The sequence below is a fragment of the Cellulomonas wangsupingiae genome (assembly GCF_024508275.1).
Lineage (GTDB): Bacteria > Actinomycetota > Actinomycetes > Actinomycetales > Cellulomonadaceae > Cellulomonas > Cellulomonas wangsupingiae.
Genome location: NZ_CP101989.1, coordinates 1604268 through 2065640, shown reverse-complemented (window position 1 = coordinate 2065640; position 461373 = coordinate 1604268). Strand labels below are relative to the sequence as shown.

At 74.6% G+C, this 461373-nt stretch carries 410 protein-coding genes, 4 tRNA genes, 3 rRNA genes, 2 pseudogenes and 1 riboswitch (2 of these 420 running past the window's edge); of the genes and pseudogenes, 116 read left to right on the top strand and 303 right to left on the bottom strand.

Annotated features, from left to right (window positions below):
* The 20 genes from aroC to NP075_RS09470 all read right to left on the bottom strand — a co-directional run.
* Nucleotides 1-596: the start of a chorismate synthase gene (gene aroC, locus NP075_RS09565; RefSeq protein WP_227562967.1), read on the bottom strand. The gene continues 622 nt to the left of window position 1, outside the view; 596 of the gene's 1218 nt are visible here — the first part of the coding sequence; its start codon is at nt 594-596; its stop codon lies off the left edge, out of view.
* 106 nt (nt 597-702) lie between these two features.
* Nucleotides 703-1500: a hypothetical protein gene (locus NP075_RS09560; protein ID WP_227562966.1), complete on the bottom strand. Its 798-nt coding sequence runs from the start codon at nt 1498-1500 to the stop codon at nt 703-705.
* Nucleotide 1501: 1 nt separating this feature from the next.
* Nucleotides 1502-2212, bottom strand: coding sequence for a fimbrial assembly protein (locus NP075_RS09555; RefSeq protein ID WP_227562965.1), 711 nt, complete (start codon nt 2210-2212; stop codon nt 1502-1504).
* Nucleotides 2209-3252 carry a type IV pilus assembly protein PilM gene (gene pilM, locus NP075_RS09550; protein ID WP_227563218.1) on the bottom strand — a complete coding sequence of 348 codons (1044 nt, stop codon included), beginning with the start codon at nt 3250-3252 and terminating at the stop codon, nt 2209-2211. The genes NP075_RS09555 and pilM overlap by 4 nt, the downstream gene beginning before the upstream one ends.
* A gap of 91 nt (nt 3253-3343) precedes the next feature.
* Nucleotides 3344-4141: a prepilin peptidase gene (locus NP075_RS09545; protein WP_227562964.1), complete on the bottom strand. Its 798-nt coding sequence runs from the start codon at nt 4139-4141 to the stop codon at nt 3344-3346.
* Nucleotides 4142-4146: 5 nt separating this feature from the next.
* On the bottom strand, nt 4147-5919 hold the full coding sequence (locus tag NP075_RS09540) for a hypothetical protein (protein ID WP_227562963.1): 1773 nt from the start codon (nt 5917-5919) through the stop codon (nt 4147-4149).
* Nucleotides 5919-6605 carry a PilW family protein gene (locus NP075_RS09535; RefSeq protein ID WP_227562962.1) on the bottom strand — a complete coding sequence of 229 codons (687 nt, stop codon included), beginning with the start codon at nt 6603-6605 and terminating at the stop codon, nt 5919-5921. The genes NP075_RS09540 and NP075_RS09535 overlap by 1 nt, the downstream gene beginning before the upstream one ends.
* Complete coding sequence (locus NP075_RS09530; protein WP_227562961.1) at nt 6602-7939, bottom strand: type IV pilus modification PilV family protein; 1338 nt, start codon at nt 7937-7939, stop codon at nt 6602-6604. Before NP075_RS09530 ends, NP075_RS09535 begins: the two co-directional genes overlap by 4 nt.
* Before the next feature lie 119 nt (nt 7940-8058).
* Nucleotides 8059-8484, bottom strand: a complete 426-nt coding sequence (locus NP075_RS19085; RefSeq protein ID WP_308054122.1) for a prepilin-type N-terminal cleavage/methylation domain-containing protein — start codon at nt 8482-8484, stop codon at nt 8059-8061.
* Nucleotides 8485-8615: 131 nt separating this feature from the next.
* A complete protein-coding gene (locus NP075_RS09520; RefSeq protein ID WP_227562960.1) occupies nt 8616-9842 on the bottom strand; it encodes a type II secretion system F family protein in 1227 nt (408 codons plus the stop codon).
* Nucleotides 9842-11338: a type IV pilus twitching motility protein PilT gene (locus NP075_RS09515; RefSeq protein ID WP_284439922.1), complete on the bottom strand. Its 1497-nt coding sequence runs from the start codon at nt 11336-11338 to the stop codon at nt 9842-9844. Before NP075_RS09515 ends, NP075_RS09520 begins: the two co-directional genes overlap by 1 nt.
* Before the next feature lie 112 nt (nt 11339-11450).
* The gene (locus tag NP075_RS09510; protein WP_227562959.1) at nt 11451-13124 is read right to left on the bottom strand and encodes a GspE/PulE family protein; all 1674 of its coding nucleotides are present in this window, start codon (nt 13122-13124) and stop codon (nt 11451-11453) included.
* Nucleotides 13125-13254: 130 nt separating this feature from the next.
* Nucleotides 13255-14103: a shikimate dehydrogenase gene (locus NP075_RS09505; protein ID WP_227562958.1), complete on the bottom strand. Its 849-nt coding sequence runs from the start codon at nt 14101-14103 to the stop codon at nt 13255-13257.
* Nucleotides 14100-15311 carry an endolytic transglycosylase MltG gene (gene mltG, locus NP075_RS09500; RefSeq protein ID WP_227562957.1) on the bottom strand — a complete coding sequence of 404 codons (1212 nt, stop codon included), beginning with the start codon at nt 15309-15311 and terminating at the stop codon, nt 14100-14102. The genes NP075_RS09505 and mltG overlap by 4 nt, the downstream gene beginning before the upstream one ends.
* 7 nt (nt 15312-15318) lie before the next feature.
* Nucleotides 15319-15855 carry a Holliday junction resolvase RuvX gene (gene ruvX, locus NP075_RS09495; RefSeq protein ID WP_227562956.1) on the bottom strand — a complete coding sequence of 179 codons (537 nt, stop codon included), beginning with the start codon at nt 15853-15855 and terminating at the stop codon, nt 15319-15321.
* Between the two features lie 31 nt (nt 15856-15886).
* Nucleotides 15887-18580: an alanine--tRNA ligase gene (gene alaS, locus NP075_RS09490; protein WP_227562955.1), complete on the bottom strand. Its 2694-nt coding sequence runs from the start codon at nt 18578-18580 to the stop codon at nt 15887-15889.
* 82 nt (nt 18581-18662) lie between these two features.
* Entirely contained in the window at nt 18663-19046 is a 384-nt protein-coding gene (locus tag NP075_RS09485) for a hypothetical protein (RefSeq protein WP_227562954.1), read from the bottom strand.
* On the bottom strand, nt 19043-19408 hold the full coding sequence (locus NP075_RS09480) for a DUF948 domain-containing protein (RefSeq protein WP_227563216.1): 366 nt from the start codon (nt 19406-19408) through the stop codon (nt 19043-19045). Before NP075_RS09480 ends, NP075_RS09485 begins: the two co-directional genes overlap by 4 nt.
* Nucleotides 19409-19565: 157 nt before the next feature.
* Nucleotides 19566-20192 (bottom strand): 30S ribosomal protein S4, encoded by a 627-nt coding sequence (gene rpsD, locus NP075_RS09475; protein ID WP_227562953.1) that lies wholly within the window; start codon nt 20190-20192, stop codon nt 19566-19568.
* Between the two features lie 251 nt (nt 20193-20443).
* Nucleotides 20444-21853 (bottom strand): replication-associated recombination protein A, encoded by a 1410-nt coding sequence (locus NP075_RS09470; RefSeq protein ID WP_227562952.1) that lies wholly within the window; start codon nt 21851-21853, stop codon nt 20444-20446.
* A 108-nt stretch (nt 21854-21961) separates the two neighbouring features.
* On the opposite strand from NP075_RS09470, the gene NP075_RS09465 reads away from it, so the two are divergent.
* Together NP075_RS09465 and NP075_RS09460 are read left to right on the top strand one after the other, a co-directional pair.
* A complete protein-coding gene (locus NP075_RS09465; protein ID WP_227562951.1) occupies nt 21962-24193 on the top strand; it encodes an MMPL family transporter in 2232 nt (743 codons plus the stop codon).
* 116 nt (nt 24194-24309) lie between these two features.
* On the top strand, nt 24310-24606 hold the full coding sequence (locus NP075_RS09460; RefSeq protein WP_227562950.1) for a DUF2809 domain-containing protein: 297 nt from the start codon (nt 24310-24312) through the stop codon (nt 24604-24606).
* 161 nt (nt 24607-24767) lie between these two features.
* On the opposite strand, the gene NP075_RS09455 is transcribed toward NP075_RS09460, so the two are convergent.
* From NP075_RS09455 to NP075_RS09430, 6 genes are all read right to left on the bottom strand, one after another.
* Entirely contained in the window at nt 24768-25535 is a 768-nt protein-coding gene (locus NP075_RS09455; protein ID WP_227562949.1) for a GNAT family N-acetyltransferase, read from the bottom strand.
* The gene (aspS, locus tag NP075_RS09450; RefSeq protein ID WP_227562948.1) at nt 25532-27319 is read right to left on the bottom strand and encodes an aspartate--tRNA ligase; all 1788 of its coding nucleotides are present in this window, start codon (nt 27317-27319) and stop codon (nt 25532-25534) included. Before aspS ends, NP075_RS09455 begins: the two co-directional genes overlap by 4 nt.
* A gap of 137 nt (nt 27320-27456) precedes the next feature.
* Nucleotides 27457-28503, bottom strand: coding sequence for an Rv2578c family radical SAM protein (locus tag NP075_RS09445; RefSeq protein WP_227562947.1), 1047 nt, complete (start codon nt 28501-28503; stop codon nt 27457-27459).
* Nucleotides 28504-28534: 31 nt separating this feature from the next.
* Complete coding sequence (locus tag NP075_RS09440) at nt 28535-29200, bottom strand: hypothetical protein (RefSeq protein ID WP_227562946.1); 666 nt, start codon at nt 29198-29200, stop codon at nt 28535-28537.
* A gap of 53 nt (nt 29201-29253) precedes the next feature.
* Nucleotides 29254-30630, bottom strand: a complete 1377-nt coding sequence (hisS, locus tag NP075_RS09435; RefSeq protein ID WP_227562945.1) for a histidine--tRNA ligase — start codon at nt 30628-30630, stop codon at nt 29254-29256.
* 79 nt (nt 30631-30709) lie between these two features.
* On the bottom strand, nt 30710-31432 hold the full coding sequence (locus NP075_RS09430; RefSeq protein WP_227562944.1) for an MBL fold metallo-hydrolase: 723 nt from the start codon (nt 31430-31432) through the stop codon (nt 30710-30712).
* A 207-nt stretch (nt 31433-31639) separates the two neighbouring features.
* On the opposite strand from NP075_RS09430, the gene NP075_RS09425 reads away from it, so the two are divergent.
* The 3 genes from NP075_RS09425 (at nt 31640) to NP075_RS09415 (ending at nt 35057) form a co-directional block, all read left to right on the top strand.
* The gene (locus NP075_RS09425; protein ID WP_227562943.1) at nt 31640-32419 is read left to right on the top strand and encodes a peptidylprolyl isomerase; all 780 of its coding nucleotides are present in this window, start codon (nt 31640-31642) and stop codon (nt 32417-32419) included.
* Nucleotides 32416-34380: a DUF349 domain-containing protein gene (locus NP075_RS09420; RefSeq protein ID WP_256791792.1), complete on the top strand. Its 1965-nt coding sequence runs from the start codon at nt 32416-32418 to the stop codon at nt 34378-34380. Before NP075_RS09425 ends, NP075_RS09420 begins: the two co-directional genes overlap by 4 nt.
* Before the next feature lie 92 nt (nt 34381-34472).
* Nucleotides 34473-35057, top strand: coding sequence for a hypothetical protein (locus NP075_RS09415; RefSeq protein WP_227562941.1), 585 nt, complete (start codon nt 34473-34475; stop codon nt 35055-35057).
* Between the two features lie 34 nt (nt 35058-35091).
* Here NP075_RS09415 and NP075_RS09410 read toward each other — a convergent pair whose 3' ends face one another.
* From NP075_RS09410 to NP075_RS09310, 21 genes are all read right to left on the bottom strand, one after another.
* Nucleotides 35092-37497: a RelA/SpoT family protein gene (locus tag NP075_RS09410; protein ID WP_227562940.1), complete on the bottom strand. Its 2406-nt coding sequence runs from the start codon at nt 37495-37497 to the stop codon at nt 35092-35094.
* A gap of 106 nt (nt 37498-37603) precedes the next feature.
* A complete protein-coding gene (locus tag NP075_RS09405) occupies nt 37604-38182 on the bottom strand; it encodes an adenine phosphoribosyltransferase (protein WP_227562939.1) in 579 nt (192 codons plus the stop codon).
* On the bottom strand, nt 38179-39267 hold the full coding sequence (secF, locus tag NP075_RS09400) for a protein translocase subunit SecF (protein WP_227562938.1): 1089 nt from the start codon (nt 39265-39267) through the stop codon (nt 38179-38181). Before secF ends, NP075_RS09405 begins: the two co-directional genes overlap by 4 nt.
* Nucleotides 39267-40988, bottom strand: a complete 1722-nt coding sequence (gene secD, locus NP075_RS09395) for a protein translocase subunit SecD (RefSeq protein ID WP_227562937.1) — start codon at nt 40986-40988, stop codon at nt 39267-39269. The genes secF and secD overlap by 1 nt, the downstream gene beginning before the upstream one ends.
* Before the next feature lie 141 nt (nt 40989-41129).
* Nucleotides 41130-41516, bottom strand: a complete 387-nt coding sequence (gene yajC / locus NP075_RS09390; protein ID WP_227562936.1) for a preprotein translocase subunit YajC — start codon at nt 41514-41516, stop codon at nt 41130-41132.
* Between the two features lie 119 nt (nt 41517-41635).
* Entirely contained in the window at nt 41636-42727 is a 1092-nt protein-coding gene (gene ruvB, locus NP075_RS09385; RefSeq protein ID WP_372456667.1) for a Holliday junction branch migration DNA helicase RuvB, read from the bottom strand.
* Complete coding sequence (gene ruvA / locus NP075_RS09380; protein WP_227562935.1) at nt 42720-43331, bottom strand: Holliday junction branch migration protein RuvA; 612 nt, start codon at nt 43329-43331, stop codon at nt 42720-42722. The genes ruvB and ruvA overlap by 8 nt, the downstream gene beginning before the upstream one ends.
* Before the next feature lie 76 nt (nt 43332-43407).
* On the bottom strand, nt 43408-43974 hold the full coding sequence (gene ruvC / locus NP075_RS09375) for a crossover junction endodeoxyribonuclease RuvC (protein WP_227562934.1): 567 nt from the start codon (nt 43972-43974) through the stop codon (nt 43408-43410).
* A gap of 88 nt (nt 43975-44062) precedes the next feature.
* The gene (locus NP075_RS09370) at nt 44063-44818 is read right to left on the bottom strand and encodes a YebC/PmpR family DNA-binding transcriptional regulator (protein WP_227562933.1); all 756 of its coding nucleotides are present in this window, start codon (nt 44816-44818) and stop codon (nt 44063-44065) included.
* Nucleotides 44819-44907: 89 nt separating this feature from the next.
* Nucleotides 44908-45519, bottom strand: a complete 612-nt coding sequence (gene pdxT / locus NP075_RS09365; RefSeq protein ID WP_227562932.1) for a pyridoxal 5'-phosphate synthase glutaminase subunit PdxT — start codon at nt 45517-45519, stop codon at nt 44908-44910.
* Between the two features lie 11 nt (nt 45520-45530).
* Complete coding sequence (locus tag NP075_RS09360; RefSeq protein ID WP_227562931.1) at nt 45531-45704, bottom strand: hypothetical protein; 174 nt, start codon at nt 45702-45704, stop codon at nt 45531-45533.
* 470 nt (nt 45705-46174) lie between these two features.
* On the bottom strand, nt 46175-46732 hold the full coding sequence (locus NP075_RS09355; RefSeq protein ID WP_256791785.1) for an NUDIX hydrolase: 558 nt from the start codon (nt 46730-46732) through the stop codon (nt 46175-46177).
* Nucleotides 46729-47637, bottom strand: coding sequence for a pyridoxal 5'-phosphate synthase lyase subunit PdxS (gene pdxS, locus NP075_RS09350; protein WP_227562930.1), 909 nt, complete (start codon nt 47635-47637; stop codon nt 46729-46731). The genes NP075_RS09355 and pdxS overlap by 4 nt, the downstream gene beginning before the upstream one ends.
* Before the next feature lie 161 nt (nt 47638-47798).
* On the bottom strand, nt 47799-48482 hold the full coding sequence (locus NP075_RS09345) for a hypothetical protein (protein ID WP_227562929.1): 684 nt from the start codon (nt 48480-48482) through the stop codon (nt 47799-47801).
* A complete protein-coding gene (locus NP075_RS09340; protein WP_227563213.1) occupies nt 48479-49666 on the bottom strand; it encodes a glycosyltransferase family 4 protein in 1188 nt (395 codons plus the stop codon). The genes NP075_RS09345 and NP075_RS09340 overlap by 4 nt, the downstream gene beginning before the upstream one ends.
* Before the next feature lie 14 nt (nt 49667-49680).
* The gene (locus NP075_RS09335) at nt 49681-50682 is read right to left on the bottom strand and encodes a phosphatidylinositol mannoside acyltransferase (RefSeq protein ID WP_227562928.1); all 1002 of its coding nucleotides are present in this window, start codon (nt 50680-50682) and stop codon (nt 49681-49683) included.
* The gene (gene pgsA, locus NP075_RS09330) at nt 50682-51293 is read right to left on the bottom strand and encodes a phosphatidylinositol phosphate synthase (protein WP_227562927.1); all 612 of its coding nucleotides are present in this window, start codon (nt 51291-51293) and stop codon (nt 50682-50684) included. Before pgsA (NP075_RS09330) ends, NP075_RS09335 begins: the two co-directional genes overlap by 1 nt.
* Nucleotides 51287-51871, bottom strand: coding sequence for an HIT family protein (locus tag NP075_RS09325; RefSeq protein ID WP_227562926.1), 585 nt, complete (start codon nt 51869-51871; stop codon nt 51287-51289). The genes pgsA (NP075_RS09330) and NP075_RS09325 overlap by 7 nt, the downstream gene beginning before the upstream one ends.
* A gap of 3 nt (nt 51872-51874) precedes the next feature.
* Nucleotides 51875-53887 (bottom strand): threonine--tRNA ligase, encoded by a 2013-nt coding sequence (thrS, locus tag NP075_RS09320; protein ID WP_227562925.1) that lies wholly within the window; start codon nt 53885-53887, stop codon nt 51875-51877.
* A 134-nt stretch (nt 53888-54021) separates the two neighbouring features.
* Complete coding sequence (locus NP075_RS09315) at nt 54022-56091, bottom strand: NAD(+) synthase (protein WP_227562924.1); 2070 nt, start codon at nt 56089-56091, stop codon at nt 54022-54024.
* Nucleotides 56092-56172: 81 nt separating this feature from the next.
* Nucleotides 56173-56244 (bottom strand) — tRNA-Val (locus NP075_RS09310).
* Nucleotides 56245-56598: 354 nt separating this feature from the next.
* On the opposite strand from NP075_RS09310, the gene NP075_RS09305 reads away from it, so the two are divergent.
* Entirely contained in the window at nt 56599-57027 is a 429-nt protein-coding gene (locus tag NP075_RS09305) for an SsgA family sporulation/cell division regulator (RefSeq protein ID WP_227562923.1), read from the top strand.
* Nucleotides 57028-57123: 96 nt separating this feature from the next.
* On the opposite strand, the gene NP075_RS09300 is transcribed toward NP075_RS09305, so the two are convergent.
* Together NP075_RS09300 and NP075_RS09295 are read right to left on the bottom strand one after the other, a co-directional pair.
* Nucleotides 57124-57987, bottom strand: a complete 864-nt coding sequence (locus NP075_RS09300) for an aminotransferase class IV (protein ID WP_227562922.1) — start codon at nt 57985-57987, stop codon at nt 57124-57126.
* Nucleotides 57988-58027: 40 nt separating this feature from the next.
* Complete coding sequence (locus tag NP075_RS09295) at nt 58028-59110, bottom strand: chorismate-binding protein (RefSeq protein ID WP_372456665.1); 1083 nt, start codon at nt 59108-59110, stop codon at nt 58028-58030.
* 131 nt (nt 59111-59241) lie between these two features.
* Between NP075_RS09295 and NP075_RS09290 the strand changes: the two genes are divergently transcribed.
* The 6 genes from NP075_RS09290 to NP075_RS09265 all read left to right on the top strand — a co-directional run bounded on the left by NP075_RS09290 (nt 59242) and on the right by NP075_RS09265 (nt 61850).
* Nucleotides 59242-59313, top strand: a tRNA-Gly gene (locus tag NP075_RS09290).
* 49 nt (nt 59314-59362) lie between these two features.
* Nucleotides 59363-59433 (top strand) — tRNA-Cys (locus NP075_RS09285).
* 18 nt (nt 59434-59451) lie between these two features.
* Nucleotides 59452-59526 (top strand) — tRNA-Val (locus NP075_RS09280).
* 225 nt (nt 59527-59751) lie between these two features.
* Nucleotides 59752-59880, top strand: a complete 129-nt coding sequence (locus tag NP075_RS09275; protein ID WP_255628607.1) for a hypothetical protein — start codon at nt 59752-59754, stop codon at nt 59878-59880.
* Complete coding sequence (locus NP075_RS09270; RefSeq protein WP_227562921.1) at nt 59877-60221, top strand: hypothetical protein; 345 nt, start codon at nt 59877-59879, stop codon at nt 60219-60221. Before NP075_RS09275 ends, NP075_RS09270 begins: the two co-directional genes overlap by 4 nt.
* Nucleotides 60222-60317: 96 nt before the next feature.
* Nucleotides 60318-61850: a hypothetical protein gene (locus NP075_RS09265; protein ID WP_256791777.1), complete on the top strand. Its 1533-nt coding sequence runs from the start codon at nt 60318-60320 to the stop codon at nt 61848-61850.
* A 5-nt stretch (nt 61851-61855) separates the two neighbouring features.
* Here NP075_RS09265 and NP075_RS09260 read toward each other — a convergent pair whose 3' ends face one another.
* Nucleotides 61856-63316 carry an amino acid permease gene (locus NP075_RS09260; protein WP_372456664.1) on the bottom strand — a complete coding sequence of 487 codons (1461 nt, stop codon included), beginning with the start codon at nt 63314-63316 and terminating at the stop codon, nt 61856-61858.
* 194 nt (nt 63317-63510) lie between these two features.
* Here NP075_RS09260 and NP075_RS09255 point away from each other — a divergent pair, with 194 nt between their 5' ends.
* The 3 genes from NP075_RS09255 to NP075_RS09245 all read left to right on the top strand — a co-directional run bounded on the left by NP075_RS09255 (nt 63511) and on the right by NP075_RS09245 (nt 67039).
* Complete coding sequence (locus NP075_RS09255; protein ID WP_227562918.1) at nt 63511-65244, top strand: alpha/beta hydrolase; 1734 nt, start codon at nt 63511-63513, stop codon at nt 65242-65244.
* A gap of 46 nt (nt 65245-65290) precedes the next feature.
* Nucleotides 65291-66367 (top strand): DNA polymerase IV, encoded by a 1077-nt coding sequence (locus NP075_RS09250; protein ID WP_227562917.1) that lies wholly within the window; start codon nt 65291-65293, stop codon nt 66365-66367.
* Nucleotides 66368-66487: 120 nt separating this feature from the next.
* The gene (locus NP075_RS09245) at nt 66488-67039 is read left to right on the top strand and encodes a DUF1269 domain-containing protein (protein ID WP_227562916.1); all 552 of its coding nucleotides are present in this window, start codon (nt 66488-66490) and stop codon (nt 67037-67039) included.
* Nucleotides 67040-67090: 51 nt separating this feature from the next.
* Here the strand turns inward: NP075_RS09245 and NP075_RS09240 are convergent, their stop codons facing one another.
* The 6 genes from NP075_RS09240 to nirB form a co-directional block, all read right to left on the bottom strand.
* The gene (locus tag NP075_RS09240; RefSeq protein WP_227562915.1) at nt 67091-67858 is read right to left on the bottom strand and encodes a glycosyltransferase family A protein; all 768 of its coding nucleotides are present in this window, start codon (nt 67856-67858) and stop codon (nt 67091-67093) included.
* Between the two features lie 116 nt (nt 67859-67974).
* The gene (locus NP075_RS09235) at nt 67975-68703 is read right to left on the bottom strand and encodes a sirohydrochlorin chelatase (RefSeq protein WP_227562914.1); all 729 of its coding nucleotides are present in this window, start codon (nt 68701-68703) and stop codon (nt 67975-67977) included.
* Nucleotides 68700-69809: a uroporphyrinogen-III synthase gene (locus NP075_RS09230; protein ID WP_227563211.1), complete on the bottom strand. Its 1110-nt coding sequence runs from the start codon at nt 69807-69809 to the stop codon at nt 68700-68702. Before NP075_RS09230 ends, NP075_RS09235 begins: the two co-directional genes overlap by 4 nt.
* An 8-nt stretch (nt 69810-69817) precedes the next feature.
* Complete coding sequence (gene cobA / locus NP075_RS09225) at nt 69818-71086, bottom strand: uroporphyrinogen-III C-methyltransferase (RefSeq protein ID WP_227562913.1); 1269 nt, start codon at nt 71084-71086, stop codon at nt 69818-69820.
* Nucleotides 71083-71502, bottom strand: coding sequence for a nitrite reductase small subunit NirD (gene nirD, locus NP075_RS09220; RefSeq protein WP_227562912.1), 420 nt, complete (start codon nt 71500-71502; stop codon nt 71083-71085). The genes cobA (NP075_RS09225) and nirD overlap by 4 nt, the downstream gene beginning before the upstream one ends.
* Nucleotides 71499-74060 carry a nitrite reductase large subunit NirB gene (nirB, locus tag NP075_RS09215; protein ID WP_227562911.1) on the bottom strand — a complete coding sequence of 854 codons (2562 nt, stop codon included), beginning with the start codon at nt 74058-74060 and terminating at the stop codon, nt 71499-71501. The genes nirD and nirB overlap by 4 nt, the downstream gene beginning before the upstream one ends.
* A 309-nt stretch (nt 74061-74369) precedes the next feature.
* Between nirB and NP075_RS09210 the strand changes: the two genes are divergently transcribed.
* Nucleotides 74370-74867 (top strand): DUF1269 domain-containing protein, encoded by a 498-nt coding sequence (locus NP075_RS09210; RefSeq protein WP_227562910.1) that lies wholly within the window; start codon nt 74370-74372, stop codon nt 74865-74867.
* A 74-nt stretch (nt 74868-74941) separates the two neighbouring features.
* On the opposite strand, the gene NP075_RS09205 is transcribed toward NP075_RS09210, so the two are convergent.
* From NP075_RS09205 to NP075_RS09155, 11 genes are all read right to left on the bottom strand, one after another.
* Entirely contained in the window at nt 74942-78367 is a 3426-nt protein-coding gene (locus NP075_RS09205; protein WP_227562909.1) for an FUSC family protein, read from the bottom strand.
* Between the two features lie 30 nt (nt 78368-78397).
* Entirely contained in the window at nt 78398-80491 is a 2094-nt protein-coding gene (locus tag NP075_RS09200) for a YhgE/Pip domain-containing protein (RefSeq protein ID WP_227562908.1), read from the bottom strand.
* Nucleotides 80488-81327, bottom strand: a complete 840-nt coding sequence (locus NP075_RS09195) for an ATP-binding cassette domain-containing protein (protein WP_227562907.1) — start codon at nt 81325-81327, stop codon at nt 80488-80490. Before NP075_RS09195 ends, NP075_RS09200 begins: the two co-directional genes overlap by 4 nt.
* Before the next feature lie 122 nt (nt 81328-81449).
* A complete protein-coding gene (locus tag NP075_RS09190) occupies nt 81450-82376 on the bottom strand; it encodes an urea transporter (RefSeq protein ID WP_227562906.1) in 927 nt (308 codons plus the stop codon).
* A gap of 58 nt (nt 82377-82434) precedes the next feature.
* A complete protein-coding gene (locus tag NP075_RS09185) occupies nt 82435-83478 on the bottom strand; it encodes an urease accessory protein UreD (RefSeq protein ID WP_227562905.1) in 1044 nt (347 codons plus the stop codon).
* The gene (ureG, locus tag NP075_RS09180; protein ID WP_227562904.1) at nt 83475-84110 is read right to left on the bottom strand and encodes an urease accessory protein UreG; all 636 of its coding nucleotides are present in this window, start codon (nt 84108-84110) and stop codon (nt 83475-83477) included. The genes NP075_RS09185 and ureG overlap by 4 nt, the downstream gene beginning before the upstream one ends.
* A 37-nt stretch (nt 84111-84147) precedes the next feature.
* Nucleotides 84148-84840, bottom strand: a complete 693-nt coding sequence (locus NP075_RS09175; protein ID WP_256791764.1) for an urease accessory protein UreF — start codon at nt 84838-84840, stop codon at nt 84148-84150.
* A gap of 8 nt (nt 84841-84848) precedes the next feature.
* On the bottom strand, nt 84849-86573 hold the full coding sequence (gene ureC / locus NP075_RS09170) for an urease subunit alpha (protein ID WP_227562899.1): 1725 nt from the start codon (nt 86571-86573) through the stop codon (nt 84849-84851).
* On the bottom strand, nt 86573-86989 hold the full coding sequence (locus NP075_RS09165) for an urease subunit beta (protein ID WP_255628548.1): 417 nt from the start codon (nt 86987-86989) through the stop codon (nt 86573-86575). The genes ureC and NP075_RS09165 overlap by 1 nt, the downstream gene beginning before the upstream one ends.
* Before the next feature lie 42 nt (nt 86990-87031).
* The gene (locus tag NP075_RS09160) at nt 87032-87919 is read right to left on the bottom strand and encodes a sirohydrochlorin chelatase (protein ID WP_227562898.1); all 888 of its coding nucleotides are present in this window, start codon (nt 87917-87919) and stop codon (nt 87032-87034) included.
* Between the two features lie 2 nt (nt 87920-87921).
* Nucleotides 87922-88227, bottom strand: a complete 306-nt coding sequence (locus NP075_RS09155; protein ID WP_227562897.1) for an urease subunit gamma — start codon at nt 88225-88227, stop codon at nt 87922-87924.
* Nucleotides 88228-88528: 301 nt separating this feature from the next.
* On the opposite strand from NP075_RS09155, the gene NP075_RS09150 reads away from it, so the two are divergent.
* Both NP075_RS09150 and NP075_RS09145 read left to right on the top strand, forming a co-directional pair.
* The gene (locus NP075_RS09150; protein WP_227562896.1) at nt 88529-89065 is read left to right on the top strand and encodes a fluoride efflux transporter FluC; all 537 of its coding nucleotides are present in this window, start codon (nt 88529-88531) and stop codon (nt 89063-89065) included.
* Entirely contained in the window at nt 89062-89439 is a 378-nt protein-coding gene (locus NP075_RS09145; RefSeq protein WP_227562895.1) for a fluoride efflux transporter FluC, read from the top strand. The genes NP075_RS09150 and NP075_RS09145 overlap by 4 nt, the downstream gene beginning before the upstream one ends.
* Before the next feature lie 128 nt (nt 89440-89567).
* Here NP075_RS09145 and NP075_RS09140 read toward each other — a convergent pair whose 3' ends face one another.
* The gene (locus NP075_RS09140; RefSeq protein ID WP_227562894.1) at nt 89568-93770 is read right to left on the bottom strand and encodes a bifunctional nitrate reductase/sulfite reductase flavoprotein subunit alpha; all 4203 of its coding nucleotides are present in this window, start codon (nt 93768-93770) and stop codon (nt 89568-89570) included.
* On the bottom strand, nt 93770-95188 hold the full coding sequence (locus NP075_RS09135; protein ID WP_227562893.1) for an MFS transporter: 1419 nt from the start codon (nt 95186-95188) through the stop codon (nt 93770-93772). Before NP075_RS09135 ends, NP075_RS09140 begins: the two co-directional genes overlap by 1 nt.
* A gap of 255 nt (nt 95189-95443) precedes the next feature.
* Between NP075_RS09135 and NP075_RS09130 the strand changes: the two genes are divergently transcribed.
* Both NP075_RS09130 and NP075_RS09125 read left to right on the top strand, forming a co-directional pair.
* A complete protein-coding gene (locus tag NP075_RS09130) occupies nt 95444-95785 on the top strand; it encodes a cupin domain-containing protein (RefSeq protein WP_227562892.1) in 342 nt (113 codons plus the stop codon).
* Nucleotides 95782-96942: a ThiF family adenylyltransferase gene (locus tag NP075_RS09125; protein WP_227562891.1), complete on the top strand. Its 1161-nt coding sequence runs from the start codon at nt 95782-95784 to the stop codon at nt 96940-96942. Before NP075_RS09130 ends, NP075_RS09125 begins: the two co-directional genes overlap by 4 nt.
* Nucleotides 96943-96951: 9 nt before the next feature.
* On the opposite strand, the gene NP075_RS09120 is transcribed toward NP075_RS09125, so the two are convergent.
* From NP075_RS09120 to NP075_RS09110, 3 genes are read right to left on the bottom strand one after another with little or no spacing between them, the layout of a single operon-like run.
* Complete coding sequence (locus tag NP075_RS09120; RefSeq protein ID WP_227562890.1) at nt 96952-97479, bottom strand: MogA/MoaB family molybdenum cofactor biosynthesis protein; 528 nt, start codon at nt 97477-97479, stop codon at nt 96952-96954.
* Entirely contained in the window at nt 97472-97951 is a 480-nt protein-coding gene (gene moaC, locus NP075_RS09115) for a cyclic pyranopterin monophosphate synthase MoaC (RefSeq protein WP_227562889.1), read from the bottom strand. The genes NP075_RS09120 and moaC overlap by 8 nt, the downstream gene beginning before the upstream one ends.
* Nucleotides 97948-99195: a molybdopterin molybdotransferase MoeA gene (locus NP075_RS09110; protein ID WP_227562888.1), complete on the bottom strand. Its 1248-nt coding sequence runs from the start codon at nt 99193-99195 to the stop codon at nt 97948-97950. Before NP075_RS09110 ends, moaC begins: the two co-directional genes overlap by 4 nt.
* Before the next feature lie 84 nt (nt 99196-99279).
* Here NP075_RS09110 and moaA point away from each other — a divergent pair, with 84 nt between their 5' ends.
* Entirely contained in the window at nt 99280-100329 is a 1050-nt protein-coding gene (gene moaA / locus NP075_RS09105; protein WP_227562887.1) for a GTP 3',8-cyclase MoaA, read from the top strand.
* 4 nt (nt 100330-100333) lie between these two features.
* Complete coding sequence (locus tag NP075_RS09100; RefSeq protein WP_227562886.1) at nt 100334-100633, top strand: MoaD/ThiS family protein; 300 nt, start codon at nt 100334-100336, stop codon at nt 100631-100633.
* A gap of 4 nt (nt 100634-100637) precedes the next feature.
* Here NP075_RS09100 and NP075_RS09095 read toward each other — a convergent pair whose 3' ends face one another.
* The gene (locus NP075_RS09095; protein ID WP_227562885.1) at nt 100638-101093 is read right to left on the bottom strand and encodes a molybdenum cofactor biosynthesis protein MoaE; all 456 of its coding nucleotides are present in this window, start codon (nt 101091-101093) and stop codon (nt 100638-100640) included.
* A gap of 105 nt (nt 101094-101198) precedes the next feature.
* Here NP075_RS09095 and NP075_RS09090 point away from each other — a divergent pair, with 105 nt between their 5' ends.
* From NP075_RS09090 to mobA, 5 genes are read left to right on the top strand one after another with little or no spacing between them, the layout of a single operon-like run.
* The gene (locus tag NP075_RS09090) at nt 101199-101597 is read left to right on the top strand and encodes a TOBE domain-containing protein (RefSeq protein ID WP_227562884.1); all 399 of its coding nucleotides are present in this window, start codon (nt 101199-101201) and stop codon (nt 101595-101597) included.
* The gene (modA, locus tag NP075_RS09085; RefSeq protein WP_227562883.1) at nt 101594-102385 is read left to right on the top strand and encodes a molybdate ABC transporter substrate-binding protein; all 792 of its coding nucleotides are present in this window, start codon (nt 101594-101596) and stop codon (nt 102383-102385) included. Before NP075_RS09090 ends, modA begins: the two co-directional genes overlap by 4 nt.
* A complete protein-coding gene (locus NP075_RS09080) occupies nt 102382-103251 on the top strand; it encodes an ABC transporter permease (protein ID WP_227562882.1) in 870 nt (289 codons plus the stop codon). The genes modA and NP075_RS09080 overlap by 4 nt, the downstream gene beginning before the upstream one ends.
* Nucleotides 103248-103967: an ATP-binding cassette domain-containing protein gene (locus NP075_RS09075; protein ID WP_227562881.1), complete on the top strand. Its 720-nt coding sequence runs from the start codon at nt 103248-103250 to the stop codon at nt 103965-103967. The genes NP075_RS09080 and NP075_RS09075 overlap by 4 nt, the downstream gene beginning before the upstream one ends.
* 26 nt (nt 103968-103993) lie before the next feature.
* Nucleotides 103994-104602 (top strand): molybdenum cofactor guanylyltransferase, encoded by a 609-nt coding sequence (mobA, locus tag NP075_RS09070; protein ID WP_227562880.1) that lies wholly within the window; start codon nt 103994-103996, stop codon nt 104600-104602.
* On the opposite strand, the gene NP075_RS09065 is transcribed toward mobA, so the two are convergent.
* The 3 genes from NP075_RS09065 to NP075_RS09055 form a co-directional block, all read right to left on the bottom strand.
* Nucleotides 104574-104843 (bottom strand): DUF6457 domain-containing protein, encoded by a 270-nt coding sequence (locus NP075_RS09065; RefSeq protein ID WP_227562879.1) that lies wholly within the window; start codon nt 104841-104843, stop codon nt 104574-104576. The two genes, mobA and NP075_RS09065, sit on opposite strands and share 29 nt — an antisense overlap.
* Before the next feature lie 20 nt (nt 104844-104863).
* Nucleotides 104864-105385 carry a hypothetical protein gene (locus tag NP075_RS09060; RefSeq protein WP_227562878.1) on the bottom strand — a complete coding sequence of 174 codons (522 nt, stop codon included), beginning with the start codon at nt 105383-105385 and terminating at the stop codon, nt 104864-104866.
* A gap of 64 nt (nt 105386-105449) precedes the next feature.
* Entirely contained in the window at nt 105450-106625 is a 1176-nt protein-coding gene (locus NP075_RS09055) for a glycosyltransferase (RefSeq protein ID WP_227562877.1), read from the bottom strand.
* 162 nt (nt 106626-106787) lie between these two features.
* Here NP075_RS09055 and NP075_RS09050 point away from each other — a divergent pair, with 162 nt between their 5' ends.
* The 4 genes from NP075_RS09050 (at nt 106788) to treZ (ending at nt 114192) form a co-directional block, all read left to right on the top strand.
* Nucleotides 106788-107579, top strand: a complete 792-nt coding sequence (locus tag NP075_RS09050; RefSeq protein WP_227562901.1) for a transglutaminase-like domain-containing protein — start codon at nt 106788-106790, stop codon at nt 107577-107579.
* A 103-nt stretch (nt 107580-107682) separates the two neighbouring features.
* Entirely contained in the window at nt 107683-109875 is a 2193-nt protein-coding gene (glgX, locus tag NP075_RS09045; protein WP_227562876.1) for a glycogen debranching protein GlgX, read from the top strand.
* Entirely contained in the window at nt 109872-112391 is a 2520-nt protein-coding gene (treY, locus tag NP075_RS09040) for a malto-oligosyltrehalose synthase (protein ID WP_227562875.1), read from the top strand. The genes glgX and treY overlap by 4 nt, the downstream gene beginning before the upstream one ends.
* A gap of 1 nt (nt 112392) precedes the next feature.
* Nucleotides 112393-114192 carry a malto-oligosyltrehalose trehalohydrolase gene (gene treZ, locus NP075_RS09035; protein ID WP_227562874.1) on the top strand — a complete coding sequence of 600 codons (1800 nt, stop codon included), beginning with the start codon at nt 112393-112395 and terminating at the stop codon, nt 114190-114192.
* 39 nt (nt 114193-114231) lie between these two features.
* On the opposite strand, the gene zapE is transcribed toward treZ, so the two are convergent.
* Entirely contained in the window at nt 114232-115308 is a 1077-nt protein-coding gene (zapE, locus tag NP075_RS09030; RefSeq protein WP_227562873.1) for a cell division protein ZapE, read from the bottom strand.
* Between the two features lie 355 nt (nt 115309-115663).
* Between zapE and NP075_RS09025 the strand changes: the two genes are divergently transcribed.
* The 6 genes from NP075_RS09025 to cobA (NP075_RS09000) are packed head-to-tail and all read left to right on the top strand — an operon-like array spanning nt 115664 to nt 121808.
* Complete coding sequence (locus NP075_RS09025; protein ID WP_227562872.1) at nt 115664-117334, top strand: nitrite/sulfite reductase; 1671 nt, start codon at nt 115664-115666, stop codon at nt 117332-117334.
* Complete coding sequence (locus tag NP075_RS09020; RefSeq protein ID WP_227562871.1) at nt 117331-117489, top strand: hypothetical protein; 159 nt, start codon at nt 117331-117333, stop codon at nt 117487-117489. The genes NP075_RS09025 and NP075_RS09020 overlap by 4 nt, the downstream gene beginning before the upstream one ends.
* The gene (locus tag NP075_RS09015; protein WP_227562870.1) at nt 117486-118205 is read left to right on the top strand and encodes a phosphoadenylyl-sulfate reductase; all 720 of its coding nucleotides are present in this window, start codon (nt 117486-117488) and stop codon (nt 118203-118205) included. Before NP075_RS09020 ends, NP075_RS09015 begins: the two co-directional genes overlap by 4 nt.
* Complete coding sequence (cysD, locus tag NP075_RS09010; protein ID WP_227562869.1) at nt 118202-119143, top strand: sulfate adenylyltransferase subunit CysD; 942 nt, start codon at nt 118202-118204, stop codon at nt 119141-119143. The genes NP075_RS09015 and cysD overlap by 4 nt, the downstream gene beginning before the upstream one ends.
* Nucleotides 119143-120591, top strand: a complete 1449-nt coding sequence (locus NP075_RS09005; protein WP_227562868.1) for a sulfate adenylyltransferase subunit 1 — start codon at nt 119143-119145, stop codon at nt 120589-120591. The genes cysD and NP075_RS09005 overlap by 1 nt, the downstream gene beginning before the upstream one ends.
* The gene (gene cobA / locus NP075_RS09000) at nt 120588-121808 is read left to right on the top strand and encodes a uroporphyrinogen-III C-methyltransferase (RefSeq protein ID WP_227562867.1); all 1221 of its coding nucleotides are present in this window, start codon (nt 120588-120590) and stop codon (nt 121806-121808) included. Before NP075_RS09005 ends, cobA (NP075_RS09000) begins: the two co-directional genes overlap by 4 nt.
* 16 nt (nt 121809-121824) lie before the next feature.
* Here cobA (NP075_RS09000) and NP075_RS08995 read toward each other — a convergent pair whose 3' ends face one another.
* The 3 genes from NP075_RS08995 to NP075_RS08985 form a co-directional block, all read right to left on the bottom strand.
* On the bottom strand, nt 121825-122538 hold the full coding sequence (locus NP075_RS08995; RefSeq protein ID WP_227562866.1) for a YoaK family protein: 714 nt from the start codon (nt 122536-122538) through the stop codon (nt 121825-121827).
* Nucleotides 122539-122651: 113 nt separating this feature from the next.
* The gene (locus NP075_RS08990; protein ID WP_227562865.1) at nt 122652-123062 is read right to left on the bottom strand and encodes a hypothetical protein; all 411 of its coding nucleotides are present in this window, start codon (nt 123060-123062) and stop codon (nt 122652-122654) included.
* Nucleotides 123059-123514 (bottom strand): OsmC family protein, encoded by a 456-nt coding sequence (locus tag NP075_RS08985; RefSeq protein ID WP_227562864.1) that lies wholly within the window; start codon nt 123512-123514, stop codon nt 123059-123061. The genes NP075_RS08990 and NP075_RS08985 overlap by 4 nt, the downstream gene beginning before the upstream one ends.
* A gap of 64 nt (nt 123515-123578) precedes the next feature.
* Here NP075_RS08985 and NP075_RS08980 point away from each other — a divergent pair, with 64 nt between their 5' ends.
* Genes NP075_RS08980 through NP075_RS08970 form a run of 3 tightly spaced genes read left to right on the top strand, consistent with a single transcriptional unit; the run spans nt 123579 to nt 125591 of the window.
* Nucleotides 123579-124265 carry an ArsR/SmtB family transcription factor gene (locus tag NP075_RS08980; protein ID WP_227562863.1) on the top strand — a complete coding sequence of 229 codons (687 nt, stop codon included), beginning with the start codon at nt 123579-123581 and terminating at the stop codon, nt 124263-124265.
* A 46-nt stretch (nt 124266-124311) separates the two neighbouring features.
* Nucleotides 124312-125109, top strand: coding sequence for a dihydrofolate reductase family protein (locus NP075_RS08975; RefSeq protein WP_227562862.1), 798 nt, complete (start codon nt 124312-124314; stop codon nt 125107-125109).
* A complete protein-coding gene (locus tag NP075_RS08970) occupies nt 125106-125591 on the top strand; it encodes a hypothetical protein (protein WP_227562861.1) in 486 nt (161 codons plus the stop codon). Before NP075_RS08975 ends, NP075_RS08970 begins: the two co-directional genes overlap by 4 nt.
* A 37-nt stretch (nt 125592-125628) precedes the next feature.
* Here NP075_RS08970 and cuyB read toward each other — a convergent pair whose 3' ends face one another.
* Genes cuyB through gndA form a run of 3 tightly spaced genes read right to left on the bottom strand, consistent with a single transcriptional unit; the run spans nt 125629 to nt 129058 of the window.
* Entirely contained in the window at nt 125629-126354 is a 726-nt protein-coding gene (cuyB, locus tag NP075_RS08965; protein WP_227562860.1) for a cysteate racemase, read from the bottom strand.
* Nucleotides 126351-127607 (bottom strand): carboxylate--amine ligase, encoded by a 1257-nt coding sequence (locus NP075_RS08960; protein WP_227562859.1) that lies wholly within the window; start codon nt 127605-127607, stop codon nt 126351-126353. The genes cuyB and NP075_RS08960 overlap by 4 nt, the downstream gene beginning before the upstream one ends.
* Nucleotides 127604-129058, bottom strand: coding sequence for an NADP-dependent phosphogluconate dehydrogenase (gene gndA, locus NP075_RS08955; protein ID WP_227562858.1), 1455 nt, complete (start codon nt 129056-129058; stop codon nt 127604-127606). The genes NP075_RS08960 and gndA overlap by 4 nt, the downstream gene beginning before the upstream one ends.
* A 179-nt stretch (nt 129059-129237) precedes the next feature.
* Between gndA and NP075_RS08950 the strand changes: the two genes are divergently transcribed.
* The 6 genes from NP075_RS08950 (at nt 129238) to NP075_RS08925 (ending at nt 136576) form a co-directional block, all read left to right on the top strand.
* Nucleotides 129238-129819 (top strand): DUF3000 domain-containing protein, encoded by a 582-nt coding sequence (locus NP075_RS08950; RefSeq protein ID WP_227562857.1) that lies wholly within the window; start codon nt 129238-129240, stop codon nt 129817-129819.
* Between the two features lie 54 nt (nt 129820-129873).
* A complete protein-coding gene (locus NP075_RS08945; RefSeq protein ID WP_227562856.1) occupies nt 129874-130407 on the top strand; it encodes a helix-turn-helix transcriptional regulator in 534 nt (177 codons plus the stop codon).
* 112 nt (nt 130408-130519) lie between these two features.
* Nucleotides 130520-131779, top strand: a complete 1260-nt coding sequence (locus tag NP075_RS08940; protein ID WP_227562855.1) for an HRDC domain-containing protein — start codon at nt 130520-130522, stop codon at nt 131777-131779.
* Between the two features lie 140 nt (nt 131780-131919).
* Nucleotides 131920-133161, top strand: a complete 1242-nt coding sequence (locus NP075_RS08935; protein WP_227562854.1) for a thiolase family protein — start codon at nt 131920-131922, stop codon at nt 133159-133161.
* The gene (locus NP075_RS08930; protein WP_256791740.1) at nt 133158-135278 is read left to right on the top strand and encodes a 3-hydroxyacyl-CoA dehydrogenase NAD-binding domain-containing protein; all 2121 of its coding nucleotides are present in this window, start codon (nt 133158-133160) and stop codon (nt 135276-135278) included. The genes NP075_RS08935 and NP075_RS08930 overlap by 4 nt, the downstream gene beginning before the upstream one ends.
* A 377-nt stretch (nt 135279-135655) precedes the next feature.
* On the top strand, nt 135656-136576 hold the full coding sequence (locus NP075_RS08925) for a type IV toxin-antitoxin system AbiEi family antitoxin (protein ID WP_227562853.1): 921 nt from the start codon (nt 135656-135658) through the stop codon (nt 136574-136576).
* A 137-nt stretch (nt 136577-136713) separates the two neighbouring features.
* Here the strand turns inward: NP075_RS08925 and pflA are convergent, their stop codons facing one another.
* From pflA to NP075_RS08905, 4 genes are all read right to left on the bottom strand, one after another.
* Nucleotides 136714-137601, bottom strand: coding sequence for a pyruvate formate-lyase-activating protein (gene pflA, locus NP075_RS08920; protein WP_227562852.1), 888 nt, complete (start codon nt 137599-137601; stop codon nt 136714-136716).
* Between the two features lie 78 nt (nt 137602-137679).
* A complete protein-coding gene (pflB, locus tag NP075_RS08915) occupies nt 137680-139950 on the bottom strand; it encodes a formate C-acetyltransferase (RefSeq protein WP_227562851.1) in 2271 nt (756 codons plus the stop codon).
* 118 nt (nt 139951-140068) lie between these two features.
* On the bottom strand, nt 140069-141946 hold the full coding sequence (dxs, locus tag NP075_RS08910) for a 1-deoxy-D-xylulose-5-phosphate synthase (RefSeq protein WP_227562850.1): 1878 nt from the start codon (nt 141944-141946) through the stop codon (nt 140069-140071).
* A 61-nt stretch (nt 141947-142007) separates the two neighbouring features.
* On the bottom strand, nt 142008-142616 hold the full coding sequence (locus NP075_RS08905; protein ID WP_227562849.1) for a DUF4126 domain-containing protein: 609 nt from the start codon (nt 142614-142616) through the stop codon (nt 142008-142010).
* A gap of 92 nt (nt 142617-142708) precedes the next feature.
* On the opposite strand from NP075_RS08905, the gene NP075_RS08900 reads away from it, so the two are divergent.
* Genes NP075_RS08900 through NP075_RS08885 form a run of 4 tightly spaced genes read left to right on the top strand, consistent with a single transcriptional unit; the run spans nt 142709 to nt 146452 of the window.
* Complete coding sequence (locus tag NP075_RS08900; protein ID WP_227562848.1) at nt 142709-144163, top strand: GuaB1 family IMP dehydrogenase-related protein; 1455 nt, start codon at nt 142709-142711, stop codon at nt 144161-144163.
* A 5-nt stretch (nt 144164-144168) separates the two neighbouring features.
* Nucleotides 144169-144870 carry a type 1 glutamine amidotransferase gene (locus tag NP075_RS08895; RefSeq protein ID WP_227562847.1) on the top strand — a complete coding sequence of 234 codons (702 nt, stop codon included), beginning with the start codon at nt 144169-144171 and terminating at the stop codon, nt 144868-144870.
* Nucleotides 144867-145547 (top strand): NUDIX hydrolase, encoded by a 681-nt coding sequence (locus NP075_RS08890; protein WP_227562846.1) that lies wholly within the window; start codon nt 144867-144869, stop codon nt 145545-145547. The genes NP075_RS08895 and NP075_RS08890 overlap by 4 nt, the downstream gene beginning before the upstream one ends.
* Nucleotides 145544-146452 (top strand): aminoglycoside phosphotransferase family protein, encoded by a 909-nt coding sequence (locus NP075_RS08885; protein ID WP_227562845.1) that lies wholly within the window; start codon nt 145544-145546, stop codon nt 146450-146452. Before NP075_RS08890 ends, NP075_RS08885 begins: the two co-directional genes overlap by 4 nt.
* A gap of 69 nt (nt 146453-146521) precedes the next feature.
* On the opposite strand, the gene NP075_RS08880 is transcribed toward NP075_RS08885, so the two are convergent.
* Nucleotides 146522-147604 carry a Gfo/Idh/MocA family protein gene (locus NP075_RS08880; RefSeq protein ID WP_227562844.1) on the bottom strand — a complete coding sequence of 361 codons (1083 nt, stop codon included), beginning with the start codon at nt 147602-147604 and terminating at the stop codon, nt 146522-146524.
* 91 nt (nt 147605-147695) lie between these two features.
* Complete coding sequence (locus tag NP075_RS08875) at nt 147696-148859, bottom strand: Gfo/Idh/MocA family protein (protein WP_255628582.1); 1164 nt, start codon at nt 148857-148859, stop codon at nt 147696-147698.
* 217 nt (nt 148860-149076) lie between these two features.
* Between NP075_RS08875 and NP075_RS08870 the strand changes: the two genes are divergently transcribed.
* A complete protein-coding gene (locus NP075_RS08870) occupies nt 149077-150087 on the top strand; it encodes a LacI family DNA-binding transcriptional regulator (protein WP_227562842.1) in 1011 nt (336 codons plus the stop codon).
* 366 nt (nt 150088-150453) lie between these two features.
* Here NP075_RS08870 and NP075_RS08865 read toward each other — a convergent pair whose 3' ends face one another.
* The 4 genes from NP075_RS08865 to NP075_RS08850 all read right to left on the bottom strand — a co-directional run bounded on the left by NP075_RS08865 (nt 150454) and on the right by NP075_RS08850 (nt 157131).
* Entirely contained in the window at nt 150454-153273 is a 2820-nt protein-coding gene (locus tag NP075_RS08865) for an aconitate hydratase (protein WP_227562841.1), read from the bottom strand.
* Between the two features lie 296 nt (nt 153274-153569).
* The gene (locus NP075_RS08860) at nt 153570-153746 is read right to left on the bottom strand and encodes a translation initiation factor 2 (protein ID WP_227562840.1); all 177 of its coding nucleotides are present in this window, start codon (nt 153744-153746) and stop codon (nt 153570-153572) included.
* A 129-nt stretch (nt 153747-153875) separates the two neighbouring features.
* Nucleotides 153876-155138, bottom strand: a complete 1263-nt coding sequence (locus NP075_RS08855) for a class I SAM-dependent RNA methyltransferase (protein WP_227562839.1) — start codon at nt 155136-155138, stop codon at nt 153876-153878.
* Nucleotides 155128-157131, bottom strand: coding sequence for an APC family permease (locus NP075_RS08850; RefSeq protein WP_227562838.1), 2004 nt, complete (start codon nt 157129-157131; stop codon nt 155128-155130). Before NP075_RS08850 ends, NP075_RS08855 begins: the two co-directional genes overlap by 11 nt.
* A gap of 128 nt (nt 157132-157259) precedes the next feature.
* Here NP075_RS08850 and NP075_RS08845 point away from each other — a divergent pair, with 128 nt between their 5' ends.
* Nucleotides 157260-157910, top strand: a complete 651-nt coding sequence (locus tag NP075_RS08845; RefSeq protein ID WP_227562900.1) for a potassium channel family protein — start codon at nt 157260-157262, stop codon at nt 157908-157910.
* Nucleotides 157907-158581, top strand: a complete 675-nt coding sequence (locus NP075_RS08840) for a potassium channel family protein (RefSeq protein ID WP_227562837.1) — start codon at nt 157907-157909, stop codon at nt 158579-158581. The genes NP075_RS08845 and NP075_RS08840 overlap by 4 nt, the downstream gene beginning before the upstream one ends.
* Here the strand turns inward: NP075_RS08840 and NP075_RS08835 are convergent.
* From NP075_RS08835 to dut, 4 genes are all read right to left on the bottom strand, one after another.
* Complete coding sequence (locus NP075_RS08835) at nt 158514-159287, bottom strand: DUF3159 domain-containing protein (RefSeq protein WP_227562836.1); 774 nt, start codon at nt 159285-159287, stop codon at nt 158514-158516. The genes NP075_RS08840 and NP075_RS08835 overlap by 68 nt on opposite strands.
* A 4-nt stretch (nt 159288-159291) precedes the next feature.
* Nucleotides 159292-159660 (bottom strand): OB-fold nucleic acid binding domain-containing protein, encoded by a 369-nt coding sequence (locus NP075_RS08830; protein WP_227562835.1) that lies wholly within the window; start codon nt 159658-159660, stop codon nt 159292-159294.
* Nucleotides 159657-160394: a DUF3710 domain-containing protein gene (locus NP075_RS08825; RefSeq protein WP_227562834.1), complete on the bottom strand. Its 738-nt coding sequence runs from the start codon at nt 160392-160394 to the stop codon at nt 159657-159659. The genes NP075_RS08830 and NP075_RS08825 overlap by 4 nt, the downstream gene beginning before the upstream one ends.
* A 115-nt stretch (nt 160395-160509) precedes the next feature.
* On the bottom strand, nt 160510-161016 hold the full coding sequence (gene dut, locus NP075_RS08820; RefSeq protein WP_227562833.1) for a dUTP diphosphatase: 507 nt from the start codon (nt 161014-161016) through the stop codon (nt 160510-160512).
* 114 nt (nt 161017-161130) lie between these two features.
* Here dut and NP075_RS08815 point away from each other — a divergent pair, with 114 nt between their 5' ends.
* Nucleotides 161131-161685 carry a DUF3093 domain-containing protein gene (locus tag NP075_RS08815; protein ID WP_227562832.1) on the top strand — a complete coding sequence of 185 codons (555 nt, stop codon included), beginning with the start codon at nt 161131-161133 and terminating at the stop codon, nt 161683-161685.
* Nucleotides 161686-161710: 25 nt separating this feature from the next.
* Here NP075_RS08815 and NP075_RS08810 read toward each other — a convergent pair whose 3' ends face one another.
* From NP075_RS08810 to NP075_RS08800, 3 genes are all read right to left on the bottom strand, one after another.
* Nucleotides 161711-162010 (bottom strand): DUF4193 domain-containing protein, encoded by a 300-nt coding sequence (locus NP075_RS08810; protein ID WP_089798812.1) that lies wholly within the window; start codon nt 162008-162010, stop codon nt 161711-161713.
* A gap of 219 nt (nt 162011-162229) precedes the next feature.
* Nucleotides 162230-163111: an inositol monophosphatase family protein gene (locus NP075_RS08805; RefSeq protein WP_227562831.1), complete on the bottom strand. Its 882-nt coding sequence runs from the start codon at nt 163109-163111 to the stop codon at nt 162230-162232.
* 41 nt (nt 163112-163152) lie between these two features.
* Nucleotides 163153-163785, bottom strand: coding sequence for a trimeric intracellular cation channel family protein (locus tag NP075_RS08800; RefSeq protein ID WP_227562830.1), 633 nt, complete (start codon nt 163783-163785; stop codon nt 163153-163155).
* Between the two features lie 110 nt (nt 163786-163895).
* On the opposite strand from NP075_RS08800, the gene sepH reads away from it, so the two are divergent.
* Nucleotides 163896-164957 (top strand): septation protein SepH, encoded by a 1062-nt coding sequence (gene sepH / locus NP075_RS08795; protein WP_227562829.1) that lies wholly within the window; start codon nt 163896-163898, stop codon nt 164955-164957.
* A gap of 56 nt (nt 164958-165013) precedes the next feature.
* On the opposite strand, the gene NP075_RS08790 is transcribed toward sepH, so the two are convergent.
* The 4 genes from NP075_RS08790 to NP075_RS08775 all read right to left on the bottom strand — a co-directional run bounded on the left by NP075_RS08790 (nt 165014) and on the right by NP075_RS08775 (nt 170339).
* On the bottom strand, nt 165014-165706 hold the full coding sequence (locus NP075_RS08790) for a thymidine kinase (protein WP_227562828.1): 693 nt from the start codon (nt 165704-165706) through the stop codon (nt 165014-165016).
* A gap of 33 nt (nt 165707-165739) precedes the next feature.
* Complete coding sequence (locus NP075_RS08785) at nt 165740-166915, bottom strand: alkaline phosphatase family protein (protein WP_227562827.1); 1176 nt, start codon at nt 166913-166915, stop codon at nt 165740-165742.
* Entirely contained in the window at nt 166912-167484 is a 573-nt protein-coding gene (locus NP075_RS08780; protein WP_227562826.1) for a DUF5998 family protein, read from the bottom strand. The genes NP075_RS08785 and NP075_RS08780 overlap by 4 nt, the downstream gene beginning before the upstream one ends.
* A 77-nt stretch (nt 167485-167561) precedes the next feature.
* Nucleotides 167562-170339, bottom strand: coding sequence for a GNAT family N-acetyltransferase (locus tag NP075_RS08775; protein WP_227562825.1), 2778 nt, complete (start codon nt 170337-170339; stop codon nt 167562-167564).
* 138 nt (nt 170340-170477) lie between these two features.
* Here NP075_RS08775 and NP075_RS08770 point away from each other — a divergent pair, with 138 nt between their 5' ends.
* Nucleotides 170478-172955, top strand: coding sequence for a DNA gyrase/topoisomerase IV subunit A (locus NP075_RS08770; protein ID WP_227562824.1), 2478 nt, complete (start codon nt 170478-170480; stop codon nt 172953-172955).
* A gap of 46 nt (nt 172956-173001) precedes the next feature.
* Nucleotides 173002-173757 (top strand): hypothetical protein, encoded by a 756-nt coding sequence (locus NP075_RS08765; protein ID WP_227562823.1) that lies wholly within the window; start codon nt 173002-173004, stop codon nt 173755-173757.
* A 19-nt stretch (nt 173758-173776) separates the two neighbouring features.
* Here NP075_RS08765 and glgA read toward each other — a convergent pair whose 3' ends face one another.
* Nucleotides 173777-175003, bottom strand: a complete 1227-nt coding sequence (gene glgA, locus NP075_RS08760; protein WP_227562822.1) for a glycogen synthase — start codon at nt 175001-175003, stop codon at nt 173777-173779.
* A 107-nt stretch (nt 175004-175110) separates the two neighbouring features.
* Between glgA and NP075_RS08755 the strand changes: the two genes are divergently transcribed.
* Entirely contained in the window at nt 175111-176352 is a 1242-nt protein-coding gene (locus tag NP075_RS08755) for a glucose-1-phosphate adenylyltransferase (protein ID WP_227562821.1), read from the top strand.
* Between the two features lie 213 nt (nt 176353-176565).
* Here NP075_RS08755 and NP075_RS08750 read toward each other — a convergent pair whose 3' ends face one another.
* The 17 genes from NP075_RS08750 to NP075_RS08670 all read right to left on the bottom strand — a co-directional run bounded on the left by NP075_RS08750 (nt 176566) and on the right by NP075_RS08670 (nt 195342).
* The gene (locus NP075_RS08750) at nt 176566-178452 is read right to left on the bottom strand and encodes an AfsR/SARP family transcriptional regulator (RefSeq protein ID WP_227562820.1); all 1887 of its coding nucleotides are present in this window, start codon (nt 178450-178452) and stop codon (nt 176566-176568) included.
* A 78-nt stretch (nt 178453-178530) separates the two neighbouring features.
* Nucleotides 178531-179310, bottom strand: coding sequence for an inositol monophosphatase family protein (locus NP075_RS08745; RefSeq protein WP_227562819.1), 780 nt, complete (start codon nt 179308-179310; stop codon nt 178531-178533).
* On the bottom strand, nt 179307-179825 hold the full coding sequence (locus NP075_RS08740; protein ID WP_227562818.1) for a flavin reductase family protein: 519 nt from the start codon (nt 179823-179825) through the stop codon (nt 179307-179309). The genes NP075_RS08745 and NP075_RS08740 overlap by 4 nt, the downstream gene beginning before the upstream one ends.
* Nucleotides 179826-179857: 32 nt before the next feature.
* Nucleotides 179858-181432 carry an amino acid adenylation domain-containing protein gene (locus NP075_RS08735; protein WP_227562817.1) on the bottom strand — a complete coding sequence of 525 codons (1575 nt, stop codon included), beginning with the start codon at nt 181430-181432 and terminating at the stop codon, nt 179858-179860.
* Entirely contained in the window at nt 181429-182103 is a 675-nt protein-coding gene (locus NP075_RS08730; protein WP_227562816.1) for a 4'-phosphopantetheinyl transferase family protein, read from the bottom strand. The genes NP075_RS08735 and NP075_RS08730 overlap by 4 nt, the downstream gene beginning before the upstream one ends.
* On the bottom strand, nt 182100-183251 hold the full coding sequence (locus tag NP075_RS08725) for an acyl-CoA dehydrogenase family protein (RefSeq protein WP_227562815.1): 1152 nt from the start codon (nt 183249-183251) through the stop codon (nt 182100-182102). The genes NP075_RS08730 and NP075_RS08725 overlap by 4 nt, the downstream gene beginning before the upstream one ends.
* Nucleotides 183244-184413, bottom strand: a complete 1170-nt coding sequence (locus tag NP075_RS08720; RefSeq protein WP_227562814.1) for an acyl-CoA dehydrogenase family protein — start codon at nt 184411-184413, stop codon at nt 183244-183246. The genes NP075_RS08725 and NP075_RS08720 overlap by 8 nt, the downstream gene beginning before the upstream one ends.
* A gap of 5 nt (nt 184414-184418) precedes the next feature.
* Nucleotides 184419-184655, bottom strand: a complete 237-nt coding sequence (locus NP075_RS08715) for an acyl carrier protein (RefSeq protein WP_227562813.1) — start codon at nt 184653-184655, stop codon at nt 184419-184421.
* Entirely contained in the window at nt 184637-185914 is a 1278-nt protein-coding gene (locus NP075_RS08710) for a type III PLP-dependent enzyme domain-containing protein (RefSeq protein WP_227562812.1), read from the bottom strand. Before NP075_RS08710 ends, NP075_RS08715 begins: the two co-directional genes overlap by 19 nt.
* Nucleotides 185907-187412, bottom strand: coding sequence for a class I adenylate-forming enzyme family protein (locus NP075_RS08705; protein ID WP_227562811.1), 1506 nt, complete (start codon nt 187410-187412; stop codon nt 185907-185909). The genes NP075_RS08710 and NP075_RS08705 overlap by 8 nt, the downstream gene beginning before the upstream one ends.
* Nucleotides 187409-188647 carry an acyl carrier protein gene (locus NP075_RS08700; RefSeq protein WP_227562810.1) on the bottom strand — a complete coding sequence of 413 codons (1239 nt, stop codon included), beginning with the start codon at nt 188645-188647 and terminating at the stop codon, nt 187409-187411. Before NP075_RS08700 ends, NP075_RS08705 begins: the two co-directional genes overlap by 4 nt.
* 27 nt (nt 188648-188674) lie before the next feature.
* Complete coding sequence (locus NP075_RS08695; RefSeq protein WP_227562809.1) at nt 188675-189898, bottom strand: inositol-3-phosphate synthase; 1224 nt, start codon at nt 189896-189898, stop codon at nt 188675-188677.
* A 151-nt stretch (nt 189899-190049) separates the two neighbouring features.
* Nucleotides 190050-191339 carry a DegT/DnrJ/EryC1/StrS family aminotransferase gene (locus tag NP075_RS08690; RefSeq protein WP_227562808.1) on the bottom strand — a complete coding sequence of 430 codons (1290 nt, stop codon included), beginning with the start codon at nt 191337-191339 and terminating at the stop codon, nt 190050-190052.
* A 222-nt stretch (nt 191340-191561) separates the two neighbouring features.
* A complete protein-coding gene (locus NP075_RS08685; protein ID WP_227562807.1) occupies nt 191562-192239 on the bottom strand; it encodes a hypothetical protein in 678 nt (225 codons plus the stop codon).
* The gene (locus NP075_RS08680) at nt 192232-193389 is read right to left on the bottom strand and encodes a hypothetical protein (RefSeq protein WP_227562806.1); all 1158 of its coding nucleotides are present in this window, start codon (nt 193387-193389) and stop codon (nt 192232-192234) included. Before NP075_RS08680 ends, NP075_RS08685 begins: the two co-directional genes overlap by 8 nt.
* Nucleotides 193382-194329, bottom strand: a complete 948-nt coding sequence (locus NP075_RS08675; RefSeq protein WP_227562805.1) for a Gfo/Idh/MocA family protein — start codon at nt 194327-194329, stop codon at nt 193382-193384. Before NP075_RS08675 ends, NP075_RS08680 begins: the two co-directional genes overlap by 8 nt.
* Nucleotides 194326-195342, bottom strand: a complete 1017-nt coding sequence (locus NP075_RS08670; RefSeq protein WP_227562804.1) for a hypothetical protein — start codon at nt 195340-195342, stop codon at nt 194326-194328. The genes NP075_RS08675 and NP075_RS08670 overlap by 4 nt, the downstream gene beginning before the upstream one ends.
* Nucleotides 195343-195480: 138 nt before the next feature.
* On the opposite strand from NP075_RS08670, the gene NP075_RS08665 reads away from it, so the two are divergent.
* Entirely contained in the window at nt 195481-196563 is a 1083-nt protein-coding gene (locus NP075_RS08665; protein ID WP_227583102.1) for a polysaccharide deacetylase family protein, read from the top strand.
* Nucleotides 196564-196612: 49 nt separating this feature from the next.
* On the opposite strand, the gene NP075_RS08660 is transcribed toward NP075_RS08665, so the two are convergent.
* The 6 genes from NP075_RS08660 to NP075_RS08635 form a co-directional block, all read right to left on the bottom strand.
* Nucleotides 196613-198400: an ABC transporter ATP-binding protein gene (locus NP075_RS08660; protein WP_227562803.1), complete on the bottom strand. Its 1788-nt coding sequence runs from the start codon at nt 198398-198400 to the stop codon at nt 196613-196615.
* Nucleotides 198397-200328, bottom strand: a complete 1932-nt coding sequence (locus tag NP075_RS08655) for an ABC transporter ATP-binding protein (RefSeq protein ID WP_227562802.1) — start codon at nt 200326-200328, stop codon at nt 198397-198399. Before NP075_RS08655 ends, NP075_RS08660 begins: the two co-directional genes overlap by 4 nt.
* 175 nt (nt 200329-200503) lie before the next feature.
* On the bottom strand, nt 200504-201922 hold the full coding sequence (locus tag NP075_RS08650) for a condensation domain-containing protein (RefSeq protein ID WP_227562801.1): 1419 nt from the start codon (nt 201920-201922) through the stop codon (nt 200504-200506).
* A 52-nt stretch (nt 201923-201974) separates the two neighbouring features.
* A complete protein-coding gene (locus tag NP075_RS08645) occupies nt 201975-203042 on the bottom strand; it encodes a winged helix DNA-binding domain-containing protein (RefSeq protein ID WP_227562800.1) in 1068 nt (355 codons plus the stop codon).
* Between the two features lie 41 nt (nt 203043-203083).
* On the bottom strand, nt 203084-204298 hold the full coding sequence (locus NP075_RS08640) for a hypothetical protein (protein ID WP_227562799.1): 1215 nt from the start codon (nt 204296-204298) through the stop codon (nt 203084-203086).
* A gap of 63 nt (nt 204299-204361) precedes the next feature.
* A complete protein-coding gene (locus NP075_RS08635; RefSeq protein WP_227562798.1) occupies nt 204362-205690 on the bottom strand; it encodes a family 4 glycosyl hydrolase in 1329 nt (442 codons plus the stop codon).
* A 151-nt stretch (nt 205691-205841) separates the two neighbouring features.
* Here NP075_RS08635 and NP075_RS08630 point away from each other — a divergent pair, with 151 nt between their 5' ends.
* Together NP075_RS08630 and serB are read left to right on the top strand one after the other, a co-directional pair.
* The gene (locus NP075_RS08630; protein ID WP_227562797.1) at nt 205842-206177 is read left to right on the top strand and encodes an acyl carrier protein; all 336 of its coding nucleotides are present in this window, start codon (nt 205842-205844) and stop codon (nt 206175-206177) included.
* A 167-nt stretch (nt 206178-206344) separates the two neighbouring features.
* Nucleotides 206345-206995 carry a phosphoserine phosphatase SerB gene (gene serB, locus NP075_RS08625; RefSeq protein WP_227562796.1) on the top strand — a complete coding sequence of 217 codons (651 nt, stop codon included), beginning with the start codon at nt 206345-206347 and terminating at the stop codon, nt 206993-206995.
* Nucleotides 206996-207028: 33 nt separating this feature from the next.
* Here the strand turns inward: serB and NP075_RS08620 are convergent, their stop codons facing one another.
* The 3 genes from NP075_RS08620 to fabG all read right to left on the bottom strand — a co-directional run bounded on the left by NP075_RS08620 (nt 207029) and on the right by fabG (nt 209210).
* Nucleotides 207029-207544: a SixA phosphatase family protein gene (locus NP075_RS08620; protein ID WP_227562795.1), complete on the bottom strand. Its 516-nt coding sequence runs from the start codon at nt 207542-207544 to the stop codon at nt 207029-207031.
* A gap of 79 nt (nt 207545-207623) precedes the next feature.
* Nucleotides 207624-208391, bottom strand: coding sequence for an enoyl-ACP reductase FabI (gene fabI, locus NP075_RS08615; RefSeq protein ID WP_227562794.1), 768 nt, complete (start codon nt 208389-208391; stop codon nt 207624-207626).
* A gap of 63 nt (nt 208392-208454) precedes the next feature.
* Nucleotides 208455-209210 carry a 3-oxoacyl-ACP reductase FabG gene (gene fabG / locus NP075_RS08610; protein WP_227562793.1) on the bottom strand — a complete coding sequence of 252 codons (756 nt, stop codon included), beginning with the start codon at nt 209208-209210 and terminating at the stop codon, nt 208455-208457.
* A gap of 142 nt (nt 209211-209352) precedes the next feature.
* Between fabG and NP075_RS08605 the strand changes: the two genes are divergently transcribed.
* From NP075_RS08605 to NP075_RS08595, 3 genes are read left to right on the top strand one after another with little or no spacing between them, the layout of a single operon-like run.
* The gene (locus tag NP075_RS08605) at nt 209353-209688 is read left to right on the top strand and encodes a DUF3099 domain-containing protein (RefSeq protein ID WP_227562792.1); all 336 of its coding nucleotides are present in this window, start codon (nt 209353-209355) and stop codon (nt 209686-209688) included.
* A complete protein-coding gene (locus NP075_RS08600) occupies nt 209685-209936 on the top strand; it encodes a hypothetical protein (protein ID WP_227562791.1) in 252 nt (83 codons plus the stop codon). The genes NP075_RS08605 and NP075_RS08600 overlap by 4 nt, the downstream gene beginning before the upstream one ends.
* Nucleotides 209933-210898 (top strand): SURF1 family cytochrome oxidase biogenesis protein, encoded by a 966-nt coding sequence (locus tag NP075_RS08595; protein ID WP_227562790.1) that lies wholly within the window; start codon nt 209933-209935, stop codon nt 210896-210898. Before NP075_RS08600 ends, NP075_RS08595 begins: the two co-directional genes overlap by 4 nt.
* Here the strand turns inward: NP075_RS08595 and NP075_RS08590 are convergent.
* Complete coding sequence (locus NP075_RS08590) at nt 210871-212466, bottom strand: ABC-F family ATP-binding cassette domain-containing protein (RefSeq protein WP_227562789.1); 1596 nt, start codon at nt 212464-212466, stop codon at nt 210871-210873. The two genes, NP075_RS08595 and NP075_RS08590, sit on opposite strands and share 28 nt — an antisense overlap.
* 201 nt (nt 212467-212667) lie before the next feature.
* Here NP075_RS08590 and NP075_RS08585 point away from each other — a divergent pair, with 201 nt between their 5' ends.
* From NP075_RS08585 to ypfJ, 4 genes are all read left to right on the top strand, one after another.
* On the top strand, nt 212668-213345 hold the full coding sequence (locus tag NP075_RS08585; protein ID WP_227562788.1) for a biotin transporter BioY: 678 nt from the start codon (nt 212668-212670) through the stop codon (nt 213343-213345).
* Nucleotides 213342-214067 carry an energy-coupling factor ABC transporter ATP-binding protein gene (locus NP075_RS08580; protein ID WP_227562787.1) on the top strand — a complete coding sequence of 242 codons (726 nt, stop codon included), beginning with the start codon at nt 213342-213344 and terminating at the stop codon, nt 214065-214067. The genes NP075_RS08585 and NP075_RS08580 overlap by 4 nt, the downstream gene beginning before the upstream one ends.
* Entirely contained in the window at nt 214064-214699 is a 636-nt protein-coding gene (locus NP075_RS08575) for an energy-coupling factor transporter transmembrane component T family protein (protein WP_227562786.1), read from the top strand. Before NP075_RS08580 ends, NP075_RS08575 begins: the two co-directional genes overlap by 4 nt.
* A 75-nt stretch (nt 214700-214774) precedes the next feature.
* Nucleotides 214775-215644 (top strand): KPN_02809 family neutral zinc metallopeptidase, encoded by an 870-nt coding sequence (gene ypfJ, locus NP075_RS08570; protein ID WP_227562785.1) that lies wholly within the window; start codon nt 214775-214777, stop codon nt 215642-215644.
* A gap of 92 nt (nt 215645-215736) precedes the next feature.
* Here the strand turns inward: ypfJ and NP075_RS08565 are convergent, their stop codons facing one another.
* The 9 genes from NP075_RS08565 to NP075_RS08525 all read right to left on the bottom strand — a co-directional run bounded on the left by NP075_RS08565 (nt 215737) and on the right by NP075_RS08525 (nt 223516).
* A complete protein-coding gene (locus NP075_RS08565) occupies nt 215737-216084 on the bottom strand; it encodes a metal-sulfur cluster assembly factor (protein WP_227562784.1) in 348 nt (115 codons plus the stop codon).
* On the bottom strand, nt 216081-216596 hold the full coding sequence (gene sufU / locus NP075_RS08560; RefSeq protein WP_227562783.1) for a Fe-S cluster assembly sulfur transfer protein SufU: 516 nt from the start codon (nt 216594-216596) through the stop codon (nt 216081-216083). Before sufU ends, NP075_RS08565 begins: the two co-directional genes overlap by 4 nt.
* Nucleotides 216593-217927 (bottom strand): cysteine desulfurase, encoded by a 1335-nt coding sequence (locus NP075_RS08555; RefSeq protein ID WP_227562782.1) that lies wholly within the window; start codon nt 217925-217927, stop codon nt 216593-216595. The genes sufU and NP075_RS08555 overlap by 4 nt, the downstream gene beginning before the upstream one ends.
* A 112-nt stretch (nt 217928-218039) precedes the next feature.
* The gene (gene sufC, locus NP075_RS08550; RefSeq protein WP_227562779.1) at nt 218040-218804 is read right to left on the bottom strand and encodes a Fe-S cluster assembly ATPase SufC; all 765 of its coding nucleotides are present in this window, start codon (nt 218802-218804) and stop codon (nt 218040-218042) included.
* A gap of 18 nt (nt 218805-218822) precedes the next feature.
* A complete protein-coding gene (locus NP075_RS08545) occupies nt 218823-219155 on the bottom strand; it encodes a non-heme iron oxygenase ferredoxin subunit (RefSeq protein ID WP_227562778.1) in 333 nt (110 codons plus the stop codon).
* On the bottom strand, nt 219152-220462 hold the full coding sequence (gene sufD, locus NP075_RS08540; RefSeq protein WP_227562777.1) for a Fe-S cluster assembly protein SufD: 1311 nt from the start codon (nt 220460-220462) through the stop codon (nt 219152-219154). The genes NP075_RS08545 and sufD overlap by 4 nt, the downstream gene beginning before the upstream one ends.
* The gene (gene sufB, locus NP075_RS08535) at nt 220462-221919 is read right to left on the bottom strand and encodes a Fe-S cluster assembly protein SufB (RefSeq protein WP_227562776.1); all 1458 of its coding nucleotides are present in this window, start codon (nt 221917-221919) and stop codon (nt 220462-220464) included. Before sufB ends, sufD begins: the two co-directional genes overlap by 1 nt.
* Entirely contained in the window at nt 221916-222749 is an 834-nt protein-coding gene (locus tag NP075_RS08530) for a helix-turn-helix transcriptional regulator (RefSeq protein WP_227562775.1), read from the bottom strand. Before NP075_RS08530 ends, sufB begins: the two co-directional genes overlap by 4 nt.
* A gap of 161 nt (nt 222750-222910) precedes the next feature.
* Nucleotides 222911-223516 carry a hypothetical protein gene (locus NP075_RS08525; protein WP_227562774.1) on the bottom strand — a complete coding sequence of 202 codons (606 nt, stop codon included), beginning with the start codon at nt 223514-223516 and terminating at the stop codon, nt 222911-222913.
* 165 nt (nt 223517-223681) lie between these two features.
* Here NP075_RS08525 and NP075_RS08520 point away from each other — a divergent pair, with 165 nt between their 5' ends.
* From NP075_RS08520 to NP075_RS08510, 3 genes are all read left to right on the top strand, one after another.
* Nucleotides 223682-224617 (top strand): ABC transporter ATP-binding protein, encoded by a 936-nt coding sequence (locus NP075_RS08520; protein ID WP_227562773.1) that lies wholly within the window; start codon nt 223682-223684, stop codon nt 224615-224617.
* On the top strand, nt 224614-225399 hold the full coding sequence (locus NP075_RS08515; protein WP_227562772.1) for an ABC transporter permease: 786 nt from the start codon (nt 224614-224616) through the stop codon (nt 225397-225399). The genes NP075_RS08520 and NP075_RS08515 overlap by 4 nt, the downstream gene beginning before the upstream one ends.
* Before the next feature lie 109 nt (nt 225400-225508).
* Entirely contained in the window at nt 225509-226582 is a 1074-nt protein-coding gene (locus tag NP075_RS08510) for a COX15/CtaA family protein (RefSeq protein WP_308054121.1), read from the top strand.
* 39 nt (nt 226583-226621) lie between these two features.
* Here NP075_RS08510 and NP075_RS08505 read toward each other — a convergent pair whose 3' ends face one another.
* The 26 genes from NP075_RS08505 to argC all read right to left on the bottom strand — a co-directional run bounded on the left by NP075_RS08505 (nt 226622) and on the right by argC (nt 259268).
* The gene (locus NP075_RS08505; RefSeq protein WP_227562771.1) at nt 226622-227230 is read right to left on the bottom strand and encodes an NUDIX domain-containing protein; all 609 of its coding nucleotides are present in this window, start codon (nt 227228-227230) and stop codon (nt 226622-226624) included.
* Nucleotides 227227-228891, bottom strand: a complete 1665-nt coding sequence (gene pyrG / locus NP075_RS08500; RefSeq protein WP_284439924.1) for a CTP synthase — start codon at nt 228889-228891, stop codon at nt 227227-227229. The genes NP075_RS08505 and pyrG overlap by 4 nt, the downstream gene beginning before the upstream one ends.
* 90 nt (nt 228892-228981) lie before the next feature.
* Nucleotides 228982-230631, bottom strand: coding sequence for a murein biosynthesis integral membrane protein MurJ (murJ, locus tag NP075_RS08495; protein ID WP_227562770.1), 1650 nt, complete (start codon nt 230629-230631; stop codon nt 228982-228984).
* Complete coding sequence (locus tag NP075_RS08490) at nt 230628-231503, bottom strand: hypothetical protein (RefSeq protein WP_227562769.1); 876 nt, start codon at nt 231501-231503, stop codon at nt 230628-230630. The genes murJ and NP075_RS08490 overlap by 4 nt, the downstream gene beginning before the upstream one ends.
* A complete protein-coding gene (locus NP075_RS08485) occupies nt 231500-232564 on the bottom strand; it encodes a copper transporter (protein ID WP_227562768.1) in 1065 nt (354 codons plus the stop codon). The genes NP075_RS08490 and NP075_RS08485 overlap by 4 nt, the downstream gene beginning before the upstream one ends.
* Nucleotides 232565-232661: 97 nt before the next feature.
* Nucleotides 232662-233852, bottom strand: coding sequence for a putative cytokinetic ring protein SteA (gene steA, locus NP075_RS08480; RefSeq protein ID WP_227562767.1), 1191 nt, complete (start codon nt 233850-233852; stop codon nt 232662-232664).
* A gap of 6 nt (nt 233853-233858) precedes the next feature.
* Nucleotides 233859-235595 carry a DNA repair protein RecN gene (gene recN / locus NP075_RS08475; RefSeq protein WP_227562766.1) on the bottom strand — a complete coding sequence of 579 codons (1737 nt, stop codon included), beginning with the start codon at nt 235593-235595 and terminating at the stop codon, nt 233859-233861.
* Entirely contained in the window at nt 235592-236467 is an 876-nt protein-coding gene (locus NP075_RS08470; protein ID WP_227562765.1) for an NAD kinase, read from the bottom strand. Before NP075_RS08470 ends, recN begins: the two co-directional genes overlap by 4 nt.
* Nucleotides 236464-237306, bottom strand: coding sequence for a TlyA family RNA methyltransferase (locus tag NP075_RS08465; protein ID WP_227562764.1), 843 nt, complete (start codon nt 237304-237306; stop codon nt 236464-236466). The genes NP075_RS08470 and NP075_RS08465 overlap by 4 nt, the downstream gene beginning before the upstream one ends.
* Nucleotides 237303-237539: a hypothetical protein gene (locus tag NP075_RS08460; protein ID WP_227562763.1), complete on the bottom strand. Its 237-nt coding sequence runs from the start codon at nt 237537-237539 to the stop codon at nt 237303-237305. Before NP075_RS08460 ends, NP075_RS08465 begins: the two co-directional genes overlap by 4 nt.
* A 168-nt stretch (nt 237540-237707) precedes the next feature.
* Nucleotides 237708-238721 (bottom strand): HAD-IIA family hydrolase, encoded by a 1014-nt coding sequence (locus tag NP075_RS08455; protein ID WP_227562762.1) that lies wholly within the window; start codon nt 238719-238721, stop codon nt 237708-237710.
* Nucleotides 238718-239668, bottom strand: coding sequence for a hypothetical protein (locus NP075_RS08450; protein ID WP_227562761.1), 951 nt, complete (start codon nt 239666-239668; stop codon nt 238718-238720). Before NP075_RS08450 ends, NP075_RS08455 begins: the two co-directional genes overlap by 4 nt.
* A gap of 2064 nt (nt 239669-241732) precedes the next feature.
* A 5S ribosomal RNA gene (rrf, locus tag NP075_RS08445) occupies nt 241733-241849 on the bottom strand.
* A gap of 76 nt (nt 241850-241925) precedes the next feature.
* Nucleotides 241926-245039 (bottom strand): 23S ribosomal RNA (locus tag NP075_RS08440).
* Nucleotides 245040-245442: 403 nt separating this feature from the next.
* Nucleotides 245443-246956: ribosomal RNA gene (locus NP075_RS08435) — 16S ribosomal RNA — on the bottom strand.
* Together the 16S, 23S and 5S rRNA genes form the textbook arrangement of a ribosomal RNA operon.
* A gap of 738 nt (nt 246957-247694) precedes the next feature.
* Nucleotides 247695-248972, bottom strand: coding sequence for a tyrosine--tRNA ligase (tyrS, locus tag NP075_RS08430; RefSeq protein ID WP_227564933.1), 1278 nt, complete (start codon nt 248970-248972; stop codon nt 247695-247697).
* 105 nt (nt 248973-249077) lie between these two features.
* Nucleotides 249078-249797 (bottom strand): DNA-3-methyladenine glycosylase, encoded by a 720-nt coding sequence (locus NP075_RS08425; protein ID WP_372456720.1) that lies wholly within the window; start codon nt 249795-249797, stop codon nt 249078-249080.
* A 16-nt stretch (nt 249798-249813) separates the two neighbouring features.
* Nucleotides 249814-250473: a uridine kinase family protein gene (locus tag NP075_RS08420; RefSeq protein WP_227564935.1), complete on the bottom strand. Its 660-nt coding sequence runs from the start codon at nt 250471-250473 to the stop codon at nt 249814-249816.
* Between the two features lie 11 nt (nt 250474-250484).
* The gene (gene argH, locus NP075_RS08415) at nt 250485-251900 is read right to left on the bottom strand and encodes an argininosuccinate lyase (protein WP_227564936.1); all 1416 of its coding nucleotides are present in this window, start codon (nt 251898-251900) and stop codon (nt 250485-250487) included.
* Nucleotides 251897-253135 (bottom strand): argininosuccinate synthase, encoded by a 1239-nt coding sequence (locus NP075_RS08410; RefSeq protein ID WP_227564937.1) that lies wholly within the window; start codon nt 253133-253135, stop codon nt 251897-251899. The genes argH and NP075_RS08410 overlap by 4 nt, the downstream gene beginning before the upstream one ends.
* 72 nt (nt 253136-253207) lie before the next feature.
* The gene (locus NP075_RS08405) at nt 253208-253714 is read right to left on the bottom strand and encodes an arginine repressor (RefSeq protein ID WP_227564938.1); all 507 of its coding nucleotides are present in this window, start codon (nt 253712-253714) and stop codon (nt 253208-253210) included.
* The gene (gene argF / locus NP075_RS08400) at nt 253711-254643 is read right to left on the bottom strand and encodes an ornithine carbamoyltransferase (protein WP_227564939.1); all 933 of its coding nucleotides are present in this window, start codon (nt 254641-254643) and stop codon (nt 253711-253713) included. The genes NP075_RS08405 and argF overlap by 4 nt, the downstream gene beginning before the upstream one ends.
* Nucleotides 254640-255968, bottom strand: a complete 1329-nt coding sequence (locus NP075_RS08395; protein WP_372456721.1) for an acetylornithine transaminase — start codon at nt 255966-255968, stop codon at nt 254640-254642. Before NP075_RS08395 ends, argF begins: the two co-directional genes overlap by 4 nt.
* Nucleotides 255965-256978 carry an acetylglutamate kinase gene (gene argB / locus NP075_RS08390; RefSeq protein ID WP_227564940.1) on the bottom strand — a complete coding sequence of 338 codons (1014 nt, stop codon included), beginning with the start codon at nt 256976-256978 and terminating at the stop codon, nt 255965-255967. Before argB ends, NP075_RS08395 begins: the two co-directional genes overlap by 4 nt.
* Nucleotides 256975-258201 carry a bifunctional glutamate N-acetyltransferase/amino-acid acetyltransferase ArgJ gene (gene argJ, locus NP075_RS08385; RefSeq protein WP_227564941.1) on the bottom strand — a complete coding sequence of 409 codons (1227 nt, stop codon included), beginning with the start codon at nt 258199-258201 and terminating at the stop codon, nt 256975-256977. Before argJ ends, argB begins: the two co-directional genes overlap by 4 nt.
* Nucleotides 258198-259268: an N-acetyl-gamma-glutamyl-phosphate reductase gene (gene argC / locus NP075_RS08380; protein WP_227564942.1), complete on the bottom strand. Its 1071-nt coding sequence runs from the start codon at nt 259266-259268 to the stop codon at nt 258198-258200. Before argC ends, argJ begins: the two co-directional genes overlap by 4 nt.
* A 76-nt stretch (nt 259269-259344) precedes the next feature.
* Between argC and NP075_RS08375 the strand changes: the two genes are divergently transcribed.
* Both NP075_RS08375 and NP075_RS08370 read left to right on the top strand, forming a co-directional pair.
* A complete protein-coding gene (locus NP075_RS08375; protein WP_227564943.1) occupies nt 259345-260328 on the top strand; it encodes a quinone oxidoreductase family protein in 984 nt (327 codons plus the stop codon).
* Entirely contained in the window at nt 260325-261077 is a 753-nt protein-coding gene (locus NP075_RS08370) for a DsbA family oxidoreductase (RefSeq protein WP_227564944.1), read from the top strand. The genes NP075_RS08375 and NP075_RS08370 overlap by 4 nt, the downstream gene beginning before the upstream one ends.
* Nucleotides 261078-261099: 22 nt before the next feature.
* Here NP075_RS08370 and NP075_RS08365 read toward each other — a convergent pair whose 3' ends face one another.
* The 4 genes from NP075_RS08365 to thiM form a co-directional block, all read right to left on the bottom strand.
* On the bottom strand, nt 261100-261744 hold the full coding sequence (locus NP075_RS08365; protein WP_227564945.1) for an HAD family hydrolase: 645 nt from the start codon (nt 261742-261744) through the stop codon (nt 261100-261102).
* A 63-nt stretch (nt 261745-261807) separates the two neighbouring features.
* Nucleotides 261808-263313 carry a bifunctional hydroxymethylpyrimidine kinase/phosphomethylpyrimidine kinase gene (thiD, locus tag NP075_RS08360; RefSeq protein WP_227564946.1) on the bottom strand — a complete coding sequence of 502 codons (1506 nt, stop codon included), beginning with the start codon at nt 263311-263313 and terminating at the stop codon, nt 261808-261810.
* On the bottom strand, nt 263310-263981 hold the full coding sequence (locus NP075_RS08355) for a thiamine phosphate synthase (protein ID WP_227564947.1): 672 nt from the start codon (nt 263979-263981) through the stop codon (nt 263310-263312). Before NP075_RS08355 ends, thiD begins: the two co-directional genes overlap by 4 nt.
* Nucleotides 263978-264814 (bottom strand): hydroxyethylthiazole kinase, encoded by an 837-nt coding sequence (gene thiM, locus NP075_RS08350; RefSeq protein WP_227564948.1) that lies wholly within the window; start codon nt 264812-264814, stop codon nt 263978-263980. Before thiM ends, NP075_RS08355 begins: the two co-directional genes overlap by 4 nt.
* Nucleotides 264806-264904, bottom strand: a riboswitch (TPP riboswitch). Its footprint overlaps the gene before it by 9 nt.
* Nucleotides 264905-265102: 198 nt before the next feature.
* Here thiM and NP075_RS08345 point away from each other — a divergent pair.
* Complete coding sequence (locus NP075_RS08345) at nt 265103-266407, top strand: TrpB-like pyridoxal phosphate-dependent enzyme (RefSeq protein WP_227564949.1); 1305 nt, start codon at nt 265103-265105, stop codon at nt 266405-266407.
* A 30-nt stretch (nt 266408-266437) separates the two neighbouring features.
* Here NP075_RS08345 and NP075_RS08340 read toward each other — a convergent pair whose 3' ends face one another.
* The 9 genes from NP075_RS08340 to infC form a co-directional block, all read right to left on the bottom strand.
* A complete protein-coding gene (locus tag NP075_RS08340) occupies nt 266438-266947 on the bottom strand; it encodes a hypothetical protein (protein WP_227564950.1) in 510 nt (169 codons plus the stop codon).
* A 109-nt stretch (nt 266948-267056) separates the two neighbouring features.
* A complete protein-coding gene (locus tag NP075_RS08335) occupies nt 267057-272033 on the bottom strand; it encodes an ExeM/NucH family extracellular endonuclease (protein WP_227564951.1) in 4977 nt (1658 codons plus the stop codon).
* 265 nt (nt 272034-272298) lie between these two features.
* Nucleotides 272299-274875 carry a phenylalanine--tRNA ligase subunit beta gene (gene pheT / locus NP075_RS08330; protein WP_227564952.1) on the bottom strand — a complete coding sequence of 859 codons (2577 nt, stop codon included), beginning with the start codon at nt 274873-274875 and terminating at the stop codon, nt 272299-272301.
* A gap of 1 nt (nt 274876) precedes the next feature.
* A complete protein-coding gene (gene pheS, locus NP075_RS08325; protein ID WP_227564953.1) occupies nt 274877-275947 on the bottom strand; it encodes a phenylalanine--tRNA ligase subunit alpha in 1071 nt (356 codons plus the stop codon).
* A gap of 258 nt (nt 275948-276205) precedes the next feature.
* Nucleotides 276206-276868 (bottom strand): RNA 2',3'-cyclic phosphodiesterase, encoded by a 663-nt coding sequence (gene thpR / locus NP075_RS08320; RefSeq protein ID WP_227564954.1) that lies wholly within the window; start codon nt 276866-276868, stop codon nt 276206-276208.
* A 17-nt stretch (nt 276869-276885) separates the two neighbouring features.
* Entirely contained in the window at nt 276886-277707 is an 822-nt protein-coding gene (locus NP075_RS08315; RefSeq protein WP_227565052.1) for a TrmH family RNA methyltransferase, read from the bottom strand.
* A 176-nt stretch (nt 277708-277883) separates the two neighbouring features.
* Nucleotides 277884-278270, bottom strand: coding sequence for a 50S ribosomal protein L20 (rplT, locus tag NP075_RS08310; protein WP_227564955.1), 387 nt, complete (start codon nt 278268-278270; stop codon nt 277884-277886).
* A 63-nt stretch (nt 278271-278333) separates the two neighbouring features.
* Nucleotides 278334-278528 (bottom strand): 50S ribosomal protein L35, encoded by a 195-nt coding sequence (gene rpmI, locus NP075_RS08305; RefSeq protein WP_029291112.1) that lies wholly within the window; start codon nt 278526-278528, stop codon nt 278334-278336.
* A gap of 88 nt (nt 278529-278616) precedes the next feature.
* Nucleotides 278617-279720, bottom strand: coding sequence for a translation initiation factor IF-3 (gene infC, locus NP075_RS08300; RefSeq protein WP_227564956.1), 1104 nt, complete (start codon nt 279718-279720; stop codon nt 278617-278619).
* A 357-nt stretch (nt 279721-280077) separates the two neighbouring features.
* Here infC and NP075_RS08295 point away from each other — a divergent pair, with 357 nt between their 5' ends.
* The 6 genes from NP075_RS08295 (at nt 280078) to NP075_RS08270 (ending at nt 284459) form a co-directional block, all read left to right on the top strand.
* The gene (locus NP075_RS08295) at nt 280078-280491 is read left to right on the top strand and encodes a Fur family transcriptional regulator (RefSeq protein WP_227564957.1); all 414 of its coding nucleotides are present in this window, start codon (nt 280078-280080) and stop codon (nt 280489-280491) included.
* 74 nt (nt 280492-280565) lie between these two features.
* Entirely contained in the window at nt 280566-282068 is a 1503-nt protein-coding gene (locus tag NP075_RS08290; protein WP_227564958.1) for a catalase, read from the top strand.
* A gap of 113 nt (nt 282069-282181) precedes the next feature.
* The gene (locus NP075_RS08285) at nt 282182-282559 is read left to right on the top strand and encodes a DUF1844 domain-containing protein (RefSeq protein ID WP_227564959.1); all 378 of its coding nucleotides are present in this window, start codon (nt 282182-282184) and stop codon (nt 282557-282559) included.
* 45 nt (nt 282560-282604) lie between these two features.
* A complete protein-coding gene (locus NP075_RS08280; RefSeq protein WP_227564960.1) occupies nt 282605-283270 on the top strand; it encodes a hypothetical protein in 666 nt (221 codons plus the stop codon).
* Nucleotides 283267-284001, top strand: a complete 735-nt coding sequence (locus tag NP075_RS08275; protein WP_227564961.1) for a S1C family serine protease — start codon at nt 283267-283269, stop codon at nt 283999-284001. The genes NP075_RS08280 and NP075_RS08275 overlap by 4 nt, the downstream gene beginning before the upstream one ends.
* A 35-nt stretch (nt 284002-284036) precedes the next feature.
* The gene (locus NP075_RS08270; RefSeq protein ID WP_227564962.1) at nt 284037-284459 is read left to right on the top strand and encodes a hypothetical protein; all 423 of its coding nucleotides are present in this window, start codon (nt 284037-284039) and stop codon (nt 284457-284459) included.
* Between the two features lie 2 nt (nt 284460-284461).
* Here the strand turns inward: NP075_RS08270 and NP075_RS08265 are convergent, their stop codons facing one another.
* The 6 genes from NP075_RS08265 to NP075_RS08240 all read right to left on the bottom strand — a co-directional run bounded on the left by NP075_RS08265 (nt 284462) and on the right by NP075_RS08240 (nt 288919).
* The gene (locus NP075_RS08265) at nt 284462-285190 is read right to left on the bottom strand and encodes an SseB family protein (protein ID WP_227564963.1); all 729 of its coding nucleotides are present in this window, start codon (nt 285188-285190) and stop codon (nt 284462-284464) included.
* The gene (gene priA, locus NP075_RS08260) at nt 285187-285939 is read right to left on the bottom strand and encodes a bifunctional 1-(5-phosphoribosyl)-5-((5-phosphoribosylamino)methylideneamino)imidazole-4-carboxamide isomerase/phosphoribosylanthranilate isomerase PriA (RefSeq protein WP_227564964.1); all 753 of its coding nucleotides are present in this window, start codon (nt 285937-285939) and stop codon (nt 285187-285189) included. The genes NP075_RS08265 and priA overlap by 4 nt, the downstream gene beginning before the upstream one ends.
* Before the next feature lie 57 nt (nt 285940-285996).
* Nucleotides 285997-286644, bottom strand: coding sequence for an imidazole glycerol phosphate synthase subunit HisH (hisH, locus tag NP075_RS08255; RefSeq protein ID WP_227564965.1), 648 nt, complete (start codon nt 286642-286644; stop codon nt 285997-285999).
* Between the two features lie 72 nt (nt 286645-286716).
* Entirely contained in the window at nt 286717-287193 is a 477-nt protein-coding gene (locus NP075_RS08250; protein ID WP_227564966.1) for a hypothetical protein, read from the bottom strand.
* Nucleotides 287190-287801: an imidazoleglycerol-phosphate dehydratase HisB gene (hisB, locus tag NP075_RS08245; protein ID WP_227564967.1), complete on the bottom strand. Its 612-nt coding sequence runs from the start codon at nt 287799-287801 to the stop codon at nt 287190-287192. The genes NP075_RS08250 and hisB overlap by 4 nt, the downstream gene beginning before the upstream one ends.
* Complete coding sequence (locus tag NP075_RS08240) at nt 287798-288919, bottom strand: histidinol-phosphate transaminase (protein WP_227564968.1); 1122 nt, start codon at nt 288917-288919, stop codon at nt 287798-287800. Before NP075_RS08240 ends, hisB begins: the two co-directional genes overlap by 4 nt.
* Before the next feature lie 89 nt (nt 288920-289008).
* Between NP075_RS08240 and NP075_RS08235 the strand changes: the two genes are divergently transcribed.
* Nucleotides 289009-291168: a RecQ family ATP-dependent DNA helicase gene (locus tag NP075_RS08235; protein WP_227564969.1), complete on the top strand. Its 2160-nt coding sequence runs from the start codon at nt 289009-289011 to the stop codon at nt 291166-291168.
* A gap of 15 nt (nt 291169-291183) precedes the next feature.
* Here NP075_RS08235 and hisD read toward each other — a convergent pair whose 3' ends face one another.
* The 3 genes and pseudogenes from hisD to NP075_RS08220 form a co-directional block, all read right to left on the bottom strand.
* Nucleotides 291184-292506 carry a histidinol dehydrogenase gene (gene hisD, locus NP075_RS08230; protein WP_227565053.1) on the bottom strand — a complete coding sequence of 441 codons (1323 nt, stop codon included), beginning with the start codon at nt 292504-292506 and terminating at the stop codon, nt 291184-291186.
* Between the two features lie 144 nt (nt 292507-292650).
* Nucleotides 292651-293067: pseudogene (locus tag NP075_RS08225) on the bottom strand (SRPBCC family protein); the annotation flags it as partial.
* Complete coding sequence (locus NP075_RS08220; protein ID WP_227564970.1) at nt 293064-293432, bottom strand: ArsR/SmtB family transcription factor; 369 nt, start codon at nt 293430-293432, stop codon at nt 293064-293066. The pseudogene NP075_RS08225 and the gene NP075_RS08220, both read right to left, overlap by 4 nt.
* Nucleotides 293433-293506: 74 nt before the next feature.
* Between NP075_RS08220 and NP075_RS08215 the strand changes: the two genes are divergently transcribed.
* On the top strand, nt 293507-293719 hold the full coding sequence (locus NP075_RS08215) for an RNA-binding S4 domain-containing protein (RefSeq protein ID WP_284439921.1): 213 nt from the start codon (nt 293507-293509) through the stop codon (nt 293717-293719).
* Between the two features lie 29 nt (nt 293720-293748).
* Here the strand turns inward: NP075_RS08215 and dnaE are convergent, their stop codons facing one another.
* The 10 genes from dnaE to NP075_RS08165 form a co-directional block, all read right to left on the bottom strand.
* Nucleotides 293749-297315 carry a DNA polymerase III subunit alpha gene (gene dnaE, locus NP075_RS08210; protein ID WP_227564972.1) on the bottom strand — a complete coding sequence of 1189 codons (3567 nt, stop codon included), beginning with the start codon at nt 297313-297315 and terminating at the stop codon, nt 293749-293751.
* A gap of 29 nt (nt 297316-297344) precedes the next feature.
* On the bottom strand, nt 297345-298280 hold the full coding sequence (locus NP075_RS08205) for an RluA family pseudouridine synthase (RefSeq protein ID WP_227564973.1): 936 nt from the start codon (nt 298278-298280) through the stop codon (nt 297345-297347).
* Complete coding sequence (gene lspA, locus NP075_RS08200) at nt 298277-298999, bottom strand: signal peptidase II (RefSeq protein WP_227564974.1); 723 nt, start codon at nt 298997-298999, stop codon at nt 298277-298279. The genes NP075_RS08205 and lspA overlap by 4 nt, the downstream gene beginning before the upstream one ends.
* A gap of 20 nt (nt 299000-299019) precedes the next feature.
* Entirely contained in the window at nt 299020-299472 is a 453-nt protein-coding gene (locus tag NP075_RS08195) for a TraR/DksA family transcriptional regulator (RefSeq protein WP_227564975.1), read from the bottom strand.
* A gap of 256 nt (nt 299473-299728) precedes the next feature.
* Nucleotides 299729-300415 carry a DivIVA domain-containing protein gene (locus NP075_RS08190; RefSeq protein WP_227564976.1) on the bottom strand — a complete coding sequence of 229 codons (687 nt, stop codon included), beginning with the start codon at nt 300413-300415 and terminating at the stop codon, nt 299729-299731.
* A 169-nt stretch (nt 300416-300584) separates the two neighbouring features.
* Nucleotides 300585-300869 (bottom strand): YggT family protein, encoded by a 285-nt coding sequence (locus NP075_RS08185; RefSeq protein ID WP_227564977.1) that lies wholly within the window; start codon nt 300867-300869, stop codon nt 300585-300587.
* A 3-nt stretch (nt 300870-300872) separates the two neighbouring features.
* Nucleotides 300873-301352, bottom strand: a complete 480-nt coding sequence (locus tag NP075_RS08180; protein ID WP_227565054.1) for a cell division protein SepF — start codon at nt 301350-301352, stop codon at nt 300873-300875.
* Between the two features lie 183 nt (nt 301353-301535).
* Entirely contained in the window at nt 301536-302324 is a 789-nt protein-coding gene (pgeF, locus tag NP075_RS08175) for a peptidoglycan editing factor PgeF (RefSeq protein WP_227564978.1), read from the bottom strand.
* Nucleotides 302325-302329: 5 nt separating this feature from the next.
* Nucleotides 302330-303601 (bottom strand): cell division protein FtsZ, encoded by a 1272-nt coding sequence (ftsZ, locus tag NP075_RS08170; RefSeq protein WP_227564979.1) that lies wholly within the window; start codon nt 303599-303601, stop codon nt 302330-302332.
* A gap of 232 nt (nt 303602-303833) precedes the next feature.
* Nucleotides 303834-304613: a cell division protein FtsQ/DivIB gene (locus tag NP075_RS08165; protein ID WP_227564980.1), complete on the bottom strand. Its 780-nt coding sequence runs from the start codon at nt 304611-304613 to the stop codon at nt 303834-303836.
* A 10-nt stretch (nt 304614-304623) separates the two neighbouring features.
* Here NP075_RS08165 and NP075_RS08160 point away from each other — a divergent pair, with 10 nt between their 5' ends.
* On the top strand, nt 304624-304887 hold the full coding sequence (locus NP075_RS08160; RefSeq protein ID WP_227564981.1) for a hypothetical protein: 264 nt from the start codon (nt 304624-304626) through the stop codon (nt 304885-304887).
* A 163-nt stretch (nt 304888-305050) separates the two neighbouring features.
* On the opposite strand, the gene murC is transcribed toward NP075_RS08160, so the two are convergent.
* The 10 genes from murC to mraZ form a co-directional block, all read right to left on the bottom strand.
* A complete protein-coding gene (murC, locus tag NP075_RS19080; protein WP_348519254.1) occupies nt 305051-307747 on the bottom strand; it encodes a UDP-N-acetylmuramate--L-alanine ligase in 2697 nt (898 codons plus the stop codon).
* A complete protein-coding gene (gene ftsW / locus NP075_RS08145) occupies nt 307740-309011 on the bottom strand; it encodes a putative lipid II flippase FtsW (RefSeq protein ID WP_372456722.1) in 1272 nt (423 codons plus the stop codon). Before ftsW ends, murC begins: the two co-directional genes overlap by 8 nt.
* Nucleotides 309008-310477: a UDP-N-acetylmuramoyl-L-alanine--D-glutamate ligase gene (murD, locus tag NP075_RS08140; protein WP_227564982.1), complete on the bottom strand. Its 1470-nt coding sequence runs from the start codon at nt 310475-310477 to the stop codon at nt 309008-309010. The genes ftsW and murD overlap by 4 nt, the downstream gene beginning before the upstream one ends.
* The gene (mraY, locus tag NP075_RS08135) at nt 310478-311560 is read right to left on the bottom strand and encodes a phospho-N-acetylmuramoyl-pentapeptide-transferase (RefSeq protein WP_227564983.1); all 1083 of its coding nucleotides are present in this window, start codon (nt 311558-311560) and stop codon (nt 310478-310480) included.
* Nucleotides 311557-312987, bottom strand: a complete 1431-nt coding sequence (locus NP075_RS08130; protein ID WP_227564984.1) for a UDP-N-acetylmuramoyl-tripeptide--D-alanyl-D-alanine ligase — start codon at nt 312985-312987, stop codon at nt 311557-311559. Before NP075_RS08130 ends, mraY begins: the two co-directional genes overlap by 4 nt.
* On the bottom strand, nt 312984-314552 hold the full coding sequence (locus tag NP075_RS08125; protein WP_227564985.1) for a UDP-N-acetylmuramoyl-L-alanyl-D-glutamate--2,6-diaminopimelate ligase: 1569 nt from the start codon (nt 314550-314552) through the stop codon (nt 312984-312986). Before NP075_RS08125 ends, NP075_RS08130 begins: the two co-directional genes overlap by 4 nt.
* Nucleotides 314553-314575: 23 nt before the next feature.
* Entirely contained in the window at nt 314576-316282 is a 1707-nt protein-coding gene (locus NP075_RS08120) for a peptidoglycan D,D-transpeptidase FtsI family protein (protein ID WP_227564986.1), read from the bottom strand.
* Between the two features lie 281 nt (nt 316283-316563).
* Nucleotides 316564-316983 carry a cell division protein FtsL gene (ftsL, locus tag NP075_RS08115; RefSeq protein WP_227564987.1) on the bottom strand — a complete coding sequence of 140 codons (420 nt, stop codon included), beginning with the start codon at nt 316981-316983 and terminating at the stop codon, nt 316564-316566.
* Nucleotides 316980-317984, bottom strand: coding sequence for a 16S rRNA (cytosine(1402)-N(4))-methyltransferase RsmH (gene rsmH / locus NP075_RS08110; protein WP_227564988.1), 1005 nt, complete (start codon nt 317982-317984; stop codon nt 316980-316982). The genes ftsL and rsmH overlap by 4 nt, the downstream gene beginning before the upstream one ends.
* Nucleotides 317985-318290: 306 nt before the next feature.
* Entirely contained in the window at nt 318291-318764 is a 474-nt protein-coding gene (gene mraZ / locus NP075_RS08105) for a division/cell wall cluster transcriptional repressor MraZ (protein ID WP_227564989.1), read from the bottom strand.
* Nucleotides 318765-319220: 456 nt separating this feature from the next.
* Here mraZ and NP075_RS08100 point away from each other — a divergent pair, with 456 nt between their 5' ends.
* The 3 genes from NP075_RS08100 to NP075_RS08090 are packed head-to-tail and all read left to right on the top strand — an operon-like array spanning nt 319221 to nt 323811.
* Complete coding sequence (locus NP075_RS08100; protein ID WP_227564990.1) at nt 319221-320219, top strand: AAA family ATPase; 999 nt, start codon at nt 319221-319223, stop codon at nt 320217-320219.
* Nucleotides 320219-321487 carry a DUF58 domain-containing protein gene (locus tag NP075_RS08095; protein ID WP_227564991.1) on the top strand — a complete coding sequence of 423 codons (1269 nt, stop codon included), beginning with the start codon at nt 320219-320221 and terminating at the stop codon, nt 321485-321487. Before NP075_RS08100 ends, NP075_RS08095 begins: the two co-directional genes overlap by 1 nt.
* Nucleotides 321484-323811 (top strand): transglutaminase TgpA family protein, encoded by a 2328-nt coding sequence (locus tag NP075_RS08090; protein ID WP_227564992.1) that lies wholly within the window; start codon nt 321484-321486, stop codon nt 323809-323811. The genes NP075_RS08095 and NP075_RS08090 overlap by 4 nt, the downstream gene beginning before the upstream one ends.
* A 93-nt stretch (nt 323812-323904) precedes the next feature.
* Here the strand turns inward: NP075_RS08090 and NP075_RS08085 are convergent, their stop codons facing one another.
* The gene (locus tag NP075_RS08085; RefSeq protein ID WP_227564993.1) at nt 323905-324300 is read right to left on the bottom strand and encodes an SCO2097 family morphological protein; all 396 of its coding nucleotides are present in this window, start codon (nt 324298-324300) and stop codon (nt 323905-323907) included.
* 149 nt (nt 324301-324449) lie between these two features.
* Nucleotides 324450-324890, bottom strand: coding sequence for an SAV_6107 family HEPN domain-containing protein (locus tag NP075_RS08080; protein WP_227564994.1), 441 nt, complete (start codon nt 324888-324890; stop codon nt 324450-324452).
* 199 nt (nt 324891-325089) lie between these two features.
* Between NP075_RS08080 and NP075_RS08075 the strand changes: the two genes are divergently transcribed.
* A complete protein-coding gene (locus NP075_RS08075; protein WP_227564995.1) occupies nt 325090-325887 on the top strand; it encodes a spermidine synthase in 798 nt (265 codons plus the stop codon).
* Between the two features lie 88 nt (nt 325888-325975).
* Here NP075_RS08075 and NP075_RS08070 read toward each other — a convergent pair whose 3' ends face one another.
* The 5 genes from NP075_RS08070 to NP075_RS08050 form a co-directional block, all read right to left on the bottom strand.
* Complete coding sequence (locus tag NP075_RS08070) at nt 325976-326179, bottom strand: cold-shock protein (RefSeq protein ID WP_227564996.1); 204 nt, start codon at nt 326177-326179, stop codon at nt 325976-325978.
* 290 nt (nt 326180-326469) lie between these two features.
* On the bottom strand, nt 326470-327414 hold the full coding sequence (locus tag NP075_RS08065; protein WP_227564997.1) for a proteasome assembly chaperone family protein: 945 nt from the start codon (nt 327412-327414) through the stop codon (nt 326470-326472).
* A gap of 86 nt (nt 327415-327500) precedes the next feature.
* Nucleotides 327501-327938 (bottom strand): response regulator, encoded by a 438-nt coding sequence (locus tag NP075_RS08060; protein ID WP_227564998.1) that lies wholly within the window; start codon nt 327936-327938, stop codon nt 327501-327503.
* A gap of 1 nt (nt 327939) precedes the next feature.
* A complete protein-coding gene (locus NP075_RS08055) occupies nt 327940-329544 on the bottom strand; it encodes a sensor histidine kinase (RefSeq protein ID WP_227564999.1) in 1605 nt (534 codons plus the stop codon).
* Nucleotides 329541-330758 (bottom strand): PP2C family protein-serine/threonine phosphatase, encoded by a 1218-nt coding sequence (locus NP075_RS08050; protein WP_227565000.1) that lies wholly within the window; start codon nt 330756-330758, stop codon nt 329541-329543. Before NP075_RS08050 ends, NP075_RS08055 begins: the two co-directional genes overlap by 4 nt.
* Before the next feature lie 210 nt (nt 330759-330968).
* On the opposite strand from NP075_RS08050, the gene NP075_RS08045 reads away from it, so the two are divergent.
* From NP075_RS08045 to serA, 5 genes are all read left to right on the top strand, one after another.
* Complete coding sequence (locus NP075_RS08045) at nt 330969-333221, top strand: HelD family protein (protein WP_227565001.1); 2253 nt, start codon at nt 330969-330971, stop codon at nt 333219-333221.
* Nucleotides 333222-333393: 172 nt separating this feature from the next.
* Nucleotides 333394-334008, top strand: coding sequence for a DUF4956 domain-containing protein (locus NP075_RS08040; RefSeq protein ID WP_227565002.1), 615 nt, complete (start codon nt 333394-333396; stop codon nt 334006-334008).
* Nucleotides 334005-334811 (top strand): polyphosphate polymerase domain-containing protein, encoded by an 807-nt coding sequence (locus tag NP075_RS08035; RefSeq protein ID WP_227565003.1) that lies wholly within the window; start codon nt 334005-334007, stop codon nt 334809-334811. Before NP075_RS08040 ends, NP075_RS08035 begins: the two co-directional genes overlap by 4 nt.
* Before the next feature lie 28 nt (nt 334812-334839).
* A complete protein-coding gene (locus NP075_RS08030) occupies nt 334840-336924 on the top strand; it encodes a CotH kinase family protein (RefSeq protein WP_227565004.1) in 2085 nt (694 codons plus the stop codon).
* Nucleotides 336925-337034: 110 nt separating this feature from the next.
* The gene (gene serA / locus NP075_RS08025) at nt 337035-338234 is read left to right on the top strand and encodes a phosphoglycerate dehydrogenase (RefSeq protein WP_227565005.1); all 1200 of its coding nucleotides are present in this window, start codon (nt 337035-337037) and stop codon (nt 338232-338234) included.
* Between the two features lie 81 nt (nt 338235-338315).
* On the opposite strand, the gene NP075_RS08020 is transcribed toward serA, so the two are convergent.
* The 3 genes from NP075_RS08020 to NP075_RS08010 all read right to left on the bottom strand — a co-directional run bounded on the left by NP075_RS08020 (nt 338316) and on the right by NP075_RS08010 (nt 339663).
* Complete coding sequence (locus tag NP075_RS08020) at nt 338316-338504, bottom strand: DUF5302 domain-containing protein (protein ID WP_227565006.1); 189 nt, start codon at nt 338502-338504, stop codon at nt 338316-338318.
* A 102-nt stretch (nt 338505-338606) separates the two neighbouring features.
* Nucleotides 338607-339110, bottom strand: a complete 504-nt coding sequence (gene nrdR, locus NP075_RS08015; protein ID WP_227565007.1) for a transcriptional regulator NrdR — start codon at nt 339108-339110, stop codon at nt 338607-338609.
* 163 nt (nt 339111-339273) lie between these two features.
* Nucleotides 339274-339663: a LysM peptidoglycan-binding domain-containing protein gene (locus NP075_RS08010; protein WP_227565008.1), complete on the bottom strand. Its 390-nt coding sequence runs from the start codon at nt 339661-339663 to the stop codon at nt 339274-339276.
* 386 nt (nt 339664-340049) lie between these two features.
* Here NP075_RS08010 and lexA point away from each other — a divergent pair, with 386 nt between their 5' ends.
* Nucleotides 340050-340787: a transcriptional repressor LexA gene (gene lexA / locus NP075_RS08005; RefSeq protein ID WP_227565057.1), complete on the top strand. Its 738-nt coding sequence runs from the start codon at nt 340050-340052 to the stop codon at nt 340785-340787.
* Between the two features lie 153 nt (nt 340788-340940).
* On the opposite strand, the gene NP075_RS08000 is transcribed toward lexA, so the two are convergent.
* The 4 genes from NP075_RS08000 to hflX all read right to left on the bottom strand — a co-directional run bounded on the left by NP075_RS08000 (nt 340941) and on the right by hflX (nt 347799).
* Nucleotides 340941-341945, bottom strand: a complete 1005-nt coding sequence (locus NP075_RS08000) for an L-lactate dehydrogenase (protein ID WP_227565009.1) — start codon at nt 341943-341945, stop codon at nt 340941-340943.
* Nucleotides 341946-342023: 78 nt separating this feature from the next.
* On the bottom strand, nt 342024-344165 hold the full coding sequence (locus NP075_RS07995; protein WP_372456723.1) for an ATP-dependent DNA helicase: 2142 nt from the start codon (nt 344163-344165) through the stop codon (nt 342024-342026).
* A 63-nt stretch (nt 344166-344228) separates the two neighbouring features.
* The gene (locus NP075_RS07990; RefSeq protein WP_227565010.1) at nt 344229-346247 is read right to left on the bottom strand and encodes a S9 family peptidase; all 2019 of its coding nucleotides are present in this window, start codon (nt 346245-346247) and stop codon (nt 344229-344231) included.
* Between the two features lie 34 nt (nt 346248-346281).
* On the bottom strand, nt 346282-347799 hold the full coding sequence (hflX, locus tag NP075_RS07985; RefSeq protein WP_227565011.1) for a GTPase HflX: 1518 nt from the start codon (nt 347797-347799) through the stop codon (nt 346282-346284).
* 110 nt (nt 347800-347909) lie between these two features.
* On the opposite strand from hflX, the gene NP075_RS07980 reads away from it, so the two are divergent.
* Together NP075_RS07980 and NP075_RS07975 are read left to right on the top strand one after the other, a co-directional pair.
* Nucleotides 347910-348527: a class I SAM-dependent methyltransferase gene (locus NP075_RS07980; RefSeq protein ID WP_227565012.1), complete on the top strand. Its 618-nt coding sequence runs from the start codon at nt 347910-347912 to the stop codon at nt 348525-348527.
* Complete coding sequence (locus tag NP075_RS07975; RefSeq protein WP_227565013.1) at nt 348524-350038, top strand: MFS transporter; 1515 nt, start codon at nt 348524-348526, stop codon at nt 350036-350038. The genes NP075_RS07980 and NP075_RS07975 overlap by 4 nt, the downstream gene beginning before the upstream one ends.
* A gap of 17 nt (nt 350039-350055) precedes the next feature.
* Here NP075_RS07975 and NP075_RS07970 read toward each other — a convergent pair.
* The 4 genes and pseudogenes from NP075_RS07970 to NP075_RS07955 form a co-directional block, all read right to left on the bottom strand.
* A pseudogene (locus NP075_RS07970) lies at nt 350056-350307 on the bottom strand (thioredoxin family protein); the annotation flags it as partial.
* 5 nt (nt 350308-350312) lie between these two features.
* Nucleotides 350313-351290 (bottom strand): diaminopimelate epimerase, encoded by a 978-nt coding sequence (dapF, locus tag NP075_RS07965; protein ID WP_372456724.1) that lies wholly within the window; start codon nt 351288-351290, stop codon nt 350313-350315.
* The gene (gene miaA, locus NP075_RS07960; protein WP_227565014.1) at nt 351287-352243 is read right to left on the bottom strand and encodes a tRNA (adenosine(37)-N6)-dimethylallyltransferase MiaA; all 957 of its coding nucleotides are present in this window, start codon (nt 352241-352243) and stop codon (nt 351287-351289) included. The genes dapF and miaA overlap by 4 nt, the downstream gene beginning before the upstream one ends.
* Nucleotides 352240-353001 carry a class III extradiol ring-cleavage dioxygenase family protein gene (locus NP075_RS07955; protein WP_227565015.1) on the bottom strand — a complete coding sequence of 254 codons (762 nt, stop codon included), beginning with the start codon at nt 352999-353001 and terminating at the stop codon, nt 352240-352242. The genes miaA and NP075_RS07955 overlap by 4 nt, the downstream gene beginning before the upstream one ends.
* Nucleotides 353002-353078: 77 nt before the next feature.
* Between NP075_RS07955 and NP075_RS07950 the strand changes: the two genes are divergently transcribed.
* Together NP075_RS07950 and NP075_RS07945 are read left to right on the top strand one after the other, a co-directional pair.
* Entirely contained in the window at nt 353079-353663 is a 585-nt protein-coding gene (locus NP075_RS07950; protein ID WP_227565016.1) for a type III secretion system chaperone family protein, read from the top strand.
* The gene (locus tag NP075_RS07945; protein ID WP_227565017.1) at nt 353660-354181 is read left to right on the top strand and encodes a type III secretion system chaperone family protein; all 522 of its coding nucleotides are present in this window, start codon (nt 353660-353662) and stop codon (nt 354179-354181) included. The genes NP075_RS07950 and NP075_RS07945 overlap by 4 nt, the downstream gene beginning before the upstream one ends.
* A gap of 3 nt (nt 354182-354184) precedes the next feature.
* On the opposite strand, the gene NP075_RS07940 is transcribed toward NP075_RS07945, so the two are convergent.
* Nucleotides 354185-355774: an aspartate:alanine exchanger family transporter gene (locus NP075_RS07940; protein WP_227565018.1), complete on the bottom strand. Its 1590-nt coding sequence runs from the start codon at nt 355772-355774 to the stop codon at nt 354185-354187.
* A 140-nt stretch (nt 355775-355914) separates the two neighbouring features.
* The gene (miaB, locus tag NP075_RS07935) at nt 355915-357528 is read right to left on the bottom strand and encodes a tRNA (N6-isopentenyl adenosine(37)-C2)-methylthiotransferase MiaB (protein WP_227565019.1); all 1614 of its coding nucleotides are present in this window, start codon (nt 357526-357528) and stop codon (nt 355915-355917) included.
* Nucleotides 357529-357672: 144 nt separating this feature from the next.
* Between miaB and NP075_RS07930 the strand changes: the two genes are divergently transcribed.
* The 4 genes from NP075_RS07930 to NP075_RS07915 all read left to right on the top strand — a co-directional run bounded on the left by NP075_RS07930 (nt 357673) and on the right by NP075_RS07915 (nt 361016).
* Nucleotides 357673-358467, top strand: coding sequence for an amino acid ABC transporter ATP-binding protein (locus NP075_RS07930; protein ID WP_284439920.1), 795 nt, complete (start codon nt 357673-357675; stop codon nt 358465-358467).
* A 49-nt stretch (nt 358468-358516) separates the two neighbouring features.
* Nucleotides 358517-359389, top strand: coding sequence for a glutamate ABC transporter substrate-binding protein (locus tag NP075_RS07925; RefSeq protein ID WP_227565020.1), 873 nt, complete (start codon nt 358517-358519; stop codon nt 359387-359389).
* Nucleotides 359390-359466: 77 nt separating this feature from the next.
* On the top strand, nt 359467-360156 hold the full coding sequence (locus NP075_RS07920) for an amino acid ABC transporter permease (RefSeq protein WP_227565021.1): 690 nt from the start codon (nt 359467-359469) through the stop codon (nt 360154-360156).
* On the top strand, nt 360153-361016 hold the full coding sequence (locus NP075_RS07915) for an amino acid ABC transporter permease (RefSeq protein WP_227565022.1): 864 nt from the start codon (nt 360153-360155) through the stop codon (nt 361014-361016). Before NP075_RS07920 ends, NP075_RS07915 begins: the two co-directional genes overlap by 4 nt.
* A 20-nt stretch (nt 361017-361036) precedes the next feature.
* Here the strand turns inward: NP075_RS07915 and rny are convergent, their stop codons facing one another.
* The 7 genes from rny to NP075_RS07880 all read right to left on the bottom strand — a co-directional run bounded on the left by rny (nt 361037) and on the right by NP075_RS07880 (nt 370074).
* The gene (gene rny / locus NP075_RS07910) at nt 361037-362569 is read right to left on the bottom strand and encodes a ribonuclease Y (RefSeq protein ID WP_227565023.1); all 1533 of its coding nucleotides are present in this window, start codon (nt 362567-362569) and stop codon (nt 361037-361039) included.
* Between the two features lie 83 nt (nt 362570-362652).
* A complete protein-coding gene (locus NP075_RS07905) occupies nt 362653-364950 on the bottom strand; it encodes a DEAD/DEAH box helicase (RefSeq protein WP_227565024.1) in 2298 nt (765 codons plus the stop codon).
* A 45-nt stretch (nt 364951-364995) separates the two neighbouring features.
* Nucleotides 364996-365592, bottom strand: coding sequence for a regulatory protein RecX (locus tag NP075_RS07900; RefSeq protein ID WP_227565025.1), 597 nt, complete (start codon nt 365590-365592; stop codon nt 364996-364998).
* Nucleotides 365593-365597: 5 nt separating this feature from the next.
* Nucleotides 365598-366635 carry a recombinase RecA gene (gene recA / locus NP075_RS07895; protein WP_227565026.1) on the bottom strand — a complete coding sequence of 346 codons (1038 nt, stop codon included), beginning with the start codon at nt 366633-366635 and terminating at the stop codon, nt 365598-365600.
* A 217-nt stretch (nt 366636-366852) separates the two neighbouring features.
* Entirely contained in the window at nt 366853-367650 is a 798-nt protein-coding gene (locus NP075_RS07890; RefSeq protein ID WP_227565027.1) for an MBL fold metallo-hydrolase, read from the bottom strand.
* Nucleotides 367647-369827, bottom strand: a complete 2181-nt coding sequence (locus NP075_RS07885) for an alkaline phosphatase family protein (RefSeq protein WP_227565028.1) — start codon at nt 369825-369827, stop codon at nt 367647-367649. Before NP075_RS07885 ends, NP075_RS07890 begins: the two co-directional genes overlap by 4 nt.
* Before the next feature lie 4 nt (nt 369828-369831).
* Nucleotides 369832-370074: a DUF3046 domain-containing protein gene (locus NP075_RS07880; RefSeq protein ID WP_227565029.1), complete on the bottom strand. Its 243-nt coding sequence runs from the start codon at nt 370072-370074 to the stop codon at nt 369832-369834.
* 65 nt (nt 370075-370139) lie between these two features.
* Between NP075_RS07880 and NP075_RS07875 the strand changes: the two genes are divergently transcribed.
* Together NP075_RS07875 and NP075_RS07870 are read left to right on the top strand one after the other, a co-directional pair.
* Complete coding sequence (locus tag NP075_RS07875) at nt 370140-375230, top strand: Lhr family ATP-dependent helicase (protein ID WP_227565030.1); 5091 nt, start codon at nt 370140-370142, stop codon at nt 375228-375230.
* Between the two features lie 18 nt (nt 375231-375248).
* The gene (locus NP075_RS07870) at nt 375249-376070 is read left to right on the top strand and encodes an Fpg/Nei family DNA glycosylase (RefSeq protein ID WP_227565031.1); all 822 of its coding nucleotides are present in this window, start codon (nt 375249-375251) and stop codon (nt 376068-376070) included.
* A gap of 80 nt (nt 376071-376150) precedes the next feature.
* Here the strand turns inward: NP075_RS07870 and NP075_RS07865 are convergent, their stop codons facing one another.
* The 3 genes from NP075_RS07865 to pgsA (NP075_RS07855) form a co-directional block, all read right to left on the bottom strand.
* On the bottom strand, nt 376151-376510 hold the full coding sequence (locus tag NP075_RS07865) for a helix-turn-helix domain-containing protein (RefSeq protein ID WP_227565032.1): 360 nt from the start codon (nt 376508-376510) through the stop codon (nt 376151-376153).
* Between the two features lie 217 nt (nt 376511-376727).
* On the bottom strand, nt 376728-377213 hold the full coding sequence (locus tag NP075_RS07860) for a CinA family protein (RefSeq protein WP_227565033.1): 486 nt from the start codon (nt 377211-377213) through the stop codon (nt 376728-376730).
* Nucleotides 377210-377803, bottom strand: coding sequence for a CDP-diacylglycerol--glycerol-3-phosphate 3-phosphatidyltransferase (pgsA, locus tag NP075_RS07855; protein ID WP_227565034.1), 594 nt, complete (start codon nt 377801-377803; stop codon nt 377210-377212). Before pgsA (NP075_RS07855) ends, NP075_RS07860 begins: the two co-directional genes overlap by 4 nt.
* A 109-nt stretch (nt 377804-377912) precedes the next feature.
* Between pgsA (NP075_RS07855) and NP075_RS07850 the strand changes: the two genes are divergently transcribed.
* Nucleotides 377913-379229, top strand: a complete 1317-nt coding sequence (locus NP075_RS07850) for a CapA family protein (RefSeq protein WP_227565035.1) — start codon at nt 377913-377915, stop codon at nt 379227-379229.
* Between the two features lie 19 nt (nt 379230-379248).
* Here the strand turns inward: NP075_RS07850 and NP075_RS07845 are convergent, their stop codons facing one another.
* From NP075_RS07845 to NP075_RS07835, 3 genes are all read right to left on the bottom strand, one after another.
* Entirely contained in the window at nt 379249-381420 is a 2172-nt protein-coding gene (locus NP075_RS07845) for a putative bifunctional diguanylate cyclase/phosphodiesterase (protein ID WP_227565036.1), read from the bottom strand.
* A gap of 11 nt (nt 381421-381431) precedes the next feature.
* Nucleotides 381432-384047, bottom strand: coding sequence for an FtsK/SpoIIIE family DNA translocase (locus tag NP075_RS07840; RefSeq protein WP_227565037.1), 2616 nt, complete (start codon nt 384045-384047; stop codon nt 381432-381434).
* 90 nt (nt 384048-384137) lie between these two features.
* A complete protein-coding gene (locus NP075_RS07835; RefSeq protein ID WP_227565038.1) occupies nt 384138-384548 on the bottom strand; it encodes a hypothetical protein in 411 nt (136 codons plus the stop codon).
* Between the two features lie 75 nt (nt 384549-384623).
* Between NP075_RS07835 and NP075_RS07830 the strand changes: the two genes are divergently transcribed.
* Nucleotides 384624-385253 carry a TetR/AcrR family transcriptional regulator gene (locus NP075_RS07830; RefSeq protein ID WP_227565039.1) on the top strand — a complete coding sequence of 210 codons (630 nt, stop codon included), beginning with the start codon at nt 384624-384626 and terminating at the stop codon, nt 385251-385253.
* A 102-nt stretch (nt 385254-385355) separates the two neighbouring features.
* On the opposite strand, the gene NP075_RS07825 is transcribed toward NP075_RS07830, so the two are convergent.
* The 4 genes from NP075_RS07825 to NP075_RS07810 all read right to left on the bottom strand — a co-directional run bounded on the left by NP075_RS07825 (nt 385356) and on the right by NP075_RS07810 (nt 389394).
* Nucleotides 385356-387041: a ribonuclease J gene (locus NP075_RS07825; RefSeq protein ID WP_227565040.1), complete on the bottom strand. Its 1686-nt coding sequence runs from the start codon at nt 387039-387041 to the stop codon at nt 385356-385358.
* Nucleotides 387042-387074: 33 nt separating this feature from the next.
* Nucleotides 387075-388004 (bottom strand): 4-hydroxy-tetrahydrodipicolinate synthase, encoded by a 930-nt coding sequence (gene dapA / locus NP075_RS07820; RefSeq protein WP_227565041.1) that lies wholly within the window; start codon nt 388002-388004, stop codon nt 387075-387077.
* A 65-nt stretch (nt 388005-388069) separates the two neighbouring features.
* Complete coding sequence (locus NP075_RS07815) at nt 388070-388552, bottom strand: dihydrofolate reductase (protein WP_227565042.1); 483 nt, start codon at nt 388550-388552, stop codon at nt 388070-388072.
* Nucleotides 388553-388557: 5 nt separating this feature from the next.
* On the bottom strand, nt 388558-389394 hold the full coding sequence (locus NP075_RS07810; protein WP_227565043.1) for a thymidylate synthase: 837 nt from the start codon (nt 389392-389394) through the stop codon (nt 388558-388560).
* Nucleotides 389395-389429: 35 nt separating this feature from the next.
* Between NP075_RS07810 and NP075_RS07805 the strand changes: the two genes are divergently transcribed.
* From NP075_RS07805 to NP075_RS07790, 4 genes are read left to right on the top strand one after another with little or no spacing between them, the layout of a single operon-like run.
* Entirely contained in the window at nt 389430-390899 is a 1470-nt protein-coding gene (locus NP075_RS07805; RefSeq protein ID WP_227565044.1) for an NAD-dependent succinate-semialdehyde dehydrogenase, read from the top strand.
* Between the two features lie 55 nt (nt 390900-390954).
* A complete protein-coding gene (locus tag NP075_RS07800) occupies nt 390955-391650 on the top strand; it encodes an AzlC family ABC transporter permease (RefSeq protein WP_227565045.1) in 696 nt (231 codons plus the stop codon).
* Nucleotides 391647-391961 (top strand): AzlD domain-containing protein, encoded by a 315-nt coding sequence (locus NP075_RS07795; protein WP_227565046.1) that lies wholly within the window; start codon nt 391647-391649, stop codon nt 391959-391961. Before NP075_RS07800 ends, NP075_RS07795 begins: the two co-directional genes overlap by 4 nt.
* A 38-nt stretch (nt 391962-391999) precedes the next feature.
* The gene (locus NP075_RS07790) at nt 392000-392551 is read left to right on the top strand and encodes a GNAT family N-acetyltransferase (protein WP_227565047.1); all 552 of its coding nucleotides are present in this window, start codon (nt 392000-392002) and stop codon (nt 392549-392551) included.
* 21 nt (nt 392552-392572) lie between these two features.
* On the opposite strand, the gene NP075_RS07785 is transcribed toward NP075_RS07790, so the two are convergent.
* The 14 genes from NP075_RS07785 to rimP form a co-directional block, all read right to left on the bottom strand.
* Nucleotides 392573-393064 (bottom strand): hypothetical protein, encoded by a 492-nt coding sequence (locus NP075_RS07785; RefSeq protein ID WP_227565048.1) that lies wholly within the window; start codon nt 393062-393064, stop codon nt 392573-392575.
* Nucleotides 393061-393819: a 4-hydroxy-tetrahydrodipicolinate reductase gene (dapB, locus tag NP075_RS07780; RefSeq protein WP_227565049.1), complete on the bottom strand. Its 759-nt coding sequence runs from the start codon at nt 393817-393819 to the stop codon at nt 393061-393063. The genes NP075_RS07785 and dapB overlap by 4 nt, the downstream gene beginning before the upstream one ends.
* A gap of 50 nt (nt 393820-393869) precedes the next feature.
* The gene (locus NP075_RS07775) at nt 393870-394697 is read right to left on the bottom strand and encodes a hypothetical protein (protein WP_227565050.1); all 828 of its coding nucleotides are present in this window, start codon (nt 394695-394697) and stop codon (nt 393870-393872) included.
* 36 nt (nt 394698-394733) lie between these two features.
* Nucleotides 394734-396059, bottom strand: coding sequence for a M16 family metallopeptidase (locus NP075_RS07770; protein WP_256791698.1), 1326 nt, complete (start codon nt 396057-396059; stop codon nt 394734-394736).
* A 1-nt stretch (nt 396060) separates the two neighbouring features.
* Nucleotides 396061-398292, bottom strand: coding sequence for a polyribonucleotide nucleotidyltransferase (locus tag NP075_RS07765; RefSeq protein ID WP_227565061.1), 2232 nt, complete (start codon nt 398290-398292; stop codon nt 396061-396063).
* Between the two features lie 230 nt (nt 398293-398522).
* Entirely contained in the window at nt 398523-398759 is a 237-nt protein-coding gene (rpsO, locus tag NP075_RS07760) for a 30S ribosomal protein S15 (RefSeq protein WP_207800514.1), read from the bottom strand.
* A 149-nt stretch (nt 398760-398908) separates the two neighbouring features.
* On the bottom strand, nt 398909-399913 hold the full coding sequence (locus NP075_RS07755) for a bifunctional riboflavin kinase/FAD synthetase (RefSeq protein ID WP_227565063.1): 1005 nt from the start codon (nt 399911-399913) through the stop codon (nt 398909-398911).
* 122 nt (nt 399914-400035) lie between these two features.
* On the bottom strand, nt 400036-403332 hold the full coding sequence (locus NP075_RS07750) for a glycoside hydrolase family 9 protein (RefSeq protein ID WP_227565064.1): 3297 nt from the start codon (nt 403330-403332) through the stop codon (nt 400036-400038).
* Nucleotides 403333-403485: 153 nt separating this feature from the next.
* A complete protein-coding gene (gene truB / locus NP075_RS07745; protein WP_227565065.1) occupies nt 403486-404457 on the bottom strand; it encodes a tRNA pseudouridine(55) synthase TruB in 972 nt (323 codons plus the stop codon).
* Between the two features lie 101 nt (nt 404458-404558).
* Nucleotides 404559-404993 (bottom strand): 30S ribosome-binding factor RbfA, encoded by a 435-nt coding sequence (gene rbfA / locus NP075_RS07740; protein WP_227565066.1) that lies wholly within the window; start codon nt 404991-404993, stop codon nt 404559-404561.
* A 116-nt stretch (nt 404994-405109) separates the two neighbouring features.
* Nucleotides 405110-408052 carry a translation initiation factor IF-2 gene (gene infB / locus NP075_RS07735; protein ID WP_227565067.1) on the bottom strand — a complete coding sequence of 981 codons (2943 nt, stop codon included), beginning with the start codon at nt 408050-408052 and terminating at the stop codon, nt 405110-405112.
* 85 nt (nt 408053-408137) lie between these two features.
* A complete protein-coding gene (locus NP075_RS07730) occupies nt 408138-408437 on the bottom strand; it encodes a YlxR family protein (RefSeq protein WP_308054146.1) in 300 nt (99 codons plus the stop codon).
* Nucleotides 408438-408592: 155 nt separating this feature from the next.
* Complete coding sequence (gene nusA / locus NP075_RS07725) at nt 408593-409651, bottom strand: transcription termination factor NusA (RefSeq protein WP_227565069.1); 1059 nt, start codon at nt 409649-409651, stop codon at nt 408593-408595.
* Nucleotide 409652: 1 nt separating this feature from the next.
* On the bottom strand, nt 409653-410219 hold the full coding sequence (gene rimP / locus NP075_RS07720) for a ribosome maturation factor RimP (protein ID WP_227565070.1): 567 nt from the start codon (nt 410217-410219) through the stop codon (nt 409653-409655).
* Between the two features lie 140 nt (nt 410220-410359).
* Between rimP and NP075_RS07715 the strand changes: the two genes are divergently transcribed.
* Nucleotides 410360-411403: a DUF4439 domain-containing protein gene (locus NP075_RS07715; RefSeq protein WP_227565071.1), complete on the top strand. Its 1044-nt coding sequence runs from the start codon at nt 410360-410362 to the stop codon at nt 411401-411403.
* A gap of 21 nt (nt 411404-411424) precedes the next feature.
* On the opposite strand, the gene NP075_RS07710 is transcribed toward NP075_RS07715, so the two are convergent.
* Nucleotides 411425-413218, bottom strand: a complete 1794-nt coding sequence (locus NP075_RS07710) for a proline--tRNA ligase (protein WP_227565072.1) — start codon at nt 413216-413218, stop codon at nt 411425-411427.
* A gap of 106 nt (nt 413219-413324) precedes the next feature.
* Here NP075_RS07710 and NP075_RS07705 point away from each other — a divergent pair, with 106 nt between their 5' ends.
* Both NP075_RS07705 and NP075_RS07700 read left to right on the top strand, forming a co-directional pair.
* Nucleotides 413325-414215, top strand: coding sequence for an Fpg/Nei family DNA glycosylase (locus tag NP075_RS07705; RefSeq protein ID WP_227565073.1), 891 nt, complete (start codon nt 413325-413327; stop codon nt 414213-414215).
* A 44-nt stretch (nt 414216-414259) separates the two neighbouring features.
* Complete coding sequence (locus NP075_RS07700; RefSeq protein ID WP_227565074.1) at nt 414260-414658, top strand: hypothetical protein; 399 nt, start codon at nt 414260-414262, stop codon at nt 414656-414658.
* A gap of 33 nt (nt 414659-414691) precedes the next feature.
* Here the strand turns inward: NP075_RS07700 and NP075_RS07695 are convergent, their stop codons facing one another.
* The 8 genes from NP075_RS07695 to NP075_RS07660 form a co-directional block, all read right to left on the bottom strand.
* Nucleotides 414692-415591 (bottom strand): GNAT family N-acetyltransferase, encoded by a 900-nt coding sequence (locus NP075_RS07695; protein ID WP_227565075.1) that lies wholly within the window; start codon nt 415589-415591, stop codon nt 414692-414694.
* Between the two features lie 74 nt (nt 415592-415665).
* Complete coding sequence (ispG, locus tag NP075_RS07690) at nt 415666-416802, bottom strand: flavodoxin-dependent (E)-4-hydroxy-3-methylbut-2-enyl-diphosphate synthase (RefSeq protein WP_255630049.1); 1137 nt, start codon at nt 416800-416802, stop codon at nt 415666-415668.
* Nucleotides 416803-416937: 135 nt separating this feature from the next.
* Entirely contained in the window at nt 416938-418251 is a 1314-nt protein-coding gene (locus tag NP075_RS07685; RefSeq protein ID WP_227565077.1) for a M50 family metallopeptidase, read from the bottom strand.
* A gap of 129 nt (nt 418252-418380) precedes the next feature.
* Complete coding sequence (locus tag NP075_RS07680) at nt 418381-419169, bottom strand: ABC transporter permease (protein WP_372456725.1); 789 nt, start codon at nt 419167-419169, stop codon at nt 418381-418383.
* A complete protein-coding gene (locus tag NP075_RS07675) occupies nt 419166-420086 on the bottom strand; it encodes an ABC transporter permease (protein ID WP_227565078.1) in 921 nt (306 codons plus the stop codon). Before NP075_RS07675 ends, NP075_RS07680 begins: the two co-directional genes overlap by 4 nt.
* Entirely contained in the window at nt 420083-421264 is a 1182-nt protein-coding gene (locus NP075_RS07670) for an ABC transporter ATP-binding protein (protein ID WP_372456726.1), read from the bottom strand. Before NP075_RS07670 ends, NP075_RS07675 begins: the two co-directional genes overlap by 4 nt.
* Nucleotides 421265-421268: 4 nt before the next feature.
* A complete protein-coding gene (locus NP075_RS07665; protein WP_227565079.1) occupies nt 421269-422477 on the bottom strand; it encodes a polyamine ABC transporter substrate-binding protein in 1209 nt (402 codons plus the stop codon).
* Nucleotides 422478-422719: 242 nt separating this feature from the next.
* On the bottom strand, nt 422720-424159 hold the full coding sequence (locus tag NP075_RS07660) for a gamma-aminobutyraldehyde dehydrogenase (protein WP_227565080.1): 1440 nt from the start codon (nt 424157-424159) through the stop codon (nt 422720-422722).
* Nucleotides 424160-424369: 210 nt separating this feature from the next.
* On the opposite strand from NP075_RS07660, the gene NP075_RS07655 reads away from it, so the two are divergent.
* Genes NP075_RS07655 through NP075_RS07645 form a run of 3 tightly spaced genes read left to right on the top strand, consistent with a single transcriptional unit; the run spans nt 424370 to nt 427583 of the window.
* A complete protein-coding gene (locus NP075_RS07655; RefSeq protein ID WP_227565081.1) occupies nt 424370-424837 on the top strand; it encodes an Lrp/AsnC family transcriptional regulator in 468 nt (155 codons plus the stop codon).
* Nucleotides 424834-426210, top strand: a complete 1377-nt coding sequence (locus NP075_RS07650; RefSeq protein ID WP_227565082.1) for an aspartate aminotransferase family protein — start codon at nt 424834-424836, stop codon at nt 426208-426210. The genes NP075_RS07655 and NP075_RS07650 overlap by 4 nt, the downstream gene beginning before the upstream one ends.
* The gene (locus tag NP075_RS07645; RefSeq protein ID WP_227565083.1) at nt 426195-427583 is read left to right on the top strand and encodes an NAD(P)/FAD-dependent oxidoreductase; all 1389 of its coding nucleotides are present in this window, start codon (nt 426195-426197) and stop codon (nt 427581-427583) included. The genes NP075_RS07650 and NP075_RS07645 overlap by 16 nt, the downstream gene beginning before the upstream one ends.
* A 13-nt stretch (nt 427584-427596) precedes the next feature.
* Here NP075_RS07645 and dxr read toward each other — a convergent pair whose 3' ends face one another.
* The 8 genes from dxr to rpsB all read right to left on the bottom strand — a co-directional run bounded on the left by dxr (nt 427597) and on the right by rpsB (nt 434815).
* Nucleotides 427597-428751: a 1-deoxy-D-xylulose-5-phosphate reductoisomerase gene (gene dxr, locus NP075_RS07640; protein ID WP_227565084.1), complete on the bottom strand. Its 1155-nt coding sequence runs from the start codon at nt 428749-428751 to the stop codon at nt 427597-427599.
* Nucleotides 428752-428782: 31 nt separating this feature from the next.
* Nucleotides 428783-429337, bottom strand: coding sequence for a DivIVA domain-containing protein (locus tag NP075_RS07635; protein WP_227565085.1), 555 nt, complete (start codon nt 429335-429337; stop codon nt 428783-428785).
* The gene (gene rlmN, locus NP075_RS07630; protein ID WP_227565086.1) at nt 429334-430461 is read right to left on the bottom strand and encodes a dual-specificity RNA methyltransferase RlmN; all 1128 of its coding nucleotides are present in this window, start codon (nt 430459-430461) and stop codon (nt 429334-429336) included. Before rlmN ends, NP075_RS07635 begins: the two co-directional genes overlap by 4 nt.
* A 30-nt stretch (nt 430462-430491) precedes the next feature.
* The gene (locus NP075_RS07625; protein WP_227565087.1) at nt 430492-431334 is read right to left on the bottom strand and encodes a phosphatidate cytidylyltransferase; all 843 of its coding nucleotides are present in this window, start codon (nt 431332-431334) and stop codon (nt 430492-430494) included.
* The gene (frr, locus tag NP075_RS07620; RefSeq protein WP_227565088.1) at nt 431334-431891 is read right to left on the bottom strand and encodes a ribosome recycling factor; all 558 of its coding nucleotides are present in this window, start codon (nt 431889-431891) and stop codon (nt 431334-431336) included. The genes NP075_RS07625 and frr overlap by 1 nt, the downstream gene beginning before the upstream one ends.
* Nucleotides 431892-431957: 66 nt before the next feature.
* Nucleotides 431958-432713, bottom strand: coding sequence for a UMP kinase (gene pyrH, locus NP075_RS07615; RefSeq protein WP_227565089.1), 756 nt, complete (start codon nt 432711-432713; stop codon nt 431958-431960).
* Between the two features lie 135 nt (nt 432714-432848).
* The gene (gene tsf / locus NP075_RS07610; protein WP_227565090.1) at nt 432849-433694 is read right to left on the bottom strand and encodes a translation elongation factor Ts; all 846 of its coding nucleotides are present in this window, start codon (nt 433692-433694) and stop codon (nt 432849-432851) included.
* A 119-nt stretch (nt 433695-433813) separates the two neighbouring features.
* The gene (gene rpsB, locus NP075_RS07605; RefSeq protein WP_227565091.1) at nt 433814-434815 is read right to left on the bottom strand and encodes a 30S ribosomal protein S2; all 1002 of its coding nucleotides are present in this window, start codon (nt 434813-434815) and stop codon (nt 433814-433816) included.
* Nucleotides 434816-435222: 407 nt separating this feature from the next.
* On the opposite strand from rpsB, the gene NP075_RS07600 reads away from it, so the two are divergent.
* On the top strand, nt 435223-435798 hold the full coding sequence (locus NP075_RS07600) for a murein hydrolase activator EnvC family protein (protein ID WP_227565092.1): 576 nt from the start codon (nt 435223-435225) through the stop codon (nt 435796-435798).
* Between the two features lie 9 nt (nt 435799-435807).
* Here the strand turns inward: NP075_RS07600 and NP075_RS07595 are convergent, their stop codons facing one another.
* From NP075_RS07595 to dhaK, 26 genes are all read right to left on the bottom strand, one after another.
* Nucleotides 435808-436749, bottom strand: coding sequence for a FliA/WhiG family RNA polymerase sigma factor (locus NP075_RS07595; protein WP_227565093.1), 942 nt, complete (start codon nt 436747-436749; stop codon nt 435808-435810).
* 82 nt (nt 436750-436831) lie between these two features.
* On the bottom strand, nt 436832-437758 hold the full coding sequence (locus NP075_RS07590; protein WP_227565132.1) for a tyrosine-type recombinase/integrase: 927 nt from the start codon (nt 437756-437758) through the stop codon (nt 436832-436834).
* Between the two features lie 113 nt (nt 437759-437871).
* Nucleotides 437872-439098: a DNA-processing protein DprA gene (dprA, locus tag NP075_RS07585; RefSeq protein ID WP_227565094.1), complete on the bottom strand. Its 1227-nt coding sequence runs from the start codon at nt 439096-439098 to the stop codon at nt 437872-437874.
* The gene (locus tag NP075_RS07580) at nt 439095-440612 is read right to left on the bottom strand and encodes a YifB family Mg chelatase-like AAA ATPase (protein WP_227565095.1); all 1518 of its coding nucleotides are present in this window, start codon (nt 440610-440612) and stop codon (nt 439095-439097) included. Before NP075_RS07580 ends, dprA begins: the two co-directional genes overlap by 4 nt.
* On the bottom strand, nt 440613-440969 hold the full coding sequence (locus tag NP075_RS07575; RefSeq protein ID WP_227565096.1) for a YraN family protein: 357 nt from the start codon (nt 440967-440969) through the stop codon (nt 440613-440615).
* A 142-nt stretch (nt 440970-441111) separates the two neighbouring features.
* Nucleotides 441112-441435, bottom strand: a complete 324-nt coding sequence (locus NP075_RS07570) for a DUF2469 domain-containing protein (protein WP_227565097.1) — start codon at nt 441433-441435, stop codon at nt 441112-441114.
* A gap of 25 nt (nt 441436-441460) precedes the next feature.
* Entirely contained in the window at nt 441461-442288 is an 828-nt protein-coding gene (rnhB, locus tag NP075_RS07565) for a ribonuclease HII (RefSeq protein WP_227565098.1), read from the bottom strand.
* Entirely contained in the window at nt 442285-443169 is an 885-nt protein-coding gene (gene lepB / locus NP075_RS07560) for a signal peptidase I (protein ID WP_227565099.1), read from the bottom strand. Before lepB ends, rnhB begins: the two co-directional genes overlap by 4 nt.
* A gap of 153 nt (nt 443170-443322) precedes the next feature.
* Nucleotides 443323-443688 carry a 50S ribosomal protein L19 gene (gene rplS, locus NP075_RS07555; RefSeq protein ID WP_227565100.1) on the bottom strand — a complete coding sequence of 122 codons (366 nt, stop codon included), beginning with the start codon at nt 443686-443688 and terminating at the stop codon, nt 443323-443325.
* A gap of 195 nt (nt 443689-443883) precedes the next feature.
* On the bottom strand, nt 443884-444690 hold the full coding sequence (gene trmD / locus NP075_RS07550; RefSeq protein WP_227565101.1) for a tRNA (guanosine(37)-N1)-methyltransferase TrmD: 807 nt from the start codon (nt 444688-444690) through the stop codon (nt 443884-443886).
* A gap of 3 nt (nt 444691-444693) precedes the next feature.
* Entirely contained in the window at nt 444694-445260 is a 567-nt protein-coding gene (rimM, locus tag NP075_RS07545) for a ribosome maturation factor RimM (RefSeq protein WP_227565102.1), read from the bottom strand.
* A gap of 89 nt (nt 445261-445349) precedes the next feature.
* Nucleotides 445350-445589, bottom strand: a complete 240-nt coding sequence (locus NP075_RS07540) for an RNA-binding protein (protein ID WP_089801762.1) — start codon at nt 445587-445589, stop codon at nt 445350-445352.
* The gene (gene rpsP, locus NP075_RS07535) at nt 445589-446017 is read right to left on the bottom strand and encodes a 30S ribosomal protein S16 (protein ID WP_227565103.1); all 429 of its coding nucleotides are present in this window, start codon (nt 446015-446017) and stop codon (nt 445589-445591) included. The genes NP075_RS07540 and rpsP overlap by 1 nt, the downstream gene beginning before the upstream one ends.
* A gap of 210 nt (nt 446018-446227) precedes the next feature.
* On the bottom strand, nt 446228-447316 hold the full coding sequence (locus tag NP075_RS07530; protein WP_227565104.1) for an amidohydrolase family protein: 1089 nt from the start codon (nt 447314-447316) through the stop codon (nt 446228-446230).
* A 6-nt stretch (nt 447317-447322) separates the two neighbouring features.
* The gene (gene ffh, locus NP075_RS07525) at nt 447323-448939 is read right to left on the bottom strand and encodes a signal recognition particle protein (RefSeq protein WP_227565105.1); all 1617 of its coding nucleotides are present in this window, start codon (nt 448937-448939) and stop codon (nt 447323-447325) included.
* 29 nt (nt 448940-448968) lie between these two features.
* Nucleotides 448969-450765, bottom strand: coding sequence for a [protein-PII] uridylyltransferase (locus tag NP075_RS07520; RefSeq protein WP_227565106.1), 1797 nt, complete (start codon nt 450763-450765; stop codon nt 448969-448971).
* Between the two features lie 14 nt (nt 450766-450779).
* A complete protein-coding gene (locus tag NP075_RS07515) occupies nt 450780-451121 on the bottom strand; it encodes a P-II family nitrogen regulator (RefSeq protein ID WP_208197615.1) in 342 nt (113 codons plus the stop codon).
* A complete protein-coding gene (locus NP075_RS07510) occupies nt 451121-452428 on the bottom strand; it encodes an ammonium transporter (RefSeq protein WP_227565107.1) in 1308 nt (435 codons plus the stop codon). Before NP075_RS07510 ends, NP075_RS07515 begins: the two co-directional genes overlap by 1 nt.
* 213 nt (nt 452429-452641) lie before the next feature.
* Nucleotides 452642-453847, bottom strand: coding sequence for a signal recognition particle-docking protein FtsY (gene ftsY, locus NP075_RS07505; protein ID WP_250788344.1), 1206 nt, complete (start codon nt 453845-453847; stop codon nt 452642-452644).
* Nucleotides 453848-453903: 56 nt separating this feature from the next.
* Nucleotides 453904-454245 carry a hypothetical protein gene (locus NP075_RS07500; RefSeq protein WP_227565109.1) on the bottom strand — a complete coding sequence of 114 codons (342 nt, stop codon included), beginning with the start codon at nt 454243-454245 and terminating at the stop codon, nt 453904-453906.
* A gap of 116 nt (nt 454246-454361) precedes the next feature.
* Nucleotides 454362-457925, bottom strand: a complete 3564-nt coding sequence (gene smc, locus NP075_RS07495) for a chromosome segregation protein SMC (protein ID WP_256791676.1) — start codon at nt 457923-457925, stop codon at nt 454362-454364.
* A gap of 85 nt (nt 457926-458010) precedes the next feature.
* Nucleotides 458011-458445: a nucleoside-diphosphate kinase gene (gene ndk, locus NP075_RS07490; protein ID WP_227565111.1), complete on the bottom strand. Its 435-nt coding sequence runs from the start codon at nt 458443-458445 to the stop codon at nt 458011-458013.
* A 39-nt stretch (nt 458446-458484) separates the two neighbouring features.
* On the bottom strand, nt 458485-458871 hold the full coding sequence (locus NP075_RS07485) for a DUF4233 domain-containing protein (RefSeq protein ID WP_227565112.1): 387 nt from the start codon (nt 458869-458871) through the stop codon (nt 458485-458487).
* A gap of 76 nt (nt 458872-458947) precedes the next feature.
* Entirely contained in the window at nt 458948-459676 is a 729-nt protein-coding gene (dhaM, locus tag NP075_RS07480; RefSeq protein ID WP_227565113.1) for a dihydroxyacetone kinase phosphoryl donor subunit DhaM, read from the bottom strand.
* Between the two features lie 77 nt (nt 459677-459753).
* Entirely contained in the window at nt 459754-460395 is a 642-nt protein-coding gene (gene dhaL / locus NP075_RS07475; RefSeq protein WP_227565114.1) for a dihydroxyacetone kinase subunit DhaL, read from the bottom strand.
* A 34-nt stretch (nt 460396-460429) separates the two neighbouring features.
* A protein-coding gene (dhaK, locus tag NP075_RS07470; RefSeq protein ID WP_227565115.1) for a dihydroxyacetone kinase subunit DhaK crosses the window boundary here: on the bottom strand, nt 460430-461373 show its 3' portion. The gene runs 52 nt beyond the window's last position; the window shows 944 of its 996 coding nt (coding positions 53-996); the start codon falls outside the window, past its right edge; it ends in the stop codon at nt 460430-460432.

Below are 461373 nucleotides of genomic sequence, written 5' to 3'. Positions count from 1 at the left end.
AGGGCGGCGACGTCGTCGGGCGTCGGGGTCGGCGCGTCGTCCGGCACCGCGACCGGCCCGATCGCGACGACGTGCGAGACGAGCCGCACACCCGCGACCTGCTCGAGGAACGCCGCCGCGACGGTGCCGAGCGCGACGCGCGTCGCCGTCTCGCGCGCCGACGCCCGCTCCAGCACGGGCCGCGCGTCGTCGAAGCCGTACTTGCGCATGCCGACGAGGTCGGCGTGACCCGGGCGGGGCCGGGTCAGCGGCCGGTTGCGCGCGATCTCCTTGACGTCCCCGGTGCCGGCGTCGACCGTCAGTGCCTCGGGCGCCACCGGGTCCGCGGACATGACGTCGGCCCACTTGGGCCACTCGGTGTTGCCGACCTCGATCGCGAGCGGACCGCCCTGCGTCAGGCCGTGGCGCACACCGCTGAGCAGGCGGACCTCGTCCTGCTCGAACTTCATGCGGGCACCGCGGCCGTGACCGAGTCGACGGCGCGCGAGCGCGTCCCGGACGTCGGAGGTCTGCACCCGCACGCCGGCGGGCAGACCGTCGAGGATGCCGACGAGCGCGGGACCGTGCGACTCGCCGGACGTCAACCATCTGAGCATGAGGGGGATCCTCCCACGTCGTGGCCGCACGGCCGGATCGGGTCCGCGCGCGGGCGCACCCGCGCCGCCGACCGCGCGAGGCGGGCGGCGGCGCGAACGCGCTGTGTCAGCGGCTGGACCCCATACGAGGGGCCGCCCCACCGGGCAGCGGTGCCAGGGTCGGCTCCTCGGTCGGGACCGACCCCGCGGGGACGGACTGTGCCAGGCCGTAGAGGTACCCGACGACGGCCATCTCCATGTCGCCCTCGTTGATCTGCGGCCGGCCCTGCTCGGGCTCGCCGGGGTCCAGGCCCTCGCCGGTGTACCCGGTGACGAGGAAGAGCCGCTCGGTCGCCTGGACGCGCTCGACGAACGCCGACACCTTGTCGGGCGCGCCGATGACCTTCAACGTCGCCGCCATCCCCACGAAGCCCTCGATCGGCACGAACCCGGCCGGCGTCACCGCCGTCGCCGTGTCGGCGACCTCCGCCGACGCGTCGACCTCCGCCTCGGGGTCGGCCGTGGCCTCGGCGTCGTCGGTCGTCGCGGGCTCGGCGGGCACCTCGGCCTCGACCGGGACGACGAGCTCCGGCTCACCGGCGTTGTAGCCGATGAAGGTGACGCCGACCTCGTCGGCGATGGTCTGCACGGTGCGGACGTACTCGGCGAGCTGCGGGGCCGTCGGGATCTGCCGCTCGATCGCTGCGAGCTCCGCCTTGGAGGCGTCCAGCTCGGCGAACTGCTGCGCGAGCCGGTCGAGGTCCGCCTGCAGCTGGACGTTCCGGGTCTCGGACGCGTCGGCGGCGGCGTGCGCCGTGGACGTCGCGGCGATCGTCGGGGACACCCCGACGAACCACGTCGCGACGAGGATCAGCATGGCCAGGACGGCGGTCCCGCCCACCCAGGTCGAGGTCTTGCTCGTCATGTCAGCCCTCCTCGACGAAGCGCGACGCGTAGGCGAGCGGACTCACCCGGACGCTGCTCGTGTACTTGTAGATGGTCTCGCCGGCGCGCTCGTCCACGTCCGCGACGGCGACCCAGGCCTCCTGGAACCCCGGCACGCCGTTGAGCGCGTCGATCCAGGCGGCCGTGTCGACCATCACCGTGGACCGCGCCTCGAACCGGAGGGTCGCGACGCTCGCCTCCTGCAGCGGGTGGGTCGGCGGCGCGGGCGCGAGCTGCGGGGTCGCCCCGTCCATCACGACCTGCGTGATCGTCACACCGGCCGGCATGACGGTGCCGATGGCACCGAGGTACGGCGCCCACAGGATCTCGGTGGACATCCCCAGCTCACGGGCGTCACGCGCCCTGGCCAGCTGGCCGAGGACCACGGGGACCTCGGCGTACTGCTGCTGCGCCTGCAGCAGGCGCGTGGTCTCCTGCTCGGCCTTCTCCGCACGTCCCTGCGCCGCCGACAGCTGCGTGAGCGTCGAGGCGTACACCGCCCCGGCCAGCGCCAGGACGGCCACGAGCGCGAACGCCAGGCGACGCTTGAGGCCCCCCAGCGCGTACCGGTCGGCGTACTGCTGGGGCAGCAGGTTGACCTGCGCGACCTTGGGCAGCCCCACCGTCCCGGACTTGTCACCGCGTGCACCGCCGCGCGTCACCGCGGCCGGTCGCTTCAGCAGGGTGCTCATGCCGCGACTCCCATCGCCAGACCCAGAGCGATCGCCAGGGTGTGCTGCTGCTCGACGAACCGGGAGCCGGCCGCGGCACCGTCGAGGTTCGAGAACGGCTGACCCGGGCTCACCGGGAGCCGCGTGGCCGTGGACAGGTACTGCCCGAGGCCCGGCAGCTGCGACCCGCCGCCGGTGAGGAGGAGGTGCTCGACCGTCGCACCGGGGTGGGTGCTGTTGTAGAACACCATCGTGTTGCGCACGGCCTCGACCAGCGCCGAGACGACCGTCATGACCTGCTCGGCCGCGCGCTCCGTCTCGGGGGCCTGCGAGTACCCGACACCGATCGTCCGCTTGGCGACCTCCGCCTGGTCCAGCGGGATGCCGAGCGCCCCGGCCACGACCTCGGTCACGTCCTGGCCGCCCGAGGGCAGCATCCGGACCATGCGCGGGACGCCACGTGCCACGACCGCCACGGTCGTGACGCGCGCACCCACGTCGACGATCGCCACGGTGTGGTTCAGGGCCTCGCCGCGCGCCATGGCACGCGACAGCGCGAACGCGCTGAGGTCCACGACGACCGGGCGCAGGCCCGCGGTCTCGACGGCCGCGGTGTTCGCCAGGACGGTGTCCTTCGTCGCCGCGACCAGCAGGCCGTGCATCACCTCGCCGCCCTCGCCGGAGCGCACCTCGACGGGCAGGTAGTCCAGGATCGCGTCGTCGACGGCGACCGGGATGAGGTTCTGGACCTGGAACGGCAGCGACGAGCGCACCTGCGCCATGGGCATCGCCGGCAGGTCCAGCTCGCGCACGACGACGCGCTGGTTGCCGACACCGAGGATGACGTCCTTGCTGCCGAACTTGTTCTCGGCCCACAGCCGCTTGATCGCGCTGCCGACGGTGGTCCGCTCGACGACCTCGCCCTCGCGGACCGCGCCGGGCGGCAGCTGCACCACACCGACCCGGACGAGTCGGGGGCGCGCGTGTGCCGATGGCCCACCGCTGCCGTACTGCACCTCAGCGGCCCGCACCTGGGTTGTCCCGATGTCCAGACCGATCACACGCTTCCTGGCCACGTGGCATCCCTTCGCGCGTCCGACGACTCTTCGGTCTATCGGCCGCCAGGGGGCCCGCCTTGAGCGCTCGCGCCGGTCAGGTACCGAGCGCCGCGCCGAGGTACGCGGTCCAGATCTGCGGTCCGGCCACGATCCCGATCGCCGCGCCCAGCAGCATCCACGGCCCGAACGGGACCTGGGACGTGCGCCCCGCGCGCCGCAGCGCGATCAGCACGAGCCCGTAGAGGCCGCCGCACGCGAACGCCGCGAAGGCGCCCACCACGAGCGACCCCCACCCGAACCAGGCCAGGACCATGCCGAGCACGCCGGAGAGCTTCACGTCCCCGAAGCCCATGCCCCGGGGGTAGACCATCACGAGCGTGAAGTAGAAGAGCCACAGCGCCGCCATGCCGATCGCCGCGCGCAGCATCGCGTCCCACTGCCCGGTGCCGGCGCTGGCGACGACCAGGAGCACCGCGACGACCACGTAGGACGGCAGCACGATCCGGTCGGGCAGGCGGTGGGTGTCCACGTCGATCAGCGCCAGCGCAACGCCGACGGCCACGAGGTACCACAGGACCGGCAGCAGCCACAGACCGTCGGGGCGCTCCAGGGCCCACCACGTCGCCAGCACGAACAGCACGGCGGTGGCGCCCTCGACCAGCGGGTACCTCGCGGAGATGCGGGCACCGCAGTCCCGGCACCGCGCCCGCAACGCCACCCACGACACGATCGGCACGTTGTCGCGGCGCCGGATCGCGTGCCCGCAGGACGGGCAGGCGCTCGGGGGGCGCACGACGGACTCGTCCCGCGGGACGCGCCACACGACGACGTTGAGGAACGAGCCGACCGCCAGGCCCGTGAGGCCGGCCAGCGCCAGGAGGATCGCGGTCACCGGTGTCAGCTCGCCGACCCGTCGGGCTCGAACGCCGGCTCCACCTCGACCCACACGTTGACACCGTACGTGGTGGTCACGGGTGAGAGGAACTTCGGCGGCGCCATGTAGCGGAAGCGCTCGTCGTAGTTGTAGTCCTTGGCGAACCCGGTGCTCATGGACGCGCCCGAGCCGGTACCGACGGGCCCGCGGAACTTCTGGGCGATCGCGCCGTTCACGGTCAGCGTGCCGCGGTTGCTCGAGCCCTTGTCGTAGTTCTGCACGAGGAAGGTGTGCCCGACCGACAGGATGGCGGCGTCGATACGACGGTTCTTGTCCAGCTGGGGCTGGTTCGAGGAGTTCACCGGGTTCCAGACCCACACGGCGTTGTTGCCGACCAGGCCGAGCATGTCCTCCCCGTCGTCGGCGTACTTGATGTCGCCGGTGACGTAGATGTAGTTCTCCGACGCGAGCGTCGCGTTGCCGGAGATGGTCCCGGACACGAACAGGTCCCCGTTGCGGCAGCCGTAGGCCTTGGAGAACGGGACCTTCTCATTGTCCTGGGGGTAGCCGATCGAGTTGGCCTTGGACGCGCACGTCGACGCCGACGACGGGAACGGCGGCTTGTTTCCGCCGGTGTGGTTGACGTTGCCCGACGAGCCCGGCACGTTCTGCACGTAGACCACGAGGTTCGCCGGGACATCGATCTTCGTGCCGACGTACTTGCCGCTGCTGCGTTTGGCGAGCCCGCTGTCGCCCGGGACCCCGCAGTGGGTCGGGTTCGAGCCGAGCGCGTCCGCGACGCCCGCCGTGTTGGTGAACTTCGTCCACGGCGAGACGACCGTCATCTTGCCGTCGGCGTGGAACGTGATCGACGTCGGACCGGTGTACAGGCACCCCGGGTTGGGCACCTCGTTCGGCAGGTCCGAGCGCGTCTCCTTCTTCAGCTGGGAGTTCGTGGGGGGCATGCCGATGGTGGCGATGTTCTGCGGGTCCGTCGTGATCTTGAACGTGGGCGCCGTCCCGGACGACTTGATGTAGTTCTTGCCGGTCGCGGCCTTGTAGGCCGTCGTCACCTTGCCGTTGAACTTGGCCGGGCCGTTGGTCTGGAACGCGTCGTTGGTGTGCATGGGGCCGTTGATCTCGTCCTGGCCACCGAAGTAGATGACGGTGCAGCCCGGACGGGGGCCCTCGTAGTGGTGGATCGCGCAGTTGGTGTTGTCGTCCGGGTTCAGCGCCTCGGGGTCCCGCACCTCGTAGTCGGTGAAGTACAGGAAGTCGATGAAGCCCTTCTGCTTGATGTCGGCGACGATCGACCGCGTGTCCCCGGTCGCGCCGCCGGCGCGGCCGGTCGCGCGGACCCGCAGGGTGCCGTCGATGTAGAAGCGTGAGTTGTCGACCTCGTACCGGAACTCCGCCTTGCCGCCGCTGCCGGGGACGGTCGCCCACGTGCCCGACGCCCCGACGCCGAACGCGGGGTTCGCGGACGCCCCGGCGGGCAGCGCCACCTTGCCGCTCGAGCCCGTCTCGACCGTGAACGGCGCCGCCGGGTTCCCGTACGCGAAGTACCCCGTGTCGTTCGCCAGCCGGCTCTCGTACTCCTCGATCCCCGCGTACGCGGCGGCGAGCGACGCGCTCCAGCTCTCGTCGCGCTGCGCCTGGCGCGCCGCTCCGGTGCTGGTGGCGATGCCGGCGACGATGAGCGCGCTCAGCATCACGGTGACCCCGAGGACGACGACCATCGCCATCCCGTCCTCGCGCTCGTCTGATCGGATCCGCAGCAGTCGGGACAGTGTCATCACGGCCTCACTCGAGAGATGCCCCGGTTGGGAATGCCGACGGCGTTGTTGATCTGCACGGGATCGGCCCGCTCCGTGACGTCCGCCTGCACCGTGAGCGTGACCCGCACGCCCGCGATCTCGCGCAGCTGCTCGGTCGTGAAGCCGCTCGCGGGGATGGGGATCGCGACGTTGCCCTGGTTGAGGTACTCGAAGAGCGGGGGGGACCCGGCCGGGATGAGGCGCGCGATGGGCCGCGTCCGCGTCGGCGACCCGACCGCGGGGAACGCCCACGGGTCCTCCGTCGACGTCGTCTCCCAGCGCGTCTCGACGAGACGTCGCGCCCCGTCGATCGCGAACCGCACCTTGACGGGTCGCGAGTCCGTCGCCTCGGTGTCGATGTAGGCGAACATCGTCAGGGTGTTCGCCTTGGCCTCCACGAACACCGGGGACTGCGTCGACCCGCCGCCGGCGAGGCGCAGCTCGGTGCCGGCGCGCACGACGCGCGTCAGCTCCTTCATGCCGGCCGCCGCCACCGTCGTCGAGTCGGCGGCGGCCCGGTCCCGGGAGAAGGTCCGGGAGAAGGACGTGACCATCCCGAGGATGAGTGCGGTGAGGAAGGCCAGCAGCATCATCGTCACGAGCATCTCGGGCAGGGTCACGCCGCGGTCGTCGTGCCGCAGCGGCCGGCGCAGGCGGCGGATCACGGCAGGACCGCCGTGCGCGGGTCGAACGTGACGACGCCCGACGCCGCGATCGTGGTCCGCTCCGGCATCGCCGGCGTGGGCACGACCAGACGGCTGGCCGGCAGCGACGTCTTCGCCCCCGTGGCCGAGGTCGACGTCTGCAACCGCCACGAGCCGTACGGCAGTGCCACGGTCACCCGCCCGGACGCCGGACCCGGGACGATGTTCCCGAAGGCGTACGACACGGTGCAGTCGCCGTCCTCCGACACGGCGTGCAGGTGGCTGCCACCACCACCGGTGACCTGGACGAGGCCCATCGGGACGCCGACCGCCACGGCACCGCCGGGTGCCGCCGCGACGGCGTCGGGAAGGGCCGCGGCGTAGGTGGTCGCGCCGATCGTCTCCTCCGGCCACTGCCGCGGGTCCGCCTGCGTGCAGGTCCCGGCGTAGGGCGCGTAGCCCGATGTGAAGGGGTGCAGCCTGTACGTGTGGCTCGTGGTGCCGCCGGCGTTCTGCTGCGCGACGGCAGCGTTGCCGTACGTGCTGCTGAACGTCGTGCTGAACGCGGTGGGCAGTCGCGTGCCGCTCGGAGCGCCCGGTGCCATCGTCGCGTTGAACGTCGCCGCCTCGTCGAGCTGGAAGCCGACGGAGGCCGTCGACCCGGTGGCGACGACCACGGACTGGGTCGGCGCCGCCAGCTGCGTGTCGCTGACATGGCCGGCGCGGGTCACCTTCACGTCGTACGTCCCGGGGTCCACCTTCAGGACGTACGTGCACCCCTGGGAGTCGGTCGCGTTGATGGCGGCGCCCAGCGTCGGCGTCACGGTGACGCCGACCCCGGCGTTGCCGGTGCCGTCGGCCTTGAGGACCGAGACGAGGATCGTGCCCTTGGTCGGGTCGTTGATGTGGTCGTCCGGCGACAGGATCGTGTCGCTGCGCACGGGCTGGGCGGTCGAGCGCATGCCGCCCCACGTGACGGTGACGTTGACCCGCTTGTACCGCAGGGCTCCCGTGCCGCTGCCGGCGCCGCAGGTGAACTCCGCGCCGGGGTCGGAGACCCACTGCGTGGTGCGGGTGATGGTGAACTCGTCACCGTTCAGCGTCTCGGTCTGCTCGTCGTCGAGCAGCGCGAACAGGTCGGGGGCGTCGCGCGCGAGGTCGATCTCCTCGGCCGCGAGGTTCGCGGCGACGACGCGGGCGCGGGCGTCGCGCGTCAGGCTGAGGGTGCTGATGAGGGAGTACGCCAGGCCGGTGCTCACGAGCGCGAAGATGAACATCGCGACGAGGAGCTCCGGCAGGCCCATGCCCGCGTCGTCGTCGCGGACGTGCCGCATGCGGCGCCACCAGGTGCGCACGGTCACTCCTCCGCTCGTGTCGGTACGGGTGTCGCCGGTCGGCGCGCCCCGCGGATACGCCTGCGGTGTGGGGCGCCGCGTTGCCGCGACGCCCCACACCGGTCAGCCGATCAGGGTGATCAGGGAGACGGAACCGCCGGCGCGCCCGAGTCCTTGATGACGCCGTCCTTCGAGGTGTAGGTCCAGCTCTTCGTGGTGAGGTCCGCGTGCGTCGCGGTCATCGCGAACTCGGTGGCCGACACGGTGCCGACCTTGACCGTCACGCGGTCCGTGGCGTTGTAGCCGTTCTCCTTCAGCTTGTCGTCGGTCAGGCCGACGTACGAGCCGTTGTTGCCCACGGCGAACGTCTCGGCCGCGATCGCGGCGTTCTTCAGGTCGCTCTCGGCCTGCGCCTCCCAGCCGCGGGTGCGCTGGTTGAGGAACGCCGGGATGGCGATCGCGGCGAGGATGCCGATGATGATGATGACGACGAGGAGCTCGATGAGCGTGAAGCCCTTCTCACCCTCGGCGCGCTTCTGCATGGTGGTACGGACGCGAGCCATCATGTGCTGGTCCCTGCTTTCGGTGTCGGTGTCCATTGCCGGGTGCGAGACCCGGCGGTTCGGTGCTGCACCGAGGACATCGACCCTGGTCGCAGGCGCCTTGAGCGCGTACGCCAGGTTCACCCGGACGGCCGTCACTGCACCAGCTCGAAGATGCTGAAGATCGGCATGTAGAGGGCGACGATCATGCCGCCGATGATCACGCCGAGGAACGCGATCATGAGCGGCTCGATGAGCGACGTGAGCTGCTCCGTGGTGGCCGCGACCTCCTCGTCGTAGAAGATCGCGATCTTGGTGAGCATCTGCTCGAGCGACCCGGAGTCCTCACCCGTCGTGATCATCTGCACGACCATGGGCGGGAACACGGCGTGCTTGGCGAGCGGGGCGGACAGCGGCTGCCCCTGCCGCACGCCCTGCTGGATGTCGCGCACGGCGACCTCGATCGTCCAGTTGCCGGACGTCTCCCCCACGATGTCGAGCGCCTGCAGGATCGGCACGCCCGCACCCAGCATCGTGCCGAAGTTGCGGGTGAACCGGGCGATCGCGACCTTCGTGAACAGCGGCCCGAAGACCGGGAACCGCAGCGTGACCGGCTGGACGCGCGAGCGGATCGCGTCGTCGTTCTTGTGCTTGCGCCACCACACCGAGAACCCGATGCCCATCACCAGCATCGCCGGCGCCAGCCACTTCATGACCCCGGAAAGGAAGACGAGGAACTGCGTGGGCGCGGGCAGCTCACCGCCCAGGTCGGCGAACATCTTGTCGAACACCGGGACGATGAACAGGAGCATGCCCACGACCGCCAGGATCGCCATCGCGAACACCATCACGGGGTACGTCATCGCCGACTTGATCTGGGCGCGGAGCTTCACCTCGGACTCGTAGTTCTCCGCCACGGAGGTGAGCGACTCCTCGAGGAACCCCCCGATCTCGCCCGCCCGGATCATGTGGATCATCAGCGGCGGGAACACCTCGCGGTGCTTCGTCATCGACTCCGACAGCGCGCCGCCGGTCTCGACGTCCGAGCGCACGGTGCCGAGCGCCTTGGCCAGCGGCTTGCTGTCGGTCTGGTCCGCCAGGATCGACAGGGCGCGCAGGAGCGACAGGCCGGCGCTGATCATGGTCGCGAGCTGGCGGGCCATGACCGCGAGGTCCTTCAGCTTGACCCGGTCGCCGAAGCCCGGGATCGAGATCTCCGTCTGCAGCCCGCTGGTCGAGATCTCGTGGATCGCGATCGGCGCCATGCCCATCGACCGCAGCCGGTTGGCGACGGCCTCCTCGTTCTGCGCGTCGATCCGACCCTTGACGACCTTCCCGGTCCGGTCGGACAGCTCGTACTCGTACGTGCGCATGACAGCCATCAGTAGCCTCCCAGGCTCGCACCGGACGGGTTGCCGAACGCGCTGGACTGCAGGGCCGACGCGCCCTGGTTCACCTTCGCGGTCCGGCCGACGAGCTTGTTGAAGTCCTCGACGTGGTGCGCCTTCTCCAGCCCGACCTCGTACGTGATCTTGCCGCGCTTGACGAGCTCGGCCAGGTGCTGGTCCATGGTGTGCATGCCCTGGTCGGCGCCCGCCTGCATGGCGGAGTAGATCTGGTGGGTCTTGCCCTCGCGCACGAGGTTGCGGATCGCCGGGGTCGCGATCATCACCTCGGTCGCCGCGACCCGGCCCGTGCCGTTCGCCTTCTTGGCGAGCGTCTGGCAGACGACCCCCTGGATCGCCGCGGCGAGCTGCGTGCGGATCTGGGCCTGCTGCCCCGAGGGGAACACGTCGATGATGCGGTCGATCGTCTGGGCCGCGTCCTGCGTGTGCAGGGTCGCGAAGACGAGGTGACCGGTCTCGGCGGCGGTCAGGGCCACGGAGATCGTCTCGAGGTCACGCATCTCGCCGACGAGGATGATGTCGGGGTCCTGGCGCAGCACGTGCTTGAGCGCGTTGGCGAACGAGTGCGTGTCCGCGCCGACCTCACGCTGGTTGACGATGCACTTCTTGTGCCGGTGGAGGAACTCGATGGGGTCCTCGACCGTCATGATGTGGTCCTCGCGCGTGCGGTTGGCGAGGTCGATGATCGACGCGAGCGTCGTCGACTTGCCCGACCCCGTCGGCCCCGTCACCAGGACCAGCCCGCGTGGCAGGCCCGCGAAGGACCCGACCGACGCCGGCACCCCGAGCTCCTCCAGCGGCTTGATCTCGTAGGGGATCACGCGGAAGGCGGCGCCCACAGACTCGCGCTGCTGGTACAGGTTCACGCGGAATCGCGCCAGGCTGCGCACCGCGTAGGACAGGTCGAGCTCGAGCGTCGACTCGAACTTCTCGCGCTGCTTCTGCGTGAGGATCGCGAACAGGCTGCGGCGCAGCGGCTCGGGCATCATCACGCCGAACTGGTCGAGGGGACGCAGCGTGCCGTTGATGCGCACCATCGGAGCCGTCCCGGCCGTGAGGTGCACGTCCGACGCCCCCAGCCGGTGCATCTCCCGCAGCACGTCCTCGATCACGACGTCGCTGTCCTCCCGCACGGACGCCGCTCCCCCGCGGGCCAGCCCGGACGCGGCGCCGGCGCGCGACGGCACGGCGGCGGGCTGCCGCGCCGCGGGAGACGCCGGAGCCGGCACGTGCGGAGCCGGGTACGGCCCTCCCGCGTGCGCCGGGGGCGGCACGGTGCCGGCCGGCACCCGCGTGTCGCCCTGCACGCCGCCGGCGGGGTACGCGTGGCCCGGCAGCCTGCTCTGGGACGGGACGGGCTGGTAGGACCCGCCCCCGAACGTGTCGGCCGGGGCGGCCTGCGGCCCGGCCGGACGGTACGGCGGCAGCGGCCGCGTCGGTTCCCCGGACGCTGCCCTGTAGGTCTCACTCACGTCGTCGGCCTCCAACCGGTCCGCGCACGGCGCCCGCGCACGATGCGGGCCCGCCTACCCCATCGGCCCCCGCGCGACGTGACTTGAGCGCTCGGGCCTCCGCACGGCCGGGTCAGGCCACGACGCGGAGGATCTCCTCGATGGACGTCTGGCCGTCCGCGACCTTGTACCAGCCGTCCTCGCGCAGGCGGCGCATCCCCTGGTGCACGGCCGTCTGCGAGATCTCCGCGGACGACGCGTGCGCCACGGCGTGGCGCTCGATCTCCTCGGTGACCCGCATCACCTCGTGCAGCGCGAGCCTGCCCTTGTACCCGGTGCGGGAGCAGGCGGTGCACCCCGCCGGCCGGAACAGCTCCGGCAACGGCTCGCCGTCGACCCACGGGAACCGCGCCGCCTCGAGCTCCACGGGCGTCGGGACGTACGCCTCCTTGCACTTCGGGCACAGCCGGCGCGCCAGGCGCTGCGCGACGACGCAGTCCAGGGCCGACCCGACGAGGAACGGCTCGATGCCCATCTCCGTCAGCCGCGTCACGGCCGAGGGCGCGTCGTTCGTGTGCAGCGTGGACAGCACCAGGTGCCCGGTCAGCGACGCCTCGATCGCGATCTGCGCCGTCTCGTGGTCACGGATCTCACCGAGCAGCACGACGTCGGGGTCCGACCGCAGGATCGAGCGCAGCGCGGCCGCGAAGGTGAGGCCCGCCTTCGGGTTCACCTGGACCTGGTTGATGCCCGGCAGGCGGTACTCGACCGGGTCCTCGACCGTGATGACGTTGATCTCCGGCTTCGACACCGCGTTCAGCGTCGCGTACAGCGTCGTGGACTTCCCCGAGCCGGTCGGCCCCGTCACGAGGATCATCCCGTACGGCTTGGTGTACGACTCGCGGTACGTCTCGTAGTTGTGGTCGAGGAACGACAGGTCGCGCAGGTCGAGGCTCGCGGTGGAGTTGTCGAGGATGCGCATGACGATCTTCTCGCCCCACACGGTCGGCAGGGTGGCCACGCGCAGGTCGATCTTGCGTCCGTTGTGGGTGACCGACATCCGGCCGTCCTGCGGCTTGCGCTTCTCCGCGATGTCGATGTCGCTCATGATCTTCACGCGGCTGATCACGCCACCGGTGATGCTCTTGGGCGAGCGCTGCGTCTCGTGCAGGACCCCGTCGATGCGGTAGCGCACCCGCAGGTCGTGCTCCGCGGGCTCGATGTGGATGTCGGACGCGCGGTCCGTGATCGCCTGCGTGACCAGCAGGTTCACGTACCGCACGATCGGGGCGTCGTCGTCGACGACGTCGCCGACGCGGCTCAGGTCGGTCTCCGGCTCCGCCATGTCGTCGACGAAGGCCGACGAGAGGTTCTCCATCTCGCCGTCCGCCCGGCAGAACCTGTCGATCGCCCGCAGCACGTTGTCGTAGGTGGCGACCACGGGGATCACGCGCATGCCGGACAGCGTCCGCACGTCGTCCACGGCGACGACGTTGCCCGGGTCGGCGGTGGCGAGCACGATCGCGCCGTCCCGCAGCGCGACGGGCAGCACGGCGTGGCGCCGGCAGACGCTCTCGGCGACCACCGACACGGCGGCGCGGTCCACGGGGTACTCGTCGAGGTCGACGAACTCCATCCCGACCTGCGCCGCGAGTGCGCGGACGAGCTGGGCCTCCGTCAGCATCCCGAGCTCGACGAGCGTGCGTCCCAGCGACGTCCCCATCGCCTGCTGCTCGTCGATCGCCGCGAGGAGCTGTCCCTCCGTCACCAGACCCTCGCTGAGCAGGATCTCCCCGAGCTGCTTCACGTGCGCGCCTCCTCGTCCGGGGCCCGATCGACACCCTCGGATGCCATCGGCAGCCGCCCGGGCACTCTGAAGCCCGCCGCGTGCCGCCCTGCGACGAGGTGCGGCGTGCAACCCGTTCGGCGGAGAACGCCTAGACGGGCGTGGAGGCGAGCGCCCCGACGAGCGCCTGCGCCATGGCGGCCAGCGGCGCCGGACGGCCGGTCATGAGCCGCACCTGCTCGACCGCCTGGTGCAGCAGCATCCGCTCACCGCCGACGACGCCACCGCCGCGGGCCGCCCAGGCCGCCGACAGCGCCGTGGGCCGCGGGTCGTAGCAGACGTCGAGCAGGACGCCGGTCACCTCACCGGGCAGCGCTGCCGCCAGCGGGTCGGCCGCGTGCGCGGGCAACGTGCTCACGACGACGTCGACGCGCCCGACCTCGTCCGGGGCGTCGTCGATCCGGCTCAGCCGGGGTTCGACGCCCATGCGGTGGGCCGCGCGCAGCAGTCCCCCGGCACGGGCGGGGGAACGGACGTACACCCGCGGGGTGGCGCACCCGAGCTGTGCGAGGGCGGCGAGGGCGGAGGCCGCTGTCGCGCCGGCGCCGATCACCGCGGCCGACCGCACGCCCCCCGTGACACCCGCCTCCCCGAGCGCCGCGACCAGCCCGTGGACGTCGGTGTTCGCGCCCGTGAGCACCCGACCGGCCCCCCGGCCCTGCACGAGCACCGTGTTGACCGAGCCGACCACCTGCGCCAGCGGCTCGACGTGGTCGAGCAACGGCATGACGCTCTGCTTGAGCGGCATGGTCAGGCTCAGACCCGCCCAGGTGGCGTCCATGCCGGCGAGGAAGCCGGCGAGCTCGTCCTCGGTCACGTCGACGGCGTCGTACCGCCAGCCGTCGAGCCCGAGGGCGTCGTACGCGGCACGGTGCAGCAGCGGCGACAGCGAGTGCCGGACGGGATGCCCGAGCACCGCGGCACGCCGGAGCGTCGTCACCCGGAGTTCTCCGCCTGCCACTGCCGCAGCAGCGCGACGTTCTCCTGGTGCTCGTCGTACGTCTCCGCGAAGCGCGTCTCGCCCGTGTCCAGGTTGATGGCGACCCAGAAGACCCAGTCGCCCTGCGCGGGGTTCAGCACGGCGTCGATCGACGTCACACCGGGCGACGCGATGGGCGTCGGCGGCAGGCCGACGTGCTTGTAGGTGTTGAACGGGTTCGACGGGTCCTGGGTGTGCTCGCTCGTGAGCTGCGTGCCCGGGATCTTCAGCCCGTAGGCGACCGCCGCGTCGATGTCGAGGGTCATGCCGCGGTCGAGACGGTTCTGGATGGCGCGCGCCATCATCGGCCGGTCGCCGTCCGCCTTGGCCTCGCGCTCCACCAGGGACGCCTTGGTGAGGACGACCCCCCACTGGTCCTGCGGGACGCCCTTCGCGGTGAGCGTCTCGACGGTCTTCGTGACCATCTGCCCGAGGACGGCCGCCGCCGACGTGTCGGGCTCGATCTGGTAGGTCGTCGCGAACAGCCAGCCCTCGACCTGGCCGCCCGCCTCGGCGGGCAGGCCGATGGCGGCGGGGTCGGCGGCCGCGGCACGCAGCTCGTCGATGCTGATGAGCGTGACCTCGTTGATGCGCGTGAAGATCTGCTCGGCGGTGAACCCCTCGGGGATGGTCACCTTCATCGAGACGCGGCTCTTGGGATCGAGCAGCGCCCGGACGGCGTCCTCCGCCTTCATCTCCAGCAGCAGCTGGTAGGTCCCCGGCTGGATGAGCGCGGCGTCGGGGTTCGCGTCGAAGGCGGCGCGGAACGCGTCCTGGGACGCCACGATGCCGGCCTCGTGCAGGGTCGTGGCCATGGCGGCACCCGAGTCGCCCGCGCTGATCACGACCGGGGGTGCACCGGGGCGCCCCGGCCCGTCGTAGTCGGTGACCTCCTGCGACGCGCTCGTGCCGCCGAACAGCGAACCGCCCATGAGCGAGAACACGACGTAGGCGGCACCGCCGACGAGCACCAGGGCGACCACCAGCACGGAGATCGACCGGCGGCGGCGCTGCTTGCGCATGCGCTCCTCGCGCTTGCGTCCGGACGCGCGGGACCGTCGCCGCGGCTCGGGCGCACCCGGCGCCGAGGCGGCACGCTCGCCACCGAACAGCTCGGTCACGCTCTCGTCCGACCTCACCGGGGCCCACCACTCCGTCTGGTTGCTCACCTGCGCGTCACTCCACCGTCGTCGTGCCGTCGCCCGCAACCCCCCGGCGCTCCGGTGCGGATCGGCCCGGGTCGACCTCGACCCGTTCCCCGGGACGACGTCCCGTGGACCTCTCCACGTCCAGCGCGTGCTGCAGGATCACCACCGCGGCCGCCTGGTCGACGACCTGCCGGTGGCGGCGTCCGGATCGGCCGGCCGCCTGGAGCGCGTGATGTGCGGTCACCGTGCTCATCCGCTCATCCACGAGCCGGACCTGGACAGGCCCGACCGCGTGCGCCAGTGCGACAGCGTACGCGCGCGCGAGCCCCGCCGACGACCCCTCCGCGCCGGACAGGTGCCGCGGGAGGCCGACGTACACGACATCCACACCTCGTTCGCGGGCCTCGGCGGCGATACGGGCGACGTCGGTAGCCGTCGACGAGGGCTTGCCCGCGGCCCTGGCCAGCGTCTCGACGGGGGTGGCGAGGGTGCCGTCGGGGTCGCTCGACGCGACACCGACCCGCACCGTGCCGACGTCGACGCCGAGCCGGACCGCACGGGTCACGGCGTCGCGGTCTGCACGTCCGGCGGTCACGTCAGCCCCGGACCGCCGCGAGGACGCCCGCGAGGGCGTCCGTCAGCCGTGAGGCGTCGGTGCCACCCCCCTGCGCCAGGTCGTCCTTGCCCCCGCCACCGCCGCCGAGGACGCCCGACGCGGTCCGCACGAGCGCACCGGCCTTGTGACCCGCCTCGCGGGCGGCCGCGTTGGTCGCCACGACGACGACGGGCCGCCCCTTGGCGACGCCACCGATCGCGACGACGGCCGGCGAGGACTCCCCGAGCCGTCCGCGCACGTCGAGCGCGAGCGTCCGCAGGTCGTCCGCGGCCGCGACCTCGCCGGCGTCGTGCGCGACCACGAGCGTGACACCGACCTGCTGCGCGCCGGCGGCCAGCGTGCCCGCGGCCGCGAGCACCTGCGCCTGACGCAGTGCCGCGAGCTCCTTCTCCGACTCGCGCACGCGCGTCAGCAGCGACGACACGCGGTCGCCGAGCTCGTCGGGACGTGCGCCGAGCAGCCCCGAGAGCTGGCTGACGAGCGCGCGCTCCTTCGCCTGGTAGCCGTAGGCGGAGTCCCCGACGAGCGCGTCGACGCGACGCACCCCGGACCCGATGGACGACTCCCCCAGCAGCGTGACCAGCCCGAGCTCACCGGAGCGGCGCACGTGGGTGCCCGCGCACAGCTCGCGCGACCAGTCACCGCCGATCGAGACGACCCGCACCTGGTTGCCGTACTTCTCGCCGAAGAGCGCCATCGCGCCGAGCGCGCGCGCCTCGTCGATGGCCATGACGGTGTCGCTGACCTCGAGGTCGTCCTGCAGCCGCTCGTTGACGCGGCCCTCGATCTGGGACAGCGACGAGGCCGGCACCGAGCCGCCGGACCGGAAGTCGAACCGCAGCCGGCTGGGCGCGTTCTCCGACCCGGCCTGCGTCGCGTTGTCGCCGAGCTCCTCGCGCAGCGCCTTGTGCACCATGTGCGTCGCGGTGTGGGCGCGTGCGATCGCGCGGCGGCGCGCGGTGTCGATCGTCGCCGTGCCGGCGTCGCCCAGCGTGAGCGTGCCGTCCACGAGGCGGCCGTGGTGGACCGACAGCCCCTTGATGGGCGCCTGCACGTCGTCGACCTCGACGATGCCGCCGCCCTCGAGGCTGATGGTCCCGGTGTCGGCGAGCTGACCGCCCGCCTCGGCGTAGAACGGCGTGACGTCGAGCACGACCTGCACGTGCGCGGGCGCGGTCGCGACGGGCGCCGGGACGCCCTCGACCAGCAGGCCGACGACCTTCGCGTGCGCCGTGGTGTCGGTGTATCCGACGAAGCGCACGGGTGCGCCGTGCTCGCCGCTCAGCGACTGGTGCAGCTGCTGGTAGGCGCTCGTGTCGGCGTGCCCGGTCTTCTTGGCCAGCGCGTCGGCACGCGCACGGTCGCGCTGCGCCTGCATGAGCGTGCGGAACGCCTGCTCGTCGACGCTGACGCCCTGCTCGGCCGCCATCTCGAGCGTGAGGTCGATGGGGAACCCGTAGGTGTCGTGCAGTGCGAACGCCTGCTCACCGCTCAGCACCACGCCCGCGTCCCCGGCCGCCGCCTTCGCCTTGGTGACGGTGCCCTCGAAGATCGTGGTCCCGGCCGTCAGGGTCCGCAGGAACGCGTCCTCCTCGCCGTACGCGACCTGCGCGATGCGGTCGAAGTCGCTCGCGACCTCGGGGTACGACAGGCTCATGAGGTCACGGCTGATGGGCAGCAGCTCGGGCAGCGCGGCCTCCTCGACGCCGAGCAGCCGCATCGAGCGGACGGTGCGCCGCACCAGGCGGCGCAGCACGTAGCCGCGGCCCTCGTTGGACGGCGTGACGCCGTCGCCGATGAGCATGAGCGACGACCGGACGTGGTCGCCGATGACGCGCAGCCGCACGTCGTCCTCGTCGTCCGCGCCGTAGCGGCGGCCGGAGAGCTCGGCCGCGCGCTCGATCACCGGGAAGACCTCGTCGATCTCGTACAGGTTGTTCTTGCCCTGCAGCAGGTACGCGATGCGCTCGAGCCCGGCACCGGTGTCGATCGCCTTGCGCTCGAGCTCGCCGAGCAGCGGGTAGTCCTTGCCCCTGCCCTCGCCGCGGACGAACTGGTCGAAGACCAGGTTCCAGATCTCGAGGTACCGGTCGCCGCCGGGGTCGACGGTGCCGCCCTCCGCCTCGGGACCGAACTCCGGGCCGCGGTCGTAGTGCCACTCCGCGCACGGGCCCGCGGGGCCGGGCTGGCCCGTGTCCCAGAAGATCTCCTCGCGCGTGAGCCGCACGATGTGACGCGGGTCGACGCCGACGCGCACGAGCGCGTCCGCGGACTCGGCGTCCTCGTTCCAGATCGTCACCCACAGCCGGTCGCCGTCGAGCCCGAGCCCGCCGGACTCCTGCGCCCCGGTGAGGAACTCCCAGGCCAGCTCGATGGCACCGGTCTTGAAGTAGTCGCCGAACGAGAAGTTCCCCATCATCTGGAAGTACGTGCCGTGCCGGGTGGTGCGGCCGACGTTCTCGATGTCGTTCGTGCGGATGCACTTCTGCACGCTCGCCACCCGGGGCCAGGGCGCGTCCTGCGTGCCGAGGATGTACGGGATGAACGGCACCATGCCGGCGATCGTGAACAGGATCGACGGATCCGGGGAGATGAGCGGCACGGACGGCACGATGGCGTGGTCCTTGCTCGCGAAGTAGTCGAGCCAGCGCTGGCGGATCTCGGCGGTGCGCATGTCGTCCTCGTCGGGTGCGGTCCGCCGCCGGGGCGGCGAAAGGTGCGGATGGGCCTGCTGGCCCGGGTGGTGCGGGGCCCGCTCAGAAGAACGGGGCCCGCTCGTCGTCGTCGGGGTCGGTCGTCGGCTCGTCGGCCCAGCCGCGTGCGGCCAGGTCGGAGGCGAGGCCGTCCCGCGGAGGTCGTCCGAACGTGTCGCGCAGCTCGGCGCGGTGCCGGGGCGCGTTCGCCCGCAGCGTGTCGAGGTCGACGTCGCCCACGAGCGCGTCCAGGAGCTCGGCCTCGCGCTCGGCGACCCCGGTGCGGAAGTCGTCGCGCGCGGCGCGCAGCGCGCTGCCCAGCCGGACGGCGCCCTTGACGGCGTCGCCCGAGCCCGCGGGTGCGTACTGCTCCACCAGCCGGCGACCCTGCCGCACCACGACGACCGTGAGCGCGACGCCGACACCGACCCAGAACAGGCGCCTCATCGAACGGCTCCGCCCGACCGCAGGCCGGCCAGGGCGCGTCGCACGCCGTAGGAGAACGCCGCGACCTTCAGCAACGGCGCGCCCACCGTGGCGGTGACGAGCGAGGTGAGGGCCGACACGTTCTCACCGACCTGGGCGGCGGCCGTGGTCACGGTGTCGACCTTGTCGAGCTGCGTGGCCGAGGAGGCGACGACCCGCGCCGTCTCGTCGAGCACCGGCACCGCGTGGTCCGTGAGCTCCTTGACCGAGGCGCGCGTCTCGTCCAGCACGTCGGCGAGCCGCAGGAGCGGACGCGCGACGAAGCCGACGAGCGCGACGAACGCGATCGCGGCGATCAGTCCCGCGACGTCACCGATCGACACCATGGGCGTTCCTCCTCCAGGCTCGCGGCCACGTGCGTGAACCGCCTCGTCACCCTACCCGTCGAGCCGCCGCCTCCCGGTGCGTGTCGCGCACGCCAGGAGCACGAACGCCCCACCGGCACCTCAGGTGCGCGGCGGGGCGTTCGTCAGGCGTGGGTCAGCGGGCGTAGTACTCGACGACCAGCTGGACCTCGCACGTCACGGGGACCTCGGCACGCTTGGGGCGACGCACCAGCGTGGCGCTCAGCTTCTCGAGCTGGACCTCGAGGTAGCCCGGCACGGCCGGCAGGACGTCGCGGTGCGCGCCGGCGGCGGCGACCTGGAACGGCACGGTGGCCTGCGACTTGGGCTTGATCTGGATCGTCTGGCCCTCCTTCACGCGGAAGGACGGACGGTCGACGATCTTGCCGTCGACGAGCACGTGGCGGTGCGTGACCGTCTGGCGCGCCTGCAGGATCGTGCGGGCGAAGCCGGCACGCAGCACGACGGCGTCGAGACGCGTCTCGAGGTCCTCGACGAGGGCCTCACCGGTCAGACCCGGGGCCTTGCGGGCGTTCTCGTACGCCTTGGCGAGCTGCTTCTCGCGCAGCGCGTACTGGGCGCGCAGACGCTGCTTCTCGCGCAGCCGCACGGCGTAGTCCGACTCGGTGCGGCGACGGGCGCGGCCGTGCTCACCGGGCGGGTAGGGGCGCTTCTCGAAGTGCTTGACGGCCTTGGGCGTCAGGGCCAGGCCGAGCGCGCGGCTCAGGCGGACCTGGCGACGCGAGCGGGTCACGTTGCTCACAGAGGTACTTCCTGTCGTGTCGTTGGACGAGCACACCCGCGCACCGGACGAGGTCCGGACGGAAGAGGTTCCGGCGGGCGTGGGGCCGACCACGGTGCGGCGTCCTGACCGTCCGGGGACGGTCGGTGCCACGGGCTAGGGCCCCAGGTACTGCTGCTCTTGCTGCGTGGTGCGTCCGCACGCGGCGGAGCACCGGTCGATCTTACCTGACGCGCGCCGAGCGTCCGACCGTGGGCCGGACGGTGGGCGGGTCAGGCGCCGTCGGTCGACGTCACCGAGCCGGCAGACGGGTCCAGGATCGAGCGGATCCTCGTCAGCCGCTCGCCCACGGACCGCTCGAAGCCCCGGTCCGACGGCTCGTAGTACCGGGTGCCCACGAGCTCGTCCGGCAGGTACTGCTGCGTCGCCACGGCGTGCGGCGCGTCGTGCGCGTACCTGTACCCCCCGCCGTGGCCGAGCTTCTCGGCGCCGGCGTAGTGCGCGTCGCGCAGGTGCGGCGGCACGGTGCCGATGCGCCCGGCCCGCACGTCCGCCAGCGCACGGTCGATGCCGACGTAGGCGGCGTTCGACTTGGGCGCGGTCGCCAGGTGCACGACCGCCTCGGCCAGGATGATCCGCGCCTCGGGCATCCCGATGAGGGCGACCGCCTGCGCGGCGGCCACGGCGGTCTGCAGCGCGCTGGGGTCGGCGAGGCCCACGTCCTCGGCCGCGGAGATGACGACGCGCCGCGCGATGAACCGGGGGTCCTCCCCCGCCGCGATCATCCGCGCCAGGTAGTGCAGCGACGCGTCGACGTCCGAGCCGCGCACGGACTTGATGAACGCGCTGATGACGTCGTAGTGCTGGTCGCCGTCACGGTCGTACCGCACCGCGGCGACGTCGATCGCGCGCTCGACCGTGGCCAGGTCGACCACGACGGGAGCGGCCGCGTCCGTGCGGGGGCCGCCCTCGGCGAGCCCCGCCCCCGCCGCGGCCTCGAGGACCGTCAGCGCCTTGCGGGCGTCACCGCCGGCCAGCCGCAGGAGGTGGTCCAGCGCGTCGTCGTCCAGGACGACCGACCCCGCCAGACCCCGCTCGTCGCTCACGGCGCGCTCCACGAGCGTGCGCACGTCGTCCGTCGTCAAGGGCTGCAGGGTGAGCAGCAGCGAGCGGGACAGGAGCGGGGAGTTGACGGAGAACGACGGGTTCTCGGTGGTGGCGGCGATCAGCGTCACCCACCGGTTCTCGACGCTCGGGAGCAGCGCGTCCTGCTGCGCCTTCGTGAAGCGGTGCACCTCGTCGATGAACAGCACCGTCTCCGCGCCCCCGGTCGCGAGGCGGCGGCGGGCGTCGTCGACCACGGCGCGGACGTCCTTGACCCCGGCGGTCACGGCCGAGAGCTCGACGAAGCGGCGTCCTGACGTGCTGGCGACGAGGTAGGCCAGGGTCGTCTTGCCGGTGCCCGGAGGGCCCCAGAGGATCACGGACGACGGCGCGGCCCGCCGCGTCCCCTCGTCGGCCGGCTCGACGAGCCGACGCAGCGGCGAGCCGGGCACGAGCAGGTGCCCCTGCCCGGCGACCTCGGTGAGGGTGCGGGGTCGCATCCGCACCGCGAGGGGCGCGCCGGCACCGGGGGTGGGCAGCCCCTGCGCGGTCGAGGTGACCGCGTCGAACAGGTCCATGACGTCGAGCCTACGCACCGCCGCCGACAGGTCGGACCAGGGTCACGAGGGCCCTCGACCCCCTGCGGCGCCGTCGTGACATGCGCCGGGCCCCGATGACCTGCGAGCATGACCCGCGTGTTCGCACGCCTGGGTCGCACCGTCGCCCACCACCCGCGCCTGACGGTCGTCGTCTGGCTGGTGCTCACCGTCCTCGGCTACGCCCTGGCGGTCTACGGGCTGCCGGGCCAGAGCCTCTTCGACCGCGTGGCCACCGGGTCCCCCGGCGTCCCGGGTGCCGAGTCGACGCAGGGTCAGCAGATCCTCGCGGACGAACGGACCACCGGGCCGAACGTCAACCTGGTGCTCTCCGGCCTCGACCCCGCGGACCCCGAGGTGGGCCCGGCCCTGGAGTCCGCTCGAACGGACCTCGCGGCGATCGAGGGCGTCGCGTCGGTCATCGACCCCCTGGTGCTGCCGGGCGGCGTCGAGAGCCCCGCGGCCGCGCCGCTGCTCGCGCAGGACGGCGACGGGTTCCTCGTGGTCGTGGAGCTCGAGCCCGACCTGTCCGACGACGTGGAGACGCGCGCCCTGGACGAGGTCGAGGAACGGCTGCGCGAGGTGCCGGGCGAGCTGACGGCCGTGGCCCCCGACGTCCAGGGCGTCGTCGGTGCCGAGCACCTGATCGTCGACGAGATCACGGAGCAGGTGAAGGAGGACCTGCGCACCGGGGAGATCGTGGCGCTGCCCATCGCGCTGCTCATCATGGTCGTCGTCTTCGGCGGGTTCCTCGCGGCGGCGATGCCGATGGCCGGCGCGCTCGCCTCGATCGCCGGCGGCCTGGGCTCGCTCCTCGCGCTGACGTACGTGATGGACGTCGACGCGTCCGTCGTCAACGTCGTCACCGTGCTCGGGCTGGGGCTGTCCATCGACTACGGGCTCCTCATCGTGTCCCGGTTCCGCGAGGAGCTCCTGCGGATCGTCGGGACCGACGGCGGCGCGGCCAGCCGCCGGCGCCGCGGCGACGGTGCGGTCGTCGCCGCGGTCGAGCGCACCATGGCCACGGCCGGACGCACCGTGGTGTTCTCCGCCGTGACGGTCGCCGTGTCCATCGCCGGCCTCCTCGTCTTCCGCCCCGACATCCTGCGGGCGGTCGGCGCCGGCGGCGTCGCGGTCGTGCTCGTGGCCGTCGCGACCGCGGTGACCCTCGTCCCGGCCCTGCTCACGCTCCTGGGCCGCCGCCTCGTCAAGCCCGGCCTGCTGTCCCGCATCCCCGGGCTGCGGCGCGCGTCGGACGTGCAGAGCGAGGAAGGGGCGTTCTCCCGCCTCGCGGCACGCGTGCAGCGCCGTCCCTGGTGGGTGATGCTCGGGTGCGTCGTGCTGCTCGGACTGCTCGCGGCCCCGGTGCTGCGCATGGACCTGCGGGTCAGCGGGCTGGAGCTGCTCCCCTCGGGGACCCCGCAGCGGGAGTACGTGGCCGACCTCGAGGAGAACTACCCCGCCGCCGCGTCGCCGGCCGTCACCGTCGTCGCCGAGGCCTCGCTCCCCGAGGCCACGGCGTGGGCCGCCGAGGTCGCCGAGCTGCCGGGCGTCGCGTCGGTCGACCCGCCCGCCGCGCTGGGCGCCTACGTCGTCATCGGCGTGCGGGCCGACACCACCGACCCCGGCGGACCGGTCGCCGCGGACGTCGTGCGCGAGGTCCGTGCCCTGGACGCCCCGTTCGAGCGGTGGGTCGTCGGCCAGGCCGCGTCGCAGATCGACTTCACCGCGGCCCTCGTGGAGCGCGCTCCGCTCGCCCTGGGCATCGTGGGCGGGGCGACGCTGCTCCTGCTCTTCCTCATGACAGGTTCCGTCGTCATCCCGATCAAGGCGCTGCTCACCAACGTCCTGTCGATCCTGGCCTCGCTCGGGGTGCTCGTGTGGGCGTTCCAGGACGGGTACCTGGAGTCCGTGCTGGGCTTCACGTCGACCGGCGGCATCGAGACGTACGTGCTCGCGCTGGTCGCGGCGTTCGCGTTCGGCCTGGCGATGGACTACGAGGTCTTCCTGCTCTCGCGCGTCAAGGAGCTGCACGACGAGGGCATGCCGACCGACCAGGCCGTCCGCCTCGGTCTGCAGCGCTCCGGCCGGGTCATCACGTCCGCCGCGGCCATCATCATCGTGGTGTTCGCGGGCTTCGTGGTCGGCGACCTCGTCGTCATCAAGGAGGTCGGGTTCGCGCTCGCGTTCGCCGTCCTCATCGACGCGACCGTGGTGCGCCTCTTCCTCGTGCCGGCGACGATGACGGTGCTCGACCGCGCCAACTGGTGGGCACCGCGGCCGTTGCGCCGGCTGTACGACCGCTTCGCGGTCCTCCACTGAGCGCCCCGCCGGACGCGCCGGCGCCAGCGGTGCGCCCCGCCCGTCGCCGGGGGCCGCTGGCCGTCGCCGCGGTCGTGGTCGTGGCCGCCGGGCTCGCCGTGTCCCGGGGTGACGGCATGACCGCCGACCTCGCCGGAGGGGCGCTCTACGCGGCCCTCGTGCAGCTGCTGGTCCTGCTCGCTGCGCCGCGGGCACGCCCCCGGGCGGCGGCGGCGTGGTCACTGGGCGCGTGCGTCGCCGTGGAGCTCGCCCAGCTCACCGCGGTGCCCGCGCACCTCGCGGCCGCGTGGCCGCCGGCGGCGTACGTGCTGGGCTCGACGTTCGTCGCGACGGACCTGCTCGCCTACGCCGGCGGCGTCGCCGTCGTCACCGCCGCGGACGCCCTCGCCCACGGGCGCCCGGGCGTCACCTGACGCCACGCCCGTCAGCGGGATCCGGCCGTCGGGGTACTCGACGGGCAGTCCCGGACCCTCGGTGCCGCGGTGCTCGGTGCTGTCGTCGATCTGCGTCTCGATGGCGCCGGGGCACGCACGGCGGCGGCGGGTCGCCTGCCGAACGCTCCGGCGCACGCGCCTCAGGGGCGGGCGGCCCCCGGAGGGCCGTAGCCGGCGTTCTCGACGTCGACGTGGAACCCGAGGCCGCCGTACACGCGGCGCGCCGCGTCGTTGTCCGTGTACATGCCGAGCGCCACCCACGGCGCGCCGTCCTCCAGCGCTCGGCGGGTCGCCCGCGCGGCGAGCGCGGTCCCGAGGCCCCGACCGCGGGCCGCAGGCACGACGCCGAGCCCGTGCAGGTGCATCGACGGGGCCCCGTCCCCCGGGCGCCGAGCGACGCCGACCACGCCGAGCAGCCCGGCGCGGCCGTCGCGCACCCCCCACCACACGACGTCGTCGGGTGCCCCGGGACGCGCGTGCGTCGTGGGGTTGGCCGCGTCCAGGCACGCCGTGATCGCCTCCAGGTCCGCCGCGACGTCGAGCTCCTCGACCGCGTCCTCCCCCGGCTGCGGGACGGGCGCGACGTCGCAGGACAACCGGTCCCAGGACGTGCACGGCACGACGCCGGCCGCGCTCAGGGCGTCCTGCGGCAGCGGCACGGCGCGGGGCACGGTGACCCAGCGCAGGCCGGGGCCGTGGTCCACCAGCGCCCCGGGCACGAGGCGCCCGAGGTCCTGCGGGTCACCCGCGCCCCACATCACGGAGCCGGCCGGGTCCTCCCGGACGAGCACGACCGCGTCGGTGCTGCCGGCGAGCACCGCCGCGTCGGCCCACACGTCCTGCAGGTCGAGGACGTCGCGCCGGCCGCGCAGCGCGGCCGGCAGCCGGGCGAGGAGTCCCCCGCTCATCCCTGGGCGGCGGTCTTCCCGGCGGCGTCCTGCTTCGGCTTCGCGTCGACGCCGGTCTCCCGGCGCTGCTCCGGCGAGATCGGGGCCGGTGCACCGGTCAGCGGGTCGTAGCCGCCGCCCGACTTCGGGAACGCGATGACCTCGCGGATCGACTCGGACCGCGTGAGCAGCGTGACGATCCGGTCCCAGCCGAACGCGATGCCCCCGTGCGGCGGGGCACCGAACGCGAACGCGTCGAGCAGGAAGCCGAACTTCTCCTGCGCCTCGGCCTCGCCGATCCCCATCACCTCGAAGACGCGCTGCTGCACGTCGCGCCGGTGGATACGGATGGATCCGCCACCGATCTCGTTGCCGTTGCAGACGATGTCGTACGCGTACGCGAGGGCCGCGCCCGGGTCCTCCTCGAAGCGGTCGATCCACTCCGGGGTCGGGGACGTGAAGGCGTGGTGCACCGCGGTCCAGGCGCCCTCGCCGACGGCGACGTCGTCGTCCTCGCCGGTGGGCTTGAACAGCGGGGCGTCGACGACCCACACGAACGACCAGGCGTCCTCGTCGATCAGGCCGCCGCGACGGCCGATCTCCAGGCGCGCGGCGCCGAGCAGCGCCCGGGCCTCGTTCTGCTTGCCGGCGGCGAAGAACACGGCGTCCCCGGGCTCGGCGCCCACGGCGGCCGCGAGCCCCGCGCGCTCGGCCTCGGTGATGTTCTTGGCGACCGGCCCGCCGAGCTCGCCGTCGTCGCCGACGGTGACGTAGGCCAGGCCCTTGGCACCGCGCTGCTTGGCCCACTCCTGCCAGGCGTCGAAGCCGCGCCGCGGCGTGGCGGCACCGCCGGGCTGCACGACCGCACCGACGTACGGCGCCTGGAACACCCGGAACGGCGTGTCCGCGAAGTACGCGGTGAGGTCGGTCAGCTCGAGCCCGAAGCGCAGGTCCGGCTTGTCGGTGCCGTACCGACGCATCGCGTCGGCGTACGTCATGCGCGGGATCGGCGTCGGGATCGTGTAGCCGATGAGCTCCCACAGGGAGGTCAGCACCGCCTCGGCCAGCTCGATGACGTCGTCCTGCTCGACGAAGCTCGCCTCGACGTCCAGCTGCGTGAACTCCGGCTGCCGGTCCGCGCGGAAGTCCTCGTCGCGGTAGCAGCGGGCGATCTGGTAGTAGCGCTCGAGGCCGGCCACCATCAGCAGCTGCTTGAAGAGCTGGGGCGACTGCGGCAGCGCGTACCAGCTGCCCGGCGCGAGCCGGGCGGGGACCACGAAGTCGCGTGCGCCCTCGGGGGTCGAGCGCGTGAGCGTCGGCGTCTCGACCTCGACGAAGCCGCGCTCGTCGAGCACGCGGCGGGCGGCCCGGTTGACGTCGGCGCGCAACCGCAGCGCGCGCGCGGGCGCCGGGCGGCGCAGGTCGAGGTAGCGGTAGCGCAGCCGCGCCTCCTCGCCGACCGGTTCGTCGACCGACGCCGACACCTGGAACGGCAGCGGCGCGGACTCGTTGAGCACGACGACCTCGTGCGCGACGACCTCGACCTCGCCCGTGGCCAGGTTCGCGTTCTCGTTGCCCGCGGGACGCCGACCGACCTCGCCGGTCACCTGCAGCACGTACTCCGCCCGCAGGCCGTGCGCGACGGCCTCGTCGCGGATGACGACCTGCGCGATGCCCGAGGCGTCCCGCAGGTCCACGAAGGCGACCCCGCCGTGATCGCGCCGCCGGTCCACCCAGCCCGTGAGGGTGACGGTGGTGCCGATGTGCTCGGCCCGCAGCGAGCCGGCGGAGTGGGTGCGCAGCACGGAAGGTCCTTCAGGTCGGGGATCTGCGCCCGGACGGGCGTCCCGACGATCATAGGTGCGCCCGCACCGCTCGGCCCACGCGGCGGCGCTCGTCGGCGCTGCCCGCGGCGTCCGCGCCCGACGGCGGGGACGCGGCGTCAGAACAGGCTGGGCTGCAGCTGCGCCGACTCCGGGTGGGGCACGTCGCGCGCCGCCTCCCAGCGCCCCGTGCCGCCCGCCTCGTCCGGTGCGCGGTCGAGCCCGTGCCGGGCGAGCAACGGCCGCACCCGCGCCGTCAGCCACGCCCGGTACTCCGCGAGCGCGTAGGAGCCACCGCGGTACACGCGGTCGTAGCCGTCGACCAGGTCCGGCCGCTCGCGCGCGAGCCACGCGAGGAACCACTCGCGCGCACCCGGGCGCAGGTGCAGCGGCAGCACGGTGGCGTGCTGCGCCCCCGCGTCCGCCACGGCGGCGAACAACCGGTCGAGGTGGTCGGTGGAGTCGGTGAGCCAGGGCAGCACCGGGGCGACCATGACGTGCACGGGCAAGCCGGCGTCGCGGATCGCCCGCACCAGGGACAGTCGCGCGCGGGCGGTGGGCGTGCCGGGCTCGAGCTGCTGCTGGAGCTCGTCGTCGAGGACTGCGACCGACACGGCGAGCGACACCGGCACGTCGCGCGCGGCCTCGACCAGCAGCGGCAGGTCACGGCGCAGGAGGGTGCCCTTCGTGAGGACGGACAGCGGCGTCCCGGAGCCCGCGAGCGCCTCGATGATCCCGGGCATGAGCGCGTAGCGTCCCTCGGCGCGCTGGTACGGGTCGGTGTTGGTGCCCAGCGCCACGTGCTCGCGCCGCCACGACGGTCGCGCGACCTCGGCCCGCAGCACCTCGGCCACGTTGGTCTTCACGACGATCTCGGTGTCGAAGTCCTTGCCCGCGTCCAGGTCGAGGTACCGGTGGGTGCCGCGCGCGAAGCAGTAGGTGCACGCGTGCAGGCATCCCCGCATCGGGTTCACGGTCCACCGGAACGGCACGGCCGAGGCGTCGGGAACCCGGTTGAGCGCGGTGCGCGAGAGCACCTCGTGGAACGTGACGCCGGCGAAGTCCGGCGTCCGCACGCTCCGGACGAGTCCGGGCAGGGTGCGCAGGTCGAGCCCTGGCAGGGCACCACCCTCCCCCGCGTCCACCTTCTGCCCGTCCCATCGCACCGAATCATTCGAACACACGTTCGAACCACGGTCAAGGCGTGGCGGGGCCCGCCGGTGCCTCGATGGTGACGCGCAGCGCGGTGACGGAGGGGCGCGCGGGCACCGAGGAGAAGCCGAACCGCACGGGCGGCTCGACGGGCCGCAGGCCGCCGAGGTCCCGGCCGTCCCACTGCGCGTCGAGGGCGACGAGGGCGTGCTGGTCGCGCGCCGCGTACACCTCCAGGGAGCCGTCCCGGCCCCGACCCCGCGTGCGGACCCCCCGCACGGCGGTGCGCGCCACGGCGTCGACCAGCCCTCCGGTGGCACGCGCGCCGACCACCGCCCGCGGCACCAGGCCCAGCAGCCTGCCCGTGGCCGTGCGCCGGCCCAGCACCAGCCGCGCCCGCAGCGGGCCGGCGGTCACCGTCCACGCGCGCGCGGCGGCGTCGGGGACGACAGCGACCTCGACGACGCGCACGTCGTCGAACGTGTACAGCCGCGTGACGAGGCCCACGACGTCGTCGCGCGGCGCGAGCAGCACCCGGGTGCCGTCCGGGCGCTCGACCATCACGTCGGCGAAGCGGCCCACCGGCGAGCGCCGCCAGCGGCCGACGACCAGGCGGGTGCCCTCCTGCGACCCGGCGCCCGCGATGTGGCCGTCGAGCACGACGGCCCTCGGCACGACGGACGGCACGGCGGACGGCACGGCGCAGGACACGTCGCCACGCTAGGGACGCCCGGGCGCTCCCGCACGGCGGCGACGCCCGGGTCTCAGCCGGCCGCGACCACCCGGGGCCACAGGTCCTGCTCGGGCGGTGTCCACGTCGCCGGGTCGGCGGGCACCTGCTCGCCCGACCGGATGTCCTTGACCTGGTCCTGCCCCGGTGCGCCGTCCTGGTCGGCGTCGCCCACGAACCACACGTAGGGGATGCCGCGACGGTCCGCGTGCCGGATCTGCTTGCCGAACTTGGCCGCGCTGGGCGCCACCTCCACGGGCACGCCGCGCGCCCGCAGCGCCGCCGCGACCGCGTCCGACCGGGAGCGGCCCTCCTCCGACGTGACGGCGACGAGCACGGCGGTCGGCACGGACCGGGTCGCACGCACGAGGCCGGCGGACAGCAGGCGCGACACGAGGCGGGAGACGCCGATCGACAGCCCCACGCCGGGATAGGTGGTGGCGCCGTCCGACGCGAGCGTGTCGTAGCGACCGCCCGAGCAGATCGAGCCCAGGTCCTCGTGCCCGACCAGCACCGTCTCGTAGACGGACCCCGTGTAGTAGTCGAGCCCGCGGGCGATCTTCAGGTCCGCGACCAGCACGCCGGGCGCACGCTCGGCAGCCGCCGTGACGAGCGCGCCGAGCTCCAGCAGGCCCTCCTCGAGCAGCTCGGTCGACGCGCCGTGGCGGTCGGCGAGCTCGCGGACCCGGTCGACGACGGAGGCGTCGGAGCCGTGCACGGCCGCGAGCTCGAGGCACGCGGCCGCCTGCGCCGGCGTGGCACCGGCCTCGGCGACGAGCAGGTCGGCCACCGCCTCGGGACCCACCTTGTCGAGCTTGTCGATGCCGCGGAGCACGGCCTCGACGTCGTCCAGACCCAGGCCGCGGTAGAAGCCCTCGGCGACCTTGCGGTTGTTGACCAGGATCCGCACGGGCGGCACGCCCAGGTCCGCCAGCGCGCCCAGCGCGTCCGCCATGACCAGCGGGAGCTCCACCTCGTAGTGGTACGGCAGCGCACCCGCACCGACGACGTCGATGTCCGCCTGGACGAACTCGCGGAACCGGCCGTCCTGCGGGCGCTCGCCGCGCCACACCTTCTGGATCTGGTACCGGCGGAACGGGAACGCCAGGTGCCCCGCGTTCTCCAGCACGTACCGCGCGAACGGCACGGTGAGGTCGAAGTGCAGCCCGAGCTGCCCGGAGCGCTCGGGCGCCGCGTCCGGGTCCTCGTGGAGCCGGCGCAGCACGTAGACCTCCTTGGAGGTCTCGCCCTTGCGCAGCAGCTGGTCGAGCGGCTCGACGGCCCGCGTCTCGATCCCCGCGAACCCGTGCAGCTCGAACGTGCGGCGCAGCACGTCGAGCACGTGCTGCTCGACGACGCGCCCGTCGGGCAGCCACTCGGGGAATCCGGACAGGGGTGTGGGACGAGCCATGGTCACGATGATCCCAGAACGGGGCGGCGGTCCCGCACGGCGTCCACGAGGCACGCCGTCACGACGACGCCCGCGGGCCTCAGCGGTGGCGCGCCAGGTGCGGGTTCGTCGCCAGCTCCGTGGCGACGTCCGTGGCCGGCCCGTGGCCGGGCAGCACCCGCGACCCCGGGGGCAGCGTCGCGACCACGTCGCGCAGCGTGGCGGCCATGGCGTCGTCGTCCCCGCCCGGCAGGTCCGTCCGCCCGATGCTGCCCGCGAACAGGACGTCACCCGCGAGCACGACCGGGTCCGGGTCGCCCGCGTCCACGAGGTAGAGCGTCGAGCCCTCGGTGTGCCCGGGCGCGTGCCGCGCGACGACGCGCAGTCCGCCGAGGTCGAGCTCCACGTCACCCGTCCGGCCCGCACCCGACCCGCCGAACGGCTCGACACGTGCGGGCGGGATCCAGGAGTCGAGGTCGACGCCTGCCGCGCGCAGCGCCAGCGCGAGCGGCCCGGCCGGGTCGCGCCGCGGGTCCAGCACGCCCAACGTGCCGAAGGGGTCGTCGAGGCGGTACGCGTCACCGGCGTGCAGCAGCACGGGCACGTCGAGCTCCCGCGCGAGCAGCGGGGCGTCCCACGTGTGGTCGGCGTGGCCGTGGGTGATCAGGACGGCCCGGGGGCGCAGGCCACGCTCGGCGACGAGCGCGCGGACCTGCCGCCCGGCCCCGGCCCCGGGGTCCACGACGACGCACGCGCCGTCGTCCCCGACCAGCACCGAGCAGCGTGCCGCGAAGACGGGAGCGACGACCGTGACGATCTGCATGCCCGCCACGCTAGACGCCGTCGGGCCCGTCGGCGGCACCGCCTGCGGCGCGACGCGCGCGCCCTGCGCCCGCCCGTGCACGTCGAGGTCCCCGGCTTGCCTAGACTGTCGGGGTCCGGCACGTGTCCGGCGGCTGGCAGACAGTGACGGTGGTCGTGCGGCAGGTGCCGCACGGCGCGCCGCCGGCACGACGAGACGGGGAGAGCGGTGTCTTCGAAGCGCGAGCGCGAGTACGAGCGCCGGCGGTACGAGAAGCAGCACGAGCGTCAGCTCCAGGCGCAGCGTGCCCGCCAGCGGCGCAACCGCGTGGTCGCCGGCGGCATCGCGGCCGTCCTCGCCCTCGGTGTCGGCGTCGTGGCCGTCGTCGGCCTCACGCGGGACCGCGACCAGCAGGCCGCACAGCCGAGCGACCCGGCCGGCACCTCCGCGCCCCTGCCCACGTACCCGGCCCGCACGGGCAACGGTGGTGTGGTGCCGCAGGCCGAGCTGGCCGAGGCACGCACCTGGTCCGGCACGCTGTCCACGTCGGCGGGCGAGGTCGGCATCGAGCTCGACGGCGCGGCGGCGCCGCAGGCCGTCGCGAACTTCGTGACGCTCGCCGGTGAGGGCTACTTCGACGGCACCGTCTGCCACCGGCTCGTCACCGAGGGCATCCACGTGCTGCAGTGCGGCGACCCGACCGCCACCGGCTCCGGCGGCCCGGGCTACGCCTGGGGTCCGATCGAGAACGCGCCGGCCGACGACGTCTACCCCGCCGGCACCATCGCCATGGCCCGAATCGGCGGCGACGGCGAGTCGATGGGCTCACAGTTCTTCCTCGTCTACGAGGACTCGCAGATCCCGTCCGACGCGGCGGGTGGCTACACCGTGTTCGGCCACATCACGTCCGGTCTGGACGTGGTGAAGGCCATCGCTGACGCGGGGACCCAGGACGGCAGCGAACGTCCGGTCACCGACGTCACCATCGAGGGAGTGGAGATCCAGTGACCGAGCACCCGACGACGTCGTCCCCGGACGACGCCGAGCAGGCTCCCCCCCTCGCGGGCGACGCGGCGGACACCCCCGCCGGCGCCGCAGCGCCCGAGGTGGCGCCCGCCGACGACGATGCGCCGGGCGCCACGGCCACCGACGAGGCAGCCGTGGCGGACGAGGCCCCGGTGGCCGACGAGGCACCCGCGACCGACGAAGCCCCGGTGGCCGACGAGGCACCCGCGACCGACGAAGCCCCGGTGGCCGACGAGGCACCCGCGACCGACGAAGCCCCGGTGGCCGACGAGGCACCCGCGACCGACGAGAGCCCGGTGGCCGACGAGGCACCCGCGACCGACGAGAGCCCGGTGGCCGACGAGGCACCCGCGACCGACGAGGCCCCGGTGGCCGACGAGGCACCCGCGACCGACGAGGCCCCGGTGGCCGACGAGGCACCCGCGGCGTCCGACGCCGCTCCCGTGGCCGACGAGGCATCCACGCCGCCGGCCGACGGGGCACCCGCTCCCGAGGCCACCGCCGACGACGCGTCGGACGCCCCGGCCGAGGCCGCGGACGCACCTGCGCCCGCACCCGGTCCGGCGCAGGGCGCCCGTCCCACCCCGGCCTCCCTGCGGCCCCTCCCGCGGCCGACGCCGCGACCGACCGCAGGGTCGTCCGCGACGCCCCCCGTCCCGGTGCCGACGCCCGACGAGGAGGCCGCAGCGGCGCACGCCGCCACGTTCGGCCGCGTCGACGAGGACGGCACCGTGCACGTCGTGGAGGCCGCCGGTGAGCGCGTCGTCGGGCAGTTCCCGGGCGCGAGCGCGCCCGAGGCGCTGGCCCTGTACGTGCGTCGGTTCCTCGACCTGCAGGCCAAGGTGGCGGTGTTCGACGCCCGGCTCTCGGCGACCGACCTGTCGGTCAAGGAGATCGACCAGACGCTCGCCCGCCTGACCGAGGACCTCACCGAGCCCGCCGCGGTCGGCGACCTCGACGCCCTGCGGGCACGGCTCGAAGGGCTGCGCGCGCGTGCCGCCGAGCGTCGCGCGAAGGCGGACGCCGAGCGTGCCGCCGCACGCGAGGCCGCCGTCGCGGCACGCACGCAGATCGTCGAGCAGGCCGAGAAGATCGCGGCGACCGACCCGTCGCGTATCCAGTGGCGCCCTGCGGGTGAGCAGCTGCGCACCCTGCTGGAGCAGTGGAAGGACGCCCAGCGGTCCGGCCCGCGCATCGACCGGCCGACCGAGGAGTCGCTCTGGAAGCGGTTCAGCCACGCCCGGACCACGTTCGACCGCGAGCGTCGGCACTTCTTCGCCGAGCTCGAGGCCCGCAACTCCGAGGCACGCACCGTCAAGGAGCAGCTCGTCGCCGAGGCCGAGGCGCTCGCGTCGAGCACCGACTGGGGCGCCACGTCGGCGGCGTTCCGCGACCTGATGACGCGCTGGAAGTCCGCCGGGCGGGCCAACCGCCAGGTGGACGACGCGCTGTGGACCCGGTTCCGCACGGCGCAGGACACCTTCTTCGCTGCCCGGGACGCCGCGAACCAGGCCGTCGACGCCGAGTTCCGCGCCAACCTGGAGGTCAAGGAGGCGCTGCTCGCCGAGGCGGAGGCGCTCCTGCCGATCCGTGACCTCGGCGCGGCGAAGGCCGCGCTGCGCTCGCTCCAGGACCGCTGGGACGCCGCCGGCAAGGTGCCGCGCGCCGACGTGCAGCGCGTCGAGGGCCGGATGCGGGCCGTCGAGACGGCCGTGCGCGAGGCGGACTCCGCCCAGTGGCGCCGCAGCAACCCGGAGACGCGTGCCCGCGCCGAGGGCGCGGCCGCGCAGCTGGAGCAGGCCATCGCAGGCCTCGAGGCCGACCTCGAGTCGGCCCGCGCCGCAGGTGACCAGCGTCGTGTGAAGGAGGCGCAGGCCGCGCTCGACGCGCGTCGGGCCTGGCTCGAGCAGGTGCAGCGGGCCGCGCAGGACGCCCGCGGCTGACCGTGCTGCGGCGCCCGGTGCGCGCCGCGTGCTGTCCACAGGATGCCCGTCCGCTCCCCCGCGAGGTGGAGCGGGCGGGCATCCTGACGTCCGTGACCGTCCCCCGCTGCGCGACGCCCGCGGCGCTGCAGCGCCTCCGGCCGCCCGCCCCCGGCCCGCCCGCGGCCGTCGTGGCCCGGACCGACGTGCCGGCCTCGACGTGGACGGGGCTCCACCTCGACGGCGTCCTCGTGCCGCTGTGGCGCGACGTGTCCCGGCTCGTGACGGTCGACGAGGGCCCCGCCGTGCGGGCGCAGGCGTTCGCCGCGCTCGTCCCCGGCCGGGGCGTCGTCGGGCAGCTCGCGGCCGCGTGGGTCCACACCGGCGGCCCGCCGCCGCACCGCGTGACCGTGCTCGTCAGGTCCGGCGCACGTCGCCCCGACCCGCACCCCGACCGCCTCACCGCGGAGGCCGACCTCGCCGAGGGCGACGTGCAGTCGTGGGGCGGGGTCGCGGTCACCACGGTGCTGCGCACGGCCCTGGACGTCGCCCGGTGGGTGCCCGCGGACCGTGCGCTCCCCGCGCTGCGCGCGCTCGTCCCCGCAGGGCTGCGGCCCGACGAGGCGCTCGGTCGGCTCGCGACGCACACCGGCGGCCGAGGGGTCCGCACCGCACGTCGCACGCTCGCGCAGGTGTGACACCGACCGGAGGTCGCGGCGCGGCGGCGATCCGTCAGACCCGGACCGCGGGCTCCTCGGCACCGCGCGAGCCCGTGATGCGGTAGACGTCGAAGACGCCCTCGACCTTGCGCACCGCGGCCAGCACGGACGCGAGGTGCGACGGCTCGGCCATCTCGAAGACGAACCGGGACAGCGCGACGCGGTCGCGCGACGTCGAGACCGACGCCGACAGGATGTTCACGTGGTGGTCCGACAGCACGCGCGTGACGTCCGAGAGCAGGCGGCTGCGGTCCAGCGCCTCGACCTGGATCTGCACGAGGAACAGCTGGGAGCTGGTGTGCGTCCACTCGACGTCGACGATCCGCTCGGGCTGCCGGCGCAAGGCCTCGACGTTGATGCAGTCCGTGCGGTGGACCGAGACGCCGGCGCCACGCGTCACGAACCCGACGATCTCGTCCCCGGGCACCGGGGTGCAGCACTTGGCGAGCTTCACCCACACGTCGTCGACGCCCTTGACCACGACACCCGGGTCACCCGTGCGCACACGCCGCCCGGAGATGCCGGGCCGCGCCGCCTCCGCCAGGTCCTCCTCCTGCGCCGGCTCCCCGCCGAGCGAGTGCACCAGGCGCTGGACCACGGAGGTCGCCGACGCCTGCCCCTCGCCGACGGCGGCGTACAGCGCCGACACGTCCGCGAAGCGCATCTCGTGCGCCAGCGCCACGAGCGCCTCGTGCGACATCAGGCGCTGGATCGGCAGGTTCTGCTTGCGCATCGCCTTGGCGATCGCGTCCTTGCCGTGCTCGATCGCCTCCTCGCGGCGCTCCTTGGTGAACCACTGCCGGATCTTGTTGCGCGCACGCGGGCTCTTGACGAACGCGAGCCAGTCCCGGCTCGGGCCGGCCGTCTCGGACTTCGAGGTGAAGACCTCGACGACGTCGCCGTTCTCGAGCGTGGAGTCGAGCGGGACGAGCCGGCCGTTGACGCGCGCACCCATCGTGCGGTGGCCGACCTCGGTGTGCACCGCGTACGCGAAGTCGACGGGTGTGGATCCCGCCGGCAGGGCCTGGACGTCGCCCTTGGGGGTGAAGACGTAGACCTCGGCCCCGGCGATCTCGTCACGCAGGAGGTCGAGGAACTCCGCCGGGTCCGCGGTCTCGCGCTGCCAGTCGACCAGCTGGCGCAGCCAGGTCATGTCGTTGCCGGCGGCGTCCTGCGGGCCGTTCTTCGCGGTCTCCTTGTACTTCCAGTGCGCCGCCACGCCGTACTCGGCACGCCGGTGCATGTCGTGCGTGCGGATCTGGATCTCGACGGGCTTGCCACCGGGCCCGATCACGGTGGTGTGCAGCGACTGGTACAGGTTGAACTTCGGCATCGCGATGTAGTCCTTGAACCGGCCGGGGACCGGGTTCCACCGCGCGTGCAGCGCACCGAGCGCCGCGTAGCAGTCGCGCACGGTGTCCACGAGGACGCGCACGCCCACGAGGTCGTAGATGTCCGCGAAGTCGCGGCCGCGCACGATCATCTTCTGGTAGATCGAGTAGTAGTGCTTCGGCCGCCCGGAGACCGTCGCCTTGATCTTCGCCTGGCGCAGGTCGGCGCCGACCTGCTCGCGCACCGTCGCCAGGTACTCCTCGCGCGCGGGGGCGCGCTCGGCGACGAGGTGGACGATCTCGTCGTAGACCTTCGGGTACAGCGTCGCGAACGACAGGTCCTCGAGCTCCCACTTGATGGTGTTCATGCCGAGGCGGTGGGCCAGGGGCGCGTAGATCTCGAGCGTCTCGCGCGCCTTCTTCTCGGCGGACGCCGCCGAGACGAACTTCCAGGTGCGGGCGTTGTGGAGGCGGTCGGCGAGCTTGATGACGAGGACGCGGATGTCCCGGGACATCGCCACGACCATCTTGCGGACGGTCTCGGCCTGCGCGGCGTCCCCGTACGCGACCTTGTCGAGCTTCGTCACGCCGTCGACCAGCATCGCGACCTCGGGCCCGAAGTCACGGCGCAGCTGGTCGAGCGAGTACTCCGTGTCCTCGACCGTGTCGTGCAGCAGCGCGGCGACGATCGTCGACGGCGTCATGCCGAGCTCGGCGAGGATCGTCGCGACCGCGACGGGGTGGGTGATGTACGGGTCGCCGCTCTTGCGCAGCTGACCCCGGTGCGCGTGCTCGGCGACGACGTACGCCTGCTCGATCACCGACAGGTCGGCCTTCGGGTGGTTCGTGCGCACGGCGTGCAGCACGGGCTCGAGGGCCGGGTAGGCAGTGCCCGAGCGGCCGGACAGGCGCGCGAGGCGCGCCCGCACCCGGCCCGTCGACGCGGCAGGCTCGCTCTCGGGGGCCACGGGGGTGACCGGGCCCGGCGGCGCGGCGTCCGGCGGCAGGGCGGCCGAGGGCGCACCCGCCGGAACCGCGGGCACGGGTGCGGTCGTCGCCTCCGCCCCGGTACCGGTCGTGTCGGTCATCAGCTCTCGCCCCCTCCGGTGGTCCGGACGAGTCTACGACCGCCGCACGCCGCGACCTGCACCGGTGGCCACCGGCGGGCCACCCGGCGCACCCCGCGGCCCGGCGTCAGGGAAGGGTGAGGAGCGAGTCGACGAACCGCCCCGGCAGCATCGCGCGTCCCCCGAGCGCCTCGAGCTCGACGAGGAACGCCAGCCCGACGACCGTGGCCCCGCAGGTCTCGAGCAGCTCGACCGTCGCGGCCGCCGTCCCGCCCGTGGCCAGCACGTCGTCGATGACGAGGACGCGCGCACCGTCGGGGATCGTGGACGGCTGGATCTCGACGGCCGCCGACCCGTACTCCAGCGCGTACGACTGCGTGGCGACCGGCCCGGGGAGCTTGCCGGCCTTGCGGACGGGGACGACGCCGGCGCCGAGCGCGATCGCGACCGGCGCCGCGAGCAGGAAGCCGCGGGCCTCCATGCCCGCGACCAGGTCCACCGGGCCCGGGACGTCGGTCGCGAAGGTCGCCACGACCTCCGCGAACGCGTCCGGATCCGCCAGCAGCGGCATGATGTCGCGGAACAGGACCCCGGGCTCCGGGTAGTCCGGCACCGTGCGCAGCAGCGCGTCGATGCGGCGCGCGAGCTCCGCGCGCCCGGCCGACGGGCCGGGCAGCACGCCCGACCCGTCCGGGACCGCGTTCATCGGCCCTTGCGCCGGGGCTGTGCGCCCTGGCCCAGGTGCCCACCCGGCCGCAGGGCCGCCGCGGCACGCGCCACGGAACCCGCGGGGACCGGCGCGCCGTCGACCGCGGTGCCCGCACGCGCGGCGAGCACCTTCGCGGTGTGCTCCCGGATGCGCGGCTCGCGCTCGCGCAGCGTCACCTCGAGAGGCGTCGCGATGAAGATCGAGGAGAACGTGCCGACGAACATGCCGACGAAGAGCGCCAGCGCGATGTCGCGCAGCGTGCCGGCGCCGAGGATGAACGCACCGACCACGAGGATCGACGTGACGGGCAGCAGCGCGACCACGGACGTGTTGATCGACCGCACGAGGGTCTGGTTGACGGCCAGGTTGGCCTTCTCCGCGTACGTGAAGCGCGTCTGCTCGAGGGTGTCGGCCGTGTTCTCGCGCACCTTGTCGAAGACGACGACCGTGTCGTAGATCGAGTACCCGAGGATCGTCAGGAACCCGATGACGGTGGCCGGGGTGACCTCCCACCCGACGGCCGCGTACACGCCGACGGTGATGATCAGGTCGTGGAACAGCGCGAGGATCGCGGCCGCGGCCATCCGCCAGTTGCGGAAGTAGACCGTCATCACGAGCGAGACGAACACCAGGAAGACGAGGAGTCCCGTCACGGCCTTCTCGGAGACGTCCTGCCCCCACGACGGCCCGATGAACGCGCTGGTGATCTGCGACCCGTCCACGTCGAACGCGGCGGCGAGGCTGCCCGTGACCTCCTCGACCTCGTCGCTCGTGAGCTGCGCCGTCTGGATGCGGAGCGAGTCGCCGCCCACCGTCGTGACGCGCGGGCTCTCCTCGGGGGCGATCGCCTGCACCGTGTCGATCGCGAGCTGCTGGTCGGTGGTGTCGACGCCGGAGACGACGAACTCCGACCCGCCGCGGAACTCGATGCCCGGGTTCAGGCCCGGCTTCACGAGCAGGACCGCGGAGATGGCGATGAGGATCGCCGAGATGAGGTACCAGGTGCGGCGTCGTCCGACGATGTCGTACGAGCGCCGGCCGGTGTACAGGTCGTTGCCCCACTGGGCGAATCCCGTGGCCATCAGCGGTCGCTCCCCTCGGGACGCCCGGCAGCGGGGTCGTCTGTCACGGTCGTGGGTGGGTCGTCGTGCGGCGGCACCGAGGCCGCCTCGGCGGCACGGGCGGCGGCCCGCCGCTCCGCGATGGTCATGCCGCCGGAGCCGACCGCCACCGGCTCGCGCACGTCGGACGGCGACGCGCCCTTCGTCTGCTGGCCGGGTGCGGCGACGCGCCCGCGTCCCGCGTACCGCACGGTGTCGACGCCGAGGCGCCGCGGGTCCAGGCCGGAGGCCGGGTGGCCCTCGGCGAAGAAGCGCGTGCGGCCCAGCAGCACCATGACCGGGTGGGTGAAGAGGAAGACCACGAGCAGGTCGACGAGCGTCGTCAGGCCGAGCGTGAACGCGAACCCGCGCACCCCGCCGACGGCCAGCAGGTACAGGACCACGGCGGCCGTGAAGTTCACGGCGTCGGAGGCGAGGATCGTGCGGCGGGCGCGTTCCCAGCCCTTGTCGATCGCGGCACCCAGCGGCCGGCCGTCGCGCAGCTCGTCGCGGATGCGCTCGAAGTACACGATGAACGAGTCCGCGGTGATGCCGATGGCGACGATCAGGCCGGCGACGCCGGGCAGCGAGAGCCGGTAGCCCTGCACCCACGACAGGAACGTGATGATCCCGTAGGTGACCACGGCCGCGACCAGGAGGGAGGCCACGGTGACCATGCCGAGGGCGCGGTACTGGAAGAGCGAGTACACGACGACGAGGAGCAGGCCGAAGACGCCGGCGAGCAGACCCTTCTGCAGCTGCTCGGAACCGAGCGTGGCCGAGATCTGCTGCACGCTCTGCTCCTCGAAGCTGATCGGCAGCGACCCGAAGTTCAGCTGGTTGGCCAGCGTCTCGGCGGACTCGCGCGTGAAGGAGCCGGAGATCTGCGCCTGGCCGTTCGGGATGACCTCGTTGACCGACGGCGCGGAGATCACCAGCGCGTCGAGCACGACCGCGAACTGGTTGAGCGGCGCGGCCGAGCTCGCGAGGCGGGTGGTCACCTCGGTGAACTTCGGGGTGCCCTCCCCCGTGAACTCGAGGTTGACGACCCACTGACCGGTCGACGCACCGGTGGACGTGGAGCCCATGCCCGAGGTCGCGCTCTTGATGTCGGCGCCCGGGATCTCCACGGGTCCGAGGATGAACTTGGCGAGACCCTCCTGGTCGCAGGCGACGAACGCCTCGTCGGGGTCGCCGGGGACGCCACCGGTGCGGTTCTCCGGCAGCGTGCAGTCGAGCGCGTCGAACTCGGCCTGCACCTCGGGCGTCACGTAGTACGCGACGTCGCTCGGCCCGTCCGGCGCCTCCTTGGTCGGCTGCGCCGCCGCCGCGGCCGCCGCGGCGGGGTCGGTGGGCGTGGCCGCCGCCGCCCCCATGACGAGGACGGGCCGGAACTCCATCTGCGCCGACGTGCGCACCAGGTCGAGGGTCTCCTCGCTGGGGTTGCCCGGCAGCGCGACGACGATCTTGTCGCCGCCCTGGCTCGTGATCTCCGCCTCCGCGACGCCCGAGGCGTCGACGCGCTGGCGGATGACCGCGATGGCCTGGTTGATCGTCTCCGCCGTCACGTCGCCCTTGGCCTCGGGGACCGGCTCGAGGATGACCTGCGTGCCGCCCTCGAGGTCGAGCGCGAGGTTCGGCGTGAGCGACGCGTCTCCCCAGCGGGTACCGGCGAGGATCGAGGCGAACAGCGCGACGACCATCACCCCCAGGATCACCAGGGTGCGGACCGGCCGTTCACGACGGCGAGGAGGAGGGGCCAACGGAGTTCTTCTCTCGTGCGCGCACCGGCCGCGGGCGGCCGGTGGGGTCGAGGCCCGGGCGTCGTCGCCCGGGCCGGGGAGTCACTTGGTGTCGCGGTCCTCGTCACGCACCGCCGGCGGCTCCGGCGGCATCGACGACAGGTCGTCCGGCACGTCCACGACCGAGGAGTCGTCGCCGTCGAGCGTGTCGTCGGCCGGCTCGTCCTCGACGACGACCGGGTCGACCTTCTTGGCGATCGCGGCGCGCAGCCAGCGCGTCTCGGTCCCCGGCGTCGACTCGAGCGTGATCACGTCGCCCTCGATGGCGGTCACGGTGCCGAAGAGGCCGGATCCCGTCATGACCTCGTCGCCCAGCGCCAGGTTCGTCCGGAAGTCGGCGGCCTCCCGCTGCATCTTGCGCGAGCGGCTCGACATGAACCACAGCGCCCCGAAGGCGAGCAGCATGATGATCAGGAACGAGTAGTCCATGGGGTGGTGGTTCTCCGCATCGTGTCAGACGTCTGCCGCAGTCTAGGCGCCGCGGCCCGTCGCTCCAACGTGCGCCCGGCTCCCAAGGTTCCCCGGGGCCCTCGGAGGGCGCCGAGCCGTCAGCCGAAGAGCGTGCCCGTGGGCGCCGGCGCCGTCAGCCCGAGGTGCTCCCACGCGGGGGGCAGAGCCACCCGGCCGCGCGGCGTGCGCCCCACGAGACCCTCGCGGACCAGGAACGGCTCCGCGACGGTCTCGACCGTCTCGGGCTCCTCCCCCACCGCGACGGCGAGCGTGGTCAGGCCGACCGGCCCGCCACCGAACCGCCGGCACAGCGCGTCCAGCACGGAGCGGTCCAGCCGGTCCAGGCCACGGTCGTCGACCTCGTACACCTCGAGGGCGGCGCGTGCCGCGTCGAGCGAGAGCCGCCCGTCGCCGCGCACCTGCGCCCAGTCCCGCACGCGGCGCAGCAGCCGGTTGGCGATGCGGGGGGTGCCGCGCGAGCGGGACGCGATCTCGCCCGCGGCGCGCGCGTCGAGCTCCACGCCGAGCAGCCCCGCGGACCGGACGAGGACGCGTTCGAGCTCGTCGTCGGAGTAGAAGTCGAGGTGCGCGGTGAAGCCGAACCGGTCACGCAGCGGGGCCGGGAGCAGCCCGGCACGCGTCGTGGCGCCCACCACCGTGAACGGCGGCAGCGTCAGGGGGATCGCGCTCGCACCGGCGCCCTTGCCGACGACCACGTCGACGCGGAAGTCCTCCATCGCGACGTAGAGCAGCTCCTCGGCGGGCCGTGCCAGCCGGTGGATCTCGTCGAGGAACAGCACCTCGCCCTCCTCGAGCGAGGACAGCACCGCGGCGAGGTCGCCCGCGTGCTGGATCGCCGGGCCGCTCGTGATGCGCAGCGACGCGCCGAGCTCGGCCGCGATGATCATCGCCAGCGTCGTCTTGCCCAGGCCGGGCGGGCCCGACAGCAGCACGTGGTCCGGCGCCCGGCCGCGGCCGAGTGCCGCCTGCAGCACGAGCGAGAGCTGGTCGCGCACGACCCGCTGCCCGACGAACTCGTCGAGCCGCCGCGGGCGCAGCGCCGCCTCGGCGACGCGCTCCGGCTCGTCCGCCGCGGGCCGGACCAGCGAGTCCGCAGCGAAGCGCGCGTCGTCGCCCGCGTCGTCGGGGTCGAGCCCGACCTCGACGCGCGGCGGGTCGACCTCACGCACGGGCGCTGCCCAGCGAGCGCAGCGCGGCACGCAGCACGCCGGGCACCTCGTCGGCGCCGACGGGGTCCGGCGTACCGTCCAGCACCGAGGTGACGGCGTCCTCGGCGGCCCGCAGCGGCCACCCCAGACCCACGAGCGCCTCGACGACCTGCACGCGGTGGTCGGCAGGGAGCGGCACGCCGGCCGCTCCGGGCGCGGGCGACGGCGCACCGAGCCGCTCCCCCAGCTCCAGGACGATGCGCTGCGCGCCCTTGCGCCCGATGCCGGGCACGCGCACGAGGGCCGCCAGGTCCTCGGTGGCGACGGCGCGGCGCAGCCCGTCGGGCGTGTGCACCGCGAGCATCGCGAGCGCCAGACGGGGCCCGACGCCCGAGACGGTCTGCAGGGTCTCGAAGACGTCGCGCTCGTCGTCCTCCGCGAACCCGAACAGGGTCAGCGAGTCCTCGCGCACGACCAGCGACGTGAACAGCCGTCCCGGCTGGCCCACGCGCAGGCCCGCCAGCGTGGCCGGCGTCGCCTGTACGAGCAGACCGACCCCTCCGACCTCCAGGACGGCGGCGTCCAGCCGTACCGCCAGCACCGTGCCGTGCACCGACGCGATCACCGCGTGCTCCTCCCGTCGCCGACCGCCACACTCTGCCACACGACACGAACACGTGTACGAACGACACGCTCGGTGGTCACGCGCGCCGCCGCGCCGCCTGCTCGGCGGCGGCCCACTGCTGCTGCGCCGTGGTCAGGGCGCCGGGCTCCCGCTGCGGTGCGCCGAGCGTGCCCGCGGGCCGCCAGAGGTGGCAGATGGCGAGCGCGAGCGCGTCCGCGGCGTCGGCGGGCCGCGGCAGCTCCGCCAGACCGAGGAGCCGGGCGACCATCGTCTGGACCTGCGCCTTGTCGGCGCGGCCGGAGCCGGTCACCGCAGCCTTGACCTCGCTCGGCGTGTGCAGCGCGACGGGGATGCGGCGCCGGGCGGCGGCCACCATCGCGAGACCCGCGACCTGCGCGGTGCCCATCACGGTGCTGACGTTCTGCTGCGCGAAGACCCGCTCGACGGCCACCGCGTCCGGCGCGTGCTCCTCGATGCACTCCTCGAGTGCCCGCTCGATGACGAGCAGCCGCTGGTCGACGCCCAGACCGGCCTCCGACCGGGCGACGGACACGTGCACGAGGGCGGCCCGCCGGCCCGGCAGGGAGTCCACGACACCGAGGCCGCACCGGGTCAGGCCGGGGTCCACTCCGAGCACGCGCACGGCGCCATGGTCGCAGGCCCCGGACGCGGCGCGGGCCCCGCCACACCGGTGGCGGGGCCCGGACGGCCCGGACGGCCCGTGCCGTGCGTCACTCCGCGTCGAGCTCGGCCATGACCTCGTCGGACGCGTCGAAGTTCGCGTACACGTTCTGGACGTCGTCGGAGTCCTCGAGCGCGTCGATGAGCCGCAGGATCTTGCGGGCGCCGTCGGCGTCGACCTCGATCTGCGTGGACGGCCACCACACGACGTCGGCCGAGTCGTAGTCGATCCCGGCGTCCTGCAGCGACGTGCGCACCTGGACGAGGTCCGTCGCCTCGCTGAGGACCTCGAACGACTCGCCGAGGTCGTTGACCTCCTCGCCGCCCGCCTCGAGGACCGCCTCCATGACGGCGTCCTCGTCGGTGCCCTCCTTGGGGACCATGACGACGCCCTTGCGGCTGAAGATGTACGCGACGGAGCCGGGGTCGGCCATCTGGCCGCCGTTGCGCGTGAACGCGACCCGCACGTCGGACGCGGCCCGGTTGCGGTTGTCCGTCAGGCACTCGACGAGCACCGCGACACCGCCGGGGCCGTAGCCCTCGTAGGTGATCGACTGGTAGTCGGCACCGCCGGCCTCCTGGCCGGAGCCGCGCTTGACGGCGCGGTCGATGTTGTCGTTCGGGACCGACGACTTCTTCGCCTTCTGGATGGCGTCGAACAGCGTCGGGTTGCCGGCGGGGTCACCGCCGCCCGTGCGGGCGGCCACCTCGACGTTCTTGACGAGCTTGGCGAACAGCTTGCCGCGCTTCGCGTCGATGACGGCCTTCTTGTGCTTCGTGGTGGCCCACTTGGAGTGACCCGACATGACTCGCTACCCCTTCGTCTCCGCTGGTCCGCCCGCGTCGCTCCCCCGCGGCACGGTCCGACGCCGGACCGGCCGGGAACCCCGCGACGTCACAGGCTGTCGCGGACGATCTGCACGAACAGTCGGTGCACCCGCGGATCCCCGGTCACCTCGGGATGGAACGAGGTGACGAGCAGCGGGCCCTGGCGCACCGCCACGATCCTACCGGCGGCCGGCCCGTCCGCGACGCGCCCCACGACGCTCGCCGCAGGCCCGACCTGCTCCACCCACGGCGCCCGGATGAACACCGCGTGCACCGGGTCCGCCGCGCTGTCCTCGACGCCGTCGATGACCAGGTCGGTCTCGAACGAGTCGACCTGCCGGCCGAACGCGTTGCGACGCACCGTGATGTCGACGCCACCGAGCGTGCGCTGCCCGTCGATGCCGCCGATGATGCGGTCGGCGAGCAGGATCATGCCCGCGCACGAGCCGTAGGCGGGCATGCCGGCGCGCAGCCGCTCGCGCACGGGCTCGTCGAGCTCGAACGCGCGCAGCAGCTTGTCGATCGTCGTCGACTCCCCGCCGGGCAGGACGAGCGCGTCGACGGCGTCGAGCTCGGAGCGGCGCCGCACGCCCACCGCGCCGACGCCGAGCGCGTGCAGCACGGCCACGTGCTCGCGCACGTCGCCCTGCAGGGCCAGGACACCGATCGTGGGTCTCACGGGCGCCGATCTTAGGTGCCGACGGGGACCGCCGCGGTGCGCGTCCAGGCGTCGTCGGGCGTGTCCGCGACCTCGTCGGCGCGCCGCGCGAGCCCGTCGAGCAGCAGGTCGCGCGGTGCCGCGAGCGAGACGCGCACCATGCCGGCGGCGGCCTCGCCGAACATGGAGCCGGGTGCGACGGCCACGTGGCGCGTCGTGAGCAGCCGCCGGGCGAACGCCTCGGTCGTCGCCGGCGGCGAGCAGGGTCGCCATCGCCCTGGCCAGTCCGTGCATGGCGCCGTGGGTCACCACGACCTCGTCGGCCCGCGTGACCCGCCCGTGCGTGCGCGAGACGCGCTCCGCCGCGGCGGCGCGCAGGGCCATCAGGCCGGTGCTCGACGTGTAGCCCGTCCTGCCGTCGCGCGCCGCGGCGGCGACGGCCTCGACGACGTGGTCCGCCGGCACGGCGTCGGGCTCCCCGATCTCGAGGTGGATCGCCCGGGGGTCGCGCAGCGCGAGGTCCATGAGGGTGCGGACGCCGGAGCGCGGGATCCGGGCGACGGGCGAGGACACGGCGGCACGCGGCACGGGACGGACGCCAGACGGCTCACGTGACCGCGAGGTCACCGACCGGTACGCGCGCGGCGGCGGTCGCCGACGCGCCCGACCCGGCGGGTCACTCCCGCGCCAGCCCCAGGTGCCGCGTCGTCCCGTCCCACACCAGCACGTCCCGCACGAGGCCGGCGAGGCCCGCCGGGAAGACCTCAATCGTCACGCGGGACAGGTCGTCGAGGTCCCACCAGACCAGCTCGTCCAGGACGTCCCGCTCGACGTCGGTCCAGCCGTCCGCGCTCAGCGCCAGGTCCGTGCTGCGCACGCGGGCGACGAAGAGCTCCTCGTCCTGCCGGCACGTACGTGCCGCGAAGTCGAAGAGCGCGCACCGCGTGTACACCGGGCCGACCAGGTCGTCCGGGGCCAGCACGATGCCGGTCTCCTCGCGCACCTCGCGCACCGCGGCGGTGCGCGCGTCCTCGCCCGCGTCGATCCCGCCGCCGACCGTGAACCACCACGAACGGTCCGGCGCGTCGACGTCGTGACCGCGCACGAGCAGCACGCGGTCGTGCTCGTCGAGCAGGATCACGCGCGCGGCGCGACGTCGCAGCATCCCGTCGGGCCCGGGGACCCACTCCGGGCCGAAGACGGCCCCGGTGACCTGGGGGTCGGGCGTGCTCACCAGCCCCGCTCGGCGAGGCGGTGCGGCACCGGCACGTCGTCGACGTTGATGCCGACCATCGCCTCGCCCAGCCCGCGCGAGACCTTGGCGATGACGTCCGGGTCGTCGTAGAACGTCGTGGCCTTGACGATCGCGGCGGCACGCTCGGCGGGGTTGCCCGCCTTGAAGATGCCGGAGCCGACGAACACGCCCTCGGCACCGAGCTGCATCATCATCGCGGCGTCGGCCGGCGTCGCGATGCCGCCCGCCGTGAAGAGCACCACGGGGAGCCGTCCGGCCGTCGCGACCTCCTTGACGAGCTCGTACGGCGCCTGCAGCTCCTTCGCCGCGAGGTACAGCTCGTCCTCGGGGAGCGTCGTCAGGCGGCGGATCTCGTCGCGCAGGGTGCGCATGTGGGTCGTCGCGTTGGACACGTCGCCCGTCCCCGCCTCGCCCTTCGAGCGGATCATCGCGGCACCCTCGGTGATGCGACGCAGCGCCTCGCCCAGGTTGGTGGCCCCGCAGACGAACGGCACCGTGAACGCCCACTTGTCGATGTGGTGGGCGTAGTCGGCGGGTGTGAGCACCTCGGACTCGTCGACGTAGTCGACGCCCAGGGCCTGCAGCACCTGCGCCTCGACGAAGTGGCCGATGCGGGCCTTGGCCATCACGGGGATGGACACCGTCGAGATGATGCCGTCGATCAGGTCGGGGTCGCTCATGCGCGCGACGCCGCCCTGCGCGCGGATGTCCGCGGGGACGCGCTCGAGCGCCATGACGGCCACCGCTCCGGCGTCCTCGGCGATCTTCGCCTGCTCGGGGGTGACGACGTCCATGATGACGCCGCCCTTGAGCATCTCGGCCATGCCACGCTTGACGCGCGCGGTTCCGACCTCACCGGCGGCGGGCTGGGGGTTCTCGATCACGTCAGACCTCTTCGATCCGTGGTGCGGGACGCCCGGCGTCCGTCCGCGTCCCGCCCGCGAGGGGCAGGACACGTGGCGCCGGCCCCCGTGGTCGGGGCAACGGCCATCCTAGGTCGTCGCCGTCCGCCCGTTCCCTGGCGCCCGGCACGCGGACACGTGCCTCAGACGGTGCCACCGGGCACGTCGGGGCGCGCGGGGCGCGCGACGGTTCCCTCGCCCGGGCGCGCCAGGCCCTGGGGCCAGGCGTCGTCGAGCTCGAGGGTCTGCGGCTCGGGCGCGTGCCCGGCGAGCCGGAGCACCCGCACCAGGCCTGCCCGCCGCACGCGCTGCGTCTGCGCGACCGCCTCGTTGTGGAAGCGCCGGGCGAGCTGCACGCGGTACCAGGCCGCCGCCAGCGCGTCGAGCAGCTGCCCGCCGACGGGATCGGACGCGAGCGTCTCGACCTCCTCGGCGTCGTCGAGGATCTCCCGCAGGGTCCACGTGAGGTCGCTCTCGACCTGGCCGCGCTCGAGCGGGGCCGGGGCCGTCGCGGCCGGGCCCAGCAGCTCGCGCAGGTCGTCGGGCAGCAGGCCCTTCGGCACGTCGCCCGCGCCGTTGGCGGCCAGCGACTCCCACGCCGCCTCCCCCACGACGACCGAGCTGGCGGGGTCGAGCAGCCCGCTCGTCGCGAGCTCCGCCGCGACGGTCGCGCGCCGCACCAGCTGGGCGTCGACGACGGCGCGCGACGCCGCCACCTTGCGGTGCAGCCGGTCCAGGCGGTTGGCCTGCACCCACACCAGCCACGTGAGCAGCGCGAGCACCGCGACGACGACCAGGACGACCGTGCCGTCCTGCCAGCCGGTCACGACCGGCCCCGGCGCAGCTCGAGCAGTCGCGTACCGCGCAGCGACGACGGGTCCTCGCCGACCGGTGCGTCGCGGCCCGCCACGGCCATCTCGTACACCGCGAGCACCTGGTCGGTCACCGCCGACCAGTCGTACCGGCCCACGACGTGCGACGCCCGCGCGCTCACCCGCGCCCGCAGCGCGTCGTCCGCGAGCACGCGCACGAGGGTGGCCCCGAGGTCCGCGGAGTCCCCGGTGCGGAACAGGACGCCCGCGTCGCCGTCGTCGAGCACCCGCGCGAACGCGCCCAGGTCGCTGGCCACCACGGCGGTGCCGGCGCTCATCGCCTCGACGAGGACGATGCCGAAGCTCTCGCCCCCGGTCTGCGGTGCGCAGTACACGTCCGCCGACGCGAGCAGCCGCGCCTTGTCCTGCTCGCTGACGCTCCCGAGGAACTCGACGGCACCGGCGCGCGCGCCCAGGAGTTCACGTGCCTGCTCCTCGCCCGTCTCGCCGCTGCCCGCGACGAGGAACCGGGCACCCGGGTACGCGTCCAGCACGGCGGGCACGGCGCGCAGCAGCACCGCCAGGCCCTTGCGGGGCTCGTCGAGGCGGCCGAGGAACGCGACCGTGGGCGCCTGCGGCGTCCCCGTCCAGCGCGGGTCGGTGCCGGCGTCGGCGAACGTGTCGACCCACACGCCGTTGGGGATGACGACGGCGTCGCCGCCCAGGTGCTCGACGAGCGTGCGGCGCGCGTCCTCCGAGACGGCGATCCGCAGCGAGATCTTCTCGAGCGACTGCCGCACGAGCGGGTACGCGACCTGCAGGGAGCGCGACCGGGTGATCGAGGTGTGGAAGGTCGCGACGACGGGGCCGTCCGCGATCCACAGCGCCAGCATGCCGAGGCTCGGCGTGACCGGCTCGTGCAGGTGCAGGACGTCGAAGCGCCCGGCGGCGAGCCAGCGGCGCACGCGCCGCGCCGTCACGGGACCGAACGTCAGGCGTGCGACGGAGCCGTTGTAGTGCACCGGCACCGCGCGACCGGCGGCGACCAGGTACGGCGGGACCGGTGTGTCGTCCGCGGCGGGCGCCAGCACGGACACGTCGTGCCCGCGCCCGATGAGCGACTCGGCCAGGTCCCGGACGTGGAACTGCACGCCGCCGGGCACGTCGAAGGAGTACGGGCACACGATGCCCACGCGCAGCGGGCGGGCCGCGGTCACGTCGTGCGTCCGAGGTCGAGCGCGTCGTCACCGGCGGGGTCGTCCGTCGCACCGCCGCCGGAGGCACGTCGCGCCGCGTCGCGGGCGGGGTCGAGGTCGTCGACGAAGACGCGCTGCAGCATGTGCCAGTCCTGCGGGCGGGCGTGGATCTCCTCCGCCACCGCGTCGACCCATCCCTGGGTCATCGCGGCGATCCGGGCCGGGCGGGGCAGGTCCGCGGGCGCCTCGACGCGCGCACCGAACCGGATGACGATGCCCCACGGGCCACCCGCCGCACGGCGCCGCTCGCGCCGCAGCCGCTCGTAGGTCACCGACGCGGGCACGAGCGGCGCACCGGTGGCCTCGGCCAGCGCGGCCGGACCGGCGGCGACGCGCGCACGGTGCCCGAACATGTCGACCTCGAGGCCCTTGGACGTCAGGTCCCGGTCCGCGAGCAGCGGCAGCAGCCCGGGGCCCGTCCGCGCCACGCGGACGAGCTGGCGGAACACGTCGCCCGCCCCGGTCAGCGGGATGATGCGCAGGCCGATGCTCTCGCGGAACGCGACGAACTCCTCGAACAGCTCCTCGGGCTTCAGCCGCTCGGCGACGGTGGTGACCGGGGCGACGTGCGCGGCGGCCCAGGCGCCGGCGAGGTCCCAGTTGCCCGTGTGCCCGAGCGCGATGACGACCTGGCGGCCGGCCTCGACGTGGGGTGCGACGTTCTCCATGCCCTCGACGCGCACGCGGGCCGCGAGCTGCTCCGCGCTCAGGCCGCGCAGGGTGAACGCCTCGCCGAAGTACCGCATGTACGAGCGCATCCCGGCGCGCGACAGCCTCCGCAGGCCGCGCTCGTCGAGCTCGGGGCGGACGCGCGCGAGGTTGGCCTCCAGCCGACGGACGCCCGAGCCGCGGCGCCACCAGGCGACGTCCGCGCCGACGACCGTCAGCCCACGGACCAGGCTGCCCGGGACCCGGTGCCCGATGCGCCAGGCCAGGTGGTAGCCACGCGCCACGTCCATCACGAGGCCGCGTCCTGCACCTGGCGCCGCACGGTCGCCATCCGCTGCCCGACGGTCACCGCGGAGGCGACGGCCAGCACCGCGAGGACGACCGTCATGACGACGTCGGGCAGGCCGGCGCCGACCAGGACCGCGGCGGCCAGCACGAGGAACAGCCGGTCGGCACGCTCCGCGATCCCGACGGCCGCGGTCATGCCCAGCCCTTCGGCACGGGCGCGGGCGTAGGGCACGATCGACCCGAGGACCAGGCACGCGAGCGCGAGCACCGCGGTGACGCGCGAGTCGCCGCCGCCGGAGTACCAGAGCACCAGGCCCGCGAAGATCGCACCGTCGCCGAACCGGTCGAGCGTCGAGTCCAGGAACGCTCCCCAGGGCCCGCTGCGCCCGGAGCGGCGGGCCATCACGCCGTCGATGGAGTCGGTCAGCGTGAAGACGGCGATGACCAGGGCACCGAGCAGCAGGTGACCCGTCGGGAACGCCCACAGCGCGGTGACGACGACCACGAGCGTGCCCGTGATCGTCACCGCGTCCGGCGAGACGCCCGCGCGCAGGAGCGCGTCGGCGAGCGGTGTCCACAGGCGTGTCATCGCGCTGCGCAGTCGGCTCAGCACGCGTCCGCCGTCCCTTCGTCGCCGGGCCACGCCCCCGCGAGGGCGGCCCGTGTGTCCCCGAGCAGCGCGGGCAGGGCCCGCGTGCGCGCCACGATCGGCAGGAAGTTCGCGTCCCCGCCCCACCGGGGCACGACGTGCTGGTGCAGGTGCGCCTGGATGCCGGCGCCCGCCACCTGCCCCTGGTTCATGCCGAGGTTGAAGCCGTCGGGGGCCATGACCTGGCGCACGACGCCCATCGCGGTGCGCGTGAGCGCCGCGACCTCGGCGACCTCCGGCGGCGTGAGCTCGGTGTAGTCGGCCACGTGGCGGTAGGGGCACACCAGCAGGTGCCCGGAGTTGTACGGGTACAGGTTCATCACGACGTACGCGACCTCGCCGCGGTGCACGACCAGACCCTGCTCGTCCGGCAGCGTGGGGATGCGGCAGAACGGGCAGCCGTCACCGGGAGCGTCGTCGGCGGGCTTGTCCTGCCCGCCGATGTACACCATGCGGTGCGGCGTCCACAGCCGGTCGAGCCCGTCCGGCTCGCCCGCGAAGGCGGCGGCGGGCTCGACCTCGACGTCGTCGGACGAGGCCACGGCTCAGACCTGGACGCGGTCGCGCACGGCGGAGACGATCCGCTCGACCGCCTCGTCCACGGGCACGCCGTTGTCCTGGCGTCCGTCGCGGTAGCGGAACGACACCGCACCGGCCTCGGCGTCCTCGCCGCCCGCGATGAGCACGAACGGGATCTTCTGCGTCGAGGCGTTGCGGATCTTCTTGCCGAAGCGGTCGTCGGACCGGTCGACCTCGGCACGGATCCCCTGGGCACGCAGCCGGGACACGACCTCGTCCAGGTACGGCTCGAAGGGCTCGGCGACGGGCACGGCCAGCACCTGCACGGGCGCGAGCCACGCGGGGAACGCGCCGGCGTAGTGCTCGGTCAGGACCGCGAAGAAGCGCTCGATCGACCCGAACAGCGCGCGGTGGATCATGACGGGACGCTGCCGGGTCCCGTCCGGCGCGGTGTACTCGAGCTCGAAGCGCTCGGGCAGGTTGAAGTCGAGCTGGATGGTCGACATCTGCCAGGTGCGGCCGATCGCGTCCTTGGCCTGCACGGAGATCTTCGGGCCGTAGAACGCGGCGCCGCCCGGGTCGGGCACGAGGTCGAGCCCCGACGCCTCGGCGACCTGCCGCAGCGTCTCGGTCGCCTCCTCCCAGACCTCCTCGGAGCCGACCGACTTCTCCGGGTTACGGGTCGACAGCTCGAGGTAGAAGTCGTCGAGCCCGTAGTCCTTGAGCAGGTCCAGGACGAAGGTGAGCAGGCTGGTGAGCTCGTCCTTCATCTGCTCGCGCGTGCAGTAGATGTGCGCGTCGTCCTGGGTGAAGCCGCGCGCGCGGGTCATGCCGTGCACGACGCCCGACTTCTCGTACCGGTAGACGGTGCCGAACTCGAAGAGCCGCAGCGGCAGCTCGCGGTACGACCGTCCGCGCGAGGCGAAGATCAGGTTGTGCATCGGGCAGTTCATCGGCTTGAGGTAGTAGTTCTGCCCCTCGCGCCGGACCGTGCCGTCCTCGTGGTACTCCGCGTCGAGCTGCATGGGCGGGTACATGCCGTCGGCGTACCAGTCCAGGTGCCCGGAGATCTGGAAGAGCTGCTCCTTGGTGATGTGCGGCGAGTTCACGAAGGAGTAGCCGGCCTGCACGTGCCGGCGGCGGGAGTACTCCTCCATCTCCATGCGGATGATCCCGCCCTTGGGGTGGAACACCGCCAGTCCGGAACCGATCTCCTCGGGGAACGAGAACAGGTCGAGCTCGTTGCCGAGCTTGCGGTGGTCGCGGCGCTCGGCCTCGGCGATCCGCTCGAGGTACGCCTTGAGCTCGTCCTTGGTGGGCCACGCGGTGCCGTACACGCGCTGCAGCTGCGGGTTCTTCTCCGAGCCGCGCCAGTAGGCGGCCGCGGAGCGGGTCAGCTGGAAGCCGTTGCCGATGAGCCGGGTGCTGGGCAGGTGCGGGCCGCGGCACAGGTCCTGCCACACGACGGCCTCGGTCTCGCGCCCGGCGCCGCGCACGTTCTGGTAGATCGACAGCCCGCCGAGACCGACCTCGACGGATGCCCCGTCGGTGCCGCCGGCGTCGCCCTTGAGCCCGATCAGCTCGAGCTTGTACGGCTCGCCCGCGAGCTCCTCACGCGCCTGCGCCTCGGTGACGTCCCACCGCCGGAAGGTCTGCCCCTCCTTGACGATGCGGCCCATGACCTTCTCGATCGCCTTGAGGTCCTCCGGGGTGAACGGGGTCTCGACGTCGAAGTCGTAGTAGAAGCCGTCCGTGATGGGCGGGCCGATGCCGAGGCGGGCCTTCGGGTTGACCTCCTGCACGGCCTGCGCGAGGACGTGGGCGGCCGAGTGCCGCAGCACGGCGAGCCCGTCCGGGGAGCCGATGGTCACGGCCTCGACGACCGCGCCGTCGGGCAGCGGCAGCGCGAGGTCCTTCAGCTCGCCGTCGACGCGCACGACGACGACGTCACGGCGGTCGGCGAACAGCTCGGTCCCCGTCGTGCCCTGCTCGACCGGGGTCTCGACGCCGTCGACGGTCAGGGTGATCTGCTCGGGCACGCTGCGCCAGCTCCTCGGGTCTGCCCGTTCCGTGGGTCGCGGTGGGTCGGCGGTCGCCGACACGGGCGTGGTCGATGCTACCGACCGGTGGACGTGGGACCGCACGGATACCCGCCGGGCGTGGGCGCGACCCGTCAGCGGGCGGGGCGACGATCCGGCAGGTCGTGCGGGACGTGCGCCTCCAGCTCGGCGAGCCACGCCGCGACCGACGCGTCGGACGGCATGCGCCAGTCACCGCGCGGCGACATCGTGCCCCCGGCGCTCACCTTCGGGCCGTTCGGGAGCGCGGAGCGCTTGAACTGGCTCGCGAAGAACCTGCGGAGGAACACCTCGAGCCACCGGCGGACCGTCGGCAGGTCGTACGCGGGGCGACGGTCGTCCGGCCAGCCGGGCGGCCACGCCCCCGCCTGCGCGTCGTGCCACGCGTGCCACGCGAGGAAGGCCACCTTGCTGGGGCGCGTGCCGTGCCGCAGCACCTGGTAGAGGGCGAAGTCGTGCAGCGCGTAGGGGCCGATCGTGTCCTCCGTCGACTGGATCGGCTCCCCCTCACGGGCCGGCACCAGCTCCGGGGAGATCTCCTGCTCCAGGACGCGCAGCAGGACCTCGTTCGTCGCGTCGTCGAAGTGCCGCTCGGACACGACCCACCGGATCAGGTGCTGGATCAGCGTCTTGGGCACGCCCGCGTTGACGGCGTAGTGCGACATCTGGTCCCCGACGCCGTAGGTGCACCAGCCGAGCGCGAGCTCCGAGAGGTCCCCGGTGCCGAGCACGATCCCGCCGCGCTGGTTCGCCGCGCGGAACAGGTAGTCGGTGCGCAGCCCGGCCTGCACGTTCTCGAACGTGACGTCGTAGACCTCCTCGCCGGCGCCGGCGGGGTGCCCCAGGTCGCTGAGCATCTGCAGCGCGGCGGGCCGGATGTCGATGGTCTGCGCCGTCGCGCCCACCGCCTCCATGAGCGCCACCGCGCTGGACCGCGTGGCGTCGCTCGTCGCGAAGCCCGGCAGGGTGAACGCGAGGATGTCGCTGCGCGGGCGTCCCAGGCGGTCCATGGCGTTCGCGGCGACGATCAGCGCGTGCGTCGAGTCCAGCCCGCCGGACACGCCGATCACGACCTTCGCGCCGCCGACCGCCCGCAGGCGCTGCTCGAGCCCGCTGACCTGGATGTTGTAGGCCTCGTAGCAGTCGAGCGCGAGCCGCTGCGGGTCGTCCGGGACGAACGGGAACCGGTCGACCGGGCGGCGCAGCCCGACGTCACCGGTGGGCGGGTCGAGCGCGAACGGGACCGTGCGGTGCGAGGCGCCCGCGGGGGCGAGACCCAGACCGCGCCGGTTGTCGTCGAACGTCCCCATCCGCAGCCGCTCCTGGCGCAGCCGGTCCAGGTCGACGTCCGCGACGGTGACCACCGGCCCGTCGGCGAAGCGCTCACCCTCGGCCAGCAGCTCCCCCAGCTCGTACAGCAGGGTCTGGCCGTCCCAGGACAGGTCCGTGCTCGACTCGCCCAGCCCGGCGGCCGCGAAGACGTACGCCGCCTGGCACCGGGCGGACGCGGAGCGCACGAGCAGGCGCCGGTCCTCGGCCCGGGCGACCGTGATAGGGCTGGACGACAGGTTGACCAGGACGGTCGCGCCCGCCAGCGCCGCGGTGGCGCTCGGCGGCACGGGCACCCACATGTCCTCGCAGACCTCGACGTGCACCACGAGGCCGGGCACGTCGGTCGCGGCGAACAGCAGGTCGGGGCCGATCGGCGCCTCCTGCCCGGCGATCGTCACCGTGCCGCGCACGTCGTCCCCGGGCGCGAACCAGCGGCGCTCGTAGAACTCGCGGTACGTCGGCAGGTACGACTTGGGCGCGACGCCGAGGACGCGTCCGCGGTGCACGACCACGGCCGTGTTCAGCACGCGGTTGCCGTGCGCGAGGGGCGCGCCGACGACGAGCACGGGACGAAGGTCCCTCGACGCCTCCACGACGTCCTCGAGGGCCGTGCGGACGGCGTCGAGGAGGGCGTCCTGCAGGAACAGGTCGTCGATCGCGTAGCCCGACAGGCACAGCTCGGGGAACACGGCCACGGCGACGGCGTCGTCGTGGCACGCGCGTGCCGCGTCGATCACGCCGGCGGCGTTGCGGGCGGGGTCCGCGACCGTGACCGGCACCGTGCACGCGGCGACGCGGGCGAACCCGTGGGAGTAGGCGGAGAGGAAGTCCACGTCGCGAGTCTGGCACGCGACGCGCACTGCCAGCTGCGACGACGAACGCCCCCGGCCGTGGCCGGGGGCGTCGTGCGCGGGTGGGCGATACTGGGTTCGAACCAGTGACCTCCTCGGTGTGAACGAGGCGCTCTACCACTGAGCCAATCGCCCGCTGGGTCCTGCACGTGCCGCTCGCGCTCGGTCGCGGCCTGCTGCCGACGGGCAGAGGACCGCGAGACCACCCGTGGGCGGCACGGGAGACGATGCTAGCGGACGCCGGGCCGATCTCCGAACCGGCGGTGGTGGGTGTCGCGTCGTGCGGCGCTGACCACGCTCTCACCGGCACGCGGGGCGGTGCCGCGGGCGTCCCGGAGTCCCGCCGCGACGATGGGCAACGTTTTCCATCGCGGCTGAAAGGGTCCGGGCGGGTGAACTGTGCACGGGCAACGGTCCAATGGGACATCGGTCCTGCCATGATGTGAGTCCACGGCCCGTGCGGGCCCCTTCACGCGATCGGAGGACCCGATGACGGATTCGTCGTACGACGTCATCGAGGTCGTCGCCATGCAGCTCATCGGGTCCGACGCCACCGTGATTCCCGTGTCTGCGGAGCTGTGCTTCCGCACCACCGACCCGTACACCGTGCGCGCCGTGTTCACCGGTGCCCACACGATGTCCACGTGGCTGCTCGGCCGCGAGCTGCTCGCCCACGGCGTGCACGCGGTCGCCGACGCACCGGCGGGCACCGGGGACGTGCAGGTGTGGCGCGACGACGACCCCGACTACACGCTCGTCTCGCTGTCGGGGGTGGAGGGCAGCGCGCTGCTCGCGGCTCCGACCGAGCCGCTGATGCGGTTCCTCGCCGCGACCGAGTCCCTCGTGCCCGTCGGGGCCGAGTCGGACAAGATGGAGGGCGAGATCACGGCGCTCATCGCAGCGCTCCTGACCGCCTGACCGTCACGGCCCGCTCGCGGGCCACGCAGTCACGACGACGGCCGGTCCCGCACCTGCGGGGCCGGCCGTCGCGCGTCCCGGTCCCGGCCGCGCGGCTCAGGGGTCGACGTCGTCCTCGAGGCGCGCGAGGAAGACCCGCTGCGCCTCGTGGCAGAGCGGTCCGGCGGCCACGTCGGTGCCGTCGAGGTTCACCACGGGGGTGACGTTGCGGACCGAGCCGGTCAGCGCCAGGTGCGCCCGTCCGTCGAGGACGTCGTCGAGGACCGCCCACGCGAGCTCGTCGGGACGCGCCTCGCGCACGGGCAGCCCGGCCTCGGGTCCCCACAGCAGGAGCAGCTCGCGGGTGATGCCCGCGAGCGCGCCCGTCTCGAGCGACGGCGTGAGCAGCTCGCCGCCCGTCTCGACGAACACGTTGGCGCCGGTGCCCTCGCACAGGCGCCCCCGGGTGTCGGCCAGCAGCGCCTCGTCGGCCCCGAGGGAGCGCGCACGCGCGAGCGCCACCACGTTCTCCCCGTAGGACGTGGTCTTGAGCCCGGCGAGCGGGGAGCGCTCGTTGCGCACCCACGGCACGCGGACCGCGCGCGCCGTGGCGGTGCGCGCCGCGGGGCCGGCGACGACGACGACGGTGGGCCGCTGCTCCTCGGGCGGGAGCCGGTGGGACCCCATCGGCCCCGGGCCGCCGGTCACCGTGATCCGCAGCCGCCCGGCGCTCGGGCCCGCTGCGGCCAGGACGGCCCGCACCCCCTCGCGCACCTCGTCCATGGGCAGAGGTGGCAGGCCCAGCCCGCGGGCCGACGCCTCGAGCCGCGCGAGGTGCCGTGTGAGGGCGAACGCGGCACCGTGGTGCACCGCGCACGTCTCGAAGACGCCGTCGCCCACGGTCAGGCCGTGGTCCACGGCCGTGAGCACGGGCTCGTCGGGTGCGCGCAGCCGTCCGCCGGCCCAGATCGCGAGGTCCACGGCGCCATCCTGCCACCGCACCGCTCCCGGGCCCTCGGGATCAGCGCGACGCGAGAGCGACGAGCCGCGCGGCCTTGAGCTCGGTCTCGCCCCACTCCTGCGCCGCGTCGCTGGCCCACGTGATGCCCGCGCCGGTGCCGAACCGCAGGACGTCGTCGGTCCACCAGAACGTCCGGATCCCCACGGCGAGCTCGGCCGTGAGGCGTCCGTCGGCGGCGACGTGCGCCCATCCGACCAGGCCGCAGTACGGCCCGCGCGGCACCGGCTCGAGGTCGCTGATGACGCGCAGCGCCGAGCTCTTGGGTGCGCCGGACACCGAGCCGGGCGGGTAGGTCGCGGCCAGGACGCGGGCGAGCGCGTCGGGTGCGTCCCGCACGCCGGGGGCCAGGTCGCCCGCGACCGTCGAGACGAGGTGGACGAGGCCCGGGTGGTGCTCGGTCCCCAGGAGGTCGGTCACGCGCACGGTGCCCGGGACGCACACGCGCTGCAGGTCGTTGCGCACGAGGTCGGTGATCATGACGTTCTCGGCGCGGTCCTTGGCGGTCAGGCCCTCGGTCGTCGCGGCGGTGCCCTTGATCGGGCCGGAGGTCACGACCCCGTCGCGCACCCGCAGGAAGAGCTCCGGCGACGCCGTCACGACCCAGGCGGCGGGCACGGCGCCGCCGGCGGGCACGTGGACGCCGCCGGCGAAGGGCGCCGGGTTGCCTGCCGCCAGGCGGGCGGCCAGCGCACGTGCGTCCGGCTCCTGCCCCGCCTCGGTGGGCAGCGGCGCGGACAGCACGCGGCAGAGGTTGGCCTGGTAGACGTCGCCCTCGCGGACGTGGGCGCGCACCGCGTCCACCGCCGCGAGGTACGCCGCCCGGTCGAGGGACGACACCCAGGCGTCGCGCGCGGGACCTCGCCACGTGACGGGACCCGCTGCGCCCGCCGGCCCCACGTCCGCGAACCGCCAGGCATCGACGCGCCCCTCGAACTCCCCCACCAGCGCCCACCACCCCGGGGTGGCCAGCGCGTCGGGACGTACCCGCAGGTCGGCGTGCTCCACGACACCCGTCGCGTACCGCCCGGCGAACCACGCCGCACCGGGCGCGACGGCGGTCCGGAGGGCGGGCGGGGTCGGCACGCGCCCAACCTACCGACCTGCGGAGCGCACCCCGCAGGACACGTTCGCCGAGGCCGGTTGGACTCTCGTCGATGTTGTCGTCTAGAGTCTTCGACGCACCAGGAACGCCGGTCAACGGCGGTTCTGACAGTGCGGACGTGGCTCAGTGGTAGAGCATCACCTTGCCAAGGTGAGGGTCGCGGGTTCGAATCCCGTCGTCCGCTCGGAGGCTATCCCCTTCGGCCCCCAGCCGTTGTGGACTGCGGTCTCAGCGGTGGAGTGGCCGAGAGGCGAGGCAGCGGCCTGCAAAGCCGTATACACGGGTTCGAATCCCGTCTCCACCTCGTAATGCACTCCCCCATGGGCGATTGGCGCAGCGGTAGCGCGCTTCCCTGACACGGAAGAGGTCACTGGTTCGATCCCAGTATCGCCCACCAGCAAGGCCCCAGGTCACCGACCTGGGGCCTTCGTCGTTGCCGAGCAGGCGGCGATGTTCCTGCCGCGACCGGGCGACGGCCGCTGACCTCAACGGCGAGCCCTGGCGCGGCAGCCAGGTGAAATCGTGACTCCCCCGGCCGTCCGCGCTGACACCCGCCCACGAAACGCCCGCACGGGACCGGCGGGTTCGGCACGATCGCCGCACCACGCCGCAGGGGGTCACGATGCACCGTCGCACGCGCTCGTCCGTCGTCACCGTCCGCGTGTCGCGCCGGGCGCTCACCGCAGGGCCGCAGCGGGCATGGGCGCCGACCGTCGCCGGTGAGGTGCCCCTGCAGCAGGAGGGCTCGTGAGGCGCCGGACCGGCGGGGTCGTGGGCGCCGTCCTCGCCGTGGTGCTCACCGGCTGCGTCATCGACGTCATGCCCTCCGGGCCGCTCCTGGTGAACCTCTGGACCGATGACGTCGAGCTGCACGTCGTCGGTACGGACAGGGTCGAGGCGATGCCGGCCGACGACCAGGGGTACGTCGACGTCGAGGAGTGCGAGGGCACCGCGCTGCGGCTGCAGCGGGGCGACGACGTGCTCGGCGAGTACGAGGGTGCGCTGTGCCCGGGCATGACGGTCACGGTGCAGGAGGACGGCACGGTGAGCGTGTACGACGGCGAGGAGTGGCACACTCCGGCGCCGGGCTGACGAGCCGGAGGAGGGCCGGCGCACCCGGCCGCTGCGTCGGCCGACCGGACCCGGGTGCTGTGGCGGCGCCCGGCAGGCGCTGCGACGCTGGGGAGCATGGGGGCAGCCGGCCGGACCGGCGTCGCAGCGCCACGTCCTGCGGTGGCCTGGGCGACCACCTGTGCTGCGGCGCTGCTGGCGCTCGCCGTCCGCTGGCACCTGGTCGGGGGCGCGTCGGCGCTGCGCGGCTACCACGGGTACGACGACGGCGTGTACTTCGCGTCGGCCGTCGCGCTCGTGCACGGCCGCCTCCCCTACCGGGACTTCCTGCTGCTGCACCCGCCGGGCATCACGCTGGCCCTCGCCCCGTTCGCGGCCCTCGCGCGGTGGACGAGCGACTCCACCGGGCTGGCTGCCGCCCGGCTCGCGTTCATCCTCGTCGGTGCGGTCAGCACCGTGCTCGTGGCACGTCTGGCACGACGCTGGGGCACGGCCGCGATGGTCGTGGGCGCCACGCTGTACGCCCTGTCGGCGGCGGCCGCCCGTGCCGAGCGGCTCACGCTCCTGGAGCCGCTCGGCACGCTGACCCTCCTCGCGGGTGTGTCCCTGCTGCTCCGGGCGCGCGCGCCGGGCTCGTCACGCTCGTGGCTCTGGGCGGGCGGGGCCGTCCTCGGGCTGGGGCCGGTCGTCAAGATCTGGAACGTCGTCCCGGTCGTCGTGGTGGTGGCGTGGCAGGCGTGCTCGTGGAGCCGACGGTCCGCGCTGCGGGTCACGGGCGCGGCGCTCGCGTCCGCCGCCGTCGTGGTGCTGCCCTTCGCCGTGCGCGCGCCCGACGCGATGCTGCGCCTGGTGGTCCTCGACCAGCTGGGACGACCCCGCACCCCCGGGACGCTCGTCACCAGGCTCGAGGGTGTCACCGGTGTGGGCACCGCCCTGTGGCACGCCTCCGACGTGACGCGCGGTGTCGTGACCGTCGCCGTCTGCGTGGTCGTCGCGCTCGCGGCGACCGCGGCCTGGCGGCACGACCGGGGACGGCTGTGGGTCACGCTGCTGACCGCCCAGGTCGGCGTGATCCTCGTGGCACCGTCGTACTACGCCCACTACGCGGCCTACAGCGCGGCGGCCGTGGCGCTCGTGCTGGCCGCGGGCGTGTCGCTGGTCGACGTCCGGCACCGGGCGTGGAGCGCGGCGCTGGTCTGCTGCGCGCTCGGGCTCGTGACGGGTGCCGCGGTGGCACGCACGCCGGCACCGGTGTCCTTCCCGGTCGCCCAGGTGCGCGAGCGGCTCCCGGCGACGGGCTGCATCCGCGCCGACTCCCCCGGTGCGCTGGCCGTGGTCGACGTCCTGTCGCGCAACGAGGCCCGGGGCTGCGACACGCGCATCGACGTCTCCGGGCAGGCGTACGACGTCGGCACGCGTGACCAGGAGGGCCGGCACGTCCCCCGGGTCCGCAACCACCGCTGGCAGCACGACGCCGTCGCCTACCTGACGTCCGGGTCCGCGGCCGTCGTCGCGCGGAGCACCGGCAACGGCTTCAGCGACGCCACGCTCCGGGGCCTGCTCACGCGGAGCAGGGTCGTGCCGCTGGGCGACGTCCAGGTGCTGCTGCCGCGCCCCGCACGGCGGTCGGCCCCGCCCCAGGTGCCCTGACCGGGTCACTCGGCCGGTGGGACCGTCTCCCTGCGCGCGTGGTGCGGGCTGCGCGGGTTGAGCAGCGCGTACCGGCGCCCGTACGCGAAGTACACGACGAGCCCGATGAGGAGCCACACGGCGAACCGCAGCCACGTCTGCCAGTGCAGCTGCAGGATGAGGAACACCGACGCGAGCACGCCGAACGCGGGCACCACCGGCATCCACGGCAGCCGGAACGAGCGCTCGGCGTCCGGGCGCGTGCGGCGGAACAGCGCGACGGAGACGCAGACCACGACGAACGCCGACAGGATCCCGATGTTCGTCAGGTCCGCGACCGCCCGGATCGGGAAGACGCCCGCCAGCACCGCCGCTGCGACCCCGGCGATCCACGTGACGCGCTGCGGCGTGCCGTGCCGGTCGACGCCCGCGAACCAGGGCGGGAGCAGTCCGTCGCGGCTCATCGAGAACCACACGCGCGTCACGCCCAGCAGGAACGTGAGCATCACCGTCAGGATCGACAGCACCGCGAACACGGAGATGATGCTCGCGACGACCGGCAGCCCCACGCTCGAGAACGCCGACGCGAAGCCGGCCGTGGGGTCGATGTCCCGGTAGTCCTGCAGCCCTGTGAGCACGAGCGTCGCGGCGACGTACAGCAGCATCGCGATGACCAGGGACAGGATGATCGCCTTCGGCATGTGCCGACGTCCGTCGTGCGCCTCCTCCGCGGCCGTCGACATCGCGTCGTACCCGAACACCGCGAAGAACACCGTCGCCGCACCGGTGAGCACCGGCCCGAACCCGTTCGGCATGAAGGGGGTGTAGTTGCCGGTGTCGATGTAGAAGATCCCGAGCCCGACGATGAACAGGATCAGCAGGATCTTCACGCCGACCGCGACGAGCTCGAACCGCCCGAACGTCCGGGTGCCGCGGCTGAGCACGAAGGTCACGAACAGGCAGACCACGAGGGCAGGCAGGTTGACGACGCCACCCTCCTCGGCGCTGGCGGTGAAGGCAGCCGGCAGCTCCACCCCGAAGCCCGCGAGGAACGCCTCGAGGTACCCGGAGATCCCGATGGCCACGACCGCGACGATCGCGATGTACTCCAGCAGCAGGTCCCAGCCGATGAACCAGCCGACGACCTCGCCGAGCGCCACGTAGCCGTACGTGTACGCCGACCCGGCCCGCGGGATCATCCCCGCGAACTCCGCGTACGAGAGCGCCGCCGCGGCCGACGCCAGACCCGCGACGAGGAACGAGACCAGCACCGCGGGGCCGGCCGCGGGGTTGTTCGCGTCGCCGTGCGCGACCAGCCCGGCGAGCGAGAAGATGCCGACGCCGATGATGCCGCCGACGCCGATCGCGGTGAGCTGCCACAGCCCGAGGCTCTTCGTCAGCCGACCGGTGGCGGCTCCGGTCTCGCTGCCCATCCGCTCGACGGGCATACGCCGCCAGACCGACCCGTGACGCCCCGACGCGGCCATGGCCCCGCTCCCCCCGGACGGTGGACGCGTCGCGACGGCGCGCGACGCCTGCCCGTCGAGGGTGGCAGCCGCGGACGCACCCGTCCACCGCTGCGCCGGACGCCGCTGATGGCGGGCCGCCGGGCCGGGTGCGATGCTCGGACAGCAGCGGGTCACCCCTCGCAGGTGGACCGTCACCGTCCGGGGGGAGGCGCATGCCGCAGCGTCCGGCGCCGCCGCGACCCGCGGCCCGACCCCTGGCCCTCGCCGGCCGAGCCGCCGGGCCGACGCGCCACCGGTGGCTGCGCCCGGCCCACCCCGGCGGCCTCGTCCTCGGGGCGGTGTTCGCGACCGTGGCGATGACGCCCTCGCTCCTGCCGCGCGACTGGCTGTACCAGGCCCTCGTCTCCGGGATCTCCGGCGCGCTGGGCTACGGCGTGGGCGTGGCGCTCGCGTGGGTGCTGCGGCACGTGCCCGCGTGGCGGCGTCTGCTGGTGACCGCGCGCCGGGGGGTCCCGCCCCGCGTCGTGCCGTGGCTGTGGCCGGGACTCGTCGGGGGCGTCGGCCTGGCGCTCGTCGTCATGCTCGTCGTCGGTGCCCGCTGGCAGCGCGGGATGACGACCGCCCTGGGGATGCCGCCGCCCTCGACGGCCGACTGGCTGCGTGCCGGTCCCCTCCTCGTGCTGGTCGCGGCCGCGTTCGTCCTGGCGGCGCGGTGCGTGGGCTGGGCGGCCCGGCACGTGGACCGGCTCTTGGAACGGTGGTGGCGGTGGCCGCACGCGGTGGCCACCGTCGTCGCCGTGGCGGTCGTGCTCGGCGGCGTGGTCCTGGTCGACGACGCCCTGCTGCGCCGCGCGCTGGCGGCGGCGGACGGAGCGTTCGCCGCGCGCAACGACGACGACCACCCGGGGGTCGTCCGACCGCAGGCCGCGGAGCGCTCCGGCTCGCCCGCCTCGGACGTGCCGTGGGAGTCGCTGGGACGCGAGGGGCGGCGCTTCGTGGCCGGCGGACCGACCGCCGACGAGCTGCGCGCGGTGACCGCCGACGGCACGGCGGCGACGCCGGTGCGCGTGTACGCCGGGATCGAGACCGCCGGCACGGCGCGCGAGCGGGCCGCGATCGCGGTCGACGAGCTGGTGCGCACGGGCGCGTTCGAGCGGTCCGTGCTGCTGGTGGCCACGGCGACCGGCAGCGGCTGGGTCAACGGCTCGGCCGTCGACGCCCTCGAGCTCGTGCACGGCGGCGACACCGCCACGGTCGCCACCCAGTACTCGTACCTGCCCAGCTGGCTGTCCTTCCTCGTCGACCGCGAGCGCGCCGCGCAGGAGGCGCGCGCGCTGACGGCCGCCGTCGAGGCGCACCTCGCGACGCTGCCGGCCGACGAGCGGCCCCGGCTGCTCGCGTACGGCGAGAGCCTCGGCTCCTACGGCAGCGAGGCGGCGTTCGGGTCGCTGGCCGACGTCCGCACCCGGACCGGCGGCGTCCTGTGGGCCGGTCCGCCGGACGCGAACCGCGTGTGGCACGCCCTGGTGGAGCGCCGCGACCCCGGCACCCCCCAGAGGTCCCCGGTCTACGCGGACGGCCTGCTCGTGCGCTTCGCGGGGGACGCGGCCAAGATCGCGGCACCCCCGACGCCCTGGGAACCTCCCCGCGCCCTGTACCTGCAGCACGCCGACGACCCGGTCGTGTGGTGGAGCCCCGACCTGCTCCTGTCCGAGCCCGACTGGCTCCGGGAGCCACCGGCCGACCGCGACCGCCCGGCGGTGCGGTGGTTCCCGGTGGTCACGTTCTGGCAGCTGACGTTCGACCTGCTGAACGCCAAGTCGGTGCCGGACGGCCACGGGCACAACTACGACGCGCTGGCCCTCGACGGCTGGGTCGCGGTCGCGCCGCCCGACGGCTGGACGACGGCGGACACCGCACGCGTCCGCGCGGCGCTCGAGGGGTGAGGGTGCGCCCTCGCGCCCGCGGCCGTCGCCCGGCACACTCGGCAGCGTGGGTGGTCGCACGGCGTGGGTGCTGCACGTCGACCTGGACCAGTTCGTCGCCGCCGTCGAGGTGCTCCGCCGGCCCGAGCTGGCGGGCCGGCCCGTCGTCGTGGGCGGGCGCGGCTGCCCGACCGAGCGTGGCGTGGTGTCCACCGCGTCCTACGAGGCGCGGGCCTTCGGCGTGCGCTCGGGGATGCCGCTGCGGGTGGCCGCCCGCAGGCTGCCCGACGCGGTGTTCCTGCCCGTCGACGCCGCCGAGTACGAGGCGGTGTCCGACCGCGTCATGACGGCGCTGCGGTCGCTGGACGCGGTCGTCGAGGTGCTGGGCTGGGACGAGGCGTTCCTCGGGGCGCGGACCCACGACCCGGAGGCGCTGGCGCGGCGCGCACAGGACGTGGTGCGGGCCGCGACGGGCCTCGCCTGCTCGGTCGGCATCGGCGACAACAAGGTGCGCGCGAAGATCGCCACCGGGCACGGCAAGCCGGCGGGCGTGTTCCGACTCACGGCCGAGAACTGGTCCCAGGTGATGGGCGGGCGTCCGACGATCGAGCTGTGGGGCGTCGGCACGAGGGTGTCGCGGCGGCTCGCCGCGCTGGGGGTCACCACGGTCGACGAGCTCGGTTCCGCGCCCGTCGAGGCTCTCGTCGAGGAGTTCGGCCCGCGCATGGGGGTCTGGTACCACGAGCTCGGCCAGGGGCTCGGCCCGCAGACCGTCGACGACCGGCCGTGGGTGCCGCGGGGCCACAGCCGCGAGACGACCTTCCAGGAGAACCTCACGACGCCCGAGGAGGTGCGCGCCGCGGTGCGCGAGCTCGCCGACCGGGTCGTGCGGGACGTCACCGACGACGGGCGGCCGGTGGTGCGGGTGGCGCTGAAGATCCGCTACGCGCCCTTCGTCACCACCGGCACGAGCCGCACGCTGCCCGAGCCGACCCGCGACCCCGCGGCACTCCTGGAGGCGCTGACCGCGCTGGCCGCACGGGTCGAGGACCGGGAGGTGCGTCTGCTGGGCGTGCGGGCCGAGATGGTGATGCCCGACGACACGGACCGGGCGGGGCGGACCCCCGTGCGGGGCCGGATCTGAGCCGACCCCCGGCGCGGGCGGCTGCGGGCTCATGCGGAGCGGATGAGGCGCACCCCGGCACGGCGGCGTGTACTGGGCCTCGGACCACGCCGACCGACCCCGCGACACCGAGGAGCAGACATGTCCGACGAGACCACCGTCGACGCCGCCGCCGTCACCGACGGCGCGTGGACGCTGCTCGTCGCCGACTTCGGCGACACGGACAGCGCGTGGCAGGCCTACGAGACGATCAAGGCCGCCGAGGACGGGCGCACGCTGTCGGTCGAGGGCGTCCTCGTGGTCCGTCGCGACGACGACGGCACCCTGCAGATCCTCGAGGCGACCGACCACAGCACGCGCCGCGGTCTGGGCTGGGGCGTCGTCGGCGGCGTCGTCGTCGGCCTCATCTTCCCCCCGACCGTCCTCGGCAGCGTCGCCGCGCTCGGCGCGATCGGCGCGGCAGCCGGCAAGGGCGTGCAGCTCCACCACCGCAAGGAGCTCGTGGAGGACCTCCAGGACGCCGTCCCGGCCGGCCACTCCGGCCTCGTCGTCCTCGTGTCGGACCCGCACGCCGAGAAGCTGCGCAGGGCCCTGGACAAGGCGGACGCCATCGCCGAGAAGGCCCTCGACAAGGCGGCGGCCGAGGAGATCAAGGCGGCGGCCGACGAGGCGGCCGCACAGACGCCGAGCTGACGGCGACGTGACGGGCCGGTGGCTCGTCACCCAGGGTCCACCAGGCGCCCGTCAGCCGCGCAGCCGCACCGCCCACCGCTCCCACGGCGGCATCACCCGCCACTGGCGTCGTAGCGTCCGGAACGCCCTGCCGAACCGTCGGACCCACTGCCGCCCCGGCCGCACCGACCGCGCCGAGACCCCGACCTGCCACGAGCGGTCGACCACGACGCGCGCGTCGGGGCCCAGCGCCATCGCCAGGTCCAGGTCGTCGTGCACGTCCGCCGTGCGCGTCACGCGGTCACGGACACGCCGCCACGAGTCCGCCCGCAGCGCCGTCGACGACCCCCACAGCACCGGGGTGGCCGCGGCGAGCCTGCCCAGGCCGTAGTACGCCCCCAGGTACGAGCTGGCGACCATCGCGCCCTGCGGTGCGGGCAGGTCGAACCGCCCCCAGCCGCTGACGGCCTCCACGCGCGGGTCGCGCAGCACCCGCAGGGCGTGCGCCACCCAGTCCGGGCCGGGCCGCGTGTCGGCGTCCAGCCGCAGCAGCACGTCACCGCGCGCGGCGTCGTAGCCCGCCGCCGCGGCCGCCGGGATCCCGACGTGGGGCTCGTGCACGACCCGGGCGCCGTGCCGGCGCGCCACGTCCGCCGACGCGTCGCGGGACCCGTTGTCGACCACCACGACCTCGTCGGGCAGGCGTGTCTGCCGGGCGAGCAGCGTCAGGCAGGCGTCGAGGTGCCGGGCGTCGTCACGCACGGGGAGGACCACCGAGACGACGGGACGACGTGACGGTGTGCTGTCGGGTGCGTCCGGGCGTGCCACGTCGAGCGTCACGGTCCTCCTGCCGGGTCCGCTGGAGCGGAGCGGGATCGTCCGATCCTCACCTCCGCGGCCCGCCGCCGCCACCGGACGCGCCTCACCGGGTGCCCGCGGTCGTGCCGGGACGCCGCTCAGACGGGGCGGACCGCCCCCGGCGCCCGCCACGTCGCCGCCGCCTGCGCGGCGACCTCGTCGTACCGGTCGAGGCTGATCGCGGCGAGGCGCGGGTCGGGTGCCAGCGCACGGGTCACGACGTCGGCGCCCGCCTCGAGCACGCGGTCGAGGAAGTACCCGGGAGCCAGCAGGTAGGACGCGACCACGACACGTGCCCCCGGTGCCAGGCCGGCACGGGCCGCGGCGACGGCCACGGGCACGCGCGGGTGGGCGCCGGCCCCGTAGCCCACACCGACCGGTCGCCCGAGACGCTGCTCCAGCGCCGCGACGACCTGCCGCACCGCGTCGGCCGCGGCCGGGTCGGTCGAGCCCGCGGCGGCGAGCACCACCGCGTCGTCCCCCGCCGGTCCCGCCTCCGCGAGCCGGTCGACGAGGATGTCGACGAGCCGGGGGTCGGGGCCCAGGGGCCGGGCCGCCGCCGCGCCGGGCCGGTCCACGGCCCGGGCGACGTCCACCTTGACGTGGAAGCCGACGGACAGCAGCAGCGGCACGACGACCGCCGGCGCGGCACCGACGGCCTGGGTCACGACGTCGTCGACCTCGGGCTGCTGCACGTCGACGAAGGCCTCGCGCACGTCGAGCCCGGGCCGGGCGGCCGCGACGTCGACGAGGATCGAGGAGATCGCGGCACGACCGGCCGGGCTGTCCGTCCCGTGCGAGCAGCCGACGAGCACGGGTGCGGTCATGACTGCTCCTGGAGCTCGAGGCGGTAACCGCGCTTGACGACCGTGCGGATGAGGGCCCGGCTGCCCGTGGCGTCCCGCAGCCGCGCGATCGCGACCTCGGCCGCGTGCGGGTCCGACGACACGCCCGGCAGGGCCGCGAGCACCCGGTCGCGCGGGACCACGGAGCCGCGCGCGTGGGCCAGCAGGCGCAGCACCTCCAGGCCCGTGCGCGACAGCGGCAGGACCCGGCCGTCGAGGACGGCGGCGGCCCGGCGCACGCGCAGCGGACCGGCGACCGTGTCGAGGGCGTCGATGCCGCCGTAGTGCGTCACGACGGCGCGCACGAGCGAGCCCAGACGTCCCCGGTCCGGGACGAGCGGCTCGATGCCGGCGTCCAGCAAGGGCTTGGCCGTGACGGGCCCGACCGCCGCGAAGACCACGCCGCCGGCGCGGTGCCGGCGCAGCACGCCGTCCCGCACGCCCGCCTCGTCCACCGCGGCCAGCCAGGCAGCCGCCCCGGGGGCCGACGTGAACACCACGGCGTCGATCTCGCCGTCCGCGACGGCGCGCGCCGACTCCCGGACGAGCTCGGGGTCCGGCGGCGGCCCCCAGCGGTACACCACGAGGCTGCGCACGCGCGCGCCTGCCAGCGCGAACGCCTCGTCGAGCCCGTCGGCACCCGCACCGTGGTGCTGGATCACGATGTCGCGGCCCGCGACGCCCTCGTCGAGCAGCGTCTCGGCGATCTCGGCGCTCGTCTCGGACTCCGCCACCCAGTCCGCGCTGAGGCCGGCCGCCTGGATCGCGCCGCGCGCCTTGGGACCGCGCGCGACGATGCGCGTCGTCGCCAGCGCCTCCAGCAGACGGTCGGCCACGCCGGCCGCGTCCGCCGCCTCGATCCAGCCGCGGAAGCCGATGCCGGTGGTGACGACGACCGTGTCCGGCGGGTCGGCCAGCAGGTCCCGCGTGCGCTCGAGCAGCAGCGCGTCGTCGGTGTGCGGCACCATGCCGAGCGCGGGTGCGTGACGCACCGTCGCACCCCGACGCTCGAGGGCTGCCCGCAGCTCCGCGGCCCGCCTGTCGGCCGTGACGAGCACGACGCAGCCTGCCAAGGTCTGGTCGATCATGTCCGCCGTCACGCGCCCATTGTGGCGGCGCCCGGGCCCGGCGCGTGCACACGTTCGTCCTGCGGCACGTCGAGCAGCCCCGGACGGGCCACGTCCCCGAGGACGAGGACCGCGGGCGCGCGCACGCCCCGCGCCGACGCCACCGCGGCCACCTCGTGCAGCGCCGCGTGCGTCACGCGCTGGTCCGGGAGGGTCGCGCGCTCCACCACGGCGACCGGGACGTCGGGATCCACACCGCCGCTCAGGGCGCCGCGCACGAGCGCCGGCAGCGCCCCGACGCCCATGAGCACCACGACCGTGCACGACCTCTCCCGCAGCCCCGTCAGCGCGGCCGACGACCAGCCGTCGGTGCCGTTCATCACGTGCACCGCCCCGACCAGCCCGCGGTGCGTGAGCGGGATGCCCGCGGCGGCGGCCGCGGCGAAGGCGCTGCTCACTCCCGGGACCACCGTGACCGGCACCCCCGCGGACCGGCAGGCCAGCACCTCCTCGCCGCCGCGCCCGTACACGAACGGGTCGCCGCCCTTGAGCCGCACGACCACGCGCCCGCGCTGCGCGTGCTCGACGAGGATGCGGTTGATCTCGTCCTGCGGCACCGGGTGGTGCCCGGGCGACTTGCCGACGTCGACGACCTCGACGTCCGCGGGCAGCTCGTCGAGCACGTCGGACGGGCCCAGCCGGTCCGCCACCACGACGTCCGCCTCGGCGAGCGCCCGGCGGCCCGCGACGGTCAGCAGACCCACGTCCCCGGGCCCGCCGCCGACGAGCACGACGCGTCCCCGGTCGGCCGCGGGCCGGCGCCGGCGCAGGTCGACGTCCCCGGCGCGCAGGTGGGCCGCGAGCCGGTCGCGCACCCGCACGCTGCGCCGCGGGTCCGCGCCGGCGGTCGACACGACGCCCACGAGCACGTCACCGGCCCGCGTCGTCGCGGGCGTGCGCGCGGTCCCGGCGGCGGCACGCCGCTGCCCGCCGGCGTCGACGCAGAACACCCGGCGGGCCGTCGCCCACGCGACGACGGCCGCGTCGGTCGCCCGCTCCCCCGTCGCCGTGTGCACGAGCCACACGTCGTCCAGGTCGGACTCGACGACCTCACGGTCCGACCAGCGGGCGCGTCCGGCGACCACGAGGTCCGCGAGGTGCTCGCAGACGTGCGGTGCGACCACGTGCACGCGCGCCCCGTCGTCCACCAGCGCCTCGGCACGGCGGGCGGCCACCGGGCCGCCCCCCACCACCAGGACGGGCCGGTCGGTCAGCTCGGCACCGAGGAGCGTGGTCACCGCGCACCCGCGGTCACCGCGACGCGGACGTCGCCGTCGACCACCTCGACGTCCCACGTCCGCAGGTCCGGCAGCAGGCCGGGCCGCGGCACCTTGCCGGCCGGGTCCAGGCACACGCCCGTGCGCAGGTCGAACACCTGCTTGTGCATGGGGGACGCGACGGTCGGGACGTCCTGCCCGTCGACGCGGCGCGTCCCGACGATCCCGCGCGCCAGGACGTGCGCGTCGGAGAACGGGTCGTGCTGCTGCACGGCCAGCACACGGTCGTCGAGCAGGCGGAACAGCGCCACCTGCGTGAGGACGGGCGCGCCCCCGACCTCGTCAGGGACCAGGGCCGCCGCGCCGCGCTCGCGCGCGAGGTCGTCGAGCCGGCACACGGTCAGCCACGTCGTGGCCACGTCGTCGATGGTCGTCACGAGCGGACCTCCAGGGTGGCGCCGGCGACGAGCACGGCGCGCTCGTCGGCGGAGGCGGGGCGGACCTGGCCGCGCTCGGGCACGTAGGCCAGGGAGGGGTCGGGCACGTCGGGGGCGTTGACGAACGAGGCGAACCGCTTGAGCTTGTCCGGGTCGTCGAGGGTCGCGCGCCACTCGTCCTCGTACTGCTCGACGTGCCGCGCCATCTGCTCGTCGAGGTCGCCGCAGATGCCCAGGGAGTCCTCCAGGACCACCGCACGCACGCCGTCCAGCCCGCCCTCGACCTCCTCGATCCACGGCGCGGTGCGCTGCAGCCGGTCCGCCGTGCGCACGTAGTAGAGCAGGAAGCGGTCGACGGTCCGCACGAGGGTGTCGGTGTCCAGGTCCTCGGCGAGCAGCCGCGCGTGACGCGGCGTGAACCCGCCGTTGCCGCCGACGTACACGTTCCAGCCCTTGTCGGTCGCGATCACGCCGACGTCCTTGCCACGGGCCTCGGCGCACTCGCGCGCGCACCCCGACACCCCGAGCTTGATCTTGTGCGGCGAGCGCAGCCCTCGGTACCGCAGCTCGAGCATCACCGCGAGCGCCACGGAGTCCTGCACGCCGAACCGGCACCAGGTCGACCCGACGCACGACTTCACGGTCCGCAGGGACTTGCCGTACGCGTGCCCCGACTCGAACCCCGCGTCGACGAGCCGCCGCCAGATGAGCGGGAGCTGGTCGATGCGGGCGCCGAACATGTCGATGCGCTGCCCGCCCGTGATCTTCGTGTACAGCCCGAAGTCGCGGGCGACCTCGCCGACGGTGATGAGGCCCTCGGGGGTGACCTCGCCGCCCGCCATGCGCGGCACGACGGAGTACGAGCCGTCCTTCTGCAGGTTCGCCATGACGTGGTCGTTGGTGTCCTGCAGGGTGGCCCGCTCGCCGTCGAGGACGTGCGCGGGTGCGGTGGTCGCGAGGATCGAGGCGACCACGGGACGGCAGATGTCGCAGCCGCGGCCGTGGGACCCGAACCGCTCGACCACCTCGGTGAACGTGCGCAGCCCGGCCACGCGGACCGCGTCGTAGAGCTGGGCGCGGGACAGCGCGAAGTGCTCGCACAGCGCGCTGCTGACGGTGACGCCGAGCTTGCCGAGCTCGGTGCCCATGATCTTCTTGACCAGCGGCAGGCAGGAGCCGCAGCTCGTGCCCGCACGTGTGCACGCCTTGACGGCGCCGAGGTCGTGGCAGCCGTCCTCGGCGACCGCGTGGCGGATCGCACCGGCGGACACGTTGTTGCAGGAGCAGACGCCCGCGTCGTCGGGCAGCTCGAGGTCCGGGGCCCCTGCTCCCCCCTCCGGGAGCAGGAACGCCGCCGGGTCCCCGGGCAGCTCCCGGCCGACCATCGGCCGCAGGCTCGCGTACGCGCTGGCGTCGCCGACCAGCACGCCGCCCAGGAGCGTGCGGGCGTCGTCGGACATCACGAGCTTCTTGTAGACCCCGCCCACCGGGTCGGCCCACACGACCTCGAGCGCCCCGGGCGTGCGGGCGAACGCGTCGCCGAAGCTGGCGACGTCGACGCCCGCGAGCTTGAGCCTGGTCGCGGTGTCGGCGGCGGGGTACACCGCGCCGCCGCCGAGGAGCCGGTCGACCGCGACCTCGGCCATCGTGTAGCCGGGCGCGACGAGGCCGATGCAGGCGCCGCGGATGCAGGCGACCTCACCGACCGCGGAGACGTTCGGGTCGTCGGTGAGGCAGGAGTCGTCGACGACGACACCGCCGCGGGGCCCGATGGGCAGGCCCGCGTCGCGTGCCAGCTCGTCGCGCGGCCGCACGCCGGCGGCGACGACGACGACGTCGGCGTCCAGCCGTGTGCCGTCCGCGAGCTCGACGCGGCCCACGCCGCCGGTGCGGTGCGGCAGCACGCGGGTGGTCGTCGACTGCGTGCGCACGCCGATGCCGAGGCGGTTGACCAGGCGGCGCAGCGCCTCGCCGCCGCCGAGGTCGACCTGGGCGGACATCAGGTGGGTGTCGACCTGCAGCACGGTTGCACGGGCACCGAGCGCGTCGAGGGCGCCGGCTGCCTCCAGGCCCAGCAGGCCACCGCCGAGCACCACGCCGCGCACCGTGCGCCCCTCCGCGAGGCGGTTGACGTAGCCGCGCAGCGCGGCGACGTCGTCGAGCGTGCGGTAGACGAAGACGCCGTCGAGGTCCGCGCCGTCCATCGGCGGCACCCACGCGTACGACCCGGTCGCCAGGACCAGGTGGTCGTAGGTGTAGGTCCGTCCCGAGGCGGCGGTGACGGAGCGGGCGTCGCGGTCGACGCCGGTCACGGCGTCCCCGCGCACGAGCGTCACGAGCGGGTCGTCCCACAGGGAGGCGTCCCCCAGCGAAAGGTCCTCAGGGCTGCGTCCGGAGAAGTAGCTGGTGAGCGCGACGCGGTCGTACGGGCGCCGGGGCTCCTCCGCGAGGACCGTCACGCGCCAGGTGCCGGCGGTGTCGCGGTCGCGCAGGGCCTCGACGAGGCGCTGGGCGACCATCCCACCGCCGATGACGACGAGGTGTCGCTGTGCGTCCATGGGGCCCTCCTGAGGCTCGGGGTCGCTGCGCCGCCCCTGTCGGGTGCAAGGGCTGCCGGCGTGCTCGACGCTACGGGCGGCGTGTTTCCGTCGAGGTCCCTCCCGCGTTACCCCGCAGGAACCGTCCGCGCACATCGCGACGGCCGGCGGTGTGAGGGCGGCGGCCGGCCGGGGCGCCGGGCCGCGACGATCACCCGCGCAGGGTGAGGCGGCCCGCGGGCACGCTGGCGAACCTGGGGGCGGGCTGCGGTCCGCGCAGGCGCCGCGCCTGGACAGGGTGACGGACCGGCCCGGGACGAGGAGACGATCGTGGCCACTCTCAGCGTGTGGAAGTTCGAGACCCCGGAGGGCGCGCAGCAGGCGGAGCAAGCCGTCCTGGACCTGCAGAAGCAGCACCTCATCGAAGTGCAGGACGCGGCGACGGTGTCCTGGCAGGCCGACAAGAAGAAGCCGAAGACCCGCCAGGCCCACAACCTCGCCGCGGTCGGCGCGCTCGGCGGGACCTTCTGGGGGCTGCTGTTCGGGCTGCTGTTCTTCATCCCGCTGGTCGGCGTGATCGTCGGCGCGGCCGCCGGTGCCATCGGCGGGGCCCTGACCGACGTGGGCATCGACGACGACTTCATCCGCTCGGTGCGCGAGAAGGTCACGCCGGGCACGTCCGCGCTCTTCCTCCTCGCGTCCAGCGACGTGCCGGACCGCGTCGTCGCCGGCCTCAAGGAGAAGGGCATCCGCGCCGAGCTCATCCAGACGAACCTGTCGGAGGCGGACGAGGCCAAGCTGCGGGAGGCGTTCGAGGAGGACGTCTGACGCGTGCCGTCCCGACGGCCGCGCCCCGCGTCAGTCGCAGGGCGCGGCCGTCGGCACGTCTGCGGAGGTCGCCGTCAGGCGCCGATCGGTGCGGCGGGCTCCCTCTCCCCCACGGCACCGGGCGACGCGTCGCCGACCAGCACCACGACCGTGTCGTTGATCCGGACCAGATGACGCACGACGTCGTCCACCGGGCCCACCGGTACGTCGTGCGCGACGACGAGGAGCGGGAGGTCGGACTCGACCGCGCCGGGCAGCCGGCCGGCCAGCGCGTCGAGGAGCGCCGTGAGGTTCTCGCCGAGCGTGGCGCGCACCGCCGACCAGTCCTCCGTGCCGGTGGGCCCGGCCTCGAGCGCCGCCTCGACCGCCCGCACGAGGTGGCGCGTGTCGTACGTCAGGGACCACAGCGCGGTCAGCCGACCCTCGACGCCGTCCGCTCCCGACGCGCCCGCCGCCCGGCGCAGGGGGGCCGCGGTCGCGCTGACCGTGCGGGCCTCCCGCTCGATGGCGAGCAGCCGGTCCTGCAGCGCGCGCGACGAGACGTGCGAGCTGCCGTCCAGGCGGCCCACCGCCGTGGTGACGACCGTGGCGATGTCCCGGACCAGCACGGACGCGTCGTCGTCGAGCACCACGCGTGTGCGGGTGGGCAGGACCAGCCACGCGACCAGCAGGGCGGCGGCCGCCCCCAGCAGCGTCTCGGCGACACGCAGCTCCAGCGCGACCGGGGTCAGGCGCCCGAGGAACTCGTAGACGACCGCGAAGATCATCGTGGTCCACAGGGTCGACACGGCCGGTGAGACCTGACGGAAGTACGTCGAGGCGAAGACCGCGACCGCGAGCAGGGGCACGAGGACCCAGGGCTCGTGGCCGGTGCCGATCGCGACCGCGAACCCGATCGCGGCGCCCGCGACCGTCCCGCCGACCCGTTGGGCCCCCTTGACGAACGTCTCGCCGTCGGTCCCGCCGAGCACCTGGTACGCCGCCAGCGTGGCCCAGTACTGGTGGCTCGACGACACCACCTCCCCGATCCCGAGTGCCGCGGCCACGGCGACGCCGGCCTGGACCGCCCGCCGGCTCGTCGGCGACAGCCGGTGGGCCGTCGCCGGCTGCGCCGTCGTGGCGGTCCACGCGATCTCGTCCAGCGCGCGGTCCTCGTCATCACCCGGGACGGGCGGTCTCGACGGCGCCGCGGGGTCGAGCGCGGCGAGCTCCGCGTCGGCCAGCGCGCGGGCGGCGCGGTACAGCTCGTCCGTCGCGCGCTGCAGCGCACGTGCCGCGCGCGGCCAGTGCGCGGGCGGCGGGGTCGTGTCCCACGGCTCGACGGCGAGCGACGCCTCGCGGGCGGGCCGGCCCGTGGCGGCCGCCGGGCCGGCTGCGAGCCGCGCGAGGTGCGCCTGCAGGAGCTGGAGCCGACCCGCCAGCCGGCCGCGCAGCTCGAGGGACAGCGTGGTCCCGGTCACGTCGCGCGCGGCTCCCGCCAGGTGGGCGGCGGCGAGCGTGGTGTCGAACAGCCGCAGGCGCAGCTCCGCACCGCGGACGGGGTCGACGCCTGTCGCGTCGGGCTCGCCGGTCAGCTGACCGCCCAGGTAGGCGCCGCCGCGCTGCAGCCGGCGCTGGTCGACCTCGACGCGCCTGCTGACGTCCGGGTCCCAGCGCGCCCACGAGACGGCGTCGACGAGGGTGTCCATCGACGTGACGAGCTGCCGCCCGAACCCGGCGACGCCCGCGCGCAGGACACGCGCGGGGTGCTCCTTCAGCACCACGTAGCGCAGGAGGAAGCCCCACGCGACGCCCAGGACCGCGGTCGCGACGTACAGGGCCACCTCGGACAGCCGCAGCTGCATGATGAGGGCGAAGTAGTAGACCAGGAACGTGACGTGGCCCAGTGCTGCCCACCGCGGTCCGAACCGTCCCAGCCAGGTCCCCACGACCGCGACGAGGACCACCAGCACCCCGGTCCGCACCGGGGACCCGGACGCCAGCGCGCCGAGGAGCACCACCACCGCGACCGGCACGAGGAGCAGCACGCTCGTCACCTTGCGCGCGCGCACGGTCCGGTCGGCGGCGATCCCGGTGCTGAGCATCGCGACGAAGGCACCGAAGATGGCCGGTCGCACGTCGTCCTGCCCGAGCGCGCGGACCAGGAGGTACCCGGTGGCACCCGCGGCGACGGCCCCCAGCAGTGCGCGTCCCGCCGACCTCAGCCGGGCGAACCCGGGGTCGACCTGCGCCAGGTGGTCGTCGACGAACGCCCGCCAGCGCGAGAAGCGGCCACCGGCCGCGGGGTGCGGGAGCGGGAGCGCCGGGCCCGTCAGGTACTCGTCGACCTGGCGCAGTGCCACGTCGCTCTCGGGCCGCAGGAGCGAGACGGGCCGGTCGCTGACGATGATCGGCTGGTAGTCGAGGTCGCGTCCCACGGCGAGGGCGATCTGCTGCGCGCGGTACGCGAACGGCAGCCACGCGCAGTAGCGCCGGTAGGTGTCGTCCGGGTCGGCCAGCGGCTCGACGCCCGCGAGCGCCGCCATGTCCCTGTCGAGCTGGAGGAAGCGCGCGGCCCAGGGGTCGGCGGTGTCGTGACCGGCGTCCCCCCGGGCGAGCCGGGCGAAGGTCCCGGCCGGCACCGCGGCGGGGACGTCCGAGCTGGTCCAGCGCACGCGACGCTGCAGGTAGTCGCCGAGCTCGAGGTACTCGAAGGTCAGCGGCACCAGGCGGGGCACGGCCGCCCCGGGGTGTCCCGTCGGCAGACCCCACCGCAGGGCGGCGACCGTGCCGGAGACCATGCGCAGCGCGTACGGCAGGGCGAACCGGTCGCGACCGCTCTGGAAGTAGTAGGCGGCCTGGTGCAGACGCATCCCCGAGGTGTACGAGGCGAAGGCGTCCCCCACGGCGTCGAGGTGGCCGTCCAGCCCGTTCGGCTCACCGTCACGGAAGTACGGTGCGAGGCTGGCCACCGGCGTCCCCGCTCCGCGCTCGGCCGTCACGAACTGGGTGCACAGCGAGTTGAGGTCACCGATGACGCCGTACACGCCCAGGAGGAAGGTCAGCACCAGCGACAGGAGCAGGACCCCCGTGAGCGTCTCCGCGATGGACAGGAAGCGCAGGACGTCGGTCTCGGCCGTCAGGGTCGACCCGCCCACCGTGGAGAGCTGCGCGGCACTGAAGTACAGGCTGCTGAACAGGTCGAGCTCGGCGCCCGTGCCGGAGACGGAGAACGACCTGCTCGTCATGAGGCCGTAGTAGACGAGCCCGTAGCCGAGGATCGTCCCGCACACCCACAGCACGATGCCGACGACCACCTGCATCCCGGTGACCTGGCGCAGCGCCACGGGCCGCCAGCGCCGCGGCAGCCGGCGCGTCACGCGCCGCAGCGAGCGCCACTGCCACCGCATCACCGGCCCGGCGAGGAATCCCGACTCGTCGTAGTTGAGCGCCGTGAGGAAGACGTCGAGCAGGGTCGCCCCCAGCACCACGATCCCGAGCAGCAGCCACACCGTGTCCACGCGCGTCCCCTTCGCCTCCGGGTCGTCCCGTCACAGCACGAGCTCGGGCTGCAGCCGTTGCGGCGTCCACGTGCGGCGGCGGTGGGCCGCCCAGGTCGTCGCGAGGAGCGCCGCCACGAGGACCGCGGCCAGGACGCCCGCGTCCCGCGCGGCGATCGCGAGGTCGCCGCCGTAGAGCGTCTGGCGCAGCCCTTCGACCGTGTAGGACATCGGCAGCAGCCGGTGCACCGACAGCAGCGGCTCGGGGATGGTCTGCCAGGGGAAGGTCCCGCCCGCCGTGACGAGCTGCACCAGCATGAGGACCAGGCCCAGGAACTCCCCGACCACGCCCCACCACACGTTCAGCGCCTGGAGGATCGCGACGAACGCGCCCGACGCGAGCAGCAGCAGCACGACGGTCCAGCCGCCGTGCACGGGACGGATGTCCAGCGCGAACGCCACGAGCGTGGTCATCACCGCGACCTGCGCGGCCCCCAGAACGGCGGCCGGCAGCCAGCCGCCGACCGCCGTCTGCCAGGCCGGGGCGCCCGCGGCCAGGGCCCGCTGGGACATCGGCCGCACGAGCAGGAACAGGACGTAGCCACCGATCCAGGTCGCCAGGGCCATGAAGAACGGTGCCAGGCCGGCCCCGTAGCTGCCGGCCGGGGCCAGCTGGTCCTTCGCCACCCGCACGGGGTCGCCGATGGTCCGGGCCGTGGCCCGCTCCGTCTCCTGGTCGAGGTCGGGGATCGCGCCCAGGCCGCGCTGCAGCCCGTCGCGCAGCTCGGTGACGCCCGAGGCGACCTGCGTGGTGCCGTCGGCGAGCGTGACGCTGCCGGCGGCCACCTCGTCGGCGCCCTGCGACACCTGTGCGGTGCCGTCGGCCAGGGTGCCGAGGTCGGTCACGAGCGTCCGGGCCGCGTGCTTCAGCCGCCCGGCGCCTGCGGCGAGCTCGTCGGCACCCGTCGCCGCGGCCGCGATGCCCTGGGTGAGCGCGGGCGCCGCGTCGGCGAGCTCCTGCGCCCCCGCGGCCACCTCGGCGGATCCCGCCGCCAGGCGGTCGAGCTCCTGCGACGCCTGGTCGAGCCTGTCCGCGGCCGCGGTGACCTCGTCGGTGACGTCCGTGGCGAGGCCGGCGAGCTCCGCCGCCTCCTCCTCGGTCAGCCGCCCGGCGGCGACCAGCTCGGCGAGCCGGCCGTCGAGCGGGCCGCGGTCACGCACCGCCTGGTCCGCGACGTCCCGCGCCAGGGTGGCCGCCTCGCGTCCCAGCCGCGCCACCTCGGCGTCCCCGGCGGCCACCTGCTGCGCACCGTCGGCCAGGCGACGGGTGTCGGCCGGCAGCGAGCTCGTGCGGTCGCGCAGGGTGTGCAGCCCGCTCGCGAGCTGCCGGGCACCGGCCGTGAGCTCCTGGACCGCCGGGGGCAGCGCCTGCGCACCGGAGGCCAGCGCGGATGCGCCGGAGGACGTCTCGGCGGCCCCCTGCGCGAGTCGGTCCGTGCCACCGACGAGCTCCGAGGCGCCGGTCGACAGCTGGGCCGTCCCGGCCACGAGCCGGTCGGCCCCCTGGACGGCGTCGGCGAGGTTCGTGTGGATGGACCCGAACCCCTGCAGGAACCTGTCCGCGGCCTCGGTGCCGACCTCGGTGGCGATGGCGTCGCGCACGTCGCCGGCGATGGTGTCCGCGATCGTGGCGGACAGGTAGTTGTTGGCGTCGTTGGTGACGAGCGTGAGGCTCGCCTGCCGCGGCCGGTACTCGGCGGGCGACACCAGGTCGGCGGAGAACGACGGACCGACGATCAGGGCCGCGTCGAAGCGGCCCGTGCGCACCCCCGCCTCGGCGTCGGCCTGGGTGGTCCGGATCCAGTGGAACCCGGCGTCGCCGTCGAGCAGACGGTCCGCCACGTCCTGGCCGTAGTCGACCCGTCGGGTGCTGCCGTCCCCCTCGTCGGTCGTGGTCGCGCCCTCGTCCGTGACGACGAGCGCCGCCGGGACCTCGTCGAGCCGGCCGTAGGGGTCCTCGTTCGCGAACAGGTACAGCCCGGAGTACAGGGAGGGGATGATCACGAACGCCGCGAGCGCCAGCTTCGGCAGCGTCCCGGCCGCGAGCCGGCGCAGCTCCGTGGCGGCCAGACGGAGGCTGATCACGGGCTCTCCCCCGCGTCGGAGCCCTGGTCGACAGGCCCACCCCCGCTCGGCGCGTCGTCCGGCAGCACGGCCGTGGGGTCGTCGACCTCGTCGTCGACGACCGACGGTTCGTCGTCGGCCGGGTCGGCACCCGCGTCCTGGGGCACCGCGGGCAGCTCGCGGGTGGTGGGCGGCTCGGGTGCGGGCGCGACGCCCGGTGCCGACCGCGTGGCCTCGACCGGTGCCGCGCGCCCGGCGACGTCCCCCCGGGTCGCGGGCACGCGGATGCCGAGGTGGCGCGCGGAGGAGCGCGTGCACTGCACGAGCACGCCGTAGCCGCGGGCCGCGAACGCCTGGGCGACGGACCACCACCCGGCCGGGTCACCGCCGTGCCGGTCGGGCAGCACCAGGACCAGCAGCCGCACGTCGGCGCGCTCGGCCGCCAGCGACGTCAGCAGGGCCGTGCGCAGCGGGCCGTCGAGCTCCTCGACGCGGGTGTCCCGGCGGTCCAGCAGGTCGTGACGCTCCAACCACGCCCGGGTGGCGCGCGGCCCGCTGGGCCGCCGCGCCAGCGCCAGCTCCTCGGACACCACGGTGCCCACCGTCAGGACCTCGTCCGGTGCGGAGACCTCCGGCAGGTCGACCACGGCGGTCACGGCGCGCAGCGCGTCCGGGCGCGTGGTGGAGCCCGCGGACGTCGTCAGGGTGACCGTGCCGGCGTCGGGCGCGAGGCGTCCGCTCGCGGCCAGCGCCAGCGCCGTGTGGCCGTGCCCCGGGTCGCCCGCCACCAGCACGCACTCCCCCGTGCCGAAGGTCAGAGCGGGCAGGTCGAGCATCGGGCCGTGCCGTCCGGTCACGTGCACGTCGTGGATCCGCACGCGCACGGGTCCGGCGGCGTCGGGCCCGACGTGGCGCGACGTCCCTCCACGACGTGGACGTCCCGTGGCACGGCGCGCGGCCGGCCGGCCCGTGTCGAGCGTCATGGTCGCCGCAGGGCGGGGACGGCCACCGCGATGACCAGGAAGACCCACGTCGTGAGGATGTAGGGCCACGTGTAGTGCGGGGCGTCGAACGCGTCGTTGAGGCCGAGGGTGACCACGGCGGTCACGACCGTGCCGACGGCGGCGTAGACCCAGGAGGCGGCGCTGCTGCGCAGGAAGACGACCGACAGGGCGATCGCCGTCAGGACGCCGGAGTACCCGGCCAGGCCCTCGCCGATGTCGGACTCGGACCAGCCGAGGGCGAACGCGCACAGGCTCCCGACGGCGCTGCCCATGACGGCGGCGAGGCCCACCTTCCACGACGCGATGAACAGGCCCAGCAGGATGAGGGCGCCGGCCCACACGCTGCTGACCAGGACGACCTCGGAGACGTTCGTCAGCAGCGAGCGCAGGTAGGTGACCGCGGTGTCGTCGGTGACGTGGATGGCGGGCGAGCGCTCCTGCAGGCGCGCCGTGGTGGCGTGCATGACGCCGGCGACGATGCAGAAGGGCGCCGTCGTGGCGGGCAGCGCGAACCTCGCGAGGGGTCGGCTGGCGAACAGGTGCACGAAGAACCACGTCACGAAGGCGCACGCGATCCCGCCGACGAGCGCGATGGGGTACGACCAGCCCTGGGCGCCGAGCGCCGTGTACACGGCGGCACCGAGCAGCGCCCCGCAGAAGCCCTGCATGCCCAGCGGCACGTCGTCGGCGCCGATCAGCGCGCCCGTCACCGTGCCGGCGATCGCGCCGATGAGCACGAGCACCGCCATGCGCCAGTCGGCCACGACGAACGCGGCGAGGATGAGCAGGCCGGTCCACACGTTGCGCTGGAAGAAGATCTGCGACAGCCCGTCCGCCCACGAGCGGGGGTCCACCGCGGAACCCAGGCGCGAGGACGGGGTCGGTGACGTGGACGCTGCCATGGGACTCTCCTGACGTGCGGTGGAGTGGACGGGCCGGGTCGGCAGGACGCGCGCCCGGTCAGGTCTTGCGCACCAGCGGTGCCGGGGAGCCCGTCAGGTGCAGCCGAAGCGCCCGCCACGCGCGCGCCGTCGCGTGCGTGACGGGCGCCGTCGCGTCGCCGACGATGCGGACCCAGGCGCCGACGTCGCCCGGCAGGGCGCTGACGCCCAGCAGGACGTCCGGCGCGTCGGCGAGCTCGGCGTGCAGCAGGTCGGTCAGCTCACGGGCCGTCGCCAGCGGCGTGACCACGTAGAGCATCCCCAGCACGTCGTGGTCCGCGAGGACCGCCAGGCCCCCGGTCCCGCCGTCCTGCGGCGTCAGGCGCACCCGGTCGACCGCCAGCACGGTCCCGTCCGGGCGCCGGATCTCGACGTCCGAGGCCAGAGCCGCGTACCGGTGCCGCTCCCCGCGGGCCAGCCGCCCGGCGAGCAGCGTCTCACCGGCCAGGAGCGTGCCCGACTCCGCGACCGTCAGCCGGGTGCTCTGGTACAGCCGCGCGTCGCGGAACATCATCACCGGCTCCGGCAGGTGCTCCACGTACGCCTCGTCGCCGACGTCGACGAACACCTGCGCCACCGCGTAGTCGTGCTCCATGCGCAGCACCCGCGTGTACGCGGTGGTCGTGACGTACGCGCTCGTCCCTGGCCCGAACCGCAGGTCGGTGCGCAGCCGATCTCCCTGCAGCACGCCCGCCCCCGTGGACATGAGGTAGACGTACGGCATGTCCGGGCGCAGCGGGTCGTAGTACAGCGGGCGCATGATCTGCAGCGGGGACTTCTGGTAGTGACCCACCAGCTCCGTGCCCGACGCGGTGCGGGCGAACTCCAGGTCGAGGACGCCCACCTTGCCGGGGCTGCCCGTGGGCAGCATCTCGGGCACCCCGCTGAAGCGGGCCACCTCCCGGGGCACGCGCTCGGGCTCGTAGTACGCCGGCTGCAGGTGGTGCCCGCCGTACGCGGGGACGGGCCCCGGGTCGGCGCTCGGCCCGGGCGCGCGTCGTCCCGCCCGTCGACGGGGCGGGACGGCGCGAGCGGCCGGCTGGGCGGCGAGGTCTGCGCTCACGGCACCAGCGCGCGGCTGCGCTCGTCCCACATCGCCAGGATCTGGTCCTGCAGCACGTCGACGCCCTCGCCCGTGAGCGAGTTGGTCAGCACCACCGGCTTGCCGTCGCGGACCCGGTACGCGTCGGACTCCATCACACCCAGGTCCGTGCGCACGTACTGCGCGATGTCGATCTTGTTGATGACGAGGATGTCGGAGTCCGTGATGCCCGGACCCCGCTTGCGCGGCATCTTCTCGCCCTCCGACGTGTCCAGCACGAAGACGAAGACGTCGGCGAGCGCCGGGGAGAACGTGAGCGTGAGGTTGTCGCCCCCCGACTCGTACAGCAGCGTGTCCACGTCGGGGAACCGCTCGAGCATCTCCGCCCCCGCGGCCAGGTTCATCGTCGGGTCGTCGCGGACAGCCGTGTGCGGGCACGCACCCGTCTCGACGCCGACCACCCGCTCGGGGTCGAGCACGCCGGCGAGCTCCCGGCGCACGTGGTGGGCGTCCTCCTGGGTGTAGATGTCGTTGGTGATCACGGCAGGACGCCGCCCGACGGCGATCAGCCGCGGTACCAGCGCCTCCGTCAGGGCGGTCTTGCCGGAGCCCACCGGGCCACCGATGCCGATCCTCAGCACGTTCTCGTTCATCCTCGTCTCCGTCCTGCCGGCGTCCGCCGGCACGTCCTCAGCTGGCGAACAGGCGCGCCTCGGCACGCTCGTGCTGCGCCGACATCACGTCCGCCATGGGGGCGCAGCCGCCCATGTCGCCCAGGTCGCGGCCGACGGCCTCGTCGGCCACCTCCTCGATCACCGGTGCGAGCGCGTGCAGGGCCACCTGCACCTCCCGGTGGTCCGCGAGCCGCAGACGCAGCGCCGCCCCGAGCACGCTCATCGAGAACGCCGCGAGGTCCGACGCGACGGCCGCGGTCGTGCTCACCCCCGTCGCGGCGTACACCACGGCGGTGGCGACCGGCTGGCACCCGGGCGACCGCTTCGCCGCCAGGCCCTGCGCCCACCGGGCGATCTCGGGACCGCCCACCGCCACGCCCACGACGTCCGTGAGCTGGTGCCCGCTGCGCACCGACGCCCGCCGCATCTCGGCGTTGAGCTTGGTCGCGAACAGCAGGTGGTCGACCTGGTGCACCCGCTCCCAGTCGCCGGCGACGACCGCCTCGTGGGCCCGGGCGAGCGCTGTCGCGTCGCCCGGGCCCACCCCGTGCCGCAGCAGCCCGCGCAGCAGGCCGACCACCCCCCCGTGGTCGACCAGCCGCGCCTGGCTGAACCCCTCGAGCCCGTGCGACATCGTGTAGAAGCCGCTCGGGAACGCGGAGTCGGACAGCTGCAGGCTCATGAGCAGCGCCCGGACGTCGGTCGCCACCGTGCTCCTCAGGCCAGGAAGAAGAGCTGGGTCATGGGCAGCGTCTGCGCCGGTTCGATGTGGGCCGGCTCCCCGTCGAGGGTCACCTTGTACGTCTCGGGGTCCACGTCGACGACGGGCAGGGAGCCGTTGCGCACCATGTGGCCCTTGCCGAGCTGGCGGGTGCGGCGCACCGGCAGCACCGTGCTCTCCAGCCCCAGCTTGTCCGGGACACCGGCCTCGACGGCCGCCTGCGACATGTACGTCACCCGGGTGCTCTGCTGCGCCCTGCCGAACGACCCGAACATCGGCCGGTAGAAGACCGGCTGCGGCGTCGGCAGCGAGGCGTTCGGCTCCCCCATGACGGCCCACTTGACGAGGCCGCCCTGGAGGACCATCTTCGGCTTGGCCGCGAACGACCCGACCGGCCACAGCACGATGTCGGCGATCTTGCCGACCTCGAGCGAGCCGACGTAGTCGGAGATGCCGCACGTGATCGCCGGGTTGATCGTGACCTTGGCGAGGTACCGCAGCACGCGGAAGTTGTCGTTGCCCTCGGCGTCCTGCGGCAGCTTGCCGCGCTTGTCCTTGTTGTGGTGGGCGGTCTGGAACGCCCGCGTGAAGGACTCGCCGATCCGGCCCATCGCCTGGGAGTCCGACGAGAACATCGAGATGACGCCCTCGTCGTGCAGCACGGTCTCGGCCGAGATCGTCTCGGCACGCACGCGGGAGTCCGCGAACGCGACGTCCTCGGGGACGTCGTGCGACAGGTGGTGGCAGACCATCACCATGTCGAGGAGCTCGTCGACGGAGTTCACGGTGTAGGGCAGGGTCGGGTTCGTCGACGACGGCAGCACGTTCGGGTGCCCGGCGAGCTTCATGATGTCCGGCGCGTGGCCGCCACCGGCGCCCTCCGTGTGGAACGTGTGGATGGTGCGGCCGTCGATCGCGGAGATCGTGTCCTCGACGTAGCCCGCCTCGTTGAGGCTGTCCGTGTGCACGGTGATCTGGACGTCGTAGTCGTCCGCCACGGACAGGGCGTTGCTCAGGGCCGCCGGGGTCGTCCCGTAGTCCTCGTGGACCTTCAGGGCGGCCGCCCCGGCCTCGACCTGCTCCTCGAGCGCCGGCCGCAACGAGCCGTTGCCCTTGCCGTAGATGCCCATGCTGACGGGCATGTCCTCCGCCGCCTCGAGCATGCGGTGCAGGTTCCAGACGCCGGGTGTGGTGGTGACACCGTTCGAGCCGTCGGTCGGGCCGGTGCCCCCGCCGAACAGCGTGGTGATGCCGCCGCAGATCGCCGTGTCCCCCTGCTGGGGCGAGATGTAGTGCACGTGCGCGTCGATGCCGCCCGCGGTCGCGATCAGGTGCTCGCCGGCGAGGAGCTCGGTCCCCGGGCCGACCACCAGGCGCGGGTCGACCCCGTTCTGGAGGTTGGGGTTCCCGGCCTTGCCGATGCCGGCGATCTTGCCGTCCTTGACGCCGATGTCGCCCTTGAGGACGCCGAGCACGGGGTCGAGGATGATCGCATTGGTGATGACCAGGTCCAGCACGCCCTGCGCCGAGGTCGTGCGCGGGTCGGCCGCCATGCCGTCACGTGCGGTCTTCCCGCCGCCGTAGACCACCTCGTCGCCGTAGAGCCCCTCGGTGAAGTCGTGCTCGATCTGGATCACGAGGTTCGAGTCGGCCAGATGGACCTTGTCCCCGACGGTGGGGCCGTACAGGTCCGTGTACTGCTTGCGCGAGATGATCGCCATCAGTGCTCCCCCTCGTTCTTCGTGCCGGCAGCCGGCTGCTCCGGTGTGCCGTCGGCGAACTCGCGCTCGGCGAGCCGACGCAGCGCGTCCAGACGCGTCTGGCGGGAGTCCAGGCCCCCGTCGACGAGGTTGTTGAACCCGACGACCCGGCGGCCGCCGCCGTACGCGACGAGCGTCACCTCGCGGGTGTCGCCCGGTTCGATCCGGACGCCGTTGCCGGCCGGGATGTCCAGGTGCATCCCGTACGCCTTCTCACGGTCGAACTTCAGGGCGCGGTTCACCTCGAAGAAGTGGAAGTGCGACCCGATCTGCACGGCGCGGTCGCCGGTGTTGGCCACGAGGAGCGTGACCTTCTGGCGCCCCGCGTTGATCTCGATGTCGTCCTCGGTGTGGTGGTACTTCGGGCTGCCGAGCATCGTGGTTCCTCCGCCTTCGGTGGTCGGGTCGAGACGTCCGCGTCAGCCGCGGGCGGGAGCGGGCGCGCCGAGTGGTGGCGCCGCGGTCACGTCGTCCCCGGCGCCCGGCTGGTGGGCGTGGGGAAGGTCGTGCGGGTGCGGGTGGGTGTGGCCGTGGGTGTGCGGGTGCTCGTGCTCGCCCAACGCGTGGGAGTGGGCGTAACCGTGCCCGTGGTCGGCCGCCAGGCCGTCCTCGATGCCGTCGTGACCGTGCGCCAGCTCGTGGGCCGCGTCCGCCAGACGCTCCCGGACGATCCGCAGCAGCGCGGGGTCCGACAGCAGCGGGCCGAAGAAGGACGCCCCGTCGAGGGCGTCCGCGTCGGGTGCCGTGGCCGCGAAGCCGGCCGGGACGACGACCACGTCCTGCGCGCCGAGCACGCGGACGCGGTGCACCGCACGCTCCAGGTCGGCGTCGGTGCCCACGCACGCGACCCCGATCTCCAGCCCGCTGCCGAACGTCCGCACGAGGTGGGCGATCCGGTGCAGCTCGGCGTCGTCGAACGGGTCGGCCTTCGGTGCGGCGACCACCAGGCCGGCGCCCGGCACGTGCGTGGCCGTCCGGGTCGCCGCCGCCCGGAGCAGCGCGACCAGGTGGTCGACGGTGCCGAACGGGGTGCACAGCGCGATCCGCCCCCTGCCGGACCCCGTGGCGAGCCAGCGCAGCGTGCGCGCCGTGTCCGCGACCATCACCGGGTCCCGGCCCCACGTCATCGGCAGCACGGCGACCGGCTCCGGGCCGCCGGCGAGCCGCGCCCGCACCACGTCCTGGAGCGACCGCCCGGGCGTGCACACCGCAGCACCCGGCAGGGCGTCGAGCAGGCGCTCGAGGTCGGCCCCCCGCGCGCTCTCGTGCCCGCCGACCAGCACCGGTCGGACGTGGGAGCCGGCCATGCTCAGGCCGACACGGGGTCGTGACAGGAGACCAGCTTGCTGCCGTCCGGGAACGTCGCCTCGACCTGCAGCAGCGAGACCCGCTCCCGGACGCCGGGCATGCAGTCGGCCTCGGCGACGACGTGCTTGCCGAGCTCCATGCACTCCGCCACCGACTTGCCGTCGCGCGCCCCCTCGAGGATCGCCTCGGAGACGAGCGCCTGCACCTCGCTCACGTTCAGCCTGGTCCCCCGCTCGCGCCGCTGCCGGGCGAGCTGGGCCACCTGGTACACGTAGAGCTTCTCCCTCTCACGAGGCGTCAGATCCATGATGCGGTGACCTTTCGGACGAGAACGCGCAGCCAACCTGCGCCTTTACAGCGACCATACCCCGGAGCACATTCCTGGCAAGTTCTGGGAGCAGCGGGCGACCAGTACCCGGGGTGCTTCGGGCAACATTTCACCCGGTGTTCACCCGAAAGACATGGGAGGCATTTACTGGACGCCTGCGCAAGTGAATCGATTTTCACGCCCTTGCCATTTCTGGACGCGTGGTCGAATGAATCGCTTCACCGATCGTCGTGGTCATCTGCGCAGGCGACCGGGAATATTTCGCCCTAGCGTGACGACCATGACGACGACTCCCGGGGGCGCGGCACCTGCGCCACAGGGCGCACCTCACGCGGCACCGCACCGCGTGACGCTGCGCTGGTCCGCGATCGGCCTCGTGCTCGTCGGCGGAGCGGCCGGGGTCGCGGCACGTGAGGGCCTGTCGCTCGCGGTGCCGGACGTCGACGACATCCCGGTCGTCATCCCGGTGGTCAACCTGCTCGCGGCCTTCGCCCTGGGCTACCTGTACGAGGGCGTGGCACGCGCCCTGCCCGGGACGCCCCTGGCCGGCAGGCTCAAGCTCCTCCTCGGCACCGGGTTCTGCGGCGGCCTGAGCACCTACAGCTCGCTGGCCACCGACACGGCCGTCCTGCTCGACCACTCCCGGGGCGGCATCGCCGTGACGTACGCGCTGGGCACCGTGGTGCTCGGCGCTCTCGCGACGCTCGCCGGCATCGCGCTCGGCTCGCGCCTGCACCCGCGCGGACCCGACGAGCAGGAGCTGCGCCGCATCGAGGGGCACGCCGACCCGCACGGGGCGACGAGGAGGGCGTCATGACACCGGGCCTGTTCCTGCTGGTGGTGGTGGCCGGCGGCGCCGGCGCCTGCACCCGCTACGTGGTGGACGCACTGGTGCGCTCCCGCACCACGTCGGCGTTCCCGTGGCCGACCACGGTCATCAACCTCACCGGGTCGTTCCTGCTCGGCCTGCTGACGGGCCTGGTGGCCGGCGACCTGGCCTCGACGGACGTGAGCGCCGCCCTGGGCACCGGATTCCTCGGCGGTTACACGACGTTCAGCACGGCGAGCTACGAGCTGGTCCAGCTCGTGCGTCAGAAGAAATGGGGAGTCGCGCTCGCCTACGGCGTCGGCGTGCTCGCGGTGGCCGTCGCGCTCGCGGCGCTGGGATACCGCTGGGGCGACTCGATGTAGGAAACGGCTGCGCTCGGGCGGTGCATTTCCTGGACGCGCGACCTGCACATGCGTCCGAATGTCCCGCCGCCGTACTCTCGCCGGACCGCGCGAAACGTCGTACCGGGCCGCCACCGCCGCATCTCCCGTCAGTACACGTCGCGCACGTAACGGCGTTCCTTGGCCATCCGGCTGACGTACGCGGCCGCGTCCTGCGGGGTCGTCGCGCCGTGCGACGCCACGACGTCGCGCAGCGCCCGGTCGACGTCCGCCGCCATCCGGGCGGCGTCCCCGCACACGTACACGTGGGCGCCCTGCTCGAGCCACGACCACAGCCGCGCCCCCTGCTCGCGCATCCGGTCCTGCACGTACACGGTCGTGCGCTGGTCCCGGGAGAAGGCCGTGTCGAGCCGGGTCAGCACGCCCTGCGCCTGCAGCTCCGCCAGCTCCTCGCGGTACCAGAAGTCCGTGGCGGCGTGGCGCTCGCCGAAGAACAGCCAGCCCGGCCCCGTCGCGGCACGCGCCCGACGCTCGGCGAGGAACCCGAGGAAGGGTGCGACGCCGGTGCCCGGCCCCACCATGACCACCGGGACCGACCCGTCCTCGGGCAGGTGGAAGTGCGCGGACGGCTGCACGTGCACGGCGAGCTGCGCACCGTCCGCGGCGTCGGCCAGGTACGCCGAGCAGACCCCCGCCCGCGGGTCCCCGGCCGGGCCGCTGTACCGCACGACGCCCACCGTCATCGCGATGCGGTCCGGGTCGGCGTGCGGGCTGGAGGAGATCGAGTACTGCCGCGGCTGCAGGCGCGGCAGGACGTCCACCCACGCCTGGGCGTCGGCACGGACCCCGGCGACGACGTCGACGACCTGACGGCCCCACAGCCACGTCCGCAGGGTGTCGCGGTGCCCGGGGCCCAGCAGCCGGCGCAGGTCCGGGTCGGCCGACCGGTCGGCGACGAACCGCAGCAGCGGCGTCGCGGGCCGCGTCAGGTCCAGGTCGGTGCGCAGGGCGTCCGCCAGGGGCCGTCGCGCGCCGTCCAGGGTGACCGCCTCGTCACCGGACAGGCCGGTGCGCGCGAGCCACAGCTCGACCAGGGGCCCGGTGTTGACCGGGTGGACCGCCACCGCGTCCCCGGCCCGGTACGTCAGCGGCAGCGGGCTGCCCGTGGTGTCGAGGACGACCTGCCGCACCTCCTTGCCCGACCCCGGGGCGCCCAGGCGCCGGTTGACGACGATCCGCGCGGCGCCCGGACGCGCCCGCGTCGCACGGGGCGGGCCGGCGTCCGCCGCCGCGCCGGCCGCCGCCGGCTGCGGGGGCAGGACGGGCGAGGTCCGCACCGGCGCGCGGTCCGTCGCCACGGCGGACGCGGTTGCCGGCCCCGCGGCGTCCGGCGTCAGCGCGACGACCAGTACGTCGAGCCAGGCCCCGACCGCCTCGTCGTCACCGGGCGCGCGGTCCAGCCGGGGCAGCAGGCGCTGCCCGCCGAGCTCGGCGAGCCGGCCGTCGAGGCGCCGGCCGTGGCCGCAGAACCGGTCGTACGACGGGTCGCCGAGGGCGAGGACCGCGAACCGGGCGCCCTCGAACGACGGCGCCTCCGGGTCGGCCAGCAGCTCCCACAGCGCCGCGCCGTTGTCCGGTGCGTCACCGTCACCGAAGGTGCTGGTCACCAGGACGAGGTCGCCGGAGCGCGGCAGGTCGTCCAGCGCGTCGTCCATCGCGACGACCCGCGGTGTGCGCCCGGCGCCCGCGAGCCGTCGCGCCACCAGGCCGGCGACCTCCTCGGCCGTGCCCGTCTGCGACGCCCACAGCACCGTCACGGTCCGGGTCGCCGCCGCCGGGCCCGCGGGCACCGGCGCCCGCGAGAACATGCCGGCCAGGACGCCGTCGACCCACAGCGCGTGGTCCCCGCTCAGCGGCGCCGACGGCGGCAGCACGGGCGTCCCGGCGGCCCCCCGTCCCAGCCCGGCGAGGAACCCCGACAGGTAGCGCCGCTCGTCGTCGCCCAGGACGGGCGTGGCGACGTCGTCGACGCCGAGCGCCGCCGCGAGCGCCTGCATCGTCACCGGGCCGTCGATCCCCGGACCGCGCGGCGGCGCGGGCGCGTCGGGCGGTGGCGTGGAGGGCGTCGCGCCGGACGCCGGGGCCGCCGTGGCAGGCTCGACCACCGTCACCGGGGTGAGCGCGACGGCACACGCCTTGAGCTCGGGCTGGAAGGACAGCGGGTCGACCGCGTCGTTGGTCACGGCGTTCACGGCGAGGTACTCCCCGAAGACGTCGTTCCAGTGGAACGGGGCGAAGCAGGTCCCCGGCGGGACCCGGTCGGTGACGTCCACCGGCAGCACGGCGCGCCCCCGGCGGGACGCCACCTCGACCGTCGCGCCCCCGACGAGCCCCAGCCGTGCGGCGTCGACCGGGTTCACCTCGACGAACGGCCCGGGCTCGAGCTTGTTGAGCGCGGGGACCTTGCCCGTCTTGGTCATCGTGTGCCACTGGTGCTGCACGCGGCCGGTGGTGAACCAGAACGGGTGGTCGTCGTCGGGCAGCTCCGCGGGGTCGGCGTGCGGGCGGGCGTGGAAGACCGCGCGCCCGCTCGGGGTGGCGAAGGCCAGGCGGGGCCGCGTGCCGTCGGGGTACGTCAGGACGGGTCGGTGCTCACCGTCGTTGAGGTAGCGCACCGGGTTGCGGGCGGGGGCGTCGGGGGACGCGCACGGCCACTGCACGGGCTCGCGGCGCAGGCGGTCGTACGAGATCCCCCGCAGGTCGTACCCGGTGCGGGGGTTGCTCGCGCGGCGGAGCTCGTCGAAGACCTCCTGCGAGGAGGTGTGGGCGAACCCCTCGAAGCCCATCGCGGTCGCGACGCGGGCGACGAGCTGCCAGTCGGGCAGGGCCTGACCCGGCGCGGCCAGGGCGCGGCGCGCGAGGGTCATGGTCCGCTCGGAGCTCACCATGACGCCGTCGGCCTCCGACCACATGGCCGCGGGCAGGACGACGTCGGCGTACGCGTTGGTCTCGGTGTCGACGAAGACGTCCTGCGCGACGACCAGCTCGGCGCGCTCGAGCCCTTCGATGACCGTGCGCCGGTTGCCGACGGACGCCACCGGGTTGGTGCAGATCACCCAGCACGCGCGGATCTCGCCGTCGGCCATGCGGCGGAACATGTCGACCGTGCCGGCGCCGACGCCGTCCGCACGGATCGTCCCGCGGGGCACCTGCCACAGGTCCTCGCAGAACGCGCGGTCGTCGGGGTCGAGCACGCTGCGCTGCCCGGGCAGCCCGGGTCCCATGTACCCCATCTCGCGCCCACCCATGGCGTTGGGCTGCCCGGTCAGGGAGAACGGGCCGCTCCCCCGCCGGCCGATGGCCCCGGTGGCGAGGTGCAGGTTGACCAGCGCGTTCGTGTTCCAGGTGCCGTGCGTCGACTGGTTGAGCCCCATGGTCCAGCACGAGACCCAGTCCCGCGCACCGGCGATCATCGCGGCCGCGGCGCGCAGGTCGGCCTGCGGGACCCCGGTGATCGACTCGACGACCTCCGGCGGGTAGTCGGCCAGCAGCTCCGGCATCGCCTCCCAGCCCTGCGTGTGCGTGGCGACGAACTCCTCGTCGACCGCGTCCGCCTCGACCAGCAGGTGCAGGAGCCCGTTGAGCAGCGCGATGTCCGTCCCCGGCCGCACCTGCAGGAACAGGTCCGCCTTGTCGGCGGTGGCGGTCCGGCGGGGGTCGACGACGACGAGCCGCGCGCCGGCCTTGACCCGGTCGAGCAGGCGGAGGAACAGCACGGGGTGGCAGTCGGCCATGTTGGCGCCGATCACGAGGAACACGTCGGCGTGGTCGAGGTCGTCGTACGACCCCGGCGGGCCGTCGGAGCCGAGCGAGAGCTTGTACCCCGTGCCCGCGCTGGCCATGCAGAGCCGGGAGTTCGACTCGATCTGGTTCGTCCGCAGGAAGCCCTTGGCCAGCTTGTTGGCCAGGTACTGGGCCTCGATGCTCATCTGACCCGACACGTAGAGCGCGATCGCGTCCGGGCCGTCGCGGTCGAGGATCTCCCGCAGCCGGTGCGCGACCGTGTCGATCGCGGCGTCGACGTCGGCCGGGACGGGCTCCGCTCCGCGCTCGGGACGCACGAGCGCCCTGGTCAGGCGCCCGCCCGCCGCGAGCATCGTGGCGCTCGTCGCGCCCTTGGTGCACAGCCGCCCCGCGTTGGACGGGTGCGACCGGTCGCCGCTCGCCCGCCGCACCGCGCCGTCCGGGCCGACGTCGAGGACGATGCCGCAGCCCACGCCGCAGTACGAGCAGACGGTCGCGACCTGGGTCGTGGCCGTCCGCTCGTCCTGCGCGGTCGTGGTGGACGTCATCAGATGACGGCGTCGCCGAACGCCGCACCACGGCGGCCGTACACGACCCAGGTGGTGACGGCCATCACGCCGTACATCCCGACGATGACCCACAGCGCGGCCTCGATCCCCCCGGTCTGCGTGGTCGAGATCGCGAACCCGCGCGGGATGAGGAAGCCGCCGACGGCACCGACGGCACCGGCGATGCCGATGCACCCGGCCGCGACCTTGGCGCGGCGCGCGCGGTCGGCCTCGTCACCCGCGCCGTGGCGGAACACGGCCGGGATCATGCGGTACACCGAGCCGTTGCCGGCGCCCGTGGCGAGGAACAGCACGAGGAACGAGCCGAAGAACAGCCCGAACGAGCCCGACCGCAGGGCGAAGATGGCCGAGACCGTGCCGGCCGCCATGACCGCGAACGCCGCGACGGTGACGCGCGCCCCACCGAGCCGGTCGGCCAGGCTCCCGCCGGCGGGGCGTGCCACGGAACCGACCAGCGCGCCGAGGAACGCGATCGACAGCGTCATGTCCGGGAACTCGTTCCTCAGCAGCGTCGGGAACGCGCCCGAGAACCCGATGAACGAGCCGAACGTGCCGATGTAGATGAAGGAGATGATCCAGGTGTGCCGCCGGCGGGCGGCCGAGCCGTAGGTCCGCGGATCGGTGGCCGCGTCCTTGACGTTGTCCATGAAGCGCCACGCGAGCAGCGCCGCGAGGATCGCGAGCGGCACGAACATCAGGCCTGCGCGCTCCAGCTGCACGCCGGCGGCGCCGACGATGACGATCGGCACGGCGAACTGCACCGCCGCGGTGCCCAGGTTGCCGCCGGCGGCGTTCAGGCCCAGGGCCCGTCCCTTCTCCCGCTCCGGGTAGAAGAACGAGATGTTCGCCATGGACGACGCGAAGTTGCCGCCGCCGACGCCCGCGAGCGCGGCGACCAGCAGGAGGACGCCGAACGACAGGTCGGGGCGCTGCACGGCCCACACGAGCGCCCCCGTCGGCACGAGGAGCAGGAGGGCCGACACGACGGTCCAGTTGCGCCCGCCGAACAGCGGCACGGCGAAGGTGTACGGGATGCGCAGCGCCGCGCCGACGAGGGACGGCACCGCGATGAGCCAGAACATCTGGTCGGCCGTCAGCACGAACCCGGCGGCCGGCAGCTGCGGCACGACGATGCTCCACAGCGCCCAGACGGCGAACCCGAGGAACTCGGCGAACACCGAGAGCCCCAGGTTGCGGCGGGCGACCGTGCGCCCGACGTCCTGCCACTGGTCGGAGGCCTCGGGGTTCCAGCCGTGCAGCCAGCGGCCGCGGTGCCGGACGAGCTCGGGGGCGACGCCGGGCGCGCTGAGGACGACGGCACCGGGACCGTGGTCGGTCGTGGCCGGTGGCGCGGGCGTCCCCGCCGGCGGGGCGGGCGTCGTCGGGGTCTGGGTCACGGGAGCCTCCGGGCGTCGGGCCGCGTGCGAGGGGCGCGCGGGGTCGGGCGTCGGGCCGGGTCGGGACCCGGCGGTGGCGTCGCCGCGCGGTGCCGGCGTCGAGGTCGAGGCTAGGAAGCCCGTGTTTCACCCGGACGCGCCCCCGCGTAACCCGCCGCGAACGTTCCGCGCACACGCCCGCGGCACGGCGTGTGAGAACCCGCGGACCGCGTGCCCTGCGACGCGTCGCGGCGCGAGCCCTGCGAGGATCGGCCCATGACCGATCTGCAGACCACCGCCGCCGAGCTGCTCGCCGCCGCCCGCACGGACCCGCACGGCCGCAGCGCCCAGCTGGTCGTGCACGACGGCGAGCTGCGCCAGACCGTCCTCGCGCTCGTCGCCGGAGCCCGGCTCGGGGAGCACTCGTCCCCGCCCGCGGCCAGCCTGCAGGCGCTGAGCGGGCGGGTGCGCGTCGAGGTCGGGGACGAGGTGCAGCAGGAGGTCGCCGCCGGCGAGCTGTGGGAGCTCACGCACGAGCGGCACGCGGTGGTGGCGCTCGAGGACAGCGTGGTGCTGCTGACCACCGTGACGGGCGTCGCGACGAGGCCGCACGGGTGAGCGCCCCGCTGCCGCCGCTGGTGGCCCCGGGCCCGCCGCTCACGGCGGGCCAGGTGGCGCGCTACGCGCGGCACCTGGCGCTCGCGGAGGTCGGTGAGGCGGGGCAGCGTCGCCTGCTCGCGGCGCGTGTGCTCGTCCTCGGCGCCGGCGGCCTGGGCTCGCCCGTCCTGCTGTACCTCGCGGCAGCCGGCGTGGGCACGCTGGGCGTCCTCGACGACGACGTGGTCGAGGCGTCCAACCTGCAGCGCCAGGTCGTGCACGGCACCGCGGACGTGGGCCGGCGCAAGGTCGACTCCGCGGCCGCGGCCGTGCGGGCGCTGGACCCGGCGACCGACGTCCGGACGCACGACGTGCGGCTGGCCCCTCACAACGCCCGGGACCTGCTGTCCGGCTACGACGTCGTCGTCGACGGCACGGACAACTTCGCGACCCGCTACCTCGTCAACGACGTGTGCGCGGAGCTGGGCCTGCCCTGGGTGTGGGGGTCGCTGCAGCGGGGCCACGCCCAGGTCAGCACGTTCTGGTCCGCCCCGCCGACGGGTGACGGTGTCGACCTGCGCGACGTGTTCGGCGCCCCGCCGCCCGACGGCTCGGTGCCGTCGTGCGCCGTCGACGGCGTGCTCGGGGCCGTGTGCGCCGCCGCGGGCGCGGCGATGGCCCTCGAGGTCGTCAAGCTCGTGTGCGGCACCGGGCGCACGCTGCTGGGGCGGGTCGCCGTCCACGACGCGTTCGCGGGCACGTGGCAGGACGTCCCGGTGCGCCGCCGCACCCCCGGCCCGTCCGCGGCCGCGGCGGCGGACCGCCCGGCCCGCGCGACGCCGTCCGCCGCCCCGGGCGACGCGGCGGACGACGCGGGCGAGCTGGTGCGGCTCCTGGAGACGCGGGGTGGTGACGTCGACGTCGTCGACCTGCGCGACGCCGTCGAGGCCGCCGGGGCGCCGCTGCCGGGCGCGCGGCACGTGCCGTTCGCCCGCTTCGTCGACGAGGCCACGCTGGCGGAGCTCGACCCCGAGCGGCCGCTGGTGCTGCTGTGCCGGGCGGGTGCGCGCTCGGCGCACGCGGCGGCGCTCGCCCGCGCCGCCGGGGTGCGCGACGTCCGCCACGTCCCCGGAGGTGCCGCCGCCTGGGCGCGCCTGACCGCGGCGCACGGCAGCTGACGTGCGGCGTCAGCCCGGGTGGTCCCCGCCCGCGACCTGCGCCAGCGCGTGGGGCAGCACGGGCGCGAGCACCTCGAGCGCGTCCCGCGCGGCACCGACCGACCCGGCGACGTTGACGACCAGGGTGCGTCCCGCCACGCCGGCGACGCCGCGTGACAGCACTCCGGCCGCGACACCGCGGCGCACGGCGTCCGCGCGCAGCGCCTCGGCGATGCCCGGCACCCGGCGGTCCAGCACCGCGAGCGTCGCCTCGGGCGTGGCGTCCCGGGGGCCGAGGCCCGTCCCGCCGGTGGTGACGACGAGCGCCACGCCCGCCGCGACCGCGTCGCGCAGCGCCTGCTCGACGGGTGCGCCGTCCGGCACGACCACGGGGTCGTCCACCCGCAGCCCGAGCGCGCGCAGGCCGGCGACGAGCACCGGGCCCGAGCGGTCGGCGTACGTACCGGCCGCTGCACGGTCCGACGCCGTCACGACGACCGCACGGCGCCCCGGGGCCGGCACGCCCGGCGCGTCGCCCGGGCCGGGCGCGTCAGCCACGCGTCCACGTCCCGCTGCGGCCGCCCGACTTCTCCTCGACGCGCAGGTCGGTGAGGTGGGCACCGCGGTCGACGGCCTTGACCATGTCCACGAGGGTGAGCCCGGCGGCCGCCACGCAGGTCAGCGCCTCCATCTCGACGCCGGTGCGGTCGGCCGTGCGCACGCGCGCGTCGATCGTCACGCCGTCGTCGACGACCTCGAGGTCGACGCTCACGCCGTGGATCGCGATCGGGTGGCACAGGGGCACGAGGTCGGGCGTGCGCTTGGCCGCCTGGATCCCCGCGATGCGCGCCACCGCGAGCGCGTCGCCCTTCGGCACGCCCTCGCCGCGCAGCAGCGCCACGACCTGCGGGGTCGTCACGAGGCGACCGGTGGCGCGGGCGCTGCGGACGGTCACGGCCTTGTCGGCCACGTCGACCATGTGCGCCGCCCCCTGCGCGTCGACGTGGGTCAGGCGGTCCGGCTCGTTCACGCGTCGTGCTCCCTCAGGTCGATGACGGCCACGGGGTCGCCCGCGGCCACGTGCGTGACGTCCTGCGGGACGTCGATCAGCGCGTCCGCGCGGGCGAGCGCGCCGAGCAGGTGCGAGCCGGGGCCGCCGACCGGCACCGCGACGGGTGCACCCCCGGTCCAGTCCAGCCGCGCCCGCAGCAGCTGGCGGCGCCCCGCGGGCGAGCGCAGGTCCTCCGCGGCGGCGGCGGACAGCGTGCGGCGGTGCACGTCGCGCGCCCCGAGCATCCGCCGCAGCAGCGGACGGACGAACACCTCGAACGACACGAACGAGCTGACGGGGTTGCCGGGCAGTGCGAGCACGGGCGTGCCGTCGGCGAGCGCGCCGACGGCCTGCGGCTTGCCCGGCTGCATCCGCACGTGCACGAGCTCACCCGTGCCGTCCGCCAGCAGCGCGTCGCGGACCACGTCGTACGCACCCACGGACACCCCGCCCGTGGTCACGACGACGTCCGCCCGCGCCCCGAGGTCGTTCAGCGCCGCGCGCACGGCGTCGACGTCGTCCGTCACGCAGCGCACGTCGACGACCTCGGCGCCCGCCGCCGCGGCCGCGGCCGCCAGCTGGGGGCCGTTCGACTCGTGGATCTGGCCGTGCCGCAGCGGGACGCCGGGCGCGACGAGCTCGGAGCCCGTCGAGAGCACCGCCACGCGCGGCGCGGCGTGCACCTCCACGTGCGCGTGCCCCGTGGCGGCCAGCAGGCCGATCGCACCGGGCCCCAGGACGTCGCCGGCGCGCAGCACGACGTCCCCGGTGCCGACGTCCTCGCCGCGGCGGCGCACGTGCGCGCCCGCGGCCACGACGCCGTCGATCCGCACGCGTCGGGTGCCGCCGTCCGTCAGCTCGACGGGCAGCACCGTGTCGGCGCCGTCGGGCACGGGTGCACCGGTCATGATCCGCACGACGGCGCCCGCCGGGACGCGCACGACCCGCGTGTCGCCCGCGGGCACGTCGTCGGCGACGTCGAGCACCGCGCCGACGTGCAGGTCCGCGGCACGCACCGCGTACCCGTCCATCGCCGAGCTCTCCCACGGCGGCAGGTCGACCGCGCTGCGCACGTCGACCGCGAGCGCGCGCCCCCGGGCGTCGGCCAGGCGCACGCGCACCGGCGCCAGCGGGCCGGCGAGCGCGAGGACCGCGGCGGCGTGCTCGTCGAGCGTGCGGACGGTACGGACCGGCAGCCCGGCACCGGCGAGGACGTCGGCCATGGGCCCAACCTACTGCCGGGCGCCCGCCCTCCCCCGCGGTGGACCGGCCGCACGTGCCACCGGGGTGCTCCGTATCATCGCCGGATGCGAGCCGTGAGCGCCGCCGGTGCCGCGGCGCCGCGCGGAGGGGGCCTGGTCGACCGCTACGGGCGGGTGGCGACCGACCTGCGCGTGTCGTTGACCGACCGCTGCAACCTGCGCTGCACCTACTGCATGCCGGCCGAGGGTCTCCCGTGGGCGCCGGACGACACGGTGCTCACCGACGCGGAGGTCGTCCGGCTGGTGCGCGTCGGCGTGGAGCACCTGGGCGTCCGGGAGGTCCGCTTCACGGGCGGCGAGCCGCTGCTGAGGCGCGGCCTGGAGGGCATCGTCGCGGCGACGTCGGCGCTGCGCACCCACGACGGCGTCGCGGTCCGCACCGCGCTGACCACCAACGGCCTGGGGCTCGACAAGCGGGCGGCGTCGCTCGCGGGCGCCGGGCTGGGCAGGGTCAACGTGTCGCTCGACTCGCTCGACCCGCAGCGGTTCGCCGTGATCGCCCGCCGGGACCGGCACGCCGACGTGCTCGCAGGGCTCGCCGCCGCGGTGTCCGCAGGGCTCGCACCCGTGAAGGTCAACGCCGTCCTGGTCCGCGGCGTCAACGACGACGAGGCCGTCCCGCTGCTCACGTGGGCGCTCGCGCACGGGTACCACCTGCGCTTCATCGAGCAGATGCCGCTCGGCCCGCACGGGTCGTGGGTGCGCGAGGACATGGTGACGGCGCGCGAGATCCTCGACGCGCTGTGCGCGGCCTTCGAGCTGGACGCCGAGCCGGACGGCACGCGGGGCGCCGCACCCGCCGAGACCTGGCGGGTGCGTGGGTACCCCGGTGCGACGGTGGGCGTCATCGGGTCGGTGACGCGGCCGTTCTGCGGCGCCTGCGACCGGACGCGCCTGACCGCCGACGGGCAGGTCCGCAGCTGCCTGTTCTCGCGCGAGGAGGACGACCTGCGCGGCCTGCTGCGCGGCGGGGCCGACGACGCCGCGCTCGCCGCGGCGTGGCGGACGGCCATGTGGGGCAAGGCCGCCGGGCACGGCATCGACGACCCCACGTTCCTGCAGCCGCCGAGGACCATGAGCGCGATCGGAGGGTGAGGACATGACGACGACCGACCCGGACCGCACGACGCCTGCCACGACGCCTGCGCGCGTCGTCGAGGTGCGCTACTTCGCGGCGGCCGCCGAGGCGGCCGGCTGCGACGCCGAGCAGGTGGACGTGCCCGCCGGCACGACTGTCGGCGGCCTGCTGGACGCCCTGGTCGCCCGCCACGGCCCGGCGCTGCGCGACGTGGCCGCGCGGTGCGCGCTGCTCGTGGACGGCGTCCTGCACCGCGACCGCGACGAGCAGGTCGGCGCACCCGACCGCGTGGACGTGCTGCCGCCGTTCGCGGGCGGCTGAGGTCTCAGGCGCTGCCCACCCACTCGTGCCCGCCCGCGGCGAGGTCCTGACGCTTCCACACCGGCAGGTGCGCCTTGATCTCGTCCACGAGCAGCGCGGCGGCGGCGAACGCCTCCTGACGGTGCGCCGCGGACACCGCGACGCCCAGGGCGCACTCGCCCACCGCGAGCGCGCCGACGCGGTGCACGCAGGCGACGGCGTCGACGGGGCTGCGGGCCACGACGTCCGCGACGACGCGCGCGACGACGTCGCCCGCGTCGGGGTGGGCGACGTACTCCAGACCCGTGACGCCGCGCCCGTGGTCGTGGTCGCGCACGACGCCCGCGAACGTCACGACCGCGCCGGCGGCGGCGTCCCCCACCGCCCGGGCGAGCGCGTCGACGTCGACGGGATCGGACGTGACGCGCGCGGCCACGACACGCCGGGCCGGGGCACGCAGGCGCGAGTCGTCGGTGGTCATCTGCGCAGCCTAGGGCGATCGGCGCGACGAGGGCTCGACACCGCAGATGCGGCGGGAATGCGCCGAATGCGCCGCACATGCGAGGCCCTGGCCTAGGCTGGCGCGGTGCCGACCTACCGGGTGACCGAGGCCGCGACGCTCCTGGGCGTCAGCGACGACACCGTGCGCCGCTGGATCGACTCCGGCCGTCTCACCTCGGTGCGGGGCGCCGCCGGCCACCACGAGATCGACGGCGTGACCCTCGCCGCGCTCGCGCAGGAGCTCGGCTCGGGGCCCGCGCCGGGCAGCAGCCACCGGTCGACCCGCAACCGGCTGCGCGGCATCGTGACGCGCGTCGTGCGGGACACCGTCATGGCGCAGGTCGAGATCCAGGCCGGTCCGTACCGCGTCGTGTCGCTCATCAGCCGCGAGGCCGCCGACGAGCTCGGCCTCGAGCCGGGGGTCGTCGCCGTCGCGTCGGTGAAGGCGACCGACGTGGCCGTCGAGCACGTGGAACGACCGTGAGGGACCGCCGGCGCCGTGCCGGCGTGCCGGCCCTGGCGGCCGCGCTCCTCCTGTGCGGGTGCGCGACGGCGACGCCGCCCCCCACGGCCGGGGCGGCGTCCGACGGTCCGCCCGCGCTCGACGACGCACTCGTCGTGCTCGCGGCCGCCTCCCTCACCGAGGTCGTCACGCAGGCCGCGGACCAGCTCGAGGCCGCGCACCCGGGACTGACCGTGCGGACGAGCTTCGCCGGCAGCTCCGCGCTGGCCGGACAGGTCGTCGCGGGCGCACCCGTCGACGTCCTCGTCACGGCGAGCCGGGCCACCATGACCCGCGCGACCGACGTCGTGGGCGGTGAGCCCGTCGTCGTCGCGACGAACCGGCTGCAGCTCGCGGTACCGGCGGGCAACCCCGGCGGCGTGACGTCCGTCGCGGACCTGGCCGACCCGGACCTCACGGTGGCCCTGTGCGCGCCGGAGGTGCCCTGCGGCGACGTGACCGCCGACGTGCTGCAGCTCGCCGGCGTCGTCGCGGCGCCCGACACCCTGGAGCAGGACGTCCGTGCCGTGCTGACGCGCCTCGTGCTCGACGAGGCCGACGCCGGGCTCGTGTACCGCACCGACGTCCGGGCGGCCGCCGGCGCCGTCGAGGGCGTCGACCTGCCCGCGCACGCCCAGGGCACGACCGACTACCCCGCGCTCGTCCTCCCCGAGGCGCCGCACCCGCGGGCGGCAGCCGCGTTCGTCGCCCTGCTGCAGGGCGACGCCGGACGGCAGGCGTTGACCGACGCCGGGTTCGGGGTCCCGTGAGGTCGCCGACGGCTCGCACGGCCCCGCCGACGCGGACCCCGCTCGCGACCGGCTGGGGCACCCGGGTGCTCGTCGTCCTCGCGGCCGGGGGCGTGGCCGTGCTCGTGCTGCCCCTGGTGGCGCTCCTGGCGGCGACCCCCTGGCGGGACCTGCCCGCGCTCGTCGCCGACCCCGCGGTGCTGCAGGCGCTGCGGCTCTCGCTGCTCACGGCGGGCAGCGCGACGCTCGTGGCCCTGGTGCTCGGCGTGCCGCTCGCGTGGCTGCTCGCCCGCGACGACCTGCGCGGTGCGTGGCTGCTCCGGGCGCTGGTCACCGTCCCGCTCGTGCTCCCGCCCGTCGTCGGCGGCGTCGCGCTGCTGCTGCTCCTGGGCCGGCGCGGTCTGCTGGGCTCCTCGCTGGACGCCTGGTTCGGCCTGACCGTGCCCTTCACGTCGGTCGCCGTCGTCCTGGCCCAGGTCTTCGTGGCGCTGCCGTTCCTCGTGCTGTCCGTCGAGGGGGCGCTGCGCGGGGCGGACCGGCGCCGTGCGCTGGTCGCCCAGACGCTCGGCGCCTCCCCGGCCTACGTCCTGCGGCGCGTGACGCTCCCGGCCGTCGCACCGGGCGTCGCCGCCGGGGCCGCCCTGTGCTTCACGCGGGCGCTCGGGGAGTTCGGCGCCACGGTGACGTTCGCGGGCAGCTTCCCCGGGACCACCCGCACGATGCCGCTCGCGGTCTACCTCGCCATGGACAGCGCACCGGAGCAGGCCGTCGCCATGTCGGTGCTGCTGCTCGGGCTGTCGGTCGCCGTGCTCGTGGTGATGCGCGGGCGCTGGGTCGGCGGGCTGCCAGGCGCCCGTCCCCCGCGGAGCGGGCAGGACGCCCGATGACGCTCGACGCGCACGTCCGGGTGGACCGCGGCCCGGTCGTCCTCGACGCGGCGCTGCACGTGCGCGCGGGACGGGTGCTGGCCGTCATGGGGCCGAACGGCAGCGGCAAGTCGACCCTCGTGGAGACGCTCGCCGGCCTGCTCGCGCTCACCGGGGGCCACGTCCGCCTGGGTGACGACGTGCTGGCGGACGCGGCGGAGGGCCGCCACGTGCCACCGCGGGACCGGCAGCTCGGCGTCGTGCTGCAGGACGGCCTGCTGTTCGGGCACCTCTCGGCGCGGGAGAACGTCGCGTTCGGGCCACGGGCGCGCGGCGTCCGTGCCGCCGCGGCGCGTGCCGCCGCCGACGCCCTGCTGACCGAGCTCGGGCTGGCACCGCACGCCCGGACGCGTGCCGACCGGCTCTCCGGCGGCCAGGCCCAGCGGGTCGCCGTCGCGCGCGCCCTGGCGGCACGACCCCGCGCCCTGCTGCTGGACGAGCCGTTCGGTGCGCTCGACGCCGCGACGCGGGTGCGCGTGCGCGACGTCGTGCGGCGCGCCGTACGGTCCGGGCTCCCCGCGGTGCTCGTGACCCACGACCTGCGCGACGCGCTGGACCTCGCCGACGAGCTGCTGGTCCTCGAGGACGGGCGCGAGGTGCAGCGCGGCGCGCCCGCGGACGTGGCCGCCGCCCCGCGCTCGGCCTACGTCGAGCGGGTCGCGGCGTCCGTCCCGTGACGCGCGGGGGCGCGTAGCGTGGCGCCGTGACCTGCGCACCGCTCGTGGTGGTCCTCGCCGGCGGCACGGCGCGTCGGCTGGGCGGCGTCGACAAGACCGCGCTCGACGTGGGCGGGGTCCCCGTGCTGCGACGGCTGCTCGACGACGTGGGACCGCTGCCCGTGGTCGTCGTAGGCGAGCCGCGCGACGTGGGCCGTGACGTGCTGTGGACCCGCGAGGACCCACCCGGCGGTGGCCCGTTCGCCGGCGTCGCCGCCGGTGTCACCACGGGACTGGCCGCGCACCCGGGCACGCAGGTCGTCGTCGTGCTCGCCGGGGACCAGCCGTTCGCCGGGACCGCCGTGACACCGCTGTGCGATGCGCTGCGCGGGGCGCCCGACGCGGGGGCCGCCCTCGCGACCGGGCCCGACGGCCGTCCCCAGCCCTTGCTCGCGGCGTACCGCGTCGCCGCCCTGCGGGAGCGGCTCGCCGGGAGCCCGCACGACCGCCCGGCTCGCGACCTGCTCGTCGGCCTGCGCACGCGCCACGTCGTGGTGTCCGCTGCGGTGGCGCTCGACGTGGACGACCTCGACGACCTGGCCGAGGCCAGGCAGCTCGCGGGCCTGGTCAGCCCTCCTGCGGACCCCGCTCGCTGAGCAGCGCGTCGACGCGCGTCAGCGCCTCGCGCACCGCGGCGACCGTGTCGGCGCCCTGCGCGGCGGCGCGACCGGCCGCCAGGCCCACCAGGTAGGCGGTCAGCGGCGCCGCCGGGCGCACGACCCCGTGCGCGACGTCGCGCACCATGTCGAGCACGTCGTCCCCCGTCGCGGCGACCACCTCGGGGTCCACCCCGAGCAGCGGCGCGACCCTGCCGGTCCAGTCCTGCAGCGCGTCCATCGCCACCTCCGTCGCGCAGCCTAGGGCGCGGCGGCCTCGGGCGCGCCGAACGCGGACGCGCGGTGCCGGGCGTGCAGCGTCTCGACGAGCTCGGCCTGCTCCCGCGAGCGCTCGACGAGCCCGTCGAGGCGGACCGTGTCGAGCCCCAGGGCGGCCGCGTGCTCGCGCAGCGTCGCCCAGCCCAGCCGCTTGCCCTCGAGCCCCGAGCGCAGCACCTCCAGCTCGATGACCAGGGACAGGGGTGAGCGCCGCAGCACCCGGCCGTTGGGCTTGAGCCGCGCGACGCGTTCGCCCACGGCGGCCCCGAGGTGCTTCCACCGCGACAGCGTGAACCCGAGGTCCCGCGCGGTCGCCTCGTGGACCTCGCGCTCCTGCCGCAGCTCGCGTGCCAGGCGCGCGAGCGCGGGCGCGTCCTCGCCGGCGTCGGGGTTCCGGCTCATCCGCTCGACGCGTGACGACACGGCCGCCGCGCCGGTGATGTGGTCGTTGAGGTAGGTGCGCACGAGCGCGAGGTCGAGTCGGGTGTCGTCGGGCTGCGGCATGGCGTCCTCCCGGTAGCGGCGTGCACCATCCTGCGGTGCGCCGCGGCGCACCGCACGCGGTCGGTCAGACGGCCTCCGTCGACGGCGCCGGCGCCGGGCCCGCCTGCTCGGCCTCGCGCTCGACCAGGTCCGCGCGGCGGCTCGACGCCCGCGGGCGGTACACGATCCGCGAGTGGAAGGTGAACCGGACGACGAAGGCCACGACGAGCGTGATGGCGGTGGCCAGCACCGCGGCGACGTGCATCGTCTCCACCAGCAGCGCCACGAGCGGCAGCCGCACGACCGTCTCGACGTTGTTGAACGTGAAGGACTGCGCGAAGCGCGCCCACATGCCCTTGCCCTCGTGCCGCAGGTCGCGGAACACGAAGCGCTCCTGCAGCAGGAAGTTGCCGACGATCGTCACCTCGGCCGCGACGACGGCCGCGAGCAGCCACGGCGCGCCCAGCGTGGTCAGCAGCCAGACGATCGCGATGTTCGCGACGGCCCCCATGCCGCCGATGATCGCGAACCGGGACATGCGACCGAAGCGCAGTCCCGCGAGCTGCCACATGAAGTGCAGACCCTGCGCCAGATTGGCCTTGGACTCCCCCGCGTAGCGGGCACCGAAGACGAACGGCACCTCGACCACGCGCATGGGGTGGCGGGCGAGGATCTCCAGCAGGATCTTGAACCCGCGCGGCCGCAGCGCGTCGAGGTCCACCGCGCCGCGCCGCACGGCGAAGAAGCCGGTCATCGGGTCGGAGCAGTCACGCAGCCGGACGGGGAACATCGCCCGGGTCACCGACGTCGACGTCGAGGAGACCGCGCGGCGCACGACCCCCGAGAGCCCCGCGCTCGACCCGTCACCCACGTAGCGGGAGGCGACCGCGACGTCGACGTCTGGCTCCTGCACCCGGGCGACGAGGGTGGGGATCAGCTCGGGCGGGTGCTGGAGGTCGCCGTCCATCACCAGGAAGTAGGGCGCGGTCGACGCCCGCACGCCCTCGAGGACGGCACCGCCCAGGCCCCCGACGGGCTCGTCGCGGTGGATGACCCGCACGGGCAGCTCGGCGGTGCGCGCGACGGCCCGCACGACGTCGGCGGTGTCGTCGGTCGAGTCGTCCACGAACAGCAGCTCGGCACCCAGCCCCCGCACGGCCACCCCGACGCGCCGGACCAGTTCCGCGACGTTGGGTGCCTCGTTGAACGTGGGCACGATCACGGTCAGCCGGGGGTCCGTGTGCTCGGGCGCTGCGGTCATGGGTGCCTCGCTCCTCGTCTCCGACGTGTCCGGGGCGTCGGAGACGCCGGTCCGGCCACGGTAGCCGAGGTCCCCGCCACGACTCGGGGCCCTAAACGCTTCATGCCACGGGGAGCGCCGCTCCCCGGGCGCCGGCGGCCCACCTCTGCCACGATGACGCCCGTGCAGCGCGAGATGACCGCCCACCTGGTCCTGGACGTCACGTCACCCGCCCGGCTCGTCCTGGAGGTGGCCGTCGCGGGCGTCCACGACCCCAGGGAGTCGCTGGCGATCGTCAGCGCGGGCCGCGACGTGGTGGCGCGCGAGGTCGTCGACCCGCACGGCACCCGGCTGCACGTCGTCGACGTCGGGCCCGGGCTCCTGACCGTGGACTACCGCGCCGAGGTCACCGGCCGCGCCCACCAGGAGCCCGACGTCCCCGCGGACCAGCTCGTGTACCTGCGTCCGAGCCGCTACTGCGAGTCCGACGTCCTGGCACCCACGGCGCGCTCCGAGTTCCGCGGGCTGGCCGGCGTGGACCTGCTCGCAGCCGTCAGCTCCTGGGTGGGCACCCGGCTGGCCTACGCCCCCGGATCGAGCCTGCCGACCGACGGCGCTGTCCGCACGCTGCTCGCCCGGCGCGGTGTGTGCCGCGACTTCGCCCATCTCGTCGTGGCGCTGCTGCGCGCGCTCGACGTGCCGGCACGGCTGGTCGCGGTGTACGCGCCCGGCCTCGACCCCATGGACTTCCACGCCGTCGCCGAGGCGTACGTCGAGGGCCGGTGGCGCGTCGTCGACGCGACGACGCTGGCCCCGCGGTCGTCGCTGGTCCGGATCGCGACCGGGCGCGACGCGTCGGACACCGCGTTCCTCTCCGTGCACCGGGGTACCGCGACGCTCCGGGAGCTGACGGTGAGCGCGGTCGCCGACACCCTGCCGGACGACGACGTGCGCGAGCTCGTCTCGATCGGCTGACGGGTGGACGCCGCTGCGTGACGTGCCGTGACGCGACGTGACGTGATCTGGCGCACACCGGCTCGAAGCGACGCCGCCACCCCCTCCTGGCAGTCTTGGACGCATGCACATCTGGCCCGGACGCCCCTACCCCCTCGGCGCCACCTACGACGGCACGGGGACGAACTTCGCGATCTTCTCCGGCGTCGCCGAGCGTGTCGAGCTGTGCCTCATCGACGACGACGGGACCGAGACGCGCGTCGACCTGCCGGAGGTCGACGCCTTCGTGTGGCACGGCTACCTCCCGGCCATCGCACCCGGCCAGCGGTACGGCTACCGCGTCCACGGCCCCTACGACCCGGCGGCCGGGCACCGCTGCGACCCGTCCAAGCTGCTGCTCGACCCGTACGCCAAGGCGATCGACGGGCAGATCGACGGGGACCCGTCGCTGTACTCGTACACCTTCGGCGACCCCGAGTCCCGCAACGAGCAGGACTCCGCGGGCCACACGATGACGTCGGTCGTCGTCAACCCGTTCTTCGACTGGGGACACGACCGTCCGCCGGAGCACCAGTACCACGAGTCCGTGATCTACGAGGCGCACGTACGGGGCCTGACGCGCCTGCACCCCGCGGTCCCGGAGGAGCTGCGCGGGACGTACGCGGCCCTGGGGCACCCGGCGGTCGTCGAGCACCTGGCGAGCCTCGGGGTCACGGCGATCGAGCTCATGCCGGTCCACCAGTTCGTCAACGACCCCTCCCTGCAGGAGAAGGGCCTGTCGAACTACTGGGGCTACAACACGATCGGGTTCTTCGCGCCCCACAACGGGTACTCCTCCCTGTCCGGCAGCGGCCAGCAGGTGCAGGAGTTCAAGTCGATGGTCAAGGCGCTGCACGCCGCGAACATCGAGGTGATCCTGGACGTCGTGTACAACCACACCGCCGAGGGCAACCACATGGGCCCGACGCTGAGCTTCCGCGGCATCGACAACGCGAGCTACTACCGGCTCGTCGACGACGACCCCTCGCACTACTTCGACACCACCGGCACCGGCAACTCGCTGCTCATGCGCTCGCCGGCGGTGCTGCAGCTCATCATGGACTCCCTGCGCTACTGGGTGACCGAGATGCACGTGGACGGGTTCCGCTTCGACCTCGCCGCCACCCTCGCGCGTCAGTTCCACGAGGTCGACCGCCTCTCCGCGTTCTTCGACCTCGTGCACCAGGATCCCGTGATCTCGCAGGTCAAGCTCATCGCCGAGCCCTGGGACCTGGGTGAGGGCGGGTACCAGGTCGGTGGGTTCCCCCCGCTGTGGACGGAGTGGAACGGCAAGTACCGGGACACGGTGCGCGACTTCTGGCGCGGGGAGCCCTCGACGCTCGGAGAGTTCGCGAGCCGCCTGTCGGGGTCCTCCGACCTGTACGAGCACACGGGCCGTCGTCCGATCGCGAGCGTCAACTTCGTCACGGCGCACGACGGGTTCACGCTGCGCGACCTGGTCTCCTACAACGACAAGCACAACGAGGCCAACGGCGAGGACAACCGCGACGGCGAGAGCCACAACCGCTCCTGGAACTGCGGCGTCGAGGGTCCCACCGACGACCCCGAGGTGCTGCGCCTGCGAGCACGCCAGCAGCGCAACTTCCTCGCGACGCTGCTGCTCTCGCAGGGCGTGCCGATGATCGCGCACGGGGACGAGCTCGGGCGCACGCAGCTGGGCAACAACAACGGCTACTGCCAGGACAACGACATCACCTGGGTCGACTGGGACCTCGACGACGACCGGCAGTCGCTGCTGGAGTTCACGCGCCGCATCATCCACCTGCGCCGCGAGCACCCCGTGTTCCGCCAGCGCCGGTTCTTCGCCGGTGCGGCCGAGCACGGCGGGGAGTCCGACCTGCGCGACATCGCCTGGATGACGCCCACGGGCGGGCACATGTCCGACGAGGCGTGGAGCTCCGACCACGCGTTCGCGGTGATGGTGTTCCTCAACGGCGACGCGATCGACGAGCCCGACCTGCGCGGCGAGGAGGTCGTCGACGACTCGTTCCTGCTGCTGTTCAACAGCCACTGGGAGAAGAAGCAGTTCCAGCTCCCCGGCGCGGAGTACGGCGCCGTGTGGACGGCCGTGCTGGACACCGACTCCCAGGTGCGGCCCGGCCGGGAGGTGCGTGCGCGCGGCCGGTTGACGGTCGCCCCGCGGTCCATGGTGCTGCTCACCCGGCCTCCCGAGCACGAGACGCCCTCGGCGTCGGGCAGCGGGTCGGCCGCCGCGGCCGCGCGCGAAGCCAGCAAGGCCGGACGGACGCACCTGTGACCGAGGCTCCGGCCCTGCGCGCCGTGCCGGAGCGGCGCTCCGTGCGGACCGGTCACCCGGTGCCCGTCTCGACGTACCGCGTGCAGCTCGGCGCGGACCTGACGTTCGACGACGTCGCGGCGCGGGTCCCGTACTACGCCTCGCTCGGCGTGACCCACGTCTACCTGTCGCCCGTGCTGGCGGCGGCGCCCGGCTCGACGCACGGGTACGACGTCGTCGACCACGACACCGTGTCGCCCGTCCTGGGGGGTGAGGCGGGCCTGCGTCGCCTGGCGGACGCCGCGCACGCCGCGGGCCTGGGGCTGGTGCTCGACATCGTGCCGAACCACATGGCCGTGCCCACCCCTGTCTGGCACAACCGTGCGTTGTGGTCCGTGCTCACCGACGGGCCGGCGTCGCCCTTCGCCGCGTGGTTCGACGTCGACTGGTCGGCGGGCGACGGTGCGGTGCTCATGCCCGTGCTCGGCGACCGCATCGGCGCCGTGCTGGCACGCGACGAGCTGCGCCTGGAGGAGCTGGACGTGCCCGGCGTGGGTCCGTCGACGGTCCTGCGCTACCACGACCACGTGTTCCCGGTCCGCGCGGGCACCGAGCAGCTGCCGCTGGCCGAGCTCGTCGAGCGCCAGCACTACCGGCTCGCGTACTGGCGCGTGGCGGACGAGGAGCTGAACTACCGCCGGTTCTTCGACGTCGGCACGCTCGTCGCGGTCCGGGTGGAGGACCCGGACGTCTTCGACGCGACGCACGCCCTGGTGGTGCGGCTGCTGCGCGAGGACGTGATCGACGGCCTACGGATCGACCACCCGGACGGCCTGGCCGACCCGGCCGGGTACCTCGCGCGGCTGCGCGAGGCGACCGACGGCGCCTGGGTCGTGGTGGAGAAGATCCTCGCCGGCAGCGAGGAGCTGCCCGACGACTGGGCGACCGCAGGCACGACCGGGTACGAGGCGCTCTGGCGGGTGCAGCAGGCGTTCGTCGACCCCGGCGGCGCGGCGCTCCTCGGCTCCGTCATGCACCGCCTGACGGGCGACGTCTCGGACGCGTTCGACGACGTCGAGGAGACCGCCAAGCGCGAGGTCGTCGACGGTCCCCTGTACGCCGAGGTGCACCGTCTGACGAACCTCGCCGCGGAGATCTGCCACGACGACCTGCGGCTGCGGGACCACACGTGGCGCGCCCTCGAGGAGTGCCTGGTCGAGCTGCTCGTCGCGTTCGACCGGTACCGGGCCTACGTCGTGCCGGGCGAACCCGCCCCGCCGACGTCCGCCGCCGTCCTGGCGGCGGCGGCGCAGCGCGCGCGACGCCACCTGGGCGACGAGCGGGAGGCGACCATGTCGGTCCTGCTCGACCTGCTGCTCGGGCGGGAGGCGGGCTCCGCCGGCCGCACGCGCGACCCGCGGCGTGACGAGCTCGTCGTGCGCTTCCAGCAGACCTGCGGCGCCGTCATGGCCAAGGGCGTCGAGGACACGGCGTTCTACCGCTGGACGCACCTCGTGGCGCTGTGCGAGGTCGGCGGGGAGCCCGCGCGCTTCGCGACGACGCCGACCGACCTGGCCGCCTGGGCGTCGCGGGCGCAGGCCGCGGCACCCCTGGGCATGACGACGCTGTCGACGCACGACACGAAGCGGGGCGAGGACACCCGCGCGCGCCTCGGTGTGCTGTCCGAGCTGCCCCGCGAGTGGTCCGCGCTGGTCGACGACCTGCGCCGCGCGTCGGCGGGGTACCGCGGGGCCCTGCTCGACGGGCGCACCGAGTACCTCCTGTGGCAGACGCTCGCCGGGACGTGGACCGACGACGGGGCCATCGCCGAGGACCGCCTGGTCGAGTACCTGACGAAGGCGATGCGCGAGGCCAAGTCGCACACGTCGTGGACGGCTCCCGACGAGGCGTACGAGCAGGCGGTGCTGTCGACGGCACGTCAGGCGCTCACCGACCCCGTCGTGCTGGGCCTGCTGGGCGACTGGGACCTGCGCACCCGCTCGGCGGTGCGCGCCGCGACGCTCGGCACCAAGCTCGTCCAGCTGACCCTGCCGGGCGTCGCCGACGTGTACCAGGGCACCGAGGTGCCGTCGCCGACGCTCGTCGACCCCGACAACCGCCGGCCGGTCGACGTCGAGGAGCTGGCGGCGCGCCTCGCGCGCCTCGACGAGGGTGCGGGCCCGCGCGGCCTGGCCGACGAGAAGGTGCTCGTGACGTCCCGTGCGCTGCGGGTGCGGCGCGACGTGGCCGACGCGTTCGTGGGACCGGCGGCGGGCTTCGAGCCGCTGCCGCACTCGTCGGGTCACTCGATGACCTACGCCCGCACGGTGGGCGGTGCGCCGCGGGTCGTGGTGGTCGCGACCCGGCTGGCCGCGGCCGTCGAGCGGCTGGGCGGCTGGGCGGACCACACGCTGGCGCTGCCCGACGGCGTGTGGCACGACGTGCTCACGGACCGCGTCGTGCCCGGCGGGGTGCAGCGGGTGGCGGACGTGCTCGAGCGGCTGCCCGTCGCGCTTCTCGTGCGGGAAGGGGTGTGACATGACGCTGACGCCGCGCCTGTGGGCGCCCCTGCCCGACCGTGTGGACCTGGTCCTGCCGGGCGACGGCACACGCACGCCGATGCACCGTCAGGAGGACGGGTGGTGGGTGGCGGACGCCGCCCTGCCGCACGGCACCGACTACGCCTTCTCGCTGGACGGCGGCCCGGCGCGCCCCGACCCGCGCGCCGCCTGGCTGCCCGAGGGCGTGCACGGGCCGGCGCGCGTGTTCGACGCCGACAGGTTCGCCTGGACGGACGGCGGGTGGAGCGGCGTCGACGTGCGGGGAGCCGTCACCTACGAGCTCCACGTCGGCACGTTCACGCCGCAGGGCACCCTGCGGTCGGCGATCGAGCGGCTCGAGCACCTGGTGCAGCTCGGCGTCGACGTCGTCGAGCTGATGCCCGTGGCGGCGTTCAACGGCCGGCACGGCTGGGGCTACGACGGTGTCGCGCCCTACGCGGTGCACGAGCCGTACGGCGGGCCGCAGGCGCTCCAGGAGTTCGTCGACGCGGCCCACGGGCTGGGCCTGGCGGTGTGCCTGGACGTCGTGCACAACCACCTGGGGCCGTCGGGCAACTACCTGCACGAGCTGGGGCCGTACTTCACCGACGCGCACCACACGCCCTGGGGCAGCGCCGTCAACCTCGATGGTCCGGGCTCGGAGCACGTGCGCCGCTGGATCTGCGACTCGGTACTGCGCTGGGCGCGGGACTTCCACGTGGACGCGTTCCGGCTCGACGCGGTGCACGAGCTGCGGGACGACTCCCCGCGCCACGTGCTGGCCCAGCTGTCGGACGAGGTCGGCGAGCTCGCGCTCGCGCTCGGCCGGCCGATCGGGCTCGTCGCGGAGACGGACCTCAACGACGTGGTCTCGCTCGCCACCACCCAGGACGGCGGTTGGGGCATGACGGCCCAGTGGGCCGACGACGTGCACCACGCGGTCCACGCGCTGGTCACCGGCGAGCGGCACGGGTACTACGTCGACTTCGGTACGCCCGAGGTGCTGCGCAAGGCGCTGACGAGGGTGTTCGTGCACGACGGCGGGATCTCCACGTTCCGCGGGGAGCCGTGGGGGGCGCCGGTCCCGGACGACGTGGACGGCCACGGGTTCGTGGTGTTCGGGGCGAACCACGACCAGGTCGGCAACCGCGCCCTGGGCGACCGCCCCGGCGCCCGGCTCGACCCGGGCGGGCAGGCCGCGCAGGCCGCGCTCGTGCTGCTGTCGCCGTTCAGCCCGCTGCTGTTCATGGGCGAGGAGTGGGGGGCGACGACCCCGTGGCAGTTCTTCACGGACCACCCCGAGCCGGAGCTGGCGCAGGCCGTGCGTGCGGGCCGGACCCGCGAGTTCGGCGGTCACGGCTGGGTCGAGCTGTACGGCGGCCCGGTCGACGTGCCGGACCCGCAGGACCCCGCGACGTTCGAGGCCAGCGTCCTCGACTGGTCGGAACCCGCGCAGCCGGGTCACGCACGCCTCCTCGAGTGGTACCGCGTGCTCATCGCGCTGCGTCGCGCCGTGCCGGACCTCGCGTCGGGCGACCGTCACCTGACCGCGCTCGATATCCACGACGCGCCCGCGCCCACGGAGGCGCCCGGCTGGCAGGGCGTGCTCGTCCTGCACCGGGGCGACGCGCGGGTGGTGGTCAACCTGGGGCACTCCCCCGCGGCGGTGCCGGTGCCGGTGGCAGGTCCGGTCCGGGTCGTCGCCGCGTGGGACGGCGGCGTCCTGCACCCCCCGGCCGGCCCCGACGCGCCGGTGGTGGTCGACGTGCCCGCGCGCAGCGTCGTCGTCCTCGCCTGACCGGGCGCCGGCCGCCCCTCAGCGGACGGCGGCCGGCGTTCAGCGCGCGGCGGCCAGCGCGGCGCCCTCGGCCGCGAGCGCACCGAGGCGGGACAGCGCGCGGTAGTACTTCTTGCGGTACCCGCCCGCGAGCATCTCGTCCGTGAAGAGGTCCGTGCCCGTCCCCCCGCCCACGCCGACCCCGCCGGCGAGCGCGACCGGGACGTCGCGGTCGTACAGGCGGTCGACGAGCACCACGAGCCGCAGCGCGACGTCCTGCTCGGTGACCTGGTGCACGCCCGTCAGCCCGACGAGGTCGACACCGTCGAGCAGGGCGCCGTAGCGGCTGGGGTGCACGCCCGCGAGGTGCCCCAGCAGGGTGTCGAAGTCGTCGAGCGCGGCGTCGTCCCGCCCGGCGACGAGGGCGCGCACCGCGTCGGCGTCGAGGGTCGCGGCGTGCGTCGTGACGTCGCGGTGCCGGTGGTCCTCGCCGTCGATCCGCAGGACCTCGAACCGCGCCGCGAGCGCCTGGATCTCCCGCAGGAAGTCCTCGGCGGCGAACCTGCCCTCGCCGAGCGCGTCGGGCAGCGTGTTGGACGTCGCGGCGATCGCCACGCCGCGGTCCGTGAGCTCGCGCAGCAGGCGGGACATCATGACCGTGTCGCCGGGATCGTCGAGCTCGAACTCGTCGATGCACAGCAGCCGCCGCTCGCCGAGCGCGTCGACGGTCGCGGCGAACCCGAGCGCACCGACGAGGTGCGTGAGCTCGACGAACGTCCCGTACGTCGTGCGCTCGTGGCCGACGGCGTGCGCCAGGGACGCGAGCAGGTGCGTCTTGCCGACGCCGAACCCGCCGTCGAGGTACACGGCGGGCGCGTCGGCCGCGGAGCGCCGTCGCCACCAGCCGCCGCGCACGGGTGCGGCGAGGGTACCGGCCACCTCGCGGAGCCGGTCGAGCGCGCGCGCCTGGGACGGGTGGGCCGGATCCGGCCGGTACGTCTCGAACGACTCGTGCGCGAAGTGGCGCGGCGGGACGAGCTCGGCGAGCAGGCGGGCGGCAGGGACCCGGGGGTGCCGGGCGGTGAGCGAGGCCGGGGCGCCGGTCCGGTCCGTCCCGACGGGTTCGGCGGTGGTCACGGGGGTCGAGACTACGTGCCCCGCCGGACCACGTCCCGCCGCCTCCGGGCCCTGCGGCGGCGCGCGCACGACCTCTCCCTGGACGGCTGTCCACGTCGTGAACACCTGTCTCGCGATCCGGACCGACCCTCCCGGTTCACCCGAACGCGTGTCACCCTCGTCACGTGAACCTCCCCGGGAACCGCTGCCTGTGTCGGTGCTGTCGCGCCGCCGCGGTCCCGTGTGCCTGCTGTCCGCGGAACCGCTGACCCGCCCCGTTCCCCCACGGGCGCGTGGTCCGCGCCCGGTACGCACGACGTCGCCGTCGTGCGCGGACGCGTGAGCACGCCCCCCAGCACCCCGGAGGTGGCGCCCCATGGCGCAGACCACGTCACGCACCCCCGTCGTCGAGCCGGCCCGGCGCCCCGAGGGCCAGTGGGCCTTCGACCAGCGCGAGCCGCTCAACGCCAACGAGCAGCTCAAGCAGGAGGACGACGGCCTCAACGTCCGCCACCGCATCGAGACCGTGTACGCCCGCGAGGGCTTCGCGTCCATCCCCGGTGACGACCTGCGCGGACGCATGCGCTGGTGGGGCCTGTACACCCAGCGGCGCCCGGGGATCGACGGCGGGCGCACCGCCACCCTCGAGCCGCACGAGCTCGAGGACGAGTACTTCATGCTCCGGGTGCGCTGCGACGGCGGCACCCTGAACCTGCGCCAGCTGCGCACGGTCGCCGGCATCTCCCAGGAGTTCGGCCGGGACACCGCGGACATCACCGACCGGCAGAACATCCAGCTGCACTGGATCCGCATCGAGGACGTGCCGGAGATCTGGCGGCGCCTGGAGTCCGTGGGCCTGACCACGCAGGAGGCGTGCGGCGACGTGCCCCGCGTCATCATCGGGTCCCCCGTCGCCGGGGTCGCCGCTGACGAGATCATCGACGGCACGCCCGCGATCGAGGTCATCCGGGACCGCTACATCGGCGACCCCGCCTTCTCCAACCTGCCGCGCAAGTTCAAGACGGCCATCAGCGGGTCCCCGCACCAGGACGTCGCCCACGAGATCAACGACGTCGCGTTCGTCGGCGTCGTGCACCCCGAGCTCGGGCCCGGCTTCGACCTGTGGGTGGGCGGCGCCCTGTCGACGAACCCGATGCTCGGCAAGCGGCTCGGCGCGTTCGTGACCCTCGAGCAGGTGCCGGACGTGTGGTGCGGGGTCGTGGGGATCTTCCGGGACTACGGCTACCGCCGCCTGCGCGCCCGCGCCCGCCTGAAGTTCCTGCTCGCCGACTGGGGACCCGAGGTGTTCCGCCAGGTCCTCGAGACCGAGTACCTGGGCCACGCGCTGCCCGACGGGCCCGCCCCGCCACCGCCGCCCACGGGCAACCGGGACCACGTCGGCGTCCACCCGCAGAAGGACGGGCGGCTCTACGTGGGCGCGGCGCCCGCCGTCGGGCGCGTCTCGGGCCCGGTGCTCACGGCGCTCGCCGACCTCGTGGAGGAGGCCGGGTCCGACCGGCTGCAGCTGACGACCGAACAGAAGCTCGTCGTCCTGGACGTCGAGCCGCACCGCGTCGACGCGCTCGTCGACGGCCTGGAGTCCCTGGGTCTGCGGGTGCGGACGGCCTCGACGTTCCGCCGCGGGACGCTCGCGTGCACCGGCATCGAGTTCTGCAAGCTCGCCATCGTCGAGACCAAGGGCCGGGCCACGGCCCTCGTCGACGAGCTCGAGCGGCGCCTGCCGACGTTCGACCAGCCGCTGACGATCAACGTCAACGGCTGCCCGAACTCGTGCGCCCGCATCCAGACCGCCGACATCGGCCTCAAGGGCGCGCTGGCCGGGGGCGAGGAGGGCTACCAGGTGCACCTCGGCGGCGGGCTGGGCCTCACCAGCGGGCTGGGCAAGACGCTGCGCGGCCTGCGGGTGCCCGCCTCGGAGCTGCCCGACTACGTCGAGCGCGTCACGCGCCGCTTCGACGAGCAGCGGGGCCCGGGCGAGGTCTTCGCGCAGTGGGTCCACCGGGCGGACGAGGAGGACCTGCGATGAGCGAGGGCTCCGCGCAGCGGGCCGTGCCGTACTACTGCCCGTTCTGCGCCGGCGAGGACCTGTGGCCGGCTGGCCAGACGCACGGGCAGTGGGAGTGCCGGACCTGCGCGCGTGCGTTCGCGCTGCGCTTCATCGGCCTGGTCGGTGCGCCGTGAGCACGCTCACCCCGGCCGTGGCCGACCTGTCCCCCGACCGGCTGCGCGCGCTCGCCGAGCAGGCGGGACGCGACCTCGAGGGCTCCCACCCGGCCGACGTGCTGCGCTGGGCGCGCGACGTCTTCGGCACGGACCTGGTGCTCGCGTCGTCCATGGGCGACGAGGTGCTGGTCGACCTCGCCGCGAAGGCGGCACCGGGCATCGACGTCGTGTTCCTCGACACCGGCTACCACTTCGCCGAGACGATCGGCACGCGGGACTACTACGCGGACTTCACCGACGTCCGGCTGCGCACGGTGCTTCCGCTGCGCACCGTCGCCGAGCAGGACGCCGAGCACGGACCGCGGCTGCACGAGCGGGATCCGAACCTGTGCTGCGCCCTGCGCAAGGTCGAGCCGCTCGAGCGGGCGCTCGCGCCGTACACGGCGTGGGTCACGGGCATGCGCCGGGAGGACGCCCCGACGCGCACCGACATCGCGGTGGTCGGGTGGGACGCCAAGCGGTCGAAGGTCAAGCTCAACCCGCTGGCCGCGTGGACGCGCGACGACGTGGACGCGTACGTCGCGGAGCACCACGTGGTGCTCAACCCGCTGCGCGAGCTCGGGTACGCGTCGATCGGCTGCGCACCGTGCACGCGGGCGGTCGCACCGGGTGAGGACCCGCGCGCCGGGCGCTGGGCAGGGACGAACAAGACGGAATGCGGGCTGCACACATGACCACGACGCTCCCCACCGACACCCCGGCGACCGCCGCGGGACCGGCGCGCCTGACGCAGCTCGACGCGCTGGAGTCCGAGGGCATCCACGTGATGCGCGAGGTCGCCGGCGAGTTCGAGCGGCCGGTGCTGCTGTTCTCCGGCGGCAAGGACTCGATCGTCATGCTGCACCTCGCCCGCAAGGCGTTCTGGCCCGCCCCGGTGCCGTTCCCCGTCATGCACGTGGACACCGGCCACAACTTCCCCGAGGTGATCGAGTACCGCGACCGCGTGGTCGCCGACCTGGGCCTGCGCCTCGTCGTCGCGAGCGTCCAGGAGGCCATCGACGACGGCCGGGTCGTCGAGCTGCCGGGCGGGTCGCGCAACCCGCTGCAGACCGTCCCGCTGCTCGACGCGATCACCGCCCACCGTTTCGACGCCGTGTTCGGCGGCGGCCGGCGCGACGAGGAGAAGGCCCGCGCCAAGGAGCGGATGTTCTCGCTGCGCGACGAGTTCGGGCAGTGGGACCCGCGCAGGCAGCGCCCCGAGCTGTGGGACCTGTACAACGGCCGCCACCGGCCCGGCGAGCACGTGCGCGTGTTCCCGCTGTCGAACTGGACCGAGCTCGACGTGTGGCGGTACATCGAGCGCGAGCGCATCGAGCTGCCCGCGATCTACTTCACCCACGAGCGCGACGTCTTCGCCCGCGACGGGATGTGGCTGACGGCGGGCAGCTGGGGCGGCCCGCGTCCGGACGAGCAGGTCCGTCGCCGCCGGGTGCGCTACCGCACCGTCGGCGACATGAGCTGCACCGGCGCCGTCGACTCGACGGCCGGTGACGTCGCGGACGTCATCGCCGAGGTCGCCGCGAGCCGGCTGACCGAGCGCGGCGCGACGCGAGCGGACGACCGGGCCTCCGAGGCCGCCATGGAGGACCGCAAGCGCGAGGGGTACTTCTGATGGGCACGCACACACCCGCCGGACTCACCCGGCAGGCACCGGCCGCACCCGCGGGCACGCCCGGCGACCACACGCGGCGCGACCTGCTGCGCCTGGCGACCGCCGGCTCCGTCGACGACGGCAAGAGCACCCTCATCGGTCGCCTGCTCTACGACACGAAGTCGGTCCTCGCCGACCAGCTGTCGGCCGTCGAGCGGGCGACCGCCGCGCGGGGCGGCGAGGGGTCCGGCGTCGACCTGGCGCTGCTCACCGACGGACTGCGGGCCGAGCGCGAGCAGGGCATCACGATCGACGTCGCGTACCGGTACTTCTCGACCGCGCGGCGCGCGTTCGTGCTGGCCGACACCCCCGGGCACGTCCAGTACACCCGCAACATGGTGACCGGGGCGTCCACCGCGGAGCTCGCGATCGTCCTGGTGGACGCGCGCAAGGGGGTGCTCGAGCAGACCCGGCGGCACGCCGCGCTGACGGCGCTGCTGCGCGTCCCGCACGTCGTGCTGGCGGTCAACAAGATGGACCTCGTCGACTTCGACGAGAGCACGTTCCGGTCGATCGCCACGCAGTTCGCCGACTACGCGCGCGTGCTCGGGCTGCCGACGGTGCACGCCGTCCCGCTGTCGGCGCTCGACGGGGACAACGTCGTCGAGCGGTCCGGACGCACCCCCTGGTACGACGGCCCGACGCTGCTCGAGCTGCTGGAGTCCGTGCCCGTGGCCCGCGACGCGGCCGTCGAGCCGCTGCGCCTGCCGGTGCAGTACGTCATCCGGCCCCGCACCCCCGAGCACCCCGACTACCGGGGCTACGCCGGCAAGGTGGCCTCGGGCGTCGTGCGGGTCGGGGACGACGTGCGCGTGCTGCCGTCGGGCCGCACCAGCCGCGTCGTCGGCCTCGACACGTTCGACGGACCGCTCGCCGCGGCCGACGCACCGCGCTCGGTCACCGTGCGGCTGGCCGACGACCTCGACGTCGCCCGCGGCGACGTGCTGGTGCCGGCGGACGAGCAGGTCGCCACCGGGCAGGACCTCGTCGGGACGGTCTGCTGGCTCACCGAGCGGCGCTCCGTACCGGGCGCCCGCGTGCTCGTGCGCGTCGGCACCCGCACGGTCCGCGGGCTGCTGCGGGAGGTGGACGCGCGCCTGGACGTCGACACCCTCACGGTCGAGCAGTGGGACGCGGTCGACACGCGGCACACGATCGACGCGACCGACACGTCCGCCGAGGCGGCGCCCCGCTCGCTCGGCCTCAACGCGATCGGCCGCGTGCGGCTGCGGCTCGCCGAGCCCGTCGTCCTCGACGACTACGCGACCCACCGCCGCACGGGCGGCTTCCTCGTGGTCGACCCGGCCGACGGCAGCACCCTGGCGGCGGGCCTCATCGGCCCGACCCTCCTGGACCGGCTCGCGCCGGTGCGCGCCGACGACGACTGGCTCGCAGGGGCCGGGATATGAGCGCGCGCCACCCCCTGCTCCTCGACGTGACCGGCCGCCGGGTCGTCGTGGTCGGCGGCGGGCCCGTCGCGGCACGCCGCGCCCGCCACCTGCTCGCGGACGGCGCGGACGTGCACGTCGTCGCCCCGGCCCTGTGCGAGGAGCTGGCCGAGCTGGCGGCGGCGTCGGCCGTCACGTGGCGCGCCCGCGAGTACGCCGCCGGTGACCTCGACGGCGCCTGGCTCGTCCACACCGCGACCGGCGAGCGCCGCACCGACGACACCGTCGCAGCCGACGCCGAGGCGACCCGCACGTGGTGCGTACGCGCCGACGACGCCGCCCGGTCGTCCGCGTGGACCCCGGCCGTCGCCCGCGCCGGGGACGTCCTCGTGACCGTCACCGCGGGCGGCGACCCCCGCCGCGCCCTCGCGCTGCGGTCGGCGCTGCAGGTCCAGCTCGACACCGGCGTGCTGCCGCTGCGCCGTCGTCGTGCGGGCGCCGGCCGGGTCACGCTCGTGGGTGGCGGGCCCGGCGACCCCGGGCTGATCACGACGCGCGGCCGCCGCGCGCTCGCCGAGGCGGACGTCGTGGTCGTCGACCGGCTCGCACCTCGGGCGCTGCTCGACGAGCTCGAGCCGGGCGTCGAGGTGGTCGAGGCCGGCAAGGCACCGCACGCGCACACCCTGACGCAGGACGAGATCAACCGGCTCCTCGTCGAGCGCGCCCGTGCCGGGCAGCGCGTCGTGCGACTCAAGGGCGGGGACCCCTTCGTCCTCGGCCGCGGCGGCGAGGAGGTCGCCGCCTGCCGTGCCGCGGGCGTGGCGGTCGACGTCGTGCCCGGCGTGACCAGCGCGATCGCGGTGCCCGGCGCGGCCGGCATCCCCGTCACGCACCGCGACGTCGCCCGCCAGGTCACGATCGTCTCCGCGCACGACGCCGAGACCGACTGGCAGACGCTGGCACGCCTGCGCGGCACGCTCGTCCTGCTCATGGGCGTGGGCCGCCTCGGCGAGCACATGGCCCGTCTCGTGGCGCACGGGCTCGACCCGGCGACCCCCGCCGCGGTCGTCGAGGACGGCACCCTGCCGACGCAGCGCACCACGCTGGCGACGGTGGGCGACATCGCGCTCCGTGCGCTGGAGGTCGGGGTGCGCAACCCCGCGGTCGTGGTGGTGGGCGGCGTCGCGAGCCTGCCCGCCACGCTCGCCGTGGGGACGGACGTCGCGACCACGGCCTGACCGCCGGGCCGTCCCCTCACGTCGTCGACGCACGCCCCTCGGTCGCAGCCTGCCGCTGCTGGCGCCGTCGCGCCGCCAGCAACGACGCGACAGCCGCCGCCCGCAGCACGACGACGGCCGCGAGCGCCGCGGACGTCGACACCCCGCGGACGAGAACTGCTCCGAGCGCCGCACCCGCCGCGACGGCGAGCACGGCGAGCACACGGTCGGCCCGTGCCAGTCGCGCCGCCCTTCCGGCCGGGCGTCCGTCCCGAGCGAGGTTGACCAGGGTGCTGGTCACCACGACGGTGGTGATGTCCGCGTTGCCGACCGGTCTGACGGCTGCCGCCTGCGCGCCCGACAGCGCGGCGAGCACACCGGTGACCACCAGCAGCGCGGGACGGCCGGGGTCCGGCCGCGCGAGCCACACCGCGCAGAGCACGGCACCGGCAGCCGTGACGACGACGAGGGCACCGAGCGTGGCCCGCGGCACGACGGACGCCGTGGAGCGCGGGACGGCGCGACCGGCGACCACCGCACCGACGACGAACGCGCCGAGCGCGACCACCGTGCCGAGCAGCGGGACGTGCGGCTCCCCCACGAGCGCGAAGCCCAGGAACAGCACGTTGCCGGTCATGTTGCCGGTGAAGACGGAGCCGAGCGCGAGGTAGCCGACGGCGTCCCCGACCCCGGCGGCGGCGGTCAGGAGCAGCAGCGCGGTCGTCGTCATCCCCCGTGGGGACGTCGCCATGCCCGGACCCCCTCGTCGGACCGTCCCCCGCGCCCTGCTCGGCGCGTGCCCCGCGCGGCGGCCACGTCCAGCCCACGGTAGGCGGTGCAGGGCGCACCGGCGCGGTCCGGGCGTCAGACGACGGTCGTGCCGTCCGCGGTCAGGACCCGGCGGCACCGCTCGAGGTCCTCGTCCGCCACGACCAGCACGAGGTTGCCGGCGTGGTCGCTGTACTGGACCGCGACGTCCACGCCGGCCTCGGCGAGGCGCCGCGCCAGGGCACCCAGGCTTCCCGGCACCCCCTGGGACACCCGCGTCGTCACGACGTCGCGGACCGTGACGGCGTCGAACCCCGCACGGGCGAGCGCACGCAGCGCCAGCGGCCCGTCGTCCACGAGGTAGTGGGCGACCGCCGCACCGGCGTGCGTGACGACACCCCCGCCCTCGAGGCAGACGCCGGCGAGGCCGAGCACCTCACCGAGCTCTGCCCACGCGTCGCGCCGCGCCGGCAGCACCACCTCGAGGTCCTGCGAGCGGCCGCTCATGCGTACCGCACCCGTGTCGTGACCTCGACGGGGACGGCGAGGCTGGCGGCCACGAAGCACTCGCGATGCGCCCGCTCGGCGAGGTGACGGACCCGGGCCGCGTCGGTCCCCGCGGCGACCGTCACGGTCGTCGCGAGGCGGACCGTGGCGAGGCGGGGCGGGGCGGCGGCCAGGTCGAGGTGGCTCGTCGCGTCGTCGACGTACGCCAGCACGTCGACGCCGGCACGCGCCGCGACGGCCAGGAACGAGAGCAGCTGGCACGACGAGGCAGCCATGACGACGAGCTGCTCGGGGTTGAGCCGCCCGGCGGTCCCCCGGAAGGCCGGGTCGGCGCTCAGCGGCACCTCCCCGGCCGGCGGCGCCGCCGCGACGTGCTCCCGGGCGTAGCCGGCGACGCCCGCGCCGGTCGACCCCTCCCACCGCAGGTGGGTGCTGTAGGTGTGATCGCTCATGCCGCGACGCTAGGACCGTGACGTCTCGGTGCTGCCCGAGACGTCCGTGACGTAGGTTCCCCTCGTGGGCCGGGACCGTGACCTGACGTCGCTCGGGCGGGCGCTGGGCGCGCCGGCGCGATCCGTCATGGTCAACCTGCTGCTGGACGGCGCGCGCCGTCCCGCCGGCGAGCTCGCTGCCGCCGCCGGGGTGCGCCCCTCGACGGCCTCCGAGCACCTCGCCGTGCTCGTCGAGACGGGTCTGGTCACCGCCGAGGCGCACGGGCGGCACCGGTACTACGCGCTCGCCGGACCCGAGGTCGCGAGCGCGCTCGAGGCGCTCGGTGCGATCGCGTCGCCCCTGCCCGTCGCCGGCCTGCGACGCTCCCGCCAGGCGGAGCACCTCGCCGCGGCGCGACTCTGCTACGACCACCTCGCGGGCCGGCTGGGCGTGGCGCTCACCGACGCGTGGGTGCAGGCCGGGTGGCTCGTCGGGCCCGACCAGCTCGCCCTGGCCCCCTCGGGTGCCGACGGCCTGCGAGGCCTCGGGGTCGACGTCGACGGCGCCGCGCGGGCACGCCGCCCCACGACCCGGGCGTGCCTCGACTGGACGGAACGCAGGCCGCACCTCGCGGGGGCGCTCGGCGCCGCGGTCGGCGCGCGGTTCCTCGCCGCCGGGTGGGTCGTGCGGCACCGCTCGGGGCGCGGCCTCGACGTCACCGCTCACGGCAGCCGCCTCCTGGAGCAGCGCTGGGGCATCGGCCGCACGTGACCGGGCGCGTGCGGGCTCGCACCCCGCCCCGCCCTAGCCTGGGGACGTGCCGACCGACGCGCCGCCCCTCGACCTGCTGCTCCCCGGCGTGCCGCGGACCTTCCGGCATCTCCCCGGCGAGCCCGACCTCGTCGCGCTCCTCGGGCGCGGTCGTCCGGCACGGCACGTGACGGCCACCATGGTCGCGAGCGTCGACGGCGCGGCCTGTGGGCCCGACGGCCGGTCGGGCTCGCTCGGCACGCCGGCCGACCGCCGCGTCTTCGCGGTGCTGCGCGCGCTCGCCGACGTCGTGCTCGTCGGCGCCGGGACCGTGCGGGCCGAGGGCTACCGCGAGCTGCCCGTGGTCGACCACCTGCGCGGTGCGCGTGCGGCCGCCGGCCGGGCGCCCGCGCTCGTCCTGGCGATCGTCACGCGGCGCGGACACGTCCCCCGGGAGGTGCTCCACGGGGCGCTGGACGTCGTCGTCGTCACGGGGGCCGCGGGCGCCGAGCGCGCCCGCGCCCAGCTGCCCGCCGACCGGGTGGTCGCCGTGCCGCGCGACGACGACCCGGGCTCCCCCGACCTGGCGGCCGCGCTGGACGTCCTGGCCGCCCGCGGCCTCGGCCACGTGCAGGCCGAGGGCGGCCCGCGCCTGCTGGCGGACCTGCTGGCGGCCGACCTCGTCGACGAGCTGTGCCTGACGACCTCCCCGCTGCTGCTGGCCGGCGCGGCGCCGCGCGCCGCCGCGGGTGCCGGCCCGCTCGACCCACCCCGGCCCGCACGCCTGCGCCACCTGCTGCGCGCGCCCGACGACACCCTCCTGACCTGCTGGGACCTGCGCCCACCCGTAGGCTCAGGGGCGTGAACGACACCATCCTGGTCCTCACCGAGGACACCCTGGCCGACTCCGACGTCCGGCAGATCGTGGACCTGCACCCCGGCGACGAGATCGCGTACCGCGTGCTCGTGCCGGCGGACACCGACCGCCCGCTCATCCCGTGGATCGTCGACGCGCTGAGCCTCGGCGAGCTGCGCGAGGCGTGGAATCGCGCCACGGGCCACGAGCCGGACCGCACGCAGGCGCGCCAGACCGCGGCCGAGCAGATCGCCGGGAGCGTCGCGGCGTTCGCCGCCGCGGGCCGGCAGGCCACGGGCGAGATCACCGAGGACGACCCGCTGCCGGCGCTGCGCAGCGCCGTGGCCGGCGGCGGTGTGCGGGAGATCGTCGTGGTGACGTACCCGCACGCGGTGGAGGACACGTTCCACACCGACTGGGCGTCGCGGGCCCGCGACGAGCTGCACGTGCCGGTGCTCCACCTCTACTCCGGGACCAGCCGGCTCGGCTGACGTCCCGGCCGGGCACCGCCCGCGCGGACGCGCGACATCAGCGCAGGCGGTGGCCGGCGCGCTCGACGGTGCGACGCGCGAGCACGTCGAGGGAGTCGACGTACCGGTCGTCGGCGAGCAGGCCGTGGGCGGCAGCGACGACCGACAGCTCGGTGCAGCCCAGCACGACGACGTCGGCCCCCCGCGCGCGCAGGCGCTCGGCCACGGCGTGCAGGCTCGCCACGTCGGCGGGCCGGCCGGCCTTCACCTGGTCGTAGATGATGCCCATGACGGTGTCCTGGTCGGCGTCGTCGGGCACCAGCGTCCCGAGGCCGCGGTCCTCGAACGCACGCTGGTACACGTGCGCGGCCAGCGTGCCGCTCGTCGCGAGGACGCCCACGCGTGCGACGCCCGGGCGCGCGGCCACCTCGTCGGCGGTCTCGTCGACGATGCTGAGCACCGGCACGTCGACGGCCGCCGCGACCTCGTCCGTGAAGTGGTGCGCCGTGTTGCACGGCACCACGACGAACCCGACACCGAGCCCTGCCAGGCGCCGGGCGTCGGCCGCCATGACGGGACCCGGGTCCTCCTGCGAGCGGCCCAGGATGTAGTCCGTCCGGTCGGGGATCGCCGCGTGCTGCAGCACGACCATGTCGACGTGGTCCTGGTCGCGCTCCGCCGCCGTGTGCCGCACGACCAGGTCGAGGAAGCACACGGTGGCGGCGGGCCCCACACCGCCGATGACACCGACCTCGACCCGGCCCGTCGCCGGCGCGTCGCTCACGCGTCGCCCCGGGGGTAGTACCGCCGGTACTTGCGCACCTGGTTGGCCTGGGCGACCGCGAGGTACGCCAGGCGCCGCGGATCCGTCTCGGCGCGGTACCACAAGGGGTTCGTCGCACGGCCGGCCCGCCCCAGCGCCCGGGTGCGGGCGCGCAGCGCGGGATCGGCGACGTAGCGCCGCAGCAGCCACCGCGGCAGGACCGTGTACAGGTGCGGCTGGGTGAGGTGGTCCGCCGCGCCGTCCGGCAGGGGGTCCAGACCCTGCACGTGCTCGCGCACGTAGAGCTCGGCCGTGTTGCGGCCGCCCGCGGTGATGTAGAAGTTCGAGCGTCCCAGCCGCGGGTTGAGCTCGAAGAACACCGTCCGCCCGTCGCGCGGGTCGTACTTCAGGTCGAAGTTGGCGTACCCCGTCCAGCCGAGGTGCTCCAGGAGGCGGACCGCCTGCGCCACGATCTGCTCGTCGTGACCCGTGATGATGCCGGCGGGGTTGCCCAGGGCGCCCGGCGTGTGCTCCTCGAGCAGCACGTGGCCGAACGCGGAGAACCGCACCTTGCCCGCGGCGTCGCTGTAGCAGGTGAGGATCCGCATGCCGGAGTCGTCACCGGGGATCAGGTCCTGGACGACGAACCGCCCCTGGTACCCCGAGGCGCGCACGCGCCTGAGCAGGTCGGCGAGCTCGGCGGGCGTGTCGACCGTGAAGACCTTCTTCTTCCCGGGGAACTCCACGAGGTGGTAGGCGGCCGTGTCGGCCGCCTTCGCGATGACCGGGAACCGCAGCGCCGACGTGTCGGGCGTGCCACCGGCCTGCACGTCGTGCACGACCGTCGCGGGGTGGTCGATGCCGAGCTCGGCGCACAGCTCGCCGAACAGCACCTTGTCGGTCACCTTGTCGAGGGTCGCCACGTCGACGTACGGGATCGTATAGAGGTCCTCGAGCTGCGCCCGGTTCTCCACGATCGTGCGCACGAGCCAGTCCGCGCTGCCGAGCAGCACCCGGGTCGTGCCCGGGTGCTGCTCCGCGATCGCGCGCAGCCGACGCACGACCGTGGGGCCGTCGTCGATCCCCGGCTCCACCACGTTCTCGAGGATGCGCGAGTGCCGCACGAGCCCCGTCGAGACCGACGACACCACGACGGGACGCACGCCGTACGCCTCGTGGAACGTCCGCGCCAGCGAGTACGCGCCGACGTCGCCGCCGAGGATGACCGGCTGCAGCCCTGCGACGGGCACCTGGGCCCCCGTGGCGCGCGTCACCAGGTCTGCTCGGCGCGGTCGCCGGACCAGTCCGTGTGGAAGACGCCGTCGCGGTCCGTGCGCCGGTAGGTGTGCGCACCGAAGAAGTCGCGCTGCGCCTGGATGAGGTTGGCGGGCAGGCGCTCGGCGCGCACGCCGTCGTAGTACGCCAGCGACGACGAGAACGCGGGCGTCGGCACACCGTGCACGGCCGCGGCCGCCACCACCCGACGCCAGGCGGCCACGCCGTTGGCGACGGCAGCCGTGAAGTACGGGTCGGCGAGCAGCAGGGGCAGGTGGGCGTCGCGCTCGTACGCCTGCGTGATGCGGTCGAGGAACTTCGCGCGGATGATGCAGCCGCCGCGCCAGATGCGTGCCATCGCCCCGCGGTCGATGTCCCAGCCGAACTGGGCGCTGGCCGCCGCGATCTGGTCGAAGCCCTGGGAGTACGCCACGACCTTCGACGCGTACAGCGCGAGCCGGACGTCCTCGATGAACGCGCCGGGCTCGGGCACGTTCCACCCGAGCGTGTCAGCCGGCAGGACGCCGCGGGCCGCGGCGCGCTGCGGCGCCGAGCCGGACAGCGCACGGGCGAACGTCGCCTCGGCGATCCCGGTGATCGGCACGCCCAGGTCGAGCGCGTTCTGCACCGTCCAGCGGCCGGTGCCCTTCTGCTCCGCCGCGTCGGCGACGACGTCGACGAAGGGCCGCCCCGTCGCCGCGTCCGTGTGCCCGAGCACCTCGGCGGTCACCTCGATGAGGTACGACTCGAGGTCACCGGTGTTCCACGCGGCGAAGACCTCGCCGATCTCCGGCGCGGTGGCGCCCAGCCCGTGCCGCAGCAGGTCGTACGCCTCCGCGATGAGCTGCATGTCGGCGTACTCGATGCCGTTGTGGACCATCTTGACGAAGTGGCCGGCGCCGTCGGGGCCCACGTGCGTGCAGCACGGCACGCCGTCGACCTTGGCGGAGATCGCCTCGAGGATGGGGCCGAGGGACTCGTACGACTCCTTCGTGCCGCCCGGCATGATCGAGGGCCCGTTCAGCGCACCCTCCTCGCCCCCGGACACGCCCGTGCCGACGAAGTGCAGCCCGACCTCGCGCAGCGCGGCCTCGCGCCGGACGGTGTCCGGGAAGTGCGCGTTGCCGGCGTCGACGACGATGTCACCGGGCTCCAGCAACGGCACCAGCTCGTTGATGACGGCGTCGGTGGGGCCACCGGCCTGCACCATGACGACGACCTTGCGCGGGCGCGCGAGCGACGCGACGAAGTCCGCCATCGACTCCGACGGCAGGAACGTGCCGTCGCCGCCGTGCTCGGCGACCAGCGACTGCGTGCGTGCGTAGGTGCGGTTGTGGATCGCGACCGTGTAACCGTGCCGGGCGAAGTTGCGCGCCAGGTTGCGGCCCATCACCGCCAACCCGGTGACACCGATCTGCGCGGTACCGACGTCCGACGACGGGACTGACATCACAGGTGCGCTCCATTCGTGCGGATGGGCACGGACCGCGGAACGGTGCCGTGCCCGGTGCTGCGGCCGGCACCTGCGCGCGGCGCGTGCGGATGCGTCGTCGAGCCTAGTGCGCGTGGTGGCCGGAGCCGTCGGCGTGCCGGAGACCGAGACGGGCGGCCCGCCCGTACGCTCACCGCGTGACCCCTGCCGGACCCGAGGACGTGCCTGCCGAGTTCGTCCGTGCCCTGCGCTCGCTGCGCACCGTGGCCGTGCGCCCCGAGGTCGTGCTCGACGAGGTACCGGGCCCGGCGCGCATCGCGCCGTTCTCGGCCGCGCTCACGGCCGAGATCCGCACGGCGCGGCGTTCCGTGGCGGCCGACGACCTCGCGTCGGGCCGGTTCGTCGTGCTGTACGACCCCGAGGGCCAGGAGGCGTGGGAGGGCTCGTTCCGGCTCGTCACGCTCGTGCGCGCGACGCTCGAGGCCGAGGTCGGGGCCGACCCGCTGCTCGCCGAGGTGGCCTGGTCGTGGTTCCACGACGCGCTCGAGTCCGCGGGCGTCGACCCCCACGCCGCCGGTGGGACGGTGACGCGCGTGCTGTCCCAGAGCTTCGGGGCGCTCGACCGTCGCGAGGAGCAGACCGAGCTCGAGATCCGCGCGTCGTGGACGGCGTGGGACGAGCAGCTCGGCCCGCACCTCGCCGCCTGGTCGACGCTGCTGTGCACCGCTGCGGGGCTCCCCCCGCTGCCCGAGGGCGTCGTCCCGCTCCCCCGCCGCTGACCGCCCGTGGCACCCCGGCTCAAGTCGGCCCGAGCGGCTGCCGATGCACCGGACGTGACCATCGAGCCTCTCCGACGCGACGTCCGCGACCTCCCGGGCCGCCGTGCGCCCGGCGTCGCGGCCGTCCCCACGTCGCGGCGCGTGCCGCCGACCCCCTCGCGGCAGCCGATGTGCGTCGTCGTCACGCAGATCGCCGACGGCGAGGGGGACACGCTCGTGCGTGCCCTGCGCCGCCGGGGTGCCCACCGCGTCGTCGTCCTCGCACGCCGCGCGGGGCGTGGCGAGCTGCGCGCGCTGCTCGCCGGCGGGCTGCGCGGCGGCGTCGCCAGCACGACCGACGCGAGCGGCGCAGCCGCGCAGGTCCGCCCCGTGCCGGTGCCGGCCCTGCCCACCTCCGAGCTCAGCGCGCGGGAGCTCAGCGTCCTGTCGCGCGTCGCCGAGGGTCGCACCAACCGCCTGATCGGTGAGGAGCTCGGGCTGTCGGCGCTGACGGTCAAGAGCCACCTCGCACGGATCTCGCGCAAGCTGGGCACGGGCGACCGCGCGGAGCTCGTCGCGATCTCGATCCGTCACGGCCTCATCGACTGACCGCGCCGCCCGCACCCGTCGACCCGGGGTGGCGAACGCCGACCGATGCACGACGCACGACGCGCAGCCGGGCTGCACGGACGTGCCGCTCGCGTCGCCTACGGTGGTTGTCATGGAGGCCGAGGCGTCGCAGGGCACCCCGGGTGCGGACGAGCACCCGGAGGCGAGCGCGCCCGCGATCGTCCCGCTGGTCGAGCCGGCCGACGGCGTGCCGCCGGTCGTCGCGACCGAGGCGGACCTGGCCGCGACCGTGGCGGCGTTCGCCGCGGGCACGGGTCCTGTCGCCGTCGACGCCGAGCGCGCCTCGGGCTACCGGTACGGGCAGCGCACCTACCTCGTGCAGCTGCGGCGCGAGAACGCCGGGACGGCGCTGATCGACCCGATCGCGGTGCCCGACCTGTCGGCGCTGTCCGAGGCGCTCGTGGGGGTCGAGTGGGTCCTGCACGCGGCGTCGCAGGACCTGCCGGGCCTCGCCGAGCAGGGCATGCGGCCCTCGCGGATCTTCGACACCGAGCTCGCCGCACGCCTGCTGGGCATGGAGCGCGTCGGCCTGGCGGCGGTCGTCGCCGACACGCTCGGCCTGGGGCTGGCCAAGGAGCACTCGGCCGTCGACTGGTCCACCCGGCCGCTCCCGGCGGAGTGGCTGCGGTACGCGGCGCTCGACGTCGAGGTGCTCGTCGAGGTGCGGCAGGTCCTGGCCGAGCGGCTGGCCGTGTCGGGCAAGGCCGAGTGGGCGCGGCAGGAGTTCGAGGCCGTGCGCAACGCGCCGCCGCCCGCACCGCGCGTCGAGCCGTGGCGGCGCGTCTCCGGGCTCCACAACGTGCGCGACGCGCGCAAGCTGGCCGTGGTCCGCGAGCTGTACGCGACGCGCGACCGCAACGCCCGCGAGCGGGACATCTCCCCCGGCCGCGTGCTCCCCGACGCGGCGATCGTGGCGGCGGCACAGGCGCTGCCGCGGACCGTCGGGCAGCTCGTCGCGCTGCCGTCCTTCGCCGGCAAGGGCACCCGGCGGCGTGCGGCGCTGTGGCAGGCGGCCATCGACCGCGCGATGGCCCTGCCCGACGCCGAGCTGCCGGCCACGCGCGGCCCCGCGTCGGACGGGCCGCCCCCGGCCCGCGTGTGGCCGGACCGCGACCCTGCCGCGGCCCGGCGGCTCGCCGCGGCGCGCGAGCTCGTGGCCGAGCTGTCGACCGAGCACTCCGTACCGGTGGAGAACCTGCTGCAGCCCGACCTCCTGCGTCGTCTGTGCTGGTCCCCGCCGCGTCCGCTGGACGCCGCGTCCGTGGCCCGGACCCTCGGCGAGGGCGGTGCGCGGGCGTGGCAGGTGGAGCTGCTCGCCGACCGCCTGACGGCGGCCCTGGCGGCGTCCTGACCCTGCGCGGGCGGCGCTGTGATCTGCGTCTCGTCCGCTGTTACTCTTGAGTAACTTGGCGCGTCCAGGGACCATGGTCCCGACACGCGACCGCGCCACCGGCGCGCTCCCCCGGACACCGCCGTCCCCCTGGAGGACAGATGCCGAGCCCGTCCCGTCCCGTCGACGCGCGCGTACCCGCCGCACGCCGCGTCGTGTTCGTCGACGGGGTCCGCACCCCGTTCGGCCGCGCCCGCAAGGACGGCCTGTACGCCCACACGCGCGCCGACGACCTCGCCGTGAAGACCGTCCGCGAGCTTCTCCGCCGTCACCCCGGGCTGCCGCCGGAACGTGTCGACGACGTCGCGCTCGCCGCGACGACGCAGCAGGGCGACCAGGGGCTCACGCTCGGGCGGACGGTGGCGATGCTCGCCGGCCTGCCGCCCACGGTCCCCGGCTTCGCGATCGACCGCATGTGCGCCGGCGCGATGACGGCCGTGACGACCACCGCCGCCGCGATCGGCGTCGGCGCCCAGGACGTCACGTTCGCGGGAGGCGTGGAGCACATGGGCCACCACCCCATGGGGTTCGACGCCGACCCCAACCCGCGGTTCCTCGCGGAGCGGCTCGTCGCCGCCGACGCGCTCAACATGGGCGTCACCGCCGAGAACCTGCACGACCGCTTCCCGCACCTGACCCGCGAGCGCGCCGACGCCTACGGCGTGGCCAGCCAGGAGAAGTACGCCGCGGCGCTCGCGTCGGGACGCATCGAGCCGGACCTGGTGCCCGTGGCGCTGCGCGACCCCGAGCACGGCTGGGGCCTGGCCACCGCCGACGAGCCGCCGCGACCCGGGACGACCGTCGAGGCGATCGCCGGCCTGCCCACACCCTTCCGGCCCGGGGGCCGCGTCACCGCGGGCACGTCCGCGCCGCTGACGGACGGCGCGGCGTCCTGCCTGCTGGCCGCCGAGGAGGTCGCCGACGAGCTCGGCCTGCCCGTGCGCATGCGTCTGGTGTCGTTCGCGTACGCCGGTGTCGAGCCCGAGGTGATGGGCCTGGGGCCCGTGCCCGCCACGCACAAGGCGCTCGACCGCGCCGGCCTGACGATCGACGACATCGGGCTGTTCGAGATCAACGAGGCGTTCGCGGTCCAGGTGCTGTCCTTCCTGGACGCGTTCGGGATCGCCGACGACGACCCGCGCGTCAACCCCTACGGCGGCGCGATCGCGGTCGGGCACCCGCTCGCGTCGTCCGGCGTGCGGCTCATGACCCAGCTCGCGCGGCAGTTCGACGAGCACCCCGAGGTGCGCTACGGCCTGACGACGATGTGCGTCGGACTGGGCCAGGGCGGCACCGTCATCTGGGAGAACCCCCGCTACGACGCCGAGGAGGCCGCACGATGAGCACGCCCGCACCGCGCCCCGAGCGCGTCACGCGCTCCCTGGTCCGGGACGTCCCGCTGCCCGGCGGCCTGGGCACCCTCGCCCTCGTCACCCTCGACAACGGGCTGGACCACACCAAGCCGACGACGCTCGGCCCCCAGGGCATCGCCGAGCTCACCGCGGTGCTGCGCGCACAGCGTGACCGGGCACGTGCGGGCGAGATCGCTGCGCTGGCCGTGACGGGCAAGCCGTACTTCCTCGCGGCGGGCGCCGACCTCACGCAGGTCGCGACGGTCCGGACCCGCGACGAGGCGCTGGGCCTGGGCCGCGGCGGGCACGAGGCGTACCGGCTCCTGGGCGAGCTCGGCGTGCCGACGTTCGCTTTCGTCAACGGCGTCGCCCTCGGCGGCGGGTTCGAGGTCGCGCTCAACTGCGACTACCGCACGGCGGCGGCCGACGTCCGCGCGCTCGCGCTGCCCGAGACCGGGCTGGGCCTGGTCCCCGGTTGGGGCGGGGCCTACCTCGTCCCGCGCCTCGTGGGCATCGAGGCAGCGATCGACGTCGTGCTCACCCGGCCGGCGGCGAACAAGCCGTTCACGGCGCAGCAGGCCGCCGCGATCGGCCTGGTCGACGCGGTGCTCGCACCCGCGGACTTCCTCGAGGAGTCGATCAGGTGGGCGGCGGGCGTCCTGCGCGGCGAGGTCGACGTGCCGCGTCGGCCCCTGGACGACGCCGCCACGTGGGAGGCCGCCGTCGGCGCCGCGCGTGCACGGCTCGACGCCGTGGTGCACGGCTCGCGACCCGCGCCGTCCCGTGCGCTCGACCTCATGGCCGCCGCCCGCGACGCCGACAGGGACACGGCGTTCGCCGCCGAGGACGAGGCGCTGGCCGACCTCATCATGAGCGACGAGATGCGGGCCAGCGTGTACGCGTTCGGGCTCGTGCAGGGCGGCAAGCGCCCGACGGGCGCCCCGGACGCGTCGCTCGCGCGCCCCGTCACGCGCGTCGGAGTCGTGGGGGCGGGCCTCATGGCCGCGCAGATCGCGCTGCTGTTCGCCCAGCGGCTCGGGGTGCCCGTCGTCATGCGGGACCTCGACGAGGCCCGGGTCCAGCAAGGGCTGGACGCCGTCCGGTCGACCGTCGAGCGGCTGGTGCGGTCCGGCCGCATGTCGTCCGACGCCGGCGCACGCATCGCCGCCCAGGTCTCCGGGTCCACCGACATCGGCGTCTTCGCGGGCTGCGACCTCGTCATCGAGGCGGTCACCGAGGTGCTCGAGCTCAAGAAGCGCGTGTTCGCCGAGCTCGAGGGCGTCGTCGCGCCCGACACGGTCCTCGCGACGAACACCTCCGCGCTGTCCGTCACGCGCATGGCCGCGGACCTGCAGCACCCCGAGCGCGTGGTCGGGCTGCACTTCTTCAACCCGGTGGCCGCGATGCCGCTCGTCGAGGTCGTGCAGGCCGAGCGCACGTCGGACGAGGCCCTGGCGACCGGGTTCGCGGTCGCCGGCCGGCTGCGCAAGACCGCGGTCCTGGTGAAGGACCGGCCCGGCTTCGTGGTCAACCGGCTGCTGGTGCTGCTGCTCGGGATCATCGTCGACGCGGTCGAGCACGGGACGCCGGTCGAGGTGGCCGACCGCGCGCTGGACCCCCTCGGGCTGCCGATGCCCCCGTTCGAGCTGTTCGACCTCGTCGGACCCGCCGTCGGGCTGCACGTCCTGACGTCGCTGCGCGAGGACCTGGGCGACCGCTTCCCGCGCTCCCCCGGCCTCGAGAAGCTGGTCGCCGAAGGGACGCGCGTCGTCACGCCCGCGCCCGCCAAGGGACTGCCCAAGCGCGTCGACCCGGCCGTGCAGGCCGTGTTCGACGCAGCCCGCGAGGCCCCCGTCGACGGCACCCCGCTCGACGAGGCCGGCGTGCTGGACGCCGTCCTGACGGCGCTGACCGTGGAGATCGGCCACATGCTCGACGAGGGCGTCGTGACCACGCCCCAGCAGATCGACCTGTGCATGATCCTGGGCGCCGGGTGGGGCTTCCACCTCGGCGGCATCACGCCCTACCTGGACCGCACGGGCTACAGCGACCGGGTCCTCGGACGCCGCCTCCTCCCCGACGGCCTGGCCAACGCCCCCACCCCCTGACCCCCACCCCCTCCCGCCGAGAGAGCAATCCAGTCACCCCACCGGTACTGGATTGCTCTCTCACGCCCGGGCAGCGACCACACCCCCCACGCGAGAGTGCAATCCAGTCAGCCCACCACGGACTGGATTGCTCTCTCACCCCTGGCAGCGGGCACAGCCCACACGCGAGAGTGCAATCCAGTCACCCCACCGCGCACTGGATTGCTCTCTCACGCCCGGGCGGCGGGCACACCCCACGCGTGGGAGAGCGTTGCAGCCTCGCCGGCGAGGGCATTCGGGTGCGGCGTGGGCCGACCACAGGCACCTCCCCGGCCGCGCCGTCCACAGATCGTGACGTCCGGCGCCAGCACGCGATGTCCGGACGAGATCGTCGCCCCATGGCGACAGCGGCGGCGGTGGACATGAGGGCGCTCCGCGCCGGCGGGACGTCCTGGGCCGCCATCCACCGCATGGAGCGGTCCGGGGAGTTCGTGCAGCTGTTCCGCAGCGTGCTGGTGCGCCGCTCGGTGCTGGACGACCCCGTGGTCCGGGCACGCGCGATCGGCATGGTGCTGCCCCCGGGCGGCGCGGTCTGCCGCGAGACCGCGGCCTGGCTGCACGGGATCGACGCGCGGGCACCCGGCCTGCACCTGCGTCCGCCGTCGCTCCAGTGCGTCGTGCCGACTGGCACGTCCCGCGTACGGCGTGCGGGGCAACGCTCCTGGGTCAGCGACGTCCCGCGTGACGACGTCGCGGTCGTGCACGGGGTCCCTGCCACGACCCCCGCCCGGACCGCCCTCGACCTGGCTCGCTACTCGCCGCGCCACCTCGCGCTGGCCGCCGTCGACGCCTACGCGCACCAGGGTCACGTCGACCCGGCCGCCCTCCGGACGCGCACCCGGGCACTCGCCGGTGCGCGGAACATCGCGCGCGCTCGGTTCGTGCTCGAGCACTGCGTGCCCGCCACCGAGTCCGCCGGCGAGTCGTGGCTCCGGCTACGCCTCGTCGAGGCCGAGCTGCCCCGGCCGACGTCACAGATCAGCATCCGCGACGCGACCGGACGGGAGGTCTACCGGCTCGACCTGGGGTACCCGGAGAAGCGCGTCGGGATCGAGTACGACGGTGAGGAGTTCCACCACGCGACCCACGCCCAGGTCGTCGCCGACGAGCGGCGACGACAGGACCTGACGCGACGGTTCGGATGGACCGTCATCGGGGTGCACCGGGGAGATGTCCTGGGACGTCGCAACGACCTCGAGCGGACCGTGGCCGGCCTCATCGGCTTCGAGGGCACCGTGCTGGCTCGTCAGCAGTGGTGAGCCGGATTGCACTCTCACGCCCGGGGTGTGGGGGCGACCGGATCGCACTCTCACGCCCGGGGGTGGGGCGACTGGATCGTGCTCTCACGCCCGGGGGTGGGGCGACTGGATCGTGCTCTCGCGCCCCGGGTGGGGGGTCAGAAGGTGGTGAGGCCTCGGGCGCGGAAGACGTCGCGGACCGCCTCGGTGGCCTCGGGCGACGGGGGCTCGGTGTCCTCCAGCTCGTAGCGCATGCCAAGGTCCGCCCACTTGTCGCGGCCCATCTGGTGGAACGGCAGGACCTCGACGCGCTCGACGGCCTCACCCAGCGAGGCGACGTAGTCCGCGACGGCCTCGACGTTCTCGGGGGCGTCGGTCAGGCCCGGCACGAGCACGAACCGGATCCACATCCGGTTGCCGCGTGCGGCGAGCCGACGGCCGAAGTCGAGCGTCGGCTGCAGCTCGCGGCCCGTGGCGCGCTTGTACGTCTCGGGCAGCCCCGACTTCACGTCGAGCAGCACCAGGGAGACGTCGTCGAGCATCTCGTCGGTGGCCTGGGCCCCGAGGAACCCCGACGTGTCGATCGCGACCGGCACGTCCATGGCGGCGGCACCGCGGACCAGCCGCCGCACGAACGCCGGCTGCATGAGCGGCTCACCACCGGAGATGGTGATCCCCCCGCCGGTCGCCTTGAAGACCCCGCGGTAGCGCGCGATGCGGGTGAGGAGCTCGTCGGCGGTGACGTCGGTGCCGCGCCGCATCTCCATCGTGTCGGGGTTGTGGCAGTACAGGCACCGCAGCGGGCACCCGGACAGGAAGATCGTCAGGCGCGTGCCGGGACCGTCCACGGCTGTGACCAGCTCCCACGAGTGCACGGAACCCAGCCGGCCCTCGCGCACGGCCGCGAGGCGCTCACCGCGCTCGGCCTCGGTGGCCTCGAGGCCGGCGGTCCCGTGACCCTGCGTGCGGGTGTGCGATCCCCCGATCAGCGGCATGCCGAGCGGGACGACCGGCGCGCCGGTCTGCTCGGTGGCGGTGCTGCTCATCGGTGCCTCGCACGGGTCGGTGGTGCAGGGTGTGCGACCCCGGCCCGGCGCTCGCAGCGCCGGGCCGGGGTCACGGGGTCAGACCGCGCCGTGGAAGGTGCGGGACAGCACGTCGAGCTGCTGCTCGCGGGTGAGCCGCACGAAGTTCACGGCGTAGCCCGAGACGCGGATCGTCAGCTGGGGGTACTTCTCCGGGTTCTCCATGGCGTCCACGAGCGTCTCGCGGTTCAGCACGTTGACGTTCATGTGGTAGCCGGAGGACAGCACGTAGGCGTCCAGCAGACCGACGAGGTTCGTCACCTGCTCGTCCTTCGTGCGGCCGAGCCCGGCGGGCACGATCGACGAGGTCAGCGAGATGCCGTCCTGCGCCTCGGAGTACGGGAGCTTGGCCACGGACAGCGCCGAGGCGAGCATGCCGTGCGTGTCGCGACCGTTCATCGGGTTGGCGCCCGGGGCGAACGGCTCGCCGAGCTTGCGCCCGTCGGGCGTCGACCCGGTGTTCTTCCCGTAGACGACGTTCGACGTGATCGTCAGCACCGACTGCGTGTGCAGCGCGTTGCGGTACGTCGGCAGCGCGCGGATCTTCTCCATGAAGCGCCGCACGATCCACACCGCGATGTCGTCCGCACGGTCGTCGTCGTTGCCGTACGTCGGGTAGTCGCCCTCGACGGCGTACTCGGTGACCAGGCCGTCCGCGGTCCGCAGCGGCGTGACCTTGGCGTACTTGATCGCGGACAGCGAGTCGGTGACGACCGACAGGCCGGCGATGCCGCACGCGAGCGTCCGCAGGACCGTCCGGTCGTGCAGCGCCATCTCGATGCGCTCGTAGGCGTACTTGTCGTGCATGTAGTGCACGCAGTTGAGCGCGTCGACGTAGGTCTCGGCGAGCCAGTCGAGCGTCTTGTCGAACTTCGCCAGCACGTCGTCGTAGTCGAGCACGTCGCCCTGGACCGGTGCGCTGACCGGCGCGACCTGCTTGCCGGTGATCTCGTCGCGGCCGCCGTTGATGGCGTACAGCAGGGCCTTGCCGATGTTGACGCGGGCACCGAAGAACTGCATCTGCTTGCCCACGCGCATCGGGGACACGCAGCACGCGATGGCCGCGTCGTCGCCCCACGAGGCACGGATGAGCTCGTCGGACTCGTACTGCACGGCCGACGTGTCGATCGACACCTGGGCGCAGTACCGCTTGAAGCCCTCGGGCAGGCGCTCGCTCCAGAACACGGTCATGTTCGGCTCGGGGGCCGGGCCCAGGTTGTACAGGGTCTGCAGGAAGCGGAACGACGTCTTGGTGACCAGCGGCCGCCCGTCCTCGCCGATGCCGCCGATCGACTCCGTGACCCACGTCGGGTCGCCGGAGAAGAGCTCGTCGTACTCGGGGGTGCGCAGGAACCGGACGATGCGCAGCTTGATGACGAAGTCGTCGATGATCTCCTGCGCCTGCTCCTCGGTCAGGAGGCCGGACTCGAGGTCCCGCTGCAGGTACACGTCGAGGAACGTCGAGGTGCGGCCCAGCGACATCGCGGCGCCGTTCTGCTCCTTCACCGCGGCCAGGTAGCCGAAGTACAGCCACTGCACGGCCTCGCGGGCGTTGGTGGCCGGCTGGGAGATGTCGTAGCCGTAGGACGCGGCCATCGTCTTGAGCTCGTTCAGCGCGCGGATCTGCTCGCTGAGCTCCTCGCGGTCGCGGATGACGTCCTCGACCGAGCGCTCCATGTCGAGCGACGCCTTCTCGAGCTTCTTGGCGGCGATGAGCTGGTCGACGCCGTACAGCGCGACGCGGCGGTAGTCGCCGATGATGCGGCCGCGGCCGTACGCGTCGGGCAGGCCCGTGATGATGTGGGACGAGCGCGCGGCGCGCACGTTCGGGGGGTACACGTCGAAGACCCCGTCGTTGTGGGTCTTGCGGTACTTCGTGTAGATGTCGACGATCTCCTGCGGCGCCTCGTACCCGTACGTCTCGAGCGACGTCTGCACCATGCGCCACCCGCCGTTGGGCATGATCGCGCGCTTCAGGGGGGCGTCGGTCTGCAGGCCGACGATGACCTCGTTGGCCTCGTCGATGTAGCCGGGGGCGTGCGCGGTGATGGTCGACGGCGTGGAGGCGTCGACGTCGTACACGCCCTTCTCGCGCTCGGCGGGGAACATCTCGCAGAGCCGGTCCCAGATGCCCGTGGTGCGGGCCGTGGGGCCGGTGAGGAAGCTCGAGTCACCGGTGTACGGCGTGTAGTTGCGCTGGATGAAGTCGCGGACGTCGACCTGGTCGGTCCACGGTCCGGTGACGAAGCCCTCCCAGGCCGCGGGTACGGCGGTGTCGCTGCGGTCGCTGGGTGCGGCGGTGATGGTCATCAGGCTCTCCCTGGGTCGGGGTCGATGAACACGACGCTACGGAAGAAATGATGGGATGTCTTGGGACCTCGGTCCCCGCGCCCGGACGGCACCGGTGACCCGCGCCACACCCGCGCGCTCAGCGCCGCGCACCCAGCGCGGCGAGCACGTCTCCCGCGACGTCGTGGGGCTTCAGCCGCAGCTCGTCGATCACCTCGTCACGCGACGCGTGCTGCAGGAACACGGCCGGCACCCCGAACGACTGCACGGGCGTCGGGACGTTCGCCTCCCGGGCGCGCTGGCCCAGGAGAGCACCCGCACCGCCGTCGACGAGCCCGTCCTCGAGCGTCACGACGTGGTCGTGCTCCCCTGCGAGCTTGACGAGCGCGGCGGGCACGGGCAGCGCCCAGCGCGGGTCGACGACCGTCACCGCCGCGCCGTGCGCGGCGAGCAGCTCCCCCACCGCGAGCGCGGTGCCGGCCATCGCGCCGATCCCGACGACGAGCACGCGCGCACCCTCGCCCTCGTGCCGCGCGAGCACGTCGACCCCGTCGACGTCCTCGAGCGCCGGGATCGGGTCGCCCATCGAGCCCTTCGGGTACCGCACGACGCTCGGGGCGTCGTCGATGTCGACCGCCTGACGCAGCGCGGCGCGCAGCGTCGGCTCGTCACGGGGCGCCGCGAGGCGTAGCCCGGGCACGATGGACAGCATCGCCAGGTCCCACATGCCGTTGTGGCTCGCGCCGTCGTCGCCGGTGATGCCGGCGCGGTCGAGGACGAACGTGACGCCGGCGCGGTGCAGCGCGACGTCCATGAGCACCTGGTCGAACGCGCGGTTGAGGAACGTGGCGTACAGCGCCACGACCGGGTGCAGGCCCGCGTACGCCATGCCGGCGGCCGACGTCGCCGCGTGCTGCTCGGCGATCCCCACGTCGAAGACCCGCTCGGGGAACTCGGCGGCGAACGGTGCGAGGCCCACCGGCTGCAGCATGGCGGCCGTGATCGCCACGACGTCCGGGCGGCGCCGGCCGATGCGCACGATCTCGTCCGCGAAGACGCTGGTCCAGCCGAAGCGCGACGGCGCCAGCGGCAGCCCGGTCTCGGGATGGATCTGCCCGACCGCGTGGAACCGGTCGGCGACGTCCTGCTCGGCCGGCGTGTAGCCCCGGCCCTTCTCCGTGATGACGTGCACGATGACGGGGCCGCCGAAGGCGCGCGCGCGGCGCAGCGCGCGCTCGACCGCCTGCTCGTCGTGCCCGTCGACGGGGCCGACGTACTTCAGGCCGAGGTCCTCGAACATGCCCTGCGGCGCGACGACGTCCTTGATGCCCTTCTTCAGGCCGTGCAGCGCCTCGTACGCCAGGCGCCCGGGAGGGCCGGAGCGGCGCAGCGTGGTCTTGCCCCACGTCAGCACCGACTCGTACCCCTGCGTGGTCCGCAGCGAGTCCAGGTGCTGGGCGAGCCCGCCGATCGTGGGCGCGTAGGACCGCCCGTTGTCGTTGACCACCACGACGAGGCGCCGGTCGACGCCCGCGGCGATGTTGTTGAGCGCCTCCCAGGCCATCCCGCCGGTCAGGGCGCCGTCACCGATGACGGCGACCGTGTGCCGGTCGGCCTCGCCGCGCAGCTCGCGCGCCTTGGCGATGCCGTCGGCCCACGACAGCGCCGTCGACGCGTGCGAGTTCTCGACGACGTCGTGCTCGGACTCGGCCCGGCTGGGGTACCCGGACATCCCCCCGCGGCGCCGCAGGGAGGAGAAGTCGTGCCGCCCGGTGAGCAGCTTGTGCACGTAGGCCTGGTGGCCGGTGTCGAACACGATCGTGTCGCGCGGGGAGTCGAAGACGCGGTGCAGCGCGATGGACAGCTCGACGACCCCGAGGTTGGGGCCGAGGTGACCACCCGTGCGCGAGACCTGGTCGACGAGGAACGCGCGGACCTCCTCCGCGAGCGCGTCGACCTGCTGCGTCGTGAGCCGACGCACGTCCTGCGGCGACGAGATGCGTTCGAGCAGCCCCACCTGGGCCTCCTTCGTGCCGGGTCCGTCCGGCGGTGTGCCGGCGGTTGCCGGACGTCCCACTCTAGGTCCCGCGCCGCGGTCCGTCCTGCGCCGTGGAGCTCCACCGCCCCGCCCGCCGGCGCCGTCGCAGCACGACCAGCCCCCAGACGACGAGCCCGAGGACGACGAGCACGAGCACCGGCAGGAACACGGCGACCAGGCTCAGCCCGATCGAGGCCCCGTCCTCGAGGGTCGACACGACGGGCGCGCCGACGCCACCGGTCCCGGCGTTCACGACCGGCCGTGCCGCGGCCTTGCCGGTGTGCACGAGCCCGGCGACGACGATGCCCGCCACGACGGGCACCCAGGGGTTCTCCTGCACCCACGACGAGGCCTCGAGGTCCTCGGCCGCCGACGTCGCGGCGAACACGATGCCGCCCGTCGCCGGCCGGATGAACGTCTGCACGGCGTCGTTGAGCGTGTCGACGGCCGGCACCTTGTCCAGCACGACGTCGGCCAGCAGCAGCACGCTGCCGACGCCGATCGCCCACCAGCTCTCCATCCACGCCAGACCCGCCGGCAGCACGACCAGGTCGGTGAACCGGGCGAGCAGCGCGACGAGCAGGAACGGGATGTACGCGTTGAGGCCCGCCGCGGCCGACAGGCCGATCCCCGTGAGCGCGACCAGCATGTGCGCGAGACTACCCGCGTCGCCTGCGACGGGGGCGGGCGGGCACGCCGGCGGTACCCGATCGTTAGGATGACGCGGAAAGGGGACACACCATGCGCTTCCTCGCAGGCCACACGGCCGCGTCCGACCTGACGTACGGCGACGTGTTCCTCGTCCCGTCACGCTCCGAGGTCACCTCACGCTTCGACGTCGACCTCGCGTCGTCCGACGGCACGGGCACGACGATCCCCGTCGTCGTCGCCAACATGACCGCGGTCGCCGGCCGTCGCATGGCCGAGACGGTGGCGCGGCGCGGCGGCATCGCGGTGCTCCCGCAGGACACGCCGACCGACGTCGTCCGCAAGGTCGTCTCGTCGGTGAAGGAACGGCACCCGGTCGTCGAGACCGCGACGGTCGTGGCCCGTCAGGACACCGTGCACACCGCGCTCACGCTGATCGCGAAGCGCTCGCACGGTGCGGCGGTGGTCGTCGACGACGGCCGCCCGGTCGGTGTGGTGACCGAGGCGGACTGCCGGGACGTCGACATGTTCACGCAGGTCGACCAGGTGATGACGCCCGACCCCACGACCGTCGACCTCGCGGTGATCGAGCAGGGCGGCACGCACGGTCTGGAGGACGCGTTCGAGCAGCTGCACCGCTCGCGGCGCCGCTTCTCCCCCGTCGTCTCCGACGGCCGGCTGGTCGGCGTGCTCACCCGCGTGGGCGCGCTGCGCTCCTCGATCTACACCCCGGCGCTCGACGCGCAGGGACGGCTGCGCATCGCGGCCGCCGTCGGCATCAACGGCGACGTGAAGGGCAAGGCGTCCGACCTGCTGGACGCGGGTGTCGACGTGCTCGTCGTCGACACCGCGCACGGCCACCAGCGCAAGATGCTGGACGCGCTGGCCGCGGTGCGGGCGCTCGACCCCCAGGTGCCGGTCGTCGCGGGCAACGTCGTGACCGCGCAGGGCGTGCGGGACCTCGTCGAGGCGGGCGCCGACATCGTCAAGGTCGGCGTCGGGCCGGGCGCCATGTGCACGACCCGCATGATGACCGCCGTGGGCCGACCGCAGTTCTCCGCGGTGCTCGAGTGCGCGGCCGAGGCCCGGCGGCTCGGCCGGCACGTGTGGGCCGACGGCGGCGTGCGGCACCCGCGGGACGTCGCTCTGGCGCTGGCGGCGGGCGCGTCGCAGGTGATGGTCGGCTCGTGGTTCGCCGGCACGCACGAGTCGCCCGGCGACATGCGGACGGACAGCCAGGGCCGGCTGTACAAGGAGAGCTTCGGCATGGCGTCGGCGCGCGCCGTGGCGGCCCGCACCCAGGGCGGGTCGGCGTTCGAGCGGGCCCGCAAGGGCCTGTACGAGGAGGGCATCTCCCACTCGCGGATGTACCTGGACCCGCGCCGTCCGGGCGTCGAGGACCTGATCGACCAGATCACCGCCGGGGTGCGCTCCGCGGCGACCTACGTGGGCGCGACGAACCTCGAGGAGCTGCACGAACGGGCCGTCGTGGGCATCCAGTCCGCGGCCGGGTACGACGAGGGTCGTCCCCTGCCCGACGGCTGGTGAGCCGCGTGCGGCCGGTCCTCGTCCTCACGCACGCCCCGCACGAGGGGCCCGGTGCGATCACGCGCGCCCTGGACGTGCCGTACGGCGTGCGCACGGTCCTGGACGTGGCCGAACCACGCCTGCCGGCGCTGTCCGACGTCTCGGGCGTCGTCGTGATGGGCGGGGCGATGGACGCCGACGACGTCGCCGGGCACCCGGGACTGGCGGCGGAGCGCGGGCTGCTCGCGGCGGCGGTCGACGCCGACGTGCCCGTGCTCGGGGTGTGCCTGGGCCACCAGCTGCTCGCGCTGGCACTGGGCGCAAGGTTGCACCGCCGCACGGCGTCGGAGGTGGGCTTCGCGCCCGTGCGGCTCGTGGCCGACGACCCGGTGCTGGGCGGCCTGGGCACCGTCGGTGCCGCGCCGACCGTGCTGCACTGGCACAGCGACGAGGTCGACCTGCCCGACGGTGCCACGCTGCTCGCCTCGAGCGACGTGACCGCGGTCCAGGCGTTCCGCGCGGGCAGCGCCCTGGGCGTCCAGTTCCACCCCGAGCTCGACCTCGCGATGCTCGACCTGTGGCTCACGACTCCCGACATGGTCGACGGGCTGGACGACGACCAGGTCGACGCCCTGCGCGCCGACGGCGCTCGGCACCTGCCCACCCTGCTGCCGGCCGCGCAGCGGGTGTTCGCGGCGTTCGCCGAGCAGGTCCGGGCGCGCGGGTGAGGGGAGCGGACGCGGCCGACGCGCGCGCGGACCTCGTGCGGGTCGCGCGTGACGGCATCGCCTGGCCCGGCGACCCGGCGCTCCTGCTGCCGGACCCTGCGAGCGCGCGCCGGTCGGCGGTCCTCGTGCTGTTCGGCGTCCTCGACGACGCGCCCGCGCACGACGGCTCCGGCCGCGTCCCGGGCGATCTCGACGTGCTGCTGCAGCGACGCTCGGCGACGCTCGCCCACCACCCCGGCCAGGTCGCCTTCCCCGGCGGCGGCATCGACCCCGACGACGACGGCCCCGTGGGCGCGGCGCTGCGGGAAGCCGTCGAGGAGACGGGCCTGGACCCCGCCGGCGTCGACGTGCTCGGCACGCTCGCGGACGTGCCCCTGCCCGTGAGCGACAACCTCGTCACGCCGGTGCTCGCGTGGTGGACGCGGCCGTCCCGCGTCGCGGCGGTCGACCACCGGGAGACCGTGGACGTGTTCCGCGCGCCCGTCGCCGACCTCGTGGACCCGGCACGCCGCGGTGTCGTCGTCCATCCCACGGGACGCGGGCGGGCGCGCACGCCCGCCTTCGAGCTCGACGGCGGGGTCGTGGTCTGGGGCTTCACGGCCCTCGTGCTGGCGGGCCTGCTCGACGCCGCGGGCTGGAGCGTCCCGTGGGACGGCTCCCGTATCGTCACGCCGTGACCGTCCCGACGCCCACGCACCCCAAGATCGAGATCGACGTCACGGCCGACCTGGCCCGCGCGCTGCTCGCCGACCAGCACCCGGACCTGGCGTCCCTGCCGCTGCACGGCCGCACGTTCGGCTGGGACAACCTCACGTGGCGCCTCGGGGACGACCTCGCGCTGCGCTTCCCGGTGCGGGAGATGTCGTCCACGCTCGTCGAGTCCGAGCAGCGCTGGCTGCCCGTCCTCGCGCCACGACTACCGGTACCGGTGCCGGTGCCCGTCCGCGACGGCCGCCCGGCCCTCGGCTACCCGTGGGCGTGGAGCGTCGTGCCGTGGCTGGCGGGCGAGCAGGTCGCGGCGACGGCGGTCGCCTCCCGGACGGCGTGGGCCGGCGAGCTCGCTGCCGCGCTCGCGGCCCTGCACTCCCCCGCACCGCGCGACGCGCCCGTCAACCCGTACCGCGGCGTCCCGCTCGCCGACCGCTACGACGTCATGGCCGGGCGTCTGGCGTCCGACGTGCCGCACGCGGACGCGCTGCGCGCCGCGCTCCGGGCCGGCCTGGCCGCACCGCCGTGGGACGGCCACCCGGTGTGGGTGCACGGCGACCCGCACCCCGGCAACCTCGTGAGCCACGACGGGCACCTGACGGGGCTGATCGACTTCGGCGACCTGTGCGCGGGCGATCCGGCGAGCGACCTCGCCACCGCGTGGCTGACGTTCGACGCGGCCGGGCGCGAGGTGTTCGTGGCCCGCACGCAGGCGGCGCACGCCTGGGACGACGCCACCTGGGTGCGGGCCCGCGCGTGGGCCGCGTCGTACGTGTCCGTCCTGCTCGCACACCCCGACGAGTACCCGCTCATGGCCGCCGTGGGCCGGCACGCGGCCACGCAGGTCGCGGCGGACGTCGGCCTGCAGGGGTAGCCGGCGACGGAGGTCAGCGGTACGAGCGCGTCGCCCGCCGCCGTGCACGCCGCGGGTCGGGGGCGGGCCTCAGCCCCGGCCGGTGAGGTCGACGGCGTGGAGCTGTGCCAGGACCGACAGCTCGGCGGCCTTGAACGCGTGCTCCTGGGTCATGGCGTTCTCGGTGCGGTTCAGGCAGTCGAGGACCAGCTCGCCGAAGTACGGGTAGCCCACCTGGCCCGTGAGGTGGAACGCCGTCTCCTCGTGGCCGTTCGCGAGGTACAGGTGACCGCCGGTGGCCTGCGGGTCGCCGAGCTGCATGTACTTGCGCTGCTCGATGAACCCCTCGGTGCCCAGGATGATCGTGCGACCGTCACCCCACGTCTGCAGGCCGTCCGGCGTGAACCAGTCGCAGCGGAAGTAGCCGGTGGCGCCGTTGTCCATGACCAGCATCGCGTCGCCGAAGTCGTCGAGACCCGGGTGCTCGGGGTGGTGGTAGTTCGCGATCTGCGACCGGACGACCTCACCGTCCGACGCACCCGTGTAGTGCAGGATCTGCTCGATCTGGTGCGAGCCGATGTCGCACAGGATGCCGCCGTACCGCTCCTTGTCGAAGAACCAGTCCGGGCGTCCCCTGCCGAGCCGGTGCGGCCCCGTGCCGATGACCTGCAGGACGCGCCCGATCGCGCCCTGGGCGATCAGCTGCGACGCGAACACGGCCGTCTCCACGTGCAGCCGCTCCGAGTAGTACACCGCGTACGTGCGCCCCGTCCGGGCGACGGCGTCCTTCGCGGCGGCGAGCTGCTCGAGCGTGGTCAGCGGCGCCTTGTCGGTGAAGTAGTCCTTGCCCGCCTCCATGACGCGGATGCCCAGGGCGCAGCGCTCGGAGGTGACGGCGGCGCCGGCGACGAGGTGCACGGCGGGGTCGTCGAGCACCTCGGCCTCGCTGCGCGCGATCCGGACGCCGGGGTGGCGGGCGGCGAAGTCCGCGACCTTGCGCGGGTCCGGGTCGTAGACCCAGGCCAGCTCGGCGCCGGCACCGACCAGGCCCTCGACCTGGCCGTAGATGTGCCCGTGGTCCAGGCCGATCGCGGCGATGGTGAACTCCCCCGGTCCCACGACGGGTGCGGGGACGGGGGCGGGGGCGTAGGTCGAGCCGTCGGTCCTGCTCATCGGGCGTGCTCCTCGGACGTCGGGACCTGCGGGACGCAGGCGGGGGCTGAGGTCGCCGCGGCACCGGCCGCACGACGGTGACGATGTCGGCTCAGGCGTGCGGGCCGGGCGAGCCGCCGAGGGAGATCGCGCCCTCCTGCGACGCCACGGCGCCGGTCTTCTCGTGGTAGCGCGGTGCCCGTGCCAGCAGGGCCTCGCCGGTGTACCACGGGGACGCGGGGTCGAGCGGCAGGTCCACGGGCCGGCGCTCGATCGCGGCCTGGTAGATGGCGGTGACCACCTCGACCGTCCGGCGCCCGTCCTCGCCCGTCACGGCCGGCGCACGGCCGGCGGCGAGCGCCCTCACCACGTCACCGAGCTGGCCCGCGTGCCCCTCGTGGACGAGCGGAACGCGGTCGGCGGCGAGCTTCTCGATGCGGGCGACGAGCTCGGGGTTGCCGCCGCGCGCCGGGAAGCCGTTCGGCTGGGCGGACTCGGCCCGCACCGACCACGGCTGGGCGACGGCGGCGTCACGGCCCTGGACCGCGAAGGCCTGCTGCTCGCCGTGGTGGACGACGGACGCCGTCAGCGTCGCGATGGTCCGCTCCCACTCGAGCACCGCGACCGAGAGGTCCTCGACCTCGGAGTTGTCGTGCCAGGCGTTGGTCATGACCGCCGTGACGCGCTCCGGCCGGCCGAGCATCCACAGCAGGAGGTCGATGTGGTGGATCGCGTGGTTGAGCGTGGGGCCGCCGCCCTCGGACTGCCAGGTGCCCCGCCAGTCCAGGTCGTAGTACGGCGTGCCCCGCCACCAGGCGGAGTCGACTCGGGCGTGCGACACCGGTCCGAGCAGTCCCGAGTCGACCGTCTCCTTCACGGCGGCCAGGTCGTTGCGGAACCGGTTCTGCGCGACCACGCTGAGCGTCCTGCCGGCCTCCCGGGCGGCGGCGAGCATCTCGTCGCACGCGGCGACCGAGGGCGCCATCGGCTTCTCGACCAGCACGTTCTTGCCCGAGCGCAGCAGGTCCACGGTGAGGGACCGGTGCGTCGACGGCGGCGTGCAGACGCTCACCAGGTCGACGTCCTGGCGTGCCAGGAGCTCCTCGTAGGCGACCACGTCGGCGTCGACGAGCCCGAGGGCGGCCTTCGTGGCGTGCGCCCGGGAGGCCACGACGTCGTGCAGCGCGACGACGCGGCACTCCTCGGGGAACGCCGCGTACCCCGCGAGGTGCGCCGCCGCGATGCCGCCGGTGCCGACGACGCCGATGTTGAGCATTGGTCCGAGCTCCTTGGTGCCGTCGTGCGTGCTGTCGACGCACACGAGGTCGCGTGACGCGGCGGCCGGGTGGGTCCTCGCGCACGTGATACGTATCAGCGGTGATACGTATCACGGTAGGATGCGGGTCACAGGTGCACTCGTCAAGCCGTGACGCCGTCGCGTCGCGCCGGGGCTGTCCCGGCCGGCCGCAGTCCACCCGCAGCGGAGGATCGACATGGACGCACCGCGCGCCACCAGCCGCGACGTCGCACGCCTGGCCGGCGTGGCGCAGTCGACCGTCTCCTACGTGCTCGCCGGCAAGGGGTCCATCTCCCCCGAGACGCGCGAGCGCGTCCGGCGGGCCGCCGAGCAGCTGCAGTACCGGCCGAACCTCGCCGCCCGCGCGATGCGCACCCGCCGCACGGGACGTGTGGCGGCGGTCATGGGCCTGCCGGCCTACGACCCCGCCGCCATGCTCGCGGGCGCCTCGGCCGCGGCGCAGGCCGCGGGCTACGTCATGGACGTCCTGCACGTCGACGGCAGCGTCGAGACCCGCAGCGAGCGCGTTCTCGAGCTCGCGCGGTCCGGTCAGTTCGACGGGGTCCTCTCCTTCACCCCGCTCCTGCCCGCCGTCGCGGAGCACGCGCCCACGGGCGTCCCCGTCGCGGTGTCCGAGACCTTCGACGACGACATGCACGCCGCCGGGGAGCTCGTCGACGCCTCACCGGTCGTGACGTTCGTCGAGCACCTGGCCGCACTCGGCCACACGCGCTTCCTCCACGTCGCAGGCCCGTCGCAGTACGCCTCCGCCGTGGCGCGGCGCGACGCCTACGTGGCGACCGTCGAGCGCCTCGGTCTGACGTCGCTCGGCGTGGTCGAGGGCGACTGGTCGGGCCGGGCGGGCCTCGACGCGATCAGGTCGCTGCCCGACCACGCACCGCCCCTCGCCGTCATCGCGAGCAACGACCTCGTCGCCGTCGGCGTGATGCGTGGCGCCGCGGAGCGCGGGTGGTCCGTCCCCGGGGACGTCAGCGTCACCGGGTGGGACGACGCCGCCGTCGGGCCCTACCTGACGCCGTCGCTCACCACCGTCGACACCGACCGCGCCGAGGCCGGACGGCGCGCGATGCGGCAGCTCGTCGCCGCCCTGAACGGCGAACCCGCGCACCACGGGCTGCCCCCGCTCACCACCATCGTCTGGCGGGAGTCGACCGCCCCACCCGCGGACCGCAGCGCTCGGCCGTGACCTACCGTCGCCCCGCGACGACGTCCCCGCGGCCACGAGCACGGTGGACATGTACGGCACGGCCTCGGGAGGCACCGGGCAGCCCGCGGACGAGTCCTCCTCCTCGCACGGGGCCCACGGCTGCAGGAAGACGACGCCCACCAGCAGCACGCCCCACGCGACCAGCAGCCACCCGACCAGCGCGAGGCGCCCCGCCTCCCGCGCTCCTGCGGTCGTGCCCGCCCCTTCGCGGTTGTCGCCGACGAGTCGTCGGTGCGGGGCGTGCACGGTAGCAGGCGCGTCACCATCGGGTACGGCCCCCGACGCGCCCGAGGGGGCGCCCCGTCGTGCGGGACGCCCCCTCGAGGAGCTGCGACGAACGCCGGGTCAGGCGACCCCGGCCACCTGGCGCAGCACGTACTGCAGGATCCCGCCGTTGCGGTAGTAGTCCGCCTCGCCGGGGGTGTCGATGCGCACGACCGCGTCGAACTCGACCACGCCGCCGTCAAGCTTCGTCGCCGTGACCTTCACGGTGCGCGGCGTCGTGCCCTCGTTGAGCGCCGTGACACCGGCGATGTCGAACGTCTCCGAGCCGTCCAGCCCGAGGGAGTCCGCCGTCTCGCCCTCGGGGAACTGCAGCGGCAGCACGCCCATCCCGATGAGGTTGGAGCGGTGGATGCGCTCGAAGCTCTCGGTGATGACCGCACGCACGCCCAGCAGGCTGGTGCCCTTGGCGGCCCAGTCGCGCGACGAGCCCGAGCCGTACTCCTTGCCGCCGAGGATCACCAGCGGCACCCCGGCGGCCTGGTAGGCCTGCGACGCGTCGTAGATCGTCGTCTGCTCGGTGCCGCCCTCGAGCCAGTTGACCGTGAAGCCACCCTCGACGCCCGGCACCAGCTGGTTGCGCAGCCGGATGTTGGCGAACGTGCCGCGGATCATGACCTCGTGGTTGCCGCGGCGCGAGCCGTAGGAGTTGAAGTCGCGACGCTCCACGCCGTGCTCGGCGAGGTACGCGCCGGCCGGGCTGTCGGGCTTGATGGACCCGGCGGGGCTGATGTGGTCGGTCGTGACCGAGTCGCCGAGCTTGGCCAGGACGCGCGCGCCCGTGATGTCCGCGACGGGCTCCGGCGCGGCCCCCATGCCCTCGAAGTACGGGGGCTTGCGCACGTACGTGGAGTCGGCGTCCCAGTCGAAGACGTTGCCCTCGGGCGTCGGAAGCGAGCGCCACCGGTCGTCGCCCGCGAAGACGTCCGCGTAGTCGTCGGTGAACATCTGGCGGTCGATCGACGCGTCGATCGTCGCCTGCACCTGCTCGGGCGTGGGCCAGATGTCGCGCAGGAAGACCTGCTCGCCGGCCTCGGTGGTGCCCAGCGGCTCGTTCTCGAAGTCGAAGTCCATCGTCCCGGCCAGGGCGTACGCGATGACCAGCGGCGGGGAGGCGAGGTAGTTCATCTTCACGTCGGGGTTGATGCGACCCTCGAAGTTGCGGTTGCCCGACAGGACCGAGACGACCGACAGGTCGTGCTCGTTGACGGCGGCCGAGATCTCGTCGGCCAGCGGGCCGGAGTTGCCGATGCACGTGGCGCAGCCGTAGCCGACCAGGTGGAAGCCCAGCTTCTCGAGCGACGGCCACAGGCCGGCCTTCTCGTAGTAGTTGGTGACGACCTGCGAGCCCGGCGCCATGGACGTCTTGACCCAGGGCTTGGACGTCAGGCCCTTCTCGACGGCGTTCCTGGCGAGCAGGGCCGCGGCGAGCATGACCGACGGGTTCGACGTGTTGGTGCAGCTCGTGATCGACGCGATGACGACGTGCCCGTGGTCGAGCTCGGTCGTCGTGCCGTCGGCCAGCGTCACCGGCACGCGCTTGTGCGGACGACGCGCGGTGTCCCCGCCCTCGACGTGCGAGGGCTTGTCCGAGCCGTCCGCGTGCTCGCCGGCGGCGATGGGGTCGGACGCGGGGAACGTCTCGGCGACCGACTCGTCGAGGCCCGTGAAGGGCGCCGCGTCGTGCGAGTCGACGTAGTCGAGGATCGTCGTGGCGAACGACTCCTTGGCGGCCGACAGCTCGATGCGGTCCTGCGGGCGCTTGGGCCCGGCGATCGACGGCACGACGCTGGACAGGTCCAGTTCGAGGTACTCGGAGAACACGGGCTCGACGTAGCCGGGGGCCGACGGGTCGTGCCACAGACCCTGCTCCTTGGCGTACGCCTCGACGAGCGCGAGCTGCTCCTCGGACCGGCCGGTGAGCCGCAGGTAGTCCATGGTCACGCCGTCGATCGGGAAGATCGCGGCGGTCGAGCCGAACTCCGGGCTCATGTTGCCGATCGTCGCGCGGTTGGCCAGCGGCACCGACGCGACGCCGTCGCCGTAGAACTCGACGAACTTGCCGACGACGCCGTGCTGGCGCAGCTGCTGCGTGATCGTCAGGACGACGTCGGTCGCGGTGACGCCCGACGGGATGGTGCCGGAGAGCTTGAAGCCCACCACGCGCGGGATGAGCATCGACACGGGCTGGCCGAGCATGGCCGCCTCGGCCTCGATGCCGCCGACGCCCCACCCGAGCACGCCCAGGCCGTTGACCATCGTGGTGTGCGAGTCGGTGCCGACGCAGGTGTCGGGGTACGCCTTGCCGTCGCGGACCATGACGACGCGCGCGAGGTACTCGATGTTGACCTGGTGCACGATGCCGGTGCCCGGGGGGACGACCTTGAAGTCGTCGAACGCCGTCTGGCCCCACCGCAGGAACTGGTAGCGCTCGAAGTTGCGCTCGTACTCGAGCTCGACGTTGCGCGCGAACGCGTCACGGCGGCCGGCCACGTCGATCTGCACGGAGTGGTCGATGACGAGCTCGGCGGGCGCGAGCGGGTTGATCCGCGCCGGGTCGCCGCCGAGGTCCGCGACGGCCTCACGCATCGTCGCGAGGTCGACGACGCAGGGCACGCCGGTGAAGTCCTGCATGATCACGCGCGCCGGCGTGAACTGGATCTCGGTGTCGGGCTGGGCCGCGGGGTCCCACGCGGCGATCGCGCGCACGTGGTCGGCGGTGATGTTCGCACCGTCCTCGGTGCGCAGCAGGTTCTCGGCGAGGATCTTCAGGCTGTACGGCAGCCGCTCGAGGCCGGGGACGGCGCCGAGCCGGTAGATCTCGTAGGTGGCGTCACCGACCTCGAGGGTTCCCTTCGATCCGAAGCTGTCGACGCTGCTCACAGGTGCTCCTTCGCTGGCGGGTGTCCGGGCGCTCGCGTTCCCGGTGGGGGCGGCAGCCTGCGCCCAGCCTAGGACGGGCGCACGCGGCAGGTGGACGGACGTCCCGCGGTCCGCGCGACCGCGGGCACCCCGGGGGCACCCGCTGCAGGCGGTGCGACGGCGACGACCGCCCGGACGAGGATCTGGACGAGTATCTTGATGTCGAGATACATGCTACCCCGTCGCCGCCGCTGCGTGCGCGACGCCGCACCCGGTCGCACGAGGGGCGGCCCGCCGGACCGCCCCTCGCCGCCGACTCAGGACTGCCCGGCCTCCCGGCTGGCGCGCAGCGCCTCGGCCGCCTTGCGCTCGGCCTCCACGGCGCGCTCGTGCGCACGGGGGTCGTACTCGGGCGTGCCCTGCTTGTGCAGCTCCTGGGTGGCGATGCGGCTGGCTTCCGCGAGCCGGCTCGCCGGGTCCTGCGACTCGGTCATCGTGCGCTCCTCGTCGTCGCTCCGCGACGGGGCACGTCGTCCCGTCGGGGCCCGTCGTCCCGCGGGGCCCGGTCCCACGCTAGGCCCGGCCGTGACCGCCCGCGCGGCATGCGGACCGACCCGCCGACGTCAGCGGTCGAGCACCGCGACGGCCTCGAGGTGGTGCGTCATGGGGAACAGGTCGTGGCCGGTGACGGTGACGTCCGACCAGCCGCGCTCCCCCAGCAGGGCGATGTCGCGCGCCAGGGCCGCCGGGTCGCACGCGACGTACACGACGCGGCGCGGACGCAGGGCCGCGACGGCGTCGACGACCCGCTTGCCGGCACCGGTCCGCGGCGGGTCCAGGACGACCACGTCCGCCTCCGCGACGGCCGGGGCGCCACCGCGCCGCCCCGTCAGGACGTCGACGACGTCACCGGCGTGCAGCTCGACCTGCGGTCGGTCGTGCGCGTTGCGGCGCGCGTCGCGCACCGCCCGCTCGTCACCCTCGACCGCGACCAGCCGCCCGTCGGGACCCACGGCGTCCGCCAGCGGCGACGAGAACAGGCCCGCACCGGCGTAGAGGTCGAGCACCGTCGCGCCGGTGACGTCCCCGACCGCGTCGAGCACGCGGGAGGCGAGCAGCGCGGGCGCCTCGCGGTGCACCTGCCAGAACCCGGCAGCGGCGACGCGGTAGACGTACCCGGTGCCCCGCACCTCCACGTGCTCGCGCACCGCCGCGCGCGCGTTCGGCCGGGGGTCGGGACGGTTGCTGTGCAGGTCGAACGGCGCTCCGTCGAGCAGCACGATCGGGGAGGACCCGTCCGCCGGAGCGACGGCCTCGATCCGCGACCCGGCCGGCCACCGGCGGTCGAACAGGCCCAGCGCGGCGACGTGCTCCGTCGCGAGCGGCATGTCCGCCAGCGGCAGCACGTCGTGCGACCGGTAGCCGCGCATGCCGGCGCGGCCCTCGGCGTCCACGTGCAGGTCGATCCGCGTGCGCCACGCGAGCCCACCGCGCTCGTCGTCGCCGGGTGCGGCGGTGACCGCGGGCGCGAGGTCCAGCCGCGCGAGCCGCTGCAGCTGCTCGGCCAGCACGGCCTCCTTCCACCGCCGCTGCGCGGGCAGCGCGACGTGAGCGAGCTCACCCCCGCCGACCCCGCCGGGGCCCGCCGCCGGCCAGGCCGACGGCACCCGGTCCGGGGACGCGTCGAGCACCTCGACGGCGTCGGCGCGCCAGAACTTCGCGTCGGGGCCGGCGTCCGTGAGCCTGGCCCGCACCCGCTCACCGGGCAGCGTGTGCCGGACGAAGACGACACGTCCCTCGTACCGGGCGACGCAGTGCCCGCCGTGCGCGACCGGCCCGATCTCGAGGTCGACGGTCGTTCCGGTACGCAGTGAGTCAGTAGCCACGCGGCACGGTACCCCGGACGGGGTCCTCGAGCCCTGTCTGCCCCTCGCTCGACTCCAGCTGCCACGGCACCGACGCCACGACGACACCCGGTGTGAACAGCAGCCGGCTCTTGAGGCGCAGGGCGCTCTGGTTGTGCAGCAGGTGCTCCCACCAGTGCCCCACGACGTACTCGGGGATGTAGACGACCACGAGGTCGCGCGGGCTGTCCCGTCGGATCGACCGCACGTACGTCAGCACCGGGCGGGTGATCTCCCGGAAGGGCGAGTCGAGCACCTTGAGCGGGACCGGCAGGTCCGCCGCCTCCCACTGCGCCCGCAGCGCCGCGACCTCGTCGCCGTCGACCCCTACGGTGACCGCCTCGATCACGCTCGGGCGCGATGCGCGCGCGTACGCCAGCGCCCGCATCGTCGGCCGGTGCAGGTGCGAGACCAGGACGACCGCGTGCACCCGGCTGGGCAGCGCGCGCGCGGACTGCGTGTCGTCACCCAGGGCCAGCTCGGCGCGCACGCGCTGGTAGTGCCCGTGCACGCCCTGCATCACGGCGTACACCGCCACCATCGCGAGGATCGCGATCCAGGCCCCGAGCGCGAACTTCGTCACGAGCACGATCACCAGGACCGTCGCGGTCATGCCCAGCCCGACCGCGTTGATCGCCCGCGACCGGCGCATCCGCGCCCGGACCTGCGGGTCCGGCTCCGTGCGCAGCGCGGTGCCCCAGTGCCGCACCATGCCGAGCTGCGACAGCGTGAACGAGACGAACACGCCGACGATGTAGAGCTGGATCAGGCGCGTGACCTGGGCGTCGAACACCCAGATCAGCGCGATGGCCGCGGCCGCGAGGGTCACGATGCCGTTGGAGAACGCCAGCCGGTCGCCGCGCGTGTGCAGCTGGCGCGGCAGGTAGCCGTCGCGCGCGAGGATCGAGCCGAGCACGGGGAACCCGTTGAAGGCCGTGTTGGCGGCGAGCACCAGGATCAGGCCGGTCACGATCGACACGACGACGAACAGGACGTCGGCGCCCGAGAACACCGCGCCGGCGAGCTGGCTGATGACCGGGTGCTGCTCGTACCCCTCGCCGACGGGCACCCCGTCGCGCAGCAGCTGGGTGGCGGGGTCGTCGACGAACCTGACCCCGGTGGCCTGGGCCAGCAGCAGGATCGACAGGATCATCGCGACCGAGATCGAGCCCAGGAGCGCCAGCGTGGTCGCGGCGTTGCGCGACTTCGGCTTGCGGAACGCCGGGACGCCGTTGCTGATCGCCTCGACGCCCGTCAGGGCGGCGCACCCCGACGCGAACGCGCGCAGCACGAGGAACCCGCCGGCCAGGCCCATGAGGCCCTGGTCGAAGCCCGGGTCCGCGGCGACGCCCAGGCCCGCGCTCTCCGCCGCCGGCAGCGTCCCGGTGAAGTAGCGCACCGCGCCGACCACCGCGAGCGACCCCATCGCGGCCATGAACAGGTACACGGGGATCGCGAAGGCGCTCCCCGACTCCTTGACGCCCCGCAGGTTGGCCAGCGTGAGCAGCACCACCAGCCCGATCGCGAACGCCGTCTCGTGCCCACGCAGCGCGGGGATCGCCGTCGCGGCGTACTGCGCGCCGGACGAGATCGACACCGCCACCGTGAGCACGTAGTCCACGAGCAGCGCGCTGGCGACCGTGACCCCCGCGCGGGGCCCGAGGTTGACCGACGCGACCTCGTAGTCACCGCCGCCCGAGGGGTACGCGTGCACGTTCTGCCGGTACGACGCGACCACCGTCAGGAGCACCAGCGCGACCCCCAGCCCGACCCAGGGCGAGATCGTCAGCGCCGACAGCCCGGCCAGCGACAGCGTCAGCAGGATCTCGTCGGGGGCGTACGCGACCGACGAGAGCGCGTCGGACGCGAACACGGGCAGCGCGACGCGCTTGGGGAGGAGGGTGTGGCCGAGCCGGTCGCTGCGGACCGGCCGGCCGAGCACGAACCGTTTGGCGGCATCTGCGAGGTCCGACACGATGAGCGATCGTATGCCTGTCGGGGCCCTGCCCACACCCGTCCGCGGACGCGGCTCGGCCCGGGGCCCGGACGCTGCGCCCCCGGGGCGACCTGGGTATAGCGTGACCGGCTGTGCACTTCGTCATCATGGGATGCGGACGGGTGGGGGCCACCCTCGCGCAGTCCCTGGAGTCCCGCGGCCACTCCGTCGCCGTCATCGACCAGAACCCCGACGCGTTCCGGCGGCTCGACGCCGGGTTCTCGGGCAACAAGGTGACGGGCCTCGGGTTCGACCGCGACACCCTGCACACGGCGGGGATCGACGACACCTACGCGTTCGCCGCGGTCTCGGACGGCGACAACTCGAACATCCTGGCGGCCCGCGTGGTGCGGGAGACGTTCGGCGTCGAGAACGTGGTGGCGCGCATCTACGACCCGCACCGCGCCGAGATCTACCAGCGCCTCGGGATCCCCACCGTGGCCACGGTGCGGTGGACCGCGGACCAGGTGCTGCGCCGCATGCTGCCGATGGGCACCACCGACGAGTACCGCGACGCGTCCGGCAAGATCCAGCTCGTGCAGGTGGACGTCCACCCCGGCTGGGTCGGACGCCCCCTGCACGCCCTGGAGGACGCGAGCGGGGCCCGCGTCGCCTACGTCACCCGCTACGGCGACGGGCTGCTGCCCGCCGCGGACACCGTCCTGCAGGAGAACGACACCGTGCACCTGCTGCTGCGCGTCGCCGACGCACCCGCCGTCGAACGCGTCCTGACGAGCCCTCCGGCGGTGGGCGCATGAGGGTCGTCATCGCCGGTGCCGGCTCGGTGGGCCGGTCCATCGCCCGCGAGCTGCTCGCCCACGACCACGAGGTCACGCTGGTCGACCGGCAGCCCTCCGCCATGCGCGTCGCGCAGGTCGCCGACGCGGACTGGCTGCTCGCCGACGCCTGCGAGCTGCCCACGCTGCGCGAGGTGCGCGCCGACGAGTGCGACGTGATGGTCGCGGCCACGGGCGACGACAAGGCGAACCTCGTCATCTCGCTGCTCGCGAAGACCGAGTTCGGTGTGCCGCGCACGGTGGCCCGCGTGAACAACCCGAAGAACGAGTGGATGTTCGACGGCGCGTGGGGCGTGGACGTGGCGGTCTCGACGCCGCGGATCATGACGGCGATGGTCGAGGAGGCCGTCGCCGTCGGTGACCTCGTGCGGATCTTCACCTTCCACCAGTCGAAGGCCGACATCCTCGAGCTGACGCTGCCCGAGAGCTCGCCCCTCGCGGGGGTCCGGGTCGGTCAGGTCGCGTGGCCGGCCGACACGGTGCTCGCCTGCATCGTGCGCGACGCACGTCCGCTCGCCCCGAGCCCCGACGACACCCTGGAGGGACGCGACGAGCTCCTCTTCGTCACGGGGCGCGAGGTGGACGAGAAGGCTCTCGAGAGGCTGCTGACCCGCGGACCAGCATCCAGCTGAGCCACAGCGCGACGGCGGTGAGCGGCACGCCCATCACCAGCTTCGCGGTGCCCAGCCACACCACGTCGTCCGACAGGAACAGCGGCAGCTGGACCAGAAGGCGGAGCCCGAACAGGCCCACCCAGGGCCAGGTCGCCCACGCGTACCGACGACGCAGCACCCGGTCGGCGCGCCACTCCACCGCCGCCGACCACGGGCCGCCACCCAGCGGCCCGCGGCTGCTGAACAGGCCCAGGACCAGACCGACGAGCGGCCAGCCGGCGAGGATCGACGCGAGCGCGCCCACGAAGTAGGTCACGTTGACCAGCAGCCCGTAGGCGAAGTAGTCGCTCGCGTCGCCGGTGCGCCACGCCCAGATCACGCCGACCCCGACGCCGAGCACGCCCGAGAACGCCTGGGTGACGGGCGTGCGCTGCACGAGCCGCGCCACGACGGCGACCACGGCCGCGACCGAGGCGGCGACGAGCGCCGGCTGCAGCCGCTGCCCGGCGGCGATGTACACGACCACGAACAGCAGCCCGGGGGCGACGGCCTCGACGATGCCGCGGACCCCGCCGACGGCCTCGGCGGCGGAGAACTCCTCGGAGGCGATCGCGCGCATCCCCCGCGCCCCGCCCTCCTCGGGCGGGACGACGTCGTCGACCGCGTCGAGGACGACCGGGTCGTCCTCGCCCGGACGGGACCGCTCGCCGGTGGGCTCGCTCATCGGTTCACTCCCCCGGTCGGGCGCGCAGCTCGTAGCGCGGGTTGAAGACGGTCCGGCGCCCGGCGACCATGCAGACCATGCCGTCGACCTTGAGGCGTCGGCCCGGCTCGATGCCGGCGATCTGCCGGCGGCCGAGCCACACGAGGTCCAGCGCGCCGGAGCCGTCGTAGAGCTCTGCCTCCAGCGCCGGGACGCCCTCGCGCGGACGCAGGGTCACCGACCGGAGCACGCCGGACACGCTGGCCCGCTGCCGGTGGGGCAGCGCGTCCACGGGGCAGCAGCCGGGCACGCGCAGGGCGTCCGCGCGCTCCTCGTCCGCCTCGATCTCGGCCTGCGAGGCCAGCACCTTGCGCACCCGGTCGGTGAAGGTCATCCGATCTCCGTGATCTCCGGCCCGCGCTCGGGCGGCGCCAGCGGCGGTGCCGTCGGCGGCGGGGGCGGCGTGGCGCCGCCCGGCAGCTGCAGCGGGAGCAGGTCGCGCGGCGGCCGGGCGTCGGTCCCCCGGACGACGACGACCTGGCCGAAGAGGTCCTCGAGCGTGGCCGCGGCCTCGGGCTCGACGGCCGCACGGCCGGTCAGCACGCCCCTCAGGAACCACCGGGGGCCGTCGCTGCCGATGAACCGCGCCGGGCGGTGGCCGGTGCGTCCCTCCGGCGTGCGCACGGGCAGCCGCGCGAGCAGCTCGCGCCCGAACGGGCCCGGCAGGTCGTCGACGGTCCCGCCCTGCTGCGTGATGGAGGCGGCGATCTCCTCGCGGATGTCGTCCCAGATCCCCTCGGTGCGCGGCGCGGCGAAGGCCTGCAGCTGGAGCGAGGAGCCCTCGAGGAGCACCGCGACCGCGGACACGACGTTGGTCGCCTTGTCGACCTCGAGGCGCACCTCCATGCCCTCGACCGACGGCAGGTGGATGGCGCCGAGGTCGACGCGGGCAGCCTCGGGGTACGGCCCGTCGGCGTCCCAGGGGCCACGGGCGTCGCTCGCGACCTCCCGCGCGGGGACGACGTCCTGCGGCTCGTCCTGCGGCGCGTCCTGCGGCGCGTCCTGGGGGACGTCGGCCGGAGCGTCGGCCGCGCCGCCCTCCTTGGGGCCACGACGGAACAGACCCACGTTCACTTCCTCCGACCGGCGCCCGCGCGCCCTCGTCCTGCACCAGCGTCCTCATGACCTACAACGACGGTCACGCCGACAGTAGTTCCGCTTCCGGCCGGCGGCCGGGTGGCGGTCACGTCCCCGACGGCGCCCCGGCGGCCGCCCAGCCGCCGCTCGAGCCGAACCCGCCCGCTCCGCGCACCGAGCCGGGCAACGTCTCGACCTCGACGAACTCCGCGCGCTCGACGCGCTGCACGACGAGCTGGGCGATGCGGTCGCCGCGTCGCAGCTCGACCGCGTGCTCGAGGTCGGTGTTGAGCAGGGTCACGGCGATCTCGCCGCGGTAGCCGGAGTCGACCGTCCCCGGCGCGTTGACGACGGTCAGCCCGTGCCGGGCCGCGAGGCCGGACCGCGGGTGCACGAACGCGGCGTACCCCGGCGGGAGCGCGATCGCGACGCCCGTGGGCACCGTGGCGCGGGCGCCGGGCGCCAGCGTGACGTCCTCACGTGCCAGGAGGTCGGCGCCCGCGTCACCCGGGTGGGCGTAGGCGGGCGCGGGCAGCGCGGCGTCGAGCCGCTGCAGCAGCACCCGCACGTCCGCGCCGGCGCCGTCGGGGCCGGGAAGGCTGGTCGCTGTCACGGGGGCCGACCCTACCGCCCCGGAGGGGCACCGTGGCACCCGGCCGTCACGGCGCGGCCCGCGTCCCGGTCCCCTCCCCGCTCAGGGCACCCGCGACGATGAGATCCTGTGCGCATGACCACGACACCCGACCCCGCCACGTCCCCCGGGCCGACGCCGTCGGCCCCGTCGCCGACGACCGCGCCGGGGCGTGCGGCGTTCCGCGAGCGTCTGTGGCCGGGCCCGCTGGGCTGGGGCGGCGTCGTCGCCTTCGCCGGCGTCCTGGGCATCGCGTTCGTGCCCGTCGACACGCTGCTCGCGCTCGTCGTCGGTGTCCTGGCCCTGTTCGGTGGGCTCGCCGCCGCCGTGCTGATCACGCCGCTCGTCTCGGTGGAGCGCGGCACGCTGCGTGCGGGAGCGGCGCAGATCCCGGTCCGCCTGCTGGCCGAGCCGCGCGTGCTCGACCGGGCGGCGCTGCGCACCGAGATGGGGCCCGCGCTCGACGCCCGGGCGTACGCGTGCCTGAGGTCGTGGATCGGCACGGCCGTGCGGGTGGAGGTCCGCGACCCGCAGGACCCGACGCCCTACTGGATCGTCTCCACGCGGCGGCCGGACGCGCTCGTCGCGGCACTGGGCGGCACGGGCTCGACCTCGCCGCGGACGCGAACGGCCGGCCACCCCGAGGGGTGACCGGCCGCGTGCGTGGTCGGTGCGGTCAGGCCGCGCACTCCGAGCACACCGGCATGCCGTCGCGCTCGTACGCGAGCTGACTGCGGTGGTGCACCAGGAAGCACTTGGAGCACGTGAACTCGTCGGCCTGGCGGGGAAGGACGCGGACGGAGAGCTCCTCGCCGGACAGGTCGGCGCCGGGGAGCTCGAAGCCCTCGGCAGCCTCCGTCTCGTCCTCGTCCACCACGCCCGAGTTCTTGTCGGAGCGCCGGGCCTGGAGCTCCTGGAGCGAGTCCTCGCTCAGGTCCTCCTCGGTCTTGCGCGGGGCGTCGTAGTCGGTTGCCATGTGTGAGCGTCACACTCCGTCTTCTGCAGCAGTGGTCGTGGTACGCGAGATCAAGGCGCCACGTCAGCGTTTTGTTCCCCCGCGCCGTCGGATTGTGCATCACCGCGGGCACGGATGCGAACACGGACACGTGCCCATGTGGCCGGACGTGACCAGCGACACTCGCCCGACCTACGTCCGCGCAGGTCAGCGGCGCGTCGACCGCCCGCTTCCCCGCGGTCAGCGGTTGTCTGCCACCGGAGCGTCAGGCGCGTCGGCGTCGAGCTCCTCGAGCATCGCGACGAGCTGCGCGACACGCTCCGGTGCGCCCGCCACGGTCATGTCCGGGCCCGCCGCGCGGCCCCTCAGACCGCTCACCGCACCGCCCGCCTCGGCGACGACGAGGGCCGCCGCGGCGAGGTCCCAGGGCTGCAGCCCGCGCTCGTAGTACAGGTCCAACCGACCGGTCGCGACCTGGCACAGGTCGATGGCGGCGGCACCGATGCGCCGGACGTCCCGCACCTGCGGCAGCAGGGCCGCCAGGACACGGGCCTGCGCCCGCCGACGCTCCGCGACGTACCCGAAACCTGTGCCGAGCAGGCACCGGTCCAGGGGCGGCGCGGGGGTGACCGCGAGCCGTCGCCCGTCCAGGTACGCCCCGGTCCCGCGCCCCGCCGTCCACGTCTCGCCCGTCGCCGGTGCGTGCACGCACCCGGCGAGGACGGTCCACGTCGCGGGCGTGGGCTCGCCGACGACCGCCGCGACGCTGACGGCGTACGCCGGCAGCCCGTAGAGGTAGTTCACCGTCCCGTCGATGGGGTCGACGACCCACGTCACGCCGGACGTGCCGGTCACGTGACCGCCCTCCTCGCCGAGGATGGCGTCGTCGGGGCGCAGGCGTGCCAGCGTGCGGCGCACGAGGTCCTCGCTCGCCAGGTCCATGGCGGTCACGACGTCGACGGCGCTCGACTTGGTGGCGGCGACCCCGACGACGTCGGGCCGCCCCTCCTGGACCAGCCGCCCGGCGGCGCGCGCCACCTGCTCGGCGACGGCCAGGAGCTCGGCCACGAGGGCGTGGGGGGACGCAGGCGCGTCGGACGGCGGTTCCGGGGATGAGGTCACCCCGCCATCCTCCCCCAGCCCTGCAGGACGCTCGGCGACCGTCAGCGGCCGCCGCCGCGCCACGGCCCGGGCGCGTTGAGGTGGAACCGCAGGGCGGCCACGCGCAGCGCGAAGACGCCCACGGCGACGGCCGTCAGGCCGACGGCACCGGCCAGGTCGAGGCGCCACAGCCCGACGGTCGCGAGCGCGCCGAGCAGGGCCGGCACGGCGTACAGCTGGCGGTGGTGCAGCACGACGGGCACCTCGCCCGTGAGCAGGTCGCGCAGCATGCCGCCGCCCACGCCGGTGAGCACGCCCACGACGACCGCGGCGACGGCGGTGGTGCCGTACTCCAGGCCCTTGACGGTGCCGACGACGCTGAACAGCGCGAGCGCCCCCGCGTCCATCACGACGATGAACCGGCGGGCCCGCTCGAGCCGGGGGTGCCCGAAGTACATGACGAGGCCGCCCGCGAGCGCGGCCGCCATGAGGCGCAGGTCGCTGATCCCGACGGGTGGCACGGCGCCGATGAGCACGTCGCGCAGCACACCGCCGCCGAGGCCCGCGGCCCACGCGAGGACCATGATGCCGAACACGTCGAACTGCTTGCGCACGGCGGCCAGGGCGCCGGACATCGCACCGACGAAGACCCCCGCGACCTCCAGGACCGGCTCGACCGGCAGATCGGGGAACACGGCACCATCCTGACGCACGCAGCGGTGCGGACCCCGCGGCGCACCGGGCCGGGTGCGCGCGTTCCGGCCCGAGAGGTGGCAGGCTCCCTCCTGGAGGCCGGGGAGGTCGTATGGGTGAGCTGGAGCTGGTCGGTCTGCACGAGGACGGGGAGCACCTCGTCGTCGCCGCGCCCGACGGGCAGCGCTTCCGCCTGCGCATCGACGACCCGCTGCGCGCGGCGGTCCGTCGTGACCGCCCGCAGCTGGAGCAGCTGCGCAGCGAGCAGGCGGGGTCGCTGAGCCCGCGCGAGATCCAGTCGCGGATCCGCGCCGGCGCGACCGCGCAGGAGGTGGCCGACGCCGCGGGCGTGCCGGTCGAGTCCGTGCGCCGGTACGAGGGCCCGGTCCTCGCCGAGCGCGAGTACGTCGCGGAGCAGGCGCGCGGCACGCGCGTCGGGCGCGACTCCGGGGCGCCGCTGCTCGGGGACCTCGTCACCGACCGCCTCGCGGCCCGTGGCGTCGACGTCGGCTCGCTCGCCTGGGACGCCGCGCGCGAGGGCGCGGGGCCGTGGGCGGTCCTGGCCCGGTTCGTGGTCGACGAGGAGCCGCGTGAGGCCCGGTGGACCTACGACCCGGTGCGGCGCACGGTCGTCGCCGACGAGGACGAGGCGCGCTGGCTGTCCGAGACCGAGATCGACGAGCCCCTGTCGCGCCGGCACCTGGCCGCGGTGCGCGACGTCGTGTTCGACCTCGACGCCGTGACGGAGACGTCCGCCCCGGAGGTGGAGCCCACCCACGCGCTGCTCGACGAGCTGCGCACGCGTCGCGGCGTCCGCCAGCCGCTGGACCTGGACGCCGAGGACGAGGAGTTCGAGGGTTTCGGCCCGCAGCACGCGTTCGACTTCGCTCCGAGCGCCGGTGCGCGCGACGAGCAGGAGACCCCGGCGCCCGGTGCGCACCCGGTGGACGCGGACCCCGCACGCGAGGCCGTCGTGCTGACACCGCCGCGCGGCGAGCGCGCGACGCCCGCACCCGCCGCGGAGCCGACGGGCTCCGGCCCGGTGCCGACCGAGGACCCCGACACCCGCGGACGGGGTGACGAGCGGCCCGCCGCCGGCGAGCGCCGCACGCGGCGTGCCCGGGCGAAGGTCCCGAGCTGGGACGAGATCGTCTTCGGCGCCAAGCCGGAGTGACCCGAGGCGGGTGACGCGCGCCGTCCGACGGCGCCGTGGACCTCGCCGCGTGGGCCTCAGCGCGGGGTGCCCCCGGACACCTGGCCGTCGGGGCGCGCGGCGTCGTCGTCGAACAGCAGCGTCTGCGCCGAAGGGCCCGTGGCACGGGCGACGCGCGCCGTCATGCGGCGGACGTGGTGCCGCCGGCACAGCACCTCGTACGCGACCTCGCCGGCGCCCGCCGCGACGTCGCCGACGACGACCTGGTCGCCCTCGACGACCATGACGCCGTCCAGGGTGCGCGCGTTGTGCGTCGCGCGCGCACCGCACCAGCACAGGGCGCGCACCTGCAGCACCTCGACGCGGTCGGCGAGCTCGACGAGCCGGGCCGATCCCGGGAACAGCCGGGCCCGGAAGTCCGTCGTGATGCCGAACGCGAACACGTCGACGGACAGCTCGTCGACGACACGGGCCAGCTGCTCGACCTGCGCCGCGGTGTAGAACTGGGCCTCGTCGGCGACGAGGTAGTCGACGGGGCGTCCGCGGGTACGGCGGGTCACCACCTCGACCCAGAAGTCGGTGTCGTCGTCGACCTCGTCCGCGCGGCGCTGCAGCCCCAGGCGCGAGGAGATCGTGGCGCTGCCCGCGCGGTCCTGCCGCGTGAACAGCACGCCGTCGCGACCGCGCGCGGCGTGGTTGTGGTGCATCTGCAGCGCGAGCGTCGACTTGCCGCAGTCCATGGTCCCGGAGAAGAACACCAGCTCGGCCACGTCGTCAGCACTTCCCCCGGCCGGCGCGCGCGCTCATCGGTGCGCCAGCAGCGGCACGAGCATCTCGCGAGCCGTCAACGACCCGTGCACGCCGAGCAGGGCCATGGAGGCGGGCGTCTGCGTCCGGGAGTCCACGACCGTCGCCGCGCCCGTCATCGCCACGACGACGTCCCCCACCACCGGCAGCACGCGCTCCTCGACCGGACCGAACCACCCGGCCTCGACGGCCTGCGCGCGGGTGCGCACGACCGCGTCGTCGCCGAGCTCGTCGCGCCAGCGGCCCGCGACGACCTCGGGGTCCGCCCCGGCCTCGACATGCAGGTGCAGCGCACGCGGCTCGCCGCCCGTGGTCGCGACCTGGGCACCGAGCACCGGGTCCGTGCCGACGTCCCGCCGGCGCGACGGGTCGACGTCGACCATGCCGTGGTCCGCCGTGACCACCAGCAGGGTGTCCCGCGGCAGGGAGCGCGCCAGGCGCCCCAGCTCGAAGTCGAGCGCTGCGAGCGCCTCGCCCCACTGCCACGAGCCCCAGCCGTGGTGGTGGCCCGTCTTGTCCACGTCGTGCCAGTACAGGTACGTCAGACCGGGCTCACGGAGCGTGCGCACGACCACGTCGACCCGGTCCTCGAGGGCCTCGGCGGGTGCGTAGGCCGCACCGCGCAGCGCGGCGCCCGTGAGACCCGAGCCGTGGAACCGCGCCGGCCCCACGCTCGTGACCGCGACACCGTGGGCCGCCAGCCGCTCGAAGACCGTGGGGTGCGGCTGCCACTGCTCCGCCGGCGGCATGTCGGTCCACGACACGAGGTTGCCGAGCCGGCCGCTGGACGGCACCCGCACCGTGTAGCCGAGCATCCCCGTCGCTCCCGGGCCCAGCCCGGTGCCGAACGCGGCGACCGCGGTCGCCGTGGTCGACGGGAACGTCGAGACCAGCGGTCGCGACGAGGCGAGCAGCGAGCGCAGGAACGGCGCGTGGCCCCCGCGCTCCGCGAGGTTGAGGTGACCCAGCCCGTCGACGAGGACGACGCACACCCGGCGCGCCTCGGGCAGGTCGAGCAGGCTCCGCGCGTCGGCGCCGCCGGGCACGTCGACGCCGAGCGCGCTCGCGACGGCCGGCAGGACGTGACCGAGGGACCGCGCTCCGCCGCCGGGGGTGACCAGCTCGTCGGGGCGCGGGTCGGGCACCGCCCGCGCGGGTGCGGGAGTGCTCACGGCCGGGTCGTCGCCGCCGAGAGCGTGCGACCGAAGGCCATGGCCGCCAGGACGGCCTCGCGCCCCTCGGCGGCCGCGCTGACCCGCACGACCACGTCGTCGGGCGTCACCGACCCCGTCATCCCGTGGTCGGCGTCGCACTGCGGGTCGCCGCACGTCGCGGGCTCGAGGTCGACGCGCGAGACCGCGCCCCACCCGATGGACAGCGTCAGCTCCGACGCCCCGTCGCCGGCGCGGTGCTCCTGGGGGTCGGTCATCACGTGCGTGAACGCGACCGAGCGCAGCTCGCGCAGCGGGACGGCCTCCGTCGTCGCCTGCGCGCTGGCCGACGGGTGCTCGGAGTCGGCCGGGTGGTCGTCGACGTGCGCGACGACGAGCCGCGTCGCGGTCAGCGCCAGGACCGTCACGTGGCGGCGCACCTCGGCGCCGTCGAACGTCGTCTCGGGGTGCACGAGGTGGGCCACGGCGTCCTCGCCGGCCAGGGCCAGCTCGAGGACCTCGCCCACGAGCTCCGGGTAGTACCCGGCCCGGTGCAGGTCGTCACGCAGCATGGTGGAGAGTGCAGGCACCCGACCATCCTCCCATCCCGGCACGCAGCCGTCGGCACCACGACGCCACGGGACGCGCCGTGCGCGGCGGGCGTCGGTCACGGGCGCGCCAGCCGGCGCGCGGCGTCGGCGCGGTCGGCGGGCGCGACCGAGGCGTACGCACCCAGGACGGCCAGGCCGTGCGGGGAGACGACCACCGGGTTCAGCTCCAGGGACCGCACGTCCGGCAGGGCGTCGGCGAGCACGGACACCCGCGCCACGAGGTCCTCGAGCGCCGCGACGTCCAGCGCGGGCAGCCCTCGGTAGCCGAAGAGCCGGGGCGCCGCGCGCGGCGTGCGGACCAGGTCGGCGACGTCGACGTCCGTGAGCGGCGGCACGCCGTACGCGACGTCCCCCAGGAGGTCGGCGGCGTCGCCGGCGACGCCGAGGCTGATGACGGGTCCGAACAGCGGGTCCTCGGTGGACCGCACGACGCACGCGACACCGTGCGGGGCCATCGCCTGCACCTCCAGGGGAGGCCCGTCGGGTCTCGGGTCCTGGTCGCCCGCGAGCGCGAGGATGCCCGCGACGTCCGCGCGGAGCTCGGCCTCGTCGGCCACGTCGAGCCTGACCCCGCCGAGGTCGGCCCGGTGCCGCAGGGCCGGCACGGTGGTCTTGACGGCGACGGGCCAGCCGAGCCGCTCGGCTGCGGCCACCGCCTCGTCGGCGTCGCGGACCCGCACGGACGGCCACACGTGCACGCCGGCGGCGGCCAGCAGGTCGGCGGCCTGCCCGGGGTCCAGGGCGAGGGGCGACCCGTCGGTCGCCCCCGACGTCGCGAGGAGACGCGCCACCAGCCGGCCGGCTGCTCGCGTGTCGACGCCCGCGGGCTGCACGGGCCGGCCGCGGTCGACCGCGCGCCAGGCCGCGTACCGGGCGGCGTGCCCGAGCGCGACCGCGGCGTCCTCGGGGGCGGCGTACGCGGGCACGGTCCGCGCGCGGCCGTCGGGGCCCTCCGCCGTCAGCTCGGGCGTCACGCCGTGCAGGTCGGGCATGCAGGCGACCGTGGTGCGTCCCGTGCGGGCGGCGGCCTGCGCGACCTCGCGCGCGACGACCTGGTCGGCGCCGCCCAGGGTGGGGATCCGTACCACGATCACGACGTCGACGTCCGGGTCGCCGTACACGCGCCCGACCGCGTCCGCCACCTCGTCCGGGGCGGCGTCCTCCCCGAGCATCTCGACGCGCCCCGTCACCACGAGCCCGGCGGCGGCGGCCGCCTCCACCACCAGCGCGGCCACGCCGGTCGAGCTCGACAGCACGGCGGTGCGTCGGCCGCGGGGCAGCGACTGGTGCGCGAGGAGCTGCACGACGTCGAGCATCTGGTGCAGGTTCTCGACCCGGACCACGCCGGACTGGCGCAGCACCTCCTCCAGGGTGCGCCGCGGCGCACGTGTGGGGCGCACGGCGTGCCCCGGGGGCACGACGTGGCCGGAGCGGCCGGCGGTGACCACGACGACGGGCTTGTGCGCCGACAGGCGCCGCGCGATGCGCGAGAACTTGCGCGGGTTGCCGATGGACTCCAGGTAGAGCGCGACGACGTCGGTGTCGTCGTCCTCCCCCCAGAACTGCATGAGGTCGTTGCCGGACACGTCCGCGCGGTGACCGGCGGACACGAGCTGGGCCAGGCCGAGCCCGCGGCGCCCGACGGCGGCGAGCAGCGTGACGGCGATCGGGGCCGACTGGCAGAACATCCCGATGCGGCCCGGCGGCGGCGGGCGCAGCGTGAGCGACGCGTCCAGGGTCGTGCCGTCGTGGGTCGCGAGCAGCCCGAACGACGAGGGGCCCACGACGCGCATGCCGGCGCCGTGCGCGACACCCAGCAGCAGCCGCTGCCTCGCCAGCCCTTCGGGCCCGGCCTCGGCGAACCCGCCGGACACCAGCACGAGCCCGCGCACCCCGAGCGCGCCGAGCTGCCGGGCGGCGTCGAGCACGCGCGCCGCCGGCAGCGCCACCACGGCGAGCTCGACCGACGGGGGCACGTCGCCGATCCGCGCGTGGTGCCGGACCCCGTCGCGCAGGTCCGGGCCGTCGCCCACCCCGACCGCGTGGACCGTCAGCCGGCCGGCACGCGCCTCGGCGGCGAGTCCGGCGACGACGCGCTGCGCCTGCCGCGCGGTGAGCTCGAGACCCGGCTCGTCACCGGGGCCGACGACCACGACGGTGCGCGCGGTGAGCAGCGCGCGCATCGAGCGCGCCTCGGCCCGGTGCTCACGGTCCGCCGCGACGGCCAGCGACCGCTCGGTCGGGTCGATGTCGAACGTCACCTGCACGACGCCGTCCTCGGTGCGCTGGCGCACCTCGTACCCGGCCTCCTTGAAGACCGCGATCATCCGCCCGTTCTGCGGCAGGACCTCGGCGACGAACCGGCGCACGCCGCGCTCACGAGCGGCGGCCGCGAGGTGCTCGAGGAGCACCGACGCCAGGCCCTTGCCCTGGTGGGCGTCGGCGATGTTGAACGCGACCTCGGCCGTCTCGGGCTCGACGAGGTCGTACCGCGCGACGCCGATGATCCGCTCCGGCTCGCCCACGTCGGGTGAGCCCGTGACCACCACGAGCGCGACCCGCGTCACGTGGTCGACGGTCACGAGCCGGGCCAGGTCCCGGTCCGGCAGTCGCTCGAGCGACGCGAAGAACCGCAGGTACGTCGAGCGCTCCGACTGGGCGACGTGGAAGGCCTGCAGCGCGTCGGCGTCGTCGGGGCGGATGGGGCGCAGGCGCGTCGTGGTGCCGTCGGTCAGGACGACGTCCGCCTCCCAGCCCGCCGGGTAGGGTGCGGCGCCGGGGCCCGGCGTGGCCGCCGGACCGGAGTTCGGGTCACGGGGGACGACGTCGGCCATGCAGGCCAGGCTAGCGGCGCGGCTGCACGGACGACGCCGCCGGCCCGGCGACAATGGTGGCAGCGCGGTGCCCACCACCGCCGCACGTGACCCCGCACACCGCACCGACACCCGCTGCACCGAGGAGCACACCAGCCCATGGCGCGTCGCCCCGCGAGCCCCGACCTGCCCCCCGAGGACCTCGTGGAGCGGATCGTCGACGTCGACGTCACGACGGAGATGGAGGGGTCGTTCCTCGAGTACGCGTACTCCGTCATCTACTCGCGTGCCCTGCCCGACGCGCGCGACGGCCTCAAGCCGGTGCAGCGCCGCATCGTCTACCAGATGGCCGACATGGGCCTGCGGCCCGAGCGGCCGTACGTGAAGTCGGCGCGCGTCGTCGGCGAGGTGATGGGCAAGCTGCACCCGCACGGCGACACGGCGATCTACGACGCGATGGTGCGCCTGGCCCAGCCGTTCTCCCTGCGGCTGCCGCTGGTGGACGGCCACGGCAACTTCGGGTCGCTCGACGACGGCCCCGCGGCCTCGCGGTACACCGAGGCCCGCATGGCGCCCGCGGCCTCCGCCATGACGCAGGGGCTCGACGAGGACGTCGTCGACTTCGTCCCGAACTACGACAACAAGCTCAAGCAGCCGTCCGTGCTCCCGGCGGCGATCCCGAACCTCCTGGTCAACGGCGCGACCGGCATCGCCGTCGGCATGGCGACGAACATGGCGCCGCACAACCTCGTCGAGGTCGTCGCGGCGGCCCGGCACCTCGTGAAGCACCCCGACGCGACGCTCGACGACCTCATGCGGTTCGTCCCGGGGCCCGACCTGCCGACGGGCGGCAAGATCGTCGGCCTCGACGGCGTGCGCGAGGCGTACCGGACGGGCCGCGGCGCGTTCCGCACGCGGGCGACCGCGCGCGTGGAGAACGTGACGCCGCGCCGCAAGGGCATCGTCATCACCGAGCTGCCCTACACGGTCGGTCCCGAGAAGGTCATCGAGAAGATCAAGGAGGGCGTGCAGACCAAGAAGCTCTCCGGCATCGCCGACGCCGTCGACCTGACCGACCGCGCGCACGGGCTGCGGCTGGTCATCGAGGTCAAGACGGGCTTCCACCCGGAGGCCGTCCTCGAGCAGCTCTACCGGTACACCCCGCTGGAGGACTCGTTCTCCATCAACAACGTCGCGCTGGTCGACGGCCAGCCGCGCACGCTCGGGCTGGTCGAGCTGCTGCGCGTGTGGGTCGACCACCGGCTGCAGGTGGTCCGGCGCCGGACCGCGTTCCGCCTGTCCAAGCGGCAGGAGCGCCTGCACCTCGTCGAGGGCCTGCTCATCGCGATCCTCGACATCGACGAGGTCATCCAGGTCATCCGCACGTCCGACGACGCGGACGCCGCCCGTGCGCGCCTGCGGACGGTGTTCGACCTCTCGGAGCCGCAGGCCGAGTACATCCTCGAGCTGCGGCTGCGGCGCCTCACCCGGTTCTCGCGCATCGACCTCGAGCGCGAGCGGGACGAGCTCGTCGAGGAGATCGCGCGCCTGCAGGCGATCCTCGGCGACGACGCCCTCCTGCGCACGGTGACGTCCGACGAGATGGCCGAGGTCGCCGCGACCTACGGGACGCCGCGCCGCACGGTGCTGCTCGAGCACGCCGGCGGCACGAGCCTGGCCGGTGCCGCCGGCGGGCCGACGTCCGCGAAGGGCTCCGCGCCGCTGGAGATCCCCGACTCGCCGTGCTGGGCGCTGCTGTCCGCCACGGGCCTGGTGGCGCGCACGGGCGAGGACGTCGAGCCGCCGCGCGGCGACGGCGGGACGCGCAGCCGGCACGACGTGGTCGCCTCCGCGGTCGCGACCACCGCGCGTGCGGACATCGGCGCGCTGACGTCGCGCGGCCGCGTCGTGCGGCTGTCCGTGCTGGAGCTGCCGGCCCTGCCGCCCACGGACGGCCCGCCGTCGCTGTCCGGAGGCCTGCCCGTCGGGGAGGCCGTGACCCTGGAGAACGGCGAGCGCGTCGTGGCGCTCGTGCCCCTGGGCGACGACGCCCCGCCCCTGGCCCTGGCGACCGCCCAGGGCGTCGTCAAGCGGGTCACGGCCGGCGACGTCCCGAACAACCGCGACGCGTGGGAGGCGATCGCCCTGCGCGACGGTGACGAGGTCGTCGGCGCCGCACCCGCCCGCGACGACGACGAGCTGGTCCTGGTGTCGTCGGACTCCTCGCTGCTGCACTTCCCCGGCGCCCAGGTGCGGCCGCAGGGCCGTGCGGCCGGCGGCATGGCGGGCATCAAGCTCGCGAGCGGCGCGCGGGTCGTGGCCTTCGGCGTCGTGCGGCCGGACGACGACGCGGTCGTCGTGACGGTCTCCGGGTCGTCGTCCGCGCTGCACGGCACGCAGGCGGGTGCCGCCAAGGTCACGCCGTTCACGACGTACCCCGGCAAGGGCCGGGCGACGGGCGGCGTGCGCTCGCACCGGTTCCTCAAGGGCGAGGACGCGCTGATCCTCGCGTACGTCGGCCCGGCGCCGGCGCGGGCCACGGGGTCGGGCGGCCAGCCGGTCGAGCTGCCGCCGGTGGACGAGCGGCGCGACGGCTCGGGCGTGCCGCTGGCGGCACCTGTGCACGCGATCGGCTGACCTGCGCCGACGCGGGGACGGCCACCGCGCCCCTTACCGTGGTGGCGTGGCTCCCGCGCTCGACCTGCCCCGGTCCGTCCTCCTCGCGCTGTGGCTCACCGCGTCCGGTGAGCCCGACCGCGTGGTCGCCGCCGTCCAGGCGGACGACGAGCCGCACACGGTCGACGCCGACGGCGAGGCGCTGCCACTGGCCGCCTGGGTCGCCTGGCTGGGAGCTCCCGTCGACGAGGTGGCCGTCGTCCTGCCGGTGCCGGGCGAGCCCGTCGCGGCCCCGCCGGCGGTGTCGCGCGACGCCGTGGACGCCGGCGAGTGCGTGCTGCTGCGCGCCGGCACGCGCACGATCGCCGCGGTGCCGCACGTCGAGCGCTTCGGCTCCGCGTACGAGCCCGGCCACCTCGTGACCTGGCGCGCGGTGCCCGTGCCGGACTGGCGGACGGTGGTGTGGGCGCAGGTCGGGACGCTGGAGGACGCCGAACGCGACCTGCGCCGGGGCCTGCTGACGGCGACCGAGGCGCTCGTCTCGCTCGGCGTGGAGCGCTGGCGCCCGGACGCCGCCGACGCGATCGCCGACGTGCGTGACGGCGCACTGCCCGACCGCCGGCTCCCCCGCGGCGTCGCCGGTCAGCGCGTGCGCGTGCTGTCGAGCGCGGCGCGGCTGCGGGGCATCGTCGCCCTGGCCACGCAGGACGACGGCGGCGCCGTCAACACGTGGCAGGCGGACCAGCGGTCCACCGCGCTGCGCGAGGTCGACCGGGTCGCGCGCCGGGCCATGGCCGCGGCCGCGACGTACCTGACGCCCTGACGACGCGACGCCGCAGCCGTCAACCGGCCAGGACGCCCCGGTACACCTCGAGCGTCCGCTCCCCGATCGCGTGCCACGAGAAGTGGTCCTCGACGCGGCGACGTGCCGCGACGCCCCACCGGGCGGCCCGCTCGGTGTCGGCGACGGCGTCCGCGAGCGCGGCACCCAGGTCCGCGACGAAGGCGTCGGGGTCGACCGGTGTCCCGGTGCCGTCCTGCACCTGGTCGATCGGCACGAGCAGTCCCGTGACGCCGTCGTCGACGACCTCGGGGATCCCGCCGGTGGCGGTGCCCACGACGGGCAGGCCGACTGCCATCGCCTCGAGGTTGACGATGCCGAGCGGCTCGTACACCGACGGGCACGCGAACACCGTGCCGTGCGCCAGGACCGCGACGAGCTCGTCGCGCGGCAGCATGCGGTCGATCCACACGATGCCCGAGCGCCGGGTGCGCAGCTCGGTGACGAGCGCGGTGACCTCGGCGAGGATCTCGGGCGTGTCCGGGGCGCCGGCGCACAGCACGACCTGCACGTCGGTCGGGAGCGTCTCGACCGCCCGCAGCAGGTACGGCAGCCCCTTCTGGCGGGTGATGCGCCCGACGAACACGACGGCCGGCCGGTCGGGGTCGATGCCCAGGTCCTGCACGACGCGGCGCGCACGGGCGAGGCCTTCGTCCGACGTGGGCCGCCGCCACCCGTCGAGGTCGATGCCGTTGTGCACCACGTGCACCTTGGCCGGGTCGACGGCCGGGTACGACCGCAGGATGTCGTCGCGCATGCCGCCACTGACGGCGATCACCGCGGCCGCGGCCTCGTACGCCGTGCGCTCGACCCACGAGGACAGCGCGTAGCCGCCACCGAGCTGCTCGGCCTTCCAGGGGCGCAGCGGCTCGAGGCTGTGCGCCGTCAGCACGTGCGGCACGTCGTAGAGCAGCGACGCGAGGTGCCCCGCCAGGTTCGCGTACCACGTGTGCGAGTGCACCAGGTCGGTGCCGCCGCCGGTGGTGTCCCTCCCGATGCCGTCGACGATCGCCAGGTCCACCCCGATCGTCGCCAGCGCCGCGTTGGTGCCGGCCAGCCCGCCGGGGACCGTGTAGCCGTGCGTGCCCGCCTCGGTGACGGGCTCGTCGAAGCTGTGCACGCGCACGTCGATCAGCTCGCGCAGCACGGCCGTGAGCCCCGCCACGTGGACGCCCGCGCCCCCGTAGACGTGGGGCGGGTACTCCCGGGTCAGCAGGTCGACGCGCACCGGTGCCTCCAGTCGTGACCGGCCCACCGCCGGTCGTCGGGCGACACGCTAGCGCCCGTACGCGTGTGTGCCTCGCCGCGGGCCCTGTGCGGGCCTAGGTTGAGTCCATGCCAGCGCCGCGTGTCCTTGCCATCGTCCTCGCCGGGGGGGAGGGCAAGCGGCTGATGCCGCTGACCGCGCACCGCGCGAAGCCCGCGGTCCCCTTCGGCGGCAGCTACCGCCTCGTCGACTTCGCCCTGTCGAACGTCATCAACTCGCACTACCTGCACGTGATCGTGCTGACGCAGTACAAGTCCCACTCGCTGGACCGGCACGTGTCCAAGACGTGGCGCATGTCGGCGCTGCTGGGCAACTACGTGGCCGCCGTCCCCGCGCAGCAGCGGGTGGGCAAGCACTGGTACCTGGGCAGCGCGGACGCGATCTACCAGTGCCTGAACATCATCGACGACGAGCGCCCCGACATCGTCGTCGTGGTGGGTGCCGACCACGTGTACCGCATGGACTTCTCGCAGATGGTCGACGCGCACATCGAGTCGGGCGCCGAGCTGACCGTGGCCGGCATCCGGCAGCCGATCGACATGGCCGACCAGTTCGGCGTGATCGAGACCGTGCCGGGCGATCCGACGCGCATCGCGGCGTTCCGCGAGAAGCCGTCCGACCCGACACCGGTCCCCGGGTCCCCGCTGGAGATCCTGGCGTCGATGGGCAACTACGTCGCGAACGCGGACGCCCTGGTCAACGCCGTGACGGTCGACGCCGAGGACGTGAACTCCCGGCACGACATGGGCGGCGACATCGTCCCCTGGTTCGTCGAGCGCGGCACCGCGGGGGTCTACGACTTCATCCGCAACGACGTCCCCGGCTCGACCGACCGGGACCGGGACTACTGGCGCGACGTCGGGACGCTCGACTCGTACTACGACGCGAACCACGACCTCATCTCGATCGAGCCGGTGTTCAACCTCTACAACGACGACTGGCCGCTGTTCACCGGCTACACCGGCCTGCCGCCGGCCAAGTTCGTGCACGCGGGCGCCGGCCGCCTGGGCCACGCCGCGGACTCGATCGTCTCCCCCGGGGTCGTCGTGTCCGGCGCGACCGTCTCGGGCTCGATCCTGTCCCCCGGCATCCGGCTGCACTCCTGGGCGCAGGTGACGGACTCGGTCCTCATGGACGGCGTGCAGGTCGCGCGGTACGCGCAGATCCACCACGCGATCCTCGACAAGAACGTCATCGTCCCCGAGCGGGCACGCGTCGGGCTGGACCACGAGCACGACCGGGCACGCGGGTTCACGGTCACGGACAGCGGCATCACCGTCGTCCCGAAGGGCACGGTCATCACCGACTGAGCACCCGTCGGCCCGGCCGCCCACTGCCACCCCGACGAGGCGACGCTCGTCATCACCGCGCGGCGCCCGGCGGTGCGGGCCCTGCGGTGCTCGGGGCGGACGGCGGCCGGCCCGCCGTGCCGGTCACGGCCGTGGCGCGGGTCCGGACGACATCGAGCGCACCGTCGTGCGGCCTGCCTCCGGGATCGACGCGGGCACCGCCCGCGCGTCCGGTCATGCCCGGCCGAGACGCGCCTCGGGCTCGCGCCCGGCGCGTGGTCGCTGGGAGGCCCGGCACGACCCGGCGGGCGACCTCGCTCGCTCGTCCCGCCCGTGCGTGCGCACGTAGGTGCGCAGGAGCGAGGGCATCTCGTACTGCTGGTCGCCGCACCCGTCGACGGGGACCACGAGGTTGTGCTCCACGAGGTGCTCGACGAGCCGCTCCGCCTTCGACTGCGGGAGGTCGAGGTGCTCGGCGGCGTCGGCGTCGGTGAACCGACGGCACTCGCACCCACCGAGCGCCTCGAGCGCCGAACGCTCGTCCGGCCCGAGCGCCTCGATCGCCTGCGACAGGTTGGTGCGCACGCACATGTCACCCAGCGCGAGCTCCTCGAACACGTCCACGGTGCTCTCGAGCCGTTCCGCGAAGGTGGCCAGCGTCGTCGCGGACCGGCGCGCGAGCCGGCCGCCGACGATGCGCAGCGCGAGCGGCAGCCCGTCGCACGCCGCGACGATCCGCCGGGACTCGTCGAGGGCTGCACGCACGCGCGCGTCACCGATGTCGCTCGCGAGCAGCGCGAGGGCGTCGCGCTCGTCGAGCGGGCCCAGGTTCAGCCGCCAGTCGACCTCCAGGTCGAGCAGCCGCCGACGGCTCGTGATGATCACCAGCGAGCGCCCCGAGCCGGGCAGCAGGTCGCGCACCTGCGCGGCCGACGCGGCGTCGTCCAGCACGACGAGGAGCCGACGCTGCGCGACGAGCCGGCGGTACATCGCCGCACGTTCCGGCAGGGCGGCGGGCATGGCGGACGGGGGGACCCCGAGGCTCACGAGCATCTCGCCGAGCAGGTCGACGGTCGCTCGCGGGCGCCCGCCCGCCGCAGCGAGCCTGACGAACAGGTGACCGTCGGGGTACGCGGCGCGCAGGTCGTACGCCGCAGAGACGGCAGTCGTGGACTTGCCCGCGCCCGGTGTGCCGGAGACGAGCACCGCGGTCCACTCGTGCGCCGAGCCCGCAGCGGCGCCCGAGGCGCCGATCTGCCGGAGCTGGCGCCGGACGGCGGCGCGCCCGACGAAGGTCGGCGGACGCATCGGCAGTGCGCTCGGGCCCGCTCCGGCCGTGAGGCGCTCGCGCGCACGCGAGGGCTCGTCCCCCGCCGTGCACTCCTGGAGCACGCGCTCGTGCGCCGCGCGCAGCACCTCCCCCGGCTCGAGGCCGAGCTCACGCACGAGCGTCGCCCGCGCGCTGCCGTACGCGCCGAGCGCCTCCGCGGTGCGCCCGGCCTTGGACAACGCCGAGACGAGCTGGGCGTGCGTGCGCTCGTGCAGCGGCTGCTCGGCGACCATGCGGCGCAGCTGCGGGATGAGCTCGTAGGCCTGCCCGAGGCTCATCCGCGCGTCGACGAGCGCCGTCCGCGCCTCGTGGCGCTGCTCCTCGAGCGCGAGCACCTCCGCCCGGATCTCCGGACCGAGGTCGGGCAGGTCCTCGAGCGGAGCGCCCCGCCACAGCCCGAGCGCCGTGCTGAAGCGGTGGACTGCCGCGGCGGCGTCGCCGACCTCCAGCGCACGGTGGCCCTCCTCGGTGAGCCGCTGGAACCGCAGGACGTCGAACTCGCCGGGCTCGACGGCGAGCCGGTACCCGGCGAGATCGCGCGTCAGGCGGTCAGGCGTTCGCTCGGCGGCGAGCAGCGCGCGCCGGATGCCGTGCACGTAGGTCCGCAGGTTGTACACGGCGGAGGGCGGGGGCGTGTCGGGCCAGAGCATCTCGACGAGACGCGGCACCGGGACCGTCCGCCCGGTGTGGAGCAGCAGCACGGCGAGCAGAGCGCGTCGTTTCGCCCCGCTGATCTCCACCGGGCTCCCGTCGCCCACGACCTCGAGTGAACCCAGAACGTTGAACTCCATCGAGACTCCCCCTGCGAGTAGGACAAAGCTCCGTCACGGCCGGTACCGGCTCGGTCGAGCACGGGTGCCGCTCCTTCGTCACCACAGCCCCGACTGCACCGCGTCGACCACCCCCCTGGCTCCGACGACGAGGACGGACCCCCCGGCCGCGGTGCTCCGCACCCGGCACACGCCCCCGGCTGCCTCGACGAGCGCGACCCCTGCCGCGACGTCCCAGGGCGCCGGGTCGAACGAGACGAACGCGTCGACCTCTCCGAGCGCGACCGCGACCAGGTCGCACACGGACGAGCCCGTGTTGCGCAGGTCGAGCACGCGTGGAGCGACCTGGGCGAGCCGCACGTACGCCGCGCTGCGGGTCTGCGGGTCGTGCGGGACAGCGAACGCGAGGACCGCCTCGCGCGGGTCGCTCGCCCACGCCCGCGTGCGGGTCGGAGCCGAGGGGTCGTCGTGACCGACCGACCAGTGCTCGCCCGTGGCAGGGCGGACGACAGCGGCGGCCCGGGCGGGAGCGAACAGCGCGTCGTCGTCGGCCCGCACCGCGACGCTCACCGCGTAGCGGTCGGAGCCCCGACTGAAGTTCACGGTGCCGTCGAGCGGGTCGACGACCCAGCGCAGCCCCGACTCACCGGCCTCCTCGCCGGACTCCTCGGCCTGCACCGCGTCGTCCGGGCGGGCCGTGCGCAGGACGGTCCGGATCGCATCCTCCGCGGCGAGGTCCGCGCTGGTGACGACGTCGGTCCCGAGCGGCCCTTTCGCGGTCACCACCAGTCCTGCCCCCGCTGCCACCCGGATCGCGTCGGCGCCGGCCTGCGCGGCGCTCAGCGCCACGGCACGCAGCGTGGCCGCCTGGGTGGTCATTCGGCTCCCCCGTCCGGATCCGCAAGCACGCGGTAGTGCCCATCGACGAAGAGCAGCGGCGCTGCCGCCAGGAGCTCCCCCGCAGATGTGACCTCGCCGACCAGAACGCTGTGGTCCCCCGCGGGCCACAGGCGATGGACGGCGCAGGCGAAGAACGCGACGCCACCGGACAAAACAGGACATCCGGTGATGGGCTCCGTGACGCTATCGACACCCCGGAACGCCTCGCAACCGGACGGCCGCTCGCGCGCGGCGAACCGCACCGCGAGGGCGCGTTGGTCGTCGGCGAGGACGGTCACGGCGAAGTACCCGGAGCGTCGCACGGCCCGCAGGAGGCGCGAGCCCTCGGCAAGGCAGACCAGGACCAGCCGCGGCTCGAGCGAGACGGTCGTGAACGAGTTGACCGTCATGCCCACGGGGACTCCGTCGACGCACGTGGTCGCGACGCCCACACCGGTGCCGAAGCGCCCGGCGATCGTGCGGAAGCGCCGCACGTCGACGTCGTCGGGTGTCACCGGCGCGGACGCGACCGGGCTGCGCGCCGCCGTCACGCCCGCCCCCGGCTCGTCGAGGCGGCGACGGCCCGCACCGACTCGCCCGGGTCGCCGCCGGCGCGGGCTGGTCCGGGACCGGCGCGCCGGTCCGTCGCGGCCGCCGCCAGTGCCCGGCGGTCGAGCTTGCCGTTGGCCGTGACGGGGAGCACCTCGAGGCGGGTGACCGTCGCGGGCACCATGTAGGCGGGCAGCACGGCGCGGGCCCGGGCGACGAGCTCCTCACCGAGCCCGTCGGGTCCTGTGTAGTACGCGTGCAGCTCCGACGCGTCGCCGCCCGCGACGACCACGACGTCCTCGACCGCGTCGTGACCGCGCAGCGCGTGCTCGACCTCGGCGAGCTCGACGCGGAAGCCGCGTACCTTGACCTGCGCGTCGGTGCGACCCAGGTGCACGAGCTCGCCGTCGAGCGCGCAGACCCGGTCCCCGGTGCGATACCAGCGAGGGCCATTCCCCGCGACGACGAGCCGGTCCACGTCGTCGGCCGCGTCGACGTAGCCGTCGAAGCGCTGCGGCCCGCGCACCCAGAGCTCCCCGACATCGCTCGGCGATCCGTCCTCGTCCCGGACGGTCACCTCGTGCCCAGGGTGCACGCGACCGATCGGGACCGTCCCGTTGACCGTGCTCGGCCACGTGCCGGGGTCCGCCGGCAGCCGGTAGGCCGTGCAGGTGATCGTGAGCTCGGTGGGCCCGTACAGGTTCTCCAGGACGCTCGCCGGCGCCGCCGCCGCCCACGCGCGCGCCTGCTCGAGCGTCAGGGCCTCCCCGGCGAACAGGCTCCACCGCAGCGTCGGCATGCTGCCGGGTGCCAGCATCCGCATCCGCCGCGCGAGCGAGACGGCGGACGGCACCGAGAACCAGTGCGTGATCTCGTGCTCCGCGACGAAGCGCACCGGCGCGAGCAGCTCGGCGGGCGCCGGGACGACGACCGCGCCACCGCCGCGCCACGCGACGAACAGGTCGAAGACCGACGGGTCGAACGTCAGGTCGAACATCTGCGAGAAGCGGGCACCCGGCTCGGACCCGTACCGCGCCACGCACCGCCGCAGGTAGGGCTCGACGTGCCGGTGGCGGATCGGCACGCCCTTCGGACGGCCGGTCGAACCCGACGTGAACAGCACGTACGCCACGTCGTCGTCCCGCACCGCGAGCCCGGGCAGCAGCGCCGGGCCGGGGTCGGCCGGGCCCTCGCCGAGCACGGCACGGGGCGCGTCGTCGCGTTCCGCGAGGTCGCGCGCGACGTCCGCGCCGGCCGGGTCGACGACCAGCACGTCGACGCTCGCCGCACGGACCACCCGGTCGGTCCGCTCGACGGGGAACGTCGGGTTGAGCGGGACGACGACGGCCCTGACCCGCAGTGCCGCGAGGTAGCCGACGTATGCCGCGACGCTCCGGGAGGCGAGGACGCCGACGGCCGACGGCGGCGACCCGTCGCGGTCCAGCAGGCGGGCGGCGAGCGTCTCGGCCTGGGCGTGCAGGTCTGCGTAGGTGATCCGCCGACCTGCGACCTCGAGCGCGACGGCGTCCGGCCAGCGCTCGACGGTGGCGAGGAACGAGGTGTACGACGTCATGACGCTCGCCTCCCGTTGCGGGCCTCGGGGGTGGGACCGTGCGGGTCCGCGCCTCCTGCGGGTGGGGCCGCGGCACAGCTGACCGGCAGCGGCACACGACCGCGCAGGGCGCACCAGCGCAGGCCGGCCCAGCGCCCGTGCCGCGCGAAGGGCGTCACGGGCACGGTCCACGGCCGGCCGGCGAGCCCGGTGCCGCGCGCCTTGACACACGCCTCCTGCACGGACCACACCCAGCTCGTCTCGACGGCACGCGCGGACTCCTCCAGCGTGAGCAGCCGGTCCGCGTGCGGGCCGCAGCAGCGGCGCACAAGCCGCTCGCCGGCGGCGTACGGCTCCTGTACGTCGACACCGACCGTTCCGCCGCGGACGTGCACACCGGCGGCGACCCAGCCGCCCGAGTGCGACATGCTCACCGCGAGGTCGGGCCACCCGTCGAGATAGGGCTGGCCGTGGACGCGTGAGCACACGCGCGCCGAGGCGGCGGCGGGCCCGACGGCCTCGTGGAGCAGCAGGCGCAGCAGCGCACGCGCGGCGAGCCGCTCGTCCGCGCGCCACCGGGGCAGGCCCGCGGTGTCGGCGACGTCGATCGGGAGCGCACCGCCCAGCCCGTCGGCCGGCGCGAGGGCCACGACGACGTCGTCGAGCGGCGCGTGCAGCGCCACCCGGGTCACGGCCTGGCCTCCAGCAGGTCCCGGGCGTGGTCGGCGACGCCCGCGAGCATGGCGCCGCTCGCGCCTCCGGCGACGGAGAACATCGCTGCCTGCGCGCGCAGCCGCGCCTCCCCGCCGTCGCGGAACGCGTCAGCGCCGCGCAGGTGGACGGCCTCGTCGAGCACCATCTCGACCGCCTGGCCCGCCGCCACCTTGACGACCATCGCGTCCACGGCACGCACCGGCACCCCCCGCCCCATGACGACCGTGAGGAGCGCGTCGAGGCGCTCGACCTCGACCAGGCAGCGCGCGAAGCGCTCGCGCACCGCGTTCCGGCCCCACCGGGCCGCTCCACGCGGCGGGGGTGCGGTGAGCCACGCGTACAGGTCGGTGAGCACGCGGCGGCACAGCGCGGCGGCCCACATCCCGCTGGCGAGGCGCTCGACGCCGACGTGCCGCGCGAAGTCGGGCAGGGCCCGGCCGGCGCGGCCAGTGAGGTGCTCCCGGTCGAGCCGGACGTCGTGGAGGTCCACGTGCCCGACGTCGGCGGCGGCGAACAGGTCGGGTGCCGCGGGCGCGATCACGACGCCGGGTGCACCGGCGGGCACGAGCGCCCACCGGAAGCTCGTGAAGTGGCGGGCCGGCCGGTGCCGGACGAGCGTCAGGGCGTAGTCGCAGCTCACCGCGTTGGTGATCCAACGTTTGCCACCTGCGAGGAGCACGTCATCCGCTCGGGGCGTCACGCTCGTGCCGGAGTCGAGCAGGTCGGAGCCCGCGGCGGCGGCGTCGGTCACGGCGAGCGCGACCGTGACGTCACCGCGCAGCGCACGGTCCCGGACCTCGGCGGCGAGCCCGTCGGGGTCGTCGTCCGCGAGGTCGGCCAACAGCGGCAGGACCGTCGCGACCTGCACGCACGTGGACAGCACGACCCCGAGCGGGGCGTGCGCGTCGAGGGTCGTCAGGAGTGCGCGCAGCAGCACCAGGTCCACGCCCGGGCGCGGGCCCTCCCGGCCCGCGACGGCAGCGAGGACCCCCGCGCGGCCCAGCTGCGACCACACCGCCCGGGACTGCGCGGTGCCGCCCGGTGCGCACGCGGAGAGGGCCTCGACGACGGCTGCGCGCAGCTCACCGGACGCGAGGTCGGGTGCGAGGTCGGTGGGGCTAGGCAAGGTCGACCTCCGGGTCGAGCAGTGCGAGCGAGCCGTTCGCGAGCCGCAGGCGGTCGCTGCGGTAGTTGATCGACGCCGAGCGCAGGTCGCGGAAGGCTTGCTCGAGCCGCAGGGGCGAGCCGACGAGGTAGCCGTGCCGGAGCCCCACGAGCTCGATGAGCTCGTCGACCGCCGCGAAGCACTCGTCCGCGGCCCTGACCTTGAGGGTGTTGAGCCGCATCTGCCGGCGTGGCGTGGACACGTCGGCACCGGACCCGAGCATGTCGAGCACACGCCCCAGCAGCGCGTCCACGACCTCCAGGCGTCCACGCACGTCGGCGAGCCGCGCCCGGACGAGCTCGGACGACACGTCGAGCTCGCGGCGGCCGGCAGGGGTGCGCAGGTGCGCGACGACGCGCGCGAGTGCGCCCGAGGCGGTGCCGAGCCACGCCGCGGACCACCCGACGTGGGCGAGCGGGGCGAACACGGTCGTCACGAGCGTGCGGAACCCCTCGTGGCCCCCGACGACGGCCGAGGGCTCGACCGTGCCGCGCAGCCGGAGCGGCACGCTGTGGGTGGCGCGCATGCCGAGCGGGTCCCACCCGCCGCGCACCTCGACCTCGAGCGCGTCGCGCGGCGCGTACACGAGGGTGACCTGCGTCGGCGACGTGGCGCCCGGCGCGAGGACGGTCACGAGGTACCCGTCGGCGTGCGGCCCTCCGGTCACGACGGGTGCGTCGCGGTCGATCAGGATGGCACCGTCGGCGCCCGCGGCCGTGACGGAGCCGGACGTCATGAGATGGCCCCCGGTCCCCGCCTCGGTCGTCACCGAGCCCAGGTAGACCTCGCCCCGCGCGACCGCCGGGAGCAGCGTGCGGCGCAGCTCGTCGGTCCCCGCGCGGTCGACGACGGCGACCTGCTGGCAGTGCATGGCCAGCACGAGCGCGACGGACAGGTCCGTCCGGGCGAGCGTCGTCGTCACGTCCACGAGGTCACGCAGCCCTCCGCCCAGGCCACCGAGGTCCGCCGGGACCAGCAGCCCGAGCAGCCCGGACTCCCGAGCGGCCGCGAGCGCCTCGAGCGGGAACCGTGCCTCACGGTCCGCGCGGGCGGCGTGCTCCGCCGCGATCTCGGCGACCGCGTGGGCCGCCGCGGTCCACACGCCCGGCTGGGTCCCGGTCACGGCGGTCACCGTGCGACAGCCCGGGGCTCCGGGGCGCGCAGCCGCTCCACGACGTCCCAGAGCGAGCCCGCCGTCTCGAACGTCGCGTCGACGAGATCCTCGTCCGGGAGCGCGACGCCGAACGCGTCCTCCACGGCGAAGAGGAGCTCGATCTCCTGCATGGAGTCCAGGCCCAGGTCCCGCAGGCGCGAGGTCGGGGTGATCGGTGAGTCGCCCGCGAACTTCAGGAACGGACGGAGCATTTCGACGAACTCGGGAGGCATGTCGGTTCTCCTTCGGTGGGCGGCCCGGCCACCGGCGACCGGGACAGGGTGAGGCGGGAGGCGTGGACCACGACGCCCTCGTCGAGCACGAGCTCGTGGGGTGCGGGATGGCCGAGGAACGCGAGCAGGCTCGCGGTGAGCCCGTACGCACCGACGTTCGGGACCTCGACGACGTCGCCGGGGCGCAGGGCCTCGACGGTCGCGGACCGTGCCCACGTGTCGAGCGGTGTGCACAGCGGACCGGCGACCATCACGTCGCTCCACACGGCGCGCTCGTCCGTGTCGTGGACGCGGACCAGCTCGGGGGCGAGCGTCGGGAGCCGGCGCAGCCCGGACATGCCGCCCAGGTGGTGGATGCCGGACTCCAGCACGACGACCCGCCGCCCGTGGGACACCTTGACGTCGAGCACCCGGGTGCGCAGCCTCCCGCACGTCGCGGTGAGGTAGCGCCCCGACTCGAACGCGACGCGCGGCCCTCCGTGGCGCCAGCCCGGGAACGTCACGTCGAGCACGTCGGCGACCCGCTCGGCCAGGCCCGTCAGGTCCGGGCTCGCACCGCACCGGGCGAACGGCGCACCGAAGCCACCCCCGAGGTCGAGCACCCCGGGGGCGATCCCGAGCACGTCCGAGAGCCTGCGCGCGGTGCGCGCCGACGTGGCGAACTGCGCGACGAGCGCGTCCTGGTCGGTCAGGTTGCTGCCCATGTACAGGTGGAAGCCCGTGAGCCGCGCGCAGGCACGGCTCGTGAACCGCTCTGGTTCGGCCTCGACCCAGTCCGCGTCCGCGCCGAACGCCGAGGGCACGCCCGTCATCGCCAGGCCCTGGCCCGGCGTGGGCACCGCGTCGTTGACGCGCAGCAGGCAGTCGACGGACAGGCCGTGCCGCGCCGCGAGGCGGTCGACCTGGTCGAGGCCGTGCGGGGAGTCGACCGAGAACAGGCTCACACCGGAGAGCAGCGCGTGCGCCACCTCGGCGTCCGGCTTGCCCGGGCCGGTGCACAGCACGTGCGCGGGCAGCACCCCCGCGGCCAGCGCCGCGTCGAGCTCGCCCGTCGAGCACACCTCGACGCGGCAGCCGAGCGCCGCGAGCCGCGCCACGACCACCGGGTGCGGGTTGGCCTTCAGCGAGTAGTACAGGTCGCTCGGTGCGGGCAACGCGGCCCGCAGGCGGTCGTGGCAGCGGCCCACCTCGTCGAGGTCGTAGACGTACGCGGGGGTCAGGGCGGCGACGTCAGGCACGGGCACCCACCTCCACGACGTCACGCAGGCGCGCGCGGTCGAGCTTGCCGTTCGCAGTGAGCGGCATCGCGCCGACCACGACGCAGCGGGCGGGGATCTTGCCGTCCTCGAGCTGCCCGCGCAGCGCGCGGAGAACCCCGTCCGGCTCGACGTCGCCGACGACGACGAGCGCCGCGCCGTCCTGCGCCGGGCCCGGGAGCACGACGCACGCCTCCTCGACACCCGCGCAGCGGTGCGCGGCGGCCTCGACCTCGGTCGCGCTGACGCGCGTGCCGCGCTCCTTGTACACGTCGTCCCGCCGGCCGGCGAAGTACACGTAGCCGCCGGGGTCGACCCACCCGTGATCGCCCGTGCGCAGCTCGGGGAACAGCCCGTCACGTCGGACGAACCGCTGCGCCGTGAGCTCGGGCCGTCGCCAGTAGCCGGCCATGACGTGCGGGCCGCGCACGACGAGCTCACCGAGCTGACCGCGTGGCACCGGCCGGCCGTCCGGGCCCACGGCGAGGATCTCGGTGCCGGGCAGCGCCCGGCCGCACGCCCCGGGGTGCAGCAGGTCCTCGTCCTCGTCGAGGATCGCGGCGCGTTTGCACTCGGTCAGCCCGAACATGAGCTGGACACGCAGCGTCGGGATCCGCGCCCGCAGCACCGCGAGCACCTCGGGAGGCATCGTCGCGCCCGTGCTGGTCAGCAGGCGGAGATCCGGCGGCGCCGCACCAGGACGCTCGAGCAGGCGCGCGAGGTTGGCGGCGAGCGACGGCACTGCGGGCAGCACGCTCGCTCTCGAGCGGCGCAGACCGGCGAGCAGCCGGCCGCCGGCCTCGTCGCCGCCCCCGACATGCAGGGCCGCGCCCGCCTGCGCACACAGCAGCACCTGGTAGAGCCCGTAGTCGAACGACAGCGGCAGGACGCAGTGCACGACGTCGGTCCAGCGGTAGCGCAGCCGCGACGCGATGGCCGTGACCGCGAACGTGACCTGCGCGTGCGTCGAGACGACCGCCTTGGGCATGCCCGTGCTGCCGGACGTGTAGACGAACAGCGCGGGGTCGACGGCGAGCGTCCCGGGGGCCAAGGCCGCGGGTGCGGGTCCGCCGGGCCGCGCGGGGCCCGGCAGGTCGCTGCGGCGGCGGACCCGGACGCCCGCCGCGTGCGCCGCGTCGTGCACCACGTCGGCGTCGCTCAGCACGAGCACCGGCTGCGCGTCGTCGAGCACGTGCACGACCGCGGGGGCCGGTGCGTCGTCGCGCACGACGACGAGCACCGCCCCCGCCCGGACGACTCCCCAGATCACCGTCACGAGCGTCGCGTCGGCGGGCAGCGCGACGACGACCCGGTCGCCGCGGCCCACGCCGGCGTCAGCGAGCCACGACGCGACGCGCGCGCTGTGCGCCTGCAGGTCCTCGTAGGTCACCGCCGTGACCGCGTCGAGGACAGCGGTCCGACCCGGCCACGTGCGCGCGGCGTGGCCCAGCAGGTCAGGGAGCAGCGTCACGGCGCTCATCGCGGCACCCCGCCCGGGACCGAGCGCGCGAACATGCCGCACAGCGCGTCGAGGTCCCACAAGTTGGTCGCGGCCAGCGTGTCCCCGGTCAGCTCGACGCCCAGGTCGGCCTCGACGCGGTCCAGCACGTCCGCGAGCCGGAACGACGTGAGCCCGGGCAGGTCCCGCAGCGACTGCGCCTCCACCACCGTGTGCTCACGGGTGCCCGCGACGTCGGCCAGGGCAGAGAGCACCGTGCCACGGACCTCGCGCAGCGTCGGGCGCGGAGCTCCCGTGACCTCGGTGGCGAGCTGCGCCGCGAGCGCGACGTCCTCCGCGAGGAGGTGGCCGAGCTCGTCGGCGAGCGACGTCTGTGCCGGGCGGCCCCGCTCGGCCCGGCGCAGGGCCACGTACGTCAGCGCCGCCAGGTCGCGCCAACGGTCCACATGCTCGCGCAGCCCGCGCGCCCCCGTCACGGCGCGGCCGAGGCTGTCGACCCACGACGCGTGCAGCATGCGCTGGCGGCTCAGCAGCCACACGTCGAGCACGAGCCGCTCGACCCCCACGACCGTGCCGAGTGCGGCGCGCACGCGGGCCACGTACCGCTCCATGCGGGGCAGCGCGTCGACGAGGTGGCGGGCGTTCTCCGTCATGACGTCCGCGGGGTCCACGCACCTGCGCGGACCAGGCTCGACCGCCAGGACCCTGGCCCCCGAGGTGAGCGCGCTGTCGAAGTCGGCCGGCGCCGGGCGCCACACACCGGGCCGCGCGGCACCCCACGGCGTGTCGTTGTGGTACGCGTCGACCACGTCGACCTGCTCGTCGTGGCCGTCGACCGGCACGACCAGGAAGCTGTGCTCCAGGTGCGCGCGGCCCGCGTACGGGCACCACGGCAGGTCGAACGCGTCGGCGGACACGTACAGCGGCTGCCCGTCGTGGGCGAGGCGCCGGACCTGCGAGCCGGCGAGCCGCGACCAGCTCGCGTCGACCCGCAGGCCCAGATCCTCGCGGGCCTCGTGCGCCCGCTCGTCGAGCGACACGGCGACGGTGGCCGTGCCGTCGTCGAGCACACGTGGCGCGAAGCGCCAGTGGGCCCCGAGCGCCAGGTGGCCACCACGACCGTGCGCGTGGTCGGCGAGCACGGCGAACGTCGCCTGCAGGCAGTCCAGCGCGTCGGCGTGGACACCGGTCAGCACCCGGCTCCACACGGGATGGGTCACCTGGCGCAGTCGCCAGGCCTCACTGGGATCGCTCATCACGCCCTCCTGTCCGTCATCCGGCCCTCAGGCCACCGGCGCGCCCTTGAGCCCGCTCGCCCACGCGCGGAGCACGGTCGCCTGCTCGGCCAGCGCGTGCTGATCGGTGCCGACGGGGTCCTTGAAGAAGAACCCGAGCTCGTGCAGCGCTCCGCTGCGCCCTGCGGCGTGCGCGGCCGCGACCAACCGCGCGAGGTCGAGCACGAGCGGCGCCGCGAGCGTCGAGTCGACGCCGCTCCAGGTGATCTGCATGTTCATCCGCACGCCGAGGAAGCCCTCGAACGACACGTGGTCCCAGGCGGTCTTGTGGTCGCCCAGGTCGGGCACGTTGTCGATGTGCAGCGGTGCGGTGACGGGGCTGCCGAGCAGGGCCGGCAGGACGCCGGACTTCGACACGAGCTTGCTGCTCGCGTTCGCCGGGTCCTCGAGCGTCGCGCCGTCCCCACCGCCGAGCAGGTTGATGCCGGCCCACGAGAGCACACGCAGTGCGCGCGAGGTGAACATGGGCGCGAGCACGGTCCGCAGCAGCGTCTCGCCTGTCTTGCCGTCCGACCCCGTGAACGGCACGCCCTGACGCAGCGCGAGCTGCTCGAGGGCCGGCAGCCGTGCACCGGTCGACGGTGTGAAGTCGACGAAGCCCGCCCCTGCGCGGAACGCCGCGTACGCGACGAGCGCACTGGGTGGCAGCACCTTCCGGGCGGGGTCGGCGAGCGCATCGACGAGCTGGTCGAGGTCGCGGTGCTCGGCCAGCACGCTCACGGGGGGCTCCGTCGAGGCGACGTTGACGACCACGACGCGGGTCAGTGCGTGCCGCTCCTGGAACGCCAGGATGTCCGCCGAGAGGCGGGTCGCGGCCTCCGCCTGCGTCTCGTCGTCCGCGAGCGGGTCGTAGCCCCGGCGGAGGTTCTCCTCGACGTCCGCGAGCTCGGCACGCACCTGCGCCAGGACCCGCGCCGGCACAACGCCGGACTCGACGAGAGCGTCGGCGCGGTGCACGAGCGAGGTCGTAACCACGTCGTGCCCGCCGACCGCGAAGGAGGTCCAGGGCGTCAGGTCCGCGTCGTGCAGCAGCGGGCTGTCGGTCACGCAGCCGGTGGGCTCCTCGATCCCGTCGCGGATGGCGAGCAGTCCGGTGACGGCGGTCGTCGCGACCGAGCCGCGCGCGCCGTTGAGCCACAGCCCGACGCGCTCCTGGCGCGGGCCGCTCGTGATGGTGTCAGGGGTCGCGGTGCTCGAGATCGTCGTGGTCACGGGAGTGCTCCGTTCGCGGTGCGGTCGCGGCGCCGGGCGGTCCGGCTCCGGTCGGGTCGTGCGGGAGGACGCAGGGCGCCCGTTGGCGCGAGGTGGCGCAGGAGGCCCGGGGCCGGCGTGCGTGGCTCCGGCGGGTGGGGTCGGTGGGCGGTCAACGGGGTCGCACCAGTGCGTCGCGCACCTTGGTGACGGCCGCCGCGATGTCCTGCATGTCGTCGCCGTCACCGAGGAAGGTGCTGTGGTGCGTCTGCACGCACCGGCCGGCGATCTGGTCGCAGCCCGGGTAGGTGCGTCCGCGATGCAGCTCGACGAAGCGCTCGGCGAGCGGGCCGAGTGCGGCCTTCGAGCCGGGCTGCAGCAGCGGGCTGCGGTGCAGCGGCGCGTCGGTCGGGTAGAAGCGGCGGCCGAGCTCGGCGGTCAGCGCCTCGCCCAGGCGCGCGGTCGAGACGTCCGCGGGCAGGGCGTCGAACACAACGGTCGCCTCGTAGATCGACATGCGGGTCTGCGCGGGGGGCGGCTGCAGGAGCCGCACGCCCTCGACCTCAGCGAGGAGCTCGGTGAGCAACGCGTAGTTGCGGTTGCGGGTCTCGTGCTGCGCGTCGAGCTCGTCGAGCTGGGCGCACAGCACGGCGGCGCTGAACTCCGAGAGGCAGAAGTTGGCCCCCTGGACGCCCGCGCTCTCCTCCAGGTCGAGCTCACCCCGCGGCGTGGCGTCGTCCCGGTAGCGGCGTGAGTCGGCGCGCAGCTCCTCGAGGGTGCACGCGAGTCCGGCGTCGTCGGTGACGACCGCGCCACCCTCGCCGCCCGTGAGCACCTTGCCGTTCTGGAAGCTGAAGCACCCGAGCCGTCCGAGCGTGCCGGCCTGCCGGCCCTGCCAGGTGGCGCCGTGCGCCTGAGCGACGTCCTCGACGATCGCGAGTCCTGCGGGTCCCGCGACCGCCTCCAGCGCGGGCACGTCGGCCATGACGCTGGCCCAGTGCACCGCCACGAGCGCGGCGGCGCCGACGTCCAGGTCGAGGTCCTGGGGACGCACGCAGCCCGTCGCGGGGTCGACGTCCACGAGCATCGGTACGAGACCCGCCCGCAGCACGGCTGTCGCCGAGGCGGTCCAGGTGAGGGCGGGTACGAGGACGGTCTCGCCGTGGGGGATGCCGAGGGCCTCGAGCGCCACGACGAGCGCGCTCGACCCGTGGTCGACAGGCACGCAGTGGGCCGCACCCACGTACTGGGCGAAGCGCCGGGCGAACCGGCGCTCGAACAGGTCGGCGCCGTTCGACGGGCTGCTGATCGCCCAGCGACGGCTGTGCAGCGCCTCGGTGAGGAGCTGCTCGGCGCCCGGCGCTGGGACCGGCCACTCGGGCCAGCGCCGCTGCGGGGAACGGACAGGCGTACCTCCGTCTACCACGAGACGAAGGGTCGGACGCGTGGTTGAGGTCGTCATGAATGTGATCTTCGCGACACCGGATACACCTCCCGTACACGGGCGATATATGCGATTTCGCGGGCAGAGATCTCAGCACCGGACACTCCACGGGCGTGAGGCGGGTGGGCCCGAGGGCGCGCGGAGCAGGCTCGTCGGCGCCCTTCCGCGCGCCGCAGCCTCGTACGCGCCGTCCACCGTCCGCCGTGGTCGCGACCCGGCGACGACGACCGGCCCCCGAGATCAGCCCAGGAGCGCAGACGCGGCGACCTCGAGGCGGTACGCGCGGTACGCGTCGGCAAGCTCCGCGAGGTTCGGGTCGGCCAGGTGCGGCGAGGCGAACGACGTGCGCAGCCGGGCACGGAGGACGCTCCCCGGCGCGGGACGGCCGCCTGCTCGGCCCTCCGCCCCGGCCAGGCGGTACCGCGTCGCGGCGGGCAGCGTCCATCGCTCGGCACCGGGCGCCGACCACGGCTCCTCGGCGGCGTCGAGCGCGGTGAGCACGTCGAACAGCCCGGTCACCCCGGCACCGTGCAGCTCCGCGACCGTCGCGGCACGGGTCCGCGCGACGGTCGCCGCACGGGCTGCGCCCTGCGCTACGAGCGGGACGAGCGCGCGGCCGGTCAGCGCCTCGCACCACAGCGAGACGAGCAGCGCCGAACCCTCGACCTGTCGCTCACCGTCGGCAAGCACCCGCACCTCTCGCACCGGGCGCAGCGCCGTCGCCGGTGCCACCACACCGGGGCCACCCGGCCGCGTGCCGCACACCGGGCACGGCCGGACGCGGATCGAGACGGTGACGGCCGGTTCGTCGGTCCACGCGCTCATGACCGGGTGGACCAGGTGGGCCTGCGCCTCGCGGGCCGCGAGGCGGCGCACGACGGCCAGCAGGTCGCGATCGGTCGCGGTCGTCTCAGGCACGGACCCGCTCCCGCTCCCCCAGCCCGGCGGCGAGGCCCCGCGCGCCGAGCTCGTCGAGGGCCACCCGCTCGTCGCGGCCCAGTTCCGTCAGGTCCGCGAGGGCGAGCCCGGCCTCGATCCACGCCCGCACCGCGCCGAGGCGGACCGCGTCCCCGAGCGGGTCGAGGGTGCGCGTCCGCGCCTCGGTCGCGACGTCGCGGCCGAGCAGGTAGCACGCCGCCCATACCTCGACCGACACCCGCAGCACCCGCTCGTCCGGGGAGCCTGTGAGCGGCACCCCGCGCAGCACGACCTCGCCCGCGGCCCGCTCCCAGCGGTCGAGCACGACGTCGACGTCGACGTCGACCAGCGGAGCCCACTCGTACCAGTCCCAGCCGAACGCGTGCTCGAGCGGCTCGTCGGTGCCGGCGCGCAGGAACCTCAGCACGCACCGGGACTCGCGGAGCTCGACCGCACACGTGCGCGCCTCGACCACGGCGGGCGTGGGCTGACCCGACCAGTGCTCTCGCGGGACGGTCCAGGCCTGGTCGAACACCGTCGCGCGGCGCTCCCCCTCGTCCTCGTACCCCGACAGGCTCGGGGCATCGCCGTGGTCGAGCAGGTGGGGCACGGTCGCGAGCACCGGCAGCCCGCGCTCGACGCAGAACGGGGTGACGTAGTCGTCGTCGTCCAGCAGCTCGTCGGGCAGGTGCGAGAGGTACTCGGCCAGGGCGCGCGCCTCGTCCGCGGGCAGCACGAGCCCCAGCGTGGGGGTCCACTCGACCCGGCACAGTCGCGCCCACGGCGCCCCGAGCACCGCCGCACGGCGCACGAGGTACGCGTTGTGCGGGCTCTTCCAGTGCGCGTACAACGTCACGCCCGCGTCGGGGCGACCCGCGACCGCGTTCAGGACGTGCGCGGCGAACCCGCGCAACGGGACGATGTCGTCCTGGAGCACCAGGTGGTGCGTCGCGCCGTCGGCGACCGCGGCCCAGGCGAGCTTCGCGGTCCGCAGCGGGCTGGGCGGGCCCGTCGGGTCCGGGTCGACCACGACCCGGGTCGCGAGCGGCGCGACGGCGCTCAGCAGCGCGCAGACCCGGTCGGCGCGCGCCGGGTGGTGCATGACCACGGTACTGAGGGCGACGTCCCCGTCGACGGTGAGGTCAGACACGGGCGGGCTCCCCCGAGGGAAGCCCGGCATGCGCCGACGCCGCCTCGGCCGCGGCGAGCGCCGCGGCGGCGTCGCTCACGCGCGCGCCCGCACCGGTCCCGGTGCCCACCAGGTCGGCGAACGCCTGCGCCTGTGCGCGCAGAGCCCGGTGGAACGGGACGTCCCCGTCGCCGGGCGTCACGACGGGCACGTGCACGACGCCGCGCGTCCCGCGCACGGACGCCTCGACGACGTCACCACCGGGGTTGTACCTGCCGAGCGACACCGCCGCGAGGGCTCCGGTCGACAGCCGCAGCGTCGCGTGCGCGGAGTCCACGTCCCCGTGCACGTCAGGGTCGCTCACGCCCGCTGCCGCGGACGCGCTGACGACGGCGATCTCCGCGCCGGTGAGCCAGCGCGCCTGGTCGAGCTCGTGCACGCCCATGTCGACGAAGATGCCGCCGCTCGTCGCGCGGAAGGCCGCCGAGGGTGGCGCCCCGTCCCACTGCGCGCAGCTCACGAGGTGCACCTCGCCGAGGTCTCCGGCCTCGACCCGGTCACGGAGCTCGACCAGGCCCGGCACGAAGCGGCGCCAGTACGCCACCTGGACCGGTACGCCACGCTCGTGCGCGTACCGCCCGAGATGCGTCACGTCGCTCGACGTGAGCCCGGCGGGCTTCTCGCACAGCACCGGCAGCCCGGCGTCGACCGCGGCGCGCACCAGGTCACCGTGCGTACCGGTGGGCGTCGCGACGAGGACAGCGTCGACACGCCTGGACGCGAACAGGTCCTCGAGCGTCGCGTGCACGCGCAGCCCGTGGTGCGCCAGGTCGGCGTGCGTCGCGGTCACGGGTTCGACGACATCCGTGAGCACCACGCCAGGGTGGTCCCGCAGCGCGTGCAGGTGCGTGCGCCCCATGCGTCCGGCCCCCACGAGTGCGAGCCTCAGCCGTCCGCTCATGGTCCCTCCCCTTCTCGTACGACACGCGTTGTCACGTCGTCGCCGGCGGCGGCGACCTCGGCCTCCATCACACGGGCCAACCGGTCACGCACGAGGTCCGGGCGTGCACGCCCGCGCTGCGCCGCGGTCACTGCGTACCGCAAGTCCCGCGGCAGGCGCTCCCACAGCGTGCGCGCGTGCGCCGCGCGGGCGGGGTCGGCCGCGGTGCCGTGCGCGAGGGCCCAGCCATGCGCGAACGCGCGGTGGCCGGCGACCGCCCAGACGTCCTCGAGCTGACGCGCCGCGCGCGCACCCTCCGCGACGAGGTGCTCCGCGAGGAACGGCAGGGTCTCCTCGTCGGTCGTGAGCCACCGGCCCGGCAGCCCGCCGTCCGGCCCTGGTACGGGCCCGGTGAGGGCGGTGCGGGTCAGCCACCGCGCACGACCGTGCGGGCCGGGCTCGACGACGGCACCGAACGCGAGCTCGTCGCGCAGGCGGTGCACCTCGGGCCATGGTCCGGGTCGCTCGGGCAGATCGAGCACCCGCGCGAGCACGTCCGTGCCGAGCCAGCCGTCGAACGACGCCTGGGCTCCCTGGGGCAGCAACGCGGCGAACGCGTCGACCACGTGCCACGCGTCCGTTCGGCGCCCGTCCACGAGCAGCCAGTGCGGCCCGGGGTCGACGCCCGGTGGCGCCCACGGCAGGCGCGACGCGTCCGCGACCACGAGGGCCCTGCCCCACGAGCGCACCTCGTCGGCGATCCCGGCGAGCGCGTCACCGACGCTCGCCGCGCCCGCGTGGCGCAGGTGCGTGCCGTCCGGCAGCGCGTCGAGCGCGGGGTCGTGGTGGGAGAACGCGAGCAGCCCGTCCTGCCGGCCCAGGCCGACCGCGAGCCGCACCGAGCGGGCGATCAGCGCCGGCCCGTCCCACTCGTGCGACAGGTACCGCTCGAGGTTGGCCGTGTAGCAGCTCAGTCCCAGGGTGGCGCGTGGCGCGTCCATGGCGAGCGTCGTCACCTGGTCCTGGATGTCCACGGCACGACGGTCGCCCACGTCGGTACATCGCCGATACACGCGCCCGCGAGGGTGGTTGCGTCGCACGTCGGGCCCTTGCCACAGTGGGCGCGCGGCGCCGTCCGACGTGCCCCGCCGTCCCGCGCGAGGAGGTGCGTCATGTGGTTCGCCGGCGTGGGTTGGGTGGGCACGGATCTGGTCGTCGCTGTCGTCGACGCGTCCGGGGCGCCCGTGTCCGCACGACGCGCCTACCCCGTCGCGCTGCTCGACGACCTCGTCGCGGACCTCGCACGTTGGCGCGGCGCGGCGCCGGGCGGGCTCGCGTGCGTGATCGACTCCACGGCCGGCGTGCTCGAGCGGGTCCTGGTCGAGGCGGACCTCGCGGTCCACCGCGTCGACCCGCCGCACGCGCGCGCCCGCGCCCCGCACCACGGCTGCCCCGCGGGCGGCGCACCGGTCGAGCAGCTGGCGGCCCTCGCCGTGACGAGCCCCGCCGCGCTCCAGCGGCTGACGGCGCTCGAGGGCGGCCTCGCAGGGCGCGACGCCGAGGTCGAGCAGGCCGAGGCGGCGTGCGTCCCGCTGGAGGACGACCTGCGGGCCGCCGGCTCGCTCGTCGTGCGCGGGCCCGCCGGGTCACGCGAGGTCGCGCTGACGTTCGACGACGGTCCACATCCCGAGCACACCCCCGCGCTGCTGCGCGTCCTGCGGCGCTTCGACGTGCACGCGACGTTCTTCTGCGTGGGGATGCAGGCGCAGGCCCATCCCCACGTCGTCGAGCAGATCGCCGCGGCCGGGCACACGATCGGTCACCACACGTGGTCGCACGCGTACCTGCCGGACCTCGACAGCCTCTCCCTGAGCTACCAGCTCGAGCGGACGAGCGCGACGATCGAGAACGTCACCGGCACTGCGCCGACGCTCGTGCGCCCGCCGTACGGCGGGCGCGACCCGCGCGTGCTGCGGGAGCTGGCGGCCTCGGGCATGACGACGGTGATGTGGGACGTCGAGTCGCCGGACTGGGCGCGACCGGGCGCGGACGTGATCGTCCGCGACGTCGTCACGGGCTGCGCCGACGGATCCGTCGTGCTGCTCCACGACGGCGGCGGGGACCGCGCGCAGACCGTCGAGGCCGTGCCGCGCATCCTCGAGTCGCTGCTGGGCGACGGCTACCGCGTTGCTCCCCTCGACCGGTTCGTGCCCTCGGCGGGCAGGACCGCTGCCGCACCGCGGCCGTCGCGCTGACGTCCGCCGTCGCTGCAGCGACCCGCGTCAGCGCGCCGCACGCGGGCGCTCACCGGTAGGCCGCGGCCTGCATCCCGTACAGCTCGGCGTACAGCTGACCGTTCGCCATCAGCGCGTCGTGGTCACCCGCCTCCTGCACCCGCCCATCGGAGACGACCAGGATGAGGTCGGCCATGCGCACCGTCGAGAAGCGGTGCGAGACGAGCACCGTGATCGCGCCCGTGGCCCTGGCGACGCGACGGGCGTTCGCGGCGTACTGCTCGAACAGCAGGTGCTCGGCCTCGGCGTCGAGCGCGGCGGTCGGCTCGTCCAGGACGAGGAGCAGCGGCTCCTCGCGCATCATGGCGCGGCCCAGCGCGATCTTCTGCCACTGGCCACCCGAGAGCCGGGTCCCGTCCGTATAGGTGATCCCGAGCTGGGTGTCGAGCCCGTCCTCGAGCCGGTCCACGATGTCGGCGCTGTGCGCGCGCTCGAGGGCCGCCATGACGGCCTCGTCACTGTCGGCCCGCGGGAGGTCACCCACCCCGACGGACTCACGTGCCACGAGCTCGAAGCGCGCGAAGTCCTGGAACCCGGCCGAGAGCCGTGCGCGCCACGCGTCGACGGGGATGCGCCGCAGGTCGACGCCGTCGACCTCGACAGTGCCGCTCGTCGGCTCGTAGAACCGGCACAGGAGCTTGACGAGCGTCGTCTTGCCCGCGCCGTTCTCCCCGACGATCGCGACCGTCGACCCGGCGGGCAGATCGAGGTTCACGTCCTCCAGCACAACCCGGTCGGTGCCCGGGTAGCGGAAGGCCAGGTCGCGCAGCCGGATCCCGTCCGTGAGCCGCGTCGGCACGGGCGCGTCAGCAGGGACGTCCGGCGGGGACGCCACGAGCCCTCGCATCCACCGGAAGTCGCTGAGCGTGCGGGCGACCCGCTGCAGGTCCTGAAGGACGCCGACGGCGGACGTGACCTGCTGGTTGACCAGCGCCGCGAGCGAGATCACGAGCACCACGTCGCCCACGCTGCGCTGCCCGGACACGGCGGCGCGCACCACGACGAGGGTCGATGCGACGTAGGCGGCGGCGAAGACGAGCTGCCCGCAGACCCGCAGCAGCGCGGCTCGCACCTCGGCGCGCCGCAGGATGCGGGACGCGTCCTGCCACAGGACGGCGTGACGCGCACCGAGCTCGGCACCGAGGCCGCTCACGCGCAGCTCCTTGGCCGGCTCCGCGTCGCACACGACGCTGAACAGGTGCCACGCCCGGCGCGAGCTCTCGGCGGCGGCCTCTCGCCCGGCAGCCAGCCCGGTCTCGGCCTTGCGGCCCAGCACCACGGGAGCCGCCGCGGCGAGCGGGAGGAGCAGCAGCCACGGGTCGAGCCGCGCGAGCAGCACGCCCGTCACGAGCATCGCGACCGCGAGGCTCAGACCAGACAGCAGCGCCTCCATGCTGCTCCAGCCCACGCGCTCGAGCTCCTGCCGGAGGACCTGGACCCTGTCGGCGTATTCGGGCCGCTCGTGGTGCTCGATGCCGCGCGAGGCGTTCGCGATGTCGATGAGCTCGCGGTCCTTGGTGAGGAAGTTCAGCTCGCCCAGCTCGTAGTACAGGACGTGCGCGAAGTGACCCATGGTGAGCGCAGCGATCACGAGCACCGCGACGACGGCGCCCGCCAGGGACGCCCTGCCCACGTCGCCGTCGACCGCCGCGTCGGTGAGCCGGCCGAGTGCGCTCGCGGCGAGCGGCAGCGCCGAGGCCTCGCCGAGCTTGAGGACGATCGAGATCGTCAGCTTGCGGGGGTCCTGACGCCAGGACAGCGCCAGGAGCTCGCCGCACGCACGCATCGTGTCCTTCATCGCTCGGCTCCCCGGGCGGTCGTGACGGCTCGCTCGTCAGGCACGTCGTCCTGCGTGAAGCGCTCGGCCTGGAGGTGGAAGAGCTCGGCGTACCGGCCACCTGCCGCCTCGAGCTCGTCGTGCGTGCCCTGCTCGAGCACGCGACCGTGCTCGAGGACGATGATCCGGTCGGCGTGCCGGACGCTCGAGAACCGGTGCGAGATGAGCAGGGACGTGGCGCCACGGGTCCGTTCGACGAACTGCTCGAAGAACCGCGCCTCGGCGCGTACGTCGAGCGCCGAGGTCGGTTCGTCGAGCACGAGCAGCCGGGCGCCGGCCTCGAGGGCGTAGAAGGCGCGCGCGATCGCGACGCGCTGCCACTGCCCACCCGACAGGTCCACGCCACCGGTGTACGCGCGCGACAGCGGGGTCTCGAAGCCGTGCGGCAGCGACTCGAGCACGTCCCGGATCCCCGCGCGCTCCGCGGCCCGCCGCACCGCGGTCTCGTCCCGGGGGACGTGCACGGCACCGAGCGCGATGTTGTCCGCGGCGGAGAGCTCGAAGCGCAGGAACTCCTGGAACACGACGCTGACCTGGCGCCGCCAGCGGTCCACCTCCATCTCCCGCAGGTCGACCCCGCCGAACCGGATCGTGCCGCTCGTGGGTTCGTACAGGCGGGTCAGGAGCTTGACGAGCGTCGTCTTGCCTGCGCCGTTGATCCCGACGAGCGCCGTGCACCGGCCGGGCTCGAGCTCGAGGTCGAGCCCGTCGTGCACCGGTCGCCTGCTGCCCGGGTAGTGGAAGCGCACACCCTCGAACCGCACCGAGGGCACGTCGAGCGACGCGGGGTCGACGGTGCCCCTCTGCGACGGCACGGTGTCGTGTCGCGCGACCCGCTCGTCCAGCTTCTCCATGCCCTCGGCCGCAAGCATGCCGAGCTGTGTCGCGTCGTCCGACTCGGGGTAGTACCCACCGAGCATGAGCGCGCCCATGGTGGCCTGCAGGCCGATCGCGAGCTCGGCGAGCGTCACGCTGCCGGCGGCGCCCGTGCGCGCGAGCGCCACGAAGACGAGCACGGAGACGGCCAGCCCGATCGCGGTGTACGCGAGGTACGGGAGCAGGTAGATCCGTCGTCGGGCACGCCACACGGGCGCGAGCCACTGCCGGTGCGCGTCGGCGTACCGGTCGCCCAGCCAGCCCGTGAGCCCGAACACGCGCAGCTCCTTCGCGGCGGAGCCGCTCAGGGCGAGCGTGCGCAGGTAGGTCGCGCGCCGGAAGACGGCGATGACGGAGGACCACGCCTGCGAGTACTTGCGCAGGCCGCCGCGGTTGCCGTACCGGAAAACGAGCACGGTGACCAGCAGCGCGGCGCCGGCGAACCACGACACGACCGCCCCGACCAGCACGCAGTACCCGACGAGGCTCGTGTACCGCGCGACGAGCGCGATCAGCCCTGCACAGGCCATACCGGGGGTCTCCCAGCTGCCGTCGAGGCGGCGGCTGGCCTCCTTGAGCGCGTCGAGGGAGTCCTGCTGTTCCATGGGCCCGATCCCCGTGCTGCGCATCGAGATCCCGATGAGGCGCTGGTGGACGTGGCCGTCGACGCGCCGCCGGGCGATCTCTCCGAGCGTGAGCTGGACGGGCGCGAGCACCTGCTGCACGACGAACGCCGCGGCGGCGAGGACGAACAGGCGCACGAGCTCGCGCCACGCGTCGGAGCCCTCCCCGCCCGCGACCGCACCGGGCACCTCGCCGACCAGCGCGCTCGTCGCCACGACGAACCCGATGGGCAGCAGCCCGAGGAGGAGGTTGACCACGACGAGGGTCGTGACGAGCCCGACGCCGGCGACGGGCAGGTGCCGCAGGATGAGGAGGCGAGGCCGGACGGCCTCGGCCTTCCACCGCGACCACGTCGTCGTGCTGCTGGGCGTCTGGTCCTGCCGGGTCATCGCTGTCCTCGCTCTCCGGGAAGCGCGCACGCAGACCGTGCGGCAGAACACGGTCGCCCCCTGCGGCCGGATACCGGTGAGGGTAGCGAGAGGCCCTGACGTACGCGAGGTGCCGGGCGCACGGACCCGGGCCGCCGCGCACGCAGGAGCCGGGCCGTGGGGCCCTGGTGCACCGTCATGCGTCGGCGGACGCGAGCACGAGCCCGCCCACCGGGCGGTCCGGGTCCTCGACGAGCGCCTCGACGATGCGCACGTAGTCCGCCACGAGCCCGTCGACGAGCGCGGCAGGGTAGAACGCGACGTTCGCGATCATCACGCCCCCGGCGCGGTCGTCGTCGACCACGACGATCGGCGCACCGCGCTTGACCCACACGGGCATCGTGCCCGGTGGCACCTCGCGCCCGGTCACGACCGGGGGGCGCTCCCGGCCGTCGTCGTCGAGCCACGTCTGTTCGATCCGCAACCCGGGCAGCACGAGGGGCGCCGAGGCAGGCACGGCGGACTGCAGGTAGGAGTCGAACAGATGGTTGTCCGGCCAGGGGCGCTGCTCGTCGAACGACGGGTTCACGGCGCGGGCGAGGGCCTGGAACGGCATGACGTTCGCGGCAGCCTCGGCCATCGCGGCGTGCGCCTCCGCGACCACGTCCAGCAGGGACGCCTCCGGTCGCACGACCAGGGGCACGCACACGTCGTTGGTGAACTGCCCGACCATCCGACGCGACTCCGGTGTGTCCCGGCCGAGCGTCGTCGTGCCGATCACGACGCGCGTGCGGCCCGTGCGGGAGGCGACGAGCACGTGGTACGCCGCCATCAACGCGACGTACGGGCTGGTCCGCGCGCGCCATGCGACGGCCCGCAGGCGCCCGCTGACGTCCGGGGTGAACCGGAACGGGTAGGCCACCTCGCCCGTGAGGTCGGAGTCCGGGCCGGGCGGGTCGAACGGGAACGCGTGGTACGGCGGCGCGGGAGCCAGGCGCGAGCGCCAGTACTCCGCGCGGGCGGGTTCCTGCGGGAGGGTCGCGCGCTGCAGCCGCACGAGGTCGTCCCAGTCCAGGTCCAGCGGTGCGGGGTGCGGGCCGAGGCTCTGACGGGCCGCGTACGCGGCGACGAGGTCCTCGACGAGCACCTTCGCCGACCAGCCGTCTCCGACGAGGTGGCAGAAGCTCAGCAGGAGCAGGTGCTCGTCGGCGGCGAGCCGTACGAGCGTCACGGACCACAGCGGGCCGCGGGCCAGGTCGAACGTGCGGCGCCGGTCGGCGTCGGCGAGGTCGGCGACGCGCGCGTCCCGCTCGGACGCCGGCGTACCGCTCAGGTCGACGACCTCCACGAGCGGCTCGACGTCGTCGAGCACGCGCAGCGTGGGCTGCGGGCCGACGGCGTCGACCACGAGCCGGAGCGGGTCGTGGCGGCGCACCACGTCACCGAGCGCGTCGAGGAGGACGTCAGGGTCGAGCGCACCCGTCAGCCGTCGGTGCTCGACGGTGAGCTCGCGCGAGCCGGCCGGGTCGTGCGGGCACAGCGCGGACATGAACTCCCAGAGCAGCTCCTGGCTCGGGGAGAGCGGGACGGTCCGACCGGACGTCGACGTGGGCACGTTCGCGATGCTCGCGACGTGCGATACAGCACGCATACATCGGCGGTGCCCACTACCTCAGCCAGGTGACCGTGAGGCTGCCGCCGAGGAACGACGCCAGGCGCTCGACCTCGCGCTCGGTCGTGGCCCGCGCACGCGCGCCCCACCGCGCGAACGGCTCGAGCTCGACCGTGAGCCTGCGCGTCGTGGCGCGGTGCCGCCACACGCCGGCGACGCGACCGCCGCGCAGCAGGACCGGCGAGACCCAGCCCTGGTCGCGGAAGACCCGCGCGCGCGGCGCGGGCAGCACCGCGCGCTCGTCCCGTGGTGCGGTGAGCGTGAGCTGGTCGAACGCGGGCAGCAGGTGCACGCGCGCGGTGGGCTCGGTCGAGACCAGCGAGTCGAGGTGCTCGGCGAGCGCCCAGGCCGGCGTCGCGGCCACACGGACCTGGCGCACCTCGTCGCCGAGGAGCTGCAGCATGCGTCGCGACTGCCCGTGCCCGACGCCCCACCACCGGGCGAGATCCACCTCGGTCGCCGGGCCGTGCGCCGCGAGGAACCGCCGCGCGACCCGGCGCAGCGCTGTGGCGGGGGCCACCGGGTCGACCGGTGCGCCGGTCCACCGCGCGGGTGTCGAGAACCGCACGAGCGTGCCGTCGCCATCGGCGAAGCACAGCTGCCCGCGGAACGCGACGGGCTTGAGATAGAGCCCCCAGCTCCCGGCGACCATGCCCGCGAGCTCCGCAGAGCCGCTGCGCGCGAGCACCGCGTCGGCGAGTCCGGCGCGGGTGAGGGGCGCTTCGTCGAGTGCGGCGCCGACGTGCTCGACGAGCGTGCGCACCCGCGAGTCGTCCATGCCGTACCCCCGGTAGGTGCCGAACGCCGCGAGCCAGGTCGCGAGCTCGTCGGTCGGCAGCACGTGCAGCGTGCCACGCATCCCCCACAGCTTGACGAGCGAGCGCCGGCGCCACAGCGCGTCGGTGAGCGCCTCGCGGTCGAGCCCGTCGGTGCGCGCCCACAGCGCGAGCTGGACGGACGAGAGCAGCTGGGCCTGGACGCCGGCCAGCCGGGACACGACGTCGGTGAGCCGCGCGGCGGGGAGGCGGCTGGTCAGGTGCTGCCGCTGCGCACGCCACGTCATGACATGAGGCCAGGTGAGCGCGGGAGCTCCGTCGACCGGCGTCACCAGATCCTGTCGAATGCTCGCGTCGTCCGGAACCACCGGGTCAGCCTCGCGTACGCCTCGGGCGCCGCGACGGCACCGTCCAGGCGCGCACCCGCCGCGAGCGCCCGGTGCGCGAGCGGCAGGACGTCCTGCGGGTCGAGGCCGTCGGTGCGCGCGCCGCTGCGCCACAACGACACGAGCGCCGCGTCGACGAGCGCTGAGCGCGACCAGGTCCCGGCGGGCCGCCCACCGCGCCACCACGATCGCCACGCGACACCGTGCAGCGCGCACGCGACCGCGTACTCGTGCAGCGCCTCCGGGTCGGGCCCGGCCGCGGGTGCGGGCCCGACCTCGGCGACGAGCGTGCGCGCGAGGTCGTCGAGGTCCCCGGGCGCGAGGCCCACCTCGGCCACGACCCGGCGCCACGGGACACGGATCTGGCGCAGAGCCTGCGGCTCTGCCGGGGCGTGCAGCCCGAAGTCCAGGTGGGCACCCTCGGCGGACATCCCGAGACCGATCTCCTCCCAGCCGTGCCCGTCCCACGTCGTCGCTGGCAGGTCCGACCAGGGACCGGCGTGCTCGGCGTAGCTCGCGGTGCGGCGTAGGCCGTCGCGCGCGTTGAAGCCGAGCCGGGGGTCGTCGTCGTGCTCGACGAGGTTGGGCACGCTCAGGCCGAGCCGGACCGGTTCCACGGCGTAGAACAGCACCCGGGCGAGCACCTCGTCGTCGTCACGGTCGGCGTCGGGCGGGAGACCCGCGAGCGTCTCGCACGCGGACCGCGGCAGCAGCAGGCCCTGCGCCGGGACCCAGTCGCGCGCGCTCGCCTCGACGACCGCGTCCCCCCCGAGCGCGCCCATGCGGACCCGGAAGGCGCAGTTGGTGTCCCACTGCGCGTAGAACGCGAAACCCGCGTCGGGGTGGGCCGCCATCAGCACGGCGATCGCGTCGAGCAGGTCCGGAGCGAGGCGCACGTCGTTCTGCACGACGAGGTGGTGCGTGGCGTCCGGCGCGATCGACGACCAGGCCTCCCGCGACGTGCGCCACGGGTCCCCGCGGTCGGCCACCACGACGGGGTCCAGGGGGGCGAGGCGCTCGAGGATGTGCGGCAGGCGGGTGTCGAGGCGGTCGTTGTCCATGACGGCCGCGGAGACGCCGGTCGGGAACGTGCCCGGGCTGGTGCGCGAGGGCGCGTGCTCGGTGCCGTCGGGGGCGATCGTGCGCGTCGTCGTCATGTGCTTCCCTCGTGTCTCGTGGGCGAGGCCCTGCGGGAGCGCCTCCGGATGAGCTTTCGCGGGTCAGGTCGCCCGGGCTGTGCGGCGAGCGGGCCGCCGGTCCGTGCCGTACTGCGCGTACAGGCCCGACGGTGCGTGCGCATCGAGCAGCGCGTCGAACAGGTCGTCGACCTCGCCGGGGGTCAGGGTCGCCGAGGTCGCCGGGTCGAGCAGCGCCGCCTGGCGCGCCGGGGCGAGGTCGGACTCGATCGCCGCACGGGCGACGAGGTCGGCGACCGTGAGGAAGCCGCGCACGAGGCCGGCCACCTGCGGCGGCAGCGCCCCGACGGCGACGGGGTGCGCCTGGCCGCCCGCGATGTCGCACGGCACCTCGACACCGCTGCCGGGCGGCAGGTCGGGCAGCAGTCCTCGGTTCGGCACCGTCACCGAGACCCGGGTACGCGCGCCGGTCTCCAGCGCGTGCAGGATCTCGGTCGCGGGTTCCGGGTGCCGTCGGGGCACGGGGACGTGGCCGTCGCGGGCCGCGCGCGCGAGTTCCTCGTCCTCGCTGCGGTGCGCGCGGCGCACGTCGTCCGCGGTGCCCACGCGCACGCCGAGCCGGGCGAGCTCGGCGTCGTGCCGCATGACCCAGGGCAGGTACTCCGCGGGCTGGTCGCCGAGCTCGACCGGGAAGTACCCGAAGCGGTCCATGAGCTCCGCGGACAACGTCCGCGGGCCGGCCGCGACCGCCTCCCGCACCTTCGCGTACACCGAGGCCCCCGCGTGCTCGAACCGCAGCACGAACGTCTGGTGGTTCGCGCCCACGCTCACGGCGTCCACCGTGTCGTCGTCGAGACCGACGAGCCCTGCGAGGTACGCGTGCGTGTCCCGGACCGCGTGGCACAGACCCAGCACCTCGATGCCGGGCACCACGTCCGCGACGGCCCGGACCTGCGTCGACATCGGGTTCGTGTACGAGAGCAGCCGCGCCTCCGGGCAGCGCCGCGTCATCTCCTGTGCGACGGCCACCCCCACGGGGACGGTGCGCAGGCCACGGAAGATGCCGCCGATGCCGATCGTGTCCGCCGCGGTCTGTCGCACCCCGAACCGTGCGGCGACGTCGAGGTCCGTGCACGTCGCCTCGACCCCGCCGACCTCGAGCTCGGTCACGACGTAGCGGGCACCGGCGAGCGCGCCGGCGAGGTCCGTGCGCGCGTCGACCTCGACGTGCCGGGCGCCCGTGCCCGCCACGACGTGCTCGGCCACGCGCCGGACCTGCGCGAGCCGGTCGGTGTCCGGGTCGTGCAGCGTGATGCGGACCGCGCCGATCTCCGGGCGCGCGCACAGGTCCGCCACGTCGTCGCGGGCGAACTCGATGCTCTGCGCACCGACGAACGCGACAGTGAGTGCCATGGCACCGGACCTTCGCACCGAGGTGACGACCCGCACAAGCACGGATGTACCCGGGATGTATCCCCGACCGTGACGGTGGTGGGCGCCGCGGCGCCGGGCTCGCGGCGCCCGCCCGCACGTCGAGAGGGCTCACGCAGGCCAGGAGGTCGCCATGGACGAGGTCGAGGTCAAGGTCCGCACCACGCTCGCCCGCGTCGTCCCACCCGGGGTGGACGTCCCGGCGCTGCCTGCCGACGCGGACCTCGTCGAGGACGTCGGGCTCGACTCGCTGCGGGTCGTCGCCCTCCTGACGGGCATCGAGGATGAGCTCGGCGTCGAGTGCGAGCCCGACCTGCTCGACGAGCCGGGCCGCCGGTCCGTCCGCGCGCTCGTCGAGCACCTCTCCCCCCTGGTCGCCGACGCCCGTGGGGACGCGGCTCGCGCGGCGGGTACCGGGGACGACGCCCTGCGTTCGGCGACCGTCGAGGCCGAGCCGCTGGTGCGGTGAGCGGCGCCGCCGACGGTTCAGCCCGGGGCTGCTTGCGTCGCGGCCGGGACCAGCAGTCCGTGCTCGTCCGACGTACCCGTCCGACGCGGTCGCCCGGCGCGCGCCGTCCGGCGGACGCCATGCGGACATCCGCCGAGACCCGCCGCGCCGCCCGCTAGCCTGCGGACGTGGACACCCGTACGGCTGCGACCCGGCTCGTCGTCATGGACGTCGACTCCACGCTGATCACGGGCGAGGTCGTCGAGATGCTCGCGGCGCACGCCGGCACCGGGGAGCTCGTCACGCGGATCACGGAGCGGGCGATGCGCGGCGAGATCGACTTCGCGCAGTCCCTGCACGAGCGTGTCGCGACGCTCGCCGGGCTGCCGGTGTCCGTCTTCGCCGACGTGCTCGCCGAGGTCGAGCTCACGCCCGGGGCGCGCGAGCTCGTCGCCGAGCTCCACGCGCGCGGCTGGCCCGTCGGCCTGGTGTCCGGGGGCTTCGTGGAGATCGTGGGGCCCCTCGCGGCGGACCTCGGCATCGACCTCGTGCACGCCAACCGCCTCGAGGTGCGCGACGGGCGGCTCACCGGACACGTCGACGGGCCGGTCGTCGACCGCGCCGCCAAGGCCGTCACCCTGGCCGACTACGCGCGCCGATCCGGCGTGCCGATGGACCGCACGATCGCGATCGGCGACGGCGCCAACGACCTGGACATGCTGGCGGCGGCGGCGACGGGCATCGCGTTCAACGCCAAGCCCGTGCTGGTGGCCGCGGCCGACGCCGTGGTCCGCGACCGGCTGGACGCGGTCCTCTCGCTGGACGCGTTCGCGCTCTGAGCCGATCGGCTCCCGCGCGGCGCGTCACCGCGCTCAGGGGGTCGCGACGCCCGTGAGCCGCGCGGACCCGGCAGCGAGGTCCGACCACGACCCGTCGACCTCCAGGACGCTCCACGCGCCGGTGGGCACGCCCGTGCGCACGCGCGCCACCGCCGCGTCGTCGCTCGCCGGCCCCGCGAGCGTGGCCGCCACGTGCGACACGGTCGGCTCGTGCCCGACGACGAGCACGGTGCCCACGTCGTCCGGCACGCCACGCACGAGGCTGACGACGTCGGAGGCGCCCGCGTCGTAGAGCTCGTCGGTCACCGCCACGACCGGCGCGGCGGCACCGGAGGCCGTCAGCGCGGTACGCACCAGCTCCCAGGTCTGCCGCGTGCGCAACGCCGAGGAGCACAGCACGCTCCCGGGCGCGAGGCCGGCCTCGGCCAGCGCGGTACCGACGGCACTGGCCTGCCGCCGGCCGACGAGGGCCAGGGGCCGGTCGTGGTCGACGGCACCGCCGTGCTCGGCCTTGGCGTGCCGCAGGAGGACGAGTCGGTGCTGGGTCACCGCACCAGCGTCCCACCGCGCACGGCCACCCGGGTACCCGCGGGGCCGCGGCGGGGCGTGACGTACGTGACGCCGACGGTCACAGACCCATCGCGTGCACGCCACCGTCGACGTGCACGATCTCGCCGGTCGTCGCGGGGAACCAGTCGGACAGCAGCGCGGCGACGGCGCGGGCCGTCGGCTCGGGGTCCGTGACGTCCCAGCCGAGGGGCGCACGCTCGGGCCAGCCGCCCTCCATCGCCTCGAAGCCGGGGATGGACTTGGCGGCGGTGGTACGGATCGGGCCCGCCGACACGAGGTTGACGCGGATCCCCTGCGGGCCGAGGTCGCGCGCGAGGTACCGCGCGGTGGACTCGAAGGCCGCCTTCGCGACGCCCATCCAGTCGTAGACCGGCCACGCGTACCGGGCGTCGAAGGTGAGGCCGACGAGGCTGGAACCACGCGTCAGCAGCGGCTGGGACGCCACCGCGAGCGCCTTCAGCGAGTACGCGCTGACGTGCACGGCGGTCGCGACGTCCTCCCACTGCCCGGCGAGGAAGTTGCCGCCCATGACGGACTGCGGGGCGAACCCGATGGAGTGCACGACGCCGTCGAGGTGGTCCGCGTGCTCGCGCACCCGGTCCGCGAGCGCCGCCAGGTCGTCGGCCGACGTGACGTCGAGCTCGACGACGGGCGCCGCCTGGGGCAGCCGGCGCGCGATCGCCTGCGTGAGCCGCAGCTGGCGCCCGAACGACGTGAGGACGACCGTGGCGCCCTCCTGCTGCGCCAGGCGCGCGACGTGGAACGCGATCGAGCTGTCCGTCAGGACGCCCGTGACGAGCAGGGTCTTGCCCTCGAGCAGTGGCATGGTCCAGGCCTTTCGGTCGTCAGGACCGGCGCGCGCGGCGCCGGTGGTGCAGGTCGCGCGGGGTCAGTGCCCCATGCCGAGGCCGCCGTCCACGGGCAGCACGGCACCGGAGACGTACGCCGCGTCGTCCGACGCGAGGAAGTGCACGGCGGCAGCGACCTCGTCCGCGTGGCCGAAGCGGCCGACCGGGATGGAGCCGAGGTACGCCTGCTGCCGGTCGTCCGGCAGCGCCTGGGTCATGTCGGTGTCGATGAACCCGGGCGCGACGACGTTCGCGGTGATGCCGCGCCCGCCGAGCTCGCGCGTGATGGAGCGCGCCATGCCCACGAGCCCGGCCTTCGACGACGCGTAGTTGACCTGCCCGGGCGACCCGTACATGCCCACGACCGACGAGATGAGCACGATGCGCCCGCGCCGCGACCGGATCATGCCCTTGCTGGCGCGGCGCACGACGCGGAAGGCCCCGGCGAGGTTGACGTCGAGCACCTCGGCGAAGTCCTCGTCGGTCATGCGCATCAGCAGGCCGTCCCGGGTGACGCCGGCGTTGGCCACCACGACCTCCACGGGACCGTGCGCGGCCTCCACCTCGGTGAACGCCGCGTCGACGGAGGCCGTGTCGCGGACGTCGCCGCGGACCTCCAGGACGCCGTCGGGTGCGCCGCCCGAGCGCACGATGGTGGCCACCCGGTCGCCCGACGCCAGGAAACGCTGCGCGATGGCACGGCCGATGCCGCGGTTCGCGCCCGTCACCAGGACGCTGCGGGGCGCACGCTCGGTCACGGCGTCGGTGGGACCGGTGGGGGGTGTCGTCGCAGGCACGGGACACGACGCTAGCCGACCGGTGCGGGCGCACCGGGGTGCGCGTCGCCACGAGTTGCCGCGCCCATGTTGTGGGAGCCCCACAAACGTGGGGCGGGCCACAGGGCGCGGTGTCATCCGCGTGCGGCGCCTACGATCAGGTGTGAGCACACGTCGTCGCGGGGCACCGGCGCAGCCGGAGGTGCACCGGATCACGTCGGCCCCCGAACCGCTGGCCGACGACCTCGCGCGCCGCCAGCGCCGTTACCTGTGGCAGATGGGCGTGCGCGTCGTGTGCTTCGTCGCCGCCGGTCTGCTGTGGGGCCACGTGCCCGTGGCCGTGCCGATCGTCCTGCTCGTGGCCGCGACGGTGCTGCCGTACGTCGCGGTCCTGCTGGCGAACGCCGGCCGCGAGCGCCGGGACGAGCCCGGGGTGTTCTTCGAGGCCCGCGAGCTCGGCGCGGCGCCACGGCACGACGAGCTGGGGGGTGGACGGTGAGCGCGCAGGACGCGGGGCAGGACGGCGCCCCCGACACGGTCGGTGAGCTCGTGTGCAGCGCGCGGCGCTGCCGCGCCGAGCCCGCGTGGGGCGTGCTGTGGAACAACCCGCGGCTGCACACCCCGCAGCGACGCAAGGTCTGGCTCGCGTGCGACGAGCACCGCGAGCACCTCTCCGAGTACCTGCGGGTCCGCGACTTCCTGCGGGACGTCGTGCCCGTCGCCCACCTGGTCCGGGCCGAGCCGTGAGCGGTGCCCCGACCCCCCAGGTGACGACCGCCGCCGCACCCCCGACCGTCGACGACCTGCGCGCGGCGGCCCGCCGACGGGCCGTCGGCCTCGTCGTCGTCGCGGTCGTCGTCGCCGTGACCTGCACGTTCCTCGGGCGCTGGCAGTGGAACCGGTACGTCGCGCGTGACGCGGCCATCGCCGTGGTCCAGGCGAACTACGCGGCCGCGCCCGTCGACCTCGCGGACGTCGTCGCGGACCCGGACGCCCCGCTGCCCGACGCGGACGCGTGGCGCTCGGTGCAGGTGCGCGGACGCTACCTGCCCGACGCCACGGTGCTGCTGCGCAACCGGCCCGTCGGCGGCGCGCCGGCGTACCACGTCCTGGTGCCCCTGGTCGTCCAGGACGCGGCCCCCGGTGACTTCGGCGCGCCCGTCGCGGCCGGCCGGGTCCTCGTGGTCGACCGCGGCTGGGTGCCGATGGGCGAGGACGGTTCCGCGGCGGTCGACGTGCCGCCGCCGCCCGCGGGCGACGTGACCGTCACCGTGCGGCTGCGTCAGGGCGAGGCCGCGACGGACCGCGACGCACCCCCGGCGCAGGTCCAGGCGATCGCGCCCGCGCAGGTCCTGGCAGCGGGCGGCACGACGGGTGAGCCGTACGCGGCGTACGGCGGCCTCGTCGCGGAGCAGCCGGCGGCCGGCGAGACGCTCGGTGCCCTGCCGGCCCCGAGCACCGACCCCGGGTCGCACCTGTCGTACGCGTTCCAGTGGTGGGTGTTCGCGCTGGGGGGCCTGGTGGCGTTCAGCGTGGCGGCGCGGCGGGAGTGGGTGGCGGCCGACGCGCTCACCGCCGGCGCGCCCGCACCGCGCCCCGCACGTCCGCGCCGGGCCCCGGGGCGCGACGAGATCGACGAGGACGCCGAGATCGCGGCCCAGGAAGCCCGCCGGGACGTCGCTCAGGCCAGTGCGATGAGGTCCAGGTAGGCCGGGCTCCACAGGTCCTCGTCGCCGTCCGGCAGCAGCAGGACGCGCTCCGGCTCGAGCGCGGCGACCGCGCCCTCGTCGTGGCTGACGAGGACGACCGCGCCCTGGTAGCCGCGCAGCGCCGCGAGGATCTCCTCGCGCGACGCCGGGTCGAGGTTGTTCGTCGGCTCGTCCAGCAGCAGCACGTTGGCGCTGGACACCACGAGGGCCGCGAGCGCGAGCCGCGTCTTCTCGCCACCCGACAGGACGCGCGCGGGCTTGTCGGCGTCGTCGCCGGAGAACAGGAACGAGCCGAGCACGGACCGCACCTGGGTGTCGGTGAGGTCGGGGGCGGCGGTCCGCAGGTTCTCCACCACCGTGCGCGTCAGGTCGAGCGTCTCGTGCTCCTGCGCGTAGTAGCCGAGCTTCAGGCCGTGGCCGGGCTTCACCTCACCGGTGTCCGGCTCCTGCAGGCCACCGAGCATCCGCAGCAGCGTCGTCTTCCCGGCGCCGTTGAGCCCCAGGACGACGACCTTGCTCCCCCGGTCGATCGCGAGCGAGACGTCCGTGAAGACCTCCTGCGACCCGTACGACTTCGACAGCCCTTCGGCGGTCAGCGGCGTGCGACCGCACGGTGCGGGGTCCGGGAACCGCAGCTTGGCGACCTTGTCCGAGACGCGGGCGGCCTCGAGGCCCGACAGCATGCGCTCCGCACGGCGCGCCATGTTCTGCGCGGCGACCGCCTTGGTGGCCTTGGCGCGCATCTTGTCGGCCTGCGCGAAGAGCGTCGCGGCCTTCTTCTCGGCGTTGGCCCGCTCCCGGCGCCGCCGCTTCTCGTCGGTCTCGCGCTGCTGGAGGTAGGCGTCCCAGCCCAGGTTGTACTGGTCGAGCTGGGAGCGGTTCGCGTCGAGGTGGAACACCTTGTTGACCGTGGCGCGCAGCAGCTCGACGTCGTGGCTGATGACCACGAACCCGCCGGGGTACGCCTTGAGGTACTCGCGCAGCCAGACGATCGAGTCGGCGTCGAGGTGGTTGGTCGGCTCGTCGAGCAGCAGCGTGTCGGCACCCGAGAACAGGATGCGGGCGAGCTCGACGCGGCGGCGCTGGCCACCCGACAGCGTGCCGAGCTCCTGGCCCAGCACCCGGTCGTCCAGGCCCAGCGCGGCGGTGATGCGGTGGGCCTCGCTCTCGGCCGCGTAGCCACCGGCCGCCGTGAAGCGCGCCTCGAGCCGCGTGTACCGGTCCATCGCCTTGTCGCGCGTGGCGTCGTCCGCCGAGGCCATCGCGCCCTCGGTGTCGCGCATCGCGGTCAGCACCGCGTCCAGCCCGCGTGCCGACAGCACGCGGTCCATCGCCAGCTGCGTGAGGTCACCCGACGCGGGGTCCTGCGGGAGGTAGCCGACGTCGCCGCGGGAGATGTTCCCGGCCGTCGGCTGGGTCTCCCCCGCGAGCGCCTTCGTCAGCGTCGTCTTGCCCGCGCCGTTGCGTCCGACGAGGCCGATCCGGTCGCCCGAGGCGATCCGGAACGTCGTCGGTTCCAGCAGGAGGCGGGGGCCGACGCGCAGCTCGACGCCCGAAGCGGTGATCACAGGGGTGTTCCTCGGTTTCCTACGAGAAGACCGGCTGCGTTCTGGCCACCGGCACAAACGCCGACCATCTTACCGAGCCGCTAGCGTGGCGAGCGGTCGGCAGCCCGGCCACGACGGGTCCGAGGCCGCGTCGCTCCCCGCCCCGCCGCGTGCGGACGGTCGGGGCACGACGACGGTCCACCTCACCGGCGGGAGCCACGCATGTCCAGCACTTTCCCGGACGACGACGACACCGTCACCACCACTGCGCGCCCCGCGCCGTCCGCCACCCCGGTGCTCCTGCCCGACCCGCCCGCACCGCGGCCCGGCCACCGGACCAGCACCGACGTCGCGCTCGTGGCGACGTTCGCGGCGTTCGTCGCCGCGTGCGCGCTCGTGCCGGCGATCCCCACGGGCTCGGGCGTGCCGATCACCCTCCAGACGTTCGCGGTCGTCGTGGCGGGCCTGGTGCTGGGCGCACGCCGCGGCTTCCTGGCCGTCGCTCTCTACCTCGTCGTCGGCCTGGCGGGCGTCCCGGTGTTCGCCGAGATGACCGGCGGGCTGGGTGTGCTGGGCAAGCCGTCGGTGGGCTACCTGCTCGCGTTCCCGTTCGCCGCCGCCGTCGCGGGGTGGCTCGGCGGGCTCGCGCTGCGCACGCGGCCCGTGTGGCGCTTCCCCCTCCTGGTCGCCGCCGGGCTCGCCTCGTCGTTCCTCGTGACGCACCCCGCGGGGGTCCTCGGCCTCATGGCGCGGCTCGGCGTGGGCGTCCGGGAGGCGGTCGCGATCGACGCGGTCTACTGGCCCGGCGACGTCGTGAAGAACCTGCTCGCCGCCGGCGTGACGCTCGCGGTGCTGCGGGCGTTCCCGGACGTGCGACCCGGACGGCGCTCGCGCCCGTGATCGAGCTCGACGCCGCCGAGGTGACCGCGTGGTCCCCCGACCCCGCCGGCGGCCCGGACCGCGTCGTCCGGCTGCTCGGGCCGGTCTCGCTGCGCCTGGCCGAGCGACGCGTGGCGGTGGTCGGGGCCAACGGGTCGGGCAAGTCCACGCTGGCACGCCTCCTCAACGGGCTCGTCCTCCCCTCGGCGGGGCACGTGCGCGTCGATGGCCTCGACACCGCGAGCGACGGGGTGGCCGTGCGCCGCCGCGTCGGGTTCGTGTTCACCGACCCGGACGCCCAGATCGTCATGCCGACCCCGCTGGAGGACGTGGCGCTGTCGCTGCGGCGCACGGTGCCGGACGCCCGGGAGCGCGAGGCGCACGCGCTGGCCGTTCTCGACAGGTTCGGGCTCGCGGACCGCGCGCACGTCTCGGTGCACGCGCTGTCCGGCGGCCAGCGCCAGCTGCTGGCCCTGGCTGCCGTGCTGGCGACCGACCCGGCCGTGCTGGTCTGCGACGAGCCGACCACCTTGCTCGACCTGCGCTGGCGCACGCACGTGGACCGGCTGCTCGCGTCGTTGGAGCAGCAGGTCGTGCAGGTGACGCACGACCTCGAGGCCGCGGCCCGCGCGGAGCGGGTGCTGGTGGTCGACGACGGTCAGGTGGTCGCGGACGACGAGCCCGGGCCGGCGATCGCCGCCTACCGCGCGCTCATGGGCGCCGCCGTGGCGGCCGCGCCGTGACCGCAGGCCGGCCGCTGCGTCCGCCGTGGGCGGGCCCGCTGGGCCTGCACCACCCCGGCAGCAGCGTCGTGCACCGCCTGCCCGCCGGCCTCAAGCTCGGGCTGCTGGCCGGTGTCGGCGTGGGTGTCGCCGTGCCGGCGGGACCCGTCACGGCAGTGGCCGGGCTCGTCCTGGTCGTCGGTGCCACGGCCGTCGCCCGCGTGCCCTGGCACCGGACGACGCGCGGCCTGCTGCCCGTGGTCGTCACGGCCGCAGTGCTCGGCGCGTACCAGACGTGGGTGCGCGGTCCTGCCGTCGGTGCCGAGCTCGCGCTCGACCTCGTGACGCTCGTCCTGGCCGGCACGCTCGTGACGGCGACCACCCGGGCGGACGACCTGCTGGCGGCCGTCGCCCGCGCGGCCCGTCCGCTGCGGCACGTGGGGCTGCACCCCGAGACCGTGTCCCTGGCGGTGGGACTCTTCCTGCGGACCGTCCCCGTGCTCGTCCACGTCACCGGTGAGGCCCGCGACGCGGCGCGGGCGCGCGGGCTCGAGCGCGACCCGCGCGCGGTCGTCGTGCCGGCCGCCGTCCGCATGGTCGGGCACGCGCGGACCACGGGCGACGCGCTGGCGGCCCGGGGCCTGGCGGACTGAACGCTCGACCAGGAGCACGGCCCTCGACGCCTCTCTGGCCGCGCGCCATCCCGTGGCCGCCGTTAGCGTGTGCGCGTGACTTTCAGCGAGGGTGGCAGCTTCGAGGGTGGCCGGGTCCGGCGGCACGGCCGCGGCGGTGCGATCGCGGGAGGCGGCGGCCTCGTCGGGATCATCGCCCTGGCGATCTTCCTGTTCACCGGCCAGGACGTGTCCGGCGTGATCGGCGGCGGCCAGCAGGGCGGCGGCGGACAGGTCGAGGACGTCGGCGACTGCACGGTCGAGCAGGCGAACTCCGATCCCCTGTGCCGGTTCTCGGCGACCGTGCAGTCGCTGGACGCGTTCTGGGGCCCCACCGTCCCGGCGGGCACGGCGTTCGCGGCCCCCGGGGCGAATGCGTTCGAGGGCGGCATCGCCACCGGCTGCGGCCAGGCCTCGTCGGCGACGGGTCCGTTCTACTGCCCGGCCGACCAGGGCATCTACCTCGACACCTCGTTCTTCCAGCTGCTGCAGCAGCAGTTCGGCGCCCAGGGCGGCCCGCTCGCGGAGATGTACATCTACGCCCACGAGTACGGGCACCACATCCAGAACCTCACGGGCGTGTTCGCCGAGGCCGACCGCAGCGGCGGCGGGGCCGAGTCGGACTCGGTGCGCGTGGAGCTGCAGGCCGACTGCTACGCCGGCATGTGGGCGGGCGACGCCGCAACCCGGATCGACCAGGACCGGGGCGTGACGTTCCTCGAGCCGATCACCGCCGAGCAGCTCGCCCAGGCGCTCGACGCGGCGGCCGCAGTGGGTGACGACCACATCCAGCAGCAGTCGGGTGGCGGGGTGGACCCCGACACCTGGACCCACGGGTCCAGCGAGCAGCGCCAGAAGTGGTTCACGACCGGCTACGAGCAGGGCTCGCTCGCCGCGTGCGACACCTTCGCGACCGACACCCTCTGACGGCGCGCACCTCTCACCAGGTGGCGGCCGGCGCCGGAGAGCGATCGACCCCTCACCACAGGTGGTGAGAGGTCGATCCAGTCCTGTCCGCGTCAGATGTTGAAGCCCAGCGCCCGCATCTGCTCGCGCCCGTCGGGCGTGATCTTCTCCGGGCCCCACGGCGGCATCCACACCCAGTTGATGCGGAACCCGTCGACGACGCCGTCGAGCGCCTGCGCCGACTGGTCCTCGATGACGTCGGTCAGCGGGCACGCGGCCGACGTGAGGGTCATGTCGATGACCGCCGTGTTGGTCTGGTCGACGACGACGCCGTAGACCAGGCCGAGGTCGACGACGTTGATGCCGAGCTCGGGGTCGATGACGTCGCGCATCGCCTCCTCGACGTCGGCCGCGGTCGCGGCGCCGGTGGTGGGGGCGGGGGTGATCGGTTCGGTCGTCATGCGTCCTCCGTCGTACGGGCACCGGACAGGATGAGGGCGTCGGCCAGCGCGACCCAGCCGAGCTGGGCGCACTTGACGCGGGCGGCGTAGCGCGAGACGCCGACGAAGGCCGCGGCGTCGCCGAGTGCGTCCTCGGCGTCGGCGGACAGGGCGGCGCCCTGCGACTGCATCATCTCGCGGAACGTCGCGGCCAGCCGGTCGACGGTGGGCAGGTCCTGCCCGACGACCAGGTCGTGCAGCACGGAGGTCGAGGCCTGGGAGATCGAGCAGCCCTGGCCCTCCCACGCGACCTCGCGCACGACGGGGACGTCGCCGTCCGTGTCGACGTCGACGTGCAGCGTCACCTCGTCGCCGCACGTCGGGTTGACCTGGTGCGACGTCGCGGCGCAGGTGCCGTGCCCGGCCGCGGCGACCCCGACGGCCGTCGCGCCGGCGGGCAGCCCGCGGCCGTGCGGGTGCTTCGCGTGGTCGAGGATGACCTGCTGGTACAGCTGCTCCATGGCCGAGCTCACGCAGGCCTCCTGTCCGTCGTCGTGTCCTGCAGTCCGAAGAACGCCCGGACCCCCGCCAGCGCTTCCCGGAACGCCGCGACGTCCTCGGCCGTCGTGTAGACCCCCGCGCTGGCGCGGGCCGTCGCGGCGACGCCGAAGCGCCGGTGCAGCGGCTGGGCGCAGTGGTGACCCACCCGCACCGCGACCCCCGCGTCGTCCAGCACCTGGCCCACGTCGTGCGCGTGCACGCCGTCGACGACGAACGACACCGCGGCGAGCCGGTCGACGTTCTCGGTGGGGCCCAGGACGCGCACCCCGGGCACCGACGCGACCGCCTCCAGCAGCAGCCCCGCCAGGTGGTGCTCGTGCGCCGCCACCGCGGGCATCCCCAGCTCCGCGAGGTACTGCGCGGCGGCGCCCAGCGCGACGGCCTGCGACACCATCTGCGTCCCGGCCTCGAACCGCTGGGGCGGCGGCGCGTACGTCGTCGACTCCATGGTGACGACCTCGACCATCGACCCGCCGGTCGTCACCGGGGGCATCGCCTCGAGCAGCTCGCGCCGCCCGTACAGCGCGCCCACGCCCGTGGGGCCGTACATCTTGTGCCCGGAGAACGCCGCGAAGTCCACACCGAGAGCGCCCAGGTCGACGGGCAGGTGCGGCACCGACTGGCACGCGTCGAGCACCGTGAGCGCACCGACCTCGCGCGCACGGGCGACGAGCGCCTCGACGGGCGTGATCGCACCGGTCACGTTGGAGGCGTGGGTGAAGGCGAGCACCCGGGTGCGGTCCGTGACGACGGTCGCGAGGTCCTCGAGGCGGATCCGGCCGTCGTCGTCGACGCCGAGCCAGCGCAGCGTCGCCCCGGTCCGCGCCGCGAGCTCCTGCCACGGGACGAGGTTCGCGTGGTGCTCGGCCTCGGTGACGACGATCTCGTCGCCCGGCGTCAGGGCGAACCGACGTGCCGCCTCTCCCCCGCGGCCGAGCGAGGCGTTGGACATCGCGTAGGCCACGAGGTTGATCGCGGCGGTCGCGTTGGACGTCCACACGAGCTCGCCCGGCGACGCCCCGACGAAGTCCGCGACGCGCGCACGCGCGTCCTCGAACGCCTCGGTGGCCTCCTCGGCGAGCTGGTGCGCGCCGCGGTGGACGGCCGCGTTGCGGCGCACGTAGAAGTCCTGCTCGGCGTCGAGGACGACCTCGGGCTTCTGCGACGTCGCGCCGCTGTCGAGGTAGACGAGCGGGCGGCCGTCGCGCAGCGTGCGCTCCAGCAGGGGGAAGTCGGCGCGCACAGCCGTCAGCTCGGCCGCCGACAGCGTCGGCGTGCCGAGGGACTCCAGCGTGCTGGTCATGGGTCCTCCGGGCGGACGGGAGGCGGCCGACGGTGCGCCACGGCGCGGTGGGACGGTCGCCCAGGGACGGGTGTGCGGCGGCCGCCGGGTGACCGGCGGCCGCCGCGACGGCTCAGGCCGAGGTGCCGGCCGGCAGGAAGCGGTCGTAGCCCTCGTTCTCGAGGCGCTCGGCCAGCTCCGGGCCACCCTCCTCGGCGATGCGCCCGTCGACGAAGACGTGCACGAAGTCGGGCTGGATGTACCGCAGGATGCGCGTGTAGTGCGTGATGAGCAGCACGCCCACGTCGCCGCCGGCCTTGACCCGGTTGACGCCCTCGGACACGACGCGCAGCGCGTCGACGTCGAGACCGGAGTCGGTCTCGTCGAGGATGGCGAACCGGGGCTTGAGCAGCTCCATCTGCAGGATCTCGTGGCGCTTCTTCTCACCGCCGGAGAAGCCCTCGTTGACCGAGCGCTCCGCGAACGAGGAGTCCATGCGCAGGTCGTCCATCGCCGCACGCACGTCCTTGACCCACGTCCGCAGCGGCGGCGCCTCGCCGTCGATCGCGGTCTTGGCGGTGCGCAGGAAGTTCGAGACCGAGACGCCCGGCACCTCGACGGGGTACTGCATGGCGAGGAACATCCCGGCGCGGGCGCGCTCGTCGACGCTCATCGCGAGGACGTCCTCGCCGTCGAGCAGCACGGTGCCCGACGTGATCTGGTACTTCGGGTGACCGGCCAGCGAGTACGCCAGCGTGGACTTGCCGGACCCGTTGGGGCCCATGATCGCGTGGGTCTCGCCGCTGGTCACGGTGAGGTCGACGCCGCGCAGGATCGGCTTGGCGCCTTCCTTCGTCTCGACGCTGACGTGCAGGTCGCGGATCTCCAGGGTGGACATCTCGGGTACTCCTCGGGGTCAGAGCGGGGCGTCGACGTCGACGAGCACACGCTCGCCGTCGACGGTCACGGGGTAGACGGGGACGGGCTTGATCGCGGGCGGCGACAGCGGCTTGCCGGAGCGCAGGTCGAACCTCGACCCGTGCAGCCAGCACTCCACCGTGCAGTCCTCGACCTCGCCGTCGGACAGGGAGACGGCACCGTGCGAGCAGATGTCGCTGATCGCGTGCCAGTCGCCGGACTCGTCGCGGACGACGGCGACCTCGACGGGTCCCGCCTCGCCCTCGAGCTCGACGCGCAGCGCACCGGCGACCGGCACGTCCGCGGTGTAGCAGGCCAGCTGGGCGCTCATGCACGCTCCGTGGTGGCGGCCGCGTCCGAGCCCTCGACCTGCGGGACGATGCCGAGGATCTCGCTCATCGACTTCTCGAGCTCGGCGTCGATCGACGCGATCAGGCGCTCCTCGACCTCCGGCACACCGATCTGCGAGATGAGCTCGGCGAAGAACCCGCGCACGACGAGCCGACGCGCGTCGGTCTCGGGGATGCCGCGGGACCGCAGGTAGAACAGCTGCTCGTCGTCGAACCGGCCCGTGGCGCTGGCGTGGCCCGCGCCCTCGATGACACCGGTCTCGATCTCGAGGTTCGGCACCGAGTCGGCCCGCGCCCCGTCGGTGAGGACGAGGTTGCGGTTCAGCTCGTACGTGTCCGTGCCCTCGGCGGCCGCGCGGATCAGCACGTCGCCGACCCACACGGTGTGCGCGCCCGCACCCTGCAGGGCGCCCTTGTACGTCACGCGCGAGATGCAGTTCGGCACCGCGTGGTCGACGAACAGACGGTGCTCCTGGTGCTGGTCCGCGTCCGCGAAGTACATGCCGAGGGCCGTGACGGACGCGCCCTCGCCGACGAACTCGGTGTCCGGCGTGACGCGCACGACGTCGCCGCCCAGCGTGACGACGATGTGCTTGACGGTCGCGTCGCGCCCGATCCGCAGCCGGTGGCTCGCCGCGTGGACGGAGCCCGGGGCCCAGTCGTGGACCGACACGACGGTCAGGTGCGCACCGTCCTCCGCGACGATCTCGACGGTCTCGGTGAGGTTGGCGTGCCCGACGTGGTCGAGGACGACGACGCCCTGCGACATCGGCTCGGCGTGCAGCAGCAGGTGCGCCGCGGTCGGCTCGAGGGGCGCGTCGGCCAGACCGGCGCCCTCGATGCCCTCGACGACGACCGAGGTGACCTTGGAGGAGACAGACTCGCGGGGCAGCGTCACGACCGTCGCGCGGTCGAACGACGCCCACGCGGTCGCGGCGGCCCGGTCGCCCGGCTTGCCGGCGGTGCCGAGACGCACGTCGTCGCGGTCGACGATCTCGACGCGGACCTCCGGCGACTCGACGACGGTCGTGAGCACACCGCGACCGCTCAGCACGCCGTCGCTCGCCGCGGCGAACAGACCGGCGAACCGGTCGACGGGTGCGAAGCGCCACTCCTCCTCGCGCCCGTTGGGCACGGGGAAGTCCGCGACGTCGAAGCTCGTGGGACGCGACGCGCGCGACGCCTCGGGCACGACGCCGCCGTGCGTGTGGGCGCCGTCGGCGACCGCACGCGAGTGGTCGGTCGAGAGGCCCGCGGTCGGGACCGGCTCGTTCGTGGTGGTCGTCATCAGCCGACGGCCCCTTCCATCTGCAGCTCGATGAGGCGGTTGAGCTCGAGCGCGTACTCCATGGGCAGCTCGCGCGCGATGGGCTCGACGAACCCGCGCACGATCATGGCCATGGCCTCGGTCTCGGCCATGCCTCGGGACATGAGGTAGAACAGCTGGTCCTCGCTCACGCGGGACACCGTGGCCTCGTGGCCCATCGACACGTCGTCCTCGCGGACGTCGACGTACGGGTAGGTGTCCGAGCGGGAGATCTGGTCGACGAGCAGCGCGTCGCACAGCACGTTGGACGCGGAGTGCTCGGCACCCTCGAGGATCTGCACGAGGCCGCGGTACGACGTGCGGCCGCCGCCGCGGGCCACCGACTTCGACACGATCGAGCTCGACGTGTGCGGCGCCGCGTGCACCATCTTCGAGCCCGCGTCCTGGTGCTGGCCCTCGCCGGCGAACGCGATCGACAGCGTCTCGCCGCGCGCGTGCTCGCCCATGAGGTAGATCGCGGGGTACTTCATGGTCACCTTGGAGCCGATGTTGCCGTCGACCCACTCCATCGTCGCGCCCTCGGCCGCGGTCGCCCGCTTGGTGACGAGGTTGTAGACGTTGTTCGACCAGTTCTGGATCGTCGTGTACCGCACGCGGGCGTTCTTCTTGACGATGATCTCGACGACCGCGGAGTGCAGCGAGTCCGACTGGTAGATCGGGGCGGTGCAGCCCTCGACGTAGTGCACGTACGAGCCCTCGTCGGCGATGATCAGCGTCCGCTCGAACTGGCCCATGTTCTCGGTGTTGATCCGGAAGTAGGCCTGCAGCGGGATCTCGACGTGGACACCCGGCGGGACGTAGACGAACGAGCCGCCGGACCACACCGCGGTGTTGAGCGACGCGAACTTGTTGTCGCCGGGCGGGATGACCGAGCCGAAGTACTGCTCGAAGATCTCCGGGTGCTCGCGCAGCGCGGTGTCGGTGTCGAGGAAGATGACGCCCTGCTCCTCGAGCGACTCCTGGATCTGGTGGTAGACGACCTCGGACTCGTACTGCGCCGCGACGCCCGAGACGAGCCGCTGCTTCTCGGCCTCCGGGATGCCGAGCCGGTCGTACGTGTTCCTGATGTCCTCGGGCAGGTCCTCCCAGCTGGTGGCCTGCTTCTCCGTCGACCGCACGAAGTACTTGATGTTGTCGAAGTCGATGCCCGACAGGTCCGCACCCCACCAGGGCATGGGCTTCTTGTCGAACAGCCGCAGGGCCTTCAGGCGCGTCTTGAGCATCCACTCGGGCTCGTTCTTGAGCCGCGAGATGTCGCGCACGACGTCCTCGGACAGGCCGCGGCGTGCGACGGAGCCCGCGACGTCCGGGTCGTGCCAGCCGAAGGTGTAGTTGCCGATGGAGGCGATGGCCTCGTCCTGGCTCAGCGGCTCACCGGTCGCCGGCCGGGTGGCCGTGTCGTCCGTGGGTGCGCTCATCGTGTCGGTCCTTCCGTCGAGTGCACGGGGGCGGGTGGGGCGGGGATGGAGGGCGGGACGCCGGGCTCGCTGCCCGGCCTCGCGGTGCCCGGTGGGTCGTGGTGGCCGGGTGGGTCCGTACCGTCGCCGGCCGGCGCCCGGGTCGGGACCGTCGGGATGCTCGTGGTGCACACGTGGCCGCCCGAGGTCAGGGTCGACAGCCGCTGCACGTGCACGCCGAGCAGCCGCCCGAACGCGCGGGTCTCGGCCTCGCACAGCTGCGGGAACTGGGCGGCGACGTCCTGGACCGGGCAGTGCCCCTGGCACAGCTGGACGACCGTGCTGCCGGGCACGGGCCGGGCCGAGGCGGCGTACCCGTCGTCCGCGAGCGCCTGCGCGAGCGCCTCGGCGCGGGCCGTGACGTCGTCCCCCGCGGCGTCGACGGCCGCGGCGTGACGCTCCTCGAGCTCGCGCACGCGGTGCTCGGCGAACTGCTGCACCGCCTGCGGCCCGACCGCGTCGGCGAGGAAGCTCAGCGCGTCGTTCGCGATCTCGGCGTAGCGCTGCGACAGCGCGGCCTGGCCCTGGCCGGTCACGACGTAGCGCCGCGCCGGCCGCCCGCGGCCGCGGGTTCCGGCGGGACCGCGGTGCACCGCGACCTGGTCGGCCTGCTCGAGCGCCTGGAGGTGGCGGCGCACGCCGGCCGCCGCGAGGTCGAGGGCACCGGCGAGGTCGGCCGCGCTGACAGGTCCGTCGGCCGCGACGATCTGGAGGATCCGGCGGCGCGTGGAGGCGTCGTGGTCGCTCGCCGCGTCGGAGGCGCGGTCGGTGACGGGCATCAGACCGCTCATGCGCACCTCCCGGGAGCCGACGTGGATCTCGCAGCACGGCGGCACGGGCCGGTGCGGTGGGCGCTCCGTGGCACCCGATATCGGCAACATCCTTGTTGCCGAAATCCATCCCCGCAAGGAAGGCATACCTTCGTGGGCCGTCCGCCCAGGTGGGCGCCCTGTCAGACCCGACCGGGCCGGGACCGCACCCGGGCGGCGCGAACCGCAGCCGCCTCGAGCGCGATCCGGCTCGACTCCACCTGGTCCGCCGGCGCCCCGTCCCGCGTGCGACGTTCGAGCGCTGAGGAGAACAGGTGCACCGCCTCGGCGTCACGGCCGGCGTCGAAATGCATCGCGCCGTGCACCTGGTCGGCGAACGCCAGCACAGCCGAGCAGTCCCGCCGCGCCACGTCGTCGCCCCGCGACGCGTCGTCGGCGACCCGGGCGGCGCGCCTGACCGCCTCGACCGCCTCGTCGGCGGCGTCGAGCCGGCCGCGCCGGTGCATGACCTGGGCGAGCCGCAGCAGCGGCCGCCACGCGGTGGGCGGCACGCCGCCGGCCGCGGCGAGGGGGAGCTCGGCGAGCGACCCGGGCCCGGCGTGGCGCGCGCTGTCCGCCCACGCGAGGCGCTCGGCGGACGCGAGCGCACCCAGGATCCGCAGCCACACGACGCGCTCGCCGTCCCCGTCGGCGCCCTGACGCTCGAGCTCCTCGACGCGCTCCCACGTCGCGCCGACGTCCTGCGGGACCTCCCGCAACGTCGTCGTGTCGATGCGGTACCCGACCACCGACCCTCCTGCGACCACCCGGGGCGTACAGGGACGATCCGGACACCGCGTCCCCTGCCGCCGTACGGTAGGGCGCCCCTGCAGCCCGCCGCGAGCCTGTCCAGGTGCCAGGACGCGGCTGCGCCGGGCGCCTGAGGAACGCGCGACCGCCTAGACTCGCGCCCCGTGCCGCACTCCCCTGCCGTCGAGGTCCGCGGCCTCGTCAAGAGGTACGACGGTCGCGCCGTGGTCGACGGCCTCGACCTGACCGCGTCCGCCGGCCAGGTCACCGCCGTCCTCGGCCCCAACGGCGCCGGCAAGACGACGACGGTCGAGTGCTGCGAGGGCCTGCGTGCGCCCGACGGGGGCACCGTGCGCGTCCTCGGGCTCGACCCCGTCGCCGACGCGGCCGCCCTGCGGCCCGCCGTCGGGGTGATGCTGCAGGACGGCGGCCTGCCGACAGGCGTGCGGGCGCGCGAGATGCTCGACCACGTGGCACGCATGTACTCCCGGCCGCTCGACACGGACACCCTGGCCGAGCGCCTGGGCCTCGACGCGTTCGCGCGCACGACCGTGCGGCGGCTGTCCGGCGGCCAGCGCCAGCGGCTGGCCCTCGCGGTCGCCGTGGTGGGACGCCCCCGCGTCGTGTTCCTCGACGAGCCGAGCGCCGGGATGGACCCCCAGTCCCGGCTCGCCGTGTGGGAGCTGGTCCGCGAGCTGCGCGACGGCGGTGCGGCGGTGATCCTCACGACGCACCTCATGGAGGAGGCGGAGGACGTCGCCGACCACGTGGTCGTCGTCGACCACGGCACCGTCCTCGCGCGGGGCAGCGTCCCGGAGCTGCTCGCCGCCGGCGTCGAGCCCGGCAGCACCGCGACGCTCGTCGTGCACACCGCGAGCGACGTCGACCCGACGGGGCTGCGCGAGCGGCTCGGCGAGCGGTTCGTGGTGGAGCGCCGGTCCGGGACGTCCCTGACGGTGACCGGCGCGGTCGTGCCCGCCACGGTGGCGACCACCGCCGCGTGGCTCGCCGAGCGCGACGTCCTCGTGACCCGCCTCGACCTGGGACGTCGCACGCTCGAGGACGTCTTCCTCGACCTGACCGGCCGGAGCCTGCGATGACGACCACCACCGACGGCGCCGCCGCGGCCGCCACGCCCGCCGCGGCACCCGTCGCGCGCCGCGTGGCGGCGCAGGCCGGGTTCGAGGCGCGCATGATCCTGCGCAACGGCGAGCAGGTGCTCGTGGCCGTGGTCATCCCCGTGCTCGCGCTCGTCGGGCTCGTGCGGGCCTCCTTCATCGACATCGAGACCGGCGGTGCGGCGCGCGTCGACCTGCTGGCACCCGGCGTCCTGGCCCTCGCCGTGATGACCGCGTCGTTCACGTCCCAGGCCATCGCCACGGCCTTCGACCGCCGCAACGGCGTGCTGCGCCTGCTGGCGACGACACCGCTGGGCCGTGGAGGGCTGCTGGCCGGCAAGGTGCTGGGGGTGCTCGCCGTCGAGGCCGTCCAGGTGGTGCTCATCGCGGGCGCGGCGCTGGCGCTCGGGTGGCGCCCCGACCCGGGCGGCGCGCTGCCGGCGCTGGTGGGTCTGGTGCTCGGGACCGCGGCCTTCACGGCCCTGGCCCTGCTCGTGGCGGGCACGCTGCGCGCCGAGGCCGTGCTCGCCCTGGCGAACCTCCTGCTGCTCGTGCTCGCGCTCGGCGGTGGTGTGATCCTGCCCGCCGAGCGGCTTCCCGGACCGTTCGCGAGCCTGGCCGCCTGGCTCCCGTCCGGCGCGCTCGGGGACGTGATGCGCGGCGCGCTGGTCGACGGCGCGCTGCCGTTGCTGCCGGCGCTCGTGCTCGTCGGCTGGACGACCGTCCTCGGCGTGCTCGCCGCACGGCTGTTCCGCTGGCACTGACCGGCGTCCGGCGAGCCCCGGCCGGAGCCACCGCGCTGAGACGTACGCCGCACGACGCCGTCGTGCGGACACGCCGAGCCGCTGGGCCGGGCGTCATACCCTGGACCCCGTGACCAGCACCGCCCCGCCGCCCTCGCCGGAGTCGTCCCCCGCACCGGCGGCGCCCACAGGCCGCGCCCGGGCGGCCGTCGTGAGGCTCGACGCGACCCTCGAGCGCCTGCGGCCGCGGTGGACCACCCGCGCGGTGATCGCGAACCTGGTCGCGCAGATCGGGATCGTCGTCACCGGCGGCGCGGTGCGCCTGACGGGATCGGGCCTCGGCTGCTCGACGTGGCCGGCCTGCGAACCGGGGCGCTTCGCGCCCGAGTTCCACGCCGCGATGGGGATCCACCCGCTCATCGAGTTCGGCAACCGGACGCTGACCGGTGTGCTCGTCGTGCTCGCCGTGGCGGTCGCGCTGCTCGCCGGACGTGACGCCTCCCGCTCGCGGGAGTACCGCGCGTGGGCGTGGGCGCCGATCGTCGGCGTCCTGGTGCAGGCCGTGATCGGCGGCATCACCGTGCTGGTGGACCTGCACCCGGCGGTCGTCGGTTCGCACTTCCTGCTGTCGATGGTCCTCGTCGCCGTCTCGGCCTGGGTGCTGGTCCGCACGCGGGAGGGCGACGGGCCGCCCACCCCCGTGGTGGACCCCCGCGTCCGGACGCTCGCGCGCGGTCTCGTGCTCGTCGGTGCCGTCATGCTCGTGCTGGGCGTGGTGGTCACCGGGGCGGGGCCGCACTCCGGCGACGACGAGGTCGGGTACCGCTTCGCCGTCGACCCCTACGCCATGGCACGCGTCCACGCGCTGTCGGTGTGGGCGTTCGTCGGCACGCTCGTGGTCGTCGTGGCGCTGCTCGCGCGCGCGCGGGGCACCGAGGCCCCGTCGTACGACCGCGTCGACGGGAGCCTCCAGCCGGCGCGCGGTGTCGCGCCGCTCGCGACCGGCCCCGTCACGAGCGTGGCCCGGCCGCTGCGCTCGGCGCTCGCGCTGCTCGGCGTCTCGCTCGCCCAGGGCCTCGTCGGCTACGTCCAGCTCTTCACCGGGCTGCCGATCGCGCTGGTCAACCTGCACATGCTCGGCGCGGCGGTCCTCACGGCCGCGCTGGCCCTCTTCCTCGGCACGCTGCGGCGCCGGAGCGCATGAGCACGCGCGGGGCCCGTGACCGGGCCCCGCGCAGCCCGCTCAGGCGGGCGTGACCTCCACGAGACCGGACCAGCCGGCCGCGCGCGCGGCGGCTGCCGCCAGCGCACCCGTCACCGTGGTCGGGCAGTGCAGGCGCCCGGCCATGACCCCGGCGACGACGTCGTCCAGCGGCACCCAGACGGGCACGATGTCGGCCTCCTCCTCGCCGCGCACGTAGCGGTCGGCCTCCGGCACGGGCGTCAGGCCCCGCGCCAGGAAGACCGTGATCCGCTCGTCGGAGCCGCCGGGAGAGCTGAAGAACTCCGCGAGGCGCCACCAGCGCGCCGCCTGGAGGTCCGCCTCCTCGGCGAGCTCGCGCGCGGCCGCCGTGACGAGGTCCTCGCCCTCGACGTCGAGCAGGCCCGCGGGCGGCTCCCAGAGCACGTGCCGGACCGGGTGCCGGTACTGCGAGAGCAGCAGCACCCGGTCGTCGTCGTCGAGCGCGATGACGGCCACCGCACCGGGGTGGTCGACGTACTCGCGCACCACGTCGCCGTCGTCGAGGCGCACGGTGTCCGACACCAGGTCCGACACGCGCCCGCCGTGCAGCACCCGGTGCTCGACGACCTCCCGTTCGCGCGGGACGTCGACCAGCGGCTCCGCGGTCACGCGCCGGCCCGCGCGGCGAGCGCCGCGCCGACCAGGCCGGCGAACAGCGGGTGCGCGCGCGTGGGCCGCGACTTGAACTCCGGGTGCGCCTGGGTGGCGACGTAGTACGGGTGCTCCTCGCGCGGCAGCTCGACGAACTCCACGAGCGATCGGTCGGGCGACACCCCGGAGATGACGAGACCCGCCGCCTCCAGCTTGTCGCGGTAGGCGTTGTTCACCTCGTACCGGTGCCGGTGCCGCTCGGAGACGCGCTCGGTGCCGTACACCTCGGCGACGACCGAGCCGGGCAGGAGCTTGGCGTCGTACGCGCCCAGACGCATCGTGCCGCCCAGGTCACCCGCGCCGTCGACGATGGCCAGCTGCTCGTCCATCGTCGCGATGACCGGGTGCGGCGAGTCGGGGTCGAACTCGGACGACGACGCGCCCTCGAACCCCGCGACGTTGCGCGCGTACTCGATCACCATGCACTGCAGACCGAGGCACAGGCCGAGCGTGGGCACCTTCCGCTCGCGCGCCCACCGCAGGGCACCGAGCTTGCCCTCGATGCCGCGGACGCCGAACCCGCCGGGCACGAGCACGGCGTCGACACCGCCGAGCGCCTCCTGCGCGCCCTCGGGGGTCCGGCAGTCGTCGGACGGCACCCACCGGATCGTCACGCGGGCGTCGTGGTGGAAGCCGCCGGCGCGCAGCGCCTCGGTGACCGACAGGTAGGCGTCGGGCAGGTCGATGTACTTGCCGACGAGGGCGATCTCGAGCTGGTGCGCCGGGGCGTGGACCCGCGTGAGCAGCGCGTCCCACCCGCTCCACTCGACGTCGCGGAACGGCAGCCCGAGACGCTGCACGACGTACGCGTCGAGGCCCTCGGAGTGCAGCACGCGCGGGATGTCGTAGATGCTCGGCGCGTCCTTCGCGGTGACGACGCCCTCGACGTCGACGTCGCAGAACAGCGCGATCTTGCGCTTGATGGACTCGGGGACCTCGCGGTCGGCCCGCAGCACGATCGCGTCGGGCTGGATGCCGATGCTGCGCAGCGCGGCGACCGAGTGCTGCGTCGGCTTGGTCTTCAGCTCGCCCGACGGGCCGATGTACGGCAGCAGCGACACGTGCAGGAAGAACACGTTGTCGCGGCCGAGGTCGTGGCGCACCTGGCGCGCGGCCTCCAGGAACGGCTGGGACTCGATGTCACCGACGGTGCCACCGATCTCCGTGATGATCACGTCGACGCCGTCGCTCGCCTGCGACCGCATGCGCGTCTTGATCTCGTCGGTGATGTGCGGGATGACCTGCACCGTGTCGCCCAGGTACTCCCCGCGCCGCTCCTTGGCGATCACGTTGGAGTACACCTGGCCGGTGGTCACGTTGGCGGAGCCGACGAGGTCGACGTCCAGGAACCGCTCGTAGTGGCCGACGTCCAGGTCCGTCTCGGCGCCGTCCTCGGTGACGAACACCTCACCGTGCTGGAACGGGTTCATGGTGCCCGGGTCGACGTTGAGGTACGGGTCGAGCTTTTGCATCGTGACCCGCAGGCCCCGCGAACGCAGGAGTCGACCGAGGCTGCTGGCCGTCAAGCCCTTGCCCAGAGAGGAGGCGACGCCCCCGGTGACGAAGATGTGCCGGGTCAGAGAATCCGACCGCCCGGAGAGTCGATGCGCGCGTTCCATCACGGGCTTCCACCTTACCGGAAGCGGCGAGCGCCGCGGTCGGTCAGGCGCGTGTCGTCGTCGGATCCCCCGCCCGGCGGACGCGGCCCGTCAGCGCGGGACGACGGGCGCGTGCTCGGCGCGGAGCACCCCGACCACCGTCGAGCGGTCGAGGAGCGCGACGACGCTCCCGACGATCCCGGCCGCGACGACCGCTCCGCCGACCGCGGCCCCGACCGCGGTGAGGGGGTCGTCGCCCACGACGTCGAGCACGGCGTCGGCCACGAGGCGCCCCAGGACCGCGCCCGACACGGTGCCGACGAGCACGACCGCGACCGTGCGGGCCAGACCGTCCAGCGCCGCGGCGCCGAGCGTGCGGGCGAGCACCGCGAGCGCGACAGCGCCGCCGACGGTCATGCCGATCGTGGTACCGAGGCCGAGCCGGGCGAAGACGACGACACCGGGTGCCACCGTGAGGACCGCCACGAGGATCGCCACCGTCACGCCCGCCCACGCCACCGCGTTGACCGCGATGGCGACCCGCGGTCGCTCGACGGCGTAGAGCGTCCGCGACACGTGGAAGACCACGCCCAGCCCGACGACGCCGGCTGCCATCGCCGTCAGCGTCGTCGCCATGCCCTCGGCCACCGCTGTCTGGGCGGCGAGGTCGTCGCGTGCGGCGAGCCACGCGAACACGCGCGCGAGCGCAGGGCCGCCCGCGAGCACGGCGGCCGTCCCCAGCGCGCCGGCGGCCAGCACCGCGCGCGTCGTGACGGCCGAGACGCGGGCGAGGCGCACGGAGTCCGCCGCGGCCGCGTACGTCGCCACCCGGGGGAACGTGGACGTCGCCAGGGGCACCACCAGCACGGCGTAGGGCAGCAGGTAGACCTGCTGGGCGTACAGGAACGTGGTGTACCCCTCGACCCCGCCCGGCAGCCGTTCGTTCGCCAGCAGCAGCACGACCGCCGCCGACAGCTGCTGTGCCGCGACCGACCCGATCCCGGCGAGGGCGAGCGCACGGAACCGGCCGCCGCTGTCGGCAGGGAACCGCAGCGTGGGCCGCACCCGGACACCGAGCCGCCGCACCGGTCGGATCACGGGCAGCAGCATGGCCGCGACGCCGGCCGTCGTCCCCCACGCCAGCACCTCGAGCGCGCCTGCCGTCAGCTCCGCGGGGGACGACACCTCACCGTCGGCCATGGAGCCGTAGACGGCGTAGGCCGCGATGACGACGACGGAGTTCAGCACCGGGGCGAAGGCCGGCCAGAAGAACCGTCGGTGGGCCTGCAGCACGGCGTACAGCAGCACCGCGATGCCGTACATCGGCACCTGCAGCGAGAACACGAGGACGAAGTACCGCGCCATGGCGGCGACCGCCGGGTCGCCCTTCCCGAGGAACGCGCCGATCGGTCCCGCCGCCGCCGCCAGCAGCAGACCGAGCGGGACGAGGACCGCGAGGGTCCAGCCCAGTGCCGCCGACGCGATCCGGCCGACCCGTTCGCGGTCCATGGCGGCGACCGGGGCCGCGAGCAGCGGGATGACCGCTCCCGCCAGGGCACCCCCGGCGGCCGTCTCGAACAGGATGTTCGGCAGCGTGTTCGCCGCGTTGTACGCGTTGCCGATCTCGGCGGCGCCGACGTTGTCCGCCTGCACGAGCACGCGGACGAGGCCGAGCACCCGCGACAGGACGGTGATGACCGCGATCATCGCCGCGGCACCGAGCAGCCCCTGCGCTCCGCGTCGCACGTCGGCGCGCGTCACGTCGCCGCGTCCGCGCCCGTCCGGGGCGCCGCAGGGCGCCGCCCCCACGCGTCGACCTCGCGCAGCACCGGGGTGCGCTCGATGACGCGCGTGAAGCTGACCCGCTCGCTCACCAGCGTCAGGCCGACGACGACGCCGAGCACCGCGAGGCGCGCGGGGCGGGGCGCGCCCAGCACGACCGCCGTGCCGAGCGCGGCGCCGAGCGCGTTCGCGCCGGAGTCCCCGAGCATGTCGGTCTCGGCGAGATCCGCCTCGATCGCGGTCGACGCTGCACCCAGCACGGCGCACGCGGCTCCCCCACCGGCTGTGCCCACCAGCGGTGCGGCGGCCAGCGACGCGGCCTTCAGCGCGCGTCCGGGGCGCAGGTCGAGGAGGTTGAAGAGGTTGGCGCTGCCGGCGACGAGGGCGGCCGACGCCAGCGTGTCCGCGGCGCGGGCCACCGGGTGGCCGGCGCGGCCCCCGGCGGGCGGCGCGACGGCCGCGGCCACCAGCGCGCTCGCACCGATGCCCAGGACCTTCAGGGCGCCGGTCGTCAGACGACCGTGTGCGAGCGCTCCCAGGTGGCCGCGCAGGCCCTTCGTGCGCGTCGTCGTGTCCTCCCGCAGGTCGTCGACCAGCCCGAAGGCGCCCGCCCCCGCGACGGCGACGGCAGTCGCGGTGGTCGCGCGGGCGCCGCCGGCGCCGACCAGCGCACCGGCGAGCAGACCGGCCGCGACCGCCGGGCCCTCGAGCAGGCTCACCGGCTCGCCGCGGTGGTTCGTCCGGGTCCACGTCGCGGCCCCTCCGGGGGGCTGCCAGTCGAGGCCGCCGCGGGCGACGGCCGTCGCGACGCTCGCCGCGAGCGCCGCCACGACGCGACGCCGGGGGCTCATCCCTCACCGCCCGGCTGCGCGCCGCCGTCGGTCTCGCCCGGGGTGGCCCCTGCGTCCGCGGCGTCGACCTCGGGGACGACCGGTGAACGGTCCACGGGCGGCAGCTGCACCGCGGGCGGGAGCGCGGTGAGGCCCTCGCCGTACCCGTAGTGACCGGGCCGGCCACCGATGTCGGCGGCGAGCGCCAGCGGCACCACGACCTGCCCGGTCACGGTCGTCGCGTCGGCGACCGTCGTGACCGTCCCCGCGAGCTCGTCGTCGCCGCGGACGGCCGCGACCACGCCGCCGCCCGACCGCGTGTCGCCCGCGACGACCGCCCCCTCCGACAGCCGCTCGGCGGCGCCGGCGAGCGCGAGCTGCGCGTCGTCGGTCGTGGCCTGCGGTGCGGCGGTCGGCGTCGCGTCCCCGTCCTGCGCCGGTGTGCCGACGACGAGCACCACGGCGTCCGCCGGCTGCGTGACGTCCTCGGCGAAGGTGACCAGCGCACGGTCGCCCTCCGCGAGGACGTCGAGCAGGGAGGCCGCGTTCTCCGACAGCGTGTCGGGCGACGCGGAGTCCGCGCCGACGAGCCCGGAGACGAGCGCCTCGGCCAGCTCGACCTCGGCCCCCGCGTCGGCCGCGGGGGGCTGGTCGAGGTACGACATCAGGGTGCCGGCGAGCGTGCGCCGGTACGTCGCGAGCGACGGGTCGGTCCAGGTCTCGTTGACGGTGACCGTCGCGGAGATGCCGGCGCCCGCCTGTGCGAAACGCTCGGTGAGCGCCGTGACCTCCTCCTCCGGCACGTCACCGAGGAGGAGGAGCGCGACGCGGCGGTCGGTGAGGGAGCCCACGAGGAGCTGCTCGCCGGACGCCGACACGAACGCGTCGGCCGCCGCGAGGTCGCCCTCGGTCTCGTCCAGCTGGGTGCGCAGGTCCTCCTTCTCGGCGCGCAGCGCCTCGACCTGCCCCGTCAGGGTCTCGCCGATGGTCTCCTTCAACGGACCGGCCCCCAGCGCGATGCCGACGGCGAGCGCGAGGAAGACGGAGATCAGGGAGACGATGTGGTACCGGAAGTCGATCACAGGGGGTGCTCTCGGTCGGGTGCGCGACGGGTCGCGGCGGGGCGTGCGAACGGGGCGCCCGCAGGGGTGCGGGCGGCGGGGCGGTGCGCCGGGCCGGTCATGTGGGTGGTCCGCCGAACAGCGAGCCGACCCAGGACACGAGGTCGTCGACGCGGGCTCCCACCAGGCCGAACAGCGTCTGCCCCGAGGCGGTCGAGGCGAGCGCGACGCCGAGGGCGAGCAGACCGGCCAGCACGAGGAGCGTGAGCTGCAGGTTCGAGATGCGGTGCTGGTAGAGCTGCGAGACGCCCTTGGCGTCGACGAGCTTGCCGCCGACGCGCAGCCGCGTGAGGAACGTGCTCGCCATGCCCGAGCGCCCCTTGTCGAGGAACTCGATCAGCGTGGCGTGCGTGCCGACGGCGACGATGAGCTCGGCGCCCTTGTCGTCCGCCAGGAGCATCGCGACGTCCTCGCTGGTGCCGGTCGCCGGGAACACGACGTGGGGCACACCGAGCTGCTCGACGCGCGCGATGCCCGGGGCGCGGCCGTCGCGGTACGCGTGGACCACGACCTCGGCCCCGCACCGCAGCGCGCGGTCGGACACGGAGTCCATGTCCCCGACGATCATGTCGGGACGCCAGCCGGCGTCCAGGATCGCGTCGGCCCCGCCGTCCACGCCGATGAGCACCGGGCGGTACTCGCGGATGTACGGACGCAGCGTGACCAGGTCCTCCTTGTAGTGGTACCCGCGCACGACGATCAGCACCTGGCGACCCTCGATGCGCGTGTCGATGTCCGGGACGCCGACGCCGTCGAGCAGCAGCTCCCGCTCGCGCCGCAGGTAGTCCATCGTGTTCGCGGCGAACGACTCGAGCTGGACCGACAGGCCCTCGCGCGCCTCGGCCATCGTGGCCGCGACGCTCTCGGCGGTCTGGGCCACGCCCTCGGCGACGAGCCTGTCGCCGTCGTACACCGTGCCGTCGACGACCCGCAGGACGTGACCCTCGGTCAGGGCCATGACGTCCGGCCCGAGGTCGTCCACCAACGGGATCCCGGCCTCCACGAGGATCTCGGGGCCGAGGTTCGGGTACCGGCCCGACGTCGAGCGGGCCGCGTTGAGCACGGCCGCCGGCTGGCAGGCCACGAGCGCCTCGGCGGAGACGCGGTCCAGGTCGAGGTGGTCGATGACCGCGATGTCGCCGGGCTTGAGCCGCTTCGTCAGCGACTTGGTCCGGGGGTCGACACGAGCGGGCCCGACGACCTCGGCGTCATCTGTCGCGGGCGTGCGGCGGCGCAGTGAGACTCTCATCGGGGCTCATCGTCCCACGGACTGGGCCAACAGCTCCGCTGCGTGCGCGCGAGCCGTCGCCGAGTCGTCCTGCCCGGACAGCATGCGGGCGAGCTCGCGCACCCGCGCGTCGCCCTCCACCTCCCGCACGTCGGACTCCGTGACGACGTCGACGCCGTCGGCGACCGACTTGGTCACCACCAGGTGGCGGTCGGCGAACGCGGCGACCTGGGCCAGGTGCGTGACGACCAGCACCTGCGTCCCGCGGGCGAGCCGCGCCAGCCGCTCTCCCACCTGCGTCGCGGCCCGTCCCCCGACGCCCGCGTCGACCTCGTCGAAGACGAACGTCCCGGGAGTGGCCGCGCCGGAGCCGTCCGCCGTGGCGAGCGCGACCTCGAGCGCGAGCATCACGCGGGAGAGCTCACCCCCGGACGCCCCCTTGCCGAGCGGTCGTGCGGGCGCTCCCGCGTGCGGGACCAGCAGCATCTCGACCTGGTCGGCGCCCTGCGGCCCGGGCTCGTCGGCGGGGCGCACCGCGACCTCCAGGTGGGCGCCCGCCATCGCGAGGCTCACCAGCTCGTCCGTGACGGCCTGTGCGAGCCGTCCCGCGGCCTGCGTGCGCGTGGCGGTGATCGTCGCGGCGAGGTCCCGCAGGCGCGTGTCCAGCGCGTCACGCTCCGCGGTGAGAGCGGCCACGCGTTCCTGGCCGCCGTCGAGGTCGAGCAGGCGACGCGACGCGTCCTGCGCCCACTCGAGGACGGCGGCGACGTCCTCGCCGTAGCTGCGCGTCAGGCCGGTGAGCTCGGCGCGGCGGCGCTGCACGGCGTCGAGGCGGGCCGGGTCGGCCTGCAGGTCCTGCACGTACGCCGACAGCTCGGTGGCGAGGTCGGCCAGGAGGTAGCCCGCCTCCGCCGCACGGGCCGCGAGGTCCGCCAGGGCGCGGTCGTGGTGCCCCGCCTGCTCCAGGGAGCGGCGGGCCTCCTCGACGAGCACGACGGCCGCGGCACCGACGTCGGCCGCGTCCTCGTCCCCGACGAGGGCGGTGTGCGCCCCCGCGGCCGCGGCCCGTAGGTCCTCGGCGTGGCCCAGGCGCTCGGCCTCCGCGGTCAGCTCCAGGTCCTCCGCGGGCTGCGGGGCGACGCGCTCGACCTCGGCGAGGCCCAGGCGCAGCAGCTCGGCCTCACGGGCCCTCTCCTGCGCCCGTGTCACCAGATCGTCGAGCTCGGCCTGGACCCGGCCCCGCTCCGCCCAGGTGGCCGCGTGCTCGGCGATCACCGCGGCGTGCTCCGGACCCGCGAACTCGTCGAGCGCGGCCCGCTGGCGTGCCGCGGACCGCAGCCGCATCTGGTCGGCCTGCCCGTGGACCGTGACGAGCTCCTCGGCGATGTCCGCCAGCACGGCCTGCGGCACCGAACGTCCTCCCAGGAACGCCCGTGAGCGCCCCGGGGAGTCAGCGGTGCCGGCGCCGACGGTGCGCAGCACGACCAGCGTGCCGTCGTCGTCGACGTCGGCCCCGGCCTCGCGTGCCCGCGCCAGGGCGGGCGAGTCGGCGGGCAGCAGCACCCGTCCCTCGACGGCCGCCGACCGAGCGCCCGTGCGGACCGTCGCCGGGTCCGCCCGCCCTCCGAGGAGCAGCCCCAGCGCCGTGAGCACCATCGTCTTGCCCGCGCCCGTCTCACCGGTCAGCACGGTGAGCCCCGGCCCCAGGCGCACGTGGGCACGCCCGATGACACCGAGGTCGTCGATCCTGATCTCGTCGATCACCGGCCACCGTCCTCGTCGTGCTCGTGGTGCGCCCCGCGCCAGCCCACCACCGGCAGGTCGAACTTCTGCACCAGCCGCGTGGTGAAGGGCGCGGGGTTGAGCCGGGCGAAGCGCACGGGCACGTCGCTGACGCGCACCTCGAGGCGGGTCCCCCGGGCCACCGGGAGCTGGCGCCGCCCGTCGCACGTGACGACCGCGGTCGACGGCGAGCGCTCGATGATCTCGACGGCGAGCACGCTGCTCGGCCCCATGACCAGCGGCCGCGCGAACAGCGTGTGCGCGGCCAGCGGCACCATGACCGTGCCGCGCACGTCCGGCCACACCACCGGACCGCCGGCGGAGAACGCGTGGGCCGTGGAGCCGGTCGCCGACGCCGCGACGACGCCGTCGCAGCCGAAGGACGACAGCGGGCGGCCGTCGACCTCGACGACCACCTCGATCATGCGCGCCGGGTCGGTCTTCTCCAGCGCCGCCTCGTTGAGCGCCCAGGCGTGACGTGTGCTCCCGTCGGCCGCGACGAGCCGCACGTCGAGGGTCGCGCGCTCCTCCACGGTGTAGTCGCCCTCCGCGAGGCGGTGCACCGCGGTCGCGACGTCGGCGGGCTCGATCTCGGCGAGGAACCCCACGTGCCCGAGGTTCACGCCCAGCAGGGGCACGTCGGTGCCGCGCGTGAGCTCCGCGGCACGCAGGATCGTGCCGTCGCCACCCAGCACGACCGCGAGCTCGAAGGGCGGCAGGTCCTCGGCCCTCGTGTCCTGCGACGCCGTCACGGGTTCGACGTCCGCGTCGCGCAGGGCGCGCAGGACGGCCTGCGTGGCCTCCACCGCCTCGGGCCTGCCGCTGTGCCGCACGACGAGGGCGCGCCGGGTCATCGGGCACCCCCGGTGGACGCCGCGTCGACGGCCGCGTCCACGGCCGTCGCCAGGTCGACGCCGGCCACCGAGCCCGCGCCCGGCGCGACGGCCCGGAGCACGAACTCGACGTTGCCGTGGGTCCCGGGCAGGGTGCTGGGCCGCAGGTCGCGCACCACCGCGCCCGCCGCGGTCGCGCGCCGGCAGACGGCCGTCAGCGCGTCACGCCACAGTCCCGGGTCACGCACGACGCCGTCGGCGCCGAGCCGCTCACGCCCGACCTCGAACTGCGGCTTGACGAGCAGCACGAGGTCCGCGCCGGGCTCGGCGACCGCGACCAGGGCGTCGATCACGAGGGTGAGCGAGATGAACGACAGGTCGGCGACGACGAGTCCGGGCGCCGGCGTCACGTCCCCCGCACGCAGGTCCCGGACGTTCACGTGCTCGCGCACGTCCACGCGCGGGTCGTCCCGCAGGCGCGGGACGAGCTGCCCGTGCCCCACGTCGACGGCCACCACCCGGGCGGCGCCGCGGCGCAGCAGCACGTCGGTGAACCCCCCGGTGCTCGCGCCGGCGTCGAGACACGTCCGCCCCGCGACCCGGGGGCCGTCCGGCCCGTAGGCGTCGAGCGCGTCGGCGAGCTTGTGGGCGCCGCGCGACGCGTACCCCGCGTCGGCGGGGTCGGCGTCGACGTCGATGTCCCGCGTCTCGTCGACCTGGGTCGCGGCACGCCGCGCGGGCGCGCCGTCGACGCTCACCCGTCCCGCGGCGAGCAGGTCCGCGGCGTGACCGCGTGAGCGTGCCAGGCCGCGGCGCACCAGCTCCGCGTCCAGCCGCGTCGTCGTCATCGTGGCCGTCATCCCTCGGCGTCCGCCAGGCGGTCCTGCAGCGCGCCGTGCACGTCCTCGAAGGCCGTCACCTGCGTGCGCAGGTCGTGCTCCTCGACGTCGGCCAGGCGGCGCAGCGCCTCGTCGACCGCGTCGTCGCCGGTGACCGGCACGTCGTCCCCGACCGCCGACGGCGGTCGGGGCACGGCGAGGTCGGCCGGCGTCGGCGCGTCCGCCGCTGCTGGTCCCTGCTCCGGCTCCGTCACGTCACGTCCTTCCTGGTGCCTGGGAGTCCGGGGCGCGTCGCGTCACCGGTGCCCTGGGCACCGTCCCGTCGCCACCACGGCACACCGTCCTGTCCGGACGGCGCGCGACCACGCTACCCGGCGGGGCGGCCGTGGCACGTGCGGGACCCACAGGCACGCGCCGCGTCGTCACCGCGGCAGGTCGGGCACCGTCGCGGGGTCCGGACCGGCACCCCTGTCCACGGCGTCCCACGTCGCGGCGCAGGCCGCCCGCACCAGGTCCACCGCGTCCTCCGGACGGCCCCCGAGCTCGAGGGCGCCGTCGACGACGCGCGCGGCCGCGCCGCGGCACACCCACCAGCCGTCCTCGGGCAGAGGCTCGGGGTGCGGCACGAGCAGGCCACGCAGGTCGGCCGCGAGGTAGTGCGGCCGCTCACCGGCGTCGGCCAGCACCGCGTCACGCGCCGTGCTGACGCCCGTGAGGACGTGCAGCCCGGGGATGTCCCCCGCGCGCGCGCCGGCCAGGTCCGTGTCGAGCCGGTCGCCGACGACGAGCGGCCGGGCGGCACCCGCACGGTCGACCGCCAGCCGGTACATGGTCGGCGACGGCTTGCCGGCGCTGGCCGGCTCGACGCCGGTCGCCGCGCGCACCGCTCCGACGAGCGCGCCGTTGCCGGGCGCGAACCCCCGCGCCGTCGGCAGGCTCAGGTCGAGGTTCGAGGCGACGTGCCACGCCCCCCGCTGCACGGCGTACGCCGCCTCGGCGAGCTGCTGCCAGCCGACGTCGGCGGCGTACCCCTGCACGACGGCGACGGGCGCGTCGTCCGCCGACCCCACGATCCGGTACCCCTTCGCGGCGACGGCCGTGTGCAGACCCGCTCCGCCGACCACGAGCACCGGCTCGCCGGCCGGGACCCGGGTCGCGAGCAGCTCGGCCGCGGCCTGCGCGGCCGTCATCACCTCGGCAGCACGCGTGGGGATGTCGAGCCCCGTCAGCTGCTCGGCGACGGCCTCGGGCTCGCGGGACGCGTTGTTCGTGACGAACACCAGCCGCATGCCCGCCGCCCGAGCGCCGGCCAGGCCCTCGGCCGCGCCGTCGATCGGGTCGTGCCCGCGGTACGCCACGCCGTCGAGGTCGACCAGCGCGAGGTCGTACCGCACGGCCAGCGCCTCGTCGCTGCCGAGCAGGCCACGTGCGCTCACCGCGCTCCCTCGTCCTGCGCGCCGGGCTCGGTGCCGCCGCCGGGCGTCACGTCGTCATCCGACTGCTCGTCGTCCGACGCCTCGTCGTCCGACACGTCACCGTCCGACGCCTCGTCGTCCGACACGTCACCGTCCGACACGTCACCGTCCGACACCTCGCCGACAGACACCTCATCGGCCGACACGACCGTGCGTGCGTCCGCCGCCTCGTCCGGTGCGTCGGCGGTCGTGCCGTCCGCCTCGTCGTCCTCGGTGAGGTCGTACACGACCACGTCGTCGACCACCGGCAGGTTGCCGGCGGCCTCGTCGAGGACCTCCTGCGGGTACGCGGCGAGCTCCGCGGCCGCGTCGTCGGGACGACCCGCCGCCGCGAGGGCCGCTGCACGGGCCTGTGCCACACGAGCGGCGACGAGGCCCTTCGCGGAGCGCACCGCGTCACCCGAGAGCGCGGCGACCGCGGCCTCGGGCTGCCCCAGGTCCAGTCGGGCGCCGCTCACGACGATCGCGAGCTCCACCTGGGCGTCCGGACCCAGCGTCGCCGCCTCGGGCTCCTGGGACAGGGTGATGGCGCGCTCCGGACGTCCGAGTCCGCGCTCGGCGTCGGCCATCACGGCAAGGTGCTCCGACGACCCGTTCAGTCGCCGCACCGTGCGCAGCTCCCGCAGCGCCTCGGCGTAACGCCCCGTGACGTACGCAGCGAGGCCCGCGGCCTCCCGGACGACGTCCACCCGGCCTGCGCGACGGACGGCGGCCTGCGCGTGCTCGTACGCGGCCTCGGGGTCCTCGTCGAGCAGGCGCCCCACCATGACGAGGTGCCGGCCCACGCGATCGGCGTTGTCCTTGCTCAGCGTCCGGAGCCGGCCGCGCACGTCGCGGTCCAGCAGCGAGAACGTCACGTCGTCGGGCAGCGCCGGGTCGGGGACGCGGACCTCGCGGTCGTCCCGCAAGGACGCGCCGCTGTCGGCCCCGCCGGCCTGACCGGTGCCGTACCGCGCCGGTGCACCACGGTCCGTCGTCCGGTCTCCGTACGCGCGGCCGGACCCGCCCCTGTCGGGGCGTGCGCCGTCACCACCGGGAGGGCGGCCGCCCTCCCGGAAGGGCCGCCCGCCGTCGCGCCCGGGCCGACCGCGGTCGCCGTAGGCGCGTGCTCCGTCACGGTCCGGCCGGGCCGCACCGCCGTACTGCCGCGCCGGGCCGCGATCGGGTCCGTCACCGCGGGTGGGGCGGCCGCCGTCGCCGTAGGCGCGCCCACCGCCGGTGGGTCGACCGCCCTCGGAGGGCCGGCCGCCGTCGAAGGACCGACCACCGTCGCGGCCGGCAGGTCGACCGCCGTCACGGAAGGGCGGGCCACCTGCGCGGTCGCCGCGGTCGCCACCGGACGCGGGACGCGCTGCGCCCCGGTCCGGGCGTGCGCGATCACCGTAGGAACCTGCACCGCCCCGGTCCGGGCGTGCACCGGCACCGTACGGCGCGCCACCGCCCGGGCGCCCAGCCGTGCGGCCGGCGTCGCCGAAGCCACGTCCGCCACGATCAGGGCGCCCGGCGTCCCCGGACGGACGGCCGGCGTCCCTGCCGCGGCTCTCGTAGGGACGTCCCTGGCCGCGGTCGGGCCGTGCGCCGTCGCCGTACGGACGAGCCCCGCCGTGCTCGGGGCGTCCGCGGTCACCAGCAGGACGGCCCGCGCCACCGAACGGGCGGTCGCCACCGCCCGCGGGCCGACCGCCTGCGCGGAACGGACGGGCTCCCCCGCCGTCGGGTCGGCCGCTCTCGTACGGGCGCCCACCGCCACGGGCGGCGCCCCCGGGCGCACGGTCCGCGCCACGTGCACCGCCGCCGTACGAGCGCTCACCACGTGCTGCGTCTGCGTCGCGTGCGGGACGACCACCGTCACCGAAGGAACGGCCGCTGCCCGCGTACCCCGAGGCCCCGGCGACACGGCCGCCCGCGGGCCTCGAGCCGCCGAACCCTGCACCCGACGAGGCACCGCGGGATCCACCGCGCGAGCCGCCGGCACCGTTCCACCCGCCGGCGCCCGTGGGACGGCGCTCGGGCGACCGCGAGCCGCGGTCGTCGGAGCGGTACCCCGGCGCTGCACCGCCGGAGGAACGTGCGTCACGGTCTGCGCCGCGGCTGTCGAACCGGTCGTCCCGGCGCGGGGCGCCGTAGCCCGTGGGACGCTGCGCGCGCCCGGAGGGCGCGCCACCGCGTGCAGGGCCGCCCCGCTCGCCGCCCTGCGCAGAACCGCCCGGTGCACGGCGCGCGTCGCCGTCGGAGGAGCGTCCGCCTGACGCACCCCACGCGGCGCCACGACCACCAGACGGCGGACCGCCGGCGCGGTCCTGCCGCGGGCCGCGCAGCCCGCCCGACCCGCTGGCCGGCCGGAACCCGCCCGGCCCACCGCCGCGCGTGCGGTCCCCCGAGGTCGGGCGCGTCGACGTCCCGTCGCGGTGCCCACCGTCGTACGACCGCCGGTCGTCGCGGGACGCCCCGGCGTCCCGGCCCCAGCCGCCGCCCGACGAACCGGCGGCACCACGCGGCGAGCGGCCACCGGCCGCGCCGCGGGACCCGCCCGCTCCGGACCCGCCGAACGACGGGCGCGACCCGCGGTCGTCACGCCGGCCGTCAGCACCGCCGCCTGCTCGGTAAGGGCGAGGCGGACCGCTCCTGCGCGGTCGGTCCTGGTTGCCGGAGCCTGCGGGTCCGTCGCTGTTCATGTGTACTCCTCGATCGATCGTCTGCTCACCATGATCCCACCCCGCGACGTGCGCGTCGGACGCCCCGGCCGCCACCGGCACCGCCCGCTCGGGGCGGGACCCGCGCCGAGCTCCGGGGCACCCCACTGGCCAGCAACGACGGTCCGCACGGGACAGCCCGCGTGGAGTAGGTCACGACGGGCGGGCGCGGGTGCACAGGTGCCGTCAGCGCGGCGGCCGACCCGTGCGAAACGGCGCGCTCCCCCGGGAACGACGAAAGGCCCACCCCGTGAGGGGTGGGCCTTTCGTTGAATGATTGTCCGGCGGCGTCCTACTCTCCCACACCCTGGCGGGTGCAGTACCATCGGCGCTGAAGGGCTTAGCTTCCGGGTTCGGAATGGGACCGGGCGTTTCCCCTTCGCTATGACCGCCGTAACGCTGTCGAGTTCTCAAACGGATTCCCGCTGATTTCTCGGGAACCGCACAGTGGACGCGTAGCAATGAATGAAGGTTAGTCAAGTTGTCGGCTTATTAGTACCGGTCAGCTGCGGCAGTCGTTAGTCCTGCCTTCCACATCCGGCCTATCTACCCAGTGGTCTAGCTGGGAGCCTCTCACCCCTAAGGGCATGGAAACCTCATCTTGAAGCAGGCTTCCCGCTTAGATGCTTTCAGCGGTTATCCCTTCCGAACGTAGCCAACCAGCCGTGCTCCTGGCGGAACAACTGGCACACCAGAGGTTCGTCCGTCCCGGTCCTCTCGTACTAGGGACAGCCCTTCTCAAGTTTCCTGCGCGCGCAGCGGATAGGGACCGAACTGTCTCACGACGTTCTAAACCCAGCTCGCGTACCGCTTTAATGGGCGAACAGCCCAACCCTTGGGACCTACTCCAGCCCCAGGATGCGACGAGCCGACATCGAGGTGCCAAACCATGCCGTCGATATGGACTCTTGGGCAAGATCAGCCTGTTATCCCCGGGGTACCTTTTATCCGTTGAGCGACGGCGCTTCCACAAGCCACCGCCGGATCACTAGTTCCGACTTTCGTCCCTGCTCGACCTGTCAGTCTCACAGTCAAGCTCCCTTGTGCACTTGCACTCGCCACCTGATTGCCAACCAGGCTGAGGGAACCTTTGAGCGCCTCCGTTACATTTTAGGAGGCAACCGCCCCAGTTAAACTACCCACCAGGCACTGTCCCTGATCCGGATCACGGACCGAGGTTAGATATCCAGAGCGACCAGAGTGGTATTTCAACGTTGACTCCACCGACACTGGCGTGCCGGCTTCACAGTCTCCCACCTATCCTACACAAGCCGCACCGAACACCAATACCAAGCTATAGTAAAGGTCCCGGGGTCTTTCCGTCCTGCTGCGCGTAACGAGCATCTTTACTCGTAGTGCAATTTCGCCGAGTTCGCGGTTGAGACAGCGGAGAAGTCGTTACGCCATTCGTGCAGGTCGGAACTTACCCGACAAGGAATTTCGCTACCTTAGGATGGTTATAGTTACCACCGCCGTTTACTGGGGCTTAAATTCTGAGCTTCGCTCCGAAGAGCTGACCCGTCCTCTTAACCTTCCAGCACCGGGCAGGCGTCAGTCCGTATACATCGTCTTGCGACTTCGCACGCACGGACCTGTGTTTTTAGTAAACAGTCGCTTCTCCCTGGTCTCTGCGGCCCTCCACGCTTCCCCGGGCATGCCGGTTCACGCTTGAGGCCCCCCTTCTCCCGAAGTTACGGGGGCATTTTGCCGAGTTCCTTAACCACGATTCTCTCGATCGCCTTGGTATTCTCTACCTGACCACCTGAGTCGGTTTGGGGTACGGGCGGCTAGAACCTCGCGTCGAGGCTTTTCTTGGCAGCATAGGATCACCCATTTCCCGCATACGCGGTACCCGTCGGCTCTCAGGCTTCACGAGGTGCGGATTTGCCTACACCTCACCCTACGACCTTGGACGTGGACTACCATCGCCACGCTGGGCTACCTTCCTGCGTCACCCCTGTTAATACGCTTACCTACTACCGGTTCGGGTCCCGTGCTCCCCTGCCTCGGTGTCCCGAAGGACGATGAGACAGGCTCGGACGGTTAGCATCACCGGGCTCGGTATGGGCGGTTCTTCGCCGGTACGGGAATATCAACCCGTTGTCCATCGACTACGCCTGTCGGCCTCGCCTTAGGTCCCGACTTACCCAGGGCGGATTAGCCTGGCCCTGGAACCCTTGGTCATTCGGCGGACGGGTTTCTCACCCGTCTTTCGCTACTCATGCCTGCATTCTCACTCGTGCCGGCTCCACCGCTGGGTTACCCCGCGGCTTCACTGCCGGCACGACGCTCCCCTACCCATCCACACGACTGAACCACGAAGGCTTGTCTCTAGTGTGAATGCCACAGCTTCGGCGGTGTGCTTGAGCCCCGCTACATTGTCGGCGCGGAATCACTTGACCAGTGAGCTATTACGCACTCTTTCAAGGGTGGCTGCTTCTAAGCCAACCTCCTGGTTGTCTGTGCAACTCCACATCCTTTCCCACTTAGCACACGCTTTGGGGCCTTAGCTGGTGGTCTGGGCTGTTTCCCTCTCGACTACGGAGCTTATCCCCCGCAGTCTCACTGCCACGCTCTGGCTTACCGGCATTCGGAGTTTGGCTAACGTCAGTAACCTGGTGGGGCCCATCGGCTATCCAGTAGCTCTACCTCCGGCAAGAAACGCGTGACGCTGCACCTAAATGCATTTCGGGGAGAACCAGCTATCACGAAGTTTGATTGGCCTTTCACCCCTAACCACAGGTCATCCCCCAGGTTTTCAACCCTGGTGGGTTCGGGCCTCCACGCGGTCTTACCCGCGCTTCACCCTGCCCATGGCTAGATCACTTCGCTTCGGGTCTAGAGCACGCGACTACGGTCGCCCTATTCGGACTCGCTTTCGCTACGGCTTCCCCACACGGGTTAACCTCGCCACGTACCACTAACTCGCAGGCTCATTCTTCAAAAGGCACGCCGTCACCCCTGCTAGGGAGGCTCCGACGGATTGTATGCACACGGTTTCAGGTACTATTTCACTCCCCTCCCGGGGTACTTTTCACCTTTCCCTCACGGTACTTGTCCGCTATCGGTCACCAGGTAGTATTTAGGCTTACACAGTGGTCTGTGCAGATTCACTCCGGGTTTCTCGGGCCCGGAGCTACTTGGGATCCCCTTCGGGAGGCCACGCCATTTCGTCTACGGGGGTAACACCCTCTGTGCCGGGCCTTTCAAGACCCTTCGACTATAACGCGGCTTTCTGACTCCCTGCCCAGGCGGCAGCCCAGACTGAAAGGTCCCACAACCCCGAACGCGCAACGCCTGCCGGCTATCACACGCGCTCGGTTTGGCCTGATCCGCTTTCGCTCGCCACTACTCACGGAATATCTCTTCCTGCCGGTACTGAGATGTTTCACTTCCCGGCGTTCCCTCCACGCACCCTATATATTCAGGTGCGGGTCACACGACATGACTCGTGCGGGGTTTCCCCATTCGGAAATCCTCGGATCACGGTTCGTTTGCCAACTCCCCGAGGCTTATCGCAGGCTACTACGTCCTTCTTCGGCTCCTGGTGCCAAGGCATCCACCCTGTGCACTTATAAACTTGACCACAAAAGATCATTCAAAGATGCTCGCGTCCACTGTGCAGTTCTCAAGCAACCAACGGTCACCACCCGGACCCCGGCGCCTACCAGCGACCAGCACCCCTCCAAGGAGAAGCACCACCACCAGCGGTTCGACCGGACCAGACGATCCCGACCAAGGCAACACCCCCACAGGGCTGTTCCCTCAGGACCCAACAGCGTGCCAAGCCGACCCGCGACGAACCGGTGAGCTCTTCGTTCCCTCCCCGCAGCAAGCTGCAGGCGTACTAGAAAGCCACCGACCCAACGAGCCGGCCAGTAGTCGATGTTCCACCCGTGAGCACCACCCCTCACACGTACGGCGAGGGCGTGGGCCTGGACACCACCACCACCCCATGACAGGGCGACCTGGTGCCAGATGCTCCTTAGAAAGGAGGTGATCCAGCCGCACCTTCCGGTACGGCTACCTTGTTACGACCTAATCGCCAGTCCCACCTTCGACGACTCCCCCCAAAAGGTTGGGCCATCGGCTTCGGGTGTTACCGACTTTCATGACTTGACGGGCGGTGTGTACAAGGCCCGGGAACGTATTCACCGCAGCGTTGCTGATCTGCGATTACTAGCGACTCCGACTTCATGGGGTCGAGTTGCAGACCCCAATCCGAACTGAGACCGGCTTTTTGGGATTCGCTCCACCTTGCGGTATCGCAGCCCTTTGTACCGGCCATTGTAGCATGCGTGAAGCCCAAGACATAAGGGGCATGATGATTTGACGTCATCCCCACCTTCCTCCGAGTTGACCCCGGCAGTCTCCCATGAGTCCCCGGCATAACCCGCTGGCAACATGGGACGAGGGTTGCGCTCGTTGCGGGACTTAACCCAACATCTCACGACACGAGCTGACGACAACCATGCACCACCTGTACACCGACCTTGCGGGGCGCACATCTCTGCACGTTTCCGGTGTATGTCAAGCCTTGGTAAGGTTCTTCGCGTTGCATCGAATTAATCCGCATGCTCCGCCGCTTGTGCGGGCCCCCGTCAATTTCTTTGAGTTTTAGCCTTGCGGCCGTACTCCCCAGGCGGGGCACTTAATGCGTTTGCTGCGGCACGGAATCCGTGGAATGGACCCCACACCTAGTGCCCAACGTTTACGGCATGGACTACCAGGGTATCTAATCCTGTTCGCTCCCCATGCTTTCGCTCCTCAGCGTCAGTTGCGGCCCAGTGACCTGCCTTCGCCATCGGTGTTCCTCCTGATATCTGCGCATTCCACCGCTACACCAGGAATTCCAGTCACCCCTACCGCACTCTAGTCTGCCCGTACCCACTGCAAGCCCCAGGTTGAGCCTGAGGTTTTCACAGCAGACGCGACAAACCGCCTACGAGCTCTTTACGCCCAATAATTCCGGACAACGCTTGCGCCCTACGTATTACCGCGGCTGCTGGCACGTAGTTAGCCGGCGCTTCTTCTGCAGGTACCGTCACTTTCGCTTCTTCCCTGCTGAAAGCGGTTTACAACCCGAAGGCCGTCATCCCGCACGCGGCGTCGCTGCATCAGGCTTTCGCCCATTGTGCAATATTCCCCACTGCTGCCTCCCGTAGGAGTCTGGGCCGTGTCTCAGTCCCAGTGTGGCCGGTCGCCCTCTCAGGCCGGCTACCCGTCGTCGCCTTGGTAGGCCATCACCCCACCAACAAGCTGATAGGCCGCGAGCCCATCCTCCACCGATAAATCTTTCCAGACGCTACAGATGCCCGTGCGTCTCGTATCCGGTATTAGACCTCGTTTCCAAGGCTTATCCCAGAGTGAAGGGTAGGTTGCTCACGTGTTACTCACCCGTTCGCCACTGATCAGACCAGCAAGCTGGTCGTCACCGTTCGACTTGCATGTGTTAAGCACGCCGCCAGCGTTCGTCCTGAGCCAGAATCAAACTCTCCGTGAATGTCAAACAGCCACCCACCGACCGAAGCCGGCGAGCAACAGACACACAAAGAACCCCCCAAAGAGGGGCATCAACTGGCATCATCCCGAACCAGACCCACGGGGTGGACCTGATCCAGGGTTCGACGCCAAAAATATGGCATCGACTACTTGGCACACTGTTGAGTTCTCAAGGAACAGACGCGCATCCTCTTCGGCGTTTCCGCTTCCGCAGGAGGCTTGTTCGTTGTTCAATCTAGCAGGCTTTCTCGGTATCTCCGACCACCGTGGTGGCCGTTGATCTCCCGATCACCGCTGGGTGACTCTACCCGACGCTGTGAGCGTCTGGTTCCACCACCCGGCGTTGATCTCCGATCGCCGCCGCATGACTCTACCCGACGCTGTGAGCGTCTGGTTTCACCACCCGGCGTCGATCTCCCGATCGCCGCCGCACGACTCTACCCGACGCTCTGGGCGTCTATGTTCACCGTGCGGGTTGTGCCCTGCTCCGCGGGGACCGACCACCGAGTCGAGCTCGGTGTCCGTTCCTCCCTGCTGGGCGGGCTCCAAGAACATTACGCGAGAGCGGGCGGAGGGGCAAACCCCGGGCGGGTGATGCCGGTCACCCCGGACGGCGCCGCGTGGGTGGCGCGTGCTCGCCCCGGCCACGACCCCGGTCGCCGCCCGTCCGACGTGCCGAGGGCCCCCCTGGCGCCATGCCAGGAGGGCCCTCGTCAGGTGCGCCGGCGTCGGCAGCAGCTCACACGGTGGAGCCGTCCGCGAGCGTGTCGACCACCGCGAGCGTCCGCTTGCCGCGTCGCAGCACCGCCCAGCGCCCGTGCAGCAGGTCCTGCGGGGCGAGTGTCGCGTCCTCACCGGGGACCCGGACGTTGTTGACCGACGCCCCGCCCTCCGCGATCGCGCGGCGTGCTGCGGCCTTGCTCGCGACCACACCCGTCGCGGCGAACAGGTCGACCAGCGGGTCGCCCGGCTTCCCGTGCGCGGTCGGCAGCTCGGCGACGGCCGCACCCAGGGTGCTCGCGTCGAGCGCGTCGAGGGCGCCCCGTCCGAACAGCGCCTGGCTGGCGGCGACCACGGCGTCGGCGGCCTGTGCGCCGTGGACGAGCGACGTGACGTCGTGCGCGAGCGCCCGCTGTGCCTCGCGTGCCGCCGGCCGCTCGGCCACGGCCTGCTCGAGGGCGGCGATCTCGTCGCGGGTGCGGAACGTAAACACCTTGAGGTACCGCACCACGTCCGCGTCGTCGGCGTTGAGCCAGAACTGGTAGAAGGCGTAGGGCGTCGTCATCACCGGGTCCAGCCACACCGTGCCCGACTCCGTCTTGCCGAACTTCGTGCCGTCCGCCTTGGTGATCAGCGGCGTCGTCAGCGCGTGGACGCCCACGCCCTCGACCCTGCGCACCAGCTCGACGCCCGACAGCAGGTTGCCCCACTGGTCGTTGCCGCCGGTCTGCAGCCGCACGCCGTGCCGGCGGAACAGCTCCAGGTAGTCCATCCCCTGAAGGATCTGGTAGCTGAACTCGGTGAAGCTGATCCCCTGGTCGCTGTGCAGCCGCCGCGCCACGGTGTCCTTGGCGAGCATCGTGCCGAGCCGGTAGTGCTTGCCGACGTCGCGCAGGAAGTCGATCGCCGACATCCCCGCGGTCCAGTCCAGGTTGTTGACCATCGTGGCGGCGTTCGGTCCGTCGAACCGCAGCAGCGGTGCGATCTGCTCTCGGATGCGCTCGACCCATCCCCCGACGACGTCGGGGGCGTTGAGGGTGCGCTCCCCCGTCATCTTCGGGTCCCCGATGAGTCCGGTGGCCCCGCCGACGAGGGCGAACGGCCGGTGCCCCGCGTCCTGCAGCCGGCGGATCGTGAGGATCTGGACGAGGTTGCCGATGTGCAGGCTCGGCGCCGTCGGGTCGAACCCGCAGTACAGCGCGACGGGGCCGGCGGACAGCTCCGCGCGCAGCGCGTCGAGGTCGGTGTGCTGGGCGAGGAGGCCGCGCCAGGCGAGCTCTTCGAGGATGTCGGTCACGGACGTCTCCCGGTGTCGGGTGCCGGCACGTCACGAGGACGGCCCGGTCGGTGGATGTCGTGGTGAGCGCGGTGGCGCGCACGACGGGGGTGGTGAGGGTGGGGGTCAGGCCGACGTCGTGGCCCCGCGCGGGGCGTCCGGCGACGTCGGCGACCGATAGGCGGGCCGGTAGGCCGAGACGGTGCGCTCGTGCGTCAGCCACAGGCGCCAGGGGTGCAGCGCGCCGTCACCGCCCGCGCCCGAGACGCCGACGCGCGGACCCGACGCCACGGCGGGCTGGACCGTCCGCACGTCGCGCCGGCGCAGCAGCACGCCGCCGCTCGGCTCGGTGAGGTCCGCGCCGTTCGCGGCGAGGTCCAGACCGAGGCACACCGCGAGCCGGGCGGGACCGCGGGCCAGCTGGCGCGCGCTGTCGACGACGCCGGCACGCGCGCGCCGCTCCCACGCCAGGTCCGCGCCCTCGACGACCTCGCCGGCACGCAGCAGCACGGCCGACGGGCGCCCCGCGGGCTCGGTGACCACGTTGACGCAGTGGTGCAGCCCCAGGTGGCGGTACACGTAGAGGCGACCCGGCTCGGCGAACATCGCGGCGTTGCGTCCGGTCCGCCCGCGGTAGGCGTGCGAACCGGGGTCGTCCTCGCCCCCGTACGCCTCGACCTCGGTGAGGCGCACGGTCACGTCGCCGTCGGCGCTGCGCGCCGTCACGAACGACCCGAGCAGGTCGCGCGCGACGGCCAGCGGCGGGCGCGCGTACCAGGACCGCGCGGGCACCGCGCCGAGACCGGGGACGACACCGTCGTCCGGCCGGCCCGTCGAGGGCGCCACGGGATGCACCCGGCCATCATGCCAAACCGGTCGGCCGACGCGCCGGTCCGTCCGCGCCCGGGTCCGGGCGAGCCAGCCGGCCGGACCCGTCGAGCCACAGGTCGGCGCGTTCACGGGTCCGCTCGCGGCGGAAGTGCTCCCGTTCGTCGGCCATCCACGCCGCCCAGTGGTCACGCTCGGCCTCCCCGTCGCGGGCGAGCCCGCGCGCGAGGCGGACGTCGTCGGGAGCGGCGACCCACACCCGCAGGGACGCGACGGGGTCGACCTCGCGCCGCGCCGCGCCGCACCCCTCGAGCACGAGCACGGGTGCGACCGGCACGTCGATCCACCGCGTGAACGTCCCGGCCGCCCAGTCGTAGCGCTGGAAGCGTCCGGGCCGGCCGCGCCGCAAGGGCTCGAGCAGCTGCGCCGTCACCCGCGGCCACAGGGTGCCCTCGAGGCCCCGCCACCCGTCGTAGAGGTCGTCGAGGTGCACGACCTCGACGCCCGTCCCGCCGCGCGCGAGGACGTCCGCGACGAGAGCGGCCGTCGTGGTCTTGCCCGAGCCCGCCGGACCGTCGACGCACACCAGCCGCACGGGCCCCAGGCGGGGGGCCGCGCGCAGGGTGCGCTCGACGACGGCGAGCACACCGGACGGCACGTCCGGCGGCCCGGCGAATCGGTCGCTGCCGCTCACGCGGCGTTCCCTCAGGTGCGCTGCGCCCGCAGCCGTGCGCTGCGCTCGCGCGCGGCGGCCAGCTGCTCGCGCACCCGCACGGGGGCCGTGCCGCCGACGGCGTCGCGCGACGCGAGCGAGCCCTCGACCGACAGCACCGCCCGCACGTCCGGGGTGAGGTGGGCGCTGATCGCCGCGAGGTCGTCGTCGGACAGGTCCCACAGCTCGATGCCGCGGTCCTCGCACGTGCGCACGCACGTGCCGGCGACCTCGTGCGCGACGCGGAACGGCACGCCCTGGCGGACGAGCCACTCCGCGATGTCGGTCGCGAGCGAGAAGCCCTGCGGAGCGAGCGCGGCCATGCGGTCGGTGTCGAAGGTCAGCGTCGCGACCATCCCGGCGAACGCCGGCAGCAGGACCGTGAGCTGGTCGACCTGGTCGAAGACCGGCTCCTTGTCCTCCTGCAGGTCGCGGTTGTACGCCAGCGGGAGGCCCTTGAGCGTCGTCAGCAGGCCCGTGAGGTCGCCGACCAGGCGCCCGGCCTTGCCGCGCGCGAGCTCGGCGACGTCCGGGTTCTTCTTCTGCGGCATGATGCTCGACCCCGTGGAGTACGCGTCGTGCAGGCGCACGAACCCGAACTCCTTGGTCGCCCAGAGGATCACGTCCTCCGCGAGCCGCGACAGGTCCACGCCGGTCATCGCGGCGACGAACGCGAACTCCGCGACGACGTCCCGCGAGGCGGTGCCGTCGATCGAGTTCTCGACCGGCCCGGCGAAGCCGAGCTCCGCCGCCACGGCTGCCGGGTCCAGGCCGAGGGACGAGCCGGCCAGTGCGCCCGACCCGTACGGCGAGCGCGCGGCACGTGCGTCCCAGTCCGCCCAGCGCTCGACGTCGCGCAGCAGGGGCCACGCGTGCGCGAGCAGGTGGTGCGCGAGCAGCACCGGCTGGGCGTGCTGCAGGTGCGTGCGGCCCGGCATGGGCGCGTCACCGGCCACCTCCGCCTGCGCGACGAGCGCGTCGACGACGTCGAGCACGAGGCCCGACAGCACGCGCGACTGCCGCCGCAGGTACATCCGCACCAGTGTCGCGATCTGGTCGTTGCGCGAGCGCCCGGCCCGCAGCTTGCCGCCCAGGTCCGTCCCGGCCCGCTCGAGCAGCCCGCGCTCGAGCGCGGTGTGCACGTCCTCGTCGTCGGGCGTCGGCGCGAACGCCCCCGACGCCACGTCCGCGCGCAGCCGTTCGAGCGCGTCGACCATGCCGGCGACCTCGTCGTCCGACAGCAGCCCCGCGGCGTGCAGCACGTGGGCGTGCGCCACCGAGCCGGTGATGTCGTCGTCGGCGAGGCGCCAGTCGAACTGCGTCGACCGCGAGAGGTCGGCGAGGGCCGCCGCGGGGCCGGACGCGAAGCGTCCGCCCCACAGCGCGAGCGGGCCGGGCTGGTCGCTCACGCGTCGATGCCCCCCTGCGTCCCCAGGTCGGGGGCGTTGCCGAACTTGACGTCGCGCGCGGCCGCGAGCTTGGAGCTCAGGCCGTAGATCTCGATGAACCCGCGGGCCGCCGACTGGTCGAAGGTGTCTCCCGAGTCGTAGGTGGCGAGGTTGAAGTCGTACAGGCTGGAGTCGGAGCGGCGGCCCGTGACCGTGGCGCGGCCACCGTGCAGCACCATGCGCACGTCGCCGGTCACGTACCGCTGGGTGTCCTCGACGAACACGTCGAGCGACTTCTTCAGCGGCGAGAACCACTGGCCGTCGTACACCAGCTCGGTCCAGCGCTGCTCGACGCCGCGCTTGAAGCGGGCCTGCTCGCGCTCGACCGTGACGTTCTCCAGCTCCTGGTGCGCGGCGATGAGCGCGATCGCACCGGGAGCCTCGTAGACCTCGCGGGACTTGATGCCGACCAGGCGGTCCTCGACGATGTCGATCCGACCGACGCCCTGCGCGCCGGCGCGGCGGTTCATCTCCTGGATCGCCTGCAGCGGCGTCACCGGCACCTCGTCGATCGCGACGGGGACGCCCTGCTCGAAGCGGATGACGACCTCGTCGGCGACCGGCGGGAACGTCGGGTCGTCGGTGTAGGTGTAGACGTCCTTCGTCGGGCCGTTCCAGATGTCCTCGAGGAAGCCCGTCTCCACAGCACGGCCCCACACGTTCTGGTCGATCGAGAACGGGTTGTGCTTGGTGGTCGCGATCGGCAGCTTGTGCTTCTCGGCGTACTCGATCGCCTTGTCGCGCGTGAGGGCGAGGTCGCGGACCGGCGCGAGGCACTTGAGGTCCGGGGCCAGCGACGTGATGCCGACCTCGAAGCGGACCTGGTCGTTGCCCTTGCCGGTGCAGCCGTGCGCGACGGTCGTGGCACCGAACTGCCGGGCCGCCCGCACGAGGTGCTTGACGATGACCGGGCGCGAGAGCGCCGAGACGAGCGGGTACCGGTCGAGGTACAGGCCGTTCGCCTTGAGCGCCGGCATGCAGTACTCGGTGGCGAACTCGTCGCGGGCGTCGGCGACGTACGCCTCGACCGCACCGCAGTCGAGCGCGCGCCGGCGGATGACCTCGAGGTCCTCCCCACCCTGGCCGACGTCGACGGCCACGGCGATCACCTCGGCACCGGTGGCCTCCGCGATCCAGCCGATGCCCACCGAGGTGTCCAGGCCACCGGAGTACGCGAGGACGACGCGTTCGGTCATGTCAGGTTCTCTCCTTCTCGAGGTTCGCGTGCATGAACATACATGGTCACGCGGACCTATGCATAACCCGTCTCAGCCCTCGCTCGCGAGCGCGAGGAACCGGGCAGCGACCGCGTCGCCGCCCTGCGGGTCACGCGAGATGACGAGCACGGTGTCGTCGCCGGCGATCGTCCCGAGGACCGTCGGCAGCACCGAGTGGTCGATCGCCGAGGCCAGGAACTGCGCCGCCCCCGGAGGCGTGCGCAGGACCACGAGGTTGCCCGACGCCTCCGCGGCGACCAGCAGCTCCGCGCACAGCCGCGCCAGGCGCGCAGCCAGCTGCTCGGTGTCCGTGCGCGTCGGTGTCCGGTCACCGCCCTCCCCGGGCACCGCGTACACGAGCGCACCCGTGGGCGTGCGGATCCGGACCGCGCGCAGCTCGACCAGGTCGCGGCTCAGCGTCGCCTGGGTGACGGTCACGCCCTCGTCGGCGAGCAGCGCCGCGAGCTCCCCCTGGGAGTGCACGGTCCCGCGCTGCAGCAGCGAGATGATCAGGGCGTGCCGCGCCGCCTTGGTCGACGCGACGACGGGCGTGCTCACGGCCGGTCCAGCAGGAACGACAGCAGCGCCTTCTGGGCGTGGAGCCGGTTCTCCGCCTCGTCCCACACGACCGACTGCGGGCCGTCGATCACCTCGGCGGTGATCTCCTTGCCCCGGTACGCGGGCAGGCAGTGCAGGACGAGCGCACCCGGTGCGGCAAGCGACAGCGTCGGGGCGTCCAGCCGGAACGCCTCGAAGAGCCGCTCCCGGTCCGCCGCCCCGTCCTCCTGCCCCATGGAGGTCCACGTGTCGGTCGCGACGACGTCAGCCCGCGCCACGGCGTCGGCGACGTCGTGCACGACGGCCACCGAGCCGCCCGTGCCCGACGCGATCTGCGCCGCGCGGGCCAGGACCTGCGGGTCGGGCGGGGCGTCGACCGGCGTCCCGATGCGCACGTGCAGGCCGGCGGTCGCCCCGCCCAGCAGGTACGAGTGCGCCATGTTGTTCGCGCCGTCGCCGACGTAGGCGAGCGTCGTGCCGGGCAGCGACGCCACGCCGCCGCGGTGCTGCGCCAGGGTCGTCAGGTCGGCGAGCACCTGGCACGGGTGGAACTCGTCGGTCAGGGCGTTGACCACGGGCACGCCCGCCAGCGCGGCCATCTCCTCGAGCCGGCGCTGCGCGTGCGTCCGCCAGACGATCGCCGCCACCTGCCGGCCGAGCACGCGGGCCGTGTCGGCGATCGACTCGCGCACGCCGATCCGCGCCAGGGACCCGTCGACCTGCAGCGGGAAGCCACCCAGCTCGGCGATGCCCGTGACGAAGCTGACCTGCGTGCGCAGCGTCGGCTTGTCGAAGATGACCGCGATGGCGCGCGGGCCCGCCAGCGGCGTGCGGATGAACCGGTCGTCGCGGAACGCGAGGGCGAGCTCGATGACGTCGGCCTGCTCGCGCGGCGTCAGGTCGTCGTCGCGCAGGAAGTGGCGTGTCACGCGGGCTCCTCGGTGGCGAGGGTGGCCGGCAGGGCGGCCACCAGGTCGACGAACGGCTGCACCTGCTCGTCCGTCAGGACGAACGGCGGTGCCAGGCGCAAGGTCGTGGGCGTGCAGGCGTTGACGATGATGCCCGCCTCCAGCGCGTCGGCCGCGACCTGCGCCGCCACGGGCCGCACCAGCTCGACCGCGATGAGCAGGCCCTCGCCGCGCACCTCGCGGACCACCGGGTTGCCCGTCGAGCGCAGCCGCGCGCGCAGCCGCTCCCCCAGGTCCGTGACGTGGGCCAGCAGCCCGTCTCGCTCGATCACCCCGATGGTCGCGAGCGCGGCGGCCGACGCGACGGGGTTGCCGCCGAACGTCGTGCCGTGCTGCCCCCGGCCGAGCAACGTGGCGACGTCGGGCCCGTAGGCGATCACGCCGCCGACGGGGAACCCGGCGCCCAGGCCCTTGGCCACCGTCACGACGTCGGGACGGACGCCGCCGCCGACGTGCGGGTGCTGGTGGGCGAACCACCGTCCCGTGCGGCCCATGCCCGACTGGACCTCGTCGAGCACGAGCAGCGCGCCGTGCGCGCTCGTCAGCTCACGGGCGAGCGCCAGGTAGCCGGGGGGCAGCGGCCGCACGCCGGCCTCGCCCTGGATCGGCTCCACGAACATCGCCGCCACCTGGTCGCCGCCCTCGGCGAACGCCGCCCGCAGCGCGTCCGTGTCGCCGAACGGCAGGAACTCCACGCCCGGGGGCAGCGGCTCGAACGGCTCGCGGTACGCGGCCTTGTGCGTGAGGGACAGCGCGCCCATGGAACGACCGTGGAACGCGCCCTCGAGCGCCAGGACGCGGGGGCGGGCGCCGGCCGAGTGGCGGCGCGTGAGCTTCAGGGCCGCCTCGTTCGCCTCGGTGCCCGAGCTGGTGAGGAAGACGCGCGAGCCCTCGGGCGCCTCCGCGAGCTGCAGGAGTCGCTCGGCGAGGGCGACCTGCGCCGGGCTCGTGAAGAAGTTCGAGACGTGGCCCAGCGTGCCGAGCTGCGCGCTGATCGCCGCGGTCAACGTCGGGTGCGCGTGGCCGAGCGAGTTGACGGCGATCCCCCCGAGCAGGTCCACGTACCGCGTCCCGTCGGCGTCCCAGACGTACGGACCCTCGCCGCGCACGAGCACGCGCTGCGGCGGGCCGAACGTGTCCATGACCGCGTGGGTGTACCGGTCCGTCCACTGCGCGACCGACCCCGCCGCGGTCGGGACCGGCAGCACGTCCTGCTCGCCCGGGGCGCGGTGGCGCGGGGCGGTGGTGCTCGTGGCCGACCCGGCCGCGTCCGACGTCGTGGTCACGCTGTCGCCTCCTGGTCCTGGCTCGCCAGGCGCACGGCGCGCACCGGCACGGTCGACGGGTGGCCGTCGGGGTCGGCGTCGGGCAGCACCATCGTGCCCACGCCCTCGGACGTGAAGACCTCGACGAGGATCGAGTGCGTCGCCCGGCCGTCGATCACGTGCGCCCGCGGCACGCCGCCCTCGACGGCGCGCCAGCACGCCTCCATCTTGGGACGCATGCCCGCGTCGAGCCGCGGCAGCAGCTCGGCCAGCGCGGACGCGCGGATCCGGCGCACGAGCGTCGAGCGGTCCGGCCAGTCGGTGTACAGGCCCTCGACGTCCGTCAGCACGATGAGCTTGCGGGCCCCGAGGGCGACGGCCAGCGCCGCCGCGGCGGTGTCCGCGTTCACGTTGAGCACCTGCGTCGGGTCGTCGATGTCCGGGGCGACCGTCGACACGACGGGGATGCGCCCGGCGTCCAGCAGGTCGAGCACCGCCCCCGGGTTCACGTGGACGACGTCGCCCACGAGGCCCACGTCGACCTCGTGGCCGTCGACCACAGCGGTGCGGCGGCGGGCCTGGAACAGGCCGGCGTCCTCACCCGAGAGGCCCACCGCGTGCGGCGCGTGGGCGTTGAGCAGCCCGACCAGCTCGCGCGAGACCTGCCCCGTGAGCACCATGCGCACCACGTCCATGGCCTCGGGCGTCGTCACGCGCAGCCCACCGCGGAACTCGCTGGCGATGTCGAGCCGGTCGAGCATCGCGTTGATCTGCGGCCCGCCTCCGTGCACGACGACCGGTCGCAGGCCCACCTGGCGCAGGAAGACCATGTCCTCGGCGAACGCCCGCTTGAGCGTGTCGTCGATCATCGCGTTGCCGCCGTACTTGACGACGACGAGCGCGCCGGCGAACTGCTGCAGCCAGGGCAGCGCCTCGACGAGGACCTCCGCCTTCTGGTCGGGCCGCAGGTCGGTGCGGGTGTCGAAGACGAAGTCGTCGGGGACGCCAGGGTTCATGTCGCTGCCGCTCATGTGGAGTACGCGCTGTTCTCGTGGACGTAGTCGTGCGTGAGGTCGTTGGTCCAGACGGTCGCGGCCGCGTCGCCCGCGTGCAGGTCGACGACGACGTGCACCTCGCGGTCGGCCGCCAGGTCCAGCTGCGCCGGGTCCTCGTGGGCGCCGCCCGCGCGGCAGATCTGCACGCCGTTGATCGTCACGTCCAGCGCCGCCGGGTCGAACGGGGCGACGTCCTGCGGCACCGTGCCGACCTGGGCGATGATGCGGCCCCAGTTGGGGTCGTTGCCGAACATCGCGGCCTTGAAGAGGTTGGAGCGCGTGACGGCGCGCGCCACGGCCACCGCCGCGGCCTCGGTCGTCGCCCCGCGCACGTGGACGGCGATGTCGTGCGAGGCGCCCTCGGCGTCCGCGACGAGCTGGCGGGCGAGCGACGCGCAGACCCGCAGGACGGCGTCGGCGAACGCGTCGGCACCGGGCGTGACCCCGCTCGCCCCGGACGCCAGCAGCGTCACCGTGTCGGAGGTGGACATGCACCCGTCGGAGTCGACGCGGTCGAACGTCGCACCGGTCGCGGCCCGCAGCGCGGCGTCCGCGGTGGCGGCGTCGACGACCGCGTCGGTGGTGAGCACCGACAGCATCGTGGCCATGGCGGGCGCGAGCATGCCCGCCCCCTTGGCCATGCCGCCGACGACGAACGCGCCGTCCGGCGTCTCGACCCGCACGTGCGCGGTCTTGGGGACGCTGTCCGTCGTCATGATCGCGGAGGCGGCGTCCGGTCCCGCACCGGCGCCGAGCGCGGCCACGAGGGGGCCGATACCGGCGAACAGCTTCTCGCTCGCGAGCGGCACGCCGATGAGACCGGTCGAGCACACGACGACGTCACCGGCGGAGACGCCCAGCTCCGCCGCGACCTTCTCGGCGGTGGTGTGCGCGTCCTGGAAGCCGCGCGGGCCGGTGCCGACGTTCGCGCCGCCGGAGTTGAGCACGACGGCCGCCACCACGCCGTCCGCGACGACCTGCCGCGACCAGGTCACCGGCGCGCCGACGACGCGGTTCGTCGTGAACACCGCGGCACCCACCTGCAGCGGCCCGTCGTTGACGACGAGCGCGAGGTCGGGGTTGCCGGACGCCTTGAGCCCTGCGGTCACGCCGGACGCGCGGAACCCCGCCGCGGCGGTCACCCCGGGAGAGGTGCCGGGGGACGTGCCGACGAGGGCCGGGCCGAGGTGGTCGGTCACGGGGCGACTCCGTTCCGCGGCAGGCCGAGCGTCTCCGGCAGGCCCAGTGCGAGGTTGAGGGACTGGACGGCACCGCCGGCGGTGCCCTTGACGAGGTTGTCGATCGCCGTGACCGTCACGACGCGACCGGCCCGCGCGTCGTACGCCACCTGGACGTGCGCGGTGTTCGCGCCCGCGGTCGACGCGGTCGTCGGCCACTGCCCGGCGGGCAGCACGTGCACGAACGGCTCGTCCGCGTACGCCGCGCGCCAGACCTCTCGCAGCGCGTCGTCGTCCGTCGTCACGCCCGGCGCCAGGCGCGCGGTGGCGGTCGCGAGGATCCCCCGCGACATCGGCACGAGGACCGGCGTGAACGAGGTGCGGACGTCGTCCGCGCCCGCGGCGCGCAGGTTCTGCGCGAGCTCCGGGATGTGCCGGTGGCTGCCCCCGACCGCGTACGGCACGGCGGCCCCGACGGCCTCCGAGGCGAGCAGGTGCGCCTTGAGCGCCTTGCCGGCACCCGAGTACCCGACCGCGAGGACGGCGACGAGGTCCGACGTGTCGAGGAGCCCTGCGGCGACACCCGGCTGCAGGCCGAGCGTCACGGCGGTGACGTTGCACCCCGGGACGGCGATGCGGCGCGCGCCCGCCAGCCGGTCGCGGCCACGTGACGCGGTCGCCGCGTCGATCAGCTCGGGCAGCCCGTAGGTCCACGTGCCGGCGTGCTCGCTGCCGTAGTACGCCGACCAGTCGGCGGCGTCGACGAGGCGGTGGTCGGCGCCGAGGTCGAGGACCACCGGGTCCTCTCCCAGCGCCTCGAGCTCGGCTGCGACCTGCCCGCTGGCTCCGTGCGGGAGTGCCAGCACGACGACGTCGTGGCCCGCGAGCGCCTGGGGGGTCGTGGGCTGCAGGACGCGGTCGGCGAGGTCGACCAGGTGCGGGTGGTGCAGCCCCAGGGGTGTGCCCGCGCTGGAGTGGGCGGTGAGGGTGCCGATCGTCGCGTCCGGGTGGTCGAGGAGCAGCCGCAGGACCTCGCCGCCTGCGTAGCCGCTGGCCCCGGCCACCGCCACCGTGAACGTCATGTGCATGAACATACAGTCGGGTGCACACAAATACCAACGAACACGGGAAACGATCGCCCTCCCGAGGCGGCATGCTGTGGGCATGCGCGCCGTCATCGCGACCCGGGCCGGCGGCCCTGAGGTCCTCGAGCCCACCGACGTCCCGGACCCTGCTCCCGGCCCCGACGAGGTGCTGGTGCGTCTCGCCGCGGCAGGCGTCAACTTCATCGACACGTACCGACGTGCCGGTGTCTACCGTATGCCGTTCCCGCACGTCGTGGGGTCCGAGGGCGCGGGCGAGGTCGTCGCGGTGGGCGCCGACGTCACCACCCTCGCGCCCGGGGACCGCGTCGCGTGGGCGTCCGCCCCCGGTTCGTACGCCGAGCTCGTCACCGTCGCCGAGCGCCACGTCCTGCCCGTCCCCGCCACCGTCGACGACCGGACCGCGGCCGCCCTGCCGATGCAGGGCCTGACGGCGCACTACCTGGTCACCTCGACGTTCCCGGTCGCGCGGGGGCACGACGTGCTGCTGCACGGGGGCGCCGGGGGCGTCGGGCTGCTGCTGACGCAGCTCGCCGCCGCCCGCGGCGCGCGCGTCGTCGCGACCGTCGGCTCACCCGACAAGGAGCACCTCGCCCGGGCGGCGGGTGCCGCGGAGGTCATCCGCTACCGCGAGCTGTCCGACCTGCCCACCGAGCTGCCCGCCCTCGTGCGCGAGCTCACCGGCGGCCGCGGGGTCGACGTCGTGTACGACGGCGTCGGCAAGGACACGTTCGACGCGTCCCTCGCCTCGCTCGCCCCGCGCGGCACCCTCGTGCTGTTCGGCGCGTCCTCCGGCCAGGTGCCGCCGGTCGACCTGCAGCGCCTCAACGCCGCCGGCTCCCTGTACGTCACCCGGCCGACGATCGGCGACTACACGGCGTCGCGCGACGAGCTCCTGTGGCGGGCCGACGAGCTCTTCGACGCCGTGACCGCCGGCGCTCTCGACGTCCGCGTCGGAGCGACGTTCCCCCTCGCCGAGGCCGCCGACGCCCACCGCGCCCTCGAAGGGCGCGCCACCACCGGAAAGGTGCTGCTGCTCCCGTGACCCTCGACACCCCCACCTTCGCCGCCCCGCCGCGGACCGTGACCGTGGAGGTCTGGTCCGACGTCGCGTGCCCGTGGTGCTACGTCGGCAAGCGGCGGTTCGCCGCGGCCCTGCGCCGTTTCGCGCACCGCGACCACGTCGACGTCGTGTGGCGCTCGTACCAGCTCTCCCCGGAGACACCGGCGGGCCCGGGGCGGCCCGAGATCGACGCGCTCGCCGAGCTCAAGGGCCTGCCGCGCGACCACGTGGAGCAGATGTTCGCGCAGGTGGCGGCGCTCGGTGCCGCCGAGGGCCTGCGGTTCGACTTCGCCCGCACGCTCGCGTTCAACACGTTCGACGCCCACCGCCTGCTGCACCTCGCGCGGGCGGCCGGCGGCCCCGCGCTGGTGGACACGACCATGGAGGCGCTGTTCTCGGCGCACTTCGAGCAGGGCGTGGACCTGGGCGCCGACGGCGCGCTGGTCGCGATCGCCGCCCGCGCCGGGTTCGCCGCGCACGGCTGGGACGACGCGCGCGTCGCCGACGCGCTGGCCACGGGCGACGGCGGGGACACCGTCCGCGACGACCTGGCGACGGCAGCGTCCCTGGGAGTCACGGGCGTGCCGTTCTTCGTCGTCGACCGGCGGTACGCCGTGTCGGGCGCCCAGCCGCCCGAGGTGTTCGCCCAGCTGCTCGAGGCCGGGTGGCGCGAGGCCAACCCCCTGGTGCCGGCCCCGGCCGGCGAGGTGTGCACCGACGGGTCCTGCTGAGCGGCCCGGGCGCCGCGCGGGCTCACCGGACGCCGAGCATGAGGGAGACGAGCTCGCGCAACGAGTCCACGCGCACGTCCGCGAGCGCGGCGTCGGGGCGTCGGGCGTGCACGTAGCCCCACGGGCCGCGGCGCACGAGCGCCGTGCGCATGCCCGCGGCACGCGCCGGCAGGACGTCGTTGTCGAGCCGGTCGCCCACGTAGAGCACGTCGTGCGCGGGCACACCGAGGTCCGTCACGACGCGGGCGAAGAACTGCGGCGACGGCTTGGCCACGCCCCAGCGGGCCGACGTCGCCAGCAGGTCCACCTCGACTCCGGCGGCCCGCAGCTGGTGCTCGGCGCGCGCCGGCTGGTTGCCCGCGACCGCGACGAGGTACCCCGCGGCCCGCAGCGCCCGCAAGGTCGGCAGCGCGTCGGGGTAGAGGTCGTCCGGCCGGATCTCCGGTGGGGTCGACGGCGGGTCGACACCGACGTCGCGCCACACGTGGCTGTGCGGCTCGTCGCGCTCAGCCAGCGCCCCGAGCACCGCCATGAGGGCCAGCGGCGGCACACCCACCTCCCCGGCGACCTGCACCCACGCGCGCGTCTCGTCCACGAGCGTCTCACCGACGTCGAAGACGACGGCGCGCACGTCGGCCCACCGCGGACGCGGCCTCAGGTCATCCACGGCGGCCACCCTGCCAGGCCCGTCGCACCCGCGTCACCCCCGCGGCGCCCCCGCGTTCCCGCGTCACCCGACGGGTGCGAGCGGGCGCGCCCGCACCTGGTCGAAGAACGCGACCTCGTGCGCGCACGACGCCGCGTACGCGGCGAGCATGCGTGCGCGGGTCGCCGCACCCGCCTCATGCGCGGCGGCGTCGGCCAGGGCGGAGGCCTGGTCGGCCGCCGCCGCGAAGGCCGGGTCCCCGTAGGTGGCGACCCAGTCGCCGTAGGGGTGCGCACCCAGGTGGCCCGCGCGCGCCAGGATGCGCGCGCCGAGGTCCGCGTACAGGACGTAGCACGGCAGCACCGCCGCGACGACCTCGGCGTACGAGCCCGTCGCGGCGACGGCCAGCAGGTGGTCGACGTACGCGGTCGTCGCCGGGCCCACCGGGCCGGACCTCCCGCCGCCGGCGAGCCGCTCCTCGTGCAGCCGGGCCTCGATGTCGAGGCACCGTGCCGCGCCCTGCGCGAAGAACACCTGGGCCGCGGGGCCGGGCGCGACCTGGCTCGCCCGGGCGAGCACGCGGGAGTACTGCGCGAGGTACAGCGCGTCCTGGTGCAGGTAGGCCTCGAAGTCGTCCACGGGCAGCGTCCCGTCGGCCAGCCCGCGCACGAACGGCAGGTCGTCGCACGCGGCGCGCAGACCCGCCGCCCGCTCCCACGCCTCGCTGCTGAACGCGCGCGCCCCGAGCGTCGGCGCGTGGTGCAGGTGGTCGACGGGTCCCCGCCCCGACCCGACCGCGAGCGCCTCGCCGGCGGAGATGGCGCCGGTGAGCCACTCCTTCGCCTCGCGGACCGCCGTCACCCAGTCGGGCCGTCGTGGGCGCAGTGCCGCGACGGCGGCCGACAGCGAGCAGCCCGTGCCGTGCGTGCTGGTCGTGCGCACACGCGGCGCGTCCAGCTCGGTGAGCGTGCCCGCGTCGACCACGGCGTCCGGGCTCGCGTCCCCGGCGAGGTGGCCGCCCTTGAGCAGCACCGTGACGCCCGACCGGTGCGCGAGCCGCCGGGCCTGGTCGACCGCGTCGGGCCACGCCGTGGCGACGGGCTCACCGAGCAGCACGCCGAGCTCGGGCAGGTTCGGCGTCACGAGGTCCGCGAGCGCGACCAGCCGCCGCACGGCGTCCTCGGCGTCCGCGTCGAGCAGCCGGTCCCCGCTGCTCGCGACCATGACGGGGTCGAGCACGACGACGGGCGGGGTGGCCCGGCTCAGCCAGGCCGCGACCTCGTCGGCCACGGCCCGGGTCCCGACCATGCCGATCTTGACCGCGTCGACCGTGACGTCGTCGCTGACGGCGTCGAGCTGCGCGCGCAGGAACCCGACGTCCGGGACGTGCACCGCTCGCACGCCGTGCGTGTTCTGCGCGACGAGCGCGGTCACCACGGCCATGCCGTACGCGCCGTGCGCCGCGAACGACTTGAGGTCGGCGTGGATGCCGGCCCCGCCCGTCGGGTCGGTGCCCGCGACCGACAGCACCCGCACGCGGCTGCCCGTGGGGCGCGTACCGGTCGCGGGCCCGGCAGGTGCGGCGCTCACCGGGTCACCGCCGGCGCCGCGGCGCGGTCCCATGCCTCGACCAGGCGGGCCGCGGCGTCGGCGGGGTCCGTGGCCCCGCACACGGCGCTGACGACGGCCATGGCGTGCACCCCGGCGGCCCGCAGCGCCGGTGCGTCGGCCGCGCCGAGACCGCCGATGGCCACGACGGGACGACCGCCGGACGCGACGACCGCCGCACGCGCCCCGGCGACCCCGATCGCCGGCCCTGCCTCGGGCTTGGTGGGCGTGAGCCGCAGAGGGCCGGCCCCCAGGTAGTCGGCGCCCGTGGCCGCACGGACGTGCTCGGGCAGCGCCGCCGAGGCTCCCACCAGCGCGTCCGGGCCGAGCAGCGCACGGGCGTCGTCGACCTCCAGGTCACGCCTCCCCACGTGGACACCGTCCACGTGGGCGCCGCGGGCCCGTGCCGCGAGAGCGACGTCGACGCGGTCGTCCACGACGAGCGCCGCAGGACCCGCGAGACGCAGCGCGTCGGCCACCGAGAGGGTCAGCGCGACGAGCTCACGGGCGGTCGCCCGCTTGGCGCGCACCTGGACGGTGCCGACACCGGCACGGACCGCAGCGCCTGCGACGTCCGCGGGACGGTGGCCGGCACGTCCGCACACGTCGGCGTCCAGGACGAGGTAGATGCCCGCGGGCAGCGCGCTCATGCCGGCACACCGATCCGCTGCGCGGCCGCGACGCGGCACGCGAGGTCGTCCGGGGTCAGCAGGTACAGCTCGTCGAGGAGCCCGACCTGGAACGACGCGGGGCCGCGCGCGTCGATCACCGCGCGCTCGGCGGCGAGCCCCAGGGCCGTCGACGCCGCGACAGCCGCGGTCAGCGGCGGCGCGACCGACGTGAAGGCCGCGACGAGGCCGCCCAGCGCGCACCCGGCCCCGGTGATCGTCGTCAGGAGCCGGTCGCCGACCGCGAGCCGCACGTGCGTGGTGCCGTCGGTGACGAGGTCCACCGGCCCGGACACCGCGACGACCCCGCCGGTGCGCCGCGCGAGGACGTCGGCGGCGTCGGCACTGGTGTCGACGTCGTCGCGCGCGTCGACACCGCGACCGGCGGAGACGAAGCCCGCGAGCGCGCGGACCTCGCTGGCGTTGCCGCGCACCACGGCAGGACGCTCGCCGAGCAGGTGGCCGGCCAGCCGCGTCCGGACCGACAGGACGCCGACCGCGACCGGGTCGAGCACCCACGGCACCCCGGCCCCTGCGGCAGCCGCGACCGTCGGGGCGAGGCACGCCCGCTGGTCCGGCCCCGGCGTCCCGAGGTTGACCAGGACCGCACCCGCGGCGCCCGCGAGCTCCTCGGCCTCGCCCGGCACGCTCGCCATCGCGGGGGACGCACCGATCGCGAGCAGCGCGTTGGCGACGAGGTTCGTCGTGACCTCGTTGGTCAGGCACTGCACGAGCGGGGTGCACCGTCGCACCTCGTCGAGCGCCGCGCCGCACGCGGCGGCGAGGTCGTCAGGGGTGGGCAGGGCAGACGTCATGGCGGACATCCCTTCGCTCGTACGAACGAGATCAGGTTCGACGGGTGTGATCTCAGCCCTGCTCGGTACAGGGCACCCCGTGTCTCGCCGCCGACCCTAGCCGCCGGCGGTGACGCTGCCGAGAGCAGGTCTCGCCCTGCGGACGCCTCGGCGCCTCACCCGCCCGGGGACCCCGGGCGACGCGCGACCGCCGCTACGCTCACCGGTGCGGGTCGCCGGTGTCCCCCCGGGTGCCGTGCGCGGTCCGCGCCGACCAGCGCGCGTGCGCGCCAGAACCTGCGAGGCGACATGACCCCCGACACCACCCGACCCGCTCCGCTGACCGACCCGGTCGGCACCGTGGTGCCGTCCGCCGTACCGACGCACTGGTACAACCTGGCGGCGGACCTGCCCGAGCCGTGCCCGCCCGCCCTGCACCCCGGCACGCGGGAGCCCTTGACCCCGGACGACCTCGCGCCGCTGTTCCCCATGGCGCTGATCGCCCAGGAGGTGTCGACCGAGCGGTGGGTCGAGATCCCGCAGACCGTCCGGGAGATCTACGCGTCGTGGCGGCCGTCGCCGCTGGTGCGGGCGCTGCGCCTCGAGCGGGCGCTGGGCACCCCGGCGAAGATCTTCTACAAGTACGAGGGCGGCTCCCCCGCCGGCTCGCACAAGCCGAACACGGCCGTGGCGCAGGCGTACTACAACGCGGTCGAGGGCATCACGCGCCTGACGACCGAGACGGGCGCCGGGCAGTGGGGCGCATCGCTGTCGATGGCGTGCTCGCTGCTGGGCCTGGACTGCGAGGTGTGGCAGGTGCGCGCGTCGTACGACTCCAAGCCGTACCGCCGCATGCAGATGGAGACGTACGGCGCGATCTGCCACCCGTCGCCCTCGGACCTCACGGAGGCGGGACGCGCGATGCTCGCGGCCGACCCGACGACGACGGGGTCGCTCGGCATGGCGATCAGCGAGGCCGTGGAGGTCGCGGCGCAGGACCCGAAGGCCCACTACGCGCTGGGCTCGGTGCTCAACCACGTGCTGCTGCACCAGAGCGTCATCGGTGTCGAGGCCCTGGCGCAGCTGGACGAGATCGGCGAGAGCGCCGACGTCGTGTTCGGGTGCGCGGGCGGCGGCTCGAACCTGGGCGGCCTGGCCTTCCCCTTCCTGGGGCGCAACCTGCGCGACGGGACGACGACGCGCGTCGTGGCGTGCGAGCCGGCCGCCTGCCCGTCGATGACGCAGGGCGAGTACCGCTACGACTTCGGGGACGTCGCAGGGCTGACGCCGCTGCTGAAGATGCACACGCTCGGCAAGGACTTCGTGCCGCCGCCGATCCACGCGGGCGGGCTGCGCTACCACGGCATGGCACCGATGGTGTCGCACGCCTACGCGCTGGGGCTCATGGACGCGGTCGCGGTGCAGCAGGAGGACGCGTTCGCCGCGGGCATCGAGTTCGCGCGTGCCGAGGGCATCATCCCGGCGCCGGAGTCGACGCACGCCGTGGCCGCGGCGCTCACCCACGCCCGCGCGGCGACGACGGACGAGACGATCGTCATCGGGCTGTCGGGCAACGGGGTGCTGGACCTGCCCGCGTACCACGAGTACGTCTGACCGACGCCACCAGGAGCGCGTCGGGCGCGCTCACCCGCCCGCGGGCCGCCCGACGCGCTCGGCGACCGTCGCCAGGTCGTCGTCCGTGAACAGCGCGCGCGGCAGGAGCACGAACGCCGACGAGCCCCGCAGCCGCAGGACCACCGCCGACCCGCGCACGTGCAGCTCCCGGAAGGCGGCCCAGGTCGTCCGGGACGACCCGAGGGCGCTGGTCGAGAACAGCGCGTCGTCGGCCACCGCGGCGCTGACGGTCGTGCCGGGTGCCAGCGCGACGCGCAGCCCGCGACTCACGGACTGCCTCGCGCTGAGGCTCATGGCGATCGCGACGGCGGACAGCACCACGAGGCCAGGGGCGACGACCTCGAGGTCGACGAGGCCCGTGAGCGCGAGCAGGAGCCCGAGCACGAGGGGCACCGCCAGGATCGTCCAGGCGACGACCGTCGCCCGCAGCCGCAGCAGCAGTCCTGTGCCGTCGCGCGTCATGGCGCGCAGGAGGTCGGCGGTCACGGTGAGCGAGGCGGTGGTGGGCTCCGCGGTCATGGTGCACATCGTGGCAGCGCACGCGCACGCGCGTGGCAAGAACGCGGGGCGGACTCACGCGCCGAGGGGCGCGGCCGGGTCGCACCCGGCCGCGCCTCTCGGACCGGACTCAGCCGCGGACCGTGACCGTCCGGCTCGTGCTGCCCGCGACGTTCGCCGCGTCGTCGGGCACGAACACGGCCGTCAGGCGGTGCGACCCGCTGCCGAGGCCGCGCGGGACGGTCCCGACCGCCAGACCGAGGACGACGTCCGCACGCGCCACGACACGCTCGCCCTCGCGCAGCTCGACCGTGCCCTCCGGCAGCCGGGCGGTGTCCAGACCCACGGTCGCGACCCACACGGACGGGATCAGCCGCGGGAAGGGCGACTGGACCACGTCGAGCGACGTGCGGCTCGTGGCCTGCGCGACCGTCACCGTCACGGGCTCAGACTGCGAGCCCGCCACGGCGTCCGTGCCGGCGTAGCGTGCGACGACCTCGTACGTGCCGACGGGTGTGTCCGCCGGCAGCGTGAGCACCGCCCGTCCGCCTCGCAGCGACGCCGTGCCGAGCACGTCGTCCCCGGTGACGAACTGCACCGACCCGGTGACCGGGCCCGGCGACGTGACGACAGCCGTGAGCCGGACGCGCGTGCCGCGGGTACCGAACACCTGCGTGCCCGGCGACGCGGTGAGCGTCGTGGTCGACACCTCGCCGGCGTCCTCGACCGTGAACGGCACCGAGGCGGTCGTGCCGCTCGGTGACGCGACGACGGTGAGCTCGTGCCCGCCGGGCGCGAGGTCCGCCGGGACGGTGACGGTCACCTGCGCCGACGCGTCCGCGCCGTCGCCCCGGACCAGCGGGAAGCTACCGAGCGACACCTCGCCGAGGAGCACCTCGACCGACGTGTTCTCCGGCGCCCCGAGGCTGGTGAGGTTGATCCCGCCGACCGTGAAGGTGAGCTCGTCCCCGGGCGCGACCGGCTCGGTGAGCGCCGGCACCTCGACCGCACGCTCCGCGAAGTCCGGACCGATGCCGGGGTGCGCCTGCAGGTACGCGATCCAGGCGTCCCGGTCGATCAGGCCGGAGTCGGCCGTGCCGGTCCCCTCGGCGAGCACCCGGAAGTTGTCCCCGCCCTGGGCGAGGAACGAGAACGTCCCGATGCGGTACTCGGCCCCGAGGTCGATCGGCGCGCCGTCGACCGTGACCGACGTGATCCGGTCGCCGAGCTCGCGCGAGGCGTCGTACGTGTAGGTGACGTTGTCGGACAGCCCCAGCTGCAGGTACGGGCGGCTCGGGATCGTGCCGTCCGCGTTGGTCTGCCACTGCTGCTCCAGCATCGTCACGACCTGGGCCCCCGTGAGGGTGGTGGTCCAGAGGTTGTTGACGAACGGGAGCACCGCGTTGGCCTCGGCGTAGGTCACCGTGCCGTCGGGGGCGTGGAGCAGCTCGGCGCGCATGCCGCCCGGGTTGACGACGCCGATCTGGGCGCCGCCACGCTCGGGCGAGGCGAGCGTGTCGAGGAGGGCCTCCGCGACGAGCGAGCCGAGGGCCGACTCGCGGCTGCGGTCGTCCCGGCCCGTCGTGGTGCCGGGCGCGGAGCCGACGTACACACCGTCGACGTACTGCCCGCCGCTGAACGCCGTCGTGACGTCCGCCGTCACGGATCCCACGGGCTGCGAGCCGACCTCGGACGCGTGCGCGAGGGCGTCGGCGACGATCTGCGCGACCTCGGCGACCCGCGGGTAGGCGGCGACGAGCTCGGCGTCGGGCGTCGTCGTGCGCGCCACGTTCTCGGCCGTGGCGGCCGTGACACGGTCCGTCGTCGGGTCGTACGTCAGCACGGCCTTGCCGAGGAACTCGCCGTAGGAGCCGGTCTGCACGACCGGTCGGGTCGCGTCGCCGTCGCCCACCGGCCCGAACCACGCGTACTGCTTGTGCGTGTGACCGGTGAAGATCACGTCCACCGCGGCGTCGGTCCCGGTGACGATGTCGGCGAACGCACCGCCCGCCGCCAGCTCCTCCTCGAGGGTCGCGCCGTCGGGCGTGCCCGCGCCGGCGCCCTCGTGGTACTGCGCGACGATGACGTCGGCCTCGCCGTTCACCTCGTCGCCGTCGGTGAGCGCCGCGGCCACGCGGTTGACGGCCTCGACCGGGTCGCCGAAGTCGAGCCCCGCGATCCCGCCCGGGGTCACGAGGCTCGGCGTCTCCTCGGTGACGGCGCCGACGACGCCGACGGTCACGCCCCCCATCTCGAGCAGCGCGTACTCGTCCAGCGCGGGCGTCGTGGTGCCCGCCCGGTAGACGTTGGCACCGAGGTACGGGAACTCCGCGTTCTCGCCACCCGCGATCACGCGGTCGACCAGGTCGTCGTACCCCTTGTCGAGCTCGTGGTTGCCGATCGCCGACGCCCCCAGGTCCAGGGCGTTCAGCACGTCGATCGTCGGCTGGTCGTCCTGCACCGCCGACGCGAACAGCGACGCGCCGATGTTGTCGCCCGCCGACAGGAACGCGACCGGGCCGTCGGCCGCCGCGCGCTGCTGCTCGACCGTCCCCGCGAACTTCACCGTGTTCGCGTCGATGCGCCCGTGGAAGTCGTTGATGTTGAGGAACGTCAGGTCGACCGGGGCGTCGTTCGCGCCGGCGGCCAGGCCCACCACCACCGGGTCGTGGTCCGAGGAGCGGTACGCGTCGGGCGCCCAGTACGTCGTGCCGTGGTAGGCGTACCGGCTGTACTCGAGCGCGATCGACTCCTCGGCGTTGATCTCCCACACGTCGGCGCCGGTCGCGCGCGCCGCGGCCGCCTCGTTGAGCAGCACGTGGTCCAGCGAGCCGGCCAGGCCGTCGAACGAGTAGCTGTACTGCCCCGGGGCGAGGGTCGCGACGGCGTCGACGTACCCCGCGTCGTACAGGACCTGCAGCGGGTCCTCGAGCGTGTAGGCGTTGAAGTCGCCCACCAGCGCGACCGCCTCGGCGTCGCCCTGCACGGTCGGCACCCAGTCGCGCAGCGCCGTCGTCTGCCGCACGCGCGACTCGTTCGACGCGCCCTGCCCGTCGCCGGCGTCGGCGTCACCGGGCCACGGGCCGGCCGAGCCCTTGGACTTGAGGTGGTTGACGACGACGAGGAACGGCTCGCCGCCCTCGGTCGGCGTGAAGACCTGGCCGATCGGCTCGCGTGCGTTGCCGAACGCCTGGTCGTCCCCGCTCTGGTCGCCCAGCGCACGCGACGGGCCCGTCGGGCTCGCGGCGGCGGGCCGGTAGATGATCGCGTTGGTGATGACGTCCTGCTCGGCCGCAGGCGGCAGCTCGTCGGACGAGGGCACGTACGCCCAGGTGGTGGCCCCGGCGGCCGCGTTCAGCGCATCCACCAGCGTCGCGAGCGCCTCGTCCGGCACGCCGTCGACCCGCGCCGAGTTCTCGATCTCGAGCAGGCCCACGACGTCGGCGTCGAGCGCGGAGATCGCCGCGACGATCTTGGCCTGCTGGCGCGCGAGGTCCTCGGCGTCCCAGGCCCCGCGCTGGTCGCAGCCCGTGCGGACGGTCACGGGCTCCCCGCTGGGGTCCGTGTACGCGACGCACGACGCGTCCTGGTCACCCAGAGTCGTGAAGTAGTTGAGGACGTTGAACGACGCGACCGACAGGTCGCCGCCGACCGGCTCGGGCGCGGCGGTGCGGTCGTCCTCGAACGTCACCGGAGCGGGCCCGCCCGCGACGACCTGCGACGTCGGGTTCAGCTTCCACGCCTTGTTGCGGTAGTCGACGACCAGCGGCTGCATGACCTGCACGGCAGCGCCGACGCGCACGGGGTTCTCGAGCGAGACGTACGGCGGTGTGAGGCCACCGTTGCCGGCCCCCAGGTAGTTGGTCGACGCACCGTCGTCCAGCACGACCCCACGCGCGGCGTTGTCGGCGAGCGCCGCGGCGGCCTGCGCCGACCCCGGGCGACCCACCTCGGTCGGCTGGACCAGCGGCGTCGTGCCCGTCGCCAGGCCGACCTCGCCGTACTGGTTCGTGCTGTACGTGTCGGAGACGGTCAGGTCACCGGTCGGCGCGAAGAGCATCGACTCGAGCGTCTCGCGGGCCGCCGCCGTCGCCGGCCACGGCGCGCTCACGGGCACCGGTGCGTCGGCCGCCGGCAGGACCTCGACGTCGGTGGCCGCTGCCACCGTGACCTCGGTCAGCCCGTCGAACTCCGAGACCGTCCCGGTGACGCGCAGGTGCTGGCCCGTCGAGACCTGCCCCACCGTCGCGGGCGAGTACACGAAGACTGCGTCGGACCCGGTGCGCGACGCCACGTCGCCGCCGCCCGTCCCCGGGGTCTGCAGGACGTACCCGGCGAGCCCGCCGGTCGGGTACGCGGCGGTCACGACGCCGGACGTCGTGACGAGCACCCCGACCAGGGGCGAGGCATCGGCGTTGCCCTGGATCTGCGCGATGGTCGCGGCCTGCGGGTCCGTCGGCTCCTGCGGTGCGGTGCCCGCGGGGGTCGGCGTCGGTGCCCCGACCGTGAAGTCGGCCGCGTTGTCGGCCGTGTGGCCGTGCGCGGCGTCACGGGCGACGGACGTGGCGTTCGTCGTGGCCGGCGCGCGGCCGGCACCGGCGTACGACGACGCCGTCGGGCCCCAGCCCACGAGGTCGACGACGACGTCGACGTCGGCGCACCCGGTGGCGCAGGTCAGCGCGGTCTGACCCTGCACGAGCGCGACCTTGCCGTTCGTGCCGCTCATCGGCACACCGGTGCCCTCGAGGTCGACGGGCACGTCGGGCGCGGCGGTGTTGCTCCCGAACGCCTGCCCGACGACGAACGTTGACCCTCCCGGCACGCTGCCGCTCAGCGGCGTGACCTGCCACGAGGCACCCGTCGCCGACGCGTACTGCAGCGAGTACCCGGTGAGGTCCACGGGCGCGTCGCCCGGGTTGACCAGCTCGACGAAGTCCCGGTCGTACGGGGCGCCGGAGTTGCCGCCACCGCCGTAGACCTCGTTGACCAGCAGCGGTGCATCCGTGGAGACCGCGCCCTGGGCTGCTCCCGCGGTGGCCACGCCCCCCGTGAGCAGCAGGGCGAGCGCCGTGAGCGCTCCGGTGGCCGTTCGTCGTCGTGCGTGCACGGGAGTCCCCTCGTTCCGGCGCGGTGAGGGATGACGGCGAACGACGCCCCGGCGCGCGAGCAGGTGCGGCCGCCACCTGGACGACCGACCTCACCATGCGTGGTTCACCCGATACGCCGCAACTACCCGTCAGTAACTTTCTGGTGAACTCCTCGCAGGATGTCGCGTTCCTCCCGGTTTGCCGGGGAGTCGCTGCGCCCGGACGCACGACACGGGCCGCGGAAGGTCCCCCGCGGCCCGTGTCCTGCCCCGTCGAGCGCTGCGCTCAGGCGCGCAGCGTGGCCCCGACCCGAGCGTGCGCCTCGGCCACGACCGCCTCCCGCACGGCGGCGGTCTCGGCGGCCGTCAGCGTCCGGTCGGCGGCGCGCAGCCGTAGCGCGAACGCGAGCGACTTGCGTCCGGTCCCCACCTGGTCGCCGGTGTACACGTCGAACAGGTGCACGTCCTCCAGGACGTCACCGGCAGGGCTCTGCACCGCTCCCGCCCGCACCGCCGCGAGCACGTCGGAGGCCGGCACGTCGTCGGCCACCACGAGCGCCACGTCCTCCTTGGCGACGGGGAACGTCGACACCGGCACCGCGGTGACGGGCTCGGCCGGTGCTGCGGCGAGCAGCGCCGTCAGGTCGAGCTCGAAGGCCACGGTCCGTGCCGGCAGGTCGAGCGCCGCGACGACCTTGGGGTGGAGCTCGCCCGCGTGCCCGACGACCGCGCCCGAGGGCGCGGTCAGCCGCGCGCACCGGCCCGGGTGGAACGGTGCACGCCCCCGGTCGGCGCTCACGCGCGGCTCGACGCCGACGAGGCGCGCGACACGCAGCGCGTATCCGAGCGCGTCGTCGAGATCAGCTCTGCGTCCGGCCCTGCCCGGTCCTGCCGGCTCGGCCAGGCCGGTCAGCACACCGGCCACGTGCAGCGGCTGCGCCGGCACGGCGCGCTCGAGCGCGGCGAGCTCGTCGTCGCCCGGGCGTACACCCCCGGGCAGGCGCGGAGCCGGTGCGGCACCCTCGTCCGGCAGGGTGACGAGCCCCATCTCGTAGATGCCCAGGTCGACGTTGCCGCGCGCGACGTTGCGCCGCGCGGTGTCCAGCAGCGTCACCAGCAGGTCCGTGCGCATGAGCGGCTGACCGTCGGCGAGCGGGTTGACCAGACGCAGGGCACGCCTGCGGTCGTCGGCGGCGGGAAGGCCGAGGGCGTCGAGCTGCCCTGCTGCGACGAACGGGTAGCTGAGCACCTCGACGAGACCGTCCGACGCGAGCGAGTCGGCGATCGCGCGGCGGGCACGCTGGCCCGGCGTCAGTCCGCGCCCGGTGGGCGCGTGCGGCACGACCGACGGGATCGCGTCGTACCCGCGCAGCCGGGCCACCTCCTCCACCAGGTCGACACCCGCCGTCAGGTCGGGACGCCACGTCGGGACGTGCACCTGCCACGGGCTCCCGGTGCCGTCGACCGTGCAGCCGATCTCGGTGAGCGTGTCCCGCACCTCGTCGTCGGTGTACGGCACGCCGACCAGGCGTGCCGCCTGCGCGGGGTCGAACGCGACCGGCGCGGGCGCCGACGTGCGGTCGACGTCCGTGAGGGCCTCGTCGACCGTGCCGCCGCCGTGCTCGACGAGCAGCGCGGCCGCGCGCGCGACCGCGACGCGCGGCAGCCGCGGGTCGACGCCGCGCTCGAACCGCTTGGACGCCTCCGAGGTCAGCCGGTGCCGGCGCGAGGAGCGCGCGACCGTGACGGGGTCGAAGTGCGCGGCCTCCAGCAGCAGGTCGGTCGTCGCCTCACCGACCTCGGAGTCCGCGCCACCCATGACGCCGGCGACCCCGAGCACGCGCGCCGCGCGGCCCCCCGTCGAGTCGGTGATGAGCAGGTCCTGCGGGTCGAGCGTGCGCTCGACGTCGTCGAGCGTCGTCGCGCGCTCCCCCACCCGCGCGCGCCGCACGACCACGGGCGCCGTGAGCGTCCCCAGGTCGTAGGCGTGCATCGGCTGCCCGAGGTCGAGCATGACGTAGTTCGTCACGTCGACCGCGAGGCTGATCGGGCGCATGCCCGCCTGCGTGAGCCGCTGCTGCATCCACGCCGGGGACGGCCCGGACGCGCGCACGCCGCGCACCACCTGCGCGACGAAGCGGTCGCAGCCCGCGACCCCGTCCACGCCCTCGTCGTCGATCTCGACCGCGAAGCCGGCGGGACGCTCGCGCTCGACGTCGCCAGTCGCCAGGCCCGGGTCGGTGAACCGCGCGCCGGTGGCGTGGGCGTACTCGCGGGCGACCCCGCGCATCGCGAAGCAGTACCCGCGGTCGGGTGTCACGTTGATCTCGAGGACCTCGTCGGCCAGGCCGAGCAGACGCAGCGCGTCGGTGCCCGGGGCCGTGACGTCCTCGCCGTAGCCGAGGCGCGACAGCACCATGATGCCGGCGTGGTCCTCGCCGAGGCCCAGCTCGCGCGCCGAGCAGATCATGCCGTCGGACACGTGCCCGTACGTCTTGCGGGACGCGATGGGGAACGGCCCGGGCAGCACGGCGCCCGGCAGCGCGACGACGACCCGGTCGCCGACACCGAAGTTGTGCGCGCCGCACACGATGCCGCGCGGCACCGTGGGCTGCCCCGCGTCGTCGAGCACGTTGTGGGCGCCCACGTCGACGTGGCACCAGTTGATCGTCTTGCCGTTCTTCTGCTGCTCGGGCGTCAGGTCGACGACCTGACCCACGACGAGCGGGCCGGTGACGCCCGAGGTGTGGATCGCCTCCTCCTCGAGCCCGACGCGCACGAGATCGGCGGCCAGCTGCTCGGCCGTGAGGCCGGCGGGCAGCTCGACGTGCTCGCCGAGCCAGGTCAGCGGGATACGGGGCATCTCAGATCACCGTCCGGAACTGCTCGGAGAAGCGCACGTCGCCCTCGACCATGTCGCGCATGTCGGCGATGCCGTGCCGGAGCATGAGCGTGCGCTCGATGCCCATGCCGAACGCGTACCCGGAGTACACGTCGGGGTCCACGCCGCACGCACGCAGCACGTTCGGGTTGACCATGCCGCAGCCTCCCCACTCGATCCAGCCGGGCCCGCCCTTCTTCTGCGGGAACCACAGGTCCATCTCCGCCGACGGCTCGGTGAACGGGAAGAACGACGGACGCAGGCGCGTGCGCGCCTCGGGGCCGAACATCGACCGCGCGAAGTGGTCGAGCGTGCCCTTGAGGTGGGCCATCGTCAGGCCCTTGTCGACCGCGAGGCCCTCCACCTGGTGGAAGACGGGCGTGTGGGTCGCGTCGAGCGCGTCCGTGCGGAACACCTTGCCCGGGCACGCGATGTAGACGGGCACCCCGCGCTCGAGCAGCGTGCGCGCCTGCACCGGCGACGTGTGCGTGCGCAGGACCAGCCCGGACGCGTCGTCGGGCACGTCCTCCGCCTGCGGTGCCACGAAGAACGTGTCCTGCATCTGGCGGGCCGGGTGGTCGACACCGAAGTTCAGGGCGTCGAAGTTGAACCACTCCGCCTCGACCTCGGGCCCCTCGGCGATCTCCCAGCCCATCGCGACGAACACGTCGGCGATGCGCTCCGAGAGCGTCGACAGCGGGTGCCGGGCACCGAGCGGGTGCCGGTCGGTCGGCAGCGTGACGTCGACGGTCTCCTCGACGAGCACGCGCGCGTCACGCTCGGCCTCGAGCTGCGTCGTGCGCGCCGCGATCGCGGCGTTGACGCGCCCACGGGCCTGGCCGAGCAGCTTGCCTGCGGCCGCCTTGTCGGGGCCGGGCAGAGCGCCGATCGCGCGGTTGGCGAGCGCGAGCGCGCTGGCGTCACCGGTGTGCGCGAGGCGCGCGGACTTCAGGGCGTCGAGGTCGGCGGCGGCGGCGACCGCCGCGAGCGCGGCGTCGACGGCCGCGGCGACGCCGTCGGCGTCGAGCGGGGACAGCGGGATGTCGCTGGTCATCAGGACCTTCCAGGGCGGTTCGGCGACGGCCGGACCGTGCCGCGGGAACAGCTCACCGCGGTGCACGTCGACCGGCTGGGCAGTCTAGTCGCGCCCGTCCCGGGGCCGTCGGACCGTCCCGCAGGACGTCGACGTGGGCACGCTGGTCAGCGTGCGCGTGCGCATGCGCGGCCCGGGACGGGCCGCGCAAATCGGTGACCACCCGCCGCACGGGTGAGCAGGACGTCGCGCACGCCGCCATGCTGCCACACCGCCCCCTCACGCTCCGAGGCGATACGTGCCGACGGTCGAGTACAGCGGGCCGCCGCCGCGCCCCTCGCCCGGTCGGGACGAGACGAGCGCGAGCTCGTCGACCCGCCACACCGGACCCTCGTACACGGCGAGCGCCTGCTCGAACACCTCGGTGGGGTCCAGGTCGCGCCGGTCACCACCGGCCGTCCGACCGGGCCCGCTGCCGCCGCCCCTGCCCCCGGACGTCGCGGCGCGTGACCCGCGGCGCGGCGGGCGCGGCCCGGGCCGCGCCCGGCCCACGGTCAGGTGCGGCCGGTGCCGCACCCGCGGGTCCGGCGGCGCGCCGTGCTCCTCGCCCACCGTCCGCGCGGCCGCCGCCAGGTCCACCATCGCCGCCACGTCTCCCCCGGTGCCGACCCAGAGCGTCCGGTGCGCGAACACCCCGGCTCCCCGCAGCTGCAGGTCGAACGGCGCGGCCACGGCCGCGGCGCCCGCCAGGTCGGCTGCCAGCCCGTCCGTCGCGGCGTCCGGGAGCTCGCCGTAGAAGGCGGCCGTGAGGTGCCACGTCTCGCGCGCCGACCAGCGCACGCCGTCGTCGTGCGCGGACGCGCTCCGCCGCAGCACCGCGAGCGCGAGGTCGAGGTGGTCGAGGACGTCGTCGGGCGGCTGGACCGCCGCGAACAGTCGCATGGGACCACCCTGCCAGGTCACCGGCCGCGCTGGGCCCGACCGGACGCGTACAGGCAGACGGTGGCGGCCGTGGCGAGGTTCAGCGACTCCGCGCGCCCGCGCAGCGGCACGCGCACCACGGCGTCGGCGAGCGTGACGTCCTCGTCGCGCAGCCCCCACGCCTCGTTGCCGAAGACCCACGCCGTCGGTGCGGCCAGGTCCGGCACCCCCGCGGGCGCGGCGCCCGCGACGTCGAGCAGGTCGTCGAGGTCGTGCGTCCCCGACCCGTCGGCCGCCAGGACGGCGAGCCCGGCCGCCCGCAGCGCGGTGACGACGTCGGCCAGCTCCGGCCCGGTGACCACGGGCAGGTGGAAGAGCGAGCCGGCGGTCGACCGCACGACCTTGGGGTTGTGCACGTCGACACTGGCCGCGCTCACCACGACCGCGTCGGCTCCTGCGGCGTCCGCGGCGCGCAGCACCGCGCCGGCGTTCCCGGGGTCACGCACGTGCGCGAGGACGGCGACGAGCCGGGGCCCGGCCGCCAGGACGTCGGCCAGGTCGCCGTGCGTCTGGTCGACGACGGCGACGACCCCCTGCGCGTCGGGGCTCATCGCGTCGAGCACCTCGACGGTGCCCGTCCGCAGGCGCACGCCCGTCTCGCGGGCCGCCGCCACGATCTCGGGGTAGCGCGCGGCGGCGTCCGCCGTCAGGTACAGGTCGTGCACGCGCGGCCCGCCGGGCGCCACCGCCTCCCGCACCGCCTGCGGCCCCTCGACGAGGAACGTGCCGGAGCGCCGCCGCGCGCTGCGGCCGGTCAGGGCGCGCACCGCCTTGACGCGATCGGCACGGGGGTTCGTCATGAGCTCGTCGGGCACGCCCCCATCATCCCTGCCCGCCACCCTGCGCCGCGCACCCGCCACCGGGCGCCGCCCGTCCGCGGTGACGGGACGACGACGCCCCCGCCGTCACGTGGACGGCGGGGGCGACGCAGGCGTGTGCCGGGCCCTCAGGGGGTCGCGGCGGGCGCGTGCGGAGGTCAGGCGGCGGCGCGAGGCGCGTTGACGTCCTCGGGCAGAGCCGCCTTCGCGACCTGCACGAGCGCGGTGAAAGCGGCGGCGTCGTTGACGGCCATGTCGGCCAGGACGCGACGGTCCACCTCGACACCCGCGGCCTTGAGGCCCTGGATGAGTCGGTTGTAGGTCAGGCCGTTCTCGCGCGAGGCCGCGTTGATCCGCTGGATCCACAGCTTGCGGAAGTCGCCCTTGCGCGCCTTGCGGTCGCGGTACGAGTAGACCAGGGAGTGGGTGACCTGCTCCTTGGCCTTGCGGTACAGCCGCGAGCGCTGCCCGCGGTAGCCGCTCGCCCGCTCGAGGGTCGACCGGCGCTTCTTCTGGGCGTTGACCGCCCGCTTCACGCGTGCCACGTGATGCTCCTTGCCTTGTCCGGGGCTCGATGCCTCCGCCAGGGGCGCTGACGCGCCGGCGGGTCAGCGACCGAGCAGCTTCTTGATCTTGGGGGTGTCCGCGGGCGAGACGACGACGTCACCGGCGATGCGGCGGGTGCGTCGGCTCGACTTGTGCTCGAGCAGGTGACGTCCGTTCGCCTGCTCGCGCATGACCTTGCCGGTGCCGGTGACCCGGAACCGCTTCTTGGCACCGGAGTGCGTCTTGTTCTTCGGCATGGCTGCCGTGTCTCCTTGTCGTTCGCATCGCACGGTCGTGCGACTCGTGGGTCGTCCGGACGCGAAGGTGCGCGCGCCCGTGCGGATGTCAGTCGGACTTCTCGCCGTCCGCCGGTGCGGCCGGGCCGGGCCGGGGGGTGGGCTTGGGGGCCGCACCCGTCCGAGGCCCCGGACGAGCAGCGGGGTTCGGCGTCGACGTCGGACGAGGCGCCGGCGGCTGCGGCGTGCCGGCGGCCGGAGCCGGACGGGACGTCGGGGCCGGAGCCGGACGCGAGGCCGGAGCCGGACGCGAGGCCGGAGCCGGACGCGAGGCCGGAGCCGGACGCTGCGCGGGAGCCGACGACCGGGGTGCGGCCGACGACGTCGACGGGCGAGGTGCCGCCGGGCGTCGAGGCGCGCTCGACGCCGCGGGCGCCGGTGCGGCCTGCTCCGCCGGTGCGGCGGGCTCGGCGGCAGCGGGCTGCGCGTCGGGCCGGGGCTCGTCGAGCACGACGGGCCGCTGGCTGGCGACGGGCGGCCACGGGATGTGCGGCGCCTGCGACTCGGTGCCCTCGTCGAACGACGGGTCGTCGTCGTGGGCCTGCGCGGCGGCGCGACGCTGCTCGTTGCGCTGCTCGGCCTTCTTCTTGGTCGGGCCGAGCACCATGATCATGTTGCGGCCGTCCTGCTTCGGCATGCTCTCGATGAACCCGAGCTCGGCGACGTCGGCCGCCAGCCGCTGCAGGAGCCGCACGCCCATCTCCGGGCGCGACTGCTCGCGACCGCGGAACATGATCATGACCTTGACCTTGTCGCCCGCCTTGAGGAACCGCTCGACGTGGCCCTTCTTGGTGCCGTAGTCGTGCGGGTCGATCTTCAGGCGGAAGCGGATCTCCTTGAGGATCGTGTTGGCCTGGTTGCGCCGGGCCTCACGCGCCTTCATGTCGGCCTCGTACTTGAACTTGCCGAAGTCCATGATCTTGCACACGGGAGGACGTGCGGTCGGGGCCACCTCGACCAGGTCGAGGTCCGCGTCCTGGGCCAGACGCAGCGCGTCCTCCAGGCGGACGATGCCGACCTGCTCACCGTTGGGTCCGACGAGTCGGACCTCGGCGACGCGGATCCGATCGTTGATGCGGGGCTCGCTGATGTGGTGCTCCTCGGGTTCGTCGTGGTGGACCCCAGGAACGAGGAAGGCCCCCGCCCTGGGCACAGGTGGGGGCCTCGTCCGGTGCCGACGGCCGCATGACGACCGTCGACCAGGTCGACGGCAGCCGTCGACCTGCGGACCGGGACCCGGACCCTGTCGTCGGACGAGCCGAGCGGTCGGGACCAGGTGGGAGAAGCTCCACTTGTGCATCCGCTCCGCCGCGTGCCCCCGACGCCGGCACGGACACCCGGGATGCTCCCGGTGGGCCGTGCGACAGGACGAGGGCGCGCGACAGCGCGAATCAGTCGAGGACAGACTAGCAGACGCCCCCGGTGGCCCCGGGGCACCCTCCGCAGTGCCCCGCACGACGACGTCCCGCTGATATTTGAATCATTCCAGAAAACGTGGTGGGCTGCCGCCATGACCGACACCGACCTGCTGCGGCAGCACGGGCTGCGGGTGACCGCTCCCCGGCTGGCCGTGCTCGACGCGCTCGAGGGCCACGCGCACCTCGATGCCGACGGGGTGCTGCAGCAGGTGCGCACGACCCTGCCGACCGTGTCGGTGCAGGCCGTCTACGACGTGCTGCACGCACTGGCCGACGCGGGACTGCTGCGCCGGATCGAGCCGGCCGGGCACCCCGCGCGCTACGAGCGGCGCACGGGCGACAACCACCACCACGTCGTGTGCCACGGCTGCGGCGCGGTCGACGACGTGGACTGCGCCGTCGGCCACGCTCCGTGCCTGACCCCGAGCTCGACCTCCGGCTTCGAGGTCGAGACGGCCGAGGTCACCTTCTGGGGCATGTGCCCCACCTGCCGGTCCGCCGGCTGACACCCCCCTGCGCCGTCGCGCGCACCCTGATCCCCGCCGGGCCCGTCCGCCCGGTCGACGAGAGGAACCCACCCTTGTCCCACGTCCCCGCCACCACCACCAACTCCGGCGCACCCGTCGCGTCCGACGCGCACGCGCTGTCCGTCGGTGCCGACGGCCCGATCGCGCTGCACGACCACTACCTGGTCGAGAAGCTCGCGCAGTTCAACCGGGAGCGCGTCCCCGAGCGCGTCGTGCACGCCAAGGGCGGTGGCGCCTTCGGCACGTTCACCGTGACGAACGACGTCTCGGCGTACACCCGTGCGGCACTGTTCCAGCCCGGCACGACGACCGAGATGCTCGCCCGCTTCTCCACCGTCGCCGGCGAGCAGGGCTCCCCCGACACGTGGCGCGACCCGCGCGGCTTCGCGCTGAAGTTCTACACGTCCGAGGGCAACTACGACCTCGTGGGCAACAACACGCCCGTCTTCTTCATCCGCGACGGCATCAAGTTCCCCGACTTCATCCACTCCCAGAAGCGCCTGCCGGGCTCGCACCTGCGCGACAACGACATGCAGTGGGACTTCTGGACGCTCTCGCCGGAGTCGGCGCACCAGGTGACCTGGCTCATGGGTGACCGCGGCATCCCCGCCACGTGGCGGAACATGGACGGCTTCGGCTCGCACACCTACCAGTGGATCAACGCCGCGGGTGAGCGCTTCTGGGTCAAGTACCACTTCAAGACCCAGCAGGGCATCGAGAACATGCCCGCCGACGTCGCCGCACAGCTCGCCGGGTCCGACGCCGACCACCACATCCGCGACCTGCACGAGCACATCGAGGCCGGCGACTTCCCGCGCTGGACGCTGAGCGTCCAGGTCATGCCGTACGCCGACGCGGCGGAGTACCGCTTCAACCCGTTCGACCTGACCAAGGTGTGGCCGCACGGCGACTACCCGCTGATCGAGGTCGGCGTGATGGAGCTCAACCGCAACCCGGAGAACTACTTCGCGCAGATCGAGCAGGCGACGTTCGCGCCGAGCAACTTCGTGCCCGGCATCGCGGCGAGCCCGGACAAGATGCTGCTCGCGCGGATCTTCTCCTACGCCGACGCGCACCGGTACCGCGTGGGCACCAACCACGCGCAGCTGCCGGTGAACGCGCCGCAGTCGCCGGTGCACTCGTACTCGCAGGACGGTGCCGCCCGGTACCACTTCTCGTCGGCGAGCACGCCCGTCTACGCGCCCAACTCGGTCGGTGGACCGGCGGCCGACCCGGCGCGTGCGGGTGAGGGTGGCTGGGAGTCCGACGGCGCCCTGGTGCGCACGGCGGCCACCCTGCACCCCGAGGACGACGACTTCGGCCAGGCCGGCACCCTGTACCGCGAGGTCTTCGACGACGCGGCACGCGCCCGGTTCCTCGACACGATCACCGGCCACGTCGGCGGTGTGAAGCGCTCGGACATCCGCGAGCGCGCGATCCAGTACTGGACCAACGTCGACGCCGGCCTGGGGTCCGCGCTGCGCGGGCGCCTGACCGCGATCGACGCGCCCGTCGAGACCGGCGAGCCCGGCACGGCGAGCATCCCGGTCGCCTGACCCAGCCCCGCACGGCCGGCGACCCGGCCACCGACGGCCCCGCACCCCACGGTGCGGGGCCGTCCGCGCACCCGGGTGCGGGCGACGCCACGCGTCGGTGAGAGGATCGGCCCATGAGCCACGCCCCCGCCGACGAACCCACCACGGACCCCGCGACGCAGGCCGTGCGCGACCTGGCCGACGTGGCCGCCGTGGAGGTCATCACCGCGGCGGCGGTGCACCTCATGAGCGCCGCGGCGGTCAAGTGCGGCCTCGCGGAGGACGACGCCGACGGCCCCGGCGCCCGGCACCGGGACCTCGACGAGGCACGCAAGCTGATCACCGCGCTGGCGGCCCTCGTCACCGCGGCCGCCCCGGACATCGGCAACCAGCACGCACGCTCGCTGCGCGACGGCCTGCGGTCGCTGCAGCTGGCGTTCCGTGAGGCGTCGCCGTTCCCCGACGCCCCGGGCGAGGGGCCGGGCGAGAAGTTCACCGGCCCCGTCAGCTGACACCCGGACCGCGGGACGAGGACCGCACCGCCCTATCCTGGGCCGATGACCGGACCGAGCGGCCACGCCCCCGAGCCCGGGCGACACCACCCCGTCCCGGCCGTGTCGTCCCCGACGGCACCGCTGCCGCCGGGCTGGGCCGGTCCCCCCGTGACCGGACCCGACGAGAGTGCGCCCACCGCCGGCACGGGCCCACCGCGGACCGCGCGCCGCACGACGGCCGTCCTGACGGTCCTGCTGGTCGCGGTGCTCGTCGCGTCCGGACTGCTCGGGTGGCGGCTGTGGACGACCACGCAGGCGTGGGAGGAGTCGGCGGCCGCGTGGGAGCGCCTCGCACGGACGCACGGCGAGCAGCTGGCCCAGGTGCAGGCCGAGCTCGAGGCGACCACCGGTGAGCTCGAGGCCACGCGTGCGCAGCTGGCGACCGCGCAGACGCGGATCACCGAGCTCGCCGACGAGAAGGCCCAGCTCGGCGACACGACGGCCGCGCAGCAGCAGCTCGCGGACTACCAGCAGCGCGTCTCCGAGGCGGCGGGCCAGGTCGCGACCGCCCTCGTGAGCTGCGTCGACGGGCAGGAACGTCTCATCGGGTACCTGCAGGACGCGACCGCGTACGACGCCGCCGACATCGAGCGGTTCCGCAGCGACGTCGAGCGGGTGTGCGGCGCCGCCACGGACGCGAACGCCGCGCTGCAGGACGAGCTGTCGTGAGGCGCGCGCTGCCGGCCCCGGCGGTCGGTGTCGTGACGTCGGCGCTCCTGGCCGGCTGTGCCTACCTGCCCGCCCCGCCCGACCCCGTGCCCACGAGCGTCGTGCCGACGACGGTGCCCGCGCCGGGGGCGGAGGCGGACGGCTCGCAGCTGTCGCCGGACGGCTTCGACGCGGCGCAGCGCATGGCCGTGCGCATCCGCAACATCGGGTGCGGCGCCCTGTCGACCGGCTCGGGCTTCGCGCTCGACGCGCACACCCTGGTCACCAACCGGCACGTCGTGGCGGACTCGGCCGAGCTGCAGCTGAGCACCTACGACGGTCGGGACGTGGCGGCCGAGGCGGCCAGCACCGCCGGGCTGGCGGACCTCGCCGTGGTACGGACCGTCGACGCGCTCCCCGCGGCGCCCGTGCTGGCCGAGGCGGACCCGCAGGTCGGGGACCCGGTCACGGTGGTCGGCTACCCCCTGGGCCGGCGGCTGACCGTGACCGACGGGCGCGTCGTCGCCGCCGTCACCGACCCCCTCCACACGAACCTCGGCGAGGTGCTCGTGACCGACGCCCCGGTGGAGCCGGGCAGCTCGGGCTCGGCCGCCCTGGACGCCGACGGGCGCGTCATCGGGGTCGTGTACGCGAAGAACGCGGAGAACATGAGCTTCTTGGTGCCCGTGAGCACGTTGCGCGCCATGCTGGAGGACGACACCGCGTTCGCACCGGCGCCGACCTGCGGCTGACGGCCGGGCGCGTCACCACCACGAGGGGACACGACATGGCAGAGCGCAGCTTCGACCCCGCAGGGCTGACCCGGGCAGCCGAGGACACGTTCACCGTCCGCCGGGTCTTCGGTGAGGCGTACGAGCGCGACGGATGCCTCGTGGTGCCGGTCGCGCGCGTGACCGGGATGACCGGCTCGGGTGCGGGCAGCGGGGGCGGCGACGTCTCCCCGGGCGAGCACGAGGGCGGTGCGGAGCCCGGCTCGCGCACGGCGTGGCACGCGGCCCACGGCACGGGCGACGGCGGTGGCGGCGGGTTCGCGGCGCACGTCAAGCCGATCGGCGTGTTCGTGGTCGACGGTTCCGGGGCGCACTGGCAGCCCACGCTCGACGTCAACCGGGTGATCCTCGGCGGCCAGCTCGCGGTGGCCGTCGTCGCCAGCGCGTGGGCCCTGGCCTGGGCCGTCCGCCGGCGCTGAGCTCAGGCCGCGCGCAGCCGCAGCTCGAGGGAGTCCACGCGCGCGGTCACCACAGGGTCCTGGGCGAGTGCCGCGTTGACCTGACCGAGCACGCGGTCGAGGGCCGCACGGTCGAGACCGGGGGGCAGCCCGAGCTCGACGGCGACCTCGGCACGCGTCCCGGGGACCGCGTCGGCGCGCACGACCAGGCGCACGTCGGCCACCGCCGCGCGCACGGCGGCGCGCACGTCGTCGGCGACGCGACCGTCGTGCACCGCAGGCTCCCACGCCAGCCCTTGCGCGAGCGCGTAGACGGCGGTGCGCGGCAACGCCACGGTCACCGGGCCGGCCGCGTCCAGCACGAGCACCTCCCAGCCCTCGGCGACCGCCGACAGGGCCGCACGCGGCACCGCGGTCGGCACGGGCCGGGCGTCGTCGCGCCACCGCGCCATCGCCTCGACGCCCGTGAACACGGGCAGGGCCGTGCGGCCGTCCGGCGCGCGCAGGGCGACGACTCCGGCGGACGCCTCCTTGTCCACGGTGTGCGCGTGCCCGTCGTGCTCCACCACGTCCGCGACCTCGAGCTCGGCGAGCACCGGCACCAGGACGCGCGTGGGTGCGAGAGCGGCGACGACGTCCGCGAGCGAGCCGTCGCCGACCGCGTAGCGGGCGAGCGTGTCGGCCAGGACCGGGTCGGCCGACCCGTCGTCGCCCGCGAACGGCGACGACGGCGGCAGCTCGCGGCCGCTCACGGGCGCCCGGCGACGTCCAGGGCCTGCGGCAGCGTGAACGCCCCCGCGTACAGCGCCTTGCCGACGATCGCGCCCTCGACGCCGACGGGCACGAGCGTGCGCAGCGCACGGACGTCCTCGAGGCTCGAGATGCCGCCGGAGGCGACCACCGGCGCGGACGTGCGGGCGCAGACCTCGCGCAGCAGCTCGAGGTTGGGCCCGCGCAGCGTGCCGTCCTTGGTGACGTCGGTGACGACGTAGCGCGAGCAGCCGGCGTCGTCGAGACGCGCGAGGACCTCCCAGAGGTCGCCGCCCTCCTGGGTCCACCCACGGGCCGCGAGCGTCGTGCCGCGCACGTCGAGGCCGACGGCGATCTGCTCCCCGTGCGACGCGATGACGCGCGCCGTCCACTCCGGGTCCTCCAGCGCGGCGGTGCCGAGGTTGACGCGGGCGGCGCCCGTCGCGAGGGCCCGCTCGAGCGACTCGTCGTCCCGGATGCCCCCGGAGAGCTCGACCTTGACGCCCTTGCCGGCCAGGTCGGCGGCGACCTTGCCGAGCAGCAGGGCGTTCGTCCCGCGCCCGAACGCGGCGTCGAGGTCCACGAGGTGGATCCACTCGGCGCCGCCGGCGTACCAGTCGAGCGCCGCGGCGAGCGGGTCCCCGTACGCGGTCTCGGAGCCCGCCTCGCCCTGGACGAGCCGGACGGCCTGACCGTGGGCGACGTCGACGGCGGGCAGCAGCTCGAGCCTGGGCTCACGCGTGGGAGTCATGGGTCCTCTCCGGATGTGTGCAGCACCGGCCCCGGACGGGGCGGCGCCGTGCGGTGCTCAGCGCAGCGAGCCGACCCACTGGGACAGCAGCTGCGCGCCGGCGTCGCCGGACTTCTCGGGGTGGAACTGGGTGGCCGCCAGCGGGCCGTTCTCGACCGCGGCGACGAAGCGGCCCCCGTGGTCCGCCCAGGTCACGAGCGGCGCGGGCAGCGGGTGCTCCCCCGCCGCCGGCGCGTCGCTCAGCGGGAAGGTCCGCGCGGCGTAGGAGTGCACGAAGTAGAAGCGCTCACCCGCCAGGCCGTCGAGCAGGACCGATCCCTGCGGCGGCTCGACCTCCGCCCAGCCCATGTGGGGCACGACGTCGGCTTCGAGCCGGTCGACGACGCCGGGCCACTGCCCGAGACCGTCGGTCCGCACCCCGTGCTCGACCCCCTCGGCGAACATCACCTGCATACCGACGCAGATGCCCAGCACGGGACGCCCGCCCGCCAGGCGGCGGTCGACGATCTGGGCGCCGCCCACGGCCCGCAGGCCGGCCATGCAGGCGGCGAACGCGCCGACACCGGGGACCACCAGTCCGTCGGCGTCGAGGGCCGCCTGCTTGTCAGCGGTCAGCTCGACGTCGGCACCGACCCGGGCGAGCGCACGCACCGCGGAGCGCACGTTGCCGAAGCCGTAGTCGAGGACGACAACACGAGGAGACACGCCGGACAGGGTACCCGCGGGACCTGGACGGTCCGCCCCGCGTCCGGCGGACGGACCGCCGCCCCCGACGGCTCAGCGGCGGTGGGCCGCCAGCATGCGCATGGCCTTCCAGCGCGACAGCCCGACCGACGACACCACGCCCTCCACCTCGCCGACGGGCAGCTCCCCGAGCAGCAGGTCCTCGAGCACGGGAGGCGCCCCCGAGAGCACCAGGCCGGCGGGCAGGTCCTTCTGGTGCTCGCCGCCCACCCACTGCGACGCCGTGATCTTGCCGTCACGGCGCTCGAGCAGCACGACCGGCGCCTGGCGCAGCAGGCGCGAGACCGCGCCTGCGGCCGGCAGGCCGGCCGCCGGGTCGCGGAGCACCGCCAGCGCCCCGACCGGCGACGGGACGGCGTCCACGTCGACACCGGCGAGCGAGCACGCCGCTGCGAGCGCGTCGGCGACGGCCACCTGCGTGACGACGACGGCGACCGTCGGCGACTGCGCCGCGGTCAGGCCGGAGAGGTCGTCCGGGACCTGGACGTCGCCGAGGTCGTCCCCGCTCACAGCGCGCCCTTCGTCGAGGGGATGCCGTCGACGCGCGGGTCGAGAGCGACCGCCGCGCGCAGCGCGCGGGCGAGCGCCTTGAACTGCGCCTCCACGATGTGGTGCGGGTCGCGCCCCGCGAGCACGCGGACGTGCACGGTGAACGCGGCGTGGTGCGCGATCGACTCCAGCACGTGCGAGGTCAGCGACCCCGTGAAGTGGCCGCCGATGAGGTGGTACTCCTGCCCGGCCGGCTCGCCGGTGTGCACGAGGTACGGGCGACCCGAGACGTCGACCACCGCCTGGGCGAGCGCCTCGTCGAGCGGCACCGTCGCGTCGCCGTAGCGGGAGATCCCGCGCTTGTCGCCCAGCGCCTCGCGCAGCGCCTGGCCCAGCACGATCGCGGTGTCCTCGACCGTGTGGTGCGCGTCGATGTGGGTGTCGCCCTTCGCCTGCACCGTGAGGTCGATCAGCGAGTGCTTGCCGAGGGCCGTGAGCATGTGGTCGTAGAACGGCACGCCCGTGTCGATCTGCGTGCGTCCGGTGCCGTCGAGGTCGAGCTCGACCAGCACGCTGGACTCGCTCGTGCTGCGCTCGATGCGCGCCGTGCGTCGGCGTGCCTCAGTCATCGTCCCGCCACCTCCACCAGGGCGTCCTTGAACGCCGCCGTCTCCCCCGGGGTGCCGACCGACACCCGGAGCCATCCCTCGGGGCCCGTGACACGCACGAGCACACCGCGGTCGAGCAGACCCTGCCAGACCGTCTCGCGGTCGTCGAACCTGCCGAACAGCACGAAGTTCGCGTCCGAGTCGGCGGCCTCGAAGCCGTGCTCGCGCAGCCACACGACGAGCGCGTCGCGCTCGGCGCGCAGCGACCCGACCTGCGCCATCAGCTCCGGGGCGTGGCGCAGCGCGGCGCGGGCGACGGCCTGGGTCACGGCCGACAGGTGGTACGGCAGCCGCACCACGCGCAGCGCGTCCACGAGCTCGCGCGAGGCCGACAGGTACCCGACGCGGGCGCCGGCCAGGCCGAAGGCCTTGGACATGGTGCGGCTCACGGCCAGGTGGGGAGCGGCGTCGAGGAGCTCGAGCGCCGACGGCGTCCCCGTGCGGCGGAACTCGCCGTACGCCTCGTCGACCACCACGACGCACCCGCCGGGCACGCGCGCGGCGGCGTCGAGGACCGCCCGCACGGTGTCCGCGGGCAGGGCGGTGCCGGTCGGGTTGTTGGGGCTGGCCAGCAGGACGACGCTGGGCGCGTGCTGCGCGATCGTCGCGCGCGCGTGCTCGGGGTCCAGCGTGAAGTCCTCGGCACGACGGCCGGTGACCCACGCGGTCGACGTGCCGCGCGCGTACTCGGGGTACATCGAGTAGGTGGGCGCGAACGACAGCGCCGTGCGGCCGGGGCCGCCGAACGCCTGCATCACGTGCAGCATGATCTCGTTCGAGCCGTTCGCGGCCCACATCTGCTCGGGCGCGCGGTGCACGCCGGACTCGACCTCGAGGTACGCGGCGAGGTCGGCACGCAGGGCGGCGAAGTCGCGGTCCGGGTACCGGTTGAGCCCTCGCGTGGCGTCGGCGACGGCCGCCGCCACGTCGGCGACGACCTGCTCGGACGGCGGGTACGGGTTCTCGTTGACGTTGAGCAGCACCGGGACGTCCAGCTGCGGGGCACCGTAGGGCTCGATGCCGACGAGCTCGGGGCGCAGCGGCAGCGTGCCGGGCGACAGGTCGGGGGCGGCGGTCACGTCCCGAGTCTAGGTTCCGCGACGCACCGGCCGGCCGCCACCGGGCGCCCGGCGCACCCGTGTCGGCCGCCCGACGTACGCTGCCGGACATGCCTCCGCACACCGCAGCAGCCCCGTCCGCCGTCGACCGGGCGGCGTTGCGCGCGCAGGCGGAGGAGGTGCTGCGCGCGCTCGTCGGCCGTGACGACGCCCGCCTGCACGACGACCAGTGGCAGGCCGTCGAGGCCCTGGTCGCGGACCGTCGGCGGGTCCTCGTCGTCCAGCGCACGGGCTGGGGCAAGTCGGCCGTGTACTTCGTCGCGACCGCGCTGCTGCGGCGGGGCGCCGCGGGGCCGCCGCGCGGCGCGACGATCATCGTCTCGCCGCTGCTCGCCCTCATGCGCAACCAGGTGGACGCCGCGCGGCGCGCCGGCATCGCCGCGGAGACCCTCAACTCGGCCAACCAGCAGGACTGGCAGGACGTGCACGCCCGCATCGCCGCGGGTGAGGTGGACGTCCTGCTGGTGTCGCCCGAGCGCCTCAACAACCCGGGGTTCCGGGACGAGGTGCTGCCGCGGCTCGCCGCCGACGCGGGGCTCGTCGTGATCGACGAGGCGCACTGCGTCTCCGACTGGGGCCACGACTTCCGGCCCGACTACCGGCGGATCGGCACGCTCCTGGCCGACCTGCCGGCGGGCGTCCCGGTGCTGGCGACCACCGCCACCGCCAACGCGCGCGTGACGGCGGACGTGGCGGAGCAGCTCGCCGTGACGGACGCGGGCGCCGCGCCGGGCGACGGCACGCTCGTGCTGCGCGGCACGCTCGACCGCCCCAGCCTGCGACTGCAGGTCACGGCGTTGCCGGACGTCGCGACGCGGCTGGCCTGGCTCGCCGCGACGCTCCCCACGCTCCAGGGCTCGGGCATCGTGTACTGCCTGACGATCGCCGCCGTGGACCAGGTGACCGAGCACCTGCGCGCCGCGGGGCTCGACGTGCGGGCGTACACCGGCCAGACCGACCCGACCGAGCGCGAGCAGGCCGAGGCGGACCTGCTCGCCAACCGCGTCAAGGCGCTGGTCGCCACGTCCGCGCTGGGCATGGGGTACGACAAGCCGGACCTCGGGTTCGTCGTGCACGTGGGCGCGCCGTCGTCGCCGATCGCGTACTACCAGCAGGTGGGGCGCGCCGGGCGTGCGACGGCACGCGCCGACGTCGTCCTGCTCCCGGGGCACGACGACCAGGCCATCTGGGAGTGGTTCGCCTCCACCGCGTTCCCCCCGGAGGACCAGGTGCGCGCGACCCTGGCCGCCCTGGACTCCCAGGGCACCCTGTCGACCGCCGCGCTCGAGACGTTCGTCAGCCTGCGCCGCAGCCGCCTCGAGGGGATGCTCAAGGTGCTCGACGTGGACGGCGCCGTGCGGCGCGTGCGCGGCGGGTGGGAGTCGACGGGCCGGCCGTGGACCTACGACGGCGAGCGGTACGCCCGCGTCACGGCCGCACGACGGGCCGAGCAGCAGACCATGCTGGACTACCAGGCCACCGACGGCTGCCGCATGGCGTTCCTGCGCGCCGCGCTCGACGACCCGGACCTGCCGGACGGGTGGCGCTGCGGCCGGTGCGACCGGTGCACGGGCACGAGCGTCGGCGCGGTGCCGGACGCCACGGCGGTCGACCACGCCCGCGAGCTGCTGGCCGTCCCGGGCGAGCCGGTGACCGCGCGCCGGCAGTGGCCGAGCGGGCTCGGGTCCCTCGGGCTCGACCTCAAGGGCCGCATCGCGGCCGACGAGCAGGTCGCCGAGGGACGCGCCGTCGGCCGGCTCGACGCCCTGGGCTGGGGCGGACCGCTGCGCGAGGCCCTGCGCGAGCAGGTGCCCGGCGAGCTGCCCGTGAACCTGCGGCCGCCCGTGCGGACGGTGCTCGAGGCGTGGCAGCCGCAGGTCGACCTGGTCGTGGCGATCGCGTCCGAGAGCCGTGCCGCCCTCGTCGAGCACCTGGCCGCGGGCACCGCACGACTGCTCGGTGTGCCGGTGCTGGGCGCGTTGCTGCCGACGGGCACGCCGTCGCGGCACGACGTGAACTCGGCGCAGCGCCTCGCCGACGTGCTGCGCCACCTCGAGCTGCCGCCCGACGTCGAGGCCGGCGTCGCGGGGCGACGGGTCCTGCTCGTCGACGACCGCACGGACACCGGCTGGACGCTCACGGTCGCCGGGCGCCTGCTGCGACGCGCGGGCGCCACCGAGGTGCTGCCCTTCGTCCTCGGCGTCGGCTGAGCCGGTCGGCCGCGCTCAGAACCGGGCGCGGACGGCCTCGCCGTGCGCCGGCAGACCCTCGGCGTCGGCCAGCGCCACCACCCGGTCCGCGACGGCCGCGAGCGCGTCGGCGTCGTACTCGACGACCTGCACGGCCCGCAGGAACGAGTGCACGCCCAGGCCGCTCGCGAAGTGCGCGCACCCCCCGGTGGGCAGGACGTGGTTCGACCCCGCCATGTAGTCGCCCAGCGACACCGGCGACCAGGGCCCGACGAAGATCGCACCGGCGCTCGTGACGCGGTCCGCCCACGCGGCGGCGTCCACCGTCTGGATCTCCAGGTGCTCGGCGCCGTACGCGTTGACCACGTCCAGGCCCGCCTCGAGGTCGTCCACCAGGACGATCGCGGACTGCGAGCCACGCAGCGCGGCGGCCACGCGGTCGCGGTTGGCGGTGCTCTCCGCGCGGTCGGCGAGCTTGGCCTCCACGGCACCGGCGAGCTCGACCGACGGCGTGACGAGCACGGCCGCCGCGAGCGGGTCGTGCTCCGCCTGCGAGATGAGGTCGGCCGCGACGTGCACGGGGTCCGCCGTCGCGTCCGCGAGGATCGCGATCTCGGTCGGCCCCGCCTCGGCGTCGATGCCGACGATCCCGCGCACCAGGCGCTTGGCGGCCGCCACGTAGACGTTGCCGGGCCCGGTGATGACGTCGACCGGCTCGCACAGCGTCTCGCCGTCCACGTCGTCGCTGCCGTCCGCGCCGTACGCGAGCATGGCGATGCCCTGCGCGCCGCCGGCGGCGTACACCTCGTCGACGCCCAGCAGGGCGCACGTGGCCAGCACGACCGGGTCGGGCAGCCCATCGTGGTTCTTCTGCGGCGGGGACACGACGGCGAGCGACGCGACACCCGCCTCCTGCGCGGCGACGACGTTCATGACGACCGACGACGGGTACACCGCCAGGCCGCCGGGCACGTACAGGCCCACGCGCCGGACGGGGAGCCACCGCTGGCGGACCTGGGCACCCGGGCCGAGGTCGACGGTGAGGTCCGCCGGGCGCTGCGCCGCGTGGACCTGACGGACCCGGCGGATCGTCTCCTCGAGCGCGGCCCGCACCTGCGGGTCGAGCGCGTCCGTGGCCCGCGCGAGCACGTCCGCCGGCACCCGCAGGTGCACGGGACGCACGCCGTCGAACCGCTCCGCGAGCTCGCGCAGCGCGTCCGCCCCCCGCGTGCGCACCGCCTCCAGGATCGGGGCGACGGTGGCCGCCGCGTGCTCGACGTCGAGCTCAGCCCGGGGCAGCTCGGCGAGCAGGTCACGGCGGGACAGGCGGCGACCGCGCAGGTCGGTGCGGGAGATCACGACGTCGAGTCTAGGACGCCCGCGCGGCGGGCCGGGCGGGCCGTCCGGGACGCGGTCAGCCCGCGGCGGCGTAGCGCGCCGCGCGGTCCGCGTACAGCTCGTCCCAGGACCGCACCGGACGCGCGCGACGTCGTCGTCGAGGCGGTCGAGCATCACGTGCCACCCACCCCCGTAGCCGCGTGCCGAGGACGTGTCGAGCCCCGTGTGCACGAGGGTCAGCACGGCGCCGCCGGGGTCGTCCGCGACGGTCACGCGCAGGTGCGACTGCTCCTCGCCGGGGAAGCGCCAGGTGAGCTCCAGGGCGTGCGGCGGGTCGCAGACGAGCACCTCGCCGTGCGCGACGTCGTCGGCGTCGGGCCTGTCCTCCCCCATCCGCAGCTCGTAGGTGCCGCCCGCCTGCAGGTCACCGTGGAGGGAGCCCAACCAGCGACGCGCGCGCTCGGGCTCGGTGACCGCCCGCCACAGGTCGTCCGGCGTCGTTGCGTAGACCCGGCGGAACGTGACCTCGGCCGCGTCCTCGCGGATCGTCACCGTGCCGTCGTGCGGTGCGGGCGTGCTCATGCGTCCTCCTGGTGGTCCGCGGACGGCGCGGCGTCCTGTGGTGGTGGTCCGCCGGCGGCCCGGCGGCCGCGGGCGACCTCGGTCCCGAGCGCGTCGAGGCGCGGCGACCAGGTGCGCACGACGGACGTCGCCCAGCGCCCGACCTCGTCGAGGGCGTCCGGCTGCACGGCGTACAGGCGGACGCTGCCGCTCGGCCGTGACACGACGAGCCCGGCCTCGCGCAGCACCCGCAGGTGCCGCGACACGGCGGGCTGGCTGATGCCGAACTCCGCCCCGGCGGCCGCGGCCAGCTCTCCCGCCGGGCGCTCGCCCGCACCGATGAGCTCGACCAGACGGCGCCGCACGGGTTCGCCCAGGGCGTCCATCGGGTGCACACCACCATGTTTGCACCTCTGGTTATATAACTCAACCATTAAGCAGCACCTGCGAGACTGTGACCGTGAGCCACGACGACGAGCCCATCCGCCTCGGCCAGTTCCTCAAGCTCGGCGGCATCGCCGAGACCGGCGGTCACGCCCGCGCGCTGCTCGACGACGGCGCCGTCACCGTCAACGGCGAGCCCGAGACGCGCCGGGGCCGCCAGCTGCGACCCGGCGACGTCGTCGAGGTCGACCTGCCCGGCGGCGTGCAGCGGGCGACCGTCGAGGGCTGAGCCGGCAGCACCCCGCCCGGCGCGGCGGGCTAGGACGCGAGGCAGCTCGGGCCGAGCAGCGCCTTGAGGTCCCCGAACAGCGACGGCGAGCGCTCGACGCGCAGCCCGTCGTCGAGCCGCATGACCAGCGCCCGTCCCGGGCTGGTGAGACGCAGGTGGACCTCCGTCACGCCCGGGTGCGTCGAGAGCACCTCGCGCAGCCGCTCGACGACGGGCGGCGTGCAGCGCCCTTCGGAGAGCGAGACGACGACCGGGGAGTCCGCGGCCTGCGAGGTGTCGGGGATCGACACCTCCATCGCCTGCAGCTGCATCGTGTCGTCACGTCGCCGCACGCGTCCCCGCACGACGAGCACCGCGTCCTCGGCCAGCACCGTGGAGTAGGCGAGGTAGGTCTCGCCGAAGAACATGATCTCGACGGACCCCTCCATGTCCTCCAGCGTCACGGCCGCCCACGGGTTGCCCTGCTTGGACATCTTGCGCTGCAGGCTCGTCACGAGCCCGGCGACGACGACGGTCGAGCCGTCCGGACGTGCCTCGTCCGCGTTCAGCGTCGCGATCGAGACGTCCGCCTGCGCCGAGAGCACGTGCTCGAGGCCCGACAGCGGGTGGTCGGACACGTACAGGCCGAGCATCTCGCGCTCGAACGCGAGGCGCTGCTTCTTGTCCCAGTCGGGCAGGTCGGGGATGGTCACCGCGATGCCCGTACCCGTCTCGTCGTCGCCGCCCAGGTCCGCGAACAGGTCGAACTGACCGGTCGCCTCCTTGCGCTTGACGTCGATGACCGCGTCGACCGCCTGCTCGTGCACCAGCAGCAGCGCCCGACGGGCGTGCCCGAGGGAGTCGAAGGCGCCGGCCTTGATGAGCGACTCGATCGTCCGCTTGTTGCAGACCACGGCCGGCACCTTGTCGAGGAAGTCGGTGAACGACGTGAAGGCGCCCTTCTCCTCGCGCGCCGCCACGATCGCGTCGACGACGTTCGCACCGACGTTGCGCACGGCCGTCAGGCCGAAGCGGATGTCGACGCCCACGGCCGTGAAGTTCGCCGACGACGAGTTGACGTCCGGCGGGAGCACCGTGATGCCCATGTGGCGGCACTCGCCGAGGTACAGCGCCGACTTGTCCTTGTCGTCGCGCACGCTCGTGAGCAGCGCGGCCATGTACTCGGTCGGGAAGTTCGCCTTGAGGTACGCGGTCCAGTACGACACGACGCCGTACGCCGCGGAGTGCGCCTTGTTGAAGGCGTAGCCGGCGAACGGCACGAGCACGTCCCACACGGCCTGGATCGCCGCGTCGGAGTAGCCCCGCTCGCGCATGCCTGCCTGGAAGGGGATGAACTCCTTGTCGAGGACCTCCTTCTTCTTCTTGCCCATCGCGCGGCGCAGCAGGTCGGCCTGTCCGAGCGAGTACCCGGCGAGCACCTGCGCCGCCTTCTGCACCTGCTCCTGGTAGACGATCAGGCCGTGCGTGACGCCGACGACCTCCTCGAGCGGCTCCACCAGCTCGGGGTGGATCGGCTCGATCTCCTGCAGGCCGTTCTTGCGCAACGCGTAGTTGACGTGCGAGTTCATGCCCATCGGGCCGGGGCGGTACAGCGCGATGACGGCCGAGATGTCCTCGAAGTTGTCCGGACGCATCTGGCGCAGCAGCGAGCGCATCGGCCCGCCGTCGAGCTGGAAGACGCCGAGCGTGTCGCCGCGGCCCAGGAGCTCGTACGTCGGCGGGTCGTCGAGCGGGACCGTCTCGATCTCGATCGCGGGCTTGCCGTTCATCACGATGTTCTCGAGCGCGTCGTCGAGGATCGTGAGGTTGCGCAGGCCCAGGAAGTCCATCTTGATCAGGCCGAGGGCCTCGGACGCCGGCTGGTCGAACTGCGTGATGATCGCGCCGTCCTGCGGGCGCTTCATGATCGGGATGATGTCGAGCAGCGGCTCGCTGGACATGATGACACCGGCGGCGTGCACGCCCCACTGCCGCTTGAGGTTCTCCAGGCCGCGGGCCGTCTCCAGGACGCGCTGCGCCTCGGGGTCGGCGGCGACGACCTGCCGGAACTCGTCGGCCTCGGCGTAGCGCGGGTGCTCGGGGTCGTACATGCCCGACAGCGGGATGTCCTTGCCCATGACGGCCGGCGGCATCGCCTTGGTGAGCTTGTCGCCCATCGCGAACGGGAAGCCGAGCACGCGCGACGCGTCCTTGAGCGCCTGCTTGGCCTTGATCGTGCCGTAGGTGACGATCTGGCAGACCCGGTCGTCGCCGTACTTCTCGGTGACGTAGCGGATGACCTCACCGCGCCGGCGCTCGTCGAAGTCGACGTCGACGTCGGGCCAGGACACGCGCTCGGGGTTGAGGAACCGCTCGAAGATGAGCCCGTGCTCGAGCGGGTCGAGCTCGGTGATGCCCATGGCGTACGACGCCATGGAACCGGCCGCCGAGCCACGTCCCGGTCCGACGCGGATCCCCTGCGCCTTGGCCCAGTTGATGAAGTCGGCGACGACGAGGAAGTAGCCGGAGAACCCGAGCTGGGTGATGACGCCCGTCTCGTACTCGGCCTGCTTGCGCACCGCGTCGGGCACCGAGCCGTGGTAGCGCCGCTGCAGGCCGCGCTCGACCTCCTTGATGAACCACGACTCCTCGTTCTCCCCCGCCGGGACGGGGAAGCGCGGCATGTAGTTCGCCCCGGTGTTGAACTTGACCTCGCACTGCTCGGCGATCAGCACCGTGTTGTCGCACGCCTCGGGCAGCTCGGCCCAGGTGCGGCGCATCTCGGCCGCGGACTTCACGTAGTAGCCGGACCCGCTGAACGCGAACCGGCTGCCGCCCTGGTCGCTCGTCGGCTCGTCGAGCGTCGAGCCGGACTGCACCGCCAGCAGCACCTCGTGCGCGTGGGCGTCCTCCTCACGCGTGTAGTGCAGGTCGTTCGTCGCCACGAGCGGGGCGCCGATGCCCTCGGCGACGCGCAGCAGGTCCTTGATCACCCGGCGCTCGATGTCGAGGCCGTGGTCCATGACCTCGATGTAGAAGCTCTCCTTGCCGAAGATGTCCTGCAGCTCGCCCGCCGCGCGCAGCGCCTCGTCGTAGTGCCCGAGCCGCAGGCGCGTCTGGATCTCGCCCGACGGGCACCCGCTGGTCGCGATCAGACCGTCGGAGTACCGCGACATCAGCTCGCGGTCCATGCGCGGCCACTTGCCCATCTGGCCCTCGAGGGACGCCAACGAGCCCATCCGGAACAGGTTGTGCATGCCCTCGGTGGTGCGGCTCAGCAGCGTCAGGTGCGTGTACGCCCCGCGGGCCGAGACGTCGTCGGCCGCCTGGTGCGCCTCACCCCAGCGCACCCGGTTCTGGTCGAACCGGCTGGTGCCCGGTGTGACGTACGCCTCGACGCCGATGATGGGCTTGATGCCCCGGTCCGTGGCCTTCTGCCAGAACTCGAAGGCCCCGAACAGGTAGCCGTGGTCGGTGATGGCCATGGCCGTCTGGCCGAGCCGGCCCGCCTCGTCGAGCATCTCGCCGATGCGCGCCGCGCCGTCGAGCATCGAGTACTCGCTGTGCACGTGGAGGTGAACGAACGATCCGTCTTCGGTTCCACCAGCAACAGCCATGCGGGCGATCCTACGTGCCGCCACTGACGCTACGAGTACGCGCCCCGGAGCGTCTCGAGACCCGCGACGAGGTCCTCGGGATACTCGCTCGTCGCCTCGAACCACTGCCCCGTGCCGGGGTGCTCGAAGCCCAGGCGCATCGCGTGCAGCCACTGCCGGGTGAGCCCGACACGCGCCGCGAGCGCCGGGTCGGCACCGTAGGTGAGGTCCCCGACGAGGCTGTGGTGCAGCGCGGCGAAGTGCACCCGGATCTGGTGCGTGCGGCCCGTCTCCAGGTGCACCTCGACGAGCGAGGCGCCCGGGAGCATCTCCAGCACCTCGTAGTGTGTCACCGACGGCTTGCCCCCCGCCACCACCGCGAACTTCCAGTCCGAGGACGGGTGGCGGCCGATCGGGGCGTCGATCGTGCCGGTCGTCGGGGACGGGTGCCCCTGGACGAGCGCGTGGTAGACCTTCTCGACCGTGCGCTCCTTGAACGCTCGCTTGAGCACCGTGTAGGCGTGCTCGCTCTTCGCGACCACCATGAGGCCGGAGGTGCCGGCGTCGAGGCGGTGGACGATGCCCTGCCGCTCCGCCGAGCCGGACGTCGAGATCCGGTACCCCGCGGCGGCGAGCGCCCCGACGACCGTCGGCCCCGCCCACCCCGGGGAGGGGTGCGCGGCGACGCCGACCGGCTTGTCGACCACCACGAGGTCGTCGTCGTCGTGCACGATCCGCATGCCGGGCACCGGCTCCGGGACGACCGGGACCTCGTGCGCCGCCGGTGGCGCGAGGTCGACCTCCAGGTAGGCGCCGGCGACCAGGCGGTCGGACTTGCCGACGACGCGTCCGTCCACGCGGACGGCCCCCTCGCCGGCCAGCTCGGCCGCGCGCGTGCGGGACAGGCCCAGGAGCCGCGCCAGCGCGGCGTCGACCCGCTCGCCGGCCAGCCCGTCCGGCACCGGCAGCGCGCGGGTGCCGCTCACGCGTCACCGTCCCGGGCGTCGGCCGCCACCGACGGCGTGCCCTGGCCGGGTGAGCGCCCGTCCGGTGCGGGCCCGTCCGGCGCGTACCCGTCAGGTGCGCGCTCCTCCGGTGCGTGCTCCTCCGGTGCACCGTCACGCGTGCCGTCGACGTGGATGCCCCGTGCCGTCAACCAGACGACGAGACCCGCGGCGACGACGATCGCGATGTCCGCGACGTTGCCGACGAACAGGTCGCCGTACGCCAGGAAGTCGATCACGTGGCCCCGGAACGGCCCGGGCTCCCGGACCATCCTGTCCACGAGGTTGCCCACCGCGCCGCCGAGCAGCAGCCCCAGCGCGACGGCCCATCCCCACGACCCGATGCGACGCGAGACCCGCACGATGACCACCACGACGACCACGGCGACGAGGGTGAGCACCCACGTCAGGCCGGTCGCGATGGACAGGGCCGCACCGGGGTTGCGGACGAGCTGCAGACCGAACAGGTCGCCCAGCAGCTCCGTCCGCACCCGCGGCTCCAGCGTGGCGACCGCCCACACCTTCGTGAGCTGGTCGAGGGCGAGCACGCTCAGCGTGATCGCGACGAGCGCCCGCAGCAGCCGACGGCGCCTCTCCGGCTCGACGACCACGCCGCCGGTGACGTCCCCGTCCCCTTCCGCGGGTGCGGCAGGGCGCGGGCCGTCGTCGGGCAGGGCGTGGTCGTCGTCCGTCGTGGGCACCGCAGGAGTCTACGGGCGGCTCAGCGGCGCTCCTCCCGCTGCTTGCAGGTCACGCACAGCATCGCGCGCGGGAACGCCTGCAGGCGCGCCTTGCCGATGGCCTGCCCGCACGACTCGCAGACGCCGAACGTGCCGGCCGCCAGGCGGTCGAGCGCGTGGGACGTCTGCTCGAGCAGGTCGCGCGTGTTGTTGACGAGCGTGAGCTCGTGCTCACGCTCGAGCGCGGACGAGCCGGAGTCGGCCTGGTCGTCCCCGGCACCGTCGCCGGAGTTGCGCAGCAGGTCGGACAGCTCCGCACCGGCCGCGAGCAGCTCAGCGGTGAGCCTCTCGCGGTCCGCCGTCAGGTCGACCGTCACCTCGTCGACCTCCGCCCGCGTCCACGGCTCCTCGCCGTCGCGCACGGGCAGGAGCCCGACCAGCGCCCCCCGCCACTCCTCGGACCCCACCGTCAGTGTGCTCAGTGCATGGTTCATGGTCACGGACGTTCCCCCCGTCTCGAGTGCCGCGACTTTATGCGCGTCTGCCCTGGTGCACAACAGGACAGGCCGGGCGCGCCGCGTCGGGATCCTCGGGGGTCGACGGGGGGCCGGGGGCCGCGGACGGCGGGGGTGCTGCCCGACCGCTCCCGGGCGTGCGACCAGGTCAGGCGCCAGGCGTAGCCCGCGCCGTCCTGCCTGGGCACCACGACGCCGCCGGAGGCAGGCACTCACCTCCGGCGGCGGACGTCGCTCAGATGCTCTGGTTCTCCGCCACCGGCTGCCCCTGCCCGGACCGGGGAGGCAGCGCGTTGCCGCGGTTCTCCAGGTCGCCCAGCAGGTTCTCCAGGTAGCTCTTGAGCCGCGTGCGGTAGTCGCGCTCGAAGACGCGCAGCTCGTCGATCTTGCGCTCGAGGAGCGAACGCTCCTGCTCGAGCTGACCGAGCGTGCGCTGCGACGTCTCCTCGGCCTCGCGCACGATGCGGTTCGCGCGGCTCTTGGCCTCGTTGATGAGCCGGTCGGACTCCTCCTGGCCGCTGCGCACGTAGTCGTCGTGCAGCTTCTGGGCCAGGGCGAGCATGCCGGTCGCGGACTCGGGCTCGTTGCCCCGCGCCGGCGCGGGGGCGGACACCACGGGCGGCTGCGCGAGCGCCGGGACGGGCGCCGGCTGGACCGGGGCAGGGGCCGGGGTGGGCTCGGGCGTCGGCTCGGGCTTCGGGGCGGGTGCGGCCTGCTGGGCACCGGCCCGGCTGAGCTCGGCGATCCGCCGCTCGGCAGCTGCCAGCTTCGTCTTCAGGTCGTCGTTCTCGCCCTGGACGTCCCGCAGCGTGTTGACGACCTCGTCCAGGAAGTCGTCGACCTCGTCCTGGTCGTAGCCTTCCCGGAACTTCGTCGCCTGGAACTTCTTGTTCAGGACGTCGTCTGCGGTGAGCAGTGCCATCGTCGTCACCTCTGTCGGTCGTACTGGCTCTGGCCGGCGGCAGTCAGTCCACCGACCGCCTCGGGCCACGGTAGCGGAGAATCCGGGCGGCGCACGCCTCCCGTCACTCCCGTGCAGCGCGCTGCGCCCGGCGTGTCGTCGCCCGCGCCGCGGCGTGTCGCGGAGTCGTTCACCCCCGCCCGAGGACGGACAGGAGCAGTGAGCAGATCAGCGCGAGGACCAGGAAAGCGAGGTCCAGGCGCACCGACCCGAGCGTGAGCGGGGGCAGGACCCTGCGCAGCAGGCGCAGCGGCGGGTCGGTCACGGAGTACGTGACCTCCGCCACCACGAGGGCGACCCCCGTCGGGCGCCAGTCCCGTGCGAAGAACTGGACCCAGTCCAGCACGAGGCGCACGAGCAGCAGCAGGAAGAACGCCAGGACGACCAGGTAGAGCAGGCTACGGATCAGGTCCACAGGTCAGCTCTGGTTGTAGAAGCCGGCGCGTGCCGCCGGCTCGGGCGTGCTGGTGGCGTCACCGGCGAGCTCGACGTGCGCGGGCGAGAGCAGGAAGACCTTGCTCGTCACGCGCTCGATCGCGCCGTGCAGGCCGAAGATGAGCCCGGCTGAGAAGTCCACGAGCCGCTTCGCGTCCGCGTCGTCCATGTCGGTGAGGTTCATGATCACCGGCGTGCCCTCGCGGAACGCCTCGCCGATCTTGCGCGCGTCGTTGTACGAGCGCGGGTGGATCGTCGTGATGCGGCGCAGGTCGCCCGCCTCGCGCGGGGCGGGCGCGGCCTGCATCCGCGGCGCGCGGTGCAGCGGGGTGACCTGGGCCTCGTAGGTGTCCTCCGGCACGGCGACCTCCGCCTCCTCGTACTCGTCGAGGTACTCCTCGTGGTCGGACCGGTCGTCCGCCAGGCCGAGGTACAGCATGGTCTTGCGCAGCGCTCCGGCCATCGCGTCGTCTCCCATCCGCCGGGCCTCCCCGACTCCTGCGCCCGCTACGACCGCACCTCGCCGTGGTCGGCCGGTGCCGGACCCTGTCGATGGCGGTGTCGAACGTCCCTGCGCAGGTGACGCTAGCAACGGCCGGCGCTCCCGGCCCGCCGACACGCGGGCGTGTCGCGCGCGTCGCGGACCTCACCCACCGCGCCGGTCGCCGCCGTCGAGCAGGCGCACGACCCCCGCGAACCTCCCGGTGGCACCTCCCCCGGTGTGCACCGCGCGCCGGTGGGAGTACAGCGCCGGGTCGGCGTAGGTGTCCCGGCCGTCGACGTGCACCTCACGGACCCCGCACCGGCGCAGGACGGCTGCCACGCCCGCGGCCAGGTCGACCGCCGGGGTGCCGGCGGCGGAACGCGTCGCGGCCTCGGGCACCACCGCGGCCACGTCGTCGCGGAGCGTCGCCGGCACCTCGTAGGACCGGCCCGCGATGCAGGGCCCGACGGCGGCCACGACCCGGCCCGGGTCGGCCCCCTCGCGGACCATCGCGTCGACCGTGGCCTGCAGGACGCCGGCCACGAGGCCGGCCCGGCCCGCGTGCGCCGCGGCGACCACCCGGGCGACGGGGTCCGCCAGCAGGACGGGCGCGCAGTCGGCGACGTAGACGGCCACGGCGACCCGTGCCGACGTGGTCACGAGGCCGTCGGCGCGTCGGCCCGGGTCCGAGGAGTCCTCGTGGACGACGACGACGTCGTTGCCGTGCACCTGCGTGGCGAGCACCACCGGCACCCCGACCCGCCGCTGCAGCACCGTGCGGTTCGCGGCGACGACGTCGGGGTCGTCGCCGACGGCCGAGCCGAGGTTGAGCCCTTCCCACGGTGCGGCGCTGCCGCCGCCCCGGCGGGACGTGAAGCCCGCCAGCACGCCGGGGCCGAGGGGGACGACGTCGAGGACGTCGTCCCCCTGCGGCCCGTGGCGGACCGTCACGCGGGCTACTTCAGGAAGTCGGGGACGTCGAGCTCCTCGCGCTCCCGGCGCGCCGACTCCTCGGCCAGCACCCGCGGCACCTCGAGCGATCCCGTGGCGGGCGGCGGCTCCGCCTGCGACGACAGGAACGTGGGTGCCTCGGGACGGATGTCCCCGGGCCGGGCCGCGGCACGGCCGGTCCCGACGGGGACGAGGTCCTCGTCGGGCAGCTGCACCGGTCGCGGGGTCGCCGCGGCCGGCAGGCTCGTCACCGGCGCGACGGCCGGGACCTGGCGCGCCGTGGCGCCGCCGACCTGGCCGAGGGCCCGCGCGTCGCGGCGGACCACGGGTCCGCCGCCGTCGAAGCCGGCCGCGATGACCGTGACGCGCACCTCGTCACCGAGCGCGTCGTCGATGACCGCGCCGAAGATGATGTTGGCCTCGGCGTGCGCCGCCTCCTGCACCAGGCGGGCGGCCTCGTTGATCTCGAACAGGCCGAGGTCGGAGCCGCCCTGGATCGACAGCAGCACGCCGTGCGCACCGTCGATGCTGGCCTCGAGGAGCGGGGACGAGATGGCCATCTCCGCGGCCTGGACGGCCCGGTCCTCGCCGCGCGCGAAGCCGATGCCCATGAGGGCGGACCCGGCGCCCTGCATGACGGACTTCACGTCGGCGAAGTCGAGGTTGATCAGGCCCGGCGTCGTGATGAGGTCGGTGATGCCCTGCACACCGGACAGCAGGACCTGGTCCGCCGAGTGGAACGCGTCGAGGACGGACACGGAGCGGTCGGAGATCGACAGCAGCCGGTCGTTCGGGATCACGATGAGCGTGTCGACCTCGGCGCGCAGCGCCTCGATCCCCGCGTCCGCCTGCACCGAGCGGCGCCGGCCCTCGAACGTGAACGGGCGTGTCACCACACCGATCGTCAGGGCTCCGAGCGACCGCGCGATGCGCGCGACGACCGGCGCACCGCCGGTGCCCGTGCCGCCGCCCTCGCCCGCGGTGACGAAGACCATGTCGGCGCCGCGCAGGACGTCCTCGATCTCGTCGGCGTGGTCCTCCGCGGCCTTCTTGCCGACCTCGGGGTCGGCGCCGGCGCCGAGCCCGCGCGTCAGCTCGCGGCCGACGTCGAGCTTGACGTCGGCGTCCGACATGAGCAGGGCCTGGGCGTCGGTGTTGACGGCGATGAACTCGACACCCTTGAGGCCGACCTCGATCATGCGGTTGACGGCGTTGACGCCGCCTCCGCCGATGCCGACGACCTTGATGACCGCCAGGTAGTTCTGCGGAGCTGCCACGGTGGGTGCCTCTCGTTCGCGGGTCGCGGCGCGCCGGGCCGCTGGTGCTCGCCCCGACACGCGGGGACGCGGTCGTGCTCGTGAACCTTCACCCTCAGGTTGAGGGTTAGAGTTATGTCAGATGTGCTGTCAGGTCGTGACGCTAGGTCGCGACCCGCGCCGGATCAACGACCGGGGCGCGCGTGTCGGCACTTGCCACGACGCCGTTGCGTCGGACCACTGCCGCGAGGGCTCAGCGCGTCACCGGCATCCGCGGCGCGGACACGTCCAGGACGGTCGCGTCGGCCGCGGCGGGCGCCGCTCGCAGCGCCGTGAGGACGGCGATCTTCAGCGGTGTCTCGTCGGCGCTCCCCCACTCGATCTGCGGGCCGCCGTCCCGCAGCCGCATCGTCACCGTGTCCTGGGTCTGCGCCGCCACGGACTCCACCTGCGCCAGGAGGTCCGCGGGCAGCTGCTCGAGGACCCGCAGCACCGCCGACAGCGTCCGCTCGTCACCGACCGGGACGTCGACCACGGGCAGCCCGGGCGGTGCCACGTCTGCGCGGCCCACCTGGACGCCCTGCTCGTCGAGCAGCACGAGCCCCGCGGCCGGCGCCTCCTCCGGCACGGCGGCGACCGGCTCGCGCGACACGAGCTGCACGGCCAGACCGTGCGGCCACTCGCGCACGACGCGCGCCTCACGCACGCCCGGCACCTCGAGCACCCGGTCACGCAGCTCGACCGTGTCGAGGCGCGGGAGGGGCGTGCCGGCCTGCTCCGCGGCGACCGCCAGCACCTGGTCGACGGCCACGACCGTCCCCGCGCCGGTCACCTCGACCTCGCCCGGGTCCAGCGCGAGGACGGGAGAGAGCAGCAGCAGCCAGCCCAGGGCACCGGTGACGAGCACCCCGGCGACGACCGCCACGACCTGACGGCGCGCGAGGTTGCGCCGCGCCCGCGCACGCTCGGCGAACCGCTCGCGGGACGTCGTGGACACCACCGCCGGGCGCACGGGCCCGGAGAACCGGCCCACGGTGTACGTCGTGACCGTCCGCGTCGGGCCGGTCGCGGGCGTCGCGCCCGGGGTCGGGCCCGTCGCGGGCGTCGGGCCGGTCGCCGGCGTCGATCCCGTCGCGGGCGTCGAGCCCGTCGCGGCCTTCCTCGTGCCCGTCGGGGCGGTCCGCGAGCCACCGGCCGCACGGCCGCGGCCACCGGCCCGCGGGGTCCCGGCCTCCGGCGCCGGACCCGTCGGCGCCGCACCGGAGCGTGCGGGCCGGGCAGGACGCTGCCCGGCCGACCCCCGCTGACCGGCCGACGTCCGCGCGTCGGGACCGACCTCGTCGGCGGGCGCCGCGCCGGGTGTCGCGTCGTCCGTCGGCGCGGGGCGTCGCGGGGCCGCGCGACGGGGTGGTGCAGGGCGCGCGGTGGGCGACGGGCGTCCCGGGCGCGGTGCCGGCGGACGCTGCGGGCTCACGGCAGCGCACCGCCGGCGGTCCCGGTGACGGGCGGCGTGCCGCCCGTCGCGTCGTGGGCGCCGGCGGGGGCCGACGCGTCCGCACGTGCCGTGAGCTCCGCGAGCACGACGGGCGCGAGCTCGGTCACGTCACCGGCCCCGACGGTGAGCAGCAGGTCGCCCGGCCGCGCGAGCGCGGCGACGGCGCGCGCCGCCTCCTCGCGCCCTGGCACGTGGACGGCCTTGCCCGGGGTGGGGACCAGGTCGGCCACCAAGGCCCCGGTGACCGTCGGGTCCGGGTCCTCGCGCGCCGCGTACACGTCGGTGACGACGACCGCGTCCGCGAGGTCGAAGGCCTCGCCGAACTCGCGCGCGAACGTGCGGGTCCGCGAGAAGAGGTGCGGCTGGAACAGCACGAGCACACGCCCCTCCCCCGCGACCTGGCGTGCGGCCCGCAGCAGCGCGGCGACCTCCGTCGGGTGGTGCGCGTAGTCGTCGACGACCCGGACGCCTCCCGCGGTGCCACGGTCCTCGAAGCGGCGTCCCGTCCCCACGAAGTCGTCGAGCCCGGCCGCCGCCTGCGACGCGCCCACACCGAGCCGGCGCAGCGCGCACCAGGCGGCCGCCGCGTCGAGCGCGTTGTGCGCCCCCGCCACCTGCAGCCGCAGCGTGACCGGCGGCTCGTCGCGCGGCGTCAGGTCGACCTGCCAGCGCCCGTCGGGCGTGCGGACGCTGTCACCGACGCGCACGTCCGCGTCCTCGCCGGTGCCGTAGGTGCGCACCTCGACCCCGCGCTCCGCGAGGCGGGCGCGCGTCGCGGCGACGAGCCGCGCCGCACCGGGGTCGTCGGAGCACGCGACGAGCAGCCCGCCGTCGCGCACGCGGTCGGCGAAGCGCTCGAATGCCGCCTCGAACCGCTCGCGCGTGCCGTAGTGGTCCAGGTGGTCGGGCTCGACGTTCGTGACGACGGCCACGAGCGGCTCGTACGCCAGGAACGACCCGTCGGACTCGTCGGCCTCGGCGACGAACGGCCCGTCGCCGTGCCGGGACCCGCCGAGGGTGCCCGCGGTCGCGCGCACGACGCCGCCGATGGCGAAGGACGGGTCGGCGCCGGCGTGGACCAGCGCGGCCGCGATCATGCCGGACGTCGTGGTCTTGCCGTGGGCGCCGGCGACCGCGACGGCGTCGCGGTCGGCCATGAGCGCCGCGAGCGCCTCCGAGCGGTGCAGCACCGGCACGTCGCGCTCGCGCGCACGGACGACCTCGGGGTTGGACGCCCGCACGGCCGACGACACGACGAGCGTGTCGACGTCCTCGACGTGGGCCGCGTCGTGCCCGACGTGGACCTCGACACCCGCGTCCCGCAGCGGTCCGAGGGCCGCGCCGTCGTGCGCGTCGGAGCCGCTGACCCGCAGACCGCGCGCGGCGAGCAGCGGCGCGATCGCCGACATCCCGGCCCCGCCGACGCCCACCAGGTGGACGCGCCCCAGGTCGGCCAGCGCGACGGGACCGCGCTCGCCCGGGTCCGCCACCGCAGCCGCGTGCGCCGGTGCGGGCCTGCGCGCAGCGGCGGAGGCCCGCACGTGCACGGGCAGCTGCGCCTCGACGAGCCGCGCGACGCGGGCCGCGCCGTCGCGCACACCGACGCGCGCCGCCGCCTCGCCCATGCGCGCACGGACCTCGGCGGCGTCGCCCGTGCCGAGGAGCACGGGCACGTGGGCGCGGACCCACTCGGGCGTGAGGTCGCGGTCCTCGACGAGGACGCCACCGCCCGCCGCCACGACGCCCGCGGCGTTCAGCCGCTGCTCGCCGTTGCCGATCGGCAGCGGCACGTAGACGGCGGGGATGCCCAGCGCGGCCAGCTCGCAGACCGTGCCCGCCCCGGAGCGGCCCACGACGACGTCCGCGACCGCGAGCGCACGGTCCATCGCCGTCAGGTACTCCACGACGTGGTAGCGGTCCGCACCCGGCACGCCGGCGACGGCGGCGCGCACGTCGTCCGCCTTGCCCCGGCCGGTCAGGTGCAGCACCTGGGCGCCGGTCGCCAGCAGCGCGTCGGCAGCCCCAGCGACGGCACGGTTGACGCTGACGGCTCCCAGCGAGCCGCCCGTCACCAGCAGCGTCGGGAGGTCCGGGTCGAGGTCCAGCGCCGCGGCGCCCGCGCGGCGTGCGGCCGCGGGGTCCGCCGCACGTGCGGCGAGCAGGTCGAGCACGGCGGTGCGCAGGGGCAGCCCGGTGACCTGGGCCCTCGGCAGCGCCGTCCCCTCGAACGTCACGGCGACGGCAGCGGCGTGCCGGGCTCCCAGCCGGTTGGCCAGGCCGGGGCGCGCGTTCTGCTCGTGCACCACGACGGGCACGCCACGGCGGCGGGCGGCGAGGTACGCGGGTGTGGCGACGTAGCCGCCGAAGCCCACGACGACCTGCGCGTCGATGGCGTCGATCGCCTCCTCCGCGGCACGCACGGCGGCGCGCAGGCGACCCGGCAGGCGCAACCAGTCGGGCGTGGGGCGCCGTGGCAGCGGGACGCGCGGGACGACGGCCAGGTCGTAGCCGTGCTCGGGGACGAGCCGGGCCTCGAGGCCCTCGGCGGTGCCGAGCACCGCGAACCTGCCGCGCGGGTGACGACGACGCAGCTCGTCGGCGACGGCCAGCAGCGGGTTCACGTGGCCGGCCGTGCCGCCGCCCGCGAGGAGCACCGAGGTCGCGTCAGCCACGGGTGCGCCCGATCACGGCGAGCGAGCGGCGCACGACCGAGGCGCGCGCGGACAGCGCCTCGGCGGCCCCCGGCTCGGTCCGGGCGAAGGCGAGCAGCATGCCGAGCGCGGCCATGGTCATGATGAGTGCGGATCCTCCGGCGGAGACGAGCGGCAGCGGGACACCGATGACGGGCAGCAGCCCGATGACGACGGCGATGTTGATCATCGCCTGGCCGATCACCCAGGCGAACACCGCCGCCGTGGCGATCTTGACGAACGGGTCCGGGTGGCGGCGCATGATGCGGATCATCGCGAACGCGAGGAGCGCGAACAGCGCGAGCACGAGCACCGTGCCCACGAAGCCGAGCTCCTCCCCCAGGATCGCGTAGATGAAGTCGTTGTGGGCCGCCGGCAGGTACGACCACTTCTCGGCGCTCTGCCCCAGCCCGACGCCGCTCCACCCGCCCGTCGCCAGGCCCCAGCCGGCGTGCAGCGTCTGGTAGCACTCGTTCGTGACGTCGCACTCCGCCGACAGCCACGCCGTGATGCGTGTCATCCGGTTCTCGCTGTCGATCGCCAGCAGGGCGACCCCCGCGGCGGCGACGGCGCCCGCGACCGCGAAGATCCGCAGCGGCACCCCCGCCACGAACATGGCCCCGGCGACGAGCACGACCAGGACCATCGCCGTGCCCAGGTCCTTGCCCAGCAGGACGACGCCGATGGCGACGCCGGCCACGGGCACCGCGGGGACCAGGGCGTGCTTCCACTCGTGCAGCAGCCGCAGCTTGCGCGCCAGGACGGCGCCGAGCCAGATCGCGAGCGCCAGCTTGACGGCCTCGGAGGGCTGGGCGGAGAAGCCGGGCAGGCACACCCAGTTGCGGTTGCCACCGGCGCCGCAGCCCAGGCCCGGGACGAAGACGAGCATCTGGAAGGCGATGGCGCCCGCCAGCGCCGGCCAGGCGAGGGCCTTGAGCACGCGCACCGGCAGGCGTGACATCACCACGAGCGCCGGCAGGCCCACGAGGGCGTACCGCGTCTGGTCGAAGAACACCGCGTACGGGGACTTGCCCGCGGCCAGCGACTCGACGCTCGAGCTCGACAGCACCATGACCAGCCCGATCGCGACCAGCAGGAGCGTCGCTCCGAGCAGCACGTAGTAGCTGGTGACCGCCGAGTTCCAGGTGCCCAGCAGCGAGGGCTCGCGGACCTCGGGCGTGCCCCCGGGCGGGGTCACGGCGCGGGTCGGTGCCGTGCGGGGCCGGACGGGCGACCCGGCGCTCACGGCCGACCGTCCGCGTGCCGCTCCCGACCGGCCTCGGCACCCAGGGCGCGCACCGCCGCCGCGAACGCGTCGCCGCGAGCGGCGTAGGACGCGAACTGGTCCATCGACGCGCACGCGGGAGCGAGCAGCACCGTGACGGGCACACCTTCCGGCGCGCCGGCGGCGAGCCGGCGCGCGCTGTCCACGGCGCGCGTCATCACCGGCTCAGTCTCACCGGCGTCCACCTCGATCACCGGCACATCGGGAGCGTGTCGGGCGAGGGCCTCGCGCAGCGGAGCCCGGTCGACGCCGATGAGGACGACGCCGCGCAGCCGGTCGCGCCGGGCCCGCACGAGGTCGTCGAACTGCGCGCCCTTGGCCAGCCCACCGGCGACCCAGACCACCGATCCCGGCTCGAACGCGGCGAGCGACGCCGACGCGGCGTGCGCGTTCGTCGCCTTGGAGTCGTCGACGTACGCGACCTCGTCGACGACGCCGACGGTCACGATGCGGTGCGCACCGGGGGCGAAGGCGCGCAGACCGTCGCGCACGTGCGCGGGGTCCACCCCGTGCGCGAGCGCCAGGGCCGCCGCCGCGAGCGCGTTGCGCACGACGTGCGGCGGGACGACGCCCGACGGGCCGGCGAGCTGGGCCAGGTCCGCCAGCGTCCCGAGCTCGGCGGCGTGCGTGTGCCGCAGCCGGGCGAAGCCGCGGTCGACCAGCACGTCCTCCACGAGGCCGACCTGGCCCACGGCGGGCATCCCGAGCGTGAACCCGACGGCCACGCAGCCGTCGACGACGTCGGCGTCCCGCACCAGCGCCTCGGTGACGGGGTCGGTCGCGTCGTACACGCACGCCACCTGTGCGCGCGCGTAGACGCGTCCCTTGTCGGCCGCGTACGCCTCGAGCGAGCCGTGCCAGTCGAGGTGGTCGGGTGCGACGTTGAGCACGGCCGCCGCCTGCGGCGACATCGAGTGCGTGTGGTGCAGCTGGAAGCTCGACAGCTCGACGGCCAGCACGTCGAGCGCCGGGTCCACCGCCGCGAGCACCACCGGGGTGCCGACGTTGCCGACGGCGAGCGTGCGGCGGCCGGCCGCCCGCAGGATCGACTCCAGCATGCCGACGGTCGTCGTCTTGCCGTTGGTGCCCGTCACGGCGAGCCACGGCGCGGCCTCGCCGTCGCCGCCGTCGCGCGGCACGCGCACCTGCCACGCGAGCTCGACCTCGCTCCAGACCGGCAGGCCCCGCTCGCGGGCGGCGGTGAGCACCGCGTGGGACGGCGGCAGCCCCGGCGACGTGACGACGAGGTCGGCACCGGCCAGGCCGTCCGCCACGAGCGCCGCCACGTCCCTGACGTCCGCCTCGCGGGCGTGCTCGTCGAAGGTCACGACGCGGGCGCCGCGGTCGGCGAGCACCTGCGCGGCGGCCCGGCCCGAGACCCCCAGCCCGGCGACGAGGACGGTACGACCGTCGAAGCGTGCGTCCACCTACTGCGCCACCCACTCCGCGTAGAAGATGCCGACCCCGAGCGCGACGAAGAGGCCCGCGATGATCCAGAACCTGATGACGATCGTCACCTCGCCCCACCCCGACAGCTCGAAGTGGTGGTGCAGGGGTGCCATCTTGAACACCCGTTTGCCGGTCATCTTGAAGAAGCCGATCTGGATGACGTCCGAGAGCACGATGAGCACGAACAGCCCGCCGATGATGGCGCCGAGGATCTCGGTGCGGGTGAGGATCGTCAGCGCGGCCAGCGCGCCCCCGAGGGCCAGCGAGCCGGTGTCACCCATGAAGATCTTGGCGGGGCTGGCGTTCCACCACAGGAACCCGAACAGCGCGCCCGTGATCGCAGCCGCGACGATCGCCAGGTCCAGCGGGTCGCGCGTCTCGTAGCACCGCGGGCCGGCGGACAGGATCGACTGGCACGTCTGGTTGAACTGCCACACGCCGACCAGCACGTACGCGCCGAACACGATGAGCGAGACGCCCGTCGCCAGCCCGTCGAGCCCGTCGGTCAGGTTCACGGCGTTCGACCAGGCCGTGATGAGGAAGTTGGCCCAGATGACGAACAGGATCAGCCCGACGGTCGCACCCGCGAACGCCAGGTCGAGGTTCGTGTCACGGATGAACGAGATGCGCGTCGAGGCGGGTGTGCGGAACTGCTCGTTGGGGAACTGCAGCGCGAGCACCGAGAACACGACCCCGACGACGCCCTGGCCGACGATCTTCCACAGCGGGCTCAGGCCGAGGGACCGTTGCCGCGAGATCTTGATGAAGTCGTCCAGGAACCCGACGACGCCCAGTCCGGTCATGAGGAACAGCGCCAGCACCGCCGACGCGCTCGGTGCCGTCCCGGTCAGCAGCAGGCCCAGCGCCCACCCGATGAGCGTCGCGCCGATGATGACGACGCCACCCATGGTGGGCGTGCCGCGCTTGGTGAAGTGCGCGGTCGGGCCGTCCTGCCGGATGAACTGCCCGTACTGACGCCGCACGAGCCAGCGGATGAACAACGGTGTGCCGAGCAGCGCGACGAGCATCGAGATGCCGCCGGAGATGAGGACCGCCCTCATGCGTCCGCTCCCACGAGCAGGTCGCCGAGCTGCCACAGCCCCGACCCGTACGACGACTTCACGAGCACGACGTCACCCGCGCGCAGCTCCTCGGCGAGGAGCTGCGCCGCCGTGGCCACGTCGTCGACCAGCACGATCTCGTCGCCCCACGAGCCCTCGTGGTTGGCGCCGTCGCGGATCGCACGCGCGCCCTCGCCCACCACGACCGTCAGCCCGATGTTGAGCCGCACGACGAGGCGCCCGATGGCGTCGTGCGCGGCACGCGACTCCTCGCCGAGCTCGAGCATCTCCCCCAGCACGGCGACCGACCGACGCTCGCGGCCGGCGATCACCGCGAGCGCCTTGAGCGCCGCCCGCATCGAGTCGGGGTTGGCGTTGTACGAGTCGTCGACGACGGTCACGCCGTCGGGTCGGTCCACGACGTGCATGCGGTGCGGCGACAGCGCGTCGGCGGCCGACAGCCCGGCCGCCACGGTGTCGAGGTCGATGCCCACCGTCAGGGCCGCGGCCGCCGCGGCGAGCGCGTTGTGCACGTGGTGCTCCCCCACCAGCCGCAGCTCGACGTCGCGCGCGTCGCGCGCACCGTCCAGCGTGTGCACGAGCCGGAAACGCGCCCGGCCCAGCGCGTCGAGGCGCACGTCCTCGACGCGGACCTGCGCGTCGGGTGCGGCGCCGAACAGCACGACGGGCCCCGGGGCGACGTCCGCCATGGCGCGCACCCGCGGGTCGTCACCGTTGAGGACGGCCGTCCCGTCCGGCACCAGTCCCAGGACGATCTCCGCCTTGGCGCGCGCGACCGCGTCGATGCCGCCACCGAACCCGCCGAGGTGGGCCTGGCCCACGACGAGCACGACCGCGACGTCCGGCGGTGCGATGTCGGTGAGGTACGTCAGGTGGCCGGGCCCGCTGGCCCCCATCTCGAGGACCAGGAAACGGGTCTGCTCGTCGGCCCGCAGCACCGTCAGGGGCAGTCCGATCTCGTTGTTGAACGAGCGCACGGGCGCGACCGTCGGCCCGACGGCGCCGCACAGCTGGGCGAGCACGTCCTTGGTGGTCGTCTTGCCGACCGAACCGGTCACCCCGACGACCCGCAGGCCGCTGCCCCCGGGCTCCGCGGCGGCGTCCCGCAGCCGCACGAGCACGTCGCGGGCGAGGTCGCCGAGCGCCCGTTCGACGTCGGGCACGACGACGCACGGCAGACCGGGCAGCTCGCGGGCCGCCAGGACGAGCGCGGCCCCGGCCTCGACGGCGGTCGCGGCGAAGTCGTGCCCGTCGACGTGCTCGCCCGGCAGCGCGACGAACAGCCCGCCGGGCAGGACCTCGCGCGAGTCGGTGACGACGGGTCCGGTGACGACGTGCTCGGGGGCGACGGAGCTGCGCGTGCCGCCGGTGGCGGCCGCGATCTCGGCCGCAGTGAGGGCGATCACGCGTGCTGCTCCCGGCGCTCGGCGTGGGCGGCGAGGAACACGTCACGGTCGTTGTAGCGGTGGAACACCCCGGCGATCTCCTGGGTCGGTTCGTGGCCCTTGCCCGTGACGATCACGGTGTCGTCCGGACCTGCCAGACGGAGGGCGTCGCGGATGGCCTGCGCGCGGCTGGTCGCCTCGTGCACGTCGGCCAGGTCGGGGCGCACGTCACGCACGCCCGCGAGGATGGCCGCCCGGACGGACGCGGGGTCCTCCGAGCGGGGGTTCTCGTCGGTGACGACGAGCACGTCCGCCAGGCGGGCGCCGATCTGCCCCATGATCGGGCGCTTGCCGCGGTCGCGGTCGCCGTCGGAGCCGAACACGAGCACGAGACGGCCCGGTGTGATGGGCCGCACCGCCTCGAGCGCGAGGACGAGCGCGTCGGGGGTGTGCGCGTAGTCGACGAGGCACAGCGGCCAGCCGTCGCCACGCTCGATCACGCGCTCCATGCGGCCCGGGATGGCGTGCGCGCCCGCGACGCCGGCGACCGCGGCGTCCACCGGCACGCCCGCAGCGTGCGCGAGCACGATCGCGAGGGCGGCGTTGGACACGTTGACGAGGCCGGGCAGCGGGCTGTGCGCCTCGTGCCGGGCACCGTCGGGCCCCCGCAGGACGAATCGCGACCCCACGCCGTCCAGTCCGATGTCCGCCTCGACGACCGCCCAGTCGGCGCCCGCCGCGACCGGTGCGCCCACGTGGGTGCTCAGGGTCTGCACCGGGATCGGCGACTCCTCGGCCAGCCGCTGCCCCCACACGTCGTCGACGACCACGACGCCGCGCCGCGCCTGCTCAGGGCTGAACAGCCGCGACTTGTCGCGGAAGTACCCCTCCATGTCGCCGTGGAAGTCGAGGTGGTCACGCTGCAGGTTGGTGAACCCGACGACGTCGAAGCGCACGCCGTGCACGCGTCCGAGGGCCAGGGCGTGCGACGACACCTCGGTGGTCAGCGCCGTCGCCCCGCGCTCGTGCGCGAGCGCCAGCAGCGACTGCAGCACCGGGGCCTCGACCGTGGTGCGCGGGCTCTCGACCGCGTCGTCGCCGATCCGCAGCTCGACGGTGCCCAGCACCGCGGTGCGCGCGTGCTCCGCGCGCAGGGCCGCGTCGACGAAGTAGGTGGTCGTGGTCTTGCCGTTGGTGCCGGTGACACCGACGGTCACGAGCCGCGTGCCGGGGTCGCCCAGCGCCCACGCGGCGACCGGTCCGGCCAGCGCGCGCGGGTCGTCGACGACCAGCACGGGCACGTCGGCGGCCGGGGGCAGCAGGGCGACGCCGTCGGGGTCCGTCAGGACGGCGACCGCGCCGCGGGCCAGGGCGTCGTCGGCGAACCGCGCGCCGTGCACCCGCAGGCCGGGCACGGCGACGAACAGGTCGCCCGGCTCCACGTCGCCGCTCGACACCGTGACCCCGGTGAACGTGCGTCCGGCGGTGGGTGCACCCGTCGCGGCGAGGCCGAAGGCGGCCACGAGGTCGTCGACCCTGCGGACCGGTGGGTGCTCCGGGCGGAGCCGGTCCAGGGGGGACGTCATGGGGAGAAATCTACCCCGCCCGGTCACTCCCACGTCGCCGGGAAGAGGTTCGCCGGGGTCCCCGAGGGCGCGACGCCCAGCTGCTGCAGCGCGTAGCTGGTGACCGTCGAGAAGACGGGCGCCGCCACGGTGCCGCCGAAGATCGACGAGCGCGGGTTGTGCAGGATGACGGCCGTCACCACCTGCGGGTCGTCCGCGGGGGCGACCCCGATGAAGGACGCCGTGAAGCCGCTGGGGTTGAACCGCTGCGCCGTGCCGGTCTTGCCCGCGACGCGGTAGCCGGGGATCGCGGCGTCGCCGCCCGTGCCCTCGTCGACGGCGCTCTCCATCATCGACAGCACCGTCCGCGCGGTCTGCGGGGAGACCACCTGCGTGCCCGGCGCCTGCGCGACGGGCGTGTACTGCCCGTCCGGCGACGTCCAGCCCGCGATGAGGTGGGGCGCGACCCGCACGCCGTCGTTCGCGACCGTGGCGAACACGCTCGCGGCCTGCAGCGCGTTCACCGAGACCGCCTGCCCGAACAGCACCGCGTACTCGTCGCGGCCCTGCCACTTCTCGACCGGGTGCAGGATGCCCGGCGACTCGCCGGGCATCTCGATGCCCGTGCGTGTCCCGAAGCCGAACGCCGAGAGGTACTGGTGGCGCTGCTCCTTGGACAGGCGCTGACCGATGAGCACCGTGCCGACGTTGGAGGACTCGGCGAAGATGCCGGTCGCCGTGAGCTTCTCCACGCCGTGGTCGTGCGAGTCCTTGATCGTCTCGCCGTGCGGGGTCGTCCAGCGGTCGGCCACCTCGAACCGGTCGGTCGGCCCGACCACGCCGGCCTCGAGCGCGGCGGCCATGGTGACGACCTTGCTCGTCGAGCCGGGCTCGAACACCTCCGACACGCTCTTCGACAACGCCGTGGTCGCCTGGTCCCCCGGTGCGTTCGGGTCGAACGCGGTCGACTCCGCGAGCGCGAGGACCTCCCCGGTCCGCGGGCGCATGACGACGACGGTGCCCCCGTCCGCGCCCGTCTCGGCGACCTTGGCCCGCAGCTCCTCCTCCGCCTTCCACTGCAGGTCGGAGTCGATCGTCAGGCGCGCCGAGCTGCCGTTCTGCGCCGGCGTCGCCTCCTGCTGCCCGCCGGGGATGGGCTGCCCGCCCTTGCCGCGCTCGTAGCGGTCCTCGCCCTCCGCGCCCTTCAGGTCGGCGTCCAGGGCGTACTCGAGCCCCTGCAGCCCGGTGCCGTTGGAGTTCACGAAGCCCACGATGTTCCCCGCGACGGTGCCCTTGGGGTAGACGCGGTCGGCGACCTTCTCGACCCCCACGCCGTCGAGGCGCAGCGCGCGCACCTCGCGCGCGACGTCCGGGAGCACGTCGCGGGCGACGATGACGTAGCCCCGGTCGCCGACCAGGCGACCGCCCAGCTCCGCCGCGTTCAGGCCCAGCAGCGGCGCGAGCCGGGACGCCACGCCCGCGGCGCCGTCCAGGCCCTCGGACGTGCCGCGCGCGCGGTACGTCGCCACCTGCTTCTGGTTCACCGTCACGTGGTACCGCTCCACGGACGTCGCCAGGACGACACCGTTCGCGTCGGTGATCTCGCCGCGCGCGCCCAGCACGCGGGCGGTCGTCATCCGGTTCTCGCGGGCCTCCTGCGCGAGCTCGGGGCCCGCGATCCCCTGCACGTACACGAGGCGCCCGGTGAACGTCACGAGCACGAGCACCAGGACGACGATGAGCGCGATCATGCGCGGACGGGACGCGACGACGGTGGGACCGGTCGCGCCGGCGCCCGGCGGGCGTCCGCCGGTCCTGGCCGGGGACGCGGTGGCGCGCGGCGCCACGCCGGCCCGCCGACCCGGCGGGTCCTGCGGCGGCCGACGGTGCGGCACGGTGCCGGCGCGCTCGCTCACCCGGCCCACCGTGCCATGCCCACCGGCGCGGGCCGGCGCGACGCGCGGTCCGGGTGATCCCGGCTGCCGACGTGCGGGACGGGCGGCCGGGGCGCTGCGACCGGTGGAGGCCATGCTCAGCCGTCCGCGGGTGCCGGGGCTCCCTGGACGCTGCCGTCCGCGAGCCGCAGCCAGCCGGTGCCGTTCGCCTCGACCATGCCCCGGGCGCGTGCCGCCTCCGCGAGCTGCGTGGGCGACGAGCGCGCGTCGAGCTGCGCGACGAGGTCCATGCGGTCCTGCCGGAGGCGGCCCAGCTCGTTGGACAGCTCGTAGCGCTCGAACGCGAGCGACGCCATCTGCGTGTTCAGGAGCAGCGCCGTGAGGAGCGCGCCGCCGAGCACCGCCATGCAGGCGAGCACGAAGGGCACCCGGGACCGTGCCTGGGCGGGCGCGCGGACGACCCGCAGCCGGGGCGGCGGGGCGACGGCGGGGCGGGCGGGCTGCGGGTACGCACGGGCGGCACCGGTACGGGCGGCGGCCTGGGGCAGGGCGCTCATGCGGCTCTCCTCGGGGTGCGCAGGTGGTCGGGGGTGGGGCGCAGGCGCTCGGCGGCACGCAGACGGACGGACTGGGACCGCGGGTTGCGGGCGAGCTCCTCGGCGTCCGCCTCCTCCGCGCCACGCGTGAGCAGGCGCAGGTACGGCGTGTGCGTGGCCGGCTCGACGGGCAGGTCGGGTGGGGCGCTGGACGTGGCGCCCGCCGCGAGGGCGCGCTTGACGATCCGGTCCTCGAGGGACTGGTACGACTCGACGACGATGCGTCCGCCCACCGCCAGCGCCTCGATCGAGGCCGGCACGGCCCGCTCGAGGGCGGCGAGCTCGCCGTTGACCTCGATGCGCAGCGCCTGGAACGTGCGCTTGGCCGGGTGCCCACCGGTGCGGCGGGTCGCGGCCGGCACGCCGGCACGCACGATCTCCACCAGCTCGGACGTCCGCGTCAGCGGTGCCCGCTCGCGCCGTCGCACGATGCCGCGCGCGATCCGGGAGGCGAACCGCTCCTCGCCGTACACACGCAGCACGCGGGCGATGTCCCGCTCCTCGTACGTGTTGAGCACGTCGGCGGCCGTCGGCCCGGTCGTGGGGTCCATGCGCATGTCGAGCGGGGCGTCGTGCGCGTACGCGAAGCCGCGCTCGGCCTCGTCGAGCTGCAGCGACGAGACGCCGAGGTCCATGAGCACGCCCTGCACCGCGGGGATGCCGAGGTCCTCGAGCACGTCGGTGATCTCGTCGTACACCGCGTGCACGCCGGTGAACCGGTCCCCGAACGGCGCGAGCCGCTCGGAGGCGAGCGCGAGCGCCTGCGGGTCGCGGTCGATGCCGACCACCCGGACGTGCTCGAAGGCGCGCAGCACGCCCTCCGTGTGGCCGCCCATGCCGAGCGTCGAGTCCACCATGACGGCGTCCGGGACCGCGAGCGCGGGCGCCAGGAGGTCCAGGCAGCGCTGCAGGAGCACGGGCGTGTGGCGGCCCGCGGCCCCGCCGTCGGTCTGCTCGTCCATCGCCCCTCCTCCCGGGTCGTCGCCGTCGTTCTGCCGTGGTGCAGATGTGACGGATGGTGCTGGTGGTGCTGGTGATACATGTGGATGGCCGAACGGTCCCTCCACCGTCCGGCCAGATCCCCCACCGACCCTCTGGCGCCGGGGAAGTGGCGTCAGAACGGACGGGGGGAGGTCTCGACGGGCGGAGCGAGGGCGAGCGGCTGGGGGTGTACGGGGCCGCACCGTCCGCGGTGGTGGTGCGGACGGTGGAGGCCGTGCGGTCGGGACGGGTGCGACGCGGTGGCCCGGTGCGGGCCTGCCGACGGCTCAGAAGGGGCCGTTCGGGAAGACCTCCTCGGTCGTGTCGGCGTAACCCGCCTCCTGCTCGGACAAGTAGGTCTCCCAGGCGGCGAGATCCCAGATCTCGACCCGGGTACCGGTGCCGATGACGGCGACGTCCCGGTCGAGGCCGGCATAGGTGCGCAGCATCGGCGGGATGGAGATACGACCCTGCTTGTCGGGCAGCTCGTCGCTGGCCCCGGACAGGAACACGCGCAGGTAGTCACGCGCCTGCTTGCTCGTGACCGGAGCGGTCCTCAGCTGGTCGTGCATCCGGCGGAACTCGTCCATCGGCAGCACGAACAGGCAGCGCTCCTGTCCGCGCGTCATGACGAGCCCTCCGGCCAGCTGCGGCCGGAACTTCGCCGGGAGGATGAGCCTCCCCTTGTCGTCCAGGCGCGGCGTGTACGTCCCGAGGAAGGGCGCGAAGGAGCCATAGCCGCTGTTCGCGTCATGTGACACCTCACTCCCCTCCTGGTCGGCCCCACGTCGTCAACCCCCCGGTGCGGAAAGGCGCCCGAGACCGCCGGACCGCCCGTCGGACGAGATCTCTCCCGCCCTCTCCACGTGGCCCCACGGTACTCCACTTCCCTCCACCCGCATCTTGTCAAGAGGCCAAGTTCACCCATCTGATGCGCGTCTTCGCAGGTCATCGCGGTGGAGCGAAGTGGGGGGCCCGGCGCGTCCCTCGCCGGCCCGCGACGCGACCTCGCGCGCCCCGCCCGACGAACCGGCAGCAAGGCGGCAATACCCGGGCACGGTGGCCGCCACGGGCCGGCGCGGAGGGTGCGGCCGGCGCGGCGCAGGCGCTCCGGGGAGGGAAGTGGAGGACGACCCGGCGGGCCCGGAGCGGGTGAACCTTGCCCGGCACGTGCCCGTCGTGCGTACGCTCGTCGCATTCCGCCGAGGGAGTCGCACATGCAGGCACTGCCGTCCCCCGACGAGCTCGACAGGCTCGTCGACACCGTCGACCGTCTGCGTACCGGGATCGAGTCGGTGGTCACCGGCCGGCCCGAGCTCGTCCGGGTGTCGCTGGCCACGCTGCTCGCCGAGGGGCACCTGCTGCTGGAGGACGTGCCCGGGGTCGGCAAGACGACGCTGGCCAAGGCGATCGGGCGCAGCATCGACGCGCAGGTCGGACGGATCCAGTTCACCCCGGACCTGCTGCCCAGCGACCTGACGGGTGTCAACATCTTCCGGGCCCAGACCCACGAGTTCGAGTTCCGGCCCGGTCCCGTGTTCGCGCACGTCGTCATCGGCGACGAGATCAACCGCGCGTCGCCCAAGACGCAGTCGGCGCTGCTCGAGTGCATGCAGGAGGCGCAGGCCACCGTCGACGGCCGCACGTACCCGCTCCCCCGGCCGTTCCTCGTGGTCGCCACGCAGAACCCCGTGGAGATGGAGGGCACGTACCCGCTCCCGGAGGCGCAGCGCGACCGCTTCATGGCGCGCCTGACGGTCGGCTACCCCAGCGTGGAGTCCGAGCTCGAGATGCTCGACCTCCAGGAGGCGTCCGACCCGCTCGCCCGGATGCGTCCGGTGACCGACGCGGCCGAGGTCCAGCACCTCATCGACGTCGCTCGGCGGCTGTACGCCGCGCCCACGGTCAAGCGCTACATCGTGGACCTGGTCACGGCGTCCCGCGAGGACGCCGGCCTCCGGCTGGGCGCGTCGCCGCGCGCGGCCATCCAGCTGCTGCGCGCCGCCAAGGCGCTGGCCGCGATGGCGGGACGCGACCACGTCCTGCCCGACGACGTGCAGGAGCTGGCGGTCCCCGTGCTGGCGCACCGCCTCCTGCCGAGCACCGAGTCGCGCCTGTCGGGCCGCACGACGCAGGACGTCGTCTCCGACATCGTCGCGCGCACACCGCTGCCCGCCGCCGAGCCCCTCGCCCGGGCCCGGCGAGCGCTGGGCTGATGCGTCGGCGCCCGACGGCGCGCGGCTGGGCGCTGGCGGCCGCGGGGGTCGTCGCGCTGCAGACGGGCATCGGGCTGGGTTCGCTCGACCTGGTGCGGATGGGTGTGCTGCTGCTGGCCGTGCCCGTGACCGCGCTCGTCGCGGTGGTGCTGGTCGACACCGTGCGGGGACGCCGCGGACTCGAGGTGCACCGCGACGTCCACCCGGAGCCGGTGCACGTCGGCCAGGAGGCCGAGGTGCGCGTCGACATCCGTGCGTCGGACCGCGCCGGGCGCGCACGCCTGGCGGGCCTGCGCTTCTCCGAGCAGGCGGCCGTCGAGCTGTCCGGAGGCCGCGCGCTGCGGGCCCGCGTGCAGCGCCGCGCGGACCACGCGACGGTCCGGTACCCCGTCCGGGCGACCCAGCGGGGACGCTGGCCGCTCGGCCCCCTCGTCGTGACGCGCACGGACACGTTCGGCGTCGTGCGCTCCCGCACGACGCTCGGCTCCGAGTCGCAGGTGGCGGTGTGGCCGGCCGTCGTCGCGCTGCCCGCTCCCTCGGACGTGCTCGTCGGCGAGCCCGACCGCGTCGCGCTCGGCGCCCGGACGCCCTCGACCGACGACGCCAACCTGCGCGACTACCGCGAGGGCGACGACCTGCGCCGTGTCCACTGGACGTCCAGCGCACGGCGCGGGACCTTGCTCGTGCGGTCGGACGAGCGGGCCGGCATGCGCCCGGTGTCCGTGCTCATGGACCTGCCGGTGCGCCCGAGCACGACCGAGTGGACCATCTCGGTCGCGGCGTCGATGGCGCTGGCGATGCTCGACAGCGGGCACCCCGTGCGCCTCGCCGGGTCCGGCATCGCGGTGGGCACCGCCACCGGCGCGGCCCGGGCCGCCTCCCCGTACGTCCACGCCCGCAGCGGACCGGAGGCGCGCGCCGCGCTCCTGGACCTGACCCTCGACCTGACCCCGGCGCGCACGAGCACCGACGGCGAGGCCGCGCTGCTCGACGCGGTCCGGCTGCTGGACACGTCGCACGCGTCCGGGGAGATCGTCCTCGCCGTCATCGGGCCGCTGAGCGCACCCGGACGGGCCGCGCTCGCCCACGTCGCCGACACCGCCCAGGGCTGGGCCCTGGTGCGCGAGGACGGCCGCCACGCCACGGACGCACGCGAAGCGCACCACACGGCGACGGCCCTGCGCCGCTCGGGCTGGCGGGTCGCGCAGGTCACGGCGGGCGAGGACCCCGTCCAGTGCTGGCTGCGCCTGCTGGGGAGCGCCTCGTGACGCCGGGCCCGGAGCGGGGCGGACGCGTCGTCGTGGGCAGCGCCCTGGCCGTGCTCGCGACGTGGTCCGGCCTGCTCGCGCTCACCGGGCTCGTCGCCGGACGCCGCTGGTTGCTCGTCTCCCTCGTCGCCGTGCTGGTCGTCGCCGGCGCCACCGGCCTGGCGCGCGCCGCCACCCGCACGTGGTGGGTACCGACGGCCGTCGGGGCGTTCGTCGCCCTGGTGGGGCTGGTGCTGCGGTACGGCGCGCCCCCGGGCCGCCCGCAGTTCCTGCCGGATCTCGACGCCGTCGCACGCGCCTGGACGACGGCACGCCAGGGTGTGCAGGTCGTCAACGACTCGTACGTCCCCATGCCGGACGTGCGGCCCGGCGAGATGCTCGTCGTCATCGGTGCGCTGGCGGTCTACCTGCTGGTCGACGCCGCCGTGCTGACGCTGCGGGTGCCGGCGGTCAGCGGCGTCGCGCTCCTCGCGCTGTGGATCCCCGCGATCGTGCTCGGTTTCCCCGCGGGCGCCGCGCCGATGTTCTGGACCGCGTGCGCGTACCTCGCCCTGCTCGCGTACGGTGCCGCCCCGTTGCACGCGCACGCCGGACGGGTGCGCCGCATCTGCACCGCGACGGTCACCACCGTGGTCCTGGCGTGCGGGAGCCTGCTCGCGGGCCCGCCCCTCATGGACCTGCCGGGGTGGGCGAGCGTGGCCCTGCCGACGTTCGGCGACGGACCCGTCGGTCCCCTCGAGCTCAGCGACGACCTCGACCTGCGCGAGAGCCTGGGCGCCCGCTCGGGCCAGGTCGTCCTGACGTACCGCGTCAGCGACCCGAGTGCGCCCGACGGGACCGCCGGCGCGGACTCCGTCGTGGCGGAGGCCGCCGTCGCGACCGTGGACCCGTCCGCGACGCCCGCACCCACGGGCGAGCCCACCGAGCCGACGACACCCGCGATCGACGCCCGGCTCGTCGGGCCGCTGCGCGCGTTCACGCTCACGACGTTCGACGGGCGTCTCTGGGAGCGGACAGACAACGACCAGCTCGACCCGTGGGACCCCGCCGCCCTCCTGGCGTCCGACCCGCAGGTGCTCGGCACCGCGCCCGACCCGGCCGTGGGCTCGTTGGCCCAGGTCGACGTCGAGGTCGGCGCACTGCGGGAGCGACGGCTGCCGGTCAGCACGTTCCCGCGCACCGTGGCCGTCGGAGGCGACTGGGGGTACGACCCGCTGCGGGACGAGGTCGTCGGGGAACGCGCCACCAGCGACGGTCTGACGTACAGCATGCTCGTGCAGGTGCCGACGCTGACCGCGCAGGACCTGCGCGGCGCGCGCGTCGGCCGCCCGACGGACGCCGACCTGTACACGGCCCTGCCGGGGACCGAGCACCGCGAGGACATCGCGGCGCTCGCCGCACAGGTGACCGAGGACTCCGTCGGCCCGTACGACCAGGCCCTGGACCTCCAGACGTGGCTGCGGTCCGCCGCGAACTTCACCTACGACACCCGCGTGCCGCCCGCGCGGACCTCGGACGCGGTGTGGGACTTCCTCGAGGACCGCCGCGGGTACTGCGTGCAGTTCGCGACCGCCATGGCGATGATGGCCCGCACGCTCGACATCCCGTCGCGGGTCGGGGTCGGCTTCCTCCCCGGCCAGCGCACCGACGACGGCGAGTACGTCGTGACGGGCCGGCTGGCGCACGCCTGGCCGGAGCTGTACTTCGACGGGCTCGGCTGGGTGCGGTTCGAGCCGACCCCCGCGTCGCAGAGCGGTCCGCCGCCCGTCTGGGCGGACCCGTTCAGCGCCGCCTCGGGCGCGGGCTCCTTCACCGAGGAGGTACCGCAGCAGCAGCAGGGAACGGCGCCGACCGCGGCGGCGACCGCTCCGGCCACCGTGCCGTCGGGTGTCGACGAGGAGACCACGTCGTGGGTGCCGGTCGGGGTGAGCGTCGCTCTGGTGCTGCTGGTGGCCGGCGCGGCGTCGGTGGCTGCGCTCCTCGTGCGTCGCCGTCGGCGGTGGGTGCCGACGCCGGAGCACGCCTGGTGGGCGCTGCGCCGCGAGCTCGCCCGCCTCGACGTGCGGTGGTCGGACGCGACGAGCCCACGCGGCGTCGTGCGGCAGGTCGACCAGGTCGTCGCCGCACGGACGGGACGCGGGCTCGCCGGCCCACCGCGCGACGCCCTCGAACGGCTCGCCCGGGCCGTGGAACGGGCGCGCTACGCGCCGACGGCCGAGGTGCACACCCCGGAGGAGCTCGACGCCTGGGTGCGGCAGGTGCGCGACGGGGTCCGCGACGCGCTCACGCAGGCCGCGGCGCCGGAACCCGCCCGGATCGGCTGACGGCGCCCGCCACCGACGGACGACGTCGGTCGCGCGAGCGGACCGTGCGGCGCACCCGTCGCGCCCGCGCCCGGGGCGCGGGACGTGGTCGGCTCAGCGCCCGTCGCCCTCGCGGCGGTGGTCCCACCGCTGCTCGAGCCGCGACATGAACCCCTGCTTCTTCGCTGCTGCCGGAGCCGGACGCACCGTCCCGTCGGGGGCGACCGTGCCCTGCGGACCGGTGCGCTCGGGACGCGGCGCGGCGAACGCGAACGCGACCGCGGCGAACATCACGACGAAGCCGATGGCACCGAGCCACGGGCGTGACGTGGCCGCCCCGATGACGAGCAGCAGGAGACCGACGACGGCTCCGGCGCCGGCAACGACGTAGCGCGTGGCGGCGCGATGACCGCCACGGCGGGTGAGCGTGTTGGCGAGCCGAGGGTCGTCAGACGTCAGCTGGCGCTCCATCTGCTCGAGCACGCGCTGCTCGTACTCGGAGAGTGGCATCCCGACCCCCGTCGCACTCCGGTGGACTATGTGGCCTCAGGATAGATCGGCTGGCACCAAGGTGGTAGTCGAGCGACCGTCGGCAGGGCCATCATCATGCGGCACGGACAGGCGGGACCGCTACCTCCCGGCACCACGGCGCCAGGTATTCACGTGCCCGCGACGGCGGGCAGGTCGAGCGTCGCCCCCGCGTCGTCGGCCAGCATGCCACGGACCGCGTCCACCAGGTCCTCCGCGGCGCACAGCGCACGCTCCGCCCGGATCGGTGTGACCAGCTCGAAACGACCCGCGTCGACGGCCGCGCGCAACGACGCCGACTGGGCGAACAGCGCCGAGAGCGTGTGGAGCTCCGGTGCCACCGCGTCGAGCATCCCCCACACCGTGCGCGGCGCCCCTCGCCCCGACGGCCGCCCGCGGGCGGCGACCAGCGCGGCTCCGGCGCGCAGCGCCGCGAGGTGCGCGTGGGAGAACATCTCCCACGGCTCACCCGAGAACTGGGCGGCCAACAGCTCGGCGTCCGCCCGTCCCAGCAGCTGTGCGGACTGCGGGAGGAGGGTCGCGGGGTCCAGCACACCCGTACGTCCGACCATCGGTCCCACCTCCTGTCGCGGCGGCTCGCCCGCCGTGCTCATCTTCGAACACATGTTCGAACTCGTCAATCCCCCGACCCCGTCCGCCCGGTCCACGACGTACCGTGTGCGCGTGGCTGCCCGACGTCGTGAACCATCGTCCCGCCGACCACCGACATCCCGGTCGGCACCCGGCGGCCCCGCCTGGCCCGACGGCCCCGTGCCGGTCTCGACCGGGACCGCGCAGGTCGTGCCCGAGCCCGGCAGGCCACGGGCCGCCACCCTGCTGGTGAACGGCGTCCCGAGCTCCTTCGTGGACCTGGACGACCCCGGGCTGCTCGACTTCGAGTACATGCAGCACGCCGCCGCGGTGGTCGAGGTGGTGGCCCGGCGCCGCGCGGACCTGACGGTCGTGCACCTGGGCGCCGGCGGGTGCGCGCTGGCGCGGGCGGTCGCGCACCGCCACCCCGCCGCGCGGCAGCTCGCCGTCGAGCTGGACGGGGAGCTGGCGCGGCTCGCGCGCGAGTGGTTCGACCTCCCCCGCGCCCCGGCCCTGCGGCTGCGCACCGGGGAGGCCCGTGCGGAGCTGACGCGTCTGCCGGACGCCACCTACGACGTCGTCGCGCGCGACGTCTTCGCCGGCGACCGGACCCCCGACCACCTGACCACGCTGGAGTTCGCACGCGAGGTGCGGCGCGTCCTGCGCCCCGGCGGGGCCTACGTGGCGAACTGCGCGGACAAGCCCCCGCTGGCGCTCGCACGCGCGGAGGTCGCGACCATCGCCGCGGCGTTCCGGTACGTGGGCGTGGTCGCGGAGCCGGCCCAGCTGCGTGGGCGCCGGTACGGCAACCTGCTGCTCGTCGGCACCGACGACGGCGAGCTGCTGGACGACGCGGGGCTGGCGCGCACGCTGCGGACGCTCCCCGTGCCCGCCCGCCTGCTCGACGACGGCGAGGCCCGCGCGTTCGCGGGGGCCGCCGTCCCGCGCCACGACCCCGAGGCGGACGGCGCGGGCTGAGCGCGGGGCCGCACGCGCGACGGGGCCGCACCCTCGTCGGGTGCGGCCCCGTCGTCCGCAGACGCCCGGCCGAGGCCGGGCGGTCAGGTCACACCGGGCGGACGTGCTCCGCCTGCGGACCCTTCTGACCCTGCGTGATCTCGAACTCCACGCGCTGACCCTCGTCGAGCGAGCGGTAGCCCTGCGTGTCGATGGCCGAGTAGTGGACGAAGACGTCGGGGCCACCGTCGTCCTGGGCGATAAACCCGAAGCCCTTCTCGGAGTTGAACCACTTGACCGCGCCCTGTGCCATGTCGAGCATCCTTCTGTCCCACCGGGTGACCACCGCGGGCCGGTGCCCGCGGTGTGCCGCAATGTCTCACGTCCTGCACCGGGTGGTCCCGTCCCCGCCATTCCAGGGGACCTGACGGATCCTCACGCCCGCCGCCCCGAGGGGCCGCGGGCAGCAGACCGGTCGAGCGTCCGTATGCCACTGCAACGGCTGCATCCTTGCACGCCCGGTGTGGCGTACGCCACGAGATGAGTGGTTCGCCCCGCTCCGCGGCGGCAACGATCCGGTCACGGCGGCCGCGCCCCGACCCGTCAGCCGGTGGGCCCGCCGTCACCGTCCTGGTCGGTCTGCTCGGCGAGGAAGCGCTCGAGCTCGGCGCCGATCTCCTCCGCCGTCGGCAGGTCGGCGGCCTGCGCGAGCAGGCTGGTGCGGCCGACGCTGCGGGTGTACGCGTCGTACTGCTCCTCGAGGGCGTGCACGACGGCGGCGACCTCCGTGGACCCCTCCACCTGGCGCTCGACCTCCTGCATCACCTCGGTGGCCGCCGGCTCCAGCGCGGCGAGGCGCAGGTCGAGGCCGGTCGCGCGCTCGACGTGACGCAGGCCCTCCAGCCCGGCCGCCGGGTAGGGCGACTGCGCGAGGTAGTGCGGGACGTGCACGGCGAAGCCCATCGCGTCGTGCCCGGACTCGCCGAGGCGCAGCTCGAGCAGCGCCGCCGCACTCCCGGGCACCTGCACCGTCCCGAAGAGCGAGGTGTGGTCCGCCACCAGCTCGGCACGCGTCGCGTGCGCCGTGACGGACACCGGCCGGGTGTGCGGCACCCCCATGGGGATGCCGTGCAGCCCGACGACGAGGGGGACGTCGAAGCGCTCGACGACCTGCCGCACCGCCGCCACCCACCGCTCCCACTGCACGTCCGGCTCGACGCCGTGGAGCAGGAGGTAGGGCACGCCGTGGGCGTCCTCGAGGAGGTCGACCACGAGCTCCGGCGCGTCGTAGTGCGTCCAGCCCGAGTCGAACGTCATGACGGGGCGGCGCGAGCGGTAGTCGACGAGCTGGTCGACGTCGAACGTCACCAGCCGCTGCGTCGCGCCGTCACCGACGAGGTGGTCCACCGCGACCTGCCCGGCCTGGCCGGCGTCGACGAACCCGCGCACCGCGTGCAGCAGCACAGGTCCGGCGCCGTGCCGTGCGGCCTGCGCCACACGCTCGGCCACGTCGGTGTCGACGTCGTAGATGTCCCGGGGGTCCAGCATCGCTCTCCACACTCGCTCTCGTCGTGTCGAGCGGTACAACGCCGACCGGGCGCGCTCTCTTCCCGATCCGGCCGGCGCTGCTCATCTCAGCGCCCGGGGAGCCGGACCACCTCGACGAAGAACTCGTCGATCTGCCGGACCACGTCGATGAACCGGTCGAAGTCCACGGGCTTGGTCACGTACGCGTTGGCGTGCAGCGAGTAGCTGCGCACGACGTCCTCCTCGGCCTCCGACGTCGTGAGGACCACGACCGGGATGGCGCGCAGCTTCTCGTCCGACTTCATCGCCTCGAGCACCTCGCGCCCGTCCATGCGGGGCAGGTTGAGGTCCAGGAGCACGAGGTCCGGCGTCGGGGCGTCGACGTGCTCGCCCTCCTTGCGCAGGAACTCCAGCGCACTCACCCCGTCGGCCACGACCGACAGGCGGTTGCGGACCTTGTTGTGCTCGAACGCCTCACGTGTCATGAGGATGTCGCCCGGGTCGTCCTCGACCAGCAGGACGTCGATCACCTTCTGCTCGGACATGTCAGCTCCGTCCTTCGTCCCCGTCGCCGGGGGTCTCGTCCTCGGCGACCGGCAGGGTCCAGCGGATGGTGGTCCCCTCCCCGTCGGTCTCCGGGATCCAGATGCGACCGCCGTGGAACTCGACGATCTTCTTGCACAGTGCCAGCCCGATCCCGGTGCCCTCGTAGAGGTCCTTGGCGTGCAGCCGCTGGAAGATGACGAACACGCGGTCGACGTACTGGGGCTCGATGCCGATCCCGTTGTCGCGGACCTCGAGCTCCCAGGCGCCCTCCACCCGGCGTGCGCTCACGTGCACCTGCGGGGGCCGGTCGGGGTGCCCGAACTTCACGGCGTTGCCGATGAGGTTCTGGAACAGCTGCACGAGCAGCGGCTCCTCGCCGCGCACCACGGGCAGGTCGTCGTGCGTGACGACGGCCCCCGCCTCCTCGATGCGCTCGGAGAGCTGGTCCTGGGCGCGTCCGAGCGCGGCCGCGAGGTCGACGTCGGTGACCTCGCCGCCCACGCGTCCGACCCGGGAGAACCCGAGCAGGTCCTGGATGAGCCGCTGCATGCGCTTGGCCCCGTCGACCGCGAAGTCGATGTACTGGTCCGCACGCTCGTCGAGCTGACCGCCGTAGCGCTTCTGCAGGAGCTGGGTGAAGCTCGCGACCTTGCGCAAGGGCTCCTGCAGGTCGTGCGACGCGACGTAGGCGAACTGCTCGAGGTCCCGGTTGGACCTGCGCAGCTCCTCGGCCTGCTCGGTCAGCCGCTGGTGCGCCTCGGAGATCTCCTCGCGCGAGGTCCGCAGCTCGGCGAGCTGCGTCACCAGGCCCAGCCGCATCCGCTCGACGTCGGCCGCGAGCGCCTCGATCTCGCCCGGGCCCTCGACGCGCACGACGTGACCGAGCTCGCCCTGCGTGACCGCGCGGGTCGCCTGACCGAGCGCGGTGACCGGGCCCAGCACCCACCGGCGCAGCGCGAACCACAGCGAGACGCCGGCCACGACCGCGGCGACGACCAGCACCAGCACCAGCGCGCCGGTCGCCGTGGTCCAGGTCTCGAGCTCGTCGACCGCGTTCGCGCGCGCCTCGCGCAGCTCGGCCATGTACGCCTCGATCGCGACGCGCGCCTCGTCGAACAGCAGCAGGCCGGCCTCGACCTCCTCCGGCGACACGGCCCCCGGGCCGCCCGCCCGGACCTCGGCCACCGTCGGGGCCGCGAACTCGTCCTGCCACCGCTCGGCCGCCTCGGCCGCGGTCCGCGCCTGCTCGACGAGGTCCGCCTGCGGCGCGATGGCCGCGAGCTCCTCGGCCAGCGAGGTGAACGTCACCTCGTCCTCGACCGACCGGTCGTACAGCTCCAGGGTGATCTCGTTGCCCGTGAGCGCGTAGCCGCGGACCGACGTCTCGGCGTCCACGAGCCGCACGTAGGCGGCGTCGGCCATCGTGACGGCGTCGAAGTACACCTCCGTCACCTCGTGCTGGGACGCCAGCGCGCGCGACAGCACGAACCCGGCGAGCACGAGCACGACGCCCAGCAGCGCACCGGCCGCGACGAGCAGCGCCGTCAGGCGCTGCCGCAGGGTCGTCGCGCGGCGCGGGCGCGCGGCCGTCGTCGGTGCGCTCACGCGTCGCACCCGATGAGCACGACGGCCGCGTCGTCCACGAGGTCCCCGCCGTGGCGCGCGCGCACGGCCGAGAGCATCCGCCCGAGCACGGGGTCCTCGTCGGGGCGCACGGCACCGTCGGTCTCGGCCGTGCCGAGCATCGTGCGGTGGGCGACGTCGAGCAGGCCCGCCTTGCCCAGACGCTGCGAGCCGTCGCCGACCGTCGCCTCGAGCAGCCCGTCGGTGTAGAGCAGGACCCGCCACGACGGACCGAGGTCGAGGCGCTGCGCCGGCCAGCCACCGCCCACGGGCACGCCCAGGGCCCGCCCACGACGGCCGGAGGGCAGCAGCACCGACGGCGAGCCCAGCAGCAGCGGGACGGGGTGCCCCGCGAGGTACAGGTCGGCGGTGCGGCGGTCGGGCAGGACGGCCAGCATCGAGACCGTGGTGAAGATCTCGGGGCGCGCGCGCTCGGCGGCCAGCACGCGCTCCAGCAGCCCGAGGATCTCGTCGGCCGGGATGCCCGCGAGCACCAGGGTGCGCCACGCCGTGCGCAGCGTCGCGCCCAGCGCCGCCTCGTCGGGGCCGTGGCCGCACACGTCCCCCACCATCGCGAGGACGGTGCCGTCCGGCCGCTCGACGACGTCGTAGAAGTCGCCGCCCAGCAGGCCGTCGCGACCCGCCCGGTACCCCACCCGGACCTCCATGCGGGTGTCCGTGACGGCCGGCGTCGGCAGCAGCGCACGCTCGAGGCGCGTCGTCTCCGCGGCGCGCACCAGGCTGCGGTACAGGGCGCGCCCGGTGTCCTCCAGGCGGCGGCGCTGCACGGCGTACCGCACGGCCCGTGCCAGCAGGTCCGGGTCGACGTCGCCCTTGGCGAGGAAGTCCTGGGCGCCGGCGGCGACGGCCTCGACCCCCGCGTCGGTGTCCGTCAGACCGGTGAGCACCACGACCGGGGGCGCGCCCGCCTCGAGGACGCGCTGCAGCGCGCTGAGCCCCATCGCGTCCGGCAGCCCGAGGTCGAGCAGCACGCAGTCGGCGTCGAGGTGCAGGAGCGCGTCGTCCACCGTGCGCACCCAGACCGTCTCGTGCGCGAGCCCGCCGTCCTGCAGGTGCTCGCGGACGAGGAGCGCGTCCCCCTCGTCGTCCTCCACGACCAGGATCCGCAGGGGTGAGTCCTCGTCCCCGGGTGCGCCGGAGTGCACGTCGTCCTCGCTGGCCGCAGAGCCGTGCACTGGCATCCTTCCGTCGATGTGCAGGAACTGTAAGCCAGGACGGCCGCGCGTGCGGAGTCGCGGACCGACCGGGCGTGCAGCGCGTCGGGGTGCACGCCGAGGGCGTCGGGAGCGGATAATGGACGGCCGCCCACGAGGGCGGCGCGCCCCGTCCCTGCGGGTGCGCGGCGACCGGGCGACCGACCCGGCGCGACGGGAGCGTGCGGGCGGGTGGCGGCGATCGACAACGAGCTGAGCGACGAGCAGCGGGTCGTCGACGGGCTGTACGCGCGCCTCGACGAGCTGCGGGCGCAGTCGCGGCGGCGCCTGGCGTCCGTGCGACGGGCGGGGCCGTCGGGTTCGCCGCAGAACCGGTCCGAGCGCGACGCGTTCGCGACGCTCTACGAGGACCGCGTCGCCCAGCTGGAGGCCGTCGAGGACCGTCTGGCGTTCGGCCGTCTCGACCTGCGGGACGGCGAGCGGCGGTACATCGGACGCATCGGCCTGACCGACCCCGACCAGACGCCGATGCTCACGGACTGGCGGGCGCCCGCGGCGCAGGCGTTCTACCGCGCGACGGCGGCGCACCCCGACGGCGTCGCCCGACGCCGCCACCTGGTCACCGCGGGGCGGCGCGTGACGGGCCTCGAGGACGACGTCCTGGACCTCGACGGCCTGGCCTCGGCGGGGGTGGACCCCGCCACGCTGGCCGGCGTGTCCGGGGAGGGTGCTCTCCTCGCCGCGCTGGGGGCCGCCCGCACCGGCCGCATGGGGGACATCGTCGCGACGATCCAGGCGGAGCAGGACGCCGTCATCCGCTCGGAGCTCGTCGGCGCGCTGGTGGTGCAGGGCGGGCCCGGCACGGGCAAGACCGCGGTGGCGCTGCACCGTGCGGCCTACCTGCTGTACGCCCACCGGCGGCTGCTCGAGCGCTCCGGCGTGCTCCTCGTCGGCCCCTCGCGCACCTTCCTGCGCTACATCGACCAGGTGCTGCCCTCGCTGGGCGAGACCGGCGTCGTGACCGCCACGCTCGCGGACCTGTACCCGGGCGTCGAGGCCCGCGGGTCCGAGCCCGACGAGGTCGCGGAGGTCAAGGGGCGCGCGGTCATGGCGCACGTCGTCGCGCGCGCGGTCCGGCAGCGTCAGCGGGTGCCGGCCCAGGCCACGCGCGTGCGTGTCGACGGGCGCACGGTCGTCGTGCGGCCGCAGGACGTGGCCTCGGCGATCGGCCGCGCCCGGCGTCTGCACCGTCCGCACAACCAGGCGCGCGTGTCGTTCGTCCGTGACATGCTCGGCCGCCTCGCCGAGCAGTACGTCCAGCAGCTGGGGTGGGACGTCGCACCCGAGGACCGCGCCGAGATCGTCGAGGACCTGCGCACCACGCGCGAGATCCGCGTCGCGCTGAACCTCGCCTGGATGCCGCTGACGCCCCAGGGGCTCCTGCGGGACCTCTGGACGAAGCCGCACCGCCTCGAGGCCGCGGCACCGGAGCTGACGGCGCGCGAGCGTGCCCTGCTCGCGCGCCCGGCCGACGCGCCGTGGACGCCGGCGGACGTGCCCCTGCTCGACGAGGCCGCCGAGCTGCTCGGCGAGGACGACCAGGCCGCGCGCGCACAGGCGCGTGCCGACGCCGAGCGGCGCGCGGCCGACGTCGAGTACGCCCGCCAGGTGCTGCAGAGCACGGGCGCGGGCGACCTCGTGTCCGCCGAGACGCTGGCGGGGCGGTTCGCGAGCAGCGGGCCGTCGCTGACGACCGCGGAGCGCGCGGCGGCCGACCGCACGTGGACGTACGGCCACGTCGTCGTCGACGAGGCGCAGGAGCTGTCCGCCATGGCCTGGCGCGCGCTGCTGCGACGCGTCCCGACGCGGTCGCTGACGATCGTGGGCGACGTCGCCCAGACCTCGGCGGCGGGCGGCACCCACGACTGGGCGGCGATGCTCGACCCCCTGCTGCGCGGCTCGTGGCGACTCACGGAGCTGACCGTCAACTACCGCACCCCCGCGGTCGTCGCCCGGGCCGCGCAGCGCGTCGCGGTCGCGGCCGGCCTGCCCGTCAGCCCGCAGACCTCGGCCCGAGACGTGCCCGACGCCCTGGTGCTCGCGCACGTGGCCGACGACGCCGCCCTGGCGGGCGCGGCGGCCGCCCGGGCCGACGACCTCGCCGGTCGGATCCAGGACGCCGCGGGCGCCGGGCGCGTCGCGGTCCTCGCGACGGCGGACCGCGCGGCGCAGGTGCGCGCCGCGCTGGCCGCCCGGGGGCGCTCGGTGCCGGCCGGCGACGCCGTCGACCTGCACGCGCCGCTCGTGGTGCTGACGCCCACGCAGGCGAAGGGGCTCGAGTTCGACGTCGTGGTGCTGGTGGAGCCCGCCGAGGTCCTGGCGGTCTCACCCGGTGACCTGTACGTGGCGATGACGCGGCCGACGCACGCCCTGCACGTGCTCCACGCGCGCGACCTGCCGGACGGGTTCACCGCGCCGGACTGACCCGGGCGGCGCCCCGCGGCGTGTTCGATATCGATATCGAGATGGCAAACGTTTAGCACGTTGACCGGGCCGCGCCCCCGCCCGCATCGTCCTGCCAGTCCGTCGGTGTTCACCGCCCGTTCACCCGGACGTCGTCCGCACCGCAGGAGGACCACCAGGGGGAGCACGGCGCATGGATCAGCTCGTCCTCATCGGCACCGACCTCGTCGCCGTGGGAGTGCTCACGTGGACGTACTTCCGCCGGCACCGCCGCCGCGACCTCGTGGTCGCGTTCCTCGGCATGAACGTCGGCGTGCTCGCCGTCGCCTCGACGCTGGCCTCGGCGACCATCGGCGCGGGCCTCGGGCTCGGCCTGTTCGGCGTGCTCTCGATCATCCGGCTGCGGTCGACGGAGGTCGACCAGCGCGAGGTGGCGTACTACTTCGCCGCGCTCGCGCTGGGCATCCTGGGAGCGCTTCCCGGTGAGATCCTGTGGCACTCGATCGCCTTCATGGCGCTGCTGCTCCTGGCCGTGCTCGTCGGCGACCACCCGCGCGTGCTGCGCCGCCACCAGCGCCAGGAGCTCGTGCTCGACGGCGCCGTGCTCGACCGGGTGGCGCTCGTGGCCCGGCTCGAGGGCATGCTCGGTGCCCGCGTCCACCAGGTCGCCGTCCAGCGCGTCGACCTGGTCAACGACACCACCTGGGTCGACGTGCGGTACGAGACGGTGCCCCCGGCCCGGCGTCGGGGGCACGTGCAGGCGGGACGCGAGGCCGCGCGCACGACGACGACGGGCACGGGATCGTGACGCCGGGCGCCGACCTGCTCGCGGAGCCCGTCGCCCGGCTCGTCCCCGTCGGGCTCGAGGAGCTCGTGGAGCGCGCCGGTCTGCTGACACGCGTGGACCGCAAGTACCTGGTGCCCGTCGAGGACGTCGGCACGCTCGTCGCGTCGCTGCCGCACGGGGCGCAGGTCCTCGAGATCGGCGCGCGGCGCCTGTTCGAGTACGAGTCCGTCTACTTCGACACCCCGGACCTGCTCGCCTACCACCTCGCGGCCCACCGGCGCCGGCGCCGGTTCAAGGTCCGGACCCGCACCTACCTCGACTCCGCGCAGTGCTGGATCGAGGTCAAGACGCGCGGCGCGCGCGGCACGACGGTCAAGGACCGCGTCCCGCACCTGCTCGACGACCGCGCCACCGTCGCGCCCGCGCTCCCGTTCGTCACGGCCACCCTGACCGCGCACGGCATCACGGCCGCCGACGAGATGCGGTGGGGCCCGACCCTCGTGACGCGGTACCGCCGCGCCACGGTCCTGCTGCCGGACACCGACAGCCGGCTGACCGTCGACGTCGACCTGACGTGGCACGACGGCCGTCGTCCCCTGCAGCTGCGGCACCTGGCGGTCGTCGAGACGAAGACGGGGTCCACGGCCTCGGTCGCCGACCGCCTGCTGTGGGCGCACGGGCACCGTCCGCTGCGGATCTCGAAGTACGCGACGGGTCTCGCGGCGCTGCAGCCGGAGCTGCCCGCGACCCGGTGGCGCCGCACCCTGCGCCGCCACCTCCTGCCGCACGGCGCGACCGCCGCCGAGGCGTACGCGCACGGCTGACCGAGCACGAGCACCCGAGGAGACGACGATGTCACGACGGAACACCCGCATGCTCGGGGCGGCGGTGCTGGCCTGCGCGCTGGCCGTGCCCCTGGCCGCACCGGCGGCCGCCGCCGGCGCACCCACACCGACCACCGCCGTGGCGGCGGCCACCGACGCCGAGCCCACGGCGGACGTGACGTTCTCCGTGAGCAGCCGCGCGTTCACCGGGACGCTGCAGGTCACGCTCGGCACGTCGGTGAGCGGCGCCCAGGTGCGCTACACGACCGACGGCTCGGCGCCCACGGCCTCCTCCCCCGTCGCGTCCGGGCCGCTGAGCCTGACGCGCAGCACGGAGGTCCGCGCGCAGGCCTTCGTCGACGGCACGGCCAGCGGCGAGCCCGCGTCGGCGCAGTACGTCGCGACGTCCGTCACGACGACGCACGACCTGCCGGTGCTCGTGCTGGACTCGTTCGGCAAGGGCGCCGTCGGCGACGACTACCACGCGTCGGCCGTCGTCGAGCTGCAGCCGTCGGGCGGCACCACGTCGCTGACCGCGACCCCCGCCCTGGTGACGCGAGCGGGGTACCGCCTCCGCGGGCAGTCGAGCCGCATGTTCGACAAGAAGCCGTACCGCCTGGAGCTGTGGGACGACGCCGGCGACGACGCGGACCTGCCGTTCTTCGGCATGCCCGCGGAGTCCGACTGGGTCCTGCGCGGGCCGTTCGCCGACAAGTCCCTGGTGCGCGAGGCCCTGGTCTACGACCTGGGCCGCGAGATGGGTCTGCACACCCCCCGCTACCGGCTCGTCGAGGTGTACGTGAACGACGACGCGCAGCCCGTCGCGGCGAACGACTACCGCGGCGTCTACATGCTCGAGGAGACCATCAAGAACCAGAAGAACCGCCTCGACCTGAAGAAGCTGGACCCGCAGGACGTGACCCCGCCGAAGGTCGAGGGCGGCTACATCGTCAAGTTCGAGTGGCTGGCGGCCGAGCAGCCGCTGGTGCCATGCACGGGAGCGTCGGCGTGCTGGTCCGACCTCGAGGTCCACGACCCGGACGACCTCGTGCCCGCCCAGCTCGACTACATCGCCGGCTACGTGGGCCGCGTCAACGACGCGATCCACTCCGCGAACCGCGCGGACCCCGCGACCGGCTACCCGTCCCTCATCGACGTCGGCTCGTTCGTGGACCTGGTGATCGTCAACGAGCTCAGCCGCGACATGGACGCGTACTACCGCAGCCAGTACTTCTACAAGGACCGCGGCGGGTTGCTCACGGCCGGCCCGCTGTGGGACTTCGACCTCACGTTCGGGGTCGGCGGGTACTTCCAGAACGAGCAGGTGTCCGGCTGGCAGTACCAGCAGAGCCGGCAGAACCCCCCGACCGACTGGTTCACCGTCCTCATGAACGACCCCGCGTTCGTCAACCGCGTCAGGACCCGCTGGCAGGAGCTGCGCCGCGGGACCCTGGCCGACGCGTCCCTGCGCTCGCACCTGTCCACCCTGACCGCACCGCTCGGCGGCGCGGCGGCCCGGAACTTCCAGCGCTGGCCGAACCTGTCGACGCAGATGATCGGGCCCTTCATCACCCCGACCGCCGGGACGTGGACCGGCCAGGTCGACCAGCTCCGGGACTGGATGCTGCGCCGGGCCGCCTGGCTGGACACCACGGCGGCGTGGGGCGGACCCGTGACGCCCCTGCCCACGCCGACCGCGTCGCCCACGCCGAGCCCCACGCCCACCGCCTCACCCACGCCCACCACCTCACCCACCCCCACCGCCTCACCGACGCCGTCCGTGACGCCGAGCCCCTCGCCGACCCCCGGCGGCCAGGCGTGCACGGCGGCGTTCCGGGCGGTCTCGACGTGGCCGGGCGGGTTCCAGGGCGAGGTGACCGTCACCGCGGGGGCGCGTGCGCTCACGGGCTGGTCCGTCACGCTGGGGCTGCCCGCCGGCGTCGGCGTCAACCAGGCGTGGAACGCCACGCTGACCGGCTCGGGTCCGGGCCTCACCGCCCGCAACGTCGCGTGGAACGGCGCGCTGGCGGCCGGCGCCACCACGACGTTCGGGTTCATCGGCTCGGCGTCGGGGACCCTCGGCACCCCGACGCCGACGTGCGCGGCCGGCTGACAGGTCCGCTCCGACGAGGCCGTCCGGACCGCCGCCGTGCGGGCCGGACGGCCTCGTCCGTCCTTCGGGACGACTTTGGTCGGCGGCCGCGCCCGGGGCCACCATGGGGCGTGCCCACCGCCCTGCTGCTCGAGAACCTGCACCCCCACGCCCGCACGATCCTGGAGTCCGCGGGCTTCGACGTCGTGACGCGTACCGGCGCGCTGGACGAGAACGAGCTCGTCGACGCGCTGTCCGGGGTCCAGGTGCTGGGCATCCGGTCCAAGACGGACGTGCCGGCCGAGGTGCTGGCCGCCGCCCCCGACCTCGAGGTCGTCGGGGCCTTCTGCATCGGCACCAACCAGGTCGACCTGCAGGCGGCCGCCGGCCACGGCATCGCGGTGTTCAACGCGCCGTTCTCCAACACGCGGTCCGTCGTCGAGGTCGCGATCGCCGACATCATCTCGCTGACGCGCCGCCAGACGGTGTTCGACAAGGAGATGCACGCGGGCGTCTGGAACAAGTCCGCCACGGGTGCCCACGAGGTGCGGGGCCGCACCCTGGGCATCATCGGCTACGGCAACATCGGCACGCAGCTGTCGGTGCTCGCCGAGAACCTGGGCATGTCCGTCGTGTTCTACGACACGGCCGAGAAGCTCGCCCTGGGCAACGCCCGCCGGATGAGCACGCTGGACGAGCTGCTGGAGGCGTCCGACGTCGTCACGCTGCACGTCGACGGCCGCGCGGGGAACGCCGGCATGTTCGGGGCCAAGCAGATCGCCCGGATGCGGCCCGGCTCGATCTTCCTCAACCTGTCGCGCGGGTTCGTCGTCGACTACGCGGCGCTGCGTGACGCGGTGCTGTCGGGCCACATCGCGGGCGCGGCCGTCGACGTGTTCCCGGTGGAGCCGAAGCGCAAGGGCGACCCGTTCGAGTCCGAGCTGCGCGGCCTCCCGAACGTCATCCTCACGCCGCACACCGGCGGGTCCACCGAGGAGGCCCAGGCGGCCATCGGCCAGTTCGTGGCGAACAAGGTCCGCGACTACCTGGCGACCGGGTCGACGAACCTGTCGGTGAACCTGCCGAACCTGGCGCTGGACCAGCGCCCCGACGCGCACCGCATCGCGTACCTGCACCGCAACGTCCCGGGCGTCCTCGCGACCATCAACGCCACGCTCGCGGAGCACGGAGTCAACATCGAGGGGCAGCTGCTCGCGACCCGCGGCGAGCTCGGCTACGTGGTCACGGACGTCGCGTCGCCGGTCGCGCGCGAGGTCGTGGACGTGCTCGCCGGGCGTCCGGAGTCCCTGCGGCTGCGCCTGCTCGACTGACGGGCCCACCTGCGACGACGGGGCCGCGCAGCACGTGTGCTGCGCGGCCCCGTCGTCGTGCGGCCGGGTGAGCCGGGCGCGTCAGGCCGAGCCGGACTTGCGCTGGAACCGGCGCTGGGTCGGCCCCGCGGTCTCCGCGCCGTGCACCGCTCCGGTGTTGCGGCTGCCGTCCGCGGTGGGGTGGCCCTGGGTCTTCTTGCGCTCGAGCGCCGCCCGGAACCTCTCCTTGGTGTCGTCGCTGACCGCCGAGGGCTGGTCGTCCTGAGTCATGTGATCCGTCCTCCGCTCGCCGGCGTGGTCACCGGCCGTCCCAGCCTGGTCGACGCGGGCCGCGGACGCCAGCCCATTCGCGCCCTGCGCGTCGCGGCGGCGTCAGGACGCGGCGGTCGGACCCGCGCCGGCACCCTCGGCGTCGGTGGCCGGCTCGTCGCCGTGCTCGGCCCGGAGGCCGGAGATCGCGGTCTCGAAGTCCTCCAGCGAGTCGAAGGCCTGGTAGACGCTCGCGAACCGCAGGTAGGCGACCTCGTCGAGGTCGCGCAGCGGGCCCAGGATCGCCAAGCCGATCTCGTACGCGTCGATCTCGGCGGAGCCCGCGGTCCGCAGCGTCTCCTCGACCTTCTGGGCCAGCAGCGCGAGGTCGTCCTCGCTCACGGGCCGACCCTGGCAGGCCTTGCGGACGCCGTTGGCGATCTTCTCGCGGCTGAACGGCTCGGTCGCACCGGACCGCTTCACGACCGACAGGCTCGCCGTCTCGATGGTGGTGAAGCGACGGTGGCAGCTCGGGCACTGCCGGCGTCGGCGGATCGACGACCCATCGTCGGACGTGCGGGAGTCGACGACACGGGAGTCCGGGTGCCGGCAGAACGGACAGTGCACAACGGACCTCTCGGCATGGCGTCGGACGGCGGCCGCACGTCGTGGACGCGCGGACGCAGGCGACGCTAGGCCGTCGCGCGCGCCGCCGCAACACGCACCCCGGCGACGTCGCGTCTGGGACGTCCGCGCCTCCGGGCCGGGCCGCCCACCGGACGACGGGGCCTCAGGCGACGGGCACCACGATCGTCGCGCCGGCCTGGAGGCCGCCCGACGGCAGCTCGTTGAGCGCCATGAGCTCCAGCACGACGTCGCGCACGTCCTCGCCCGGGGCCGCCACGTCCGCGGCGATCGCCCACAGCGTGTCACCCGGCGCGACGACCACGCGTCGCACCTCGGTCGCCGCGGTCGGCCCGTCGGCGTACGCGGACGCGGCCGCTCCCCCGACGCCACCGGCGAGCACCAGCCCGAGCAGCCACACGACGGCGCGACCACGGGCGGTGAGCCGCAGCGGGCCCGCGGCCGGCACCGCACGAGCACCGCGCGCCACGCCAGAAGGTGCAGCGGCAGTACGGCCCGTTCCGTGCACCCGCGGTGCGATCGAAGTCGCGCTCATGTCGTGCTCCTCTCCTCGCCCGTCCGGCCGCCGCTGTCGCCGCGGCGACCACCAGCACCTTCCGAAGCCTCGCCCGTCGAACACATGTTCGTCGAACATCTGTACGATGTCTACCAGAGCCGGCCGACATCCGTCGAGACACGCTCGAACAGGTGTTTGATCCGCCCACCCCGCACCCCTAGGGTGAGTGCTGCGACGAGTGCACCACCGACCACCGACATCGCTCCGACGAGGCCGTCCGCGGCCGACCCGGCGGCGAGCCGCCCGACCGGTCACCGGCCGGCCGGGACGGGCGGCGCAGGGTGCTCCACGACGCGCGGGTCCCCGACGGGCTTCGCGACGGACCGACGGCAGGAGGCGCAGTGGACGTGCAGGACGGCTCGACGATGCAGGCACGCAGACCGCACGGGGCGCCCGCGGGCGCGCCCGCGGAGGTCGAGGAGGTCCCCGGCGACGGCCTGACGACGCGCCAGCGGCTCGTGCTGGAGACCGTGCGCGCCTCCGTGGAGCAGCGCGGCTACCCGCCGAGCATGCGGGAGATCGGTGACGCCGTCGGTCTCACCAGCCCGTCCAGCGTCAAGCACCAGCTGACGTCGCTCGAGCGCAAGGGCTACCTGCGCCGGGACCCGAACCGGCCGCGCGCCATCGAGGTCGTGCAGCCCGACGACGCGCGCTCGGTCGCGCCGTGGGCGTCGCGGTCCGGCGCGCCGCTGCTCGACCCGGACGCCCCGGAGCGGGACAACTCCCCCGCCCCGTCGTACGTCCCCGTGGTCGGTCGCATCGCCGCGGGCGGGCCGATCCTCGCCGAGCAGGTCGTGGAGGACGTCTTCCCCCTGCCGCGCCAGCTCGTCGGCGAGGGCGACCTCTTCCTGCTCAAGGTGGCCGGGGACTCGATGATCGACGCCGCCATCTGCGACGGCGACTGGGTCGTGGTGCGCCGCCAGCCCGTGGCCGAGAACGGTGAGATCGTCGCCGCCATGATCGACGGCGAGGCGACGGTCAAGACCTTCAAGCGCGCCGACGGGCACGTCTGGCTGCTGCCCCACAACCCGGCGTACGCGCCCATCGACGGCGACGGCGCCACGGTCCTGGGCCGGGTCGTGAGCGTGCTGCGCAGCCTGTGACCCGGTCGGCGCACGGCGCCCCCGGCGAGCACCCTGCAGGGCGACCACCCTGCACGGCGGACTCGTCGAGGCGCGGCGGCGCCGCTGACGGACGGTCCACCACGGGAACGGGGGCGGGCGGTCGCACCGCACCGCCCCCGTGCACCGCCGCGGTCAGAAGCCGAAGCGCCGGGCGACCGAGCGCACCGCCTGCGCCGAACGACGCATGCCCGTGATCTCGTCGGACGACATCGGCACCTCCAGGCGCTCGAGCACGCCCGAGGACCCGACGATCGACGGCACGCTCAGGCACACGTCCGAGATGCCGAGGTAGTTGTCCAGCAGCGAGGAGACCGGGAGGATCCGGCGCTCGTCCTTGAGCACCGCCTCGATGATGCGGGACCCCGCCAGTGCGATCGCGTAGTTCGTCGCCCCCTTGCCCTCGATGATGCGGTAGGCCGACTCGACCACCTCGCGGGCGATGGAGTCGCGCACCTCGCGGGTCAGGGGCCCGTTGCCGCCGGTCCCCTCCCACTCGAGGATCGGGACCGCGCCGATCGTCGCCGAGCTCCACAGGGGCAGCTCGGTGTCGCCGTGCTCGCCGGCCACGTACGCGTGCACGTTCTGCACCGCGACCCCCGTGTGGCGTGCGATGAGGTAGCGCAGGCGCGAGGAGTCGAGCACGGTGCCCGAGCCGAACAGCTGCGAGGGGGGCAGCCCGGAGATCTGCAGCGCGGCGTACGTCACGACGTCCACCGGGTTGGTCACCATGACGTACACCGCGTTCGGTGCGACCTCCACGAGGCCCGGCAGCACCTTGCGGACGAGCGAGATGGTGGCCTCGGCGAGGTCGAGGCGCGACTGCCCGGGCTTCTGCTTGGCACCGGCCGTGAACATGATGACGTCGCAGTCGGCCATCACCGCCGCGTCGTCCGAGCCGATGACCTCCGCCATCGACGTGAACTGGATCCCGTGCGAGAGGTCGAGCACCTCGGCGTCGACCTTCGCGCGGTTGACGTCGAGCAGGGCGACCGTGCGGGCCGCACCGCGCATGAGCGCGGCGTAGGCCATCGTCGAACCCACCGCCCCGGCGCCGACGATGCCGAGCTTGGACGTGCGCCGTGGCACGGACGGCGACGGGCTGAGGGCGAGCTCGTCGCCCTCGATGGCTTCGGCCATGGTCGTTTCCCCTCGTCACGGGCGTCGAACGCGGAACCGAGGCAGACCCGCCCGGTCCGGCACGCCCCGATCACGAGGCTAGTCCGAACCCGCCAGGCGGCGCAGCGCGGCGAGGACGGCGTCACGGTCCGTGGTCCGCCAGAACGGCGGCATGGACCGCTGCAGGTACTCGCCGTACCGGGCGGTCGCGAGGCGCGGGTCCAGCACGGCGACGACGCCACGGTCCTTCCCCGAGCGCACGAGACGTCCCGCCCCCTGCGCGAGGAGCAACGCCGCGTGGGTGGCCGCCACCGACATGAAGCCGTTGCCCCCGGCCGCGGCGACGGCGTCGGACCGCGCCGAGCGCACCGGGTCGTCGGGACGCGGGAACGGGATGCGGTCGATGATCACGAGCCGGCAGGCCGGCCCGGGCACGTCCACGCCCTGCCAGAGCGACAGCGTCCCGAACAGGCACGTGGGCTCGTCGGCCGCGAAGCGCTCGACGAGGGACGGGAGCTGGTCGTCACCCTGCAGGAGGACGGGGACGTCGAGCCGCTCCCGCATCGCCTCGGCCGCCACGGTCGCCGCCCGGCGGGACGTGAACAGGCCGAGCGTCCGGCCGCCCGCGGCCTCGACCAGCGTGGCGATCTCGTCGAGCTGCGCGTCGGTGGCCGGCTCGCGTCCCGGCGGCGGCAGGCGGCGCGCGACGTAGCAGATCCCCTGCCGGGGGTAGTCGAACGGGCTGCCGACGTCGAGGCCGCGCCACCGCAGCACGTCGTCGCCGCGCGGCGTCGCGGCCGGGGCGGCGGTGTCGGACGTGGCGATCGCCACCGGCCCGACGGGAGCGGCGTCCGGCCTGAGCGCGAGACCCACCGAGCGTGCCGCCGCGTCGAACGACCCCCCGAGCGTGAGCGTCGCCGACGTGAGCACCCCGGTGCGCCCGGTCAGCAGGTTCGTCCGCACCAGGCCCGCCACCGCGAGCGGTGCCGCGTGCAGGCGGGTCGTCGTCATGCCGCGGCGGTCCTCGCTCCGTGCGCACCACAGGACGGTCGACGCGTTCTGCTCCGGGTCGGCGGCCATGCGCTCGGCGACCTCGAACAGCGCGAGCATCGCGGACGCCGCCATCTTGCGGCCGCCGTCGCCCGCGTCGCGGGACCCGGCCTCGGGCTTGAGGGCCGTCAGCAGCGTGCGCGCGGCGTCCCGGACCGCGGCGACCGCGAGGCGGACGTCCTCCGGCATGCCACGGGGGAACCGCCCCTCCGGCAGCGGCACGATCACCGAGGCGAGGTGCTGGCCGGCCGTGTCGAGGTCGGTCGTCGGCACGCCGCCGTGCCGCCGCGCGAGGCGCGCGGCCTGCTCGACGGTCGGCAGGGACAGCTCCGCCGTCGCCTGGGCGGTGACGCGGTCGGCGAGCTCGTGCGCCTCGTCCACGACGAGCACCTGGTGCTCCGGCAGCACGTTGGGCGAGCCGGAGGCGGCGATGCCGAGCATCGCGTGGTTGGTGACGACGACGTCCGCCGCGCGGGCCCGGGCCCGCGCGGCCTCGGGGAAGCACTCGGCGAGCATCGGGCACACGCCGCCGAGGCACTCCATCGCGGTGACCGACACCTGGCGCCAGGCGCGGTCGGAGACCCCGGGCACCAGCTCGTCGCGGTCACCCGTCGCCGTCTCCTCGGCCCACTCCCGCGCCCGGACGACCTGCTCGCCGAGCGTCTCGCGGACCGTGTCCCCGTCCTCGACGACCGGCGGGTGGTCCGCCGCCCCGGCGCGCTCGGGGACGTCGAACAGCGTGGCCTGCTCCTCGGGGTAGCCGCCCGCGACCTTGTGCACGCAGAGGTAGTTGTGCCAGCCCTTGAGCAGGGCGATCTGTGCCTGCCGCGGCAGGCGTGACCCGAGCGCCGTGGTGACCAGCGGCAGGTCGCGCGTGAGCACCTGGCGCTGCAGCGCGAGCGTGGCGGTGGACACGACGACGCGCTCGTCGTTCTGCACGGCGTGCCGCACGGCCGGGACCAGGTACCCGAGCGACTTGCCCGTCCCGGTGCCGGCCTGCACCAGCAGGTGCTCGCCGGTGCGCAGCGCGTCCGCGACGGCCTGGGCCATCGCGTGCTGACCGTCGCGCCGCCCACCGCCGAGCGCACCGACGGCCAGGTCGAGCAGCTCGTCGACCTCGGCGGCCGCGTGCGCGAGGCGTGCCCCGTCGTCGTCGACGTCGGTGGCGGACGTCGGATCTGGCTCGGGCACCGCGACAGCGTAGCCGCGCCCGCTGAGAGTCCCGGCCGCCGCCCGGCGGCCGGGACGCGTCGGTCAGACGGTGACCGGCAGGTGCCGCGCCCACCAGGCCAGCAGGTGCTCGAACCGCGCACGGCGGTGCGAGGGCCGTCCCGAGCGGGACAGCTCGTGCCCCTCGCCGGGGAAGAGGAGCAGCTCGGCGGGGACGCCGCGCCGCCGCAGCTCGACGTACCAGCGCTGGCCCTGCTCGACCGGGCAGCGCCAGTCCTGCTCGGAGTGCACCACGAGCGTCGGTGTCGTCACCGCGCCCACGTGCGCCATCGGCGACTGCGCGGCCACGAGGTCCGCGTCGACGCCGTGGTCGCCGACGTACTGCAGCCCGAACCACCAGCCGATGTCGGACGACCCCGTGAAGCTCACCGGGTCGAGGAAGCCGCGCTCGACGACGGCGGCGGCGAACCGGTCCGTGCGCGTCGTGAGCCACGCGGTGAGGTAGCCGCCGTAGGACCCGCCGAGGACGCCCACGCGGCCGGCGTCGAGGACGTCGCCGTGGCCGTCGAGCGCCGCGTCCAGCAGCGCGAGGACGTCGTCGGTGTCGACGGTGCCCATGGCCCGCCGGATGGCCCGGCCGTGCGAGCGGCCGTACCCCGACGAGCCGCGGGGGTTGCCGAGCACCACCGCGTACCCGGCGTCCGTGAGCACCTGCACCTCGTCGAACAGGGCGTGCGTGTACTGCGCGAACGGGCCGCCGTGGATCATCAGGAGCGTGGGGTGCGGGCCGGGGTGCCGCGCGGCGTCCGGCAGCGCCAGCCATCCGTGCACCGGGTACCCGTCGGGTGCGGTCGCCGTCAGCTCGGACGGCAGGACGGTGCGGCCGGTCGCGCGCAGCGGCGCGGACCAGTCCGCGACGACCCGCGGGCCGCCGTCCAGGGCCAGCACCGACCCCGCGGAGGTCGGCGTCGCGGCGGTGGCGACGACGTGCGGCCCGCCGTCGCCGTCGACCGCGGCGGCACCGAGCACGACGTGCGGCGCCTCCAGCAGGACGGTCGTCGTCCCGTCGGGTGCGACGCGTGCCAGCGTGACGGCGCCGCGGTCCTCCACCGTGACGAGCACGTCGTCGCCGGACGCCACGAGCACGCCGCCCAGCCCGACGCGCTCGGCGTCGGTGAGGCGCTGCGGCACGCCGGCGGTGCGGGTCGCGTGCCCCGCGCCGGTCAGCGGCACGCGGTACAGCCCGGTGAGGCTCGCGACGGTGTCGGTGCCGTCCGGGCCCAGGTCGGACGCGAGCAGCCACAGGACGTCCGTCGTCGGCAGCACGGCGTCGACCGCCAGGGTGCTGCCCGCGTCGGCGTCCGTCAGCGCCACGACGGGTGCGGGCCCCGCCGCGTCGCGCGGTGCGGCGACGAGGACGGCGTCGCGCCGGACGTCGTGCTCGCGGGCCGCGTGGCGCGTGCTCCGCGCGACGAGGGCGAGGCCGTCGGCGGTCCAGCGCGGCCCTGTGACCTCGGCGTCCCCGGAGGTCAGCGCCACCGCGGCGGGCGGCGACGTGAGCTCGGCGGGATCGGCGGGGACCTCGACGACGTGGACGTGCTGCGGGCGGTCGTGCACGAAGCCCACGCCGTCGGACCGGTAGGCGAACGTCGTGATGTGCCGGGGGGCCTCGGCCGAGGGGTCCGCGTCGCGGACGTACCGCCCGTGCTGCGGGACGCGCGCGACGAACGCGAGACGCGTCCCGTCGGGCGACCACCGGGGGTCGCCCGCACCGAGCGGCGCGTCGGTCAGCCGTACCGGCTCACCACCCGTCAGCGGCATCACGTGCACCTGCGGCGGGCCGCCCGTCAGCGGCGCCCGGCAGAACGCGACGAGGCGGCCGTCCGGCGACACCTCGGGCGCGCTGTCCCGGTGGCCGTGGGTCAGCCGGCGCGCGCGGCCGGTGCCCTCACCGCTGCCGTCGAGCGGCACGAGCCACAGCTCGCCCCGGTAGGCGTCCGCCTCGAGGTCGGTGCGCGTGACGGCGACGACCGCCGCGGTCGCGTCGGGCAGCAGCGTCGGCGCACCCGGGGTGCGCAGCAGGTCCAGGTCGGTGGGAAGCACCCCACGACCCTAGGCGAACCTGGGCACCCGGCCGTCAGGAGCCGGCGGACGCCGCCTCGAGCTCGGCCGCCAGCCCGGCGTCGACCCGCGCGCGCAGCAGCGTGCCCGCCGCCGTGTGCTCCTCGTGGTCGATGTCGCCGTGCTCGTGCACGCGGCTGACGAGGTCCCCGCGCGAGTACGGCACGACGACGTCCACGTGGACGCCGGGGCGCGGGAGCTGGTCGGCGATGAGCTCGCTGAGCTCGGCGATGCCCTCCCCGGTGTGCGCGGAGACGACGATCGAGTGCACCTCGCGCGAGCGGAGCCGGGCGACCGCCTCCGGGCTGGCGAGGTCGGCCTTGTTGAGCACGATGATCTCGGGGACGTCCATCGCACCGGGGATGTCGGCGAACACGTGCCGCACCGCCGCGATCTGCCCCTCGGGGTCCGGGTGCGCGGCGTCCACGACGTGCAGGATGAGGTCCGCGTCCGCGACCTCCTCGAGCGTCGACCGGAAGGCCTCCACGAGCTGGTGCGGCAGGTCCCGCACGAACCCGACGGTGTCCGCGAGCGTGTACACGCGCCCGTCCGCCGCCTCGGCGCGACGCACCGTGGGGTCCAGGGTCGCGAACAGCGCGTTCTCGACCAGCACACCGGCGTGCGTCAGGCGGTTGAGCAGCGAGGACTTGCCGGCGTTGGTGTAGCCGGCGATCGCGACGGACGGGATCGCGTTGCGCTTGCGCGAGGCCCGCTTGGTCTCGCGCGCCGGCGCCATCGCGGCGATCTCCCGACGCAGCTTGGCCATGCGGTTGCGGATGCGTCGCCGGTCCAGCTCGATCTTCGTCTCACCGGGTCCGCGCGAGCCCATGCCCGCGCCTGCGCCGCCGACCTGGCCACCCGCCTGACGGCTCATCGACTCGCCCCAGCCGCGCAGACGCGGCAGGAGGTACTCGAGCTGCGCGAGCTCGACCTGCGCCTTGCCCTCCCGGGACTTCGCGTGCTGCGCGAAGATGTCGAGGATCAGCGCGGTCCGGTCGACGACCTTGACCTTGACGATGTCCTCCAGCGCGCGGCGCTGCGACGGTGCCAGCTCGCCGTCGACCACGACGGTGTCGGCGCCGACCGCGGCGACGACGGTCGCGAGCTCGGCCGCCTTGCCCGAGCCGAGGAACGTGCCGGGGTCCGGGGTGCGCCGACGCTGCAGCAGGCCGTCGAGGACCTCGGACCCGGCCGTCTCCGCCAGCGCGGCCAGCTCGCGCAGCGAGATCTCCGCCTCCTCGGCGGTACCCGAGCCCCACACACCCACGAGCACGACCCTCTCGAGCCGCAGCTGCCGGTACTCGACCTCCGAGACGTCCTGCAGCTCGGTGGACAGCCCGGTGACCCGGCGCAGCGACGTCCGCTCCTCGAGGTCGAGCTGCGCACCGTCGTACGAGGTGTGCGTGGTGCCGCCGTCCTGCACCGCGGTCCCGGCCCGTGCCAGCACCCGCGCGACGACGTCGTCGGCCACCTCCTGCGCGCTGCGCACCGGCGCCTGCTGCGCCTCGTCGGTGGTGTGCTCTCGGTCGTTCACGCGGGTCCTCTCGTCACGAGCTGGGGTGCCCCCAGGATCGCACGCACGTACGAGGGACGCGACGGGATTTCGCTGCCGGCACACGGCCCTCGCGGCGTTAGCCTCTGGCAGTGAGCAGCAGCGACGACGACCTCGGCGAGCACTACTTCACGGCACGGCCGGCGTCGGCGGAGCAGCGCCGCACGCGGCACGTCCACCTCGCCGGGCGCGACGTCGACGTGGAGACGGCCGGCGGCGTCTTCTCCCCCGACCACGTGGACCTCGGCACGCAGGTGCTGCTGCGCACCGTCCCGGCACCGCCCCCGCGCGGTGACCTGCTCGACCTCGGCTGCGGGTGGGGGCCGGTGGCGCTCACGCTGGCGCTGCTCGCCCCCGAGGCGCGCGTGTGGGCCGTCGACGTCAACGAGCGGGCGCTGGACCTGGTGCGTCGCAACGCCGCCCGGCTCGGGCTGTCCAACGTGGTCGCGGTCGCGCCGGACGACGTCCCCGACGACGTGCGGTTCGCGACCGTGTGGTCCAACCCGCCCGTGCGCATCGGCAAGCCGGCGCTGCACGACCTGCTCGCGCGGTGGCTGCCCCGGCTGGCCCCCGGGGGCGAGGCCTGGCTCGTCGTGGGCCGCAACCTGGGTGCCGACCCGCTGCAGCGCTGGCTGACCGACGAGGCCGGCCTGCCCACGACCCGCGAGGCGAGCGCGAAGGGCTTCCGCGTGCTGCGCGTGGCACCGTGACGCCCGACGCCGAGCGGGACGCGTCGCCGGAGGCGATGTGGCGGGCGCGCCGCACGACGGCGTCCGCGATGTTCGCCCTCGTCGTGCTGGTGGCGTTCGAGTCCTTCGCGGTGACGACGGTCATGCCCCAGGTGGCCGACGTGCTGGACGGGCGCGCCCTGTACGCCTTCGCGTTCGCCGGTCCGCTGGCGACGGGCGTCGTCGGGATGGTCGTGGCCGGTGCGTGGTCGGACCGCCGGGGCCCCGCGGCACCGTTCGCGGCGGGCACCGCGCTGTTCGTGGTGGGACTCGTCGTGGCCGGCGCCGCGACGACCATGCCCGTGCTCGTCACCGGACGCCTCGCGCAGGGCCTCGGCGGCGGGGTCGTCAACGTGACGCTGCTCGTGGCCGTGGCGCGGGCGTACCCGGCCGTGCTCCACCCGCGGGTGTTCGCGTGGTTCTCGACCGCCTGGGTCCTGCCCTCGATCGTCGGCCCCGCGGTGGCCGGTCTCGTCGCCGAGCTCGCGGGCTGGCGATGGGTGTTCCTCGGCGTCGCGGTGCTCGTGGTGCCGGCGACGCTGCCGCTGCTCGGCGCGGTGCGGGGCCTCGGACCGGCCGGCGGCACCCCCGCGCTCGCGCCCGGGGCACGTCGCGACGACGCAGGACGCCGGGTCGGCTGGTCGGTCGTCGTCGCCGGCGCCGTGCTGGCCCTCAACGTCTCGGCGCAGCTGCCGCAGCCGTGGTCGCACGTCGTCGCCGCGACCGCCGCCGTCGGCGCCGTCGCCGCGACGCGACCCCTGGTGCCGCGCGGCTCGCTGCGCGCCCGCCCGGGCCTCCCGAGCGTCGTGACCACGCGCCTGCTGCTGTCGGGGGCGTTCTTCGGCGCGCAGGTCTACGTGCCCTACCTCCTGGTCGACCGGGACGGGTGGGGCACGACCGCGAGCGGTCTCGGGCTGTCCACCGCGGCGCTCGCGTGGTCCGCCGCCTCGGTCGTCCAGGGGCGCCTCGGCCTGCGGCTGCCCAGCCGGACCGCCGCGCGGCTCGGCACGGCGCTCGTCCTCGGCGGGGTCGGCGGCGCGACCGTCGCCACCGCCCTCGACCTGCCGGCCTGGGTCGTGGTGGCCGTGTGGACGGCCGCGGGCGCCGGGATGGGGCTGGGGTCCTCACGGCTCAACGTGCTGCTGCTGGGGTGGTCGACGCCCCAGGACCAGGGCCGCAACAGCGCGGCGAACTCGATCGCCGACTCGGTCGGCGCCTCGCTCGCGCTCGCGATGACGGGCGTGGTGTTCGTGGCAGCGGGCGGCGACCGCGGCTACACGGACCCCGGGCCGTTCGCGGCGGCGTTCGCGCTCACGGCCGTCCTCGCCCTGGCCGCCACGCTCGTCTCGTCCCGCGTGGGCGTGCCCCCCACGGAGCGCGGGCGCGGCGCGGTGGCCCGCGAGGACGAGGCACCCGGCGCGACGCCCTCCGGCCCGGCACCGTCGACGCCCGGGTCGTCCGGCAGCGCCGACGCCAGCGCGGCGACCACCTGACGCACCGTCGGCACCCCCTCGGCTCGCAGCACGACGGCGCCGCTCGCGTCGAGCACCACGACCGTCGGCGTCGCGGTGACCTCGAGCGCCGCGGCCAGCGCGGGCGCGTCCGCGACGTCGACCTCGACGTGGCGCACCCCCGGCACCGCGCCGGCGACGCGGGCCAGGACGCGGCGGGCGGCACGGCACGGCGCGCAGAACGCGGTCGAGACCTGCAGGAGGGTCGCGCGCTCCCCCAGGGGCTCGCCGACGTCCGCGGGCGAGAGCACCGGGCTCACGCGGGCAGCGCGCCGAGGTCGACGGTCGCGTCCGCGACCAGCAGCGCCGGTCCCGCCAGGTCGGCGTGCCCGTCGGCGCGCAGCGTCACGCGCAGGGCGCCGCCCGGCACGTCGACGAGCCACACGTCGGGCGCCCCCGGACCGCCCCAGGCGCGCACGGCCGCGGCCGCGGCAACGGCACCGGTGCCGCACGACCGCGTCTCGCCGACTCCCCGCTCGTGCACGCGCATGCGGATCCGGCCGACCGGGGCGCCGTCCGGTCCGGTCACCTCGCCGAGCGGCACCACGAGCTCGACGTTGGTGCCGTCCTGCGGGACGGGCCGCACGCCGGGGGCGTGCGTCAGGTCGACACGCTCCAGGTCCGCCTCCTGCGCCAGCACCACGACGGTGTGCGGGTTGCCGACGTCGACGGACAGGCCGGGCCGGGTGACGGAGAGCCCCGGGACGTCGACCTCGGCGTCACCGCCGGCCGCGAGCGCCGCGTCGCCGCCGGGCAGGGCGACCGGTCCCATGTCGACCGAGTACCAGGAACCGTCGCCGACGGCGGGTGCCGTGGTCGTGACGGTGCGCACGCCCGCGCGGGTGCCGACGGCGAGCGGGCCGTCGGCCGGGTCCCACAGCCCGAGCCTCTGGGCGTAGCGCGCGAACACGCGCACGCCGTTGCCGCACATCTGCGCCACCGAGCCGTCGGCGTTGCGGTAGTCCATGAACCACGTGGTGCCGCGGGTGGCGTCGGGGGCGTCCGCCACGTGCTGCGTCGCGACCAGCCGGACCAGCCCGTCGCCACCCACGCCCGCGCGCCGGTCGCACAGCCGCTCCACCAGCGCGGGCGTCACGTCGAGCGCCCCGGCACGGTCGTCCACGAGCACGAAGTCGTTCTGCGTGCCGTGGCCCTTGGTCACCGCGAGCGTGACGGCACCCGCCGCGGCGTCCGCCGGGGGCGCGAGGGTGGACGGGATGCTCGGTGCGCTCACGACCCCAGGGTACGGCGCACCGGCCCGGCGACGTCGGGCGCCGGGAGCCGGCCCTCGTCGGCCGCGGCCACGAGGTCGAGCGCACGGGCGACGAGGTCCGGGTCCTGCGCGTCGAGCCAGTGCACGCGGGGGTCACGCCCGAACCAGCCCATCTGCTTGCGCGCGAGGCGGCGCGTCCCGGCGGCCGTCGCCGCGCGGGCCGCCGCCTCGTCGAGCTCACCGTGCAGCTGCGCCAGCGCCTGCGCGTAGCCGACGGCGCGCGACGCGGTGCGGCCCAGGCCGTGCGCCGCGAGCCCGCGGACCTCCTCGAGCAATCCGCCGTCCCACATCCGCGCCACGCGGGCCTCGATCCTCCGGTCCAGGACGCCACGGTCGCAGTCGAGCCCGATCTGCACCGCGGGCACCTCGTACTCGTGCCGCGGCAGGCTCGCGGAGTACGGGCGCCCGGTGAGGGCCACCACCTCCAGCGCACGCACGATGCGGCGGGCGTTACGCGGCCCGATGCTCTCCGCCGCGGCGGGGTCGACGGCGGCGAGCTCGGCGTGCAGCGCACGGGCACCCTGGGACTCGACGCGCTCCTCCAGCCGTGCGCGCACGTCGGGGTCGGTGCCGGGGAACTCCATGTGGTCGAGCAGCGCACGCACGTACAGTCCCGAGCCACCGACCGCGACGGCGCGCACCGCACGGCGCGCCAGATCGGCCAGGACGGCGCGCGCGAGCACCTGGTAGTCCGCGACCGACGCGTCCTCCCGCGGGTCGAGCACGTCGAGCAGGTGGTGCGGCACGCCGCGACGCTCCGCAGGCGCGAGCTTCGCGGTCCCCACGTCCATACCGCGGTAGAGCTGCATCGCGTCGGTGTTGACGATCTCCGCGCCGAGGGCCTGCGCCAGGTCGAGCGCGAGGTCCGACTTGCCCGTCGCGGTGGGCCCGACGACGGCGACGACGAGGCTCACGGCGCGACCACCCAGGTCACGGCGGCGTGCGCCGCGCCCCGCCACACCGTCGCGGACACCTGGGTCGCACTGCTGCCCACCGACCCGCCCGCGTCGAGCGCCCCGACGAGGACCTGCCAGGGCGCCCACCCCGTCACGCCGAGCTCGGCGGCCCGCGAGCGGTCGACCCCCGCCAGCGCGTCCCGCGCGACGGCACCACCGGTGCGCAGCGCCGCGACCCACGCGTCGTCGAACTCCTCCGCGCGCTCGTCCGCGGCCAGCGGCGCGCCCTCGCCGTGGCGTGCCGATCCCGAGCCGACCACGACGAACGCCGTCGGCGGCCCACCGGCCAGCGCCGCACCCGTCGCGCGCAGGGCGGCGGCCGGCCCGGGTGCGACCTCGACCACGTGCAGACCGACGGGCGCCACGCCCGCCGCGAGCGCGAGTCGCGCCCCCACGACGGCCGAGGTGCCCGGACCGCCGGCGGCCGCGGGTGGTCCGCCGGGCACCGCAGTCACCCGCACGTCCGGCACGGGGTCGGCCAGCAGCCGGTCCGGGACGCCCGCGGCCGCGGCGCCCAGGTGCAGGACGCCGGCCGGCGACCTGTCGGCCGGGCCGGGCGCGACCACCACCACCCGGGCGACACGCGTCACGGCCCCGGCCACGGCGGCCGCCGCGGACGCCCGCAGCGTCGCGAGCGCGGCGTCGTCCGGTCCACGGCCCCCGGCCCCGGGCAGCAGGAGCACGGTGTCCGGGACGAGGGCGGCGGCGACGAGCACGGCACGACGGTAACGCCCCCGGGCGCGACGCCCGCCCGCGCGGGCACGGCGTCGGGACCGCCAGGTAGGGTCGGCGCATGGGGTGGTTCCGTCAACGCGCACGCCGGTGGTGGTCCAGCGCACGCCAGGAGCCCGACGCCACCGTCACCTCGGTCGACGACGTCGAGCTGCACGACCGGGTCGCCGAGCTGCTGGTCCGTGAGCTCGGCACGGCCGAGCAGGCCAACACCTTCCCGACCGCGGTGTCACCGGCCCGGATCGCGTCGTGGATGTCCGAGAACCAGTTCTCGTACTTCATCGACAACGACGGCGACCTCGGCGGCCTGTGGCGCGGCCGGCTCTTCTACTTCTTCCTGTTCGGCGAGCAGGCGGAGATCCTGCAGGTGCGCGGCCAGTGGCACCGCGAGCTGGCCATCGAACGGCTCGAGGAGGTGCTCGACCTGTGCAACGAGTGGAACGCCGAGCGCATCTGGCCCAAGGCGTACGCACGCGTGCGTGACAACGGGCGCGTGCACGTCGTCGCCGAGGTGGCGACCGACCTCGAGCACGGGGCCACCGACGCCCAGCTCAGCCAGATCCTGTTCTGCGGCCTGTCGACCGGCAGCATGCTGTTCGACGCGCTGGACGAGCGCTACCCCGACCCGGCGGGAGCCGCACCGTGAGCGCGCCCGGGTGGCTCCTGCGTGTGCTCGGCGGGCTCCCCAAGCCGACCAAGACCCGACCGCTGGACGACGAGCCGCCGCGCCCCCTGACGCGCGACCGCGTCGCGGACTACCTGCTCGGGCGGGGGTACCGGTTCGTCGTGGACGACGACGGCGACCTCACCGGCACGTGGGACGGCAGCCGCTTCTGGTTCCTGCTCCTGGGCGACCAGCAGGAGATCCTGCAGGTCCGCGGCCGCTGGCACCGGTCCCTGCCGCTGGAGCAGCGTCGCTCGCTGGCCCTGGCGATCAACGACTGGAACCGCGAGCGGATCTGGCCCAAGGCGTACGTGCGCGAGGAGGAGGGCGTGCTCGCCGTCTACTCGGAGGTCTCGGCGGACCTCGAGCCGGGGGTCACCGACGTGCAGCTCGCGCAGCTCCTCGCGTGCGGCCTGGGGACGGGCGTGCAGCTGTTCTCCGCCCTCGACCCGGTCGTCCCCGCCGAGGGCACGCCGCCCCCCGACGTCCCCGACAACTGAGGGTCACAAGCCGCCGAGCACCTGCCCGAGGACGATCTTGGTGATCATGGCCGCCGGGTAGACCAGCGCGTAGCCGAGGGCGACGCGCGCGTCGTAGCCGGTGCGGCCGTTGGCGAACGCCAGGACGGCCGGCTGCGTCTGCGTGCCGCCGATGATGCCGGACAGCCTCGTCCCCCCGATGCGGAAGACGCGCCGCATCACGACGTACAGGCCCACGGCGACCACGGTCGTCACCAGCACACCCAGCACCAGGATGCGCAACCACGCGCCGGACGTGAACGCCGCACCGATCTGCGCGCCCGCGCGCGTGCCCGCCTGGGCCAGGAAGATGAGCAGCCCGAGCTCCGCGATCGCCTGCGCCGCCGTGTACGGCATCGCCGTGACGATCGGCCCGATGCGCCCCAGCCGCCCGAGCACGAGGCCCACCACGAGCGTCCCGGCCGCGGACCCGATCGAGAACACGCGGCCGGGCACGGGGAACGCCACCGCACCGAGCAGGATCCCCGCGGTCATGCCCAGACCCAGCAGGATCGGCGTGATGTTCGACAGCCCGCGCGAGGAGTCGCCGAACCACGTCGACACCTCCGCCATGCGCTCCCGCGGTGCGATGACGCGCACGCGGTCACCGAGCTGCAGCTGGAAGTCGTCCGTCGCGACGACGTCCACGTCCCCGCGCCGCACGCGCGAGATCGTCGCGCCGAACCGGTGCAGCAGGTCGAGCTCCGCGATCGTGTGCCCGGCCGCGCGCTCGGCCGACACCGTCACCCGGCGCATGTCGAGGTACATCCGGTCGGCCTCGAGCCGGTGCGACGACGTGTGCCCGAGCTCGCGCGTGACGGCCTCGACGTCCTCCGAGGGCCCGACGACGGTGACGAGGTCGTCGAGCACGAGCAGGTCGGTGTCGTCGGCCGTGCGGATCGGTGACTCCTCGCCGTGCCGGACGCGGGAGAACTTGATGCGGTCGCCGTGGCGCTCCTCGAGGTGGCGGATGCTGGGCGTGTCGGCCGCCTCCACACGCACCGTCCGCGTGACGAGGGTCGGCGGCGCGTCGGTGTCGCTGTCCCGGTGGCGCAGCGCGGCCGAGACGGCGACGAGCATCCCGACGACCCCGAACAGGTACGTCACCGCGTACCCGATGGTCGGGGCGGTCGCGTCGCCCGCCGCGTCGCGCGCGGCGGCCAGCGCCGGCGTGTTCGTCACCGCGCCGGCCCACGCACCCGCGACGACGGGCGCGTCGAGGCCCAGCAGGCGCCCCGCGCCGACGGCCACGAGCGCGCTGACCAGCAGGACGCCCGCCACGGCCAGGATCGGCGCCAGGCTGCGGCGCAGCGAGGAGAAGAACGTCGCCCCCGACACGAGGCCGACGCAGAACGTGAACAGCGTCAGGCCGAGGGTGCCCAGGGCCTCGGTGATCTCGAGGTCGATCCCGTAGGACGCGGCCCACGCGGACAGCGCGATCGCGAGGAACAGCACGGCCGCGGCCCCGAGCCCGACGCCGCGGACCTTGACGTGCCCGACGAGGGAGCCGACGCCGATGACGACGAACAGCAGCAGCACGGGCTGCTGGGCGAGGAACAGGAAGACCTCGGACATGGCGGACTCCACGAAGGGTGCGAGACGGCGACGGTGCCGCGCTCATTGAAGACCCGGGCCCGCCGTGCGACGTGGTCCCTAGGGCCCGGGTGCCCACCACCACGCTACGTCGTGGCCCGGGCGGGCACCGGCGGGAGCCGTCAGACCGACGGGCGGCCGAGGGTCGGCAGGCCGAGCACCACCGGGCCGGCGGGGGCGGGCGCGGCCGTGCCGCAGCCGCCGCCGGTGCCGTGCGTGTGCTCCTCGCGGCCCTCCGCGCGCGCCTGCCAGGCGTCGCCCGCGCGGGTGCGTCGCACCCGGAACGTCCCGCCGGGCGCCAGCGCCGAGTCGGCGACGAGGTGGTGCGGCGCCCCGTGCGTGACCTCCACCGTGACGAGGTCGCCGGGCCGGGGCGCGCCGTCGGCGCCGAGGCCTGCCGGCAGCGACAGGTGCACCAGGCGGTTGTCCTGCGCGCGACCCGAGATGCGGGCCGTCGCGCCGTCCTTGCGGCCCTCGCCCTGCGCGACGAGCACGTCGACCGTCCGGCCGACCTGTGCCGCGTTCTCCTCCGCGGAGATGCGCTCCTGCAGCGCCACCAGGCGCTCGTAGCGCTCCTGCACGACGGCCTTGGGCAGCTGGTCGGGCAGGTCGGCGGCCGGCGTCCCGGGACGGGGCGAGTACTGGAAGGTGAACGCCGACGAGAACCGCGAGCGCTCGACGACGTCGAGCGTCTGCGCGAAGTCCTCCTCCGTCTCGCCCGGGAACCCCACGATGACGTCCGTCGTGATGGCGGCGTGCGGGATCGCGGCGCGCACGCGGTCGAGGATCCCGAGGAACCGCTCGGCGCGGTACGACCGGCGCATGGCGCGCAGCACCCGGTCGGACCCCGACTGCAGCGGCATGTGCAGCTGCGGCATCACCGTCGGCGTCTCGGCCATGGCGGCGATGACGTCGTCCGTGAACGCCGCCGGGTGGGGCGACGTGAAGCGCACGCGCTCGAGCCCGGGGACCGCGCCGACCGCACGCAGCAGCTTGCCGAACGCGTGGCGGTCGCCGAAGCCCACGCCGTAGGAGTTGACGTTCTGCCCGAGCAGCGTGACCTCGATCGCACCCGTCGCGACGAGCGCCTCGACCTCGGCCAGGATCTCGCCCGGCCGCCGGTCGCGCTCCTTGCCGCGCAGGTGGGGCACGATGCAGAACGTGCAGGTGTTGTTGCACCCCACCGAGATCGACACCCAGCCGGCGTACACCGACTCGCGGCGGGTCGGCAGCGTGCTCGGGAAGACCTGCAGCGACTCCGCGATCTCGACCTGGGCGGCGGCGTTGTGCCGTGCACGCTCCAGGAGCGTCGGCAGCACGTCGAGGTTGTGGGTGCCGAAGACGACGTCGACCCACGGTGCCCGCTCGACGATCCCGGCACGGTCCTTCTGGGCCAGGCAGCCGCCGACGGCGATCTGCATGCCCCCCGGCCGCGACCGCTTGGTGCTCGCGAGCCGGCCCAGGTTGCCGTAGAGCTTGTCGGCGGCGTTCTCCCGCACCGCGCACGTGTTGATGACGAGGACGTCGACGTCCTCCGCCGCCGCCTGCGCCGGCGCGGCCGGCACGTAGCCGGCCTGCTCGAGCATGCCGGCCATGTGCTCCGAGTCGTGCACGTTCATCTGGCACCCGAGCGTCTTGACCAGGTACGTGCGCGCGCGCCCGCCCTCGAGGAGGTCGGTGTCGGTCGCGGGGCCCGGGACGTGCGTGCGTGCCGGGGCGGGCAGGGTCGTGGACATCGTTCCCCAGCGTACGACGCCGTCCGCGGCGCCCCGGCCCGGCCGTCCGCGCGCGGAGCCCGGGACGATCCGTGTGAACAGGCTGTTACTGGACCGTGACGTGCATCGATGGCGTCCGCAACATCCCACCCGTAGGTTCGAGCAATGGCCGACAGCATGACCGACGAGCGACCGCCCGTGGACCCGGCGGCACGCCCGACCGGCGAACCGCTCATCGTCCTGGAGCACGTGGACAAGCACTTCGGTGCGCTGCACGTGCTGCGGGACGTCGACCTGACCGTGCACCGGGGCGAGGTCGTGGTGGTGATCGGGCCGTCCGGGTCCGGCAAGTCGACGCTCTGCCGCACCATCAACCGGCTCGAGACCATCGACTCGGGCACGATCACGTTCGACGGCAAGCCGCTGCCCTCCGAGGGTCGCGAGCTCGCCCGCCTGCGCGCCGACGTGGGCATGGTGTTCCAGTCCTTCAACCTGTTCGCGCACCGCACCGTCCTGGAGAACGTGACGATCGGGCAGATCAAGGCCAAGGGCGTCCGCCCCGCGCAGGCGAAGGCGGACGCGATGGAGCTGCTGGAGCGCGTCGGCGTGGCCGACCAGGCCGCGAAGCGCCCCGCCCAGCTCTCGGGCGGTCAGCAGCAGCGCGTGGCGATCGCACGCGCCCTGGCGATGAAGCCCCAGGCGATGCTGTTCGACGAGCCGACGTCGGCGCTCGACCCCGAGATGATCAACGAGGTGCTCGACGTGATGGTCGGCCTCGCGCACGACGGCATGACGATGATCGTCGTCACGCACGAGATGGGCTTCGCCCGCCGCGCGGCGCACCGCGTGGTGTTCATGGACGCCGGACAGGTCGTCGAGGACGCCGACCCCGAGACGTTCTTCACCGCGCCGCGCAGCGAGCGCGCCCAGGACTTCCTCTCGAAGATCCTCACCCACTGACGGCAGCACCCCGGACTGATCCCACGAAGCACGACGAAGGGAAGCACACATGCGTGCACCACGACTGGCGATCGCCCTCACGGCGGTGGCCGCGCTCACGCTCGGCGCCTGCGCAGGCGGGGGTGACGAGCCCGAGGAGACCGCCGGCGCCGGCGGCGCGGCCACCGGTGACGAGACGGCCGGGGCCGAGGGCACCCTGCGGATCGGCATCAAGTTCGACCAGCCCGGCCTGGGGTACCAGGACGGCAGCGACTACACCGGCTTCGACGTCGCCGTCGCGACCTACGTCGCGGACAAGCTCGGGTACGGCGAGGAGCAGATCGAGTGGGTGCAGGCCCCGTCCGCGCAGCGCGAGACGATGCTGCAGAACGGCCAGGTCGACATGATCTTCGCGACCTACTCGATCACCGACAAGCGCAAGGAGGTCGTGGCCTTCGCCGGCCCGTACTTCGTCGCCGGGCAGGACCTGCTCGTCGCGGCCGACGACGACTCGATCTCCGGCCCCGAGGACCTCGAGGGCAAGAACCTGTGCTCGGTGACCGGCTCGACGTCCGCGCAGCGGATCAAGGACGAGTACGCCGCGGGCACCGAGCTGCTGGAGCAGCCGGGCTACGCCGAGTGCGTCACCGCGCTCGTCGCCGGCACCGTGGACGCCGTGACGACCGACGACATCATCCTCGCCGGCCTGGCGTCCGTCGCCGCCAACGAGGGCAAGGTGAAGGTCGTCGGCAACCCGTTCTCGGAGGAGAACTACGGTGTCGGCCTGGCCAAGGACAGCGACTTCTGCGAGGACGTGAACGCCGCGATCACCGAGATGATCGAGGACGGCTCGTGGCAGTCCGCCCTGGACGACAACGTGGGCGCGTCGGGCTACCAGCCCAACGAGGAGCTGAACCCGCCGACCGTCGAGGCGTGCGCCTGACCTTCGTCTGACGCCATCCCGGGGCCGGCCCGCCGCAGCGGTCCGGCCCCGGGCCCGCTCACCTCCCGGGAGGTCCGGTGGACGAGGGCTACCTCGACCAGTTCGTGTCCCTGTTCGACGAGTTCGACGTGCTCGCGGCGTTCTGGGTGAACATCCAGCTGACGCTGTACGCCGGCGTCATCGCGCTCGTCGTCGGCACCGTGCTCGCCGTCATGCGGATCTCGCCGGTACCGAGCCTGCGCTGGGCCGGCACGACGTACGTGACGCTGCTGCGCAACACGCCCCTGACGATCATCATCGTGTTCTGCGTGCTCGGCCTGTGGGGCCAGCTGGGCATCACGCTCTCGAGCGACTTCCAGACCAACTTCTTCCGGCTCGCCGTCCTGGGACTCGCGGCGTACCACGCGGCGTTCGTCTGCGAGGCGCTGCGCTCCGGCGTCAACACCGTGCCGGTCGGGCAGTCGGAGGCCGCCCGGGCGATCGGACTGGGCTTCTGGCCGGCAGCACGGCTGATCATCCTGCCGCAGGCGTTCCGCGGCGCGGTCGCGCCGCTGGGGAACGTGCTCATCGCCCTCATCAAGAACTCCACCGTGGCCGCGGCCGGCTCGGTGGCCGAGACGTCCGGACTGATGAGGACCATGATCGAGTTCCGCCCCGACGTCATCTTCGCGATCTTCCTGACGTTCGCGCTCGGCTACGTGATCATCGTCGTCCCCGTCGGGATCGCGACGACCTCGCTCTCGCGGCGGCTGGCGGTGGCCCGATGACCCAGTCCGTCCTGTTCGACGTCCCCGGCCCTCGCACGCGGCGACGGATGATGGTGGTCAACATCGTGGCCGCCGTCGTCGTCGCCGGCATCGGGGCCTGGGTCCTCGTGCTGCTCGACCGCAAGGGCCAGCTCGACGCGGCCCTGTGGCGGCCGTTCCTCCAGCCCGGCACGTGGACGGACTACCTGCTGCCGGGGCTGCGGGACACCCTGCGGGCCGCCGGGCTGGCGATCGTCGCATCGGCCGTGCTCGGCCTCGTGCTGGGCCTCGGCCGGCTGTCCGGCTCCCGGGTCGTGAGGTGGCTGGCGGGGACCGTCGTCGAGTTCTTCCGCGCGGTGCCCGTGCTGCTGATGATGATCTTCTTCTACGCGGGCATCTCGCAGCTGCGCGTCGTCGAGCCGCGCGACGTGCCGCTGCTGGCCGTCGTGCTCGGCCTGACGCTCTACAACGGGTCGGTGTTCGCCGAGCTGGTGCGGTCGGGCGTCCACAACCTCCCCCGCGGGCAGCGCGAGGCCGCCCTCGCGGTCGGTCTGCGGCCGGCGCAGTCGCTGCGGATCGTCGAGATCCCCCAGGCCCTGATCGCGATGCTCCCCGCGATCGCCAGCCAGCTCGTCGTGATCCTCAAGGACACCGCCCTCGGCGCGATCATCACCTACCCCGAGCTGCTCGACGCGGCACGCCGGTTCGGCTCCGGGAACGGCAACATCCTGCAGGCGCTGCTCGTGGCCGCCGTGGTCTTCATCGTCATCAACTACGCGCTCACGGCGCTGGCCGAGCGCCTCGCGTCCCGCGTCGGCCGGCTGACCGCCGGGACGGCGAAGGCCGAGGCACCGGCGCTGGCGGCGACGATCGACCAGTAGCGGCCCGGCGAGCGCGGCCGTCAGCCCGCGGTCGCGCTCGCCCGCAGCTCGCGCACCACGGTCACGCGGATCTCACCGGGGTACGTCAGGTCCGCCTCGATGTGCTTGGCGATCGCCGACGCCAGCTGGGGCAGCGCGTGGTCGTCGACCTCGTCCGGCTCGACCACGACGCGGACCTCCCTGCCGGCGGCCATCGCGAGGGCGCGACGGACACCGCGGAAGCCCGTGACGAGGGCCTCGAGCTCACCCATGCGCTCGACGTACTGGTCGATCTCCTGGCGGCGGGCACCCGGCCGGGCCGCGGACACGGCGTCCGCGGCCTGCACCAGGACCGCCTCCACCGTCTCGGCCGGCACCTCGTCGTGGTGGGCGGCGATGGCGTTGACGACCGCGTCCGACTCCCCCGCCCGGCGCGCGAGATCCGCACCCACGGCCGCGTGAGGGCCGGCGACCTGCCCGGTGAGGGCCTTGCCGAGGTCGTGCAGGAACGCCCCGCGGCGGGCCACGGCGACGTCGGCGCCCACCTCGCTCGCGATCGCTGCGGCGATCTGCGCGCTCTCGACGAGGTGCTCCAGGACGTTCTGGCCGTACGACGACCGCAGCCGCAACCGGCCCATCGTGCGCACGAGGTCCGGGTGCAGGCGGTCGACGCCCGCACGCTCGGCCGCGTCGTGCCCGGCCGCGTCGTGGCGGTCGTCCGCGCCGGCAACCGCTTCGGCGTACGCCGCCTCGATGCGCTGGGGGTGGATGCGCCCGTCCGACATCAGGGTCTCGAGCGTCACCTCGGCGAGCTCGCGCCGCTCGGCGTCGAAGCACGACAGGACGACGGTGTCGGGCGTCTCGTCGACGAGCACGTTGACGCCGGTGAGCGCCTCGAAGTGCCGGATGTTGCGCCCCTCCTTGCCGATGATGCGGCCCTTCATCTCGTCCGACGGCAGCGGCAGGATCGTGACGGCGGCCTGGGCGCTGGTCGGCACCGCGACGCGCTGCACCGCGGTGGACACGATCCGCCGCGCACGGGCCTCCGCCGTCCGACGGGCCTGGGCCTCGACGCGACGCACCTGCGCCGCGGCGGCGGCGGCGGCCTCGTCGCCGATGCGGCGCGTCAGCTCCGCCAGCGCCTCGTCCTGCGTGATGCCGCTGACGGACTCCAGCTCGGCGCGCGCCTGGGCCCGGGCGTCGGCGAGCCGTTCGTTGGCCGCGCGGTCGGCGTCCGCGACCGTGCGCGCCGCGACGCGCTCGGCCTTGTCGAGCTCGCGGGCCGCGACCCGGCGGGCCTCCGCGAGCGCCTCGGCCTCGGCGCGGGCGCGCCGTTCGAGGTCGGCCGTCGCGGCACGCTCGGCGGCGAGCTCGCGCTCCCGGTCGGCGACGCGGCGCTCGCGGCGCTCGGCGTCGGCCAGCATCGCGCGCGCCTCGTCCCGGATCCGCGCGACGTCCTCGCTGGCCCGACGGCGATGCTGGTCGGCCTCACGGCGTGCGGTCAGCACCAGGATGAGGGCGACCAGGCATGCACCGAGCAGCCCGACGACCGTAGCGAACGCAGCCGGCTCCACGGCACCTCCTCGACGTGACGCCCGTGCGGGCGTCCGGCCCATTGTCACTGCTCGACGGGCCGGCGCCGCACCGCCGCGCCAGGTCAGGCCTCCAGGACCTCCGACGGGGCGTCCCACAGGGGCCCGCGGCCCCACTGCGCCTGCTCCCAGGCGACGACGTCCCGTGCCAGGTCCGCCTGCGTCACGTCGACGGCCCGGACCGTCTGCTCCGCGAGCAGCGAGTCGCGCACGTACGTGTCGAACTCGAGCGCCTTGTCCGCGAGCAGCGCCACGAGCCGCTCGTCGACCGTGCCCTCGGCGAGGAGGCGGTGCGCGGTCACGGGCCGCAGCTGGCCCATGCGGTGCAGACGCGCGAACGCCTGCGCCTCGGCCGCGGGGGTCAGCTGCGGCTCGCAGAGGACCGCCACCGAGGCGCACTGCAGGTTCAGCCCCACCCCCCCGGCCTGGACCTGGGCGACGAGCACCGCACCGACCGACGCGTCGAGCGCCGCGAGCTCGTCGACCATCTCCTGGCGCCGCTGCGGCGGGACGTCACCCGTCAGAGGGCCGACGACCGTGGCACCCCCGTGCCGCACGAGCGCGTCGGCGACGACGTCCAGCACGTCCCGGAACCACGAGAACACGACGACCCGCCGCCCGTGCGCCCGCGCGTCGGCGACGATCTCCAGCAGCCGGCCGAGCTTGCCCGAGGTGGGGTGCCCGTCGCGCACCGACGCGACCCTGCGCATCGTCATGAGGTCGCCGGTGGACACCGCCGCGCGGTAGGCCCGCTGACCCTCCCCCGTCAGCTCCTCCCACTCGTCCACGACGGTCAGGGCGGGCAGCTCCACCAGCACGTCGTCGCGGTCACGCCGCAGGTACACCGGCGCCACGGCGCGGCGGAACGCGTCACGGCCGGCCAGCCCGAGATGACGCGGCAGACCTGCTGCGAGGTCCGGCTGCACGAGGCGCACCAGCTCGACGAAGTCGCCGACGCGGTTCTCCATCGGCGTGCCCGTCAGCAGCGCCACGCGCGCGGTGCGGGCCGCCCAGGCCCGGACCTCACGGGCCCGCGCGGTGCGCGGGTTCTTCACCAGGTGCGCCTCGTCGACGACGAGCATGCCGAGCGCACCGGCGGTGATGCCGGGCACAGCGTCGCCGCCCGGCCCCGACGACACCGGAGCGGACGCCGGGCACTCGAGCGCCGGTACGTGGCGCAGCGACCCGTACGTGGCCACGGCGACGCCGCCGTCCCGCAGCCACCGCTCCCCCGCGGCGGCCGCGTCGGGCCCGTGCACGCGGACCGGCGTCAGCGTCGAGTGGCGCTCGATCTCGCGCTGCCACGTCACCAGGACGCTCGCCGGGCACACCACGAGCAGGTGGGTGGCGCCCTGCGCGGTGACGTGCGCCATCGCGGCGATCGCCTGCACGGTCTTGCCGAGCCCCATCTCGTCGCCGAGCAGCGCGCGGCCCTGGTGCAGCAGGAACCGGGCACCGAAGTCCTGGTAGCCGCGCAGGCGCACCCGCAGCGCAGCGGTGTCGAGCGGGTGGTCGGCCACCTGGGCGGCCAGGTCGGCCGCCAGGAGACCCCGCTCGACGACCAGGTCGATCGCGGCGGGCACGAGGCGCAGGAGCTCGGTCGTGTACGTGGCGGGGCGGGACTCGACGTCGTCCCACAGGACGCCCTGCGTCGGGTCGGGCTCCGCGCACGCGGCGGCGAGGTGCTCGACGACAGCGCCCAGGCCGGTGCGCTCCGCCCAGGCATCGGCCTCGGCCAGCACGCCCAGCGCGTGCCGCGCGGCGCGCCGGGTGGCGGGCCGGGCGAGCACGTGCCGCCACCGGCGGCGGGTGGGCGCGGCGACCGGTGCGAACGCCTCGACGGTCCGCACGTGGTCGACGAGCGCCTGCCGGTGGGGCTCGACCAGCGGGTGCAGCCGCAGCGAGCGTGCCAGCAGCGCGAGCAGCTGCGTGGTCGCCAGGACGTCGGGTGCGCCGTCGGGCCGGTCGAGGCGCAGGCGCGGCGCGGTCACCTCCCGCGCGACGTCCGCGAGCTGCTCGACGGCGGCCGCCGCGGCCCGGGCCGTGTGCGGCCCGACGCCGGGGACCTGCTCCAGCGCGTCGGCGGGCACCCCGATGAGGTCGGCGGCCACGCGGTAGCCGGCGTCCTCGAGCCTGCCGAGGCGCAGGTTGCGGTCCGTCGCGTCCCCGATCCTGGCGACGGGGACGAGCGCGAGCTCGGCGCGCACGCGCTGCTCGCGGTCGCGCGCCACCGTGTCGGCGATGCGCAGCACGGTGCCGTCCAGGTGGTCCAGGACGTCCCTGGCCGTGCGCGCCAGCGCCGTGGTGCGGTCCAGCAGCGCGCGCGCCGGCGCACCGACCTGCGGCACCAGGGGTTCGTCCACGCCGGGATGATCGCACGCGCGTCGACCGGGGCCGGGTCGCCGTGCCTACGCGTCGAGGTCGCCCGCGTCGCCCAGGTCGGCGTCGGCGCCCTCGGCCGCGAGCTCCTCACGCACGAGGCGCGCGACGAGGCCGGCGGGGTACCCCTTGCGTCCGAGCGCCCCGTACGTCCTGCGGATGCGCACCTCGGTCGCGAGGGCGGCCGTCGAACGCAGGCGCCGGCGCACCAGCTCGCGGGCGGCCTTCTCCTCGTCCGCGTCGTCGACGTCCGCCAGCGCGACCGCCGCCGTCTCGTCGTCGATGCCCTTGCGGCGCAGCTCGACGCCGAGCGCCCGGCGCGACAGACCGCGCTCGGCGTGACGCGACCGCACGAGGATCCGCGCGTACTCCTGGTCGTCGACGAGCCCGACCTCGGTGAAGCGGTCGAGCACACGGGTGGAGACGTCGTCGGGGACGTCTCGCCGCGCGAGCGCGTCCGCGAGCTGCGCACGCGACTGCGGAGCGCCCGTCAGACGCCGGAGCACGATCGCTCGCGCGACCGACTCGGGGTCGGGTTCGGCGTCCTGCGCGGCGGCGCCGACGTCCGGCGGCTCAGGAGCCGGCCGGCCGCGGCGCCCCGCGGACCGGCCGGTGAGCTCCCCCACGCCGATCAGAAGTCGACGGCGACCGGTGCGTCCGCCGGCGCGTCGACCTTCGCCCCGATGCCGAGCTTCTCCTTGATCTTCTTGTCGAGCTCGTTGGCCAGGTCCGGGTTGTCGCGCAGGAACTTGCGCGCGTTCTCCTTGCCCTGACCGAGCTGGTCGCCCTCGTACGTGAACCACGCACCGGACTTGCGCACGAAGCCGTGCTCCACGCCCATGTCGATGAGCGAGCCCTCGCGGGAGATGCCGACGCCGTAGAGGATGTCGAACTCGGCCTGCTTGAACGGCGGGGCCATCTTGTTCTTCACGACCTTGACGCGCGTGCGGTTGCCGACCGCCTCGGTGCCCTCCTTGAGGGTCTCGATGCGCCGGATGTCCAGGCGGACCGACGCGTAGAACTTCAGCGCCTTGCCACCCGTGGTGGTCTCGGGGCTGCCGAAGAAGACACCGATCTTCTCGCGCAGCTGGTTGATGAAGATCGCCGTCGTCCCCGACGAGTTGAGCGCACCGGTGATCTTGCGCAGCGCCTGCGACATGAGCCGCGCCTGCAGACCGACGTGCGAGTCGCCCATCTCGCCCTCGATCTCGGCCTTGGGCACGAGAGCGGCCACGGAGTCGATGACGATGATGTCGATCGCGCCCGAGCGGATCAGCGTGTCCATGATCTCGAGGGCCTGCTCACCGGTGTCGGGCTGCGACACGAGCAGCGCGTCGGTGTCGACGCCGAGCTTCTTGGCGTACTCGGGGTCGAGCGCGTGCTCGGCGTCGATGAAGGCCGCGATGCCGCCGGCCTTCTGCGCGTTGGCGACCGCGTGCAGCGCGACCGTCGTCTTGCCGGAGGACTCCGGCCCGTACACCTCGACGACGCGGCCGCGGGGCAGGCCGCCGATGCCGAGCGCGATGTCGAGCGCGATGGAGCCCGTGGGGATCACCTCGACGGGCGCACGGGTCTCGTCGCCGAGGCGCATGACCGACCCCTTGCCGAACTGGCGGTCGATCTGGCTGAGTGCGGCCTCAAGGGCCTTGGCGCGGTCCGGAGCGGGCATGGTCCACCTCGTCGTCTCGTGCAGCGTGGGTGCTGCTCCTGCGGGGGCTGGTCGTGTCGCGGCGACGCTATGCCCGACCACCGACATCCGGCCGGACCGCCCGCTCACCCGTGGACCGGCTCGTCGCCGGGCGGGCTGTGGTCGGCTCGACCGTGTCACCGGGCACCACGTTACCCGAACACGTGTTCGACGAGGGCCGCCGACACGCCGCGCGTCGTCACCGCCCGGTCGGACGTGGCCCGGGCACGGCGGGACTCACCTCGGTCGCCTCCCCCGGCGCCAGGACGCAGGGCCGCACGCCCGGTGCCACGCGCTGGACCGCGGCCGCGAACGCGCGCCCCGCCCGGTCCATCCACCCCGGCGGCAGCCCGCGCGAGGCGGGCGCGTGCAGCGTGCCCCAGTGGACCGGCACGGCGACACGCGCCCCGACCAGCGCGCACGCGCGCGCCGCCTCGACAGGGTCCAGGTGCCCGCCCGACAGCCGCGGACCCCACCCCCCGACCGGCACCAGGGCCAGGTCGACGGGCGCCCCGGCGAGCTCGGGCACACGGGCCAGCCCGGGGAACGGCCCGGTGTCCCCCGCGAACCACACCGTGAGCCCGCCGCCGCGCACCACGAACCCCGTCGCGGCGTTCGGGCGGTGCGGCATGGGCCGGTGCCCGTGCACCGCCGGCACGGTGCGCACGCGCACCTCGCGCCCGACGGCGCCCCAGTGCCCCTCCGCCAGGGCCACGCCGTCCAGCCCGTGCGCGGTGAGCCAGTGCGCGCTCGACGGCGCGGCGAGCACCGGCACCGGCCCGAGCATCCGCAGCGACCCCAGCTCGGCGTGGTCGTGGTGCAGGTGCGAGACGAGCGCGGCGTCCGCGCCGCGCCAGTCCGAGGGCCGCGGCGCCTGCCCGCCCCGCCGGCGCAGCAGACCGGCGTGGCGGCGGAGCAACGGGTCGGTGACGAGCCGCACGTCGGCCACGTCCAGCACGACCGTCGCGTGGCCCAGCCACCGCACGCGCACGCTCACCCGACCTCCCGCACCGACGTGCGTGCCGCGGGCGCACGCACCCCCCGCTCGACCTGCCACGCCACCAGCTGGGCGTGCACGGCGTCCGGGCCGACGAGCAGCCGCAGCCCGTCGACGTCCTCGCACCGCGCGTCGTCCACCGCCAGGTCCGCCGGGTGCAGCAGGAACGCCAGGTTCTGCGCGCCGCCCAGGCCGCCGTGCGACCCGACCTGCCCCTCGAACGCGTGCACCTGGTCGCGCGGGCCCACCGCGGACACGAGCAGCAGGTCGCCCGTGTGGGGCAGCCGTGCCGCCCGCGCGAGGTCCGCCGCGGCGCGCGCCGGGTACGCCGCAAGCGGGTCGTCGCCCTCGACGGCGTCGTCGTCGGCCTCCAGCAGCCGCAGCCCCGACGCGCCGACGGCCACCAGGCCGCGTGAGCGGGTGTCGACCACGACGACGCCGACGGCCGGACGGGCGGCCAGGCCGGACACCAGACCGGGCCACCTGACCTGCAGGTCCTCGAGCACGAGGCGCTCGGCGGCGTCCGGGAACCACACCAGGCCCAGGTTCCCGGAGCCGACGACGACCACGTCCGGGGCGCCCTGCCCGCCGTCCGGCGCACGTCCCGCCCGGCCGTGCTCGCGGAGCCGCGGGCCGTCCTCACGCCGTCCGCGTCCGTGGCGGCGGTCCCCCGCACCGGCGTCGGGCCCGAGCACGACGGGGTCGCCGCCGCGGCCCAGCACACCGGCGAGCAGCGCGTTGACCGGTCCCCACGCCTCCCCGTCCGAGCTCTCGAGCCCTGCCACGCCCGGCTCGGCCATGAGCGCCCGCACGGTCTCCAGCAGCGACCGACCCTCCACCTGCTCGAACGTGGCACCGAGCGTCTGGCCGTGGTCGGAGAGCACCACGAGGTCGTACCGGCGCGGCGCACCCCGGGCGACCTCCTCGAGGATGCGCAGCACCTGGTCCAGCCCCTCGAGCGAGCGCAGCGCCTCGGGCCGGGTCGGCCCGGCGTGGTGCGCGACCTCGTCGTAGTCGACGAGGTCGACGAACACCGTGGGGTCGCCCCGGACGAGCGCGTCGGCCACGAGCGCCGTCGCCAGGTCCCGCAGCAGCACGTTGGTCACCGCTCGCAGCACGACGTACCACCCGCCGCGGGACACGCGCGGCTGCACGTCGTACACGACCTGGCGGCGCGCCTGGTACAGCTCCTTGAGGATCTCCCCGGCCGTGACCGTCACGGCGCGCGCGAGCACGAACGGCCGGGCGAAGAACCGCGCGTAGGCAGGGCCGGGACCCAGGCCGTGCCGGGACCCCCGGCTCATCACGAGGTACGACGCGGCCGCGTCGCCGGAGAAGATCGTCGCCACCGCCGTCCCGCCCCCGGACAGCAGCCCGGCGCCGTCGCTCAGGCGCTCCTCGACCAGCGCCGCGTCGTCCGGGCGGTTCGTCACCACGAGACGACCCAGGCCGCGGTCCCACCAGCGGAAGGCGGGGATCTGGTCGGCGGCGCCGTGCAGCAGACCCGCCTGCGCCGCGGGCGTCGTCGACGGGACCGTCGCCCACCACGTGTCGACACGGTGGCTGCCCGACTCGAGCCAGCGCTGCATGGTCGGGACCAGGCCCGCGTCGACGGCCTGGTGGAGCACGGGCGCGCTGACCCCGTCGAGCTGCACGACCAGCAGCCCGGGCGGACGGGGCCCGCCGGCAGCTGAACCGCTGCCGCGCGCGTGACGCCGCGCGCGGCGCACGACGTCGGCGACGACGTACGCGTTGTCGCTCGACCCCCACAGCCAGCGCCCCACCGCCATGACGGCCGACGTGAGCAGCAGCACCCACAGCACCGACCAGCCGGACGCCACGGTCACGCCGGGCGCGACGAGCAGCGCCACCCAGGCGACGAGGACCTGCGCAGCCAGCCCCGCGACGAGCGCGCCGGCGGCCCCCGCGGCGGTGGCGAGCAGCCGCAGCGGGGCGCGCAGCACGAGGTCGCCGACGCCCACCGCGAGCGCCGCCAGCAGCACGCCCCACGGCGAGGACGCGCTCACGCCGTCGACCACCGCGATCGCGATCCCCAGCCCGAGGGCCGTCACGACGAGCGAGAAGAACGCGTCGGTCAGGTCGGCCGTGCGTGGCAGCCAGCGGGCGCGCGCCGGCGGGACCGACGCAGCACCCGGACCCCCCCGCCCGCCGGTCACCCCGTCAGCGCCCCGCGTTCCGCGGTGGCGCCTGGCGGTGCGCGTCGGTGCCCCAGCGCGCGGACTCGGGGACACCGAGCGCGTCGCACAGCGCGTGCCACACGACGCGCGGCTCGACGCCGTCCGCGAGCGCCGCCGCACCGGTGCGGTCACCCAGCGCGCCCAGCACGAGCTCGGACAGCAGCAGCCTGCCCTCGACGGGCCCCAGCACGTCGTCCACCACCTGGGTCAACTCACGGTGTCTCACACCCCCAGCCTGCCACCGGCCGGCCGGACCGCGCGCCTGTCGGTCCTGGCCGACACAATGGCCCGGTGGTGCTCGACCGGTTCTCGGAGCCGACCCGTACGTGGTTCACGGGCGCCTTCGACGCGCCCACGGCGGCGCAGACCGGCGCGTGGGAGGCGGTCGCGGGCGGTGACCACGCCCTGGTGGTGGCACCCACGGGGTCCGGCAAGACCCTGGCGGCCTTCCTGTGGGCGCTGGACGGGCTGCTGACGGGCGAGCAGCCGGCCGACCGCGCGCAACGCTGCCGCGTCCTGTACGTGTCCCCGCTCAAGGCGCTCGCCACCGACGTGGAGCGCAACCTCCGCTCGCCGCTCGTGGGGATCCGGCAGGCGGCGACGCGCCTGCGCAGGACCCTGCCGGACGTGACCGTCGGCATCCGGACGGGCGACACGCCGCCCGCCGAGCGGCGCGCCTTCGCCACGACGCCGCCCGACGTCCTCATCACGACGCCCGAGTCGCTCTACCTCGTCCTGACGTCCGGCGCGCGCCGTGGCCTGGCGGGCGTGCGCACGGTGATCGTCGACGAGATCCACGCCGTGGCGGGCACGAAGCGCGGCGCGCACCTCGCCGTCAGCCTCGAGCGGCTCGACGCGCTCCTGGAGGCGCAGGGCGGTCCGGGACCGGCGCAGCGCATCGGGCTCTCGGCGACCGTCCGTCCCGTCGACGCGGTCGCGGGCTTCCTGGGCGGTGCTCGCGCACGCGAGGACGGCGGCCGGCCCGTGGTCGTCGTGCAGCCGCCGTCGCAGAAGGTCATCGAGGTCGAGGTCGTCGTGCCGGTGCCGGACCTCGGGGACCTGGCGTCGGCGGCACGCGCGGGTGCCGACGCCGGGCCGGGGGCCGCCGGCCGGTACGGCGGGCCCGGGATCGACCCGGACCTCGCGGGGTTCGGCGCACCCGCGCCCGGGACCGCACCGGCCGCACCGGGCGACGCACCGCCGCGCGCGTCGATCTGGCCGCACGTCGAGGAGCGGGTCGTCGACCTCGTCGCCGCCCACCGCTCGACGCTGGTCTTCACCAACTCCCGCCGCGGCGCCGAGCGCCTGACGGCCCGCATCAACGAGGTGTGGGCCGAGAGGCAGGGCGAGGACGTGCCCGACCCGGGCGCGGTGCGCGCTGCGGCGGCACCCGGGCAGTCCGGGACGTCGGCGGGCGTCGACACGCGTGACGCCGGGACCATCGTGGCCCGCGCGCACCACGGGTCCATGAGCCGCGCGGAGCGCACGCGCACCGAGTCCGAGCTCAAGGCGGGCCGCCTGCCCGCGGTGGTCGCGACGAGCTCGCTGGAGCTCGGCATCGACATGGGCGCGCTCGACCTCGTCGTCCAGGTGGGTGCCCCGCCGTCGGTCGCGAGCGGCCTGCAGCGCGTCGGGCGGGCCGGGCACCAGGTCGGTGCCGTCTCGCGCGGGGTGGTGTTCCCCACGTACCGCGGCGAGCTCGTGCCCGCCGCCGTGACGGCGCAGCGCATGCGCACGGGCGAGCTCGAGGCCCTGGCGGTCCCGTCCAACCCGCTGGACGTGCTCGCGCAGCAGGTCGTCGCCATGGTGGCGGTCGACGACTGGCAGGTCGACGACCTCGCGCGCGTCGTGCGCCGGTCGGCACCGTTCGCGACGCTCGGCGACGGGACCCTGCGCGCCGTCCTCGACATGCTCGCCGGCCGCTACCCGTCGGAGGACTTCGCCGAGCTGCGTCCGCGGGTGGTGTGGGACCGCGTCACCGACGTCCTGTCGGGTCGACCGGGCGCGCTGCGGCTGGCCGTGACGAGCGGCGGCACCATCCCCGACCGCGGGCTGTTCGGCGTGTTCCTGGCGGGCGGCGGGGAGACGAGCGACGTGGCCGCCGACGCCGAGCGCACCGGCGGCCGGGTGCGCGGGGGCAAGCGGGTCGGCGAGCTCGACGAGGAGATGGTCTACGAGTCGCGTGTCGGTGACACGTTCACCCTGGGGTCGAGCACGTGGCGCATCCAGGACATCACGCCGGACCGCGTGCTGGTGACCCCGGCGCCGGGTGTGCCCGGGCGACTGCCGTTCTGGAAGGGCGACGCGCCGGGGCGGCCCGCCGAGCTGGGCCGTGCCGTGGGCGCCTGGGTGCGGGAGGTCGGCGCGCTGCCGGACGCCGCGGCGCGCGCACGCGTCGAGGCGGCCGGGCTCGACGCGTGGGCGGCCGACAACCTCCTGGCGTACCTGCGCGAGCAGCTGGAGGCCACCGGTCAGCTGCCGAGCGACACGGTGGTGGTGGTCGAGCGGTTCCGGGACGAGCTGGGTGACTGGCGCATCGTGCTGCACTCGCCGTACGGCGCCCGCGTCCACGCGCCGTGGGCGCTCGTGCTGGCGGCGCGCCTGCGGGAGCGGTACGGGGTCGACGCCGCGGCGATGCACGCCGACGACGGCATCGTGCTGCGGCTCCCCGACGTCCTCGACGGCGCCGCCGACGAGGCGTGGGGCGACGACGCCGGTCACGGTGACGGCGGGCCGCGGCTGACGCTGGAGGACCTCCTGCTCGACCCGGACGAGGTGCTGGCGTCGGTCCGCGACGAGCTCGGGAGCTCGGCGATGTTCGCGGCACGGTTCCGCGAGGCGGCGGGGCGCGCGCTGCTGCTCCCGCGCCGCCGCCCGGACCGCCGCCAGCCGCTGTGGCAGCAGCGCCAGCGCGCGGCCCAGCTGCTCGAGGTCGCGGCGCGCTACCCGGACTTCCCGATCCTGCTGGAGGCCGTGCGCGAGTGCCTGCAGGACGACTTCGACACCGAGGCGCTCGTCGGGCTCATGCGCGACGTCGGCACGGGCCGCGTGCGCGTCGTCGAGGTCACCACCCCGCACCCGTCACCCTTCGCCCAGTCCCTGCTGTTCGGCTACACCGCGCAGTTCCTCTACGAGGGTGACGCGCCGCTGGCCGAGCGCCGTGCCGCCGCCCTGACGCTCGACCCGACCCTCCTCGCCGAGCTGCTGGGCACCGGCGGGGAGTCGCAGCTGGCCGACCTGCTGGACCCCGAGGCGGTGGAGCGCACGGAGGCCGAGCTGGCCGGCACGGCGCCCGACCGGCAGGCCGGCTCGATCGAGCAGGTCGCCGACGTGCTGCGCCGCCAGGGGCCGCTGACGGCCGACGAGGTCGCGGCGCGCACACGTCCCGAGGTCCGGGACGACGTGCCCGCCTGGCTCGACGAGCTCGCGGCCGCGCGCCGCGCGATCCGCGTCCGGATCAGCGGTCTGCCGGCCGACCGCGCCGAGCAGTGGGCGGCCGTCGAGGACGCCGGACGCCTGCGCGACGCCCTCGGGGTCGCGCTGCCCGTCGGCGTGCCGGAGGTCTTCACCGAGGTCCTGCCGGATCCCCTGGCCGACCTGCTGCGACGCCACGCGCGCACGCACGGCCCGTTCCCGGCGGCCCGCGCCGCGGCGCGGTTCGGCCTCGGGATCGCGGTCGTCACCGAGGTGCTGCGGCGGCTCGAGGCCTCGGGCGTGCTCGTGCAGGGCCGGTTGCGTCCGGACGTGCTGGGCGGAACGGGCGACGAGTTCTGCGACGCCGACGTGCTGCGCCGCCTGCGCCAGCGCTCCCTGGCGGCGCTGCGCGCCCAGGTCGAGCCGGTCGACCCGCAGTCCCTCGGCGTCTTCCTGCCGCAGTGGCAGGGCGTGCAGCCGGTGGGCAGGCGGCCCACCGGCCTGCGCGGGGTCGACGCGGTGGCACGCGCCGTCGAGCAGCTCGCGGGCTTCGCGGTCCCGGCGTCGGCGCTCGAGACGCACGTGCTGCCCGCACGCGTGCCCGACTACGTGCCGGCGATGCTCGACGAGCTGACCGCCGCGGGCGAGGTGCTGTGGGCGGGTCACGCGCCGCTCGCCGGGCACGACGGCCTGGTGTCCCTGCACCCGACAGCCGTCGCGGACCTCACGCTCGCGCCGGTGCCGGACCTCGACGAGCCCGACGCCCCCGCGAGCGACCGGACGCACCGCGCGGTCCTCGGTGCCCTCGAGGGGGGCGGGGCCTGGTTCCTGCCCGCACTCGTCGAGCGCGTGGCCGCCGTGTGGCTCGACGACGACGCGCCGCCCGACGCCCCCGCCGTGCTCGCCGCGCTGTGGGACCTGGTGTGGGCGGGCCGGGTGACGAACGACGGCCTCGGCCCGCTGCGGACGTGGCTCGCGGGAGGCTCCACCGCGCACCGCACGCGCAGCGCACCCGCCCGCGGCCGCCCGTTGCGTCCCCGCCTGGGTCTGCGGGCCGGCACGCGGGTCGGCCCGACCGTCGGAGTCCGGGACGGTGCCGGGGCCAGGGCGACCGGCTCCGCGGCCGGCGCGGGGGCCGGGCGCTGGTCCCTGCTGCCGGCACGTGAGCCGGACGTGACCGTGCGCGCGCACGCCCTGGCGGCGCAGCTGCTCGACCGGCACGGCGTGCTGACGCGCGCGGTGGCGCCCGCCGAGGGGGTCGCCGGCCGGTTCGCCGCCGTGTACCGCGTGCTGACCGCGCTCGAGCAGTCGGGGCAGGTGCGCCGCGGCTACTTCGTCGAGCGACTGGGCGGCTCGCAGTTCGCGCTGCCCGGTGCCGTCGACCGGCTCCGCACCGACGCGGAGGTCGTCGAGCGCGCCCGGCAGCGCGCCGCCGACCGGCGGGACGCCGCCCCTGCGAGCGGTCCCCGGCTCCCGTGGCAGGACGTACCGCCACCCGCCTGGGGCGCTCCGTCCGGGCCGCGCGCGTGGACGCCCGGCGCACCGGAGCCGCGCGCGTCGCGGGAGGACGCACCGTGGGCCGTCGTCCTGGCCGCCACGGACCCCGCCAACCCGTACGGTGCGGCGCTCGCGTGGCCCGACGCACCGGACGGGCGGGACGGCGCCCGGCACCGCCCGGGGCGCAAGGCCGGCGCGCTCGTGACGCTCGTCGACGGTGCCCTGGTGCTCTACCTCGAGCGCGGCGGGCGCACGCTCCTGACGTTCACCGACGACACGACGACGCTCGCGGTCGCCGCCGAGGCGCTCGCCGTGACGGCGCGCGCGCGGCGCACGGGCAGGCTCACGGTCGAGCGGATCGACGGCGCGCAGGTCCTCTCGGCCGACGTGCTCGGCTCGCCGGCGGCGGTCGCGCTGGCCGCGGCCGGCTTCCTGACGACCCCGCGCGGCCTGCGGCTGCAGGCGTCGTGACGACGGACGGGAGCCGGCGTGCCCGAGGGTGACGTGCTGCGACGCGCGGCGGCGCACCTCGACCGTGCCCTCGCGGGGCACCGACTCGTGCGCGCCGACCTGCGCTGGCCGACGGCTGCCACCGTCGACCTCACGGGGCGCACGGTCCTGGGGACGCGCCCGTACGGCAAGCACCTGCTCACCCGGTTCGACGACGGCCGCACCCTGCACACGCACCTGCGCATGGACGGGTCGTGGCGCATCGTCCCGAGCGCGGACCGGCGCGCAGGGGCGCGGTCGCCCGACGTGCGCGCCGTGCTGGGCACCGAGCGGTGGACGGCCGTCGGGTACCTGCTCGGCATGCTGGACGTGGTGCCCACGGGTACCGAGCCGACCCTGCTCGCCCACCTCGGTCCCGACGTGCTGGACGGCGACTTCGACACGACGCCGGGAGTGCCGTGGGCGGGTCCCCCGGTGCTGGAGCTGCCGACGCCGGGCATCGCCGAGGCCGTGCGTCGCTGGGCGGCGCAGGGCGGACGCCCGGTCGCCGAGGTGCTGCTCGACCAGCGGGTCGTGGCCGGGATCGGCACGATCTTCACCGCCGAGTCGCTGTTCGCGTGCGGCTGGTGGCCGTGGACGCCCGCCGACGCGGTCACCGATCCCGCCGAGGTGCTGCGGGCGGCCCGCGCGCTGCTGCGGTCGTCGGTCGCCTCCGGACGGCCGACCGCGGCCGTCTACGGCCGCGAAGGGCGCCCGTGCACGCGGTGCGGCGCCCGTGTCGCACGCGGCGACGTCGGCGAGCCGCCCCTGCAGCGCCGGCTCTACTGGTGCCCGGGGTGCCAGGTACGTGGCCGACGGTGAGGTCGTGCCCTGGCGGCGGTCCGCGACCGTCCGGCCACCGGCACCACGACGCGCGGCCGGGCGTCCGGCCGCGGGTGGGCTCAGCCGACGGGCGTGAGCTCCGAGCGGGGCATCGCCCAGCCGGCGTCGCCGCCGAGGTTGCGGTCGACACCCAGGCCGGCCGAGGCCGTCAGGTCCGCCGGGACGGTGTCCGGGATCAGCAGGCCCTCGGCCACGGCGACGCGATCGCTCACCTCGCGCAGCACCAGGGACAGCGGGACGTCCAGCGCGTCGCAGATGCTGCTCAGCAGCTCCGACGACGCCTCCTTCTGCCCGCGCTCGACCTCGCTGAGGTAGCCCAGCGACACGCGGGCGGCCGAGGAGACCTCACGCAGGGTACGGCCCTGGCGCTGGCGCGCGTCCCGCAGGACGTCGCCGATCTCTCGTCGCAGAACGACCATCTGGCCTCCTCCCCTCACGTCGTGTCCTCGGTCCACTGACGGACCGCCGGCCGGCGGAACCGTCGTACTTGCTGCTCCCGGCCGCAGGGCCGGGAGACGTCCACCGTACCGCGCACCGCCCACGCGTGCGCCTGTGCCGCGCGCTGGCGGTCGGGTGCTGGTCACACCACCCCCAACGCGGCGGCTGCGCCGCGTGTTCCCGGGCCCGGGACCTTCGTCACGGCTCGGCGCCGAGCACCTCGGACGCCAGCGCGAGCACGGCCGCGCACGCGGCGGCACGGACGGCTCCACGGTCGCCCGGCAGCTCGAGGCTGCGCACCTCGCACACGTCGCCGGTCACGACCGCGACGTGCACGGTCCCGACGGGCTGCCCGTCCTGCGGGTCGGGACCGGCGACGCCCGTGGTCGCGAGGCCGACGTCCGCCGTGAGCCGCTCCCGCACGCCCCGGGCCATGGCCACGGCGACGTCGGGATCGACCGCACCCCGTGCGGCGAGCAGGACGCGGTCGACGCCCAGCAGCGCCGCCTTGAGGTCGGTGGCGTAGGCGACGACGCCGCCGCGCAGCACGGCGGACGCGCCGGGGACCTCGACGAACGTCGCGGTCACGAGCCCGCCGGTGAGCGACTCGGCGACGGCGAGCGAGCGCCCGCGACGCGCCAGGGCGTCCAGCACCCGGGCCGCGACCTCGGGGGACGCGCTCACAGCCCCGCGGCGGGCGGGACGCCGGCGGCGCGGCGGATGCGCACGGCGTCGCGCACGTAGTCGAGACCCGTCAGGACCGTCACCAGGACCGCCACCCCCATGGCCGCGGCGGCGAGCCAGCCGACGAACGCGGGCAGGTGGTCCAGCGGCAGCAGGTACAGCGAGATGGCGACGGCCTGCAGGACGGTCTTGAGCTTGCCGCCGCGCGACGCCGGCAGCACGACGTACCGCAGGAGGAAGAACCGCATGACGGTGATGCCCACCTCGCGCAGCAGCACGAGCACCGTGACGGCCCACCAGAGGTCGCCGAGCCACGAGAGCAGCACCAGCGCGCTGCCGACGAGCAGCTTGTCGGCGATCGGGTCGAGCATCTTGCCGAGGTCCGTGACCTGCCCGGACCGCCGTGCGAGCCAGCCGTCGAGCCGGTCGGACGCCGCCGCGAGGACGAAGAGGCCGGTCGCGAGGACGCGCCCGCCGACCGTGTGGCCGCCGTCGGCCAGCAGTGCCATCGCGAACACGGGCACGACGGCGATGCGCAGCATCGTGACGACGTTGGCCGGGTTCCACACAGAAGGAGCGTCGTGGACCACGGCCCCAGCCTACGGGCCCGACCGGCGCCCGCCGAACCGGTGGGTTTCGCCCGCGACGTCACCCGTCCGGCGGCACCCACCTGGACGGACGACCCACTAGCCTCCCGGCGTGCCACGCCATGCCCGGGACCTGCGTCCGCCGGTCCTGCCGCTCGTGGTCGGCTGCACCATGACGGCCGTGGTCCTGGCCGTGGCGGCGACACTGGCCGCGGGAGGCGCGGGCGCCGTGCGCGCGCTGCCGGCGCCCGTCCCGACGGTCGCCGGGGCGCACCTCGAGTCGCCGACGCCCTCCCCGACGCCCGCTCCCGTGCCGACGCGCGACCCCGACATCGGGTTCACCGTCGTCGCCGCGGGCGACGTGCTGCCGCACATGCCCGTGCTGCGCTCCGCCCGTGACGGCGACGGCTACGACTTCGGGCGCCTCCTCGACCCCCTCGACCCGTGGGTGTCGGGGGCGGACCTCGCGCTGTGCCACCTGGAGGTGCCGATCGTCCCGCCGGGGTCCGCCCCGTCGGGCTACCCGGTCTTCGGTGCGCCGGTGCAGCTCGCCGCGGGGCTGGCGGACCAGGGCTGGGACGGCTGCTCCACGGCGTCCAACCACTCCGTGGACCGGGGGTTCGCGGGCGTGGTCGCGACCCTCGACGCGCTCGACGCCGCGGGGCTCGGCCACGTCGGCACGGCGCGCTCGGCGCTCGAGGGCGCGCAGCCGCAGACCTACCGCCTGGAGCGCGGCGGCCGCACCGTCACGGTCGCGCACCTGGCGGCCACGTACGGCACCAACGGGATGCCCGTGGAAGCCGGCAAGCCCTGGTCGGTGCACCTCATCGACGCGGACGACCTCGTGCGTCGGGCGGCGGCGGTGCGGAACGACGGCGCCGACCTCGTGCTGGTGTCGCTGCACTGGGGCACCGAGTACCGGACCGTGCCCACCGACGCCCAGCGCTCGCTCGCCGCGACGCTCGCGGAGTCAGGGCTGGTCGACCTGGTCATCGGCCACCACGCGCACGTGCCGCAGTCCGTCGAGCACCTCGCCGGCGGCCCCGACGGCACGGGGATGTGGGTCGCCTACGGCCTCGGCAACTACGTCTCCAACCAGGACGAGGCGTGCTGCGCCGCCGGGACGGCGTCGGGGCTGCTCCTCACGGCCGAGGTGCTCGCGACCGGTGCCGACCCGGCGGCGGGCACGCCGGCGGGTCGGCCGCACGTCGCGGGCGTGCAGTGGACGCCGGTGACCGTCGACCGTCGTGGCGGGCACCGCGTCCACGCGCTGACGGACGTGCCGGCGGGTGCGGGAGCCCTCTCGGCGGCACAGGTCGCCGCCCGGCTCGAGCTCGTCCGGGCCGCAGCCGGCCCCGACGCGCCCGAGCGCTCGGTGCCGGCGGTCCCCACCGGGCCCGGCCCCGTCGTGCTGCCCCGCGCGCGCTGACCGCCGTCGCGCCCCGCAGTCAGTCCAGGGGGCGCGCGCCCCCGTAGAGCCAGCCCTGCCCGTACCGCCAGCCGTTGCGGCGCAGGAAGTCGGCCTGCTCCTCGTTCTCGATGCCCTCGGCGATGGTCACCATCGCCAGCTCGCGCGCGAGCGCCCCGAGGGCCCGCACGACCTTGCCCGCCGTCGGGTCGTGCGGGATCCCGGACGTGAAGGACATGTCGAGCTTCACGCCGGCCACCGGCAGGTCGCGCAGGTACGACAGGGGCGAGACGCCGGTGCCGAAGTCGTCCAGCAGGATCGGGACGCCCGCAGCGGACAGCTGGGTGAGCTCGTGCCGGATCCGGGTCCCCGAGGCGACGAGCGACGACTCCGTCAGCTCGAGGACGAGGCGGCCCGCGGTGACCCGGTGCCGGGACAGGTCCTGCAGGAGCCGGGTCGCGAGCTCCGAGTCCCCCAGCTGGTCGGCGGAGACGTTGACCGACACCCACCGGCCGTCGTCGGTGTGGCTCGCCAGGAACTCCACGACGCGCGCGGCGACGAGCTGACCCAGCATCACCGAGACGCCGGCCTCCTGGATCTGCGGCAGGAACGCCCCGGGCAGCAGCAGCCCGCGATGCGGGTGCTGCCAGCGGACGAGCGCCTCGTACCCGACGACGCGCGCGTCCGACAGGTCGACGATCGGCTGGTAGTGCACGACCAGCTCGCCGGCCTCCATCGCGTGCACCAGCTCGCGGTGCAGGTTCGACGGCGCAGCGAGCTCCATCGACGTGTCGTAGACCTCGGTGCGCCCCCGGCCGGACTGCTTGGCCCGGTACAGCGCCGCGTCGGCGGCGGCGAGCAGCGTCGGGGCGCCCGCCTCGACGAGGTGCGGCTCGGCGAGCGCGATGCCGATGCTCGCGCCCACCCCGAGGCGGCGCCGCCCCACGCGCACGGGCTCGGCGAGCCCGGTGTGGATCTCGTTGGCGACCTCGAAGACCGCCTTGGCCGCGTGCAGCTCCTGCAGCACGACGACGAACTCGTCGCCACCGAGGCGGGCCACGGTGCCCCCGCCGGACGTCGCGGCCCGCAGCACGCCCGCGACGTGCACGAGGATGTCGTCGCCGGCCGCGTGCCCGTACCGGTCGTTGATCGCCTTGAAGCCGTCGAGGTCGCACGCGAGCACGGCGATGCGGTCGACCGCGCCCGGCTGCGCGAGCGCCGTCTGCAGCACCTCCTGCAGCAGCGTGCGGTTCGCCAGGCCCGTCAGGGGGTCGTGCATGGCCCGGTGGGTCAGCATCTCGGCCTGCATCTTCGACTCGGTCGCGTCACGCACCTGGACGACGAAGTGGTCGGGCCGGCCGTCGGCGGCACGCACGAGCGCCGCGTCGAACACGACCCACACGAGCTGGTCGTCGGCACGTCGGCACCGCATCTCCAGGGAGAACCGCTGCTGGCCGCCGCCGAGCAGCTTGTCCATCTCCATGCGCTGCGCGGCGCGGTCCTCCGGCGCGCACAGCTCGTCGACCCGGTACCCCCGCAGCGCGGACGCGTGGGTGCCCAGGAGCTCGGCGAGCGCGACGTTCGCCTCCGCGATGCGCCCCTCGAGGTCGACGAGCGCCATGCCGATCGGCGCGTTCTCCATCGCGACGCGGAACTGCGTCTCGCTGCGCGAGAGCGCGACCTCGACGTCGTGACGTGCGGTGACGTCCACGACCGTCGTCAGCACGCCGGCCTCCCCGCCCTCGTCGGCGGACATCCTCCGGCTGGTCACCTGGACGACCGACGGCCGGGCCCCGGGCCCCGGCGGCACGAGCGTGACGACGGTCGTGCGCTCGTCGTCGCCCTCCCGGTGCCCCAGCACGAGCCCGGGGTTCACGGCGAGACCGCGGTCGTCGAGCAGGACGACGGGCAGGCGGGAGACGTGCATCCCGACCGCGTCCCCCCGGGCGACGCCGAGGACCTGCGCGGCCCGTTCGGACATGTCGAGCACGTGCCCGTCGCGCGTCTGCACGACGACGCCCTCGCTCGTGACCCTCTGCAGCGCGTCGTACCGCCGGTTGAGCTGACGCGCGAGACGCACCAGCTCGGCGTTCCGCCGGGCCTGGGCACGCTCCCGGCGCAGCAGCACCAGCACGGTGCCGAGTGCGGCCACGGCGACCACGGCGATGGCGGTGGTGATGACGTTGTACGGCCCGAGCAGACCTGCGTCCACGCCGCCGCCGCTCAGTCGACGTCGGCGGGCGTCGGCCCGCCGTCGTCCTCCAGGTCCGGCGACGCGGGCCCCGGGTCGCCGCGCAGCATCGCGAGCGTCGCCGGCAGGTCGTCGGGCTGCAGCAGCACCTCGCGCGCCTTCGAGCCCTCGGACGGGCCCACGATCTCGCGGGACTCCAGGAGGTCCATGAGGCGCCCCGCCTTGGCGAAGCCCACGCGCAGCTTGCGCTGCAGCATCGACGTGGAGCCGAACTGGGTGGTGACGACGAGCTCGGCCGCCTGCAGCAGCAGGTCCAGGTCGTCGCCGATGTCCTCGTCGACCTGCTTCTTGACGGCCTGGACCGCGACGTCCTCGCGGTACACCGGCTTGAGCTGCGTCTTGACGTGCTCGACGACGGCGTGGATCTCGGACTCCGAGACCCAGGCGCCCTGGGTGCGCATCGGCTTGGCCGCGCCCATCGGCAGGAAGAGCGCGTCACCCTGCCCGATGAGCTTCTCGGCGCCGGGCTGGTCGAGCACGACGCGGGAGTCGGTCAGGGAGCTCGTCGCGAACGCGAGTCGGGACGGCACGTTGGCCTTGATCAGACCGGTGACGACGTCGACCGACGGCCGCTGCGTCGCCAGGACCAGGTGGATGCCGGCGGCACGCGCCAGCTGCGTGATGCGCTGGATCGACGCCTCGACGTCGCGCGGGGCGACCATCATGAGGTCGGCGAGCTCGTCGACGATGACCAGCAGGTACGGGTACGTCGCGATCTTGCGCTCCGAGCCCGGCAGGGGCTTGACCTTGCCGGCGCGCACGGCGGCGTTGAAGTCGTCGATGTGCTTGTACCCGAAGTTCGCGAGGTCGTCGTAGCGCGCCTCCATCTCGCGCACCACCCACTCGAGGGCCTCGGCGGCCTTCTTCGGGTTCGTGATGATCGGGGTGATGAGGTGCGGGATGCCCTCGTAGAGCGTGAGCTCGACGCGCTTGGGGTCGACCAGGATCATGCGCACCTCGTCGGGGGTGGACCGCATGAGGATCGACACGATCATCGAGTTGACGAACGACGACTTGCCCGCGCCGGTCGCGCCCGCGACCAGCAGGTGGGGCATCTTGGCGAGGTTCGCCACGACGTAGCCGCCCTCGACGTCCTTCCCGACACCGATGACCATCGGGTGCTCGGTGCGCTTGGCCGCCGACGAGCGCAGCACGTCACCCAGCGCGACCGTCTCGCGGTCGGTGTTGGGGATCTCGATGCCGATCGCGGACTTGCCGGGGATCGGCGACAGGATGCGCACGTCGGCGCTGGCCACGGCATACGCGATGTTCTTGCTCAGCGCGGTGACGCGCTCGACCTTGACCGCCTGGCCGAGCTCGACCTCGTAGCGCGTCACGGTGGGGCCCCGGGTGAAGCCCGTGACCTGCGCGTCGATCTCGAACTGCTCGAGCACGGAGGTCAGGGACTCCACGACGCGGTCGTTCGCGGCCGAGCGCACCTTGTGCGGGGCACCCTTCGCCAGCACGTCCTCGCTCGGCAGGATGTACACGACGTCGCCCTCGAGCATCGGCTGCTCGCCCCGCGGGACCCCGGTGGGTCGCGGGGCCTCGAGCTCGGTGCCCACGGCGGCGACCGCCGCGGTGGGCGCCGTCGGGGGCGCGGGGTCGAGGCGTGCGGTCGGCGCGTCGCCCGCGGACTCGTCGGGGATGCCGACGGTCCGGTCGACGACGGCCGCGCGCTCGAAGGCCTCGTCGCCCACGTACTCGTCGAGGCGGTCGGCGTCGGGCTCCGCGGGGTCGTCGGCGCGGGGCTTGCGCCCCAGCAGCCGCGGTTTGCGACGCGGCTTGGTCGGCGGCTCCGGCCGGGCGCTGTGCAGCGCCTCGATGACGAGCGGCGCGTCCTCGTCCTGCTCGGCGGCCTCGTGCTGCCCCGTGAGCCGCCGGTAGAGCGCCGACAGGCGGGGGCCGATCTGGTGCACCGGCGTCGCCGTGACCACGAGCACCCCGAAGAACGCGAGGATCCCCAGCAGGACGCCCGCCACGACCGGCGTCAGGAGGGACGCGAGCGGCGTGCCGACGCCGAAGCCGATGATGCCGCCGGCCTCCCGCAGCGCGGGCATCTGGTCCGTCCCCGGACGGCCTTGGGCGATGTGCACGATCGAGCAGGCCGCGACCGTGATGGCCGTGAGGCCGATGCCGATGCGGGAGTTCGCCTGCGCACGCTCGGGGTGCCGCATGAGCCGCACGGCGACGCCCAGCAGCACGACGGGCACGACGACACCCACGACGCCGAACGTGCCGGCGACCACGTTGTGCACGACGTCACCCGCGGTCCCCGACAGGTCCCACCACTCGCGGGCCGCGACGACGATCGCCAGCGCGAGCAGCGTGAAGGCGATGCCGTCGCGGCGGTGCGCGGGGTCGAGCTCGCGGGCGCCGCGTCCGACGTGCCGCGCGGCGCCGCCGACGAGGTGGGCGCCGCCCATCCAGATCCCGCGCACGATGCGCAGCGGGAGGGCGGGCTGCCGCGGCGGGACGGGCGCACGGCCGGCGGGTCGCGCGGAACCGCCGCGCGCGCTGCCCCGCGACGACGTCGAGCCGCCGGCACGCGACGAGCGCGCGGGGTTCGGGGTCGTACGGGTCGCCATGGTCCTCACGGTAGCCGCCCTGGCCCCGCTCCCGCGGCTGTCCCGCGCCGTGTCGCGGGTGACGCGCGTCGCCAGGCCCACGTCGAGGGGTCAGGCCTGCAGCAGCCCGACACCGAGCGTGGCCACCCCCGCCGCCAGCGACAGCGCCCCGAGCGGCAGCAGGACCACGAGGCGGTTGGGGCGTGTGCGGCCCGTGCCGACGGCGGACAGGAAGAACCCTGCCGGCAGCAGGACGGCGGCCACGAGCACGCCGGTCTGGGCGAGCCAGCGCCAGGCGCCGGACAGGCTCGTCGCCTCGCCCAGCAGGAGGCACACCAGCCCGAGCGTCACCAGGACGCCGGCGTGCGCGTGCCCGGCACGGAAGAAGGACCGCTGGAAGTCGGTGGCCTGCTGGCGGCCCGTGGCGACCCGCAGGAGGAACCAGCCGCCCGACTCGATGGCGACCACGGTCAGGGCGACGACGCCGGCGGTCGCGCGGGCCGCCTCGGTGAGCTCGAGCACGATGGCCTCCGTTGTTCGGTAACAACGTTATGGAACAACGTCCTGGAACCTCCCGTCAAGACGTACGCTCAGGTCGTGCCCCGACCCCGCGTCCACGACGAGGCCGTACGCGAGCGCCTCCTCGTCGAGTCGACCCGCGTCGTCGCCGACAGCGGCGCCGACGCGCTCACCGTCCGCGACGCGGCCACCCGCGCCGGGACGTCGTCCAGCGCCGTGTACTCGCTCTTCGGCAGCCGCGACGCGCTGCTGCGTGCGGTCGGCGAGCGCGCGTCCGACCGCTTCGCCCGGCACCTGCGGTCGAGCCCGCGCACCGGAGCACCCGCCGCCGACCTGCTCGCGCTCGGCGTCGCCTACCGGCGGTTCGCGCTCGACGAGCCGCAGACGTACCTCGTCATGTTCACCCGCCCCGGCGCCGGGGCGGCCCATCCGGACAGCGGACCGGTGTCCGGTGCACCGCCGTTCCTCGTGCTGCTCGACGCGGTCCGCGACACGCTCCGGGCACAGCCCGCCGCGGCCGCCTACCCCGGCGGCGCCCGGCCGGACGACGTCACCCGGGGCGCCACGCACGTCTGGGCGTTCGCGCACGGCTGGGTGACCCTCGAGCTCGACGGGCTGCTGCCCTGGCCCGCGAGCGAGCGCGACGAGCGCTACGTGGCCGCGCTGCGCGCCGCGGGGCCGGGCCTGCTCGGTCCCCCGCCGGCCTGACCCACCACCCCGCGCCTCGGCCGCCCGGAGGGACGCGTGAGGCGCGGGTCGACCGACCCGCGCCTCACGTCACCGGCGCGCTCGCGCCACGCCCCGTCGGGACTACGCCTCGACGACGACCGGGATGATCATCGGCCGGCGACGGAGCCTGTTCGACACCCAGCGGCCGACGACGCGCCGCATCACCTGCTGCAGCTGGTGCGTGTCGGTCGCGCCCGCACGGGCGGCGTCCTCCAGCGCGGTGGTCAGCACCGGGAGGATCTCGTCGAAGACGTCGTCCTGCTCGGCGACGCCGCGCGCGTGGATCTGCGGGCCGGCGAGCACCTTCCCGTCGGCCGACGACACGACCGCGAAGATCGTGATGAAGCCCTCGTCGCCGAGGATCCGGCGGTCCTTGAGCTCGGCCTCCGTCAGCTCCCCGACGCTCGACCCGTCGACGTACACGTAGCCGCACGGCACGGCGCCGACGACGCGCGCGCGCCCGTCGATCAGGTCGACGACGACGCCGTCCTCCGCGAGCACCACGCGGTCCGCGGGCACCCCCGCCTTGACGGCGAGCCCGGCGTTCGCGATGAGGTGTCGCACCTCGCCGTGCACGGGCATGACGTTGCGCGGGCGCAGGATGTTGTAGCAGTACAGGAGCTCACCGGCGCTCGCGTGGCCCGAGACGTGCACCTTGGCGTTGCCCGAGTGCACGACGCGGGCGCCCAGCCGCATGAGGCCGTTGATCACGCGGAACACCGCGTTCTCGTTGCCGGGGATGAGGCTCGACGCGAGCACGACGGTGTCGCCGGGGCCGACCGAGACCTTGTGGTCGCCGTTGGCGATGCGCGACAGCGCGGCCATGGGCTCGCCCTGCGACCCGGTGCACATGAGCACCACGCGGTCGTCGGGCAGCCTCTCGATCTGCTTCTGGTCGACCAGCACGCCGTCGGGCACGCGCAGGTAGCCGAGCTCGGCGGCGATGCCCATGTTGCGGACCATCGAGCGGCCCACCAGGGCGACTTTGCGCTCGTTGGCGACGGCCGCGTCGATCACCTGCTGCACGCGGTGGACGTGGGACGCGAACGACGCGACGACGACGCGGCCGGTGGACTCGGCGAACACCTGGTCCAGGACGGGGCCGATCTCGCGCTCGGGCGTCACGAAGCCCGGCACCTCGGCGTTGGTGGAGTCGACCATGAACAGGTCGACGCCCCGCTCGCCGAGGCGTGCGAAGGCCCGCAGGTCGGTGATGCGCCCGTCCAGCGGGAGCTGGTCCATCTTGAAGTCACCGGTGTGCAGCACCGTGCCGGCGGGCGTGCGCACGGCGACGGCGAGCGCGTCGGGGATCGAGTGGTTCACCGCGACGAACTCGCACTCGAACGCACCGAGCTGCTCGACCTGGTCCTCACGGACCGTGAGCGTCAGCGGGGCGATGCGGTGCTCCTTGAGCTTCGCCTCGACGAACGCGAGCGTGAGCTGGGAGCCGACGAGCGGGATGTCGCGACGCAGCCGCAGCAGGTACGGCACGGCACCGATGTGGTCCTCGTGGCCGTGCGTCAGGACGATGGCGTCGATGTCGTCGAGCCGGTCCCGGATGTAGTCGAAGTCCGGGAGGATGAGGTCGACGCCCGGCTGGTGGTCCTCGGGGAAGAGCACGCCGCAGTCGATGACGAGCAGGCGCCCGTTGTACTCGAGCACGGCCATGTTGCGTCCGACCTCGCCCAGCCCGCCGAGCGGGACGATCCGCAGGGCGCCCTCCGGGAGCGGCGGCGGCAGGGTCAGGTCAGGGTGCGGGTGACTCATGGAGCTCCTGGGTGGTCGGTGGGTGCCCGCGTCTCACGCGCGGTCGGCACCCGCGACGACGTCGAGCAGCCCGGAGGCGGCCAGACCGGCACGCACGGCGGCGGCCTCGTCGTCGGTGAAGGGGACGAGGGGCAGCCGGGTGGCCCGGCTGTCGAGCACGCCGAGCTCCACGAGCGCGGCCTTCGCGGCCACCGCCTGGAACCCGGCACCGTTGAGGGCCGTGATCGCGGGCAGCAGGCCGCGGTAGACGTCGAGGGCGGTCGCGGCGTCGCCGTCGCGCCACGCGGCGAACAGCTGCGCGAACGCCCGGGGGGCCGCCTGCGTCGTGACGCCGACCAGCCCGACCGCGCCGTGCGCGAGGAACGCGAGCGCGAGACCGTCGTCGCCGCTGTACCAGGCGAGCCCGGTCCGGGTGACGGACTGCGCCGCGGCGACGACGTCACCGGTCGCGTCCTTCATGGCCACGACGCGCTCGTGCGCGGCGAGGCGGTCGATCGTGGCCGGCGTCAGGCGCACCCCGGCGCGGCCGGGGACGTCGTAGAGCATCACGGGCAGGCCGGTCGCGTCGGCGACCGCCGCGACGTGCGCGACGATGCCGTCCTGCGACGGACGGGAGTAGTACGGCGTCACGACGAGCAGCCCGTGGGCGCCGGCCTCCGCGGCCTGCTCGCCCATCCGGACGGCGTGCGCGGTGTCGTTGGACCCCGCACCGGCGACGACGTACGCCCGGTCGCCCACGGCCTCGACGACGGCGGCGACGATCTCGGCCTTCTCTGGCGCGTGGGTCGTGGGGGCCTCGCCGGTCGTGCCGTTGAGCACCAGCCCGTCGTGGCCGGAGTCGACGAGGTGCTTCGCGAGCCGGACCGTGGCCTCGAGGTCGACCGCGCCGTCCGCCGTCATCGGGGTGACCATGGCGGACAGCAGCGACCCGAACGGGTGGGTGGCGGAGGTCACGGCAGGCATGCGCACAGGTTACCGCTCGGACCGCGGTGCGCGTCGCGGCCTTCCACCGCTCGACACGCGGGTGCTCAGCGCTGCCAGGCGTCGAACCGGTATCGCGTCCCGGTCCGTGACACGCGCCACGGCGCGTCGGGGCCGCCCGACACGAGCCGCCACCCGTCGCCGATCCGCGGGGCGCGCGTGTCACCGGGGACGTCGAGGTCCACCACGGTCACCTCGAGCCGGTCGGCGCGGTCCAGCGTCGCGGCGTACACCGCTCCCCCGCCGACGACCCAGACGTCGGGCGCGCTCGCCAGCGCGGCGTCGAGGTCGGCGAGCACCGTGGCACCCGCCGCCTCGAACCGCGGGTCGCGGGAGAGCACGACGTTGCGGCGCCCCGGCAGCGGCCGGAACCGCTCGGGCAGCGACAGCCAGGTGGCACGGCCCATGACGACCGTGCCGCCGGACGTGACCTCGCGGAAGTGCGCCAGGTCCTCCGGCACGTGCCACGGGATCGTGCCGGCGTCGCCGATGACGCCGTCGGGCGTCTGCGCCCAGACCAGACCGATCACGCGCGTCAGACCGCGACGGGCGCGGCGATCGCGGGGTGGTGCCGGTAGCCGTCCACCTCGACGTCGGCCCACGTGTAGTCGAACAGCGACGCGGCGCGGCGCAGGCGCAGCGTCGGGTACGGGTACGCCTCGCGCGTCAGCTGCTCGCGCACCTGCTCGACGTGGTTGTCGTAGACGTGGCAGTCGCCGCCGGTCCACACCAGGTCGCCGACCTCGAGGTCGACCTGCTGGGCGATCATGTGCGTGAGCAGCGCGTACGACGCGATGTTGAACGGCACCCCGAGGAACAGGTCGGCCGAGCGCTGGTACACCTGGCACGACAGCCGCCCGTCGGCGACGTACAGCTGGAAGAACGCGTGGCACGGCACGAGCGCCATGCGGTCGAGCTCGGCGACGTTCCACGCCGAGACGACGTGCCGGCGCGAGTCCGGGTTCGCGCGCAGCTCGGCCAGCAGCCGCTCGAGCTGGTCGACGTGCCCGCCGTCGGGCGTCGGCCACGACCGCCACTGCACGCCGTAGACGGGCCCGAGCTCGCCGTCGGCGTCGGCCCACTCGTCCCAGATGTGCACGTCCTTCGCGACGAGCGAGGCGATGTTCGACTCCCCGCGCAGGAACCAGAACAGCTCCTCGGCGACGCCACGGAAGAACACCCGCTTGGTCGTCACGAGCGGGAACCCGGCGCGCAGGTCGTACCGCAGCTGGTGGCCGAAGACCGAGCGGGTGCCGGTGCCGGTGCGGTCCGCCTTGGGAGTCCCCGTGGTGAGCACGAGCTGCAGCAGGTCCTCGTAGGGCGTCGGGACGTCCGTCGTGCGGGCGGGCGCCCCGTCTGCCGTCTGCGTCATGGCGACATCGTAGGCGGGGGGTGAGGATGGTCGGCATGACCACGACGCTGCCCCCGACCGTCGCCGCGCACCTGCCCACCGGCATGCTGGTCGGGGGCCGGTGGCGACCCGCGCGGTCCGGGGCGACGTTCGACGTGGAGGACCCGGGGACCGCGCGGACGATCTTCGAGGTCGCCGACGGCGACGAGCAGGACGCCCGCGACGCGCTCGACGCCGCCGTCGAGGCGTTCGACCCCTGGCGACGCACGGCCCCGCGCGTGCGCGCCGACCTGCTGCGCGCGGTGTTCGACGCGCTCACCGCGCGCGCCGACGACATCGCGGCGCTCGTCACCGCCGAGGGTGGCAAGCCGCTGGCCGAGTCGCGCGCCGAGGTGGCGTACGCCGCCGAGTACGTCCGCTGGTACGGCGAGCAGGCGGTGCGGGTCGACGGGCTCGCCCGGCGCGCGCCCGCGGGTACGCACCACCAGCTCGTCCTGCGCCGGCCGGTCGGGCCCGCGCTGCTCATCGCTCCGTGGAACTTCCCGATCGCGATGATCGCGCGCAAGGTCGCCCCCGCGCTCGCGGCCGGGTGCACGTGCGTGGTCAAGCCCGCCCAGCTCACGCCCCTGACGACCGCGTACGTGGCCGAGGTCATCCGTGCCGAGCTCGAGGCGCGGGACCTGCCGACGGGCGTCGTCAACGTGGTGCCGTCGTCCTCGGCGCGTCGCATCAGCGAGCCGCTGCTGGCCGACCCCCGCCTGCGCAAGCTGTCGTTCACGGGGTCCACCGAGGTCGGTGCGACGCTGCTGGCGGCCGCGGCGCCGTCGGTCCTGCGCACCTCGATGGAGCTGGGCGGCAACGCGCCGTTCCTCGTGTTCCCCGACGCGGACCTCGACGCCGCGGTCGAGGGCGCCGTGCAGGCCAAGATGCGCAACTCCGGGCAGACGTGCGTGGCCGCCAACCGGTTCCTCGTCCACGGCTCCGTGGCCGAGGAGTTCGCGCGCCGCCTCACGGCCGCCTTCGACGGCCTCGTGGTCGGGCACGGCGCGGACGACGGCGTCACCGTGGGCCCGCTGATCCAGCGGTCCGCGGTGGAGCGGGTGGCCGAGGTGGTCGCGCAGGCCACCGACGGCGGGGCGCGCGTCCGCACCGGGGGGCACGCACCACGACGCGCGGGGTACTTCTACGCGCCCACCGTGCTCACGGAGGTCGACCCGGACGCCCGGGTCGTCACCGAGGAGACGTTCGGGCCGGTGGCGCCGATCGTGACGTTCGATGACGAGGACGAGGCGCTGCGCCTGGCCAACGGGACGCCCTTCGGGCTCGTCGCCTACGCGTACACGCGCGACGTCGGACGCGCGATGCGGCTGGCCGAGGAGCTCGAGGCCGGCATGGTCGGCATCAACCGGGGCATGGTGTCGGACGCGAGCGCACCGTTCGGCGGCGTCAAGACCTCCGGGCTGGGGCGCGAGGGCGGCGAGCTGGGTCTCGAGGAGTACCTGGAGCCCGTGTACGTCGCCCTCTGACGCCCTGCGCAGGCCGGGTGACGGCGGCCCGGTGGTCCTGTGCGACAGTGGCGTCGTGACGCCGCACGACCCCTCGACCGCCGCCCGTCGGCAGGCGGTCTCGGTCTCGTTGGCCACCGGACTGTACGGGGTGTCGTTCGGCGCGCTGTCCGTCGCCGCCGGGCTGTCCCTCCCCCAGACGATGGCGTTGAGCCTGCTGATGTTCTCCGGCGGGTCGCAGTTCGCCTTCATCGGCGTCGTGGGCTCCGGTGGCGCCCTCGGTGCCGCCGTCGCGTCGGCGACCCTCCTCGGCGCACGCAACGGGTTGTACGGCGCGCAGCTCACACCGCTGCTCGACCTGCCGTGGCGCCTGCGCGTGCCCGCGGCACAGCTGACGATCGACGAGTCGACGGCTGTCGCGACGGCCCAGCCGACGCGGTCCGCGGCCCGCACCGGGTTCTGGTGGACGGGCGCGGGCGTCTTCGTGCTGTGGAACCTGTTCACGCTGCTCGGCGCGCTGGCGGGCGACCGCCTGGGCGACCCGCGCGCGTACGGCCTGGACGCGGCCGCCGCGGCCGCGTTCCTGGCGCTCGTGTGGCCGCGGCTCGCCGGCCGGGCGGCCCAGGGCGTCGCCGCCGCGGCCGTCGTCGTCGCGCTCGTCACCACGCCCCTGCTGCCGACGGGCGTGCCGGTGCTGCTCGCGGCGCTGGTGGCGATCGTCGTGGGGCTGGTCACCACGCCCCGCGCGTCCCGTGCCGGGCGGACGCCGTGAGCGCGCTGTGGGGCGCTGTGCTCCTCGCGAGCCTCGCGTGCCTGGCGATCAAGCTCGCGGGTCACGTCCTGCCCGAGCACTGGCTCGCCCAGCCCCGGGTGGCGCGCGTCGCGGCGCTCGTCACCGTCGCCCTGCTCTCCGCCCTGGTCGCCGTGCAGACCGCGACGGCCGGGGACCGCCTCGTCGTCGACGCGCGGCTGCCGGCGCTCGGCGTGGCCGCCGTGGCACTCGCGCTGCGCGCGCCCTTCGTCCTCGTCGTCGTGCTCGCCGCCGCCACGGCCGCCGGGCTGCGCCTGCTGGGCATGCCGTGACGCGGCGCGCCCCGACGGCCCAGGGTTAGGCTCACCGGGTGCTGCCCACCGCTGACGTCTCGGTCCGCCCCGCCGTCCCCGGCGACGAGACGCGCATCGCCCGCATCCAGCTCGCGGCCTGGCGGGCGGCCCACGCCGACGTGCTCGGCGAGGTCGTCCTGGACTCGCTCGACGAGCAGGCGTTCGTCGCCCAGTGGCGCCAGGCCGTCACCACGCCGCCCGGCTCGGGCTACCACGTGCTCGTCGCGTGCGACGGTCCGCGCGTGGTCGGTGTCGCGTCGGTCGCTCCCGTCGCGCCGCCGGACCCGATGCAGGCGCCGGGCGGTGTGGTCCTCGCGCTCGAGGTCGACCCGCCGGACCAGCGCGCGGGGCACGGGTCCCGCCTGCTCGCGGCGGCCGTCGACCTGCTGCGCGCCGACGGCGCCGACCAGGTGCAGACGTGGGTCGTCGACGGGGACGCCGCGCGCGAGCAGTTCCTGTCCGGCGCGGGCCTCGGCCCCGACGGACGCACGCGGCGCCTCGCCACCGGCCCGGGGCCGGACGAGGAGGCGCACGTCGTCACCGAGCGCCGCTGGTACGCGGGGATCTAGACCGGACCTCGCCCGCGGGCCTCAGGGCAGGTCGCCGCTCGCGCCCTTGCCCCGGTGCAGCCGGCTCGCGGTGCGCAGCGCGGCGCGAGCACGCGACCGGTCGCCCGCGGCGTCGTACGCGAACGCCAGCCGGTACCAGCGCCGCCAGTCCCCCGGGTCCGCCTCCACCTGCTCGCGGTGGGGCGCGAACGCCGCACGCGCGGCCGCCCGGTCGATCCGGCCGGACGGCGACCGCGGCAGGTCGTCGACGGGCAGCTCGTCGTCCGCCGCGAGCTCGTCGGCCATGCGCTGGACGTCGAGCGCGAGCAGCCACTCGCGCGCGATGAGCACGAGCACGAGGAGCGGCGCGACCAGCAGCGCCACCCCCAGTGCGATGCCGATCCCGCGGCCGGTCCCGATGAGCTGGACCGCGCGCAGCGCGACGAGCCACACGTAGATCGCGAGGAGGGCGGTGAGCGCGACGGCCGCGACGATCCCCGTGCGGCCGCGCCGGGGCGCCGGGGCGTCGGTCATGCCCCGAGGTCCAGCAGGTCCTCGAGCCCCACGGTCAGGCCGGGGCGGTCCGCGACGCGACGGACGGCGAGGAGCACCCCGGGCATGAAGCTCACGCGGTCGAAGGAGTCGTGCCGGATCGTCAGCATCTCCCCCGGGTTGCCGAGCAGGATCTCCTCGTGCGCCACGAGGCCGCGCAGGCGCACGGCGTGCACGCGCACGCCGTCGACGTCCGCCCCGCGCGCGCCGTCGAGCGACTGCGTCGTCGCGTCGGGCACCGGGCCGAGCCCGGCCGCCGCGCGCGCCCGGGCGATGCCCTGGGCGGTGTGGCGGGCGGTCCCCGACGGTGCGTCGACCTTGTCGGGGTGGTGCAGCTCGACGACCTCCACCGACTCGAACCAGCGCGCCGCCTGCCGCGCGAAGGCCATGGACAGCACCGCGCCGAGCGCGAAGTTCGGTGCCACGACGACGCCGACGCCGGGTGCTCGCGTCAGGTGGTCGCGCACGCGGCCCAGGGACACGTCGTCCCACCCGGTGGTGCCGACCACCGCGTGCACGCCCGCGTCGACGAGCCGGTGCACGTGCTCCTCGGTGACCGAGGGCACCGTGAAGTCCACGGCGACGTGCGCCCCGGCGTCCGTGACGGCCCGCAGGTCGTCGCCCGCGTCCAGCGCGGCGACGAGCTCGACGCCCTCGGCCTCCTGCACGGCGCGCACGGTCGTCGCCCCCATGCGTCCTGACGCGCCCAGCACGGCCACCCTGATCGGTTCGCTCACGGCACGCCACCCTAGTCGCCGCACGACCGGGCACCGGCCGGCCGGTGCGCTCAGGCCGCCGGCGGGCCGATCCGCTGCGCGAGGTGCTCGGCGAGCCGGCGCAACTCGACCGGCGGCAGACCCGTGAACCGCTCGACCTCCCGCGGCGGGTACCCGGCCTCGACGAACCACTCGATCGTCGCGACCGTGGCACCCGCGTCGACCGGCCCGGCGCCCAGCGACTCGCGCACGAACGTGCTGAACCGCACGGCCGAGAGGTACTGGGCGGGCGCCATGCCGAGCAGGTGGGTGCACCACCGGTGCAGCTCCCCCAGGCTCGTTGCGACGTCCCGCGCGACGTCACCTGCCCGCACCAGCCCGCGTCGCTCGTCGACGAACCGGAGCGCGTCCTCGAGGTGGTCGAGGTCGGCCCCCGAGTGCCGGGGCCGGGCGGCGAGCGCCGCCAGCACGACCGCGACGGCCCCCTCGTCGTCACCCGCGGCCAGCAGGTCCCCCGCGCTGGCGGCGACGTCCGCGTCCAGGACCTCGTGGACCGGCAGCCAGGTGTCGGCCGCGGCCCGTCCGTCCCGCAGCCGCGCCGGACCCAGGGGGTGCAGCTGGACCCCGAGCCGGGCGACGGGGCCCGTCTGCCGTGCCACTACCGCGTGCGTCCACGCGCCGCGCAGCCCGTCCGCGTCCGGGGTCGTGCGACCGGTCAAGGGGTCGACGAGCTGCCCGGCGGTGCCACGGACGAGCTGCAGCAGGCCGCGGCCGTCCGGGAGCAGCACCTCGGCGTGCTGCCGTCCGCCGTCGTGCCGGGCGACCCAGGCATGTTCCGCGACGCCGGCCAGCGACGGCGGTACGGGGAACCGACGGTAGGAGTCCACGGCGACGGGCATACCTCATCATGCCGCGCCGCGGCGGCGTGCGGACGCTCAGTCGCCGAAGGGCCCCACGCGCACGACGCTGCGCGGTGCCGCGGCCAGCTCGCCGGCCAGCTCCTGCACCTGCTGCGCCGTGACGGAGCGGATCCGCGCGAGCGACTCGTCGACGTCGAGGAGCTCGCCGTGGACCAGCTCGGCCTTGCCGAGACGGCTCATGCGCGCGCCCGTCTCCTCCATGCCGAGCACGAGCCCGCCGCACAGCTGCCCGATGCTGCGGGCCAGCTCCGGAGCGCCCATCGGCGTGTCGGCCATGCGCTCGAGCTCGACGACCATGAGGGCCGTCACCTCGTCGACCTTCGCGGGCGTGCAGCCGGCGTAGAGCCCGAACAGGCCCGCGTCGGCGTGGCCGCTCGCGAACGCGTACGTCGAGTACGCCAGACCGCGCTTCTCGCGGATCTCCTGGAAGAGGCGCGAGGACATCCCGCCGCCGAGGGCCGCGGTCAGGACCGACAGCACGAAGCGCCGGTCGTCGGTCGCGTTGAGGCAGGTGCCACCGACGATGACGTTCGCCTGCTCGGTGGGCCGCCGGACCGTCAGCTCCGTGCCGGACGGCACCGGGCCCGTGGTGCCCGCGGCGCGCCGACCGGCGGGGGCGGACCCCGGGTCGAGCGCCCAGCCGCCCGCCGTCAGCGCGGCCTCCACCTGCGCGCACAGCGCGTCGTGGTCGACCCCGCCCGCGGCGGTCACGACGAGCGTGTCCGGGCGGTAGTGCTCGCGGTAGTGCTCCCAGACGGCGTCGCGCGGCACCGAGCGGATCGCCTGCGGCGTCCCGCCGATGGGCCGGCCGAGCGGCGTGTCGCCGAAGACCGCGGTGGCGAACTGCTCGTGCGCGACGTCCGAGGGGTCGTCGTCGTTCATCGCGAGCTCTTCGAGGATGACCCCGCGCTCGGTCTCCAGCTCGTCGACGTCGAGGCGCGCGGACGTCACCATGTCCGCGATGACGTCCACGGCCATCGGCACGTCCGTGTCGAGCACGCGCGCGTAGTAGCAGGTGTGCTCCTTGCCGGTGGCGGCGTTCGCCTCGCCGCCGACGGCGTCGAACGCCTCCGCGATGTCCATCGCGGTGCGCCGGGCCGTGCCCTTGAACAGCAGGTGCTCGAGGAAGTGCGTCGAGCCGAAGTGGCCCGACGTCTCGTCCCGCGAGCCGACGCCGACCCACGCCCCGACGGTCGCCGAGCGCAGGCCGGGCATGTGCTCGGACAGGACCCGGACCCCGCCGGGCAGGACGGTGCGCCGCACTGCGGCGCCACCGTCCTGCCCGACGACGAGCTCGGCCCCCGGTGACCCGGGCGCGACGAGCGGGAGGTTCAGCGGCACGTCAGGCGTCGGCCGTCGCCGGCTCGGTGGCCTGCTCGCCCTCGCCCTGCGCCTCGTCGAGCACCGCGTGCAGCGACAGCTTGCCGCGCGGGTCGATCTCGCCGATCTCGACCTGGACCTTCTGGCCGATGGCCAGCACGTCCTCGACGTTCTCGACGCGCTTGCCGCCGACGAGCTTGCGGATCTGCGAGATGTGCAGCAGCCCGTCCTTGCCCGGCGACAGCGAGATGAACGCGCCGAACGTCGTCGTCTTCACCACGGTGCCGACGAAGCGCTCGCCGATCTCGGGCATGTGCGGGTTCGCGATCGCGTTGATCGCGGCCCGCGCGGCCTCCGCCGACGGTCCGTCGGTGGCGCCGATGTAGACCGTGCCGTCGTCCTCGATGGAGATGTCGGCGCCGGTCTCCTCCTGGATCTGGTTGATCATCTTGCCCTTCGGGCCGATGACCTCGCCGATCTTGTCGACCGGCACCTTCACCGCGATGACGCGCGGGGCGAACGGGCTCATCTCGTCCGGGACGTCGATGGCCTCGCCGATGACGTCGAGGATGGCCAGGCGGGCCTCCTTGGCCTGCGTCAGCGCACCCGTGAGCACCGACGCGGGGATGCCGTCGAGCTTGGTGTCGAGCTGGATCGCGGTGACGAACTCCCGCGTGCCGGCGACCTTGAAGTCCATGTCGCCGAACGCGTCCTCGGCACCGAGGATGTCGGTGAGCGCGGCGTAGCGCGTCTCCCCGTCGACCGTGTCGGAGACCAGGCCCATCGCGATGCCCGCGACGGGTGCGCGCAGCGGCACACCCGCGTTGAGCAGCGACAGGGTCGCGGCGCAGACCGAGCCCATCGACGTCGAGCCGTTGGAGCCCAGCGCCTCGGAGACCTGGCGGATCGCGTACGGGAAGTCCTCACGCGACGGCAGCACGGGCAGGATCGCCCGCTCGGCCAGCGCGCCGTGACCGATCTCGCGACGCTTCGGCGAGCCGACGCGACCCGTCTCACCGGTCGAGTACGGCGGGAAGTTGTAGTGGTGCATGTACCGCTTGCGCGTCTCCGGGGAGAGCGAGTCGATCTGCTGCTCCATGCGCAGCATGTTCAGCGTCGTGACGCCGAGGATCTGCGTCTCGCCGCGCTCGAACAGCGCCGAGCCGTGCGTGCGGGGCAGGACCTCGACCTCGGCCGAGAGCGTGCGGATGTCGCGCAGGCCACGGCCGTCGATGCGGAAGCCGTCGGTGAGGATCCGCTGGCGGATGAGCGCCTTCTGGACCGAGCGGTACGCGGCGGAGATCTCCTTCTCGCGGCCCTCGAACTGCTCGACGAGCTCGCCCTGGACCTCGGCCTTGATCTCGTCGAGACGAGCCTCGCGCTGCTGCTTGTCGGCGATCGACAGCGCCTCGGACAGGCGCGCCGTGGCGGCCTGCTCGACGGCGGCGTACGCGTCGGGCTGGTAGTCGGGGAACGTCGGGAAGACCTGGGTCTCCTTGGCGGACGTCGCGGCGAGCTGCTGCTGCGCCTCGACCAGCGCCTTGATGAACGGCTTGGCCGCCTCGAGGCCCTGGGAGACGACCTCCTCGGTCGGCGCGGTGCCGCCGGCGTTGTGGATGAGGTCCCACGCGCCCACGGGGGCGTCGGCCTCGATCATCGCGATCGCGACGTCGTCACCGACGACGCGGCCGGCGACGACGATGTCGAACGTCGAGCGCTCGCGCTCGGAGTAGCGCGGGAACGCGACCCACTGGCCGTCGACGAGCGCGAGGCGCGTCGCCGCGATCGGGCCGGAGAACGGCAGGCCCGACAGCTGGGTGGACATCGACGCGGCGTTGATCGCCAGGACGTCGTAGGAGTCGTCCGGGTTGATGGACAGCACCGTGACGACGACCTGGACCTCGTTGCGCAGGCCCTTGACGAACAGGGGGCGCAGCGGGCGGTCGATCAGGCGGCAGGCCAGGATCGCCTCGGTCGAGGGGCGACCCTCGCGACGGAAGAACGAGCCGGGGATCTTGCCGGCGGCGTACTGCCGCTCCTCGACGTCGACCGTCAGCGGGAAGAAGTCGAACTGCTCACGGGGGTGCTTGCCGGCCGTGGTGGCCGACAGCAGCATCGTGTCGTCGTCGAGGTAGGCGACGGCCGCACCGGCGGCCTGCTTGGCCAGACGGCCGGTCTCGAAGCGGACGGTGCGGGTGCCGAAGCGACCGTTGTCGATCGTGGCCTCGGCGAACTGGATCTCGGGACCCTCCATGGGTGCCCTCCTTGTTCTCGAAGGCGCCGCCCTGCCCCGCGGCGGTCTTCGACCGTGGTACCCGGACACGTGTTCCGGGGGCCACTACCGAGGACCGGACGAGCGGGGTCGGCGCGGTGGTTGTGCTGGTCGTGCTGGTGGTGCGGATGGTGCACGTCAGCCCGGTCGCGAGGACCGGGCCCGACGCAGGACCAGCCCGGACCGACACGGTCCGGGCTGGTGCGGGTCGTTCAGCGACGCAGGCCGAGGCGCTCGATGAGCGCGCGGTAGCGGTTGATGTCGACCTTCTGCAGGTAACCCAGCAGGCGGCGACGACGTCCGACGAGCAGCAGCAGGCCGCGACGGCTGTGGTGGTCGTGCTTGTGCGTCTTGAGGTGCTCGGTGAGGTCCTTGATCCGCTGCGTCAGAACGGCGATCTGCACCTCGGGCGAGCCGGTGTCGCCCTCGTGGGTGGCGTACTCGGTCATGATGGACTGCTTGATGCCAAGGTCGAGCGGCACGGTGCTCCTCAGGTGTCTCGTTGCGCGGTGCGCCGGGGCATGTCCACCCGGGCTCTCTCGGTCCGCGGCCGGTCTTACGGCGTGGACCACCCTACCAGGACGCGCCGACGCTCCCGTCACGCACCGGGCGGCACCGTCGTGCCGAGCTCGCGGCGCACGTCCCGCACGTCCGCCGCCATCTGCACGAGCAGATCGTCCACCGACTCGAACCGCAGCGTCGGACGCAGCCGGTCGACCAACTCGAGGACGACCTCCTCGTCGTACAGCTCGAGGTCCGTGCGGTCGAGGACGTACGCCTCCACGCGCCGCTCCCGCCCCGCGAACGTGGGGTTGGTGCCGATCGACACGGCGGCGGGCAGCACCCTGTCCGCCACGGGCACGGCACTGCCGTCCGCGGAACGCTCGCCCCGGCGCAGCCACCCGGCGTAGACGCCGTCCGCGGGGACCATCCCGGCGGTCGGGCCGAGGTTGGCGGTGGGGTACCCGAGCTCGCGCCCGCGCGCGTCGCCGTGGACCACGACGCCGCGCACCCGGTGCGGCCGGCCCAGCACGTCGGCCGCGGTGCGCACGTCACCGGCGGCGAGCAGCTCGCGCACCCACGTCGAGGACCACCGGCGGTGGGCCGGCGTGTCGTCCGCGGCCTCCCCGGGGCGCACGTCGTCGATGACCTCGACCTCGAACCCGTACCGCTCCCCCAGCTCGCGCATGGTCGACAGGTCACCGGAGTTCTGCCAGCCGAAGCGCACGTCCCGGCCGACCACGACCGTCCGGGCCCGCAGCGCACCCACGAGGTACCGGCGCACGAACTCCTCGGGGCTCTGCCGCGCGAAGTCGAGCGTGTACGTCACGAGCAGGACGGCGTCGAGGCCGGTACCCGCGAGCAGCTCGAGCCGGTCGGCGTCCCCGAGCAGCAGCGGCGGTGCGTCGTCCGGGCGGTGCACCTGGGCCGGGTGGGGCGTGAACGTGACCGCGACGGCGTGGGCGCCGGCGGCGCGCGCGTCGTCGACCATCCGCGTCAGCACCGCCACGTGCCCGCGGTGCACGCCGTCGAAGTTGCCGAGCGTCACGACGGACGGTCCCCACCCCGTCGGCACCTGCGACACGTCGGTCCAGACCTGCACGCCAGCTCCCGTCACCGTCGCCCCGTCCGTCGCGGGGCCCGGCGGACAAGCCTGCCACGCCGGACGCGGGCGCACGCCCACCGCCCGTCCCGGTGCACCCGCACCGGGACGGGCGGGACGGGTCAGCGGCCGAAGCGCGGCGTGAGGTGCGCGCCGTCGGTCGCGGCCGTGCCGCCGGGGTTGGTGAACACCGCGCGGTACTGCGTGCCGTACCCGAGCGGGGTGACCAGCACCCGCAGCGTCGTGCTGCGTGCGAACGGCACCGTGATCCACGGGCCGCCGCCCCAGCGCACCTGCCACCGCACCGTGGGTGCCGGGTGGCCGCTCGCCGCGGCGCTGAACTGCACGAACGTGCCGATCCTCCCCGACGCATCGACGGGGTGCCGGACGACGACCGGGGCCTGCTGCTCCACGAGGAGCCGGGCGACCGCCGTCGTGACCGTGCCGGACGCGTTCGTGAAGACGGCCCGGTACTGGGCCCCCGACGTCCTCGCCGTGGCGACGACCTCGAGCGTCGTGGCGGTGGCGCCGGGCACGTCGCGCCAGCGCGCGCCGTCACGGACCTGCCACTGGACCTGCGGCGCCGGGACCCCGGACGCGGCGGCCGTGAAGGTCGCCGTCGTCCCGAGCGCCACCGTGGTGTCGACGGGCTGCGTGGTGACCTGCGGCGCGGCCGGCGCGACGCCGCCGCTCCTCTGGTCCGCCGCGAACGACGCGACCCACGACAGCGCCGAGTTCCAGTTGATGGTGATCTCGTTCGACGCCCACGAGCTGATCTCGTCGAGGTAGCAGGTGGCCGGCGCGCAGTCGGGCGACAGCGTGGCCTGCATCGTCGGGTCCCAGGTGCCGGTGACCGAGTTCGGACCACCCGCGAGCGAGCCCGGCGGGGGGTGCGGCAGCGACGGGTCGAGCTGTGCCGCGAACCACCGCGAGTGCTGGTTCTGCGAGAACACCGTGCCCCAGCCGGTCACGTAGGACCGGTTGAGCGCGTTGCGACCGAAGAGGTAGTCGAGGCCCTCGAGCGTGCCGCGCAGGTACTTCTCGTCACCGGTGAGGTCGTACGCCGTCGCGACCACCACGAGGATGTTCGTGACCGACGAGTTCGACCCCCAGTCGTAGACGCCGCCCGAGGGCGAGTACACGGAACCCCAGGGCTGCTCCGCCTGCGCGGCCAGGTACCTGTCGGCGCCGGCCACGACCGACGCGCGCACCTCGGCGCGGTCGGGCAGGCCGTTCGGCACGGTCGCCAGCGTCAGACGCCCCAGCGCCGCGGTGCCGCCCCAGTGGAAGCCGCCGGGCCCGAACACGTCGCCCGTGTGGTGGGCGCTGGCCGTGACGTCCGTGGCGTACCGGTCCTCGCCCGTGGTGACGTACAGCTCGGCTGCCGCCCAGTAGAACTCGTCGGTGACGTCGGCGTCGTCGTAGGGGCCACCACCGTCACTGCCCGCGGCGGCGGGTGCGTACACGTCGGGGTGCGCGAGCGCGGCGTCGTACGTGCTGCGTGCGGTCGCCAGCAGGCTCGCCGCGAAGTCGGCGTCGTGGTCCGCGAAGAGCCGGGCGCCCTGCGCCGCGACGGCCGCGACGTTGAGCGTCGCCGCGGTCGAGGGCCGGTGCAGCGAGCGCGGCTGCGGGTCGTCCGCCGGGGCGAGCGGCAGGCCGGTCCACCCCTCGTCGTGGATCTTGTGGTGCACCATGCCGGCGTACTCGCCGGACGGCACGACCATCTTCTGCATCCACTCCAGCTCCCAGCGGGCCTCGTCCAGCACGTCCGGCACGCCGTTGCCGTGCTCGGGCAGGTCGAGCGTGCCGTCGTCGAGGGCGCCGGCGGTGGCGCCGGGAGTGGTCAGCGTGCGCTCGTACGTCGAGAGCAGCTGCGCGACCGCGATGCCGCCGTTCACGACGTACTTGCCGTGGTCGCCCGCGTCGTACCAGCCGCCCGTGACGTCGAGCGTGTAGTCGCAGGTCCAGCCGTCGTAGTAGTCGCGCGGGCCGATGCACGGCACCGCGGTGTCACCCTGGTTGGGCGGGACACCCACGTGGCCGGCCTCCCGCGCGTACTCCTCGCCGACGATCGACGCCTCGATGTCGGTGCCCGAGCGCGCGAGGTAGAAGTAGTTCAGCGCGTCGTACCGCAGCTGGCCGTACAGGTCCTCGGCGATCGCGAACGGGTGGCTCGTCTCGCCGTCGGCGACCAGCGTGAGGCCCGTGCCGGTGGCGGTGACGTCGGAGAAGTCGATGACGTGCACGTCCTGGCCGGACGACGCGTCGGGGCCGACCGGCTGCGACTCGCCGTCGGCCAGCTCCTCGCCGTCGGCGTCCAGGAGCTGCCACGTCACGGCCTCGGTCGCGTCGGTCAGGAGCGTCGCGCGCTTCGGGCCCTCGGGGAGGTACCCCACCTGGTTGACGCGGACGCGCGGGCCGGTGTCCGGCTCGTACGGGGGCGGCGGCGTGGCCGACGTCGTCAAGGAGACCTCCGTGAGGCAGAACGTGTACGCGGCGGCCTTGCCGAGGTGCAGCGCGACCTGGCCGGGCGCGTCACCGTCGGCGGGGAACGTCAGCCCAGCCGTGAAGGGGTAGGACAGCGTGGTCGTCTCGGTCCCCAGGGGTGCGGCCGACTGCTCGAACGCCGTGCGGTACGCACCGCCGCCCTCGCCGACGATGACGCGCACGGGCGTCGCGGGTTCGGTGCGGCCGGTCAGCTCCAGGACGTAGTTGGCGCCCTCCTCGATCGGCAGGCCCGTGAACGACAGGCCGGCGTCCCAGGGGTTGGCGTTGCCGCCGGGCACCTCGACGCACATCTCGCCGTCGGCGAAGACCGGGTCGCTCGTGCCGTACAGCCCCCACGGGCCGAGCGACTCGGCGAACGACGTGTGGGGCAGCAGCTCGCTGTCGCTGGTCAGAGCGACGTCGTCGAGGCAGAAGGTCCACGCCTCGGCGGTGACGCCGCCCAGCTGGAAGGCGATCTGGCCCTCGGGCGACTCGTCGGTCGGCGTCGCCGGGTACGACGCCGTGGCGACGAACGTCTCCTCGACGGCCGTCGGCTCGGCCGTCAGCGCCGGGCTCGTGTCGAGCACCGTGCCGTACGGCGCGCCGTTCTGGCCGACGAGCGCACGGATCGTGACGTCGGTCGAGGCGCTCGCCGTGTAGGCGAACGTGTAGGTCGCCCCCTCCTCGACGGCGACGCCGTTGAGGACGACCCCGACGCCGTACTGCGCCGAGCCGGCCGGCACGTCGACGCACAACGCTCCGCTGCTGGTGTCGATGTCGCCGTCCGTGCCGTACGCGATCCACGCGCCGGGTCCGTCGTCGAAGCCGTCGTCGACCGCGGCGGCGGGCAGCAGCCCGACGGCCGCGAGCACGCCCACGCTGGTGATGGCTGTCGCGGCGCTCAGTGCGCGGCGGGTCCTTCGAGAAACCACGTCGTCTCCCCGGGTGGCTAGGAGCGCTCCCACACCTCGGCGTGCTGGGCGCCCGTCCTGCTGGCGACAGGTTACGGTCGAAGCGGACGAACCGGAAGGGGTGACCTGGGGACGACGGGCCGATCGAAACGCTTCGGGCCGCCGTGACCAGGCTCAGGACGCCGGCGCGAACACCACGGCCGGCCGCAGCCGCGGACCGCGGCGCTCGACGACGGCGACCAGGACCTCCCCCGGGCCGACCGCCGCGACCGGACCGGCGGGCTCGTCGGCCGCCTCGACGCCCTGCCCGTACGACAGCGCCCGGGCCTCCGCCTCGTCGAGCTCCCGCACGGGCAGCACGGCCCGCGCCGCGGCAGCGGGCGACAGCACCGTGATCGCCTCGTCCTCGGGCGTCGCGCCGAGCTCCTCGAGCGTCCGCGCCTGGCGCAGGTCGAACCCGCCCACGCGGGTGCGGCGCAGCGCCGTCAGGTGCCCGCCGACGCCCAGCGCGGCACCGAGGTCCCGGGCCAGCGCGCGCACGTAGGTCCCCGACGAGCACGTCACCTCGACGTCGACGTCGAGCACCGCCATGCCGTCGGCCTGCACGGGCCGCACGTCGAGCACCTCGAACCGGGCCACGCGCACGGGGCGCGCGGCGAGCGCGACGTCCTCCCCCGCCCGCACCCGCGCGTAGGCGCGCTGCCCGTCGACCTTGATCGCCGAGACCGCGCTGGGCGCCTGCAGGATGTCGCCCGTGAGGGCCGCGACCTGCGCGTCGAGGTCGGCGCGCACGACGCCCGCCGCGTCGACCTGCCGCAGCACCTCGCCCTCGGCGTCGTCGGTCGTCGTGTCGACCCCCAGGCGCACCGTCGCCCGGTAGTCCTTGTCGGCGCCGGTCACGTACGTCAGCAGCCGCGTCGCGCGTCCGACGCCCAGCACCAGCACACCGGTCGCCATGGGGTCGAGCGTGCCGGCGTGGCCGACCTTGCGGGTCGCGGCCAGCCGGCGCACGCGCGCCACGACGTCGTGGCTCGTCCACCCGGCGGGCTTGTCGACCACCAGGACGCCGTCGGCGGCCGTCGGACGACGCGTCGGGGCCGGGCGGGCACCGGCGTCATGAGGGGAGGACGGCGGTGTGGGGGGCACCGCCCCAGGTTATCCGGCGCCGGTGCGCACCCTGCACGAACGCCGCGACGGTGGGCTGCCGGAGCAGCCCACCGTCGCGGCGTGCGAGGTGCAGCGGCGGATCAGTCCTCGACGTCGTCGTCCGCCCGGCGGTACGGGTCGGGCTCGCCGGCGTACCGCGCGCTCGCCGCCAGGCGCGCGACCTCGGCGTCGCGGCGAGCCGCCTCCGAGAGCGCCTCCTCGAGGTGCGCCGCCGTCTCCGGCACCGCGTCGAGGTGGAACGCGAGGGTGGGCGTCAGCCGGATGCCGGTCTGCTTGCCCACCTCGGAGCGGATGAGGCCCTTGGCGCTCTCGAGCGCCTTCGCGGACCCGTCGCGCGCCTCCTCGTCGCCGAGGACGGTGTAGTAGACGTCGGCGTGCTGCAGGTCACCCGTGACGCGCACGTCGGTGACCGTCACGAAGCCGAGGCGCGGGTCCTTGACCCGGGTGTCGATCATCTGCGCGACGACCTGCTGGACGCGTTCGGCCAGCTTGCGTGCACGACCTGAGTCGGCCATGTCTGTTGCCTTCCTTCTGCCCGCCCCGCCCGCGGGCGTGGGGCCTGACGACTGACGGGGGCGGTCTGAAGACCCGTCCGGGGGTGAGCGTGACGCTCACCCCCGGACGTCGGTCCTCAGGACCGCGGCTTCTCCCGCATCTCGAACGTCTCGATGACGTCCTCGAGCTGCAGGTCGTTGTACGACCCGAGGCCGATACCGCACTCGTAGCCCTCGCGGACCTCGGTCGCGTCGTCCTTGAACCGCTTGAGCGACTCGATCGTGAGGTTGTCCGCCACGAGCTTGCCCTTGCGCAGGACGCGGGCCTTGGAGTTCCGTCGGATCTCGCCCGACCGGACGATCGACCCGGCGATGTTGCCGAACTTGGAGGAGCGGAAGATCTCGCGCACCTCGGCGGAACCGAGCTGCACCTCCTCGTACTCCGGCTTGAGCATGCCCTTGAGGGCCGCCTCGACGTCGTCGATCGCCTGGTAGATCACCGAGTAGAAGCGCACGTCGACGCCCTCGCGGTCCGCCAGATCCTCGACGCGCGGCGCGAACTTCACGTTGAAGCCGATGATGATCGCGTTGTCCACGGTGGCGAGGTTGACGTCGTTCTGCGTGATGGCACCCACCCCACGGTGGATGACGCGCAGCTCGACCGCATCGCCCACGTCGATCTTGAGCAGCGCGTCCTCGAGTGCCTCGACGGCACCGGACACGTCGCCCTTGAGGACGAGGTTGAGCGTCTCGACCTTGCCGAGCTGCAGGGCCTGCGTGAAGTCCTCGAGGCTGATGCGCTTGCGGCGCTTGGCCAGGAGGGCGGCACGCTCGGCGGCCTCGCGCTTCTCGGCGATCTGACGCGCGGTGCGCTCGTCGGGCGCCACGAGGAACGTGTCGCCGGCGCGAGGCACCGAGGACAGACCGAGCACCTGCACCGGACGGGCCGGGCCGGCCTCGTCCACCGTGTCGCCGTGCTCGTCGAGCATGGCGCGCACACGGCCGTGGGCCGTGCCCGCGACGATCGCGTCGCCGACGTGCAGCGTGCCGGACTCGACCAGCACGGTCGCGACGGCGCCGCGGCCCTTGTCGAGGTTGGCCTCGATCGCGACACCGCGCGCGTCCTTGTCGGGGTTGGCGCGCAGGTCGAGAGCCGCGTCCGCGGTGAGCAGGACGGCCTCGAGCAGCTGGTCGATGCCCAGCCGCTGCTTGGCGGAGACCTCGACGAACATCGTGTCGCCGCCGTACTCCTCGGCCACGAGGTTGTACTCGGTGAGCTGCTGGCGGATCTTGTCGGGGTTGGCCCCCTCCTTGTCCACCTTGTTCACCGCCACGACGATCGGCACGTTGGCCGACTGCGCGTGGTTGAGCGCCTCGATCGTCTGGGGCATCACGCCGTCGTCGGCCGCGACCACGAGGATCGCGATGTCCGTGACCTGCGCACCACGGGCACGCATGGCGGTGAACGCCTCGTGACCCGGGGTGTCGATGAACGTGATGGCCCGCTCGACACCCTCGTGCTCGGTGCGCACCTGGTACGCACCGATGTGCTGGGTGATGCCGCCGGCCTCGCCCGCGACGACGTCCGTGGACCGGATGGCGTCGAGGAGCTTGGTCTTGCCGTGGTCGACGTGACCCATGACGGTGACGACCGGGGGCCGCGCCTCCAGGTCCTCGTCGCCCTCGGCCTCGAGCTCGGCCTCCAGGTCGATGTCGAAGGCCCCGAGCAGCTCGCGGTCCTCCTCCTCGGCCGACACCATCTCGATGACGTAGCCCAGCTCGGACGCGAGCGTGCCGAACGTGTCCTCGTCGAGCGACTGCGTGGCCGTGGCCATCTCACCGAGGTGGAACAGCACGGTGACGAGCGACGCGGGGTTGGCGTCGATCTTGTCGGCGAAGTCGTTCAGCGACGAGCCGTGACGCAGGCGCACCACGGTCTTGCCGTTGCCGCGCGGGACGGACACGCCGCCCAGCGACGGCGCCTGCATCTGCTCGAACTCCTGGCGCTTCGCACGCTTCGACTTGCGCCCGCGGACGGGACGCCCGCCGGCACGGCCGAACGCACCCTGCGTGGAGCCGCGACCGGCACCACCGGGACGACCGCCGCCGCCACCGGGACGACCGGCGAAGCCGCCGCCACCGGCGCCGGGACCGCTGCCGCCACCGGGACGGCCTGCGCCGCCACCGAAGCCGCCACGACCGGCGCCGCCACCGCGGCCGGGCGCGGCCGGGCGCTCGCCCGGACGACCGACGCCGCTCTGGGTGCGACCGGGCATCATGCCCGGGTTGGGACGCGGACCGCCCGGACGCGGACCACCGGGGCGCGGACCGCCCGGACGGTCGCCGGCAGCAGCCGCGGGCGCACCCTCGGCGGGCGCCGGACGACGGTCACCGGGACGGGGCATGCCCTGCGAGGGCGCGAACGGGTTGTTGCCCGGACGCGGGCCACCGGGACGCGGGCCGCCGGGGCGCTCGCCCTGACGGGGCATCCCCTGCGCGGGAGCGAACGGGTTGTTGCCCGGACGCGCAGCCGGACGCGAGGCGCCCGGACGGGCACCGCCGGCCTGGCCGCCGGCCTGGGCCGGACGCGGCGCGCCCGGACGTGCGCCCTGCGCGGCCGGGGCCGGACGTGCGGCGGGAGCCGGTGCCGGCGCCCGCGGGGCGGGTGCCTGGGGAGCCGGTGCCTGCGGGGCCGGAGCCTGCGGTGCCGGAGCCTGCGCGGCCGGAGCCTGCGCGGCCGGCGCCTGCGCGGCGGGAGCCGGTGCGGCCGGGGCCTGCGGCGCCTCCGCGACGGGCGCGGGTGCGGCCGGAGCCGGTGCCGCGGGACGTGCGGGAGCCGGAGCGGGCGTGCCGTCCGACGACGCGGGCGCCTTCGGCGCTGCGGGGCGTGCCGACGAGGCGGAGCGTCCGTTGCCGGACCCGCCTGCCGGGTAGGTGTCGCGCAGCTTGCGCACGACGGGCGGCTCGATCGTCGAGGACGCCGACCGGACGAACTCACCGAGCTCGTTCAGCTTGGTCATGATGGTCTTGCTGTCGACCCCGAGCTCCTTGGCGAGCTCGTAGACGCGGACCTTAGCCACATCTCTCCTGTCCTGGTCCGCCCTGGACAGGGTCGGACCGTCGTTAGTGCGGGGTACTCATCGCTGGGTACTCATCGGTGCGTGCTCATCGGGGGGCCATCGGCTTCCAACCCGCTTCCCTGTCGACGGTCGGCACCGGAGTGGAATCCGGCACCGTGGTGCTGTGCTGTGGCTGGACCTCCTGCGCGGCGTGCCGCGTGACGGCACGGGCCACGGTGTCGGTGCCCAAGGGCCCCGCGTACCGCAGCGCCCGTCCGAGCGCCCGCCGCTTGACGGCGAGCTCGAGGCAACGCTGGTCGGGGTGCAGCCACGCACCCCGGCCCGGCATCCGGCGGTGCTCGTCGACGACGAGCACGGGATCACCCGTGCCGGCGTCGAGCACCACCCTCAGCAGAGCCTGCCGGGAGCCGGTCGCACGGCACCCCACACACGTGCGGACGGGACCCGGTTCGGGCACGGGAGGCACGGGATCGGGGTTCCGCCTGCTCGGCGAAGGGAGCCGGGCATCCGGCCCAGCCCTGCCGAGTCTAGCGCGCCTGGTCACCGGACGTGACCGGACGCCCCCGCACCGGGCTCGTCCGCAGCACGGTCGGGCGACGAGGTGGGGGTTCCGGACGCCTGCTCCGCGTCCGACCGGATGTCGATCCGCCAGCTGGTGAGCTTCGCGGCCAGACGGGCGTTCTGCCCCTCCTTGCCGATGGCGAGCGACAGCTGGTAGTCCGGCACGACGACCCGTGCGGCGCGCGCGACCGGGTCGACGATGGTGACGTCGAGCACACGCGCCGGCGACAGGGCGTGCGCGATCATCTCCGCCGGGTCGTCGGAGTGGTCGACGATGTCGATCTTCTCGCCGTGCAGCTCGGCCATGACGGCACGCACGCGCCCGCCCATCGGCCCGATGCACGCGCCCTTGGCGTTGACGCCCGGCACGTTGGCCCGCACGGCCATCTTGGTGCGGTGCCCGGCCTCGCGGGCCATCGCCATGATCTCCACGGTCCCGTCCGCGATCTCCGGCACCTCGAGCGCGAACAGCTTGCGCACGAGGTTCGGGTGCGTGCGCGACAGCGTGATCTGCGGCCCGCGCGGACCTCGCGCGACGTCGAGCACGTACGACCGCAGCCGCTCCCCGTGGACGTACTTCTCGCCCGGGACCTGCTCGTGCGCCGGCAGCACGGCCTCCGTGCCGCCGACGTCGACGAGCACCGTGCGCGGGTCGCGACCCTGCTGGATCACGCCGCCGAGCACCTCGCCCGCCTTGCTGCGGAAGGTGCCGAGCACCTGGTCGTCCTCGGCGTCGCGCAGCCGCTGCACGATGACCTGCCGCGCGGTGGCCGTCGCGATGCGCCCGAAGCCGGCCGGGGTGTCGTCGTACTCCGGCGGCTCGGCGGCGCCCGGCTCCGCGTCCTCCGGTGCGGGGTCGCGCGCCCACACGGTCACGTGTCCGCTGCGCCGGTCCAGCTCCACGCGCGCACGCGCCTGCGCACCGGGCGTCCGGTGGTAGGCCGAGAGCAGCGCCTGCTCGATGGCCTCGACGAGCACGTCGAGGCTGATCTCCCGCTCGCGCTCGATGAGTCGCAGCGCCTGCATGTCGATGTCCACGTCAGCCCTCCCCTGCGCCGTCCCGAGGGCCGGCGCCTTCGTCGGCCTCGTCGTCGCGCACGGCGGCGAGGTCCACCTGCACACGTGCGTCCCGCACGTCGTCCCACGCCAACGTCACGGGCGCGCCCTGCACCGGCCTGCGGCCCTTGCCCGGCGCCGTGACCGGCACGACGACGAGGTCGGGCGTGTCGCCGTCGGCGACCTGCTCGAGCCTGCCGCTGAGCGTGCGACCGTCGACCAGGCGCACGACCACGGTGCGCCCGCGGGCCCGGCGCCAGTGGCGCGCGAGCGTCAGCGGACGCTCGGCGCCAGGGCTGCCGACCTCGAGGGTGTACGCACCGGGCAGCACGTCGGCCGCGTCCAGCGCGTCCGACACGGCACGCGTGACGTCGCCGACCCGATCGAGGTCCAGGGTTCCCGGGTCGTCGTCCACCAGGTCCACGACGACGCGCACGACCGTGCTGCGTCCGCTGCCGGTGACGTCGAGCCCGTCGAGGAGCAGGCCGGCACCCGTCACGGCGGCCTCGACGACCTCCCGCACCCGTGGTGCGGTAGCTGGCGCGACCATGACCTGGCCTCCTGTCGGCTCTCCTGCACGATGGGGCGCAGGCGGCGACCCTGTGACGTTGTCCCACCAGCGTAACGACTCCGGGCGCCGCTCCCCGACGTGCGCGGCCCGCACGGACCGGCATGGCAGGATCGCGGCCGATGCCCCGACACCGCACCGCACCGCAGCCGCAGGGTCCGCCGACGCACCGCCGCCCGCGGGTGCCCCGCGTCGCCGCGCTGCTCACCGCTGCCGTCCTCGCGCTGGCCGGGTGCGGCCTGCGCCTCGAGACCCCGGCGCCCGTCGAGCCGTCGCCCGACGCGACCGAGCAGGTCCGCGCCCGCACGGTGGACGACGCGCTCGACCTGGCGACGGCCGCGACCGGCCTCTCGGGGTCCGCGACCGACCCGGCGGTGCGTGCCGCGCTCGACGAGGTCGCGGCGTTCTCGACCCGCCACGCCGAGGAGCTCGGCGGCGTGTACGACTCGGGGCTGCCCGACCCGACGCCCACCGCGTCGCCGACCCCGACGGCTCCCGCCGTGACGGACGTCACCGCGCTGCTCGGTCGTCTCGTGGACGATGCGGAGCAGGCGGCGGCCGACGCCGACTCCGTCCCGGACCCCGCCCTGGCGCGCCTCGTCGCCTCCGTGGCGGCCGCACGTGACGGTCTGGCGGACCGCGTGGCCACCGTCGGTGGCCTCCCCCGCCCCGAGCCGACCGCCGACGCGGCGACGGCAGCGGCCGTGACGGACGGCACCACCCCCGCACCGGACGCACCCGCCCCGGACGGGGCGGCCGAGCTCGCGCTCGCGCACGACGAGGCCGCGTGGACGTTCACCGTCCTCGCCGCCCGCGCCGCCGACGACCGGCGTGCGGCCATGCTGCAGGCGTCCGCCGGTCACCGGACGGCCTCGGACGACTGGGCCCGCGCGGCAGGGGTCGTCGGTCAGCCGACCGACCCGCGCCGCTCCGCGTACGCGCTGCCCGCCGCCGTCGACGACCCGGCCGTCGTCGAGGCGCTGCCCCGGACCCTGGAGCAGGCGGTCGCCGACGCGAGCTCCCACGTGGTCGCCGGGGCCCCCGCGGGTCGGCGCGCGCAGGGCGTCGCCTCGTTGCGCACGGCTGCGGCCGCGGCGCGGGGCTGGGGCGCCGCCCCCGTCCCGTTCCCGGGCATGCCGGAGCTGGCGACCGCGCCCGTCGACTGACGCGGCCGCCCTCCGCCGACGTCAGCCGGCGAGCGCCTCGTCGACGAGCTCGGCGACGCGGTCCGCGGCCGTCGCCACGGGGACCTGCTCGGCCGTGCCGCCGATGCGGGGCCTGACCTCCACGACGCCGTCGGCGAGCCCGCGGCCCACGACCACGACCAGCGGCACTCCCAGCAGCTCGGCGTCCGCGAACTTCACACCCGGGGAGACCTTGGGCCGGTCGTCGTAGAGCACCTCCACACCCCGCGCGGACAGCGTCGTGGCCAGCGCCTCCGCGGCCTCGAACACCGCCGCGTCCTTGCCGGTGGCGACCACGTGGACCTGCGCCGGGGCGACGTTCGCCGGCCAGGCCAGGCCGCGGTCGTCGTGGTTGGCCTCGGCGAGGGCCGCCAGGACGCGCGTCACGCCGATGCCGTACGACCCCATCGTGACGACCCGGGCCTTGCCGTTCTGGTCCAGGACGCTCAGCCCGAGCGCCTGGGCGTACTTGCGGCCGAGCTGGAAGATGTGACCGATCTCGATGCCGCGCGCGAGCTCGAGCGGGCCCGAGCCGTCGGGCGCGGGGTCACCGGCGCGCACCTCGGCGGCCTCGACGGTGCCGTCCGCCGTGAAGTCGCGCCCGGCGACCAGGTCGAAGACGTGCCGCCCGGGCTCGTTCGCGCCCGTGATCCAGCGGGTGCCGGGCACCACGCGGGGGTCGAGCAGGTAGCGCACCGCGGTGCGCTCCTCGCCGTCGGCGACGGGCACGTTGGGGCCGAGCGCCAGCGGGCCGATGTACCCGCGGACGAGCTCGGGGTGGGCCGCGAAGTCGGCGTCCCCGGCGGTCTCGACCTCCGCGGGTGCGACTGCTGCCTCGAGACGCTTGAGGTCGACGTCGCGGTCCCCGGGCAGGCCGACGACGACGAGCTCACGCTCACCCGTCGGCTGCACGAGCGCCAGGACGACGTTCTTCAGCGTGTCCGCCGCGGTCCACGGACGGTCACCGCGGGGCATCCGCTCGTTGGCCAGCGCGACGAGCGAGTCGATCGTGGGCGTGTCGGGCGTGTCCTCGACGTGCGCGGCCGGTGCGTCGGCCCAGTCCAGGGGCTCGGGCACGACGGTGGTCACGGCCTCGACGTTCGCGGCGTAGCCCCCGGGCGAGCGCACGAACGTGTCCTCGCCGATGGCCGTCGGCGTGAGGAACTCCTCGGACCGCGAGCCACCCATCGCCCCCGAGGTGGCGGCGACGATCACGTACTCCAGGCCGAGCCGCTCGAAGATGCGCCGGTACGCGCCGCGCTGCGCCTCGTACGACGCGGCGAGGCCCTCGTCGTCCAGGTCGAACGAGTAGGCGTCCTTCATGACGAACTCGCGGCCGCGGATCAGGCCGGCGCGCGGCCGGGCCTCGTCGCGGTACTTGGTCTGGATCTGGTAGAGCGCGAGCGGCAGGTCCTTGTACGAGGAGTACAGGTCCTTCACCAGGAGCGTGAACATCTCCTCGTGCGTGGGCGCCAGCAGGTAGTCGCCGCCCTTGCGGTCCTTGAGGCGGAAGATGTTGGGCCCGTACTCCGCCCACCGGCCCGTCGCCTCGTACGGCTCCTTGGGCAGGAGTGCCGGGAAGTGCACCTCCTGCGCGCCGATCGCGGCCATCTCCTCGCGGACGACCTGCTCGACCTTCGCGAGGACGCGCAGGCCCAGCGGCAGCCAGGTGTAGACACCGGGGGCGGCTCGGCGGATGTACCCCGCGCGCACGAGCAGCCGGTGGCTGGCGACCTCGGCGTCGGCGGGGTCCTCGCGCAGGGTGCGGACGAACAGCGTGGACATGCGCAGGAGCATGGCGACGAGCCTAGTGCGCCCGCCGCGCCGCACGGACCAGGGACGCCTCGCCGACGACCGGTCCCGTGCACCTGCCGCCGGGGCGCCGGGATGCGAGGATGCCCAGATGCCGGAGCTGCCGGAGGTGGAGGCGCTCGCGCAGCACCTGCGCGAGCGGACCGTGGGTCGTGCCGTGACGCGCGTCGAGGTCGCCGCGATCAGCGCGCTGAAGACCTTCCGGCCAGCACCGACGGAGCTGCGCGGGGCCACCGTGACGGGGGTGGCCCGCCACGGCAAGTGGCTGGACCTGGCGGTCGACTCCCCCACCGCCGGCACGCTGCACCTCGTGTGGCACCTCGCGCGCGCCGGCTGGCTGCGGTGGTACGACGCGCTGCCCGAGCGGCCCGCGCGGCCGGGGAGGTCGCCGATCGCGTTGCGCGTGGGGTTCGACGACGGCACCGGCTTCGACCTGACGGAGGCCGGCACGCGCAAGCGCCTGGCGGTGCACGTCGTGCCGGACCCGGCGGACGTGCCGCAGATCGCGTCGCTCGGCGTCGAGCCGCTGTCCGAGGAGTTCACTCCCGAGCGGCTGGGCGAGCTGCTGGCAGCACGCAACCAGCAGGTCAAGGGCCTCCTGCGGGACCAGGGCACGATCGCCGGCATCGGGAACGCGTACTCCGACGAGATCCTGCTGGTGGCGCGCACCAGCCCGTTCGCCCCGACGCGCTCGTACGACGCGGCGCGGACCGCGGCGCTGCACGAGGCGATCCGCGCGGTCCTGACCGAGGCCGTCGCGACCGCGTCCGGGCGTCCGGCGGCCGAGCTCAAGGACGCCAAGCGCCGCGGCATGCGCGTGCACGGCCGCACGGGGGAACCGTGCCCGGGCTGGGACGGCACGCCCTGCGGCGACACCGTCCACGAGGTCTCGTTCGCCGACTCCTCGCTGCAGTACTGCCCGACGTGCCAGACGGGGGGCCGGCCGCTCGCGGACCGCCGGATGTCGCGGCTCCTGCGCTGAGCCGAACGCGCCCGCGCCGAGGTGACCGTCGCTACCCTGGCGCCGTGACCGCAACGCCGAGGCTCGTCCGCGACCGCGCCCTGCCCGCCCGCTTCGCCGTCGTCGGCGGCGCGGTGAACGCGTGCTCGGTCGGCGGCTTCGCCCTGCTGGCCGCGGGCCAGGGCATCGCCGCCTGGACCCTCATGACGGCCGGCGTCCTCGCGATGGTCGGGGTGCGCCTGAGCTGGCGGTCCCGGGTGGACGGCAGCCCGCTGGGGACGTCGCTGGGCGCCGCCGTCATGATGGCGACCCTGATCGCCCTCGTCGTCGCCGGTGCCCTCGTCGTGCGCGTCGTCACTCTCGACGCACCCTGGCTCGCGACGCTCGTCGCCGTGCTGGTGGGTGCGGCGACCGGTGCGCTGCTGCGCTGGTGGCAGCTGCGCCCCGTGCTCAGCCCCGTCTGACCCGCGCGTCCGTCGGCCGCGCAGGACCGTGCGTCAGAACAGCACCGTCGCGTAGGCCCCGACCTCGCGGAAGCCGACGGCCGCGTAGGCCCGCACGGCGCGCGTGTTGTACCCGTTGACGTACAGGGACACGACGGGCGCGATGTGCGCGCGGGTCGCCTTCACGACGGCCGCCATGCCGCCCTCGGAGAGCCGCTCGCCGCGCCGCTCCGGGTCCACCCACACGCCCTGGACCTGCGCCACGCCGCCGGCGACCGCCGGCACCTCGGCCTTGAAGACGACGCGCGGTCGGCGGCCGCCGTCGCCGTCGACGATCACGAAGGACCGCCCGTCCTCCACGAGGCGTCGGACCCGCACCTCGTACGGCCCCGCCGGACCGCTGGCCGGCGAGTACCCGACCTCCTCGGTGAACATGCGGATGCAGGCGGGCAGCACGGTGTCGTACTCGTCGGGCCGGGAGCGACGCACCCGCAGGTCCGGCGCCACCCGGGGGTCGGTGTCCAGCACCATCGAGGGCTGGTGCGCGCGGACCTCACGCTCGGCCGGCCACGTGCGCCGCAGCCGCGACCACAGGCCGAGCACCGCGTCGGCCGGGCCGACGAGCGACGAGCAGCGACGCCCGCGGTTCCGGCCCAGGTCGGCGAACGCCGTCAGCGCGCGGGACGTCACGTCCGCGTCGGCCGTCCCCCCCACGGGGACGAGGTTGGCGCCGACCCAGCAGACCGCCAGCAGGACGTCGTCCTCGGCGTAGCCCCACAGCTCCCCACCCGCGCGGCGCAGGCCCACCTCGGCCGCGTGCTCGAGCCGGCTCGCGGCGAGCACGGACCCCACGGGGTCGGTCGCGCACACGGCGAGCGCGGCCGGGACGTCGGCGTCCCCCAGCACGACCGCCCCGGTGCGCCCCGACAGCGTCGATGCCCGCGGTGCCACCATGCCCTGATTGTGCCCCACGTCACAGGACGCTGTCGCTCGGATCGAGCCGGTGTCGAGCGGACGCACGCCGCGTCTCAGCCCACGGTGACGACGGGCGAGCCCTCACCGGACTCGACGGGGTCCATCGTCTCGGCCAGACGCATGGCCTCCTCGATGAGGGTCTCCACGATCAGCGCCTCCGGCACGGTCTTGATGACCTCGCCGCGGACGAAGATCTGGCCCTTCCCGTTGCCCGACGCGACGCCCAGGTCCGCCTCGCGCGCCTCGCCGGGGCCGTTGACGACGCACCCCATCACGGCGACGCGCAGCGGCACCTCCATGCCCTCGAGCCCGGCCGTGACCTTCTCGGCCAGCGTGTAGACGTCGACCTGGGCGCGCCCGCACGACGGGCACGACACGATCTCGAGCTTGCGGGGCCGCAGGTTGAGCGACTGCAGGATCTGCAGGCCGACCTTGACCTCCTCGACCGGGGGCGCGGACAGCGACACGCGGATGGTGTCGCCGATGCCCTTGCTCAGCAGCGCACCGAACGCCGTCGCCGACTTGATCGTGCCCTGGAACGCCGGGCCGGCCTCGGTCACCCCGAGGTGCAGGGGCCAGTCGCCCCGCTCGGCGAGCATCTCGTAGGCGCGCACCATGACGACCGGGTCGTTGTGCTTGACGCTGATCTTGAAGTCGCGGAACCCGTGCTCCTCGAACAGGGACGCCTCCCAGACCGCCGACTCGACCAGCGCCTCGGGCGTGGCCTTGCCGTACTTGGCCAGCAGCCGCGGGTCGAGCGAGCCCGCGTTGACGCCGATCCGGATCGACACGCCCGCGGCGGTGGCGCGCTGCGCGATCTCCTTGACCTGGTCGTCGAACTTGCGGATGTTGCCCGGGTTGACGCGGACCGCCGCACAGCCCGCGTCGATCGCGGCGAACACGTACTTCGGCTGGAAGTGGATGTCCGCGATCACGGGGATCTGCGACTTGCGGGCGATGGCGGGCAGCGCCTCCGCGTCGTCCTGGCTCGGCACGGCGACGCGCACGATGTCGCAGCCCGCCGCGGTCAGCTCGGCGATCTGCTGCAGCGTCCGGTTGATGTCGGTCGTCGGCGTCGTCGTCATCGACTGCACCGAGACGGGGGCGTCCCCTCCGACCTCCACCTTGCCCACGCGGATCTTGCGGGACACGCGCCGGGGCGCCAGGACGAGGGCGGGCGCCTGCGGCATTCCGAGGTTGATCGAGGTGCTCACGCCCCCATCATCCCACCCCGCGGCCCCCGTCACGGCGGCTCAGCCCCCGCCACCCGCACGCTCACCGAGCCGCCACGGCGCGTCCACGCGCCGCGACCGCTTACCGCCCGGTCAGCCGAGGCGGACCGGGTTGACGATGTCCAGGTACACCAGCAGCAGCCCGACGCCGCCCAGGACGACGAAGACCGTGTACGCCAGGGGCACGAGGAGCGCCGAGTCCGACGGCCGGGTCCGGACCCTGCCGCGCAGCCGTGCGACCTGCCGGCGGCCGCCCTCCCAGAGCGCGGCCACCACGTGCCCGCCGTCGAGCGGCGGCAGCGGCAGCAGGTTGAACACGAACAGCGCCAGGTTCAGCATCGCGAGCGTCGAGAGCAGGCCGGCGGCGCGCACCGCGACCGGCGTGGAGTCCATGGCGGCGATCTCGCCGGCGAAGCGGCCGACGCCGACCGGCCCGACGATGGACGTCGCGTCGCGGTCGCCCCCCGAGACCGTGGTGGAGACGAGGTCGGCGACCCGCTGCGGGAGCGTGACGACCACCTGCACGGTCTGCCAGGTGGAGGAGGCCGCGACGGACAGCGCCTTGCCGACCGACTGGCGCTGGACCTCGGTCGACGGCCCGACGCCGAGGAACCCGACCTCACGCGTGACCACCTCGCCCGAGCCGTCGGTGACCACGGTCCCGTCGTCGTCGACCACGGGCCGCTCGGCGACCACCGGTGTCACCGTCAGGGACACCTCCTGGCCGTCGCGCTCGACGACGAGGGGGACGGTGCGGTCACCGCTGTCCCGGATCATCCCGCTGACCTGCGGCCAGGACGTGACCTCCACGCCGTCGTACGACACGATCCGGTCGCCCGGCCGCAGGCCCGCGGCCGCGGCGGGCGCGAGCGGGTCGTCGTCGGCGCAGGCGGTGCCGGCGGGCGCGTCCGCGGCGACGATGCACTCCGAGACGCTCGCCACGGTGGTGCCCGCCACCGGGACGCCGATGCCGACGTACGCGACGAGGAGCAGCACGACCGCGATGACGAGGTTCATCACGGGGCCGCCGAGCATGACGACGAGCTTCTTGGGGGTCGACAGCCGGTAGAACGCCCGGTGGTCCTCACCGGGGCGGATCTCGCTCGCGCTCGCCGCGCGGGCGTCGGCGGCGACGCGCTGCCACCAGCCACGCGGCTCGCGTGCGCCGACGGCCTCGTCGGTGGGGTACATGCCGATGAGGCGCACGTAGCCGCCGAGCGGCAGCGCCTTGACGCCGTACTCCGTCTCGCCCTTGGTCCGCGACCACAGCGTCGGGCCGAAGCCGACCATGTACTGGCTCACACGCACGCCGAAGCGCTTGGCGGGGACCATGTGACCGACCTCGTGCAGCGCGATCGACCCGAGCAGCACGACCACGAAGACGAGGACCCCCACGAACGTCTCCACGACACCACCCTCCCCTGCGGGCCGGACGGCCCGTGCCTGCGCCCACAGGTTACGTGCCCGCAGGGCATCGTCGCCGGACGACCTGGCAGGACCCTGGGAACACCGCCCGGACGGCGCAGCCGCGCGACGTCAGCCCCGGCGTCGTGCCCGGTGCACCAGCTGCACGACGACCACGACGAGCAGCGCGACGGCGAACATCGCCGAGCTGATGACGTTGGCCTGCGGCGGGATGCCGCGCGTCGCGGACACGTAGACGAACTCGGGGAACGTCGTGAAGGGCCCCGACGTGAAGCTCGTGACGATGAAGTCGTCGAAGCTCAGGCTGAAGGCGAGCAGCGCGGCCGCGCCGATCCCGGGCAGCAGCAGGGGGAACGTCACCCGCCAGAACGCCTGCCAGCCCGAGGCGTACAGGTCGGCCGCGGCGTGCTCGAGAGCAGGGTCGAGCGTCGCGACGCGCGCCTTGACGGCCACGACCACGAAGCTCAGGCAGAACATGACGTGCGCGAGCACGACCGTCCCGAAGCCGAGCGGGAGCCGCAGCGACAGGAACTGGGAGACGAGCGCCGCGCCGAGCACCACCTCGGGCGTCGCCATCGGGAGGAACACCAGGAGGTTCACGGCCCCGCGGCCGCGGAACCGTCCTCGCACGAGCGCCACGGCCAGCAGCGTGCCCAGGACCGTCGCGACGAGCGTGGACACGAGCCCGACCTGCAGCGACCCGACCAGCGCGGAGCACACGCGGGGCGCCCCGCACGGGTTGCGCCAGGCGTCGAGCGTGAACCCCCGCCACGCCAGGTTCGACTTGGCCGCGTCGTTGAACGAGAACAGCACGGTGTAGGCGATCGGGACGAGCAGGAACACGAAACCGAGCGCGGCGAAGGTCGGCACGACGGCCCGTCCGAGGCGCAGCCCGTTCACACGAGCTCCTCGGTGCCCGCGCGCCGGACGTACGACGTGACGAGCGCGAGGATGGAGACCATGAGCACCACCGACAGCACGGCGGCCGTCGGGTAGTCCAGGACGCGGAAGAACCGGGCGTCGATGACCTGGCCGATCATCACCGTGCTCCTGTTGTTGCCCAGCAGCGCGGCGTTGACGTAGTCACCGACCGCCGGGATGAACGTCAGCAGCGTGCCGGCCACGACACCCGGCGCGGACAGCGGCAGGGTGACGGTGCGGAACGTGGTCAGCGGCGTGGCGTACAGGTCCGAGCCCGCCTCCAGGAGCCGCGGGTCGAGCCGCTCGAGAGCCGCGAACAGCGGCAGCACCATGAACGGCAGGAACGAGTACGTCAGGCCGATGACGACCGCCACGGGCGTCGCCGAGACCCGCCCGTCCGGTGCCAGCAGGTGCAGCCACCGCAGCGCCGCCACCACCGCGCCCTCGTCGGCGAGGATCTGCTTCCACGCGACGGTGCGCAGGACGAAGCTCGTGAAGAACGGCGCCACGACCAGCACCACGAGCAGGCCCTGCACCCCCGGGCGGCCACGGGCCCGCACGGCGATGACGTAGGCCATCGGGTAGCCGACGAGCAGCGTCGCCACCGTGGCGACGGCGGCGAACCCGAACGACCGCAGCAGCTGCGGCCAGAACTGCGCCAGCGCCTCGGTGTAGTTCTGCCACCTCAGCGCCGGGGCGAACTCGCCGAGCTCGCCACCCGGGACCGGTGCGTACAGCGACGTCGCGAGCAGCATGCCCACGGGGAGCACGAAGAGCAGGACGAGGTACAGCAGCCCGGGCGCGAGGAGCCGGCGCAGACCGGGCCGGCGCGGACCGCCCGGGCCGGGTGGTGCGGCGGCGCCGGGCGGCCGGCTCAGGGCCGCGACCACGCTCACGGCACGTCGTCCAGGTCGACCGTGCCGGCCGCGACCTCCTCGTGACCGTCGAGCGCGAACGTGTGCGCGTGCGCCCACGCGAGACGCACCCTGCTGCCGGGGGCGTGCACGGGGCCGCCGCCGGCGTTCTGCGCGAAGACGCCGAACGTCCCCACGCCGTCGACCTCGACCTGGTATTGCGTGCTGACGCCCGTGAAGGAGGTGTCGACGACCGTGCCGGGACCCAGCACGTTGTCGGCGACGTCGGGGGCGGCGGCGTCGTCGAGCAGCCGGATCTTCTCGGGTCGTACGCCCACGAGCACCCGGGGGCCGGCCGCCACGCTGCGCGCGACCGGCACGGCGACGCGGGTGCCCGCGACGTCCACGCCGAGCGTCGCACCGCCGGCCAGGGTCTCGACCACGGTGCCCGCGACCAGGTTGGACTGCCCGAGGAAGTTCGCGACGAACGCCGTGCGCGGGTGCTCGTACAGGTCCGGCGGCGCCCCGAGCTGCTCGATGCGCCCGTGGTTCATGACCGCCACCGTGTCGGCCATCGTCATGGCCTCCTCCTGGTCGTGCGTGACGTGCACGAACGTGATCCCCACCTCCGCCTGGATGCGCTTGAGCTCCAGCTGCATCTGCCGACGCAGCTTGAGGTCGAGCGCTCCCAGCGGCTCGTCGAGGAGCAGCAGCGCGGGACGGTTGACGACCGCGCGCGCCAGCGCGACGCGCTGCTGCTGGCCGCCCGACAGCTCGCCGGGGCGGCGCCGCGAGAGGTGCGCGAGCTCGACGAGGTCGAGCGCCTCCAGCGCCCGGGCCCGCGCGTCGCGCACCCGCCGGCGGCGCAGGCCGAACGCGACGTTCTCGAGCACGTCGAGGTGCGGGAACAGCGCGTACGACTGGAAGACCGTGTTGACCGCCCGCCGGTGCGCGGGGACCTCCGTGACGTCGCGACCCGCGAGGCGGATGGTCCCGGCCGACGGCCGCTCGAGACCGGCGACCATGCGCAGCGTCGTCGTCTTCCCGCAGCCCGAGGGGCCGAGGAGCGCGAAGAAGGACCCCGTGGGCACGGTCAGGCTGAGCTCGTCGACGGCGACGAAGCCGCCGAAGCGCTTCGTCACCGCCGCCACCTCCAGCGCGGCCTCGCCCGGCCCTGCCGCGACGACGTCCGCGGCCACCTGCGTCCCGAGGGCGGTCACGCTCTCACACGCCGATGACCTGGAGGAACTGACCGTTGTACCGCTCCTCCTCCGCCGGCGTCAGCGTCCGGAACACGTGCGCCCGGGACAGGATCTCCTCGGTCGGGAAGATCATCGGGTCCTCGGCGAGCTCGGGGTCGGTCCGCGCCAGCACCTCCTGGGCCCCCTGCACCGGGGTGATGTAGTTGACCCACGCGGCGACCTCGGCGGCGACCTCGGGGTCGTAGTAGTAGTCGAAGAGCTCCTCCGCCTGCGCCCGGCGCGGCGAGGCCTTCGGCACCATGACGTTGTCGCTCCACAGCGTGCCGCCGGCGTCGGGGATGGCGAACGCGAACTTGCCCCCGACCTCGTAGTTCAGCGACGTGATGTCCCCCGACCACGCCATGCAGGCGACCGCGTCGCCCGACTTGAGGTCCTCCGTGTAGGAGTTGCCGCGGACCTGGCGGATCTGGCCGTCGTCGAGGTTGCGCTGCACCACGTCGAGGGCGTCGAACCAGTCGTCCGTGGTCCAGTCGCCCGCCGGGTCCATCCCGTTCTCGAGCATGATGAGGCCGATCGTGTCGCGCATCTCGGACAGGACGACGATGCGGCCCTTGTGCTGCGGGTCCCACAGGTCCGAGACCGAGCGCAGACCGTCCGGGATCGCCTCGATGTTCCACGCGATGCCCGCGAAGCCGGACTGCCACGTCAGGGAGTACCTGCGCCCGTCGTCGAAGTCGACGGACTCGAGGTTCGGCAGGATGTTCGCGGCGTTGGGCATGCGCGTGCGGTCGAGCTCGGCGACGTGCTCCTGGCGGATCCACCGCGCCGTCATCCAGTCGGTGAGGGTGACGACGTCGTAGCCGATGTCCTGCCCGCTCTCGAGCTGGCGCGAGATCTTGCCGTAGAACGAGTCGTTGTCCTCGATGTCCTCGAAGTACTCGACGTCGATCCCCGACGTCTCCTCGAACGCCTCGAGGGTGGGGAAGCCGGTGCCCTCCACATTCTGGTCGAGGTACTGCGTCCAGTTCGCCCACCGCAGCGCGCCTGAGCCACCACCGCCGTCCGGCCCCGCCTGCGTGGGGCCGCCGGTCCCGCACGCCGCCAGCAGCGCCCCGGTCCCCGCGGCGCCGGCCGCCCCCGCCAGGAACCGCCGCCGGGAGACCCCCCGAGCCTGCCGCACCAGCTCACGCACCCGGGGGTCCCCCGGGAGCGGACGTCGGTCGCTGCTCATCTCGCTCCTCTCGTGCGGGCCGCGACGACGCGCGACCCGGCTGGATCGTGGCGCACCCGCAGGTGCTCGCACAAGGAATCCGTGGTGCCACGGGCCAGGCGCAACGAAAAGTTTCCATTCCCGGAACATTCGCGACGAAGAACATGCCTGAGACACGACGCGGCGACATGTTACTGGCGTGCTCCCGAAAGGTGACAGGGCCGCCCACGTGTCGGACCCCTCCCGGTTCGTCCCGGTGCGCCCTAGGCCCCGAAGGCCGACATCACGTGCTTGACCCGGGTGTACTCGTCCAGCCCGTAGAGGGAGAGGTCCTTGCCGTGACCCGAGTGCTTGAACCCCCCGTGCGGCATCTCGGCGACGAACGGGAGGTGCGTGTTGACCCACACGACACCGGCGTCGAGCGCACGTGAGACCCGCAGCGCGCGCGCGTGGTCCCGTGTCCACACCGACGACGCCAGGCCGTACCTCACGTCGTTGGCCAGACGCACGGCCTCGTCCTCGTCGTCGAACGCCTGCACGGTGATCACCGGGCCGAAGATCTCCTCCTGCACCGCCTCGTCCTGCTGCCGCAGCCCCGTGACGACCGTGGCCTCGAGGAAGTACCCGGGGCCGTCGGGCCGCCCGCCGCCCACGGCGACCTGCGCGTGGTCGGGCAGACGGTCGAGGAAGCCGGTCACCCGCGCGAGCTGCGCCGCGCTGTTCAACGGCCCGAACGCCACGCCGGGATCGTCGGGGGCGCCCGTGCGCCTCGCCCGCGCGGCCGGCACGAGGGCCGCGACGAGGTCGTCGTGCACCCGCGCGTGGACCAGCACCCGCGTGGCGGCCGTGCAGTCCTGACCGGCGTTGTAGTAGCCCGCCTCCGCGATCCCCTCGGCCGCCGCCTCGAGGTCGGCGTCGTCGAACACCAGCACGGGGGCCTTGCCGCCGAGCTCCAGGTGCACCCGCTTGAGGCCGTCGGCCGCGGCGCGCGCGACCTCGGAGCCCGCGCGCACGGACCCCGTGATCGCCACCAGGTCGGGGCGCGGGTGGGCGACGAGCGCCCGGCCCGTGCTCCGGTCGCCGCACACGACGTTGAGCACGCCGGGCGGCAGCACCTGCGTGGCCAGCTGCGCGAGCCTCACCGTCGTGACCGGCGTGGTGTCCGAGGGCTTGAGGACGACGGTGTTGCCGGCCGCGAGCGCGGGGGCGATCTTCCACACGGCCATCATCAGCGGGTAGTTCCACGGCGTGACCTGGCCGACGACGCCGACCGGCTCACGGCGCAGCCACGAGGTGTGGCCCTCGAGGTACTCCCCCGCCGACAACCCCGTCAGGACCCGCGCGGCACCGGCGAAGAACCGCAGCTGGTCGACGCACGGCGGCACCTCATCGGTCACCGTCAGGTGCAGCGGCTTGCCGGTGTTGCGCGACTCCGCCGTCACCAGCTCGTCGGCGTGCGCGTCGACGAGGTCGGCGAGGGCGAGCAGCGCCGTCTGCCGCTCGGCCGGTGTCGTGCGTCCCCACGCCGCGGCCGCCCGGTCCGCGGCGGCGAACGCGAGGTCGACGTCCGCGGGGCCGCTGAGCGGCGCCCGTGCGTACTCCTGCCCGGTGCTCGGGTCGACGACGGCTGTCGTCCGGCCGTCCTGCGCCGGGACGTCCTTGCCGTCGACGACGTTGGTCAGCTCGCTCGCGGTGACGGTCACGGTCCTCCTCCTGGCGCCGGGCGACCGGCGGACGGCGGTGTCGGGCGGTGCGATCCCGCGAGGCTAGTGCGACCGGAGCGCGACCGGAAGCGTCGGTCACCGGTGGATCCGTCGTCGCCCGCCCTCCTCGCCACGGATCCGTGCGTGAACCAGCGGCCGGCCCACGGATCCACTTGCCGCGGCGCGGCGCGGGGTACCACGATCGGGGCCATGACGTCAGAACGCAGCGCCGTCGCGCTCGACGCGGCCGCCAAGGGGATCATCGAACAGCTCCAGGAGGACGGACGCCGGCCGTACGCGACGATCGGGAAGGCCGTCGGCCTGTCCGAGGCGGCCGTGCGGCAGCGTGTGCAGCGGCTGCAGGAGTCCGGCGTCATCCAGATCGTCGCCGTCACGGACCCGATGCAGGTGGGCTTCCGGCGCCAGGCGATGATCGGGATCCGCGCCGACGGCGACCTGAACGTCCTGGCGGACCACGTCGCGACCATCCCGGAGGTCGACTACGTGGTCGTGACCGCCGGCTCGTTCGACGTCCTCGTCGAGGTCGTGTGCGAGGACGACGAGCACCTGCTGACCGTCCTCAACGAGACGATCCGGACCCTGCCCGGGGTCCGCAGCACCGAGACGTTCGTCTACCTGCGCCTGCACAAGCAGCTCTACAACTGGGGGACGCGATGACCACCACAGCACGCGGCACCGACCGGCAGACGGCCGCCCGCGCCCACCTGTGGGGCCACTTCACGCGGCAGAGCGCCTGGGACCACGGGGTCCCGACGATCGTGCGCGGCGAGGGTCACCACATCTGGGACGCCGACGGCCACCGCCTCATCGACGGCCTGTCGGGGCTGTTCGTCGTGCAGCTCGGCCACGGGCGCGAGGAGCTGGCCGCAGCGGCGGCGGCCCAGGCGCGCGAGCTCGCGTTCTTCCCGCTGTGGTCCTACGCGCACCCGCAGGCGATCGACCTGGCCGAGCGCCTCGCCGCCCACGCACCGGGCGACGTCAACCGGGTCTTCTTCACGACGGGTGGCGGCGAGGCCGTCGAGACGGCCTGGAAGCTGGCGAAGCAGTACTGGAGGCTGCGCGGACGCCCCGGCAAGCACAAGGTGGTCTCGCGGGCCATCGCCTACCACGGCACCACGCAGGGCGCGCTGTCCATCACGGGCCTGCCCGAGCTGAAGGCGCCGTTCGAGCCGCTCGTGCCCGGTGCCCACAAGGTGCCCAACACCAACGCGTACCGTGCCCCGGAGCACCTGCGCGACGACCCGAAGGCCTTCGGCCGCTGGGCCGCCGACCGCATCGGCGAGGCCATCGAGTTCGAGGGGCCCGAGACGGTCGCCGCGGTCTTCCTCGAGCCCGTGCAGAACGCGGGCGGCTGCTTCCCACCCCCGCCCGGGTACTTCGAGCGGGTGCGGGAGATCTGCGACGAGCACGACGTGCTCCTCGTCTCCGACGAGGTCATCTGCGCGTTCGGGCGCATCGGCTCGATCTTCGCGTGCGAGGACCTGGGTTACGTCCCCGACATGATCACGTGCGCCAAGGGCATGACGTCGGGCTACTCGCCCATCGGCGCCTGCCTGGTGTCCGACCGGGTGTACGAGCCCTTCGCGACGGGCTCCACGAGCTTCGCGCACGGCTACACGTTCGGCGGCCACCCCGTGTCGGCGGCCGTCGCCATGGCCAACCTCGACCTCTTCGAGGCCGAGGGCGTGGTCGACCACGTCCACGAGAACGCCCCGGTGCTGCGCAGCACGCTCGAGCGCCTGCTCGACCTGCCCATCGTCGGCGACGTGCGCGGCGAGGGCTTCTTCTACGGCATCGAGCTCGTCAAGGACAGGGCGACCCGGGAGACGTTCGACGACGACGAGTCCGAGCGGCTGCTGCGCGGCTTCCTGACCCCCGCGCTGTACGAGGCCGGGCTGTACTGCCGCGCCGACGACCGCGGGGACCCGGTCGTCCAGCTCGCGCCGCCCCTGACGTGCGGCCCGGCGCAGTTCGACGAGATCGAGCAGATCCTGCGCGGGGTGCTGACCGAGGCGTGGGCGCGCCTGTGACGCTCGCCGACGTCTCCCTGTGGTGGGACCAGGTGGTCGGCGAGGACCCTGCCGCCGCCCAGCCGCGCGCTCCGCTCGACGGCGACACGACGGCCGACGTCGTGGTGGTCGGGGCGGGGTACACCGGGCTCTGGACGGCGTACTACCTCCTGGAGGCGGACCCGTCGCTCGACGTCCTCGTGCTCGACGCACGGACCGCCGGGTTCGGGGCCAGCGGGCGCAACGGCGGGTGGTGCTCGGCGCTCTTCCCCGTCGCACCCGACGCGCTCGCACGTCGGCACGGCCCCGACGCCGCACTCGCGATGCGCGCGGCGATGCGTGACACCGTCGTGGAGGTCGGGGGCGTCACCGCCGCCGAGCAGATCGACTGCGACTTCCGGTTCGGCGGGACGGTCACCCTCGCACGCACCCCGCCCCAGGTGCTGCGCGTCGCGGCCGAGGTCGAGGAGGCCGCACGCTGGGGGGACGAGGCGCACCTCCTGGACCCCGAGGGCGTCGCGGCGCACGTGCGCGCGGACGGCGTGCTCGCGGGTGCCTGGACGCCCGACTGCGCGCGCGTCCAGCCGGCCCGCCTCGTGCAGGGCCTCGCACGCGTGCTCGAGCAGCGCGGCGCCCGCATCGCCGAGGGCACCCGCGCGCTGCGCGTCTCGCCACGTGCCGTGGTGACCGACCACGGCACCGTCCGGGCCCGCTGGGTGCTGCGGGCGACCGAGGCGTGGTCGGCGTCCCTGCCGGGCGGGCGGCGCACGGTCGCGCCCGTGTACTCGCTGATGATCGCGACCGAGCCGCTGCCCCCCGACGTGTGGTCGCAGATCGGGCTCGCGGACGGGCAGACGTTCACCGACGCCCGGCACCTCGTCGTCTACGGGCAGCGGACGGCGGACGACCGCATCGCCTTCGGCGGACGGGGCGCGCCCTACCACCTGGGCTCGCGTCTCGACGCGTCGTACGACCACGTCGCGCGCGTGCACGAGCACCTCCACCGGACCCTGGTCGACCTCTTCCCGCAGGTCGACGGCTACGACGTCACCCACGCGTGGGGCGGGCCGCTGGGTGTGCCGCGCGACTGGCACCCGTCGGTGGTGCTCGACCCCGACACCGGGATCGGTGCGGCAGGCGGCTACGTCGGTGACGGTGTCGGCGCGGCGAACCTGGCGGGGCGCACGCTCGCCGACCTGGTCACCGGCGCGGACACGCCGCTCACCCGGCTGCCGTGGGTGGGCCACCGGTCACCCCCGTGGGAGCCGGAGCCCTTGCGATGGGCGGGGATCACCGCCGCGCGCTGGGCCACGACCTGGTCGGACCGCGTCGAGGCACGCACCGGGCGACCCAGCCGGGTCGCCGACGCCGTGGCACCGCTGCTGGGTCGCTGAGCCGGACGGCGCGTCAGCCGGCCGCGAGCACCTCGCGCGCCCGCGCGCGCGCCCACCGCTCGGCGTCGAGCACCGCGTCGAGCGTGAGCGCCTGCGCCGTCGTGCCGTCGTGCTCCTCGAGCACCCGGGCCACGGTCGCGACGATCCGGCCGAAGCCGATCCGGCCGGCGAGGAACGCGGCGACGCCCTCCTCGTTCGCGGCGTTGTAGACCGCCGGGTGCGTCGCGGACGCGGCGGCCGCCGACCGCGCCAGGCCGACCGCGGGGAACACGTCCTCGGCGAGCGGCTCGAAGGTCCACGACGTCGCGGCGGACCAGTCGCACGGCCGCGCAGCCCTCGGCACGCGGTCCGGCCACGCCAGCCCGAGCGCGATCGGCAACCGCATGTCCGGCGGCGAGGCCTGCGCGATCGTCGACCCGTCGACGAACTCGACCATCGAGTGCACCACCGACTGCGGGTGCACGACCACTGCGATCCGCTCCACGGGGACGTCGAACAGCAGGTGGGCCTCGATGAGCTCGAGCCCCTTGTTCATCAGGCTCGCCGAGTTCACCGTGACGACCGGCCCCATCGACCAGGTCGGGTGCGCGAGCGCCTGCTGCGGGGTGGCCGACGCGACCCGCTCGGCGCTCCACCCGCGGAAGGGCCCGCCCGACGCCGTGAGCACGAGCCGGTGGACCTCCCCCGGGGCGCCCGAGCGCAGCGCCTGGGCGATGGCGGAGTGCTCGGAGTCGACGGGCACGATCTGGTCGGGCCGCACGGCCGCGGCGTGCACGAGCGCCCCGCCGACGACGAGCGACTCCTTGTTCGCCAGGGCCAGCGTCGACCCGGCCCGCAGCGCCGCGAGCGTCGGCAGGAGGCCCACCGACCCGGTGATGCCGTTGAGCACGACGTCGGCGCCGGTGGCCGCGAGCTCCGCGGCGGCATCGGGTCCGGCCAGGACCCGCGTGCCCGGCAGCGCGTCCCGCAGCGTCGGGCCGGCGGCCGGGTCGGCGACCGCGACGACCGGGACCGCGTGCGCACGCGCCTGGGCGACCAGGAGCTCGAGGTTCGCCCCGCCCGCCGACAGGCCCGCGACCGTGAAGCGGCCGGGGGCGGCCGCGACGATGTCCAGCGCCTGCGTCCCGATCGAACCCGTCGAGCCGAGCACCACCACCGAGCGGCTCACGGCGCCCACGTCCGCCGACGCTGCACGGCGCTCACTCGACCCCGAGCAGGACCTCGACCGCACGCGCGACGAACGCGTCGACCGGCCCCTCCGCGTACCCGTTGCGCCCGTTGCGACGACGGAACGTCATGGCGCGGACCTCGCCCGCCGTCAGCGGCGCACCGGTGTCGAAGTAGGCGACGAGGCGGTGGCACAGCTCGTCGACGTCGGCGGGCTCGTAGCCGGGCTTGCGCCCCTCGGGCGGTGCGAACCGGTCACCGTCGGGCCGGCCGAGCCGGCCGTACAGCGTGCGCGCCTGCGCCCCGAGGTGCGCCATCCACGCCTCCTGGCCACGCTCGGCGACGAACTGGCTGCGGTGGCGCGCGACGAACGCCGCCTCCAGCCGGTCGAGCGCGGCGTCCACGGCCGCGGTGACGTACCCGCCGCGCACCATGTCGAACGCCGCCTGCCGGACGTCGGCACCCGACAAGGACGTCGCCGGCCCCTGCTCGTAGACCGAGCGGGCGTGCGAGAAGAACTCGTCGACCTCGTCCGGGTCGTAGCCGCGCCTGAGACCGGACACGGTCCGGAACATGCCGTCGCTCACTCGTCCTCCTCCGCCGCGAGCTGGCCGCACGCGCCGTCGATGTCGCTGCCACGGGTGTCCCGGATGGTCGTGGGGATGCCGTGCGCACGCAAGCGTGCCACGAACTCGCGCTCGACCTGCGGATCGCTCGCCGTCCAGCGCGAGCCGGGCGTCGGGTTCAGCGGGATCGGGTTGCAGTGCACCCACCCGGACCCGCGCGCGACGAGCTTCTCCCCCAGCAGGTCCGCACGCCACGCGTGGTCGTTGACGTCGCGGATCAGCGCGTACTCGATGGACACGCGGCGCCCGGTGACGTCGAAGTACCGGCGCGCGGAGTCCAGCGCCTCGTCGACGCTCCAGCGGGTGTTGACCGGGACGAGCTCGCTGCGCAGCTCGTCGTCGGGCGCGTGCAGCGAGAGCGCCAGCGTCACCGGGATGCCCTCGCCCGCGAGCTTGTCCATCGCCGGCACCAGGCCGACGGTGGACACCGTGACGTTGCGGGCGGACATGCCCAGGCCGTCGGGCGCGGGGGCCACGAGCCTGCGCACCGTCGCCATGACGGCCTTGTAGTTCGCCAGCGGCTCGCCCATGCCCATGAAGACCACGTTGCTCAGCCGGGTGGCGCCCCCGGGGACCTCACCGGCGGCGAGCGCACGGGCCGCCTGCCTCACCTGCTCGACGATCTCGGCCGTCGACAGGTTGCGCAGCAGACCCATCTTGCCGGTGGCGCAGAACGAGCACGCCAGCCCGCAGCCCGCCTGGGACGAGACGCACAGCGTCGTGCGGTTGGCGTACCGCATGAGCACCGACTCGACCTTCGCGCCGTCGAACAGGTGGTACAGGGTCTTGACGGTCGTGCCGTGGTCGGCCGTGAGCGTCCGGCTCGTCGTCAGCAGCTCGGGGAAGAGGTCCGCGACGAGGACGTCGCGCGACGCCTTCGGCAGGTCGGTCATCGCCTCGGCGTCGGCCGTCAGGTGGGTGAAGTAGTGCGTCGCGAGCTGCTTGGCACGGAACGCCTTCTCGCCGAGCGCGGTCACGGCGGCGACGCGCTCGTCGGGCGTCAGGTCGACGAAGTGGCGCGGCGGCTTGCCGCGCGCTCCGCGGTTCGGGGCGGTGAGCTGCAGGCGCACAGGGGTGGTGCTCACGGTCGGCGCCTCCTTCCGGGGTGGTGGCGTTCAGCCGGCGGCGGGCTGCAGGACGGTGAGCAGCACCCACACGGTCGGCGCGGTCAGCAGGAGCGAGTCCAGGCGGTCGAGCACGCCGCCGTGGCCGGGCAGCAGCCGACCCATGTCCTTGAGCTCGAGGTCGCGCTTGATCATGGACTCGGCGAGGTCACCGAGCGTCGCGCTCACGACCACGCCGACACCGAGCAGCGCGCCCACGAGCGGCTGGCCGTGGAACACCGTCTGGATCCCGACGACGCCGACGACGCTCGTCAGCACGAGCGAGCCGAGCAGGCCCTCCCAGGACTTCTTGGGGCTCACCGACGGCGCGAGCGGGTGCCGCCCCAGCAGGCTGCCGACCACGTAGCCGCCGGTGTCGCACGCGACGGCCAGCAGCACGAACAGCGCGACACGCGCCGGTCCGTCGGGCTCCGCCAGCATCAGCATGACGAACCCGCCGAGGAACGGCAGGTAGGCCGCGGCGAACGTGGCGGCCGACGCGTCGCGCAGGGCCGCCTCGCCGCTGCCGTCGAGGACGCGCCAGACGACCGCGCCACCCACGGTCAGCAGGAACGCGACGAACAGCGCCTCCGTGCCGGCGACGTACGCGGAGACGAGGATCCCGGCCGAGCCCACGACCAGCGGCACGAGGGGCAGGTGGATCGACCGGCGCGTGAACGCCTGCGCGAGCTCCCACATCGCCGCGCTGACGGCGATGACCGCGAAGGCCGCGAACGCCTCCTTGCGGATGAACAGGGACGCGCCGACCGCCCCGAGCAGGAGGACGCCGACGGCCACGGCGGCCGGGAGATCCCGGCCGCCCGTGGTCTTGCGAGGGGCTGCGAGCTGCGTCATCAGACCTCGAGCAGCTCGCTCTCCTTGGAGGCGAGGAGGTGGTCCACCAGCTCGACGTGCTTCTTCGTGAGCGACTCGAGCTCCTTCTCGGCCCGTGCGACCTCGTCCTCGCCCGCCTCGCCGTCCTTCGCGATGCGGTCGAGCTCCTCCTTCGCCCGGCGGCGCACGGAACGCACCGAGATGCGCGCGTCCTCCGCCTTGGACTTGGCGAGCTTGACGAAGTCCTTGCGCCGCTCGGCCGTCAGGGCGGGCAGCACGACGCGCACGACGTTGCCGTCGTTGGTCGGGTTGACGCCGAGGTCCGAGTCGCGCAGGGACTTCTCGATCGCCGCCATCGACGACTTGTCGAACGGCGACACCAGGATCGTCCGCGCCTCGACGACGTTGAAGGACGCGAGCTGCTGCAGCGGCGTCGGGGAGCCGTAGTAGTCCACGAACACCTTGGCGAACATCGCCGCGTTCGCGCGGCCGGTGCGGATCGCCGCGAAGTCGTCCTTGGCGACCTCCACGGCCTTGTCCATCTTCTCCTCGGCCTCGAGGAGTGTGTCGTCGATCACCGGTGCTCCTTCGTCTGATGTGGTGCGGACCTGGGGCGTGCGGGGGGATCGGCCGCAGCCGGCTCCTCAGCTCGCGGTGACGAGCGTCCCGATCTTCTCACCCTCGAGCGCGCGCGTGACGTTCCCGATCTCCTCGAGGCCGAACACGCGCATCGGCACGTCGTTGTCGCGGCACAGGCTCAGGGCCGAGGTGTCCATGACACCGAGCTCACCCACGATCGCCTCGGTGTAGGTCAGGTGGTCGAGCTTGCGCGCGTCGGGGTCGGTCCGCGGGTCGGCCGTGTAGACGCCGTCGACGCCGTTCTTCGCCATGAGGACCTCCTGGCAGTGGGTCTCCAGGGCGCGCTGCACCGCGACGGTGTCGGTGGAGAAGTACGGCATGCCGGCGCCGGCGCCGAAGATGACGACACGGCCCTTCTCCAGGTGCCGGATGGCGCGCAGCGGGATGTACGGCTCGGCGACCTGACCCATGGTGATCGCCGTCTGCACGCGGGTGCTCACGCCGGCCTGCTCGAGGAAGTCCTGCAGCGCCAGGCAGTTCATCACCGTGCCGAGCATGCCCATGTAGTCGGCTCGGGCGCGGTCCATGCCGCTGACCTGCAGCTCGACGCCGCGGAAGAAGTTCCCTCCGCCGACGACGATCGCGACCTGCACGCCCTCGCGGACGGCGACGGCGATCTCCTCGGCGATGCGGCGCACCACGGGCACGGCGAGCCCGACGGAGCCACCGCCGAAGCTCTCGCCCGAGAGCTTGAGCAGGACGCGCCGCGCGCTGCCCGGTCCGTTGCGGTCCTGCTCCTGCGACGACGGCTGCTCGCTCACGTGTCCTCCACCTCGGTCGTGCGCCGGCCGGCGCGTGGCCGCTGGCTGCGTGCGGGTCGCCCGGCGGACCGCGGACGCCCGGTGCGGCGGTGGCCCCGACCCTCCCGGGCCGGGGCCACCGTCGTCATGTCGTGCTCAGGCTCCGACGCGGTAGCGCACGAAGCCCGTGACCGTGCCGCCGGCCTCGGCGAGCACCTGGGCGACCGACTTCTTGTTGTCCTTCGCGAACGCCTGGTCCACGAGCACGGACTCCTTGAAGAAGCCGTTGAGGCGCCCCTCGACGATCTTCGGCAGCGCACCCTCCGGCTTGCCCTCGTTGCGGGCGGTCTCCTCGGCGATGCGGCGCTCGTTCTCCACGACGTCCGCGGGGACCTCGTCACGCGTCAGGTACGCGGGCGAGAACGCCGCGATGTGCGTGGCGATGTCGCGGGCGACGGCGGCACCCGCCGCGTCGGTCGCGACGAGCACGCCGACCTGCGGGGGCAGGTCCTTGTTGACCTTGTGGAGGTAGACCTCGACGTGCTCGCCCGCGAGGCGCGCGACCCGGCGGACGACGACCTTCTCGCCCAGCGTGGCGGCGGTCTCGTCGACGACGGTCTGGACGGGGGTGCCGTCCGACTCGGCGGCGAGCAGCGCGTCGGCGTCGGCCGCACCCGTCGCGACGGCGGCCGCGAGCACGCGGTCGGCGAGCGAGATGAACGTCTGGTTCTTCGCGACGAAGTCCGTCTCGGAGTTGATCTCGACGAGCACGCCGACCTGACCCTCTCCGTCGGCCGTCGGACCCACGTGCGCGGCGACCAGGCCGTCGGAGGCGGCGCGACCCTCGCGCTTGCCGACGCCCTTGAGGCCCTTGACGCGAATGATCTCGAGGGCCTTGTCGGCGTCGCCGTCGGCCTCCTCGAGCGCCTTCTTCACGTCGAGCATCCCCGCACCGGTCCGCTCGCGCAGCGCCTTGATGTCTGCGAGCGAGTAGTTCGCCATCGTTACGTCCGTCCTCGAGTTCTCGTCATGCCGACGTCCTCGGCATGCCGGGTGCGGCGCGGTTGAGTCCCGCGCCGCACCCGTGGGGTCGTGCCGGCAGCCCTTGCGGGCGCCCGGCGTCAGGCCTGGTCGGTGCCCTCGGCGGGCGCCTCGGTCGCCTCGGCGGCGGCCTCCTCGCGCGCCTCGGCGGCGGCTGCCGCCTCGACGGCAGGAGCGGCGTCCTGACCGGGGACGACGGCCGACTCCTCCGGGCCCGCGGTGCCCTCGGGCGCCACCGGGTCACCGGCTGCGGCGGCAGCGGCCTCGACAGCGGCCGGCGCGAGCGCCGGGTCCTGCAGACCGGCCTCGGCACCGGCGAGGAGCTCCCGCTCCCACTCGGCGAGCGGCTCGGCGTCGACGTCGGCACCCTGCGTGGCGGCGGCACCACCAGAGTGACGCTTCAGCGTGCCGTCGGCGACCGCGTCCGCGATCACGCGGGTGAGCAGCTGGACGGCGCGGATCGCGTCGTCGTTGCCCGGGATCGGGTAGTCCACGACGTCGGGGTCGCAGTTGGTGTCGAGGATCGCGACGACCGGGATGCCCAGCTTGCGCGCCTCGTCGACCGCGAGGTGCTCCTTGTTCGTGTCGACGATCCAGACGGCCGAGGGGACCTTGGCCATGTCACGGATGCCACCGAGCGTCTTGGTGAGCTTGTCCTTCTCGCGACGCAGGACGAGCAGCTCCTTCTTCGTCAGGGACGAGCCCGCGACGTCGTCGAAGTCGATCTGCTCGAGCTCCTTGAGGCGCTGCAGACGCTTGTGCACCGTGGTGAAGTTGGTGAGCATGCCGCCCAGCCAGCGCTGGTTGACGTAGGGCATGCCGACGCGTGCGGCCTGCTCCGCGACCGGCTCCTGCGCCTGCTTCTTCGTGCCGACGAACAGGATCGAGCCACCGTGGGCGACCGTCTGCGAGACGAACTCGTAGGCACGGTCGATGTACGACAGCGACTGCTGCAGGTCGACGATGTAGATGCCGTTGCGCTCGGTGAAGATGAAGCGCTTCATCTTGGGGTTCCAGCGGCGGGTCTGGTGCCCGAAGTGGACACCGCTCTCGAGCAGCTGGCGCATGGTCACGACGGCCATGGCACGTCCTTCCGACGCGCACCGCGAGGTGCGCGCACTCGTTGCGGACCCCCCGGGCCCGCTCACTCGGTTGTCGGCGCGGCCGGCGGCCACGCCCCTGGTGCCACCCACCGTCCGCGCCGGGCACGGGGCCCGGACCGTTGCGGACGACGTCCTGCCGCCTGCGCCGGTGCCGCACCGTCCCGCCATCCGTGGATGATCGGGCACGAGCGAGGCGCCGGACGTGGACGACCGGGGTCGTGGCACGCGAATTCGACCAGCACATGCCGGTCGTGGGACCAGGATAACGCACCCGCCGTACGTCCCGGACCGTGCGAGCCGACCACAGGCCCTCTCGCCGCAGGCGCCGTCCACGGCCCGCGGGGTCCGGCCCCGTCGGCCCCCGCGCAGGGCACCAGCCTGGACACGTGGACACCTCTTCGCCCGCCGCACCACGGGCCCGCTCACGCACCGCGGGGCACGCGCTCCGTCGCGGCGCCGTCCTGGCCCTCGCCGTCGCCCTCGGGGCGCCGTCGGCGGCGGCCGCGCCCCACGGGGGCCTCGCACCCTCGGCCCGCGACGTCACGGTGACCTACCGGCTCCCCCTGGACCCACCCGCGCACCTGCTGCGCCCTTTCGACCCGCCACCGCGCCCCTGGCTCGCCGGCCACCGCGGGGTGGACGTCGCCGCCACGGCCGGGGCGACCGTCGTCTCCCCCGCGGCGGGCGTCGTGACGTTCGCCGGCGACGTCGCGGGCCGCGGCGTCGTCACCGTCCTGCACGCCGACGGGCGCCGCAGCAGCCTGGAGCCCCTGACGGCGACGGTGCACGAGGGCGCCCAGGTCATCGCGGGCGCCACGCTCGGCACGCTCGCGGGCGACGCGCACGGCGGCACACCGGGCGGGCCCGCGCTGCACTGGGGCGTCCGCGTGGGCGACCGCTACGTCGACCCGTGGCTCCTGCTGCCCGGCACGGGTCCGATCGTGCTGCTCCCTGCCGGGTGACGGGGGCCGTCAGGCGCGCTCGGCGTCCAGCAGGCGCGCACGCAGGCGCGCCATGGAGGCCGTGTGGATCTGCGAGATGCGCGACTCGGTCACACCCAGGACGCGACCGATCTCGGCCAGCGTCATGCCCTCGTAGTAGTAGAGGACGACGACGAGGCGCTCCCGCTCGCCGAGGCACTCGATCGCCCTGGCGAGGAGGTACTTGGTCTCCTGCGCCTCGACCGAGCCTGCCGGGTCCTCCGCGCGACGGTCCCCGAGGGTGTCGGCGAGCGTCGCGGCACCGGGCCGGTCGTCGCTGCCGGCGAGCATCTCGTCGAGCGCCGCGATGTTGACGGCCGCGAGCTGCGAGCAGACCGCGCGCAGCTCGCTGACGGGCAGCTCCAGGCGCTCGGCGACCTCCGCCTCCGTGGGCGCCCGGTGGAGGGATGCCTCGAGCTCCCCGTACGCGCGGTCGACGGCGCGTGCCTTGGTGCGGACCGAGCGCGGGACCCAGTCCATCGCGCGCAGCTCGTCGATGATGGCGCCGCGGATCCGCGAGGAGGCGTACGACTCGAACTTCACGGCGCGGTCGGTGCGGTACTTCTCGATCGCGTCGAGCAGCCCGAACATGCCGTACGACACGAGGTCCGCGTGCTCGACGGTCGACGGCAGGCGCATCCCGAGACGCCCCGCGACGGCGGTGACGAGGGGCACGTAGTGCAGGATCAGCCGCTCGCGCGCCTGGCTGCAGTGCGTGGCGGCGAACTCCTCCCACGCGTCGTCGACGGGCGACACCGCACGCGCGACCTCCAGCGGGTCGGCCGGTGCGACCTCGTCGCCGGCGGTACCGGGGGTGACGGCGGGAGCGGTCCGCTGCTGCGGGATGACGCCGACGGGCGCCGTCCCGGGGCGGTGACCACGCAGCGCGACCTGCGCGGCGTGGTCGGCGAGGGCGTCGTGCAGGACCGTCATCGTCGGATCCGTCTCTGTGCGGGTCGTGCTGGTCATCGGGCGAAAGGAGGGGGTCACCCTCCGGGTCGTCGTCATGGGTGCCTCATGCCCGCGGGTGTGCGAGCTGGAAGGCCGAACGGAGCCGGTCGGCGGACACGTGCGTGTACCGCTGGGTGGTCGACAGGCTGGCGTGGCCGAGGATCTCCTGCACCGTGCGCAGGTCCGACCCGCCCTCGAGCAGGTGCGTCGCGGCCGTGTGACGCAACGCGTGCGGCGCGACGTCGTCGACGCCGACGAGCGCGGCCAGCTGGTGCACGACGGTGCGCACCTGACGCTGGTCCACGCGGCCACCCCGGCGGCCGAGGAAGAGGGCCGCCGGCGACCCGTCACGTGCGAGCTGCGGCCGCCCGGTCGTGAGCCAGGCCTGCACCGCCCGCGCAGCCGGTCGTCCGAACGGGACCACGCGCTCCTTGTCGCCCTTGCCGATGACGCGCAGCGTCAGCTCGGCGAGGTCGAGGTCGTCGACGTCCGCGCCGCAGAGCTCGCCGACGCGGACGCCCGTGGCGTAGAGCAGCTCGACGCACGCCCAGTCCCGCACGTGCACCGCCTCGCCGTCGGCCGCGCGGTCACGCGCCGCGTCGAGCAGGCGCGTCACCGGCTCGAGCGCGAGGACCGTCGGCAGCGTCCCCGCGGCGCGGGCCGTCCCCAGACGCAGCGTGGGGTCGGTCGCCACGCGGCTGGTATGGGTCGCCCACGCGAAGAACGTGCGGGCCGCGGCGGCCCGCCGGGCGAGGGTCGCACGGCTGCGGTCCGCGTTCGCCATCGCGGCGAGCCAGCCGCGGAGAACCGCGATGTCGATGTCCGACAGGTGCGTGGCACCGTGGCGCGCGGCGTGGTCCAGAAGGTGGTCGAGATCGCCGAGATATGCGCGGACCGTGTGCTCCGAGACGCCTCGCTGGGCACGCAGGTGCAGGGCGAAGTCGCTGCGCAGACGCGCGCGCTGCGGCGCTCCCGCGCTGATCTCCGCCATGTACATACCCCTAAGGTGACGGGCGCCACGCAGTTCGACAAGGCTCCCTGCGCGACCACGACCAATGGCCCGCACGTATTGGCCGACAATGTCCGATCCGGTGGCGTCGATTCCTACGAACGCCGCTTTTTTTCACCCGACCGGGCCTCTGTGCCCACCCCTGCGACCCAACCGGAACCGCGTCGGTGCGCCAGGCCCTCGAGCTCGAGCAGGCCGAGCATCGCACGTGCCTCCGCGGCCGACGTCCCGGCACGCGCGGCGACCTGCTGCGTGTCGCGGGCGACACGTCGCGAGAGCCCGTCGTGGACCTGGCGCGCCGCCGGCTCGAGGCCGTCGAGGGCACGCACCTCGGCGTCGGCGTGGCCGGGAGCCGCGTCGCGGCCGACGTCGCCCGCGAGCTCCATCACCTCCGACGCGTCCGTCACGCACACGGCCACGCCGTCGCGCAGCAGCCGGTGGCACCCGGCGGACGCCGCCGACGTCACGGGCCCGGGGACGGCGCCCACCGGCCGCAGCAGCCCTGCGGCGTGGTGGGCCGTGCTGGCGGCACCCGACCGCCACGCGGCCTCCACCACGACGGTCGCGCGCGACATCGCGGCGATGAGGCGGTTGCGCTGCAGGAACCGGCCGCGGGTCGGTGTCGACCCGGGCGGCACCTCGCTGACGAGGGTGCCGCCCGCCCGCACGACCTCCTCGAGCAGGCGCGCGTTCCCCGCCGGGTACGGCCGGTCGACGCCCCCGGCGAGCACGACGACCGTCGGCCCGCCGACCAGGACCGCCCCCCGGTGGGCCGCCGCGTCGATGCCGTAGGCGCCTCCGGAGACGACGACCCACCCGGACCGCGCGAGGTCGGTCGCGAGGTCCACCGCCACCCGCTCGCCGTACGTCGTGCAGGCCCGGGCGCCCACCAGCGCGACGGACCGCCGCACGCGGGGGTCCTCACCGCGCACCCAGAGCGCGAACGGGGCGACCGCCCCGAGATCGTCGAGGACCGCCGGCCAGGCGTCGTCGCCGGGGACGACCAGGCGTGCGCCGCACCGCGCGGCGACGGCCAGGTCACGTGCGGGATCGACCGACGGCCACCGGGCCGCCCACCGACGCACGGCGACCTCGACCCGTCGACGCAGCGCGTCGTCGAGGTGGCCCGTGCTCCCCGCCAGGACGGACCAGTCGGGCCGCCCTGCGGCCACCGCGTGCGCGACCCACCCGAGCGACGCCACCGCGCCGCACGCCTGGACGAGCGCTCCCGCCACCGCGTCACCGGGCTCGACGAGCGCGCTCCAGAACGCGCGCGCGGCCCGCCCGTCGTCCTGCGCGACGGCCACGTCCGTGCCGCTCATGCGCCGTGCCCCCGGGTCCGCAGCACCAGGGCGTGCGCCACGTCGGCGCGGTGCGGGGCCGCCCGCCCCTCGAGGTCGGCCACCGTCCACGCGACGCGCAGCACCCGGTCCGCACCGCGCAGGCTCAGGGTCCCCCGGTCGACGGCGCGGTCGAGGTCGGCCACCAGGCTCCGGTCCGGCCCCAGCCGCGCCTGCAGCTCGCGTCCAGGCACCTCCGCGTTGGTGCGCCACGTCGTGGTGCGCCAGCGCTCCAGCTGCGCTGCGCGGGCCGCCGCGACCCGGACGGCCACCGTCACCGTGTCCTCTCCCCTGACGTCGACCGCCCGGGCCGCCGGCACCTCGAGCTGCAGGTCGATGCGGTCGAGCAGCGGCCCGGACAGCTTGCCGAAGTACCGGCGCCGCTGCTCGGGACGGCAGGTGCACGCCAGCCCCTTGCCGACCGCGTTGCCGCAGGGACAGGGGTTCGCGGCGAGCACGAGCTGGAACCGCGCCGGGTAGCGCGCGGTCCCCCCGGCCCGGTGCAGCGCGAGCTCGCCGTGCTCGAGGGGCTGCCGCAGCGTCTGCAGGACGGCGGAGGTGAACTCGGGCGCCTCGTCGAGGAAGAGCACACCCCGGTGCGCGCGGGACGCCGCGCCGGGACGTGGCAGCCCGGAGCCGCCGCCGACGATGCTGGCCGGCGTCGCGGTGTGGTGCGGGTCCTCGAACGGCGGCCGACGCACCAGCCCGCGCCCCGGGTCGAACGTGCCGGCGACGGAGTGGACCGCCGTGACCTCGACGGCGTCGGCCTCGTCGAGGTCCGGCAGCAGACCCGGCAGCCGGGACGCGAGCATGGTCTTGCCGGCACCCGGGGGGCCGACCATCAGCAGGTGGTGCCCCCCGGCGGCCGCGACCTCCAGGCCGTAGCGGGCCTCCTCCTGGCCGAGCACGTCCGCCAGGTCCGGGACGATGCGGTGCGCCACGGCGGAGGCGACGTCGCGGACGGGCTCCACGTCCGGCACCTCGACGTCGGCGCCGTGGTGCGCCGCGACCTGCGCGAGGCTGTCCGCGGCCAGGACCTGCGCACCCGGGACGAGCCGTGCCTCGGCGGCGTTGCCGCGCGGCACGACCACGCGGGAGTGCCCGGCGGCGACCGACGCCGCGACGGAGGGCAGCACCCCGCGCACCGGCCGCAACCTGCCGTCGAGCCCGAGCTCGCCCAGGTGCACCCACGCGGCCACCGACGCGGCCTCGACCAGCCCCGCGCCTGCCAACGTGGCGACCGCGACGGCGAGGTCGAACGACGAGCCGGTCTTCGGCAGCGTGGCGGGTGACAGGTTCACCGTGATCCGCCGTGTCGGCCACGTCAGGCCGGACGAGGTGACCGCGGCGCGCACGCGGTCCCGTGCCTCGGCGAGCGAGGCGTCCGGCAGCCCGACGAGCGTGAACGCGGGCAGGGACGGCGCCAGGTGCGACTCCACGTCGACCAGGTGCCCCGCCAGCCCGACGAGGGCCACGGCGCGCGTGCGGCCCAGCACTCAGACCACCCCCACGAGGTGCTCGACCTGCGCCGCTCCCTGCCGCGGCAGGACGATCGCGATGACGTCGACGCGCACCGAGCGTGCGCGGACCTCGTGCTCGCGCAGCCACCGGGCGGTCAGGCGCCGCAGGCGTGCCAGCTTGCGGTGCGTGACCGCCTCGGCGGGGTGCCCGTAGGCCGTCGACCGCCGAGTCTTGACCTCGACGGCGACGAGTTCGTCGCCGTCGAGCGCGACGAGGTCGAGCTCGCCCTCGTCGCACCGCCAGTTCCGGGCCAGCACCGTCCACCCCGCGCGCACGACGAACGCCGCCGCCACGTCCTCCCCGTACCGTCCGACCGCGTCCTTCGCCCGCACGTCGACCACCTCCGGCACCGACCCTGGAGGGTGCGGACGCGGCGTGGTGCGACGCGAGCGCAGTCGGTGGACGAGGCGCCCGGCGACGGGGCTGTGGTCGGCTCGGCAAGGGCGCCCGGCAGGCCCGGGCGGCGCCGACCCGTCAGCGCGTGAAGCCGGCCTCGGACCCCAGGTCCAGCTCCGCCTTGGCGAGCTCCTCGACGTTGACGTCCTTGAACGTCACGACGCGCACGGACTTCACGAACCGGGCAGAGCGGTAGACGTCCCACACCCAGGCGTCGACGAGCGCGAGCTCGAAGTACACCTCGCCGGCTGCCGAGCGCACCTGCAGGTCCACGTGGTTGGCCAGGTAGAAGCGTCGCTCGGTCTCGACGACGTACGAGAAGAGGCCGACCACGTCGCGGTACTCGCGGTACAGCGCGAGCTCCATGTCGGTCTCGTAGTTCTCCAGGTCCTCGGCGCTCACCGGACCATCATCCCCCATCGCACCGTCACGGCCTGCCGCGCAGCGCCTCGTCCGGCAGCAGCGTGTCGGCCGCCCAGCCCGGCCCGCTGGTCACCACGGAGGGCTCCTGGACCGTCGGCAGCCGCCAGGAGCGGCGGTGCAGCGGGCTGGGCCCGTGCTCGCGCAGCGCCGCGAGGTGCTCCGGGGCGGCGTAGCCCTTGTTCTCCTCCCACCGGTACTGCGGGTGGTCCGCCGCGTGCCGCACCATGAGGGCGTCGCGCTCGCACTTGGCCAGCACGCTGGCGGCGGCGACGCTCGCGCACGACCGGTCCGCCTTGACCTTCAGGTGCACCACGGGGACGTGCACGTCGAGCGGCGGGGCGAACAGGTCGTCCTGCGTCCCGAAGAGGTCGGGCTGCGGCGGCGTCAGCCAGTCGTGCGAGCCGTCGAGGACCACGGCGTCGACCCGGTCCACCACGGACAGGACGGTGCGCAGCGCGCGGGTCCCCGCCAGCCGCAGGGCCGCGACGATGCCACGCTCGTCGATCTCGTCCGCCGACGCGTGGCCGACGGCACGCGCCACGCCCCACCGACCGAGCGCCGGGAGCAGCGCCTGGCGCGCCGCCGGCGTCAGCAGCTTGGAGTCCGCGACCCCCCGCGGCGCCGACCGCGTGGCGACGTCGACGACGACGACGCCGACCGACACCGGGCCCGCCAGGGACCCGCGTCCGACCTCGTCCATGCCCGCCACGTAGCGCAGGCCGGCCCGCAGCAGCGCGCGCTCGTGCCGCAGGTGCGGCGCCGGCCGCGCCGTCCCGCGCCGGACCGGGCGTGCCGCGGTCCGCGTGGCACCGTCCAGGTCTGCCGTGGTCATCCCGCGTCGGGCACGTTCGCGAACGTCTCGGACGGGTTGCGCAGCAGCGTCAACCGGTCGACGGGCCACACCGTCACGAAGGCGACGCCCACGACGTTGTCGATCGGCACGGACCCGCCCCCGGCACGCCCCTGGTTGTACCGCGAGTCGGCCGAGTGCTGCCGGTTGTCGCCCATGACCCACAGGGAGTTCGCGGGGACGACGACGTCGAAGGCCTTCTCGCTCGGCTGCGAGCCGGTCGCCAGGTACGGCTCGTCGATCGGGACGCCGTTGACGGTGACCGGGTGCCCGTCTCCCTCGCTCACGACGTGGTCCCCCGGCAGCCCGATGACGCGCTTGACCAGGTGCTCACCGGCGTCCTGCGGCAGCAGCCCGATGAACGTCAGCCCTTCGTTGACGGCCTCCGCGAGCGCACTGCGGGGCTGCTGGACCTCCGGCGCGAGCCACCCGCCCGGGTCCTTGAAGACCACGACGTCGCCGCGCTCGATGTCGAAGGGACCAGGCGTGAGCTTGCTGACCAGGATCCGGTCGTTCTCGACGAGGGTGTCGCGCATCGACTGCGAGGGGATGAAGAACGCCTGCACCAGGAACGTCTTGACGACCAGCGAGAGCACCAGCGCGCTGACGAGGATGATCGCGGTCTCGCGGACCCAGGTCCACGCGGTGGCCGGGCGGCGCCGCACGGCCTCGCGGTCACGGCGGCCGCGGCCGGAGCCGCCGCCTCGCTCGTCGCGGGGTCGCGCCGCCCACTCCTTGCCCGCACCGCCGGTCCCGTTGGCCCCGGTGGGAGCCCACATCGGACGGTCGGCACTCGTCGACGCGTGGGGCGCCCGGTCGGGGGACGGTGCCGGCCCCGCTCCGTCGGCTCGGAACTCGCTCACCGTCACACTCTGGCACGGACGCGCGCCATGCGGGTCGCCGAGCCACGTCGCGAGACCGACCTGGACGTCGGCTGGACGCCCCTCGTGGGTGCGCGACGGCGGGCGGCCACCCGAGGGTGACCGCCCGCCGCGGACGTGCCGGGAGACCGCTGCTCAGCCCTTCTTGGCCGGAGTGTTCTCGCGCTTCTCCTTGATCTTCGCCTTCTTGCCGCGCAGCGCGCGCAGGTAGTACAGCTTCGCGCGCCGCACGTCACCGCGCGTCACGACCTCGATCGAGTCGAGCGACGGCGTGTGCAGCGGGAACGTCCGCTCGACGCCGACACCGAAGCTGATCTTGCGGATCGTGAACGTCTCACGCACGCCGGCACCCTGGCGGGCGATGACGACGCCCTGGAACGCCTGGATGCGGGAGCGGTTGCCCTCGACGACCTTCACGTTGACCTTGAGGGTGTCGCCGGGCCGGAAGTCCGGGTGGTCGTGCCGCAGCGATGCTGCGTCGACCGCGTCGAGCGTCTGCATGTGGTGTCGCTTCCCCGCCCTGCCGCAGGTCAGGAACGTGATCGACGGGCGCACGCGCTGCCGGGGCAGGGCGGACGCCCGTGGTTCGGGTCTCGTTCGGTCCGGACCGGGAGGACGACCGCGAGGGCCGTTCCGGTCCGCGCGTCACGGGCGCTCTCCCCTGCGGCAGAGAGGCGGCGGACGCACACCGAGGAGTCAGTCTGCCACAGGCCCGTCAGCAGACCGAATCGCCGGGACCCGGCACAGCCGCCCGTCGACGACCTCCCACCCCGAGGCGGCCAGCACCTGCCGGTCGTGCCGGTCCAGCTGTGCGACGTCGAGGTCCGCGAGCAGGTCCGGCCGACGGTCGGCCGTGCGGCGCAGCGCCTCGTCGCGACGCCACCGCTCGATCCGCGCGTGGTGGCCCGAGAGGAGCACGTCCGGCACGTCGTGGCCCTGCCAGGACGCGGGCTTGGTGTAGACGGGGTACTCGAGCAGCCCAGCCGCCCCGTGCGACTCCTCGACGAGCGACGCGGGGTTGCCGACCACGCCGGGCAGGAGGCGCGCGACCGCCTCGACCACGACGAGCGCGGCCACCTCGCCGCCGTTGAGGACGTAGTCGCCCAGCGAGACCTCGGTGACGCGCCCGCGGGACGCGTAGTGCTCCGCGACCCGCGCGTCGATGCCCTCGTACCGGCCGCACGCCACGACCAGGTGCTCCTCGAGCGCCAGCGCCTCCGCGGTGCGCTGCGTGAACGGCGCACCGGCGGGCGAGGGGACGAGGAGGTGCGCCTCGGGCGTCAGGACGTCGTCGAGCGCGCGCCCCCAGACGTCGGGACGCATGACCATGCCGGCGCCCCCGCCGAAGGGCGTGTCGTCGACCGTGCGGTGCCGGTCGTCCGTCCACGCGCGCAGGTCGTGGACGCGCAGGTCCAGCAGGCCGGCCGCCCGCGCCTTGCCCACCAGCGAGAGCTCCAGCGGCGCCAGGTACTCCGGGAAGATCGAGACGACGTCGACGCGCACGGCTCAGGCCCCGGTCCCGGCGTCGTCGCCGCGCGTCTCGTCGCTCACCACGAGGTTCGCGGCGTCGGCGGCCAGCAGCCCGCCCGGCGGGTCGAGCACGACGCGTCCGGCGGCGACGTCCACGACGGGCACGATGGCCTCGACGAACGGGACGAGGGTCCGTGCGCCGTCCGGCTCGCGCAGGACGAGGACGTCGTGCGCCGGCAGGTGCTCGAGCCCGACGACCTCGCCCAGGACCCGGCCGTCCGCCGCGTGCTCCGCCCGCAGCCCGACGAGCTCGTGGGGGTACCAGCCGTCGTCGTCGGCCGGGTCCTCGTCGCTCTCGACGAGCAACGAGACGCCGCGCAGCGTCTCGGCGGCCGTGCGGTCGCCCGCCTGCGCGAACGTGGCGTACCAACGCCCCTGCGACTCGCGCAGGTGGGTGATCTCCAGCGGCCCGGCGGCCGCGGGCTCGGTGGCGAAGCGCGCACCCACCACGAACCGCAGCTCGGGCACGTCGGTGCGCACGTCGAGGGCGACCTCTCCGCGCAGCCCGTGCGGGCGTCCGATACGGGCGACGGTCAGCAGCATGGTCACTCCCTCCCCCGACGTGTCGGGGACGACGACGGCCCGGTCCCGCGAGGGACCGGGCCGTCCACGGCTCGGTTGGCGTGCCCGGCTCAGCGCCGGTCGACGTCCACGACGTCGACGCGCACGGCACCGTCGGGCGACAGCGCCCCGACCACCGTGCGCAGCGCGCGGGCGGTGCGGCCGCCGCGACCGATGACGCGGCCGAGGTCCTCGGGGTGCACGCGCACCTCGAGCATCTCGCCGCGGCGCAGGGACGAGGCACGCACGTGCACGTCGTCCGGGTGGTCGACGATGCCGCGCACCAGGTGCTCGAGCGCGTCGGCGAGCATCAGGCCTGCTCGTCCTCGGCGGGAGCCGACGCCTCGGCGGGCTCCGACGTGGCGGCCTTCTTCTCCGACGCCTTCGCCTTGACCTTCTCGGCGTCCAGCGCGGCGGCCTCGACGGCGGCCTTCGGGTCGGCCTTGGGGGCCTTGGTCCGCAGCGTGCCCTCGGCACCCGGCAGGCCCTTGAACTTCTGCCAGTCACCCGTGATCTTCAGCAGGACGAGGACCTGCTCGGACGGCTGCGCGCCGACACCGAGCCAGTACTGCGCCCGCTCCGAGGTGATCTCGATGAGCGAGGGCTCCTCGGTGGGGTGGTACTTGCCGATCTCCTCGATCACGCGACCGTCGCGCTTGGTGCGCGAGTCGGCGACGACGATGCGGTAGTACGGCGCATGGATCTTGCCGATGCGCTTGAGACGGATCTTCGTAGCCACGAGGTGGTGTTCTCCTGATGTCTGCTGGGGTGGCCTCGCGGCGCTTGCCCGTGGGGTGAGCGCGCCGGTCAGGCCGAAGGACACGGCACCGGGCAGGTAGAGGGGCTGCGTCGGACCGAGTACAGCGGACCATTGTGCCAGACGCACGAGGGCGGACCAACCAGCCCGCTGCGCGGCACCGCCGGCGTGACGGGCCTTGTGACTGCGGGGTCAGCGCACCCGCACCCCGCGCAGCACCACGGCCCGCGGGGTGACCAGCGCGGCGACGTCCGTGCGCGGATCCGTCGCGTAGACGACCACGTCCGCGCTCGCGCCCTCCGCGACGCCGGGCACCCCCAGCCACGCCCGGGTCCGCCACGACGCGGCCGCGACCACGTCGCGCACCGGGATCCCGGCCCTGGCCATCTCCGCGGCCTCGTCGGCGATGCGCCCGTGCCCGATCGTGCCCCCGGCGTCGGTGCCGACCAGGACCCGGACGCCCGCGTCGTGCAGGTCGCGCACGTGGTCGTACCGGCGGGCGTGCATCGCGCGCATGCGGGCCGCGAACCGCGGGTACCGGGCCTCGCCCTGCGCCGCGATCGCCTCGAACTGCCCGACCTGCAGCAGCGTCGCCGTCACCGGCACGCCCGCCGCCGCGATCCGCTCGATGTGCTCGCGCGTCGCCCCGGTCGCGTGCTCGAGGCAGTCGACCCCCGCGTCCAGCAGGCCGTCGAGCGCCTCGTGGCTGAACGTGTGGGCCGTGACGCGGGCGCCCGCTTCGTGCGCCGCGGCGACGGCGGCCGCGAGCACGTCGGCCGGCCACAGCGGTCGCAGGTCGCCGTCGGCACCCAGGCCACGGTCGATCCAGTCGGCGACGACCTTCACCCAGCCGTCGCCGCGGGCCGCCTCCTGCCGCACCGCCTGCGGCAGCTGCGACGGGTCGGCCAGCTCGCGCCCGTAGTGGCGCAGGTAGCGCTTCGGCAGGGCGAGGTGCCGGCCGGCCCGCAGGAGCCGCGGCAGGTCGGGCCGACCGTCCACCCACCGCGTGTCGGCGGGTGAGCCCGCGTCGCGCACGAGCAGGACGCCGGCGTCGCGGTCGGCCAGCGCCTGCGCCTCGGCGGTCGCGTCGTCCACGGGCCCGTCGGCGGCCAGGCCGACGTGGCAGTGCACGTCGACCAGGCCGGGCAGCACCCAGCCCTGCAGCACGACGTCGGGCACGCCGGCGGGCCGCTCGAGCGTGAGCCGGTCACCCACGACCCAGGCCTCGCCCACCTCCTGCTCGTCGTCGACGACGACCGTGCCGCGCAGGTGGGTGATCACGCGGGGTCAGCGGCCCTTGAACAGGTCACCCAGGCCCGCCGGCAGGTCCGTCGGGTCGAACGCCGCCGGGTCGGCGGCCGCGTCCCGGCCGGCGAGGCCGAACGCCGATCCCGCAGGCGCCGCGGGCCCCTCGCCGGCGGCACGTGCCGCCGCCGCGCGCTCCTGCTCCGCGCGCTTGGCGGGGTTGCCCGACCGTGCGCCCTTGGCGCGCTTGGCGGGCGCCTGCTTGCCGCGCGACTTCTTGCCCCCCATGCCGGGCAGGTTGCCCATGCCGGGCATCCCGCCGGGCATGCCGCCGCCCTTGGCCATCTGGCGCATCATCTTGCGGGCGCCCTCGAAGCGCTCGAGCAGCTGGTTGATCTCGCTCGTCGTGGTGCCCGAGCCGCGGGCGATGCGGGCGCGGCGCGACCCGTTGATGATCTTCGGGTTCTGGCGCTCGCCGGGCGTCATCGAGCGGATGATCGCCTCGATGCGGTCGACCTCCCGCTCGTCGAAGTTCTCCAGCGCCTCGCGCATCTGGCCCATGCCCGGCAGCATCCCGAACATCTTCTTGATCGAGCCCATGTTCTTCAGCTGCTGCATCTGCACGAGGAAGTCCTCGAGCGTGAAGTCCTGGCCGGAGACGAGCTTGCCGGCCATCTTCTCGGCCTCGTCGGCGTCGAACGCCTTCTCGGCCTGCTCGATGAGCGTGAGCACGTCGCCCATGTCGAGGATCCGCGACGCCATGCGGTCGGGGTGGAACACCTCGAAGTCGGTGAGCTTCTCGCCCGTGGACGCGAACATGATCGGACGACCGGTGACGCTCGCGATCGACAGGGCCGCACCACCGCGCGCGTCGCCGTCGAGCTTGGACAGCACGACGCCGGTGAACCCGACGCCGTCGGCGAACGCCTGCGCGGTCGTGACCGCGTCCTGGCCGATCATCGCGTCGACGACGAACAGGACCTCGTCCGGGTCGACGGCGGCACGGATGTCCGACGCCTGCGCCATGAGCTCGGCGTCGACGCCGAGGCGGCCGGCCGTGTCGACGACGACCACGTCGTGCTGCTTCTGCCGTGCCGTCTCCAGGCCGGAGCGCGCGACCGCGACGGGGTCCGCGCCGGTGGGCAGCACGTCGTCGGCGCCCTGGTTGCCGGGGTGCGGCGCGTACACGGGCACGCCCGCGCGCTCACCGACGACCTGCAGCTGCGTGACGGCGTTGGGGCGCTGCAGGTCGGCGGCGACCAGGAGCGGCGTGTGCCCCTGCTCGCGCAGCCACAGCGCCAGCTTGCCCGCGAGCGTGGTCTTGCCCGCGCCCTGGAGGCCGGCGAGCATGATCACGGTCGGCGGCTGCTTGGCGAACGCGAGGTTCCGCGTCTGCCCGCCCAGGATCGCGACGAGCTCGTCGTTGACGATCTTGACGACCTGCTGCGCGGGGTTCAGCGCGCCCGACACCTCGGCCGACAGCGCGCGCTCGCGCACGGCGCCGGTGAACTGCCGGACGACCGGGACGGCGACGTCGGCGTCGAGGAGCGCGCGGCGGATCTCGCGGATCGTCGCGTCGATGTCCGCCTCGGACAGGCGACCCTTCGCACGCAGGTTCTTGAACGTCGACGTGAGACGGTCGGAGAGGGTGGCGAACAAGCTGGGCCTCGGGATGCTCGGAGGGACGGCTACGGACGTCCCAGGGTACCCGCCAACACCCCGCCGGCCCGGGCGGCCAGGTCGTCGACGAGCCGCGCGCGCCACGCGGTCCACGCCGACGGGCCCGCCGCGGACGCGTCCGCCTCCGTGAGCGCGCGCAGCAGCACCAGCAGGTCCGCGCGGTGGTCCACGGCGTCGAGCAGCCGCGTGACGGTCGCCGGGTCCTGCGGGTCGGCCGTCGTGGCGAGCTCCGCGAGCGTGAGGTGCTCCCGGACCAGACGCGTCACGTCCGCGACGACCTGCGGCCCGAAGCCCATGCGCGCCACGATCGGCCCGGCGATCCGGGCACCCTCGACCGAGTGGTCGCCCGCCCCGGCCCGCTTGCCGATGTCGTGCAGGAGCGCGGCGAGCAGCAGCGTGTCCGGCGCCTCGACGGCACGGCGGTCACGGCCCGCGCGCGCGACGGTCTCCACGAGGTGGCGGTCCACCGTGTGCCGGTGGATGGCGGAGCGCTGCGGGCGGTTGCGCACCCCCGCCCACTCGGGGATCCACGTCGTCGCCACGCCCGCGAGGTCCAGCGCCTCCCACACCGGCACCTGCGCCGGGCCGGAGCCGAGCAGGTGCAGCAGCTGCTGGCGGGCGGCACGGGGCCACGGGGTCGGCAGCGGTGGCGTGGCCTCGAGGCTCGCGACCGTCACGGGTGACAGGACCAGCCCCGTGCGCGTCGCCGTCGCGGCGGCGCGCAGGGACAGCACGGGGTCCTCGGCGGGACGGGCGTCGACGGCCAGGACGATCTCGCCGTCGTGCTCCACGAGGCCCTCGGCGATCGTGCGCAGCCGGGGCGGCGTGCGCCGCCCGCGCACGAGCATGGGCGCCCGGGCGGGACGCTGCAGCGCCTGGCGCGCGTTGCGCGCCGTCGTGTCCAGCGCGTAGGAGATGACACGGCCGGCCTCGGCGATGGACGCGAGCAGGTCGTCGCGGTCGTCGAAGCCGACGAGCGCCGCGACCTCGTCCTGGTCGGCCTGGAGCAGACGGTTCGTGTGGCGGCGGGTCACGACCTGGACGGCGTCCCGCACGTCGAGCAGGTGCGCGTACGCGTGGTCGACCGCGCCGTGCGGCCGGTCGGTGAGCCACGTCGCCGCGAGGGCCGACAGCACGACGGCGTCCCTGATGCCGCCGCGCGCCTCCTTGAGGTCGGGCTCGATGAGGTACGCGAGCTCACCGTGCCGGTCCGCGCGCTGGCGCGTCGACGCGAGCAGCTCGGGCAGGCGGCGGCGTGCCGCCGACCGCCAGTCCGCGAGCAGCGCCGACGTGGCGCGGGCGACGACCATGCCGTCACCCGCGACGGGCTGCAGCTCGAGCAGGCCGACCGCCGCCGGCAGGTCCTTCGACGCGACCTGGCGGCACTGGGCGAGCGAGCGCACCGAGTGGTCGAGGTCGAGGCCGGCGTCCCAGATCGGGTACCACAGGCGCTCGGCGAGCCCGGCGAGCTCCTCGGGCGAGCGGCCCCGGCCCTCGTGCACCAACAGCAGGTCGAGGTCGGACACCGGGCTCGCGTCGCCGCGGCCCACGCTTCCCACGACGCCGAGCGCGACGCCGTGCACGTCGCGACCCTCCGTCGCCTCGGTCCAGAGACGCGCGAGCGCGCCGACCACGAGGTCGGCGATCGCGCGGCGGCGTGCCACGCCGTCGCTGTCCGGACCCATCATCCGTGCGGCCAGGTCGAGCCGGGCAGCACGCAGGTCCCGCACCCCGGCGGGGTACGGGACCTGCGGCTGCTGCGGCGACCCGGCCGCGCCCCCCGCGGGCGGCCGCTCGGTCGTCATGTGGTGGCTGCGACCTAGAGCGCGTCGTCGCCGTGCTCACCGGTGCGGACGCGAGCCACGTCCTCGACCGGGACGACCCAGACCTTGCCGTCGCCGATCTTGCCGGTCTGCGCCGCCTGGACGATCACCTCGGTGACCCCGGCCACGTCCTCGTCCGCGACGAGCACGTCGATCCTGACCTTGGGCACCAGGTCCACCGTGTACTCCGCACCGCGGTAGACCTCGGTGTGGCCCTTCTGCCGGCCGTAGCCGCTGGCCTCGCTGACCGTCAGTCCGCGGACCCCGGCAGCCTCGAGAGCCGACTTCACGTCGTCCAGCCTGTGCGGCTGGATGACCGCCGTCACGAGCTTCGTCATCACTTCACCTCCGACACGACACGGGCGCCGCCCAGGTTCTCGTACGCCGTCTCGCCGTGGACCGCCAGGTCGATGCCACCGACCTCGGCGTCCTGCGACACGCGCCAACCGAGCGTGGCCTTGAGAATGAGACCGATCACCAGCGTCACCAGGCCGGAGAAGACGATCGCCACGAGCGCGATCACGATCTGGATGATCAGCTGGTTGGCGCCACCACCGAAGAACAGACCCGTGTCGGCGGCGAGGAAGCCGATCATCACGGTACCGACGAGACCGCCGACGAGGTGGACACCGACGACGTCGAGCGAGTCGTCGTAGCCGAACTTGTACTTCAGACCCACGGCCAGGGCGCAGAGCACACCGGCGACGACACCGAGGATGATCGACGTCACGGGGCGCAGCGCACCGGCGGCCGGCGTGATGGCGACCAGACCCGCGACGATGCCCGAGGCGGCACCGAGCGACGTCGCGTGCCCGTCACGGAACTTCTCCGTCAGCAGCCACGCGAGCATCGCCGCGGCGGTGCAGGTCGTCGTGTTGACCCACGCGAGGCCTGCGGTCTCGTTCGCGCCGAACGCCGAGCCGGCGTTGAAGCCGAACCAGCCGAACCACAGCAGGGCGGCACCGAGCATGACGAACGGCAGGTTGTGCGGGCGCATCGCCTCGGTGCCGAAGCCCTTGCGCTTGCCGACGATGAGCGCCAGCACGAGGGCGGCGACACCGGCGTTGATGTGGACGACCGTGCCACCGGCGAAGTCGATCGGCGTGGTGTTCGCGACGCCGTCCGTGGTGCCGAACATCGCGGCGGCGATCGAGCCCTCGGCGCCGGACAGCTGGCCGCCGCCCCACACCATGTGCGCCATCGGGAAGTAGCCGACCGTCACCCAGACGGCGACGAACGCGAGCCACGTCCCGAACTTCGTCCGGTCGGCCAGCGCACCGCTGATCAGCGCGACCGTGATGATCGCGAACGTCACCTGGAAGGCGACGTCGATCACCTGCGGGTAGTTGCCGAGCGGGCTGGCGACCGCCTCACCGGCCGCGTCGAACATCGTGCCGCTGAGGCCGAACTGGTCGAACGGGTTGCCGAAGACCCCGGCGACGCTCGAGCCGTACGACATCGACCAGCCCCACAGCACGTAGATGACGGCGACCACGCCGATGGCGCCGAACGACATCATCATCATGTTCAGGACCGACTTGCCCCTGACCATGCCCCCGTAGAAGAACGCCAGTCCTGGCGTCATCAGGAGCACGAGGGATGCTGACGTCAGCATCCAGGCTGCGGCTCCGGTGTCCCACTCCATGTCTGCACTCCCCTCGCCAGCCGGGCGGCCGGACGGGGACAACTGTGGAGCGAGGTGGTTTCGCAGGACCGGCACGCCGGTTACGCACGTGTGACAGCCGACCCCGCCGCGTAAACGTTGGGTTTCGTGCTGGGCGTATGTCCAGTGCGCAGGACGCCGCGTCCCGGTGCGTGGGCACGCCCGGGACGCGGCGTCGCTCCGCCGGCCGGCGGGTCAGCCCTGCAGCAGCCCGTCGACGAACGCCTCGGGGTCGAACGGCGCCAGGTCGTCCGGCCCCTCGCCGAGGCCGACGAGCTTGACGGGCACGCCGAGCTCGCGCTGCACCGCCACGACGATGCCGCCCTTGGCGGTGCCGTCGAGCTTGGTCAGCACGATGCCGGTGACGCCGGCCACCTCGGCGAAGACGCGCGCCTGGTTGAGCCCGTTCTGCCCGGTGGTCGCGTCGAGCACGAGCAGCACCTCGGACAGCGGTGCGGTGCGCGTGATGACCCGCGTGATCTTGCCGAGCTCGTCCATCAGGCCGGCCTTGTTCTGCAGCCGCCCGGCCGTGTCCACCAGGACGACGTCCGCACCGTCCGTCACGCCGGTGCGCACGGCGTCGAAGGCCACGGCCGCCGGGTCCGCGCCGTCGCGGTCCGAGCGCACCGTGGGCACACCCACGCGCGAGCCCCATGTCTGGAGCTGGTCCGCGGCCGCGGCCCGGAACGTGTCGGCGGCACCGAGGACGACGCTGCTGCCGTCGGCGACCAGGACGCGGGCGAGCTTGCCGACCGTCGTCGTCTTGCCGGTGCCGTTGACGCCGACCACCAGCACGACGGCGGGCAGCCGCTGCCCGTCCTCCCCCGTGGTCGGCGTCGTCCGCAGCGTCCGGTCGAGGGACGGGTCGACGAGCGCCAGCAGCTGCTCGCGGAGCACCGCGCGGGCCTGCTCGCCGTCCCGCAGACCCTCCACGCGCACGCGGGTGCGCAGCGCGTCGATCAGCTCGTCCGTCGGGCCGGCGCCGACGTCGGCGAGCAGGAGCGTCTCCTCCAGCTCGTCCCAGTCGTCCTCGGTGAGGTGGTCGCGCGAGAGCACGCCCAGCAGGCGGGTCCCCAGCGGCGACCCCGACCGCGCGAGCCGGTCGCGCAGCCGGCGCAGGCGCCCGGCGGTGGGCGCGGGCGTCTCCAGCGGCGGCGCCGCGAGGTCCTCGGGCACGTGCACGACGTCCGGCGTCGGCACGGGCGTGACGTCCGGCGTCGCCACGGCACCCGGGTGCTCGGCCACCGCGGTGCCGGAGCCCGTCGGGCCGGTGGGCACCTCGTCAGCGGCGGGCGGGGGCGGGGTGTGCGTGCGACGGCGGCGCACCTGCACGGCGGCGACGGCACCCGCGGCGAGCACGGGCGCACCGATCAGGAAGGGCAGGAGGTCGTTGAAGTCCACGCGGACAGTGTGTCGGGCGTCGGGACCGGACGGCGACCCGGGAGGTCAGCCGCGCCTCAGCGCGTCGTGCCGTGCGCCTCGGCGGCGTCACGGCGCGGACGCAGGACGTGCGTGGCCCGCTCGCGCGCGAGCCGCAGGTCCTCCGCCAGCTCCTCGGGGTGCAGGTAGCCGTCACCCTCCGACGCGGTGGCGCGCAGGAAGTCGGCGAGCGAGAGGTCGACGGGCTCCGCGGCGGCGGCACGCGCCGCCTCCGCCTGCTCGGCGTCGGGGTGCTTGCGGCCGCGCCACGCCCGGCGGAACGACGTCAGCGGGCCGGCGCCCTGCGTGCTCGGGGGCACGACGAGGAACACCGCCGCGGCAGCGAGCAGTGCGACGAGGATCCAGATCACGATGGCCACGCCCTCATTCTCGGACGGCTCGGCGCACCCCGCCCGCCCACCCGCCGCACGCCGGGCGAACCCGCGCACAACCTTCACACCGCGTCACCCGGGTGACGCGGTGCTCCTCGGCACGCTCAGGCGGGTACGTCCTGGGCCATCCGCTGGCTGATGACCGTCGTCACCCCGTCGCCGCGCATCGTGACGCCGTACAGGGCGTCGGCGATCTCCATCGTGCGCTTCTGGTGCGTGACGACGATCAGCTGGGAGTCGTCCTGGAGCTCACGGAAGATCTCCAGCAGACGCCCCAGGTTCGCGTCGTCGAGGGCGGCCTCGACCTCGTCCATCACGTAGAACGGGCTCGGCCGTGCCTTGAAAAGATCGCGACGAGCAGCGCGACGGCCGTCAGCGAGCGCTCCCCACCCGACAGCAGCGACAGGCGCTTGACCTTCTTGCCCGCCGGACGCGCCTCGATCTCGATCCCCGTCGTCAGCATGTCGTCGGGGTCGGTGAGCACCAGGCGGCCCTCGCCCCCGGGGAACAGCCGCGGGAAGACGACGTCGAACGCCGCCGCGGTGTCGCGGTAGGCGTCCGAGAAGACCTGCTCCACGCGCTGGTCGATGTCCTTGACGATCTCCAGGAGGTCCGCCCGCGACCTCTTGAGGTCCGCGAGCTGCTCGACGAGGAACTGGTGCCGCTCCTCGAGCGCGGCGAACTCCTCGAGCGCCAGCGGGTTCACCCGGCCGAGCAGCGCGAGGCCGCGCTCGGCGGCGCGCAGACGCTTCTCCTGCTCGGCGCGCACGTAGGGCACGGCCGTGGGCGCGTCCTCGTCGGGCTCCGTCCCGGGGACGGGCACCACGGGCACGTCGCGGTGCGGGCCGAACTCGTCGAGCAGGACCTGCGGGTCCAGCCCGAGCTCCTCGACGGCGCGCGTCTCGAGCTGCTCGACGCGCAGCCGCTGCTCCGCGCGCGCGACCTCGTCCTTGTGCGCGACGTCGGTCAGCTCGGCCAGGTCGCGTGCCAGCACGTCCACCCCGGGCCCGCACGGCGGACAGCGCGGCGTCCCGCTCGGTCCGCGCGGCCTCCGCGGCGTCGCGCTCGTCCGTCGCCCGTCGCAGTGCGCGGTCGAGCAGGGTGCCGGCGTACGCGGCCCCGGTGTGCACCGCGCGGGCCACGGCTGCCTGGCTTGCTCGCTCCTGCTCGCGGCGGGCGGCCTTCTCGCGCGCCGACCGCTCGGCGGCCGCCGCACGCTCGAGCGACTCGGCGCGGCCGGCGAGGGCGCGCGCCCGCTCCTCCCCGGTGCGCAGCGTCAGCCGCGCCTCAGTCTCGCGTCCCCGTGCGGCGGTCGCCGCCGCCGCGGCGGCGTCGCGGCGGGCCGTGGCCTGCTCGACGGCCGCCTCGGTGTCCTCCGGCGCGTCCTGGGCCGCGGCCAGACGCTGGGTCAGCTCGGCGAGGGTCGCGTGGTCCTCGGCCAGGGTGGTCCCCGCGGCGTCCAGCGAGCGCTGCACACGCTCCGCCTCGGCGCGTGCCGCACGCGCCGCGGACCCGAGGTGGCCGAGCTGCTCGGCGACGGCGGCGAGCGCCGCGTCGGACTCGTTGAGCCGCTCGAGCGTCGCGTCGACGTCCGCCTGCGCGGCGTCGCGGGTCTCGCGTGCCGTCGCCAGCTCGAAGCGCAGCCGCTCGGCCGTCGAGGTCGCCGTCGCGGCGGTGGCACGGGCCGTGTCGAGCGCAGCCTGCAGGTGCAGCGCGCTCGGTGCCGAGGCCGAGCCGCCCGACGCCCGGAAGCGGCACAGCACGTCACCGGTCCGGGTCGCCACGACGAGGTGCGGGTGCGCCGCGACCAGCGGCCGCGCGGCCGCGAGGTCGTCGACCACGACGACGTCGGCGAGCAGCGCCCGCACGGCGTCCTGCACGACGGCCGGCGCCTGCACGAGGTCGACGGCGCGGTCCACGCCGGGCGGCAGGTCCACGGCGGTGACGGTCCCCGCACCCGCCACCATGAGCGTCGCGCGGCCCGCGTCCTCGGTGCGCAGGTGCCGGATCGCGTCCACGGCCGCGTCGACCGACTCGACGGCGACCGCGTCCGCGACGGCACCGAGCGCCGCGACCACCGCCTCCTCGTCGCGCGGCTCGACGCTCAGCAGCGCCGCGACCGACCCGATGACGCCCGGCAGGCCCTCCGCGGCGAGCAGCGCGCCCGCGCCGTCCTTGCGGTCCAGCGACATCTCGAGCGTCTCGGCGCGCGACGACTGCTGGTCCCGCTCCCGCTCGGCCGCACGCAGCTGGTCCTCGAGCTCGGCGACGCGGACCGTCGCCGCGTCCAGCGCCTCGGCGGCGGCCTCGTGCTCCGCGTCGAGCCCTTCCTCCCCCTCCTCGACGCCCGCGACCTGCGTCTCGAGCACGGTGAACTGCGTCGTGGCCTCGCGCGCGCGCTCCTCGGCGGCGGCCAGGCTCGCCCGCAGGCGCCCGATCTCCGCCTCGGTCGCCTCGACGCGGCTGCGTCGGGCAGCCACCTGCCCGGCGAGCCGCGCGACGCCCTCACGGCGGTCCGCCGCGCTGCGCTGCAGGTCCGCCAGCGCGCGCTCGGCGGCCGTCGCGGCCGCCTCGGCCTCCTGCCGCGCCACCGCCGCCGCCTCGACGGCGGCACGTGCGAGGTCGACCTCGGCCGCCAGCTCGGCCTCGGCCGTGCGCACGCGCTGCGCCTGGGCGGCGAGGTCGTCGGGGTCCGGCCCGCCGCTGCGCTCGGTGCTCACGGCGCCGAGCAGCCGCGCGCGGTCCGCGGCGAGCGACACCGTGCCGCGCACACGCTCGCGCAGCGACGACAGCCGGTACCAGACCTCGCCGGCCTCGCTGACGGCGGGTGCGGCCTGCGCCGCCTCCTGCTCGAGCGCGCCCAGCCTGCCGCGGGCCTCGGCCAGGTCGGCCTCCACCTGCTCGCGCCGCTCGCGCACGGCGGACTCGTCGGCGATCTCCTGCTCGAGCCGGGCCCGCAGCTGGGCGAGGTCGTCGGCGAGCAGGCGGGCGCGCGCGTCGCGCAGGTCCGCCTGCACCACGGCGGCCTTGCGCGCCACCTCGGCCTGCCGCCCGAGCGGACCGAGCTGGCGGCGGATCTCGGCGGTGAGGTCCCCCAGGCGCGTCAGGTTGCCCTGCATCGAGTCCAGCTTGCGCAGCGCCTTCTCCTTGCGCTTGCGGTGCTTGAGGACGCCCGCGGCCTCCTCGATGAAACCGCGGCGCTCCTCGGGCGTCGCGCGCAGCACCGCGTCGAGCTGCCCCTGCCCGACGATGACGTGCATCTCGCGGCCCAGGCCGGAGTCCGACAGCAGGTCCTGGATGTCCAGGAGCCGGCAGCCACGGCCGTTGATCGCGTACTCGGAGCCGCCGTTGCGGAAGAGCGTCCGCGAGATCGTGACCTCGGAGTACTCGATCGGCAGCGCGCCGTCGGCGTTGTCGATCGTCAGCGACACCTCCGCCCGGCCCAGCGGGGGGCGGCCGGACGTGCCGGCGAAGATGACGTCCTCCATCTTGCCGCCGCGCAGCGACTTGGCGCCCTGCTCCCCCATCACCCAGGCGAGCGCGTCCACGACGTTGGACTTGCCGGACCCGTTCGGTCCGACGACGCACGTGATCCCCGGCTCGAAGCTCAGCGTCGTCGCCGAGGCGAACGACTTGAACCCGCGCAGGGTCAGGGTCTTGAGGTGCACACCGGCAGCCTAGGCAACGCACGGCCCGGCGCCGCGCAGGCCCGGGCGTCCGGGCGTGTGCGCGGCGCGGGCCGGCAGCGGGTCCTCAGAGGCCGGGGAACCAGAGCGCGATCTCGCGGGCGGCCGACTCCTCGCCGTCCGAGCCGTGCACGATGTTCTCGATGAGCCGGGTGCCCCAGTCCCGGGCCAGGTCGCCGCGGATGGTGCCGGGCGCCGCGACCGTCGGGTCGGTGGCACCGGCGAGGGAGCGGAAGCCCTCGATCACGCGGTGGCCCTCGACGACCGCGGCGACCACCGGGCCCGAGCGCATGAAGTCGACGAGCGCCTGGACGAACGGCTTGCCGGCGTGCTCGGCGTAGTGCTCGGTGAGCAGCGCCTCGTCGGCCTGGCGGAGCTCGAGGGCGACGAGCGTGTAGCCCTTCGCCTCGATGCGGCGCAGGACCTCGCCGACGTGTCCGCGCCGGACGCCGTCCGGCTTGACGAGGACGAGGGTGCGCTGCGGGAGGGGTGCGTCGGGCATGGCCGCCACCTTAGCGGCGACGGAAGAGCGGCGCGGGCGTCAGCCGGCGGGGTGCGCCGCGTCCCACTCCGCGCGCTCGCGGTCGATCCTGCCGCCCAGCCGCAGCGCGACCAGCCACAGCACGACGAACACACCGCCGACGGCGAACATCATGGGCACCAGCACGCCGAACCCGAGGACGGCGACCTGCGCGAGCGTCCCGGCGACGTACCCCCCGGGCCGCCCCACGTAGCCGGAGAGCAGCAGGAGCACGACGCACGTCACACCGCCCAGCGTCCACACCGTCGCGGGGGGCGCGACGCGCAGCCCGTACGCGACGAGGGTCGCGAAGCCGACGAGGAACGCCTCGAGCATCAGGGTCGCCTGCGTGAACTGCGGCTTCGCCGGACGCTTCGGTCGCGGCGGGGCCGGCGGCTGCGTGCTCATCGCCCCAGGCTAGCCGCGGGCGCCGCCCGCCCCGGACGTGCCCGGAGGCGCCGGACACGTCCCTGCGCCGACGCGCTCACGCCGGTGGCAGCTCGCCGAACCCGCTCTCGACGTCGGCCACCAGCCGCTCCACCGCCTCGGACGCCTGCGGGCCCTGCGCGGTGATCGTCAGCACGTCGCCCTTGACGGCGCCGAGCTTCATCAGGTCCAGCACGCTCGCCGCGTTCACGCCGTCCACCTGGACCTTCGCGTCGAACGAGGCGAGCATCCGCACGATGAGGGCCGCCGGCCGCGCGTGCAGGCCGAGCGGGTTGCGCAGCGTGACGGTGGCATGCGCCGCACCGTCCGGAGCGGTCGGCGCGGCCGCGTCCCCGGAGCCACGGCCCGGGACCTGCGGGGCCCCGAAGGTCGTGCCGGCCGCCTGGGCGGAGTCGAGGACCGTCGCGAGGTCGGCGCCCCCGTGGGCCGTCACGGCCGCCGCGACGGCGCCCTCGACGAAGGGTGCGTCGGCGATGCGGACCCGCGTGGCCACCTCCGGATCGGCGAGCTCGAGCACCGACTCGGTCGTGAGGACCGCGGACCCGAGGTCGGTGAGGACCACGGCACCGCGGCCGCCGGCCGTCGCCTCCCCGAGGGCGGCGTCCACCCGGTCGAAGCTCGTGCCCAGTCCGTCGTCGTCCGTCCCGCCCGCGGGCACGATCAGCACGCCCGGAGCCATCTGGGCGGCGACCTGCGCCGTCCCCTCCGCGAGCGCTCGCGAGTGCGACACGAGCACGAGCGCCACCGGAGCCACCTGGTCCGCCACGCGGTCCCCTTCCCCGCGACGTCCGCGCCGCGCTGTCGTGCGCCGCACACCTTGGCGGGCGGCGGCGGTCCCGTCCGTCAGTCCGCGTCCGCGGCGGCCTCGGCGGCGGCGGCGAGGATCAGCTCGCTCGACCGCGCACCGGGGTCGAGGTGCCCGGCGGACCGCTCACCCAGGTAGCTGGCGCGCCCCTTGGTGGCGACGAGCGGCACGGTCGACCGGGCGCCCTCCTGCGCGCCGCGCGCCGCCGCGGCGAGCACCTGCGACGGGGGTGCCCCGTGGTCGGCGGCGTCCACGGCAGCGGCCACCGCGGCCGTCCACGCGTCGACCATCGTCTTCTCCCCGACGGTCGCCTTGCCGCGCGTCACGATGCCGTCGAGCGCGGCCTCCAGCAGCGCGACGACACCGTCGGGGCCCAGCTCGGTCGCGGTCCCGGACTTCGAGGCGCGCAGGTACGCCGTGCCGTAGAGAGGGCCGGCGGCACCCCCGACGGTCGACATGAGCGTGGTGGCGACGATGCGCAGCACGTCGCCCACCGTCGCGGGCGGCGGGTCGAGGGCGTCGAGCTTGGCCACGACGGCGCGGAAGCCGCGACTCAGATTCTCCCCGTGGTCCCCGTCACCGATCTGGCGGTCGAGCTCGACCAGCTCGTCCCGGTGCTCGGCGACGCTCGCCGCGCTCCGCCGCGTCCAGTCGACGGCCCACGCCGCGTCCAGCGTCATCCGCACCGCCTCCCTGATCCGTCGCGCACGTCCGTCACCACCGCAGTGCGGTGGTGCGCACGGGCGCGTCCCACAGCGCCGTCAGCTCGTCGTCCAGGCGCAGGACCGTGACCGACACGCCCTGCATGTCGAGCGACGTCACGTAGTTGCCGACGAGAGAGCGGGTCACCGCGACCCCGCGCGCCGCGAGCAGCGCGCGTGCCCGACGATAGACGACGTACAGCTCCGAGAGCGGCGTGCCTCCCATCCCGTTGACGAGCAGCAGGGCCTGCTCCCCGCCCGTGAGGCCGAGGTCGTCGACCACGGGCGTCAGCAGCTTCTCGGTGAGCGCGTCCGCGGACTCCAGGCCCACGCGGTGCCGCCCCGGCTCGCCGTGGATGCCGATGCCGATCTCGATCTCGTCGTCGCCGAGGTCGAAGCTGGGACCGCCGACGTGCGGCACCGTGCACGCCGTGAGTGCCAGGCCCATCGTGCGGACGTTGTCGACGACCCGCTGGGCCACGGCGGCGACGGCGTCGAGGTCGTCGCCGCGCTCCGCCGCGGCCCCGGCGATCTTCTCGACCGCCACGGTTCCCGCCACGCCGCGCCGGCCCGCCGTGTACAGCGAGTCCTCGACGGCGACGTCGTCGTTGACGACGACCTGCCGCACCGTGATGCCGTCGGCGTCGGCGAGCTCGGCGGCCGTCTCGAAGTTCAGCACGTCGCCCGTGTAGTTCTTGACGATCGTCAGGACGCCCGCGCCACCGTCGGCGGCCGCGATCGCCGGGGCGATCTGGTCCGGGGTCGGTGACGTGAAGACCGCCCCGGGCACCGCGGCGTCGAGCATGCCGACGCCGACGAACCCGGTGTGCAGCGGCTCGTGACCGGCGCCGCCGCCGCTGACCAGCCCGACCTTGCCGGGCACGGCGCCGCCGGCCCGGGTGACGAACAGCGGGTCGGTGTGCACCTGCACCACGTCCGGGTGGGCCAGGGCGAAGC

Coding starts and splice junctions, on each gene's coding strand:
- argB (WP_227564940.1), bottom strand. CDS start 256,978: ATGAGCGGCAGCGACATGAACCCTGGCGTCCCCGACGACTTCGTCTTC.
- NP075_RS08675 (WP_227562805.1), bottom strand. CDS start 194,329: ATGAGCGGACGGCTGAGGCTCGCACTCGTGGGGGCCGGACGCATGGGG.
- ftsL (WP_227564987.1), bottom strand. CDS start 316,983: ATGAGCGCCCTGCCCCAGGCCGCCGCCCGTACCGGTGCCGCCCGTGCG.
- NP075_RS07625 (WP_227565087.1), bottom strand. CDS start 431,334: ATGACGCAGCTCGCAGCCCCTCGCAAGACCACGGGCGGCCGGGATCTC.
- NP075_RS09160 (WP_227562898.1), bottom strand. CDS start 87,919: ATGGCCGGCTCCCACGTCCGACCGGTGCTGGTCGGCGGGCACGAGAGC.
- NP075_RS07840 (WP_227565037.1), bottom strand. CDS start 384,047: ATGGCGACCCGTACGACCCCGAACCCCGCGCGCTCGTCGCGTGCCGGC.
- NP075_RS07705 (WP_227565073.1), top strand. CDS start 413,325: ATGCCGGAGCTGCCGGAGGTGGAGGCGCTCGCGCAGCACCTGCGCGAG.
- NP075_RS09100 (WP_227562886.1), top strand. CDS start 100,334: ATGACGACGACCGACCCGGACCGCACGACGCCTGCCACGACGCCTGCG.
- NP075_RS07715 (WP_227565071.1), top strand. CDS start 410,360: ATGCCCCGACACCGCACCGCACCGCAGCCGCAGGGTCCGCCGACGCAC.
- hisS (WP_227562945.1), bottom strand. CDS start 30,630: ATGGCTCGTCCCACACCCCTGTCCGGATTCCCCGAGTGGCTGCCCGAC.
- NP075_RS09235 (WP_227562914.1), bottom strand. CDS start 68,703: ATGACCGCACCCGTGCTCGTCGGCTGCTCGCACGGGACGGACAGCCCG.
- rpsO (WP_207800514.1), bottom strand. CDS start 398,759: ATGACCGAGTACGCCACCCACGAGGGCGACACCGGCTCGCCCGAGGTG.
- dnaE (WP_227564972.1), bottom strand. CDS start 297,315: ATGGCTGTTGCTGGTGGAACCGAAGACGGATCGTTCGTTCACCTCCAC.
- NP075_RS08060 (WP_227564998.1), bottom strand. CDS start 327,938: ATGTCCGAGCAGAAGGTGATCGACGTCCTGCTGGTCGAGGACGACCCG.
- NP075_RS08845 (WP_227562900.1), top strand. CDS start 157,260: ATGGGATGCGGACGGGTGGGGGCCACCCTCGCGCAGTCCCTGGAGTCC.
- NP075_RS07540 (WP_089801762.1), bottom strand. CDS start 445,589: ATGCTCGCCGACGCGCTCGAGCACCTGGTGCGCGGCATCGTCGACCAC.
- NP075_RS08935 (WP_227562854.1), top strand. CDS start 131,920: ATGCCGAGCCCGTCCCGTCCCGTCGACGCGCGCGTACCCGCCGCACGC.
- dapA (WP_227565041.1), bottom strand. CDS start 388,004: ATGCCTGCCGTGACCTCCGCCACCCACCCGTTCGGGTCGCTGCTGTCC.
- treZ (WP_227562874.1), top strand. CDS start 112,393: ATGACGCTGACGCCGCGCCTGTGGGCGCCCCTGCCCGACCGTGTGGAC.
- NP075_RS09095 (WP_227562885.1), bottom strand. CDS start 101,093: ATGACCACCGACGACTCGCGCCTGCGTGCCCCGGCCCGGCGTGTCGTG.
- NP075_RS09155 (WP_227562897.1), bottom strand. CDS start 88,227: ATGGATCTGACGCCTCGTGAGAGGGAGAAGCTCTACGTGTACCAGGTG.
- NP075_RS09055 (WP_227562877.1), bottom strand. CDS start 106,625: ATGACCGCAGCGCCCGAGCACACGGACCCCCGGCTGACCGTGATCGTG.
- dprA (WP_227565094.1), bottom strand. CDS start 439,098: ATGAGCGGCACGGACGTGGCCGTCGCGCAGGACGACGGGCGGGCCGCG.
- NP075_RS09165 (WP_255628548.1), bottom strand. CDS start 86,989: ATGCTCGGCAGCCCGAAGTACCACCACACCGAGGACGACATCGAGATC.
- NP075_RS08750 (WP_227562820.1), bottom strand. CDS start 178,452: ATGGAGTTCAACGTTCTGGGTTCACTCGAGGTCGTGGGCGACGGGAGC.
- sufD (WP_227562777.1), bottom strand. CDS start 220,462: ATGACGACCACCACGAACGAGCCGGTCCCGACCGCGGGCCTCTCGACC.
- NP075_RS08745 (WP_227562819.1), bottom strand. CDS start 179,310: ATGACCACCCAGGCGGCCACGCTGCGTGCCGTGGCGCTGAGCGCCGCG.
- NP075_RS09110 (WP_227562888.1), bottom strand. CDS start 99,195: ATGGCCGACGTCCTCGCCGGTGCCGGGCTGCCGGTCCGTACCGTCCGC.
- NP075_RS08030 (WP_227565004.1), top strand. CDS start 334,840: ATGTCACGACGGAACACCCGCATGCTCGGGGCGGCGGTGCTGGCCTGC.
- NP075_RS08990 (WP_227562865.1), bottom strand. CDS start 123,062: ATGAGCGGCCGCTCGCAGGACCTCGAGGTGGTGCTGCCGGCGCGGCGC.
- NP075_RS08340 (WP_227564950.1), bottom strand. CDS start 266,947: ATGACCGCGGAGCCCACCACCGCCTCGCTCACCGTGACCGCCGACCTC.
- NP075_RS08555 (WP_227562782.1), bottom strand. CDS start 217,927: ATGACCAGCACGCTGGAGTCCCTCGGCACGCCGACGCTGTCGGCGGCC.
- NP075_RS07665 (WP_227565079.1), bottom strand. CDS start 422,477: ATGAGCAGCGACCGACGTCCGCTCCCGGGGGACCCCCGGGTGCGTGAG.
- secD (WP_227562937.1), bottom strand. CDS start 40,988: ATGGTCGTCGCGCTGTTCGCCTCGATCCTCGCCGGTACCCGCTGGGGA.
- ureG (WP_227562904.1), bottom strand. CDS start 84,110: ATGAACGAGAACGTGCTGAGGATCGGCATCGGTGGCCCGGTGGGCTCC.
- NP075_RS09275 (WP_255628607.1), top strand. CDS start 59,752: ATGCACCGTCGCACGCGCTCGTCCGTCGTCACCGTCCGCGTGTCGCGC.
- NP075_RS09555 (WP_227562965.1), bottom strand. CDS start 2,212: ATGAGCACCCTGCTGAAGCGACCGGCCGCGGTGACGCGCGGCGGTGCA.
- NP075_RS08630 (WP_227562797.1), top strand. CDS start 205,842: ATGGACGAGGTCGAGGTCAAGGTCCGCACCACGCTCGCCCGCGTCGTC.
- NP075_RS07520 (WP_227565106.1), bottom strand. CDS start 450,765: ATGACGACCGAGCGGCCGCCCGCGGGGGGCGCGGCCGGGTCGCCGCAG.
- NP075_RS07510 (WP_227565107.1), bottom strand. CDS start 452,428: ATGGAGTGGGACACCGGAGCCGCAGCCTGGATGCTGACGTCAGCATCC.
- NP075_RS09455 (WP_227562949.1), bottom strand. CDS start 25,535: ATGAGCGGGGGACTCCTCGCCCGGCTGCCGGCCGCGCTGCGCGGCCGG.
- NP075_RS09140 (WP_227562894.1), bottom strand. CDS start 93,770: ATGACGTCCACCACGACCGCGCAGGACGAGCGGACGGCCACGACCCAG.
- NP075_RS09485 (WP_227562954.1), bottom strand. CDS start 19,046: ATGAGGCGCCTGTTCTGGGTCGGTGTCGGCGTCGCGCTCACGGTCGTC.
- NP075_RS08085 (WP_227564993.1), bottom strand. CDS start 324,300: ATGCCACTCTCCGAGTACGAGCAGCGCGTGCTCGAGCAGATGGAGCGC.
- NP075_RS08985 (WP_227562864.1), bottom strand. CDS start 123,514: ATGAGCGATCACACCTACAGCACCCACCTGCGGTGGGAGGGGTCGACC.
- NP075_RS07710 (WP_227565072.1), bottom strand. CDS start 413,218: ATGCTCCTGCGCATGTCCACGCTGTTCGTCCGCACCCTGCGCGAGGAC.
- NP075_RS08735 (WP_227562817.1), bottom strand. CDS start 181,432: ATGACGTCGTACACCTCGTTCCTCGCCACCGTCGAGCGCTGGCCGGAC.
- steA (WP_227562767.1), bottom strand. CDS start 233,852: ATGAGAGTCTCACTGCGCCGCCGCACGCCCGCGACAGATGACGCCGAG.
- rimM (WP_227565102.1), bottom strand. CDS start 445,260: ATGCTGCTGACCGTCGCCCGTATCGGACGCCCGCACGGGCTGCGCGGA.
- NP075_RS07865 (WP_227565032.1), bottom strand. CDS start 376,510: ATGGTCGTTCTGCGACGAGAGATCGGCGACGTCCTGCGGGACGCGCGC.
- NP075_RS07515 (WP_208197615.1), bottom strand. CDS start 451,121: ATGACGAAGCTCGTGACGGCGGTCATCCAGCCGCACAGGCTGGACGAC.
- NP075_RS09245 (WP_227562916.1), top strand. CDS start 66,488: ATGTCCGACGAGACCACCGTCGACGCCGCCGCCGTCACCGACGGCGCG.
- ureC (WP_227562899.1), bottom strand. CDS start 86,573: ATGGCGATCATCTCGCGCAAGCAGTACACGGACCTGTACGGCCCCACC.
- NP075_RS07590 (WP_227565132.1), bottom strand. CDS start 437,758: ATGGCGGAGATCAGCGCGGGAGCGCCGCAGCGCGCGCGTCTGCGCAGC.
- NP075_RS09410 (WP_227562940.1), bottom strand. CDS start 37,497: ATGACCGACACGACCGGTACCGGGGCGGAGGCGACGACCGCACCCGTG.
- NP075_RS07695 (WP_227565075.1), bottom strand. CDS start 415,591: ATGGTGGCACCGCGGGCATCGACGCTGTCGGGGCGCACCGGGGCGGTC.
- NP075_RS08705 (WP_227562811.1), bottom strand. CDS start 187,412: ATGAGCGCCGTGACGCTGCTCCCTGACCTGCTGGGCCACGCCGCGCGC.
- NP075_RS07650 (WP_227565082.1), top strand. CDS start 424,834: ATGACCACCACAGCACGCGGCACCGACCGGCAGACGGCCGCCCGCGCC.
- NP075_RS08195 (WP_227564975.1), bottom strand. CDS start 299,472: ATGAACCATGCACTGAGCACACTGACGGTGGGGTCCGAGGAGTGGCGG.
- NP075_RS08835 (WP_227562836.1), bottom strand. CDS start 159,287: ATGAGCGAGCCCACCGGCGAGCGGTCCCGTCCGGGCGAGGACGACCCG.
- NP075_RS08940 (WP_227562855.1), top strand. CDS start 130,520: ATGGAGGCCGAGGCGTCGCAGGGCACCCCGGGTGCGGACGAGCACCCG.
- NP075_RS08880 (WP_227562844.1), bottom strand. CDS start 147,604: ATGAGCAGGACCGACGGCTCGACCTACGCCCCCGCCCCCGTCCCCGCA.
- NP075_RS08665 (WP_227583102.1), top strand. CDS start 195,481: ATGTGGTTCGCCGGCGTGGGTTGGGTGGGCACGGATCTGGTCGTCGCT.
- NP075_RS08585 (WP_227562788.1), top strand. CDS start 212,668: ATGTCCAGCACTTTCCCGGACGACGACGACACCGTCACCACCACTGCG.
- NP075_RS08470 (WP_227562765.1), bottom strand. CDS start 236,467: ATGACCCGGCGCGCCCTCGTCGTGCGGCACAGCGGCAGGCCCGAGGCG.
- sufB (WP_227562776.1), bottom strand. CDS start 221,919: ATGAGCGCACCCACGGACGACACGGCCACCCGGCCGGCGACCGGTGAG.
- NP075_RS08120 (WP_227564986.1), bottom strand. CDS start 316,282: ATGATCGCGCTCATCGTCGTCCTGGTGCTCGTGCTCGTGACGTTCACC.
- NP075_RS08465 (WP_227562764.1), bottom strand. CDS start 237,306: ATGACGGCCACGATGACGACGACGCGGCTGGACGCGGAGCTGGTGCGC.
- yajC (WP_227562936.1), bottom strand. CDS start 41,516: ATGGACTACTCGTTCCTGATCATCATGCTGCTCGCCTTCGGGGCGCTG.
- NP075_RS08565 (WP_227562784.1), bottom strand. CDS start 216,084: ATGACGACCGAACCGATCACCCCCGCCCCCACCACCGGCGCCGCGACC.
- priA (WP_227564964.1), bottom strand. CDS start 285,939: ATGACTCCCACGCGTGAGCCCAGGCTCGAGCTGCTGCCCGCCGTCGAC.
- NP075_RS08280 (WP_227564960.1), top strand. CDS start 282,605: ATGACCGGACCGAGCGGCCACGCCCCCGAGCCCGGGCGACACCACCCC.
- NP075_RS08530 (WP_227562775.1), bottom strand. CDS start 222,749: ATGAGCGGTCTGATGCCCGTCACCGACCGCGCCTCCGACGCGGCGAGC.
- alaS (WP_227562955.1), bottom strand. CDS start 18,580: ATGCGCACCGCCGAGATCCGCCAGCGCTGGCTCGACTACTTCGCGAGC.
- NP075_RS09005 (WP_227562868.1), top strand. CDS start 119,143: ATGGGCACGCACACACCCGCCGGACTCACCCGGCAGGCACCGGCCGCA.
- fabI (WP_227562794.1), bottom strand. CDS start 208,391: ATGCCACTGCTCGAGGGCAAGACCCTGCTCGTCACGGGCGTCCTGACG.
- NP075_RS08410 (WP_227564937.1), bottom strand. CDS start 253,135: ATGACCGAACGCGTCGTCCTCGCGTACTCCGGTGGCCTGGACACCTCG.
- ispG (WP_255630049.1), bottom strand. CDS start 416,802: ATGCCGCAGGCGCCCGCCCTCGTCCTGGCGCCCCGGCGCGTGTCCCGC.
- NP075_RS08070 (WP_227564996.1), bottom strand. CDS start 326,179: ATGGCACAGGGCGCGGTCAAGTGGTTCAACTCCGAGAAGGGCTTCGGG.
- mraY (WP_227564983.1), bottom strand. CDS start 311,560: ATGAGGGCGGTCCTCATCTCCGGCGGCATCTCGATGCTCGTCGCGCTG.
- NP075_RS08295 (WP_227564957.1), top strand. CDS start 280,078: ATGACCGACACCGACCTGCTGCGGCAGCACGGGCTGCGGGTGACCGCT.
- rimP (WP_227565070.1), bottom strand. CDS start 410,219: ATGGTCGCGCCAGCTACCGCACCACGGGTGCGGGAGGTCGTCGAGGCC.
- NP075_RS09020 (WP_227562871.1), top strand. CDS start 117,331: ATGAGCGAGGGCTCCGCGCAGCGGGCCGTGCCGTACTACTGCCCGTTC.
- NP075_RS08930 (WP_256791740.1), top strand. CDS start 133,158: ATGAGCACGCCCGCACCGCGCCCCGAGCGCGTCACGCGCTCCCTGGTC.
- NP075_RS09405 (WP_227562939.1), bottom strand. CDS start 38,182: ATGAACGCGGTCCCGGACGGGTCGGGCGTGCTGCCCGGCCCGTCGGCC.
- tsf (WP_227565090.1), bottom strand. CDS start 433,694: ATGGCGAACTACTCGCTCGCAGACATCAAGGCGCTGCGCGAGCGGACC.
- pheS (WP_227564953.1), bottom strand. CDS start 275,947: ATGACCAGCGACATCCCGCTGTCCCCGCTCGACGCCGACGGCGTCGCC.
- NP075_RS09335 (WP_227562928.1), bottom strand. CDS start 50,682: ATGGACGTGGCGCGTGGCTACCACCTGGCCTGGCGCATCGGGCACCGG.
- NP075_RS07775 (WP_227565050.1), bottom strand. CDS start 394,697: ATGCCCGTCGCCGTGGACTCCTACCGTCGGTTCCCCGTACCGCCGTCG.
- NP075_RS08875 (WP_255628582.1), bottom strand. CDS start 148,859: ATGCTCAACATCGGCGTCGTCGGCACCGGCGGCATCGCGGCGGCGCAC.
- NP075_RS07595 (WP_227565093.1), bottom strand. CDS start 436,749: ATGACGGTCCTGCACGACGCCCTCGCCGACCACGCCGCGCAGGTCGCG.
- NP075_RS08515 (WP_227562772.1), top strand. CDS start 224,614: ATGACGACCACCACCGACGGCGCCGCCGCGGCCGCCACGCCCGCCGCG.
- NP075_RS08690 (WP_227562808.1), bottom strand. CDS start 191,339: ATGACGACCTCAACCACGCGTCCGACCCTTCGTCTCGTGGTAGACGGA.
- NP075_RS09265 (WP_256791777.1), top strand. CDS start 60,318: ATGGGGGCAGCCGGCCGGACCGGCGTCGCAGCGCCACGTCCTGCGGTG.
- rnhB (WP_227565098.1), bottom strand. CDS start 442,288: ATGACCACGGCAGACCTGGACGGTGCCACGCGGACCGCGGCACGCCCG.
- cysD (WP_227562869.1), top strand. CDS start 118,202: ATGACCACGACGCTCCCCACCGACACCCCGGCGACCGCCGCGGGACCG.
- NP075_RS08655 (WP_227562802.1), bottom strand. CDS start 200,328: ATGACCCGGCAGGACCAGACGCCCAGCAGCACGACGACGTGGTCGCGG.
- NP075_RS08775 (WP_227562825.1), bottom strand. CDS start 170,339: ATGGCCGACGTCGTCCCCCGTGACCCGAACTCCGGTCCGGCGGCCACG.
- gndA (WP_227562858.1), bottom strand. CDS start 129,058: ATGTCAGTCCCGTCGTCGGACGTCGGTACCGCGCAGATCGGTGTCACC.
- NP075_RS09540 (WP_227562963.1), bottom strand. CDS start 5,919: ATGACACTGTCCCGACTGCTGCGGATCCGATCAGACGAGCGCGAGGAC.
- thpR (WP_227564954.1), bottom strand. CDS start 276,868: ATGCGACTGTTCGCGGCGGTCCAGCCGCCCGACGACGTCCTCGACCAC.
- pflB (WP_227562851.1), bottom strand. CDS start 139,950: ATGACCATCACCGCCGCACCCAGCGACCGCAGCGACACCGCCGTACCC.
- NP075_RS07930 (WP_284439920.1), top strand. CDS start 357,673: ATGGCCGACAGCATGACCGACGAGCGACCGCCCGTGGACCCGGCGGCA.
- NP075_RS08905 (WP_227562849.1), bottom strand. CDS start 142,616: ATGCTGGTCGCGCTCACGGGGATCGGCCTGTCGGCCGCGGCGGGCCTC.
- NP075_RS08925 (WP_227562853.1), top strand. CDS start 135,656: ATGGCGACAGCGGCGGCGGTGGACATGAGGGCGCTCCGCGCCGGCGGG.
- NP075_RS08640 (WP_227562799.1), bottom strand. CDS start 204,298: ATGACGACGACGCGCACGATCGCCCCCGACGGCACCGAGCACGCGCCC.
- NP075_RS08040 (WP_227565002.1), top strand. CDS start 333,394: ATGGATCAGCTCGTCCTCATCGGCACCGACCTCGTCGCCGTGGGAGTG.
- NP075_RS08830 (WP_227562835.1), bottom strand. CDS start 159,660: ATGACCTTCACCGACCGGGTGCGCAAGGTGCTGGCCTCGCAGGCCGAG.
- NP075_RS08000 (WP_227565009.1), bottom strand. CDS start 341,945: ATGGCCGAAGCCATCGAGGGCGACGAGCTCGCCCTCAGCCCGTCGCCG.
- NP075_RS08840 (WP_227562837.1), top strand. CDS start 157,907: ATGAGGGTCGTCATCGCCGGTGCCGGCTCGGTGGGCCGGTCCATCGCC.
- lexA (WP_227565057.1), top strand. CDS start 340,050: ATGCAGGCACGCAGACCGCACGGGGCGCCCGCGGGCGCGCCCGCGGAG.
- NP075_RS08220 (WP_227564970.1), bottom strand. CDS start 293,432: ATGGACGCCCTGGGCGAACCCGTGCGGCGCCGTCTGGTCGAGCTCATC.
- NP075_RS08100 (WP_227564990.1), top strand. CDS start 319,221: ATGCAGGCACTGCCGTCCCCCGACGAGCTCGACAGGCTCGTCGACACC.
- rpsB (WP_227565091.1), bottom strand. CDS start 434,815: ATGGCCGTCGTGACCATGCGCCAGCTGCTCGAGAGCGGTGTCCACTTC.
- NP075_RS07915 (WP_227565022.1), top strand. CDS start 360,153: ATGACCCAGTCCGTCCTGTTCGACGTCCCCGGCCCTCGCACGCGGCGA.
- NP075_RS08285 (WP_227564959.1), top strand. CDS start 282,182: ATGAGCCACGCCCCCGCCGACGAACCCACCACGGACCCCGCGACGCAG.
- NP075_RS09130 (WP_227562892.1), top strand. CDS start 95,444: ATGACCGATCTGCAGACCACCGCCGCCGAGCTGCTCGCCGCCGCCCGC.
- pheT (WP_227564952.1), bottom strand. CDS start 274,875: ATGCCCCGTATCCCGCTGACCTGGCTCGGCGAGCACGTCGAGCTGCCC.
- NP075_RS07940 (WP_227565018.1), bottom strand. CDS start 355,774: ATGTCCGAGGTCTTCCTGTTCCTCGCCCAGCAGCCCGTGCTGCTGCTG.
- NP075_RS09075 (WP_227562881.1), top strand. CDS start 103,248: ATGACGCTCGACGCGCACGTCCGGGTGGACCGCGGCCCGGTCGTCCTC.
- ndk (WP_227565111.1), bottom strand. CDS start 458,445: ATGCCCGACGCACCCCTCCCGCAGCGCACCCTCGTCCTCGTCAAGCCG.
- NP075_RS08810 (WP_089798812.1), bottom strand. CDS start 162,010: ATGGCAACCGACTACGACGCCCCGCGCAAGACCGAGGAGGACCTGAGC.
- NP075_RS09190 (WP_227562906.1), bottom strand. CDS start 82,376: ATGGCAGCGTCCACGTCACCGACCCCGTCCTCGCGCCTGGGTTCCGCG.
- NP075_RS07805 (WP_227565044.1), top strand. CDS start 389,430: ATGACCACGACGCTGCCCCCGACCGTCGCCGCGCACCTGCCCACCGGC.
- NP075_RS08490 (WP_227562769.1), bottom strand. CDS start 231,503: ATGAGCCCCCGGCGTCGCGTCGTGGCGGCGCTCGCGGCGAGCGTCGCG.
- NP075_RS08545 (WP_227562778.1), bottom strand. CDS start 219,155: ATGAGCGCCCAGCTGGCCTGCTACACCGCGGACGTGCCGGTCGCCGGT.
- NP075_RS09430 (WP_227562944.1), bottom strand. CDS start 31,432: ATGCAGATCGTCACGGTCGTCGCTCCCGTCTTCGCGGCACGCTGCTCG.
- NP075_RS08345 (WP_227564949.1), top strand. CDS start 265,103: ATGACCCCCGACACCACCCGACCCGCTCCGCTGACCGACCCGGTCGGC.
- NP075_RS08770 (WP_227562824.1), top strand. CDS start 170,478: ATGGCGCGTCGCCCCGCGAGCCCCGACCTGCCCCCCGAGGACCTCGTG.
- pflA (WP_227562852.1), bottom strand. CDS start 137,601: ATGAGCAGCACCGCCACCGAGCAGACCGGCGCGCCGGTCGTCCCGCTC.
- glgX (WP_227562876.1), top strand. CDS start 107,683: ATGCACATCTGGCCCGGACGCCCCTACCCCCTCGGCGCCACCTACGAC.
- thiM (WP_227564948.1), bottom strand. CDS start 264,814: ATGACGTCTGCCCTGCCCACCCCTGACGACCTCGCCGCCGCGTGCGGC.
- rplS (WP_227565100.1), bottom strand. CDS start 443,688: ATGCAGACGCTCGACGCGGTCGACGCAGCATCGCTGCGGCACGACCAC.
- NP075_RS08700 (WP_227562810.1), bottom strand. CDS start 188,647: ATGAGCGATCCCAGTGAGGCCTGGCGACTGCGCCAGGTGACCCATCCC.
- NP075_RS08375 (WP_227564943.1), top strand. CDS start 259,345: ATGCGCGCCGTCATCGCGACCCGGGCCGGCGGCCCTGAGGTCCTCGAG.
- hisB (WP_227564967.1), bottom strand. CDS start 287,801: ATGACTGAGGCACGCCGACGCACGGCGCGCATCGAGCGCAGCACGAGC.
- NP075_RS08095 (WP_227564991.1), top strand. CDS start 320,219: ATGCGTCGGCGCCCGACGGCGCGCGGCTGGGCGCTGGCGGCCGCGGGG.
- NP075_RS08270 (WP_227564962.1), top strand. CDS start 284,037: ATGGCAGAGCGCAGCTTCGACCCCGCAGGGCTGACCCGGGCAGCCGAG.
- NP075_RS07810 (WP_227565043.1), bottom strand. CDS start 389,394: ATGACGCAGACGGCAGACGGGGCGCCCGCCCGCACGACGGACGTCCCG.
- NP075_RS08355 (WP_227564947.1), bottom strand. CDS start 263,981: ATGAGCGCGCTGCCCGCGGGCATCTACCTCGTCCTGGACGCCGACGTG.
- NP075_RS09060 (WP_227562878.1), bottom strand. CDS start 105,385: ATGCCGCAGCCCGACGACACCCGACTCGACCTCGCGCTCGTGCGCACC.
- NP075_RS07825 (WP_227565040.1), bottom strand. CDS start 387,041: ATGAGTCACCCGCACCCTGACCTGACCCTGCCGCCGCCGCTCCCGGAG.
- NP075_RS08870 (WP_227562842.1), top strand. CDS start 149,077: ATGGACGCACCGCGCGCCACCAGCCGCGACGTCGCACGCCTGGCCGGC.
- NP075_RS09150 (WP_227562896.1), top strand. CDS start 88,529: ATGACGACGACTCCCGGGGGCGCGGCACCTGCGCCACAGGGCGCACCT.
- NP075_RS08900 (WP_227562848.1), top strand. CDS start 142,709: ATGCGCTTCCTCGCAGGCCACACGGCCGCGTCCGACCTGACGTACGGC.
- miaB (WP_227565019.1), bottom strand. CDS start 357,528: ATGTCCACGACCCTGCCCGCCCCGGCACGCACGCACGTCCCGGGCCCC.
- rsmH (WP_227564988.1), bottom strand. CDS start 317,984: ATGGACGAGCAGACCGACGGCGGGGCCGCGGGCCGCCACACGCCCGTG.
- NP075_RS08755 (WP_227562821.1), top strand. CDS start 175,111: ATGCCAGCGCCGCGTGTCCTTGCCATCGTCCTCGCCGGGGGGGAGGGC.
- NP075_RS09255 (WP_227562918.1), top strand. CDS start 63,511: ATGCCGCAGCGTCCGGCGCCGCCGCGACCCGCGGCCCGACCCCTGGCC.
- NP075_RS07950 (WP_227565016.1), top strand. CDS start 353,079: ATGGGGTGGTTCCGTCAACGCGCACGCCGGTGGTGGTCCAGCGCACGC.
- recA (WP_227565026.1), bottom strand. CDS start 366,635: ATGCCCGCTCCGGACCGCGCCAAGGCCCTTGAGGCCGCACTCAGCCAG.
- NP075_RS07765 (WP_227565061.1), bottom strand. CDS start 398,292: ATGGAGGGTCCCGAGATCCAGTTCGCCGAGGCCACGATCGACAACGGT.
- nirB (WP_227562911.1), bottom strand. CDS start 74,060: ATGGACGCACAGCGACACCTCGTCGTCATCGGCGGTGGGATGGTCGCC.
- cobA (WP_227562867.1), top strand. CDS start 120,588: ATGAGCGCGCGCCACCCCCTGCTCCTCGACGTGACCGGCCGCCGGGTC.
- NP075_RS07655 (WP_227565081.1), top strand. CDS start 424,370: ATGACGTCAGAACGCAGCGCCGTCGCGCTCGACGCGGCCGCCAAGGGG.
- NP075_RS09025 (WP_227562872.1), top strand. CDS start 115,664: ATGGCGCAGACCACGTCACGCACCCCCGTCGTCGAGCCGGCCCGGCGC.
- NP075_RS08125 (WP_227564985.1), bottom strand. CDS start 314,552: ATGACGTCCCCCCTGGACCGGCTCCGCCCGGAGCACCCACCGGTCCGC.
- NP075_RS09065 (WP_227562879.1), bottom strand. CDS start 104,843: ATGGACGCGCTGCAGGACTGGACCGGCAGGGTCGCGCCGCTGCTCGGG.
- NP075_RS09230 (WP_227563211.1), bottom strand. CDS start 69,809: ATGATCGACCAGACCTTGGCAGGCTGCGTCGTGCTCGTCACGGCCGAC.
- pyrG (WP_284439924.1), bottom strand. CDS start 228,891: ATGGAACGCGCGCATCGACTCTCCGGGCGGTCGGATTCTCTGACCCGG.
- NP075_RS09305 (WP_227562923.1), top strand. CDS start 56,599: ATGACGGATTCGTCGTACGACGTCATCGAGGTCGTCGCCATGCAGCTC.
- sepH (WP_227562829.1), top strand. CDS start 163,896: ATGGGTGAGCTGGAGCTGGTCGGTCTGCACGAGGACGGGGAGCACCTC.
- dhaL (WP_227565114.1), bottom strand. CDS start 460,395: ATGACGCTGGACGCGGCGTGGGCCGTCGACTGGACGCGGCGGAGCGCG.
- NP075_RS08860 (WP_227562840.1), bottom strand. CDS start 153,746: ATGACCGAGTCGCAGGACCCGGCGAGCCGGCTCGCGGAAGCCAGCCGC.
- NP075_RS19085 (WP_308054122.1), bottom strand. CDS start 8,484: ATGATGGCTCGCGTCCGTACCACCATGCAGAAGCGCGCCGAGGGTGAG.
- sufC (WP_227562779.1), bottom strand. CDS start 218,804: ATGTCCACCCTGGAGATCCGCGACCTGCACGTCAGCGTCGAGACGAAG.
- NP075_RS09145 (WP_227562895.1), top strand. CDS start 89,062: ATGACACCGGGCCTGTTCCTGCTGGTGGTGGTGGCCGGCGGCGCCGGC.
- NP075_RS08190 (WP_227564976.1), bottom strand. CDS start 300,415: ATGGCACTGCTCACCGCAGACGACGTCCTGAACAAGAAGTTCCAGGCG.
- NP075_RS07485 (WP_227565112.1), bottom strand. CDS start 458,871: ATGAGCACGCAGCCGCCGGCCCCGCCGCGACCGAAGCGTCCGGCGAAG.
- NP075_RS08010 (WP_227565008.1), bottom strand. CDS start 339,663: ATGAGCGCGACTTCGATCGCACCGCGGGTGCACGGAACGGGCCGTACT.
- rpmI (WP_029291112.1), bottom strand. CDS start 278,528: ATGCCGAAGAACAAGACGCACTCCGGTGCCAAGAAGCGGTTCCGGGTC.
- NP075_RS08645 (WP_227562800.1), bottom strand. CDS start 203,042: ATGACGTGGCGTGCGCAGCGGCAGCACCTGACCAGCCGCCTCCCCGCC.
- NP075_RS09260 (WP_372456664.1), bottom strand. CDS start 63,316: ATGGCCGCGTCGGGGCGTCACGGGTCGGTCTGGCGGCGTATGCCCGTC.
- NP075_RS09560 (WP_227562966.1), bottom strand. CDS start 1,500: ATGACGAGCAAGACCTCGACCTGGGTGGGCGGGACCGCCGTCCTGGCC.
- NP075_RS09460 (WP_227562950.1), top strand. CDS start 24,310: ATGACCGCCGACCTCGCCGGAGGGGCGCTCTACGCGGCCCTCGTGCAG.
- NP075_RS08715 (WP_227562813.1), bottom strand. CDS start 184,655: ATGCTCCGTCCGTTCCTGAAGTTCGCGGGCGACTCACCGATCACCCCG.
- NP075_RS09465 (WP_227562951.1), top strand. CDS start 21,962: ATGACCCGCGTGTTCGCACGCCTGGGTCGCACCGTCGCCCACCACCCG.
- NP075_RS09520 (WP_227562960.1), bottom strand. CDS start 9,842: ATGGCTGTCATGCGCACGTACGAGTACGAGCTGTCCGACCGGACCGGG.
- secF (WP_227562938.1), bottom strand. CDS start 39,267: ATGGCCACGGGATTCGCCCAGTGGGGCAACGACCTGTACACCGGCCGG.
- moaA (WP_227562887.1), top strand. CDS start 99,280: ATGCGAGCCGTGAGCGCCGCCGGTGCCGCGGCGCCGCGCGGAGGGGGC.
- NP075_RS09370 (WP_227562933.1), bottom strand. CDS start 44,818: ATGTCGGGTCACTCCAAGTGGGCCACCACGAAGCACAAGAAGGCCGTC.
- NP075_RS08020 (WP_227565006.1), bottom strand. CDS start 338,504: ATGACTCAGGACGACCAGCCCTCGGCGGTCAGCGACGACACCAAGGAG.
- NP075_RS08065 (WP_227564997.1), bottom strand. CDS start 327,414: ATGCTGGACCCCCGGGACATCTACGACGTCGACACCGACGTGGCCGAG.
- NP075_RS08315 (WP_227565052.1), bottom strand. CDS start 277,707: ATGACGAACCCCCGTGCCGATCGCGTCAAGGCGGTGCGCGCCCTGACC.
- argC (WP_227564942.1), bottom strand. CDS start 259,268: ATGCACATGACGTTCACGGTGGCGGTGGCCGGGGCCAGCGGCTACGCA.
- NP075_RS08635 (WP_227562798.1), bottom strand. CDS start 205,690: ATGGCACTCACTGTCGCGTTCGTCGGTGCGCAGAGCATCGAGTTCGCC.
- NP075_RS07785 (WP_227565048.1), bottom strand. CDS start 393,064: ATGACCGACGCCCCGGCGCCCCGGCGCGGCCGCACGGGGATCGTCGCG.
- NP075_RS08080 (WP_227564994.1), bottom strand. CDS start 324,890: ATGGTCGGACGTACGGGTGTGCTGGACCCCGCGACCCTCCTCCCGCAG.
- rbfA (WP_227565066.1), bottom strand. CDS start 404,993: ATGGCCGACTCAGGTCGTGCACGCAAGCTGGCCGAACGCGTCCAGCAG.
- NP075_RS08180 (WP_227565054.1), bottom strand. CDS start 301,352: ATGGCCGGAGCGCTGCGCAAGACCATGCTGTACCTCGGCCTGGCGGAC.
- NP075_RS08235 (WP_227564969.1), top strand. CDS start 289,009: ATGCCTCCGCACACCGCAGCAGCCCCGTCCGCCGTCGACCGGGCGGCG.
- NP075_RS08815 (WP_227562832.1), top strand. CDS start 161,131: ATGACCACGACACCCGACCCCGCCACGTCCCCCGGGCCGACGCCGTCG.
- NP075_RS07925 (WP_227565020.1), top strand. CDS start 358,517: ATGCGTGCACCACGACTGGCGATCGCCCTCACGGCGGTGGCCGCGCTC.
- NP075_RS08995 (WP_227562866.1), bottom strand. CDS start 122,538: ATGGCGACGTCCCCACGGGGGATGACGACGACCGCGCTGCTGCTCCTG.
- NP075_RS09470 (WP_227562952.1), bottom strand. CDS start 21,853: ATGGACCTGTTCGACGCGGTCACCTCGACCGCGCAGGGGCTGCCCACC.
- NP075_RS08660 (WP_227562803.1), bottom strand. CDS start 198,400: ATGAAGGACACGATGCGTGCGTGCGGCGAGCTCCTGGCGCTGTCCTGG.